Source organism: Daejeonella oryzae DSM 19973 (genome assembly GCF_000422945.1).
GTDB lineage: Bacteria > Bacteroidota > Bacteroidia > Sphingobacteriales > Sphingobacteriaceae > Daejeonella > Daejeonella oryzae.
The window spans coordinates 1-461373 of the sequence record NZ_AUHA01000003.1; the positions used below are offsets into that span (position 1 = coordinate 1).

A 461373-nucleotide genomic window follows, 5' to 3' on the forward strand; every position below is an offset into this window, starting at 1 on the left:
TTCTGACTAACGTTTTATAACTCCTTGATTTACAATTGCAAATTAAGCTCGTCCGTCCTGATGTCAAACCTAGCAATTAGCTTTTTCATTTCCTGAACTTTCCTCTTTCTTTTCTGATCTAGAAATTCATAAGTGGTCTCGGCTCTGTAAGGGACTTTTTTTACCAGCATGTTCCAAATAATAACAGCCAGTTTTCTGGCTGTTGCAGATATAGCCGACACACGTCCCTTTCTGAAAGCGATGCGCTTAAAGAAATTGGACAGAGCTGTATCTTTCAGATTTCCTATGGCATTGGCGGCATTTCGAAGGGCTATTTTTAACCGGTTACTTCCTTTAGGTATTTTATTACTCAGTACTTTGCCTCCGCTTATTTTATTATTGGGCGAAAGTCTTAACCAACTGGAAAACTGCTTGGCTGATTCAAACTTATGTATCCCATTGCCTACCTCGCTCATCAGAGTGAGTATAGTGGAATAGCTTACTCCTTCAATTGCCAGCAGGTCTATCCCCTCAAAATATTGATAAGAGAGCAGGTTGATGTCCATGTTCTTGGGCGTATTCTTATTTACTTTCTTGTAAACTTTTTTATCAATGGCATGCTGCTTTTTATTGTCGTCCTGGCCAATCTGTTCATTCAGGAGCTTTTCGATTTCACCATCGCATTCTGTAATTTTTGACTGCAGGTTTTGGTACATCTGGTATTCATGACCCAGTGCAAACAAGTAATCTTTTCTCCCGTTCCATTGTAAGGCTTTGGCAATCTCCTCTTTTGATTTTTTACAATTGCCATGGCGGTAAGCAGCTAGTCTTTCCGGATTGGTTTCTCCCTTGCAAATGGCATCGATCATGGCAAGCCCCGAGAGACCGGCTACATCTTTGACTACCACATCCAGACGCAGATTCAGTAGCCGTAGATACTTCTGCATTTTCTTAGTAGTGCCTGCTGCCTGTTCTAATAAATTAGTCCGGTGCCTGCAATAGGTGCGTAACTGCTCCGTGGCTTCATCCGGTAAAAAGCTTCCGCTTAATAAACCTAATGTATGTAGTTTTTGAATCCACTGACAATCCTGTACATCCGTTTTCTTTCCCTTAATGTTTTTAGTGAACTTGCCGTTGCACAGAATTACCTCCAACCCTGCGGACTGAAGCGCAGCATATAGACTTTGCCAATAAGTGCCTGTACTTTCCATAGCCACAGTTCTGATTCCATTACCTAAAAACCACTGGGCCATTTCTAATAAATTCTCATTGTAAACACCAAACTCCCTGACATCAGATTCTGCCTGACCGATAGCTGCATAATGTGACCGGCTTCCAACATCAATCCCAGCAGCACAAGGATTGATCACTTCCATAGATACTTTTTTGCTCATAAAACATCTTTTTGATTTGAAAAAATGCCCTAAGGGAATGTATCTTTGACATGTAATTATTCTGAACGGGGTAGCAAATCTGCTCCACCACTGAAATCATCTCAAAGCCTTTTTGTTACAGCAGAAAGGCTTTTTACATTCCAACCAGGATTGCACCCGGGCTATAATGCGCCAGTTTTAAAATCGGTCTCGCAAAGGGCAATTAGAAAGGTACTAACGTTAGCTGTGGAAATCAATTTTTTGGTCGAAATAGGGAGGATTGCCCACAACGTTTTGCAGCTACAAAAAGTTGGCGATTTCGGAGACGAAAACTGTCTGCCAGCAGTGAAATTGATACTAAGCACAAAGCTTTATTTAACCACTGAACCCGCTTTTTTGCCAAACACCTGTTAGCAACCGATTTATTTCTTCGCTCGCTCTAGTTTCTCAATTAAATCATCAGCTATGTCTATATATTGTTTCTTTTCATTGTCAGATAGATAATATCCTTCATGAAGTATTTTGTTTCTTGTCTGTAGTAATTCACGAATCTTCAAATACTCCATTTCGTTTGATGTGAAATTTTCTGTCAAGTATCGAATAACTTGATTTATAGAATTTGATTTAGAATCACTGATGTTGTTTGATTTCATTATTGATGTTGTTAATTGCTCAATAATTTGCCACCTTTTTACAATGTCAAAGCTTTCAATGCTTGAGTAAGTCTTTGTGGATGTTTCGGTGCTGAAAATTAAATGTCTTCTTGTCAACAATTGTCCGTAGAGAAATGCAACAAGAGTAATTAAGATACCAAGAACGGCTATTATCAGTCCAAAGTCGTTTTCAAGAGAAAATTTCTTGTTCTGGTATAAATAAATAAGAATCCCTGCAACTGCATAAACTGCTCCGCTTAGTGATAGAAGCATTGTCCAGCGTTTTCTTTTATATTCTTGGTATTTTTCTTTCTCAATAGTATGTTTTATTGGTTGTTGTGCTTCCAATATGTCCCGAAGAGAAATTTCTTTATTCGCTGTATTCCTTTCTTGTGCTATTGAAAATGCTTTTTCTACAAGAGATTGTTTAAAATCTTCTGTCAATTCGGTCAATGCCTCTTTTGCTGAAGGAGTGAGTTTTGAATATATGTTATCGTTATTCATTGTTGTTGTCATTAAGGATTAAATAAACTGCTGAAACCACAGCGACAAGAAAAACTATTAAGAACATAATTACATATCCAATGTCTTTGAATTTGTCTGTGTCAAAAAGTCCACCAGCAATTGTGGAAGCGACAAATGCTAAAATTTGCATAAATATTTGTCGCTTTGGTTTTCTTTTTCTTATGCCATAATTTTTTGCAAAAACAACAGCGTCATTGATGATTGCAGCGGTCACTTCTGCATTGGCACTTGATGTCCTTCGGCTTTCCTCAATTCTACTTGCTTCATCTAAAACATCTTCAATATATGATTTAGAGACCTTCCTAATCTCTGTCTTTGCTGTCGCACTGAGATTTTGAAGTTTATCATCTGATATGTCAATTTCTAATTTCATTCACTTATTTTCATTGTTATATTCTTTGTTTATGCGGTCGCTCAAAATTCGCTACTAACGTTTTCGGGTTTTGCGTTCTGGCGGGTTTCGGAGCACATAACTGTCAAACAGCACTGAACTTGTATAGAAGCACAAAGCTCCAAGTTTACACGTCACCCCGCCTGACGCAAAGCCCGTGTTGGCAGTAGTTTTTCTTATTCTGTCAATTTTAATTGTTTACTCAACTTAAGTCCTGTAATAAATTCATTTAACAACTCAAGATTAAGTTTTGGTGATGACCTTAATTTGTCTTCTCTACCTTCATCATCTTTTTGCCCGGGTTCAACTTGTTGGAAATTTCTTGGATTGGCGTTTGGAAATAATCCAATATCAATTAGATAGGCAGAATACCTTGTTCCGTCACTTGGAGCCGAACTAGTATTTGAGTTTGCAATGTGCAAGAGTCTCAAGTCAACCAATTCCTTGATTGCTTGATTTATTTGTGGGTGTTGTAGAACATCCGAATTAGAAACTAAAAATGAATTCCATCTTTTCTTGTCAACAATTTCTCTTCTTATAAATTGCAAATAATGTTCAAGAACTTCCTTTTCTTCCAAACTGTCAGTTTTAAATGCTTCAAGTTTATTTGGTAAATTTTCAATGCTAGTTTCAATAACGAGAGGTTTACTGATTGTAGACTGTCCGTTGATTATTTTGTTCCCAAGTGTCAAAAATAGTGTGAAAAAATCTCTTGGAACGCCCCCGGAAGCCAAGCATAAAAATCTAAATCCATTTTCGGAAAAGAGTTTTTCATAATCAATTTCAACTTTTACTTTCTTATTTATATTGTACAATAATTCTTTCATAAAACTTACTAGAGCATTAAAGTTTTCAAGACTATAATCAAGATTCAGAGATTGTCCATCGTGTCCAATTTCCATTCCGATATAAGTATCACTTTGAACATACAAAGATGTTCGATGCTTTATTGAAGCTATTTTCAAGTAAAGTCTAGTATTTTTGGAAATTCTGTGAAAAAAGTCAGCAAAATAAGGTTGGTCAGATTTACGGATAAAGTAAAAGTCATCAAGAATTAGAAATAAGTCTTTGTCGAGGTATTCTGATGCTTTTTGTATTAGCTCCTTGAACTCAGTAAGTTCATTTCTTAAAATATTAAGTTTATCGATTCTGAGAGTTTTTGATGACTCAGACTCTTCTTGAATTTCTGATCCTATTTTAGCAGTTGATTTACCATATCCGCTTGATGCTTCACCTGAAAATTTGCTTCCACTTTTTACTCTCGTTGATTCGTCATATTGGTCTGGGTTAGCAAGTCGAGCTTCAAGTTTGGTGAGATACTTGTTTAAGTCTTTAATTATGTTTTGGGCTTTTTGTCTTTTTACTAATTCCCACCATTTATAAGATTCAATCAATGATTTATTCAGCTGTTTAATAACTAGTCTTAATACTTGGATAATAGAGTTAGGAAAACTAATGTCTTTGAAATCATCAAGATTAACAGTCATTACTTCTGTGTTTGTGGCACTTGTCTTCAATGACTTTAAAAGAAGTGATTTGCCCGAACCACGTCTTCCAAAAATCACTTGATTCTGTTTGCTTAAAAGTCTTTCAACGTGTCCTTTAGGGTCAAGATATTCAATTGTCGTCTGGTCTGTTACACGAATATTTTCTTCTATGTATCTTAAAACTTTATTTAGGTCTTGTGTCATATTCTTAAAATTACTGCCAGCTAGTATATATACTATGTGGTAATATATTAGTAGAACCTGCATATATATCCTCTATATATACTATGTTTTCTAATTAGAATTAATCCTTCGTCAGGTAAATAACCAGTTTGATTAATTTTCTTAAAGATAGATTTGTTATCCTAAAAATCAAGAAAGATTATCAAACAGAATCCTGCAAACAAAAAAAGCCCCGCATTATAGATGCGGGGCTTTGAAAATATTTGGATTATTATTTAAGCTCTACTGCTTTTGGAGCTTTTGTTTTATCTGCTTTTTCGCGGATAAACTCAACTACAAACGGTGTAGCCACAAATAAAGAAGAGTAGGTTCCGAAGATTACCCCGATCAGCATGGCAAACGAGAAGCCTCTCAGGATTTCTCCTCCAAAGATGAAGATGATCACTAATACTGCAATGGTACATACACCCGTAATAACCGTACGGCTTAAGGTACTGTTCAGGGCGTTGTTAATTACCGATGGCAGATTTTCATCCTTGGTATGGTGCTGGGCAATGTATTCCCGTACACGGTCAAATACTACTACTGTATCGTTAATTGAATAACCCATCACCGTAAGGATTGCAGCAATAAATGCCTGGTCGATATCTAATGAGAATGGCAATAATCCGTTTAACAAAGAGAAGATGGACAGGAGGATAAGCACATCATGCAGTAATGCAATAATTGCGGATACACCAAACTGCCATTTTCTGAAACGAACCAGGATATACAGGAATATAACGATGATAGAGAATATTACCGAGTAAATGGCCGATGTTTTAATATCATGGGCTATGGTCGGGCCTACCGTCTGAGAATCTTTGATCTCATATTTCGGACTGATTTTCTTTAAGCCTTCATTCAATTTAAGCAACACCTGATCCGTTGCTTCGGCAGTGTTTTCATCAATCAGGTAGGAGGTGGTAATTTTTACCTCGTTGGATGAACCAAAAGTTTTTACTTCGGGAGCAATACCAAATTCATCAAGAAGTATGCTGCGCACATCATCTGTCTGAACAGGCTTGTCGAACTCAACAAAGTACGAACGTCCACCTTTAAAGTCAACGCCTAAACTGAATCCCCTGGTAAACATGGAAATTAATCCGGCTACGATAATAATGGAGGAAAAAATATAGAAACGTTTACGACCGGAGATGAAATCGAATTTAGAATCTTTAAATAAGTTCTGAGTTGCTTTTATAGAGAAACTGATATCCTGATCTTTTTTCAGCATCCATTCGAATACTAAACGCGAAATAAAGATGGCCGCGAATAATGAAGTAACGATACCGATCATTAAGGTAGTGGCAAATCCAACAATTGGTCCGCTTCCGAAAATGTACAGAATTACCCCGGTTAAAAACGTCGTGATGTTTGAATCTAAAATAGAAGACATCGCTTTTTTATAACCTTCGGCAATTGCCAAACGGGTGCTTTTGCCTTCGGCTAATTCCTCGCGGATACGCTCATAAATAAGTACGTTGGCATCTACCGACATACCCAGTGAAAGCACGATACCGGCAATACCAGGCAAGGTTAACACAGCGCCCAGAGAAGCAAGTACGCCCATCAGGAAGAATAAGTTGACGATCAATGCAATGTTGGCAACCCATCCGGCTTTGCTGTAATACAATCCCATAAATAACAGGATGACAATAACACCGGCAATGGTTGAAATTAATCCGGCTTCAATGGATTCTAATCCCAAAGACGGACCAACTTCATAAGAACTTACAATTTTAGCGGGAGCAGGCAAACGGCCGGCTTTTAAAATATTGGCTAAATCCTGAGTATCTTCTACCTGGAAGTTACCGCTGATGGAAGAAATACCGTTTGGAATTTCGCCCTGTACAGTAGGAGCTGAGTATACTACGTTATCTAAAACGATAGCAACACTTTTCTTGTTATTTGCGTCCGCAGATGCTGCTGCAGTAAGGCTGCGCCATTCGCGGGCACCATCACTGTTCATAATCATTACCACTTCCGGGTTTCCACGCTGATCGTAATCTGCACGGGCATCAGAAATTACATCGCCGCCCAAAGCCGGACCTCCGTCCATTTTTGTCGGTCTTAACGCGTATAGTTCAAAAACTTTTGAATCTGCGGTTACCGGTTTAACTCCCCATGCTAATTTAACATTTTGAGGAATTACCGAACGGATAGCAGGAGATGACAAATAGCTTCCGATTTTGGCGGTGTCTTTTTGTGCAGCGTATCCTACAACCGGACCCGGGCGTAAACCTGTTTCCCCATTTTGTCCTTGGAATGTAGAGGGACTTAATAATGCGAATAATGGATTTTGTTTGGCCTGCTCTAACTGTGATTTTCCTAAAGTAGAAGTATCTTTTTTAGTTGAATCTTTCTTGGTCAGGGTTGCCAGTTTTCCACTTGCTGTAGAATCAGCAGCGGCGTTGGTAGAAATTGCTTTTGTAGTATCTGCCGATGTATTGCTTGACGCAAGTATTTTGTTGATGTTTTCCAGTAAGGGGAAGATCTCTGTGTTCTCGTACGTTTCCCAGAATTCAAGCTTTGCCGAACCCTGTAATAATTTACGTACACGCTGCGGATCTGAAACTCCCGGTAATTCGATTAATATACGGCTGGTTCCTTCCTGCAACTGAATGTTTGGAGCAGTTACACCAAATTTATCAATACGGGTACGAAGAATGTTGAACGAGCGGTCGATAGCGCTTTTGCCTTCTGCCTTTAAAAAGTTCAGAACATCAGAATTGCTGGCCGTGATTTTTACATTGGCTGCGTTCTCTTTGGTAGCAAACAAAGGAGCAAGTTTTCCGTTCGGACTGATTTTTTCAAATTCTTCTCCAAACAGGGTAATAAAATCCTGCTGACTTGTTTTCAAACGAGTTTCGGCGTTTACCAGCGCTCTTTTAAAATTGGCGTCCTGGTTGTTGTTGGAAAGATTACGTACCAGTTCGGTTAACGAAATCTCCATCGTTACGTTCATTCCACCTTTTAAGTCAAGTCCCAGAGGAATTTCACGTTCTTTGGCATATTGGTAAGTAACATATTTCAGACTTCCAAAAACAGGCTGTGTTGCCATTGAATCCAAATACACTCTTTCTCTTGCCTGATCTCCGTTGGCATACTCTTTGGCATTATTTTCTACATGTTTTGCTATCCACGTGAAAGAGAGTGAATATAAACACGCAATTGTTAGCGCTATTGCAGCGAATTTTACTAGTCCTTTACCTTGCATTTTATTTAATTGTGTAGTAATGTTGCGATAAGCCGTCTTTTGATTAAGACGGCAAATCTAATTAAATTTTCTATTTATGGAATTTTTAACGAAGATTTTATCCTGCCTGATTTTTAGCGTTTAATGTAGCTGATGAATGAATAGGCGTACGCGTTTTTCTCGTCTTTCTGATGTTCGGTTTTGTCTTCTTCTTTCCAGATGTTCGGGTCTATTTCCGGAAAAAAAGTGTCTGCATCAAAAACTTCATGGATGCGGGTGAAATATAATTTAGTGGCTAATGCCAGTGACTGGTTAAATATCTGCGAGCCGCCGATAATAAATACCTGCTCGCCGGCCGGGCAAAGTTGTAATGCTTCTTCAAGCGAGTTGACAAGTTCTGCACCTTCAATTTTGAGATCGCTCTGTCTTGTGATTACAATGTTCCTTCGGTTTGGAAGCGGTTTGCCTATAGAATCAAACGTTTTCCGTCCCATTATTATTGGATGCCCGGTAGTCAGGTTTTTAAAATGTTTTAAATCTGCGGGTAAATGCCAGGGCAACTGGTTGTTTTTGCCAATGCCATTATTTTCATCAGCAGCAACAATTATAGATAAGTTCATTTTTTATAATTAGTACCAATTAAAAATACGGGGTATTTCGTATAGGCATCCGTTCTTAATTTTTCTGCTTCTTAATTATTATACGGCAACCTGGGCTTTGATATGCGGGTGCGGATCATAATTTTCAATGGTGAAATCCTCAAACGTAAAATCAAAAATATCCTTAACCTCCGGGTTCAATTTAATTTGAGGGAGTTTCCGGGTTTCGCGGCTCAACTGAAGTTTAGCCTGCTCTAAATGATTGTTGTATAAATGAGCATCGCCAAGGGTATGAATAAATTCACCGGCCTGCAATCCGCAAACCTGCGCCACCATTAAGGTTAATAAAGCATAGGAAGCGATGTTGAAGGGAACGCCCAGAAATATATCGGCGCTGCGCTGATATAACTGGCAGCTCAGTTTTCCGTCGGCCACATAAAACTGGAAGAAACAATGGCAGGGCGGAAGGGCCATGTTTTCTATTTCGGCCACGTTCCAGGCAGAAACAATCAGCCTGCGTGAATCCGGATTTGTTTTAATCTGGTGAATGACCTGGCTGATCTGGTCTATATGTCTTCCGTCGGCAGTTGGCCATGATCTCCATTGCGAACCGTAAACAGGTCCCAGTTCTCCGTTTTCATCAGCCCACTCGTTCCAGATACTAACACCGTTTTCTGTCAGATACTGAATATTGGTATCGCCTTTTAAAAACCAGATCAGTTCATGGATGATAGATCGAAGGTGAACTTTTTTGGTAGTAAGCATGGGGAAACCTTCCTGTAAATCAAACCGCATCTGATGTCCAAATACGCTGATGGTTCCGGTTCCGGTGCGGTCATGCTTTTGTGTTCCCTTATCCAGCACATGCTGCATCAGGTCTAGATACTGTTTCATTGATTATTCTAAGGTGTACAAATTAAATAAATGTATTTTTGGCATCCTACTAATGTGCAAAATTACGAACATGTTCAGAACTCATGATCTTATTTCCAAACGCTAAGATTAACATCGGGCTAAATATACTTAATCGTCGACCCGATGGTTACCATAATCTGCAAACAATATTTTATCCGGTTGCCATAAAAGATGTTCTGGAAGTGGTGGAATCAGCACAGCTGCAATTCAGTTCTTCGGGAATACGCATCCCCGGAAATGCAGAAGAAAATTTATGCCTGAAAGTGTATCATCTGCTTTCGCAGGATTTTAACCTGAATCCGGTACATATTCATTTGCATAAAAATATTCCAATTGGTGCGGGCCTTGGCGGAGGCTCGGCGGATGCCGCATTTCTCATCCGCCTGATCAACCAAAAGTTCAGTCTTGGAATTTCTAATGAAGGAATGGAAAATTATGCCCGGCAGCTTGGCGCTGACTGTGCATTTTTTATTCAGAATAAACCAGTTGTTGCTTATGAAAAAGGCGACCAGTTTTTACCTGTGAACCTTGATCTTGGAAAATATTTTATGGTTGTGGTGATGCCCGAAATTCATGTTTCTACCGCTGATGCATATTCGGGAGTTGTTCAAAATAATTTTTCTGTGCCTCTGGAAGAGTTAATTCACTTACCCCTAACAGAATGGAAAAATCACATCAGGAATGATTTTGAAAAGTCTGTTTTTTCAAAATTTCCGGATATTAAAAAAGTGAAAGATCATTTATATGAACGCGGAGCCATTTACTCGTCCATGAGCGGGAGCGGAGCTTCGGTATACGGAATCTTTGAAAAGGAACTGAAATTGCCGGAGCTGGAACGCAACAATCTGGTTTTTTACGGAGTTTAATATAGCTTTTCCGTGTTTTAGAGTTTAGTTTAATTTTTTCTGCTCTAACTGCGGAAGTAACCAGTCGGTTAATTTTCCTTCTTTCTCCAGAATTACCACTTTTTCGATCAGCGGATCTTTTTCCAGATTATTTAAATTTAACTGATAGTCTTTTACTAAATGGGCTATGCCCGCAATATTGGCCGGAACTAAATTTTTATCCCCAAGATGTTCTAATTGATACTGTGCATACCCAAACATAAAGCTTAAAAGGAGATCGGCATTTTTGCTGGATAATTTCATGATGTACGGCTCGATGATGATATTCACATACGGACTGCCGTAAATCCATTTAACCAGGAAATCCTCTGCTTTACGACGTTCTTCCGGATTGAAAGTTCGGGGATGTTCAGCCAGCCAGTTAATACATTTTAAAACATCGCTTTCATATTGCCTGAAATCTGATGTGCTGTTTAGCGAATAATTACGGGGCGCAATGTCTTGTGCATAAACCCGGCTGCTGCCTGCAAGCAGCATGAATAGCAGGCAGAATTTTAAACTATTAATCTTAACGGATGTAATCCCGATCTTCATCGCTTAAGTAATTGCCATTTTCTGAAATTGTTTCACTTGAATCTTTAAACGTAGCGGGATGCCGGTCTGATGAGTCCATGTGTTCAAGTTCTTTTTTACGCGGCCTTCCCAATAAGTAACCAACAATAAGTCCCATGGTAAAAATAACGCCAAGCACAGCTAATTTAGGGACACTGGCATCACCGAAGATCCAAAAGTTTACCTCATCGGTATTCTTCATCAGGATAATGGTTACGAGGGCAGAAATGATAATTATAAAAATGGTTTTTGCGTTCATAAATTTCTTTAGTAGCTGTATGTAAAGCTCATTTCGAATATCGGATTTTTAGCAGGTTTTTCATTAACTAAAATAAATTTCCCCCCAAGGGCGAAATTAGGAAGGTAAAAGCGCAGCAGATTCATGTCGGCCTGTAATTCGGCTCCGTAAGTTCGTGGTGCAAAAGTCCTGCCTCTGCCCACATTTTCGAAATCGCTGAACAGGCCGCCACGAAATCTCTTGATATAGGCTAAGGTTCCAATCTCCCAGTCGGGGTAAAATAGCGGAAAGCGATAATTTAATAGCAGCGTGCTTTCCAGATTTCTGGTTGGCGTTAAATTGTTATAGCCGCTCACTCTCGGAATGTCAACCGTCAGATCATAGGCTCCGCTGTTGATCTGGTAATTTAAGCGGGCCTGTACCGAATGGTTTTGAAAGAATCCCGGAGCATAAAACAGGCTTCGAAAACTAAAAATGTCTCCATCAATATTTTCGAATGGAAAGTGCTGGTACGTGAAGCTGAAGTTTTGACCCCATTCGGGAGCCAGATCCCTTGCACTTCTGCGGCTGTTCCGGTTTAAATAAAGCTGGTATTTCATCGGGAATTTTAAAATGCTTCTGAAATCACCCGGCCTGTTTTCAATACTGTATCTTGATGTATAGCTGCTCGAGGTATTTAATCCAAAACTGTAAGTCTGATTAAGCTGATTAAATAAAAAAGGAACACTTATTTCAATTTCTGTAAGATGTTCTCTCCAGTTTACCGGAATAAAAACAACCTGATTGTTGATTTGCTGACGGGAATAAGAGAGTCTTGCCTGATTGATGTATCTGACATCCAGAACAGGATAAAACCTCTTATAAGTGAATCCTGTTAAAAACTCACTTTTATTCAGCTCATTGTTAAACTGGTATCCGGCATAAAAATCAAGTGTGTTCAGCTTATTATTCGATTTTATTTTTAAGCCTATGGTCGGATCATCCGGATCTGATGCATCGGTTATGAGAGCAAGACTGTGAAAATAAAACAGGTTTGTAAGCTCTTTATATGGTTTTGAAGTATAGGTTAATGATGGGATGGAGTCAAATACATTTCCATAATTTTCCTGCTTTGCTAAAGGCTGGGCATAATTGATAAAATGGTTAGAGAGTTCTGATGCAGCAACGCCCTGTTCGTTTCCAAATTTTATGCTGGCAACATCATGCCCGCTTACCTGATAATTATTAAACAGGATCTGATCTGATGCAGAATCGTAAGATGGATTATAAGCGCCATATTCGGAGAAAGTAAGCTGAAAAATAATCCTGCTTTGGCGGTCGAACCGATAAATATTATCTATCCCGTTATAATGGGCTCTAAACAAAATCTGATTTTCTGCATATTTTGGATTGGATATGAGTTGGGATTGCGGAGGTAAAAGCTCCGTTATCTTCCCATTTTCCTTTCTGATTTCGGCTAAGGTTATTCCTGATTTATTTACCGCTGTAAAAACTATTCGACTGTTGTCTGCGCTATAAGACGGAAATTGAAGGTTATAATTCAGATCATTTGGATATTGCTTGATTTCCTCACCTGTTTCGGCATTTAGTTCTACAATATTCATTTTGTTGTCGAGCGATAATTTTACGGCAACAATACTTTTACCATCGGAGCTTAAAGAAGGAGAGAAGAGCCTGCTCTTATGACTTAGCTGTTTAAATTTTTTTGAAGCGATATCATAAATATTAATTACGCTGAATGACCGCTTCTGAAATCGTTTGTCGTAACGGAACTCGTCCCAAACAATTTTTCCTGCAGCGTAATTAAAATTGGGCTGTTCCTGGTAACCGATTTTTAAAATATTTTTTTCTTTTCCATCAGCATCAATCTGAACTATAACCGGAGCTATGGCCAGGCCTTGTTTTAAAACTAAAATTTTTCCCGGTCCGAAAATCTGCGGAAAATAATAATCTGCAGGAGTCTGATCTTTTCTAATATTCAGCACATCGTATTTTTGATGCCGCGTTTTTTGTGATTGATTTTGCCAAAGTTGCCGGAGTTCTGAAACTGTAGAATCGTGGAAATTTTTGCTGTTCATCCCGCTCAGTTTTTTAAGCGAATTGCTCAGGCTGTAGGGCCGAAAGGGATTGCGTTTGATCCGGGTTAAAATACTGTCGATCGATCCTTTGCCATAGTCGCGTCTTAGTTTGCTGGTCATGAAATATCCAAGCTGATAATATCCGGGTGACCGGTCTTTAACGGATCCAAAATAATTTTTAGAATAGCTGTAGTCTTTACCGCTTAGTGTATTTGTTCTTAAAACTAATTCCCATTCCGGCAGCCTTCCACGACCTGCATTTGTAAGTGCAGTTTCAATGCCAACTGCATCGCCTTCATAAAACCACGGGGGTAAGGTGATGCCAAATATTGCCAGTGCCAGCTCTTCAAATAAGGGCGCCTTAAACCTACTTGTCAGCTTTTCAAATTGTACCACATGCCTGAGTTCATGAACTGCCAGACTGTTGAGCCAATCCTGGTAATCGAACGATTGCGGGGGAGGGGTAAAGAACTCAGAACGGCGGGGTGCCATCTGTACAAAACCGTTTGATTCTGTTCCCTGGTTTTGCAGAATGATCGAAATTTTCCTGGGCTCTTTGGACAAGCTGCTGCTAACTTTTGAGATGATTTCTTCCAGGGTATTGGCCATGCGTTGTGCATCCACTTCAAGTCCTGCGGGGTAAATAATCTGAAAGTGGCTGGTGTTAATTTGAAGGAATTTAATTGAAGGTGGGTTCTGTTCACTACCGAATAACTGTCCGAATGCTGTTTGTGAATTTATACATAAAGTGAATATTATAATAGTACTGATAATTAGTGTTTTAAAATTATAATTAAATGTCATAAAAGCCTATTGCTAAATTTGTTAGTATTTCGTATGTAGATGTGGTCTTTTTATATGAAGTAAAAATCAAATATTTAAATGTAAGTATCTGATTTTAAATAATTAATGCTAAACATACTATTAGATTTATTTTGATTTTATACTCATAAAATCATCTTTTTAACTGCAGAATTATCTTCATATATAGTTATGATGTCTGATGCCAACCTGCATTTATTATTATACTAAGTAAGGTATTTTAAATCAATCCTGAGTATGCTGAACATAAATTTTCAGCGGGATTTCTATCATCAAAGCAGCTTTTAAAATCTCTCTATCCCTTAACCGGATTTACCGAATTGAGGTTCCTTTGAGTTAAAAAATTACCGGTAAATCCAGGAAGTGTTTTATATCCACAGAGCATATTTCTGTTGCTCAAATTTGACGGGCTAGCTGAACTTTAAGCAGATAATTTTGCAATCCATCAGGGTAGGAAAATTTATAGGGATTTTGACTTTATAGCCGATCACTGGGAAGTGACAAAATTGCAAATTGTAAATGCCTTCTGATTTCAATTTGATTAATCCTGAAGATTAATCATTAGTTTTAAAAACCTGATTTACGGGATAGTTACTGATAAGTAATTGATCAGTTCTATTTTGACCTTAGTGTATAAGTGTGGTTAAACAACAGGCAGGTTTTTCTTGAGTCTCCTCTTTTGAATTTGATGTTTTATCAGCGGAAAAACAAAAATTGAGGTCAGTACAATTACAGCTCCGGCATAAAATCCAGGAGTCATTTGTTCTCTTTTCCCGAAAAATAACCATGCTAAAATGATTCCGTATACAGGCTCAAGATTGGTGATTAACGCTACTCTGAAGGCACTTAATTCTTTCATTACTTCCACCCCTGCAACGTATGCAATAGAGGTGCAAATAGTTCCCAGAATCAGCAGATATCCGAGGTCGGCCATGCTGAGTCTCATGCCGCTGTCAAAGCCTTCGGTAAACAGCATGAAGATAGAAACCCAGACCCATGCACCAATTAATTCATAAAAACTGATTATCGGAGCGGGACGATTTTTAACCTGTTTGGAGTTAATAATTGAAAAAAGACTGGCACAAAGGGCGCTTAAAAGTCCACAGATAATGCCAAATGAATACTGGGATTCGAATCTGAAAATGAGAAAAATTCCGCAGATGATTAAAAAACCGGTTAGTATTTCAAGTTTAGAAATTCTTTGCTTTTTAAGAAGGGGCTCTAAAATGGCTGTAAAAAGGGTTAGAGAAGACAGGCACACGAGTGCAACAGACACTGTAGATGACTTTATAGATTGAAAAAACAAGATCCAATGCGCTCCTACAATTGCACCGGTAAAAAATAATTTTATAAACGTTTCTGAGTTTACTTTAAAACTGGTTTTAGTGGTTTTGAAGTATATAAACAGTGTTATAAAAGCTATCAATACCCTGTACCAAACCAAATGCGTGGCAGAAATAGATATCAGGGCACCCAATATGCCCGTAAAACCCCAAACCAATACTGTTAAATGAAGGATTACAAGGTTGCGTTTAACTGCTGAACTGCCTGAGAAATTTTGACGCATGAAGAATTATTTTGGGGCCTTTATCAGTAGATAAATTCCCACAAGACCGAATATTAAGTTGGGAATAATGACTGCAATTAAAGGTGGAAGGCCCCCTTTTAAAGCAAACATGGTTGAAAATTGTATAAACAAGATGTAAGCAAAACTCAGGAAAATCCCAATTCCTAAAGGCAATCCAATGCCGCCTCTAACTTTACGTGATGACAGAGAAACGCCCATCAGAGTTAGCACAAATGCAGATAAAGGATAAACAAATCGTTTGTATTTTTCGAGCTGAAGCCTTACAATTACTCCTGTGCCACGCGTTTCCTCTTTTTCAATCCGATCGTTCAGTTCACGCATATTCATGGCCTCATAAATATTATCGTAAATTTCAAAATCTTTAGGCCTGATATCCAGCGTGGTATCTTTACTCACCCCATAGGTCATACTCTCTTTCAGCCCGTCAATTTTGCGGATCGAATAGTTATCGATGATCCATTTTTTCTTCACAGAATCCCATGCTATCCTGTCGGCAACCAGCTTTTCTTTTAACTCGTCGCCGCTAAATTTATCCAGGGTAAACTTGTATCCTATACGTTGAGAATTATCAAAGTTTTCGATATAAACATAGCTGTCTTTATCAATCTGCATATGGGTAAACATCCTTGAATTATCCTTTTTGGGATTGATGTATTTATTTTCGAAATCAACTTTTAAGCGATTGGTTTCAGGAATAATAAACAGATTGAAAATTAAAGTTACCACAAAAATGAATGTGGATGAGATGAGGTAGGGCCATAAAAACCGCTTAAAACTAACTCCGCCGCTTAATATTGGAACTATTTCAGTTTGATCGGCCATTTTTGCAGTGAATAATATAACTGCAATAAAATTGATTAAAGGAGAGAGGAAGTTCAGATAAAACGGAATAAATCCCGCATAATATTCAAAGATGATTTTGTTTAAAGGTGCATTATGCTTTAAAAAATCATCCAGTTTTTCAGAAACATCGAAAACGACAATTATAATAGTAAAAATCCCGAGCGTAAATATAAACGTGCCCAGGTATTTTTTTATAATATACCAATCAATGATCTTAATCATGTTATTTTATAAACGCTGAGATAATTGTTTAACCATTTTATTCTTCCATTCATAAAAATCGCCCGCAATAATTTTTTCCCGTGCTTCAGTAACCAACCATAAATAGAAATGCAGGTTGTGTAAGGTAGCTATTTGAGAACCCAAAATCTCTTTAGAATGCACCAGATGACGAAGATACGCTTTGGTATAATTTTTATCGGCAAAAAGATCACTGTCCTCTTCAAGAGCAGAAAAATCATTTTTCCATTTCTCATTGCGGATATTTATAAAGCCATTTCTGGTGAATAACATACCGTTTCGGGCATTTCGGGTAGGCATTACACAATCGAACATATCAATTCCAAGGGCGATATTTTCTAGAATATTAACCGGGGTTCCCACTCCCATCAGGTAACGCGGTTTATCCAACGGAAGAATTTCACATACAATATCGGTCATGGCATACATTTCTTCTGCGGGCTCTCCAACCGATAAACCGCCAATTGCATTTCCTTCGCGTTCAAATGAAGCGATGACTTCGGCCGATCTTTTTCTAAGGTCTTTATAAACAGAGCCCTGTACAATAGGGAAAAGGGATTGGGAATAACCGTACTTCGGTTCGGTTTCATCAAAACGTGTGCAGCAGCGTTTCAGCCAGCGGTGTGTCATTTCGATGGATCGCCGTGCATACCCATATTCGCATGGATAGGGTGTACATTCATCAAAAGCCATAATAATATCGGCACCAATAGTTCGCTGGGTATCCATTACATTTTCAGGAGTAAACAGATGTTTTGAACCATCTATATGCGATCTGAATGTTACACCCTCTTCTTTTATTTTGCGTACTTCGGATAATGAATATACCTGATAACCTCCGCTGTCTGTTAAAATGGGCTTATCCCATCCATTGAATTTATGTAATCCTCCGGCTTTTTCAAGTGTATCCAAACCGGGACGCAGATATAAATGGTACGTATTCCCCAAAATAATCTGGGCCTTTATATCATCTGCAAGTTCACGCTGATGAACAGCTTTAACCGTTCCTGCGGTCCCCACAGGCATAAATATGGGTGTTTTTATTGTTCCGTGATCTGTAGTAATTTCACCTGCACGTGCTCTGGAAAATTTATCTGTAGCGTCTAATTTAAATTTCATTCTATATCCTTCTGAGGAACCGGCGCAAAAATAGGAAAATTTAAACCCTTACGCTCACTACTGTGCTTGCAAAACAGGACTTTAGGCGCTTTTAATTTATCAACAATGATAAATCTTTATTTAAAAATTAGAAATTTGCGATTCACTTGAATGAATACCAGCAAAGCGTGAATTATTTCTACATTATTATATTAATTGTATTCCAACTTAGCTTTATAATCCAGCTTTATTATACAATTATTATTCACCAAAACCTTCTGACTTTTAAAAACAAAGCTTTAAAAGATCGTATACATCCGGTATCAGTAATTATTTGCGCCCGCAATGAGGAACGAAATCTGAAAAAAAACTTAGCATTTATACTTGAGCAGGATTATGAAAATTTTGAAGTGGTGCTGGTGAATGATTGTTCTATTGATGATTCTGAACTGGTTTTGCGTAAGTTTTCTGCCCAATATCCACATCTCAATGTAGTTACTATTAATGAGCACGAACGTTTTAAACATGGTAAAAAATTTGCGGTAACATTAGGCATTAAAGCCGCTAAACATGAGCATTTATTATTTACTGATGCCGATTGCAAACCGGTTTCAAAAAGCTGGATCAGGCATATGCAAAATAATTTCAGCGATTCAAATGAAATTGTCTTAGGTTATTCTCCGTATCAAAAGCTTAGCGGTTTTATCAATAAACTTATCCGGTTTGATACTTTTTTTACGGCTTTAAATTACTTGTCTTTTGCTTTAGCAGGAAGGCCGTATATGGGGGTTGGAAGAAATATGGCCTATAAAAAGTCTCTATTTTTTAAAGGAAAAGGGTTTGCATCACACATGCATATTCTTTCCGGAGATGATGATCTGTTTGTGAATCAAAATGCTACACCCCGCAATACGGCTATAGAAATACATCCCGAATCGCAGGTTTGGACTGATCCTAAAACTACCTTTTCCTCCTTTTTGAAGCAGAAAATCAGGCATCAGGGAGCGGGAAAAGTTTATAAATCTGCACATAAACGGATGCTGAGTATGCAGGCCGGATCGGCCATTATATTTTATTTAACGCTATTTATCCTTATCGGGATGAATGCTCAGTGGTGGTTGCTTCTAAGTTTGTTTTTAATCCGGCTTGTAAGTCAGATAGTTATCTATTCTCCGATATTAAAACGCCTCAATTACCCCGATCTTGTCCTCTGGCTTCCTGTTTTCGATATCATTTACTACTTTTATATACTTGCTCTCAACATTATTACCTTGTTCAAGAAGAAAATAGAATGGAAGTAAATCCAAATTTTTCAGACAATGCCAAAAATGATTTTTACCTCGTAGAAAAGGCTAAAGTTGGGAACCAGAAGGCATATGCTGATTTAATGCAACGCTACAAAGACTCCATTCATTTTATGGCCCTAAAAATGGTCAACAACAAAGATGATGCAATGGATCTTACGGTTGAGACATTCGCGAAAGCATTTGAAAATTTAGAAAAGTATAAGCCCGATTTTGCTTTCAGCACCTGGCTGTTTCGAATCGCTACAAATAACTGTATCGATTTTATCCGCAAAAAGAAGATCCAAACCATGTCTATTGACAGCATGGTTGATGATGACGGAGATAACCGACCCTTACAGATCAGATCTGACACGTTAAATCCGGAGGAAACATCCATCAAGAAGCAGCAAGGCGAGCAGTTGAAAGAAATCGTGGATAAGCTTCCGTCCCGTTACCGCACCTTAATTATGCTGAGATATTTTGAAGAATTATCTTATGAGGAAATCGCGACACAATTAGATTTGCCTCTGGGGACGGTAAAAGCACAGCTTTTTCGTGCAAGAGATCTGTTATCAAATGTTATGAACCGAAACAAGAAGAATAACCGCAGTGACTTCTGAAATCATTTTCAACTATTTTCCTGAACTAAGTGCTAAACAGAAAGAGCAGTTTACACAATTAGATGAGCTCTACAGGCATTGGAATGCTCAAATCAATGTTATTTCCCGTAAGGATATAGATAAATTATACCTGCACCATATTTTACATTCTCTGGCAATTGCTAAAGTAATTTCGTTTAAACCAGGAGAAAATATTCTGGATGTAGGTACAGGCGGAGGTTTTCCGGGCACTCCATTAGCTATTTTATTTCCCGAGACACAATTTCATTTAGTGGATTCAATCGGGAAGAAAATAAAGGTTGTTCAAGAAATTTCTAAAGCGATAGGTTTAAAAAATCTGCGTGCAAGCCATGCAAGAGCCGAGCAGATTGATGAGAAATTTGATTTTATTATTTCCAGGGCTGTTACCCAGTTAAAGGATTTTTATCCCTGGATAAAAAATAAGTTTGGTAAGGATTCCAGCAACGATCTTAAAAACGGAGTTTTATATCTGAAAGGCGGTGACCTTGCACAGGAAATTAAAGAATCAGGGCTGAAAAATGTAAAGCAATTCCCGATAAATGCTTATTTTGATGAAGAATTTTTCGACACAAAATATGTCATTTACTTTTCAGCTCAATAAAATTTGTCTTTACTTCATCAAATAGCTTTAACCCAAATTCCCGGGGTTGGGCATACCAATGCCCGAAATTTGATGAGCTATTGCGGTTCTGCAGAAGAAATATTCTCTGCTAAATTCAATGTTCTTAATAGTATTCCCGGAATCGGGCCTAAGACTGCAGCTTCTATATGCAATCATGCAGGCTTTGATAGAGCAGAGGCCGAGATGGAATTTATTGAAAAATATAAAATAAAACCCCTCTTTATTACAGATAAGGATTATCCTCAGCGCCTTAAAAATTGTGGTGATGCCCCGGTAATTCTATATTTTAAAGGGGAAACGGATTTAAATGCAGCAAAAGTTATCAGTATTGTTGGTACTCGTAATGCAACAGATTATGGAAAAGAATTGTGCCGGCAACTGGTTGAGGATTTGCAGCCTCATCATCCATTGATAATAAGCGGTCTGGCTTATGGTATAGATAGTATGGCACATAATGAGTGCTTGAAAAATCAAATCCATACGGTAGGCATTTTAGGGCATGGTTTAGACCGGATATATCCTGCTTTAAACAGAAATCTTGCAGGAAAAATGCTTGAATGCGGCGGATTGCTTACTGAGTTTCCTTCGAAAACAAATCCCGACAGGGAGAATTTTCCAAAACGAAACCGGATAATTGCCGGTATTTCTGATGTTACGATTGTAGTTGAGGCAAATATAAAAGGCGGAGCTTTGATTACTGCTGAGATTGCCAATTCATATAATCGCGATGTATTTGCATTTCCGGGCCGGGTGCAGGATGAATACAGTTCTGGCTGCAATTACCTGATAAAAACTAATCGGGCTAATTTAATCTCAGGGGTAAAAGATTTAGAATACCTGTTGGGATGGTCAGAAATCCATGCTAAAAAGCAAAAACCTCAGCTGAGTTTATTATTAAATTTATCTGCTGCCGAACAAAAAATTGTTGATGTTTTAAAAACCCGCGATTTGGTTGAAGTAGATGAGCTGGCCATTAAAACCAATTTGCAGCAAAGTAAACTAGCTGTGAGTATTTTAGGATTAGAAATGCAAGGCATTATTATAGCCCTGCCCGGCAAAGTTTATAAATTAGCCTGAAAGCTTCACCCTTGCTCTTTATTCTTCGGGAAATCAAAAAATATCATTTTTCCGGTTCCTTTACTTACCATTTCCCAATTGTCAAAAGGAAATTCAATCAGTACCATTCCGCATGTAGGTATATTGAAAATATCTGCTTCACATAAATTTTCTGCAAAAGTTGTTAAACCAGGATTATGGCCAAATAGCGCAACAAGGTCAAATGTATTATCCAGACTATTTATAACTTTCAATAGGCTTTCAGCACTGGCCTCATAAATAGCCGGTTCTTTCTGAATGCCGGACGGTTTTATCTTAAATGCTTCAGCAAAATAATTGGCAGTTGTTTTAGCTCTCATTGCCGGACTGGTGACAATATGCTGTGGAATTATTGATTTTTTAACCAGCCGGTGTGCCATTTCGGGAGCATTGCGATGCCCGCGATCATTAAGGGGCCGGTCGAAATCCTTTTGGGAAGGATCATTCCAGTCTGATTTTGCGTGCCGTATTAAAAGAAGTTGTTTCATAGTTTGTTCTTCATTAAGTTATTGCGCTTAAAATCCGCGTTAAGCAAAAAAGTTAATTCCTAATTTTTAACCCGATTGAATTCAGGTCGATATTGTTCATGCATTTGAAATGTCCGCGGGGACATTTATCATAACCAATTTTAGAACAGGGGCGACAGGGCAGTCCTTTAACTTCAAAAAACGAAGAGTCATCCGCATTATAAGGATACATTCCGAATTCAGGAATTGTGTTTCCCCAAACCGAAATAATAGATTTATTAAATGCCGCGGCAATATGCATCAAACCCGTATCATGGGTTATAATTTTCTGCGATTGCTTTACCAGGAAAGCTGATTGGTCAATTGAAAATTTTCCGCAGGCATTGTAAACATGACTTCCTGCAAATCTGCAAATTTCTTCTGCCCGCATGGAGTCCTCAGGCCCACCCAATAATACAATCGGCGTAGTAATCAGCTTACAAAGTTCTATTAATTTTTGCTGAGGAAGCCTTTTAGTTGCATGCTGCGCACCAATAACCAGGCCTGTAAAATTTTGATGAGATGAAGGAAGCATATTTTTTAGATCATATTCTTCGGCAAGAAAATAATCTAAACCTTTTCCATCATTTTTAACACCTAAAAACTCAACAGTTTTTAAATAACGGTCAACAATATGGATTTGCGGGAGTTTGTTGAGATGTAAATTCACCATCATCCATTTCTCCAAATTCAGTTTATCAAAAGAAACGGAATGAACAGACATTCTGAATTTAATAATTCGGGTACGAAGATTATGATGAAGGTCAATTATATGATCAAAGTTTTCCGTTTTTAATTTCTCAATAGTAGATCCAAGAGAATTTTCGAGCAAGTGCAATTTATCTATATAGGGATTGCTCTCCAAAATTGGTTTGAAAGCTTTTTTAGTTAAATAATGTATTTCTGCATGTTTAAGCTGCTGTTTTAAACATCGTATAACCGGCGTGGTTAATACGATGTCGCCAATTGAACTAAAGCGAATAATGAGGATTTTCAATTATGATGGAATTAGTAAGAATTTTATGTCTGCGGTATTTCTTGTTTAGCCCTTATTAATTTGAGTTTTAAATCTTAGCTTCTCAAAATAATCGCTTATCTCAAATAGATTCATGCTATTTAAACAGTTTGATGCAGAAACTCCGCCCTTGCGTGCTGTAAAAATACCATATTTCATATCCAATAAACCTTCTTTTCTATGCGCATCCGGGTTAATGGAAAGCATTACACCTTTTGAAACGGCATATTGGTGCCATCTCCAATCCAGATCTAAACGCAATGGATTTGAGTTAATTTCTATCACTACCTTATTTGCGGCGCAGGCATCTATAACTTTTTTATGATCAATTGGATAACCGCTGCGGGTTAAAAGCATTCTTCCGGTAGGATGACCCAAAATAGTTGTATATGGATTTTCTATAGCGGTTATTAAACGCTGAGTCGCCTTTTCTTCGGGCATTTTTAAAATTGAATGTACAGAAGCAACTACGAAATCAAATGTTTTTAAAATATCATCGCTGTAATCCAGAGAGCCGTCGTAAAGAATATCAGACTCTATTCCTTTAAAAATTCTGAAAGGCGCTAGCTTTTTATTTAAAACATCAATCTCTCGGTGTTGCGCAGCTACCCGAATTTCGTTCAAACCCTTTGCATAAAATGCGGATTTGGAATGATCGCAGATTCCCAGATATTCCAGACCGAGATGATCCCTGCAAAACATCGACATTTCTTCCAGACTGTGAACTCCATCACTCCAGGTGCTATGATTGTGTAAGCTGCCTTTTAAATCAGATTCTTTAATTAGTACAGGAATTTGATGATTCTTAGCGGGCTGAATTTCGTTTCCGCCTTCCCGCATTTCGGGTTCAATAAATTGAAGAGAAGCCTTATTATAAATATCATGCTCAGTTTTGGAAGTAAGTAATTGTCCGGACAAGAGCTTTTCAACTTCTTCAACATGTTCAGTACTACCGGTTTTTCGGAATAGCTGTTCAGCAAAATCTTCCGGCAGGCAGAAATTAATTAAAACCCGAATTCCTTCTTCGTTTTCTGCTTCAATTGAAGTATTAGCTGTCGAAATTATTTTTAATCCGGTGTTGGCTATCGCGATAGCTTTTTCTTCAGAAAACTCAAGTCCGCAAAGGATATCCAGGTTATCAATAATTTCACATTTACGGCGGTAAGGACCGGTAAAACTAATCAGATCTGTTTTTAAAATATTCTGAATGTCCTCAATCAGTTTCTCAGCAAAATTTTCTATTCCTGCATAGAGAAACCGTCCGCTGCTGGCCATCTTAAATTCGATTACCTTTTTGATTTCTTCCTGAGTTTTTAATCCAAATCCTTTGGCTTCAATCAGGCGATTTTCATTGCAGGCATAATACAGCTCGCCGGTATTTTCTATTCCAAGGTCTTTCCACAACACAGCTATTTTTTTGGGGCCGATACCTTTAATCTGGAGCATATCTACAACCCCAATTGGAGTTTGCCGGAGCAGATTTTCCATGTCCTTAATTTCATTGGTATGGATCAGTTCATAAACTTTTGAAGCAGTACTTTTGCCAAGGCCTTCAATTTCTTCCATTTCTTTCAGACTTTTACCCGAAACAGGGAAGGGAAGTTTATCAACTTTGAAAGCTGCATTTGCCATTGACTTGATTTTAAATGGGTTTTCGTTATGAAGTTCCATCAGCTGGCTCAGCAGCCGCAAGGTTCTGGCTATAGTTTTATTTTCCATGGTATAATCTGTTCAAAAGTAAAAAACCCTTCAATAGTTTGAAGGGTTTTTATAGATAAAGAATAAAGAGTATTTGAATGATTTTAAACTTCCAATCTCAGATTACTTAACCGTAATGTTATAAGGCAATCGTGCCTGGATGCCCGAAATACTCAATGCTTGTTTAGCTTGCTGGTAGAAAATAAAATTGTCACCCAATTCGCGTTTTGCAAAATAGGTTCTTACTTTATCACCCGATTGATCAAATAAAGACTGAAACGGATCTATCTGGCTTGGGTACTCCACAATTCTGTATTTTTCTAATCCTGCTTTCTTAGCGGCAGAATTAATTGCATCGTTAATATTTCCTAAGCGGTCAACCAGTCCGTTCTTAAGTGCCTCGGTCCCGCTCCAAACTCTACCCTGACCAATACTGTCAATATAGGATTGAGATTTTTTACGTCCGGTAGCCACTTTCTGTGTAAACGTGCTGTAAATATGATTCACCTCATTTTGTATGATCATTCGCTCTACATCTGTTAATGGCCTGCTTACTGTTCCCAGATCAGCGAATTTTCCTGTTTTCACACCGTCGAAAGTAATTCCGAGTTTGTTGTTAAAGAATTTTTGCATGTTCGGAATAATTCCGAACACACCTATAGAACCGGTAATTGTATTGGGTTGAGCAAAAATTGAATCTGCGGCACAGGCAATATAATATCCACCCGAAGCGGCTACATCCCCCATAGAAACGATAACAGGTTTTACTTTTTTAGTCAGAATTACTTCACGCCAAATAACATCTGAAGCCAGGGCGCTTCCGCCCGGAGAATTTACACGTAATACAACCGCTTTTACTTTTTTATCTGTTCTGGCCTTACGTATCGCTCTCGAAATTCTTTCTGATCCAATGGTTTCATCGTTACCCTCTCCGCTGATTATTTCACCCGATGCATACACAATAGCAATTCTGCTATCTGATGGACCTTTATCTTTATCATTGCCGGGATAATCAGCAATATTTACAGATTTTATATCTTTACTTTTCTCGATTCCGCTCAGTGATTTTAACTCATCTAAAACCTGGTCTTTGTATTTTAAGCCATCAACCATTTTGTAATTCAAAGCATCTCCGGCATTGCGGATCAGTGCGTTGTTAGCTATGGAAAAAAGTGAATCTTTCGGGATTTTTCTGCTGGCAGAAATTTGCGTTAAAAAATGATCGTACATTGATCCTAAAAAAGACTCAACCTGTTTACGGTTTGGATCACTCATTTTATCCAAAATAAAAGGCTCTACTGCACTTTTATACGTACCCACTTTTATAACCTGAGCCTCAATTTCTAACTTTTCAAGAGTTCCTTTAAAGAACATCATCTCAGAACTTAATCCCCGGAAATCAATCAAACCTTCAGGATTTAGGTAAATCTTATCTGCAACCGAAGCCAGATAATAAGCTCCCTGAGTATACACTTCGCCGTAGGCTATAATAAATTTCTTGCTTTTTTTAAATTCAATTAATGCGTTACGTATTTCTTCTGTAGTGGCAAATCCTGCCGGAATCATACTTACATCTATATAAATCCCTTTAATGTTGTCATTTTCCCGGGCGTCGCGGATGTTTGCCAGGATATCATTCAATCCCAGTGATTTTTTAGATTCAAATCCGATTAAATCGAAATTTGAAAACGGATTTTTGTCGGTTTGCTCCGTGATGGCATTGTTAAAACTTAAATGCATCACTGTATTGGATGCGATCTCCGCTTTTTTATCATCGCCGGCACTGGCCACGATGCCGGCAACCAGAATAGCAAGCAACAAAATGATTACAAAAAATGACAGGATAACACCTATCATGGAGGCAAAAACAAATTTGAAGAATTCTTTCATTATAGAGGTAAAAGGTTTATCTATGCAATAATACTAATATAGAGATTGATAAAATCGAATTTTGTTACATCGTGACTCTAAATAAACTATGGAACAGGTGTATTTATTACTGGGAAGTAACCTGGGCGACAGCAAGAAATATCTTTCAGACGCGGTTCAGATTTTAGAAAACAGAGTAGGGAAAGTTTTAAAACTTTCATCATTATATCAAACTGAATCCTGGGGCAAAACAAATCAGCCGGATTTTATCAATCAGGTAATTAGTCTGGAAACTAATTTAGAGCCCCGAAAGCTTTTGGAAGAAATTCTTAGTATAGAGAATGAACTGGGTAGAAAACGTGTAGAAAAGTGGGGTTCTCGTACTATTGATATTGATATTTTGTTTTTCGGGAACCGCATAGTGGAGGAGGAAGGCTTGATTATACCTCATCCTTTGTTGCATACCCGGCGATTTACTTTAATGCCACTTTGCCAATTAGAACCGGATTTAATTCATCCCGTTTTAGGAGATAGCGCAATTAATCTGTTACAAAAAATTGATGATAACCTCGAGGTAAAAAAACTACCTTAGCGCCAAAATTATTATTATGCCGGATAACAATGCCAACAATCTTACCGAATTCGAAATTGATTTATCCTATTTAAGCGATGTAGCTGGCGGAAGCAGCGAATTCATGATCGAGATGATTGATATGTTTCTGGATCAAACTCCCGAATATTTTGAAGAGATTGATCAGTCAATCAACGACCTGGACTGGTCTAACGTAGCTACTCTAGCCCATAAAATAAAACCAACTCTGGCATTTATGGGTGTTGATTTTGCCCGAATTGAAATGGCCGAATTAGAGCGGAAAGCTAAAAACTTAGATTCAGTTGAAACTATTCGTCCAATGTTTGATAATCTGATGAATCTTAGTAAAATCCTTTACATTAAGCTTGAAGAAGCCAAAAAAAGACTCTTAACCGAAGGCTAAACTGCTTTTAATTCAAAATGATAGCTTTCCATAATCAGGTTAGCCAGAAGATTTTTGCATGCTTCATCAACTTTTGCACTTGCAGCATTTTCATCAGCAGCATCAATCTCTAAGGTAATGTGTTTACCGATACGTACATTCTGAATTTCTCCCAAACCCAAATTTTTCATACTGCTTGTTACTGCTTTTCCCTGTGGATCTAATATTTCTTTAAGGGGCATTACAGTTATTTCTGCTTTGAATTTCATCTTGGTCTGAATTGAATTAGTGATAATAAAAAATATAAGAATATAATTATCGGTACGGCTGCAAATTTAAGAATTACCACTAAAAGTAAGCCTGAAATTATTAAAATATATCTGAACAGGTTATCCTTGAAATTTAAAGTCTTAAACTTTAGAGAGATAAGTGGAATTTCAGTTACTAAAAGTATACTCATACCCAGACTGAAAATAAACAGGAAGAAGGGGTTTAATATATAAGAGGATAAAAACCAGTTTCCATCTGACAATATAAAGGGAAGAGACCCAATTAAAATGGCATTGGCCGGTGTGGGAAGTCCGATGAAATTTTCAGATTGGCGCACATCCACATTAAATTTCGCAAGCCGCAATGCAGAGAATATTGCTATCAGGAAAGCCGAATAATTTAAATAATTGCTCAATTCACCTACCTGTGGAGATTGAAGGAATAACTGATAAATTATTACCGAAGGTAAAAAACCAAAACTGACCATATCTGCCAGTGAATCTAATTCTTTTCCTATTTCTGAATAGGCTTTCAGAACACGGGCCAGCATTCCATCTAAAAAATCAAACACCGCAGCAATCGCAATTGCATAACTGGCAAAGATCAGTTCGCCTTTAAAGGCATATACAACTCCCAAACATCCGCAAAAGAGATTTAAGCAAGTAATAAAATTCGGTATATGTCTTTTCATAAGCAGATTTGGGATCAAAAATAAACCAGCAAAGAATAAACGTAATGGTTACTCTTTGCTCTGTTTTCTTTACGAGTTCATTGAAATTAAAAACTCTTCATTAGTTCTGGTTCCACGCATTTGAGATTGCAGGAATTCCATTGATTCCTGTGAATTCATATCTGCTAAATGATTACGTAAAATCCAGATACGTTGTAAGGTATCCTTATCAAGTAATAAATCATCACGGCGGGTACTCGAAGCAGTAAGGTCAATTGCAGGGAATACGCGTTTATTAGATAATTTACGATCTAATTGTAATTCCATGTTACCGGTTCCCTTAAATTCTTCAAAGATCACCTCATCCATTTTAGAACCTGTTTCTGTTAAGGCGGTTGCTAAAATGGTTAATGAACCACCATCTTCAATGTTACGGGCTGCACCAAAAAAGCGTTTCGGTTTGTGTAAAGCATTAGCATCAACACCACCGGAAAGAATTTTGCCTGAAGCCGGGGCAACCGTATTGTAAGCACGGGCTAAACGGGTAATAGAGTCGAGAAGAATAACCACATCGTGGCCACATTCAACCATTCGTTTAGCTTTTTCAAGAACAATATTGGCAATTTTTACATGGCGCTCGGCCGGCTCATCAAATGTAGATGAAACAACTTCTGCACGTACGCTTCTCGCCATATCTGTAACCTCCTCAGGGCGCTCATCAATAAGCAATATAATGAGATAAACTTCCGGATGATTTTTAGCAATTGCATTCGCCACATCTTTTAAGAGCATCGTTTTACCAGTTTTGGGCTGGGCTACAATTAATCCACGCTGACCTTTACCTATTGGAGTAAACAGATCTATGATGCGGGTAGAGTGATTATTGGCATCCACAAAAAGATTTAATTTTTCTGTGGGAAACAAAGGCGTTAAAAATTCAAAAGGAACACGGTCACGAACATCAGCCGGCAGGCGGCCGTTAATAGCTTCAACCCGTACCAGCGGAAAATATTTTTCGCCTTCTTTTGGCGGACGTATACTTCCGCGAACGGTATCTCCGGTTTTGAGACCGAATAATTTTATTTGAGACTGGGAAACATAAATATCATCCGGAGAAGATAAATAATTGTAATCTGAGGAGCGTAAAAAACCATATCCGTCCGGCATGATTTCTAAGATCCCTTCGTTTACAATTACATTATCAAAATCCATGCTAATGGCTGTTTCCTGATTTCTGTTTGGCTGATTCGGATTACGGCGATCAAATTTGCGCTGCTCAGGCTGATTGTGAGTTTTTGCAGGAGCAGTTTTTGGTTGCGGATCAGCCGCCGGAGGATCAGCCGCAGGGGTTTCAGATTGTATATTTGCAGAAACCTGCTCCTGATTAGCAATTACAGGTTGTTCAATACTTACTTCTTCAGAAACTGAAGGTGAATCCGCCTGAATTTCATCCTCCTCATTAAAATCAAATAACCGTGTATTATCTAAAGGTACTTCCTGATGTTTTGCGTTCTCAGCTTTAGGTTTCAGGGTTCTCAAACGTTTGCGTGGTTTTTCTTCAACAGCAGATTTATCGGAAACTAAACCGTTTACAGAATTACCGTCAACAGAAGAAGAATCACTGTTCTTCTCTAAAATTTTACTGATCAGATCTTGTTTTCGTAACGTGTCGGTATCTGCAATACCGTGGTTTTGAGCAATCTCACGCAGCTCAGACACGAGCTTATCGTTCAATTTATTAATATCCAGCATTAAGTTTTTATGTTTTAGGATTTTTTGGTTTATAAGAATTTACCCTGAAGAATTACAATCAACAAATTTTCAATAATGTAAGAGCTAATCAAGAATTTTGTGTGATTTTCCCGAAATCAGGAGTAAACTGAGATAACGCCACAATTGTATACAATAAAATGAAATAAACAAAACTTTTATTTCTTTTTTTAAATTAACTATCTTCTTTATTTACTTTCGCACAATTTACAAAAGGATTGAGAAGAATGAACAGGCAGCAACTTATTGAACAGATTAAGAAAAAAAGATCCTTCTTATGCGTTGGTCTTGATACAGATATAACGTTGATTCCTGAATTTTTATTGGATACTCAAGATCCGGTTTATGAATTTAACAAGCAAATTATTGATGCCACGCAGGATTTATGTGTTGCTTATAAACCTAACAGCGCTTTTTATGAAAGTCGCGGCATAGCAGGCTGGCAAAGCTTGATTAAAACCTGGGAACATCTTCCTAAGCACTGCCTCAGTATTATAGATGCAAAAAGAGGGGATATCGGCAATACCTCTTCCATGTATGCAAAGGCTTTTTTTGATAAGCAATCTTCAGGAATGAGCTTTGATGCAATTACTATTGCACCCTATATGGGGAGTGATTCTGTGCTGCCGTTTCTATCTTTTCCTGATAAGTGGGTAATTCTTCTTGCGCTCACATCAAATGAGGGTGGTAAAGATTTTCAGTTATTATCGTCAAATGACCAGTCATTGTATCAATCGGTTATAGACAAAGCTCAGCAATGGGGAAATCCAGATAATTTAATGTTTGTAATTGGGGCAACACGCGGAGATTCTTTTGAAAAAGTTAGAGAACACGCACCGGATAATTTTTTACTCGTTCCCGGAATTGGAGCTCAGGGTGGAAATTTACAGGATGTTTGCCGTTATGGCCTTAATAAAGATTGCGGATTACTGGTGAATTCATCTCGTTCTATAATCTACGCATCAAAAGAGAGAGATTTTGCAGAAAAGGCCCGTGAGCAGGCTTTAATTATTCAGCAGGAAATGAGCATCGAGCTGGATAAGCTGGAAAACTTCAATTAATCTGAATAGACATTTAACCTGATTCAACATTGCTCTTCACACCTGATCATGCTTAAAAACCCCAATCTTAAACTTATAATAGCTGTAATCAGTATTGCTTTTTTTTGGGGAACTACTTTTTTGGGTATCAGAATAGGCGTAGAAACTATTCCACCAATTTTGGTTACCGGCTTACGTAACATACTGGCCGGTTCTATCTTATTGGGATTTCTGTTGATAAGCAGAAAATTTGAATGGATGACCTGGCCGCGTTTAAGAAGAAACCTGATTATCTCCTTTATGATGATCGTATTAGCGAATGGATTGACCACCTACGCAGAAGTTTACATATCCAGCGGACTGGCATCATTAATTTCAACTCTATCTCCTTTGTGTGTTTTGCTTTTAAATCTGGCATTTGGTCATGAAAAGCTTTCCTGGAAAATTATTTTGGGAGTTTTTTTAGGAATCTGCGGCATGTATTTAATTTATCAGAATAACATTGCAGATCTATTCAATCCGGAATACCGTTTGGGAATTATGGCCATTCTTTTTGCTGTTTTAATGTGGGCATCCGGCACCATTTTTACGAAAAAAAGTGCTATGCAACCTGGAAATATGTTTATGAACCTGTGCGTTCAAATGCTTTTTGCAGGAGTGTTCATGCTTTTATTGCAACTTGTTATTCAGCCCGATATTCATTCAGAGAGCTGGAGTTTAAGGAGCATTCTCGCTGTTATTTACCTGGCAATTTTCGGTTCATTAGTGGGTTATGTAGCCTATACATATGCACTATCTAAACTTCCATCAACCAAAGTTTCTATCATCACTTATATTAATGTAGTGGTAGCCCTCTCGCTCGGATGGCTTATTTTGGATGAAAAATTATCTGTTAAAATTATTATGGCAGCAGTATTAATTATCGGGGGGGTAGTGATCGCTAATTTGCGCAAAAGAATGCCCGTTGCTATTCCTACACAACCACCTTTGCCACCAATTATAGAATAAACAATTATCCGTTTCAAATTCTGAAGTTGCAGAAGGAAAACAAATGGTAAATTTTATTAAATTTAAGAATGCCCTTTCCCGAAGAGTTCCTGCATTATTTATGGAAATTCCGTTTGTTTGAACAGGGGCAGCTTCAAACCAGTTCGGGTGAAAGCCTGCAGATTTTTTCTCCTGGGATACATAATAAAGATTCCGGTCCTGATTTTGAAAATGCACGCATCAAAATCGGTGAGCATACCTGGGCCGGCAATGTTGAAATTCACCTGAAGTCATCCGATTGGGAACGCCACCATCATCAGTCAGACAAGGCGTATGAAAATGTCATTCTTCACGTCGTTTATCAATCCGACAGGCAAATCCTCAGGCAAGATCAAAGCAGAATTCCAGAATTGATATTAGAAGATTTAATTCCGGAAGGTGCCTGGTTTCGTTATCAGGAATTAATGATGAGTTTAAACTGGATTCCGTGCGAGAAATTAATTTCCTCATTAAATTTTGCTCATGTTGATTTCTGGCTTTCGCGGATGATAGTTGAACGGATGGAAAGTAAAAATGGCATGATAAAGCAACTTTTGCAGGAATTTAATGGAAGCTGGGATGATGCATTTTATATATGCATTGCCCGAAATTTTGGATTTAAAACTAATGCACTTCCTTTTGAGTTACTTGCCCGATCTATTAGTCAGCAAATACTAGCCAGACATAAGGACAATCTTTTTCAGATTGAGGCATTGTTATTTGGTCAGGCCGGCTTTCTGGAAGAGAAATTTAATGATGAATATCCGGCTCTTTTAAAAAAAGAATATCAATTTTTAAAAGCTAAATATTCATTAATAAGCGGTGATAAATTTATCTGGAAATATTTGAGATTAAGACCTCAGAATTTTCCCTGCATCCGCATTGCTCAGTTTGCAGCCCTGATCAGTAAATCGAGTTTTTTATTCTCAAAAATAATTGAAATAACTTCTGTTGATGAGCTGCGATGGCTGTTTTCTGATCTTAAAATAAATGATTATTGGCAAAACCATTACCGTTTTGATCAGCCTTCAGCCCGATCATCCAAAAAACTTGGCGAAGATTCAATAAATAATATTCTTATAAATTCAGTTGCTGTTTCTACATTTGCATTTAGTCAGCAAATGGGTTTACAGGCATATATGAATAATGCTTTGTCGCTGCTTGAGAAAATCCCGGGGGAAACAAATCAGGTTTTGAACCGTTTCAATTTACTGGGAGTAAAAGCGGATACCGCATTCAGGTCGCAAGCTTTAATGCATTTAAAAGCTTCCTATTGCGACCATAAAAAATGCTTACATTGTGGTATCGGAATCAAATTATTAAAACAATAAAAATAGATGTTACAGGATTTAATAACCTTTTTTGAAAAAAAATCTTTTGGTGTCTGTACTTATTTAGGTGAGCGTTTTAATATATCAATCTCAAAAATCCGCCTTTTTTTCATCTATTCTTCTTTTCTTGCGGTAGGTTTTCCGCTTGTGTTTTATTTTCTGGCAGCTTTTATTCTGGATATACGTAATTACGTTAAACGGATTAGGATCTGGGATTTTTAAAACTTCATTTTTAGGTGGTATTATTATTATTACTCAGATAAGATCTTTGCTATATCATGATACCCTTTGTCTGCGGCAAGGTCTGCAGGAGTTTTTCCGCCTTCCATTCTAACATTTACCAAAGCACCGGCTTCGAGCAATACAATTAACAACTCTATATTTCCGTTTTGCGCTGCAGAGTGAAGCGGAGTTACTCCGGACATTTGAGAAATATTAACTTTTGCACCCGCCTCCAACAGCATTTTAGCAATCATGGTATGATCTGATGCTACTGCAGAGTGCAGCGGATAAACGTTGTATCCATTTTTAGAAGGTAAATTGGGATCGGCCTCCTTTAATAGTAAATATCGGGTGATATCTTCGTTTCCAAAATAGGCAGCAAGTCCCAAAGGTGTAAAGCCATCTTCAGAAAAATCATTAACTATTGAGGGCTTTAAATAGATTAGATGTGCCACTTCATCAAATTTGCCTACCGCTGCCGCTTCAAATATGCTGATGTTTTTGACATACTTTAAAATAATCGATGAAATGTCAGGTTTCTTATAATAGCAGGAAAGCATTAAAGGCGATATTTGCTGGTTCGTATTTTCTGAAGCCAGCGAAGGATTTTTTTCTAAAAGATCATTTAAAGCCCTTGCGTTGCCAGATTCTATAAACTCTTCAAGTAAAGCTAAACTCATATTTATCTGCTATTGATCGGTCAATGTAGCCAAGATCAATGATACAAAAATAAATAAAAAATCCCGCCCTGAATATCAGGGCGGGAAACTTAAACAAACTCAACTTAAACCAAAACCTAATCTTAAATATCTTTTAACCCTGAAAAGGGTTTTGCAAACTGTATTTTTAATTTATATAACTGTAAGAGTTTAATAAAACATAAAGGTTTAATTTGCCTAGAAAAAAAATCAATACTTCTCCGGGAATATCCGAATATTAGAGATTACGTTATATTTGTCAGTACTAACATAAATTACGAATGCCTGTAAAAGGAAATCAGTTCAGAAACACCAATTCTTTTCGTCAAGAGACAAAATCTAAAGCTGCACCAAGGGAACGGGCTCCTAAAGAAAAAACAGAAATATTACCGCGATTTACTTTTAATGATGGCCGGCCGGTTAAAATTTTAGGCTTGTTTTTTCTTATAGTTTCTCTGTACTTTCTGGTGGCCTTTACTTCTTACCTGTTTACCTGGCAGGAAGATCAAAGCTATGTGATGGATTCAAATGGCGGTTGGGGTAATTTATGGAAAACTCAGCAGGAATTATTAGAGCTTGGTTTTAAGCAGCCCGTGGTCGAAAACTGGTTAGGTAAATTCGGCGCCCTGCTTTCTCACCAGTTTATTTATGAATGGTTCGGGGTTGCCAGTTTTCTTTTTATTGCCGTGTTTTTTATCATCGGCTATCGCATGCTTTTTAAGATTACAGTATTATCCATTAGTAAGACTTTAGGCTATTCTTTTTTCCTGATTCTGTTTATTTCACTAACATTCGCTTTTTTTCATGGATTTATTTCTGAATATCCTCATTTTCTGGAGGGAGAATTTGGATTCTGGAGTAACCGGCTTTTGCAGGCCCAGATCGGGAATGCCGGCATCGCCGGACTTCTGGCTTTCGCCGGATTAACAGCTTTGATAGTTGCGTATAATATCGATTTCAAAATCCCGGGAGGCAAAAAAGAACCTGTTTATACTATACCGGAAACTCCTGAGGAAATTAAATTGGAAGATGAAGTTCGATATGAGCCTGTGGAATTTAACCTGAATAAAAACGCGAACGATGCGAATAAGAAATTAAAACAGGATCTTCCAGTAAAAGAAACTGTATATGAAGAAGAACCCGAAGTTCATGTTCCGCTAACTTTAAGTCCTTCCAAAAACATTCCTATGGAAACTGCTGCTCTGGTAGCAGAGGAGATAAAAGCTGATCCGGAATTAACTATAGAAAAGACCGAGGAAGAGAAAAAAGCAAATGAACTGGTAGAACAATTTGGAATGTACGATCCAACACTTGATCTGTCGACTTACAAATATCCTCCGTTGGATCTCCTGGAAAACTATGGCTCCAATAAAATTTCAGTAAATGCAGAAGAATTAGAAGCTAATAAAAACAAGATTGTTGAAACCCTTAATCATTACAACATTGAGATTGATAAGATCAAAGCGACCATTGGGCCGACAGTAACGCTATATGAAATTATTCCAGCACCGGGGGTGAGGATTTCTAAAATTAAAAATCTGGAGGATGATATAGCATTAAGTCTTGCAGCCCTGGGAATCCGGATTATTGCACCCATGCCGGGTAAAGGAACGATAGGAATTGAAGTTCCCAATCAGCATCCCGAGATGGTATCTATGCGCTCAGTTTTGGCCACCGAAAAATTTCAGAATACCACGATGGATCTTCCCATCGCATTGGGAAAAACCATTTCGAATGAAGTTTATATTGCAGATTTAGCTAAGATGCCTCACCTGCTGGTTGCGGGTGCCACCGGGCAGGGTAAATCTGTAGGAATAAATGCCATTCTGGTTTCTCTACTTTATAAAAAACATCCTTCACAATTGAAATTTGTTCTGGTAGATCCTAAAAAGGTAGAATTAACTCTATTCCGTAAAATTGAGCGGCATTTTCTGGCCAAGCTTCCGGGCGAAGCAGATGCAATTATAACCGATACAAAAAAAGTAATTGCTACTTTAAATTCCCTATGTATAGAAATGGATCAGCGTTATGACTTATTGAAAGATGGTCAGGTTCGGAATCTGAAAGAGTATAACCAGAAATTTATCAACAGAAAACTAAACCCCAATGATGGTCATCGTTTTCTTCCGTTTATCGTACTGGTTATTGATGAATTCGCAGATTTAATGATGACAGCGGGCAAAGAGGTTGAAGCGCCGATTGCCCGTATTGCCCAATTGGCAAGGGCTGTAGGAATTCACCTGGTTATTGCAACCCAGCGTCCTTCTGTTAATATTATTACAGGTACAATAAAAGCCAATTTCCCGGCAAGGCTTGCTTTCAGAGTATTATCCAAGATTGACTCAAGGACGATTCTTGATTCCGGAGGTGCGGACCAGCTGATAGGCAGGGGAGATATGCTCTTATCCACTGGAAGTGACCTGATAAGGATACAATGCGCCTTTGTAGATACTCCGGAAGTTGAACGGATTTCTGATTTTATAGGTGCACAGCGTGGATATCCATCGGCCTGGATGCTGCCTGAATATATTGATGAGAATGCTGAATCATCCTCGAAAGATTTTGATGCGGATGACCGTGACTCACATTTTGAAGAAGCAGCCCGACTTATTGTAATGCATCAGCAGGGTTCAACTTCTTTAATTCAGCGCAAGCTTAAGTTGGGTTATAACCGTGCCGGAAGAATAATAGATCAGCTGGAAGCAGCAGGTATTGTTGGTCCGTTTGAAGGAAGTAAAGCAAGAGCGGTATTAATTCCGGATGAATATTCTTTGGAACAGTTCTTGGATACTTTGGATAAAAAGGATTAATACATTTATCAAAATAAGATGAGAAAAATAATTTTTATGGCTTTTGTTCTGCTTGGTACCTCATTATGCGCCACGGCACAATCGGATCCGAGAGCTAAAGCTATTTTAGCTCAGGTAAGCAAAAAATATCGCTCATATGATGCTATAAAATCAGAATTTACCTACACATTGGATAATCCTCAGGCAAAAATCAAACAAAGTCAGTCGGGTATTTTATATGTGCGTTCAAAGACAAATAAGTATAAAGTTATTTTAAAGGAACAGGAACTGATTAGTGACGGCAAAAATCAGTGGACGTATTTAAAGGCAGATAAAGAGGTACAATTGAGCGGAGTTGATTTAAGCTCGGATGCTTTAAATCCCGCAAAGATTTTTACCATTTATGAGAAGGGCTTCAAATATCTTTACACTGGTGAAACTAAAGCCAATAACCGGGTTTACCAGAATATAGATTTAACTCCTGTGGATGGTAAGGGAACTTTTTTTAAAGTTCGTTTAAAAATAGATAAGCTTAATAAACAAATTGTAAACGCACTTATTTTTGACAAAAACGGTAATAAGTATACATATGCAATCAAAAGTTTTACCCCGAATGTGAAAATTTCTGATTCTGTATTTTCATTCGATGTAAAGAAATATCCCGGTGTTGAACTGGTAGATTTAAGATAAATTTTTAAATTATTTTAAAAAGGCGGAAGGTTTAATCATCTTCCGCCTTTTTATTTTAACCGAATGTTCAATCGGTTAGGCTTTGAAAATATTTTAAGTATTTTTGATTCAATGGCTATATCAAATACCCAATCTACCTTAGATAAATTAGAATTATTACTTAACGCATTGAACTACAAAGTACGTTATGAGAAAGGTAATTTTAAAACAGGTGCATGTGTCCTTGAAAAAAGCAGGATAATTGTTGTGAATAAATTTTCTAATCTCGAGAGCAAAATTCTCTCATTATCTAAACTGCTGCGAGAATTGCCTGCGGTAGATGATTCGGAGCTTTCAGAAAATCAAAAAACATTTCTTTATCAACTCAAACAAACAAAATTAGAATTTTGAAGGTCACATTTTTAGGAACAGGAACCTCACAGGGCATCCCCGTAATTGCCTGCGATTGCCGGGTTTGCTCCTCAGCAGATTATCGGGATAAGCGACTTCGGGTTTCAGTTTTATTAGAAGTGGAGGGGAAAGTTATTGTAATAGATTCCGGCCCTGATTTCCGGTATCAGATGCTAAGGGCGGGTGTCAAACACCTGGATGCAATTGTGTTTACTCATGAGCATAAAGATCACGTTGCCGGAATGGATGATATTCGGGCGTTTAATTTTAAGCAACAAACAGAGATAGAGGTTTACGCCCATCCAAGGGTACAGGAAGCTTTAAAAAAAGAATTTTCTTACATCTTTTCATCTTTAAAATATCCCGGAATCCCGAGGATTAATATGCATACAATTGAAAATAATTCATTTCAAGTATGCGGAGTTCCTTTCTTACCTGTAGAAGTGATGCACTTTCAGCTTCCCGTATTCGGTTTCAGAATTGGCGATTTTACATATATAACCGATGCTAAAACGATTACCGATCAAGAGAAAGAAAAGATCAGGGGAACCAGAATTTTGGTAATTAATGCTTTGCAGCGGGAAAAGCACATTTCACATTTAACACTTGATGAGGCAATTAAACTGGCTGAAGAAATTGGTGCAAATGAAACTTATTTTACCCACATGAGCCACCGCTTGGGAACGCATTCCGAAATATCAGCAATGCTTCCGCAGGGAATTTTCCTTGCGTATGATGGATTGGTTTTAGAAGCCTGAGATAAGAATGGATACAGATTGAAGGGTAAGTTGAAAAGAATTTTCCTTACTTAATTAAAAAGTGCCCGGGAGCAGATTCGAACTGCCACGCCCTTTCGAGCGCCACCCCCTCAAAGTGGTGCGTCTGCCAATTTCGCCACCCGGGCTTTTTATTCTTTTTAACTTACCGTGCCCGAAGAGAGACTCGAACTCTCAAGGATATAACTCCAACGGCTTCTGAGACCGCAACGTTTACCAATTTCGCCATCCGGGCATTTTTTCGAACTGCAAATATAAAATCTTAGGCCGTATATTATCATTCAATTATTAATTATCGTATAATTTTGGCATTATCAATATATAAGATAAATTTAAGTCCTTTATTAAGAACTAGATGATAGCTAAAAAAATAATTGTTTTAATATTTATTTCGTTGTTCACGATACCTGCTTTTTCCCAAAGCTCTGATGCTATAATGGGTAAATGGTTAAATTCTTCGGGAGAAGGCCAAACGATGATCTATAAAAAAGGTAGTTTCTACTACGGTAAACTGGTCTGGCTCAAAAATCCGAATGATGAAGAAGGGAAACCTAAAATGGATAGTAAAAATCCGGTAGCGTCTTTAAAAACCAAACCGTTACTGGGATTGGAAATTCTTAAAAAATTCAAATATACCGATGAAGGAGTATGGGAAAACGGATCAATTTATGATCCAAAGACCGGCAAAACCTATAGTTGTAAACTAAGCATGGTTAGCAGCGATAAGCTGGATGTAAGAGGATATGTCGGCTTTTCTTTATTGGGAAGAACAGAAACCTGGACCCGTGTTCGATGAAGAAAATAACATTTGCAAGTTTTTTGGTTCAGGTATTAATTTTCAGCACTGTAAGTGCTCAGGAAATCACTTTAATAGATTCCGGAAAAAATAGCAGTATCAGAGGTTTATCAATTGTTGATGATTCTGTAGCATGGATTAGTGGCAGCAACGGCTACACAGCCCTGAGCACTAATTCGGGTAAAACCTGGAAATGGAATCAGCATCCTAAATACAACAAGCTTGATTTTAGAGATATTGAAGCTTTCTCTTCCCGGGAGGCCATTATTGTTAGTGCAGGTACGCCGGCAGTCATACTGAAAACTGCAGACGGAGGTATAACCTGGAAAGAAGTTTATTTTAATGATTCTCCCGAGATCTTTTTAGATGGTATGGATTTCTGGACTAAGGACCATGGGATTGTTTATGGAGATCCTATTAATGGAAAAATTCAGCTTCTGGAAACCAGGGATGCAGGCATTACCTGGAAAAATATCAGCAATAATATAAAAATTCCGCTGGCCGAAGGGGAAGCAAGTTTTGCAGCCAGTGGAACTACCATTCGCACCGGCAAAAAAGGAAAGGTGTGGATAGCTACCGGCGGAATGAAATCAAGAGTTTTCCATTCTAAAAATTTCGGGAAAACCTGGAAAGCATTTGAATGCCCCATTATCCAGGGAAATAATTCATCAGGACCTTTTTCTATTGCTGTAAATTCCAAAAATATGGTTGCTGTTGGAGGCGATTACCTGATTGATACTTTAAGAACTAACAATATGCTTCTCAGTGGTGATGCCGGTAAAACCTGGGCAACACCTCAGATTTCTCCTTTTGGTTACCGTTCGGCTGTAGAATATATCACGCAAAATATATTGGTATCCACAGGTCCTACCGGGACGGATATTTCTATTGATGGAGGTAAGACATGGAAAAATATATCGCCGCAAGGATTTAATACGGTCAGAAAAGCTAAAAATGGTAAAATGATTTTATTAACCGGTTCAAAAGGCAAAATCGCTAAACTTTATTTACCTGATGTTTTGAAAGATTAGCATCTTCAAGAGAAATTTCAAATATAAATATTTTTAAATAATAGGAAATATTCAAAGCTCATAAGTGCTCATTAGCGCTCAATGACATAAAATACGCTTCTTGCTTTCTGTAAAATTAAGCTAATTACATATCAGATATTTAATTTAAATATTATCTTTCCTAAACCTTAAATTTGCTCAGGTACGTATAAGACTAAACGCTGATGCAATCTGACTCAGATTTATCATCTTCTAATCCTTAATTGAAATTCTAAGATTGAATTGATTTATAAATATGATTTCCAAAATACTAATAGTTGAAGATGAAGTTTTAATGCTAAAAGCATTAGAGTTTCGCCTGCGTAAAGACGGATATGAAGTTCATACTGCTGCTGATGGGGCTGTTGCTTTAGATTTGATTCAGGCTCAGAGTTTTGATCTTATTATTACTGATATTATGCTCCCATTTGTGGGCGGCCTGGAAATAGTGAGTAAAGTAAAAGGTAACCCTCAAACCAAAGATACTCCGGTAATTATGCTTTCTGCAGTTGGATTAGAAAATATAGTGCTGGAAGCTTTTCAGCTGGGTGCAGATGATTTCATTACCAAACCCTTTAATTTAAGTGAACTAAGTATTCGTGTGCGGAAACATGTTAAACAACCTTCCATATAACACATTTCTAAAACAATGAACTCAATATACTCCGTTGTGGATTATTTAAGAGATTTGTTTACCACAAGACTTCCGTATTTTCCATCTAATATACGTTCGGCTTTAATAATTATCCTGTTTTGCGCCATTGTTTTCGCAGAGTTGTATATGTATATAGCTGTCAGAAGAATTAGGCAAAATGCGGCTAAAAGGAAAAAAGATAAGTGGAATGATACTATTTCAAATCTGCTTGCTAACATTATAATTTATGGTGATGATGATGATACTGAAACGATAATCAATCATTTTCTGCCCCAATTTAAAAAGCTTCCGCTTTACAGGCCATTTATAAAAAAAATGCTCACTAAGGAGTTGCTTGAATACCACGCCAATTTTATTGGCAAAACCGCCGATGTTTTAAGAGGATTATACCTTCGGTTAAATTTACACAAAGAAGCCATTGCAAAACTTAAAAGCAATTACTGGGAGAAAAAAATTGAAGGCATTCGCGAAATCACGCAAATGAATCTGAGAACGGAAGCAGAAAATATTCTGCAGTTTACAGACGAAGAAAACGGGCAACTGCGTATGGAAGCACAAGCAGCATTTGTGAAACTGAGTGATGATAACCCATTCCGGTTTTTAGATCGGGCCCGCGAAAGAATTTTAGACTGGCATCAGCTGGTTTTGTTCGAAGTAATTACCAAGACAAAAAACGTTCAGATTCCATTATTCTCAAAATGGCTTTCTTCTAAGAACGATTCGGTGGTTATGCTCTGCTTAAAACTGGTTAACCATTATCAGCAATGGGATGCCATACCGCTGATGGTTTTACTATTTAAACATGAAAATTTAAAAATCAGGGCCCGGGCTATAGAGAACATTGGCAAAATGGAAGCTGAAATGGTTGAAGAGAATTTGTTTGAAATGTATTTTAATCAGCCAATTGAAATTAAATTAAATGTAATCGAAGCATTGGGCCGTATTTCTTCAGGCAATTATCTTGATTTTTTAAAATCCAGAACTTACTCTGAAAACTTTAAAATCCGCATGGCTGCCTTGTATGCCATAAAATTGCACGGCCCTTCGGGCGAGGATTTATTATCAAAAATCTATCATGATTCTACATTTCAAAATAGATCAATTGTAGAACATGTATTAGACCAAAGGATTAAAAATTAATGAGCTTATATTACTTTTTCTTTGAGGAATTTTTAAATAATGCCATTTTCTACTATGCGCTTATTGTGATGTTTTCGTACATCTTTCTAACTTTTTTATCAGCAGTAGAAATGAAATCCTATCTGAGGAAAAACAGTTATGTAGATTATAAGGCCATTTTGGTTTCTCCGCATGCACCCTCAGTTTCTATTCTGGCTCCGGCATATAACGAAGAAGCATCTATTATTGATAATGTGCGTTCATTACTATCGCTTCATTACAGCAATTTTGAGGTGATTATTATTAACGATGGAAGTTCAGATAATTCAATGGCTGTGCTGATTGAACATTTTGGACTGGAAAAAGTAAAATTCGCTTTAAATGAACAGATCAAAACAAAACCTCTACGTGGAATTTACAAATCAAAAGATCCGGCATTCTCCCGTTTAACGGTAGTTGATAAAGATAATGGAGGCAAATCAGATGCTTTAAACATGGGTATTAATGTATCCGGCAAAGATCTCATTCTTTGTATTGATGTGGATTGTATTGTGGAACAGGATGCGATATTAAAAATGGTTAAACCATTTTTAGACGAGGGTAAAAGAGTGATAGCTACCGGTGGTGTGGTTAGAATTGCTAATTCATGCGAAGTTCGTGACGGCCGTTTAATTTCAGTAAATATGCCTGATAAAATTATTCCCCGCTTTCAGGTTTTAGAATATATCCGGGCTTTTTTAATGGGAAGAATGGCCTGGAGCCGCTTAAATGGCTTGTTGCTCATCTCCGGCGCAATGGGTCTTTTTGATAAAGAAATTGTGATTAAAGTAGGAGGGTACAACCACAATACCGTGGGAGAAGATATGGAACTGGTGGTTCGGATGCGCCGTTATATGCATGATCAGGATTTGCGTTACCGTGTGGTTTACACGCCCGATCCTCTTTGCTGGACTGAATCGCCTTCTAGCGCAACTATATTGGGCCGACAGCGGAATCGCTGGACACGCGGAACAATGGAAGTGTTATGGCTGCATAAGGATTTGTTCTTTAATCCCAGGTATGGCTTTCTCGGATTGCTGAGTTATCCGTACTGGTTCTTTTTTGAATGGTTAGCTCCAATACTTGAATTTGTAGGACTGTTTTGCTTTATTATAATGGCCATCATGGGATACATCAACTGGGAATTTTCTTTGATCCTGTTTTCCATGGTTTATTTTTTCGCCATTATGTTATCAACAATAGCGGTTCTATTCGAAGAAATGTCATATCAGCAATACACCAAAGGTTCAGATTTATTTAGATTGTTAGGAATGGCTGTTTTAGAACCTATAATATATCACCCGTTAACTGTGTACTGGGCAATTCGCGGAAATATTGACAAGCTGACCGGAAAAACATCATGGGGAACCATGACACGTACCGGATTTAAAACCAAGATCAAACAAGCTGCATAATATAATATGGAAAATACTTATTTCGAAGATCCTGAATATCCGTTTTTAGATAAAATCCAAAAATGCATGGGCCTGTTTATAAATCTCAGCCTTGCCTTTTTATTAGCCTTATTATTAATCAGATCATTTGAGTTAATTTACCTCATCCAAAGCAATAACGTTCCTGCAGATTTAAATAAGATCATTTGGGAAGCGGTGCTGTTTGATATTTTATTCTTCTTTAAAATTCTTCCATTTTTATTCATTCCATTCCTGATTGTTTTTTTTGGAAGTAATATCAAAAAAGCCAGTTACTGGACTTTCGGAGTTATAGGCAGTATTTTTATCCTGATTTATCTTTTACTGATCAAATACTTTTCGGTTGCATTGGTTCCTCTGGGAGCAGATTTGTTTGGCTATTCTATGAACGATATAAAGCAAACCGTTGCCGGATCTCCCAGTATGGATACTTTTTCAATAGTTGGTATTCTTGCAGTATTAATAATATTCTGGTTGGTTTTATCTTTTGTGAACCGAAAATCGTTTGTAAAGCCAAAAGTTGCTATGGTGGTTTTAGTACTAGCCATCTTACTTGTTTATAATGGCTTATCCGCTTTGCCGCCTTCTACCTCCTTTAAATCAGAATTTTCATATAATCTGGCAGTAAATAAGGCCGCATTCTTTACTGAAAAAACCACGGGATATTTTATAAACAGCGAACCAGAAATAGATATTTATGCCATAAATTATCTCGAAGATGATGATGCCACGGGATTTAAGCGCTTTAATTATACCGACAGCAATTACCCGTTTTTACGAACAGAGGACAGCGAGGATGTGCTGGGAAATTTTTTAAATATTGATTATGCAAGCAAACCTAATATTGTTTTTATACAGGTAGAAGGACTGGGAAGGGCATTTAGTGGACCCAACTCATATCTGGGCAGTTTCACACCTTTTTTAGATGAGCTTTCTGAAAAGAGTTTGTACTGGGAAAATTTTGTTGCCTCACAGGGAAGAACATTTGCTTCATTGCCTTCAATTCTTGGATCGCTTCCTTTTGCCGAAAAAGGCTTTAGTGATTTGGGTGCTAAAATGCCTAAGTTTTTATCGCTTCAAAATATCCTTGCTAAAAATGGGTATCATAATAATTTTTACGGCGGATTCGAAATGGAATTTGATAATCAGGGTCAGTTTATGAAAAATGCAGGCACTGATAAGATCGTGGGATTAAAAGATTTTGGAAGCGGTTATCAAAGAAGTCCAAACGGAGCTTCGGGTATGAATTGGGGTTTTGCAGATCGTGATCTGATGAAAAAGTCATTGCAGATGGAAAGTATGCGTAGGCAGCAACCGTATCTTACTTATATAGAAACCATTAGCATGCATACGCCTTACACAATTCCAAACCAGCAGCAGTTTCTTTCAATATTTGAAAAGCGTATGCAGTCACTGGGCTTTGATGAAGCAAAAAAAATGAATTACCGTCAATATCAGAATATCTATTCTTCAATCATGTACACTGATGATGCTTTGAGATATTTTTTTGATGAGTATGCCAAACTTCCTGCTTATAAGAACACCATATTTATTATAACCGGAGATCACAGGTTACCGGAAATACCCATGTCAACCAAAATTGACCGCTATCATGTGCCTTTGATTGTTTATTCGCCAATGCTGAAAAGAACTGCTAAAATACGGTCAATCTCATCTCATATGGATATTACACCTTCATTACTCGCTTTAGCAAAACATAGTTATAAATTAAATACCCCATCAAGTGTAACCTGGATTGGCTCCGGTTTAGATACTTCCAGAAATCTTAGAAATATTCATAACTATCCGCTAAAACAAACTAAAAGTGATCTCCATAATTTTATATCAGGATTGTTTTTTATAGATCAGGATATTTTGTTTTCAATTGGTGATAATATGAGTCTGGTACCTTTAAATGATGAAGCGAAATTAAACCAGGTTCGCTCAGAATTTAATCAATATAAAGCCAGAAATGATCGTTTCAAAAAGGAATTTAAAATAATGCCCGATCAACTTTACAGTCAGTTTAAATAGAATTTATTGTGATGGAAATATCAGCTGAAAATTATTGCTGTTATTTTTTCTTGGCTTTTAAACCTTCTTCATAATCGTTTAATATCCGCGTTACGATGGGAGCATAAAATTCCCAGAAAAAACTGGATCGCTCTGCGGCTATATCGTCATTATAAAACATTTTGCGGAAGAAACGGATACCTTTAAAATAAGAACCTGCCTGCGTTATCGGATTATCTGCAAAGTCACCGCAAAAATAATAGAACTTATAATCGGCACGGTCATGCTCTATAATAGCCGGAAACTGCGGCGGAATGCCATTTTCTTCGAGAATTTTTCTGCCCCGGGAAGTCACTTCTAAATTGTAAAAAGATAAAATCTGGTTGCTTCTTGAAGTTTGGATTACATCAAACCAAAAAGGGTATTTCATAGACTTAGGAATATTATACTTCTCACGGTTATATTTAGAAGTAATAATATGAGGAACTTCTGAATTCAGATCTTTTACATATTCCAGAATTACAATTTTTTCATTCTTATTTACAAAAGCGATTCCGGCTTTTTTAAAGGGCCATTTATTGTTGTTTTGCTTTTTGTAATCCCGAAGAAGCCAAACAGGTAGTTCCTTATTCTGAAGGGTATCAAAAGAATCGAAATATTTGCCAACCCATCCGGTCCATTTTATTTTAAAAGTTTTTTCCATTTCTGCGGCAATGGCCGGAGAAGTAGGAGTTGCAAACGTGTTAAATTCTGTAATGATCAGCTTTTTTTGCTGTTTCATTTTTTTAATCAGGTGCATATCATTGGCAGATAGTCCGCCGTATATTAAACGTTGCCTGTCCGTGATATTTCTTCCTAAAAACCATTCTGTAGAGTAAATTCCATACGTATCTGTAACGTACATCATATCGCTCAGGGTGCCAATCTGGTCTAACTGATCAGTTGAAAATTTTTCTAATCCTTTCAGCTCGTATTCTTTATTCTCTTTAGGAAAAAATCCGAAATAATCTTTTTTAACTCCGTAGAGATCATCATTGGTTTTTGAATACTTCTGATTTCTTAATACCCAAGTAAGTGAAGCATGCTCCTGTCCGGCCACATTTAAAACCGTTTTGTCTACAATGGCTATCACAAGTTTGGTTTTCGGCCACACCAGCCATGCCAGCCACATCCAAACAGGCAACAGCATTACAAAATAAAACAAAAGTACACCGGCGGAAAGTCTCCTTTTATTCTTTTTCATTAAAATTTATGCTGAAAACTAACGGACCCGTTATATTGATTGCCATAGGTTTTGCTCAGATATTCTTCATTAATATAGGTGCCGGTAAATGTAATTACGGATCTCTTTTTAATGGTGTGCGAAAAATCTAACCCAGCTTTAAAGCTGTTTAATAAATTGGGTACATCAAGTAGTCGAGATCTGTCATCGGGTGAAGCACCGGTTCCCAGGTTGAATCCGAAAAAGTCGTCGCGGTTATCGTTTAAAATAAATCTGACAATCAGGTTTACTGACGCAGAAAGCGTACCATCAGAAGGCGTAAGATAGGAGCGGACATTGTAAAAATTATTGCCTAAATATTTTCCCAATCCCAAAACAAATACATCTGTTGACGTGCTGAACTGCAGGTGCCTGATACCTAGCTCTGCCTCAAAACTTTTTGGTAATGATTTGTATAAAGAAACTCCAACACGGTATTTTGGATAAAGCCCGTCGCCGCTTAAAGCCGCCGCCGCACCTACGTATGCGTACAGACCTTTTACTATTTGCGGGTAACTTTCTCCCTCTATTTCAGTTCCATGAGAATTAAACCGATTGGCATAATTGACTCCCAGTGTATAGGAAAATGATTTATTGCGGTTGCCATAATAAATACCAGCAATTTGCCAGGGATCATCAAATCGCTTATCAAAATGTATAAATGAATATCCAACACCTATTCTGTGAATCCTTAATCCGTCTTTTAAACTTTCATTTTGTTCTGATACCAGTTTGCTTTCCGGATTTTTTATAAGATATTCTGAAGTCAGTTCATACGCTTCTTTGGATCTTTCAAGCGCATTTAATGCCTTTGCTTTTCTAATGATGAAATCTTCTGAGCCGGGATAAAAATTCAAAGCAGTTTCTGATAACTGCAAAGCTTCAGAATATTGATCGTTGAAATATTCAACATCAAAGTTGGCACTTAACGCATCTTCGTTCTTTGGGTTTAGAGCAAGAACTTTTTTAAATTCCATACGGGCACTGTCCGGCTTATCGCTCCAGGTATACAATCTTCCCAGAAAAATCCGGATATCAGCGTAATCAGGACTGCTTTCTAAAGCCTTTTTGGATAAAGAGATGGCTTTTGGATAATTGCTGTTGTCAAATGCTTCTGTTCGGGCAAGTTTAAAAAGCTCATCAGAATCAAGATCTTCTTGTGAAAAAACAGTTTTAGAATTGAAAAAAAGGAGAATAAAAGTTAAGCAGAGATTATATGTCAGGAGCGTAGATGTTTTTTTCATTCAGTATTATAATACGGTTGGAATATAAAATAGTTATTTACGGCTAAAAAGCTAAAAGGTTCAAATCTATATAATTAATGTATGAAATTTTACAAGCCTTAAACTCCTTTTTTAACCTCAAAAAAGATTTAATTGGAATCAAATTCTTTTTGATGGCGGGCTTTTAGCTTCTAACATTTACCATTAACTTGGCGCCATGAATATAGAGTTTAATAAGAACGAAGATATTAATAAACAACTTCTGTACGATGTAAATACCCGGCTAAAGAAAATATATGCCGGTGGTGGTGCAAAGGCCGCCGAAAAGCAAAAAGCTAAAGGAAAAATGCTGGCCCGCGAACGGATCAGCTATCTGATTGATGCTGATTCTGAATGGCTTGAAATTGGTGCTTTTGTGGCCGAAGATATGTACCAGGAGCAGGGAGGATGTCCTTCAGCGGGTGTTATTACAGGAATCGGATACGTTTCGGGCCGGCAATGCATGATCGTGGCAAATGATGCAACGGTAAAAGCGGGCGCCTGGTTTCCGATGACAGCAAAGAAAAATCTGAGGGCACAGGAAATTGCCATGGAAAACCGTTTACCAACAATTTACCTGGTAGATTCTGCCGGAGTTTTTCTGCCCATGCAGGATGAAATTTTTCCGGATAAAGAACATTTCGGGCGTATTTTCCGAAATAATGCCTTAATGAGCAGCAGCGGTATCGTTCAAATTTCTGCAATTATGGGTTCATGCGTTGCGGGGGGTGCATATTTGCCAATTATGAGTGATGAAGCGATGATTGTAGATGGTACCGGGTCGGTTTTCCTTGCTGGAAGTTATCTTGTTAAATCTGCCATTGGCGAGGATATAGATAATGAAACTTTAGGCGGAGCAAGCACTCACTGCGAAATATCGGGTGTTACAGATTATAAACATCCAAATGATCAGGCCTGCCTGGATTCTATCCGTAATATCATGAGCATGATCGGTGCGCCACAAAATGCGGGTTTCGACCGTATTAAATCTGCATCTCCAAAAAAAGAAGAAAAAGAGATCTATGGCATTCTACCAGAAAACAGGGAAAAGCCATATGATATGCGTGATATTATTGAACGCCTGGTTGATAATTCTGAATTCGAAGAATATAAGCAATTGTATGGTCAGAGTATTATTTGCGGTCTGGGCCGTATTGATGGCTGGGCTGTTGGAATTGTGGCCAATCAGCGTAAAGTGGTTAAAAGCAAAAAAGGAGAGATGCAGTTTGGCGGAGTTATCTATTCTGATTCGGCTGATAAAGCTACCCGCTTTATAATGAACTGCAATCAGAAAAAAATTCCACTGGTTTTTTTGCAGGATGTAACCGGATTTATGGTTGGCAGCCGTTCAGAACAGGGTGGAATAATAAAAGATGGTGCTAAAATGGTGAATGCCGTTGCCAATTCCGTAGTGCCTAAATTCACTATCGTAATTGGAAATTCATACGGAGCAGGCAATTATGCAATGTGCGGAAAAGCCTATGATCCACGACTGATTTATGCCTGGCCTTCAGCTAAAATTGCAGTAATGGGCGGATCTCAGGCTGCAAAAGTATTATTGCAGATTGAAGAGTCATCCCTTAAAGCAAAAGGAGAAGAAATAACACAGGAGCGTGAAGACGAGTTGCTTAAAGAAATTACCGACAGATATACCCGCCAAACAACACCGTATTATGCCGCATCACGCCTATGGGTGGATGGGATTATTGATCCCCTGGAAACCCGAAAGGTAATTTCTATGGGAATCGAGGCGGCAAATCAGTCACCAATAGAGAAGAAATTTAACGTTGGCGTAATGCAAACTTAAACCAATTAGATTAATAAATTTTGTATTGGAATAGCTATAAATTACGTTAGTATAATAACATAATTTATAGCTGTTTGTCATGAAAGCTAAACAAAAATCTCATTCATCAGGCCATAAATCCTATGATAAGGGAACAACCCACACTTCCTTCAGTCAAAATAATATTGGCACATTGGGTCACGTGTCAATAAAGCATGATGAGGGTAAAGGCAGTTTTAAAAAGGTAAGCGAGTTGGTTAACAAAAGCCGAAAACCTAATGTTGAAGGTTTAGGTGAGAATGAGGAAAATCATTCAACCCGGTTCTAAGATTTCTTTTAATTTTTAAATGGCTGTGTTTTTCTAGTCTATTTTTTCAGCCAAAAGGCTTTTCTATGTTCTATCGTTTAGTTGATTTTGGAGTAAATATCCGGATTAGTAAGTGAGGATTTTACTTGATTTTATTATAGAATTTCCTGACAAATACATATTGCCTGCCCCACTTGAAAAAACTAAATTTGTTTTCCAAAATTTAGATAATGACACAAGAAACTGAACATGTTCAATGCCTGATTATAGGCTCCGGTCCGGCCGGATATACTGCCGCTATTTATGCTGCCCGTGCAGATCTGAAACCTGTGATGTATACCGGTATTGTTCCGGGCGGTCAATTAACTCAAACTACAGATGTAGATAATTTTCCGGGTTACCCAAATGGAATTATGGGGCCGGAGATGATGGAAGATTTTCGGAAACAGGCCGAGCGTTTCGGAACGGATATTCGCTTTGGCTATGTTACTAAAGTTGATTTTTCAACCCAGCCTCACCAGGTTGTGGTAGATGAAAGCAAAACTATAACTGCTGATACAGTAATTATCGCTACAGGTGCCTCTGCAAAATGGCTTGGACTTGAGAGTGAACAAAAATACAATGGCTTCGGCGTTTCGGCATGTGCCGTTTGTGATGGTTTCTTTTTTAAGGGACAGGATGTGGCAATTGTTGGAGCAGGTGATACCGCGGCAGAAGAGGCAACTTACCTTGCAAAACTTTGTAAAACGGTGCATATGCTGGTACGTCGTGATGAATTCAGGGCATCCAAAGCCATGCAGCACCGTGTTTTAAATACGCCTAACATCATTATTCATTATAATTCCGAAACAAAGGAAATTTTGGGCGACGGAAAAAATGTAACCGGAGTTCGGATAGTAAACAATGTAAATTCGGAAGAAAAAACGATTCCCGTAACCGGATTTTTCGTAGCTATCGGTCATAATCCAAATACTGAAATTTTTAAAGGATGGTTGGATATGGACGAAACTGGATACCTGATTACCAAGCCCGACAGTACTCAGACGAATATAGAAGGTGTTTTTGCCTGCGGCGATGCACAGGATAAATTATGGCGTCAGGCGGTTACCGCAGCCGGAACTGGTTGTATTGCGGCACTTGAATCCGAACGTTATCTGGCAGCAAAAGAGCATCAGCCTGTTAAATCCGTTATTGCTTAATCAGGATTATTAATATCTTAAAATATTATCGGTTGTTCTGATGCAAACTATATCATCCTGTGGGTGTTAGCATTAAATAGTGATGTTAATTTCATGAATTATGGGAAAAGGTGATATCAAAACAAAACGAGGAAAAATTACCAATAGAAGTTTTGGTAAACTCCGCTTACGCAACCCAAATGCAAAGCAGGAGGAAGCGACCGTTACAGTTAAATCTTCTTCTAAAAAAAAGGATGCCTCCGGTTAAAGGGAGGCATTCTTTTTGCAGTTAAAGTGCATGCGCAGCTTTAACCTCCGAACCAGAACCGCCCTGATTCTGATCACTTCTATAATAACTATTCTCTTTCTAATTTTTATTGCTTTTTACATTAAGCGACAGTTTGCATTAACGCGGACAGTGCTCAATGAAGATATTATGATTGAAAAAATCAGCAATATGGGTAAGCTGGAATTGGTTAAATACTCCATGAAAGATGTGCTGGAGAAAAAAGAACTTCGAATGATTTTGCCAGATAAGCGGATTTTATTTGTTGCCGCAGGGGAGGTTACCGGTTGTATTGATCTAACCAAAATAAAGAAAGAAGACATCATCAGTTCAAACGATGATTCGGTAACTGTTTTTTTGCCCGCCCCAGAAATCTGTTACACCAAACTGGATCACCAGAGATCAAAAGTATACGATGTCTCAGGAGTAATTTTTCCAAGCGATTCGAAAGATATGGTGGAAGGCATTTACAAACTTGCCGAGCAAAAGTTGCTTGAAAATGCCAAACAGCAAAATATTTTAGGAAAGACTCAGGAAAATGCGAAGCTTATTTTTCAGCCCATGCTTGAAAATATCTCAGGTAAAAAAGTGACCGTTAAGTTCAGATAATTTATTTAGGATTATTGAGAAGGAAATATTTTTATAGATTTGAAGGAACTGATATAATTTTTATGAGAAGATTTTTCCTGTTTACTTTCGTAATTTTAATAAGCGCCCAATTCAGTAAATCTCAAACCAATGATCCCAATCTGGGAATTATTCCGGTTCCGAAATCTATAAAACCGCAAACCGGCCAATTTACGTTTAGCAATCAATATGCAATTCAATACGAAACCGAAAGCGATCAAAAAATAGCTCAGCTATTTCATGACTACTTAAAAGAAGTTCATTTTTTGGATTTGGTAGTAGCCAAAAATTTTATAAAAGCTCCGGAAGGAATTATCAGATTTTCTTCAGCTGAATATAAAGGTTCAAATCCCGAAGGATATGAATTATCGGTAAATCCTACTCAGATAAATGTTTCTGGAAAAGGTGCAGGTTTGTTTTATGGACTTAAAACTTTAATGCAGCTTATTCCAAAACATACGCAGGCTGCTCCACAAATTAATAGTGTTCTTATAGAAGATGAACCTCGTTATAAATATCGCGGAATGCATCTGGACGTGGTTCGGCATATGTTCCCGGTTTCTTTTATTAAAAAATACATCGATTTATTAGCTCAGTATAAGCTTAATTCTTTTCACTGGCATTTAACAGATGATCAGGGCTGGCGTATTGAAATAAAAAAATATCCGAAATTAACTCAGGTAGGAGCTTATCGCGATCAAACGATTATTGGCCATTTTCATGATCGTTTTCCTCAACGGTTCGATCAGACTCAGTACGGAGGATTTTATACTCAGGAAGAAATTAAGGATGTGGTGAAATATGCTTCTGAAAAATTCATTACCGTCATTCCCGAAATTGAAATGCCGGGTCATGCACTTGCGGCTCTATCGGCTTACCCTGAATTGGGTTGCGGTCCGAATCCGGGTCCTTACAAGGTAGCTGAGAAGTGGGGAATATTTGAAGATATTTTTTGCGCCGGAAAGGAGAGCACCTTTTCTTTCCTTGAAGATGTTTTATCAGAAGTAATTCCGCTTTTCCCGGGCACGTATATTCATATTGGTGGAGATGAAGCTCCAAAGACTCAATGGAACAAGTGCCGTTTTTGTCAAAAGCGTATAAGTGATAATAAATTAAAAGATGAGCATCAGTTGCAAAGTTATTTTGTTCAGCGGATCGAGAAATTTGTAAATTCTAATGGAAGGCAGATCATTGGCTGGGATGAAATACTTGAAGGTGGTCTGGCCCCGAATGCAACTGTTATGAGCTGGAGAGGAACTGTTGGAGGAATAGCTGCTGCCAAATTAAATCATAATGTAATAATGACTCCTGATTCTCATGTTTATTTTGACCACTATCAGGGGAATGCCGTTCAGGAACCTTTAACAATACATGGACTCTCTACTCTGGAAAAAGTATATAATTATAATCCCACTCCTGAAAATCTCGATCCAAAGTTTCAGAAATATATTCTTGGGGTACAGGCAAATGTTTGGACGGAATATATGGCTACTTCTGCAAAAGTAGAATACATGGTATTGCCACGCCTGCTTTCACTTTCTGAAATAGCCTGGAGCGCTCCGGAAAGAAAGAATTTTAAAAATTTTAATGAACAAAGAGTGGCTAAACATTTGGGGGCAATTGACCAGACTGACTTTTTATACCGCATTCCTACCGCTATCGGGGCTATGGATACTACGTTAATCGGATCTCAGTTTACCCTTGATTATAAATTGCCGGTTGAAGGCGGAAAGATATTTTATACAATAGATGGGTACAATCCACGAGCTACAGATCTTCTGTATGATAAGCCTCTTAATATTAAAGTGCCGGAGGATGATCAGCGGATAGTTAAAACCATAGTGATCACTCCATCAGGAAAAACCAGTGCGGTTACCACCACTATTTTAAGTAATTTATTGCCCCTGGCTTCTGCATCGGTTACAACTAAAGGGGCAGGACTCAATTATTACTACGTACCCGGAGTTTTTAACTCAACGGATAAAATTGATATATCAAAATCAGCGGAGCGGGGAATTGCACCGGTTTTAAATTTAACTAAGTTTCGGAACAAATCCCGTACCTACGGTGCTGTATTTAATGGTTATATTTTTATTGAAAGCGACGGGATTTATAAATTCAGTACATTTTCTGATGATGGATCGGTGGTGATGATTGATGGACAGTTGGTTGTTAATAATGATGGTAAACATACCGGTTTTGAAACCTCAGGAGCAGTAAACTTGTTGAAAGGATACCATCAGATTCAGGTTAGTTATTTTCAGCAGGGCGGCCAGTCAAATCTTCGGGTATTTATTACTGAACCCGGAAAAGAAAAAGCAGAAATTCCTGCACGTTTGTTATTTAACTAAAATATTTAAGAATGTATTCTCTAAAGTTATGGCATGTAACAGTGCTTTCGGCCTTTATTATATCAGCTTGCAACCAGGAAGAAAAGGAATTACCTGCAGCTTCTAAACCAGTTGAAGTTAAATTAGCTGAGCCTTTTCGTTTTCATAAAGCAGTAGAAGTGAAACCCGGTTTAACATTGGACGTGGTAAGTTGGGGTCGCGGTTCAGAATCGGTAGGCGCTTACCTGATTCTTAGATCTGATTCAACTCATTTAAAATACAAATCAATTTCGGGCGAACTGGATGGTGAAATTGTAGATGTATGGAATATGGATATGGACGCCGACGGCGATCCGGAATTATATATCCAGGCAAAAGGCGAGGGAGAAGGATCTCATTTGAGTATGTATGTTTATGAATTTAATAACAGCGGTTCTGCACGTCAGATTACATTCCCGAATCTAAGCGGTAAATCCAAAAAAGGATATAAAGGCGGAGATTCTGTTTACATAAAAGATGATGTGCTGATGCGGGAATTTCCTGTTACTAATGACGAGGATAAAAATAATCCGACCACCGAAAAAAAGATTTTAAAATATCAGCTGAGAAATAACAGTTTTAGTGTGGATGAAGTAAAACAAGAAACAGATACAGCCGCTAAAAAGAAATAATTATTCAGTATCCTGATTGCCAAATTGCTTTTGAAGCCTCTCCAGGTTTGAGATCATATCTTCGAGTTTGCTTTCCTCTTTCTGGATATACCTTTTCATTACGTAAAAATAACAGAAAGCTATCCAGGCCGTGGTAAAAATCAGGCCGGATAAAGTGATCCATAAACTTGCCATAATCGCAATTTCAATGAAGTAGAGTATCAGGCCGATGCTGAGAAAAAGTGTATAGATGCGGTATTTACGGGTGTTTAAAATATAGCGGTCATGTTTATATTTTTTGAGATAAGCAATATAATCCTCCGGCTTTTTCATCAGCAGTGATTCATCCTTGATCCTCCTGTAATCTCTAACTTGAGTATACATATAATACATGAAGCAAATGATTACTATTAACATGGCTGCATGTGTGGTCCACATTTTAAACGGACTGTAAGCCCAGCCAAAAATTATCAAAGCAATAGAAAGGCTCATGCCTGCTAATTCTAAAAGAAGCTTATTGGCAAAGCCGTTTTTAGTTTTTCTTACCCGTTTTAAAATATCGCCGTGACTGATTTTAGGCACGGATACCTGGTCATGCCAGATACTTTTCAGCGCATCAAAATCTTTCATTCCGGTTATAAAGTTCTGTTAATTTCTGTTTAATCCGATGAATCTTCACTCTCAAATTCCCGTCCGAAATTCCTGAAATTTGTGCTATTTCGGGATATGGAACCTCATCAAGTACCATGGTTATAAGTATTCTCTCGTTTTCTTCCAGCTGAGATATACACTTATAGAGAGAAGCAACCTGGTCATTTTTGTCAGATAATTCTTCCGGTTTATTTTCTATAATGCTGGTAGTCAACTCGTCTTTCGGATGTCTTTTTTCTACACGTAAATAAGAAAGGCAAGTATTCACGGCAATTCGGTAAATCCAGGTAGAGATTAGCGCCTGGTTACGAAATTTATCCAGATTTTGCCAGACTTTCATAAAAGTCTCCTGCATCAGGTCATTGGCAGAATCTTCATCGCCGGTATAACCATAACATAGATGGTAAATTTTTCGGGAGTTTTTCTGAAAAATGTCTTTAAAATTTGCTTCCTTATCTACCATTGATTTTATTCCTTTTTTAGATGTTACCGATCAGGAATTGTTACACGTTAATTAATGGCATACAAATTTTTATTGATCCATGAAATTTTACCTGCTGCTAAACTGAGCATTTCTTCAAATTCTTGCACATAATCAAACTGTAGGTCTTCATGTAATTTGGGAATAATTAATTTTATTTTATCTAATTGCCGGATGAATAATGCCTGAAGTGGTTTGTGAGAAGTTCGGGTATCTGCATATTTTATAAAAGAATTGCAAAACCAGAGGAGCAGCTCAATTTCAACTTGTTTGGATGCGGTATATTTAATATAACGGTTCATCAATCTCAATATCTTCCGTAAAGATTTGCTGCTGTAGTAATAATGGTGCTGGAGATTTTTAAAATCCTCATTCAAAAAAGTTTTTACCTTTTCTGAATATTGGAGTGGTTCTGAGGCATCATACAGCAAGTAATTTAATAATTCTTTATTTTCTTTTTTATACTTGGCAAGACGCAAACACAGGTCAGTTAGTTCCTGTACACTCTTGTGTGAAAGTTCTTTTTTTATATCCGTTAGCTTCTCCGGTTTCATCCTCTACGATTGGTTTGCTTGGTAAATCTAAATAATTACTTTTGCTGTCGACACTAAACCTCAAAAATGAAGATTAATAATATTGGGTTAACCGTTCTTATAACCGTTTCACTCGCCGCAATTTTAACATTTCTAAATTTCTATCATGTTTTAGAGGTTCCGGATATTGCCTTATTAGCTGTTCGCTGGCTGGCAATTGCAGCCTTATTCCTTTTTGGATTAAAAAGGAAATCATTAACCAGCTGGATTTTAATTTCTATGGTTGTAGGTGCAGAAATCGGGCATGATTTCCCCGAAATTGGAATGAAGCTGCAGGTGCTGAGCAAGGTATTCCTTAAAATGATTAAAACGATTGTTGCACCTTTATTATTTGCAACACTTGTTTATGGAATTGCCGGACATTCTGATCTTAAGCAGGTTGGCCGAATGGGTTGGAAATCAATTTTATATTTCGAGGTAGTAACTACAATCGCTTTATTTATTGGATTAATAGCCATTAATATTTCAAAAGCAGGAGTGGGAATTAAACTCCCGGCAGGTGTTCATGAGGAATTGCCGAGTGTTCCTCCTCAAACCCTGAATGATATTATATTACATATTTTCCCCGAGAACGTAGCCAAATCTATTGCTGAGGGACAGGTTTTGCAAATCGTAGTTTTCAGTATCATTTTTGGTATTGCACTGGCCATGGTTCGTGAAGATAAACGCCAGCCCATGCTGAAGTTTACTGAGAGTCTCTCTGAAGTGATGTTTAAATTCACTAATATTATTATGTATTTTGCTCCGATAGGGGTTGGTGCAGCCATTGCTTATACCGTTGGACATATGGGTCTGGGTATTTTAGTGAACTTGCTGCAATTACTAATGACCTTATATGTTGCATTAATTGTGTTCCTTTTAGGTGTATTATTACCTATTGCTTTAATAGTAAAAGTTCCTATTAAAAAGTTTTTGCAAGCTATTGCCGAGCCGGTTTCAATTGCATTTGCCACAACAAGTTCTGAGGCGGCCTTGCCAAGGGCCATGGAAGCTATGGAGCGTATTGGTGTTCCACGTAAAATTGTGGCCTTTGTAATGCCAACCGGTTATAGCTTTAATCTGGATGGTACCACGCTTTATTTATCATTAGCAGCAATTTTTGTTGCACAGGCTGCCGGTATTCCTTTAACAATCGGTCAGCAGTTATTTATGGTATTTACTTTAATGTTGACAAGTAAAGGTGTCGCAGGAGTGCCACGTGCCTCTCTTGTTATCTTACTTGGTACAGCAGCTTCTTTCGGGATGCCCGTTTGGCCCATCTTTATTATTCTTGGAATTGATGAACTGATGGATATGGCACGTACTTCTGTGAACGTAATTGGTAATTGTCTGGCAACTATTGTTATTGCAAAATGGGAGGGAGAATTTAATCCTCCGGTAGAATTGGCGGAGCCAAATACTGCCAGAATTCATAATCTGGAACATATTGCGGAAGAGAAATAAAAAAGATTTCTGTTATTTTATTAGAAAACTATTATGAGTGATCGCGGTAAAAAAATATTTTTAGCCATTTGTATTATTACGCCTTTTTTGTTGTACTGCTTCTATTACTATGGCATTATGATTAAAAACGCACCGTATAAATTTTCAGAATTTGAATCTATTACCTTTAAATTCGGACTGGGTGATAATCTGGTTAACCAATACAACTCTAAAACCGGCAATTACCAATATCTCAATTCAAAAGATTCACTGGTAAAAACAAATGTGAAGTTAACCAAAGATGATTTGCTGTACCTGCATCGCAAAGCAGCTGAACAGGGATTCTGGAATTTTCCTGAAGTTTTTTCGGGCTCAGACAAAACTAAAAGTTTAAAGTCTCCGCACTATTATATTGAGTACAATTATAAGAATAAGAGCAAGCATGTTCTCTTTGATGCTGATTATAATGAAAAACAAAAATTGGGTGATGCTGCCAGGCAGCTGGTCAAGGAAATAACTAATGTAATTAATGATGCACAGGACAGGCATAATTAGTCGCATTAAGCCGGAAAATTAATAAGGTTTTGACCATACATAGTTGCGAATTTTTTTAAAAGAATCTTGAGAAGCTTTTGTGGGCTTAACCATGTTAAAAAAGCTCTTTCAATTTGTTTCAGTTTAAGGATTTAATTTCTATATTTGCACCTCATTAAAAATTAAGTATTTAAATAATTATCTAATAATGTACGCAATAGTAAATATAGCCGGACAGCAATTCAAAGTTGCAAAAGACCAGCACCTTTTTGTACACCGTTTACAAGGAGATGAAGGCGCTAGTATTGAATTTGACAATGTATTATTAGCAGAAGATGGTGGTAAATTCAAAGTCGGCGTTGACGCTTTGAAAGGTGCTAAAGTTTCAGCTAAGATCGTGTCTCATTTAAAAGGAGATAAAGTTATCGTTTTCAAAAAGAAACGCCGTAAGGGTTACAAAAAGAAAAATGGTCATCGCCAGCAGTTCACTAAAATTGAAATCACAGGCATTACTTTATAAGTTTTATTTACAGGTTTTATGCCTGTACTGATTAAGTTTAAAATTCTGAACTGGTTTTCAGTTCATAAATAAAATATAGAATGGCACATAAAAAAGGAGCCGGTAGTTCCAGAAACGGTCGCGAATCGCATAGCAAGCGTTTAGGTATTAAAATTTTTGGTGGTCAGGCTGCGTTAGCAGGTAATATCATCGTTCGTCAGCGTGGTACAAAACACCACCCGGATAAGTTTGTAGGTATTGGTAAAGACCATACTTTATTTGCTTTGATCGACGGAACAGTTATTTTCAAAAAGAAACGTGATGATAAATCATACGTATCAATTCTTCCAATCGAAGATCAAATTGCTGAGACTGTTGAAGTAAAATCAGCACCGGCTAAGAAAGCAAAAGCACCTGTTGAAAAAGAAGCTCCTGCAAAGAAAGCTGCTGCTAAAGAGGAAACTTCTGTTGAAGAAGCTCCTGAAAAATTAGCTCCTTCAGAAGAATTGTAAAAAATTTGAATATTAAATAAGCCCGGCTGATATTTTTCAGCCGGGCTTTATTGTTTAATGAATTTGAAGATTTTTTTAGCTTTCTCTGACGAGTAAAGTTTCTGCAAATTTGCGCAAAATCTCTTTTTTAGAAGTTTCTGCAGATACCTGTTCCAATGCCCGGATAGCTTTTTCGGCGAAATTCATCATTTCTTTCTCTGCGAGATTTTTAACGCCTAATTGGTCATAAATTTCCGTTACCGCCTGTACCTTATTCCCCGGATCTTTTTCTGTATGTTCCAGCCATTTTTCAAGGCTATTATTTAATTCTCCGGTAGCCAGCGCACGTGCACTGATAAGCATGAACGTTTTTTTATTTGAGAGAATATCACCCCCAACTTGTTTTCCAAATTTCTCAGGATCGCCATACACATCCAGAATATCATCATGAAGCTGAAATGCAATTCCAAGATTTTCGCCAAACTGATATAATAGTTCAGCATCAGTTAATGAACTTCCACCTATTAATGCCCCAATTTTTAAAGCTCCGCCAAGCAAAACAGCCGTCTTTAGCCTTATCATGTTGATATATTGCTCAACATTCACCTCAGAAACCGATTCAAAGTTCATATCCATCTGCTGGCCTTCGCAAACTCCAACAGCTGTATCATTAAAAATTCCCAGTATCTGTGCAATGATTTCGGTTTCTACCTGCATCATCAGTTTATAGGCTTCTACCAGCATCACATCTCCCGAAAGGATAGCTACGCTTTGATTCCACTTTTTATGAACAGTTGGTTTTCCCCGGCGCAGAGGAGCATTATCCATAATGTCATCATGCATCAGGGTAAAGTTGTGAAAAACTTCAATTCCCAGAGCCGGCTTTATTGCTTTGCTGATATTATCGCTGAAAAGATTGCAGGCCATTAACAGGCTGGCAGGCCGCAAGCGTTTGCCTCCCAACTCCATCAGGTAAGTTATAGGCTGATATAATTCTTGAGGTGATTCAGGATATTGTGATTCGGAAATGGCCCGGTCTATGATTTTCTGTAGTTCTTCTATGGATTGCATTCAGGGTAATGTAATTCTTGAATCCAAACTTAGCAAAATTTAAGTCCTTTGATAAGTCTAATTTTTCTTCAGGAATTTTAAGAGAGGCTGAATAAATTGCAGGTATGATTCAATGTGCGGCAAATGACCAACATTCTCAATTTCTACCAGCTCAGAATTTTTAATTCTTGATGCTGTTAGTTTACCTAAAGCTGGATAATTTCCCAGACTGTTTTGAATCTCCTTAGGAGCTTTATTTTTACCCAGGGCGGTGCGGTCACGCTGACCAATTATCAGAAGAGTTGGGTTTTTGATATTTTGAAACTCATAGCACACGGGCTGGGTAAAAATCATATCATATGTTAAAGCCGAATTCCATGCAATTCTAGGATAATCAATATCATTGGTCCAGGCGGCTTGCATGTTTAGCCATTGTTCATAATCTGGTTTCCATTTATTATCATAATAAAAAGTAAGCTGGTAATTTTTACTTTTTTCGTACGTCTGGCCAAGCTCATTCTGATACCAATCGTCTACCGTCTGGTATGGAACATGTAATCTCCAGTCTTCAAGTCCGATGGGATTTTCGAGTATTAATTTATCAACCAGTTGGGGATACATTAGCGTGAACCGGGTAGCCAACATACCGCCCATCGAATGACCTAGCAAACTAATATTATTTATCTTAAGAGTATCCAGAATAGTTCGTGTGTTTTGAGCAAGCAATTGAAATGTATACTGAATACGATTGGGTTTGGATGATTTCCCAAAACCTATCTGATCCGGCATGATCACCCGATAGCCATTTTCTGCAAGATCAGTTGCTGTTTGCTTCCAGTAGGCAGCATTGAAATTTTTTCCGTGAAGCAGAACCACAGTTTTTCCTTTTGGATTTTCAGGTTTCAAATCCATGTAGGCCATCTTTAGGTCTTCACCCTGTATACGGAGATTTATGTAATGTACCTGAAATGGATACTCAACTGTTTCCAGATTAAGGCCTGCTGGTTTATTTTTGCCCGGCTGTGCTATCAGTTTCCCCTGGATACAAAATATGGCAAGAGCCAGAAAAAACGATTTCATCAACATACTTTCGGTTAATTTGATTCTTATTTCCCTGTTAATTTATCCTTAAACAATCCCATAGTTCTTTCCCAGGCTAATTTAGCTGCAGTTTCATTGTACCGAGTCGGGGAACTGTCATTATTAAACGCGTGGTTTACCCCATCGTAAATAAATAATTTATAATCAATGTGATTGTTTTTTAAAGCCTCTTCGTATGCCGGAATTCCGGCATTGATGCGTTCATCAAGGCCGGCATAATGAAGCATAATACTCGCTTTAATTTTTGGAACATCTTCTGTTTTTGCCTGTGAACCATAATAAGCAACGGCCGCCCGAAGTTTTGGATCATGAACCGCAAGTTTGTTGGCCATGCCGCCCCCCCAACAAAAACCAACACAGCCTGCTTTGCCGTTTCCGTCGGCATGCTTTCGCAGATAGTCAAGACCTTTAAGATAATTTTGAAGATTTTTCTCCGGGTCTAATTTGCCTATAAGCTCTCTGGCTTTGTCCTCATCCTCCGGAGTTCCTCCAAAAGGAGAAAGTGCATCAACCCCCATGGCTAAATATCCTTCGGAAGCAACTCTTTTTGTTACCTCTATTGTATGCGGGTTTAATCCGCGGTTTTCGTGGATTACCAATACACATCCTAAATGCTTTTTGCCTTTGGGCTTTACCAGAAAAGCTTTCATTTCACCATCAGCTCCGGGATAGGTAATGTTCTCCAGAATCAGGTTATCATCATTAATCTCTGTTGCTGATGCATAATTGTTTTCCAGTAATGGCAAAACACTTAAAGCTAAAGCTGTGCTCCCGGTAAGGATTGCCAGTTTTTTCATGAAATCTTTTCGCGAGATGCCGCTGTGCGTGTATTCATCGTAAAGAGTGATTATTTTCTGATCCATATAAAAAGAATTTTAGAGTAAATAAATCTAATTAAAATATCCAGTAAATGCGTATGTGCGGGGTTTTCAGGTATGTGCATTTATCAGAAAATTTTTAATTCTTATTTTAATCTAATGCTGAGTAAGATAGAAAGGGATATCCACGGAACCAGTCAGCAGCTGAATTAAAATGTCAGATGATCTTAAAATATTTGTTATACTTTATTTTTTAAGGAATCTGGATCTGAAAAAAAGAAAAATATTAATTTATTGAACCACCTGATCTTTTGATACCTGATTGATTTTTTTTGCCCGGTATATTTTTATCTGAAGAAATGAAATCATCAGCGCAAGGGAGACGAGGATAATTAGCAACAACATATTAATTTCATGCAGAATGGAGGAGAAGTTACCTCCGTAAAATGCCACCTTTCTAAATCCGCTTAAAAAGTGCGTTAAAGGAATTACTTGTGCAATACCATTAATTACAGAAGGAATTGCAATAGAGGGCCAGGTAAACCCGCTAAGGACAAAGGCCGGAGTTGATATTACCATTAAGAGTTCTGTAGCTTTAAGCTGGCTTGGAATGAAAATAGAGAACAGCATCCCGATACACATGGAAGCCAGGGTTAATAACAGGGTTAATATGAAAACGCGGAAATTGTAAATATCAATTTCAATATTAAACCATGGAAAAAACAAACTGACAACTATCCATAAACAAGGGATCATTAAGAGAAACGGAACCGATTTCAGCGCTATCTGATAGACTGCCCAATTACCTGTTTTAATCAGTTTTATAAAATAACCATCCTCAAAATCTCTGGCAAAAACAAGTGCCATGGCTAAAAATATAACCTGCTGCATAATAGCTGCCAACAAACCAGGAAGCATAAAAGTCAGGTAGTTACCGGTAGAATTATAAAGCCTGTTGTAATTAATTTTGAAGCTTTCATAGGCAGACATTGCCTGGTCCGGATTTAAGCCTTGTTTTTTTAGGCCTTCAATTTCAATCCCTGCATTTAATGTCATTAAAACCGATTGGATGTGCTTGCTTGCGGTATTTGCATTTAAAATATTTGCCATATTTAAATCAACACGTACTTCCGGATGCTTTTTTTGCAAAATGGCTTCCTCAAAATTAGTAGGTAAGGTTATTACTGCGGCATATTGTTTCACCGGCATTTCTTCTAAAATATTGCCTGGTTCGGCACGTACATCACTAACTGTTAAACCTTCATTATCATTAAAAGCATCAATAATTTTATCAGTAAGCGGACTGTGATTCTGATCGATGATCACAATTGGTAAATCCACCACTTTTGCCTGCTGATAAACGTATCCGAATAAAATACCATACAGAATGGGTGCGCCAAAGAATATGGCAAGCAATACATTGTTTGAAAATATACGCGAAAATTCTACCCGTACTAACTGAAAAAATTCTTTCATGGTTTATTTTTTAATTAATACCGTGGAGTTCGCATAGAATGTTTGCGCATCCGGGATTGAAACTGGAACTATTTTTAATTCATATATAGATTCAGAGAGATCATATAATGGCGAGGTGCTTGTCACATCGGCATATTGAGCCAGTTGATTGATAGACAAAATCTTCGACTGAATCTCTTTTTTGGTGTATGGATTCACAATTATAATGGACGACCCGACTTTAAAATCGTAAATTTTAGATTCCGGCACTGTGAAACGAAAGTAAACCTCATTCTTTTCATACCCATTAAACAGCGTGTATCCGGGCGTTAGTAATTCCCCTTCTTTCAGGCTGATTGTTTCAACAGACATATCGGCGGGAGCGATTAAATACTTTTCGTCAGAAGCCGATTTAACCTCTTCTTTTGCCCCAATTGCCCTGTCCAACTGCCCCTTAGCCTGGGCTATCTGCTCTGTTCTGGCGCCTTTTATAACTTCATCTCGTTTAGCTTCCAGGGCAAATACCTGTGATTTGGCCATTTCGAGTTTCATTTTTACTTCGTCCAACTGCTGGCGACTCACCAGCGAATCTTTAAACATAGCATTCAGTCGGTCATAAGATTCTCTGGCAAATTTTAACTGCGCTTTTCCTGCGTCCAAATTCCCGTTTATCTGCCTTAACTGTTCTGATGTGGCTCCGTTATTTGCCAGGTCTAACTGACCTTTTGCAGATGTTATTGCGCCTTCGGCCTGCATCATTTTTGCATTTACTTCAGGAATATCGATATAGGCAAGTGTATCGCCTTTTTTCACATCCTGACCTTCCTGAACATAAATTTTTGAAATTCTGCCAGCAATTTTGCTGCTTACAGCAATGGTTTCAAACTTGACCTTACCTCTATACGATGTAATTTCTTTGTCTTTACTGCAGGAATCCAGAATTAAGACAGACATGCAGCCCAGAGCGATATATTTAAATGATTTCATTTTTTTGTATTTGAGATTAGTATGTTAGGGTTCCTTTTGCGTAAAGAAGTTCAGTTACTGCTTTCCGCTCATCTGAATAAGATTCCTGCAATTTAAAATTGGCTTTTTCAAGATCGTTCAATGCATCGAGTACATCCTTTATCGAGGCAAGGTCATTCTTATATTGCTTATTAACCATCTCGTAAGTATCAGTAGCAAGTTCTATTTCCTTCAGCACTATTTTAGTATTTTGTAAAGATGATTCGTAGTTCAACTGAGCTTTTACAATGCTCAAAGCAATCATCTCTTCCGCTTCAGCTAATTGTTCGCCGTATTTCCGGCTTTCAAGAACCGACTTTTTGCTTTTTAACCGCGATTGATTGCCATCGAATAAATTCCATTTTATGCCAACTCCAACATACCAGCGGGGATCCAGAAGAGATAGATCATCTTCTATAAATTCATAATGCCCTTTCAAAGCAATCTTTGGAATGAAATTACTCCTCTCCATTATCGCTTTAGCAAGACTGGCTTTTTCTGCTTCCTCCAATGCCCGAATTTCATTTCTTTTGGCATTTGCAGAAGCAGGGTCAAACTGATAAGGCTTCAATTGCGGATTGATCAGCCTTAGTTTTTCTTTACTTTCGCCGGTTAACTGTTGCAATACCTCGATCAGTAAAGTTTTATTGTTCTCAGTCTGCAGTTGTTTGGAAGCAAGCTGCTGCTGTGCAAGTTCAATTTTTTTGCGTCCGATAGGTGTGGTTAAGCCGTTTTCAATGGCCTTTCTCACGTATATTTCCTGCTCTTTCAAATACTTTTCTGAAGTCTCTAAAACAGTTTTTGACGCATTAACCAGAGCCAGTTTATCGTAAGTATCTATAATTTTTAAGGCAATTTTATCTTTCTCTGCCAGGCCGGCATAATTAACCGAAGCTTCTTTGTACTTGCTGGCTTTAAGTGCGTTACTGGCTTCAAACCCGCTAAATAATACCCAATCCACATCAACCGATGATTTCAGAATGTTCTTATCCTGTAAATAAGGTGTTTCTTTAATGGGGATATTCTGTGGAAATGGCGCATTGAATGGCAAGCCAACAGCTTCTTTAATAAGCAATTTCTGGGTTGATTCCAATAAATTTCGAGTATCACTATCAAAGCTGATATTATCATCCAATCGGGTATACAATCCGTTTAAAGTAACTTTTGGAAGAAATACCGACCGGGCTAAATCCTGATCGGCTACAGCCTGCTGTGCGTCATACTTGTAATTATTAAGGGTATGGCTTTTAGTTAATCCCTTACTGATAAGTTCCCGTATAACCGGATCCAATTGTTGAGCAAATGAAACGGATGGTAAAATCCAAATGAAACAGCATATGAGTAAGCAGGTTTTTAAATTTTGTATTTTCATATTAAACCTTATTATGTATTACAAAACTACGGGTATCATCAGACCTGCTATTTGATCTATATCAAAAAATCAGGCTTTTTTTGATGATCACTCCTTCTGATGCGGCTTAAAGTTTCCTGTGTCATTCCCAGATAAGATGCAATGCTTCCCAGGGGTACACGGTAAGAAATATTCGGGAATTCGCTGAGCATATAATCATACCGCTCTTTTGCTGTTTGAAATTGTACCGCACTCAATTTGGAAATTGCTTTGGTAAGCATTTCTGTTGATAAAAGCCTTCCGAACTTTTCCATGTTGTGAAACTTGGTAAATAACATATCCAGTTTGGATCTTGAAATACTGTAAAGAATGGAGTCATCTAACATTTCCAGGTAATAAAGGCTGGGACTTTGCTGGAAAAAGCTTTCCAAGCTCGTCATGAATTTCCCTTCAGCAAAAAACCATTGGGTAATTTCTTTACCATCTTTATTCAGATAAAAACTCCTTCCAATTCCATGCTCTATGAAATACAGTTTTTGGCATATCTGTCCTTCGCGAACAATCATTTCATTCTTAGATATGGACTGCTTTTCAAAACAAGAAGTTATCTCAGATAATTCATCCTCAGTGAAAGGGATAACTGTTTGTAGAAAAATGGAAAGTTTCATGGATATGGATATTTACAACTTATTGCCCGCAGATATTCAATTTCTGATTTAACCTAAAATGATTTATTGATCAGGGCAGATCCTGACAATTTCCATTTTAAATATTAATTCAGCAACAATATTTCTTTATAAGTGGTTTTTAAACTGCGCATTAAATCGAATGTGGAATTTAAGATTTTCATTACACAGAAAAAATCATCTCTTCAGCGGCAATCCAGTTTCACGGCATATTTGCTGTAGGAATCAAAAACATCTATGCGTAATGCTGTATTGCCATTCAGGCTTATCCAGCTGAATTTGATATTTGCGAGATCTTTTTTAGGAATTTCACTTTCTGCATGAAAAATAGATCTTTCACAGAAAATACTTGCCTGCGCTGTACGTCTGAGCTAACAGAATAAAATCACAATAATCTGTTTTCTTTTAATTGAGGAATTTCTTTTGCTATCAGGCAGTTCTTACCTGATTGACAATTTCAAAAACGTGCTATTCATCGGTACCACAACAACCCCCAAATACATTAAGAAGATTAAATAATTCTTTCATCTTTTTATTCACTGTACCTAATTCCTGTGGATTTCCCCTGTCTAATTCTGTAGCTTCATCAAGCTCAGCATGATTTTTACAGGATGCATTTGCTCTGATTTCTTTTATACGTTTAGTCCACGGTTCATTTAAATGCATATACCTGAATGCTCCAATTGCTTGACATATCATAATTTACAGCCATAGAAGGACCTCCTACTAATAGATTCAAGGCATTAGTATTTACAGAAAATTTGCGTTCCTGGGCAAAACTGTAATTTATGGCAAATAGAATTAGTAGTATATAAAGAGTTTTTTGTTTTATGAGAATGATTTTTAAAACTCTTTATCCATCATATTTAATTCGTCACCAAAGAAAAATCAATCTGCCTTTTACTCAAATCCACTTTTTTCACCATGATGGTTACCTCGTCACCGAGCTGGTATTTTTTCTTTTTTCGCTGGCCAATAATGCAGTAGTTCTTTTCGTCGAGCACATAAAAATCATCATTAATATCGCGTAAGCGAACCATGCCTTCGCATTTATTTTCAATGATTTCTACATACATTCCCCATTCGGTTAAACCGGAAATGATGCCCGTGAATTTTTCGCCAATATTATCTTCAAGGTATTCTGCCTGTTTGTATTTTACAGAGGCACGCTCGGCATCGGCTGCTTTTTTCTCCATTTGCGAGGAGTGGACAGACATTTTTTCGTACGATTCTTCACTCGCAGATTTACCTTCGGCAAGGTAATGTTCCAGTAAACGGTGTACCATCACATCCGGATAACGGCGGATAGGTGACGTAAAATGCGTGTAAAAATCAAAGCCTAAACCGTAATGACTGGACTTTTTAGTGGTGTAAACCGCCTTGGCCATTGAACGGATTGCCAGATGCGTTAACACATTTTGTTCCTTTTTCCCTTCTACATCATCCATTAAATGATTTAAGGATCGGGCAATTTCCCGTGAGGAAGTAGTATTTATTTTATAACCGAACTTTAAGGCAAATGTGGCAAAAGTTTGAAGCGTTTGTTCATTCGGCGCATCGTGCGCACGGTAAACAAATGTCAGTTTATGTTTGCCTTTTCCTTTTTTAGAAATAAATTCAGCCACCTTACGGTTGGCCAGAAGCATATAATCTTCAATCAGTTTATGTGCGTCTTTACGCTCTTTCACATATACTCCGACTGGTTTGCCGTTTTCATCCAGATTGAATTTAATTTCCTTGGTTTCAAAACTGATGGCTCCCTGTTTAAATTTACGGTCGCGTAAAATATAGGCCAGTTCGTTCAGCTTTAATAATTCTTCGCTGTATTCACCGGCTTTATTTTCAAGAATTTCCTGAGCATCTTCGTAACTGAAACGTTTATCCGAGTTAATAATAGTTTTGCCAAACCATTGCGCAGCCACGTTTGCCTCGGCATCTAATTCAAAAATAGCGGCAAAACATAATTTATCTTCCTGCGGACGTAAAGAACAAAGGCCATTGGATAATCGCTCGGGCAACATTGGTATCACCCTGTCAACCAAATAAACGGAAGTGCCTCTTTCAAAAGCTTCTTTGTCCAGGGCGGAATCGGGTTTAATATAATGGGAAACATCTGCAATGTGGATTCCAACTTCAAAATTGCCGTTAGGAAGTTTCTGAAATGAAATTGCATCATCAAAATCCTTAGCATCCGCCGGATCAATAGTAAAAGTTAGAATTTCTCTGTAGTCACGGCGTTTGGAAATTTCTTCTGCCGTAAATACTTCAGGAATCTGATCTGCTTCTTTTTCTACAGCTTCCGGAAATGAAAGAGGGAAACCATAATCCGCCAGGATGGCGTTCATTTCGGTATTATTTTCTCCCTGTTTTCCTAATACATGAGTAATTATACCGATTGGATTCTTAGCATCTTCGGGCCAGTCGACTATTTTAGCAATGGCTTTTTCAGCATTTTTTGCACCGTTGGTGTCGGATAACGGAATGAAAATATCATGCAGCATTTTGCGGTCATCCGGAATGAAAAAGGCGAATTTATCAGAAAGCTTCACGATTCCGGTAAACTCCATTTTAGCACGCTGAATGATCTCTATAACTTCTCCTTCTTTTTTGCGGCCCTTGCTTTTTGCGTAGACATATACTTTTACAACATCATTATGCAATGCGTTTCTCAATTTCCTCGGACCGATAAATATATCATCCTCAAATTCATCCTCGCTTACAATAAATGCAGATCCGTCGGCGGTCATATCAACTTTGCCCGTCACGTAAGTTTTAAGTTCTTTTAATATAAATTTTCCTTTTTCCGGCTCAGATAAAACTCCTCTGCGGGTTTCGGCTTTTAATATTGGAAGGATCAGGTCGCGTGTTTCGGGATCCTGTAGGTTTAATTTAGCAGCAACCTGCTTGTAATTCAAAGGTTTATTTCCCGATTTTTCAAAAACATCAGAGATGAGTTTGGTTAAAACCTGGTCAAAGTTTGTACTTTTATTTTTTGACATTGTATTCTTATTTGTTTCTAATATAAGGCTTAACTTATTATAAACCTCAATTTTGTTAATCAGGATGTCATTCTGAGACTTAATATCTACACATCTGAGCCTTGTAAATTACTACAGCAGTCTGAAATTCCAATTGTGTTTTTCCCAACATCAACCATAATATAAGCAATAATTAAGCTTTAATTACGAACGTTTTTCTAAGAGAATTGCTTTAGGTATTTCTAATTCCGCAATTAATTTATTTGTACACTCTTTCGGTAAACAAAATCAATTTTCGGAACTGAATCGTGTAAAAACGGATGATTAGAATAGGAGAGGAGATTTGTGGCTTTCTGGAAATGATTGAGATGTCAATTTTGGGAATTTGCAAACCAAAGATTTCTAATGAATTAAACTTAAACATTCTTCTTAACATAAATCAGTTAAAAAGAATGTGTTGGTTTATGCCGATAGTAAAGCCCCTTTAGGGATAGCCTGAATTAATTTTCTGGTATATTCTGATTGCGGATTATTATATACTTCTTCAGCATCTCCAATTTCTTCAATTTTTCCATTATTCATTACCATCATTCGGTCTGAAATATGTTTCACTACAGAAAGATCGTGGGAAATGAATATATAGGTCAGGTTAAATTCTTCCTGAAGCTCGCGTAATAGATTTAAAACCTGAGCCTGCACAGATACATCAAGTGCAGAAACAGACTCATCGCAAATGATAAATTTTGGCTTCAGCGCTAGTGCTCTTGCAATCGAAATCCGCTGCCGCTGCCCACCGGAAAATTCATGCGGATATCGGTTAAAATGCTCGGGTTTTAAATTCACTCGTTTTAGTAATTCCATCACCCGGTCTTTGCGATCCCGGTTATTCGCAAAAACACCATGAACTTCCATAGGTTCCATGATGGTTTGTCCCACAGTCAGCCGCGGATTAAGCGAAGAATATGGGTCCTGAAAAATGATCTGAATATCACGCCTTAAGTTGCGAATATCTTTGGTTCCAAGTTTTCTCAGATCGGAATTATTGTACCATATTTCCCCTGAAGTTGGTTCAATTAATCGTAAAAGGCTTCTTCCCAAAGTGCTTTTTCCGCAACCAGATTCCCCGACAAGCCCCAGGGTTTCTCCCGGAAAAACGTCAAAACTAACGCCGTCAACAGCTTTTACATATTCCTTAGATGCAGAGAATAAACCTTCTTTTACCGGATACCATGTTTTTAATTGCTTTACCTGTAAAAGCGGCGCCTGACTGTAAATTTTAATTTTTCTGTCCCTTGCTTTTTGCTCATCAATTGTTAATTTTTTGATGAGGTGTGAAATTGTTTCATCAGCAGCAAGCATTTTACCATCATCGCTGATCTTTAAGAAATCATTGACAACAGGGAGTTTGTACAAACGCCTTTCCGGCGATGGACGACAGGCCAGCAAACCGCGGGTATAGGGATGCTTTGGGTTGGAAAATAGCTGCTGAACAGTAGCTGATTCTACAATTTCTCCCTTATACATCACAATCACTTTATCGGCAATTTCACCGATTACGCCCAGATCATGCGAAATAAAGATCAAACTCATATTCCGCTCATTTTTTAAACGCATCAGGAGTTGAAGTATGGTTTTTTGCACCGTAACATCTAAAGCGGTTGTTGGCTCATCAGCAATCAGAACTTCGGGATTGCAGGAAAGGGCCATTGCAATCATCACACGTTGTTTCTGTCCGCCCGACAGTTGGTGAGGGTAACTGTCAAATATATTTTCCGGCCGTGGCAGCTGAACTTCATTAAAAAGATCAATTGTTTTTTGCTTCGCTGTTTCTTTGCTGATTTTTTGATGCTGCATAATCGCTTCAGAAACCTGGAAACCGCATGTAAAAACCGGATTTAAAGAAGTCATAGGTTCCTGAAAAATCATTGAAATCCGGTTTCCCCGATAATCCAGCATTTGCTTTTCTGTTAGCTTCAGCAAATCAGTATCTCCAAAAAGAATTTCTCCGGATAGTTTAGTACTTCTTTGATCATGCAAACGCATGATGGAAAGCGAAGTAACCGATTTTCCGGATCCTGACTCGCCAACTATTCCCATAATTTCGCCCTGCTGTAATTCGAATGAAATTCCTTTTACGGCATCAAACAGTCCTTCTTCGGTATTAAATTTTACTTGTAGGTTGGAAATTTTAATCATCACCCGACTATAGTAATTAAATTATCCGGAATGAGGGGCATACATTTGAATTTTAACAGAAGTCGTGCTGTGGTAATTACGTCTTTTTGACAATATGTTACAATTCTTTCCAGGTTGTTTTCCTGCCAGTAAACCTGATGCACGTCTTTTCCGCTGATATCATCTTTGGGTGTAGGGATATCAAAAACCGCGGCCAGCAGATTTAATGATGTATAATTTTTATAATCACCGAATTTCCATAATTCAAGAGTATCGATATGCCCTGTCTCCCAGGGCTTCTTGCCGGCTAAATTTAATTGAGCGGGCATTTGCAGGCAATTGATCAGCATTCTGCGGCATAAATATGGAAAATCGAATTCCTTTCCATTATGAGCGCAAAGCAAGAGATTGGCCGGCTGTTTATTTAAAAGACTTATGAAATCTTTTAAAAGTTCAACTTCATTATGTCCGGCAAATGATTTTACCCTTAATCCTGGTTGCTCACCGGCTGTAAAAAGCCCGACAGAAATACATACTATCTTACCGAATTCAGCCCAGATTCCTGCTCTTGAATAATAATCAGAAGGACTTTCGCCATCTCGGCGCTGATATTGAGTTTTTTGAGCCCAAAGTTCTGTAAAGTGGGAGGGAACTTCGTCAAAAGAAGCATATTGAGGAACAGTTTCGATATCTAAAACTAATACGTGATGGAGATCTATGTTTTCGAGCATAGAGTAAATTTAATAAAGTATCGCTTAATTAAAATTTGCCGTAGGTATTATTTAAAAATCTTTTGAATTGCCTGCTTATATGTATTGCTCCAGATTTCCTTTTCCTTCCCGGATAATATCAAACTCACCGGTGGTACAATCTATAACTGTAGAGGCTTCATTACTTCCGTATCCGCCATCAATAATCAGGTCTACCAGATCTTCATATTTTTCATGAATTAATTCGGGATCAGTGGAGTATTCCAGAATGTCGTCATCATCATGTATGGAGGTGGATAAAATTGGATTCCCCAGTTGTTTTACAATTTCGCGGGCAATTGTATTATCCGGAACCCTGATTCCCACTGTTTTTTTGTTTGAGCTTAAGAGCTTCGGAACTTTTTTACTAGCATTGAAAATAAACGTGAAAGCACCGGGTAACGCTTTTTTAAGCACACGATAAGTTTCGTTGTCTATTGGCTTAATGTAATCTGAGATATGGCTCAGGTCATAACATACAAATGAAAAATTAGCTTTATCGGGCTTGATGCCTTTAATCTGACAGATTTTCTCAATAGCTTTTTGGTTAGTAATATCACAGCCCAGTCCATAAACTGTATCTGTTGGATATATAATTAAACCGCCTTTTTTTAAAACATCCACAACCTGCTGGATGCTTTTTTCATTTGGATTTTCGGGGTAGATTTTAATCAGCATAAATGTAAATTTACAAAAAATAAGATGTTAGCTGCTGTTTATGGTACTCTTCTTAGTTTTAACTTTTTATAGAACATGAGCAATTACCAAATTCCTGCTGATACCCGGATCGGGCACATTCATTTAAAAGTTGCCGACCTGGACAGATCTCTTTCGTTTTACCAGGGTTTACTGGGTTTCGAAATTACGCAGCGATATGGTGCAGATGCTGTATTCATTTCGGCCGGAGGTTATCATCATCATATTGGATTAAACACGTGGTATTCTAAAGATTCTGGTCCGGCTCCTCAGCGTGCTCCCGGTTTATTTCATACAGCTATCGTTTATCCGGAAAGAAAAGATCTGGCTCAAATCTTAAAGCGACTTAATGATAATGGATATCCGCTTACAGGAGCTGCAGACCATGGCGTTTCTGAGGCTTTATATCTGAATGATCCGGATGGTAATGGCGTGGAACTTTACTGGGACAAGCCCCGCGAATACTGGCCATTGGATGAATCCGGAAATCTTCACATGACCTCTGATCATCTGGATTTACAGGCATTGCTAAAAGATGCCTGATTTTTAGTCATCACCCCGTCCAAGTTTAAATTTCACTTTCCCATCTTCACCATCCTGAGCCCGCAAATTAATAACAATTCCTTTTTTTGCATTTCTTTCTCGTTCTTCGGGATCGGTAATATATTTATCTTTTTCAGGATTTCTTAAGGGAATCTGCAGCGCAATATTTGTTCCTGAACGGAAGCCATAAACTCCTTCAAGAAAAATATTCAAAACACTTGATTCTATCCGCATTGGCGGAATAATTACTTTATTTCCCTGGATATTTAAACTATTATGAAGATTGCGAAAGGTAATGTTCGAAAAATCACGGTTCTTAAAAGCAAAGGCTCCTATTTTTATCATAGGCTCGAAATTCATGATGGCGCCGTTTTTTAAACTAAAATCAATAGTGCCATAAATAGAACGTGGAACAATATCGCCGTTATCTCTTAACGAACCTGATACATTGGTGTTGGCGGTTAAAGTTCCCCGTAAATTTTCACTTCCAATACCCGTTTGTCCGAAATCATTGAAAGAGTAAAAAAGTTCTTTGATGTTGGCGTTGATAACCTGGGTGTTAAGGGTGAGCTTATTTATTTTTCCGGTTTGATTTATATTTCCGTTCATTCTTAAGCTTCCACCTGCATGTTTAAGACTAACATTATTTATTTTTATTCCGGATTGTTGTAAGGTAAGTTCTGAATTAACGCTGCGGGCAATAAATTTTTTGTACTGCATTTTCTCTACTGCAAGTTTCATGTGAACACTTGCCTGGTCAAGCATTTTATCCAACTGCCCTGAAACTTTATTTAAGCTGCCCGATGATGATTTTTTAACCTGCCGTTTCCCTAAAAATCCTAAGAATTCTTTCAGATTAATTTCGGGACTGCTGATCTGCCAGTCTAAAAGAATTTTTTCGGGGGCACTGTAATATAAGTTCAAAAAATTGCGGATGGAGCCGTTCATATTTAACTGGCTACCTCCACTGGTGACACGAATATTTCTGAGAAAAAGATCCTGACCCTTGAAATTTAAATTTGCGTTTGCATTTTTAAACAGGAGGTTTCTAGGCTGATAAACTGCATCGGCATTTTTTAAGCGAATGGTTCCGTTTATGAACCGCTCATTGGCATCATCACGCATAAATGGGGCCTGATATAATAAATCAAGCTGAGCTGTTCCGCTTTTAAATAATACAGTTTGATCTCCAAAAATAGGGTTGAGTTTAGTGAGAGGGAAGTTGGCTACAAATTTTCCGGCCAGAATAGGGTCAGTTAGGTTAGTAATTGTAATAGAATCTGCCTTAAATGGAATTCCCTGCCATGTTCCCTTCATAAAATAAAAGCTGATGGCCGAGTTTACATCTACATGACCTTTGTTTTTATCTACTTCATTAGTAAATGAACCATTGAAAGAGGTGTTTGTAAATACCTCATTTCTCACGGTCATGATATTGTTTTCTGTTTTCCAAAAAACTTTGATTTGAGGATCCCCTCCGCCTTTTAATAATCCCCTGATATTTGCTTCGGTAGAAAGTGGTTTTTCTAATTTATATGGTCGAAGGTTGGTGGATATATTTTTACTTACCAAAGCCATGGTCTCTTTAAGGGTGATGGATTTGGTTTTAATGTCCAGAGCGAATATCGGCGACTTATCATCGAATGAAAATTTGCCTCCAATTTCAAAGGTACTGGGACCTATATCTGCCGTTTGCATCGGGACAACCAGTAATTGTTTTTCGTCATTGAAAGTAAGATCAAGCTCTGATACAAATTTTTTATTTTTTAAAAAACTTCCTCTTTTAGTATTAAACGATAGGCTATTAACCAGAATATCAATATCAGCATTTGCTTTCCAGCCTTTGGAATTATAACTGATTTTACCCGTAAAATCGTTTATATAAAAATCAAAAAGCCTTTTTCGCTTTTCACTTTGCTGTATCAGGTTTACATTCTGAAATGAAATTTTGTTGATTTTCTTACGGCTGCCTTCACCTTTACTTCCCGGTTTTGATTTTTTAAAAATATCTGTATTGCGGTAACCATTGCTGTCTGTAAAAGCATAAATGCTTCCATTGCTGATGCGGATAGTACGAATTGTTGGATTGCCACTCAAAAGAGTAAATGCATCAATGGCAATAAAAACATCTTTGGCTTTTAGAAGATCATGCTTATGTTTTTCCCATAAGCTATCCCGTAATAAAACATTCTTTAGTGAAACTGAAATTGCCGGAAAGCCTTTAATCAGGGCCGGTTCCATATTTTCAATAGTAAGCTTGCCATTTAAATTTTCGTTTAACTGGGCTGTGATATTTTCTAAAAGTTGTTTTTTATTGTAGTAAACGTAAGATGCAATTCCAATCCAGATTATTAATACTATCGCCATAATGGCTCCGGCTACTTTTAAAGCTATTTTAATCCAGGGATGCATAGAAAGATTTAGGGTTTAGCAGCGTAACAGTTTACAGATTAGTATTTTGAAATTGATTACAGTTTTAAAATTCATTAGCACTCAATTCGACCCAACATAGAAAAAATCATACCATGATGGGTTTTATAATCATTTCAGTAGTAAATACATATATATGTTACTTTCCGTATGATTAGTAAATATACTTTTGTTAAGATAAAAAAGAATGCTAATAGATACTATTAACCATTATGGATCCTGCCGATTTCAGTAAAATCCCTGCTTAATTTTAAATTTAAAATTAGAGGAATAAGTTCTAATTTTCGTTTTATAATTGCATTATAAATTTCGCAGACAGAATAGATTGTATGATCAGACTAGAATATTTTACACCGGAGGATTTTCCTTTGTTGATTGAGTGGATTGATTCAGAAGAGCTCCTCACCAATTGGGCTGGTTCACAATTTAAATTTCCCCTCAGTACTGAAAAACTACAGCATTATTTAAAAAAATCTAATGATTTTGAACATTCGGGTACACTTATTTACAAGGCCGTTGATGTAGCCAGCGGAAAAAATGTTGGTCATATTTCCCTAAGCGTAATCGACCGGGAGAATCGTTCGGCCAGAATTACCCGTGTATTAGTCGGGAATACAGGTGAAAGAGGCCGGGGTCTGGGTACTGAAATTATAAAATCTATGCTAAAAATGGGTTTTGAAGATCTTAACCTTCATCGCATGAGTCTTGGAGTTTATGATTTTAATGAGGCCGGAATTAAATGCTACAAAAATTGCGGGTTTTCTATTGATGGAGTTTTAAGAGACATTAAAAGACGTCCGGATTCTTTTTGGAGTATTGTTGAAATGAGTATTCTTGAAGATGAATATAATAGAATTTATAAATCGTAAACATTGCAGGTCATCTCAATAAATAAAAATATCTTTTATAAATTATTAAGGAAATTTTGTAGTGATTGATTTTATCTAAGCTGCCAATTGTTCTTTTACAACATGTATCAGGAAAGAAATATCAAATGGTTTTTTCACAATTTCATCAGCACATATATCTTTTACCTGATCAACATGAGGGTGAGTTGACAACACAATAACAGGTATATCTTTGGTAGATTCCATTGCTTTAATGGCACGGCATAACTCAGTACCCTGTTCGGATGGTTTAACTATATCCAGTAAAATTACGTCAGGTTTATTAAACTTGATAATATCAAAGATCCCCTCTTCTGATCTGCATAAAATTGGCTGGTAGCCTTCGTCTATGAGTATATGGGAAATGATCTGTAGAATATCATCATCTTTCTCAACCACAAGAACCTTCTTTTTCATCGTCGTCAAATATATATAGAAAATTTAAACGAATCCATGATCACCAAATAATTATGCTGGCCATAATCGTAAAAGAATAATTTGATTGTAAGGATTTTAACAAAGTGACCCATTTAGATTGTTATGGTTCATTCAAATAGAATTCAATAGTTATTTAAAATGGTCATCTAAGGCCTTTTAACTCTTTGGCACTATTTTTTCATAAGTACTGGCAGATACAGTTAATTATTTTAAAGTATTTAAACTTAGAGATCATGAAAAAGTTATTAATCATAATAGGACTAGCAGTAGGTATTGCAGCCTGTAACAGTGACGCAAAAACTAATTCACAAGCATATCAGAATACGAAAGACTATAAGGATAGTTTAAAATTGGACAGTTTTCAAAGAGCCCAGGCTATAGAAAAAGAAATAGACAAGCGGGAAGTTGAGAAAGCTGCTTTGGTTAGCGCTTCTGCCAATAACAAGGTAGTATCCCAATCTTCAACACCTAAAACACGAGTTGTTCGTCAAACAACTTACGTTCAGTCTGAGCCCCAGAAAAAAGGATGGAGTTCCGCAGCAAAAGGTGCGGTAATTGGAGCCGGAGCCGGAGCAGTTACAGGAATTCTAGTCGATAAGAAAAATGGAAGAGGTGCGGTAATTGGTGGAGTTGTTGGTGCCGGTACCGGTTACGTGATTGGCCGTTCAAAAGACAGAAAAAGCGGAAGAGTTCAATAAAAATTCCCCTGACATACTATCTTAAATAAAAAAGGAATCGCGATTTGCGATTCCTTTTTTTGTGCTCAAAATTTTATTAAAATTCTGCGTGTTTTGGTGTTCTTGGAAAAGGAATAACGTCTCTGATATTCGTCATGCCGGTTACAAAAAGAACCAACCGCTCGAAGCCTAAGCCAAAACCTGAGTGAAATGCGGAGCCAAAGCGGCGGGTGTCCAGATACCAGGACATTTCCTCTGTGGGGATATTCATATCATGCATCCGCTGCTCTAATTTCTCCAGACGTTCTTCCCGCTGGGAGCCTCCGATGATTTCACCAATACCCGGAAAAAGAATATCCATGGCCCTGACGGTATTTTTACCATTCTCATCAGTATCATTCTGGCGCATGTAGAATGATTTAATTTCAGCAGGATAATTTGTAAGGATTACCGGCTTTTTAAAATGCTTTTCAACCAGAAAACGCTCGTGCTCTGATTGCAGATCAGCACCCCATTCATTAATTAAATATTTGAATTGTTTCTTTTGGTTTGGTTTTGAACTTTTCAGAATCTGGATAGCCTGAGTATATGTTAATCTTTCAAATTCATTATCCAGACAGAATTTTAATTTCGAAATTAAATCAAGCTCCGAGCGCTCGGCAGCAGGCTTTGATTTTTCTTCTTCAAGTAAACGCTCCTTTAAAAATTCCAGTTCATCCGCACAGTTCTCCAGTGCATACTTAATTACATACTTCAATAACTCTTCTGCCAGATCCATGTTGTCATCCAGATCATAAAAAGCCATTTCCGGTTCGATCATCCAGAACTCTGCTAAATGCCGGGTTGTGTTTGAATTTTCTGCACGAAATGTAGGTCCGAATGTATACACATTTCCAAAAGCCATTGCTGCAAGTTCCCCTTCTAATTGCCCGGATACGGTTAGATTGGTAGCTTTCCCGAAAAAATCTTCTTTATAATTAATGCTGCCGTCTACATTCCTTGGCATATTGTCGGGATCTAATGTTGATACTCTGAACATTTCTCCCGCACCTTCCGCATCAGATGCTGTAATAATAGGAGTATGCATATATACAAATCCCTTTTCGTTAAAAAACTGATGAACAGCAAAAGAAAGAGAATGTCTTATTTTAAAAACTGCATTAAACGTATTGGTCCGAAAACGCAGGTGTGCAATTTCTCTTAAAAATTCAAGACTGTGTTTTTTGGGCTGTAAGGGAAACTTTTCCGGATCGCTGTCGCCAAGAATTTCCAGATCAGTTACTTTAATCTCTACTTTTTGACCTTTGCCAAGAGATTCAACAATATTTCCGGTTACGGCTACAGCTGCCCCGGTGGTAATCCTTTTAAGCAATGTTTCATCGGTATTATTAAAATCGACAACAGCTTGTATATTGTGTATGCATGAACCATCATTTATGGCTATAAACTGATTGTTTCTAAACGTTTTAACCCAGCCCATAATGGTAACCTGACGGTTAAATTCGCTGGTATTTAGTATATCTTTTATTTGGATGCGCTTGGCCATATTTCAAAATTGTGCTGCAAAAATACAAATCGATCTGTTATTTGTAATTTTTTTATCAATTCAGAATTGGGTGACAAATAGATACACTGAGTATTAATATTTTTGGGGGGCAATCTATTCCGGTTAATTTATCGTAATATCATTATTCACTGTTCTTTTTATTAAGAAATAATTTTAGCTTGCATATCCAATTTCGCTCTGATGATAAAGATTTTCAAAAAATACGGATACAGAAATACTTTAATGATTTCTGCTTTTTTAATGCTTTTTACGGCATGTAAAAAGGATCCGGCACCCGCTCCAACTCCGGCTCCGCCGGTAGCAAAGGCTACCCGGACAGAATTAACAAAGGATTCTATTTTTCTATACGCTAAAGAAACCTATTTCTGGAATACATCATTGCCAAGTGCCGATGTGTTTAATGCCCGTAGCTATGCTGATTTTGATGCAGAACTAAGCAAGATCAGATCATATAAAATTGATCCTGCTACCGGAAAAGCCATTGATAAATACTCTTTTTTAGATGATGGATCACTTTCTTCGCAATTGGGCGGTGTAAGCGGCGATTACGGGTTTTCAGCTAATTTCAATAATGGCGACCGCAGTGATCTTCGTATCAGGTATTCCTATCCGGGTTCACCCGCAGCTCTCGCCAATGTTAAAAGAGGTCAGCGCATTATAAAATTAAACGGGAGCTCTGATGTGAACGGTAATTCGGAAGCCAGTGTAAATTTTTTAAACAACGCTATTTTTGGGAATAATGCCAGCGTATCCATGACTTTGAGAAATCCCGATGGCACTACATTCGATGTAAATATTACCCGCGGAAGTTATAGTTTAAATCCTATCCTGTACAAGAACGTATTTACAGCCGGAACTAAAAAAGTGGGATATCTTGTGTTTAACAGTTTTACCACCAATGCATCTGCTAAATTGGATGAAGTGTTTACTGAATTTACTACAGCGGGAATCAGCGAAGTTATTGTTGATTTGCGTTATAATGGAGGTGGCTCTGTAGGTACTGCAGATGTTTTAACTAATTTGATTGCCCCAACTTCGGCAAGTGGTAGCTTAATGTACACTACTTATTGGACTCAGCATATGCAGGATGGCCTGGCCACTATACTTAAAAATCAAAAATTTTATGCTAACGGAAATGATGGTGTAAGGCGTTTGTATTCTTACTTTGATTACGATTATAAGCCAACTGAAAGTGCTGGAAATGTGGAGAGATTTCAAAAACGCGGAGCAGCCAATATTTCAAGGGCTTACTTTATTGTAACTGGTTCTACCGCTTCTGCCAGTGAACTGGTAATTAATAATTTAAGACCGGTTATGGATGTGAAGCTCATCGGTAGAAAAACGTACGGTAAACCGGTAGGCTTTTTTGCTATCCATATTGACCAGTTAGATCTTTATATACCTCAGTTTCAAACTAAAAATTCTCAAAATTTTGGCGACTATTTTGATGGATTGCCGGTAGACCGTGAAGACTTTGATGATATTGGTAAAGATTTTGGAGACCCTTCTGAAAGACTTTTGGCTCATGCCTTATCGTACGCACAAACAGGGAATTTCCTTTCTGTAAAATCGGGAAATGATCGTATAAGCAGTATAGGTTCTGTTTCAAGATCAGAAGTCGACCGTATCAATGAGCGCTTAAACGAGCATGAATTTAAAGGAATGGTTGAAACTAAGATGAAGTTAAAACTGAAAAATTAAGGAACATTATTTCTATCTGTATAAAAAAATGTCCCGGATAATTCCGGGACATTTTTTTTATTGATCTTTTTCCATTATCATTTTATCTTTTAGCGTTTTCTGAAAAGCGCTGTCGGTATTGAATTTAATTCTTTTCAATCTTTTATCCACTTTAATAGTGCTGTTTAAAATTGCGTTTGATGCTCCATAGAAAAAATCAGCATTAATATTTTGGTACTCATCGCTTGGTTTATGATAATCCTTGTGATCCTCTACTCCAAAATAGATGAAAGGAATATTGTCCTGTGCAAACGGACCCTGATCACTTTGCATAGTCCAGTCATTACGTCCAAGTTTGGGATCATCATGTCCGAATAGTATTTTAACTCCTGTATCCTTATCAGCTCCCTTAATAACACTTTTTATTTCAGGATTTTTATAAGATCCGGCTGCATATAATTCTCCCTTATCATTATGTGAAATCATATCCAAATTAATGATCATTTTAATTCTTTTACCATCTAAAACCGGGTTTTTTATATAGGCATACGCTCCCTGCAAGCCCATTTCTTCGGCATCAAAAGCAATAAATAACAAGGTGTTTTTGGGTTTATGTTTTTTGAAATATTCAGCCATGGCCAATAATCCGGCTACACCTGATGCATTATCATCGGCCCCGTTATTAATCAAAGAATCTGTAATCCCGATATGATCATAGTGAGCAGAAATAATAATTACATGATCTGTTCTTCCCTTTATATAACCAATTAAATTTGTGCCTTTTATAACTGGTCCTTTTTGGGTTTTAACTGTAAAAGGATGTTTAAAACTATCCTGGTAAAAGCTTAAGCCAATATTTTTGAAACGGCTAACAATATAATTTGCTGCCTGGATATTTCCAGAACTGCCGGTTTTCCGCCCTTCGTAAATATCAGATGAAAGGGTTTCAACGTCTTTCAATAACTGATTTCGGTTTATCTTCTGAGCGCATGCATAAAAAGAAGAGCTTAGAAGAAGAAGTACTAATAATTTTTTCATGAAATAATAAAATTAGCTGATTGTGAGTATTATTAACTTGTACAAAGGTTGTTCCAATTGCTCAGGCAACTTCCCGGAGATCTACAGCAACTACCCTTGAAACACCTTGTTCTACCATTGTTACTCCGTAAATGATATCGGTGCTGGCTATGGTTCGTTTATTATGGGAGACCACAATGAACTGGGATCTGTCTGAGAATTTACGGATTATATTATTGAATTTATCAATATTGGTGTCGTCTAAAGGCGCATCTACTTCATCGAAAATGCAAAAAGGAGCAGGTTTAAGCAGGTAAAGCGAAAACAAAAGGGCAGTAGCTGTTAATGTTTTCTCACCTCCGGATAACTGATTGATCGATAATGGCCGCTTCCCTTTAGGCCTGGCCAAAATTTCAATGTCTGACTCCAACGGGTTTTGCGGATTACTTAGAACCAGGTCACAGCTGTCTTCTTCATTAAATAAAGAGCGAAAAACTTCTATGAAGCTTTCCCTGACCTTTATAAACGCATCCATGAATTTTTCTTTCGCCGTTGTATCTATTTCCAAAATAGTTTGCAAGAGAGAGGCTTTGGCGTCATTTAAGTCTTTTTTCTCGGCCTGGATAAAATCGTAACGCCCGCTCATTTCGCGGAAAGCTTCCATTGCCATGGGATTAATGGCCCCGAAATCATCCATTTGTTTTTTAATACGCTTGGTTTTAATCCACAGCTCTTCCTCAGTTTCCTCTAAATTCAGATTGGTACTTTCCTCATTAAGCAGGCTGGTAATATCAACAGAAAATTCAACGCTCAATCTTTCTTTTAAAGCGTTCAACTCCAGTTTCAGATTAGTTTTTCGGTCATGCAATTCAGAAGCAACTAATTCACTGTTTTCCTTTTTACGGCGAAGCTGAGTGATCTCATTTTCTAAATCAGAAATTAATCCGCGATGTGCATAATATTCCTTTTCTAATTCCTGCAATCCTTTTTCCAGATCATCTTTCTGACTATACATCCTGAGCAGGTCTTCATCAGAATGATCTGTATGTTTAAGTATTTCTTCAAATTCTGAAAGTATTTTGAGAAGATCCTGCTGGTTAACATTTATTCTTTTATCCAAATGCAGCTGCTGATTTTCCCGGTAATCCAGGTCTTTTTCTATACCTGCTACCTTATTCTGCTGCTGATGGAAAAGAATATTATTCTGATTGTACAGGTTTGACTGCTCATTTACCAAGTCTGAAAGTTCCTGATAAGTGATTTGAAAATTAATAACTTGTTCGTTCTTTATTTGCTTTTGTGTTTTTAATTCAGATAACTGAGGTTCTGCCAGCAAAATTTCATTTTCAACATGAGTAATTTTCAATTCAATATCTTGCTTCCGGTTATGACTATTTTCTATAAACGCTTCATATTGCTCATGACGGGTTTTTACTGAGGTGAATTCATTATTCAGGCGGTTAACATCCGCCTGAACAATACTGATTTCCTGCTTTTTAGAAGAAGCATTTAGAGAAATTAATTTTTCGTTTTCATCTTCGATGGATGTTTTCAGTCCGGCAATTGTGTTTGTTAATGCTTTAATTTCTTTAGAAAGATTATCTAAGTTTTTAGCCCGGCCAATTCTTTTTCCTTCGAATAATCCAACTGAACCGCCTGACATACCAATTCGGGTTTTAGAAAACTGACCATTGCTGCTTAAAATAACAATTCGTTCTTCGGGCAGGGGACTATTCATTTCTTCATCTTCAGCTGATTGCAACAGAAATACATTATTCAGAAGCATTTGGCATAATTGCCTGTATTTTAACTCAACAGTAACAATACTTAATGCAGGAATAAGCTCAGAGTTAATAGTTTGTGATGTGGTTTTAATAGATAAGTTGTTTAAAGTTTCAAGAATGAAAAAATTTGCCCGCCCTTTTGCAGATTCACTTAATAATTTGATGGCCTGTACAGCATCTGCCTGAGTTTCTACAACGTAATGATTCATAACCGGCTCCAGATAATTTTCTATCGCAACACGGTATTCTTCCCTGCAAAATAAAATATCCGAGAGGAGAGGAGCCTGTTTAGCCCATAGTATATTCTTTTTTAGAAAGCGAATAGATTCCGGAAATCCTTCCAGGTTATCAACCAGCGATTTGGTGAGATTAAACTCATTTTGTTTTGCATCGAGTTTACGGGTCTGTGTGCTTAAATTATCTTTTTGTAAAGAAATATTTTGCTGGCTATTGCTGATTTTTTGCTGGAGTTCTTCTTCAAATTTTGTTAAAATTCTAAAATCATCCTGCCTGGTCTGCAGCATCAGTTCTAACGAGGCCAGGGCCTTATTAAATTCTCCAAGTTCGTCTTCTTTAATCTGAGAATCGGCAACGTTTCGATTTATTTCCTGCAATAACGCATCTTTTTGAATTTGCAAAATAGCTACATCTTTCTCCAGTTTGTACAGCTGATTTTGAAGTTCATTACCCTCCCTAATATAAGTATCAAGCAGGTTTTTAGAGCTTTGCTGCTGCAACCTCAGTTCATCTAATTCTTCTTTCTGGGCCTTTAAAGATGAAATTGCCTTATTGAGGATTTCATTTTCCTGAAATAGTTCCTCATTAAGTCTTTTCTGGTTATAAAAAATATGGTTAAGCTGATTTTTATCTTTCTCCAGTTCGTCGGTAATGCGCAATTTTTTATCTTCCAGGAAACGTAACTGTTCATTCTTCAGTTTTTTGTCACTCTCATAAGCTCTTATCTTACTGATAAATTCATTTGTTGACTTTAATTGTACTGAAAGATTTTTCTCTTTCGTGAGATTATCAATTTTATGCTGCTGCAGATTCGTTTCATGTTGATCTATATTATCAGAAATAAATTTTTTCTCTTCAATTTGCGCTTGCTCTTCTATTTCTATCTTACTTAATGAATCGCGAAAACTGACAATTTTATATGAAGCAAGCGATAAGCTCAAGGATTTATACTGATCTTTTAAACGATAGTAACGCTCTGCTTTTTTACTTTGATTCTCTAATGTTTTCAGGTTTTTTTCGATCTCAAACAATAAATCTTCCACACGGCTCAAATCGGTTTCTGTTTCTTTTAATTTACTAAACGTTTGCTTTTTGCGAAGTTTATATTTCGAGATGCCCGATGCCTCTTCAAATAAATTCCTGCGTGAACCTTCTTTGTTGGCAATGATTTCGTCAATCATTTTTAATTCAATAATGGAGTATGAATCAGAGCCAATCCCCGTATCTAAAAACAGGTCGGTAATATCTTTCAACCTGCACTGAACATCATTTAGTCTGTATTCGCTTTCGCCGCTGCGGTATAATTTTCGGGTAAGGGTAACCTGCGAAAATTCTGTTGGAAGAATATTCAGCGTATTATCAAAGGTTAAAGAAACTTCTGCCAGATTAGAGGGCTTACGTGTTTTTGTGCCGTTAAAAATAATATTCTCCATTTTTTCTGACCGCAGCATTCGGGTGCTTTGTTCCCCTAATACCCAGCGTATGGCATCTACAACGTTCGATTTACCGCAACCATTGGGGCCAACAATAGCGGTAACCCCATCATTAAAATTGATTGTTATTTTATCACCAAAGCTTTTGAAGCCTTTAATTTCTAATTGGGTTAGTTGCATTTTCGCTGTTCGCGGATAGTATTAATCCGTCGAATTTAGCGAATTATACAGATTTATAATAAGGTACTTAATAATGATTTTTGAATTGATGCTTGAAATAATTAAACTTTATAAATTTATTATTTACCCCTTTTTTATAATCATTCTTCCGGCAATGTAAGCCATGGGTAAATAGGCAAACACCAGATCTACAATAGCAAACCAGGTTGGTGAAGGAAGCATAAATACACTTGCAATTCCTCCGGCTAAGAAAAAGAAACCAACTCCTAATGCAATTTTTATTTTATGATTTGCCGCAATTAGAGCGGCCAGCAATGCCCCTGAGAATGTTCCAAGAGCATGCGCTAAAAATGGCATTAAAAAATGTTTTGGCCGGAACAAATGCATTGATGCTTTTAATCCTTCCATAGTGGTTATGTCAGCACCTTCAGGTGGCGGAATGATTGAACCGCTTGCCTGAATAATTCCCATATTGACTACGCTTCCAATAATGCAACCTGCAATAACCGCTAAAATATTTTTAAAGGTGGATTTCATATTGGTCTTATGATGAAGTTAGTTTAACAATATGTTCTACAGGGTTTAGTGAAGCTAATCTATGTAAAATTGTTCATGTTGAAATTTTACCCGATTTGGACTTTTTAGAATAACATTAGATGATTTTTAACGCAAGAAACTTATGCTTTAAAAGAAATATTATACCAGCATTAATCATTCAGCCAGTAATCTGATTGAATCTAACTCATTTAAGATTTAATTAACCCCAGGTTCCAAGCTGATCTTTATTCATATCTTCATAAGCCCATTCTTCATCTTTCTCCAGCTCTCTGCCGTTGTACTTCCCATATCGAATAACCGAATAAATCAGATACAGCAACATTATCGGTGAGAGTAAAAACAGGATTGATAGTAATGGAAGGTTTTCCAAATAAAGAGACAGCAGGAACAACATCAGATAAATACCGGAGAAAAACACGGCAAATGTAACTCTGGTCATTGTATTAGTTTTAATCAATAAACATCGTAATTTTTTACTTGTTTTATAATCCTTGCCGGATATGGTTTATAGCCTTTTGAGGAAGTTTACAGAAAGATCATTCATATTATTTAATCGGATTTTTAATAAAACAGTAATCACAAATACAAAGACAAATCTTAATTTTAAGCTCTGGCTATGAACATTCACTTAGAAAATTAAAATTATGGAATATAGACGCTTAGGTAAATCCGGCTTGCAGGTTAGTGCCCTTTCACTGGGCAGCTGGTTAACATTTGGAAATCAGATTGAAGATAAAGTAGCCGAAGAATTGATGGATATCGCTTATGAAAGCGGGGTTAATTTTTTTGATAATGCCGAAGGTTATGCCGGCGGTAAATCGGAAATTGTAATGGGCAAAATTCTCAAAAAGAAAAACTGGGATCGCAGCTCCTACATCGTTTCGAGCAAGATTTATTTTGGCGCTGAGGAGAAAAAACCCAATATGATTGGCTTATCACGCAAGCATTTGTTTGAAGGAACTAATAATGCCCTTAAAAGGCTTCAGTTAGATCATCTGGACTTATTGTATTGCCACCGTCCCGATCAGAATACTCCAATTGAAGAAACTGTTTGGGCCATGCACCAGCTGGTGATGCAGGGAAAGATTTTGTATTGGGGAACTTCTGAATGGAGTGCTTCTGAAATTATGCAGGCTTTTTATTTTGCCGAAAAAAATCATTTGGTTCCTCCAAGCATGGAACAGCCTCAGTATAATATGTTCTGGCGTGAGAAAATGGAAAAGGAGTTTTTGTTGCTTTTCCGCGATTTTGGTTTGGGTACTACCATCTGGAGTCCGCTGGCTTCGGGGCTTCTTTCCGGAAAATATAATAATGCCAATCCAAAGGATACACGTTTTAATATGGAAAGTATCGCCTGGTTAAAAGACAGGTTACTGGTGGAAGCCAATTTGAAAAAAGTTGATCGGCTAAAGGAGATTTCTGATAAATTAAATATTTCCCTGGTAAAACTTGCTCTGGGCTGGTGCCTTAAAAATCCCAATGTAAGTACTGTTATTTTAGGAGCTTCAAAAACTGCGCAGTTAAAAGAAAATTTAACAGCTCTGGAAGTAGTGCCTTTGCTGGATGAAAAAATTATGGCAAAACTTGATTCTATACTGGCCAATAAACCTGAATTTATTGAAGTTTAAATCTGCTTTCGGTGTTTGGGATGACTTGAATAATTTTTTTTGTCATTCTGAACACCTTTTGGTATCTGCAGAAATACCTGATTTTTTTAGTTTAAATCTTTAAATAACCTTTCAGCTATAGCTTCTGCATCCTGCGGATCTCCCCAAATCATTTCAGGTAATGAAAAGTTGAGGTATTTTAAAGATTTTACCGTATCCGAATGAACATCATCAGGGCTACCCCAATTCATATCCGCTGTTGGGAAATTAAGATATTTTAATGATTCAACAGATTCTGATTTCAGCTCTTCAGCATTTCCCCAAATCATTTCAGGAGCAGGGAACTTTAAGAATTTCAATGATCTGATAGATTCGATATTTACATCCTCAGGATTTCCCCATATCATTTCTGGAGCTGCAATTGTCAGTTTTAAATTGGAAGATGATTTTACGGGAGTTCCATCGGGTCTTGAAACCGCTGTGTCATTTTCGTAGCCATTTGCTTTGATGTTTTTTAGAGCTTCAACAGCTTCAGAATTTATATCATCGGGACTTCCAATTGTTACAGGCATAGCCGGCAAAATTAATTTTGCAAATCTTGCTTTTTTACCCGGTTCTCCGGCTGGTTTTCCATCTGCGAATGAAGTATAAGAGACAAATATTAGTAATGCGGCGATTAGTGATTTAAGAGTTTTCATGGCTTTGTTTTTTTGTTTAAGTAATTTGTATGATCAAATGTACTCCTCAAACAAAACGCAGGCAATGGCATTTAGGCCGGAAGCCTGAACAACTCGGTAAGCGGCGGAAATGAATCGGTTAAACAATTAAACCATCCGCGAATGCGATTCAATGCTTGTAAATCAATCTATTAAAGGCTATTAACCCGGCAATAAGTTTTAGAATTTAGTGCGGTTAGAAACCAGGATTACACAAAAGCCCATAAATGCCATTAATGCAAATGAAATTCTTAAGCTACTTGCTCCGGCTATTAATCCAATTAATGGCGGACCTAACAAAAAACCCAGAAATCCGATGGTAGAAACTGCTGCAAGGGCCATACCCGGAGACATTACTTTGGATTTTCCAGCTGCGCTGTAAACCAATGGAATTACAGAAGAAACTCCGATTCCAACCAGTAAGAAACCTACAATTGCTGAAAGTAGTTGTGGATAGATTACAGCAATTAATAAACCGATGGCTGTTAAAGCCCCGCTGATCTGGAGCGTTGTCTTTGTCCCAAAACGACCTGAAAACCAATCGGCCATAAAACGCCCCATAGCCATAGTGCCCATAAAAGCGGTATATCCGGCTCCCATCCAGGCACCTTCTGCCTCAACTACTTTTTTAAAGTACACTACGCTCCAGTCAAACATTGCTCCTTCGCATATTAAAGAGCAAAATGCAATCAAACCCAAACTCATTAATGATTTATCAGGCTTAACAAATATTGGCTGTCCGGCAGGAACTCCGCTGTCTTTCTTAAGAAATCTGAAACCGATTGCTACCATGACAATAATTAATGCCATGATGATAAAAAAATGCTGGGATGGTGTTACACCTTTCCCGATCATAAAGGAACCTATTACGGCGCCACTGAACCCGGCCAGACTCCAAAGTCCGTGAAATGATGCCATAATAGGCTTCTGATAAACTTTTTCGACCATTACGGCTTGCGTATTAATAGAAATATTTACGCCGTTGCTGAAAAATCCGAAGAGAAAAAGAAAAAAGATGAGCATGAAAACATTCTGGGCGAGGCCAAGGCTCAATAAAGTGATGCTATATAAAATTAGAGATACAACCAAAAGCCTGCGGCTTCCGATTACGGATATCAGCCACCCGGAAATGGGTAATGAAAGCATTAAACCTACCGGAAGAGAAAATAGAATCCCGCCTAATGCGGCTTCAGAAAGTCCAAGTTCCTGTTGTATGGTTGCTATACGTGAGGCCCAGCTTGCAAAACAAAGACCTGTTAGAAAAAACATTAAACCTACAGTTATCCGTAAAGTTTTTTTTGAATATGCAAGAGAGGGTACAGGTGAATCCATTCAGTAAAATATACTATTGTCAACTAATTAATTGCAAAAGTATATTATTTTTTCCTGTTATCCTGCTTGTTTACAAATGAATACGAGCATAATCAGATAAGTGTATTTTAAACACTAAGTAATCGATTTTTTTTATTGTTTTTGAGACATAGCCTGCATTCTTAGCAGGATTTAATTTTTTGTTTCAATAGCAGAAACCGCAATTATTAGTTGATATTTTTCAAAGATTTAACCGATACAGAGTTCACATCTTCGGGATTACCCCAGGCCATTTCCGGAGCTGGAATTGTCAGATTGATATTTTTCAGAGATTTAACCGATACAGAGTTCACATCTTCGGGATTACCCCAGGCCATTTCCGGAGCTGGAATTGTCAGATTAATATTTTTCAGAGATTCAACCGATCCGGAGTTCACATCTTCGGGATTACCCCAGGTCATTTCCGGAGCTGGAATTACCAGATTGATATTTTTCAGAGATTCAACCGATCCGGAGTTCACATCTTCCGGATTACCCCAGGTCATTTCCGGAGCTGGAATTGTCAGATTGATATGTTTCAGAGATTCAACCGATCCGGAGTTCACATCTTCGGGATTACCCCATTCTATGGAAGGCGCTTTGAAATTGTTAATTCGTTTAAGTTCTTTCCCGAAATTATTATCTGCTATCGCATTTGAAGAGAATAATAATAATGTTGCTGTGAGGATATTTAATGCTTTCATAATTTGTTGTTTTTAATTATGATCAAATGTAACATGTAGTAACTGCCTGTTAAATATCAAACTGGCAGGCAACATGATCATTTCGGTAAGCAGCAGAATTGTGTCGGTGAAAACGCCGGGCAATTTTTAACCGTGATTATTGGGATTTTACGCGGACAATGGAGTAGGCGAAAATTTCTTTGATATAGGTAGGCCAGGTGCCCAATGCTTCCAGTGAGGGTATAAAATCTTCTACTGAAATTTTTCCTTTAGTAGAAAAATTACAGGGATGGGGTATTACCTCTATGCCTGCATTTTTAAAAATGAGCAGTGCTCTGCGCATATGGAAGGCAGAGGTGACTAATACATAGGGAGGTTTTAAGTTTTTACCCTCTAATGTCTGCCTGGTTAATGCAGCGTTCTCTAATGTATTGCGTGACCGGGTTTCGCTCAATAAAATACTGTCCGGGAAATTTAAACTTTTTAACTCGTTAATAACCCAGGTGCTCTCTATCCATGAACTGGGATTTAAGCTGTTATTTCCTCCGGAAACAAAGATATTTGAAACTCTGTTAGTAGTTTTTAACTTAACTACTTGTATAAACCTGTCTGATGCTCCATTAAAAAAGCCATTGGCGTTTTTGTCTTCAGAAGCCATTCCTCCCAAAACAATTGCGCAACTGTATAATTTATTATGATCAACTGCTGAAGCCTCAATATCCCAGCGGGACGCAAACTGCTTTAACAGGAATTTATTACTAAAAAGGATAAAGATGACGGTAGACAGAATCAGGAATCTTTTTTTTAATACTTTATTAGATAAGGCAAATGAAAGGATCAGGAAAATAAGAATCCAGATAAATGGATTTAAAAAGTGAATCAGGATTTTGGAGACGTAATAGTACATTTTTTATCCGCACAGAAATTTTAAAGGGATGGCTTAAAAAACCAAATTAATTTTTACCTCCCAGGTTCACAATTACCCCGAAGCTGAAAACAGAACTTCCTGCAGTGAGGTATTTGCGATTTTTTAAACCAATATTACTTCCGCTGGTATATTGCAGCTGAATATTTGGGTTGATAACCATTCTGGTAAAGAATACCGGCTCAAGGAAAATATTATCTTCAGTAGGCTGCAAAACACCACTTCTAATAAATTCAGTCATGTTTATATAACTTGCCCTCAAAACAGTTCCATAATTAAGCGGGTAAGCCTTCCCAAACAATTTTAGATTTTTTTTATCCTTAGAACTGTAATTTACCTGGACAAAATATTTTTTGAATTTTGTTTCCTGGCGATCATAGAAAAGTACGCCCTCATCGGTTCTGTCTTTAATCATCCGGTCGCTGTTTCCTTTTCCGTAGCCTGAATATACTTCAAATATTCTGTCTTTTTGAGATCCGAAAGTAGTGAAGTATCCAATACCTGCTTCCAGCATCTGGTGATTGAATTCTTTATTAACCCGATTATTATCCATTGTGGAAGCGCTCATTATAACACCGATATTATCGCTAAGCGCATAGGCAGAATTTACACTGATGTTTCCTTTTAAAGAAATATGACCAGCGGCATGAAATTCACCCTGCTCTGTAAGCATTGGTGAATCCGGAACATTGGGAAGATAAACGGAAGAACAGGAGGATAAGAAAGCAATTGATAGTAGTAAAATGCTTGGAATATTTAATTTCATATACGTTTTGGCAAATAATAATTCTTAGTCTTGCAATTTCCTTCAACGGTTTAATAAGCTTAGAAGTGTGCCGCAAGTTGATTGTTTTTGAGTAATTAAAGAAGAATTTTTTAGAGATATTTTAAATTCATTAAATTCTTAGAATAATTCCATTATAAAGAGAGTGTGATAATAACTGTTCATACTTTGTTTATTTTAAAAACCGGCTTTTAATAATGATAATAATACGTTAAATTCATACATAGATTTTCAACCTTCCGGTCTACTTATATTTACTGATGCACTAAATTTTTTTTCGCTCAAAATTTTGCTGTTTGTGTAAATTCTGTACTTCATTATAACTTACTTTTTAATTTAATTTTACCGTTATGAAAAAAATAATTGTTGCTGCATGCGGAGTAATCATTTTATCTTTCATGCTAATAAATGTTTCACAGGCACAGATACTCTTGCCCGAAGTAACTGTTACTTCCGGAAATGTGCCGGAGAAAGTTGATGAGGCATTTAAAACTACCTTTAAGGAAGCCGAAGATCCTAAGTGGTACGCGGCCAACAAAAACTATCTGGTCAGATTTCTTATGAATGACATGAAAAATCAGGCTGTTTTTAAGAAAAACGGAAATATTATTTACCAGATAGCGTATGGATACGAAAAAGATTTGCCCGAAGATGTTTCCAGTTTGGTGAAAAGAAAATATCCTGATTATGAAATAGTTGTTGCTTTTAACGTAAAGCAGGATGAGCGGAATATTTGGGTAGTGAATATGGAAAACGAAAAAAATATGATCAAAGTACGGGTAGAAGACGGGGAGATCAACATGGCCGAACGGACACGTAAATCCAGCAAAAAGTAGTTTAATTCACTTCAATTAATTATAAAAATACCTTCCGGATTTTATTTTAAAAATAGAATCCTGAGGGTATTTGAGTGTTTTTTTATGCACTAAAAGGATCTATAAATCAGACAAGAAATCCGCCTCCTAAAAGGTCGTTTCCTTCATAAAATACAGCCGATTGCCCGGGGGCAATTCCCGACACCGCATGATGAAAATTAACCTTCATCCGATCTCCTTCCTGAATAAGAGTACTCATTGCACCGGCATCTTTATAACGAATCTTGGTTATTGCCTCTAGCGGCTCATTAATATTTTCGTACTTAAGCAAATTAATATTTCTCACTATAGCATCTGTACGCTCTAATTCATTTTCTGTACCCAACATTACAGTGTTGCTTTCCGGCAAAATGCGGGTAACGTACATAGGGTGTCCAAAAGCCACTCCTAATCCTTTACGCTGTCCTATAGTATAATAAGGATAACCCTTATGTTTACCTACAACAGTTCCGTTATTGAGCATGAAATTTCCGGGACCGATCCGCTCATCCAGATCCTCTACTTTATTGCGTAAAAATGCTCTATAGTCATTATCCGGAACAAAGCAGATTTCGTAGCTTTCAGATTTGTTAGCCAGATCAAACTGCCCCATATCTTTTGCCATTTGTCGGATTTCTGATTTTGCAAAACTTCCCAATGGAAATTGTGTTCGCGAAAGATTTTCCTGGGACACACCCCAAAGAACATAGGATTGATCTTTATGTTCGTCTTTTCCTTTTGAAATTACATAACGTCCCGTATCCTGAAGACGGATATTGGCATAATGGCCTGTAGCAATAAATTCGCAATCCAGCTTATTGGCACGCTTCAGTAAAGCTTCCCATTTAATATGGGTATTACATAAAACACATGGATTAGGGGTTCTTCCGGCTAAATATTCATCCACAAAATTGTCGATCACAAAATCTCCAAATTCATCCCGGATGTCTAATATGTAATGCGGAAAGCCATAGCCTACCGATAAAGCTCTGGCATCATTAATACTATCCAGGCTGCAGCAGCCGGTTTCTTTAGAAGAGCCACCTGCAGATGCATAATCCCAGGTTTTCATGGTAAGGCCGATTACTTCATATCCCTGCTCATGAAGCATTACTGCTGCAACAGAACTATCAACACCACCACTCATGGCCACCAGAATTCTCCCTTTTTTACTCATTTCAGTTTTAAAATCTCCTCAATACTTAACGTATTACCGGCTTAGTCAAAATTTTTGAAGCACAAAGATACAGCTTTAAGTCTTTTTTATATCCGGATTAAGTCAATTGATGGTCAACATAGAGCTTAGTTAGCAACAGCCGCCACCATCATAAAAATAGGTAGAACTAGAAATGAAAATATCCTGGCGATTTAAAGCGCTTAAAGCTGCCGCGGTTTTATCACAAATTGCTAAGGGCTGATTGGAAAATAATGTGTGACCATTTCCGTCATCAAAAAAATTATCGCCATAATAAATGGCTGTTTTTCCTGTAAAAACACAGGGTCCGTCTGCGGGAACCGGATCTTTGATGGCGCAGATCTCACAGCTTTCAATGTAGATCAGTTCATCCGTTTCATAATGAATCGGATCCAGAATCCGGTAAGGCCTTTTGGCCCGTACTTCGATGGTTCCAAAACCTATATCTGTTAATCGTTTAATGTATTCGTTTAAAGGCAAGGCTCCCGATAGGCATAATGCCCGAAGTCTTTCATCATTTTTCAGGTTTGCTGGTATGTTCTGCTCGCAAGTCGGGTCTGATAATATTAATCTGCCGTTGGGTTTTAAAACACGATACATTTCTTTTAGTGCCTGCTGCAATTCATCATCACGAAAAATATTGAACAAACAATTTTGTGCAGCTACATCTATTGAACTGTCCTCTAATGGCAGATTTAGCGCATCCGCTTTGCGGATATCAATAAATTCTGATTTAAACCAGGAATTTGATTTTTCTGCTTCTACCAGATTGGCTTTGCAGGCATCAATCATTTCTTCTACCACATCAATTCCAATTACTGCGCCTTTTTTACGACTGAAGTAAGAGAATTGAAGTAACTCCATTCCGCCCCCGATTCCTACATATAAAATGCCTGGGTTTCCCGAAAGATCTCTGGGGTTTACCGTGCTACCGCAACCGTAGTTCATTTCCAGCATTCTGGAGGGAACTGTAAGATCTGGTAATTTCCATACAGGTGTTGTTGTACAGCATAATCCTTTTTCAGGATTTTCTGCTGCAGCTTTATATACATCGTAGGTAGTGATCTGCTGAATATCCATAACTTATCTGATTAGGTTTTTTAATTCCTCATTTAAATCATCAATTGTATCAATATCTGATAATGAAGGTAAAATATAACAGGTTTTTTGCAGGCGATTAATATCTTCCAGTGTTTGAGCGGCCACAGTAGAGCTGCTCCATATTTTGTTTTCAAACAGGATGTGTTCAGGCGATTTCATTCCCAATAAATAATATCCTCCGTCAAGCGCCGGACCAATTACAAAATCGCGTGTGTGTAATTTTTTAAACGCTTCTGTGATTGTTGCAGCATCCAGATCTATGCAATCGCTGCCAATAATCACTACCTGTTTATGACCATTCTGAAATGCGAGATTAAATGCATTTTGCATGCGAAGGCCCAAATCACTGCCGCTTTGAACGTGTTTTTCATATATAGTTTCCGGCCAGTTATCTTTAAAATCGATTATTTCATCATAGAATAAATATTTTTTGGCCGAAATGTCCGAACTTATTTTTTGGGTATGATCAAGTAAATACTTATAGATGACAAGAGCATTTTTATCTCCAATTCCGACGGCCAGCCGCGTTTTTACTTTTCCTTCCAGAGGATTTTTTATAAAAATAATCAGAGCCTCCATTAAACTATTTCACCTCCGCAGCTTGAACCGGCACCGGCTGTACAACCATAGCAATGCTGGTTGATGACAATTTCCCGCTGGTTTAATTGTTCTGTGTTAAAGTTTTTAATGTGATCGGGCAAGCCATGATTAATCTTCAGATCAAGCATCTGGTTGAAATCGCAATCATATAAATAACCATCCCAGCCAATAGATATCATGCTGCGGCACATTACGTTTTGAGCCGCCTCCGGATTAAAGGAGTTGACCAGCTTTTCCATATATCCATCGTAATTTCCACTTACCATTAAATAATCTAAAAATCGGCTTACAGGTAAATTGGTAATTGCGAAAAGCTCATTGAAAAAGATATTAAACCGCAGCTTTAATTCACGTTTAAAGTCGGATTCTAAAGATCCCTGCGGAGGTGGTAAAAACGCACCGGAAGGATTATATACCAGGTTAAGAATTAAACCCGAGCCCTCCACACCATAACCGGCTGCATTTAATAATTGCAATGCCTTAAGAGAATCATTAAAAACTCCTTCTCCGCGTTGCGCATCTGTTTTGTGCGATGAATAATAGGGGAGAGAGGAAATGACTTCTACACGGTGAGTTTTAAAAAACTCGGGCAGATCATTATATTTTTTATTCGCTACAATTATAGTGAGGTTGCATCTTACAATGATTTTACGCCCCAATTTGCTGATTTCCTCTACAAACCATCTGAAGTCCGGGTTCATCTCCGGAGCGCCGCCTGTAAGGTCAACCGTTTGAATGGATGTGGAAGCTAAAATATCGAGGCATTGCTGCATTGTTTCCCTGGTCATGATCTCTTTTCGGTCCGGACCGGCGTCTACGTGGCAATGCTTGCAGGTTTGGTTGCACATTTTACCCACATTAATCTGCAGGGTGTTAATATTCAATGGCTTTAAAGGAAACAAGCCAAGCGCTCTTAATTTTTCACTGAATTTGGGAAGTGAAGAAATCGTTTCATCGCCGGTATTCAAAACTTCCAGCTGAATAAATGAATTAGATAAAGGATTATGTGATGCCTGAAGGCTTTTCATTTGGGATTTAAAAAATTAAAAGTAGGAATTTTGATATGAGTTAGCTTCCAACTACTTTGGAACAATATGCAAACTACATGGATAGTTCTTTCACTTTGTTCATCATCTGTACGCCATGAACGAGTGAAGCTCCGCCGCGTATGGCGGCGGCAACGTGAATAGCCTCCATCATCTGTTCTTCATTTGAACCTTTTTCCAGACAATCGCTGGCATATGCATCAATGCAATATGGGCATTGAACCGTATGAGCTACCGCCAGGGCTATTAATGACTTTTCTCTTGCCGTTAAAGCACCATCTTTAAAAACTTCGCCATAATAATCAAAAAATTTTTTTGCCAGTTCAGGTTGAAAATCGCTGATATTTCCAAATTTTTTAAGGTCGGCGGGATCATAGTAAGTTTTCATCGGATTTAATTTAAGTGCTGAAGCTGTATCTCTATCGATCTGCATTCATATTAAGAATTTAAATAGTTACGCCTAATATAACCCATTCGGTTTTATGCCGAAGTTGCTAATATTCAAAATTACTAAAGCGTGATACTCTGTTCTTATTTAGTCCCTGCAATTTTACTTCTTCTTTCTAACAGGAAAACATCTTTCCATTCATTATTTAATTTCCCGATTTTTTCCCGGTAGCCAATAGTGCGAAAACCGCATGTTTCATGTAAGCGAATGCTCGCTGTATTTTCTGCAAATATACCGGCTTGCAAGGTCCATATTTCATGCTTTTCGCTTTCAGTGATCAGGTGATTAAGCAATAGTTTTCCAAATCCCTCACCTCTGACTTTTTCCGATATATATATACTTACTTCGGCAACACCGGCATAAACACATCTTCCTGAAACCGCAGTAAGAGCAGTCCAACCTAATATTTCGTCGTTTTTGATACACACAAAACGTCCCTGTGGTAAATGTGTCTGATTCCAACTATCCCAGTCGGGCGCATTGATCTCGAATGTTGCTTTGCCGGTGGCTATTCCTTCCTCGTATATTTTTTTAACATCATTCCAATGCTCAGGCAATAGGTTCGCAATTTCCATAATCTCTACTATTAAAATATTTATCTTATTGTTTGAATCGATTGATGTTAAAAAATCCCACCAGTATAATTCAAATCTACGATTCGTAAACAATGGAATTTGATTTTTTGATTATCATGTTATTGATAGATAATGTAATATTATCTATTTTTTAATAGATAATTATAGCTTATCAGTTTTAAAATAGATATATTTGCGTGTTATGAAAAATTATATTGTCATTACAGGAGATATAGAGGGTTTTACTTTTCTTAATGAAAAAAGGAGGGAAGTATTAATGATTCAAACCCAAGAGCTGATTAATTCATGGGTTTCAAAAGAAGATTATGCCCGAATCTTTAGGGGAGACAGTTTTCAGCTTTTGATGGAAGATATTCAGCAGGCAATATTGCGTGCTATACAATTACGCTGTTGGTTTAAGAAACAGTCAGTCAAAGGCAAAAAAATGTTGGATGCCCGGATGGCTATTGGGATAGGTGCCGTTTCATACTTTGGAAAAAGCGTGCTGGAATCTGACGGCGAAGCTTTTCATCTATCGGGGAGAAATTTTGATGCGCTGGATGCGGATGAATATTTAAGAATAGTTACTGCCGATGAACAAATAAACGGGCAGCTTAAGATCATATTAAAACTGGTCGACATACTCATTTCAGGCTGGACCATACAGCAGGCCGAAGTTATATATATGATAATAGAGGGGAAAACTCAGCAGCAAATGGCAGATGAATTAAAAATTGTTCAGTCGGCGGTTAATAATCGCATCCGCCTGGCAAAATGGAAGGAAATTGAAAAAACGATTCGGTATATTTCAAACTTAATTGAAAATAATGATGCTTCCTGAAGAAATAAGCATACTTCTGCGATTAATAATTGCGCATTTAATAACTGATTTTGTTTTGCAGCCCTCCACCTGGATAGCAGATCGTAAAATAAAGAAGTACCGATCTTCCAAATTATATATTCATGCTCTGATCACAGCAATAGTGGCGTATATATTTGCCGGATTATGGAATAACTGGACTTTGCCCGTTTTCATATTTAGCTCACATCTGATCATTGATCTATGGAAGTCCTATCGACCGGGAAAGCTGAAATATTTTCTAATAGATCAGTTATTGCACTTTGCGGTCATCGCTGTTCTATGGATCAGCCTTTTTGACAAATGGAAGGAAACTGCAAATCTGTTTCGTGAAATTTATAATGGAACTGATTTATTATTAATTCTTGCGGGATATCTCATCGTAACCTGGCCACTGGGTATGGTAATTGGTATCGCAACCGAAAAATGGCGTGTAGAATCGGCGGTGAATGCAGATGGTCTTCAAAAAGCGGGATTATGGATCGGACTTTTTGAGCGTTTTTTAATACTTACATTCATCTTAATAGATCAGTATACAGCCGTAGGCTTGTTGATTGCAGCCAAATCAATACTCCGCTTTAGCGATAAAGAAAATACACAGAAAAAAACAGAGTATGTGTTAATTGGCACTCTGATGAGCTTCTCAGCTTCGGTATTGCTTGCCTGGATTATTCGGTCATTAATCACTATTATTTGATGTAAACGGTTTTAATATTAACAAATTCCTTAATTCCGTATAGGCCAAGTTCACGGCCGTAACCGCTTTGTTTAATACCGCCAAAAGGTAAACGCGGATCAGATTTAACCAACGCATTTACAAAGCAAGATCCTGATTGCAGAGATTTGGAAGCCAGTTTTTCGGCATTTTTAACATCCTTGCTAAAAATGGCCGAACCCAATCCAAAATTACTGTCATTGGCAATTTCAATTGCGTGTTTTTCATCACGGGCGGAGATTATGGAAGCAACCGGACCAAATAATTCTTCTTCATAAGCCAGCATTCCTTTTTTTACATTGGTTAAAATGGTAGGGGGATAAAAAGCATGATCGCCTTCCGTAATTTCACCTCCCAGAATGCAGCGAGCTCCCTGGGAAATACTTTTTTGAACTTGTTTATGCAGCTCATCACGTAAATCCTTGCGGGCTTGCGGGCCAATATCCGTTTGATCTTCTAAAGGATCTCCCATTTTTTTAGAAGCCATTTTTTGAAGGAAAAGGTTTTTAAAATCGTTTTCTACTTTTTTTACTACGATGAATCTTTTCGCTGCAATGCAACTTTGGCCGCTATTGATTAGCCTGCTGTTTACACAACTTTCAGCAGCTAATTCAAGGTCGGCATCTTCCAGAATTATATACGGGTCGCTGCCTCCCAGTTCAAGCACCGTTTTCTTTAACAAAGAACCGGCTTTTTCGGCTACTTTTCGTCCGGCAGCAGTACTTCCGGTGAGGGTAACCGCCATAATTTTATCATTCTCAATAATTTCATTTATCATGTCGCTTCCCACCAGTAAAGTTTGGAATACATGTGGCGGAAACCCGGCTTGGATAAGAATGCTTTCAATGGCCAGGGCACATGCCGGCACATTAGATGCATGTTTTAAAATTCCGCAATTACCAGCCATAAGTCCCGGAGCAAGAAATCTGAAAACCTGCCAGAAAGGGAAATTCCAGGGCATTATGGCCAGTACAATGCCCAAAGGGTTAAACGTTACATAACTTTTGGAACCTTCAGTTTTTATGAGTTCATCTTTAAGAAAATTTTCAGCATTTTTTGCGTAGTATTCACAAACGCCTGCACATTTCTCTACCTCAGCAATTCCGTCTTTCAAAGGTTTCCCCATTTCAAGAGCCATGATCCGGGCCAGTTCATTTTTACGCTTGCGCAGAACATCAGCAGCTTTATTCATAAAAACGCCACGCTCTAAAAAAGGAATATCTTTCCAGATTTGCCATGCTTTATAAGTCTGGTTAATCTTATTATTGATCTGGGTTTTACTATGCTCTTTATACCTGCGAATCAATTTTCCCGTCGCCGGATTTATGCTTTGGATTGCCATATGCGGATGAATTTTAATTAATTAGAGAGTCTCTGGAAATTCTTTTTTTCAGATTATTTCCCAAGCTGTCGATTTTGCCAGCAGCTTTCTCAGCTCCAGTTTTAATATCCTCACCAACGTCCTGTAATGACATTTCTATAGAATCTATTCGGGCTTCTGACGAGGTTAAAACATTAAGTACAGTATCATTTCTGAAAACAATTGTTCGGTCAGCATCTTTATAGGTCCATAATTCTGTTTGTCCTAATTCTTTTTTAGCTGAAGGCTCACCAGCATTTAAAATTACTTCCTGTTGAGTCATCCCAGCAGATATGTCAGAAAATTCTTTTTGTTGTTCAGAACAGGCGCTTAGGAATATAGCAGCGGTAATTGCATATAAAAATTTCATTTTGTAAATATTTAGGTAAGTATATACGTTAGTTTAAATTGACGATTAGTTCATATTGCCAAACAAGGAATACTTTCCCTGGTTGTTAATGTTTCAAATAGAAAATTTTATGGAAAGTTTTAAAATTGATATAATACTTGCGGGCGAAAATCAAAATTTATTGGTAATTCCTGTTCAAACTGATAATGAAACCAGTTACCGGCTCATGAAAAATGGTCTGGAAATTAGTGTTCTCAAAGAAAGCGGGCAAGCAGGCTGGGAAGTTTCTGGGCAGCCTCTTAATGCCGAAGAACTTGATGCAATCGGAAATCAAATTAAAAAACATTCATAGATTGAACGGATAAATCTATATGCGTGAATGTAAAAAATACAATACAGCTTTTTTCACTGGACTTCTGATTCTGATAAGTTTTGCAATTAATGCGGAGGCCAAAACTTTCGGTTTTACTGGAATAAAGGAGAGCGAAGTTTACAATTTTCCTATTACCCGAAATTCCGCAACGCATGAAAAAACAGGTGATATTTATCCTGAAATAAGCTTTGCCAATGCTCTTGGCAATAAGATCAACCTTTCGGAATTAAAAGGGAAGGTGGTGTTTATAAATTTCTGGGCAACCTGGTGCCTGCCTTGTCGTGTAGAAATGCCTTCCATCAACACGCTATATAAAAAATATAAAGACGATAAATCAATTGTATTTATAATGGTTGATGCTGATAATAAATTGAAATCATCGCAAAAATATATGGATAAGCGTAGATTTGAGTTACCCGTATTTGAGGCGGTAAGCTCAATTCCTGAAGAAATTTTTAATGGCACTTTGCCTGCTACGCTGATAATAGATAAATACGGAAGAATCGTATTTAAGCATGAAGGAATGGCCAGATATGATAAACCTGAAATGATGAAATTTATTGAAGATCTTAAAAATCAATAATTCTCCTCCTTAAATATAAATCCGGATAAAAAATTTTAGGCATTATTTGAGGTAATTGAATATCTTAGATATAATGTGATCTCCGGGATTTAAGAACATTAAATACAGAGGATTACAAGCATTATTAGCGTTAATAATAATTTAAATTTTTTAATAAGTTCTAAAAATACAGGTTATGAATACTGTTCAACACTCTAATTCTTTTGACAAAGACGGTAAAAGTTTTAAAGAAGCTTTTAAAAATACGCCTAATGCAGTTTTGCTGGATGTTAGAACACCGGAAGAATTTTCATCGGGAACAATTGACGGAGCCCAAAATATAGATTACTATCTTTCAGATTTTGAATCTAAAGTGCTCACTTTGGATAAGGATAAAGAATATTTTATTTTCTGCCGTAGCGGAAACCGAAGCGGCAAAACATGCAGTATTTTAGAGAGCAATGGATTTAAAGCCTATAATTTGCAGGGCGGCATAGATGAATGGCCTAAGTAAATCCTCGCAAATTATAGCTGAATATAAATTTATTTCGAAGAGGTTTTATTTAACAAGCGGTTTGCCTGATTCAGTCCATTGCGCTATTCCGGTTGGCATTTCATAAATTTCTGTAAAACCCATTTCTTTCATTTTATCGGCTGAAGCCTTGCTTCTTCCACCACTGTGGCAATATACAAATACAGGTTTCGTTATATCGAGTTTGCCTGCTTCTTGCTCAAATGAAGCCCCATTCCAATCCATATTAACCGCATTTTTAATATGGCCCGATTCAAATTCTGCAGGCGTTCTTACATCAATTAACTGAGCATTGCTGGTTTGATTTAATTTTTGCTCAAAGGATTCCTGATCAAGCTTCTCTGATTTTGAAATATTTGCAGGAGTAGTAGATTTTGTCTCTGCGGGCTGACTACAGCCGGCAGAAATAATAAAAACTAGCAGGATAATGAATTGGATCGGCTTCATGTTTTAGATATATTGATTAATTATTTGTTCAAGTTGACTGGCGGGAATTACCCCGGATTGACGCCATTTTATTTCGCCGTTTTTAAACAGGATTAAAGTTGGTACACCCGAAATATTATAAGCTGCAGAAGCTTTTGGGTTTTTATCTACATCAATTTTTATGATGCTGGCTTTATCTCCAATGGTATTTTTTAACTGACTTAAAATAGGAGCCATCGCTTTGCAGGGGCCGCACCATTCCGCAGAAAAGTCTACCAGTACTGGTTTATTACTTTTAATTAATTCCTGAAAGCTATTTGGTTTTGCTGTTTGAGAGTCCATATTTTTTAGTTTAATTGATAAACATCCTTTATTATTCCTTTGTTTCCTCTTCTTTGGCTGGCGGCTTTGAAATCAATCTTTAATCGCTTCCGGTATTTGTATCTGACTTTAAAAATTCAAAAAATAATTCTCTTCCTGAACGCGGTTTGATTGAATTTTCTGATCTGTGAATACTCAAAAAACTAAAATATGGCTTAAATAGCTTTTCATATTCTAATTGATTTCCGCCAAAAGGAGGGCCCGGCCGACTAAAATCGGTATCGAAAAATAATCCTGCAATAAGGCCATTATGATTTAGTAGTTTGTGGGCATGTTTAACATAGCTGGATCTTAAATCTGGATGTATAGCACAGAAGAACGTTTGTTCCAAAATCAAATCATAGGTTTGAGTGTGGGAGAAAAAATCTTCATTTAAAATCCGGATGGGCTTTCCCTCAAATTTTAATTTTAACTGGTCTGTTAATACTTTAGAAATATCTAAAACAGTAACCTGTTCAAAATTTTTTTCCAGCAGGTATTCAGCTTCATATGCATTGCCGCAACCGGGAATCAGGATTTTTAAATTTTTATCAGTTAAACTGTCAATATAAATTTTAATCGGCGGAGATATCTGTTGCAGGTCCCAGCCGGTATCACCGCTTTGGTATTTCTCGTTCCAAAAAGACTCAGTCATATTCCAAAAAAGATTTCGATAAAAATAAGGCTTTTAATTCAGTTGCTTCTGTGACATTTGTTACCAAAACTCCTTTAAATTCATCAGATATTGCGGATATAATTTTAAACTTTGCATCAGCTAAACAGATCGGGGATAATCTATATCCAGATCAGATTTTAACATTTTAACTTTGTAATTTGAACATTACGTGGAAATTAATAGCTGATTCATACAGCGGATACTGGAATTATCTTACAAATGAAATTCTATATCCTTCCTGGCATAATTATTTTTACTGGCTTATTGGCATTTCGCTTTTCATCTGGCTGCTCGAAATTATTGTTCCATGGCGTACGAATCAATCACCCATCAGGCAGGATTTCTGGATGGACGGTTTTTATATGTTCTTCAATTTTTTTCTGTTTTCGCTTATTGGATATAATGCCTTATCAAATATTGGCGTTCAGGCTTTTACTGATCTTCTGGCACAGTTTGGAATCAAAAATATTTCGGCAATAGAAGTCAGCAGCTGGCCCAAGTGGTTGCAACTATCAACCATGTTTATTGTAGCAGATTTTATTCAATGGAATATTCACCGGATGCTCCACCGCATTCCTGCGTTATGGGAATTTCACAAAGTACATCACTCAGTAAAAGAAATGGGATTTGCAGCTCACCTGCGTTTTCACTGGGCAGAAACAATTATTTATAAAACCATTCAATACATTCCCTTGTCGATGATTGGTTTCGGACTCACCGATTTCTTCCTGATCCATATTTTGGCAATATCAATTGGACATTTAAATCATTCTAATTTAAATGTGAATTACGGCCCCTTGAAATTCCTTTTAAATAATCCTAAAATGCATATCTGGCACCATTCAAAAGAATTACCGGCTGGATCTTTTGGGGTTAATTATGGCATATCTTTAAGTATTTGGGATTATATTTTCGGTACAGCTCATATTCCCGGCGATGGCCGTGATATTGATCTCGGATTCCATGGAGATGAAAAGTTTCCAAAACAATTAACAAATCAAATGCTCTACCCTTTTAGAAAGTAAAAGTTTTATGAATATTCTTCAGGAAAACTCACTTGCCAGGGGAGAATGAATCAGGCGATTTATACGTATTTTAAATAAAATTTTAATTTTTTTTTAATCATATAGGTTATACTATTAAGCTAATACGCTAATTATACGTCTGATTGTAAGATAAAATTAATCCAAAGATTAATTAATTAGAATATACAATTTAAACTTTCGAATTACTTCATCAGGTATTTTTCCCTGCCCTTATATGCTGTAACTTATCTCATTTTCAATCGTATGCCCCCATTCAAATTTTCAAATGAAAACGTTAACAGCATATCTATTTGAGCGGGTTGAAAAGAATGAGATATTCATTCAGAAACAAAACGATTTGATCTCCTTGCTTGAAGCAAAGATCACACTTCTAGAAACAAAAATTCAGGAGCAATCTGTTCAACAGGAAAAGAGAGAACGGATGCGGGTAGCTTCTTCTTTGCAGGATTGATTGTTCGTGTAACTGTTAGGTCAGTAGGAGTGAGTCTGCGAGCAAATTAATCCGGCAATACAATCCCTGTAGTTTGTATCAGATTTTTTGTCGTTTAATTATTTTTATTCATTTTTCTGCCGGTGATCATAACTCAATCCCCTAACAAGTTTCCAGTTTCCGTTTTCTAATTTCCACACATGTGTAAATTTTGCAATGCTGGTAAAGTATTCCTCCTGATCTTTCTTTTTTTCATAAAAGCAGTGTTTACCTGTTTGGATAGCTCCATATAAAACACCCTTATTTTCCAGAGGATAAACTTCCAGACTTCCTGAAACCAATTCCCGCCTGGCCTTATAATCCATATTACAAAGTCCGTTTTTAATACTTTCTATAAAAGCTGATTTGGATTTTGTAATACCCGATTTATCATGATAGAATTCAAAATCATCACCAACCAGCATTTCAAACTGGCTGATATCACATTTATTAAAACCAATATTAAATAAAATACTGTCTTTAGCCTGTAAGGTGGTGAATAATTCTGACTGCAGATTTTCCTGTGCCATAATCAATGCAGGGAAAAGTAATTGAATAACAAACAGGCTTATAGCTCTCATTTTGATAGTACAGTTAAAATTTAAAAAATTGCTTTTAAGTATTAACTCAAAGATAAGCAAGTCAATTGAGAGTCAGATAATTGTAACCCTTGTTAGAATTTTATTGAAATCTAATCAAGTTATTGCAGCAAAGCAAACGTTGATTATGTTAAGTATCATTTCTGTTATACCAAATTTTTTATTCATCTAAATTAAACCCAAGGCCTATTTTCGCCGTAATAATGGCCTGATAAATTCAGTTCACAAATTATTATTTTACAAAATTTTATGGGTCAAAGGTTTAACATTATTGAATACAATGATGCAAGTTTAGAGGTTAAAAGTATTTACGACGAAACCATGAAGGAAATGGGAATTCCATTCGTTTTAAATTGGTTTAAATGCCAGGGAAGCAATCCCATTATATTAAGGGGAAACTGGGAAAAGTTAAGATCAACCATGCTGCTTGGTAAAATCCCTTTTGTTTTAAAGCAATTAATTATTTACAACATATCCAAAATTCGGGGATGCCAGTATTGTAAGCATGCTCACGGGGTGATAGCGGATAGTTTGAGTAAAACTCTGACAGGAGACGATGATATTAAGCTTACCAGTAATATGGAAAGTGAGTTTATTCCTTCATCTTATAAAGTAGCGATTAAAGTGATTACAAAATGCGCAGTGTCTCCAAAAGATACAACGGATGAGGATTTTGAAGAGTTAATGGAAGAGGGTTATTCTATATATGAAATACAGGAATTGATGGCACTTGCCGATCTGACCGGTATGATCAACACCATTGCCGACATTTCCGGAATACAAATTGATAACGAATTAATGGAAGCCCGATAAGAATGTCTTTGATCGAGGATTCAAATAAAAACAACCAAAGGCTTCGTTATGAGGCCTTTTCTAATTTTGCAACAGACCTAAATAAATCTACCAATTTCAAAGAAATAGGCGATTCGCTGTCCACGCACCTAAAGTTTCTCCTTAATTTTTTAATATTCAGGGCTTATTTTCAATATGAACACATCACACTGGTTTTTCATATTTATAGGGGAACAGTTACCATCTACGAAAACGATTCTGAAGATAATGTAATGCCTTTTGAGAAAACCACGGTTTTGCGCAATCTCCCGGTAGAATACACCATTGAAGAAATCGGGTTGAATGAGTTATTGCAAAACGGGATATTTGACAATCCAAAGGTGAAGGTATTGTATGCCATGCCGATCACCTATTCTCCCCAAAAAAGCATGCTTATCACAATGGCTTCAAAAGATGTAAATCACCTCCTCGATCTGGATTTCCGTTTTATACGGCTGGTAAGTGAATCTCTTTACAATAAGGTCTCTCAGCTATTGCTATTAAAGGAAATTGAAATCAAAAACAATGAGCTTAGAAGTAGAAATAAGGAGGTAACCCAGTTAAATTATAATCTGGAAAGTCTTGTAAAGAAGCGTACACTGGCTCTTACCGAGGCAAATATTGAGTTAAGTACTTTATTTTATCGCACTTCCCATGATTTTAGGGCACCGCTTGCAAACGTTCTGGGTATTGTAGATCTACTGAAACTATTTGTAGAGGAAAGAGATGCATTTGCCCTGATTGAGAATTGTGAACACGTGGTTCATAAACTGGATAAAATGCTTACCAAATTAAATGCTCTAGGTAATATTGAAGCAGGAAATGAGCTTGTCTTTATTGACTTTAAAGTTCTGATCTCAGAGATACATGCCAAATTCTCGAAAGAAATTTCTGATCTGAACATTCAGATGGTAATTGACTATCCTGAAAACCTTGCTTTCCGTTCCAGCTTTTTTTTCCTGTCAACTATCCTTGAAAATTTAGTGGAGAATGCTGTTTGCTTCCGGAGAGATGAACCGGTTATTAAAATAAATGTGGAGTATCATGCAGACCGTTTGAATCTGGTAGTTTATGATAACGGTCAGGGAATTCTTCCCCTGATTAATGAACGGATTTTTGAAATGTATTTTCGGGGAAACTCAGCCTCTGATGGAAACGGGCTTGGACTTTACGTTGTAAAAAAAATGATTACTGCCTTGAAGGGGGATATTTCTATAAGCAGTATAAGCGGGGAGTATACACAAGTGAACATTTCATTGCCTGTACTTTAAAAATATATCCCCTTTTGACCAAATGGTAAACATTCTCTTTAAAATCACAAATATTGTAATTAGACGTCTTTAACTTTAAAAGAGCGTTACTATTTGAACTCGCGTCATGCTTGAGAGTTTTCAGGGAAATCAGGATAAAAAAAATATATGCCTCCTAAGTTTTCAAACCTCAATTCCGGCCATCAGCCTGAATTGTTCTGCACTTCAACCGTTTTAATGAAAATGCCATGTTAGCGGTTCTTTGTTCATTTTTTATCATCTACATATTCCAGAATGTCGCCGGGTTGGCAGTCTAAGGCTTTACAGACAGCTTCTAAGGTGCTAAACCGGATTGCCTTTGCTTTCCCGGTTTTTAGGATTGAAAGATTAGATAATGTCAGGTCCACTCTTTCCGAAAGTTCATTCAGAGAAACTTTCCGTTTTGCCATCATCACATCTAAATTTACAATGATTGGCATAGCTAAACAGTTAAATCGTTTTCGTTTTGAATCTCAACTCCCTTTTTAAAAATGGTAGCAATAACATAGATTACAGCGGCCATCAATATAAACGCCTGACTGTCCGCCCAAAACTCATTTAGATTGTCAATTACATACCCATCATGTTGCAGGTTTTTGGCTGTTTGACGGGCTATATAACTTAATATTCCAATGGAAAAAGTGTAATAACTAATTTGTGTTATTTGGTCCGAAACAAAACTGTTGAATGGTTTTGATAAATTTAATTTGCTTAACAGAGTGACGACCACATAAAATAGGTATGCTTTTAGAAGCGAGATGAACAGGATAAAACTATACATACTGAAAAAAGTCCATTTGCTTCGATTATACATTTCACTTAAGTCCAGCTTTTGATATAGGTTTTGGACAAATTCAGGTTTGTAGATACTGAAAACAAAATTGACTATCAAGCCACCGGCTTCTATACACAAGCCGACGAAGATGATCCACGCAACAATGTGCAAGCCTTTCAATACGAAGTTGGTTCTTTCTGACATGATCGTAAAATTTAAATAATGATTCTAAGATACTATATATTTATTGATAATCAATAAATATATACCTTTATTCAAAATATTATTTATCGGAATTAGGAAGTGAAATCCTAGACCACAAATAATTTGGCCAAAAAAAAATTGTGAATTAATAGTCAGCAGATGAGTCGCGGGAGTGATTGTTTTAATTGTATCGTTCATGATATCTACCGCTAAATTTTTGCAGTTTGGCGAATTGGCGGGGATTTTCAGCACTAAACTTCATTAGGCGCACAAAGCACGAATTTAGCATTTCACTGTCATAGAAGCACGAAATCCAGCATTTGCAAAACGACTATTTTATGCAGTTTTATTTTAAGTAATCAAACGTGTTCACCATTCTATATTTTGGACTGCGACTAATAAAGTCTCTCAGGTATGCTGTATGACTTGCTCCCATAAGTATAAATACTCGGTCATCTTCTTTAAGGTTTATTCTGTTTAAGTTAGAATACATTCTAATATTGCGTTGGTAATATTTTGTGGCTTCGTCTGCACCTTCAAAACCATTTTCACTCCCTACGTGAGAAAGCATTTCAGCATTAGCTTCAATAAGAAAGTCTAAATAAGTGTCCTGGTTTGTTAATATTAATTTATCGAGCAGGCTTAGTTTATTTGCGTCAACATTTATTTGCGGATAATATTTAAAAGGGTTTTTGTAAAATTTGTTGTGCCAAGTTGAGTCAATTAAATTTACCAAATTACTACCAACATTATAATTATAACCCATTTTATGGTCAATGCCATAAATTTTCTTAGTTCCGCTTAAACGTCCTAATTCATAAGCCAATAATTCAATTTCAGAAGGGTTTTTAAATTTCATCATTGGATTAGAAAGGTACTCCATATACTCTGCTTGAAGTTTTTGATTGTTACTAGGTGGGGTTTCAACAATTATTACAGTTGGGTGGAAAAGAGCTAATTTTGCAACAACTTCATGAATGGCTAATTGATTTTTCTTGTCATTTTCATTGAATTCAGTTTTGTTTGCGTCAGAAGTTTCTCCCATGTGAAAAGTTCCGAAGTTTAAAATGGATATTTTTTTTAGCTCTTCGTTGAGAGTGTTTGCAGAGGTACTATTTTGTTGCTTGTTACTATTTGGTTTGTTGTTTTGGACTACTTTACACGAGCATATGGTAAAAACGCTGATTAGCAAAATTATTTTTTTCATATTATATGTATTAAAATTTAGTATTAAAAGAAGTATTGAACTAAAATAGCCCACTAACGTTTTGCGGCTTGGCGATGTGGCAGAAATCGAAGTACAAATGTTCGGTTTTGCACAAAAGTTCAATCGAAGAACTGAACTTTAATTTAGCATTGAACCCGTCATTTTGCCAAATTGCTGTTGTGCGTTCGTATTTCTTAAAATTGCTTTTCAAAAGCCTTTCCGTTAAACTTAAATATATTACCGTCTGCCATTCCAAAAAGCAAACTGTTATTATTGTCTTTAAAATTGTCCAAATCATTGGTTTAGATAGTTTGTCACTAATTGAATAGTTTGTCAAAGTTTTACCGTCATATTTCCAAGCTCCTGTATCTCTATCTCCAAACCAAATATTGCCGTCTGAATCTTCTTCAATAGCAAAAACATGTTCAAGTGTACCTGGTTTTGATTTATCTCCTCTTCTTGTGCTTGTTGGGTGGATTAAATTATTCTTTTCAGAAAAATTAATTATTGAATTACCTTCCATTAGCAAAACGCCAATTCCATTATTTCCTATCCAAATTCGCCCTTTAGAATCTGCTAATACACTTCTTATATGCAAAAGCTCATTGTTTTTTAGGTTTAATTTTTCATTATCAAAGATATTCACCATTTCACCATCATAGTTAAATAGTGCTGCATAAGTCGCAATCCAAACTCTACCGTTTTTCTCTTTTGAAACATCCGTTACGCCATAAGAATTATCAGGATTTTCATTTTTGGGTTTTGGGAAAATTAAATAATTCATATTTATTCCGTCAAAACGATTTATTCCGTCTTCTTCACCCGCATAAAACCATAAATCTCCATTGGTTTCATTCCAATCATATTTTGGTTCCTTGGTTTTTGTCAAATAATTAGTTAACGCCCCTTTGTCATACATACTTGCTCCTTTTCCAGTTCCAAACCAAATTTTTCCATTCTTGTCTTCTTGGATCGAACGGATTTGATTGTCTGATAAACCTTCATTAGTTGTAAAGTATTCAAATGATTTTCCATTGTAAAAACTTACGCCCTCATTATGACTTCCAAACCAATAATTACCTTTACTGTCCTGAAAGATAGTACGTATTCCAGAAGTAAATTTTAAAGTGTCTGTTTTTGAAGTTAATACCAATTCAGGCTTGTTAATTTCTTTTTCTGTTGATTTCTTTTCAACGCAAGAAATGTTTAGTGTCAATATGAGTATTAGATAAATCAGTTTTATTTTTTTGTTCATTTCGGGTTCTAATAATATGACGCACAACGGTTAGTGTTTATATTGTGACCGAATAGAAAGCACTTCTTTGTCGTACGAGTACTAAAGTAAATAAAAACCACAGCAGAACAAGAGCCACGTCACCCGGGCATAATTTAAACCTGGTGTTAACTGCTTTTTCTTTTTAGTCCGATGAGTCGACCCATGTCAGTAATTTCCATTTGCCATTTTTCTTCTCGAAATAGATATCGATATAAATTCCATTATCTATTCCTCTTATTTCAATAACAGCTTTATTTCCGTTTACCTTATTCTCCTGTTTATATTTGTCAAACTCCCTAGTTTCTGCTGTCTTATCGTCAAAATCAAGTTTATGAAATTCTGATTTGGTGATAATTATTTCTTGTTCCTTTCTTCATCTAAATTTTTAACTTTCAATGGAAAGTCAATTCGGCTAATTTGAAACAGAGAGTCTTTACTAAAGTATTTTATAAACGTCTCAAATTTTGAGTCAAGGTCTGCAGGGATTGCAAGCTGAGATTTACTCTCTTTACTATTAGAATCGGCAGTCCCCATTGAATTCTCTTGTCCTGAAACTGAAGTCAAAGTCTTAGTGTTAGAATTTGAACAGCTAAATACATTCAAGGTCAGAAAGAAAAGTGTTATAATTCGTAATTTCATAAAATTGCAGTTAACGTCTTCCGGCTTGGCGATGTGGCGGATTAAGGAAGCCTAAACTTTCCGTTAAACACTGACTTTCATTTACCGAAGTCTAAGCCACATAGTGGCGACCTGTTTATTTAATATTTTATTACTACTACGAACTAATAATATGAGCATTGTTAATCATAGCAGATACTCATAAAAATTATAATGGAATTGGCTGCAATACTGTTTTTTCCCAATTACCATATTTCATTTTTAATTGGTTGAAAATTGTTTGTTGTGTTGCTTTAAGATCATTTTTTTCACCCGGATCTGTATCCAGGTTAAATAAGTATTCACCTTTTTCATCCTGTAAATATTTCCATTCTCCCATCCGAATGGCTTTTTGTTTGGTACGTTGAAACGTACGCCAGTAAATTGTCCGTTCTAAGGTTTTCTCCTTTTCGGTTAAAATTGGCATTAGGTCTATTCCATCAAGCGGAAATTCCTGTTGAGATTTAATTCCTCCTGCTGCCAAAATAGTTGCCGTCCAGTCCATTGTGATAACAACCTGTTTTGCTATGGTGCCGGGATTAATTATGCCTGTCCACCTGACAAATGCAGGAACTCTGATTCCTCCTTCCCATAATGTGCCCTTGGCATTGGCCAGACCCCCATTATCGGAAAACTTTTCACCTCCGTTGTCATTGGTGAAAATTACAATTGTCTGGTTGGATAAATGCCCATCCAAAGCATTTATAATGTTTCCAACTCCATCATCCAGACTTTTCATCATGGCGGCGTAAATCGCCGGAGAACCTCCGTCTCTGAAATTAACCGAATCAGCATAAGGTTGATCATCCGGACCCTGCCATGGCCAATGTGGTGCAGTATATGTAATGGAAAGAAAAAAAGGTTTGTTGTGTTTCTGTTTAATATAGGTAACTGCCTTTTGAGTTAACAAATCGGTCAGATAGCCTTCTGAATTAACCAATACATCATTTTCATATAGGTCCGGTTTCCTGCTGTCGCCTTTGTGAGAAATATAATCCGCAGCACCACTGTGAATCCCAAAAAAATAATCATAACCATTTTTAATGGGACTATGCCGGGGAAGAACGCCTAAATGCCATTTTCCAATTAATGCCGTTTCATAACCTCCGGCTTTCATGAGGGTTGCTATTGAAGGATAATCAGCAGTTAATCCATAGGCACTGTCTCTTTTTGATGTTGTAAGTGGTTCCATTAACCCTACCGGTGTTCTGGCCGGGTAACGCCCTGTCATAAAGGCTGTACGGGTTGGAGTACAAAGAGGTCCCGCCGAATAAGCATTAACAAACTTCATTCCCTGTGATGCCAGTTTATCCAAATTGGGTGTTCTATAGTCTTTACGTCCATAACCGCTCAGATCTCCATAACCCATGTCATCAGTCATTATGTATATAATATTGGGACGTTGGGACTGAGATTTGGAATAAACAGCAAGCAGCATAAATGGGAAGAGTAGTATGCTTCTTTTTAAGTAATATGTCAAGCTAAACATAACCTTATAAATTATGGTGAGTTCAATCTTTCATATAACCCCAATTTTGCTTATAAGTTCACTTTCAGTTAACTAAAAGTATCACAGATTGCAGATCGGTGTTGTTTTCCAATCTGTGGTCGGCGAAAGAGTAATCCCACCTTCTCAATGGATATTGTAACATAAGGATTCAAGTTTTTGTCTCTCAGGCTAACACCTAAATAGTATATATATGCTGTCTACTGCATATATATATACTATAAGTGAGCCAACATATAGATTATTTTAAATTTTAAAACTATCTGGAGAGCTTTATTTTGCTTATAGGTTTAGTGCTTACATAGGTGCAAATTTCAATGATTGGTCATCCATAATTTCTTCCGCTGATTTAACTTACCCCCATTTTGAGCAAGTATGCAGCATAGAGAAAGAACAGAGGATACTTGGGCCTAAATACGATTTGATGAGAAGGAATATCGAACCCCGGGAAAGAACCCGATAATTTGCTTCTTTACTGTCTGGTACTAAAGGCGGGAATTGAACCTGCACTGGCTTTAAGTTGAACAGGATTTAAATCCTTCGTGTCAACAGATTCCAAACTGAATTAGTGATAAAAAACGTGAATGTTACCATCTTTTGACTATAACAGATGGACCATCTTTGAAGGGTTACTTAAATTGGTGGCCTATTAATTCTAATAAATTGAAGCCTCCTTTGGAGGCTTCAATTTATTTACAGGTGTTAGAATTTTGATGATAATGACAAGAAGAAGGTTCTGCCTTCCCCCGGTACCACACCAGGAGCGTTGCCAGCTGTGCGGCGGGTAAAATAAGCGGCATCAGTAAGGTTGTTTGCTACCAATTTAATATTTAAATGTTTTTTGATTTTATAACCAAGACTTAAGTCCATAACGGAGTAGGCGGGAAGCTGTCCTGCGCTTCCGGACCTATTGGCGATTGCTGTATTTGCCGGATCTGAAAATGCTTTTGCTGTGTAAGAATGATTAAAAGAGGCGTTAAACCGGCTTAAGTAGTAGTTCAGGCCTGAACGAACAATCCATTCCGGTGAATTTTCTACCTTTTTCCCTTCAAAGGCTCCTGCAGTATAGCTGGCATTCACATAAGCAAGGGAATTATAAAGAGTGAAATACCCGGCTTTTGAATCAATCTTCAGGGCACGCAACGGATTTATTTCCAAAAAGCTTTCCAGGCCATAACTGCGGCTATCCCCGGCATTTGTTTTAAACTTGTAAGAAGTAGCAATACCGTTAATATCTTTTGTACGGTCGGTATCTCCAACGCGGTTATTGTACTTTAAGAGGAAACCACTTACATCAAAATTTAAAAAATCGTTTAACACTCCACGATATCCCAGATCCAGATTAAATCCTTTGGCATCTTTCAGGTTAGGATCTGTTTCGTCAATCAAATTACCCGGATAAAGATCTCCAAATAAAAATGGACGGAAGCTTTGTGAAGCGTTAGCATACAGATCAGTATTTAAGGTAAGCTGATATCCAAGTCCTAATCCACCCAGAACCACCGTTCTGTCTAAGAGGTTGTCAACGTTCAAAGCAGGGGTGACCATTCCATTAGCTTTTGATTTTATATACTCTACACGAAATCCGGGTGTAACGGATAAACGCTTAAGCGGACGGAAAATATTTTCTGCGAAAAACGCATAATTTTTAGTGTCTAAATCAAGGTTTCTTGTGATGGCATTATCCCCGAAGTAATCATAATCAGCGTTATTTCCGGGACTGCCAATTCCTTGCTGGCGGATGGTTTCGCCGGTGAAATATCTAAGGCCTGTAGCCAGAGTGTGGCTGGTATTAAAGAGGGTATAATTATTACGGTAACGAAGCTCCGTGCCAAAATTGCTGTACGAGTCTTTGGATATTGCCCGGGATGAACCAGCATCTTTGAAATCCTGTTCAGGAGTGCCTGTATTGCCAATGCTATTGCGATTACCGAATAAAGCAAAGGTTTTAAGGGTCAGTTCAGAATTGGAATTGATTTTATAGTCCATTGTAATTGAAGGGATATTCCACGCTAAACTGAACCAGTTTCTTGCTCTGAAAGATACCTCTGGATTTACCGAGAATTGAAGATCGCTTATTCCTCCGGCCTGTTGTATTTGGTTATTATACTGGGTTATATTCAGGTTAAGACTCAGTTTTTCGTTAACCTGGTACCCTGCTGAAACATATCCTGTAAGTGTATTATAGGAGTTGTTTTGTCTCCAGCTATCTCCGCGTCTGCCATTGATAAAACCAAAGTACTTCCATTTACCCGAAGTGCCTCCAATAGAGTTGTAGGTATTTAATACTCCGTAAGATCCCGCGGTTTGTTTAGATTCTATACTTAGTGGCTTATCCGAAGCATCTTTCATCACAAAATTAACGGCGCCGCCAAACTGCGGTCCGTACTGTAAAGAAGCAGCGCCTCGGATAACCTCAATTTTCTGGACTCCTTCTAAAGCGGGAGTATAATAACTTTCAGGGTAACCGAAAGGATCTGCAGAAATATCAACACCGTTTTGACGGGTATTGAATTCCCATGAGCGGTTAGGGCTAAGACCCCTTGCACCAATGTTCATTTGTGTACCGGTACCATCACCTTCCCATATATGCAGACCGGGTACTTTGGCAAATGCCTGGCGGGTATTATTCAGCGCCAGGTTGGCATCCGTAAGTGTCAGATTAATCACCTCATTTTTCTTTCCGGCATAGATGGATGTTCCCTGAACTTCATCAAGGCGGCTTAAGCCATAAAAGCTTCTTTCACTACCAAAAATTTCTACACCTTTTAAATGGATAGTTGAGTCAGCGATTAGTGTACCGAGATCAAGGCTGGCTAAAGATGTGATTGTAAATGTTGAAAGTTTGATCTCTGAATTATCCTTTAAAACAGCGCTTAGAGAATAAGTACCTGCATTTGGTGCAGCTAATTCAAAATGACCGATACTATCTGTTTTTGTTTGAGATTTATGATTTATTTTAACAGTTACGTAACTGAGGGGCTTATCGTTTATGTTTTTAAGAATTCCTTGTATGGTTTGAGCCTCAGTCTTTGCCATGAACCCAATAAACGCCAATGAATAGGTTAGTATTTTGAAGGTAATATTTAATTTCATTTGTCTTAATTTGTCGGCAAATATAGCCTTATTTAGACTTATTAAAAATAAGATTTAAAAAATATTTAAAATTGCTTCTTCAATCTCCTGATTGAGTTTCACATAGACATGAAATGTATTGTTAAAGTTGATCAGGCTCTTTTTGAAAAGGTCTTTAAATGCACTTGGGTCGGTTCACAATTGCTAAATATCCAGGGGGCTAATGTTCAATGAAAAGCATGACCAGAATGATGAAGAAAGATTTTGAAGAAAAAATAAAACGATTGGAAGTATCACTTACAGAGGTGAAGGTGCAAATACAGAGGTGAAGGTGCAAAAATCGAACTGAATGAGTTTATAAGATATACCTTATAAAAGCGATATAGTACTTACTGACCAAAGGTTCTTGTATGGAAATGGGGATGCATTAACAGAAAAGAGGTACTGGTTTCTATATTTCGTGAAAAGCTGAGATTTGACGGGAATAAATATCGAACGAAAATATTCAACGAAGCTTCCCATTTTTATTATCAGATTAACAAGAAGTTACATGCAAATAAAAACGGGAAAGAACGCGATAATTTGCGTCTTTCCCGTCTAGTACTGAAGGCGGGAATCGAACCCGCACTCGCTTTAAGGCGAACAGGATTTTAAGTCCTGCGTGTCTACCAGTTCCACCACTTCAGCATGGTTTGTTTTTTTAAACTTAAATCCCTTCCTGGTAGGGAAGGGATTAGAGCGAAAGACGAGATTCGAACTCGCGACCCCGACCTTGGCAAGGTCGTGCTCTACCAACTGAGCTACTTTCGCATTATAACTAAGATCTGCTTTAAATGATAAACATTGCAAGCGTTCTTTAGTCGTTTTGGTGAGTGCAAATATAGACAGAAAAGCATTTCTGTCAAGGAATATTTTACTTTTTTTAATATTTTAAGATAACTTATTGTTTTTCAGTGTATCCATAATTAAATCTTTTTCATATCCCCGGGAAAGTGCGTACTGAATTAGCTTATATTGTTTTTTATAAGAATTCTTTTCAGATATTAAGTCTGATTTTTTCTCCAGCATTAATTGAAGTTTATTGATATAATCTGTTTCATCAATTTTCTGAAGTGATTTTTGTATCAGCTTTTCGCTTATTTTTTTTAATCTGAGGTTTTGTTTGATTTTTATTTTGCCCCAGCCTTTCATTCTGAACTTTCCTATTGTGTAGGCAAAAGCAAAACGTTCTTCATTTAAAAAGTTTTGAGTGATGAGTTCTGATATAATTTCCTCTACATCGGCCGAATGCAAGCCCCATTCATATAATTTATTCCTAACCTCCTGCTGGGCTCTTTCCTGGTAGGCACAAAAGCTCTCAGCCTTTAACTGAGCCTGCTGTTTGGTCCATACTTTTGGCTTTGGCTGTTGAATATCCATATACGGCATGAAATTCGTAAATACTTCGCAACATTCTTAAAATTTTCTTGAAATTCGCACAATATGAATCATATCCTTTATTCTGTAGAAGAGATAAGCAGCACTATCGGAGGAAAGTCTTTCGTAGAAAATCCTGATTCTCAAATCAGGACTTTACTAACCGACAGCCGAAAACTCACCGATACGGAAAAAGGAATTTTCTTTGCCCTTAAAGGACGAAGGCATGGGCATACATTTATTAAAGATGCGTATGATGCCGGAGTTAGAAACTTTGTCATTTCTGATGAAACTATCGACCGCAGTTCATACAGTGGATCTAATTTTTATATCGTAGAAGATACTCTTAAGTCACTTCAGGATCTGGCTGCACACCACCGTCTGAAATTTTCGTATCCGGTAATTGGCATTACCGGAAGCAACGGGAAAACAGTAGTTAAGGAGTGGCTATACCAGTTGCTGGCACCGGAGAATAATATTGTACGAAGTCCCCGGAGTTTTAATTCTCAGATTGGAGTACCGTTATCTGTATGGGAAATGAATGAGGAAAATAACCTCGGTATTTTTGAAGCTGGTATTTCCCGAAAAGGGGAGATGGAAAACCTGGCGAAAGTGATCAGGCCTTCTATTGGAATTTTTACCAACATTGGCGAAGCGCATTATGAAGGATTTGAAAATACAGAGGAGAAAATAAAGGAGAAGCTGAAACTTTTTGAAGATGTAGATACCTTTATATATTCATGTAAATATCTGGGAGAATATGCAGGAGAACTACCCGGAAAAAATAGGTTCACATGGTGCTACCGCGATAAAGCTGATCTGGATGTTTTTGATGATGAGGTGCTGGAAGGGAAATTTCAGTTTCTAAGGGCCAGGTATAATGGCGAAGATATCGAAGCGCTTATCCCTTTTACAGATCAGGCTTCTATTGAAAACGGAATAATTTGCTGGGCAACTTTGCTGGCAATGGGTTATGAACCGGAAGAAGCCGATAGAAGACTGGCGAAACTTTTGCCGGTTAATATGCGCCTGGAATTAAAAAATGGAATTAATAACTGTTCCTTAATAGACGATTCGTATAGTCTGGATCTTTCATCTCTGGCTATCGCTTTAGATTTTCTTCAGCAGCAAAATCAGCATTTACGAAGAACGCTTATTTTGTCGGATATTCCTGGTGATACCCTTGATCCCTTGCTTATCTACGAAAAAGTGGCCAGGCTTTTAGAAAATAAATCTGTAGACCGCTTAATAGCGATAGGGCCACACATTAAAAAATATGCTGCCGAGTTTAATGTGGAGACCATATTTTTTGAAGATACAGATGAACTGATCAGTAAACTTCCATCGCTTAAGTTAGCCAACGAAACCATTTTACTAAAAGGTGCACGTGCATATGAATTTGAGCGAATAAGTGCATTGCTAACACATAAAGTCCACGAAACTATCCTGGAAATAAATCTGACAGCAGTTGAGCATAATCTTAATTATTATAAAACGTTGCTGAATCCGGGTGTGAAGATAATGGCAATTGTAAAAGCGTTCTCGTACGGAAGCGGGAGTTTTGAAATTGCTAATCTCCTCGAATTTAACAAAGTTGATTATCTGGCCGTAGCTTATGCGGATGAAGGAGTTTCTTTAAGAAAAGATGGAATCACTCTTCCCATTATGGTTATGAATCCGGATGTAATGGCATTTGAAACCATCATTGAAAATAGCCTGGAACCCGAAATTTATAGTTTCCGGATTTTTGAGGAATTCTTAGAAGTGCTAAACCGCAAAAATATCAGTCATTATCCGGTTCATATAAAACTGGATACGGGTATGCACAGGTTAGGCTTTGAGGAGAAAGATATCGTAAAATTAATCGGGTTGTTATCAGAAACGGATGCCATGCGTGTAGAAAGTATTTTCTCACATTTAGTAGCCAGCGAGGACGAATCTGAAGATGATTTAACTAAAGAGCAGGTTAAAAAATTTGAGCAGATGTCGGGTATGATAAAAGAGAAATTGGCTTATCCACTGCTAAGGCACGTGCTCAATACATCCGGCATCAGCAGATTTCCAGATTCGCAATTTGATTTGGTACGATTAGGCATTGGTTTGTACGGAATTGATAGTTCTAATAAAGAAGGATCTCCATTACAAACCGTAACTTCGCTGAAAACTAGTATATCTCAAATCAAAGAAATACGGGCGGGTGAAACCGTTGGATACGGCAGTAGCGGAAAAATGCCACAGGGAGGTAAGATTGCTACGGTAAAAATTGGGTATGCCGATGGATACAGCCGGGCTTTAAGCAATGGAGTTGGCAAAATGCTGATTAACGGAAAGCAGGTGCCAACAGTAGGGAAAATTTGCATGGATATGTGTATGCTGGATGTTACGGGATTAAATGTGAGCGAGGGAGATGAAGTTATTGTGTTTAATAATGAAATCAGGGTAGAGGATATTGCCAAAAAAATTAATACAATTCCTTATGAAATTCTTACCGGAATTTCACAGCGGGTAAAAAGGGTATATTATTATGAATAGAATAGCTGGAGCTATATTAAATTATCTTGTAAAGGGCGCCCTGATAATTTTGCCATTGGGGGCAGCGCTTTTTTTTATTTACTGGATAGTTGCTAAAGTTGATTCTTCTCTCAATTTAAGTGATGTTTTTTGGGTAGATAAAGCGGGCAATCCTATTTATATTCCCGGACTCGGTATTTTATCTGTTTTAGTGATTTTACTGATCACCGGAATAATTGTAACCAATTTTATAACCGAGCCAATTTACAACTGGTTTCATCGCTGGCTTAACCGCCTGCCGATATTTAATTTTATTTATAATTCGGTTAAGGATCTTGCCGAAGCATTTGTTGGCGATGAGAAAAAATTTAATGAGCCTGTATTAGTCGAAATTAATGACTTTGGATTAAAAAAGATTGGTTTTCTCACCCAGAAAGATCTTTCTAAAATAGGGCTTCCCGGCGAAGTGGCGGTTTATTTTCCATTTTCATACTCATTTGCAGGTCAGCTGTGTATTATTCACTCAGACCGGGTAAAACCTTTGCAGATGTCAGCCAGCGAAGCAATGAAGCTGGTAGTTTCTGGTGGAATAGGACATCTGGAACATTAATTTTTCTTAATGATTTTGTTTGGGTATTGATATTGAAATTATAAAATGAATAAAGCAGTTTTTTTAGATCGTGACGGAGTTTTGAATAAGGAGCTTGGTGATTATGTTTGCCGGCTTGAAGATTTTAAAGTTTTGGAGCATAATATTGAACCTCTTAAAGAACTGCTTGACAGAGGATATTTACTGATTGTGATAACAAATCAGGGAGGACTTGCAAAAAAATGGTATACCGAAGATGAACTGGCCAAAATGAATGATCATCTTAAAGCTACTTACAGTAAAAACGGTATCACTCTTTCAGAAATATATTATTGCAGGCATCATCCCGAATATAATGGAAGATGTCTGTGCCGCAAACCAGGTTCGATCATGCTGGAAAAAGCAAGTGCCAGATTCAATATTGATGTTGCCCGGTCATATTTTATTGGCGACCGCGAGCGTGATGTTATTGCAGGCGAAGCTGCAGGAATTAAAGGTATATTAATTGACAGTGATCAGCCTATCAGCGAAGTTTTGCATTTGATTGACTGATTGTTAAATCCTATCCTAAATTATATCCTGCTTTTATTGCACTCTTTTCGCTGTAAAAAACAACCCGGTCTTCCAGATTTAAATTTTGTGCTTGCTCAGATCCGGCCGGATAAGCAATTTTAGAATTTCTGTCTCCAATTATCGCCGGCAAATTCACCCGCATGGTGGTTGATCCGATGGTTATTTCCACCCTGAATCTTTTGCCCGCTTTAATTTCAATCCGCTTCTGATCTGAAAGTATGCTCGTATTCTCAGAGAAATATTGTCCATGCTCATCAATAGGTGTTTTTTCGCAATCTGTAGTGAATGATACTCTCAGTTCTCCATTATACATATTTTCAAAACTTCCGGTTACTGCTTGCCCGTTTATTTTAACCAGTGGCGCAGGTGTTCTTACAGGTGAAATAACATTTCCATACTTATCGGTTGGAGTTAGGCTGAGAACAAAGGCATTTGGATATTTCCAGAATAATATTGGTTTGCTTCGATTTGCATCCGGCCGAATCCCAATCACCACCTGAGTATGAAATACCCGGGAAAAAACCTGAGGATGATCCTGACAGCAATCAGGATACGGAAAGTCAATTAATCCTTCGAGATAAACACTTAGATGATATATTCCGGGATAAATGTTATTGCTGATTCTGGCCTGCAATGAACTGCCTGTTCCTCTCTGAAAAATTATTTCTTCGTCGCGGAGTTTAAATACACCGGGTTTTAGATTTTCGTAATCCGCTAAATAGCTTAATTCATTAAATGGAGGCTGCAGCTCTTTATCATAATATTTTTCCCGTCTGTCCATTGGAATAGTTTCCCTGTCGGCGAAAAAATTCCCCGCAGAAAATAACGGAGCAATAAGTCTTGCAACTGATATTACTTCCTTGGTATTCAGTACTTCGGGGGTATTTAAATCTAAATGAATTACAATGTCATCTCCTGTAAATAATGTAGAATTGCGGATGGTGAGTTTAGGTTTAAAAGTAGTTTTATGATAAATCTGAATAGAAACTGCACATGGATCATTTATGTTCTGAGTGCTTGGTGCCGCCAGACCTCCTGCTAATCGGTGATTTAGCTTACCAGGAATAATCCTGCTGACAGGCCTGTTATTTACCGGCTGATTATACCGACTGTATAAAGGTCCTTTTAGTGGAGGTGCGCTGATTGGCAGCAACAAATCCTGAATGTGGGGCATAATCATTACCTCATCATTTTGTCCGTGACGGTAATGAGCCATCAGCGTCCATTTCCCAGCCCATTTTTCTGTAGGCGTACCATTGCGGTTAACAAATGCTGTAAAGCGGCCGTCTTTAAAAGTTTTTGTTAAAAAATACGGACAGTCAATGGCATGCTCATGTTCTGTTTTTTCTTTTTCATGATCATGTCCCTCGTGCTTAAGAGGTTGTTTGATCACATCATGATTTGTATGTTCATGTTCCTCATCCTTTTCTTCATGTACATGTTCATCCATTCCGGTATCGCAGCAACAACTGATTCCATCAGGACCCATCAGACAAAAATTCCAATTTTTGCTGCTAAAATCATAACCCTGCGCTACAATCATAAAGGAATTGTCGGCGCTGGTTATATCAAAAGTAAAATGAAGGTGTTCTCCGGGGAACAAATCGAATATTGGATCGAGGGCAGGAGTATAGCCCATAGAATTGGCCAAGGAATCTGTATAAAATTTGTCTATCACAGCCGCATTCTCTCCATGGAATACCTGGGTTGGAACTCCAGGGTCTGTTTTTCCTTTCAAAACGATGGATGCAAGCGTTGCGTAATCAACGCCGTTCCATCCTCCTCCAATTCCAAATCCCATCCCAAAAATAATGGTTTTATTGAGAGAACCATTTGGTATTGTATTTAAAAGAGGGGCAGAGGTTTCTATGCCATCTGTGAGAATGGCCATATAACGTTGCTGGTTGCTGGGCTGATTAGAGAACGGTGGGCGTACAAGTGTTGTTTCCGTATCGGTAATTGCTCCCGCTATTGGTGTTCCCCCGGAAGGTAACTGGGCAGCGATATTAGCATCAAAAGTAGCTCTGCTAAAACTGGTTCCGTTTTTAATCAATCCGTATGGAGTTCCCGGACTGAAAATTTTAGTGAACTGATTTCCCGCAAGAGACCTGAAAGTTTCTACTCCTGCAGTAACATACGCTTCGCGTGCGGTATAGGCCGTTTGACAGTCCTGTAAAAAAAAGGAGACACCCTGCTTTGCAGCCGTCCATTTGCTAATATTTGGTGCCATTCCTGTTAATGGATCGGGAGTCATGCCAAGCATACTTCCTGTTTGATCCAGTGCAATACCAATAACGGGCTCTACATCATAAGCATATCCTAAAGCATGATGATTAAGCACTGAAGCAGAGGTAATCTGAGGTTCGGCCGTAAAATTGGGAAGGACTATATCTGCTAATGGCGCTGCCGGTGCATATCCGGGAAGTGCTCCAACCCATGGCCATAAGGGATCGTTTAAATTGTGACCAACAGGTTCGCCAGCTGCAGGATAAAATGCAGCTCCCTGATGACCATCAATTTGCCACATGGCCCATAATCGATCTACATTGCAATGGTGGAGAAAAAAAATCGGATCATTGGGAGAGGTGCTGGGAACCATACTTCCTCCAACCCATCCATGAATAAAATTATGAAGAGGAGCTGTTTCAAGGGTTGACCTGAATTGTGCGGCAGGCTCATAATCCGTTTTAGATAATAAATTATTTACGTCGGTTTGCAGAGGCAGAGTTGGGAATGCACCTAAATTTCTTCTTAATGTGGTTGAGCCGGTTGTAAGTGCTGGCCGAATTCTCCAGCCGGGTAATCCTGCCGGCCACCAGGGTGGTAACATCGCCGGAGCATTAAATGCGAAAAATCCGCTCATTACACTTCCTCCTCCAACACCTCCTGCTCCGCCATTTGGCCCCATAAAATTATTTTGAAACAGGATATTCTGAGTACCTGTCTGATCTGTCCAGTCCCAGTAAGGAAGCATAATGCTGGGGTCGCCGGCAGCATTTTGTAAGGCCTGTTCGAATCTTAATATATAATACCGATGCCATGAACAAAAGCCTGCGTTTCCATGGCCCACATTTACAGGAGTGGCGCTTCCGGGAACGATCAGATTCACCACATAATTATGAATTGCTACAAACTGATCATAAATATTTATTTGCTGCGCAGAGGGTGCCCCGGGGTTGGCAATTGTGTTTTTTAGAATGAGTACGGCTTCTAAAAAATTATTTCTTTCTGCCGTAGTAAGATACAGCGCATTCTTACGAATCTTCATTGATCACCTCCTTGCTTTACCAGGAAAAACCTGTTGAGTTTAATCGATTATCTATTAAATATAACGATTAACTTATTTGAAAATGCAAGGAGATATTCTAAATATTCAGAATTTGAGTTAATTAACTATCTGTTAAAAAGGTGTTTACGCAGATAAGATATTGTTAATGATTTTAGAGGCATGTTCTCTGGAGTTCTCTATAAACCATACGTGAGTTTCCATTCCTCCGCACACAACTCCCGCAAGGTAAATGCCTTTTAGATTTGTCTCCATTGTAGAAGAATCATGCTCCGGAATCTGTTTGTCATCGTGTGATAAATGAATTCCTATTTTCTTAAGGAAGTCAAAATTTGGCTTATAGCCCGTTAACGCAAGTACATAATCATTGGCGATACTAATTTTTCCCTCTGGCGTTTGAATTTCAACATCATGCTTATTGATTCGTGTTAAAGCTGAATTCCAATATGCTTTTATACTCCCTTCTTTTATCCGGTTAATGATATCGGGCCTGACCCAATATTTTACTCTTTCCCCGATTTGTTCCCCGCGTATAACCATGCTGACTTCTGCTCCCTTCCTGTAAGTTTCAAGAGCGGCATCAACAGAGGAATTATTGGCTCCCACAATTAATACTTTCTGCATGGCGTAATAATGCGGGTCTGAGTAGTAATGCCGTACTTTAGGCAGATCCTCTCCGGGGATATTCAGTTTATTGGGAAGGTCGTAAAATCCTGTAGATATAATAATATTTTTGCTTAAATAATCTGATTTTGAGGTATGGACAAGATATTGGTCTTTAACTTTTGAAACCGACTGAACTTCTTCAAATAAATTAATCTTTAAATGCGAACTGGTTGCAACTCTGCGGTAATACTCCAGTGCTTCGGCCCGGGTTGGTTTAATATTATTTGAAACGAAAGGAATTCCCCCAATCTCCAGCTTTTCTGATGTGGAAAAAAATGTCATGTTTACGGGGTAATTGTATAATGAATTAACCAGACATCCTTTTTCAAGTATCAGATATGTTAAGCCTTTTTTCTGAGCTTCAAGCGCACAGGCTAATCCGATAGGACCGCCGCCAATTATCAGTATGTTATATTCATTGTTCATAGTAATCTGTTGACTCTTTTAATCTGTGATCAGGGATATCTAAATAACGGATGAAGTGGAAAATCAATTATTGGAAAATGAAATAAACAAAAAAAGGTCCATTAATTAGTTGGACCTTTTAAATGAAATTATTGAGGTTAGATTATTTTTCAGCAGCTTTTGCATGATCTGCAAGAAACTGGGCTAACCCGATATCTGTTAAGGGATGTTTCATTAAGGCTACAATAGCAGATAGTGGTCCGGTAATTACATCAGAACCTAATTTTGCGCACTCAATTATATGCATTGGGTGACGGACAGATGCAGCAAGAATCTGAGTTTCATATCCATAATTATCGTAGATTAAACGGATATCCTCAATTAAAGCCAGGCCGTCTGTAGAAATATCGTCCAAACGCCCGATAAACGGAGAAACGTAGGTAGCTCCTGCTTTAGCAGCTAAAAGTGCTTGCCCTGCCGAAAAAACAAGTGTACAATTGGTTTTAATCCCTTTTGAACTGAAGTATTTTATCGCTTTGATTCCTTCGCGGATCATAGGAACTTTAACTACAATTTTTGGATTTAAAGCAGCCAGCACTTCACCTTCTTTTACCATGTTTTCAAAATCAGTGGCAATTACTTCAGCACTTACATCGCCATCGGCAATTTCGCAGATTGCTTTGTAGTGATTGATCACATTTTCATGTCCGGTAATTCCTTCTTTAGCCATAAGGCTTGGGTTGGTGGTAACTCCGTCTAATACACCCAAATCCTGTGCTTCCTTAATTTGAGCAAGATTTGCCGTGTCGATAAAAAATTTCATAATAAAAATTTGAACTGGTGGATAAAATAGGATGCTTGCTGTTCCCCGTATGAAGAGAATAACGAAAAGTTTCTTTGTTTCGGTAAACTCCGGAGAAATTTTATAATGTTAACCGCTGCATTAAAGCTCTTACCAATTGTAATATAGTATTGAAGCGGCGATTGAGTGTTCATTGACAAATCGTCAAATTAACTATTTGAGAAAAAAAAATGGGCAAGCCCCTTTTATCGCACCGCTCAACCTTCTACCCTTGCTGCGTTCCCACCCTGGGGGAGTTCAAAAGGAGCTGGTCGTAAAAGACTTACCCGCCACAAAAGTAACAAAATTTGTCTTATTTCATTATTAAAATTCAATTTCAAACCCCGTAAGCCCGTTTCTGATTTATGTAGCTGATAGTCAGCTTATATATTTTTTACAAAGCCTGTTTAAAATACGACGCCTGAAAATTAGATACAGACCCTAAAAATGTCATTATGAAATTTGTATTATATCGGCATTAAATTGAAGATAATTAAAATTTGAATGTAAATATTAATCGTTTTTTGATTGAATGGCAATAATTTTTGAAAATTAACTAATTGGGTTTGAATTTTATATTTTAGGAATTCTAACCTAACCTATTCATAATGAAGTTATTTGATAAAATCCATAAGCAGGGATTATACGAGGAGGGATTTGAACATGACGCATGCGGAGTTGGTTATATTGCTCAGATAAAAGGTGTCAGGTCATATCAGATTGTATCAGATGCATTGACTATCCTCGAAAATATGGAACACCGAGGAGCCTGCGGCTGTGATCCCGATTCAGGGGATGGAGCCGGAATTTTAATCCAGATTCCACATCAGTTTCTTTATGATGAATGTCTTCATTTGAATATTAATTTGCCCGAGCCTGGTGAATATGGTGTGGGGATGTTATTTCTTCCCAAAAAAGCAACCGTTAAAGAAGCCTGCAGGGCGGCAATAAAAGCGGCCGCAGAGAAATCAGGATTGCAAATAATGGGTTATCGTAAAATTCCTGTAAACAGCAAATCTATTGGTGAAACCGCACTTTCTGCAGAGCCGGATATGGAACAGATTTTTATAAAAAAATCCTCCTCAGCCCAGAGTCCCGAAGAATTTGAAAGAAAGCTTTTTGTTTTTAAAAATTATATATCTAAAACAGTTGCAGAAACTGTAAAATCAAATGACCATGTATTTTATATAGCTTCCTTTTCTCAGCATATGCTGATATATAAAGGTCAGTTAACCAGCATGCAGGTGAGAGAGTATTTTACCGATCTTCAGGATCAGCGTGTTGTTTCTGCTTTTGGAATGGTGCATTCCCGGTTTTCCACCAATACTTTCCCATCATGGAAACTTGCCCAGCCATTCCGATTTATTGCTCATAATGGAGAAATTAACACCCTGAAAGGTAATCTGAACTGGTTTTATTCCGGCATTCCTTCATTTGCATCTCCTTATTTCAGTAAAGAAGAAATGGAAATGCTTTTACCGGTTATTGATAATAATCAGTCAGATTCTGCATGTCTGGATAATGTAGTAGAATTATTATTTCATTGCGGAAGATCATTGCCACATGTGATGATGATGCTGATCCCCGAAGCCTGGGATGGAAACGAACAAATGGATCCATTAAAAAAGGCATTTTATGAATATCATGCTACATTAATAGAACCATGGGATGGTCCTGCGGCTATTACATTTACCGATGGGAAGCTTATCGGTGCAACGCTAGACCGGAACGGCCTTCGCCCTTTACGATATATGATTACGCAGGACGAGCGAATTATTGTTGCCTCTGAAGCGGGCGTTTTAATAACCGACGAATCTAAAATTGTTAAAAAAGGCAGATTGCAACCTGGTAAAATGCTGATTGTAGATACAGTTAAAGGAAAGGTACTTTCTGATCAGGAAGTGAAAGAAGAAATCATCAGCAGGCAACCCTATGCTGACTGGCTTGAAAATTATAAAATACGCCTGGAAGAACTAGCCGAACCCCGCGTAACTTTTACGCAATTATCAAATGAATCTATATTTAAGTATCAGCAGGTTTTTGGCTATTCCCGCGAAGATATTGATACAATTATAAAACCCATGGCAGTTATGGGTAAAGAACCGATTGGTTCTATGGGAACCGATATTCCACTGGCCATTCTTTCGGACCGTCCTCAGCATTTAAGTAACTATTTCAAACAGCATTTTGCACAGGTAACTAACCCGCCAATTGATCCTATCAGAGAACGCCTGGTTATGAGCCTGGTAGGTTTTATGGGAAATAACGGGAATTTACTGGATGAGGATAAAATGCATTGCCATTGCGTTGCTTTAAAACAACCTATTTTAGATAATACCGAATTAGAAAAGCTCAGAAGCATAGATACAGGGCTTTTTCATGCTAAAACGTTGCAAACTTATTTTAAGGCCGACAGGCAGTCCGGCTCGCTCGAAAAAGGTTTAAGCCGTCTGTGCCGTTATGCCGAAGATGCCGTTCATGATGGTTTTGAAGTTTTGATTCTTTCTGACCGGGCATTAGATTCAGAACATGCTTCGATTCCTTCATTGCTTGCGGTTTCTGCGGTACATCATCATTTAATCAGAAAAGGATTACGCGGTGCTGTTGGTCTGGTTGTAGAAGCTGGAGATGTTTGGGAAACTCATCATTTTGCCTGTCTTATTGCATTCGGAGCTACGGCAGTCAATCCGTATCTGGCTCTTGCATCCATCGCTAAATTAAAATCAGAAGATAAGCTCGATTCTACTCTGGATATTAAAATTTTAAATAAAAATTACATCAAAGCAGTTGGAGACGGATTATTGAAAATATTTTCCAAAATGGGAATTTCAACATTGCAGTCTTATCATGGAGCGCAGGTATTTGAAATAATCGGAATCCAGCAAAGTGTAATTAACGAGTATTTTACCGGTGCGGTTACCCGATTGGGTGGAATAGATCTGGATGATATTGCCCAGGAAGCGCTTTACAAACATTTCAGTGGGTTCAGCGGACCTACTTTCGCAGATCATTTGTTGCCCGAAGGGGGAATTTATCAGTGGAAAAGAAGGGGCGAAATGCATCTGTTTAATCCTCAGACCGTTCATTTGCTGCAGCAAGCTACCCGTAGCAATAATTACGAAGTTTATAAAAATTATGCGAAGCTGATTAATGATCAGTCTGATACCATGTTTACAATCAGGGGTTTATTGGGATTTGCCCATCACCGGCAACCTGTTTCATTAGATGAAGTGGAACCCATTGAGCAGATCATGAAACGCTTTTCTACAGGAGCAATGTCTTTTGGCTCAATTTCGCACGAGGCACACAGTACGATTGCTATTGCGATGAACCGGATTGGCGCAAAAAGTAATACCGGCGAAGGCGGAGAAGATGAGCTGCGTTATGAGCGTTTATCCAATGGCGATTCCATGCGTTCGGCTATAAAGCAAATTGCATCAGCCCGTTTTGGAGTTACAGCCAATTACCTGGCCAATGCCGACGAATTGCAGATAAAAATGGCTCAGGGTGCAAAACCCGGTGAGGGAGGGCAATTACCCGGTGATAAGGTGGATGAATGGATTGCTAAAGTGCGGCACGCCACGCCTGGCGTGGGATTAATTTCTCCTCCGCCTCATCATGATATTTATTCTATTGAAGATCTGGCACAGTTAATCTTTGATCTTAAAAATGCAAATCGGGATGCCCGGATCAGTGTAAAACTGGTATCTAAAGCAGGTGTTGGTACTATTGCTGCAGGAGTGGCCAAAGCCCATGCCGATGTGATTTTAATTTCAGGGTATGATGGCGGTACGGGAGCTTCGCCGCTCAGTTCCATAGTTCATGCGGGTCTGCCATGGGAATTAGGTTTGGCCGAAGCTCAGCAAACGCTTGTAAAAAATAAATTGCGCAGCCGTGTGGTATTGCAAACAGACGGGCAACTTAAAACCGGAAAAGATATAGCCATTGCCACTTTATTAGGTGCCGAAGAATGGGGAGTTGCAACTGCCGCCCTGGTTTCCGGGGGATGTATCATGATGCGTAAATGTCATTTGAATACCTGCCCTGTAGGGGTTGCCACACAAGATCCGGAGTTAAGAAAATTGTTTAGCGGTAAACCGGAGCATATTGTAAACCTGTTCCGCTTTATTGCAGAAGAATTAAGGGAAATTATGGCTGAACTCGGTTTCCGTACCATCAATGAAATGGTTGGAAGAGTGCAGTTTTTAAAGATGCGTGAAGATATTGATCACTGGAAAGTGAAAAATATGGACCTTTCAGCTTTGCTGTACGCGATGGATAATCCCTCAGGAATGACTTTGTACAATAGTGAAAAGCAGGATCATGGTTTAAATGAAGTATTGGATTGGAAAATACTGGACTTCGCTAAAAATGCAATTCAAACCAAAGAGCCCGTATTTGGATCTTTTGAAATTAGAAATACGGACCGTACAACCGGAACTATTTTATCCCATGAAATTACCAGAAAATATCAATCTGCCGGCTTGCCTCAAAATACGATAAATGTCAGGTTTCACGGTTCTGCCGGACAAAGTTTTGGCGCTTTTTGTACCAAAGGAATCTCCTTTGAATTAAGCGGTGAGGCCAATGATTATGTAGGGAAAGGGCTCTCGGGAGCTCAGCTGGCTATTTATCCTGATAAAAACATTGGTTTTGTTCCGGAGGATAACATGATTATAGGGAACGTGGCCTTGTATGGGGCAACTTCCGGAGAACTGTTTGTTCGGGGACAGGCAGGTGAGCGTTTTGCAGTACGTAATTCTGGAGCCACAGCTGTTGTAGAGGGAGTTGGTGACCATGGATGTGAATACATGACAGGCGGCAGGGCATTGATTCTTGGAAAAACCGGAAGAAACTTTGCTGCCGGAATGAGCGGCGGCATCGCCTGGATTTATGATCCGGAAGGCTCATTCTCGAGTAACTACAATAACGAAATGGTTGATCTGGATTCACTCACATCAGAAGATACAGATCAGATTAAACAGCTTCTGCGCAAGCATATATTACTTACTGACAGTAAGCGGGCAATTTTTATTTTGGATAATTGGTCTAATGAAAGCGTGCATTTTATTAAAGTATTTCCAAAAGAATATAAACGGGTTTTAAATCAGCCTAAAGTTCAACAATCAACCAATTAAGAGCATGGGAAAAGCAACAGGATTTAAGGAGTTTGAGAGAGAGCTTCCCGCCAAAATTGTTCCCGCAGAGCGGGTTAAAAATTATAATGAGTTTGTTGGCAATTATCCGGAGGAGGAATTGAACCGGCAATCGGCACGCTGTATGAATTGCGGCATTCCTTTTTGTCATTCAGGCTGTCCGCTGGGCAATATAATTCCTGAGTTTAATGATGCGGTTTATAACGGAAAGTGGGAAGAGGCTTATCAGATACTTTCCTCCACTAATAACTTTCCTGAATTCACCGGGAGGATTTGTCCGGCACCCTGTGAATCGGCATGTGTTTTAGGTATAAACAGGCCACCGGTAGCTATAGAGGAAATTGAAAAACACATCATAGAAATTGCTTTTGCCAAAGGATTTGTGAAGCCGCTTAAGCCGCTTTTACGCAGCGGAAAAACGGTGGCTGTGATTGGTTCTGGTCCAGCGGGATTAGCCGCTGCAGTACAGCTAAATAAAGCCGGGCATTTGGTAAAGGTTTTTGAACGTGATGATTTACCCGGCGGTTTATTGCGTTACGGTATTCCAGATTTTAAACTGGAGAAATCTGTACTCGACCGCCGCATTAACTTAATGGAAGAAGAAGGAATAGAATTTATTTGTAATACCGAGGTTGGAAAAGACCAGGATATGAGCGAATTTAAAAAGTCTTTTGATGCCGTGATTCTTGCCACCGGATCTACTATTCCGCGAGATCTTAAAATCCCCGGCAGGGAACTTAGTGGAGTATATTTCGCAATGGATTTTCTCAAACAGCAAAATAAAAGGAATAAAAATATTTCCTTTTTTGAAGACGAAATACTGGCTACTCATAAAGATGTGATTGTAATTGGTGGAGGAGATACCGGCTCGGATTGTGTTGGTACATCAAATCGGCAGAATGCAAGTTCAGTAAAGCAGTTTGAGCTGATGGTACAGCCTCCGCAGGAGCGTAATGAATTTATGCCATGGCCAAATTATCCCATGATTTTGAAAACAACCAGTTCTCATGAGGAAGGCTGTGAGCGTTTCTGGGGAATAAATACCAGGGCTTTTTTAGGAGATGAGAATGGCGCTTTGAAGTCAATCCTAGTCAGTGATGTTAGCTGGGAGATTGATCCGCTGGGGCGCCCGGTAAAATTTCAGGAAGTTGAGGGTTCAGAGCGTGAAATTCCATGTCAGTTAATTCTACTTGCTATGGGTTTTGTTTATCCGCAGCATAGCGGTTTGCTGCAAAATTTGGAAATCGCTTTGGATGAACGCGGCAATGTAAAAGCTGTTGAGGGTGACTATAGTACCAATATTCCTAAAGTTTTTGCCGCGGGCGATATACGTCGCGGTCAGTCTTTGGTAGTATGGGCAATTTCTGAAGGCCGCGAAGCAGCCCGCAAAGTAGATGAGTTTTTAGTTGGAAGTTCCATATTGGAAACTAAAGACCGTGTGCCCAACATGCAAATGAATCAATAATCAATTCAGCATTTGGTTCCGGATTTATAAAGTTATTCAGATTTTGTAAATCTGTCGGTCTTAAATTCATTTGAGGTTGCCAAACTGCCAATCATGGATGTGATATATATTATTATTGGTCTAACGCCAAGATGTATTACTAAACCAATTAATACTAAAATGAAACCTATCCCGGTTGGAAGCACTGGGGCAAAGGTATAAGTCATACCAATAACAAAGCCAAGCAGGCATTCTGCCCGATAAATCGGAAAGAATAGTGCCAATAGTAAAAGTCCTAATAACATGTATCCCGGAATATCCGTATAGCCCAGGCTGAAAAAGGCAGAAAGCAAGATTCCAAAAAAAAGGGCGCCAGCGAACCCGTAAAGTATATTTTTTGAGAAACCTGATGGTTCCGATTTTCCAGCATTGTTAAGAATTATTCTCTTTTGTATCCGGGATAATAAAAACCATGTGATCAAGGGAATTAAAATGCCTCCCCACCAATTCGAAATTGATGGCAGGTCTTCACGGGCCAATACATGATGACTTGGTACGCCTCCATGATAATGATTCCAAATTAATAATGACCATATAGCAATTGTTACTATACCTGTAAAATACAGGCGGGTCTTTACAAATAATTGATCCTTCACAAAATTTGAATTTAATTTATTTTGTTAATATCTTATTAGTCAGGAGTTTAGTGGTCTTCGCATTATAAATTTGCACTTATTTCACTGGCTTTAATATCCGGTTCCACCTAACTTTGTTCAATAAGTTTGCTGTCGAATCAATGCTCATCCAGGTAATTATAGCTTTGCCTACCACGTGATCTTCGGGAACATACCCCCAAAATCGGGAGTCGAGAGAATTATGCCGATTGTCGCCCATCATCCAGTAGTAGTTCATTTTAAAAGCATAGCTATCAGCTTCTTTACCATTTATAAATATTTTCTTCTCTCTAAGTTCTACCTTATTGTGCTCGTACAATTCAATTGCTCTGCGGTATAAAGCCAGGGTGGAATCGTTTATAGGCACAGACCAACCTTTTTTGGGAAGCATAAGCGGGCCGAAATTATCCTGATTCCATTTGAATTTCTGATTGTGAGGAAATATCCTATCGTCATATGTTCCCGCAGGCTGTACCACAGGCGTTATACTTCTTATAAAGGGATAATTTTTAAAGGTTGCCAGATTTTGATTCGGAATAATCATGTGGTAAGAATTTAGCCCGTTTTGTTCAAGCAACTCGATATTTAAATTAGCGAATATCTGCGGATTAATGGTAATGTCATCAGTTACAACCATATACGATGTTTGAGCATTCTCAGGAATCGGAACAGGTTTCCCATTTATATATACCTGAGCGTTCACAATTGTCAGTACATCTCCGGGCGTAGCCTGACATCTTTTAATCAGGTTAGTTCGTACATCCACGGGTTTATTATAGGATGGTTCGGCTTCTTCAGGTTTATTAAAAACAACAATATCTCCTTTTTTTATTTCGGATAAACCTGGTAAACGGAAGTAATTCAATTGAATGCCATCCCAATAAGTTTTAATCTGGTGTTTTGTAATGGTTGATTCTAAAAAAGGAACTGCCACCGGGGTGAAAGGCATTCGCGGGCCATAACTTATTTTACTGACGAATAAATAATCGCCTGGCAGCTGTGTTCCTTCCATTGATCCTGAAGGAATTGCATAGGCCGAAAACAATAGTCCGCGGATAATAGTAGAAGCAACAAGTGCAAACAACAAAGCATCAAACCATTCGCGAGTTTTTGATTTTTTAGGATTGTTATTTTCAGGTTTCTTTCTGAAGGGGGATTTCCAATTCATAACAGATTCTATTAACTTTAAAATAGACTGAAATTATATGGAGTTGTTACAATGCCGGTATGTAAGCATTCATTTTTCAGAAGGGTTTTTCTTTCCTGCCAGTAGTTTTTCTACCATTTTTTGTATGCGCTGCGTTTTTGTTTTTTCCTGTCTGGCCGTTAAAACCCAGCTTACATATTCCTTTTTATTGGTATAAGATAAGGTCTCAAAAAAGTGTTTTGCCTTAGGCTGAGCCTTTAAAACTGATTCTAAAAAAGGAGGTAAATTAATCAGGCGGTTTTTTACATCAATGAATTGCCCGAGTGGATTATTTTCAATTTCGGAATTACATAATTCGGATTTTTTTACCTGTGCAGATGGCCTGAAACGAAGTGCTGTCCAGCTTTCATTCACCGATACCGCGGCAACACCTCTTAAGCCATATTTTTTAGTTTCTTCCCAGGATTTCATCATTTCAAGATCTGATAAAATCCCCGAACTTTTTTTGGGATACGTAATCCAAAAAAGTGTATCAGGCCGTAAATATTCCTCAATCCAAATTAAATCGCGTTGCAATTCATGCTGGTTTAATACAAAAAGCTGTATTACATCATATTGATTTTCTGCTTCTTTAAAAATTTTCGCTTCTTTCGGAATAGGATTTAACAGCACTTCATAATCTGCAGGAGCATTCACCAGCAAAATCTGATGCCCGGGTTTGATCCCTAATTTTTTTGTCAGCTTGCTTTCCTCCATTTTACTAGGATTTTAAGGTGAGTTTACTGAAAAAATCCCAGAGAACGATTCCGGCAGAAACTACAATGTTGAATGAATGCTTCGTGCCAAACTGTGGAATTTCTATGCAGTTATCAATCAGTTTCATGGCTTCTTCACTTACACCATTCACCTCATTGCCAAATATAAGGGCGAACTTTTGGTCGGGAGAGGGGCTAAATGTATGCAGCATTTCACTATTGAATGCCTGTTCTATAGCAATAATTTGATAACCCTTAGTTTTAAGATTTGATATAGCTTCTGTAATGTCTTCAACATAGGACCAGTCAATGGAACTGGTAGCGCCTAAAGCAGTTTTTTCTATTTCACGATGCGGTGGCCGGGCTGTAATTCCGCATAGAATTATCTGCTCGACAGCAAAACCATCAGAAGTGCGGAATATTGAACCCACATTATGCATGCTTCGAACGCTGTCTAGTATCACCGTAACGGGTAATTTTTTTTGTTGTTTAAATTCTTCGACGGATGCCCTGTTTAAATCATCGAGTTTTAGCTTAATCATTCGGCAAATTAAAGGATTTTTAAACGATTGCTTTGTAAATGTAATTTCAGTTGCGGCTAAATAAATAATTCATGCTAAGAATTTATAAATTTCAGGTATTTTCAAATTCTTATTAAAAGAATTAAGGTGAAAGCAGAGCGCTCGTTAACAAACATCAATCATAAAATTAAAGAGATTTATTCCTTTATATTAGAAAATGACCATGGAATGCAGGTTGTTTTAAGCAATTATGGCGGACTTATTCAGAAAATTTCTGTTCCGGATTCTTCCGGAATTCCAACTGATGTTGTACTGGGTTTTGATGATTTGAAGAGTTATTTATCTGAAGAATATTTAAAAAGCTATCCATATTTTGGAGTTATTATTGGTCGCTACGCAAACCGGATATTGAATTCTGCTTTCAGGCTTGGAGATAAGAACGTGAAAGTTTCCAAAAACGATGGAGAAAATCAGCTTCATGGCGGATTAGAAGGATTTGATAAAAAAGTATGGGATGTTTTTGAACTTGGTACTGAACCCAATCCGCATTTAGTATTGAGTTATTTGAGTAAGGATGGTGAAGAGGGTTTTCCCGGAAATCTGGAAGTTAAAATTAGTTTTACCCTCACAAATGATCAGGAATTAATAGTTGAAATTTCGGCTATTACAGACCAGTCAACAGCGGTAAACATGACTCACCACGGATATTTTAATCTAAACGGAGATGCCCGCTCCATTGAAGATCACATTATAAAAATTCCGGCCAAACATATTTTGGCTCAGGATGAAAACTATGTTCCCAACGGTAAATTAATTCCGGTGCTTCATACAGCTCATGATTTTACTTCAGAAAAAGCGGTTAATCAGGATTGGAATCCAGAGGAAGGATATGACCAGGCTTTCGTTCTGGACAAGAAAGAAGGCGTAATGAGCCTATCAGCTTCCGCATACTCAAAGAAAACCGGAATTAAAATGGAGGTTTTTTCAAATCAGCCTGTTGTTCAGTTTTATACCTCGAAGCATTTGAATGTGGAAAATGGAAAGAAAGGCCAGTCTTACAAACCATTTTCAGGCTTTTGTTTTGAAACGCAGGTTCACCCGAATGCTATAAATATTCCATCATTTCCCAACACCATTTTAAATCCGGGAGAAGTTTACGACAATACAACTACTTTTAAATTTTCAAAAGCCTGAAAGTGTTGAATATGCTTGAGTTTTATGCTTTCTGCGCCGGTGCTTTCTGCTCAAATTTATGTATGCTGTAAAAACCTGCCGAAGCAATTAAGCAAATGAAAACTATAAGCCACCAAAGCGAGGAATAACCTCCGTACCGAATCATGATAGCCCCGTAAACCGGGGCCAGAATTTGTGCTGCAGACCAAGCAATAGTAAACAAGGCAGCATATTCCCCACGGTTATTTTCTGCAGATCTGTTGATCCAGAAGGTGTTCATAAAGGGCATCGCGAACATTTCTCCCAGCGTAATTAAAATCATAGACAAAACCGCCACCCAAATAGCAGCCGGGAATACATTAAAGAGCAGATAGGCAATTCCAACTAATAATACGCCTAAGCTGATAAAGTACATAGGTGGCCTGCTTCCATCAATTTTATTTATGAGTACCATTTCTGTTAGCACGATGATCATTCCGTTCATAGCCATCAGCAAGCCGATAAATTGCTCATCAAAATGCCATACAGTTTTAAAAAATACAGGCTGCATGGTAAAAAATTGGAAAAAACACGATGCAAAAAGTGCAGTCAGAATGATAAAAACAAGGTAAAGTTTATCCTGATAAGGAGATTTTGTAATCTCACCCTGTACTTTTTTGGCTGATTTTTTCAGACTATCACCGGCTGGTAATAATTTTAAAAGGAGAAATGCTGCCAGGATATTTGTACATCCATCCACATAAAATAGCAATTTGTAATTGTGGGAAGCAATAAAACCCCCCAGAGCTCCGCCAAAAGACCATCCCAGGTTAATAGCCAGTCGATTTAGGGAATAGGAGCGGGTACGGTTTTTTTCAGTGCTGTAAAATGCAACCGCCGTAGAATTAGCCGGCCGAAAAGCGTCATTACACATGCTGAGAATAAATGTGCCGATGGCTAATGAACCAAAAGTCTCCAAAAAACTTAAGGCCAGAAACATAAATCCACCCGAAAAAAGAGCGCCCACCTGCAAGTAATGAAAACCAATCCGGTCTGTAATTTTTCCGCCTATAAATGCGCCTGCAATAGATCCGGCACCGAATAAAGCCATAATAAATCCGGCTTGCACAATAGTAAAATTTAATTTCTGCGTACAATAGATGGTCATAAAGGGCAAAACCATTGTCCCGCTTCTGTTAATGAACATTACCAGCGACAAATACCAGCTTTCTTTAGACAGCCCGCTATAGGCATTTTTATAGGAATGAATGGCCTTTGCGAACATTCGTAAAGATAAAAAAGGCCCTGATTTTTTCAGGGCCTCAGGATATGAAAATATCTGGTATTTAAAATTTTCCCGGATATATCTAAATTATTCTAATTCTTTCTTTTTCCCGGAGTTATTAAATTCCTTTTTTAAGTTTTCAGCTTCGGTTTTCAATTCTTCCATTTGTTTTTTCCACTCCGGACTATCGAACTGCTTTTTCATCTTTTCAGTATCGATTTTCATTTGTTCCATCTGTTTTTTCCACTCCGGACTATCGAACTGTTTTTTCATTTTTTCAGCATCAATTTTCATCTGTTCCATCTGTTTTTTCCACTCCGGACTATCGAACTGTTTTTTCATTTTTTCAGCGTCAATTTTCATCTGTTCCATCTGTTTTTTCCACTCCGGACTTTCGAACTGCTTTTTCATCTTTTCAGTTTCGATTTTCATCTGCTCCATCTGTTTCTTCCACTCCGGACTATCGAACTGCTTCTTCATCTTTTCAGTTTCGATTTTCATCTGCTCCATTTGCTTTTTCCATTCGGGATTGTCGAAATTCTTATCACCCGGAATGGTATCAATTGCTTCCGGTGGATATATATTTACCGATGAAGGCATAGCCGGAGGTGCCGTTAGAATAGGGTGATGCGGCGCATTCATAATTTCATTTACAGGAGGAACAGGTGGGGCAGGAGCCTCAAGTTTTAGAGCAGTAAGTGCCGGTGGAGCAGGCGGTAAAGGTATTTTGTCTGTTTGTTTATTCTCTATTTTTGTTTTAACTGTATCAGTTGGGAGTGCCCATGCTAATGAAAGACTGATACCCAGAATACTGATTAGTGTCAGCAGCTGTAGTTTGGGATTATTGTTTAATGGTTTCATAATTGTGATTCTTTTTATACGATTTAAAAGTGGATATTTTCCGGATCCGGAGGCTGAATGAGCCAGTTGCAGCTGACTGTATTTATTTTCTTCAAGAAGTACCAGAGCGCTGGCGTACAGATTAGCATTGCTGCTGTATTTCACAGCCAGATCATCGCAGCAAAATTCCCTCACAATTCTTATTTCTTTGGAGATCAACCAAACGGAAGGATTGAAAAACAAGACGATTTCCATTATGCGCTGAAAAATATTCCATACATAGTCGTTCCTTTTAATATGAGCCAGTTCATGCAAAAGTATTGCTTCAACCTGCTCTGTATTCAGTTTGTTGATCATCGCCAACGGAAATAGAATAATGGGTTTTATAAAGCCCGCAGTTAGCGGGACCAAGATTTTATTGCTGAAATAAAGAGATACATTATTGCTTATTTTTAAACGCGAACTTAATTTTTCCAAGCGTTGATCCCAGTGGACATTTAAATCTGATTTCTGCTGGTTTTTAATTGCTTTAATTTTAAAAAGTCCTGAAATCAAAATTAGCGACTGAATGCAAACTCCTGTTAAATATATTCCAGCAATCCAGCCTGAATTTATTTTAAGCCAATTTAAAATAGTTGTTTCTGATGCCGAATACCTTACATCAGTCGGTCCCGTAAATATTTGAAGATGTTCAGTTCTGAAATTAGCAGCTGAATATATTTGAAAAACAGCCATCAGAAAACTGATAAAAATCAATGACAATGATCCATAAAATAGTCGGTACCGTATAAATGCAGGAATTCCCGGCGCAGCTTTAGTAATAATTTTTAGAAGCAGGAGATTTAAAAATCCCTGTCCCAATGATAAAATCATTGCCTGGCTGATAGCATAAAATAGAATCTGAGAATTCATCATTTATTGATTTTCTAATTGATCCAAATATTTTTTGATCATATTAATTTCCTCTTTGGACGATTTTTTACTGCTTAAAGCCTGCATTACCAATTGTGCCGAAGAACCGTTGAATACCGTATCAATCATCGTTTGCACTATTCCCTGGCTGGTGTTTTCTCTGGATACCAATGATTTATATATATGAGTACGGTTATTGGTATCCCGTTCTACCAAACCTTTTTCAGACATAATCTGCATTAATTTTAAAGTTGTGGTGTAGCCTACCTCAACTTCACGGTCTTTTGAAAGCTCTTCATTCACTTCCCTTACGGTACAATCTCCCTTTTTCCACAAAATTTGCAGTATTTCGAGTTCGCTATTGGTAGGTTTAATATTCATATAATTGTAAGTACGAATTATTTCGTATACAATTATACGAATAGTTTCGTAGTATAAAAATTATTTTACATTTTTTAACATTTATGCTTTCCGGATGGATTTATAATGGAATTTCAGGAAGCATTTTTCCACACCTGTAGCAAAAAACTTTCAATCGATTAACTTTACCCGAATCAATAAATGAATTTTGGCAAAGAGCGATCAGAAAGAAACACCCCTAATGCAACAGTATAATACTATAAAGGCCAAATATCCTGGTGCTTTATTGTTATTTCGTGTGGGAGATTTTTACGAGACATTTGGTACAGACGCTGTAAAGGCCGCCGGAATATTGGGTATCGTGCTAACAAAGAGAGGCAGTAATAACGGTGCTCCAATTGAATTGGCAGGTTTCCCGCATCATTCATTAGAAACTTATCTGCCAAAACTCGTTCGTGCGGGTCAGCGGGTAGCCATCTGCGATCAGCTTGAAGATCCGAAAACCACCAAAACTATTGTAAAGCGGGGTGTTACCGAATTAATAACGCCCGGTGTTTCTTACAGCGATAACATTCTTCAACAGAAAACGAATAACTATCTCGCATCTGTTTATTTCGATAAAAATACGATGGGGATCTCTTTTTTAGATATTTCTACAGGTGAATTTTTGGTGGCACAGGGTAATGCGGATTATCTGGATAAACTTTTGCAGAGCTTTAAGCCCAGCGAAGTGATATTTCAGAAAAGCCGGCGCCGTGATTTTATAGAGCTTTTTGGCGATAGATATTATACCTACGAACTGGATGAATGGATTTTTAGCGGAGATTATGCACAGGAAACAATCCTAAAGCATTTTGATGTAAAATCGTTGAAAGGGTTTGGTATTGACCGTTTAAATCTGGCGGTAATCGCGGCGGGTGTGGCTTTGCACTATTTAAACGAAACTGAACACCGCAATCTGCAGCACATTTCCTCCATATCCAGAATTGAGGAAGATCGCTTTATGTGGCTCGACCGCTTTACCATCAGAAACCTGGAATTGATTGGCTCGGCCAATGAAAACGGAGTTTCTCTGGTTGATGTTTTGGATCAAACCTGTTCTCCGATGGGAGCGAGGCTGATTCGCAGATGGATTATAATGCCTTTAAAGGAGAAAAAGCCAATTTCCGAACGTTTAGACGTGGTTGAATTCTTAATCAATAATGAACCTATCCGCGAAAGCCTGATTCATGAGATTAAGCAAATCGGCGATTTGGAAAGATTAATATCTAAAATCGGACTTTTAAAAGCCAATCCAAGGGAAGTGGTTCAATTAAAGAGAGCCTTGCATGCTGCTTCGGCCATTAAAGCAATTTGCGAAAAAACGGATAATCAATCTCTCAATTTAATTGCCGAACAGATTAATCACTGTCTGATTATTCGTGATAAGATTGAAAAATATCTTCAGCCTGATCCGCCTGTTTTAATTATTAAAGGAGGAGTAATTGCTGAAGGGATTGATGATGAGCTGGACAGATTACGTAAAATAGCCTTTGGCGGAAAAGGTTATTTGCTGGAAATGCAAAAACGTGAGGCGGAGCTAACCGGCATACCATCTCTTAAAATTGCATTTAACAATGTGTTTGGCTATTATCTGGAAGTAACTCATACTCATAAAGATAAAGTTCCTGCAGACTGGCTTCGCAAGCAAACACTGGTAAATGCCGAGCGGTACATTACACCCGAACTAAAGGAATATGAAGAACAAATTTTAGGTGCAGAAGAAAAGATACTCACACTTGAAACCCGTTTATACAATGAACTTGTTTTTGCGTTAAGCGAGTTTATAAAACCCATTCAGCTGAATGCTCAAATGGTTGCAAAGCTCGATGTATTACTCAATTTCGCCACGCTGGCTATTAAAAATTATTACGTTAAGCCTCAGATTAATGAAGGCAGCATTATTGATATTAAGGGTGGCCGGCATCCGGTAATTGAAAAAACCTTACCGCAAGGCGAAGAATATATTTGCAATGATGTTTTTCTGGATAGCGAAAGTCAGCAGATTATTATAATAACGGGACCGAATATGGCCGGTAAATCAGCCTTACTTCGTCAGACCGGTTTAATTGTGCTTATGGCTCAAATGGGATGTTTTGTTCCCGCAAAAGAAGCCACTATTGGCCTGGTTGATAAAATTTTTACCCGTGTTGGCGCTTCAGATAATCTTACTTCAGGAGAATCAACCTTTATGGTGGAGATGAATGAAACCGCCAGTATTTTAAATAATCTTTCGGATAAAAGCTTAATCCTGATGGATGAAATTGGCAGGGGAACCAGTACATACGATGGTATCTCTATTGCCTGGTCTATTGCAGAATACCTTCATAATCATCCTTCCGCGAAAGCGAAAACCTTATTTGCTACGCATTATCATGAATTAAATGAACTGACCAACTCATTTAGCCGGATCAAAAATTTTAATGTTTCTGTTAAGGAAGTTGGTAACAGGGTGATATTTCTGAGAAAACTGGTTCCCGGAGGAAGCGAACATAGCTTTGGAATTCATGTAGCAAAAATGGCCGGGATGCCCGCTAAACTGGTTGGCAGAGCTAATGAAATTTTAAAACGTCTGGAACAGGAACGAACCGGCGGTGAAAATATAAAAGACAGTATTAAAAAAGTTCAGGCTCAGGCATATCAACTGCAGATGTTTTCTATTGACGATCCTGTTCTGGTAAAAATACGCGACATGCTGAATAACTTGGATGTAAATACATTAACCCCGGTAGAAGCTTTAATGAAACTGGACGAAATTCAGCGGATCTTAAAAAATTAAAAAAGTGTTACTGTGTGGCTTTAATGTAACCCCATCCTTCTTTTTGTTTGCTGATGATTTCATAAATACCATCCGGTACAATTTGAACGCCGGACAATAACTGAGTTTCTTCAACATTTTGATTTTTCATTGCTACAGCGCAAACCTTGAATTTAATATTGGGGTTTTTGGATAATTCTGCAACGTCGGCAGCAACTGTAGACCGTTGTTTCGTAATCATGTCTAAGGATTTCCCATAAAAGACTACTTCCATCTGTGCTTTGGGATCTGATTTTGAAATTCCTTTAAGCCAGCGAATAATCATTTGATGAGCGCTTGAATCTTTACTCGTGAGATCAAATACTACTTTATAGTCAACTGTTTGCGAAAAGCCGCCGGAAATTCCCAACAATAGGATGCTGATTAATACTATTAACTTTTTCATTATCTTAAATTTTGCTTACTATAAGTTACCAATTTTAAAATTGTTTGACAATAAAATGGTATTTATTGTATTAATAATCAGTTGTTTAGGAAGTACCCTTTTGTTGGAGATAAAAATTCTGGAGGAAGATTATTAATACCAATGTTCTTAATATGCAACTCTTAAATCCTGTTTACGAAGCCATCCTTTGGTCACTTCTCCCTCAGTGTTGAAAAAAACTACATAAATAAATCCGTTCGTATCCTGGGAGGCGATCAGATTAGAACTTCCGGTATCTGCCGATAAATATAACGGCCTTCTGGTACGAACATCAGGCTCATCATAAAAATAAGCCTTAGGAACCACGACCGTATATTTATTGCTTGGTTGAATCTCCTCTTTTTTAGGCTCAGAGATAGTCTCCTTTACAGTGGGTTTAACAGCGGATTTTGATTTGTACTGCCTTTTAACCGGGGATTCTTTTTTTGTTTGGGAGGTTTTAGTTGCAGGTTCATCAACCGGCTTTTCTGTTTCCTTAGGTTTTTCGTCTTCGTATTTTTTAATAATACTATCAATTCCCTCATTGAGAGTCCTGTTAACCGAATCTGCAAATGCATCCGGGTCTAATTGACTCGTAGCTGCTGATGCTCTGTAATTTGACTTTGATAGCGAATCTTCATCAGTATATGTTGCTATAGAACCTCTGTTTTCCTTTTCAGTAAAAAATAAAGAGTACACCGCCACACTTGCTAAAAGAAGAAACAGCAATAAGAGTGAAAAAATAACGGGCGGAGATAGTACGACTTGTTTCTTTTTGGAGAATTCAGCGCTTTGATATTTATACACATTTAACTGGCCTTCTTTCTGGGTTATTATCGCTTTTAATTTTGAAATTTCTTTTTCCTTTTCATCAAGTGCGATTTGTGTCGGTATAACAGCGGTGTTGCTGTATTGACTATTTTCACCTGCAACAACAGAAGCAGCAACCGGAATATCTATCGTATGATATTTCTTTAAATAGTGCAGCATTTCGGTACCGCTTTTAAATCCGCTGCCTTTTGTAATTTGAAGACAAGCCGCAGTAAAATCAAAAAGCCATTCGGGGATGTTCATTTCCTGCTTCTTCTGATCATCACTCCAATTCATCGGAAACTTTTCTTTTCTGGACAGTAGAATTAAGCTGCCCAAAGCATCGGAACTTTTTACAAGTTTTAAATCTTCGGGTAAAATGTTGTTTCCGGTCAGTAATTGATAGATCATCAGGCCCGCATCAAAAACATCTTTCTGAGCAGATATACCATTTTCTGATAAATGAGAATTATTCTCTGCGGATATCAGGCTTAAACCAAGTCCTTCAAGGATATAATTTTTAGAAATTAAATGATGCCTGATATTAGAAAGAATAACCTGCCCGTGTACAATATTCTTATCGTGTAAATGAGCCAGCGCACTCGATAACTGACCGGCAATTCTTAAAACCTGATCGATTGTTAAAACAGGATCGTAGGGTTGAGTTGTTAATTCCTGGAGATTTAATCCATCAAGGGGCTCAATTTCAATAAAAGGATGTGAATCTTTTTCAGTGATCCCAACAGAAAGTATGGTTTCTATATTAGGATTAGGGTCATTAAGCAGTTTTATAAATTTATCTGACTCTACTTTATAATGGGAATAACCGGGATCATCGATTGATGCAGTATTGAGTTTAATGGGAAAAACCCTGTATAAAGTTTCTTTCTCAACAGAACGTTTGTTCCTGAAAATAGATCCGCCCGGGTCTATAGTGTAAGAATCTGAATTTTCTAAACTATCAATTGAATGTATCTGCTTGCTCATTTTAGTATAAATGCTTTTAAATTTTAAAGCACAGTTAGTTTAATTTATCAGTCCTTGTTTAAGGTCGGACCTAAAATGAAACGAAAGAGTAGTAATATAAATTATTGGTAAAAACCTTATTGACAATATAATAAGTATATAATTTATAAATGCTTTAAATCTGACCGGAGGATCAGTTGCGTGTCGGTCATTAACAATCACTAACATTCATATTTTATTATGGTTTTTTATTTTATTCGGCAAGCAATTTTGGGTAAATTGAAAGGTGCAAAATAAGATTACTTCAATTGTTATCATACTGTATTAGACCTGCATAAAATGCATATAAGAATGTTTTTGATATGAGAAATCAATTAATACTTTGCATGATTTTACTGATTTCATTTATCTCATGCAATAAAGATGAAGGGAATAGGATCAGCAATGAAGAATTTTCTGAAGGCAAAAACTTGGCTGATACTATACCATCACCTGATCATATCATTTTCGTCTGGTTTGAAAATAAAGCTTACTCAGAAATAGTGGGTTCTAACAGCGCACCGTTTATAAATTCGCTGATAAAGGAAGGAACTTTATTTACAAATTCACATGCTCTGGGCAATCCTTCTTATCCTGAATATATACGGTGGTTTGCAGGGACAAGAAATGGCAAATTGGATGATAAATGTATTTCAGGTCAGCCTTTTTCAATTCCGAATTTGTTTACCAGATTAGCAGAACAAAAAAAATCATTCGCCTGGTATAGCGAAGATCTTCCGGAAACAGGCTCAGAAATCTGCTCATACGGAGCTTATCGCGAAAAGCATAATCCAACAACCATTTTTTCCAATGTTCCTTCTTCTGCTAATAAAAGGTTAATTGATTTTCCGAAAGATTACAATAAGCTTGAAAATGTTATTTGTATTAGTCCGAACATGAATAATGATATGCATGATGGAAGTGTACGGCAAGGGGATGAGTGGTTAAAGAAAAATTTCTCAGATCTGATTAATTGGTGCAAAACCAATAACTCAGTTTTTGTGATTTATTTTGATGAATCAAGCCAAAAAATAGAGAGCCGGATTCCTGTCATTGCAATTGGAGAAGAAGTGAAAGTAAATTACAAAAGCAATATATACTACGATCATTACAACTGGACAAAAACAGTTTTGAATATGAACGGAGCAAATCCGATGGCAGGTGCAATTTCCAGAAGTTCAATTGCAGATTGCTGGAAGTAAGCGGATAAATCTAAAAAAGCAGAAGCGTGTTTGCCTCTGCTATCGTAAAAAATACTACTGTTTTTTTGGAGGAAGGGCAAAAGCAACTGCTTCATGCTCAAAATGACCTTTGTGAGATCCATCGCAAAATGGTTTGTTTTGAGACAATCCGCAACGGCAAATTGAAACCAGTTCTCTTCCGGCCAGGTCATATGCGTTTCCGTTCTTATCTACTATTTCGAAATCCCCCTCTACACGCAGAGATCCGTTGCTGTTAACTGTAAGTTTTGTTTTAGACATTTTAATTTTATTAATCGGCAAAAATAATAAAAATAGGTTTAGAACGGTTCTGATTAAAATTACCTGAACGTTTATTTTATTGTTGATTTGTGGGAAACCTGATTTGTATTCCACTGCATTATCCGCGACCTTGGACATTATGACTCAAACTCAGAAATTATTTCTTTTCTTATTACTGATTTTTACAGGATTCACCTCCTGTAAAAGCAAAAAGATTATTTCAGATTCATCTACTTTTAAAAATAAAAATCTATCCGGCAGTTTAATTCAGCGTTATGCCCTTGTTTTAAATGTGGATGAAAAGGATATCAAAAACGAAAAGCTTTACAAATTTATTGATAACTGGATGGGTGTTCCTCATCAACTGGCGGGCTCAAGCAAACAGGGAATAGATTGTTCGGGATTTACCGGCTTGTTAAGTAAAGAAATTTTTAATTTCAGTCTGCCCAGAACGGCAAGGGATATGGCTGATCAGGTAAAAAGAAAATATCAGAAAGATCTTAAGGAAGGGGATCTGGTTTTTTTTGATTTTGAAGGACAAAAATTTAGTCACGTAGGAGTTTATCTCCGGAATAATAAATTTGTTCATGTTTCAACCAGTAAAGGTGTAATTATAAGCGATCTCAAAGATCCCTGGTACTATAAGTATTTTTCAAGAGCCGGAAGTTTTATCCGTTAAGTTTCAGCTTCTTAATTTTACATATAAATTTATATCATGAAATTTTTCATACTGACGTGTCTTTTAATAACATCTGTATCAGCAATTAGCAATGCACAAAAAGTGAATTTCCTTACAGTAGAACAGCTTGAAAGCCGTTTTAACAAGGGAAATGATACTGTTTATGTGGTTAATTTTTGGGCAACCTGGTGCGCTCCATGCATTGCAGAAATACCAAATTTTGAAAAGTTGCAGTCAACTTATCAGAATCAGCCTTTAAAAGTTTTAATGGTGAGTGTTGATTTTAAATCGAAGCTTGAAAATGCAGTAAAACCTTTTGTAAGAAAGAGAAATTTGCAAAATGAGATTTTTTTATTGAATGAAAAAAGTCAGCAGGAGTATATTGATAAAATAAGTAAAAATTGGTCTGGTGCCTTGCCGGCAACTTTAATAGTTAATCGCAATAAAAACATCCGTAGACTTTATGAGAAGGAATTTACCTATGCTGAACTGAATCAGGTTTATCAGGAATTAAAATAAATAGTTATGAAAAAATTACTCACTTTATGTTTTCTGGCATTTGGATTAATTGCCAGGGCGCAAACCTCAGGCTATGCTGTGGGCGATATTGTAAGCGATTTCAGTCTTAGAAATATAGATTCAAAAATGATATCTATGGCCGATTATAAAGAAGCAAAAGGGTTTATTGTGGTATTTACATGCAACACATGTCCGTATTCCAATGCATATGAAGATCGTATAAATGAACTGAATAAAAACTATCAAGCAAAAGGATATCCGGTTATAGCCATCAATCCCAATGACCCTGTTAGTCAGCCGGGTGATAGTTTTGATAAAATGAGGGCAAGGGCAAAATCAAAAAACTATAGCTTTCCATATCTGGCAGATCCGGACCATAAGGTAACCCGTAATTTTGGCGCTTCACGTACACCTCATGTATTTGTGCTGCAAAAAACATCGAAGGGAAACATAGTTCGATATATTGGCGCTATTGATAATGATACGGAGAATACCAGTTCAAACAAATCTGAATATGTTCAAAATGCAGTCGATGCTTTACTGGCAGGCAATAAACCTGGATTGTCTTTTACAAAAGCAGTAGGATGTACCATTAAGTGGAAAAAAACTCAGGGCTAAACTATAATTCGTAATTTTGGCCGTTCAGTGAAAATCTGAACCCTCATGGCAAAAACTAAAACAGATTACAATTTCTGGACAAAATACAAACGTTTTGCTTCTACAGAAGTCTTGATGTACCTGATCATGGTCATTGGAATTCTGCTGGGCATTCTCATTTTTAGCTAATTATATGAAATTAAACCTTAAACGTCCTCTCGCTTTTTTTGATCTTGAAACAACCGGCGTTAATGTGGCTTTGGATCGCATTGTAGAAATATCTATTTTAAAAGCACTGCCGGATGGCACCGAAGATGTTAAAACGATGCGAATAAACCCCGGAATGCCTATTCCGATTGAATCATCAATGGTTCACGGAATTTATGATGAGCATATAAAGGATGCCGCAACATTTAAAGAAGTAGCCGAAGAGTTAGCCCGTTTTCTGGATAATTGCGACTTAGCGGGATATAATTCAAATAAATTTGATATCCCGGTTTTGATGGAAGAGTTCTTAAGAGCAAGGGTAGATTTCGATTTAGATAACCGCCATTTTGTAGACGTTCAGAATATTTTTCACCAAATGGAACAGCGAACTTTAAAAGCGGCTTATCAATTTTATTGCGGTAAAAGTATTGAAAATGCGCACTCCGCTGAAGCAGATATTAAAGCAACGTATGAAGTGTTGCTGGCTCAGCTGGATAAATACGATGGTGTTGAGTTTGAAGATAAAAAGGGGAATAAATCTGTTCCTGTTAAAAACGATATTGAATCGCTTCATTCATTTACCAATATGAACAAGCCTGTTGATTTTGCAGGACGTATGGTTTATAATGAAGATGGGGTAGAGGTTATTAATTTTGGAAAACATAAAGGGAAATGTGTGGAGGATATTTTTCAATCTGAGCCAAGTTATTATTCATGGATGCAGAAGGGAGATTTTCCACTATATACCAAAAGATGCCTTGAAAAAATATGGGTCCGCTGGAATGGTAAAAAAGAAGCTTTAAGAATTGAGCGTCAAACAAAAATTTCGCTGGAAACTCCGGTTAAGGAAACCCCGCAAACTGCACCAGCCACACAGCCAAAAGAACCTGCCAAGCCGATCAATAACGATATGCTTGAACAGTTAAAAATGAAATTTAGTAAATAATTAACATAAGCCTCCCCAAAAAAGGGAGGCTTAATTTTTAACAGGATTTCAAATAAATATTAGCATCAGGATCAGGAAAATGGCAATAAGTATAAATGCTTTTATAAAAATTGCCTTCTTTTTAGAATAGTCAAGCTGTTGAAACAGACATTCATGGCGGGTGTGTACACTATCATGATGATTGTCAAAAACGATTTTTTGCGGGTGATCTATTAAGTAATAATAATACTGATCCTTTTTGTCTCCGGAAACAGAACTATTATTACTTGATTTTTCGTGGCTACTGATCTTAATTTCATCGTTTGGGTCAGAGTTTGTTCTGTCAACACCGATTGTTATTCTTATGCTGAGAGAAGCTTCGCAAATACGGGTTCCACAAAGGGAAGTGATTATAGTGAAGTAAATTGCCAAAGGTGTTAATTTAAATAGCGCTTTCATGACTTTGCGTTTTTGAATTGCTATGTAAAGATTGGCCTAAAACATCCCTTTTTAAAATTGCTCTATGCCAGCCTGTTTTCAAGGATTGCATTATTTGCCGTAATACATCGCACAAAACATTTCCCAAAATAGCTTTAATCAAAATTTCATTACGTCATTGTGGAGATGGTAGAAATTTGCAGATATTAAGTTTAAAAAATCCGGTTTATTGCAATTTTTACTAAATAAATTTATATCTAAAGAGGAAAGGAATTGCCGGATAACTGTGCCCCTGAAAATTTTTATTAATGACGATTTAATCGTATTTTCATAAGCCATAACTCCTTCACTTACGGTTGATTAAGCAGAAAGTAAAATTCTCTTATGGAGGCTCAACAGATTCAGAGTTTATTCTTTCAAAAGATAAAAGAAAAGCTTCCTCCGCATTTTTCGATGGTAGATGAGATTGCCTCATTACTTCAATTAAGCAATGATAGTGCGTACCGTCGTATTCGCTGTGAGAAACAGTTATCCTTTGAAGAGATTCAAAAACTCTGTTCTCACTATAAAATTTCTATGGATCAGCTGTTGCATTTGCAAACTGACACTTTTCTTTTTAACGGAAAAATCACTAACAAATCTGACTTTACTTACGAGAACTGGCTGGAGACTATAATTCTTCACCTGGAAACTATTGCCAAGGTGAAGCCTAACCATATGTATTATATAGCTAAAGAAATACCTTTCTTTTACTATTTTCTTATTCCTGAAATTGCTGCTTTCAAATCTTTTTTCTTTATGAAATCTATTCTGGATTATGAAGATTGGAAGCATGCTAAATTTTCGGTTAATGATGATTACAGCCATATTCATGAATTAGGTAAACGTATCAGCGATCTGTTTGCATCTATCCCAAGTACCGAAATTTGGAGCATTGAAAATATCACAAGCACTTTACATCAAATAGAATTTTATCGGGAAACTGGAGCGTTAAAAAGTGATGACGACGCAATTGCTCTGTTCGATCATTTTGAAGAGCTGGCCAATCATCTTGAAAGACAAGCAGAGTGTGGATTTAAATTAAAAGCAGGTCAGCAAACTGCATCTGCCGGACCGGCTTATAAAATGTTTATTAATGAATTAATAATGGGAGACAATATGCAGCTTATTCAGGTTGGAAATACCCGGATAACCTATATTAATCATAGCATCATAAATTTTATTACTACCTATGACCACGCTTTTAATGAGTATATGATGCAAACGTTTGAGAATATGGCGCATAAATCTACTCCGATAAGTGAAGTAAATCAACGTGATCGTTTGATGTTTTTTAATCGTTTAAGAGCAAAAATTGCTGCTGCCAGAAAAAGTGCTGTCCATTAAAATCGACCCTTTGAACAATTTTATTCTGTCAATTCTTTAAAATTCATCCTGTTATTTTCATTCTCCGGGGAAGTTAAATATTCTATAAATCAATTATAAAATCTAAAAAGGAGGTTAATTATGAAGCGTTTAAAAAACCAATTAATGGCTTTGGGGATCATCCTGGTCATTACTCTTGGCTCTTCCGCATGGTGCTATGCACAAGATGTTGTAAAAATTATGCCTGCAATGCATAAATTATTGCTGGAAACGGAAGATGTTAAAGTTTATGAGGCAACGTATAAGCCGGGCGAAAAGGCCGCTATGCATTCTCATCCCAAGCATATTATTTACCTGCTTTCTGGCGGTAAAATGACCATGATCGGTACAGATGGAAAGCGGGAAGAACTTGCTATGGAGGCAGGAGTTGTGAGGGAAAATCCGGCTGTTACTCATGCTACTGAGAATACAGGTGATACCGAAGTGAAAGTTTTGGTAATCGAGTTGAAAAATGGCATGGATCATAAAATGATGCCCAAAAAGCAAAATTGATTCTTGAGTTTTTACAATAAAACCTGTCTGATGTGAATATTTGACAGGTTTTATTTTTTTAAGTAGGCTTTATAAATTCTATATTTCGCTTAAGTCCGCTGAATTTAGTCCGTTTAACTGCAGAATTTTTAAATAGTTTATTAAAAACATCTGCTGTGATTTCTTCCCAATCCTGCTTTTTCATCTCCAGTAATTGCCCGCTTGGTTGAAAGGCAGGTTCTTGATTCACTACTGAGAATGAATTCCAGGGACAAACATCCTGGCAAATATCACAGCCAAACATCCAGTTATCTGTTTTTCCTTTAAATTCTGAGGGCAATTCGTTTTTTAATTCGATGGTTAAATACGAAATACAACGACTCCCGTCTACAATGTAAGGCTCCACAATTGCATCAGTTGGGCAGGCGTCAATACATCGGGTACAGGTTCCGCAATAATCTTTTGCCATGGGTAAATCGAAATTCAGTTCCAGATCAACAATTAACTCAGCCAAAAAGAAAAATGATCCACTTTGTTTGTTCAGGAGATTCGCATTTTTCCCGATCCAGCCAAATCCAGCCTGCTTAGCCCAGGCCTTATCTAAAACCGGTGCCGAATCTACAAAAGCCCGTCCATCCACTTCTCCAATATTTTGCCTGATGAATTCCATCAGCAATTTGAGTTTATCTTTAATTACGAAATGATAGTCCATTCCGTAAGCATATTTGCTTATTCGTGGTGCTTCCGTATCAGCTTGCTGCTGATCACTGTAATAATTAAGAGCCAGAGAAATTACAGATTGCGCACCATCAACCAGTTTACGGGGATCCAGACGCTTGTCGAAATGATTCTCCATATAACTCATCTCGCCCTGGTAATTTTTATTGAGCCAGTTTTCAAGCCTGGGAGCTTCTTCTTCAAGAAATCCAGCTTTAGATATTCCGCAAAACATAAACCCAAGTTTTTGCGCTTCACTTTTGATTAATTGGCTATATGCTGAGCTGCCGGATTTCATAAGGTTCAAAGATAATAATAGAAGTATTGCTGACTGAGATTTAACATAAAATATTGATTTCTTTACAACAAGTACACTCCGCTATCAAACCTTAATCAGGTTTAGAGCAGGTATTCTAATACTTCTTATTCATTTATGAATAATTTCCTACTTTTGTGCTTCTTTTAAAAACCCCTGAACATTGGAAAATTTGCAACTAACTACACTCGAAACTGCTAAAGATCTCGGACTTCTTCCTGAAGAATTTGAACGTATCAAAGAAATTTTAGGCAGAACGCCAAATTTTACAGAACTCTCTGTTTTTTCAGTGATGTGGAGTGAGCATTGTTCTTACAAAAATTCAATCAATTGGTTGAAAACTTTGCCTAAAGACGGGCCGCGTATGCTGGCCAAGGCAGGTGAAGAAAATGCAGGAATGGTAGATCTTGGTGATGATATAGCCTGTGTTTTTAAAATAGAATCCCATAATCATCCTTCAGCATTAGAACCTTACCAGGGAGCAGCCACTGGGGTGGGAGGAATTAACCGCGATATTTTTACCATGGGAGCCCGTCCAATTGCTCAGCTGAATTCTCTTCGTTTTGGCGATCTAACCCTTGACAGAACCAAGTGGCTGGTAAAAGGGGTGGTGAAAGGAATTGGTGATTACGGCAATGCATTTGGTATTCCAACTGTTGGCGGTGAATTGTTTTTTGATGAATGTTATAATATAAATCCCCTGGTTAATGCCATGTCGGCAGGGATTGTTAAAGTTGGGGAAACCGTTTCTGCAACGTCATATGGTGTTGGCAACCCGGTTTACATTGTGGGCTCAGCAACTGGTAAAGACGGAATTCACGGAGCTGCTTTTGCTTCAAAAAATATAACGGAAGATTCTGTGAATGATCTTCCATCAGTTCAGGTAGGAGATCCTTTTCAGGAAAAACTTTTACTTGAAGCTACTTTGGAGGTCATAAAAACAGGTGCTGTAATTGGTATGCAGGATATGGGTGCTGCCGGTATCATATGCTCTAATTCTGAAATGAGCGCAAAGGGCGAACATGGAATGCGCATTGATCTTAACAAAGTTCCTGTGCGTCAGGAAAACATGAAACCTTTCGAAATTCTATTATCAGAATCTCAGGAACGCATGCTGATTGTGGTCGAAAAAGGACGCGAAGCAGAGGTTGAAGCGGTTTTTGATAAGTGGGATTTGAATTGTGCTATTATCGGGGAAGTGACCGATACCAAACGTCTTCAATATTTTATGGATGGCGAACTGGTTGCAGATGTTCCTGCAGATGACTTGGTTTTAGGCGGCGGAGCCCCGGTCTATACCAGGGAATACCGTGAACCGGCATACTACAAAGAGAATTTAAAGTTTAATATAAATGATGTTAAAGAACCGGCTGATCTAAAAGAAGTTGCCGCTCATTTAATTTCACATCCAAATATCGCATCTAAAAGATGGGTTTCCAATCAATATGATTCGATGGTTGGAACAGCAACCATGACGACCAATAAACCAAGTGATGCTGCTGTGGTTAGTATTAAAGGAACTAACAAAGCAATTGCACTTACAGTAGACTGTAATTCAAGATATGTATATGCCGATCCGGAAAAGGGATGTGCTATCGCGGTAGCAGAAGCAGCACGTAACATAACTTGTGCCGGCGGTGAGCCTGTGGCTATCACCAATTGTTTGAATTTCGGAAATCCGTATGTGCCCGAAGTTTACTGGCAGTTTGTGGGTTCTATTAAAGGGATGAGCGCTGCCTGTCTCAAATTTGAAACTCCGGTAACCGGCGGAAATGTAAGTTTTTATAACCAGTCTTCTGATGAAGGTCCGGTATTCCCGACACCAACAATTGGAATGCTGGGAGTTTTAGATAATATAGATACATTCATGACTTCCGATTTTAAATCTGAGAGTGATTTGATATATCTTATTGGAGAAAGTGTAAATGACATTTCATCATCACAATATCTGGCATCTTTTCATAATATAACTTCCTGTCCTGCTCCTTATTTCGATCTGGAAAAGGAATATGCCATGCATCAGGTGGTAAAAGAATTAATTAAGCAGAAAGTTGTTGTATCGGTTCATGATGTTTCTGATGGTGGTTTATATATCACCTTGCTGGAATCATCAATGCCTGAGGGACTTGGCTTTACAATTGAAACTGATTCGGATCTTCGTAAGGATGCATTTCTTTTCGGCGAAGCTCAGGGTAGGGTTGTGGTTTCGGTTAAACCCGAAAATCAGGAAGCCTTTATTGAACTGATGGCAACTTCAGAAATTGATTTTAGTTTGCTTGGAAAGGTTACTTCCGGCGAATTAATTGTAGATGCTGAGGATTTTGGTTCTGTTTCGGCATCCAGGGAAGTATATGATAATGTGCTGCATGGTATTTTAGGGGAATAAATTTCGCCCTTTAGCAGATCAATTAAAGGCTGACAAAGCGAAAACTTTGTCAGCCTTTATTATTATTTAGTCTTGGAAGTATAAATGATTGTGGTTTTTACATCCCGGATTAAAAGATGAGCCGCAAGCCGGACAATTATAATTACTTTCCATATATTGATGTATGCTTAATTCGGTTTTGCATATTCCACAAAGAACAGCTTTAGCAGACCACTCTTCTTTATTCCAGGTTTGAGAAACATGTGTCGCTTCCTCTTCATGGCATTTGAAACAGGGATAGTAGGTATCGCAGCATTTAAATTTTATAGCTATAATATCCAACCCTGAATGATAATGAACGCATCGGGTTTGATCATCCATAGTATTGCCTTTAACGATTACTGCGGTTTCTGTTTTCATAAATGTAAAGATAGCACCGGGCTGGAAAATCGGCTTTGCTTTTTGTATAAATCTTAGTTGGGCAACTGAAAATTAATCGGGATGGTATAAGCCACTCTCACATTTTGCTTGTTTTGAATTCCTGCTTTCCATTTAGGAGATTTTGCCAGAACCCGTATAGCTTCTTCATCACAGCCGGAACCAATTCCCTTTAAGATTTTTATATTGCTCAAATCGCCGTTCTTCTCAATAATAAAACTAACAATCACCCGGCCTTGAACATTATTTTCAATGGCCATTGACGGAAATTTCAGATTTCGGCTCAAATATTTAGAAAAAGCAGCCAGGCCGCCCGGAAATTCCGGATAACTTTCAATACTTGTGTAATTGTAAATTGTCAGATCTTCCGGGCCATCTGTAAGGGCGCTAGTATTTCCGCTGCCCGCGGAAGTATTCAAAGGCTCATTTAAACCTTCAATGCCATCAGAAGTTGTTTGACCAATAATACCCGAAGCCAAATCGATTTGAGATGGAGGTTCGGTAGTCATCTGGCTTTCCGAAACCACCTTCATTGGTGGGTTTTGTACTGTTTTAATTTTAACAACCTCATTCGGAGACTTTGGTGCCGAGGGTGGACGGGATTGATTTATTTGAGATGAAAATATTACTTCTGTAGGTTCCGGTGTTGTTTCCGTATTTTCAATAATCTTGCTTTTGGATAACTGATTATAGAGCATTGGAGAGATAATAATCGTTGTAAATAAAATGCTGGCGAATACTAAAGCTTTAACAGTTGTTTCAGCATTATGCTGCCTTAGTTGATACGCACCATACGTTTTATTACGATTCTGGAATACAAGTTCAAGCCACTTGGCCTTGTACAAATTTTCAGTAAAATTTATCATCAGCTTATAATTAAGGTTATTTTAATGCTGTGATGATAAAATCAGTATGATTCCATAAACTGTATAACACTGGGGACTGAAGCTTAAAAGGATTGTCTGTACATTTACAGAGTTTAATAAGAATCTATTTGTACTCCTGTTGAGATCTCCCCAAAATAATATATTTCATTTCAAGCAGTTCGCAGTTGATCAGACGGATTGTGCCATGAAAGTAAATACCGACGCGGTTTTACTGGGCGCATTAGCTAAAGCTGAAAAGGGTGATTCAATTTTAGATATTGGTACCGGTACAGGAGTCATCGCTCTGATGCTTGCACAACGTTTCGCCCAATCCTGTGTTGATGCCGTTGAAATTGATCCCGCTGCGGCGGAAACTGCAAGCAAAAATTTTGAAAACTCATGTTTCAAAAACCGTGTAAATGCGTATGGTCAATCTTTTCAGGATTTTTTTGTGAATAATCCTTCAAAAAAATACGATCTGATCGTGTCAAATCCGCCTTTTTTTCTTAATTCTTTGAAATCTGAAGATGAAAAAAAACAGGTTGCCAGACATACGGATGATTTCTTTTTTAAAGATTTGCTTGAACAAGCTTCAGACAGACTCTCAAACCATGGAAAATTGACTTTTATTTTGCCACCTGTTGCTTTTTCAATTGTTTGTCAAATTGCTGCGGGTTTGAACATGTTATTACTTGAAAAGATTACGGTGCATTCTTTTGAAGAATCTGCAGCTCATCGTTTTATAGCCACTTTCGGTTTTAAAGAAGCAAGGTATACTGAAAATAAAATGGTTATTTACGATGATCCCCAGAAACACTCAAGCCAATATTCGGACCTGCTAAAAGATTTTTTGATAATTTTTTAGCTTTATTAAAATACAAATCTTCAACCCGGAATCTATTATTTTAATTGCATTCCTTCTACTGGATTAACCTGCAAAGCAATAGGAGCATCCGTGTTCCTGTGCACGATTCAGTGCCCACACTCCCGAAGGAACGATTTCTATTCCCGGTAAAATTCCTGCAATCCATTCTTTTTTTATCTCGGCCGGATCTTTTTTAAGTTCTGATGCTACTGCCGCAGAATATACAGTTAAAGCCATATCGCAAACGCAAAACATAACTCCGCTTTCCTGCAATTCGTTTATTCCAATGGCTACATTTCCAACTCCGGGTATTTTGTAATCTCCGCTTTTAGGTTTCCAGAACGGATTGCGCAGCGAAGCTTTTTTGGTAGCAGGATCATCTGCTTTAAAAAGCTCACCAAATTTATACGTCGTCCATAATTTATCTTCCATTGCATACGGAATAGCCGCATGGCGCAATACAACTACAACACTATTTTCTTTTTCGGGAGTGCCGGTTTTTTCATTGGTCATTAAAAACACCCTTGGCCATGCAAAAGGTAAAATCTCATGCGGCATTGTAGCATCAAAAACCATCCGGTGTTTCCCGTTTATTTTATCAAACCAGGCATCCTCCGAACTTTTTTCCGGCGAATTTTTGGCTGCCAGATCCAGTGGAGCTAAAACGGAAGTTAAGCCAATAGTGGCTGCGCCTGTCGCAACATTTCCTAGAAACTCGCGACGACTATTTTTGTGTTGATTTAAATAAGACATGATATGTGAATCAATGTGTTAATAAAGCAAGAGAGGAAAAAGGCTATCTCTGAAGAGTGAAGGGCATGACTAAAAGAATATCTAATTTACAAAAAAATTAGTATGTATGTTTTAACTAATTGCTTTAGTATTTTCAATAATATCAATAATTTTTATCTAAAAAACGAATTAGAAGAATGAATAATAAATTATGATTATAGATTCACAATAGGCATCTTTCATCTACCGAAAAATAGATGATTTAACATGCAGCGAATAGGCTTAATTTCTGATACCCATGGTTTTCTGGATGATGCAGTTTTCAGGCATTTTGATCAGTGCGATGAAATTTGGCATGCCGGAGATTTTGGGAATTTGGAACTGGCTGATAAGCTTGCAGCATTTAAACCTTTAAGGGGAGTTTACGGCAACATTGATGCAAGCGATATTCGTTCAGTTTACCCGGAAAATTTAAAATTTATGTGTGAAGGAGTTAAGGTTTTAATGATCCATATCGGAGGCTATCCGGGCAGATATACTGCAAGGGCTAAAGAAGAAATTGATCAATTTAAACCTTTGTTATTCATATCCGGACATTCACATATATTAAAGGTGATGTATGATAAAAAAAATACGTGTTTACACTTAAATCCTGGGGCAGCAGGCAAGCATGGTTGGCATAAAGTGCGCACATTGCTTAGATTTTGCATTTCTGAAGAAAAAATTCATACCTTAGAAGCCATAGAATTAGGTATAAGATAACGTAAAAAGTACACTAAGTATGCAAGTTGTAAAAACACTCGGTCAGTTCATCATCGAAAAGCAAAATGATTTTCCCTATGCTAAAGGAGAACTATCACGTCTGCTAAGAGATATTGGTATTGCTTCTAAAATTGTTAACCGGGAGGTTAATAAAGCAGGTTTGATGGATATTTTGGGTGATGCGGGTACAATGAATATTCAGGGTGAATCTCAGAAGAAATTAGACGTTTATGCAAATGAGCAATTTATATCGGCATTAAAAAGCGGTGGCGAATGCTGTATAGTTGCTTCCGAAGAGAACGATGAATTTGTTTACATTGACGGGGAAGTATCTAAAAATGCAAAATACATAGTGGCCATTGATCCGCTTGACGGCTCTTCAAATATTGATGTGAATGTTGCTGTTGGCACTATTTTTTCAATTTATCGACGGAAAACTACTGAAGGCAAAGCCACTTTGGAAGATGTACTTCAAAATGGAACCGAGCAGGTGGCCGCAGGATATGTTATTTACGGTTCATCAACCATGCTGGTTTATACCACAGGTAAGGGGGTAAACGGTTTTACTTTGGATCCCTCAATTGGTGAATTCTGTTTATCTCATCCGGAAATGAAAATCCCAAAAGAAGGAACAATCTATTCCCTGAATGAAGGTAATTATGTTCATTTCCCGGATGGTGTTAAAAAATATCTTAAGTATTGCCAGGTTGAAGATGCTGTAACCAGCAGGCCTTACACCTCAAGGTATATTGGCTCCATGGTAGCAGATATTCACAGGAATATGATCAAAGGAGGTATTTTTATATATCCTACCACATCCAGTGCTCCAAATGGCAAATTAAGACTGGTTTACGAATGCAACCCGATGGCCTTTATAATTGAACAGGCAGGGGGGAGAGCTACAGATGGTTATAACCGGATTCTCGAAAAAGAAGTCGTTTCACTTCATCAACGATCAGCCATATTTATAGGATCTGAAAATATGGTTAGAAGGGCAGAAGATATGATGAGAGAATTTTCTCCTCTTGATGATCAGATGGAAGCTGATTCTAAATTAGAAAGTTTAGGAATTATTGGCGGATTGGATTAATTAAAAGTATTTTCTCTTTTAAAAAATATCCATTTTCTGATTTTCAGTTTCAAAAAACGTATCAATCAGTAAGCTTTTTGATTTTGAGGCCAGAACTGCGAGTTCATCACAACGTTCATTCTCCGGGTGGCCAGCATGGCCTTTAACCCAGGTAAATTTTATTTGATGTAATTTGTAAACGGATAAAAACCGTAACCACAGATCCTTATTTTTTTTGCCCGCGAAATTTTTTTTGACCCATCCGAAAACCCATTTTTTTTCTACAGAATCAATAATATATTTAGAATCAGAATAAATCATCACTTGCTGTCCGGGAGTTTTAATTTGTTCCAGTCCTACAATTACAGCCATTAATTCCATGCGGTTGTTAGTAGTTTTCCTATATCCTGCAGAAATTTCCTTGTAATGTTTTCCGGATCTTAGAATAACCCCGTAACCGCCTGGTCCAGGATTTCCGCTTGATGCCCCGTCTGTATAAATCTCAATCATCCTATTACCTCAGCCCGATTTTTTGCATAGCAATATTACTGATTTTGTTTTTAATCAGCTTTTAAACTTTGGTAATTGAATTCTTCTTAATAACTTTTCAATTAGATTTTATTTAAGTAATTGAAAGACAGTATGTAATTTTAAAATGCAGAGGATTTCAAAATAAATCTGCAAGAAAGCTGAAAAAATTTGCAGAATATGCCAAATTAGTTACTTTTGCAGACACAATAAACGGTAGATGTAGCTCAGCTGGTTAGAGCATCGGTTTGTGGTACCGAGGGTCGTGGGTTCGAGCCCCATCATTTACCCAAACCCTTTTCAGTTTCCTGAAAAGGGTTTTTTATTTTATTGATTATCTAAATTCTTCCATTAACTTTTTTAATAAACGCATAATAAATCAGTCAATTATTAAGTTAATTAATAATTTAATTTTTAATTGCGATTTTGCGGTTTGAATCCCTAAAAATTGCGTTTTAATTCTTTGCATTTAAGAAGCAATTTTAAAATTTCTTATGTTTTTTACCTTTAAATCACATTAATCAATTTTTTGAAAAAGATTATCATAGAAATTAGTGATTTGAATATGAGTGAATTACCCAAAGTTAATTAACAGAATGAATTAAATTTTAACTTAAATTAAACAATATTAAAATATCGTTGTTTACATGTTCAATTTATATATATTTGCAATGCCCTCCCAAAGGGCATGTTTTTCATAGGTAGATGTAGGGTCGAATACTTGTTATTCGGCCCTTTTTTGTATTTTGAGAATTCAGAATTGAATATGAATAAGAAAAGGAAAATTGCAGTTTCAGTAACAGGAGCCAGCGGATCTGTTTATGCGAAGGTATTATTTGATAAATTATCTGAGTTAAACGATCAAATTGAAGAAATTGCTGTGGTTATGTCAGACAATGCACGTGACGTTTGGAAATTTGAACTGGGAAACGAAGATTATAAAAATCTGAATTTTACTTTTTATGATAAAAATGATTTCATGTCGCCAATCGCTTCCGGGTCTGCCCGATATGATACATTAATTGTATGTCCATGTTCTATGGGAACGATGGGAAGAATTGCTGCAGGCATATCAAACGATCTGACCACGAGGGCTGCAGATGTAATCCTGAAAGAGCGGCGCAAACTGATTCTGGTTATCCGCGATACTCCTTTTAATTTAATTCATATTAATAATATGAAAACTATTACCGAGGCAGGAGGAATTATTTGTCCGGCAAGTCCATCCTTTTACAGTAATCCTAAAACCATAGAAGAGGTTGCAGCAACGGTTGTAAACCGCGTAATTGATTTATGTGGCTTGGAAAACAATTCCTACCGTTGGGGCGGGGATTCCAAGATGTAACATATAATTCTCATATAAATATTCCATCCATAGAAACAATCTACATTTATTATCTTTGCGGATTGTATGAAGAAAAAGGTTGCATTTTACACGCTGGGTTGTAAGCTCAATTATTCAGAGACATCGACCATAAGCCGTCAGTTTTCTAAGGCTGGTTTTGATACGGTTAATTTTACCGATCAGGCAGATGTTTATGTGATCAACACCTGTTCGGTGACTGAAAATGCGGATAAAAAATGCCGTAAAGTTGTTAAAGAAGCTTTAAAATATTCACCAAATGCCTATATCACCATTGTTGGATGTTATGCTCAGCTAAAACCCACAGAAATTTCTGAGATACCGGGTGTGGATATGGTTTTAGGAGCAGCTGAAAAATTTCTGATCATTGATTATATAAATGATCTTACAAAACAGCCTAAAACTCTTGTATATAATCAGGATATAGCGCAAACCAATCAATTTATCCCGGCTTATTCCTTTGGAGACCGCACCCGCACTTTTCTAAAAGTTCAGGACGGCTGCGATTATTCCTGTACTTTTTGCACCATTCCTTTGGCCCGTGGTTCAAGCAGGAGTGATTCTATTGAAAGTGTTATTTCCCAGGCAAACGAAATTGCTGCTTCCGGAGTTAACGAAATTGTATTAACCGGAGTTAATCTGGGGGATTTCGGAATTCGAAATGGCGAACGGGAAAACAGGTTTTTTGACCTGGTTAAAGCTTTAGATGAAGTTAAGGGAATCAACCGGATTCGTATTTCATCCATTGAACCTAATCTTTTGACTAATGAAATCATTGATTATGTATCTATTTCAAAACGATTTGTTCCGCACTTTCATATTCCATTACAATCGGGCTCAAATAAAATTTTGGGATTGATGCGTCGCAGATATCGCCGCGAATTATATACAGAGCGTGTTGCTAAAATCAAGGAACTTATGCCAAACTGTTGCATTGGAGTAGATGTAATTGTTGGTTTCCCCGGCGAAACCCGGGAGGATTTTCTGGAAACCTATGATTTTTTAAATCAGTTAGACATTTCTTATTTGCACGTTTTTACCTATTCAGAACGAGAAAATACGCCAGCTGCCCAAATGCCTGACCCTGTTCCTGGTTCAGAGCGTGCAGACAGAAGTAAGATGCTTCATATTTTATCTGAGAAGAAACGAAGAGCATTTTATGAATCACAATTAGGCCAGCATGCTGAGATTTTGTTTGAGGCTGATCAGAAAGATGGATTTATGCATGGATTCAGCAGGAATTATGTAAAAATAAAAGCACCTTATGATCCGCTATTGGTAAACGGAATTAAGAATGTTCAACTGATGAATATCGCTCCCGACGGCGATGTAGAAATTCTGGAAACAGCAGAAATTTTATCGCATTAAAAAAGATTGGCCTGAATTAAATTTTAAATCTTTCCAAATTCCCGCAACATTGTATATTTAGGGCATGTTTCCAACCATAACCTATCTTATTGAATATCTTTTTGGTATTCATATTCCTCTCCCTATTCAAACTTTTGGATTTTTTGTCGCACTGGCTTTTATGGCTGGTTACTGGGCTTTAACTCAGGAATTTAAGCGGAAAGAAAAACAAGGCCTCGTTCTTCCTTTCACCCGAAGCGTAAAAGTTGGAGAGGGAGCTTCCATAAGTGAGATGGCTTTAAATGGAGTTTTTGGGTTTTTAGTGGGATATAAGTTGCTGGATGGTTTATTAAATTATGCAGAATTTGTAGCAAATCCGCAAAGTTTCATCCTATCAGGAAGAGGAAATTTTATTGGTGGAATTATATTGGCTGCCATTTTTGTTTACTGGGCATATTCTGAAAAGAAAAAAGAACAGCTTCCTCAACCTAAAATTATTAAAGAAACCGTTCACCCATATCAAACCATGGGTACACTGATTATGTGGGCTGCCATATGGGGTTTTTTGGGCGCTAAAATATTTCATAATCTGGAGTATTGGGATGATTTTATAAAAGATCCGGTGGATGGTTTATTATCCTTTAGCGGTCTTACTTTTTACGGCGGTTTGATTTGCGGAGGTGCAGCAGTTTTATATCATTCTGCCAAATATGGCGTAAAGTGGGTTCACATGCTTGACATTGGAGCTCCTGGAATGATGCTGGCTTACGCAGTTGGTCGTATTGGATGCCACATGTCCGGCGATGGGGATTGGGGTATTGAAAACACTTCTGCAAAGCCTGACTGGTTAGGCTGGGCTCCGGATTGGGTATGGGCTTTTAAATATCCGCATAATGTGGTTAACGATGGAGTTCCAATTCCGGGTTGTGTTGGTAATTATTGTAATGAACTTCCTGTAGCGGTTTTTCCAACGCCTTTTTATGAAGTTGTAGCTTGTTTAGTTCTATTCGGAATTTTATGGTCATTAAGAGATCGTATTAAAATTCCGGGTTTAATGTGGTCTATTTACATGATATTTAATGGTCTGGAAAGATTTTTTATCGAATTAATTCGTGTTAACTCTAAGTATCATGCCTTCGGTTTAAGCTTTACGCAGGCCGAACTTATTTCTTTTATACTGGTTGTTGGAGGCGTTATCGGCGTAATATGGTCAATTTCATATGCCCGAAAACACCCGGAAACTTTGCCTGAAAATTCATGAACTTAGGTGCGTTAACTGATCAGGTTATTTCCCTTACAAAAGTTGTGGGAAGCTTTATCATGCAGGGATCGTTAGTTTTTGACAGAGAAAATATAGAATATAAAGGCTTAAATGATCTGGTATCGTATGTTGACAAAACCGCCGAACATAAATTAGTTGAGGGTTTAAGTGTAATTCTGCCGGAAGCTGGCTTTACCACAGAAGAGAAAACCAGCAGCAAAGTAGGAGATGTGTACGACTGGATCATTGATCCGCTTGACGGAACAACTAATTTTATTCATGGGATTCCTGCTTTTTCTATCAGTATTGCTTTACAGAAAAACGGAGAATTAATTATGGGTGTGGTTTTTGAAATGAACCGCGATGAATGTTTTTCAGCCTATAAAAATGGGGGAGCATGGTTAAACGGCAAACCAATCTCTGTTTCTAAAGCCCTGAAATTAGAAAATACCCTATTAGCGACTGGTTTTCCATACTACGATTTTGAAAAGCAGGAGCCTTATTTAAATGTTTTTAGGGACTTAATGCAAAAATGCCATGGTTTACGCAGAATTGGTTCAGCAGCTGTTGACCTTGCATATGTAGCCAGCGGCAGATTTGACGGATATTTTGAGTATAATTTAAATTCCTGGGATGTTGCTGCCGGGATTGTTCTTGTTAGAGAAGCAGGCGGTGAAGTAAGTGATTTTAGCGGAAAAAATAATAGTATAGAAAAAAGAGAAATCATTGCTACTAACGGTAAAATCACAGCAGAAATGCTTCAGATTATAAATCGCTATTTTATTTAATTTTAAATTCGAAAAAACTATTTAATTTTAAATATTACCTGATCTGCAAAACCATTACATTGTATTAAATATTTAATCCTTTTTTATCAACTAACATTTATAATACTTTATATGTCAAGAACTCAGAAAATTTTAATTGGGGTATTAGCCATAATTATTTTAATTCAGTTTATCAGACCCGCTAAAAATATTTCTGTTGCTGCAACGCCTAATGATATATTTGAACATTATCAGGCTCCGGATACTTTAAAGCAATTAATTAAAACTGCTTGCTATGACTGTCATTCTAATAATACGGTGTACCCATGGTATTCAAATATTCAACCTGTTGCCTGGTGGTTAAATGATCATGTTGAAGAAGGGAAGAGTAAATTAAATTTTTCTGAATTTGCAACCTACACCGCTAAGAAAGGAGATCACAAACTGGAAGAAGTAATGGAAGAAGTTAAAGAAGGTAATATGCCTTTGAAATCTTATACTTTGATTCACACCAAAACTAAGTTAAATACATCTCAGCGGGAAGCGATAGTTCAATGGGCTATGCAAACACGGAAACAAATTCAGCCAAATATTCAATAAAAAAAAATCCCCGCTTATTTCTATGAGCGGGGATTTTTTGATATTGTATTTCTTACAAAGCTTCAGAAACTACTTCTGTTACTTCAGGAACCATTCTTTTTAATAAATTTTCAATACCAGCCTTTAAAGTAATTGTAGACGAAGGACAACCGCTGCAAGAACCGCGAAGTTCAACAGTAACTATTCCTTCATTAAAAGATTTATAGCTGATAGCTCCTCCATCCTGTTCAACAGCTGGTCTTACGTAATCATTTAAAATTTGCTGAATTTTAATCTCAGTATCAGTACCCTCAAAATTTCCCTGCTCTGCCTCAACTTCCTGAATTTTTAATTCAGATTCTACGGCACCTTTCACGAATTCTTTCAGAATAGGTTCAATATCAGCCCAGTCGGAACCTTCAGTTTTAGTAATGGTTACAAAGTTATTAGCGAAGAAAACTCCGTTAACAAAATTAAATTTGTACAACTCCTTAGCAAACTGAGATTTTTCTGCACTTTCTTTAGTTGCAAAATCAACACTGTTATTGGTCAGTAATTTATTTACCAGGAACTTCATAGTTGCCGGGTTTGGCGTTCCTTCGGTATATACGTTTATGTTAGATGTAGTCGTGCTCATGATTTATAGAATAATGCAACAAAATTAACAATAAAAACTTCCACTCATTTACACATATAAGTTATGACATGTATGTGACTGCTTAAATTCCGGTGTAGTTAGATGGAGTTATACTTTTTATCTCCTGTTTTACATCTTCGCTAATATTTAAGCCATCGATAAATTGGGCAATAGTTAGCGCATTTACCTGCTGATTGGTTCTGGTTAGTTCTTTTAAAGCTTCGTATGGATTTGGATAAGCTTCGCGGCGAAGAATGGTTTGGATGGCTTCAGCTGCAACTGCCCAGTTAGATTCCAGATCTTTCTGAATTGCCGTTTCGTTCAGAAGTAATTTATTTAAACCTTTAATTGTTGATCTGAATGCAATCAGGGTATGTGCCATTGGAACACCTATATTTCTTAATACTGTTGAATCGGTGAGGTCTCGCTGAAGTCTTGATATAGGCAGTTTTGCCGCAAAATGCTCAAATAACGCATTCGCGATTCCCAGATTACCTTCAGAATTTTCAAAATCAATTGGGTTAACTTTATGCGGCATGGCCGATGATCCCACTTCTCCTTCTTTAATACGCTGCTTAAAATAATTCATGGATATGTACGTCCACATATCTCTGTTCAAATCAATTAAGATATTATTAATTCTTTTCAGGGCATCGCACTGAGCGGCAAAATTATCATAATGCTCAATTTGAGTAGTGAATTGAGATCTGTTAAGCTCTAATTTATTATCTACAAAATTATTAGAAAATGCTCTCCAGTCTATTTCTGGATATGCTACGTGGTGCGCATTGAAATTTCCGGTGGCTCCTCCAAACTTTGCAGAGAATGGAATTTTTTCCAATTGATTTTTCTGTGATATAATCCGCTCAACAAAAACATTTAATTCTTTCCCCAGTCTGGTTGGAGATGCGGGCTGACCGTGTGTGTGTGCAAGCATTGAAACCTGGGCCCAGTCAGAAACCAGTTTGTTAATTAAGCTAAGCAATTCCTCTAAAACCGGCATATAGGATTCATTTATAGCCAGCTTAAATGAATGAGGAATTGCCGTATTATTTATATCCTGTGATGTAAGTCCAAAATGGATAAATTCTTTAAAATCCATTAAAGCCAGTTCGTCAAATTTATTTTTAATGAAATACTCTACAGCTTTAACATCATGATTTGTTGTTTGCTCTATCAGTTTTACGGCTTCGGCATCCTGCTCATCAAAATCAATATAAATATTACGCAGTGAACTGAAATGAGCAGAATCAAAATTCTTTAATTGCGGAAGAGGGATTTCGCATAAAGCGATAAAATATTCAATCTCGACATACACTCTAAATTTTATCAGTGCTGATTCAGAAAAATAATTTGCTAACTGATCAGTTGTTTTCCGGTACCGGCCGTCAATGGGAGATATTGCTGTAAGTGGTGTTAAAGTCATGATGTAAATATTTTTGCGAAGTTACATTTTTTGATATACATCAGAATTCCTCTTTTCTCAATTTTAGACTAAAAGATGACAAAAAATTCGATGGAAACTTTCGGATTGAAAAAAGTTTCCATAGTTTTACTGCGTTTTAAAGAAGAGATAATTTGGAGGCAAAGGAACACATCATTGCGGAAGCAGACCAGCTATTCTGTCAGTTTGGTATTAAGAGCGTAACAATGGATGATATAGCCCGGCATCTGGGAATGTCAAAAAAAACCATTTATCAAAGTTTTAAGGATAAAAATGCTCTTGTTGTAGAAATGATGCGTCTTAAGATGGAAGGTCAGGTGTGTATAATGGATAAAACTTTCAGCAGTTCTGAAAATGCAGTGCATGAAGTTTTTTCTGCTGTAACACAAATGCAGGAAATGTTATCTAACATGAACCCGATGCTATTTTATGATTTGCAAAAATATCATCCTCAGGCCTGGCAGTATTTTAAAATGTTCAGAGAAAAAAAGCTTTTTGAGGTAATTTATCAGAATTTAAAACGCGGAATTTCTGAAGGTAACTATCGAAATAACATAAATTCAGACATATTAACCTGGATGAGAATCGGACAAATTGATACGGTTTTCAGCCAAACTACTTATCCTTTGAATAAATACAGTATATCTCAGGTTATGGCAGAAATCACCGATCATTTTCTTTACGGCCTATGCACTTTAAAAGGACATAAGCTGATTAATAAATATAAGCACATTACAGAAGAAGAATAAATTACCCATTATGAAATATAAATTTTACGCATTGTTATTATGCTTTAGCTTGGGGCTCACAGCAAAAGCACAAAAGCAGGATTCAATAGCTTTTCACTTAAGTTTAAGTGAAGCCGTAGAGTATGCCCAGCAGCATCAGAATTCGATATTAAACGCCCGTATTGATGAGCAAATAGCGGCAAATACAGTTAAAAAAACAATTGGAATTGGACTTCCTCAGATCAATGGAAATCTTAATTTTCAGGATTTTATTAAGATTCCAACTACGTTTTTACCTGATTTTATTTCACCAAGTGTTTATGATATCCTGAATGAAGAAGGAGTGAAGAATGCCAATGGAAACACCATCCAAAGACCTGATGATTTGGGAGGTCTGTTTCCCGCAAAATTTGGTTCTAAATTTCAATCATCAGCAGGTTTGGAAGTAAGCCAGTTATTATTTGATGGAAGTTATATTGTAGGATTGCAGGCTTCAAAAACATTCAAAGAACTTTCAAGCCGCAACTTAACCCGAACAAAAATTGAAACCGCTGTTGCAGTTACCAAAGCATATTACTCCGTGTTAATTAGTAATGAGCAGCTTGTATTGCTTGATGCCAATATGATTCGTTTAAAGAAGTCATTAAATGATACCGAGATCTTATACAAAAACGGTTTTGTTGAGAAAATTGATGCCGATCGCTTGCGTGTGTTAAACAATAATCTGGAAACCGAACGTGAAAATGTTTTGAAACTGCTTGATCTCAATGTTGATCTTCTAAAGTTTCAAATGGGAATGCCCATTCAAACTAAATTAATGCTAAAAGATTCGATTAAGTCTTTGCAGATGGATCCTAATCCAATAGCATCGGATACAACTGCATACCAGGGAAGGATAGAATATTCATTACTTCAAACTCAGAAAAAATTAAATGAGCTGGATTTAAAACGATACAAAAGTCAGTTTTTACCATCACTGGCAGCTTTTGGAAGTACTTCAACCAATTACCAATCAAATACTTTTAATAGTCTGTATAATCAAAGCTTTCCAACTACCGTAGTTGGTCTGAGGATGTCGGTTCCTTTATTTTCAGGCGGACAAAAACTTTATCAGGTTAGAAACGCCAAGCTGGAAGTTCTAAAGTCCGAAAATAATTTACAAAATTTAAAGAACGGAATAAACCTGGAAATAGCTCAGGCACAAACCATTTATGTCAATGGAATGCGGTCTCTTGATAACCAGAAGAGAAACATGGAACTGGCCACTGAAGTGCTGCGTGTATCCAGAATTAAATATGAGCAGGGTGTAGGTTCCAGTCTGGAAGTTACCACAGCCGAAACATCATTAAAAGAATCTCAAAATAATTATATCAATGCTTTATATGATCTGCTGATCAGTAAGGTCAATATGGACAAAGCATTAGGTAAAATAAACTATTAAAATCACACACATTAGATATGAAAAGAATATTATTTTTCTCTGCCGTTGTATTTCTTGCTGCCTGCGATGGAAAAACAACCGATAAAAGGTCTGAACTAGAAAAGCTTAAAAAGGAGCGTGTTGAACTAAATGGCCGTATTGCCGCTCTTGAAAAAGAAGTAGGAACAGTGAATGCCGCCGCAAATTCAAAGAACGTTAGCGTTTATGAAGTTACCGAAACTGCTTTCAAAAATTTTCTGGAAGTTCAGGGAAGGATAGATGCAGAAGAGAATGTTCAGGTTAACCCTGAGGCGCAGGGAGTGGTGACAGCCATATTCAGTACTGTAGGTCAGAACGTGAGTAAAGGCCAGGTTTTAGCTCAGTTGGATGATAAAGTGTTGCGTCAGAATATCGCAGAATTGCAAACTCAGTTAGAGCTAGCCACCAGTTTATATAATCGACAGAAAAATCTATGGGATCAGAAAATTGGTACAGAAGTACAATTTATCAATGCCCGCACACAAAAAGTTGCTGCAGAACGCCGCATCGCCACATTGCGTTCTCAAATGTCGATGTATAAAATTAAATCTCCAATCTCCGGAACTATTGATGCGATGGATTTGAAAGTAGGTCAGGCTGTAATGCCGGGCATGTCAGGTATCCGGGTAATTAATGCCAGCAAGTTAAAAGCAAAGGCTTTAATCGCCGAATCATATGCCGGCCGCGTAAATCAGGGCGACCAGGTGATGATTATCATGCCCGACGTCCCGGATACGATCAGCAGCAAAATTACCTTCGCATCTAAAACCATTGAGCCATCTTCAAGAAGTTTTAATGTAGAAGTGAAACTACCCTCAAACCGCAATTATCGTCCGAATATGCTTGCCGTGCTTAAAATTGTAGATTATCAGAATGATAAGGCTTTAATTATTCCGGTTATTGCCATTCAGAAAGCGGAAACCGGAGAATATGTATTCATCGTCGAAAATGGTAAAGCCAAAAGGGTCACTATCCAATCCGGAAAAGTATCTGACGGAAAAGCGGAAGTTTTATCGGGCTTAAAACCCGGAGACCAGGTGATTACCACCGGAACCCAGGATTTGAATGACGGAGATATTGTTAAGTTTTAAATATGGATCTGCGATGTTAGAATGTAATTTCATTAATTGATACATTTCTGACTTTTCAAATCTCAATACTATTTTAAATGAAAGATTTAAATAAAGAATTTAAGCCCTCCAGCTGGGCCATTGATAATAAAACGGTGATTTATGTTTTGACTGCAATCATCGCCATTATGGGATATTTCTCCTATCAAAACCTGCCCAAAGAAAATTTTCCGGAAGTAATTATTCCTAAAATATTCGTGCAGACGATATATCCTGGAACATCGCCTGCAAATATGGAAAATCTGGTTACCAAGCAGATAGAACGGCAGCTCAAATCTACTTCGGGATTAAAGAAAATAACTTCTAACTCTTATCAGGATTTTTCAATAATCACGGCAGAATTTAATACTAATGTGGATATTAAAGATGCCAAGCAACGGGTTAAGGATGCGGTAGATAAAGCAAGGCAGGATCTTCCAAATGATTTGCCGAATGATCCGACTGTTCAGGATATTAATCTGGCCGATCTTCCTATTATGTATGTTAACTTATCGGGCGATTATGATCTTAAAAAATTGAAAGATTATGCGGATGATCTGAAAGATAAGATTGAAGGGTTAAAGGAAATCTCCGGAGTTGATATTGTTGGCGCTTTAGATCAGGAAGTACAGATCAATGTTGATCTCAATAAAATGACCGCAAGTCAGATTTCCTTCCGGGATATCGAAAATGCAGTAGGATTCGAAAATCTGACCATCTCCGGCGGAACCATAAAAATGGATGGCGTAAGAAGAACGCTTAACGTTAAAAAAGAATTTAAAAATGCTTCTGAGATAGCTAATCTTATAATTAAAACTCCTACAGGTTCTTCTGTTTACCTGCGGGATATTGCGGAAGTAAATGATTCATTTAAAGAGCAGGAGAGTTATGCAACCCTTTTCGGAAGAAATGTAATTACGCTTAATGTAAAGAAAAGGAGCGGAGAAAATCTGATTGAGGCATCAGATAAGATCAATGAGATGATCAATGAAATGAAGGGCACTTCGCTTCCGAAAAACTTAAATATTACCATCACAGGTGATCAGTCTAATCAAACACGGGTAACACTTCATGACCTGATCAATACCATCATCATCGGGTTTATTCTGGTAACATTAATCCTGATGTTTTTTATGGGAGTTACAAATGCGTTGTTTGTGGCTTTGTCTGTTCCTCTATCCATGTTTATCGCTTTTATGGCGATGCCTGCATTAGGAGGTTTGCTTGGATTTAGTTTTACCATGAACATGATTGTATTATTCTCATTCCTCTTAGGTTTGGGAATTGTGGTGGATGACGCTATTGTAGTTATTGAAAACACGCACCGGATTTTTGATAATGGTAAAGTACCGATTGTAAAAGCTGCTAAATATGCTGCCGGTGAGGTTTTTATGCCTGTACTCTCCGGAACATTAACAACTCTGGCACCTTTTGTTCCATTATTATTCTGGCCGGGAGTTATTGGAGAATTTATGTTCTTCCTGCCCATCACACTGATTATAACCTTGCTGGCATCCTTAATTGTAGCCTATATTATCAATCCTGTTTTCGCGGTAGATTTTATGACAGTTGAAGATCACAATCCGCCAAAGCCCACATTTGACAGAAGAGTGAAGCGTACACTAATGGTTATGGGAGTACTTGCTATTATTGGATACTTCATAAATTTTGGATTGGGAAATTTAGTGGTGTTCATGGCTATACTTTTTCTCATTAATCATTTTTTCCTCATGGGAGCTGTTCGAAAATTCCAGGAAAAAACATGGCCGGCATTTCAGGCTCGTTATGTAAAAGTACTTACATGGGCTTTAGACAGGCCTCGTGTAATGCTTTACAGCACGGTCGGTTTATTCTTTTTAACGCTGGGACTGGTGTATGTGGTTCCTCCAAAAATTGTATTTTTCCCCAGCGGTGATCCTAATTTTGTGTATGTATATATCAGTCTGCCTATCGGAACTGATCAGACATATACCAATGAAATTGTTAAAAATATTGAGAAAAAAGTAACTCAGGTTGTAGGAAAGGATAACAAGGATGTATCTTCAATTATTTCGAACGTAACTGTTGGAGTAACAGATCCGCAGGATGAGGATCAGGGAAAATATACTAACAAGGGTAAAATTACAGTGGCATTTGTTGATTATGGGAAACGAACCGGTGAAAACACTTCTCTGTATCTCGATAAAATCAGGAATGCTGTAAAAGGAATTGCCGGTGCAGAAATTACAGTAGCGCAGGAGCAGGGCGGACCGCCGACCGCTAAACCCATCAGTATTGAAATAACTGGTGATAATCTGGACTCATTGGTAAAAACCTCTGACCGGCTAAAAAGCTATCTGGTTTCCAAACAAATTGCCGGGATTGAGGAATTAAAGTCAGATTTCCTAAATAATAAACCTGAAATTATTTTTGATATAGATCGTGAACGTGCTAACCGCGAAGGAATTTCTACCGGCCAGGTTGGTATGGATTTACGTACAGCAATTTTTGGTAAAGAAGTTTCTAAATTCAGGGATCTGGATGAAGATTATGAAATTAATCTTCGTGCTCAGGAAGATCAGCGCAATAACCTTGATGCGTTAAGAAACATGCGTGTTACCTACCGGGATATGGGTATGGGCGGAATGATCAGACAGGTTCCTCTGTCATCTTTCGCCAGTATTGATTATGTGAACACTTATGGCGGAGTAAAGCGTAAACAGGGAAAGCGGATTATCATTTTATCTTCTAACGTATTGGGAGATTATAATCCCAACGAAGTGGTCGCAAGTATTCAGAATGAAATAGATCAGTTTGAGTCGCCTTCTGGTGTGGAAGTAAAAATGGCGGGTGAACAGGAAGAGCAGATGGAAACTGCCGCCTTTCTGGGATCGGCCATGTTAATTGCATTAGGCTTAATTTTAATTATTCTGGTGGCGCAGTTCAATTCTGTAAGTAAACCATTAATTATTTTAAGTGAGATTATTTTCAGTATTATAGGTGTATTGCTTGGAATAACGATATTCCGGATGGAAATGTCTATTGTAATGTCAGGAATTGGTATTGTTGCCCTTGCCGGAATTGTGGTAAGAAACGGAATCTTACTGGTAGAATTTACAGATCTGATGATAGAGCAGGGTATGCCGGTTCGGGAAGCTATAATTGAAGCCGGCCGGGCAAGAATGACTCCGGTGCTTTTAACTGCAACAGCAACTATGCTGGGATTAATTCCTTTGGCTGTAGGATTAAACATGGATTTCGTAACCCTGTTTACAGAGTTTAACCCTCATTTATATTTTGGCGGAGATAATGTTGCCTTCTGGGGACCACTTTCCTGGACGATGATTTTTGGGCTAGGATTTGCAACTTTCCTAACGTTGATATTGGTTCCGAGTATGTATTTGCTTGCTGATATGAATGCCAGAAAGATTAAAGGCTGGATTAATAAAGCCGCTTAGATATTGTATTCATAAATCAAAACTCCTGAAAAGGAGTTTTGATAATTTTAGGCATAAAAAAACCGCTCCGGAATCCGGAGCGGTTTTTTTAATATTGGTTCAATTAGTTTTTAACTGAATCAATAGCAACATCAGCTGCAGAATCAACAGTATCAGCCATGTTCTCTAAAGAATCAGAAGTAACTTCAGAAGTTGAATCAATTGAATCAGCTGCATTTTCTTCAGATTTGTTAGTGTTACAAGCTGCAACAGATAAAGAGATAGCTAAAGCTAAGAAACCGAATTTGAATAAATTTTTCATCGTTGAGTTTTAAAAGTTTATATATAACGTTAATACAGGAAATCTAAAAAGGTAACCCGGAAAAAATAATTATTTTAAAAAACCGCTTAGCATCAAGCAAAACGGTTTTTTAAAGGTTTGTTAAATTATTGCTTAATTGAATCTACTTTTGCATCAGCAGCAGAGTCAATAGTTTCAGTTAATGAATCAGTAGCAGCATCAATTGAATCTACAGTCATATCTGCAGTTGAATCAATTGAATCAGCAGCATTTTCTTCAGACTTGTTAGTGTTACAAGCTGCAACAGATAAAGAGATAGCTAATGCTAAGAAACCGAATTTGAATAAATTTTTCATTCTAATATTTGTTATGAGTTATTTTAAATTGTTTAACCTTAATACCTCCGATTAAAAAAGGTAACCCCCGCATTCACACAAATTATAAAAAAATATTTTCCCTATCATTGGGTTACAATTCAGCTTAAAAAGTATTAATAGTGAGCAAAAAGATAAAAAGTTCAGTTCCAGAAGATAAAGAATTAATTATAGGAATTCTGAATGATTCAAAAGACACGCTCAATCGTATATACAAAAATTATTTCCCCATGGTTTTGCAGTTGGTGCTAACCAATAACGGAGATGAAGATGAAGCTAAAGACATCTTTCAGGAATCTGTTATCGTACTTTATAATAAAGTAAAAGGTGGAAATTTTGAGTTGAATAGTAAACTTAAAACATTTATATATTCAATTTGCCGGAGATTGTGGCTAAAGCGTTTGAATCAAAAAAGCAAGAATTCCTCGGTTGACATAACCGATTTTGATGAGATTATTTCAGTTGAAGAAGATCTGGAACATCATCAGGAGAAAGAATTGAAATTTCAACAAATGGAGCATGCTCTGGTACAATTAGGAGAGCCTTGCAAAACCATAATTGAAGATTATTATATACAAAGTAAATCGATGCAGGAGATTTGCGAAAAATTTGGTTACACCAATGCTGATAATGCAAAAACTCAGAAATATAAATGCCTGCAACGTTTGAAAAAATTGTTTTTTCAAAAACTAGGATAGAAAAATGAAAAGTGATTTTGATTTAATTAATCGCATTGAAGCTTACTTAACAGGAGAGTTATCTCCCGAAGAACACGCCGAATTTGATCAGCTTCGCAAGCAGGATTCAGCCGTTGACTTAAAAGTTGTGGAGCATCAGGCATTTATTCAGCAGATTTCTGAGTACGGAATGCAGAAGCAACTTCGTACCGATATGGAATCTATCCATGAACAACTCAATATAAACAGCATTAAAGATGAAGTTCTGCCGGCTAAGTTTAAAGTCAGAAATTTATGGAACAAGTATCGTTTAAATACTGCAATCGCAGCATCTGTTGCAATTTGTGCGGTAATGTTAACCTTGTTGTCTTCCGGTTATTTCAATAAATCTATCACTTCCAACTACAGTGCGCTCAGACGTGAGATTAATAATATTAAGAGATCTCAGAATCAGTTAATTAAAGGTATTAATGATCGTCCTGTGTCAGGTCCCGCTAATCCGGGTCAGTTCGGAGGCACTGGATTCGCTCTTTCTGCCAATGGCTACATTGTCACCAATTACCACGTAGTAAAAGATGCAGACTCAGTATATGTTCAAAATTCAGCGGGTGAATCATTTAAGGTGAAGCAAATTTTTATTGATCCGGCTTTTGATCTTGCGGTTTTGCAAATTATAGATCCGGGATTTAAATCCTTGTCAGATTTGCCTTATACCTTTAAGAAAAATTCTTCAGATCTGGGTGAAGACGTATTCACCATCGGTTTTCCTCGCGATGATCATGTATTTAATAAAGGCTATGTTAGTTCATTAACCGGGTATGCCGGTGATACTGTTGCTTATCAGGTTGATATTTCTGTTAATCCTGGAAATAGCGGCGGACCCTTATTAGATAATAAAGGAAATGTAATCGGGATTATTAGTGGTAAGCAAACTCAAACAGATGGCGCAGCTTTCGCGATCAAATCTAATTATCTTATTCAATCTCTGGCATCAATACCACAGGATTCTTTAGTAGATAAATTGGTGCTGAATAAGAAAAACTCTTTAAGCGGTTTAAGCCGTACAGATCAGATTAAGAAATTAAAAGATTATGTATTTATGGTTAAGGTTTATTAATAAAATCAACAAACCCAAAAAAGCCGTCACGATTAATTTCGTGACGGCTTTTTATATAGATTATAATTTAGTGTATTATTTGTCAGAATAACTTATACTTAAGGAGCTAATCGAACAATTTTCCATGTGTTTTTATCTGCTTTTTTATAAACGATGCGGTCATGCATCCTGCTTTCACGGCCCTGCCAAAACTCGATGACCTGAGGTTTAACAATATATCCTCCCCAGTAGGCAGGTTTTGGGATTGTCTTATTTTCAAACTTTTCTTCCATCTCCGTCCAGTCCTTTTCTAGCTGATCTCTGTCGGTAATTTGCTGACTTTGGGGAGAAACAACCGCTGCTATTTGGCTTCCTTTAGGTCTTGAATGAAAATATCTATCTGATTCTTCTTTGCTCAATTTTTCAACTGTACCTTCAATCCTAACCTGGCGCTCTAACTCAGGCCAATAAAATACTAAAGCAACAACCGGATTACGGGCTATTTCTTTTCCTTTAGCACTTAAATAATTGCTGTAAAAAACAAAACCTTTATCATCGGCACCCTTTAAAAGTACTATACGTGCAGAAGGTTTTCTGTCAGTACTTGTGGTTGCTAATGTCATAGCATTCGGCTCATATAAATTAGCATTTAAAGCTTCTTTAAACCACTTTGTAAATTGATTTATAGGATTTTTTGATACGTCTTTTTCTGTTAATGAGGATGAACGGTAATCCTGTCGCAAATTCTCAAGGGATTCTTTTTCGATTGACATAATATATTTCTTACTGCAAAGCTAAAAAAAAGGCCCATGTTATCAGATTATGTTTTTTGAGCTGCTCAATTATTTTTTGAATGACCTGATCATTTTATTTTTGTTGAATCTGGTACATGATTCTAAGAATTTCTGATAATTTGCGTATTTTAAGGAGTATAATAAATTCTAAAATCGGGGTTTTAGCTATGTTAAATTCAAATAAACATCAGGCCGGAAGTTTACTTATTTCAGAACCTTTTATGATCGATCCAAATTTTAAAAGGTCGGTTGTATTATTAGTTGAAAAATCTGAAGGAGGAGATATTGGTTTTGTCCTCAATCAGCGCAGCGATCTGCTTGTAAGTGATCTTATTCCTGATTGCTGGAATGCAACATTTCCTGTGTTTGTAGGAGGACCGGTGGGAAAGGACACTTTACATTTTATTCATCGGTGCTATGATAAAATAAGCAGTGGCATAGAAATTTCTGAAGGGTTGTATTGGGGGGGAGATTTCGAGGGTTTAAAAATGCTGATAAATTCTAACCAGATTAGATCTGATGAGGTAAAGTTTTTTGTGGGCTATTCAGGTTGGGGTGAAGATCAGCTAAAATCGGAAATAGAACAAAATTCCTGGCTTATTGAAAATAATTACAAGCCTGATGTTTTATTTGTTGAAGATGAGGAGAATCTATGGAAAGAGGTAGTGATATCTTTGGGACCCAAATATGCACACATTGTAAATTTCCCTGAAAATCCATCCTGGAATTAAAATTTTAGTTTATTTTTTCCATTGCCAGGGCACTCTCTTCTACTTTTTTTCTCATCTCTTGTTTATATTCTATAAATTTTTGAGATAGCGAAGTATCGGATGTCGCCAGAATTTGAACAGCCAGCAATCCTGCATTTTTTGCAGCGTTTAACGCGACAGTTGCAACCGGAACTCCATTAGGCATTTGTAAAATTGAGAGGATAGAATCCCATCCATCAATAGAATTTGACGATTTTACAGGAACTCCAATAACAGGTAAATGAGTGATAGATGCAACCATTCCGGGTAAATGTGCGGCTCCGCCAGCTCCGGCAATAATTACTTTTAACCCTCTGCCGGCTGCCGACTTGGAATAATCCAGCATACGCTCAGGTGTACGGTGCGCAGAAACAACGGTCATTTCAAATTTAACATTAAACTCTTTTAAAACATCAGCGGCATCCTGCATGATATTCAGATCTGACTGGCTGCCCATTATTATTCCAACCACTATTTTTTCTGAACTCTGAATTGAATTGCTCATATTGTTTCTATGTGAATTTAAATGTATTAAATCTTTACTTTGATGGTTTTTTGTACAAATCGGGCTTTTTCAATAGCTTTTTCACGATCATCATCTAATATGGTCACGTGGCCCATTTTGCGAAATGGTTTGGTATATTTTTTCCCATATAAATGAACATAAACACCATCTGTTTTTAAAACTTCATTCAAACCCTCATATTCTGCCAAGCCTTCAAAGCCTTTTTCTCCCAGCAAATTAATCATAACGGCATTACTGATAGATCTTGTGTCTCCAAGTGGCAAATTGAAAATTGCCCGTAAATGCTGCGCATACTGGGAAGTATAATTTCCTTCGATAGTTTGATGTCCGCTGTTGTGAGGTCGGGGTGCAAGTTCATTAATCAATAATTCACCTGATTTGGTTAAAAACATTTCAACCGCCATAACACCAACAATTTTTAATGAAGTAGCAATAGAAATTGCAAGATCATCCGCACGCTGTAATATCTCGAAACTCAGTGTAGATGGCGAAATTATAAATTCAACCAGATTTACATCCGGGTTAAACTCCATTTCAACGCATGGGAAAGTTTTAACCTCACCATCCTCATTTCTGGATACAATCACAGACAATTCCTTGTCAAAATCTACAAATTCTTCTACCAGACTTGGGGCATTAAAAGCATCTTTATGATCAGATTCTGATTTTATTTTTTGTACACCACGTCCATCATAGCCATCTCTTCGAAGCTTTTGAATATATGGATAGGTGAAATTTGTAGTTTTAAGATCAGCAGCCGAATTAATGATCAGGAAAGGAGCGGTTGGGATATTATTTTCTTTGAAAAATTGTTTTTGTAAACCTTTGTCCTGAATAAGTCTGATAATTCTGGATTGAGGATAAACTATAACTCCTTCTTCTTCGAGTTTCTCTAATGCGTCTACATTGACTTTTTCAATCTCAATAGTTAGAACATCTACTTGTTTGCCAAAATTATAAACAGTTTCATAATCAGTTAATGATCCCAGCGTAAAATGATCACAAAGATGTTTGCAGGGTGCATGCGGATCAGGATCCAGAACACGTGTGCTTATATTAAAATTGATAGCTTCCTGGATCAGCATTCTGCCCAGCTGACCTCCGCCTAAAATTCCTAATTGTAAATCACCGTAAAATGCTTTCATACTGATTGCAAGTTTAGGCGAAATCTGCGACATATTATAGTATTTGTATCTGATATCATGTAGTTGTTTCTAAAAAAGACAAAACCCCGCGTAGCAGGGTTTTAACTTGTTCACGTCAGATCTTCATAATTTATTCAGTCATAATGATTTTAAAATTTTCTACATTTTTAGAAGTAGCTAAGCGCAGGAGATAAATTCCTGATGATAGATTAGAACCATCGAATTCAAATTTCAAGGTTTGATCGGCATCTGCCCGGCCTTCATACATTCGTTTCACCCTGGATCCTTTCAAATCATAAACATCCAGAATAACCAGATTTTCATCTGCCGGTAAAGTAAATGTGACCACGGCATTTTTGCCAAACGGATTGGGATAGGCGCTTAATATGATTTTGGAAGTTTTTATAGTAATTGTAAAGGTTTGGGGCGGACTCTGATTTATTCCCCCAAATTCAGTTCCTCCGTCATCTTTTAAAATCACGTTTAGGGTAGCCGAACCGCATGCATTGATAGCGGGAGTGAAGCTCAATGTTCCATCAGGAGATATGGTGGGTTGAACAGAGAATAAATTTTTATTCGTATTGGAAACGGTAAAGTTTACTGCCTGCTTTTCTTCTCCCGGATCACCTTTGGAAATATGAGTAGCCCATAAAGGAACCACCTGCGGACCTGCATTTTCATACAGAATCTGATCAGGTCCTTTAGTAAATGAAGGAGCTGAATTGACTTCATTCACGGTGATCCGGATTTCTTCCGATACGATACAGCTACCATCTGAAACGATAATTTTAACGTGATAGATTCCGGGTCCCTGATCTTCTGATGGAGTCCAGGTAAACTGTCCCCCGGATGGATGGATCACGGCTCCGGTTGGGAAGTTACCCTGAGATGTTTTAGAAATCGAATAAGTCAGGATATTTGCTGGCAGATCACTATCTGTAGCAGCGGCTGTAAAAGTGAGTCCAAAACCTTCGTTCACCGTTTTATTTCCAATAGCCGACAGAACCGGTTCCGCATTAATTTCACAAACCTTGATCTCGATTTCTTCCTCATCGGTACAAGTTCCGTCCGAAACGTTAATTCTAACCCGGAAAGTTCCGGGGCCCTGTACTTCGGTGGGTGTCCATGTAAATAAACCGGTGGATTGGTTAATTGTGGCTCCTTCCGGGAATTTACCCGTAGCAGGATTAGCCAGCGAGAATATGAGAGTATTAGCCGGTGAATCTTTATCTGTAGCTTTTGCAGTGAAGCTGAGTTTTTTCAGTTCGTTAGCTGACTTATTTCCAATAGCTGTAAGAACCGGAGCGGTGTTACTTTCAGTACCACATACCTCAATAAAGCTTGAGCCGATACCCGGGAAAGCACCATTATCCCCGGTAAAATCTTGAAGCTTGGTAACTATACCAGTTGAGATATCTAAAGAAAAAATAATTCCTTTTTTGTTCACACCTCCTTTGCTGGTCGTGCCGTACAAATACCCGTCGCTTGCCTGGAGAAGGGTGCCTGAAGGATAAATACCTGAAGTGATATCCGTGCAAAATGATGCCACATCCACTCTGTACCTGGTAGGCGGCAAGTCAATGGAGAATATCTCCCCCACGCCGCACCCGCCGCCTCCATAGTTCATGCCATACAGTTTTGCATCGTTAGCCTGGATAAGGCTACCACGAGGGTTTTCGTGACTGTGAAAATTGATGAAATTGTAATAACTTGATGTTACAGGATTGAAGCTAAATACCGTTCCATCACCTTCAGATCCGCCACTTTCAGTCATTCCATACATGATACCATCGTTGGCCTGAATCAGGTTGCCCATAGGGTTTTGCCCGATATCACAATCCTGGCAGGGCTCCTTAAAAGTCATAAGAGTGCTATAGATGGAAGAAGTTGGATTGAAAGAAAAGATAGTTCCTCGTGACATACCATATAGCTTTCCATCATTTGCCTGAATCAGGCTGCCAACAGGGCTGACATCATAGGGCCCGGTAAAATCTTTAAGCTTAACATACCTGGAGCTCGCCGGGTCAAATGAAAAAATTACACCTTTGTTGTTGGTCCCCCCGGTTTCGGTCATACCGTAAAGTTTCCCATCATCGGCTTGCATCAAGCCGCCCCGGGGATTAGCTCCGTTCATATGATCGAAATCCTTTAATTTTGCATAGGTGGAGGTAGCCGGATCAAAGGAAAAAATAACACCATAACCCAGGGTTCCCCCCAAGGTGGTCATACCATACAGTTTCCCATTGTTAGCCCGTACCAAACTCCCTGTCACCTGGCTCCCTTCCTGATTGAGCCCGGACTCGTGAAGTATGTTATAGCTGTAATCAGAAAGATCAAAGGAAAAAATTACACCTTGTTGGAAGAATCCTGCCCTGCTTCCGGTGCCGTAAAGCTTCCCATCCTTTGCCTGGAGCAGCCGGCCTGCCGGGCTATTATTCTTATTCCCAAAGTTCTTTAGGATTCGATATTCAGAGGTCAAAGGATCAAAAGAAAATAGAATAGAATCGGCCACGCCAACGAGCTTACCGTCATTTATTAAAGTGAAAGTGCTGCCTGGGTTAGTTGTACTAAAATCCTTTTCATTGGTAAATTTCTGGGAACTGGGGTTGATGGAAAAAAGAACTCCTCTTTCATTTTTGCCGCCACCAGCAAAACCATATAAATTTCCGTTCGCCGCCTGAACCAGACTTCCACCAGCGAAACCAGACTCACCTCCATTAATATGATCGAAGTCGTGAATTTTGATATAGGTAGAGTTAGAAGGATCAAAGGAGAAAACAACACCGAATCCATTACTTCCTCCCCTAAAGGATGCGCCATACAACTTTCCATCTGTTGCTTGCAACAGGCTTGCATAAGGATTAGCTCCGTCAGTCTCATTAAAATCCTTAAGTTTAGTAAAGGCAGAAGAGGACGGATCGAATGAAAAAATAACCCCGTCACGATTAGTTCCGCCGCCAAGTGTTAAACCATATAATTTTCCGTCCCTCGCTTGTATCAGGCTCCCTGTAGGCTGACTGCCGTTTAAGCCGTCAAAGTCCACTAATTTTTTATATGTTGATGAGGAGAGGTCAAAAGAAAAGATGACTCCCAGGTTATTGACCCCTCCCGAGCTAGTTACGCCATAGAGTTTCCCGTCACTTGCTTGTAGCAGATAACCTTCAGAAGCTCCATTTATGCTATCGAAGTCCGAGAGTCTAATATATATTTTAGTGAGCGGATCAAAGGAAAAGATAACGCCCCTGTCAATACTTCCTCCTGCGACCATTCCATATAACTTTCCATCGCTGGCTTGAATTAATCGGGAGGTCCCTAAGGCAAGGCCTTCAAAGGATTTAACTACCGATAGCTCATTACTACCTGGTACAAATTTTATAATCGTTCCGCCATCTTCTGTCCCTCCCTTAGGGGTTGTGCTATATAAAGCCCCTGATTTTGCGTTTTCGGGATTTATGGTAATGGAAAAAGTAAGAGGGCTTTGATCTATGCCGCCATTCGTAGTACCACCATCATCTTTGAGAATAACAGTGACTTTAGCTGTTCCTGTCGCATTTTTAGCGGCTGTAAATTTCAATGTTCCACTTGTATCAATAGATGGCTGAATTGAAAATAACCTGTTATTATTATTGCTGACTAAAAACTGGAGCTTCTGTCCAGACTCGTTTTCAGGGCCTTTCGAAAGTTCAGACGCCCATTCTTTTACAGACTGGGGGCCACTATTAACCTTTGTTACAAAGCTGATGCTATTTAATGCAAAGGTCGGAGGATCATTAACTGGTAATACCGTTATGATAAAAGTTTGCGGGTTGCTTTGATCAATTCCTCCATTATCTGTCCCTCCATTGTCTTTTAAAATTAACGTTATGGTGTCAGAGCCATTTGTATTTAATTTCGGTTCTAACGATAAAGTTCCCAACTCATCAATATATAACCTTTGGAATAAATCTATATTTTTTCTATTAATGATAAAACTTAGTCTTTGATTATCCTCGCCTTTGCCTGCAGTTATGTTTGTTGCCCAATTATTTAAATATTCTCTATGATCTTCTAATAGTATCGGATTAACTCCTATTGTAAAGCTTGGTGGTAAATTAGCTTGAGAGATGCTATTATCAGAAATCAGTCTTGCCAGGGCAGGAGCACGACTTGCTGCACCACCTACAACAATTTTTTCGTCCGGTTGAATAAGCACACCAAATCCCCAGTTTGAAGTACCAAAATCCAATAATCGCTTTCCGTCTATATCAAAAGCAGTGTCCAAATTTCCATCTGGCAATAGTCGCACTATTCCAATTTTTAACTCAGAGATATTAGGTGAAGGTCCAATGCCGGTAGGCGTAGATCCGACCATAATAATACTTCCGTTTTTTTGAACGGCTACGCTGCTCCCCTGATCGTCGGCATTAGAGAAGTCAATTGTTTTTCTACCATTTACCGCAAAGCTACTGTCTAAAGTTCCGTTCGCATTTATCCTAGCTAATGCGTAATCACTAATACCAGTCGACGTATTTTTAATGTATGTGGTTCCGGACACAAGTATTTTCCCATCATCCTGAATTACCAGGTCATATACGTAATCATTATTTCCGTCGAAATCAATATACGTTTTTCCTCCGGAACCAAAACTGGTATCCGGACTTCCGTCAGGATTCAAACGAACGATTGCGAAGTCGTCATTTGAGTCTCCGGAAATCACTATTTTTTTATCTGGTTGTAATCTAATTTTTCGACCTGTGCCCATAATGCCAATAAAAAGTATTCCATTGTCGCCAAAACCAGTATCAATAGATCCATTTTCATTGAGATGTATAATTTTAAAATCATAATCATTGGTTTTTGGATTAACGCCGTAGCCAGCCAGCAAAAGTTTACCATCATCCTGTACAGCTACGCTGGTGCTAAATTCACCTCTTTTAGCTTCGTCAAGCAAAACGATACCGTTACCATCAAAACTCTTGTCAAGCGTGCCGTCGACATTAAAACGAACGGCTGCAAACCTGTGCAACTCCTCTCCATTTGAGGAGGAGTTCCTTACATCACCGGTCACAATTATTTTTCCATCAGGAGCTATGCACATGTCCCAGGGATTCGCATATGAGTTGGCGACTTCTGCAAAAGCTTTTCCGTCATCGCTGAAGCTTTTATCCAATGATCCATCAGGATTTATGCGCACAACTGCAAAACCCTTCATGTTTGTAGCATAATTAACAGCACCTCCGGCTATTAAAATTTTCCCATCCTTTTGAATGGCTATCGACCCAAATCCATTACTACTATAACGATATTGATTAGTTCCTGAAACGATAACACGGCCGTCATCTCCAAAGCTTTTATCAAGCGTGCCAGGTTGCGAAAAAACGATGTTAGGTACGCACATTGCTAATGTTAAGCAAATGAAACTTAGTAAAATCTTTTTCATAATACAGGTTTTAATAATGAATAATTAAGTACAGCGGCTTTTAGAAAGGCTTGTAAATATTCTGTATCGGAAATCAAAAATGTTCAGAATGAACCTTAGAAAGAGATCATGATTTCTTCATTCCGTCATCATCAGTTTAAAATTTTCAATCTGTTTTGAAGTTGCTAAGCGAAGAAAATACATTCCGGCAGAAAGCTGTGATCCGTCAAATTCAAATTTCAAGGTTTGATTGGCATTGGCTCTGCCTTCATACATTCGTTTCACCCTTGATCCTTTCAAATCATAAACATCGAGAATAACCAGATTTTCATCTGCCGGTAAAGTAAACGTAACCATGGCATTTTTGCCGAACGGATTGGGATAGGCGCTTAACATGATTTTGGAAGTTTTTATAGTAATTGTAAAGGTTTGGGGCGGACTCTGATTGATTCCCCCAAATTCAGTTCCTCCGTTATCTTTTAAAATCACGTTTAGGGTAGCCGTACCGCATGCATTGATGGCGGGAGTGAAGCTCAATGTTCCGTCAGAAGATATGGATGGTTGAGCAGAGAATAAATTTTTATTCGTATTGGAAACGATAAAGTGTACTGCCTGCGTTTCTTCTCCCGGATCACCTTTGGAAATATGAGTAGCCCATAAAGGAACCACCTGCGGACCTGCATTTTCATACAGGATCTGATCAGGTCCTTTAGTAAATGCAGGAGCTGAATTAACTTCATTCACGGTGATCCGGATTTCTTCTGATACGGTACAGCTGCCATCTGAAACCACAATTTTAACGTGATAGATTCCGGGTCCCTGATCTTCTGATGGAGTCCAGGTAAACTGTCCCCCGGATGGATGGATTACGGCTAAGGTCGGGAAGTTACCCTGAGATGTTTTAGAAATTGAATAAGTCAGGATGTTGGCTGGCAGATCACTATCGGTAGCAGCAGCTGTAAAAGTGAGTTCAAAACCTTCGTTCACCGTTTTATTTCCAATAGCCGACAGAACGGGTTCCGCATTGATTTCACAAACCTGAATTTCAATTTCTTCCGCATCGGTACAAGTTCCGTCCGAAACTTTAATTTTTACGCGGTATGTTCCCGGACCCTGTGCTTCGGTGGGTGTCCATGCAAATAAACCGGTGGATTCGTTGATTGTGGCTCCTTCCGGGAATTTACCCGTGGCAGCATGAGCAATAGAGAATTCTAATGTATTAGCCGGTATATCTTTATCGGTAGCTTTAGCAGTGAAGCTGAGTTTTTTCAGTTCATTGGCTGACTTATTTCCAATAGCTGTAAGAAACGGAGCGGTGTTAATTGCAGAAGTATTTATCTCAATAAAAGCGTTTCCCTGACCAGGCCAGCGGCCATTAATACCGTCAAAGTCTTTTAATTTTGTATATGAAGATGAGCCTGGATCATACGAAAAAACAATACCATAATCGTTACTTCCTCCGCTGTGGGTAGATCCATACAACTTTCCATCTTTAGCCTGTGTAAGGGATCCCCTGGGATAGGCGCCATTTGTTTTATCAAAATCAAACAACTTGGTAAATAAGGAGGAGGATGGGTCTAATGAGAAAATAACGCCATAATTATAATTTCCTCCCATGTTTGTCATCCCGTATAATTTACCATCAGCAGTTTGTATGAGGTTCCCTATTGGCCCATGTCCATCAAGTAATTGTGGATAATGTTCAGCATAAAAAAGTTTCTCTTGCACAATAGTGGACGAGGCAGGGGCGAAAGAAAATATGGCTCCTCCTAGTCCAGGAGACCCTTTAGAAGTCATTCCATAAAGTTTACTGTCAGTAGCCAATACCAAACTTCCCATAGGTTCGAGCCCAAATCCTCTGTCCGATCCTTCATCGTTACCAAAAGACAGCTTCTTTCTATACACAGCTGAATATGGGTCGAAGGAAAAAATGGTGCCTTTGTCACCTTCGCCTCCATAAGCTGTCATCCCATACATTTTGCCCTCGTTTGTTTGTATCAGGCTTCCGTAAGAAGGACCATTAAAATTTATCAATTTATTGAATTGGTTTGATGCGGGATCAAATGAGAAAATAACGCCGTCTGAAGGAGTCATGCCATATACTGGAGTAGTCAGGCCATATAAAAGACCATCCTGAGCTAACAGTAGGCCGCCTTTGGGATATGCCCCGCTATTTTTATCAAAATCCCAGACCTTGTTATATTTTAAGGATACAGGGTCCAATGAGAAAATAACACCGCGTCCCATGCTTCCGCCATTGGTTGTTAAGCCATAAAGATTTCCATTGTTTGCCCGTACCAAACTCCCGGTTACATAGCTCCCATCCGCATTGACTCCAAAATCTTTGAGCGTGGTATATTGGCTATCAGATAGTTTAAGGGAAAAAATAACACCACGCTCGCTAATTCCACCTGAGCCTTTGGTGCCATATAGCTTGCCATCCTTTGCCTGGAGCATCGGGCCTCCTGGGCTATCATTATTCTTATTCCCAAAGTTCTTCAGTATTCGGTATTGAGAGGTTAACGGATCAAAAGAAAATAAAATAGAATCTGCCGCTCCAACCAGTTTTCCATCGTTTGTTGAAGTGAAAGTGCTGCCGGGGTTAGTTTGGCTAAAATCCATTTCCTTGGTAAATTTCAAAGAAGAAGGATTAATGGAAAAAAGAACTCCCAACTCATTCTTACCCCCCCGATCAGTAAAACCATATAAATTTCCGTTCGCCGCCTGGACCAGGCTTCCACGATCAACACCCGGTCTGCTTCCATTAATATGATCGAAGTCATGAATTTTAGTGTAGGTAGAATTAGAGGGATCAAAAGAGAAAACAACACCAAATTCATTATTCCCACCCCTATGGGTTGTGCCATACAACTTCCCATCTGTTGCCTGCAATAGGCTTACGTAAGGATTAGCTCCATCAGCCCCGGTAAAATCTTTAAGATTAACAAAGGCAGAAGAGGACGGATCAAATGAAAAGATAACCCCGTCATTATTGGTTCCACCCGTGAATGTCATCCCATACAATTTTCCATCCTTAGCCTGTACCAGGCCTCCTAGAGGCCTACTCCCATTTACGCCGTCAAAGTCTATTAATTTTTTATAGGTGGATGAGGACAGATCAAAAGAAAAGATTACTCCTCTGTCATTAATCCCGCCCTGGGGAGTCATTCCATAGAGTTTCCCGTCGGTTGCTTGTAATAACATCCCTTGAGGGTATACTCCATTTTTTTGGTCGAAATCCCAAAGTTTTTTATATGTTTTAGCGAGAGGATCAAATGAAAAGATGACGCCGCTCTCTGTCATGCCGTATAACAATCCATTGCTGGCCTGGATTAATTTAGAGCTTGGACCTTTGGCAAGACTTTCAAAAGATTTAACAACGGTGAGTTCATTTGTTTCAATTACAAATTTGTTAATCGTGCCCCCTCGGCCGTTTCCCCCGGCAGATGTGGTGCCAAATAGAATCTGTGCCTGCAGAGATGCCATACAAGCAAAGAAGTAAACCATACTGAGTAAAATCTTTTTCATAATACAGGTTTTAATGAGTGAATAATTAAGTACAGCGGCTTTTAGAAAGGCCTGTAAAAATTCTGTATCGGAAATGAAAAATGTTCAGGATGAACCTTAGAAAGAGGTCATGAGAAGAACAGGAGATGGCAAAGAATCTTTACTGATCTTCTGATTAGTTGATAAATCAAGTTCTTTCAAGATTATTACCTATATAAGTTAGGAATTAATGATCTTATTTTTGCAATCCCTTGCCTATTTAAAAGTTCTTCATTCCGTCATCATCAGTTTAAAATTCTCAATCTGTTTTGAAGTTGCTAAGCGAAGAAAATACATTCCGGCAGAAAGCTGTGATCCGTCGAATTCAAATTTCAAGGTTTGATTTGCCTCGGCCCGGCCCTCATACATTCGTTTCACCCGGGATCCTTTCAAATCATAAACATCGAGAATAACCAGATTTTCATCTGCCGGTAATGTAAATGTGACCATGGCATTTTTGCCAAACGGATTGGGATAGGCGCTAAGCAGGATTTTGGAAGATTTTACAGTAATTGTAAATGTTTGGGCCGGACTCTGATTTATACCCCCAAATTCAGTTCCTCCGTTATCTTTTAAAATCACGTTTAGGGTAGCCGAACCGCATGCATTGATAGCGGGAGTGAAGCTCAATGTTCCATCAGGAGATATGGTGGGTTGAGCAGAGAATAAATTTTTATTCGTATTGGAAACGGTAAAGTGTACTGCCTGCGTTTCTTCTCCCGGATCACCTTTGGAAATATGAGTAGCCCATAAAGGAACCACCTGCGGACCTGCATTTTCATACAGGATCTGATCCGGTCCTTTGGTAAATGCAGGAGCTGAATTAACTTCATTCACGGTGATCCGGATTTCTTCTGATACGGTACAGCTGCCATCTGAAACCACAATTTTAACGTGATAGATTCCGGGTCCCTGATCTTCTGATGGAGTCCAGGTAAACTGTCCCCCGGATGGATGGATCACGGCTCCGGTCGGGAAGTGACTCTGAGATGTTTTTGCCAAAGAATAAGTCAGGATATTGGCTGGCAGGTCACTATCTGTAGCAGCGGCTGTAAAAGAGAGTTCAAAACCTTCGTTCACCGTTTTATTTCCAATAGCCAACAGAACCGGTTCCGCATTAATTTCACAAACCTGGATCTCGATTTCTTCCTCATCAATACAAGTTCCATCCGAAACCTTAATTTTAACCCGATATGTTCCCGGACCCTGTGCTTCGGTGGGTGTCCATGTAAATAAACCGGTAGATTTATTGATTGTTGCTCCTTCCGGGAATTGTCCCGTAGTAGCATTAGCCAGTGAGAATTTAAGCTCGTCAGGTGCTGAATCTTTATCGATAGCTTTTACAATGAAGTTGAGTTTTTTCAGTTCGTTAATGGATTTATTGCCTATAGCTGCAAGAACCGGAGCGGATTTACATTCAATGCCACTTACCTCAATAAAGCTGGAGCCAATTTCCGGGTAAGCGCCGTTTGTTCCATCAAAATCTTTGCGTTTAATGAGAGTTCTGGTTGTTATATTATATGAAAAGATTACTCCTTTATCGTATGAACCTCCTGTGTTTGTGGTTCCGTACAGATTACCATCACCTGCCTGCATGAGGGTACCTTTGGGACTTCTGCCTGTTTTTTCATCAAAGCTTGCCCGACTTGAAGCGATGTTCGAGTCAAGATTAATAGAAAAAATTTCCCCCCAACCTCGTCCTCCTCCTTCGAAGTTCATTCCATATAGTTTTCCGTCATTTGCCTGGATCAAACTGCCGAATGGATTTTCAAAGTCATTAAAATTAATAAAGTTATTATGCTGAAGTGTAGTAGGATCGAAGCTAAATACAGTTCCATAATCTTCAAATCCTCCCTCATGGGTCATGCCATACAGAATGCCATTATTGGCCTGAACAAGGCTGCCATATGGGCTCTTGCCCATATTATCATCAAAAAACGGTGTGATGAAATCTTTTAATTTGATGTAGGTAGCTGTAGTAATATTATAAGAGAATATCACGCCATATGAAAATTTAATATAGAAACCACCTTGTCCGTCACCTTCTGTACGGGTCATACCGTACAGTTTACCATCAGTAGCCTGGATGAGGCTTCCCCAAGGATTAGCCCCGTCATCTCCTTTAAAATCTTTCAGCTTGGCATAAGTAGAATTAGAAGGATCAAAAGAAAAGATGACACCTTTATTATTTGTACCGCCTTTTTCAGTCATGCCGTACAATTTGTTGTTATTTGCCAGCATTAAACCACCCCGGGGATTGGCACCGTTTATATTGTCAAAATCCTTTAATTTGGTATAGGTTGATGTTGCCGGGTCGAATGAAAAAATTACCCCAAATCCCATCTTTCCTCCAGAAGTTGTCATCCCGTATAATTTTTTGTCGTTCCCCTGAATAAGACTTCCGGTAACGCTGTAACCTTCTTTAGAGTTTAATTCAAATGACTTAACAACAGTTAGGCTGTTTGTAGATGGCAGAAATTTAATAATAGTACCTCCATTTCCTTTTCCGCCTGAAGAGGTGGTACTATAAAGAGTGGGGTGTAAATTTACTTCTCTAACATCGATCCCAAGTTCTTCTTCATCAATATTAGATCCATCTGAAACCAAAATCGTGAGATAATATGTTCCCGGACCCTGCGCTTCGGTTGGTGTCCATGAGAATTCTCCTGTAAAAGCATCTATTTTTGCTCCGGTTGGAAAGGCTCCGCTTGAAGCTTGTGTCAACGAAAATTTAAGCAAGTTAGAAGGTGTATCCTTGTCGGTAGCTTTTGCAGTAAATTTGAGTTCCCTCAGTTCGTTAATCGATTTATTACCAATAGCTGCAAGAATAGGAGGAGTGCCGGATTTATATTCAATGAAAGGATATGGAGGAAAAGATGTGGGCCCATTATAATCTTTTAATTTCTTATACATTCCCGTAATTAGATCGTAGGAATAAAAAACACCCCTGTCGTATTCTCCCCCTCCAGCCATACCGTATAACTTTCCGTCACTATATTCTATTAGTACACCGCTTGGACCATAAGCCCCCTTTTTGTTTAAGTCGAAATCTTTTAATTGGGTATATTGAGAGGTTAACGGATCAAAAGAAAATAGTACACCATCACTATATTTTCCTCCACTGTACATTGTACCATAAAATTTGCCATTTTTTGCCTGCATAAATCCCTGGTTTTGGAAGCCTTCATTTCTACCCAAGCTTTTCAGTATTTTATAATTTGGTTTGATAGGATCGAATAGAAAAATGTCACTTCTTATGATATTGCGACCCTGATAATTCGAAATACCATATAAATTTCCGTCCTTAGATTGGATGAATCTTCCGGGTGAACCTTCCAGTTTCTCAAAATCTTTCAGCTTTTTGTAAATGGAGGATACCGGATCAAACGAGAAAATAATTCCACTGTCGTAATTTCCACCCGCAGCTCTACCATATATCAGTCCGTTTTCTGACTGGAAAATATGTGATGGATTTAGCCCCATGGTTTCATCATCAAAGTTCTTTAGTATTTCTAAATTTCCTGTAGAAGGATCGAATGAATACAGGAGTCCTCTTAAGTCGTTGCTTCCTGCTTCATGAGAAACTCCGTAAAACTTCCCATCGCTCGCCCAAATGATTTCTCCTGCTGAAATGCTATTAAAACGGTCAAATTCAATAAGTTCCTGGTAATCAAAAGTTGAGAGGTCGAAAGAATAGAGAACGCCGTCATCGTTGCGACCGCCCTTTCTGGTCATCCCGTATAATTTTCCATCGCCGCCCTGCACTAATCCTCCTGCAGGCACGTAGGCATTCTTTTTTACTTCCCAGACCTGTGAATAAGTAGAATTCGACGGATCGAAAGAAAAGATAAAACCCGCAACATTACCTTCGCCGTAAGCCATCCCATACAACTTGCCATTTGCCGCCTGCACAAGACTTCCGTGGGGAAGGTTGTTTTCAAAGACTTTTTGAATTTTAAGAGCGTCAGAGGTGGGGTCAAACGAAAAAATCACTCCTCTATTTATATCAGCCGCGGCTGCCAACCCATAAATTACTCCATTATCTGCCTGAATTAATCTTCCAAGCTGATGGCCGGGGCCGATAGCCTGCAAATCATTCACTTTCTGAAGTTCAAGAGTCGAAAGGTCAAAGGAAAATATAACTCCCAGGTTTGATGCTCCTCCTAAAGAGGTTTGTCCATATAATTTCCCGTCCGTTGCCTGTAGCAGGCTTCCATAGGGCCGGCTACCGATTGTGCCGTCAAACTCTTTTAAAATAGTATAAACGAGGGAGACAGGGTCGAAGACGAACACAAATCCCCTATCCCTTTTGCCGCCCCTTGAATTAACTCCATATAGTTTTCCATCCCGCCCTCTTATCAAGTCTCCACTTGAAATTTTACCAATGCGGTATTGTGTAAATTTAGAAGAAGCAATATCAAATGAAAATATTAGATCACCATTCCGCGGGGCTTCTATCATTCCATAGAGTTTGCCATCATCTGTTTGCACCAGGCCCCCACGAGCGGAGGAACCGTCCGTTCCGTCAAATTCTATTACTTTGCGATATACAGAGGTCGTAGGATCAAATGAAAAGATGGTGCCCAGCATTTGATCAGTCACGCCATAGAACTTTCCATCTTTGGCGAGCGTTAATTTTCCCATGGGGCTACCATAGACAGTTTGACCAAACTCATATACACTTGTGAGGGTTGAGGTAGATGGGTCAAAACAATAAATGGCATAAGGGCCGGGGTATGAGCTCAATCCATAGAGCTTGCCGTCCGGAGCCTCTACGAAATCTGAAACGTTCGGACGAACTCCATTGAAAGACTTTAGAATAGTTATTGTGCTGGTAGGGGGATTAAACTTTATAATTGTTCCACCCCCGTCTTTCCCTCCACTTGAGGTAGTGCTGTAAAGATCCTGTGCCTGTACAAAAACTACAAATAACAAAAAGTAACTGATACTGAGTAAAATCTTTTTCATAACACAAGTTTTAATAATGAATAATTTGTTTCAGAAGCTATTAGAAAGGCTTTTAAATTATTCTGTATCGGAAATGAAAAATGTTCAGGATGAACCTAATGAAGCAGTAAATAATTATGATTTCTGTTAAATAATCCGGAGCGAGAGTTTTTTAAATCATTCTTAATTAAGATAAAACCCCAAATTTATCGCCAGATTTTTCCTTACTTAAGTTAAGTATTTAATGGCTAAATACTTCCTCTATTATTAAATTGCCTGTAAATTGAATTTTAATTATACGTCCCTACAATTCATCCTCAGCCTCAATAATATTTCAATATTGTTGATAAGCTTTTTTTGAAATCATAGCATATTAATCCAAATTCGCGTTTGAAGTAAGTGCAGTCATTCTTCAGATTAATCTAAAAATATGATCTCCCATTTAAAAATAATATCTAAAGAACTTTCAATTTCTGAAAAACAGGTTGATACTACTATTGAACTTTTAGACGGCGGAGCAACTGTTCCTTTTATTTCCCGTTACCGGAAAGAATTAACCGGACTTTTAGATGAAGTGCAGGTAGCTGCAATCCGCGACCGCATTCAACAACTCCGCGATCTGGATAAACGCAGAGAGGCCATTTTAAAATCGCTGACGGAATCAGGAAAATTAACTCCTGAACTGGAAAAGCAAATTAAGAATGCAGAAACCTTAACAGTTCTGGAAGATATTTATCTTCCGTATCGTCCGAAAAGGAAAACACGGGCAGCAGCAGCCCGGGAAAAGGGTTTGCAGCCTTTGGCTGACCGCATACTGGAGCAGGAAAAATTTGATCTGAACAAGGAAGCTGAGAAATATATCAATGAAGAGAAAGGTGTTTTAACAGTTGATGATGCACTTGCCGGAGCAAGAGATATTCTTGCAGAATGGATGGTCGAAATCCCGGAAATTAGAGCAGCAGTTAGGGAAATATTTCTTCAGAAAGGGATTATGCAATCTAAGGTTATTAAAGGAAAGGAGCAGGAAGGTATAAAGTACCAGGATTATTTTGACTGGTCTGAGCCCTTAAAATCCGCTCCTTCTCATCGAATTCTGGCTATTAGAAGAGGAGAAAAAGAGGTTATGCTTTCGATGGATATTGTTATTCCTGAGGAAGAAGTTATAGTGTTGATGGAGAACAAGTTTATTAAATCAAATAATTCAGCCTCAATTCAGGTGCAACTTGCAATAGCTGATGGATATAAACGGCTTCTTAAACCATCGATGGAAACAGAGATTCGCCTGCTGACTAAGAAAAAAGCAGACGATGAAGCGATCCGGGTTTTTGCCGACAATGCGCATGCATTATTATTGGCGGCACCAATGGGACAGAAAAGAGTTTTAGCTATTGATCCCGGATTCAGGACAGGCTGCAAAGTTGTTTGTCTGGATGAACAGGGTAAGCTTTTGGAAAATACAGCTATTTATCCGCACTCAGGAGCTGCAAATGTGAAAGAGGCTGAAAAAACAATTCGTCATCTTGTAGATAAATATAAAATTGAAGCTGTTGCTATTGGCAATGGTACCGCAGGGCGTGAAACGGAATCATTTATCCGGGGTCTCAATTTAGAGGAAATACTCATAGTGATGGTTAATGAAAGTGGCGCCTCCATTTATTCTGCCTCACAGGTTGCCCGGGATGAATTTCCAGGCCAGGATATCACTGTAAGGGGAGCGGTTTCTATTGGAAGAAGATTAATGGATCCTTTAGCCGAACTGGTAAAGATTGATCCGAAATCAATAGGGGTAGGGCAATACCAGCATGATGTGGATCAGGTTAAATTACAGTCTTCGCTGGATGATACGGTTATTAGCTGTGTGAATGCAATTGGTGTTGAATTAAATACTGCATCAAAGGAAATATTATCTTACATATCAGGTCTCGGACCGCAGCTTGCTCAGAATGTTGTGGATTACCGAAATAAAAACGGAGCTTTTAAGCGCCGTTCTGAGCTAAAGAAAATTCCAAGATTAGGTGAAAAAGCATTTGAGCAGGCGGCCGGTTTCCTGCGAATACGGAATGCAGAAAATCCTCTTGATAGTAGTGCGGTCCATCCCGAAAGGTATGCACTTGTGGAGCAAATGGCCAAAGATCTGGGCTGCAAGGTAAATGATCTGATGAAAAATGAAGTGTTTAGAAAACAGATTAATCTGAATAAATATATTTCTGCCGAAGTTGGACTTCCTACTCTGAAAGATATCCTGGAAGAATTAGCCAGGCCAGGCCGGGATCCGCGTGAAGCGTTTGAAACTTTCAGTTTTACCGAAGGTGTAAACGCTATTACCGATTTAAAAGTTGGGATGAAACTACCTGGCATCATTACGAATATTACTGCGTTCGGAGCATTTGTTGATATTGGTGTCCATCAGGATGGTTTAGTACATTTAAGCCAGATGGCTAACCGATTTATTAAAGATCCGAATGAAGTTGTGAAAGTTAGTCAGCAGGTAATGGTTACAGTTACCGAAATTGACATTTCCAGAAAAAGAATTGCACTTTCGATGAAGAGTGATGAACCGGCCGAAAAAACAGTTTCTCAAAAAAAACCTGTACGTGATTCTCACAAAACTCCGGTTCAGAAATATCAGAATTCTAATAAAAAAGCAGAACCAAAGCAGGATATGGAAAGTATGCTTGCTGCATTGAAGAATAAATTCAAGTAAAATTTACAACAAACAACAAAAAAGACCGGGTCAATTAAGCTGGTCTTTTTTATGGTTTAAAGCTGATTTATTTAAATTTTAAAGCTAAAGTTATATTATTGGAATTTAAGCCGTTGCTTCTATTGTAATGGCCATATCTCAATTCAAAAGTATTGAATTTTTTCATTCCCAAAATTCCGTCAGTGGAAGTAAAACGAAGATTTAATCCTGCATACTGACTGGTGAATTTTGACAGATCATAATCACTGCTATAAAAATTATGTTGTGAAGTATGCTGCTGAAAACCGGCAAATTGATCTGCTGATGTTTGAGTGTAATACCTGTAGAAAGGACTTAAAGAGAAAAAAGGGGTGATTTTATACGGGGCTTCCATTTCAATGCTGTGAGCGTTAATTCCCCAGTCATCTGTATAAAATCTATATAATGATCTTATTATAAATCGATCGCCGGCAAAGTAATTCAGCCTTAAGCCAAGAGGGATTTTAAATCTGCTCTCTGGCAATTTTTCGGCATGCACCGAATTATCTCTGAAATAAACACGTTGATATAAAGTTCCTAACTGACCTTGCTGGTAAGCCAGATCAAGGAGCATTGACATTTGTAAACGTGTATTTATTATTTGAGACAGTGAGAATGATGCATTGAATGAATTTCTGGGTTTGTAACCCCCATTTCCCAGATTGCCCCTTAATTCTATTGGATAAATTACTTTCCAGGAATCCAGAAAGGCCATTAATTTTATGCCCAGCTCACGATTATTATCTTTAGAAAATTTCGAAAAATTAATATTTCCGCCTATTGATGAATAATCATATTCCTGGGAATAAGAGGCACCTGCTCCAAAAGAATAATGCTTTATATCATCTTTTACTGACCAATTTACAGAAGGATATATACGGGTATCGGCCGCAGAGGCAGATGAAATGGTAGTGGGATCTATTTTATCCGAAGAAGCAGAGGTATAGTGGTCAACTCCAAATTCAAAATCAAAAGTATGAAGCCGGTTTGTTTTGTCGAAACGGGTGAGTGTTACATCAAAACTATTTGCAAAATCCGAAAGCTTTTCTGTGCCAATTCCTCCGGTTACTGCCGAATTATTTCCTTCCTGATGGTAATAGCTTGATACAAAATTGGCTTCTTCTACTTTTAATTTTCTGTTTTTGTACAGCGAATTTTCTGTTGAATCTGTTTGAGCAAATGCACCTAATACAGAGAGGTATAAAAATGCTACACCTAAATAAATCTTCTTCATAAATTGATAAACAGATTAATTGCAACCACAGCCACCACCAGTTTTACCTCCATTACCACCAGATGCACCTTCGCGGTAAAGCATAAAATTCATTTCTGATTTTTGGATTTTCCTGGCCGATAGCCCCATTTCAGAATCATTTAAATACATCTTATTGTATTCTTTAACTGAAGTACATGAGGTAAAAGTTAGGCCAATAATTCCCGTAAAAAAAGTAAAGAGCAATAATTTGCTAATTTTATTCATCTGGCTAATTTAATGTTATTTGAGGTGTGAATCTGGTTAGAATCATCAATTATAATACAGGCTATTTTTTGCATCTGGTTAATCATTCCTAATCCAACTTTTGCGCCCATAATCATAACAGGCGTAGCCATTGCATCTGCAAATTCTGCATTCGGACAAATGATTGTTACACTTTTAATTCCTGACACCGGAAAACCTGTTTTCGGATCAATAGTATGAGAATATTTTTTACCCCTGATGACTGCAAATTTTTCATAATTACCTGAAGTGGCAACTGCGGCATCTGTGATATTTAAAGTTGAAAAGGGCTGATTTCGGCTTTCCGGATCAGCAATTCCTATCGTCCAGGGCTGGCCACTGGATTGAAATCCCCATGCCGTTAAATCTCCGGCAGCGTTAACAATGCCGCTCTTAATTCCCTGATGCTTTAATAGTAGTTTTGCTCTTTCGGCTGCATACCCTTTACCAATTCCCCCAAATCCAATCCGCATTCCTTTTTCTTTCAGAAAAACGGTTTTATTTTGATCATTGAGAATTATATTTCTGTAATTAACCAACCGAACTGTTTCTTTTGCAAGCTCCGCATCGGGTAATTCTGTCATATTTAGATCGAAATTCCAGAAACGTTTATCAATTGACCCGTAGGTAATATCAAATGCGCCCTGGGTAAGTTCAGAAATACGCCGGCATCGGCAAATCAGATCGTAAATTTCACTGCAAACTTTAACCGGAGAAATGCCTGCATATTTATTAATCAGGTTTGTTTCGCTATCTTCTCTAAAAGTGGTTAATAAAGATTCAATCCTCTGAATTTCAACAACAACAGATTGAATGCAATCATCGGCATATATATTATTATCGGAAAGCACACTGATTTCAAAGCGATTTCCCATCAGCTTTAAAACCTTTTTAAAGAGTATCAATTCATCAGACAATGCAGAAGGAATTTGAATTAATGCTTTTTTATCTGGGCAACAAATTCTGATGGATTGGCTTTGGGAAGTCCTTCCCATTTTTTTATAACTTTTCCATTTTCGTCAAGCAAAAGTGTGAGCGGGAAAATACCTTCTTTATTATACTTATCGGCCAATGCCGAATTTAAAGCCAGTTGTTTCTTATCAGGCTGGTTTTTTTTCATCCTTGGGAAATCAACGTTTACCAAAACCAGGTTTTCTTTTGAGTAATCCAAAAATTCCTGACTGTCAAATAATTGTTTGTGCATTTTTATACATGGTCCGCACCAGTCTGATCCTGAAAAGTTTAATACAATAAGTTTGTGATCAGCTTTGGCTTTTAATTTGGCTTCATCCAGGTTGTTAAACCAGGGAGAGATATTTAAGGTAAAATAACTCATCATCAGCACTAAGAAGATTTTCATAATATGATTTATCAGCTAATTTCTCATTAATAGTTATACAAACTAACAAGAGTCATAAATGTAATTGTTGTTTATGAAGAAATGATGAATATTAAGAATTGTTATTTTAAAGATTCACCTGAAATTGGATACCTTCTTCGGATTAAAGAACGAGTATATGAAAAGAAAATTTTTAGCAGCTAATTAATTCTGACTGTAAGTGAGAAGAGTACTACAAGAGTGATGTGTATATTCCTTTAAAACTTAAATATATTTTAATTTGCAAAATGAGGATACAAACAATATATCTGTTCTAGATAATTTTATTAATCAATTATTGCCATGGGCGAAAAACTGGGTTGATTTACCAGCGAGTAAACCGTTTTTAATTTCAGAGCCTGGAAAATATAAGCACAAAATTCATATTCTTCCAGATCTTCGCATAACTTCAGCATTCCGGTTAAGGTGTTTGAAGACATCTTTGAAAAATAAGAAATAGATTGTTCATCGGTATAAACCCGAGGACCGTAACTGCTCATCATTATATATTCTGTTAACAGATGTGATAATTCTTCCTGACTCATTGCTGTAAATTTTATTTCTGTTACGAATCCCGAAGAATTAGGTTCAGGTTTTTTTATTTTTTTTGCCTGATTTGAAGCTGAATAGCATTATTGAGAATAGTAATTATTCTTTTGAAGTTATTTTCATCATTAATTTTTAAATCCCTTTTTTATAAACGGCGTTCCCTGAAACTAAAAGCATTGTATCTTCGCTTTTTAATTGATTTATGAATACATACGATGCGGTAATTATTGGGGGAGGAGCATGTGGATTAATGTGTGCGGTGCAGGCCGGATTTTTAGGAAAAAGAACACTTATCCTCGAAAAAAATGAAAAGGTGGGTGCCAAAATTTTAATTTCAGGAGGAGGAAGATGTAACTACACAAATTTGTATTCTACCGGCTCAAATTTTATATCAGAAAATGAGCATTTTAGTAAATCAGCTTTTTCGCAATGGACGGTAGAAGATACCATCAGTTTTTTTGAAACCTACGGAATCAAAGGAAAGGAAAAAACCCTTGGCCAATTATTTCCGGAAAGTAATAATGCCAAAGATATTGTGAAAGTTTTTACTGATTTGTGTTCGGAGTTAGATCAGGAAATAATCTGTTCTGCAGAAGTAAATACCGTTGAACAAAAAGCTGATGGTACTTTTCAGGTTAGTTTTCAATATCACGGAAAGGCAAAAGAAATCACAACTCCAAAGCTGGTTATTGCTTCCGGCGGATTACCAATTCAAAAAATGGGCGCTACCGATTTCGGTTTAAAAGTAGCCAGACAATTTGGTTTGCGAATAACCGAAACAGCTCCGGCATTAGTCCCTTTAACCATTACGGGCAAAGACGCCGAGTGGTATGCTCAGTTAGCAGGAAACAGTATTTTCTGCCGGGTTTCTAATGATGAGATCAATTTTGAAGAAAATATACTTTTTACTCATTGGGGATTAAGCGGTCCGGCTATTCTCCAGATTTCATCGTACTGGAAACCGGGTGAAAGTATTGTTATCAATTTGCTACCTCACGATGATATTACCGGTTTAATAGAATTAGAAAGAAAAAGGAATGGCCGCAAAACTCTTTTAAATTTTTTAGCTGATTTATACACAAGAAAATTTGCCGAAGCACTGCAAAAATTTCTTCCGGTTGAAAAGAATCTGGCTTCGTTAACACGAGATGATTTAAATGAAATTGACCACTTAATTCATCATTTTAGCGTTAAACCTGCGGGCGACAAAGGATATGATAAAGCTGAGGTGATGCGTGGAGGAATTTCTACTGATGAACTGTCGTCAAAAACGTTGCAATCCAAAAAGATTAATGGCTTATTTTTTGGAGGTGAGTGTGTGGATGTTACAGGCTGGCTTGGAGGTTATAATTTTCAATGGGCCTGGGCAAGCGGTTTTGTAATTGCAAAACAATTATAAATCCTAAATTAGATTACACATAAAAAATTTAATATGATAAAAAATTTACTTTCTCTTGGTATTGTTGCATGCATTATTCTCAGCAGTTGCAGCATAATGAATCAGCAGGCAGACCGACAGAATCTGGGAGAATCTACCTGGAAATTAATAGCCATCAAACAAAACAGGGAAAATTTGGGTGACAAGGCAATTTTAAAATTTGATGTAAAGAAAAATGAGGTTAGTGGCGTTGCGGCTTGTAATTCATTTACAGGTGAAATTGAAACTATCAGAAACCTGATTACATTTGCTGATATTGCATCCACAAAAATGTATTGCGAGGGCAAAATGGATGAAGAAATTCAAATTCTTTCCAATCTGGAGAAAGTTAGCCGTTTTGAGGTAAAGTCTGATATTCTATATCTTTACAGTAAAGATGAATTGTTGCTGACTTATAAAAGATAGAATTTTGCTTGTGTCAAAATTTGCTCTTGGAATTAAAAGGAAAACATATTTTTATAAGCTGTAGATTTTTGCTGTAACTTTAGGAAAGCTGTGACTATCGTCGCATCTTTATACTTTATCTGCATATGAGTAATTAATATTTTTATGGAAATAAATTACACGTTGCTCGGTATAATATTGATACTATCAATTCTACTGATCATATTCCTGATATGGAAAAACAGAAAAGATCAGAAAGAATATGAACAGCAAAAGTTCCGCTCAGAAATTGAACCGCCAAAACACCGGGATCCTGAAACCAAAATCTGATTGGTAAATGAGGCATGTGTTTCTATGAGCTAAATTTTTGAATAAATTTTTCTTCTCAAGTTATTATGGTAAGGATTACTATCTGTGTTTAATATCCGGAGACACTTTCTGTAAATAATTATTTTGAAATAGGGAATACCTTTTCATAATATTATAATGACATATCACGAACTTGTAGTACCTACAAAGCAATTTAAATCACCTAAGAAATGGCCATTACTTATTTAAATTGCATTTTGAAAAGTGGGTTATCCTTAAGGATAATCCCTGATAGTGATATTCATTTGGATGGTCATCCGGTTTTAACCTGGACATACAGTATTTACCGAAATAAAGCGAATAATAGTTCGGATAATGAATATGAAATAGGGAATGATCAGGAAAAAAAATCTCTTAATGAAGATCAATCCGGGTTGAAAAAAGATGATAGTTACTTAGGTTACATTACGGTTGAGCAACCTCAAGTTAAAATTGTATACATGCCTGAAGGGGAAGAAGCATTGTCGGCACGGGAAGTAGAGGAAGTTATTGAAAGAATTATAAATTACCGGAATAACCCGCAGCTTTGGAAATATTAATTGGCATTCTGTAATTATTTCCGATTTTTACCCCTTAATATGTATTTCCTATTAACATGTTTAACAATTCAACGTACCAGGCAGCCCGTATAGTTGCTCCAGTTGTCGAAGCTCACTTTGCAGCTCATCAATCTGCCGCAAAATCAAGGGGTGAAGATGAATTTCTAACCTCACCAAACGTGAGGCTAATTGAAAGTCTTATCGATACCGCTTTTTGGGCTAGTTTGCGCAGAGAAGAGGGAAATTCTCCTAAAATATCACTTGCATTTCTGCCTCCCGATAAAGCCGGGAATCCTCTAATTTTTGAACAAACCATTCCTTTTAATTCAGGCAATCTGACCAAACTTGCACCGGGTGTTGAACGTCCCGGCATTCATTTAGGAGTCTGGCATCAAAATGAAGAACTATATATCTGGGGAACCACTTATAATATTCCAAATTACTGCTTTGTGCTTGATGTTTCTGAACCCGGCTTACTGGTAATTAAGCATCGCCGCATTTTTGGGTTTGGTAAATTTGTAAATATTGCTGTTTTAAAAGGAGATCAGATAAAGGTTGTTGATGAAGATAGCGCCTATTTACCTGACTGTCCGGCTCTTTTGACCTCATTATTAGGTTTCCATTCTTCGGGCGGAGAATCTGTAAATGTGCTTATACAGCTTGCTGTTTCTATGCGGGCTCATAAACAGGGAGGGTCATTGCTGGTGGTTCCTTCAAGGAGTGATGCCTGGCGGGATTCGATATTGCATCCGGTAAAATATTCTATTTCTCCGGGTTTTTCAGCTCTTGAGGAATTAATGCAACAAGCGGATATGGAAAGAACTAAAAGTTCATGGCAAAATGGATTAAGTCGTGAAATTAGCAGTATTGCCGGACTAACAGCAATAGACGGTGCTACGATTATTTCCGACAGGCATGCATTACTTGCTTTTGGTGCCAAAATCATTCGCCCGCTTGAAAATGCCATGGTTGAAAAAATACTAATTACAGAACCTGTAGTGGGAGTAGGGGCAGTTATTGCCGATCCCGCCAACAGCGGCGGAACTCGACATTTGTCTGCAGCTCAATTTGTTTTTGATCAGCGTGATGCCCTGGCACTGGTTGCATCTCAGGACGGACATTTTACTATTTTTACCTGGTCGCCATGCGAAAATATGGTTCACGCCCACAGAATTGATTCTCTGCTGGTTTAATCAGAGTCGAATCATTTATAAATTAGCTTTTTGACTGTACATTTTTTCATAATATTCGATTGCCATTCTGCCTGATTCAAATGCCGGAATTATATCCTGAGCGGCTTTTTTAACTGCTTGCAGCCATTTTTGCGGCTCATTATAATACATAGGCAATACTTTAGTCTCTAAAGTATCCATTAGGGAATTAGCTTCCATTTTATCTTTTTCTTCAACTGAAAGGCTGTCGGGAGCAGGCTGTATTAGAAAACAATTTTCCCCGTCTACCGCAAATTCAGGAATCCAACCATCAGGTAACGAAAGATTCAGGCTACCATTCATCGCAGCAGACATTCCGCTGGTTCCCGATGCTTCCCGATACATACGGGGTGTGTTTAACCAAACATCAGAGCCTTTTTTAAGCAGGGATGATAATTCTAATTCGTAACCGGTAAGTACGGCACAATTGGGTATAAACTTAACCTGGCTGATAATATGATTAAACAATCCGATAGCGCCATGATCCCCGGGATATGGCTTGCCCGCCCAAATAATTTGTACTGGATATTTTGCGTTGGACGTTAATTTTACAAACCGATCCCAGTCATAAAAGAGCATATCGGCTCTTTTATATCCTGCAAAACGACGTGCCCAAATGATGGTTAGGATATTGGGGTCGAATATTTTGCCGCACTGATTAGCAACTTCCTTAAAAAGCCGGCTTTTCATTTCCTTTTTTCTGGTGGTGATGGCATCATTATCATCCGCGGTAAACGCTATTTCAAGAGCATGATCCTTCCAGTAGTTTTTGTTTTGCGCATTTGTAATTGATGTAATCTCACAGATATCCGTGTTCCCGTTCCACATTTGATTGGCAACCTCTCCGTGTAATTTAGAAACGCCGTTTGCTTTACGTGCAAACTTCAACGCTGCAAGGGTATAATTAAACGTATGACCATGCAGGCCCAAAAGATGTTTCACTTCATGTTCCTGCAGATGATAGAAGAAGGACATTTTTTTAAGTAAATAAAAACTATGCTCTTCGTTACCAGCTTCTTCGGGAGTATGGGTTGTAAATACAACTCTCTTTTTAACTTCATCGAGGTTTTTATATTTAGAATAGAGGTAAAAATTAAGAGAAACAGAATGCCCCTCATTCATATGGTAAATATCTGTTTGATAACCTATAACATCCAGGAGCATGGCACCTCCGGTTCCTAAAAGGATAGATTGTGCGATCCGGGTGGCCTCATTCGCGTCATATAAATGATTACTGATGCTTCTTGAAACTTCATCATTTTCTGGAATATCGGTGCTGAGGAGGAAAAGTGGGGCACTTTTAAATGTCTCAGGCTTAAGAAGCCAGACTTTTACATGTACCGGTGCATCATGTATGATAATGCTAAAAGTAATTCCCGTATCTTCTAAAAAGGAATAATTTTTCTCTACAAACACTGCCTTCATGCTTGCGTCGGTATCACGCAGTTGTTCGTAGTAGCCATATTTCCAAAGTATGCCGATACCGACAAGGTTTTGTTTTAATTCATAAGCACTTCGTAGATGTGAGCCTGCCAGATATCCTAATCCACCGCTGTAAATTTTTAATGCCTGATCAATAGCGAACTCCATAGAGAAATAAGCTACTGATATATCGTAATTTTTATCAGGAATGTAACCGAAAATATCTTGTTTACTCAACATATACCAAAACTTAAGATTATGTATTTTTTCTTAAGTTAAGATATTAGTGGCGTAGAAACCACTCATAATTGAAAATGAAATTTTTTGATCCGGATGGATTACTATCCGATCATAATACCCGGTTTATTAAGGATTGGAATACGAATCATATTGGAATCGACAATACTTTCAGGAAGGAAAATAAATTTTTTATCGTAAATCTGACCATTAATATAATAGCTTAACCAATATTCATTAGTTAAGCCAAAAACCTGTTCATCAATTATTTCAATTAGTGCGAAACTTTTAGCGCTAACATCACCAATAGAATGGCGAAGAATGGAAGTTTTAACACTTTTTCCTTCTTTTTGACCATACCCCTTAGAACTTACAAGCACGGTTTCAATAGTCTCTTCTTTTAAATTGATTAAATAAACGTTCCAGTTTTTTGCTTCGGGCGTGGCGCTTTCTAAAACTATTGCCACTGAAATATTTTCTACAATATTTTCAGGAAGATCTTTTTTCATAGAGTAAATTGTAGGTGATAACAACTGCAAAAATAACGATTCGAAAAAAGCAATTACAGAATTTTGGTCCTATTTTTTCTTCGCTGGAGCTTTCTTCGCAGGAGCTTTTTTAACTGCTTTTTTTACAACTTTTTTGGCTTTAGCTGTAAATGCATCAGGCAACTGATCTGTAATTAATTTCTTTACCGTATCTAAAGGTAAATTTGCTAATTCTTCAGGTGTATATTTATCCTTGGTAGCCGGATTTTTAGAAAATTTAAGCATCAATTTTCCAAAACGAATAAACGGTCCCCATCTGCCGTTTTCTATTGCAATTTTTTCTTCAGGCCATTGCTGAATAAATCGGTTGGCTTCTTTTTCAATTTTTAAACCAATTAATTCATCAATCTCTGCTTTCCCAAGCGTTTCGAAATTATATCTTACCGGAACGTTTATATATAGATTATTCCATTTAATAAACGGTCCGAAACGTCCTTTACCTTTTGTTACAGGCAAGTCCTGATAATGCGCTACCGGCGCATCGGCGATATTTTTCTCATTAATAATTTCAATCGCCCGCTCTAAATTTATAGAAAGTGGATCTTCGCCTTTAGGCAGAGAAATAAAACTTTCTCCCCATTTGATATAAGGCCCGAAACGTCCAACGCCCACACTTACTTCTTTGCCTTCAAAATCCTCTAACTGAAAAGGAAGTTTAAAAAGATCAAAAGCCTCATCCAGGGTAATGGTTTCAATACTTTGACCGGAACGAAGGCTGGCGTAACGTGGTTTTTCAGCTTCATCATTTTCTGCCGTTTCGCCAATTTGTACGAAAGGGCCGTAGCGACCAATTCTGACAGATATTTTTTTACCTGTTTCCGGATCAAAGCCTAAATCGCGTCCGCCATTTGCTCTTTCTGCATTAAGTGTGGTGCTTTCTACTTCAGCATGAAATGGACTGTAAAATGCTTTCAGCATTTCGGTCCAGTTTTTTAATCCCTGAGCGATTTCGTCAAACTCTTTTTCAACAGTCGCTGTAAAGTTGAAATCAACAATTCCTTTGAAATGTTCAACCAGAAAATCATTAACTACAGCCCCAATATCGGTCGGGAATAATTTATTCTTTTCTGCTCCTGTAATTTCTGTTTTCTCCTGCGAGATAATTTGTCCGTTGTTAAGCGATAAAACTTTAAATGAACGGGATTTTCCTTCACGTTCTTCTTTTACAACATACCCGCGATTCTGAATTGTTGAAATAGTTGGAGCATAAGTAGAAGGTCTTCCTATACCCAGTTCCTCGAGCTTTTTAACCAGGCTTGCCTCTGTATAACGTGATGGAGGACGAGAGAAGCGTTCGGTTGCGTTCATCTCGCGAAGGTTTAAAACTTGTCCCTGGCGCAGCGGAGGTAAAATAGAATTGTCTGAATCTTCATCCAGTTTTACATCCGTTTCATCTTCATCTGTTGATTCCATATATACTTTCAGGAATCCATCGAATTTCATTACCTCACCATTTGCTACAAATTCTTCTTTGCGTGTAGAAATTGAAATTTTAGCCGTGGTTTTTTCAAACTGAGCTTCGCTCATTTGAGAAGCAATAGCTCTTTTCCAGATCAGTTCATATAAGCGCTGCTCAGAAGGATCGCCACCGGTTGTATGCTGGTCAAAATAGGTAGGGCGAATGGCCTCGTGAGCTTCCTGCGCACCTGCAGATTTGGTTTTATACTTTCTTAGCTGATGATATTTTTCCCCGTAAGCTGAATTGATTTCTGCTGCTGCAGCAGTTAATGCTGTATCTGACAAATTTACAGAATCTGTACGCATGTAGGTGATCTTACCATGTTCGTACAATTTTTGTGCAACTGACATGGTTCTCGCTACCGAGAAACCTAGTTTTCTGCTGGCTTCCTGCTGTAAGGTAGAGGTGGTGAACGGAGCCGCCGGGTTACGTTTTGTTGGGCGGGTGTCCAGACTTTTAATTGTAAAAACAGCGTCAGGACAAGCTTTAAGGAAATCTTCTGCTTGAAGGGCTGTTTCAAATCTTTCGGGCAATTCTGCCCTGAATAATTCTTTTTGTTTATCGGTAGAAAAAATGGCAACAATTCTGAAAGCCGCTACCGATTTGAATTTATTTATTTCTCTTTCGCGATCTACAATCAGGCGTACAGCCACCGACTGCACCCGACCGGCAGACAGGGAAGGTTTAACTTTTTTCCATAAAACCGGCGAAAGTTCAAATCCAACCAGCCTGTCTAAAACACGGCGTGCCTGCTGAGCATTCACTAAATTATAATCAATTTTTCTGGGCGAGTCAATTGCTTTGAGAATTGCAGGTTTGGTAATTTCATGAAAAACGATACGCTTGGTCTTATCTTCTTTGAGTCCAAGAGTTTCGAATAAATGCCAGGAAATGGCTTCTCCCTCACGGTCCTCGTCTGATGCAAGCCAGACCATTTCGGCTTCTTTAGCAAGCTTTTTTAACTCGTTAACAATGGCTTTTTTATCAGCCGGTACTTCGTATCGCTGGGCAAAATTATTGTTTACATCAATTGCATCATCGGTTTTCGCCAAATCACGGATATGTCCATAACTGGACTTAACCAGGAAGTCTTTACCAAGGTAACCTTCAATTGTTTTGGCCTTGGCCGGTGACTCGACAATGAGTAGATTTTTCGCCATTCAATACTTTGCTTATTTGCAAATAAAGGTAATATATAAGGGAAACCCAAATATAGCATCGGAAATGCCTAAACATTCAGACTTCAAAATCAGGTTTTTTAAACCGCCATCCTGAAAATTAAATCCTGATTTTTGATAAGCAACAAGTTAAGCCGGAGGCTGAATTATTTAGAAAAATCAGATTCCTCTGCAGGGAATTTAATGGATAAATGATTGATCTTTTTAGTGTCATTTAATTTTAAGTTTTTAAAAGACTGAAGCAATCCAAATTATTTATCGTAATATTGCGTTAGATATGGGAGCAACAAAATCACTGGAATTTAGTATGGATGAAAATAGGCTGGCAAAATATGCCAAAGCCCTGGCTCATCCGGCACGAATTGCCATTTTGAAATTATTGGCCAGTAAGCAAACCTGTATTTGCGGCGACCTGGTTGAAGAATTACCCCTGTCACAAAGCACGGTTTCTCAGCATCTCAAAGAATTGAAAGAGGCCGGACTTATAAAGAGTACAATTGACGGCGTAAAAGTCTGTTATTGTATTGATGAGCAAGAATGGAAATTAGCTCAGATTTGGATAAATCAATTATTCGATAGTAAGAATAATTGCAACGAATGCTGTTGATTTTTTTTGACTTAATTCATCGATATATTACGATTGTATTTGAATTATAATGTATTGTTAACACTAAAAAACGATAAAAATGAAACTATCAGATTTTAAAAAACATTTAAGCGTTGCCAACGCAGTAAATTTTGAACTTCCAAACGGTGAATTAATTCCTCTTCATTTTCATATTACAGAAGTAGGTTTGCTCACCAAGCATTTTATTGATTGTGGCGGAGATATTCATGCTGACAAATTGGTAAGCATGCAAATTTGGGTGGCTGATGATCTTGATCACCGGTTGAAACCAATCAGTTTGTTAAAAATTATCGATCTCTCTAAGCCGGTGCTGGGCGATGAAGATCTGGAAATTGAAGTGGAGTATCAAAACGAAACCATTGGCAAATATAGCCTTGGTATTTCAGGCGATCATTTTTCACTTATTGCGAAACAAACAGATTGCCTGGCTAAAGTGAAATGCAATATTCCTCAGCCCAAGCAAATCATAAAATTGAATCAACTGGTTAATTCTGAAAACAGCTGTACTCCGGGTGGCGGATGTTGCTAAGTTTGAAATACGCTTTTTCCAATAAAATCTTATAAAATATATGTCTGCCACTAACTGTGCTCCGGCACTCGAACGGAAGAAGTTAAGTTTTCTGGACCGCTACCTTACTTTATGGATCTTTCTTGCTATGGCTCTTGGAGTAGCTATCGGGTATATTATACCTTCGTCCTCCGGTTTTATTAACTCCTTTTCAAGCGGTACCACTAATATTCCTTTAGCAATTGGCCTTATATTAATGATGTATCCTCCTCTAGCTAAAGTGAATTATGAAAAAATGGGAGAAGTATTTAAAGATACCAAAGTGCTGACTGCTTCGCTGGTGCTTAACTGGATTATTGGGCCCGTTTTAATGTTTGTGCTGGCAATCAGTTTTCTTCGTGATTATCCGGAGTATATGATCGGTGTAATTTTAATCGGTCTTGCCCGGTGCATCGCAATGGTGGTTGTGTGGAATGAACTTGCAGAAGGTAACCGGGAATATGCTGCCGGCCTTATTGCACTGAACAGCATTTTCCAGGTTTTACTTTATAGTGTGTATGCGTATATTTTCATTACTGTACTACCTCCATTATTTGGATTGCAAGGTTTGGATATTGATATTACTATCAGCCAGATTGCTGAAAGCGTAGGAATTTATTTAGGAATTCCCTTTACTTTGGGTGTCATCAGCAGATATTCACTTTTGAAATTAAAAGGCGAAGAATGGTTTAAAAATAAATTTATCCCGTTTATTTCCCCGGTTACACTTATTGCACTGCTTTTTACAATTGTGATCATGTTTAGTTTAAAAGGGGAGCTGATCATTCAGATTCCGATGGACGTAGTACGAATCGCTGTTCCATTGCTTATTTATTTTACGCTCATGTTCCTGCTAAGTTTTTTTATTGGAAAATATTTCGGTGCCGATTATTCAAAAAGCACGTCAATAGCATTTACTGCGACAGGCAATAATTTTGAATTAGCCATTGCAGTAGCTATCGGAGTTTTCGGAATTAATTCAGGTCAGGCTTTTGCCGGTGTCATTGGACCTTTGGTTGAAGTACCTGCATTAATTGCTCTCGTAAATGTTGCTTTCTGGATCAGAAATAAATATTACAAAAAAGAGATACTAAAACCTGCAGTTTAATCTCAATCATTTTTAAAATCAACACTGAGCAAAATTATATGAAAATTGCCCTGTTCTCCGATATTCATGCTAATCTGCCAGCCCTGGAAGCTTTTTTTAAGGATGTAGATTCAAAAAATCCAGATTTTATTTACTGCCTGGGCGACCTTGTTGGTTATAATATCTGGCCCAATGAAGTTATAAATGAGATCCGGAAACGGAAAATTCCAACAATTGCCGGTAATTATGATTTTGGCATCGGAAGAAACAGCGATGAATGCGGCTGCGCTTATAAAACTGATGACGAAAAGAACATGGGGAAAATTTCAATTTCATTTACAAACTCTTTGCTTAATGAAGATGAGCGGTCGTATTTAAGAAGCCTGCCGGCACATATTAAACTGGAGTTTCAGTTGAATGAAGATAAACTCAAATTGTTGCTGGTGCATGGAAGCCCCCGAAAAATTAATGAATATCTCTTTGAAGATCGGGATGAAAAGAGTTTAAAACGCATTATGGTGCAGGCAGATGCGGATATTATGTGTTTTGGACATACACACAAACCGTATCACCGGGTCTTAAATCCAAATTTTGAGAATCAAAACAACTTTCGCCATGCCATTAATATCGGATCAGTTGGTAAGCCAAAAGACGGAGATCCGAGAGGAAATTATGTGATGTTAACAATCGATGAGCAAAGTTCAGCTTTGGTGAGGGATAGTATATCAGTAGAGTTCATACGTTTTGAATACGATGTGGAGAAGGCTGCTAAAGCAATTGAAAACAGTCCCTTGCCAGATAAATACGCTGCCATGCTGAGAAATGGAGGCTGATAACTAATTAAATAATATTAACCGGATCTTTAAAAGGATAATTCTTTTTATCATAAAAGGTGATTCACGTCATTTTTATATGGTTTGATATTTAGCTTCTTTGTCATAAATAGTTTTTGCTTTTATGATCAGTTTTCAGGTAGAAGATCTCAATAATCAAATCGACAATATTGAATTTCCTGAGGAAGTCAGTTTAAGTTTGATGGAAGTTTTAAGGGCATGGAATTATCCTATTCCAGCAATTTGCGGAGGTAAAGGCTTGTGCGCTACCTGTCATGTAATAGTTAAAAATGGATTACACCAGTTACAGGAACCCACCGAAAGAGAACTGGATTTATTAGATATTCTACCCGATGCAACTTATAGAAGCCGTTTAGCTTGCCAGATACGAATAAGCAATCTTATTGAAGGATGTTTATTCCACCTGCAGGCAAATAAAAAATCCTACAGTCCATGTTAGTCAGTCTCGGTTAAATCTTTAAGGTTTCTTGCTTTTTACAAGTACAATAATTCCTCCGGCCAGCAAGATTATCCCTAAATAAGGAGGCCAGTTGACACGTTCCTGTCTATCTGCTGTGATTTGAATAGGGCCTGCATCAATTATTTTTTCTTTTTTAGTATAATTAAAGCCAGTCCATACAAGCATTGAAATTCCAAGAATTATCAATACAATTCCAATTGTTCTGTTCATAATAGTTAGTTTAAAAAATAAATACTAAAACTTCAATTAAATAGAATGATTTATGCGTATAGGGCATATTAGTTAATTTTTAACAAATCGGTGCCGAAGGATCTGATATTACCGGTGATGTTATCAATGGGATATTTAGGTTGAGTCCTCTGGTTATCAGAAAAAATCCTGCTATCATAAAAAGTGCAGGAATCAGTAATCGCGGAGCTCTGAATTTCTTTAAAAAAAATGGTAGTACAGAGGCAATTATTAATAAAGGAGTGGTTCCTAATCCAAAGAAAAACATAAACCTGCTACCATCAAAGGGAGTTTCGGAATTCAGAGATCCGGCAATGGCCATGTAGACCATTCCGCAGGGAATCAAACCGTGTAAAGCTCCTGCAAATAGTCCGCCATATGATTTTGATAACCAGTAACCCATTTTGGATGCGATTGGTGCTACCATCCTGGTCTGGATTCGCGTAAACATATTATCTTTTTTGCCTGAGAAATGATACACGGCTATCAAAACCAATATAATACCTGTTATTAAACTTAAAAATTGTTGTAAGCCCAGAATATTAAAACCGCTGCCAATGTATCCGGCAATAAAACCAAGGAAAGAATAGGTTAAAATTCGCCCAAACTGATAAAGAATTTTTTGAGCAGTACTGAACCAAAAAGATCTTCCGCTGAAAGGAAGAGCCATTACTAAAGGTCCGCACATTACCACGCAATGCAGGCTGCCAAACAATCCGGTAAAAAAAGCTAGGGCTTCATTACTCATTTTAGCAAAATTTTATCCTCGTAAAGATAGTTTTTCCCGTTTACACTATATTCAATACGGATTAGCCAGGGCCCCGTTTGCAATTCTTCTTTCGGTATTTTAATCTGATGATCCGAATCTGTTATCCCGGTATAATCCTTATCCATCAGCTGGTCTGATAAGCGTTTTAAAGATAATTTATAATTTACCGAAACCGGAAAGCTTATTAGAAGACCATTTTCTGTATCGAAAGCAGGTAAAAGCTTTTCATCCAATGCTTTTTGTTTCGCATCATAATCCTGGTTAAATGCCTGACCTTTTTCATAATAATTGTCTTCAATAAGTGAATCAGTTTTGCTGCTTCTGAACATGAGCACTCCAAGTGTCGTGATAAAAAGCATAAATGCAGACAGGCCTATAATAATTTTGGTTCCCCAGTTCATCGTTTTACAAGTTAGGAGGCGCTATGAAAGTTGTTTTGGCAGTGCTGATTACCTTGCCTTTAGATAAAATATTCAGAGTGATGCCCGATTTATATTTATTAACACGCTTTTGCGGAAGAATGATAAAAAAAGTAAGCTTAACTGTGCCTCCCTTTTCTACTTTTTCAGCTTTGTTTATATACTGAATAGTGGCCTGCGGATCGGAAACCCTGATCTCAAACTGCATGTCTTCAGGAGTTTTATTAATCAGTTCGGCATTATAGAGGTTGCTGACTGTACCGTTTTCTCTAAGCTGATAAAGTGTTCCGGAAGCACGAAGAATTGTTGCACTGATATCAGACCTCTGGATTAATAAGGTGCTGAGTGTGCTAATCAGGATAACTAATATAATACTGTATGCATAAATCCGCTTGCTGAATTTAAATGGTTTTCCTTCAGCAATATGTTCTTCAGATTTAAAGCCGATTAAACGGGTAGGCCGATGGGTTTTTTCCATAACCATATCGCATGCATCAATGCAAAGCGTGCAATTGATACATTCAAGCTGTGTTCCCTTCCGGATATCAATCCCGGTAGGACAAACCTGTACGCAAAGGCCGCAATCAACACAATCTCCTTTTGGGGATTCATCTGATTTGCTGATATGCCCTCTTGGTTCACCTCTTAAATAATCGTAAGCTACAACAAGTGTTTTTCTATCTAGTAAAACACCTTGCAGCCGTCCGTAAGGACAGATAACGGTACAAACCAATTCCCTTACTTTTGCGAAAACGAGGTAAAATACAGCGGTGAAAATGCAGATTGCCAGAAAACCATAAATATGCTGATTTACAGGATCTTTTATTATTTGAAGTAAAGCATCAGACCCGATGGTGTAAGCCAGAAAGATGTTTGCTATAAAAAACGAAATCACAATAAAAATGAAGTGTTTCAATCCCTTTTTGAATATTTTGTCAGGATTTAGGGGAGAAGCATCCAGCTTTTTTTGCTGTTGGGCATCTCCTTCAATCCAGTATTCAATTTTGCGGAAAACCATTTCCATGAAAATGGTTTGGGGACAAGCCCAGCCACACCAAAGTCGGCCGAATATGGCAGTAAATAATATAATGAAAACAATAAAAGTTAGAATCGCTAAGGCAAAGAGGTAAAAATCCTGAGGCATAAATACGACTCCGAAAAGCACAAATTTTCTTTCCAGGATATTTAAAAGGATTAGCTGCTCGCCGTTTATCTTTAAAAAAGGGCCCGTAAAAAGTAATGCAAGAAGAAAATAACTTACTATGTTACGATACTGGTAAAGCTTTCCTTTGATGAGTTTCGGGTAAATCCAAACCCTTCCGTTTCTGCTTGTATCCGTGATTTTTTTCTTATTAACTTCTGACATCGTATTTCCTTTCTTCCTGTTCTTTAATGTTTAATGTCAGTGGCTGCAGATCTACTGATTTAGTTATTCCATTTTATCCTTCCTTATCGCCCTGGGGGGCTTTTCCACTTGGCGGATTGCTTCCCTTAATCGAAAGAATGTAGTTGCTTACTTCCGAAATTTGTTTCGCAGTAAGGATTTTTTCCCAGGAGATCATGCCTTTTTCGGGTACACCATATTTAATTGTTTTAAACACGCTGTTTACTTTTCCGCCATGAAGCCAGAATTGATCTGTTAAATTAGGTCCAACTGTTCCCTGACCCTTATCTCCATGACAGGCCACGCAATTGGCTGTGTAAACGGCCTGCCCGGCAGCAATTATTTTAGGATCTTTATTTTCTTTAACTGAATTTTCGTCAATGTTATTAGCAGATTTAGAAAGGAATGCAGTTTGCTCAATTTTCGCCTGTTTCATTTCAATAGCATACTCTTCATCCTGTAAAGGACCCCAGTTAAATACATGAAAATACAAGAGGTATACAAAAGCCCAGCCGATACTGCCATAAAAAAGCCACATAAACCATGCAGGTATAGGATTGTCAAGCTCGGTAATGCCGTCGAATTCGTGTTCCATCATTAAATCTTTCTCTTCCTCTATAGGTTTGAGACCCAATATTTTGATCCAAATACTTGGTCTTGATTTTTTGATGGCTTCGTATTCTTCATAAGTTAATAAAGGAACAGAAACAGGTGCTGCAAACGGAACCGGATTGCTCAGTTCGTTAACAATTACTTTATAAGCTTTCAGGATAGCAAATGAGGCCAGCAATACCAATAGGGAAGTGATGATCAGAACCGCTATCAATAGATGCTGATGTGTATTTCCTGGACTAACAGCTTGAGTAATTTCTGCAGGTTGTTCCTGTGCGAAAGCCCCGCCTGCCGGCAGAAGCACTGATAAAATGTATAACAGCCTTTTCATATGTTTTCTTCGTTTTCCTTTAAGGGAAGTTCACTCATGTATTTGATATGATTTTTATTCATCCTAATAAGCATTACAGCCACCAGAATAAAGAATATCAGAAACAGCCAAAGGGATGAAATCAGATATATACGGCTGTCGGTAAAATCTTGAATAAATTGCTTGAACATATATTTCTATTTTTCAGGTGTTTGGATAGTTCACTAATTCTTATTGCTTACTTTGATATCGGTTCCCAGACGCTGCAGATAGGCAATAATTGCAATAATTTCACGGTCGCTTTTTACTTTAATATCATTTTGGGACAAGTTCTCGCTAATTTTCTGAGCCTGCATATTCAGATCTTTATTGGCCAGTTTTTCGAAACCTTCGTCATACGGAACACCAAGCGTTCTCATGGCATTAATTTTCGATTCTGTAGTTGTAATATCCAGTTTCTGCTCAATTAACCAGGGGTAGGGTGGCATAATACTTCCCGGTGACATGGTTGTAGGATCCATCATGTGATTAAAATGCCATGCGTTTGAATATTTTCCGCCCTGGCGATGAAGATCAGGACCGGTACGTTTTGATCCCCACAGAAATGGATGATCATACACAAATTCCCCGGCTTTACTATACTCACCATAGCGCTCTGTTTCTGATCTGAAAGGGCGCACAGTTTGAGAATGGCAGTTTACGCAACCCTCACGGATATAAATATCCCGGCCCTGCAATTCAAGCGGAGAATAAGGCTTTACGCTGGAAATGGTGGGAACATTTGATGAAATAATAAACGTAGGCATCATTTCAACCATACCTCCAATCAGGATAACGATGATTGACAATACCATAAACGCCATAGGCTTGCGCTCCAAACTGCGATGCCAGGTTTTTTCACTGCTATGCGGAGTAAACGCAGGCATTAATGCCATGGCTTCTGCAGGTTCATTTGACAGTAGTTTTCCCTTGGCAACTGTTTTAAGAAGATTGTAAGTCATTACAATTACCCCCACTAAATACAATGCTCCGCCAATTGCACGAAACATGTGCATAGGAAGTAGTATTAAAGTTGTTTGAAGAAATGCAGGATACTTTAATGTGCCTTCCGGAGTAAATTCTTTAAGCATTAATCCCTGTGCAAAACCAGATAAATACATAGGTATTGCATAAAACAGAATTCCCAGTGTTCCAATCCAGAAGTGGAAAGAAGTTAATTTCTTTGAAAAAATCTCCGTTTGATAAATGCGTGGAATCAGCCAGTAAAGAATTGCAAAGGTGAGGAATCCATTCCAGCCTAAGGCTCCAACGTGTACGTGAGCAACAATCCAGTCTGTAAAATGAGCAATTCCATTGATTTGTTTAAGAGACAGCATAGGCCCCTCAAAAGTGGCCATTCCGTAAGACGTTAGACCAACCACCATGAATTTCAGAATGGCATCATCTCTTACTTTATCCCAGGCTCCGCGTAAGGTTAATAAACCGTTGATCATACCTCCCCAGCTTGGAGCAATCAGCATGAGCGAAAAAGCAACGCCAAGTGATTGGGCCCATCCAGGTAAGGATGTGTATAATAAGTGGTGAGGGCCGGCCCATATGTAAATAAATATAAGTGACCAGAAATGCAGAATACTTAATTTATAAGAATAAACCGGTCGGTTTGCCATTTTAGGAAGGAAATAATACATCATCCCTAAATAGGGAGTTGTAAGAAAAAATGCTACTGCATTGTGTCCGTACCACCACTGTACCAGTGCATCCTGAACGCCGGAATATAAATAGTAACTTTTAAATGCTGAAATTGGCAGCTGCGCTGAGTTAACAATATGAAGAACAGCAATAGTAACAAATGTGGCAATGTAAAACCAGATGGCTACATACATATGCCGCTCACGTCTTTTAATGATTGTACCGAACATATTTACACCAAATACAACCCATATTACTGTGATAGCTATATCTATCGGCCATTCCAGTTCGGCGTATTCATGCGAAGTTGTAAATCCAAGCGGTAATGAAATTGCGGCTGAAACTATAATAAGCTGCCAGCCCCAGAAATGGATCTTGCTAAGCAAATCACTAAACATTCTTGCTTTAAGCAGACGCTGAAGTGAATAATACACGCCCATAAATATTCCGTTGCCTACAAATGCAAAAATTACTGCATTTGTATGCAGCGGTCTGATACGGCCGAAAGAGCTGTATTGATTTCCCATATTCATTGCAGGTTCAAATAGTTGGAAGGCAATGAGTAAGCCTACGGTCATACCAATGAGGCCCCATACTACGGTGGCTATTGCAAAGTTCCTAACGATCTTGTTGTCGTAATTAAATTTTTCAAGCTGCATAATCAGATTTAATCGTATTGTTTTCAGATTGTAAAATTACCGTCATCCGATAATCGGATGAGTGATAAAAGTTTTTCAAAAAATTGATCTTCATCACTTTTTTGAGAATCGTCACTGGATATTAAATGAGCATGCTGCTTAATCTTTTGGATTATCAGGCTGGTCATCTTCAAATAGAATGCGGATGGCGGGGGTTTCCAAATCATCATTCTGCCCGTTTCTCATCGCCCAGAAAAAAGCTGCCAGAAAGATTAGTGCTATCAGGATGCTGACAGCTATCAGAAAATAAAGAATTCCCATTTTTATGAATAAAAATTGTGATGCGCCAAGCTATGATATTTGTTTAGGATATAGCTTTTTTAAAATATTAATAATCAGACTTTAAAAACCTGTTCAACAGGTGAATTTAATCTGTTTTTGCCGGCGAAATACCGTGCACTTACCGATGTGAAAATAATAATGGTAATGGTGCTTAATGGCATTAAAACAGCCGCAGTAAGCGGGGATAAAATTCCCTGAACAGCAAAATAAATTCCGACAAGATTATAGGATGCTGAAATTACCAGGCTCATGTGTATCGTTTTGACAGCATCGGTTGCCTGAGTCATAAAACGGGATAAACTCATCATCGAACTTCCGTCGAGAATTGCGTCACAACCGGGATTGAAATTGTTTATGTTATCCGTTACCGCTACGCCTAAATTGCTTTGTTTTAATGCGCCGGCATCATTCAACCCATCGCCAAGCATCATTACTTTATGACCTTCCGACTGCAAATTTTTTATATAATCCAGTTTGTTTTGCGGACTCTGTGCAAAGTGCATTTGTTCCGGAACCGGAAAAAAATGCGATAAATTCTCCCGCTCACTTTCATTATCTCCCGACAGTAAATGTAAATCGGCATGCTGTGAAAGCGTTTGTAAGAGTTGGTTCAGCCCGGACCTCCATTGCTGTTTGATTTTAAAACAACCTTTGTAAATTCCATTGATATCCAGCTGTACCTGTGCAGAATCAATCTGACTAAGTTTTCCCGAAGAAACAAATGTGGATTTGCCCAACTTTAACTGCCGGCCATTAACAGTTCCGCAAATACCTTTTCCCGCAATTTCGGTAAAATTCATAACCTCCCGGAAGGTGTTTACATCAAGCCATTTCACTATTTCCCTGCTCAGGGGATGACTTGAATTTCTGGCAAGGGAAGCCACTAATATTTTTTCCTCAGCAGATAAATCTCCGGAGAAAGAAAGATGGATCAGATCTGCCGAAGTAATGGTGCCGGTTTTATCAAAAACGATGGTGTCAATTTTTGCAAGCTGCTCAACTACATCGGTATTTTTCAAATAAAAACGGTTTTTATCAAAGATGCTTAAAACCGCAGAAAGCGTAAAAGGTGTACTTAAAGCCAGCACACATGGGCAGGCAACAATTAAAACTGCGGTAAATGAACTCCACGCTTTGCTGCTATCTGAAGAATAGATCCAGAAACCAGCAGCGCTGAAAGCGATGATAAAAGTTGCCAGACTGAAGTATTTGGCAATCATATCATTAAAATTCTGGAGCTTATTATCAGTAATTTTAAAGGTTTCGTTATTCCATAATCCCGTTAGGTAGCTTTGTGAAACAGGTTTTATTACTTCCAGTTCAATAGCTTCACCTATCTGACGACCGCCGGCGTAAAGCATTTCTCCTAATACTTTCCTAAGCGGCGCCGATTCTCCGGTAACGAAACTAAAATCCACATATGCTTCTCCTCTCATTAAGATCGCATCTGCGGGAATAATCTCATTATTTCGGATAAGAATGCGGTCTCCGATACTTAATTCCTCAATTGCAACAGGTTTTTCCATTTCCTTTTTTAGTACAGTTACCGCTACCGGGAAATAAGAACGGTAATCTCTGTCGAAAGAAAGGTGATGATAGGTGCGCTGCTTCACCCAACGGCCCATTAACAGCAGAAAAATTAATCCCGTTAGCGTATCTGTAAATCCCGGTCCGGTTGAGCTGATGATTTCAAATGCCGACCTGAGAAACAAAACGGCTATAATTAATGCCAGGGGTGCATCCAAATTGATTATTTTATGTTTTAATCCCGCCCAGGCGGAGCTGAAAAATATGCGTCCGCAGTAAAAGGTAACAGGAATTGCAAAGGCAAGATTAAGCCATCCGAATAAGGATTTAAATTGCTGATCGAATGAAGAGAGCCCGAAATATTCGGGAAAGCTTAAAAGCATTACGTTTCCCATACAGAAACCGGCTACTGCAATTTTTTTGATCAGATCGCGGTTATCTGTGTTTTGTTTATCCTTAACAACATCCTGTAAACTGATAAGGGGCTCATATCCCAAAGAAACTAAGAGTTCTACAAGCTTTCTCAAAGAAAATTGCTGCTGTTTAAATGTTATGGATACCTGCTTTTTTAAAAAATCTATGCGGGAGTTTACCACTGCAGCATTTAACTTATGTAAATGTTCCAGTAGCCAGATGCAGGAACTGCAGTGTATGGCGGGTATGTAAAATGTAACAGTAGTTATGTTTTCATCGCTGTAATCAATCAGCCTGGTAATTATTCCGGATTCATCCAGGTATTCAAAATGCTTTGATTCTGAATGTTGAGTTTGTCCCGGAGAATCATTATAACTGTAATAACTGCAAAGATTATTTGAATTTAATACCTGATAAACACTCTGGCAGCCAATACAGCAGAAATTTTTTTCATCCAGTATATAACCTGTACTCGTTATTGCGGTTCCGCAATGGTAGCATTGGTTATCTGTTAAGGTATATGTAGCCATTCAACTTTATTATAAAAAACAAAGGTGTTGTAAGATAGTGCAATCTGAAATGATAATTCTTATTGCTATTAATGATTTAGATCACATTCAAAAACCCAAATTTGATATCTGCACTACTCATATTTAATTATTTAGGTAGGAGCGGTGCAGGAAAATTAATCCGATTTACAAGTTGTTTGATTTGTTCCAGATCATTTATAAAACGGTCATTAAAGGCTGTTGAATTTTTTTTGAGTTCTGGAACCAATGTCGCGTAATAATCAACTCCAATCAAAAGCTGTTCTTTAAAACGAATCAATTGCTTAACTTTTTTGTCTGTTAATGTTTTGATATTCATTTCAATATCTTTTTTAAGATAACTTACATACAAACTCAACTCATTTACAAAAACATGCGGCCTTTCTACTCCCTCTAAAAGATTTAATTTACCATAAATATTCTTGACCATATTTTCCAGTGAATAAATCTTTGAGAAATAACCGGTATTTGGGCCTGGACAAATTGCTACTGCATTGTTTTCACGGGATTTTAAAATATCATTTTTTATATAAACGGCAGTAGCTAATCCCTGGCAAAGGCAGGTTTTCTCCGTTATCAGATTATATTCCTGCTGATATTTTTCTTCAGAAATCATTCTGGATTTTAGCTCTTTTAATTTCAGATTCTGGTATTCCCTTGATGCCGTGCAAATGGGAATTGCTGTGAATTCTGTATTGGACACCAGGAATTTTTTAGTGCAGGGACTACCGGGTTTTCCTTTTGCTATGCGTTCTAATCGCTGAGTCTCGGCTGTACTTTTGCGGAAATTATTAAACGGAATTCCAAGCGGCGATGCACCGCTGATATAAAAATCTTCTTTGCCTGCACCGGCCAGCAGTTGCAGGGTATCAGCATCAACATTAGTAGCTTCAGGAACCAGTAAAAACGGACTTCCCCAGCCGGTGCCATCCAGATTATAATATTTTTGAAGAAAGTCATCTTCCAGAAAAGTGCCGATTCCACCCTGTACGGTTATCCGGGTAGCAGGAATTTTAAGTCCTGAAATTCCTTTTGCGTTTAGTGCTTTGCTGTAAATTTCAGAAAGCTCCTGAACAAGCTCTGCTCTTTTTTGCTTAAACTCTTCCAGGATGGGGCCAAGCAGCAAGCCTTCTGTTGCAAAAGCATGACCCCCGCAATTCAATCCCGATTCTATTCTGAATTCATGAATCCAAATCCCTTTTTTTGCAAGAAATTTAGCCTGAATAGAAGCAGATCTGAAATCGCTCACTTTGAGGATTACTTTTTTAAGTGCTGATTCATCCCCGGATGGGAAAAAGTCTGGAAATTCTTCCAGATAGCTGTATAATCTCGGGTTCATTCCGGCCGAAAGAACCAGTGAAGAGTTTAGTTTTGATTTAGCGAAACCCCGTAAAGCAGCCAAAGCATCAGAAAACTGATCGCCGAATGAATTTCCGTTTTTATCGTAATTAATCCGGTCTACTTTTGACATGAGGTTTACATCTATAGAACCTTTGGTTATTAGAGTGCGTAAATGTTCCTGATAGCTTAATTTCTGATCTTCATTTTTTTCATCAAGCATTTGTAAATACAAAATTTTGCTTGCGGATGTATCCGGAAGAAGGTCAAAATATTTGCTCAGGTCTGTTCCGGGAAGAAAGGGAAGATTTTTAAGAGTTTCAAATTGCTCATCTACCAGATCAGAAACCAGGTCAAGATATGCGGTAATACGTTTTGCACGATGATCATCCTCTGTTTTTTTGATAGCGGCGTAAACCTTATTTACCTGCTTCAGATAAAATTCCCTCATTCGCTCGATCAGTTCATCATCAACAATGGAAATCACAGATGAAATACCGTAACGGGCTACTTTAACAGGTGTATCAATAGAAAAGGAGAGACCAAGAACCGGAATATGGAATGTATGACTCATTTTATAATAGGATTATTTGAGGTTATATAATAGTAGGGTTTGAGCTTGCAGAAATCAACCGGGATTGTATATGCCTTTAAAAGAAATCATTGCTGCCTTTTCAATTAATTTTTCTAAACGGAAGTACTGAATATCTGACTTTCAGGCTGCTTTTCCCATAGCCTTTCATCAAATGCCATGCATATGTTTCTTAAAAAAGCTTGTCCGGCAATTGTTACCTGTAAGCGATTATCTTCCAGATGAATAAGCCGATCTTTTTGAAGGGAACTTAAACGAACTAAAATATCCAGTAACTGAGGATCTTCTAAATCTAACTCAGCAAATCCTCTGCACATAATATGCAAAATGATTTTGCGGTATTTGAGATCGTTTGAGGTGAGAATGTGACCTTTAAAGAGGGGTAATTTACCATCAGAAATTAGATTTAAATAGGAATCTAGCTGCTTTACATTCTGTGCAAAACCGTACCAGCTATCACTAATGGAAGAAACGCCAAGTCCGATGGAAAGCTGTGTGTATTGATGGGTGTATCCCATGAAATTACGGTGGAGTGTTTGGTTTTTAGCGGCTGTGTATAAGCTGTCGGTTTTCAGCGCAAAGTGATCCATGCCGATATCAGCATAACCTGCTTCTTTCAACAGACTTAGCCCTTTTTCGTATAAGGCTCTTTTCTCATCGGCGGCGGGTAAATCGTTTTCAGTAAAGCGGCGCTGTCCTGGTTTTAGCCAGGGAACATGCGCATAGCTGTAAAACGAAATGCGATCGGGCATCAACTTTATCACTTCTCGGATTGTATTTTCTACACTTGATAATTGCTGTAAAGGCAATCCGTAGATAAGATCGTAATTGATGGATGTATAACCCAGGTTTCGGGCCTGTGAAGTAACCTGCTGAACCTGTTCAACAGATTGTTTTCTGTTAATTATCTCCTGAACTTTGGGATCAAAATCCTGTATTCCCAAACTCAATCTTCTGAAGCCCAGATTATATAGCGTTACTAAATGTTCCAATGTTGTATTTGCAGGATGCGCTTCAAATGAAAACTCTGCATCTGCTGTAACTTCTGCCTCATTTAAAATCCCCAATGTTAATTTTTCGAGATTATTGGGATTGAAGAAAGTTGGAGTTCCGCCTCCCAGATGAATTTCCCGGATAAGCGGTTTGCATTTTAATACCTCGCAATACATTTTCCACTCTTTAATAACCGCAATCAGATAAGGATCTTCAACCGTATGATTTTTGGTGATACGGGTATTGCAGCCGCAATACGTACAAAGACTTTCACAAAATGGCAGATGAATATATAAACTGATGCCCTCTGAACCGCCCTCGCGGTAGGATCTCTTTACTGAGATAAGCCATTCCTCCTCAGTCCATGCTTCTGTTTCCCAATAGGGAACTGTAGGATAACTGGTATATCTGGGAGCTGCTACATTGTATTTTTTGATCAGTTCAGAAGTGGTCATTGTATTTTGTTAATAGAGATAGGCAATAGGGTTTTTAAGCAGAAGCCAGCATTTCTGTGTTTTTATCTTCTTTCCAGTTATCCAGGTTTTCGATAGTTTTTTCTGCAATTACCTGCAGGGCTTCTTTAGTCAGAAAAGCCTGGTGAGGAGTGATCAGTACCCTTGAATTTTGTATAAATGCTTTAAGCATCAGGTCTGAGATGGGTTTGTGGCTATGATCAAAAAAGAAATATTCATGTTCAAATTCATAAACATCCATCCCGATCTTACTGATCTTATCATTTTGAAGTGCAGTAAGTACGTCTTCAGAATTAAAAAGTGCTCCGCGACTTACATTGATCAGCATGACTCCATCTTTCATTTTAGAGATAGATTCTGAATTAATCATATGCCTGGTTTGATCATTGAGCGGAAGATGGAGTGAAATGATATCAGACTGGCTGAGTAATTCATTGTAAGAAACCTGCTCTGCACCTAACTCATCACATTGTTGTTTTACGTCCTGCGGTTCAAACACAATAACTCTTGAACCAAATCCCCGAAGTATGCGGGCCAGCGAACGACCTGATTCTCCGCACCCGATAATACCTATGGTTTTATTGCCTATGGTTGTGCCAACCAGATTATCGAGAGAGAAATCATATTCCAGCATCTGCTGATGTGCAGGAATAATATTACGGGAAAGGGAAAGTATTAATGTAATTGCATGTTCTGCGATAGATTGAGGAGAGTAAGCCGGGATATTTGCAACCTTAATTCCCAGTCGACTGGCTTCTGCAAGGTCTATATTATCAGTTCCGGTAGATCTGATTGAAATATATTTTACGCCCAGTTCTTTGAGTTTTTGAATAACTGGAGCTGACAGATCGTCGCTGGAAAATACTATTACCGCATCTTTTCCAGCCGAATAAGAAGCTGTGTCAATTGTTAACCTGTTAGATATAAGCGTTATATCGTGCTTTTTCTTATTAGCCTTAATAAGAATTTCTTTCTCACACGTCTTAATGCTATATGCTACCGCCTTCATGTAATCAATATTTACATCAAAATTAAGCGGATGCAGATACTATAGCCATGAGGCTAATCAAGTGAAAAAATGACCTTCGTTACTTATTGTTTTACGTTTTTAAGCTTGCTTAATGATAGAATTTTAATTTTGCTGCCTTCTTTTTCTATCAGGTGCTCATCTTTAAAATCAGCAAGAGTTCGGCTTATTGTTTCATTTGCCGTGCCAACCATGGCGGCCAGATCATCGCGTGAAACTTTAATTATCCGGAGATCAGAATTGGGCTCACCAAATTTTTCTGCCAAACTCACCAGTGCATCTGCTACACGTTTCCGAACGGAGTTATAGGCTAACTTTAATAGTTGATCCTGTTTTTCCTGAACACTGCCGGATAGCAGCTGAATAAATTTTTTGGATATTCCGGGATTCTTAAAAAGCAAATTGTTGAATTCATCGCGGGAAATTAAATATAGTTCTGAGGCTTCCAGAGTTTCTGCGTTTTCTGCTCCGGGTTTATTAAGTAAAACAGAATCGTATCCAAAAAACTCGCCCAGCGAAAAAATACCCGTTGATATTTCGCGGCCATCTTTGTATATCATGTAAGTTCTGATGCTTCCGCTTTTAACCATGTATACACTAGAGGGATGATCGCCATCCATATAAACACTTTGCTTCTTTTTATAGCTGCGGATGCGGCTGTTTTCGGAGAGTTCATTTAACAATTTTGCAGATCGAGCTTCGTTTAGCAAGCCGTCAAGTGAAGCAGAATTGCCTGCATTCTTTTTAATCTGCGCTCTTTTCTGTAACCTGGTTTCAATGGCATTTAAAAGCTCCATATCGTCAAAAGGTTTGGTCAGGTAATCATCAGCACCCATTTCCATTCCTTTCCGAAAATCTGTTCTTTCTGCCTTTGCAGTTAGAAATATGAAAGGAATATCTGATGTCTGAGGATTCTTGTTCACCAGGTAAAGCACGCCGTAACCATCAAGCTCGGGCATCATAATGTCACAGAGAATAATATCCGGAAGGTGAATTTGAGCCAGTTCTACACCTTTTTTACCATTTTCTGCGGTATAAACCTTGTAGTCTGCAAGATCAAGTATTTCGGCAGTACTTTCGCGGATATCCTGGTTATCTTCAATTAATAAAACGGTTTTAGTGGGAGCTTTCATTGTTTAAACATTAAAGTAATTGTGGTTCCGCGATTTTGGGCACTTTTATAAATAACTTCTCCGCCCATTAATTCAGCGTATCTCTTAACTATGTTTAAGCCCAATCCGGTTCCGGGAATATTGCCGGTATTATTTGCTCTGAAAAACGGCTCAAACAAATATTTTTGCTCTTCCTGAGGAATACCGATTCCATTATCCTTTACCATAATGCATAGTTCAGTTTCTGTTAGCTCTGTATTAAACTCTATAAAAGTATTTTCACCCGAATATTTTATTGCATTTGATACCAGATTAATAACCGAATTTTTCAGAAGAGCCGGATCAAGATTAACTTTGCTCGAAACGCCCGTATGCTGGTAAACAATATTTTGGTTTTGCTTGGCTAATAATTGCATTTCTTCAATCAAATCTTCAGAGAATTTTACAATATCAAATTGCTGGAATTCTGCTTCAGTTTTACCGGCTTCCAGTTTTTCCAGCGATAGGAAATCATTTAAAATGCCCGTAAGATGGCCTACCGAAGTTTTAATTTTGCCGGTATGTTTATGGATATTTTCAAAATCAGGCTTTTGTGCATATTTGTCAATTAGAGAGGCAGAGAGCTGCACCGAACTGAGAGGCGTTCTGAATTCATGCGAAGCCATGGAAACAAACCTGGTTTTTAACTGGTTCAGTTCCTTTTCTTTTTCCAAAGATATACTTACATCTTCTTTGGCTTTTTCAAGCTCATTAACCAGCGTTTGTAAAACCTGGGTGCGTTCCAGGATGCGTTGTTCTAATTCTTCGGTATATTTTTTAAGGTTGTATTCAGCCGCTTTTTCTTTTGAAAGATCATGAACAAAACCGGTGTAAATTCTCCTGTTTTCATATTTCACTTCTCCCACAGCAAGCCTGAAAGGAAAAGTTGATCCATCTTTCCTTAATCCTAAAACTTCTCTTCCGATACCAATTATTTTTCTTTCTCCCGTGGTTTGATGATGATGAAGATAGCCGTTGTGTGCACTTTTATAAGGCTCAGGCATTAATACCGAAACATTACTACCTGTTATTTCTTTTTCCTGATATCCAAAAAGACTTAATGCAGCCGGGTTGATGGATTCAATTATTCCCCGCTCATCAATAGTTATAATTCCATCAATTGCCGAATTGATAATTGCGTATAAGAGTTTTGCTTCTTCCATTTAGAGGGTAAAGTACAAACATAATAGAATTCTTTGCAGAAATATTATTGAATGGTGTTCGTGAACTGTAAGCCCTGATGAAATATTTTGAAATTAATTCTTAAATTCCTTATTTAAAAGGTCAACACATTGATTTGCAATTTCAAGTTCTTCGTTGGTAGGAATGATGAGAATTTTTGTCCTTGCACCCTCTAAACTTACATCCCTCAAAGAACCCGATCTTACAGAATTTTTTTCAATGTCCAGGTTAATGCCGAAAAATTCCATTTCCTCGCATATTAACTCTCTGATGAGAATATCATTTTCGCCAACTCCGGCAGTAAAAACAATAGCGTCAATCCCGTTTAATGCGGCTGCATAAGATCCAATGTATTTTTTAATCCTGTAGGCATACATTTCATAGGCCAGAAGAGATTTCTCATCCCCATTTTTAATAGAAGATGTAATATCCCGCATATCACTGTTTCCGGTAAGGCCAATCATTCCGCTATGCTTGTTAAGCAGGGTGTTTACTTCCTGTATATCCAGCCCAAGTTGAGAAACCATATGGAAAATTACAGATGCGTCAATATTTCCGCATCGTGTACCCATAATTAAACCATCCAGGGGCGTAAGTCCCATGCTGGTATCCATGCATTGTCCACCGTTTACGGCGGCCATGCTGCATCCATTTCCCAAATGGATGGTAATAATTTTAGCCTGCGGTTGATTCAGGTATTTTCTGGCCTGTTCATCTACATATTTGTGGCTTGTTCCGTGAAATCCATAAACACGAATTCCATGGTTTGTATAGTACGAATTTGGAATAGCATAGCGAAATGCTTTTTCGGGCATACTCTGATGAAAAGCAGTATCAAAAACAGCCACCTGTGTAGCATTTGTAAATATCTTTTCTGTTACCCCGATTCCTAAATAATTGCCCGGATTATGAAGAGGGGCCAGTTGGAAAAGGTTTTTGATTTCTTTTTTTACTTCCGGAGTTATAACAGCCGTTTTAGAAAATTTTTCGCCCCCATGTACCACACGATGGCCAACAATTTCTATTTCTCCCGGATTTTGAATCACGCCAATACCGGGTTCTGTGAGTAATCTTCCAACCTCCAGAATTCCGGCTTCGTGGTCTTTCAGATCTAAAGTAAGACTGATTACTTTTTCATTTCCCTTAGTATAAATTTTATGGGTAATTACCGAATCCTTTAAGCCGATTCGTTCAATCAGCCCGTTACAGATTGGCGCCTCTGAAGGCATTTTAAAAAGCTGGTATTTAATAGAACTGCTGCCCGAATTAATTACTAGTATGTTCATTAATGTTAGTCTGATTATGGTTAAGGGTTGATAATTCCTGGCTTTGAATGGCAGTTATTAAAACGGTGTTAAAAATATCATCAACTGTACAGCCCCGGCTTAAATCATTAACCGGTTTGTTAAGTCCCTGCAGCATCGGCCCGATAGCCAAAGCTCCGGTTTCACGCTGAACGGCTTTATACGTATTGTTTCCGGTATTCAGATCAGGGAAAATAAGCACGCTTGCCTGGCCGGCAACCTGCGAATTGGGAAGTTTTTGTTTTCCTACAATGGGATCAACTGCTGCATCATACTGTATCGGGCCTTCCACTTTAAGGTCGGGACGATTTGCTTTAACAAGTTCAGTAGCACGCCTTACTTTTTCTACTTCTTCCCCTGATCCGGAAGTTCCTGAAGAATACGAAAGCATGGCTATACGGGGTTCAATGCCAAAGCGTTTGCTTGTATCCGCAGATGAAATAGCAATTTCTGCCAATTGTTCGGCAGTAGGATTAGGATTGACAGCACAGTCGCCAAAAACAGAAACCCGATCTTCCAGACACATGAAAAATACCGATGAAACAGTGGATATTCCGGGTTTAGTTTTAACAAACTGTAAAGCCGGCCGTATGGTATGCTGGGTGGTATGGGTTGCTCCCGAAACCATTCCATCGACCTGACCTTTGAAAACCATCATCGTTCCAAAGTAAGAAACATCAGTCATTAAGTCGCGGGCCATTTCCATGGTTACATTCTTGTCTTTACGTAACTCATACAAGGTCTCTACATATTCTTCATAATATTCTGAAGTAGCCGGATCAATAATTCTGACTTTGCTGAAATCCATATTCAAGCCTAAGCGTTTGATGGATGCGGCTATTTCTGCAGGATTTCCTAATAAAGTTAAGTTTACAATTTCCTGTGATGTCAGTCGTGCTGCCGCTCTAAGAATTCTTTCATCATTTCCTTCGGGCAGTACAATGTTTTTTAACTGGCTTTTGGCCCATTTTTTAAGTTTGTACTGAAACATGTGAGGTGTAATGGTCTCTGATTCATACGTTACTATCTTTTTATCCAGATCCAGAACGTTTACATATTTGTTGAAGGTATCAATTGCCAGTTGTATCTTTTTTGTATCTCCGGGACCAATCCGGGGTTTAATAGATGCTATCTGAGTAATAGTTTGAAATGTTAATGTTTTAACGAAAATAATAGGTACCACATTCTGAAGGCCTTCAATTAAACGCATGATAGGTTCTTCGGGCTCTGAACCGGCAGTAAGTACAATGCCTGCAACTTTAGGATAGCTTGAAGAAAGGTTTGCCTGTAATGAACAAATGATAATATCCCCGCGGTCTCCGGGAGTTACAATCAATACATTTTCGGTAATATGATTCAAGAAATTTGGTACCTGCATGGCGCCGGTAACAAAATTATCTACCTGGTTAGAAAGGTGTTCCTGGCCAAATAATATCTTACCTCCAATAACATCATAAATATCTTTAATGGTGGGGCTCGACAAACCTTTATCAGCAGGAATTATGGAGAGGATAATATCAGAAGGAAGCTGCGACTTTAACAATTCGTCAACATCCTGAACCTGTTCGGGATTTACTTTATTTACAACAATTGCTAGTACCTGTATTTCACGTGTTTCAAAATTATGAAAGATGTTTAATGCCGCCTGAATTATTTGAGCTGTTGATTTATTCTCTCCTGAAACAACCAGAATGGCAGGAGCGGAGAGGTTTTTGGCAATTAGGACATTCGATTCAAATTCAAAAGCCGCACCTTCCCCGATAAAATCGCTTCCTTCCAGTACGATAAAGTCGTATTTATCTTCCAGCTTTTTAAATTTGCTGATAATGGTATCGATCATTTCGCCCTGACTTTCGCCCTCCAGATGCTGCATGGCCTCCTGTCGGGTATACGCATACGCCTCGTCAAATTTTATGGAAAGTCCGAAATGCTCTATAATGGTTTGAATGTGGACATCTTTTTTTTCTCTCGGATCCTGATTGATGATAGGTTTAAAATATCCGATCTTTTGAGCTTTTCCCAGAAGCATGTTCATCAGTCCCAAAGCAATCAATGATTTGCCGCTGTAAGATTCTGCTGATGCTATAAAAATTGTGTTCGTCATTTTTGAAAGATTGTGTGGAACGGATGATCGGGCGATGTTGAATGAGGCCAAAAATAATCAAATCAGCGGAGAATGGCTTAACTCTTTTTATCATCCCGAGAGGAATGAACGTTTGTTTTCAGGAATAATTTTCTACAATCAAAACTAGCAGAAAGGCTGTTTGAAGAAAATTGGGATTATGTTTAAAGCAAAATAAGCCAGGTTAATGATCAGAAAATTTATATCTTTTTCATGGATCATTAACTTCTAAAATCACGGATCTTTTCAGGGATTTGTTTTTGCAAAAATTAATCCTGCTACAATCGCTTGCATTAAACCGAATAAAAACCAGCTTAATATCATTGTAAATGTAATGTCTAAAGAACTGAAGGTTATCCACATTGCCGGAAGCAATGAAACGATAGCATAAACCAACCCGAACTCAAAACCCCGTAAAATTGCCGGACCTTTAAATAATATTTTGAATCTGTCCCAAAACCATGAAAGCGCCATGCTGATTACAAATGCGTGCAGGTAAAAAAGAATATCCCTGCTTCCATCAGAATTGAATAATGGATTATTATATTCAATAAACAAGCTTGGGAAAAATTGTACAGCAAGAAATAACCCTCCATAGCTCAGGATAAATAAAGTGATTCCTGCTATCAGTCCGGAAATTAAAATTTTTTTCATTTTGAATATTAATTTTTAACAGGATGAGTATTAGAATTAATTGCCAGTTCTGCACCTGTAATGTCTTTGTATATCAAGAAAATTTCTTTTTTAATTTTCTTAAAGTGTTTGTTTAAATCCTTTATTTCATCCTCAATTCTGCCATTTTCAAGTTGCAGGAAATCTATACTTTTGGGTAGTAAATTCTTGATTTTTGACTGCAGGTTTCCCTGGTGTTTCAATACATCAGCAGTGATGTTTACTTTTACCATGTTTAATTGATAAAGCTCAGAATTAATCATCTGAGCCCTGTTTACATGAATATCTTTTAGCAGGGCAAGGAATTTTTTATCAAATAAACTTTTAAGAAACTTCACTTCATCGTCAAAGAACACAAGCTCTGATAGTTGTTGTCTGCTTAGCTTATAAAGTTTTTGTAATTGCAATTCGTGTTCTGAATTCATGCTGGTTTAGTTTATATTATTAGCGTACTACGACTTTTAAACAGATATTCTGAGGCAGAAAAATTTTAGTCTATCACCTTCATATTTAAATTGAATTCAACATCCAGTTCATTATTGGTTTGAATCATACCCCCGATTCTTCTGGGCGGTACTATGTCAAAATCAGAAAATTTTACCTGTCGACGGGCAATCAGATTTATAGACTTAATTCCGTCGGATACAAATCGGTAATCAACTTCAAAGCGTTTGGTAGTTCCGGCTAATTCTATTGTAACCACCCCTTTAATGGTATTTAACTTGTTATTAAATTCGGGATAACGGCTTAAGCTTAAAAGCCTGATAGTTAGTTTTGGGAATTCTTTCGATTTTAAAGTTTTCCGTAAATCTCCGGTCATAACCGGATTAAAGCAATTAAAATTCTGTACATCCAGCTTTAGAGAACCGGTAATTTTTAATGATTCTGAAGTATTATTACTGTAGAAAGTTAAGGTATCCGGCTTTGAATAATTGGCGATAATGCAGTTAAACTTGTTAATATTAGTACTGCCTCCAACCTTTAATGAGCAGCCTTTAGTAACTACCCATTTAGTTAAATAAGCCGGCTTCTTGTTTTCCAGGCTAAAACCCGAAAATAAGATTAACAGAAGAATTAAAACTGGCTTTAAATAAATCATAATAAAAGCTGTAACTGAAAAAAAAAGCAGCCTGATTTTTCATCAGACTGCTTTTTTAATTTTGTTTTAGAAACCAACTACTGCCTGAACAACATACCCGTTAAATTCTCCACCGTTACGGAAATCTGCAACCGGTATATTTTTAAACTGTTGTTTAACATATTCGCCTTTTAATAAAACGTTTTTAGTAACAAACCATCCTGCTCCAAAAGCCATACGATCAATATTGATATCATCGTTGTAGGTAATGGCCGGGCTTGTTCCAACTGCAGCCACATTGGCTAACCTTACCTGAACTGCATTGTAACGAACACCGAAGAACAAATTTTCTGCTTTTCCGAATCTGTATACAGCATCCATAGCGTATTGGGTAGCTTTTCTGTCGGATGTTTCAGTTTTAGTTCTTCCCTGTGCGGCTTCGTAGGTACCGTACAATTCTAATCCTTGTAATTTCACAAAACCGTTAAGCTGGAACGCATCTACTTTTTTACTGAAGCCCGGATTTACACGACCAGATGTAAAGTTTGCTGAGGCTGTGCTTCCTAATTTCTCCATGGTCATGAAGTAATTAGAACCTGTACGGTCACCTGCATATAGTGTCTGGCCGCCAGAACTTTTGTTTGTGTAGTAAGATGCTGCAAAACGTACACGAAGCAGATCATTTACTTGTTTATCTATACCACCTTTAAAATAAACTGCTGGTGATTTATGGATATTATCATCTTGAAGTGTAGGAGTAAGGCTGTCAATATTTCCTTTGATCATACCATTAGAAACTCCAAGCATTCCGAATAAACCATTTTTTCTAACCAATACTTCTCCGCCAATTTCTGTTGTGAAGCCGTCCAGAATATAATTTTCAACAAATGGGTTATAAAGAGTGTGGCCACCATCTGATCTGCGGAAATGCTGATCGCCATAATTAATTTCCATGTGTCCAACTTTGATGGTGGTAACTTTCATGATATTTTCCCAAACCTGTCCTTTAAAGGGAAGTTTATCGAATTGAATATAACCGCCTTTTACCCAGGTTTCGTTATGGTGACGGGCAGATAAATAACTTGTTAAATTTAAACGGATACCGTCTGCCAGCTGCACATCCATATATAAATTGGCATTTGCAGTATTAAATCCCGGAGACATACGGTATAAGCCGCCGCCGGTATTTTCATGTTTTAGTCCCTGGAAAGATTGAGTAAAACCGGCTCCAAAATCAACTTTAAGACGATTAAAAACCGCATTGGTATCTTTTGGGGACTCAAAAACATTGATGCCGGATTTATCGTAAGGACGTAGGTTGGCAACCTCAGTCTGTTCAGGTGTAACCTGTGCAGCAGCTATTCCGGTACTTAAGCAGGCAAGCATTAATGCTGATGCTTTTAAGAGGGTAAAAGTTTTAGCTTTCATATCATTAGTATTAATTATTGTTTGATTAATGTTTAGTTTTTAAGTTTTAACAGAAGATCAATGATCACTTCGTCGCCTGTTTTAAGTGCACCCATCATAAATGAAGGAGCTTTTATCTTGTAATCACTCATCTTGATTGATTTAGATCCTTTACAGGTAATGCTTTCATCTGCATTCAAAACATATGATGTTTGAAGAGCAATTTTATTTGTTACTCCGCCAATGGTAAGGTTTCCGATTGCCTTAATAAGTTTTTGACCGGGAACAACAGTAGCCTCAAGAAGCTTAAAAGTTATTTTATTAAACTGTTCTGCTTTCAATGCTTTATAAGCTCTTGTATCCATCAGTTTATCTTTACTTTTTAGATTGTTAACCTGAAGAATAAAATTGAGAGAGCTGATGTCATGTAATTGTCCGGCTTTCATTATAAAGTTTCCTTCAGATAAAAAGCTTTTTGACTGCATTTCCCAATCGTGCATGTTAGATGTTCCGGATACTTTTATATGCGATCCATCTGAAAGCTTATATGCAGTTTGACTTTGAGCCTGAGAACAGGCAGTAATGCCAATTACCATAAATAGTGTTAGAGCTTTGAAAATATATCCATTGACTTTTTTCGGTGCATTATTTAGTTGTTTCATGTCGCTTTAATTAATTGCTTATTATTTATAATCCAAAGGTATCTACTGGCCCTCTGCCAGATAATGACATGCGGACTGAAAAAAAGTAATCTTCAGCACATATTGAGTTTTTTATTAATTAAATATGTGTACCAAAAGCCTGAAAACCCGGTTTTTTTAAAATATTTGATTCTTATTTAAAAAAGCGAATTCTATTTGCGGGTAATCGCATTAGGGAGCAGGAATTCACTAATAGGAGATAGTGTCCGTCTGTAAATATTTAAGTTTGATTTGCTTAAGCAGGTATAGAATGTTGTAAACCTTTTCAAAAAATTATATAAAATTTAATAAGATTTTTTAATAATATTTGTGGCTGATTATAATGAAGAAGTTAGTCGTCACCATATTAGCTGTTTTTTATCTGGGTGTTTCATCCGGTGCGACGGTGCATTTTCATTATTGCATGGGGGAGCTTTTTGAGTGGGGACTTTCTAAAAACAAGGCTGCCAATTGCGATAATTGTTCCATGAAAAAGGCCGCAGCACAAGATTGCTGCAAGGACCAGCATCAGCAGTTTAAAGTTGAAAAATCTCAAAAAGCATCACAAACTCTATTTCAGTTTAACCAGCCTTCTTTAGATATTCCTATACTATCTTATCAGATCGTTTCTGAACAATTTACCGGTATAAGTGCTCAGGGTCATCCTTACGGGAACGCACCTCCCAGAACAAATCAGATTCCTGTTTTCATCCGCAACTGTACCTACCTTATTTAATACCCTTCTTTATTTTTCCGGATTTCTTCCGGCCTGATCTGGGCTATAACAGCCTTTTCTTAATGTATTCTATTTAATAATTTTCCTTATTCACGATATGAAATTCTCATATCCTAAATCATCAATTGCTATGAAATCTTTTTTGATTGTATTCTTCGCCACTATTTCCATCTTATTTTTCGCATGTACGTCTTCAGAAAAAAAAACCAATACTTCTGCTGACAGCAATGCTGTTCAAACTGCCGGATTAACGTATACATGCCCCATGCATCCTGAAGTGATTAGTAACAAACCTGGTCAATGTCCTCAATGCAATATGGATCTGGTTGAAAAGAAAGCAGAAGCTTCAACAGATAACTCTCATGATGGTCATCAGCATTAATAGAAATGATTGAAAAATTAATTTCATTTTCATTACGAAACAGGTTCCTCATCCTGCTAATTGCATGCGGAATATTTACCTGGGGGGTGTATTCGGTAAACACCTCTAAAATTGATGCAATACCAGACCTGTCAGAAAATCAGGTAATTGTATTTACCGAATGGATGGGACGAAGTCCGCAGATTATTGAGGATCAGGTCACATATCCCCTGGTAACTAATCTGCAGGGAATCCCGAAAGTTAAATATGTGCGGGCAAATTCCATGTTTGGGATGAGTTTTATATATATAATTTTTGAGGATAATGTAGATGTCTACTGGGCCCGTTCTCGGGTTCTTGAGCGTCTGAATTCCCTTGGAAATACTTTGCCCGAAGGTGTAAATCCCAATATGGGACCCGACGGAACAGGAGTGGGACATGTATTGTGGTATACTCTTGATGCAAAAGGCATGGACCTTGGCGAGCAGCGTGCGGTGCAGGATTGGTATATTAAATTTGCCCTGCAGAATGTTCAGGGAGTGAGTGAAATTGCCTCTTTTGGAGGTTTCCAGAAACAATATCAGATCAACATCGATCCCAATAAACTCACCTATTATAAGCTGACGCTGAACGATATTATGCGTTCAGTAAAATCCAATAATAACGAAGCCGGCGGACGGAAGTTTGAGATGAGTAATATGGGGTATATTATTAAAACCACCGGCTATCTTAAATCCATACGGGAAATTGAAAACCTGGCTGTGCGTACTCAAAATTCTATTCCTGTTAAAATCCGCGATGTAGCAACCGTGCAAATGGCGGGAGAAAGCAGGCTTGGCATATTTGATTATAATGGAGAGGGCGAGGCCGTTGGTGGCATTGTGGTTTTGCGTTACGGTGAAAACGCTGATGAAGTTATCAAGAGCGTTAAAGCAAAAATGATTGAAGTGGGAAAAGGTCTTCCCGAAGGAATGAGCTTTAATATTGTTTATGATCGTGGTAAACTGATTGAAGAATCCATATCATCCATAAAGACAACACTTTTTGAAGAAATGATTGTGGTTTCGCTAATTGTTATCATTTTTCTTTTTCACTGGAGAAGTGCTGTCAGCATCATAATCCAGATTCCGATTACTATTGCGGCCAGTTTCATTATTCTCAATGCTTTTGATATTACATCCAATATTATGTCATTAACGGGTATAGCACTTGCCATTGGGGTGATTGTTGACAACGGAATAATCATGGCAGAAAATGCGTACAAGCATCTTTCCATCCGCCAGGCGGAACTAAATGAATTAAGAAAGGGGGAAATAACAAATGCAGAGTAAATTCAAAAGCTTTTTCAGTCGGGAAAAGAAATCGCCGGATTATGTAAAACTAAGTGACCAAGAGCGATTAAGCATTATCGAAAAAGCCTGTCAGCAAGTTTCACGAGGTGTTTTTTATTCCACAGTAATTATTATTGCCTCATTTTTGCCGGTATTTCTTTTAACAGGGCAGGAGGGAAAACTGTTCCATCCGCTGGCATTTACTAAAACGTTTATTCTCATTATCGATGCCATTCTTGTAGTGACACTGGCCCCTGTACTGATCTCCTTTTTTATGAAAGGCCGCTTTCGTTCTGAACAGGAGAATCCAGTAAACCGCAGACTTGAAAAGATTTACGAACCAGTCATTCGGGCTTGCTTAAAACATCGTAAAACAACTGTGGGAATAAATATTCTGGCTTTATTAATCAGCATTCCCTTAGTTTTCAGTTTGGGAAGAGAATTTATGCCTCCGCTTGATGAGCAATCCATATTATTTATGCCGGTAACCCTGCCGGATGTTTCAAATGCGGAAGTAAAACGAATTCTACAGGTTCAGGATAAGATTATAAAATCTGTTCCGGAAGTAGATCATGTTTTAGGAAAAGCAGGAAGGGCAAGTTCTGCAACAGATAATTCTCCAATCAGCATGATAGAAACTATCATTTCACTTAAACCTAAAAGTGAGTGGCGTGCCGGAATTACCAAGAAGGATATCATCACCGAACTGGATAACAAATTGCAAATTCCCGGGGTGGTAAATGGCTGGACGCAACCCATTATAAACCGTATTAATATGCTTTCAACCGGCATACGTACCGATGTTGGTGTAAAAGTTTACGGACAGGATTTAAGAGAGATTGATCAGGTTTCTAAAAAGGTACAGACAATTCTGCAGAATATAGAAGGAGTAAAAGATTTGTATGTAGAGCCGGTTACAGGAGGAAAATATCTGGAAATTAATATTAAAAGAGAACAATTAGAACGCTATGGTTTAACAGTAGATGATATTAATGCGACTGTAGAAACGGCAATCGGCGGAGCCCCTTTTGCTACAACAATTGAAGGCAGACAGCGATTTAACATTAATTTGCGCCTGGGCCAGGATTTCCGCAACAGCCTGGATAAGTTGAAACGTATTCCCTTGGTTTCTCCGGATGCAGGTACTATTCCTCTGTCGGCTGTAACCGATATCAGTTTTGTGGACGGCCCGCCCATGATCACTTCAGAAAACGCTATTCTACGAGGAGCGGTTATGTTTAATGTTCGGGAACGGGATTTAGGTCATACCGTTCAGGAAGCCATAAATAAATTAAACAAAGACCTAAAACTGCCGAACGGATATTTTGTAGAATGGAGCGGCCAGTATGAAAATCTGATTCGTGGTCAAAAGACATTATTGTATGTTTTGCCTATCGTATTGTTTATCATTTTTCTTTCCCTTTACCTGGCTTTTAAATCTGCCAGAGAAGCATTCTTAAGTCTGGTAACTATTCCCTTTGCATTAATTGGAGGAGCTTTTCTGGTGTACTTCTGGGGAGTTAATTTATCTGTAGCGGTTGCTGTAGGCTTCATTGCCCTATTCGGTATTGCGGTAGAAACAGGCGTTGTAATGGTTATTTATCTCAATGATTCTATGAGACAATTAATTGCCTTAAAGGGTAACTCAAGAGAAACCATAACGAATGAGGATTTACGTGAATATGTTATCAATGGAGCTGCCAAAAGACTTCGCCCCAAATTAATGACCGTATGCGTGGCATTATTCGGATTGATTCCTGTTTTATGGTCTCAGGGGGTTGGCAGTGATGTGATGCAGCCCATTGTTTTACCCATGATCGGAGGAGTTTTAACCTCTTCTACGCATATTCTTCTGGTAACACCGCTTATATTTTTGATGACGAAAGAATATGAATTGAAAAAATTTGGAAAACTGGAGGTACACGATGCAACACATTAAGAAATTTATTCTGATCATAATTCTATTGAATTCAGGCCTGTTATACGGCCAGGAAATCCTTAGTCTGAATGAAATACTTCTGGAAATTGAAAGGAATAATCCTGCCTTAAGATCTTTTGAAAACCGGATTAAAAGTCAGGATGCCAAAGTAGAGGGTGCCGGGGCATGGATGGCTCCAATGGTTGGCGCAGGTACGTTTATGACTCCATATCCGGGTCAGAAAGTAATGGAAGCCGGTGATAAAGGCGCATTTATGATTTCTGCCGAGCAGGATATTCCAAATCCTGCTAAGACCAAAGCCAAAGCCGGATATCTGGCGGCTCAGTCTTCCATTACAAGATCTGAACAGGGGGTATTGGCTAACCAGCTACGGGCAAAGGCTAAAGAACTTTATTATGATTTATTAATCGCTCATAAGCTGATTGCTTACCAGAAAGAAAACCTGGCAATTATGCAAACAATGAGGAAACTCGGAGAGATCAGGTATCAGTATAATCAGGGTGCTTTAAACCAGGTTTTTAAAGCCGAAGGTCGTTTTTATGAAGCGGATAATATGATCGTTATGACGCAAAGTTCTGTTCGGTCTTATAAAATTGCTTTAAACAGCCTGATGAACCGGCCCGCTTCCACTGACTTTGCTATTGATACCCTATATAAGGTTGAATTTAATCCTTTACCTCAACTTGATACGGCGTATCTGGCTTCAAAACGAAGTGATATTTTACAAATGGAACGTTCGATAACTGCTATGTCATTAAACATTAACCAGGTTAAACAGGATTTTAAGCCTGATTTCCGGCTGAGGTTTGACCATATGTCTAGTTATTCATCCATGATGCCCCGTCAATTTACAGTAATGGGTATGCTTTCTATTCCAATTGCTCCATGGTCATCAAAAATGTATAAATCTGAAATTAAATCCATGAATTTTGAGCAGGAGGCCATGAGGCAGCAGAAACAAGCGATGCTAAATGAAATGCTCGGAATGACCAAAATGCTTGAGAACGAAACCCATACCATGCATCATCACCTCGAAAACTATGAGAATAAAATACTTCCTGCTTTAAGTAAAAACATGAAAGTCTCCATGCTCTCTTATCAGGAAAACAAGGCGGATTTAAATACGGTAATTGATGCCTGGGAAACGGTGAATATGGCGCAGGTGAATTATCTGGATCAGTTAAAAAAGTTTTATAAAATGATTGTGGACTATGAAAAGAATATTGAAAGGTAGTTTTCATGTTAGTTTTTTTCTGGCAGTTGTTATGCTCCTGAGCTGCAATTTAAATAATGAAAAGCATGCCCATGAGGGAGAAGGAACAAAGTATACCTGTCCTATGCATCCTCAGATTGTAGGTGATGAGCCCGGGATTTGTCCGATTTGTAAAATGGATCTGGTTGTCGTAAAAGCTGATTCAGGCCATGCAGCTAATGATAGTTTGTCTATGCTGGTAAAACCTACCGATGAAAGCATTTTGTCTTCCATCAAAACTGTGCAGCCGCAAAAAGGCAATCGTTTTTCTGAAAGCAGTGTAAAAGGCGTTATTAATTATAATACAAATAACTGGAACTCTGTTTCTGCGAGAGTTGGCGGAAGAATAGAACGCTTATATGTAAAATACAATTATCAGGCTGTAAATAAGGGTCAGAAATTGATGGATATTTATAGTCCGGATCTGGTGAATGCTCAGCAGGAATTACTTTTCCTGAAAAATAACAATGAGCCGGAGTTAATGAATGCTGCAAAAAGTAAACTTCGTTTACTGGGTTTTACACAACAGCAAATAAATCGACTCATCAGAACCGGAAAAATAAATTATTCGGTAACTATATATAGTCCGTACAGCGGATATGTTGCTGAACAGCAAAATTCCGCAGCTTCAGGCGGTATTCCACCATCAGCAGGCGGCACGGTTATCAGTTCTTCATCAGCTGATCAGGCTGTTTCTATGGGATCAATGGGCTCCTCAGCAAATTCCGGGAATCCTCCTCCTGTTCCGGATGTAAATCAGGGAACGCCTTTACAATTAAAGGAAGGTCAGTATATTTCTGCAGGTCAAAAACTTTTTAGCCTGATGAATGCCAATCAGGTTTGGGCGGAATTTTATGTTACTCCTGAGCAAATTGGTGAATATAAAAGAGGAAGTATTGTCAAAGTGCAGGCAATTGACAATCCGGCTCAAAATGTTAAAGCATCGGTCAGTCTCATTCAGCCTTACTATAATCAGGGGTCAAATTATTCGCTGGTGAGAGCAACAGTTCCCAATCCGGGAAAAAATTGGAAAGTAGGTCAGCTGATTAGTGTGGGGAAAGAGCTTCAGGGTAAACCGGGTATCTGGCTGCCACGAACAGCTGTACTTCAGCTCGGAACGCGGTATGTCTCATTTATTAAAAAAAATGGAGCATTTGCAGCAGTTTACGTGGAAGTACGAACCATAAATGATGATTGGGTGGATGTTGGAAATAGCCTGGAAAAAGATGAGGAAGTTGCAGAAAATGCCTGGTTCCTGGTAGACAGCGAAAGTTTTATTAAAGTGAACCGCTTATAATGAATTCTATAATGAGAAATAAAATTTTATATATTTTCCTTGGATTTGCAGTTCTATCTGCTTCAGTTTTTTTATCCTCATGCACTGATAAAAAAGCAAAAGAGAACTCAATCCAGAAGCATACTTGTCCGATGCATCCGCAGATTATAAAAGAGGGGCCTGGTACATGTCCTATTTGCGGGATGGATCTGGTTCCGGTTAATAGCAAAGGAACGAGTAAGGAAATTATTCTGAGTGAAAGCCAGGTGCAGCTTGCAAATATCAAAACAGCAATGGTAAGCAGCGGAGATTTTAAAAGTTCCAAAGTTTTAAATGGCCGTTTGCTAAACAATCCGGAACTGACAGAAGTTGTTTCAAGCCGGTATGCGGGAAGAATAGAAAAGCTGTATATAAAAGAAACAGGTCGGCCGGTTTCTGTCGGACAGGCGCTTTTTGAAATTTACAGTGAGGAATTACAGACCCTTCAGCAGGATTATTTATTGCAGGTAAAACAAGCTGCGGCATTTCCTGATGAGCAGATTTATAAAACTCTGCGGGAAGGAGCAAAAAGTAAGCTTAGACTTTTTGGTTATTCAAACGCTCAGATTTCGGCATTAAACAATGGCGCCAAAGTTTCGCCAAACGTAACTGTTTTTGCAAAAGTTTCAGGCATTGTAAATGAATTGAGTGTGAACGAAGGACAGTATGTTTCTGAAGGAAGCCCGATTATGAGGCTAGAAAATTTTAATCAGCTTTGGGTCGAAGCAGATGTATACCCAGCAGAGGTTTCGCAGGTCAGGATAGGAAGTTTATTAAAAGTTTCTGTAAACGGATTAAATGCTCAGGAGCAAACGGTGAAAATAAATTATATCTCCCCGCAAATTGATCCTGCAAGTCAGCTTTTGAAAGTGAGGGCAGTGATACAAAATCCTGGTAATTTTCAACCGGGAATGCAGGCTACGGTTTTGTTGCCTGCAAGCCGGATAAAAGCAGCCATGAGCTTACCTCTCGAAGCAGTTATGAGAGATGCAAAAGGTGCACATGTATGGATTCAAACGGCAAAAAATACCTTTGAACCCCGAATGGTTACAACCGGAGAAGAAGATGAAACACAAATCATTATCACTTCAGGCTTGGAAAATGTTAAAGAAGTAGTAATCAGTGGAACCTATTTATTATCCAGTGAATTTATATTAAAAAAAGGATCTGATCCCACGGTAGGGCATAATACAATGAAGCATGATTAAGTTTTATTGAAAGGCTTACTCAGATGAAATAGTTATTGCATTACAAGAGTTTCATTACTTTTCTTCATGATGTTTGCAAAAATCTCATAGGAGCGGAGTCTTTCCTTGTGCTCATAAATATGAGATGTGATCATCAATTCATCAAGCTGATTTTCTATTATAAAATTATCAACTTCTTCTTTAATCTTATCTGGCCCGCCAATAAATGAGCAGGAAAGCATCTGCTGAACCGCAGCTTCTTCATATTGCGACCATATAGAATCCATGCTGTCAATCGGCGGCTGCATCAGTCTGCGGTGCCCGTTTATGATGCCCAGAAATAATTGTTGCATGGATGTAGCAAGCCTTTTAGCTTGTATGTCTGTATCAGCTGCTATTACATTTACACAAGCCATAACATAGGGCTGACTAAGAAATTGTGAAGCTTTAAAACTTTGTCGGTATAGCTGAATTGCGGTTTGAAACTGCGCCGGTGCAAAGTGACTTGCAAAAGCATAGGGTAATCCCAGCATTCCGGCAAGGCGGGCGCTGTCTGTACTTGAACCTAAAATCCAGATGGGAATATCTAAGCCTTCTCCCGGAATAGCCCTAACCCGACCCTTACTATTTTCTTTGCTGAAGTAGGTTTGCAGCTCAAGAATATCCTGCAGGAAATCATTTCCTGCGCCCATACGCTGTCCGCGGATAGCCATGGCGGTAATTTGATCCGTTCCCGGAGCTCTACCTAATCCTAAATCTATTCTACCCGGATATAAGGTGGCAAGAGTTCCAAATTGCTCTGCAATTACCAAAGGTGCATGATTGGGTAGCATAATTCCCCCAGAACCAACTCTAAGCGTATTGGTTCCTCCTGCGATGTGGCCAATAAGAACAGAAGTTGCAGAACTTGCCACACTTTCCATATTATGATGTTCGGCAAGCCAGTAACGTGTATATCCCCAGTTTTCTACATTCCGGGCTAAGTCCAAACTGTTTCTAAAAGTATCAGCTGCTGTATGTCCTTCAGTAACTCCGGCTAGATCCAGAACAGATATTTTTATATCATTAAGCTTTTGTTTATTCATCTTAACTATTTTCTTGGCAGCCGCAAAAATACAGCCATGGAAATGATTTTAAGTCTGAGAAATGTCTTTAATAGATTTTGATTTCTGAGAGATTTATCAATCGGGTGTATGTCTGATTATACAACTTGTGAAACTTCTTATTTAAGTAATCCGGTAGTTGCTTTTCCAATTTCGGAGTCGGTTCAGAATATAGCAACCGTCTTTTTGCCTGTAAATTTCAGGTATGCACATTTGCTTTAAATTAATTACAGTACTTTAACAGGATTTGAAGGATAGAATAGCAATCTGTATTATTATATTAATGATATTAGTCATAAAGTTTTAATAACTAAAACATTAGAAAAAAACAGGCGTTAAAGTTGAATAAGCAGATACTATTTTTATATAACTTAATAAATTCTACTAACCATTGAATACTATTCTATAAAGATGAAAAAGCTGGTATACCTAATATTTTTTTCAAGCTCTCTTTTCTATTCCTGTAAAAAAGACCCAATCATAGTTGATGAACCGCGAAAAACCGAAGTACTTCAGGGAGCTATTACCGAAGATAAAACTCTTAACAAAAACACAGATTATCTGCTAAAAGGGCAAGTGTATGTGAAAAATAATTCTACACTTACAATTCCGGAAGGAATTGAGGTTGTTGTAGAGAAAGCTGATAATCCATCAGACAAAGGGGCTTTGATCATCACAAAAGGATCAAAACTGAATATTGCCGGAACTCAGGATTTTCCGGTTGTATTTACTTCATCAGCCATTAATAAAAATCCGGGCGACTGGATTGGAATTATCATTTTAGGCAAAGCGCCAACCAATTTGATAAACGCCCATATAAAAGGTTTAACAGAATCTACGGATACGGAATTTGGAGGAACTGTTTCTGATGATAATTCGGGTTCAATTAATTTTCTGCGTTTGGAATATACAGGCGGCTTAAATCCCAATCAGGAAGAAGAGTGGGAAATGGATATGGCCAGCGGATTAAGTTTAGAAGGAATAGGTTCTGCCACAAAAGTAGAGCATGTAATGGTTAAAAATTCTTTGGATGATGGTTTTCAATTTGTGGGAGGAACTGTTAACGGAAAGTACCTCATAAGTTTGAATAATCAGGATGATAATTTTGATTTTGACCGCGGTTATACCGGTAAATTACAATTTCTGATTTCTTATCATTCTGCCAGCTCAACTCACTCCATCCGTGCCAACGGTTTGGAAAGCTTAAACGATAAGGGAGCAACCGATGCTCAGCCGTATACCAGACCAGTAATTTCGAATATGACCATTATTGGTCCGGATCATGATGAACTTTCAGGCAATCAAAGTCAGGGAATTTATATCAGAAGGAACACACGCTTTAATGTTCGAAACTCAATAATTGAAGGATATTCTAATGGTGGCCTGATGATGTGTCCAAAAACCAAACCGTTACTGCTCAATAACCTGGGATCGCAATTTAAATACAACATGGTAAACAGTGATGACCGTTCGAGAGCATTTACCTATGATAATGGCCCTACAGGTATCAATATTATTCCTGATCCTGAAGTTGCAGCTTTGGCAGTTATAATGGATGATAATCTGATTACCAGACCGGCATTAAACAAAAATGTAATTATTGATAACACTCAGGAAATTGGGTTTAAGTCTCCGGGCTCTTCAGGAATTATAGATGTTTCTTTATCAGCTAATTCTCCTGCACTTTCAGGTGGTGATTTCTCAGATCCCGAATTCAGTACATTCTTTACAATCGTTCAATTTAAAGGTGCTTCAGGAACCGAAAGCTGGGCCTCTTCAGGCAATTGGGCTCAATGGGAATAAGAATGTAAGTGGACAACAAATTAAGTTTTTCAATATCCGGCTTTCAGATTGAAAATCATGTTTAGATTTTTTCAGCCCCGAAATTATGCAACATTCGCTTCTCAGACTATTTAAAATATTTTAAATTTTCTATTTTTGACGCCAATATTAAATTCCATTACTACATCCCTGAATGAGCTTTAATGAAAATGTTTATAAAAGTATCGTGGAGGTTTCTCCTTTCCCGGTGTATGTGTGTTCTGGTGATGAAATGATTATTACGGTGGCTAATAACGCCACTTTAAAAGCATGGGGCCGGGATAAATCAGTTATTGGACAACCGTTTAGTGAAGCATTACCCGAGCTTAAAGACCAGCCTTTTCGAGGTCTTCTCAGTCATGTTTATGAAACCGGAAATACTTATTTCTCAAGTAATGACCGTGCAGATCTGATGGTAGATGGAAGGATTCAAACATTCTATTTCAAATTTACTTATCAGCCTTTGCGGGATTCAAACAATATCATAACCAGTGTATTGTGTTTTGCTACAGATGTGACCGAACTAGAACGATCCCGGCAGGCTGTTGAAGCCAGTCAGAATACTTTATATAATATCATTAAGCAAGCGCCGGTCGCTATTTGCATTCTGGATGCTAATGATTTAACTGTGCAGGTTGTAAATGATTCTTACCTGGAGTTAGTACGGAAGACCCGATCGGAGCTAGAAAATCAACCTGTATGGGAGGCTGTTCCTGAAGCCGCAGAATTATATGCTCCCATATTAAACAATGTAATTAAAACGGGAGAAACTTATTATGCCAAGGAACATGAGGTAATTTTAATCCGTCAGGGAGCAGAAGAACTGGTATTTATTGATTTTGTTTATGAACCCATTTCGGATATTAACGGTAAAATTAATACTGTAATGGTAATTGGTATGGAAATTACCGAGAAAGTCATTGCACGGCGCCTAATAGAAGAAGCCGAGGAACGTGCACGTTTGGCTATTGATGCCGCAGAAATAGGTTCATTCGATCTGGATATGGCTACCGGTAATATGGTCACTTCCATCAGGTTCAACCAGATATTTGGTATTAGTTCTACTCCATCCAGAAATACTATTTTAGAACTGATTCATCCGGATGATATTGCTTTAAGAGATGCTGCTTATGAATTTGCCCGCAATACCGGTAAACTATTTTACGAAGCAAGGTTTATATGGAAAGACGGCTCCATTCATTGGGTTCGGGTTCAGGGCAAGCTGTATTTAGGTACAGACACACATCCCACGAGAATTTTAGGTACCGTATTGGATATTACTGAATTCAAGCATTTGCAACAGCAAAAAGATGATTTTATAAGTGTAGCCAGCCATGAATTAAAAACCCCTCTTACCAGTGTTAAAGCTTCAATGCAGCTGCTTGAAAGACTGATCAGACAAGATCCGACTTCTGACAAAGTCTCTTTATTTATTGATAAAGCCAACAGCAGCCTAACAAAAATGCATCATTTGGTCGAGAGTTTGTTAAATGTGTCTAAAATTGCAGCGGATCAACTGGTGTTGAATAAATCAAATTTTATTGCATCAGAAATGATAAAAGACTGCTGCGAGCATATTCGTTTAACCGGGAAATACAATCTGGTACTAAGCGGTGATATGGAATTGGTGTTTTATGCTGATAAAAACCGTATCGATCAGGTATTAGTTAATTTTATAAATAACGCAGTAAAATATGCACCGGAATCTGATACTATAAATATTCATATCAGCAAAGAAGGAGATAATTCTAAATTGTCTGTTCAGGATTTTGGAAGAGGTATTCCTGCTGAAAAACTTCCGCACCTGTTCGAGCGTTATTATCGTGTAGATTCAAGCGGGGTACAATATTCAGGTTTGGGTTTGGGGCTTTACATCAGTGCCGATATTATCGAAAGGCATGGCGGAAAGATTGGTGTTTATAGCGAAAAAGGCATTGGAAGTACGTTCTGGTTTACTTTACCAAGCGTTTAAATCTAATCGATTTTAATTCGGTTTTAAATTCAAATTTCACTAATTCCTATATTTGGTTTAGTAGTACTTGATTTATGAAATTCAATACAAAAATGCCGGCCGGCCTAAAAAAACATTTTAATTTTGAGATAAGTCAGTACCAATCTAATCTACAAAAAAGAGATTTTAAATCTTCATGGAATTATCTTGAGCGGGCTCATATTCTCGGCCAGTCCTATCCGTTAGAACACAGCAAAGTACACTGGCTAATGCTCAAAGAGGGGTTCAGACGAAAGAGCCTGAAAGAAATACTGGGTCAGTTTTTAAGATTGTTAACCGGTGGTTTTAAATCATTAATTAATCTTGTTCCTATTGGAAATACCGGCGGTGCTAATGTTGCGCCATTAAAAGTCATGGAAATTCCTTACGATTTAAAAATGATATTGACCAAGTATCTTTCTTAAATAAATGATTCCATTAATTAGATTTCAAAAATATTATCAAACTTCATTTTGTGCGTTAGAAATTGGAATAGTAAACCAAAATGTTGATCCTTTTCCTGGTTCACTATTTACACCAACTTTTCCTCCATGCCTTTCTATTATCTGGGCGGATATATAAAGTCCTAAACCAAGACCCGAAAATTTTGCAGATGATTCCTGAACCCGGAAAAATCGATCGAATACATAATGTATTTTATCCTGAGAAATTCCAATTCCAAAATCGCGGACTTCCACTTTAACGACCGAATCATCAGAACTAACATGAATTTTAATTAAGTCCGATCCCGGCGAATATTTTGCAGCATTCGATAGGAAATTAATAATGACCTGCTCAATACGATGCATATCTGCAAAAACTACTACGTCTGTGCTTCCTCCGACTTCTATTATATGCCTGGTATGAGAACTTGTAATTTGAAATGAACTTTCTTCAATAGCTTCGCCCATTTTAAACTCAGTCTTATTAAATTGTAGTTTTCCGGCCTGCAAACGGGTAACATCTAAAAGATCATTTACCAGCTCAGATAATTTATCAGCCTGACGGTTTGCTTTTTCAATAAAAAGGCTTACCTGCGGAATCTCTTTCTCTTTTTCTGTCAGTCGCTTCACAATTTGTAAAGAAGCTTTCATACTGGTGATAGGAGTTTTAAGCTCATGGCTTGCAATACTCATAAATTCGTCCTTCTTTTTCATCAGCAATTTGGTTGCCTGCTGAGCCATTTCCTGAGACGTAATATCTGTTAAACTGCCTATATAACCGGAAAGCTTACCAGTTTTCATCGGATTGCTCATGGCAAGCATCCAGCGATACTGGCCATCAGTACGTTTTATCCGAAATTTAGACTGGTAGGGAATATGCTTGTTTAAAGCTTCTATAAATTTTTCATACTCTATATTCTGTTCTTCGGGATGAATGACCGAACTCCAGCCCAAATCCATGCTATCTTTAAAACTGAGACCGGTAAATGTGACCCACTGTTTGTTGACATAGTTGCACAAACCTTTTTCGTTCACTTTCCAAATAAGAAAAGGGGTATTGTCGGCAACCGTTCTAAAATGATCTTCGCTGATTTTGAGTGCTTCTGAAATTACTTTCTGATCGTGGATGTCTGTATTGGTTCCCACCCACATAATAATCTGATCATCAGAATTTCTTTGAGGTAAAGCCCTTGACAAATGCCAGCGGTATTCGCCTTCTTTATTTTTAAGACGCTGCTCCAGAGAAAACTCACGGCCTTCTTTTAAAGCTTCTTTCCAAATTTCTACCGCCGGGTCAAGATCATCCGGATGAACAATTTTATATCCGGCTTCTTTTATTTCTTCTAATGCAAGACCGCTGTAATCGGTCCAAACCTTGTTGTAATAACTTCCATTTCCCTCTCCATCGGTGGTCCACACCATTTGAGGGATTACATTTGCAAGTGATAAGAAACGATTTTCATTTGCCCGTATTTCTTCATCGGCTTCAACCAAACGGGTCATGTCAAACATAGATCCAAGCATCCGGTAAGGCATTCCATCATCAGACTGAAGAATATAACCGCGATCGAGAATGTAGGCGTATTGTCCGTCGCTTCTCAGAAAACGGTATTCGGCTGCCCATTGCTTTTGATGGTCATTAATCAGGGTGTTTTGGCTTTCAATAACTTTTTCACGGTCTTCCGGATGAATTTTACTGATCCAGAATTTGCGTTTATTATCTATCTGATCTATTTTATAACCAAACATATTTTCAAAAGCCTCGCTCCACCAGAAATTATTATTGGTTAAATCCCAATCCCAGATGGTATCATTGGTTGCTCTCGAAACCAATCTGAAACGCTCTTCACTTTCTGATAATTTACGTGTTCTTTCAATAACTTTATCTTCTAGGTTGCTGTTAAGCTTTTTAAGATTTTCGCGAACCTGGATGAGTTCATTGTAATTCTTTTTAAGTTTAACATCTGCCTGTTTCTTTTCAGTGATATCCGTTAAAGTCATCACCAATCCGTCCTGCATTTTAACAGCTACTATTTCCAGACAAATTTCCTGTTGCTTTCTGGTGATCTGAATCTCATTATGTAACGTGTGATTCTTTTCCACAACTTTAACATACTTTTCAAATAATCCACTTTCTACCAGATCAGGAGCCAATTCTTTCAGGCTTTTGTTAATGATATCATCATTATCCCTCTGTATAATCTTTTCGGACGCATGATTGGCGCTGATGCATTTAAAATCTATAATTTTGTGATCTCCGTTGCGCACCGCAGTAATGGCTACAATGGCGCTTAAGCTGGAGTTAAAAGTTGCTTTTATAATATCATTCAGCTCTGTAATAGCGGTTATATCTACAAAAGAAAGAATCACACCATCGGTAACTTTATCCAAACGGATATAAGGCATAATACGCATCAGGCAATGCGTGCTATTGTTAAGCTCCACTTCCCGTTCCAGCATTCGACCTGTTATGAGTACTTTCTTAATTTCATCAACCAGAGATTCATCCGTAATGTTATTAGAGATGTGGGAAATAGGCCGGCCAAGATCCGTATCAATTAAATTTACAATCTTAACGGCAGCCGGGTTAAATTTCCGGATATTCAGTGATTGATCAAGAAAAATCTGACCAATATCTGTACTGCGGAAATAATTGTTTAAATCATCATTCAGCTCAATAAGCTCACGTATTTTCAGCTGATGCTCGGTATTTAACGTATGCAGTTCCTCATTCAGAGATTGCAACTCTTCATTAGAACTCTGCAGCTCTTCATTAGAAGATAAAAGTTCCTCATTGCTCGACTGAAGTTCCTCATTGGTTGTTTCCATACTTTCTACAGCAAGCTGCAGATTGATACGGGTTTCATTCAGTTCAGCTTCAAGTTCGGTAACATATTCATTATCCTGCTCTCCCCAAACCGTGGCAGAAGCTTCGTTATCTTTTGCCTTGGTATTTTCTGTACTGCTTTCACTAAAAATTATCAGATGAAAAGGTTTTCCTTCGGCAGGTTTTGCCGGTTTCACAGCAATGTTAACCATCGATCCTTTATCGCCGGAATTTACACGAAGACTTTTAAGAAAAATACTTTTGCCTGTTTTTAGGGCTTTTCTTACAGCAGTGTTCAGGCTAACTGAAATTTCCTGCGGAAGCATTTTCAGTATATTTAAACTCAGCTTTTTATCAGGCAGAGAAAGATATTTATTGAAATCTCCAATGCTATCTTTTATATCATAATTGTGATCGATATAGAGGGCCGTATAGCCCATTTCTTCCAGAATTAATTTATTAAAATCTTCCTTTATCTGAGTGTTGGTAAGAGTACTGTTCCCTATATCTGAAGATCGTTTAGAATCAATAAATTTGTGAGTACGGTCAGAGGTTCTGAAAATTTCCTGATGATTGAATTTGTAACCAGATTTTTTCTTAAAGATTTTCCATTTACTATCAACTTCAAGTAATCCATCTTTTATATATGAGCCGCTTTCGCTTGATCCTAAAAACAAAAAACCTGTATTTTCTAAAGAAAAATGAAAGGTTGCCAACACCCTTTTTTGTAGAGTGTGGTCCATGTAAATCAGCATGTTTCGGCAGCTGATTAAATCATTTTTAATAAATGGCGGATCTTTTATAATATTGTGTTTTGCAAAAACCACCTGTTTACGAAGCATTGGAATTACAGAAAAGCCTTTTCCATCTTTTACAAAATACGTTTTGAGAATATCTTCCGGAACGTCTTTTTCGATAGAAGATGGGTACAGATTTTTAGAGCAAAAGGTAAGATTGCGCTCATCTATATCTGTAGCAAATATTTTTACATCCAGACGCTTGCCTGTTTTTCGTAAATATTTATCAATTAATATGGCGATGGAATAAGCTTCTTCACCGGTACTGCATGCACAAACCCAAACTTTAAGAGTCTCTCCATTACTTTTACCATTAATAATATCTGGTATGGCCAGTTCTTCCAAACTTTTAAAGGCTAGCGGATCTCTGAAGAATTTAGTAACGTTGATTAGAAAATCCTGTCCGAGAGCTCTTACTTCCTGAGGACTATCCTGCAAATAATTTACATACGATTTCAGGTTTTTAAAACCACCTGTTTGCATTCTTTTACCCAGCCGCCTGATAATTGTTGGCGTTTTGTAAAGTTGGAAATCATGCCCGCTCGACTGAAAGATCATCGTAAAAATTTCCTCAAGCAAAGTATCTTCAATTTTACCCTTGTTTAGCGTATGAACAGGGGTTTCTTTTATGTAATTATAAATTTCCTCGGGCATCATTTCGGGTGGCAAAATGAGGTCAGTAAAACCTGAGGAGATGGCGCTATTAGGCATTCCATCAAATTTTGCTGTTGCCGGATCCTGAACAATCACCAATCCTCCGCTTTCTTTTATCGCAGAAATGCCTTTGGTGCCGTCAGTACCGGTTCCGGATAGGATAATTGCTATGGCTTTATCTTTCTGATCAGCAGCTAAAGAAAAAAGAAAACTATCTATAGCAGTATTGGGAGATTTATCAGCAATTTTCTCAGCAAGCTTCAGCTTGCCGTTGCCAATAGTCATGATTTTATTATTCGGAATAATATATACACACTCTTTATGAATAGTCATATCATGCCCGGCTTCAAAAACCTTCATGTGTGTGTGTTTGGAAACCAGTTCCACCAGCAGACTTTTATAATCAGGAGAAAGATGCTGGATAACCACAAAAGATAAACTGGCATTCTGAGGCATGTTGTCAAAAAACTCATGAATTGCTTCCAGTCCGCCTGCTGAGGCACCGATTGCAACTATAAAATGCTCGTTTTTTTCTTTTTTATCCTTTTTTAACATGGGTGTGATGGAAATTGAAGAAATAGATTGTGTTAACGTGTGGCAAATTCGTACAGAAAACTTCTGAAACTTTCTGAAACAGCAATCTCGGCCGGATACCAGGGTTGTGAAGTTTGCTTAACGGTTTCTTTCCAGAGTTTGAAAGAATTTCTGGGATGATAGGTTTTATTATCCTCTTCAAAATTAATTGCTTCATTCGGATTGCCTCCCCATTTAATGGTTTTAACAAATTCAGGTCTGAAACCAATTATATATTCGCTTTTACTTTGATTAATCGGAATTACAAGAATACCGCTGGCAACATGCTGTTCATCTCCAGCCTGGTCGTATACATTAGCCAGATTATTTTCGTGATAAACGGTGTTTGTATTTTTAGCATCAAGCCAGTAGCTCAGGTTTTCTATGAATTCTTTGTTGGGTACATTTCCCACAGTTTCTACCCGACCATCGTATAAAACAGCAGCACCTTCTGAATTTAAGATGTTTAAAATATGATTTTCAGAACTTATCAGACCTTTAAGTATATCATCTTCGGTATAAATCTGATCAATAATCCGGGCTCTTGCTTCGTTTAGCTTATTGCTAAGCAGATAGGTTTCTTTATTTAAAATGGCCGTTATTTTATTGGATATGATGTTGGAGAGCAACTCAAAAATAGAACAGATTTCATAGTTTAAACTTTTTTCTGTCTTGCTATGACAAGAAATTAAGCCCCAGAGTTTTTCATCTTTAATAACCCTTATAGACATGGAAGCTTTTACATCCATGTTTTTAAGATACTCCAGATGCACTTTCGGTACACCCCGCAAATTGCAGTCAGACAGATCCAGAAAAGTTTGAGTTAGCGGATTAATAACCGGATAAAATCCCACAGGTTTATAATCGCGATCGGGGATAAGCCGATAGGCATTTTTTAAATACAAAGCTCGTGCTTGCTTTGGAATATCACTTGCGGGGAATTTTAACCCGAGATAACTTTCATATAAGCTTTCATCAATGTCTTCGGCAATGACGGTTCCGTTCCAGTCTTCATCAAACTGGTACATCATCACACGGTCAAAGCCTGAAATTTTCTTTAATTCATTGATGGCCGCCTTACAAACCGAATCAAGAGAAGTTCCTTTTTCGATGGCATTTACAGAATAGCGTAAATCCTGGTAAACCTTTACAAAGCTATTTTTAATCTCATCATTCAGAAGTTCCATCTCCAGAATAATCAGCTCCTCTTTCTGATGGATAATGGTTAAAAGTTCACGGCTTATTTTATTTACTTCAACTCTTAAAGTTAAAGGAATACGATCCTGCAGATTTGTGGCTGCTTTCTCTTTAAATTCCGGTTCCTGCTGATTATCCAGAAAAGATAAAAATGAATGATTTAGAATAGATTTAACTGAACAATCCCAGAGATTTGCAACATTATCACTGGCCTGAATAACAGACAAATCTGATTTATTAAGTACAATTACATATCCGTAAGGCTGAATTGTATTGATTAAATGCAAAGGTAAACTTCCGCAAAAGTCTGAATCATAATTGGTTCTGCTGTTCATGTTGAGTTATCAGAAGCTTAAAATGTTTAAACGTATTATTGGCGCTTTTTACCACCCGCAATTGTTGTTCCCCAGTAGCGGGAAATTGGTCTAAACTTTCTTTAAATGATTTCCACATAGACATTGTGTTCTCTCCGTAACTATTAAAATAGGTTAGAAACTCCTTGTTTTGCAATCCCAGCCGGTCTGAAATCATTTTGCTGATTATACTCCCGCCAATGGTTGAACCTTCCATAACATATAAGGCACCGAGCGCATCATAAACATTCTCAATTTGAACTCCGGTTTGCCTGGGATTTTCCGGGAGTGTGCCGTTTACTGATATTATATCATGAGCTAAGGAAGCAGATTTTCTTCGTTGTGAATAATCATTGAGAATATTTTCGGATATGTATTGATCAACCTGCGATTCTATGGGACTATAAAAATTGTAAAACCAGTTTAAAATCTCGCTGTAATCTTCTAATGTATTAACCGATTTTATCTTTTGAATCAGTACTTTTTCCAGAGCCTGATGAGATTCCAGAGTTTCTTTTTTTAGTTTTTCACTTAACATAGTAGCTGTAAAAATCCTTCAATTCAAAAGAATTAAATTCCGCAAATATATAGATTGCAAGCAATAAAACCATTCTGTAGCTTCAATTTGTGGCAATAGTCCGCAGTTATGAGACTGGTATTTAAAGAAATACCAAACAGTTTTATTTTTCAGGAAAACCCATTTTATCCGCTCAAACCCGATTATATTTCAGATTGTTTGGATCGAAGTAACTATTAGGAATGAAGAAGAAGTTGCTTACAATTATGTTTCGTTAGATTACCATTACTTTCGTTTATATTTAGAGATACTTACCAATCAAGTAGCAAATACTTTAGGACATAAACAGATAAAAATCATTTAAAATGGAACTAAACAGTAAAAAGTTAGAACGTACATCTCGAATAATTTACTACTCCATTTCTATCATTTTATCCATATTTCTAATTCTGCTCTCCAATAAAATTATTGGGGATTTGGATAGTGCTACGCCGATACCCGAGCCTGAAAACTTTCAAAATAAAACAGTGCTTGCAAATTTGGATAGAGTTTTACTGAGCTATAATTCAGAAACAGAAAACCTGAATAATAAAAAGGTAACTATTGAAAAAACCATAGCTACAGCAAGAGCCAACTACCGGAACGAAAAACAATCTTTTGACAACTGGCTTCAAACCAGAAAAACATTGGGTTCTCCGGATAAAGATTTGGAAGTAATTAACAGGGCTAAAAAGCTTGATGAATTTTATAAAGTTGAGCAGGGATGGCGCTCGCAGCTCAACAACCTCGACGGTCAACTGGAGAGGGTAGATAAAAAACGACAGGAAGCATTAAATTCTATCCAGAAAGAACATCTGAAAGCAGAAAAATTATATTCAAAGGAATTGAAACGCTACGAATTAAAAGTATTTCTAATCCGTTTACTTTTTGTAGCTCCCATACTGGCACTGGGTATTTTCTTTTTTATCCGGTACCGCAACCATAAGTTCTGGCCTCTTTATTTTGGTTTTACACTTTTTTCAATTTACGCTTTCTTCTTTGGACTTATGCCGTATCTGCCAAGTTATGGTGGTTATGTTCGGTATGCGGTAGGTATTTTATTATCTGCCGGACTGGGTTATTATGCCATCAGAACAATCCGGAAATTTATAGAAAAGAAGCAGGCTGAATTAAAAATATCTACCCAGGAAAGAGCAAAGAATGTACAAATTGGTGTTGCCGAGAAAGCCCTTCAAAATCATTTTTGTCCTTCATGCGGTAAGGATTTCATACTTAAAAAATGGGAGTTCCCGCTAACAAAATCTTCAGAAAATGATGTGTATAAACTTGTAACAAACTTTTGCAGGCATTGCGGACTTCAGCTTTTTAAAAGTTGTACCACTTGCGGAAATAAAAACTTTGCGCATTTACCTTTTTGCGCTTCCTGCGGAAATGATATGGGTAAAAATAGCAAACCTGCGGAGTGAATTTTCTGAATTAATCTTCGATAATAATTTGATGTTTATCCAATAAACCACTAATCCCTGAAAGGGAAAATTTAGCTTTTTTAATTCTGTTAAATTCCGGGTCAATAGAATAATGATAGGCGCTGCGGAAATCTGCTTTTTCTAATATACTTTGCTGAAAAATGGTGCGGGCAAGGTCGCAATTCAGAAACTCAGATGCTGTTAAATCTGCCTGAGAGAAATCTGCTTCTTTTATGGAGCAATCTTTAAATAGTGTTTTCGTAATTTTTTTGCCTGAGAAGGTTGAATAATCTAAAAAGCAGTTCTGGAAACTAAATGCAAGTAGAAAATCTTTGCATTTAGTAAAATCAATTCCCATCAATTTACATCCCTTAAAGCTTATGGTTTTTAAACCTGTATTATTAAATTTTGCCATGCTGAAATTGCAATTTTCAAACCGGCAATCCATAAAGTCGCTGGTTGACAAATCACATTTGGAGAAATTACAATCTATAAAAGTGCAGGCATCAAACTCGATATTTGTTAAGCTTTTTTCAGAATAATCAATCTTTGTAAAAGTTTTATTTTCTTCAAGTGTTTTGCTCATTTTGTAGGTTTTATATTTCTGGCAGGTTATTTCCGGATAATATTCAGCCCTAAATTAGTCAGAATGATTACACCTTATCCGGAATTTTTAAAATTTCATTATCTTCTTTAGCGAATCGACTTTAAGGATTTAAAACCAAACGTTCATTCCGGAGCTTACCGCTAAAAAAACCACAGTCAATCATCCGGCTAATTAAAATCATAGTGAGATGAAATATTTATCAGGTTTTAAAGGAATTCTTCTAATGATCTTTATTTAAGTACTAGATTATAATGAATTAAAATTTTTGATTATGAAAAAAATGACTTTATTATTTCTGCTGTTTTTATTATTTAATCAAACCGAAGTTGCAGCTCAGGATATGGAAAGAGAAAAGCAGCAGAAGCAGGATCGTATTCATACCGAGGATCATCTCAGACTTCAGGATGGTCAATTGTATCTCTACAAAAATGGCGTGCAATCTCAGGTTAGAGAGAAAATTCAGCTGAAAAATGGCGGAACTGTAAATCCGGATGGATCTTACATGTTGCAAAATCAGGAGCGGTTTCAACTTCGTAACGGCGAGTGCATGGATATGAACGGAAATCGCTACCTGAACCAAAATAAATTCAATAAAGGTATAATGATGAAAAATAAAAATATTGAAAGGATCAGAACCAAATCAGTAAACCAGAACCGGCCTGCAGGACAGGGAGGTGTTAAGAAAAAATCCGGTTCGAATAGAAATGAGCCTTTATAAAAAAGGGAGGAGCTAAAACTCCTCCCTTTTTTAATTCTATTAAAAAATTAATGCAGAAACTTATTTAGAAAGTTCCTTTAAAAAAGTTTCGGTTTCTCCCGAATCGTAATTTGCCATTCCCTCGTGTTTAAAAACAATTTCTCCTTTTTTATTTAGGATAACGGTCGTAGGCAAATTGGTTTTAAACAACTCATCAGGAATAAAACTAGCCGGACCGTAAACATCCAGATTGTATTTATTTTTTTTCATAAATGCTTCAGAGCTTTGCAGCTGGTTTTCTACATCAATCAGTAAAAAAACCACATTTTTGTTGTCTTTTAGTTTCCCTGAAAGAGAATTTATAGAAGGCATTTCGGCAAGGCAGGGCGGACACCAGGTTGCCCAAAAGTTTATAAAAACAACCTTTCCTTTTAAGTTTTCAAGGCTTGTTGTTTTTCCGTCAGAAGTAATGAAACTTGCGGCAGGAGCCATTGGGCCTGCAGTAGTTTCCTCATTTGTTTCAGCAGGCTTGGGTTTTAAATTGCTTACGTCTGGCTGAAATAAGCCAATTTTTATAAGCCCACGCATGACAAGGGCTTTTGCATTCGGATTTAATGCAATTACTAAAAATATAACGAGTCCGATTATAAATCCAATATTGGATTTGAATGATTTTATGATATTCATGGTAATTTTTAATATTAATAAATTGATTGTCAATAAATCTAACATCATCTTTATAAAAAATAGAAATAGACTTTATCTAAAGAAAATCAAATCAGTAATATTCTGTTTAGGATATAAATAGGAGTGCCGGGCTTCCTGAATTCAGACTTTGAGAAAGAAAATAATGAATTTCTGGAATCAGGAATGTAGGCCTGCAAACGATTAAACGAGATCAGGTACGCCGGAAAAAACAGCGATGCAGATAATAATCCGGGTTTATCCTGCTGCAAACTAATGAATGACTCCTTTTCAACGCAGGTTTTAGAATTTTCTGCAAACTGCTTTTGATTTACAGATAGTGATTTATTTGCAGGAACACTGTTTTCGATCTCCGGATAACCCGATGCCAAAATCTGAAGTCCTCTTTTAACCGGGCATAGGGTTAAAATAAAAAGCGAGATAAACACAAGCGCTAAAGCCTTTACAGACCTTTGCTGTTGATTATCTGATTTTTTTAAAACCTGCTGCATTTATATAAATTTTCACAAAAATAACAATTTAAGTTTACATGAAGTTCTGAAACCTCATTTGAGGGTAATTTTAGGCTTTTAAAGATTTTAAAAACGTAGTAATTATTAGATTATCTTGCCGTAAAGCAAAAATCTTTCTGGTACATTAGTTGTATACTCTTATTGAATTTTAAGGTTTTATATGTAAACCTCATTTCTTCAGAACAATTGCTCTTGCATCCCAGATTATTCTGAATTGAATAGCCGGTTGATTTATAAGTATTTGCTTTGAGTACTTTAAAAAACTGAGATTCAAAATTTCAATACTCGTTCTGTAAAAGAGCTCCCGGAAAGGCCTCCACGCAGATTGATTTTATCAGCTGTATAATACTTCAAATTAATAAACCAATATATTATGAACCTTAAAAAAATTACCTTATCACTTGCCATGCTGGTGGTGTTTTCGAGTTTTCACGTAAACGCTGATCCGCTGGCTTTAAAAAGCATTTCATCCCGAACTTCGGCTGAATCATTCGCAAAAGATTCTGACGGCGACGGAGTAAAAGACAGAAAAGATGAATGTCCGGATACCCCTGCGGGAGTTATTGTGGATACCAAAGGCTGTCCGGTTGATACCGACCGCGATGGAATTGTAGATTATCTGGATAAATGTCCTGAAGTTCCGGGAACAGATATGAACGGCTGCCAGGATAAAGACAATGACGGTGTTGCTGATAATTTAGACAGTTGTCCGGATGTTCCAGGTATTGCCCGGTTTAAAGGTTGCCCGGATAGCGATGATGACGGTGTGCCGGATTCAGAAGACAAATGTCCAAATGAAAAAGGATTAGACCGTTTTATGGGTTGCCCGGATTCTGACGGAGACGGTGTGGAAGATTCTAAAGATAAATGTAACGCTACGCCTGCGGGAATTAAAGTAGATGCAAACGGCTGTTCATCTGATAGTGATAGTGATGGTGTAATTGATGCAGAAGATAAATGTCCAAATACACAAACAGGTACCAAAGTAGACGAAAAAGGTTGTCCTGCTGATACAGATGGCGATGGAGTAATTGATTCAGAAGATAAATGTCCTTCAGTTTCTGGCGATGCTTCCAATAAAGGTTGCCCGGTAATGAAAGTTGATGTTAAAAAGCGTTTGCAGTTTGCTGCCCGCGGAATCAATTTCGAAACAGGTAAAGCAACATTAACCACTTCTTCTTTTCCCATGCTGGATGAGGTGGTGAGCATATTAAATGAATACGTAGATTATAATCTGAAAATGGGAGGCCATACAGATGCTGTTGGTGCCGATGCAAGCAATCTGTCTCTTTCTCAAAGTCGTGTGGATGCTGTAAAAGCTTATTTGGCGTCTAAAGGGGTGGTAGATAGCCGCATTGTAGCCACAGGTTATGGCGAAACCCGTCCGGTTGCCAGCAATGCAACCGCAGCCGGTAAAGCAAAAAACAGACGTGTTGAACTTGAATTATTCTTAAAATAAACGTTCTTCTTAATTCATTAAAAAGCAAGCCTAATTCAGGCTTGCTTTTTTTGTATACACCAAAATCGGCTGATTGAATGAACCCTTCATTTTAAATATCCAACATCCTTTTCGGTTTCATTCCCTATCGGGATAAAATGGCTTTAAAAAAAGAAGTATTACTGTTTGAATAGGCCAGAATTAAAAGCAAATAGGCTCGATGTATTGAGTACATAGTCTTACGTTTCCCCAAAAAGCTATTTATTCAAGCCAGAAAAAGAATTGTTCCACCCCTAAGGCGTTTGTTCTATCAAAACAATTGATTGAAGAGGAAAATAGGCTTCCATTAAACTAAAACAGGGTTTTTGTTTTTACTATGGAATTTGGGCTTAATGATAAATACACTGGATCTGTTTATCAGTTAGAAATGCTTTCAGATAAATGTTTTTCATACAGCGGTAAAGAGAATGTAAACGTTGAACCTTTTCCATAGTCGCTTTCAATACTTATTAATCCGTGGTGCCGCTCAATAATTTCTTTGGTAATAAAAAGACCTATACCAAAACCTGAAAAAACGTTTTCGTTTTCGCCTTCAACCCTGTAAAAACGGTCGAATATTTTAAGGCGGTCGGTTTCAGTAATGCCAATACCAGAATCTTTAATACTTACTGATATCTGGCTATGATCACCGTTGTGCACTTTTACTTCAATTTTTTCATTAACCGGAGAATACTTGATGGCATTATTGATTATATTAATCAGCACTTGTCCGATTCTGTCTTTGTCGCCATAGATTGCACCAGTGTATTCATGTTTAATATCCAAAGTATGCGTGGTTGAAGTGTGAAGAATGTCCTGCACCGTTTCAACTACCAGATCATTAAGATTGAAAATTTGATTATCCAGATTCAGCTTGTTTTCTTTTAGCCTGGAAAGATCTAAAATCTCATTAATCAGTTTTGTTAATCGTACAACCTGAACTTCTACACGTTTTAATGATGATTTAATGGGTAATGGAGCTAGTTTGGCTTCCTGCTCTTCTTTCAGCATGCTCAGCAAAAATTGCACATATCCTTTTATAGACGTTACCGGAGTTTTAAGTTCATGGCTAACCATTTTCATGAAGTCTTCTTTCTGCTTTTCTTCGTCCTTTAACTTTTGAATTTCTGAAGTAACACCCACCCACATCCGGATGGTTCCATCTTCATCCTTAACAGGTGATGCCAGATTTAAATGCCATATATACTCGCCGTGTTTATTCAGAAATCGCATTTCCATTTCCAAATTGCTGCCGGTTTCGGCTGCTTTTTGGAAGCGTTTTGAAAACTCTTCAACTTCATCCGGATGCATGATCTTATGATATCCCAGTTCTTTTATTTCTTCAAAACTCATTCCGGTAAAGTCCATCCAGCTTTTATTGAAATAAAGAACGCTGCCATCAGACTTGGCATTACTAATTTTAGCAGGCATTAAATCAGCCATCAGACGGAAATGGGATTCACTTTCTTTTAATGCCAATTCAGCAAGTTTTTGATCATGCACATCAAAACCCACCCCCACGAAACCCGAAAATTCACCGTTGGGTAAATAACGGGGATTCGCCTTAACCATATGCCAGCGGTATTCGCCATCGTAACGCTTAACGCGGATAGAAGGTAGTAAATACGATTGGCGATTTTTAAAAGCTTCCCTATAAACCTCCATCATCCCAGCCACATCATCCGGATGTATGATTCCCTCCCAGGCACTTCCTAAAGCTTCCTGAATAGTTTGGCCGGTATAATCAAGCCAGGTTTTATTCCAGTAACTGATGGTGGCTTCCTCGTTTGGCTCAATATTAAAAACAAACATCGGCACCTGATCTGCCAGTGATTGGAAAAGCTCTTCTTTATCCTTTATTTTCTTGTTATATTCTACATGTTTTGAGACCTCTGTGGCAATAATTGACACGCCTTCAATAATATTAGTTGAATCTCTCTGGGCTTGATAAATGAAGGTATAGTGGAATAATTCTTTTTCGCTACCCCGTACTATATATACCGGAACTTCGTATCCATAATACGGCTGCCCGGTAAAATAAACCTGTTTTAATATATCGTCAAATCCCTGTTCAACCAGTTCGGGCATTACTGTTAATAGTGATTTCCCAATTACATCATTTCCCTTACCCCATGTTTCTAAAATGGCTTCATTTGCAACATTAATAAACATTTCTTCTCCCCTTAAAATGGCAATCATTGAAGGTGACGATTTAACCATTTCCTGATAGCGATGTTCACTTTCTGCCAGTTTATCAGCCTCGATTTTTTGGAAGGTTATATCTCTGGAGACAGAAATGATGCTGGTTACTTTTCCGGGTATCGTGATATCCATCACCGGCGATACTTTTACATCCCACCATTTTGGAGTTCCTTTGGCGGTAACACAAAATGCCTGAAACTGGGAAGGCTCATTTTTTAAAGCTTTCTCTATGGATTCTTTCACGGTTTGCTCATTATCAACTCCCCATAATTCCCACCAAAACTTATTGATATATGGCGTAAAATCATCAATCTCCATAATGCAAAGGCCATTGGCATTCATATAATGCAGCCGGCCTCCCGTATCTATTAATTTCATACAGTCCGGGCTGCTTTCTAATACAGTTTTGTTAAAAGCATAACTTTCTTCAATTTTTTTGCGAGCCAGAACCATATCAGTAACTTCTGTAATTACTGCAATAATCCCCGAGATAATTCCGTTCTGCTCCTGATAGGGCTGGTATACAAAATTGAAAAAACCCTGTTCCATTTGTTCATTTCTCAGAATTTGCAGTTCGCGTTCATCGGCATGATATGAAATTCCACTTTGAATTACCTGATCACTAATTTCTTTAATTCCCTGCGATTCAAGATCCGTAAATGATTCAAAAAAGGGTTTTCCAATTATATTCTCATCTTTTTGAAGTAATTGTAAATAGTGTCGGTTTGCATACTCAACAATATAATTTGATCCCTTATAAATACAAAGGGCAACCGGGGTTTTATCGGTACTCAAAATATTGGATTTTTTTTCACTAGGTATATATTCTCCGCCACCGGCTAAAAATTCAGGTATAGGTTTTTGGGCTGAGAATTTCATTTTATTCCAATTTATTCTTTCGACCAATGTAACCTATTATTTCCGCTAATGCGGAAATGGAATTTAATTAGCTGATTTAATTGGATTTAGATGATTTAACCGAAGATTTAATCAAATTGTAAACTTTTGTAAAGCTTACCCGGTTATGAAGCAATAAACCTGACATAAATCTGAAGGGTGAAGCCTTTTTGAATATGCTTGATAAAATGAATTCAATTTATACCGGAACCAGCGGATTGGTACTTCCGTTTCCAAATAAATTATCTTATCCGCCTGAATTCAGGGATAAAAGCCGGTTGACTTATTACAGTTCATTATTTAACAGTATAGAAATCAATAGTTCTTTCTATAAAGTTCCTCAGGCTTCAACGGTTCAGAAATGGGCCGAAAGTGTGCCTCCTAGTTTTCAGTTTACATTTAAAGTATCGCGGGAGATCACCCATGTAAAATCTCTGGCTTTCAAAAATGAAGATGTGGACCATTTTATGCAGGCCGTAAATGGGGCAGGTCTCAACAAAGGATGTTTGTTGCTTCAGTTTCCTCCGGGTTTGCAAAGCGAAAATTTAGATCAGCTCGCTAAACTCCTGAACCACATCCGGCAGAATAATCCCGGTAATCAATGGAAAATAGCAGTTGAATTCAGAAACCCGTCCTGGTATCAGCAAAATTGTTTGGAGATTCTTCAGCAGAATAATGCAACTATCGTGATGCATGATATGCCTTCATCGGGTATTTTTAATATCAATCAGAATACGGATTTTGTGTATTTAAGATTTCATGGCGCTAATGGTGATTACAGGGGCAGCTATACAGATGATTTTTTGCATGAATATGCTGAATATATTAGTTCCTGGAAAGAAGAGGGCCGTACGATATATGTTTATTTTAATAATACCCGCGGCGAAGCCATTCATAATCTCATCCTGCTAAATAGTTTTTTAGAAGATAAATGAGCTGCCGGTTTTATTGATTTAGCCACACTGAAACTTAAATTAAAACCTTATACAGAAAAATGGTGTTTATGATTAAAAATACATAAAATTATGGCTGAAATACATATACAACGCAAGCGCAAAAACCTTTGGTGGTTATGGCTTTTAATAATTCTGATCGTTTTAGCAGTAGTGTATTATCTGTACACCAATAACTATTTCGGTCAGCAGGAGTTAAACGTTTTCAACCTTTTATCTCCGGGATTTTCTTCAACGGAATTAACCACACAATTTTCTTAAACTTCTAAACATATTATTATGTCATCAAACAACAATGATTACAGTCACTTAAAAGAACTTGGGAAAAGCAATTATGAAATTGCCGACGGAGAATCTGATATCCGGAACTGGGTGGTTAAAAATGAAACGGGTAATATTTTGGGCGAAGTTGATGAACTGATTTTAGACACCAATGCCGGAAAGGCTGTTTTTATAGTTCTTAATCTGGATAAGAATGAGCTTAATCTGAAAGAAAGAAAAGTATTATTGCCCTTGGAGTATGCCGAGGTTCATCAATCATATAAGAATGTAATTTATAAAGGCCTGATGCCTAATGAAATTGCAGTGCTGCCTTCCTACGAAAAAGGAAAATTCTCCAGAAATTCCATTGATCTGACCAGAAGTACTTTTTTATCAGCAATGAATAATGATAATTCGCAGCAGGCTCAATCAAAATCTTCTGCTTGTCAATCGGCAGAAGTTCATCCGGATTCTCCGGTTACATCGGAAAGATCGCATACCGAACTTCCGAATTCAGCTGCGCATAATTTAGACAGGGGAGAAACCCGTAGCTTTGTGGAGCATCAACGTACTAATGCATCTGCATCAGATACTAAAGAATTTACCGTTGTCGGGGTTTTTGAGCATTCCCGTCAATCTCAGGCAGTGATCGAATATTTGCTTAATCACGGATTTAATAAGGATGATGTTACGGTTTCGACTCGCCAGTCTGAATTGAGCCATGAGCATTACAATCGGGATGAAAGCGGTATAACCCATTTTTTTAAATCCTTATTTAATAATGAGGATGATGTGAAAAGATATTCTGACGCAACAGAACGTAATTATGTTGTAAGTGTGGATGTACCCTCTTCAGAACAGGCAGAAGAGGTGGCCAATATTCTTGATCAGCATGGAAGTTTAAACATGAGGAATGATCATAATGCGTTGGTCAATTCTGCTGATGGTAAAACAGGATATTCCAGGGTGTTTAAACGTCACAGCAATAAGTAAAATACAGCTCATTAAGCCGTTAATGGCTCTATATTATTTTTTTCTGAAAAAGGGCAGGTCCGAAAGGTCTGCCTTTTTTTATAGATTTATGCTCAATCAGCAATGTGCTATTTCTCGTTTCCAGTATCTGATAATCAGGTTTTTGTGGCATGACAATAGCGTATAACGTAATGTCGTGAACCTCTAAAACAAAATTTACGTAATATGGATCGTGATTTAAAAACCTGAATAGATACGGATAAGTTTTCCTGACAAATTCAGATCAAATAATATTTTAAAATAATAAGCAATAAACTCTGGATTGATTTGCTGATTATGTCTTAAACAATTAATATGAGCACATCAAATCCTGCCAATGCATATCCTGAAAGCATACTTCCGGCAAGTTCTAAACATGCGGAAGAGACATTAAAAGATAATGAAGCTAAATATCGTTCTTTAGTTGAAAGCTCTATGGATGCCATTCTGCTGACGGTTAAAGACGGTCAGATTCTGGAAGCAAACGCGGCTGCATGCGAAATTTTTCAAATGACATTGGATGAAATTTGCAAAGCCGGACGAGCAGACCTGGCAGATATCACAGATCCCAGGTTAGCACCACTGCTTAAAGAACGGATTCTTAACGGTAGGGCCAGAGGAGAAATTACCTGTAAAAGGAAAGATGGAACCCGGTTTGAAGCCGAGATTACTTCTGTTATTTTTGTAGATAGACATGGACTGGAAAAAACGTCTATGACCATAAGAGATATCTCTGAAAGAAAAAAAGCAGAAGAAAATCTTGTAGCTACTTCTACTGCTTTGCAGAAAGCATTAAATGATCTGAATAAGCTGATGAATTCTTCAATGGATGTGATTTGTTCCAGGGATGAAAAAGGAATATTTGTTCACGTAAATGCTGCTTCCGAACAAGTTTTAGGTTATAAGCCGGATGAATTAATTGGCAGAAACTATATTGATTTTATTTTTCCGGACGATATGCAGCGAAGTGTTCGGGCGGATGAAGAAATTAAAAGTGTAGTACCTGATATTGTTTTAGAAAACAGATTTATTCACAAAAATGGAAGCCTGGTTAATCTTAACTGGTCGCTGCTCTGGGATGAAAAAGAGAATTTGCTGTATGGAATAGCCAAAGATGCAACAGAGAAAAAAATTCTTGAAAAAGCATTTGATGTTGAAAGACAGCGTTTTTTGGATATGTATTCTCAATCCCCATCCTGCATGGGAATTTTAAAAGGTCCAAATCATATCTATGAAATGGCCAATCCTCTTTATTTGCAATTGGTTGGTAAAACGGATATCATTGGCAAGTCTGTTAAAGAGGCCTTACCGGAAGTGGAAAGACAGGGAGTTTTAGAATTTCTGGATAATGTCTATAACACCGGCAAAACCTTTTATGCCAATGAAATGCTTATCCAATTCGATACGCATGCTTCTGGGAAATTGGTTGATACCTATCTTAATTTCATTTGTCAGGCTCATCGCAATGCGGACGACCAGATTGATGGCATTTTCTTTTTCGCCATAAATGTTACCGAACAGGTTTTATCACGAAAAAGAATAGAGGAAAGTGAAAAGCAATACAAGCAGATCGTAGAAACTGCGCAGGAAGGAATATGTCTGATCGATGAAAAAGATAAAATTACGTTCGTAAATACAAAAATGGCAGAGATATTAGAATATTCAGCCGCTGAAATTACTGGAAAAGAAATCTATTCTTTTTTGGATGAGGAGGGAAAAGAGATAGCCAGGAATCTGATGCTGAAGAAAAAAGAGGATCATGCGGAAGAAAGGCATTTCAAGTACATATCGAAATCAGGTAAAGCCATCTGGACAAATGTATCTGCAACACCTCTTTTTAACGAAGATGGAACTTACAATGGCGCACTGGCCATGGTTACAGATATTACCGATCGTAAAATGTTTGAGCAAAATCTGGCATCTAAACATGAAAGTTTAAAACAAGCGCAAGCCATAGCTCGTGTGGGCAATTGGGAAATCGATCTGGCGCATAACATCCATACCTGGTCTGATGAGATCTACAACATATTTGGAATTAAAAAAGCCGACGTCATTGCTAATGAAGAGAATTTTATGGGATTTTGCCATCCAGAAGACTTGAAATACGCCTATCAACGTATAGACGAAGGCTTTAAAAATTTGCAAAATATCACTTTTGAATTTAGGTTCATACGCAACGATGGAAGTGTTCGGTATTCATATAATGAATGGAAATATAAATTTGACAAAAACGGCAATGCAGTATCATTGTTTGGTATTTTTCAGGATGTTACAGACAGAAAACTGAGTGAAATAGAGCGTGCAAAAATTGTAAATGATCTCATTCTTCGTAACAATGATCTGGAGCAGTTTACATATATTGTTTCTCATAATCTGCGTGCTCCGGTAGCAAACATTCTGGGTATAGAAAACTTGTTAAATGATCCTGGTCTTTCTCCCCGGGATGTAATTTTTCTAAAGGAAGGGCTTCGCCAATCTGTTAACGGACTGGACAGTGTTGTTAGAGATCTAAGTCAAATCATCCAGGTTAGAAATCAGATTAATGAAACCAAAGAAAACATACTTTTTGCTGAAATAGTAGATGAAATAAAAATCAGTATCAAGAATTTAATTGATAGAGAAAATATAAATATCGAATCTGATTTTAATGAGATTGAGAGCATAATAACTTTAAAAAGCTATTTATACAGTATTTTTTATAATCTGATATCCAACAGCATAAAATACCGTCAAAAACATATTCCGGGAATTATTACAATTAAAAGCCGCCGGTCAGAAAATAAAATTGAGCTAATTTTTACGGATAACGGAATGGGCATTGATCTTCAAAAAATTGGCGACCAGGTTTTTGGACTGTATAAACGGTTTCATTTAAATATTGAAGGAAAGGGAATGGGCCTTTTCATGGTTAAAAATCAGGTTGAAACCCTTGGCGGGAAAATATCTATTCAAAGCGAAGTAAATAAAGGAACAGAATTTACAATTGAATTTGTATGCTAAACATCCCGAATTAGATCGTTAGTTTGGATAGCAAGTTAAAGTTTAGCAATACTGCGCAGATTGATTTAAAGGAATAATTATGGGAGAAGTAATTGTAGTTGCAGGCGCAACCGGAAATCTGGGCGAAAGAATTGTAAGGGAATTACTTTCAAAAGGTGCTGAAGTTAGGGCGCTTGTTCGCAGCAGCAGTGATGCCGGAAAAGTAAACATGCTTGAAAATTCAGGTGTAAAGGTTTTTAAAGTTAATCTGCTGAATGCCGGGGAAGTTGCCCTTGCATGCCAGGGTGCATCCTGTGTAGTTTCGGCTTTAGCCGGCTTGCGTGATGTTATTGTAGATACTCAAAAAGTGTTAGCGGATGCAGCGGTACTGGCCGGTGTGCCACGCTTTATTCCCTCAGACTATTGTTTAGATTTTACAAATCTTCGGGATGGACAAAACCGCAACTTAGACGAAAGGAGAGAATTTCAGCAGTACATTGATAAATTGCCCATTGCAGCTACAAGTATTTTTAACGGTCCGTTTATGGATTTACTCACGGGCCCAATGCCCATGATTCTTTTTAAATATAAACGGATTTTGTACTGGGGCAATGCCGATCAAAGCATTGATTTCACTACCATGGATGATACGGCTGCTTTTACTGCAAATGCCGCTCTTGACTCTTCAAGTCCACGTTTTTTGAAAATAGCCGGCGAACAAATCAGTGCCAGGCAAATGGCAGTGATCTTGAGCGAAGTGAGCGGTCATCATTTTAAATTGTTCAAGGCCGGTGGTCTGGGATTGCTGAACTTACTTATCAAAGTAGCCCGCACCATTTCCCCTGCAGAAAAAGAGCTTTATCCGGCCTGGCAGGGAATGCAATACATGCGTGACATGTTCGAAGGCCGGGCAAGAATTAGTCATTATGACAACGACCGATATCCCGGCATGCACTGGACGGGTTTAAACAAATGCTTTCAAAGCAAGAGGTTTCTGCAATCAGCAAATAAGTGGTTCTGATCTTTAAGTAATTCGTGAAAATATTCTTTAGCGGATTAGGAGAATTAGAATTTTATTAAAAAAATGGATCAGATTTTTTAAGCCATAAAATCTGATCCATTGATAAATTGATATCATTTAACAGGCTTTACCTGTTACTTGCCACCGGACTGGTTATGCCTGTAGCATTTTTAAATCGGGATATTTCCTCCATCCCGCCATTCTCTACCCGGGCAATGATAAAATATTTGGGGTTTTCCAGATTAACAATCCAAATGTTTCTTTCATCCTGATTAACATTAAACACACTGCCGATTTTATACTCATCATACTGAGATTTTACCTGCATACGCACACTTTCAGGAAGATTTTTTTCAAATCCATAGCCAATATGATATACCATGTAACCATTCTTTTTAAATGAAGCTTGGTGTAGCTGGTCATCCATAATGAATTTGACAATATAATTCTGATTTATTTTATACCATTTCATATTCTGAGCATCTTTAAACTTATCGAAGAAAGCATTACGAACATCTTCACTAATGTTAGATTCGGCAGTAATGGTAACTACCGGCAAAAGATTACTTTTTTGCTTTTGAGAATACACCTGATTTGCAGATAACATGCATCCGCAAATAAGAAAAATGATTAACGTTTTCATGATTTATAATTTTTAGGTGAATAATTGCTTCTTTACCCGGTTTTGTTGATGCAGTAAATCAAGCATTGTGAAATAAAGTTACGGTCTCTAAAATAGCTGTGTATCACCCTTAGAGGGGGATTTTGAGGATATTAAATCTCTGCCGGGTAACAAAAGCATTACCTGTTGCCTGCATAAAAGGAGGTTTCTGCAGGCTATTATTAAATGAATACGGAATCAGAAGTTTTTGGCAAACCAAATGAGGAGAAGAAGAATTTTTTTCAGAAAAGAGAGCTGAAAATAATTGATTTTTTGTTAAATCAGTTTATTGAGACGGGCAGTTTTTAAGGCATCCGCACGGGAGTTTACATCCAGCTTGAGGTATATATTTTTAATGTGGCTTCTAACGGTTTCAAGGTCAATGAACAGTTCTTTAGCAATCTGACTCCGGCTCTTACCATTCCCTACCAGTTCAAGTACCTGGGTTTCGCGTTTGGATAAGGGTGAATTTTGGTTTCGCATAAATGATTTGATCACCATTCGGGCAATATTAATGCTCATGGGACCGCCGCCATCTTTAACTTCGCGTATCGATTCTACTATTTTTGAAGCGCTTGAATTTTTGGTGAGATACCCCGAAGCTCCGCTTGCAAGTGCATCAAAAATTAATTTCTCAGAATCATATACCGTTAAAATGAGCACAAAAGCTGTTGGAACAATTTTCTTCAATTTCGGCAGGGCATCAATACCGTTGGTTCCAGGAAGTTCAATATCCAGAAGGATAACTTCGGGGTCGTCTTCTTTAATATTAAGTGCGGCGTCCTCAAAAGAGGCATACGTATTTACTATTCGGAAACCGGATTCTTTGCCAATTAGAAAGGCGTACCCGTTCCTGATGATCTCATCATCCTCAATAATTACTACCCGAATTACATCCTCAGTTATCATACTGCCGGTTTTAAATCTTTTAGAATAGATAAGGTTATAGTTGTTCCCTTGCCAATGGAAGAATCTAATGTAAGACGGGCACCAATTCGCCGGGCCCTGACAGCAATATTTGTTAAACCGCTGCCTTTGAGTGTGGGCTGAGGGTTAAATCCAACGCCATCATCTTTAAGGCTGATTTCTACTGATTTTTCAAGATCAGTAACCTGAAAATTTACATGCCGAGCATTGGCATGACGTAAAATGTTGTTCAGCGATTCTTTAAATATCATGCTGATATTCCGACTGTACTCCATCGGGAATTTAATATTAGAAAACTGCTCATCAATACCCTTAAAATTAAATTCCACAGGTGTATCCTGGAAAAGCTCCATCCCGAATTCAGAGATGTGAGATAAAATTTCAAAGAGATTATCGCTCTTCGGATCCAGTGCCCATAGAATATCTTTTGTGCCTCGGTAAAGTGAAGATGCATTTTCTTTAATCTGGCCTATCAGGTGCTTTTCTTCCTCATGTTCGCCATTAAGCCGGGTATTTAAAATATCCGTAAGTATGGAAATTCTGGTTAATTTATTGCCCAGATCATCGTGAAAATCTTCTGCGGTTTGCCTTCTTGCTTTTAAGCGTTCTTCGCGTTTTAGATTTTCTATCAACTGCAGTTTTCGGTTTTTAAGACGATGCAAATATGCCTGTAAACCGATGCCGCAAAGAATCAGGAATAAAATAAAACCAATTCTGAATGGTAAAGTCTGGTAGAATGCGGGCTTAACGGAAAAGGGAAAGCGTAGCATATTGTCTGAAATTAGGCCGGAACGGGTTACCGCACGTGCCTCAAATACATAATCTCCCGGAGCTAAACTCTGGTAGTTTACGCTTGAATTGGAACCCGGAACAGAAAAAATATCATCAAGACCAACTAACCTGTACTGGTAGAGAACTTCGGCAGGATTGCTCAGATAAATTGCTTTAAAATTTAGGTTGATATGATTTTTACGATACGCTATTTGTAAGTCTTTCGGTAAATAAAATCCGTCTAAACTACTGTAAGATTGCTCCTTATTTTTAATCACTGAATTGAAAAGTTTTACAGACTGAAGAACGATATGCGGCTTTTCAGTAATTACTTTATTGGGTTTCAGATCAAATACCAATGCCCCTTTTGTAGTTCCCACCCATAATTTATCCCGGTTTAAAAACATGGCGTTTTGATTGCACTCAACAATAATTCGCTGTGAATATTCGGCCCCCAAAATATCAAAGTTATTTCCGGCAGAATTGATCTTTATTTTATTAATACCTCGTCCTGTGCCGGCCCAGATGTTCCCAGTTTTATCTGCTATTAAACTGTAAATGGTATTTGAATATAATCCTTCTTTTCGGGTTAAATTTTTAAAGGTTTTTTTGTTTAAATTCCAAACCCAAATGCCATTTTCTCCGGTACCCAAAAATACCAGCCCTTTGTAGAAAGTCATGCAATATGGGACAGATTCTTTGATTTCTTTAGAAGAAATCTTTTGAATCTGATGATTTTTCCCGATTATTAAGAATAAGCTCTTATCAGAACTGACTAAAACAGAATCCTGTCCAATTTCGAGGACTCCTACTGCAATTGCATTAAAATCTTTAACATGAGTAAATTTCCCATTATAAAAGATATAGCATCCGGTTGGAGTGGCCAGCCAAATGCCGCCATATCTGTCCTGAATAATATGACGAATTACTTTTGGTACTTTACCCGGCTGATCATGGAAACTTTTAAATGCCTTGCCATCATATTTCCATAAACCGGCGCCCAAAGTGGCAATCCATATATTACCATCTTTATCATTAAACAACTGACTGATCCTGTATGAAATTGAATCGGGAACCGGTAGGTTTATACTTATCAATTTTCCATCTTTTAGCTTCACCATACTACCACCAAAAGACAAGAGCCACAGGTTTCCCTGAGGATCGTTTGCAAAACTCATTACCACTTCATTAGATAATCCCTGTCCTTTATCCAAAATCATGGTTTGATCTCCGTTATATTTGTATATACCGGCCCCTTCGGTAGCAAACCAGAGATTGTTTTCCTGATCTCTGAATATCTGGTTTACAGCATTATCTGTAAAACCATTTTCCGAATTGAAGTAGATTGTACTTTGCGCCCGGATGCAGTATGCACCCATCGAAGTTCCAATCCAGAGGTTTGATTGGTTATCCTGCGCCAATGAAAGCAAAAAAGTTCCTGCTGAATTTAAGGTGCTGTTGCTTACTTGTTCAAGTTTATTTTTTTGAGATATTAATATTTTTTCTGCAGTCAGAATCCATAGTTTATCGTGCTGCTGGATATCAAACTGCAGCTGACGAACCATAGCCGGTTTCGACATTTCGGGCAAGGACACTTTCAACTGCCAGGCAGAATTGTTTAATCTATAAATTCCTTTACCCCAAACAGCTACATAAATTAACCCATTGCGATCTGTAGTCAGCGCTGTTACATTGTCATTAGAAAATTCAGTATTTTTAAGAAGCTGAATTTTATTTCCCGAAAAAATGAAAATCCGTTCGTTAACCAGTCCGTAGATTCTATCGTTTTTATCTTTAACCAGACACTTAATCCAGGAATGACTTTCTGTATCCGCAAGCCTGAAATTGCGAATTTTTTTTCCGTCATACACAGATAATCCGTTTTTGGTTCCTATATATATTATCCCTTTTTTATCGCTGATCAGAGCAGTGGTGGCCATATCTGCCAGGCCATTTTCAGTTCGTGTTAGTGAATTAAACTGGGTTCCGTCAAAGCGGGAAACACCGCCCTGAGTAGCAATCCACAGGTGACGGCTCGGGCTTTGGGTAAAATACCTAACCTGCGATTGTATTAAACCATCTTCTATGTTGTATTGCGTAAAATTATACCGCTGTGCCAGTGTAGCCTGACTGCAGCTAAGAAGGAACAGCGCCGCAATAAATAATTTAAAAGGGAGTTTACGCGGCTTAACAAATGGAATTGAAGTGTTCATTCATCCAGATTTAACCTGATCTGATTATTGAAAAAGATCTTAATATGCATTACAAATTACGATTTTTTACTTCCAATTACAATCACCCCGAAAGGGGGATATTTTAATTGCCCCATTTCTTAAACCTGCTATTTTGCTATTTTCAGATGTAAATCATCAGCGGGGTTGACTATCATCATTCCTGGGGAATTTGTAAAGTTTCATCTTCGTAAAGATTTAAATAGCTGCCTAAATGATACTGTTAATTCTGTTTCTTATAATATTGCTGCTGCTTGTTTATCTGCTTTTTGCGCCCATATATCTGGAGATAAACAGTATTAGTGGGCTATTCAGACTCAGATTTCACAAACTGGCAAGCGCCTGTTTAATAATGAATGAAAATTCTTTAAAGGTTCATATGAGAATCGCAGCATGGAGAAAGCAAATTGATCTGCTGTCTGCAAAAAAGAAGAAAGTAAGACCTGCCTCCTCCAAAAAAGATAGATATAAGGTTTCCCGAGTGAAGATAAAGTCTTTAATCCGGAGCTTTCAAATAAAAAAATTTCATTTGACAATTGATACAGGAGAAATGCCCGTCAATGCTGTTTTATATCCTGCTTTTTATTTCTTAGGCAAATACAACAACAAAAGCATTGAAATGAATTTTATGAATCAAAATGATATTGTTCTTGAAGTCAAAAACAACTTTGCTCGAATGATCCGGGCATATTACTTTTCATAAATGTGTTCATCAAAAAAATGAAATCATGGAAAATTTTAATGACATGCTCGGTAAAATGACCGAGTTCCTAAAATCAGAAGCAAAAACTGAAACCGTTATTGGTCAGCAATTTCAATTAGGAGAATTTATGTGCGTACCGGTAATGTCTTTTGGACTCGGACTTGGAGGTGGAGCAGGAGAAGGGAAAAATAACGGTAAAAATACAGGCGCTGGAGAAGGTATAGGTTCCGGAGCGGGAGCAGGGCTGGGTATTAGTCCGGTTGGATTTTTAGTATCCAGAGGTAATGATATTCAATTTATTCCTACCCGCTCATCAAAAGGACTTGGAGCCGCTTTTGAAAAAATACCTGACTTGCTTGAGAAATATTTAGGAAATAATAAGAAAAAGGAAACAGAAAAGGTATAAATTTCTTTAGTTCCTTTTGTAATACATCGGTTAAATCTTAGGAATTGAATTGTACGCTGTTGCGGAAAATATTCCCTGTGGCTTAGGAGGGAATTTGTTTAATCACTTAAAAATTTTCGCTGATTATTAATTCTCAATTTTGCCTGTTTTGAAATTTAGAAGGCTTTCCCCTTCTTCTTCCGGAAAAGCTATGTCACCTCTATCTGAAATTTAAGATTTTCATCTTATTGTTATTTGTCATTTCCGGACTATTGGATCATTAGGAACTTTAATCAAATCAGAATATATTAGAGTAAGAAAGTAATTACCCTAATTATACTGCCATTTAATATTAAACCTAAACCATATGAGAAAAATTCTATTTGCTGCTGTTTTACTGTCCCTTGGTATTTCCGGATTTGAGGCAGCGGCACAAAAAAGGTCTAAGAAAGGTTCTGCGCAAAATGCATCTGCTTCGAAAGCTCCGGATGCAGGAAAAGCAAAAGAAGCCACGCTTGCTGAAAAAGTAAAGTCGAGTAAACGGTCTGATGGATTACTTACCATTTACCAGGATACGCTTACAGGTTCTGTTCAGTTATACATCAGAAAAGATCAGCTGAATAAAGAATTCATTTATCAAAGTTTTTCAATAAGCGGGCCGACCAGCCTGTATTTGAATCAGAGTATGCACCGTTCAAATGCGGTATTTAAAATAGTGAAAGCTTTTGATAAGCTTGAATTTCACCAGATAAATACCAATTTTTATTATGATCCGGAAAATGCGGTTAGCAAAACTGCCGGGGTGGATGTGCCAGAATCTGTAATATTATCTGAAAAATATTCGGTTGCAGATTCATCAGGCTATCTTATCAATGCCGACGCCCTTTTCCTTAGCGAAAAAATGGATCCGGTAAAACCTCTGGCACCAATTGGAATTCCGCCAACTTCTTTTTTTAATCTAGGTACCTTAAATGCATCCAAATCCAAATATCATAAAGTAAAATCATTCCCTGATAATACAGATATTCAGGTCGACCTGGCGTATGACAATCCGGCTCCTTATAACGGGGGAGGAAAAGATATTACTGATGCCCGATATATCCGCGTTCGGATGCAGCACAGTTTTATTGACATGCCCGATAATAATTTCAGGCCCCGGTTAGACGATCCAAGAATTGGATATTTTACTCAGGAAATAAATAACCTGACCAGTGTAGACGCGGTTAATTACAGGGATTTTATTAACCGCTGGCATCTGGTAAAAAAGGATCCGGCAGCTGCCTTAAGTGAACCTGTTGAGCCAATTGTTTGGTGGATAGAAAATACCACCCCTGTAGAATTCCGCCAGACCATAAAGGAAGCCGGAGAAAAATGGAACGAAGCCTTTGAAAAAGCAGGTTTCAAAAATGCCATCATCATGAAAATTATGCCCGATCAGGTGGATTGGGATCCAAGTGATATCCGCTACAATGTTATCCGATGGGTATCATCTGCAACTCCGCAATACGGCGCTATCGGCCCAAGTTTTGTGAACCCAAAAACAGGCCAGATACTTGGATCGGATATTACTGTAGAATGGTATAGCGGCAATGCAACGCCCATTATCGATGAACTTTTCAGCGCTCCATCTTCCGAACAACTTACTTTTCCGGGAATTAAATATAATGCAACCTGCACATTGGCGCATGAATTAAAGGCCCAGTACTCTGCCGGTTTAACTACGCTTGAAACAAGTGATGCATCGGTTATTGAAATCAAAAAAATGCACAAGCAGTTTTTATATTATCTGATGTTGCATGAAATGGGTCATACGTTTGGTCTGAACCATAACATGAAATCAAGCCAAATGTTAAAACTATCAGAACTGAATAACACAGAAATTACTCATAAAAGAGGCTTGATGGGAAGTGTAATGGATTATCCTGCCATTAATATCAGTCTTGACAGAAGCAAACAAGGAGATTATTATACCAGCAAACCCGGACCATATGATTTGTGGGCTATTGAGTTTGGCTACAAACCCGTTACAGCGTCTGAGGAAGATAATTTCCGTAAAAAGATATTAAGCCGCAGCACCGAACCAGATCTGGTTTTTGGAAATGATGCGGATGATATGCGTGCTCCCGGTAAAGCTATTGACCCGAGAGTAAACGTAAATGATATGAGCAGCGATGCAATTGGCTATGCTCAGGAAAGGTTTGCCCTGGTGAATTCCATCATTCCTAAATTAAAAGATAAATACAGCAAGGAGGGAAGAGGTTACGTGGAACTAAAATCAAGGTACAACACCCTTAACGGACAGCGTATGGGAATGATTAATGCAGTAAGCCGTTATGTTGGTGGAGTGTATGTTGACAGGAGTTTTGTTGGGCAGAATGCAGTTAGTAAACCTTTTACCCCGGTTCCGCTGGCAACTCAAAAAAGAGCAATTGAGGTGCTGAACAAAAACGTTTTCTCACCCGATGCTTTTAAAGAAGATGCGTATCTGTTGCCTTATCTTCAAAGTCAGCGCCGCGGGTTCAATTTTATGGGAGATACAGAAGATCCCAAATTAAGTATGATTTACAATCAGTTGGGCAGCTCTGCTTTACTTCATATTCTTCATCCGGCCACTACCCAGCGTATCACAAACAGCAGAATGTATGGAAATCAGTATAGTCTTTCTGATGTTATGAGCGACTTAAGTAAAGGAATATTTGATGCAGATATGAAAGGGAATGTAAACACTTACCGACAGTATTTACAAACCTCTTATGTAAAACAGCTTGCCATGCTTGCGGATTCTAAATCTCCTTCGGACGAGGTTTCGAAAGCGGCCGCACGCTATGCATTAAAAAATGTAAAAAGCCGGATGGCAGCAAGCTTTTCTTCAAATGAAGAAACCAAAGCACACAGAAGCAACCTTGTTTATTTAGTTGATAATGCGCTCACAGTAAAATAAAATCTAATATCAGTTTCAAGTAAAGGCTATCTCAAAAGAGGTAGCCTTTCTTATTTAGAATCCGTACTAAGCCGCAAAATTTTTTCCATCTTAAGTCCCTTCGCCAGTTCATCAATTAACTTGTCTAAATATCTTACCTGTTGTGTCAATGGATTTTGGATTTCTTCAACCCGATAGCCGCAAATGACTCCGGTAATGAGATGAGCATTCGGATTTAGTACAGCATTCCGGAAGAATTTTTCAAACGTTGCATTTTCTTCAATAAGTTCTTGCAATGTTGCTTCATCATAACCAGTCAGCCACTCAATTACCTCATGCAATTCCTCCCTGGTTCTGTTTTTCTTAATAACTTTTGCCAGATAATGCGGATATACCGAGGCAAATGTCATTTTTGCAATACGCTCATTTTGTATGTCGCTGTTATTCATAGATGGTTTTTTTAATTGAAACCGATCGGTACTTTCTTAATTTTATTAAATATAAAAGGCACATATTAAATATCAAGTAAGCGTAATAATAATTCTGTCTTCAAACTTTTTTAGCCTCCGATCATTTATTATTCTTCGAACCGCAGGATGAAATCAATACCTGCTAGTTAAAAGTAAAAATAAACAAGATTAATGGAGATTATAACTAAGAAGCGCATCGCTATTTTAGGCGGAGGTCCTGCCGGACTATTCATGTTTAAAAGATTGGTAGAAAGCAACAGAAAAGACCTCACGATACATGTTTTTGAAAGAAAGAAACAGCTTGGTGCTGGAATGCCTTACAGTGAGGAAGGTGCAAACCAGGAGCATATTACCAATGTATCCGGTAACGAAATCCCCGACCTGGTTAGTCCCGTGTCTGAGTGGATCGAAACCGTGCCGAAAGAAACGCTGAGCCGGTATGCTATAGATCCGGAGAACTTCAATGATTACAAGGTGCTGCCACGCTTATTGTTTGGACAATATTTATCCGCACAATTTGAATTAATTGTTAATAAGGCAGAAAAGGACGGTATGGATGTTGAAGTTTTTCGTGGTGTTGAAGTAACAGATTTGGTAGATTTGCCTAAGTACGAAAAAGTGATGGTGATGACGGATGCCAACGATAAACCGGAATACGATCATGTGATTATCTGTACGGGCCATAACTGGCCTCACAAAGTAGAGGGCTCTGTATCCGGATATTTTGATTCACCATACCCGCCGGCAAAACTTGCTTTCAAAACAAATGATGCTGTAGCAATTCGCGGCTCATCACTTACCGCCATTGATGCCATCCGAACTCTATCCCGTGCAAACGGAACATTTACCAGGGAAAATGGGCGGCTCATCTTTAAAAATTCAGAAGACTGCCCAAATTTTAAGATGATTATGTTTTCTGCAAGCGGCATGTTGCCCGCCATCCGATTTCATCTGGAAGATTCGCATTTGCAAAAAGATGCGGTATTGAGCAAAGCGGAAGTGGATCAGAACAGATTGCAGAACGAAGGTTTTCTTTCTCTGGATTATGTTTTTGAAAAGAATTTCAAGGAAATGTTCAGGGAAAAAGAACCAGCTTTCTATGAACAGATCAAGGACATGAAAATGGAAGATTTTGTTGCTGCGATGATGGATTTGCGGGAACGTCTGGAACCTTTTCAATTGTTTAAAGCCGAATACACACAGGCAGAAAAATCTATCAAACGCAAAGAATCTATTTACTGGAAAGAAATGCTGGCAGTGCTCAGCTTCGCCATGAATTACCCGGCGAAATATTTTTCTGCCGAAGACATGATGCGTTTGCGCAAAGACCTGATGCCGCTGATTTCCATAGTGATTGCTTTTGTTCCGCAGGGATCTGCTGAAGAAATGCTTGCATTGTATGATGCCGGCATACTTGAATTGGTTAAGGTTGATATCGAAAGCAAAGTATTGCCTCAGAGTGAGGGAGGAATAATCTATCAGTATAATGACGAACAGGATCAACCGCAGTCCCCATATTTTAAAACCTTTGTGGATTGTATCGGACAACCGGCTCTTTCATTTCAAGATTTCCCTTTTAAAAGCCTAGTTCAAGATCAACGGATTAGTTCTGCGAAATTAAAGTTCAGAGATCCCGCTGTTGCCATGAGCGAAATGAAGAATGGAAATGAGAAAGTGGAAACCAATGGCACAGAAAATTATTACCTGGATGTGCCGGGAATTGCAATCAATGATAATTTCCAGGTAGTTGATGCGTACGGCGCTTTTAATGAGCGTATTTATATTATGGCTGTTCCGTATATCGGTGGCTACAACCCCGATTACTCAGGACTGGATTTCGGTGAGGCTGCGTCTGCCGCTATTATCGAAAGTCTGGTTTAGCAGTTTATATTATTTGTAGGATGGATAAATTAAATCACGAGAACACAGATCTTAAACTGTACATGATTCTATTGGGATCAAAAGCGCCGGGCAGGAATGTAGAGCAGCATGATTATTTCTTTGGAATCGCCACCGGTTTGGCCGGGCTTCTTCCGCAAATTAAATCATTCTGGCCGGAAGCCGGAAAGAGTATTCATATTGATGGATGGAGAGAAGTAACCGTAGTTGATGGTTATAGCATCAACGTGGTTTTAAAATCTGAAACTGAAAATTTATCGGCAAAAAAATTGTTTTTCATCAATCTGGGCGGATATCAGTCCGGTAAATTAGAAGAACAGCATTATACGGTATTAACCGTTCAGGATGACCGCTTGCCTGCCATACAGTCGGCCAAGAAAACCATCTTTTTCAAAACACATTCTGTAGAATCTGTGAAAGGGGCAAACTCTCATATAGACGAAAAATATGGCATTGACGTAGACGATATCTATAGAATTGAAGATATTTTATCGCCTGAGCAAAAAGAAAAATATCATCTGCAAATTACCTCTTCCGAAAATCTGAAAGAAGATCATGTTCATTTAGGCTATCTCACACTGGATAAACTTGCCAGGCTTAAAGACCGGAATTAAGTTCGAAATAAGACTATATACAAGAAAGAAGTAATTGTTTAGAAGCCGGGATGATGGACATCCCGGTTTCTTATATTTTATAACAGGGATTCTAAAAAAACATTCCGCCTGCCAATCGAACCTATTGGCGTCTTTGCTCAGTAGGTTCTGGTTGTGGAAATAGTGCCTGTGCTCCGGAAGTAACTTTGTCGCTTATAGCCACCTCATCCAGGCTTAAAGCTTGGGGACTGGCGAGACCCGCATGTTTTTCTTCATTTGCATCAACTGAAATATCTTCTGCAAAAATTGTTTCTTCTGAACTGTGTATAGCTCTTTGATACGCTTCCTCATCAAACTCCTTTTCGCTTTTAGCGATAACAATGGTTGCCACCCCATTGCCGATTAAATTAGTAATTGATCTTGCTTCTGACATAAACCGGTCAACGCCAAGAAGAATTGCGACGTTTTCAATCGGCATAATCTTCATAGAAACCAAGGTTGTACTCAAAACAATGAATCCGCTACCAGTTACGCCTGCGGCACCCTTAGAGGTCAGCATTAAAACACCCATGGCAGTAAGCTGCTGGCCAATAGTGAGGTCAATTTGAAATACCTGCGCCAGAAAGATCAAGGCCATAGAGAGATAAATCGAAGTTCCGTCAAGGTTGAAAGAATATCCGGTAGGAATAACCAACCCTACAACCGATTTAGAGCATCCAATACGTTCCATTTTTTGCATCATACTTGGCAATACGGATTCAGAAGAAGATGTTCCTAGTACCACCAGGATCTCCTGACGGATGAACTTTAGATATTGCCATAAGCTAAACTTATATATGTAACAAATAAAGTTTAGGATCCCAAAAATGAACAGAAAGCAGGTCAGATAGACTGCTCCCATAATCTTGCCCATCGGTATAAGTGTGTCCAAACCGTAGTTTCCTATGGTAAAAGCCATTCCTCCAAAGGCGCCAAGTGGAGCCAATTTCATGATGAACTTCATCATGTTGAAAATCACCTGAGATATCCGATCGAAGGTAGCCAATAGTGGTGCGCCAGCTTCCCCCATTTTACTCAATCCGAAACCGAAAAGTATAGCGAAAAATAAGATCTGAAGGATATCTCCCTCTGTAAAAGACTGAAAAATATTATGCGGAATGATATGAGAAATAAATTCTATCCAGTTCATTTCCGCCGCGGGAGTCTGAGCAAGGGGAGGAGCGCTGCTTGTAAGGGGGGTTACACCTTTTCCTGGCTGAAGCAGATTAGCAACCACCAAACCAATAAAAAGTGCAATGGTGGTTACAACCTCAAAATATAATAAGGCCCGTCCGCCAACGCGGCCTACTTTTTTCATATCGCCCATCCGGGCTATTCCCAGTACAATAGTGAAGAAGATAATAGGAGCGATTAACATGCTGATCATGTTAATAAAGGTTTTGCTAATGATACGGGCTGTGGGAGCAAAGACCGGAAAAAAAACACCAACGAGAATCCCCAATATAATGGCAAGAATTACCTGAAAGGTTAAGTTTTGATAAATTTTATTCATTCTGTTTACTATTACAGTGTCTTGAAGCTGTAAAATAATAGACAGATTAGCAAGCCCTAAGGCTGCTAATCTGTACTGGATTTATGGTTAGTCTTAAAGACTTACTTGCCCAAAGAAATTAAATTGGTGAATATCCGATATGCCCCCGGAACACCGGCAGGTAATTGTCGGAACCAGGAAAATCCGGTGTAAATAAAATTTCCTTTTCCATGTTTAGCAATCAGTAATCCTCCATTCAACTGCGACTCTCCAGCATCGCCTGAGGCTACTATAGCCTGGTATTCTTTGCTCCACTCGTTCGGGTAGTATAGGCCCCGCTCCTGAACCCAGCCGTCGAAATCTGCTTTTGTAATCTTGTTTGGTATATTTAATACCGCATGTTCCGGCATTAATAAAGTGACGCCTGAACCCTCCACTGTAACTCGTTCGCGGGAGATTTTAAAAGGATAAGGACCCGGGTTGAGAACCTTCAAACCGTTATTGGTATTATATTGTACGATCAGGTTTCCACCTTCTTTTACATAATCCATTAGCCTTTCGTGAAAAAAGCCAATCCGATCGACTGTATTATAGGCACGAACTCCTAGTATTACCGCATCATATTTCTTGAGGCTTTCCTGGTTTATATCCCCATCTTTTAATAAGGTGACTTCATATCCGATTTGTTCCAATGAACCCGGCAATTCGTCACCGGCTCCCATCAAATATCCAATTTTCTCACCTTTTTTATTCAAGTCTAATTTAACCGCTTTCGCTGACGAAGCCGGGAATGAAACCTGTGCCGGAAAATGGTCGTATTTGATGGTATTTAAACCATTGCTGTAAGTTTTTCCGTCAATGGTTATCTCCGCTTGCATTTCTGCTTCATGAGATTTTGAAGGAGGCGAAACCATAAATTTAAAAGTCTCTTCTAATCCCTCTGATGTCATATTAAACGGGAAAGAAGCAGGTTCAACTTTCCATTGATCTGGTAGTTTCAACTCCAGCTTGCCAGTAGCATTCTCTTTTCCGGATCTCATTACAACGCTTACCTGTTTGGGCGTTCCATTTGCAAACATGTAAACCTTTTCTTGAATGTTGGCAAATGCCGGAGGAGTTATAATAAAGGGCTGATATATTTCTCCATTTACAGGATGATTATACTTGTAAACTACCGGAACGGTATATTTAAAAGGTATTCCCCCAACTGTTAAGTTTATTGTTACATTAGCCGCAGGCCTGTTTTCTGGTAATCCAACATCTTCCTGTTTGTCGATGAAAAACAAGCCAAGCGAATCGGGTCTTTTAAGCCAATACGGCTGGGAATAATCCGCATTTTTTGGCACCTGAACCGTGCTAAGAAATTTCTTTCCGGTATTATTTTCAAGAGGGCTATTTACAATTGAATCCCCTTTGAAAGGATAGACAATTGAAGTAATGGTTATTGGAACAGCCGAGCGGTTTATAGCTTCTATCTGCACTTTAACAAGTTCGCCGGGAGTTGCAGCAAAATTGCTTGCAGTCGCTTCCAGATAAAGACCAGATGCATCTTTGATTACGGTTTCAATCTCTTGTAATTTTGATTTTTTCCAAAAACTATCCTGAAGTTTTAACAGCTCAGTTCTTGCCAGTAAAAGGTCGGCAACGACTTTGGATGGCTCTGCACCGTTGTAACCTGCGATAGCTTTGTTTATAGCAAGCTGTACCTTTGCGCTGCCTTTTAGTCTGGACCAGTTTGTATTTACGCCTTCAAAAAGGTCGGTTTTTGCCGAATCTCCCAATGTGTGCTGAAAGTAATCCATGTATGCACCGCGACTCCCTGTAGAGCCAAATCCCTGGCTTTTATGCATGCTCCGGCTTTCTGCCGAGATCTCGCCGTAGGATTTTCCCAATAAAGGATTAAAAGCACCCACATCTACTTTCAGCAGGGTTTTAGCCACCTTATCAAATTCTTTTGGATCTCTGAAGGCCCATGAACTTAAGTTCCATAACAAACGTTTCGCCTGCCAAACCTCCACATATTTAAGTTGTTCAGGAAATCGTTTAGGATCAGCGGCTGCAGTAAATGCATCTTCTGCAAGTATTGAAGAGACACTATGCTGGCCATGCCCTGCACGTGAATCTTTTGGAAACCGGGTTACGATAACATCCGGTTTAAAATTTCGAATTACCCATACCACATCCGCGAGAAGCGTTTCTCTGTTCCATATACTGAAAACTTCTTCGGGGTTTTTAGAAAACCCAAAGTCATTAGCACGAGTGAAAAATTGGCGGCCACCATCAGTTCTTCTTGCCTGAAGAAGCTCCTGAGTACGAATAACCCCTAATCCTTCACGAATTTCGGGACCAATGAGGTTTTGACCTCCGTCCCCTCTAGTGAGCGATAAATAAGCTGTGTTATATAGTTTATGATTAGCCATGTATGAGATCATGGTGGTGTTTTCATCATCCGGATGAGCTCCAATATGTAGAAGACTTCCCAGAACATTTAGCTTTTTAAGGTCCTGTAATATTTTCCCCGATGCTGGTTTAATTGGCGCCTGCGCATTTGCACTACTTTTAATCAGAACCAAGGTTAAAGAGAAGGAAAGAGTTAGTGTTAAAAATCGAAGAAGTTTCATAAGGATTTATAATAACGGATAGGCGGCCAGGCCCTTATCCGTATAGGTATCATTTATCTGTTTTATCAAAAAAGTGCCACCGGACGGTACATTTTATAATGTTCCATAGCTAAAATCAGCCGGTGGCTATTTACCGGCTAATTTTAGATTACAGATTAGTTTATTGAGGATTCTGAGTATAGGAAGTGTTAATATCCAGCTCTCGCTGGGGTATCAGGAATAATAATCTTGCATTCTTTCCCTGAGCTGCCATAAGCTCTTTAGCTTTTCCAAACCGGAGTAAGTCAGGCCAGCGATGGTTTTCAAATGCCAGTTCAACTCGTCTTTCACGAAGCAATTTATCATCAAAAGTGCCTGGCGTTAAGGAGCTTATTGGTCCTAAACCTGCCCTTGTACGTACCTGATTAATAAGACCATACGCCTCATCAGATTCGCCAACTGCTTCAGCAAGCATTAATAGAACATCTGCATATCGTAAGACGATAAAATTATAATCGGCATCTCCTTCGTTATAAGCGGTTGTAGTGCCATATTTTAAAATGAAGCGGCCTGCATTCAGCGGACCATTTAAAGGATTCATTGATGCTGCAAGACGTTTGTCATTGGGTTCGTATGCAGCTTCCATTTCCGGAGTTGGCCGATTCTTATATCCACCGGTGGATTGAATCAACAAAGCAGAGAAATTATTTGTGAACGCATTTCCGGTATTGGTACCCCCACCTTTAAACTGAACTTCGAAGATCGATTCTGCATTGTTTTCATTAGCCAGGCCCCAGAGACTACCATAATTTGGTAAGAGTGAGTAGCCATAGCTACCAATTATTCTGCGTAGTACCGTGGCAGCCGAAGTTTTATCGCCACTTGTTAAATAAATTTTAGCAAGCAGGGTTGCAGCAGCTCCTTTTGTTGCTCTTCCAACGTCAGACCCCGTGTATCGTAAGGGAAGAATCGTTTCAGCTTGCACCAAATCGGTGATCAGCTGCTTATAGATATCAGCTGCAGGTGTTTGTGGATACGTTCTGCCCTCAGCCACTGATATTTCAGAAATAACCAAGGGAACTCTGCCGAAATTAACAGCCAGGTTGTAATAGTAAAGTGAGCGTAAGAACAAAGCTTCGCCTTTTATACGGTTCTTAAGTGCCTCATCCATAGTTACTCCGTCAATTCTGCTGATAACCAAGTTAGCCCTGCTGATTCCGACATAGCTGTCGAGATAAGCTGCAGTAATTAATTCTGCGGTCGCAGCATTTTCATTGAAATTGTCGATGATGTTCATATTGGCACCTAAACCTGTATTATCAGCACCACCATCTGTATTATCAGAACGCATTTCGTTCAGTATCCAGTAGCTTTGATTATAAGTTCCGGTTAGATGTAAGCCTTTATAAGCTGCATTTACCGCTGTAATCATATCGCTTCCATCTCTGTAAAATTCATTCACGTTCCTTTGTGAGATTGGACTTAAATCTGTAAAATCGTCACTGCATGCGCTTAAAATGGAGGAAAGCACGATTGCAAAAGCTATTTTCTTATTCATCTTTTTGTTATTAGATCTACCTAAAAGTTGCATTTATTCCAAAAGTGAAGTTTCTTGATAATGGATAAGCACCATAATCTTCGCCTTGTACACCCGTAGATGTTGATTGATTGTTAACTTCCGGATTGTAGCCAACATAATTCGTGTTAGTAAATAGGTTAGTCCCTGAAATATAGGCTCTCATTGCTGGGAAGAATCTGCTTACAAGTTTTTCAGGAAATGTGTATGCCACCGTCACATTTCTCAGGCGCAAGTAAGAAGCATCTTCCACCTGGTAACTTGATGGGCGGTTATTGAAACCATGCAGATCACTAAGCCGGTCGGCACGAGGAACACTTCCATTACCTGGTTGAGATGGCGAAACCCATCGATCATTTAGGGTGGTAAATGAGTTCACGTTTGCTTCTCCATTAGCCAAATGTCTTCTGGTTAAGTTCAAAACTTCTGATCCCTGAACGCCCTGAATTAGAAAGCTCAGTTCAACTTTTTTATAACTGAATCGGTTTGTGATACCGTAAGTGAAATCTGGTTGATAATTACCGATTACAGTTCGGTCATTATTATCTATCACACCATCTCCGTTTACATCTTTAAATCTAAAATCACCTGGCGCAGGTTTGGGAGCCAACTTATCAACCGGAGCGTTCGCTATTTCTTGCTGAGTTTGATATATACCTTCCACAACATGACCATAATAACTTCCAATAGGCTCACCTATTCTGGTGATGTGACGAATACCTGCACCACCACTGCTTAGAATTGGATCGCCGGTGAGACCAAGTTTTAAAACCTTGTTTTTATTAGCAGAGAAATTGACATCCGTGCTCCAGGTAAATTTGCCCTCAAGGGTGTTGCTGGTTATTGAAGCTTCGAAGCCTTTGTTTTCAACTTCACCAATATTCTGAAGCGGATTCGAATTTCCAAATCCAACAGCAGCCGGAACCTGAACGTTAAGAAGTAAATCAGAAGTTACTTTCCTGTAATAATCGAACGATGCATAGATTCTGTTTTGCATAAATCCTATATCCAAACCAATATCTGTCTGCGTATTCTTTTCCCAGGTTAAGTTTGGATTGCTGGGAGTGGAGGGGGCAATGCCGTTTGAAACCACATTCCCGAACACATAGTTAAAAGGGTTTAAAAGCCCTATAGATGCGTAATTAGGAATTAAGAAGTTACCTGTCTTTCCCCAGCTTGCTCTTAATTTCAAATCATTCATAAAGCTCAAGCCTTTCATGAAATTTTCGTCTGAAATTCTCCAACCCGCGGAAACGGAAGGGAAATACCCAATCTTGTTTCCTTCACCGAAGCGTGATGCCCGGTCAGAACGAATTGTAGCTGTCAGAAGGTATTTTCCTTTGAAAGAGTAGTTCATCCGGCTCAGATATGATACCAACGACCATTCTTCTTCAGAAGCAGTACCGCCAGTAACTTGTCCGCCGCTCACGGTCTGAACAAGGTCATCAGGAAAGTTCTCTGCCTGCACCTGGTTCATTCGAATTTTGTCTTTTTGAAATGTGTATCCCCCCAATATGGAAAATTCATGGTTTCCTAAAGACTTATCGTAATTCAATGTATTTTCTACAAGCCAGTTTGTTTCCAGAGAGGTATTAGACTGGCCGAACGGTACACCTACAGTTGCATTTCTGTCTAAAAATGCTCTCTCACGGTAATAATTTTTATTGTAATTATTGATATCTGTACCGGCCATTAGTCTGTACTTTAAGCCGGGTAAAAATGAATATTCGGCGAAAGTATTGGCAAAAGTTCTGAACTGGGAAAGATTGTCGTTAATGTGCTTTACAACCGCCAGAGGATTACTGGAAGCAGTCATGTTCGCTGCTCTTCCTTCCGGAGTATTCAGATGCGACTGGTTGTTGGTTTGGTTTATTGAACCATCAGGCAGGTAAGGGCTAACCGTTGGTGAATGTACCAGCGCAGTATAGACTGCCCCCGGAGGATCCGCGAAATAAGGAGCACTTGTTGAACCGCGAGACTGATCTGTGAAAGAAGGGTTAAGGCTGAAACCGAGTTTCAGGTTTTTTATAGGATCCGATTCCAGGTTTACACGGAAGCTGTACCTTTTAAAACCAGTACTTCCCACAATACCTCCCTGGTTGAAATAATTTCCTGACACATAATAGCCCAGTTTTTCGGATCCACCTGAAAGTGAAAGATTGTAATTTTGGACCGAGGCAGGTTGATATAATACGTCCTGCCAATCAGTATCAACCCCAGTAGGGTTTAAAAAGTCTGTTGGAATTTGGTAACTGGTATTGGTTGATCTGGCAAATCTAGTATTGTTATTATCACTAATGCTGGCGTTCGGGAAATCCTGAATATAGGCGTTGTTTTTGGCTTCAATTACGTATTTAGTTAGCTCAGCAGAATTCATCAGGGACACCTTATTGGCGAGCGTTTGAACGCCATAGTAAGAATCAAAGCCTACTACAGGAGTTCCATCCCTTTTACCTTTTTTGGTAGTGATGATGATTACTCCGTTAGATCCTCTGGATCCGTAAATTGCCGCTGCCGCCGCATCTTTCAACACTTCTACCGACTGAATATCCCCTGCACTGATTGTACCGAGTGGATTGGATGGAGCTGGGCGAAAAGCAACTGTCCTTCTGGCTACATCTCCCTGCACACCAGATTCAACGTTTTTTGATATTGGAAAGCCGTCAACGACATACAAAGGCTCATTACCAGCCGAAATCGATCCAATACCACGGACCCGAATGGTTGTTGCTGCGCCTGGTTCACCACTGGGTTCCTGTACCTGTACGCCTGCAAGCTGACCCTGAATTGCGTTTTCAAAACTGGTAACCGCGATATCTTTAATGCTTTTTGACGTAACGGACGCGATAGAACCGGTCAAATTTCTTTTTTGCTGTGTGCCATAACCGACAACCACAACCTCTGTCAGGCTTTTCTGATCTGCAACTAGCTTAACGTTTACTACACTTGCCCCGGTCAGCTGAACTTCTTTGGTTACATACCCTATATACGAGAACACAAGTGTGCCGCTGCCGGGAATCTGCAGGACATATTTACCATCTGCGTTAGAGGCTGTACTGATGGTTGTACCTTTTAAATTTACAGATACTCCGGGAAGTGTTTCTCCACTGGTCGCGTCTGTTATGATGCCGCTGATCTGCTGTTGCTCACTTTTAGAAGAAGGCTTTTCGAGGGATGGATTTGAGCCTTCATCTTTGATAGTTTTCGATTTTATATCAATGTTATTAGAGTTTTTAGATGCAGCCGGAATTTCATTCTTATCGTTACTATTGATAATGTAAAATTCATTTGAAATTTTCTTGAATTTGAAATTGGTGGATTCCAGGAGCCTGGTCAGCGTTGCTTCCAGGCCTTCCCTAATTGATGCATCGGCAGGTACGGATACCTTTTCAATCAGTTTGCTATTAAACATGATAGAAACTTTGTGGATTTCCTCAAGTTCTTTTAATACATCCTTTAAAAGCTTGTTTTGAGTGCGGTCTTTTTCTGCATATCCACCGGAAACAGCTCCCCGGTAGGCAAATGATTGTGCATTACTAAATGCCTGGGAAAACCCAAAAATTAATAGAATGATTAGCAAGCGTATAAATCTTTTCATTTTAAGAGTGTTAGGTTAATAATGAAGATGTTTAGATGAAATAATTAATGTGTCCCCTTTTTTAATAAGTTCAAGGTCAAAAATTTCAGAAAGGCCCTTAATTAACATGTCAATGTTTTGGGTAGGGGCTGATCCGGATACTTTCATATTCAGAAGTTGCGGGTCTTGTGTTTTTACATGTAATCCATATGTATCGTTAATTATTTGAGCGATTTCTCTAAGCGAAGTTTTATCAAATATCAATCTGGAAGTCCTCCAGGATGAGTGAACTTGTGGGTCTACAACTTTTTTAATAAGCATATTGGTGTTGCTTTTGTATTCGATGAGATCCCCCGGCTTCATGATAAAACTTTCATCTTTGTTGTCCTTTTGCTCATCGGGTGTGAATCTGATTTTACCGGAGTTTAAGATCACTTTTGTTCCCTCACCTCTGGTAAAAACATTAAACTCGGTCCCTAAAACCTCTACTGAAGAGCGATTCGCGGTTTTTACGAAAAATTTCTGATCAGATTTGGTGTGGCGGACTGAAAAATAGGCTTCACCTTTTAATGTCACAGAGCGATCTCCGCTTCCGAAACCGCTTTTGCGATAGCTTAATGTAGAATTACCATTTAAAGTTACTTCCGAACTATCAGGAAGAAATAGAGTTTGTGTTTGCCCGTATTGGGTGGTGTAACTAACCTCCTTAAAATAATTATTCATAAAGACAGCCCCACCGATAGACAAAAACAAAAGAATGGCTGCCGCCGCAACCAAATGCTTGTATCTAACTGATCTTACCGGTAAAATATCGCGATCCTCGAGAAGTGGTTCTAACTTGTTCCATGCTGCATCCACTCGCTCCCGATCACTCTTGTGTTTTCTATTCATTTTATCTTTTGATACTTCCTTTTGATTAAGACATCATCCGGATTGATTTGTACTGTTTAATTTGATTTTATTTTTTTCTGCGGGAAGATTTATCTGCGGCCGATTCCTGCAGCATTATTTTTCTTGTTTTCTGCTTCTGACTGATTAAGCCAAAAAACCAGATAAGGTATGTTATATATGTGAGTCCAGCCGAAGATTCGCAAGCCATTAGTAATTTTCCATATAGCTTCACCCCGAGAGCTTTCAGTATCCTCCGGCATATGACTCACCTTTTCTAGCGCCACAGCAAAATCTTTTTGAGTTTTGAAGCTGGCTGGCAACTGGGGGAGAGGGTCTGTATATAAATTTTTCGCCCTTTCCGTGGCTTCTGTTAAATAGTTAGGATCTCTTGTAAACTCATATCCAATCAAAAGGCTGGGAATTGAAGCCATATATGACTCCATCTTATGGTTCAATGACGGGTTATCCAGCTGCCATTTTGCATGCCTTATCAAAGCATTTTTTACTTGCTGGTCCCCTGTGATTTGATAATATTTATAAAGACCTTGTGAAATATATACTTGTGAGTATCCATATCTTTCAATAATCAGGCTGCCTCCCTGTTCACTTTCCTTCTGCAGTTCAAGCAATATGGAAACCCGGTCCCTTAATTCGTCCAGATACTTCTGTTTTTTATTGGCATCATAGATCTCAGTGAGATTCCAAATTGAAAGGTAAAGCCGACGACCTCTGAGATCATGCTCACCAAATTCTCTTCGCAAGTAGAAATCCCCGGTTTGTTCAGCTATATCAAGTCCACGGTGATTACCCGCTAAGTAATACGAGGCAATCCAGCCGGGCACCCAAACATGGGCGCTCAATAAAGATGTGTAATGCTGGGCGGCATGCCTGCGTCCCATTCCTAAATACGGAGTTGCCTTAATGGGTGGCGAATCTTTCGAATCAAAAAAATCTTTGGAGCTGTTTGTGTTCCCACTATAGACCGGGAAACCAGGCCAGTGAATATTGTCAACGTCCATTGTATGCTGACTGGCGGCCCATCCCGATAGAAAATATTCCCGGTTTCCTGTCCTCATAAATTCCAGCCACCACATAAAATCATTGCCAGGTTCATTATTCGTCCAGGTGCTCCACTCGCGGTTTCTATAATAGGTTTGATAATCTCCATAGTCAAGCATACCGTACCAGGGTTCCCATTTTTGGTTGAATTGCATCCATGCAAATTTGTAATCTAAACCCCGTTCAAGTTTTCCATGGTACGCGTCTTTGGGAGCGAAAGAACCATAAACCTTGCTGTCAGCATACCATTGGGGAGGCGCATGACTGACAGGCGGAACCATAAAATATTTGAAATTGTTAATGAATACCTCGTCTTCAATACCTGCTTTATTAAACTGGTAAATAATTTCGGTAGTTTTTGCCAGGCCCTGGGCAAAATTGCCAATCATTTCGCTATCAACCGATCCGTTGGCCCGTGCGAAACTCATAGGCGAAACATTCGGCGACCAGATATAGCTAAAAATCCGGGAGCTATCTCCATGAATAGCCAGTTCCTTGGGATATTCTTCAAAAAAGTTGCGGATACCTACTCCAATACTCCATTTTTTATCTGATGTCTGAATCCATCCTGACATTCGTTCTTTCTCGATTGCATTCTCGCCCGTAATACTGATTGTCCCTTTAAATCCTGTGATCTGTTTTTCATCTGTAGAATTTGAAAAAGGTGGAATTCTGCTAATATTCTCCGCTGTCTGAAGTACCGAAACATTTGCGGAGGGATTTAAAATTGTCTGGAAAATTTGTTCTTTTTCTGGATCAGACCATATGCCATTAAAATAACCTGATTTGAATGTTTTTTCACCCTTGAGATGATATTTCAGCATAAGCCCTGCTTTAGCAATCTGGTCGTTCGGCTTTGTCCATCCAGGGTCGTCCTTCAGGGTTTTCTCATCTATAATTTCAGAATTCTGGGTGGCTATTGATCCATATTCACCCTTGGGTTTTGTATGCTGATCCGGCTCTCCTGTATATACCATGGAATGAAGAACCCGAACATAGGATTTGCCGGCATATGCATGAATCCGAATAACAAAGGGAGACGGATTATTGTCTTTTCTACTATACTTATAAATGCCCTCTACCTTTATGATAGCATGCAATGGGCCTGAACCCTTTTCTACTGTTGTATTTACAATCTGAGCTGTAGACAGATCAATTCCCGCCTGATCAATAATGTCGAGAAAGGATCCCCGGCCTTTATCAGATTCGGCAATAAGATCGTTTTTGTCAAATCCGTCACCATCCATGTCGAGTTCTACAAAATCAAGGAAGCTTCCTCCGGATCTACTGATAGAAAATTGAAGTGGGCCCGTATTCACCCGCACTCTACCCCCAGGGCGGGTGTTGTTCTCAACGGTTACCCTTGTGCCAGCAAAGTTCTTCCGCTGTACATCCTTGCCAAATTCTAATGTGTACTGATCTTTATCATCAGAAAAGAAAAAAACCCAAATCCACATAACGCTTTCTGAAAGCGGGGCCCAGGTGTTCACGATGGTAATTTGGGAAGGGATTTCCTGTCCCTTGCTGTTCAATACTCGCAGCTGATCTGAGTTTTTTAATTTATTTACTGGAAATGGAATGCCCAATAGCTGAGGTGATCCCGCTATATTTTGTTTCACTAACAGAGGTACACTTTCGACAGCATATATTGCGGTGGTATAACCTGAGAAAAGGATTACAAGGCCGACATTGACCGCGATGATTAAAAAATAGCTTTTCATTTATTTTTTATTGGCAGAGAACAAAAGGTGAGGGTGGAAGCCGTATTAGTCCGGCACAGACATTACTCTTCCAGTCCCGCACATACATGCGGGATAGGGTTACATTAAATACAAACTATCAATTGTTATTTCTGAAGCATCGGGAAAAGCCGCCTTATTTCGGCCTCAGAAGGCTGAGCTCCGTATTCAGTAATCTCGAAAGACTCTGCAAATTTTACGTTCGCAGCCCCTTCCTTTCCATACCATTTTTCAAGCCCTTTGCGCTGTTCCGGACTAATTTGTCGGTTTACCCATTTTTCTTTCAACCACTTTTTGCGCAGCTCAGGATCTTTAGGTACATCATCAATATTGCCGGCATTGCCAATCCAGGGTAGCCACTCGTACATTTGAGATGTGTGTTCGTTTAATCCATTCACTTTCTTATCAATGGACTTGTCAATAGCTACCACAATATCATGACTGAATGGATTTGGTTTTTTAAAATTATCCTGCATATACAGAAATACGGGATTCTTTTTTAGCGCCGGCACATCTGAAGCTACATTAGGTACGGCTACCATGTAAGATGCATCTTCTACTGCTTTGCCCGCATTGCGGTGGTCGGGGTGATAATCATTTGGGCGAAGGCCAAGAACAATATCGGCTTTCCAGTTTCTGATCTCCCGAATCACCTGTAATCTTACATTCAAATCCGGCATCAGTTCACCATCGTGGTTATTAAGAACGGTGTATTCTTCAATTCCATATTGTTTCGCTGCTCTTTGAGCTTCTTCTCTACGACGTTTTCCTAAGACGCCTCCGCCTTCTGCATAATGCCCGGCGTCGCCGTTGGTTAGTGAAACGAACTTTACAGCTGCGCCCATTTCCGCTAAAAGCGTTGCGGTTCCACCCATCTTTGAATCTGCATCATCGGGATGAGCAAAAATGGCGATCACCCGGATTCTTTCCTTTTGCTGCCCATAAGAATTAAATGAGAACTGCAAGGCGCCCAGGATAAGAAGGGCTACAATAAATGAATTTTTCATTATGGTAAATTTAAATGGTTTGATTTATCGGGTTACTCGCCTGTGGGCTTTACAATTGAATTCTGTGCATTTTTATTGCTTTCCGGATTTCTCAGCCAGTACAGAAGATAAGGCAAATTGTATGCATGTGTCCAACCAAAAACCCTCAGGGCATTTCTGGAATCCCATTCGGCGTACTCCTTTTCGGGATCCTGGGGAAGGCGACTAACTTTCAGTAGAGTTTCAGCTAACAATTTTTGTGTTGCCGAATCATCAAATTTCACCTTTGTTTCATTGGTTTTTAATACTTCTGCTCTCTCCAAAGCAGTATTTAAAAAGCTTTTGTCTTTTGTGAATTCATACCCAACTAATAAACTGTGAATCGAGGAAAGATATGATTCCATATAATAGGCTATCGGTTCATTGTCACGAACTGATCTGGCGTGTTTAATAAGTGCATTTTTAACTTTTTCATCTTCTGTTATCTGGTAATATTTTCTTAAACCCTGTGACGCATATACTTGCGAATAGCTGTACCGATCAATAACCAGACTGTTATTCTGCTCTGAACTGTTCTGAAGATTTAACATTTGTTGAACGCGACCTTTCAGATCTTCCAAATATTTTGGGTCTTTTGTTGCATCCCAAACTTCTGTCATATTCCATGCAGACAGATAGAGTCTTCGGCCCATCAGGTCGTGATCGCCCCAAATGCGTTTCACGTATGTATCAGCAGTTTGCTTTGCCATATCTAATCCGCGATGATACCCGGTAAGGTAGTAATCTGCCAGCCAGCCCTGAACCCAAACATGTGCGCTTAGTACAGCAGACCACTGCTGATCACCATGCCTTTTCCCAATACCCAGGTAAGGGGTTGTTTCATCAGCCATTTCCTTGCTCTGTAAATAGTCAAGGGTAGGGTTAGTATCACCAAAATAGGTTGGTTTTTTAGGCCAGTGAATGTTATCAACATCCATTGTATGGCGGCTGTTGGCTTCTGCTGCTTTGTAGAATCGCGGATCACCTGTTCTTAAAAAATGCATCCAAAGCATGTAATCCTGTGCCGGCTCATTATTGGCCCACATTGACCACTTGTTGTTGATGTAATAGTTCTTAAAATCACCATGATCAAACATACCGTACCATGGAGCCCAGTTTTGATTGAAAAGAACCCAATCCATTCTGTAGTCCATCCCACGTTCAAATTCCGGGAAATCTTTTCCTTTTGGTGAGTAGGAGCCAAAAACCTTTGAACTGGCATACCATTCCGATGCGGCGTGGGCAGCGGGTGGATTTAAAACGTAGTTAATTGACTTTTGAATTTCGGCCGAAGATTTATTTGATTCGTGGAAATAGTAAACGAGTTCGCTTGTTTTGGCCAGACCCTGAGCAAAGTTCCCCAGGATTCCGTCGTCAGGAGAATTAGTATCTCGGGCAAAGCTCATTGGTAAAGATTGCGGCGACCATAAAAAAGCAGTAGCCATTTTATTTGCCCCATCTATAGCTAGCTCTTTTGGGTATTCTTCAAAGAAATTTTTGATTCCAATGCCGATTCCCCATTTACCGTCAGTAATGTCCATCCAGCCACTTGCTTTAGTTTTAGTAAACTGTTCTTTTTTGTCGGAGAAGAGAGTCGCTGAAAACCCTTCAATGCGTTTAACATCGGAGGACTCCGGAACGGGAGCGGCTCGGTTGGGTTTAGGGCCGGTTTGAAACAGAGAAGAACTTTTTGAATCAGTAGAAGTGAACTGATAAACTTTCTCTGTTGGATCTTCCCACCAGTTTCCATCTTTGTACCCTACTTTATGATTTATTAAACCGCTGAGATTGTAGTTTAGAGAAAATCCTACCGCAGAAATCTGATCATTGGGCTTATTCCATCCTTGTTCAGTACTGCTTTCTTCTGAAAGAATATCTTTGGTTTGGGTAGCGATGCGGGCATGCTGGCCTTTAATAATTTTATGCTGATCCGGGACACCGGTATACACAAACGTATGCAGCACTTTAACATAAGATTTACCTGCATAAACATGTATCCTGAGTACAAAAGGTGCTGAATTATTGTCTTTACGGGAATATTGATATTCACCCTCCAGCCGGATGATTCCGTGAAGAGGCCCTGAGCCTTTTTCAATAACACTTCTGGTAATAATTGCCTTCGACTTATCAATCCCTGAAGGGTCAATCAGATCTAAAAATGAGCCTCTTTCTTTATCTCCGGTGGCGATTACGTCTTTGGCGTCAAAACCATTTTTATCTGTATCCAAATGAACTACCTCGAAGAAACCGCCTTTGTCTTTTTTAATTTTAAAATTAAGCGGACCTGTACTTACCTCCGTATCACTTCCCAGCGGCTGCACGTTACGAATCACAACCCGTTCTCCTTTATAGGTCATTCTTTCTACATCCTCACCATACTCCAGCGTGTAACTATCACCGGCTTCGGCAAAGAAGAAAACCCAAATCCATTTGATACTGCTGTTTAGCGGTTGCCAGTTATTAACTTCCGTGATCTGAGAAGGGATTTCTTTTCCATTTTTATTAAGCAGACGGACATGATCAGGTGAATTAAGAGCTCCGTTTGGAAAAGGAATTCCCATTGTAACCGGAGCACCTTCAGCATGATTTTTAATCTTAAGAGGGATTTTTTCTGAACCCAGCAAAGTGCTGGCTGAAAAAATCATTGAAACGAAAAGCAGAAGTTTCATCCTGGATGTGCGCATAATCATTTTGTGGTGGTTTAATAGAAGACACTTCTATTTGGGAATTGTACTTGGTTTATTTCGAAAAATTGAGTTTGAGGGTCCAAGTAAAATTTGGATGAGGTGAAACTTTTAGAAATGCTGGTTCTCAAGCGGATTGGAATCAAAAAATAGAGCTGCAGCACCTAAGATTGCTACGTTTTCTATAAGCGACTGTTCAATTAGTATATTCTTAATTACAGGCTTGTAAGGAAAGTCCTGAAGATTTTGCATTAATGGCTCTTTAAAGTATTCAAAGGCTTTACTCACCGAACCACCCAGTATGATGATATCCGGGTCAACCGTATACAGAACAGCTTTGATAGCGAAACTTAAGTGTTTAGCGTATTGAGCAAATATATCTAATGCCTTATAATCACCGTTTTGTGCATCTAAAGATATCTGCTCTCCGGTACTATTGTGGGCTTGCTTAAAATAGTTGCCGCTGCAATAATATTCCAGGTTATGATTAAGGTATGGAAGCATACCAAATTCTCCTGCGCCGCAATTTCTACCCTCATACAGTTTATTGTTTAAGATAAGCCCTGCCGCTACACCGGTTCCAAGAATCAAACCGGCTACATTACTATATCCTTTCCCTCTACCATAATGCCATTCGCCGGCAGCAAAGCAATTTGCATCATTATTCAGATACACCGGAACATTAAAATGCTGCTGGATTATTGATTTCAGGTGTATCTCTTTCCAGGAAGGGATATTTTGTACATCGTACACAATTCCCTGCTTGGTGTCCAGTATTCCCGGTACTCCGATACCAATTGATTTTACGTCTTTGTTAAAGACATCATCGATACACTGGATAATTTCAGAAATTACTTTATCACTGGTTCCTTCCGAACTAATTTTTATGGAAGATGTTTTAATCAGATTTTCTCCATGAACCAGTCCCGAGCGAACGTTTGTTCCTCCTAAATCTACACCAATTAAAAGGGGGTCATTCATTTTCAAGTGCCACTTTATTATTTCCAAACGATTTCAGAGAAATCACTTCATTATTTACCAATGGTTTTGCCCAAAATCCAACACTAACTATATATAATAATGGAACAAACATAAAAGTCATTCCTGCCTTTAATCCAACTAAATCACCAATCCAGCCGATAATTAATGGCAGAATAGCACCACCGCAAATCCCTGTAACCAGTATTCCAGATAAGGCTCCGTGGTGTTGTTTCATCGAATTTAAGGCCAGAGAAATGATGATTGACCACATGACAGACGCAAAAAAACCTACCAACGGAAATGCCCATATTGAAACTTGTGAAGGCCCGAATAAGGCAAATGCCAAACTGACTATGGAGGCTGAGGTAAATAAAATCAGCACTTTTCGGCTGTCCATAAGCTTTAATAGGAGCAGACCTAGCAAAGTCCCGATTGTAAGGAGGCCCCAGAACCAGGAAACGGCTGAAGCACCTGCGGTTTGCGGATCTATCCCGTGATATTTATTTAGAAATTCAGACATCCAGTTGGCAACGCCCTGCTCAATTCCAACATAAGAAAATATAGCCAGGAAGAAGAGAATGACCATTGGATTTTTAATCAGGTCAATATTTGTTTTTAAGCCCCCAACTTTTTCATCGCCCTGTAAGTTTACTTTGGGCAATTTTATCAATCCTATGACTATAACCATAAGGAGCGAGGTTATAGCGAATATCCAATACAACGAGATCCAGGGCAATTCCGGAGGTATAATTGACTCGAAAAGGGAAATAATCAAATATTGGTCTACTTCCGGTTTACCGATATTCAGAACTAAAAAAGAGTATACAAGTGGACTCAAAAAGGATGCGAGTCCGAAGAAAAACTGTGCAAGTACAGAATTAAAGGCAAAGTGTTCCTGTCCTCCCGAAACCCGCAATAAGGGATTGATTGCTACCTGAAGCATGGCCATTCCGACACCGATGAAGAAAAGTGAAAACATGTAAGTGAAATAGCCCGGGGAAAGTACAAATGCCATTGCGCCCAGAAATGAGATAAAAAAAGCTGCAGCCATTACTCTCTTTTCTCCAAAACGCTCAACAAGAATTCCAGCAGGGATGGACATGACGCCATAGGCGATGAAAAACGCAAATGGAAGCAGGGCGACTGTTGTCAGACTTAAGGAAAAACTTTTTATGATATCCGGAACCAGCGGACCCAGGATGTTCGTCAGAAAGGAAATGACGAAAAAAGTCAGAAAAATCAATCCAAGCACTAAGTGGCTTTTTTTCATAATAATGATCGTTGCTTCAGTGATTTTAAAAACATACAGGATGTTTACACTAAGCAGACGACATAGAAAGTGAACTGTACTCGCTTATTGAGAAAGTTTTTTGGAGATAAGGTCGATCTCAGGAATAAACCTCCTTAGCTTTCGTCAGGAGACGTTTTTACAGAAGTTTTGTCAGGAGGTTTGCCAGCATCACCGTAAAAAAAGTACTGCCCTCCATGTTTTTTCTCAGCACTTTCACGGCTTCGTGAACACAGTTACGGATCGCCTGATACTTAATTGGGATAATCTCAGCAATTTGCTTGTAAGATAGCCCTTCAAAATAATAAAGTACTACCACTTGCTTTTGTCTTTTACTGAGATGCTTCAAAGCCGTATGCAGATGCTGGTTAATTTCTGTTCCTGACTGATCATTAATTAGTTTTTCTTCTATACTTACTTCACTTTCTTCGATTGGAAGATCTACGCCACGATACGTGCGGCCCGCTTTTTTTAGAGCGTCATACAGAGTGTGCTTTAAAGCTCTGAACAGGTAATGTTTAATGGAAACTACATCTGCGAGGTTTTCACGGTTATTCCATAATTTCAAAAAGAGATCTTGAAGGCAGTCTTCAACCAGGTCCTCATCAGTCGAAGTCTTTAATCCAAATCTGAATAACAGAATATAATATTTGTAGTAAATTGCTTTAAATGCAGCCTTATCGCCCGATTTAAAGCTCGCCCATAGTTGATATTCTAAAGATTTATCGTTTAATTCCATGTGCGTTGAGAATCACTTAGTTAATATAGAATTAACAAGGTATTAATATTCTTAATAAAAGTAAAATAAATTAAGTTCGGAGAATTTGAATATCCTATTATAAGAAAATAGCTATGAATCTTATTATGTTTCCTCGGTTTTGAATAGGGAGATTCGCTTTCTGTGGCTTGCGGGTTGACAGAAGCTGGTGCGAACAGGGTTTTGTGAAAGGGTGGCACCGGCGGGTGGCAGAGGGGTAATATTTGACTACCTCAATTTAATTGATTTTAGTGGTCAATTCCTTACTTCAAGTACCAGTTTCCATGTGCGGGGCATCTACAGGTTTTGCTTCAAGTGAACCATACTGTCTGAATTTCTATCTGATAAAATAATAATCATACCTGCACTAAACCGCTTTTAAAAAAATTACAAATTCAGAACCTTCCCCAGGCTTACTCTCTAATTCAATCCTGCCTCCTGAGGAAGTCACCATTTCCTTAACTAAATAGAGGCCGATGCCGGAACCTTCAATTGAATTTTCCGCCCTGAAGTATTTTGAAAAAATTTTTTCTTTCATTGCCGGATTAATGCCGGTACCATTGTCCTTTATAGAAATTCTGATCATATCACCTACCATGGCGGTTTTGATTAGTATATATGGTGGTCGGTTGGGGGACCTGAATTTGATGGAATTTATCACCAGGTTATAAATGATGCTTCGCAATTTCCGCCGAGAGAATACTATTTCAGATACTTCCAGTTCAGACTTTATTATAGCTGAAGATTCTAAAATATTAGCTGTAATAGTTAGCCTCACATCTTCTAAGATATGTCCGAAATTTAAGAGTTCTTCTTCAGTTTTAAATTTATGTTCATCTTTTCGTGAATCGGTCAATTCAGTAATAATGTTACGCATCTTCTTAACACCACTTTCAATGATGTTTAAAAGCTGCTTAGATTGTTGTGAATTTTCAGGAGAAAGATTTTTTAAGCGGTCAATTGAAAGGGCCAGGCTTGTAAGAGGCGTTTTGAAATCGTGCGAAAGGCTATCTAAAAGGATTTCATAGTCGTATATCAACTTTTCCTGTTCTTTCAGGTCCTTAATCCTCATTGTTATTTCTACGAAAGTAATGATAACCCCATTTGGTTGATTAGTCTTAGCAATTACATAGGGTATAATATTCATTTGGTACCACCTGAAGTCGGTGGTTTGAATTTCCTTCTCCAGGATTTCATTATTTGTAATTACATATTGGATATTTTCAATAATACTGGGAAAACGAAAGTGTTCTTTAACGTCAGTTATTGACTTCCCTAAGTCGGAGATAGACAAACTGAACTGTTTCATTGCAGGAGGAGTAAATTTGCGCAGTATCAGATCGGCATCAATAAACAATTGAGGGATAATTGTATTCCTGAAATAGTTTTCCAGCTCATCATTTAGTTCGATAAGCTTTTCTAGCTGGGCATCTATTTTCGACATATTAGCAATTGTTTTAATTGATGTAATTGATTAATCAATTCTATTTCTTCTAGGATAAGATTGTTTATAACTAGCGAAACAACTTACATATTATGAAAGTTTCAAAAACTTTGTACTATTTTTAATTACTAGCTTCGTGGTAATAATGCATTCAGGACTATATGAAAATCAAATAAGCAAGTAATAAACTCTGAGGGATGTGATTTCTAACCCGGCAAAACATCCGCAACTCTAAAATCAACAAAGCCGAAACAGATTCTGTACAAAATAAATTTTACGGTAGCTTTGCGTGGCAATTCCATAAACCTGTAAAATTGAGTCCGACCATCCTTTTCATTACTCCACCTTTTACCCAGTTAAATACGCCTTATCCTGCTACAGCTTATTTAAAAGGATTTCTGAACACAAAAAACATTTCCTCTCATCAAATGGATTTGGGCATAGAGGTGATTTTAGCCTTGTTTTCATTTGCCGGATTAAGTAACCTGTTTTTAGAAGCAGCTAAAAAGCAGCTTTCCCTATCGGACAACAGCCGGAGAATTATTCACCTCCAGAAAGAATATATTAAAACGATAGATGCCGTTATTAACTTTTTGCAGGACAATAACCCAACCTTAGCCCATCTGATCTGCCAGGGTAATTACCTGCCTGAGGCCTCCAGGTTTGCGCAGCTGGATGATCTGGAATGGGCTTTTGGCACCATGGGAACCCGCGATAAGGCGAAGCATCTGGCCACACTTTATCTGGAAGATATTTCTGATCTGATAATCGAGGCCATCGATCCGCATTTTGGCTTTAGCCGCTATGCCGAAAGGCTGGGCAGGTCGGCGTCTACCTTTGATGAACTGGACAGGGTTTTAAATCAACCGGACACTTTTATTGACCGCATTTTAATCGATATTTTAAAAGAAAAAATTGAGCATGTAAAACCGGATTTAGTTTGTCTTTCGGCGCCGTTTCCGGGAAACTTATACAGTGCCTTTAAATGCGGACAATGGATCAAACGAAATCATCCCTCCATAAAAATTGCTTTGGGTGGGGGATATGCAAATACCGAACTACGATCATTGCAGGAACCAAGGGTTTTTAATTACCTCGATTTTATCACACTGGACGACGGAGAAGCACCAATTTTTCATCTGATTGAATATTTAAGAGGCGATCGCGGCAAAGCCGATTTAAAAAGAACCTTCACCCTGGAAAATGGCGTTGTTACCTATTTTAATGGTTCGAAAGAGTTTGACTATGCCCAACGGGATGTAGGCACGCCGGATTATTCTGATCTGCTCTTAGATAAATACCTGTCTGTTATTGAGCTGGCTAACCCGATGCATCGTTTGTGGAGCGACGGCAGATGGAATAAATTAACACTTGCACATGGTTGTTATTGGGGCAAATGTACTTTTTGCGATATCTCATTAGATTATATCAAACGATATGAACCTGTTACGGCCGCTTTGCTCTGCGACCGCATTGAAGAAATCATAAAACAAACCGGTCAGAACGGGTTTCATTTTGTGGATGAAGCAGCGCCGCCTGCATTGCTGCGGGATCTGGCTCTGGAAATTATTCGCCGGAATTTAACCATCGTATGGTGGACAAATATCCGCTTTGAAAAAAGCTTTACTCTGGATTTATCGATACTCTTAATGGAATCGGGTTGTATTGCCATTTCCGGTGGACTGGAAGTGGCTTCGGACCGCTTGCTGAAACTGATTGATAAAGGGGTAACGGTTGCGCAGGTCGCAAAAGTTACCGAGAATTTAACCAAGGCCGGCATTATGGTGCATGCCTATTTAATGTATGGTTTTCCTACACAAACCGCCCAGGAAACGATTGATTCTTTGGAAGTTGTCCGGCAGCTTTTTGAGAATGGTGTTTTGCAATCCGGCTTCTGGCATCAGTTTGCCATGACCGCTCACAGTCCGGTTGGCTTAAACCCGGATCAGTTTGGCGTAAAACGCGTGAGCCAAAAATTAGGAACTTTTGCGAATAATGATTTAGAGCATATTGATAAAAGCGGCGCCAGACACGAGGCATTCAGCGAAGGATTGCGCAAGTCATTATTTAACTACATGCACGGTATCTGTTTTGATTTTAGCCTGGATAAATGGTTTGATTTCAAAGTGCCGCGTACCACCATATCTCCCAGATTTATAGAACAGGCACTGGCTTCACCTGAACCCAAAGTCATCAAAGCAAGCACAAAGTTTGTTTGGTTAGGTAGCACACCCGTTGTTAAATATTACGTCAAAAAAGGAAAAAAGAATCCGGTAAACATGGCCGCCCTAACCTTCCACAATAAAAAAGATTTTTTTGTGATACAAACCAAAGAAGAATGGGGACGGTGGCTTATTGAAACCTTGCCCTTGCTTTCGGTAAATTCTGACACAGTATCTTCTTTTGCAGAGGTAGAACAATCTTTTAATGATTCCGGAGCCGGCGATTTTCAAATTTTCATGAATAGTGAGGCTTTTGTGGAGTTGAAAGAGAATGGGTTGCTGTTTTTGTAGCTGTAATATGCAGGGTTTAAAATGAGCTATTCATCAACGCTGTCTTAAACTTCGGAGATGACCAGCTGGTTATCCTTCTAAATAGAGTATTTAAGCCAATGATAGATTTGGAATTAAATATTTGCTCTGGAATTTACCGTTAACACAATAATACATACCGTTCACCCTTTTACCATGACAATATCAGTTTAAATTTTAAACTTAGAGATTATAATATTGTAAAAATGAGAATAGTTAATTTTGAAGCAAAATTTAAGTCAAAATGCTATGACGACTGAACAAGAAAGTTTTATTAATGATTACTTAAAACATTTAATCAATGGAGATGCTGCAATTTTTGCCGGTGCTGGACTTTCAGTTGGGGCTGGCTACGTAGATTGGAAAGGTCTTTTGAAGGATATAGCAAAAGACATAGGCCTTGAAATCGATAAAGAATCAGACCTAATTTCTTTAGCCCAATTTCATGTTAATGAAAGAGGCGGTAGAGGCCGTCTAAATCAAAAAATTATAGAAGAATTTACTGACAAGGCTGAACTTAGTGAAAATCATAAAATGTTAGCTAGGCTGCCAATAAGAACGTTTTGGACCACAAACTATGATTCTTTGTTAGAGGACTCTGTATCGAAGGCATTAAAACGTGTAGATGTTAAACACACACCTTCCCAATTAGCTAATCCGCTATATAAAAGAGAAGTCGTTGTATATAAGATGCACGGTGATGCCAAACATCCTCAACAAGCTATTCTTACAAAGGATGATTACGAACAATATCATAAGAAGAACGAAGGATTTATTACAACGCTAAGTTCAGATTTGATTTCTAAGACTTTCTTGTTCATTGGTTTTAGCTTTACCGATCCAAATCTGGATTACGTTCTGAGCCGGGTAAAGCTTTTTTTAGACAATAATTCCCGCCCTCACTATTGTATTATCAAGAAACCTAGCCCAGATGATTTCAAAACTGATGCAGACTTTGACTATGCAACAAGGCGACAGTCTCTAATGATTTCAGATCTCCGTCGATTTCAGATTCAAGCTGTCCTTATAGACAAGTATCCAGAAATAGACTTAATGTTGTCTCAAATAGAGAAAAGATATAAAAGGAACACCATTTTTATTTCAGGAAGTGCTGCGACTTATGCTCCTCACTCGGAACAAGAGTCTTTGGAATTCGTGCATAATTTAACCATGGAGCTAATTAAACAGAAGTATTCAGTTGTAAATGGCTTTGGAGTTGGAATTGGAAGTGCAGTGATTAACGGGGCTTTAGAAGCAATTTATAGCGCTCCGAATAAGTTCAACGAAGAGCAGCTTATAATGCGCCCTTTTCCGCAAAAGAAATCCGGCACAAAAGAACTGCCGGAATTGTGGCACGAATACCGGACTCGTATGATTTCATTTGCAGGCATTGCTATTTTTTTATTTGGTAATAAAAAAGATCCGACAACTGGTGAAATAAAAACAGCGGATGGTATACAAAAAGAATTTGATATTGCAGTTAGCCAAGGACTTATTTTAATACCTATCGGCATTACAGGTTACATTACTAACGACCTTTGGCAATTGGTGCAGGATAACTTTAAAGTCTATTATGGAGATTTTCCGAATTTAAATGAAGCATTTAAATCTTTGGGAGATTCCACTAAACCATTAAAACAGCATGTAAAAACGATTATGGAAATAATTAAGGTTATAAACGAAAAATAATAACATGGCTCGCAAAGTATTTTTCAGTTTTCATTATACAAGAGATTCACATAGAGTTTCTCAGATTCGTGAATGCAATAGTATTTCACAACATTTTACAAAATCACCATTTATTCCTAGATCCGAATGGGAAGCCCTTGAAAGAACGGGAACAACAGCAGTACGAAATTGGATTGATAAGAACATGGATGGTACATCTGTTGTCGTATTGTGCTTTGGCCTAGAAACCCATACACGACCTTGGGTAAAATATGAATTAGAAAAGGCTCATAGGGAAAAAAGAGGCATAATTGCTATAGATTTAAGTGGCATGAGCACGATGCAACACCAAATCGACTCAGCTGGAATTAATCCGCTTAGAAAAGCATTTGATTCATCAGGTACTGAATTATTTTATTACAGTAATTATAAAACCTACCATTGGATTAATAACGATGGAAGAAACAATATCAATAAATGGGTGGAGAATGCTGCTCAACTAGTAGGCAGATAAAATTAAGATATGACATTAGAAGAGTATCAAAAAAAATCTGTTTGCACCGTTCAATCTTATAACTCAAAAGATCAAGAAAATTATTTTTTAGGCTACCTCGGACTTGCTGGAGAAGCAGGATCAGTTTTAACTACATTAAAAAAGTTAATTCGCGATGGAGAAGGCTTCGGAAGTTTTAAAGAAAAACTTACTGAAGAGTTAGGAGATGTTCTATGGTATATTTCATCAATAGCTAGCCATAATAACATAAGCTTAGAAGAAATAGCCGCTATTAATTTGCTAAAAACCCAAGATCGCTTTGAGGAATTAGATCTTATATCAATACCTCGCTTGGACGATGCGTATTCTGAGCAATTTCCTGACTCATTTATTATAAACTTCGTTGAAGAAGAAGGCGAAAATGATTTATTACAAGTTAGAATGATATGGGAGAAGAAACCAGAAGAATCGATAGAGTTAGGGGACCCATTGACCGATAATTCGCGGGTTCCGAATGACTATAGATACCACGATATATTCCACTTAGGGCATATTGCATATTTAGGTTGGTCTCCGGTTATTAGACATCTTATGAAGCTTAAACGCAAAAGTGATAGTAAAACATTAGATGCTGAAGACAGAGGAAGGCCGCAAGTTGCAGAAGAAGCAGTTACTTTAATTGTATATAATTATGCGAAAGGGAATAAAATGTTACGCTCTAGCGACAAGATTGACACAGAGTTACTCAACACTATAAAACAATTGGTTGTTGATTTAGAAGTTGCAAATGTAAGCTCCTATCAATGGGAAAAAGCAATTATTGAATCCTATAAAGTATTTCACGAAGTTGTAGCGAATAAAGGGGGTAAAGTTCTAGTATCTCCTGCAGATAGAAAATTAAAATATCTAGGAAAGCAATAAAAAACTGGACTATGGCCGTATCACACTTCACTAAATTAACGCAACCTAAAAGGTCGGCAGTCTACGACTCTTATTGGAAATTTGCTTCAAAACGATATGAGATCTTTGATAGACGACTTTCTGACCCTTCGGGACCATGGACTGAAGACAAAATATTACGTGATAACCGGTTCACTAATGTTTTTAGAGCATCTGATAGAGTAAGTCAATATTTGATAAACTTACAATATCGGGGAGAAGATATAAAAGAAGTGTTTTTTAAAACCATGTTATTTAAAATCTTCAATAAAATTGAGACCTATGCATATCTAGAAAAGGAAATAGATAATATATCCTCAGAGGATTTTTCGGTTAAAAAATATGATGATTTGTTAACTGCAAGGATGGCTTCTAAAAACACAATATACTCAGCAGCTTACATAATGCCTTCTGCTGGTAGTGTATTTGGATATAAATTAAAGCATAGTAATCATTTAGCATTGCTTTCAAAGATGATGAAGGACAAACTCTATTTGAAAGTATCAAATAGTAAGAGTTTAGAGGAAGTTTACAGGTTACTTCTATCATATCCATCGTTCGGTACTTTCCTAGCATTTCAATATACCATTGATCTAAATTATAGCGAGCTTACAGATTTTTCGGAAATGGACTTTGTTGTTGCAGGGCCGGGAGCAAAAAATGGGATTTTAAAATGCTTCGACTCAACCTCCAGCTATTCGTATGAAGATGTCATAAAATTAATGGCAGACGATCAGGAATTAGAATGCGAAAGACTGGGTTTAACTTTACCAACTTTATGGGGAAGGAGGCTTCAATTAATAGATTGCCAGAATATTTTTTGCGAAGTTGATAAGTATTTAAGAGGCTCTAATCCCGAAATTGGAGGTTCTTCGGGAAGAACCCGAATCAAACAAAAATTCTCTCAGCCTAAGGGCCCTCAGACATTTTTCTTTCCTCCAAAATGGAATTTAAATAATCAAATTAATATATCATGTCAGAAGGGAATAAAAGAAGGCATCTTTTCATAAGTCACCATCACCAAGATGATGGTGAGGTTTCTAAATTAACCAATTTATTATCAGGTAAGGGTTACGATGTAAGAAATAGTTCGGTTAGAATGAAGCCGGAAAATCAACGTAAAATGGATGAGAAGAGGGTGAGTGAAAAGGTAATACAAAGGATTTTAAGGATGAAAATTTCATGGGCCGGAACGGTAGTGGTATTGATTGGTAAAGATACTCATTCAAGACCCTGGGTAAATTGGGAAATAGATAAAGCACACCAGCAAGGTAAACGGATAGTAGGGGTTTATGTTCGTGGAGGTACGGAAGCAGATATTCCGCCCAGTTTGGAAAAGTACGGATCAGCCATTGTGAGCTGGAATTCTGATAGTATAATGGGAGCAATAGATGGTGATAATAATTTTCAAAACCCTGATGGTTCTAACCGTTCAGGCCCTAACCCTGGTGGGTCAATAAATTGCTAATGATATATGCAGAAAGTATACCTATATGTTGTAGATCGTGATTTAGGATTTGCTCCAAATCCCTTTCATGGATTTTGCAGCCTTGCTACTTGCAAGCCAAGAATTAGAAATACAGCGGAAATTGATGATTGGATATTTGGAGTCGGAGGAGGAAGATTAAAAGCAACAGGAAAGTGTGTCTTTGCTATGAAGGTAACTAGAAAGGTCTCATTCAATGAATATTGGGAGAATCCTGAGTTTAATGATAAAAAACCGGTAAGAAATGGAAGCAAAGCTATGCTTTTAGGAGATAACATATATTTCTATGATTCTGATAACGAAGTTTGGAAACAAGCGCATTCACATCATAGCAATCCTGATGGTAGTCTTAATGAGTATAACAAAAATAGAGATACTCAATCATCAAAGGTGCTCTTGTCTAAACACTTCTATTATTTTGGTAGTTCAGCACCTTTGATACCTTCTGAAATTTTAGAAGACATCGGATATGAGAATGGAAGAAATCATAGAGTATATAATTTTGATATAGGCAGTAAACTAGTTGAATGGCTTGAAAAAGAACATTCGGAATCTTTTAATTTAGCACTTGCTGACCCTTTTAATTTTGATAAGGGTGAGACCCACTATTCCGTGGAGACTAATAGACTTACGACGAAGTAAAAGTTATTTATATTTGGAGTTAGCTACGATTCTACTTCCATAATGAGATCACTTATTTGAAGCAATAATACTTAACGACTTCGTCGCTTTAGATACTGCTTTCAAGACCTTAAACTAAGAAAAGCATCATGTGTAAAATCTCCACCCAACTAAAACTCTGCACCTGCAAAACCAGGGAGGTAGAAACTTTAAAACATTATTGGATACTATACAGACCTGATTTCAGTGGTATGGAAATTCTTGGAAGCATAATTGACCCAGCTGATATCACCCAAGAAATAGCATTGTATAATGAGGGAACCCTAAACATTTTATTAAATGCGGGGAACTGTTTTGATGTAGATATAAATGTAAAAGAAAAGGACGTTTTGCAGCTTTACTTTTCCTGTCGGAATTCTTACCTGACTTATGCTTTCACTTTCAAAAAGAATAAGTGGATTTCCACTGCTTATGATCTCTTCGCTAATGATCTTGCTGAAAAGCTTTCAGGAAAAATAAAGCAACCTTTTGCGAAATCATAATCTTGCCCCTTTCTCTTAGGAGAGGACGATTTTCACCAGTAGCACTATTTCTCTTTAAGCACACCAGGAGTCATTCCCAAAACGGAACAGGTTTTCTGCTTGAAACAAACCATCCGGAGAGAAAGCCGTTATCCCTGTATAAGAACCTGTTAACTAATTCCATAATTATAAAACCGCCATGGCAAACTATACCATGATGCAATTTTTTGAGTGGTATTATCCTGCTGATGGCAGTTTGTGGAATCATCTTAAAGCAGAAGCGGAACACCTGAAAAAGATCGGGATCGATACGGTATGGATACCTCCCGCGTACAAGGGTATGAATGGAAATCAGTCTAACGGTTATGATGCGTATGATTTATATGATTTGGGGGAATTTGATCAGAAAGGTTCCATAGCAACCAAGTATGGGACGAAGCAGGAACTGATCGATGCTGTGGCTGCGGCACAAAACGCCGGGCTTCAGGTGTATGCCGACATTGTATTTAATCATAGGGGAGGTGCGGATGAAACGGAGATTTTTATAGTCCGCAAAGTCAATCCCGCCGACCGAAATGAATTTATTTCGGAGCCGTACGAAATTGAGGGTTATACCAAATTTACGTTTCCGGGCCGGAAGGGGAAATATTCCAAATTCATCTGGGATTTCCATTGTTTTTCCGGCCTTGATTTTGACGCCCGTGCTCATGAAAATGCGATATTCAGCATTCAGAATCAATATGGCGAAGGCTGGCAGGACGTACTATCCGATGAAAACGGAAATTATGATTTCCTGATGCATACCGATGTCGACCTGCGGAACCCCAGTGTGCGAGAGGAACTGAAACGCTGGGGCAAGTGGTTTATCGAAACGGTGGGCATCAACGGCTTTCGGCTGGATGCGATCAAACATATCGACCCGAAATTTTTCGACGAGTGGCTCGATTACTTAAGGGCCGAACTGGGACATGAGTTTTTTACCGTGGGAGAATACTGGGATCCCTATGATCTGGGTTCCCTGCTGGCTTACATCGGCGCCACCGATGGACGAATGTCACTATTTGATGCACCACTTCAGGGAAATTTCCACAAAGCTTCGAAAGAAGGAAATCGCTATGACCTGCGTACCATATTCGATAACAGCCTGGTCGCGGTCAATCCCGCTTTAGCGGTAACGCTGGTTGAAAACCACGATACGCAACCTTTGCAATCTCTGGAGCAACCGGTTATGGAATGGTTCAGACCCCTGGCTTACGCCCTGATCCTGTTACGGGAAGGTGGATATCCCTGCGTGTTTTATACGGATTTGTATGGTTCTACGTATTCGGGTAAAGGTTCTGACGGTAAGAAATACAATGTGAAGCTCAAAATAACGGATGAGCTGGAAGCTCTGCTGCATCTGCGCAAGCACCGGGCTTATGGTCTGCAACGGGATTATTTCGACCATCCTAACTGTATCGGCTGGACCCGGACCGGTGATCAGGAACACGCCAATTCTGGTTGTGCGGTACTGATCTCAAATAGCGAAAGCGGAAACAAGCGGATGGAGATGGGGAAACCGTTCGCCGCCAAAGTGTTTATTGATTACCTGCGCCATGTAGAGGAAGAGGTTACCGTTGGGCACGATGGCTTTGGCGATTTTAAAGTGGCAGCCGGTTCAGTTTCGGTGTGGGTGTTGAAAGGTTAAAAGGGTTCGGTTTAACTTTTTTATCCCACTGCAATGGGAAGGTAAAGCCCTTTGACATCACAGGATCCTATAAAAACTCATTCAATTCCCCGGATAAACTTTGCCGTAACCCCAGCCACAATTGCATTTTCGCCCACCGTTACCCCGGGTAAAATGGTAGCTCCCGCACCGATCCAGACATTCCCTTCAGGGCTAATAGATAACGTTTATCGGGTTTTCACTTCATTCTTCAGTGGGAGATCATTCTCAAAGTCACTCAGATTCTCTAAAGTCGTGAGGGCAATTTGGGATAATGCTTCTTTGGTTAAAAAGCCCTGATGCGAGGTAATCAATACATTCGGGAAACTAAGAAGTCTTAGAATTAACTCGTCCTCAATAACGCTTTCCGACAGATCATTAAAAAAGAGCTCTGCCTCCTGCTCATAAACATCTAAACCCAGGTAGCCTATTTTTTTGCTCTTAAGCGCATGAATCACGTCAGGAGTATGAATCAAAGCCCCCCGGCCGGTGTTGATGATCATAACCCCTTTCTTCATTAAAGAAAATGCCTGTTTGTTAATTAAATGATGCGTGTCTGTGTTCAGCGGACAATGCAGCGAAATAATATCTGATCCGGAGAACAGCTCTTCCAAAGAGGTGTATTCAACTCCTGAATCAATAAGCTTTTCCGACTGATGGATGTCGTGTGCCAATACCCTGCAACCAAAACCCATCATGATTTTGCAAAATGCAGAACCGATTTCACCCGTTCCGATTACCCCGACAGCTTTGTTGTGCAGGTTAAACCCGATGAGGTTATCCAATGAAAAGTTTCCTTCCCTCACACGATTGTAGGCTTTATGCGTCTTCCGGTTTAAGGTTAAGATGAGCGCCAGGGCATGTTCGGCTACCGCTTCGGGCGAATAGGAGGGAACATGGACTACCTTGATATTATTCTCAAGAGCGGTTTTCAGATCCACGTTATTATATCCGGCACACCGAAGCGCCACTATTTTTACCTGGTCTTTGGCTAACTTCCGCAGCGTTTCCTGATCGATCTTATCGTTTACAAATACGCAGACAGCATCGAAACCAATAGCCAGATCGGTGGTGAGCGGATTTAGCGGAGTGTCAAAATAGGTAATCTCATGCCCGAAGTCGGCATTCATTTTTTCCAGGTATTCCTGGTCGTATGATTTGGTACTGAATACAGCTACTTTCATGTGTTATGATTTTTGTCTGGCAAAGATGAATCCCACAGTTTCTCCTTTCGGGATGTTTGGTGAAATTTGCTTTACCCAGTTAAATTATGGAAAAAGAAAAAAGATCGGATTAATTTTATAGTTTTTAGAGATTCAGAACGGCCGTTTAATTAATTGCTAAAAGCGTCCTAGTGAAAAGACTGTTTTAGCGATAGTTATTTAATGATTGCGGTTTGAAGCTTACCCATTTTATATACCAATTTTCTGGATCTTTGCCAGTTGCAAAAAACAGAAAATTGTTATCAGGTGTAACATACGGATTTCCTTGTCCGCCATCATTGATTTTAGCATCAAGTACCCTGGGATCTGTCCAATTCTCATCACCGTTGTTAAAAGAGATCATCAAATCTAGCTGGGTGCCAACGGAAGCATAAATGAGATAATCTTCATCGGGAGAAACAAATGGAGTGCAATAATTTTCCTCTGCACCCCTGGATAAGTTAAGTTTCCTGGCAATTTCATATTTACCATTCACACGTTTTGAAGAGTAAATATTCATTTCTGTATAATCTAAGTTGCTGGCATGAAAATATATCGTTCCTGATTTTGAGACCGAAGGATGCGATACAAGTTTACCCCTCATGTTTGGGATATCAACAAATACCGGTTTAGTCCAAGTTTCATTCTTTTGTTCGGTCTTCCAAATATGCCAGGTTGTAGGAACTTCATTATAAATTACAGGTCTTGTTGAACTAAAATACAGGGTTTTTCCATCAGGGGAAAAGTTCATCCCGTGTTCGTTAAAATCACTATTAAAAAACGCTTCTTGTGGCACCGACCATTTATCTTTAACTTTTTTTATGAATAGAACATCGAAATCTGTAAAGTCTTTATTTGAAATTGTGAAATAATATTCTTTTAAGTCAGGGGAGAATATACCCCTGTGTATAATTTTATTGTTTGGAACCAGTTCCTTTTTAAAGTTTAATGGCCTGGAATCTGGAATTTTATTCACCAGTAAAATTTCTTTGTGATCCTCTTTGTTGTTTTCAATACTGCAACTTAAGTTAGCACATATTATAAATGCAGATAAGATTTGTATTTTCATTTTTTACCCCGGATGCCCGTTCTATGTGGTCCGTAATTTAATTGCACCTCTTTATTCATTCTTTACTAGTTTTCTATCTATACTGCTAATATCGTATAAAACAATTTGGGACACAAAGATCTACTCGTTGCGATTCGATGAGCTTTTTTATTATTTACTTTTAATCAATAGACCGGATCATCCTGGCGGGCACCCCGCCTACAATGGTATTGTCCGGGACATCTTTATTGACTACCGCCCCGGCAGCTACAATGGCATTTTCGCCCACCGTTACGCCGGGTAATATGGTAGCTCCAGCACCGATCCAGGCATTCCGTTTGATCAGGATAGATTTCAGATCCAGGTCTTTTCTTGCAGAAGGATCTATGGGATGATTTTCTGTAATGAGGTTCACACGTGGTCCGATCTGCACATTGTCTTCAATGGTTATTCCTCCCATATCGAGGAAACTGCAGGCATGATTTATAAAAACGTTTTTCCCAATCTGTATGTGTTGTCCGAAATTCGTGTAAAAAGGAACAAATATGATGGTGCTTCGGTCAATCTTATTTCCGGTAATTTCACTCAAACGATCGCGGATTTGATTAATATCTGTGGATACATTAAGAGTCGCTGATAATTTCAGTGTCCGGGCAATAACTTTCCAGGCTTTGGACATTTGAGGATCATCATTTCGAATAATCCCTCCAGCCCGCATCCTTTCAAAGATGTCAGTTTTGTTTTGGTTCATGTTTACGGGTTTGAGGCTACAATCATCCTTAAAATTTATATTGTTTTTATCCTTCCGGATTATGGAAGTGCCCGGGGTTTACTCCGCTAAATAACACTTTATTTTGAAGATGTATTGGATAAATTGCAGGCCTTCTGAATTTAACAGGAACTTTTCATTCCAAATGTAATGCAACCCCCGTTCTAACTTTCCGGCAGGCTAAAAATGATTTTAGAATGTCTAAACCTCTTCAAACTGTAAGGCTGTCATAAAGCAGGCAAAACTATTCCTTCTTTGCCTGCTTTGCAGAAAATACACGCGTAAGTATATTCAGAACTTAAGGTCGCTTTAACTTTTATCCACCTGCTTCAGGGCTGCCTCGTTATATCTCGCCCCGGTATTCGGATATTTTTTAAGCAGTTGTTCGATATTTTCGAAATCGTTTGCAGCTAAATTTACATCAACACATCCGGCATTTTCTTCGAGATATTTCCTCTTCTTGGTTCCCGGAATCGGGATTACATTTTCTCCCTGCGCCAGCAGCCATGCCAGTGCCAGCTGCGCCGGAGTGCAATTTTTGGCTACTGCTATTTCGGCGAAACCGGAACTGAGGTTTTGATTATTCCGGCGATATTCTTCCTGATAGCGGGGCAGATTTTTTCGGAAATCATCATCGGCTAAATTTTCTGTGTTAAGCGTATTGGTAATTAATCCGCGTGCCAGGGGGCTAAAAGGAATAAAGCTTATACCGAGTTGTTTGCAAAGCGGTAAAACTTCTTTCTCCGGATCGCGGGTGAGCAAGGAATATTCGCTCTGCAGAGCACTGATCGGGTGAATGGCATGTCCTTTACGGATAGAATTTGGCGATGCTTCGGATAATCCAAGGTAACGAACTTTTCCTTCTTTAACCAGTTCTGCCATGGCGCCAACCATTTCCTCAACGGGAACGTTGGGATCTATACGGTGTGCGTAATAAAGGTCAATCACATCAATATTTAATCGTTTTAAACTTGCTTCAACCGCTTTTTTGATGTAGGCAGGCGAGCCGTTAAAACTCATTCCATTTTCTGTATTGGTAAAACCAAATTTTGTAGCAATGAAAACTTTATCACGGTTGGGCGCCAGTACTTTTGAGATCAGTTCTTCATTTTTGCCGCTTCCATACACGTCTGCTGTATCCCAGAAATTTATTCCCAGATCAAGCGCTTTATTTAAGGTGGCTATTGATTCTTTGTCGTCGGGTTGGCCATAGGCATGGCTCATGCTCATGCAGCCCAAACCAATTGCCGAAAGTTTTTCTGATGTATTACCTAAGGTTCTGTAAATCATAAAAATGCTCTTATTTAGTACTATTACAATTGGTGATTGGAACGGTTTGGAGCTTTTAATATGAAAGGGCTTCTTTTATTTCAATTTCAAAATCGAATTTAAAATGCGGTCATTACTCAAGCCAACCTGCTCCTTCACCTGGTTTCGGACACCTTGTTTATACCCGAAAAATTTACCATCCAAAAATCGTAACTATTCTTCCTGATTTGCCTGGCCCTGCTTTTTCATCCGATCTCTGTTCTGATTTTGTGCCAGAACAGTACTTCCTGAAACCAATAAAGGCAATACTAATATTAAAACATTTTTTTTATAACTGTTAATTTTGATTACTTATTATTTCTTTAATTAAAGTTTGAAACTATAAAAAATAAGTAAGGAGTGATAAATATTCAGGACGGGAATGATTTTAATCAGCCGCTGACAGGTTCGTAGATAAAAATCCCGTTTTGGTCGATTATTTCTAAGATAGCTTGCTATACATAGTACTATATATTAAATTGCAGCAGCTATTCAATAAACTATGTCTCTAAAGATTAACAACATTTCCAAAACATATCCGAATGGTGTTCAGGCGCTGAGGGATGTTACCCTTACTGTTCCAAATGGTATGTATGGGCTGCTGGGACCTAACGGGGCCGGAAAATCTACCCTGATGCGAATCCTGGCTACCTTACAGGTACCTGACCAGGGCAGTATTCAGCTTGTTAATTCAGCAGGATCAGTACTTGATGTTCTGAACCAGAAAGAGGAACTGCGCAAGACACTGGGTTACCTGCCGCAGGAGTTTGGGCTCTATCCCAATTCAAAAGCAGAGGATCTGCTCGATTACTTTGCTGTACTCAAAGGCATCATTAAGCGGACTTCACGAAAGGAAGTGGTAGAAGCATTACTGAAACAAACGAATCTCTGGGAGGTGCGCAGACAGAAATTGGCCGGCTTTTCAGGTGGGATGAAACAGCGTTTTGGTGTGGCAGTGGCACTTCTGGGAAATCCCAGATTAATGATTGTTGACGAGCCGACAGCAGGGCTGGACCCGGCTGAACGTGTTCGCTTTCTGAACCTCCTGAGCGAGCTGGGCGAGAACAGCGTGGTAATTCTGTCTACCCACATTGTAGAAGATGTGACTGAGCTTTGTACCCGGATGGCTATCATTAACAAAGGTCAGATTCTGCAGGAAGCTGACCCTCTTAAAGCAGTTGCGGAAATCAAAGGAATGATCTGGCGCCGCATTGTTGAGAAAAGGGCCTTGCCGGATTTACAGCGGGAGCATAAGATCATCTCTCACAAACTGCTGAGTAGTAAAACAGTTGTCCACATCTACAGCGAAGAAGATCCCGGAGATGGGTTTGAACTGGTGGCACCTGATCTGGAAGATGTTTATTTCTGCAGCATGGCCGGGCATACCGGAAACTTTAATAAGGAGCCTGCATTATGAAACTCTGGACAATTTTTCGCTTTGAGTTCAGCTATCTGGCAGGACGCATTGTAACCTGGTTATATCTAGCGGTTCTTTTCTTGTTTACCCTTGTTATGAACCAGCTAACTTCTCCTGGCGATGGCGTATACGTTAACAACACTTTCCATATAACGGCTATTACGGTCATCGGCATCCTGATCTGGCTTGTCATGTCCGCTTCCATAGCTGGTGAAGCCGCCGCAAGGGATATGAAGGCGAGGATGTATTCCCTCACATATACCAGTCCGGTTTCAAAGTCCGACTACCTGGGCGGACGATTTCTTGCCGCCTTTTCTGTGAACGCATTGCTGATACTTTCTTTGCCTTTGGGTGTGTTAATTTTCTTTTATCTGCCTGGAATGGAGGAGGGAGAATTCGGGCCTTTCAGGGCATGGCCTTATCTGAGTGTTTATTTACTGATCGCATTGCCCGCTGTGTTTTTAGCAACAGCATTGCAATTCTGCTTTGCCGCACTTAACCGCCAGGTGATGAGCAGTTACCTTGCCAGTTTATTGTTAGCCCTTGTTGCTCAGATAATCGCCATTACTGTAGCGAAACTGTTCGGAAACTGGGATTTAGTAAAATTACTGGATCCGGTTGGTATTGCCGGTATTGTTGGCAATGAACTGCAGACCTGGACGGCAGCTGATAAAAATACGCGGCTGATTACCCTGGAAGGAATGTTTCTATGGAACCGCCTTTTGTGGATTAGCCTTGCTGCAGGAACTTTAATATTTACCTATAAACGCTTCAGTTTTGCCTATCCTGAAACGAATATTCGATGGAAATTATTTAGAAACAAGCCAACCATACAGTCTAAATTAAATTCTGAAAAGTCAGTTCCGGAAGCAAGGGCCATTTCGGTTCCGCATGTTTCACGAAATTTCGGCTTTGCGACATGGTTCTATCAGACATGTATGATAGCCGGAGCATCTTTTAAAAAGATTGCCAGGAATCCTGTAGGACTTACACTTGTAGCTGCTATTGTCACGCTCTCGGTAATATTTGCCTCCCGGATCATGATACAGTATGGAATTCCCGTGATTCCTACTACCCAACAGGTAATAGGTTATCTGTGCAGTGCTGTTGTAAACGTTAGTTCGCCATGGGTGGTCATTCCGCTGCTCATTATGTACTTCATGGGTGAGCTTGTCTGGGCAGAACGGGACGGAGGCCTGAATGATCTGACCGATGCAACACCGGTGCCTGAATGGGTACTTCTGATTGGTAAATTCCTGGGGATGGCGCTGATTATTATTATTTGGATGGCATTGCTGATGGCGGGAGGTATTTTAATGCAGTTGAGCCTTGGTTACGATAAATTGGATATTGGCCTTTACCTGCAAGCTCTCTTCGGACTTCAATTCGCAGACTACCTGATTTTTACTCTTCTTGCCCTCATTGTACACGTGCTGGTAAATCAGAAATCTATAGCTCATATTGTTATATTATTGGCTTTCAGCTTTATGGCTTTTCCATCTATCTTCCAGGTTGAACACAGTATGCTTATTTTTGGAAAAGATCCGGGATGGAGGTACACCGATATGCGTGGCTTCGGATCTACAATTGGACCCTGGCTCTGGTTTAAAGCTTATTGGTTCGCCTGGTCTATGCTGCTGGCAGTTGCTGCAAGATTGCTCTGGGCAAGCGGAAGAGAACGAAGTTTCAAATATCGTATTCAACTAATTCGGCAGCGTTTTTCAGGCTCAACAAGATGGGTTACAATACTTGGTTTAATACTTGTAATTACGCTTGGAAGCTTTATTTTATATAATACGAATGTGCTGAATGAATACCTGACCAGCTTTGACCTCAATGAACGGAAAGCTCAGTACGAAAAACTCTACGGCAGATACAGAAACCGCCCGCAACCACAACTTACCGCAACAAAACTTCTTGTTGAGATTTATCCGGAAAGTAAGAAAGTAGGTATCCGGGCAAGTTATACACTGGTGAATAATACCGGAGTACAGATAGATTCTATACATTTTGGGAGTGTTTCCGGGATAGCACCTGCTGAAATCAATTTCAACCGATCAGCCACCGCCGTACTGACAGACCAAAAACTCAGTTACTACATTTACACTCTGAAGCAGGCATTAATGCCTGGAGATTCATTGAAATTAAACTTTGTTGTAAACTATGAACAAACCGGATTTCGTCATAGCGGGACAAAAGAATTGCTGGTAAAGAACGGCACACATTTCAATAATTACGATTTATTGCCATCCGTAGGATACCAACCTTACCGGGAACTCAATGATGCCGTTATCCGGAAAAAATATAAGCTCCGTGCACGACCAGAGATACAATCTCTTTATGATTCAAAAGCACAGAAAAAGCCACTCAGTACCGATCAGGTTATTTTTGAAGCTATTATAGGTACCTCAAAAGATGAAATTGCCGTTGCACCGGGTACATTGCAAAAGAGCTGGACAAAAGGTAGTCGGCGATACTTCCAATATAAAACGAACGCTCCGATAGGGGGCGAGTACACGATTTTATCAGGGAACTATGCAGTTAAGGAAAGCAGCTGGAATGATGTAGCGATCAGGATTTACTATCATCCCGGTCATGATGAAAATATAGACCGGATGATCCGGAGCGTAAAAGCTTCGCTTTCGTATTATTCGGAGGAGTTTGGTCCCTATCCCTTCAAGTATTTCACGGTAATAGAGAGGGCAGGTACCGATGCCGGAGCAAGTGCGGATGCTGGAATGATATACTATGGAGAAACTTATTCTTTGTTGAGACCAGACGACAGTCAGAAGGGCTTTGATCTTCCGTATTATATTTTAGCACATGAAGTAGCGCACCAATGGTGGGGACTCGCCAGCTTAAGCCCGGCAAACGTGGAAGGAGCCGGTGTTTTGATTGAAGGTCTTTCGGTATATTCCGGCATGCAGGTTCTCGAGAAGGAATATGGCATGGGGCATTTGCAGCAATATGTGAATTACCTGCATTCTTCTTACGAAATGCCACGTACCCTCGCGACAGCTTCCTTAATCCGGGCAAATGAATCTTTTTTATATTATCGAAAAGGTGGACTCGCAATGTATGCTCTTAGTAAGTATATCGGTAAAGAAAAAGTCAATAATGCATTACGGATTCTTCTTCAAAAGCACCAGTCAGGAGAGTTACCACTTCCTACTACTCTTGATCTTTTTCAGGAGATTAAACAGGTGACCCCGGACTCATTAAATTACCTGTTACAGGATCTGTTTATGAAAAACACCTACTGGCGGCTAAAAACAAAGCAAATTGCTGCAAAACAAATTAAAGCCGGAAACTGGCAGGTAACACTGAAGGTTCATGCTCAAAAGGTGGTAGTTGACAGTACGGGTGCAGAATTTGATATGCCGATGAATGACTTACTGGAAATTGGCCTGTATGTGGAAAATAAAGGGCTGAATGACCCTCTCTACCTTCAGATGCATCGCATCCGCTCCGGTGAGCAGACTATAAAAGTTAACGTTCCCCGACAACCTGATCGCGGCGGTATTGATCCCAACTCCCTGATGATCGATATACGAACGGATGATAATATGATGGAACTGGGCGGAAGATAATTTAATTCCAGGTAAAAGCCAGCTATCCTTTAGCTGGCTCTTGCCCGATTAATGAACAATCAATTCATTTTTGAAGATTTGACTGCTACAACCGCTTTTTTGCTAAAAGCCTTTTTTAGAAGTCCCACTATTTTCTCCACAATAAAACCGACAATCAAGCCCCCAACCGCACAAGCAATTACTTTGGCAAGCCAGGCAAGCGCCGGTATATGGGCTAAACCTTCTTCCAGATCATGCAATAAATGACTTGTAAACGGAATGCCGTGAGCAATGATTTCGGCACCAACCCAAAGCATGGCAGCCGTACCCACGTAACTCAGAATCCGCAGAAAATGCGGCATGAATTTGACAATGCCACGGCCAAACTTCTGTGTTGCAGAGTGGAATTTATCCTGCGCCAAGTGTACGCCGATATCGTCGGCTTTTACGATAAGGCCAACAAAACCATATACCGCTATGGTAATAAAAACAGCAACGGCCAGCATTACCACAACCTGGTTTAGCAGCGGCTGATCTGTGACCTGGCTGTAAGCAATGGCCATAATTTCTGCCGATAGAATAATATCCGTTCGCACAGCACCCGTAACCCGTTCCTTTTCCAGTTCTTCCGGGGTAATGGTTATTACAGCTTCTTTTTCAGGGTCCACATCGTGGTGCTTGCTAAACATAGAATGCACCTTTTCATATCCTTCAAAACATAAATAAGCACCTCCAAACATTAAAATAGGCGTAATAGCCCATGGGGCAAAAAAACCAAGCAGCAAGGCCCCCGGACTCAGGAAAAGCAGTTTATTGATCAGCGATTTTTTGGCAATCTGGAAAATGATCGAAAGTTCGCGGGAGGGATCGAGGCCCACAACATACTTGGGTGTAACCGCCGTATCGTCAATCACGATGCCCGACACTTTCCCGGTGGTTTTTGCTACCTGGGCGGGCACATCATCCAAACTGGCTGCGCTTACTTTTACCAAAGCAGAAATGTCATCTAATAAAGCAAATAATCCTGAAGCCATATTTTAATTGTTCGTTCTTTAATTTTGTATAAACTGATATGCTTATTTTAAATAGTTGCTATGCAGCAATTTAAATACAGCCTTTTAATTAACAAGTTTGATAGTTACAAAAATTATTTACCCATAACCTATTTGCCAAATATAAACCTTCCAATCGATAAGGAGTTTTGAAAAAAATAAAGAAAAGCAAATACAGGAATCTGTATAAATACAATAACCTATTGATAAGTCATTTGGCCAAAAATATTATTTAAAAGACTCAGCTATTTTTTTTCATCCGGCAATGGGACTAGTTATGACTGTTAATTTTGAACTGTTTTCACTATTACCGGATTAGGAATGGTTATGAAATAAATAATCACCAATACAGTAGCCATTGCCGTTGCAATAAATGCAACTTTTGCACCAAACTGAAACCAAATAATTCCTGTGAGTGAGCTTGCTAACATTATACAGATACTTTGGAGTCCGGAATAAGTTCCAATTGCTGTAGCAGTGTCTTTACTGTGTGTGATATTTGAAATCCAGGCTTTGGAAATGCCTTCTGTTGCGGATGCGTATACGCCGTACAAAAAGAACAATCCGAAAAAGAAATACAGATTGGTGTTTACGGCCATTCCAAAATAAACAGTCGAAAACAAAATAAGGCCGCCGATGAAAATTGTTTTTAATCCCAGTTTATCTGCTATCATCCCGATAGGTAAAGCAAATAAAGCGTAGATGAGATTGTAAAAAATGTAAACGGCAATTACCATTGTGTCGTCAAGTCCGGATTGCTTTACTTTAAGTAACAGGAAAACATCTGAGCTATTAAATAGAGTAAAAGCAAGAAGTCCGGCAACTAATTTTTTGTATTCCGCCGGACCATCCTGGTAATATTTGAGGAATGAAAAGAAAGGAGTTACTGCTCTTGGGCTATTGTTATGCGCTTTTTTGTCTTTTAAATAAAATGAAGCAATTACCGCCAAAATTCCCGGAACAAATGCAATGAAAAAAAGAGTTCGGTAATCCTTGGGATAGTAATATAGGTAAATTAAAGCCAATGAAGGACCTATTACTGCTCCTAAAGTATCCATTGATCGATGAAAGCCAAAAATTTTCCCTTTGGTTTCTACAGTTGCTTCGTCTGAAAGAATTGCGTCTCTTGCTCCGGTTCTTATTCCTTTTCCAAAACGATCAATTGTGCGTGCAAAAAATATCCAGAGAGGATAAATAAACACAGCCATCATTGGTTTTGAAATGGCACTAAAAGCATACCCGATTTGTACAAATGGAACCCGTTTGCCGGAATTGTCGGAAAGCTTACCGAAATAACCTTTGCTCAGTCCCGCAGTTGCTTCGGCAACACCTTCAAGTATGCCAATAACCACAATTGAAAACCCAATTGTCTTTAAGTAAATTGGCATAATCGGATATAGCATTTCGCTGGCAGTGTCTGTAAATAAACTCACCAATGATAAAATCCAAACCGTCCGCGTAATGTACTTCAATTTTTATTTGGGATTTTTTGTCTGTTTTGTGAGTATGGCAATCTGTTTATCCGGTTTATAAACACAGATGATAGGTTAATCATAACAAATCCGGTATTTGCCTGTCATCGAAAATATAGATATTATTTGAAATGTAAGACTCTCTTCTGTTGAATGTAATACTCTGCCGGAGATGGGGGCCCGGATCCCCAACGACTGGAATGTATTTTATTTGCAGTAACGTAAAGAGCTTTTTGTGGGATGATATTGCCAAATTAAATCGCTTTGTGCAAAAACCGAATAAACACTATCTTACCCGTCCAATTAAAATTTCTGTTGGGAGCCATCTTATCAATAAACCCTAAATTATCTACAATGCGAAATAATATTTTTATACTCGGATTAGCAGGTTTGCTAACGTTTGGAACAGGTCAGGTTTCGGCTCTTACCAATTCCTCGTTTAGTTCATTTGAGAAAGATTCAACAAGCAATAATCTGATCGGAAGATGGGACCTTACTGTCGATGAAAACGGAAAGTCTGTTCCTTCATGGCTGGAAGTGCGGCTGTCAGGAAACCGCACCCTGGTAGGTTCTTTCGTGGGCGTATTCGGAAGTGCAAGGCCCGTAGCTAAAATCAGTTTTGATAAAGGGAAATTTAGTTTTACAATTCCTCCGCAATGGGAACCGGGTGATCAGGATTTGCTGATTGAAGGAATGCTGGCAAACGGAGAAATCAGCGGCACTATTGTAAGCAGCGATGGCAAGAAGTATACTTATAACGGTCGTAAGTCTCCATATCTATATAGAACTGCAGTTCCGCAATGGGGCCAGCCAATGGAATTGTTTAACGGAAAAGATCTGAGCGGCTGGAAAGCAATGGGCGAAAACCAGTGGCTTGTAAAAGATGGAATTCTCACCAGCCCGCGTTCTGGTGCTAACCTGATCTCTGATCAAAAGTTTAGCGATTTTAAACTTCATGCCGAATTCAGATATAATAAAGGAAGCAATAGTGGTTTGTATTTGAGGGGCCGTTACGAGGTTCAGATAGAGGATGCGCCTAAGGATGCCCATCCTTCAAGTCTGCTTTTTAGCGGAGTCTATGGCTTTTTAACACCAAGCGAAATTGCTGCATTGGGGCCGGATCAATGGCAAACATATGATATCACGCTGATCGGTCGTATGGTTACCGTGGTGGTGAATGGCAAAACGGTGATCAGTAATCAGGAAATTCCCGGAATAACCGGCGGTGCTCTGAACAGCAACGAAGCTGAACCGGGCCCAATTTATATTCAGGGAGATCATGGTCCGATAGAATTCAGGAAGATCGTAATCATACCGGCTATTAATAAATTTTAATACTCCAATGTTATCATCCAAAAAATTACAAGAACATCTATGAAGCAAAAAACAAACAAAGGAATGCGAATCTTTACTATCATTCTTTGTTGTCTGACTATTATAATAACGGCCTTACCTATTCTTGAAGTTGCCTGGTGGTGGGTTCGGATATGGGATTATCCAAGGTTGCAAATTGCATCTCTGTGCTTGTTTTCAGCAGCATTTCTCTGGGTGTATGTTGATAAAATGCTTGTGAAAATTATTTTTACAATACTTCTTACTGCAGCCTTTGTTTACCAGATGGTATACATTGTTCCCTACACTCCGCTATATCCATTGCAGGCACAAGCTTATGAAGGCAAAAAAAATAAATCTTCTTTTACCATTTTGGAAGCTAATGTAAAAATGGATAACCGTGAGTATGGTAAGTTTTTAAGCCTTGCGGCAGAAAAAAATCCGGATATTATCGTAATAACTGAACCGGATGAAAAATGGGAGAGGGCTCTAAATAAACTGGAGGAAACTTATCCCTATACCATTAAAAAGCCTCTAAGTAATACTTACGGGATGCTTCTGTACTCCAGACTTCCCCTGAAAAATCAACAGGTTAATTTCCTGGTAGAGGACAATATTCCTTCTTTTTACGCCCGGGTTATTTTACCCGATAAACAGGAATTTGATCTGTATGCCCTGCATCCCAAACCCCCGCAGCCTGGCACACCAACTTATGATCGTGATACAGAAGTTCTGATTGTAGGTCGAAAGGTGAAAGCTGCAAAACAACCTGCAATTCTGGTTGGCGATATGAATGATGTTGGCTGGTCAAATACCACCAACTTATTTCAGCGGTACAGCCGCATGTTAGATCCCAGAATCGGGAGAGGATCATTTAATACTTACAGTGTTAATTTTCCCTTTTTCCGATACCCTTTAGATCACTTCTTTTATACAAAGCATTTTGGATTTGTCAGTCTGCAGAAACTTTCTTCAATTGATTCAGACCATTATCCTATATTTCTGGAAGTAAACCTCAACTCAAACGGGCACTATATTGATAATCTTCCCGAAGCCGATAAAGAAGATAAGGAAGATGTAAAAGAAACCATTACGCAGGATAAAGAATAGCTTGAAAGGGTTACTGTTTTGTTGAACCATTCTTTTCGCTTGCCTACCCTGTGTTTTGTTTGTCCACGCGGCCTTTCAACCAGTCATCCCGGGCTTTCATTTTGTCATCCCGGGTTTTCGGTTTGTCATCCCGGCCTTTCAGCTTGTCATCCCGGGCTCGACCCGGGATCCCATTTAGATGATTGCGCATTCATTAGGGATTGCGGATCAAGCCCGCAATGACGGTTGGAAAGAATGCGTAATTATAGCGGCAGGCACGTATCGCTCTTTTGTCATCATTTTCTTATTTGCCAGTCATCCCGGGCCCGACCCCGGATCCCATTTAGATGATTGCGCATTCATTAGGGATTGCGGGTCAAGCCCGCAATGACGGTTGGAAAGAATGCGTAATTATAGCGGCAGGCACGTATCGCTCTTTTGTCATCATTTTCTTATTTGCCAGTCATCCCGGGCCCGACCCAGGATCTCATCTATGGTAATACGCATGTGTTAGGGATTGTGGGTGGAGCCTGCAATGACGGTTGGAAACAATGCGTAATTATAAAGGCAGGCATGTATCGCTCTTTTGTCATCGGTTTCTTATTTGCCAGTCATCCCGGGCCCGATCCGGGATCTCATTTAGATGACTGCGCATTTGTTAGGGATTGCGGGTCGAGCCCGCAATGACCGCGTGGAAGAGAGACTGCATGACAGTGTTGATGGGAAATTATATATAGTCACAATTTATATAAACCACTTTTCTGACAAATCATTCCATTCAGGGTTTTTTTTTTCTATTAGTTGGTTTTTCCAGTTCCGTTGCCAATTTTTTAATTGCTTTTCCCGGGATATGGCTTCTTTTACAGTACTGTATTCTTCATACCAAACAAGTTTATTACAATTGTATTTTGAAGTAAAACCTTTGTTAATTTTTTGAATGTGTTCGTACACTCTTCTTTCTAAATTATTCGTTACGCCAATGTAAAGTACAGTGCAGTTTTTATTGGTTATCATATAAACGAAATACAAGTTCATACTTGAATTTACAAAATCTCAAAGAAAGTAAACTGTTTATGGAATTGTGGGTCAAACCTCAATAATAGTTTAAGAGCGTATGTTCAATCCGGGCCCGACGCGGGATCTAATTGAAGACACTTTAGATTTGTTAGGGATTTGGGGCGAGCCCGCAATGACAGCGTGTAACGAGAGTGGGCAAGGAGAGTATAAAAGAGAAGATTTTAATAACAGGATAAGGTTAGGGCTCCCTGGTGTCATCACTTTTCTTATTGGCCATTCATCCCGGGCCCGACCCGGGATCTCATCCATGGTAATACGCATTCATTAGGGATTGCGGGTCGAGCCCGCAATGACGTTTGTAAACAAAGCGTAATTATAGCGGCAGGCATGTATCGCTCAGTTGTCATCACTTTCTTATTTGCCAGTCATTCCGGGCTCGACCCGGAATCTCATTTAGAGGACTGCGCATTCATTAGGGATTGCGGGTCAAGCCCGCAATGACTGATAGGAGTGGAAGTTCTTTAACGCTTGGGCCCGACCCGGGACCCTTTTAATTCTTTAACTTTTTAACCTGGGCCATTTCCACCCTGAATTCCGGGTTATCCAGTACGTTTTTCGATTTAGAAAGGTTATTATAACTGTCAATATTAATAGTTTTTTGCAGGGTTGAAAAGTTACCGTCCATGCGGATTATGTCGCCGACTTCTAGGGATTTTATTTTGGCATAGACGGTATCGGATTCAGCGGTACGGCTTGTAAAAACCAGAGATTGGTAACGGGTTTTTTCGGTCAGGTTTCCGGAATCGAGATTCATTCCAAAAGATGCTATAATATATTCAGGTGCAGTAGGGTCGGGTCCAATATCCAACACCCGTGCTTCCCAGGAATTAAATTTCAATTGCAAACTATCCTGTATGTGGCTTTTAACAACAAGTACTCCTTTTTCTAGGAGCTGCTGACGAATCACATCATTCTTTTCAGCGGCATTCACCGAATCCCGATAATCGCGGACTGTGTGAATAAACCGGACCTGCTCTGCCGGACGGTTATCTACATATTCTTTCTCCTTGCATCCCGCCAGGGAATAAACCAACAACAGAATAATCAGTAAATTTTTCATGGCCTGAATTTAAAAAATTTAAACAAAAAGATTGGGATGAACATGGGAGTTCCGGCGAACACGAACCATGAGATTATTGACCGTTTTTACACATACTGTATGAGTTAAAATTTATCACCTAAAGAGGATCAGGATAAATATCAGGAAGAAGATGTTCACAAAGTTTTTATCAGGAAATCTGAAACACTATGGAGAAAAGTTCTGGTATATGATCCGGTAAATATTTTGTAGAGGTGAAGTATGTTAATCACCTGATTGAAAATGTGGTTATAAACTTATAATAACTCATTGATGAGTTGTAAGTAGTAAATGGATGTTTTAAGAGCTGAGTTAAAGGTTAGTTAAATATTACTCTTCAGGTCAGAATCACAGTAAAATCATCTAAACAATTTTTGTAAAATCCTCTTTTAGAAATTAGCTAACGGGGTGCATTCAACCACTACAACAAAAAATAAGAACTATGACATTATCAGATCAGGAGTTTAGAGAAGAATTTAAACCATTGCAGGTACCGGCATTTTATTCGGCCAGTGATTCAATTGAAAACAAAATTGTATATGCTCTTGCACAAGTAGCTGAAGGTTCCGCTTCTGAAGTGATTGCAAAACTGGAAGAACTGGAGCCTGGAATTGAAAATTCAAAGAGCGCTGAAATCATCCGCGAATTCCTGAAAGATAAGTTTGATAAGGGCTTAATCAGCGGCAGTAAAAAGGATGGATCTTTAATTTATAACCTAAACAAAATAACATCACCAAATCAAGGAAATATTGATCCGGACCTGCTGGCACCAGGGCTTGATTAAGTCCAGATGCTCATCAGAAGAACCATGCAAAAACCTGTAATGGCAATCAGGGTTGTTGCGACAGTCCATGACCGTAACGTTTGCTTTTCTGTAAGTCCGAAATATTTGTTTACCAGCCAGAATCCGCTGTCGTTTACGTGAGATAGGATGCTTGCTCCGGCGGCAATGGCTATTACCAGAAGCGCTTTCTGCCAGTTGGTATAGACAGAATCCTCTATAAAAGCAGCAGTCATTCCTGATGCGGTGATCATAGCCACAGTGGCAGAACCTTGCATAATCCGGATGGCTGCAGCTGCAAGAAAGGCAAAAAATAATGCAGAAAATCCGTAATTCATCATCAATTCGGCCATCATTTTTCCGGCACCGGTTTCGGTAAGTATTTGTTTAAAAACGCCACCTGCCCCGGTGATCAGAATTATAACTCCTGCAGTACCCAATGAACTGCTTGTAATGGCCAGTAATTCGGCTTTGCTGAAACCTTTTTTTATCCCCAATAAATACCAGGCCAGCAGGTTGGCTAAAATCAGGGCTACAAAAGGATGCCCCAGCATTTTAAATCCATTTTTAATTCCTTCAGTAATGGGAATATTCGCACCAAGCGGACTGTCTAAATACGTATTTATGAGAATGAGAAACAGAGGAAGACCTACAAGAGCTAAAATAATACCCGGAGAAGGGATTTTAGAATAGCTTACTTCGCTTTCTATAAATGATGGCGTTTCTACATGGATCTTTTTAGAAATATATCCTGCAAACACAGGACCGGCAATTATCGCGGCCGGGATACCTGCAATGAAACCTGCCAGTATAACAAGTCCGAGGTCGGCGCCCAAAATGCTGGCCACAGCTACTGGTCCGGGAGTGGGAGGGATAAAAGCATGAGTTACCGCTAATCCGGCCAGCAGCGGAAGCCCGTAATACAAAAGCGATTTGCCTGTTTTTTTCTGAAGCGCATATACAACCGGAACCAGGATTACAAAACCCACATCAAAAAAGACCGGGATACTTACCAGAAAGCCGGTTGCTGTGAGAGCCCAGGATGCTCGCTTTTCTCCGGTTTTACTAAGGATGTAGTCGGCCAGAGATTGCACACCGCCAGAACTTTCCAGAATTGCGCCAAACATTGCACCCAATCCTACAACAACAGCAATGTAACCCAGAGTACTGCCCATTCCTTTCTGAATATTTTCTATTATCATCATTCCGGGCATCCCGGCCAGAAGGCCAACGGCAATGCTTGCCATCAGGAGTGATAAAAAAGCCTGAATTTTAAAGTATAAAATTAGAATCAGTAAAATGGCGATTCCCGCTAAGACGGCAAATAACAGTGAATAATCAATCATCAGTTTGGCTTTTCCATTGTGTGTGAAAATATTGGCCCGCAGGCTGATCTTTACGCTGGTAAGTATGCGCCCCAAAGTAATCTCTCTGGGCCTGAATTAAATTAGCTCCGGATTCTGCAGTTGTATAACTGAGAAAATAATTAAGAGCAGCTGATAAAACGGGTAACGCAAATCCATTCTGCAAACCTTGTGCTGTACAGTAAGAAAGGTCGTGCTGCCAGGTTTTCATTTTTGGAACGATATGCGTTGAACAAAGAATAGTTTCAGCAGTCTTAAATACTTCCACTAATTCTTCCATAAGTTCTGAGCGGATAATGCATCCATTACTCCAGATGCGGGCGATTTCAGAAAAATTAAGTTGCCATTGATGATGGTCAGAAGCCTGGCGCATCAGGTTAAAACCAATGTCGTGATTGATGATGCGTACCGCCTGATAGGCATTTCTAAGTCTGCTTATAAATTCTTCTGAATTTGCCGGAGGAATGATATTTTCACGTGCATATAAATTTGCTGCCCGGACTCTTTTTTCTTTTAGTGCCGACAGAAATCTGGCCATGACTGCCTCAGAGAGCGAACTATATGGAACTCCATATTCCAGAGCTGCTGTTACTGAAAGACCGCCGGTTCCTTTTTGTTCGGCCTGATCCAGAATCTGGTCAAGAAGCAATCCATCTCCCTCTTTCTTTTGCAGGATATCGATTGTTATTTCCAGGAGGTAACTTCCTGTATCATCTGATTGCCAGGTTTTTAAAATTTCTGAAATTTCTTTGGCAGATAATTTTAGAAAATTAAGCATCAGGAAATATACTTCAGATAAAGCCTGCATTTCGGCATATTCTATTCCGTTGTGTACCATTTTTACAAAGTGACCTGCACCGCCCGAACCGATATATGATGAACATGCTTTCCCGTTTTTATCTTTTGCCGAAATCAGATCCAGATATTTTGAAACACTTATGTAAGCTTTTGAAGAACCACCGGGCATAATAGAAGGACCTTTTCGGGCGCCTTCTTCTCCTCCGGAAATCCCTGTTCCCAGAAAATGAATATTTATATGCTCAAGCAGTTGCGCCCGGAGTGAGGTGTCTTTATAAAAAGAATTGCCGCCGTCAATGATCACATCATTTGCTTCCAGAAAAGGAATAAGTTCTTCAATCTGGCTGTCAACTGCTCCGGCATAAATCATTAATAGAATTTTGCGGGGTTTCTCCAGTGATTGAACGAAGTCTTCCAGCTTATCAAAACCTTTAAGGTTTTTAAAGCTGGGATTGTCAGCAATAAATTTACCAGCTATTTCTTCTTCCTTTCCGGGGATATGCCGGTTGTAAACAGATACAGTCACATTTTTATCGGCAAGATTTAGAGCCAGACTTTTGCCCATTACACCCAGGCCAATCAGGCCAAATTCGGAAGTAGATTTCATTTGATTCATTTTAATCAGGATTTCCTGAACGATCTGATCCGGATTTAAAGCAATATCGAAATGTAAACCATAATCTGGTTTTTCAAGTGTTTCGAGTTGTGAATCCAGCAGAGTGGAAGTCATAAAATGTGCTTTCCGATTCTGTAATCTTTTCAGAATGATATCACGTGAACCGTCGAGAAAGATCCAGGTGATTTGGGGCACGCATTGCAAAATTTTACGATAACTTTCCTTTAATGCAGAACATGCTAACACGGCACCACCGGTTTGTTCCCATTTCCGGATATTTGCTGCAAGATCATTCAACCAGGGCAGGCGATCTTCATCGGTAAGAGAAATACCGGCTTTCATTTTTTCAATATTGGCTTTCGGATGAAAATTATCCGCATCCTGAAAAGGTAATCCCAGTTGTGCAGCAAGCTTTTGACCTACGGTAGTTTTGCCGCAGCCCGAAACTCCCATTAAGATCAAAATCATTTATGAAAGTAATATTTTTCCGGAAAGAATTTAAGAATGAAAACAGGGGTGGAGCAAAAAAACGGATTTACAGTAAAAGATCATTATCTCCTCTGCTGACTATTCTATAAAATATCTGAACTGATATTGTTAAACTGTAATTTGAAAAAGGCTAAGCGAAAGTCCTTCATAATGTTTTGGAAGGCCCTCTGTGCTTTCCATTTTGGTTAATCCCATGTATTGGAAACCGCAGCTTTCGTAATATTTCTTTAATTTCTCATTATCACCCCAGGTATCCATCCGTATGAATTTCTTATCCAGACTTTTTGCATAGCCGGGAGCCCATTTTACGATCTCTTTAACGTAGGATCCACCTCTGAATTTCGGATTAGTTACTATGCGATGTATATAAATGGAAGGATCTGAATCTTTTTCCTTCCAGATTAGCGGATCGTTAAATGTTATTGCAAATATGCATGCAATTTCACCTTTGTCTACTATTTTAAACTGCCGGTTTTCCCTGATTTCTTTCTCGATTAAATGTTGATCAAATCCCTGCCATTGCTTACTTAAAACTTGTTTTTGAAATACAACGGCCGCATCATATAAATTAAAAATGCTGTTCAGATCGTTAATGGTACTGTTAGCAATAAGCATAGGGAATGGGATTATACAGCAAATATATAGCAATCAAATTCAGGGGTAAAATTCAATTGCTATACATTGCGCTGATTTTAGAGTCAGCTACTATTCTGCGACAAGGAAATTAAATTTATTTAACTTTCTTACCGACAGTATTTCTTCCTCCCTGAATCAAAATCAGTTCTTTTACTTTGCCATTATCATCCTTTTTGAACTCGATCTCGGCATCTACAACTTTCAGGAAAAACAGATTTTCTTTTTGAGCAAACAGTTGAGATTTTTGCTGGGAAGTGGGCTGACCAAACAAGGAACCATTCTCTAGAGTAATGGTAATAGAGAATTCCGGACTTAATTCATACACACCGGGATAATTTTTTAAAATATCAGTACTGAGGGAAATCTCTTTTTTTGCCTCTGGCAATTTATAGGGCTTTTCGTAAAGTATCGCTAATCCGTCTTTGGTAATATGTCCGAGATTGGAATTTCCAAAATTATTAAGCATGACGATGAAAATATCGTCTTCTGTAACTCTGGCAACATTAGATGTGAACCCAAATATTCCGCCTCCATGGCTAATTAACCTTTTGCCATAAATACTATCAATTCCCCAGCCGTAGCCGTATTTATTTAAATAAGGAGTATATGCTTTATCAATAGAATTCTTAGAAACTATTTCATTGCTCATTAAGCCTTTATGCCATTTATACAAATCAGCAGTAGTGCTGTAAATTGCACCGGCTGCATACGAGACCGTAGAATCTACAATTGTGGCCGGGATATTTCCATTTTGAGAAATAGAGAAATAGCCTGTTGCTTTATCTTTGTTATTGAAATGAGTGAAATCAAATCCGCTTGAATTCATATTCAGAGGATTAAATATTATTTCGCGGATAGCCTGTTCATAGGGCTTTTTACTCAGCTTTTGAATTATATATCCTAACAGCATGTATCCGGAATTGGAGTAGCTCATTTTGCTCCCCGGTGCAAAATTCAGTGGTTTATTTTTGAATAGCGCAATCATTTTTTCTTCAGTAATAGGTTTTACTGCCTGTGATTGCATAAACACCGGATCATTTGTGTAATTAAATATACCCGATGTATGTGTTAAAAGATGTTCAATGGTAATACTGTCTCCTTTAGGGAAATCAGGGAAATACTTGCTGATCTTATCCTGTACGTTCAATTTTTTCTCTTCCTGTAATTTTAAAATTGCCGCAGCTGTAAACTGCTTGGTTACAGATCCAATCTGGTAAATAGTATTTGCATCATTAGGAATGCTATCGCTGATGCTTTTAAATCCATAGCCCTGATTTAATAATACCTTGCCATTTTGAGCAATTAAAACGGAGCCATTAAACTTATAAAGCTTTGCATAAGCTTCGAATAATTCTTTTAGTTTTTGCTCTTTTTGCTGTGCATACAGCATTGAGGTAAATCCCGTCAGGAATAATAGAATGATCAATTTTTTCATAGCTAAGCTGATTTAAGTATTCTGATCTATATGACTGGTATATTGACAGATATGTTACACTTAAGCAATTTTGGTACTTAAAAGAATTCGGATTTTGTCTCAAAAAAAAAGCTCCGTAAAACGGAGCTTTCAAATAATTTATAAAAGATTAAAAACTATCATTTACAGGCGTGTTACCGGCAAACGTTTCCTTTTTATTCTCCCTGAATTGATCTTTCTTTTCATTAAATTGATCTACCTTTTCAGAGCCGAATTTTTTTGCTTTTTCCATCCATTCCGGTGCTTTATCTTTTATTTCATCTACTAATGAAGTTCCGTCTGGTCTTTTCTTGGTTATATAATTGATGCCTGCAACTACTGCTGCACCAATAAGAAGATTTTTAAATAAGCTCATAATTTCTAATATTTAAGTTGATGTATAGAATTCTAACATCACCTGAGCTAAAAAGTTGAGAAAATTTTTATTTAATCATAAAGTTCAGGATGCAGGAAAAGAAATCATCCATCTGAGGAACTTTATAGAAAGTCGCGGAAAGAGCTAAATGGAAAGGTAAGTATGAGCAAATAAATATAGCAGACTTCAGATTAGAACCGAAGTCTGCAGATTATTTGTTGTAGCCAAAAGAAATCAGGCGTTTATTTTACTTTTTTAACGTTTACAGCGTTTGGTCCTTTTTGACCCTGCTCCACCTCAAAAGTTACTTTGTCATTTTCTTTAACAGGATCAACAAGTCCGTTGATGTGAACAAACACACTTTCCTGAGTTGTGAGGTCTTTAATAAAACCGTAACCTTTAGATTCGTTGAAGAAAGTTATGCTTCCCGTTCTTGGACCTTCTTCTTGTTCCGAAGGATCCTGCTTGGCAATACCTATCTGAATATCTTCAGAATTAAATTTCTTCTTTTTGGTTGGATCCGGAGGAGTTGAAGATATATTGCCATTCTCATCAATATAAGCCATCATGTCTTCCAGACTTTTCCCTTTAACGGCAGATGCTTTACGCTCAAGCGCATTTTCTTTCTTCTCCTGCTGCTTTTTTAGCCTTTTCTTTTCTTTCTCTTTTTTATTAAATGTTTCGGTTGGTCTACCCATAGTTTTTTCAATTTGCGATTTTGCGCACGACAAAGATCGTTATTTTGAATTGAAATCAGGCTGATTTCAAGAAACTTATATAGTGAATTAAGGCAGTCATTTAATTTATTGCGATTTAACTCACATTTTGGTTAAATATGGCAGTACTGATTGATGCTCTGTTTAATTAATCAGCCGTAATAACTACCTTGCACACTTTTTAGAATTAATAAGATATTATGTCCATCATTCAGCATAAATTTAGGGATTACCAGGTTAACCCGGAAACGGAAATTTTAATACTGGGAACATTTACTCCCGAAAATGCCGAAGGACCTGATTTTTTTTATGGCAGAGAGCGAAATTTTTTATGGCATCTGTTGCCCATTTGTTACGGATTGCCGGATTTAAAAGAAGCCCCGCTTGCTGAAAAAAAGGCTTTTATGGAAGAATATAAAGTTGATTTTGCCGACTTTATTCTATCATTGAATGTGCCCGAAGGATCTGAGCAGAATGTGGATGATTCCTTTATTGACAGCCATGTAGATCAATGGAAAAATATCGGAGAAGTAATTGACTCGCTGCCAAAACTAAAGGCGGTTTATTTTACCCGCAAAACGTTTAATGGAATTCCCAATACACGGGCACATCTGGCTCTGATCAGCGATAAATGCAGGGAAAGAAAAATCCGCCTTTGTAAACTGGAAACTCCGGCTAAATTTTTCAGCCCCGAGAAACAGCAGCAATGGATTGATACTATCGTTTTAAAAAATACCTGCCTAAAACCTTAATACAATTATCTGGTTTTACCGGCACGCTAAATTATGCAACAGGTACTTCATTATTTTCTTCATTTTATATTCCCATCGCTGGTTGCTTTTTTCTTTTTCAGAACAGAGTGGTTAAAAATCTACCTTATTTTCTTATTAACTATGCTTGTTGATTTAGATCACCTGCTGGCATCTCCCATTTTTGATTCATGCCGATGCAGTGTTGGTTTCCATCCGCTGCATAGTTATGCGGCAATTGCTGTTTACGTAGTTCTATTGTACTGGCCTGTTACCCGGATCGTAGCTATCGGATTATTAATGCATATGGCCACAGATCAGATTGACTGCTTTTTCAATGCGCTGAAATGTTAAGTTTTGTATCTGAATTATTTAAATTTCAGCGTTGTATTTATTACGATACTCCAGCGGAGACAAACCTGTAAGTCTTTTGAAAATTGTTCTGAATGATTTCACGTCCGAATAGCCTACATCACTCATTATCTCATCAATATTTTTTCTGCTCGTTTCAAAGCTTTTCTTTGCGGCTTCAATTTTTACCCGCTGGATATATTCTGAAACTGTATTGGAAGTAGCTTTTTTAAATCTTCGCTCCAGACTGCGCCTGCCCAATGCAAACAGACCGGATAACTGGTTGACGGTTATTTTTTCCTGAAAATTTTTCTCTATAAATTCCTGTGCTTTCTTCACCTGTTCATCCTGATGATCTCTTTGGCCTGTAAACAGAATAAATGGTGACTGGCTGTTGCGGTTTATTTCTATTGCATAATATTTCGAGCAAAGTATGGCCACCTCACGATTAGTATATTTTTCGATCAGGTAGAGCAGCAGGTTCCAGTAAGAATTGGCTCCTCCGCTTGAATAAATCCCTTGTTCATCGGTAATAACTCTGTCGGATACAAGGTTTACATCCGGAAACATTTTTCTGAAATCATTGGCAGCCAGCCAGTGAGTTGCGCACTTTTTACCTTTTAATAACCCGGTAGATGCCAATATAAAAGAGCCCACACATAGGCTGGCCAACTCTGCTCCGTTTTTATAATGATGGATTATCCAGGGAAGAAAATCCCGGTTTAAACTGATTACACTTTTCATGTCTCCGTTTACGGCAGGAATAATAATCAGATCTGTTTTCTGAACGTCTTCTATAAGCAGATCCGGATACACTTTAAAAAGTCGGTTGTAAACCTGGGGCTCAGGGCTCAGACCAACCAGCTGCAAATGAAACAGGGGCGGTTTTCCCATGCTTTTTAAAAAGTCGTTGGTTTTGTTAAATAAAGTATAAGGACCTTCAATGCAGCTTAATGCTGCGGCGCCTTTTGGCAGAAGCACAGAAATATGTTTCATGAGGTTATATCTACAATAAATAATAAACACTTATAATATGAAAAGACAATCCATAGAAACTGTTGCTTAACCAGTGAAAAAGCTCTCCATGCATTAAAATTAAAATTAAATATTGTCGCAATCAACACCCTAGATTGCCGTATTTACACCCTCTATAATTGCGTGTTCATCTGTAAATTAGATCATCGAATTAAATTCTTTTGATATGGAAACAATTACAGCTGTTAGCAGGATGCACTCTCATATTATTTTATATGATATGCATTCCAGGTATTTGATAAGTGCTCTTGATGGAATCTCTGATTCCGATGCACATCAGCGGTTGAATACAAAAGCGAATCATATTGCCTGGCTTACAGGCAGTTTGGTTCAGGAACGGTATGAGCTTGCAGCTCTGTTTGGAAGCACCTTAAAACAGCAGGCGTTCGATCTTTTTAAGGATCATCAGGGCATTCTGGATAATATAACCTATCCGCCATTGTCGCAATTTAAGGATGACTGGGAAAAGATAAGTCCGGTTTTAAAAGATGCCTTAGTTAATGCCGGTGAAGAAAAGCTTGATAGTTCATTTGAAATGATGCCCGGAATGAAAATGACTTATTTTGAGCTCATTACCTTCACTATTTACAGGGAAGCCAATTGCATCGGACAAATCGCTTTATGGCGACGCTTATTAGGATATCCTGCTATGAAATATATGTAAATAAATATATACTGATTTCCTTATGGATTATGGAAAAGAAAATTTTTCTATGAGTATTAACTCACCTAAACAAAAAGGTTGGGATGTTCTCAGCATACAAGTTATAGAAAATGGACAAGTGATGAATTTGAATAAACCGTACCAAGCTATGTCATTCAAGTATTCTGGTGTTGTAAAGTATGGAGTAGAGGATATGGAAAAGTGATGATGTGAAAAAATGGGCGGGATCAACGGACAATTATCGGCTTCAATGAAAGATGAGATTAGGTCTTTGGTAGTAGAGTTTAAAGATTACTTCTTGGAGACCCGGCCTAAAGCATTAGAACAGGTTAAAGTTTTGTCAGAGCATAACTAAGAATAAAATCGATGGAAACAATCACCACAGCAAAAATTTCAGGGCCAGAAGTTAAAGAAGACACTTCCTCTGTCAAAGTTCAGAAAATCACACCTTTTCTTTGGTTTGATGGCCAAGCAGAAGAAGCTATGAAATTCTACACCTCAATTTTCAAGAATTCAAAAGTTGTGAAAATAAGTCGCTATGGAGAAGCCGGCCCGGGACCTAAGGGCTCGATAATGTCGGCAATTTTCCAGCTTGATGGACAAGAGTTCTATGCGTTAAATGGAGGTCCCATGTTTTCCTTTTCTCCGGCCATATCGTTTTTTGTCAAATGTGAAACCCAGCAGGAGGTTGATGAATTCTGGGAGAAACTTTCTGAAGGTGGTAATGTGCAGCAATGTGGCTGGCTACAGGATAAATTTGGTATTTCTTGGCAAATTATTCCAAATGCTTTAGGAGAAATGTTGAATGACCCGGATCCTGTAAAATCACAAAATGTTATGAATGCCATGCTTAAAATGAAGAAGATTGATATAAAAGGATTAAAAGAGGCATATCTGCAAGGATCATAAAACAAATAGTAATCTTAAAATCGAATTCAAACCATGTTTAAATTCAATCCTGATTTAAGCTTTTAATTTTTATAAGTCGGTTATTTGGCAGCGATTTTATTATGCTTCAACATTCAGGGAATTTCCAGAGACAGTTAGAATTACACCTGAAGAGCAGGAGAAAATTATGCACGTTACTTTACCAATAGAAAAAGAGAATATACTGATCGCAACTCATGCTCTGGAATCAATGGGTTAAAAATTAATTGTGGCGAATAATATCTGCAAATTTAAATAGGCAATGGTTGAAGTTTTTAAAACAAATGTTACTGATCAGCTCAGGGCTAATTTCCTGATCGACCAAATTCACAAAACATTTATAGAGTATGAAGCTAATTTCGACCTGGAAGATTGTGACCGCATTTTGCGGGTAGAATCCAGGGAAGGATTGGTACAATCTTCTTTGGTAATCAGTTTTTTGAATAGCCTGGGATATACTTTAGAAATTTTACCTGACGAGATAAATCATTGGCAAAAGTTTAATAAGCACCTTCAATTATAATAGTCATGTTTAAAAATTCAAAAGCATTTAGTAGTTTTTCTGTAAATGATTTGCAAAAAGCTAAGCAGTTTTACTCAGAAAAACTTGGTTTACAAGTATCCGAAAATGACATGGGTATATTGGAATTGCAGATATCAGGCAGCAATAATATTATCATCTATCCAAAACCGGATCATTCTCCTGCAAGTTTTACCATACTTAATTTTCCAGTAGGAAATATTGAAGAAACGGTTAGCGAATTAGAGAAACTTGGAATCGTTTTCGAAAAGTATAATCTCGCGAATTTTAAAACAGATGAAAGGGGAATTTTAAGGGGAAACGGGCCTCTTATCGCCTGGTTTAAAGATCCGGCTGGAAACATCCTAAGCATAATCGAAGATGCTGAAAAATCATTATGAGGATAATCAACGTTGCAAATGATGATAATCAGTATTTTGAAAGATGCTTTCCGAGTATTTTTGTTGTAAGCGTGTAACAGAAGATGCCCTGCCGGGAACCGGAATTTCTGAATCCTGGGTTGGATTAATGAAATGCGCCAGGTTAAACTCCAATTCATTTTTATGAAAACAATTATTCTGGCAACCGATTTTTCTCCTTCTGCAATGAATGCTGCTAATTATGCAGCTGATATGGCTTTATCTGTAAATGCAGAATTATTGCTGCTTCATATATATCAAACTCCTGTAATTTATTATGAAATACCTGTTGCATTAACCAAGGATAGTCTGCTTGTGGATTCTGAGAATTTCCTACATAAGCTTCGAGAGCAATTAAAGATTAAAACCAATGGAAAATTAAGTGTTCATGCGGAAGTTAGAACAGGAGTATTTTTTCAGGAATTAAAAGAAGTTTGCGAACGTGTTAACCCATATACTGTAATTATGGGAAGTCAGGGCACAACAGCCGCCGATCGCTTAATTTTTGGAAGTCATACTGTATATGCTATGCAGAATTTAACCTGGCCTTTAATTGCTGTACCATCAAATGCCAAATTTTCATCTATAAAAAAAATAGGACTTGCCTGCGATTTTGATAATGTTGTAGACACTATTCCTTTGGATGAAATTAAAAGTATGGTAAATGATTTTAAAGCAGAGTTACATGTGATCAACACCGGGAAGAACAAGGAATACAAACCAGAAATCGTTTTTGAATCAGGCATGCTGCAGGAATTACTTGCTCCTTTAAAACCAGAGTATCATTTGATAACGCATGACAATACGGATGAGGGCATAATGAACTTTGCCGAAAAAAACGATTTTGATCTGCTTATAATCATCCCCAAACGACATACTTTAATGGAAAAACTGGTTCATAAAAGTCATACAAAAAACCTGGTTTTGCATAGTCATGTGCCAGTGATTTCAATTCATCATTAAATTCATTTAATTGTCAGTAAATGAATTCTTATATCCTGAGGTTTAGCGAAATAACTATCGATGATGTTCCCCGGGTTGGAGGTAAAAATGCTTCCTTAGGTGAGATGTATTCGAAGCTTTCTTTAAAGGGTATAGAAGTGCCGAACGGTTTTGCCAGCACAGCCCGGGCATTTGAAGAATTTCTGAAATTTAATTCTCTTCCTTCAAAATTGATCAGGTTGCTGGAGGATTTAGACAGGAAAAACTATTCCAACCTTCGTGAAACCGGTTCTGCTGCGAGGCAACTTTTACTAAACGCCACGCTGCCTGAAGATCTTCAGCTTGCTTTTATTAAGGCTTATAAAGAATTGTGCGGCAATAGCTCTTTAGAAGTTGCGGTACGAAGCAGCGCTACTGCCGAAGATTTGCCGCAGGCAAGTTTTGCCGGTCAGCATGAATCTTATCTCAATATAAAAGGGGAATCAGCTCTGCTTCATGCGGTAAAAAAATGTTATGCTTCTCTTTATACTGACCGGGCAATCAAATATCGCGAGGACAATGGATTCGCACATGAAAAAGTAGCACTATCTGTAGGTGTGCAAACAATGGTTCGTTCTGATAAAGCATCTTCAGGCGTAGGTTTTACACTGGAACCCGAATCGGGTTTCCGGGATATTATTCATTTAAGCGGAGTTTGGGGCCTTGGAGAAAATATAGTTCAGGGTACGGTCACGCCGGATGAATTTTTTGTGTTTAAGCCCACCCTTGTTCAGCATAAAAATGCCATCATTCAGAAAAAACTGGGCGAAAAAACGAAGACCATGGTTTATAGTGAAGATGAAAATAATCCGGTGATTAATATTGATACGCCCCGGGAAAAAAGAGAACAGTTTGTTTTGACTGATGAAGAGGTTGCCCGGCTTGCTAACTGGGCTTTAATTATTGAAGAGCATTATCAAAAACCAATGGATATTGAATGGGCTAAGGATGGCATCAATAATAAATTATACATCATTCAGGCAAGGCCGGAAACGGTTCACTCTCGTAGAAATCCATTGCTGATTAAGGAATATAAATTGTTAAACAAGGGAATTTCACTTGCCAGGGGCGAAGCAATCGGTTCGAAAATAGCAAGTGGTATTGCCAGAATTCTGAAATCTCCCCAGGAATCGGATAAGTTACTTGCAGGAGAAATTTTGGTAACGGATTTAACCAGTCCGGATTGGGATCCGATTTTGAAAAATGCTGCAGCCATTATAACTAACAAAGGCGGAAGAACAAGCCATGCTTCCATAGTTGCCCGGGAATTGGGCGTACCTGCAATAGTGGGCTGCGGCAATGCAACCGAAAATATTGCCGACGGAGAGATGATTACTGTATCATGCTGTGAGGGCAAAACTGGATTTGTTTATCGCGGAGAGGTGCAGTTTGAGGAAACCAAACTGGATTTTTCTAATATTAAAAAACCGGAAATTACACAGGTAATGCTTATAGCAGGTGATCCTGAAAAAGCATTCTCATTATCCTTTTATCCCAATGATGGAGTAGGATTGATGAGGATTGAATTTATTATTACTCATGCCATTCAGATTCATCCGATGGCGTTAATCAACTTTAATGAGCTGAAAGATGAGTCGGTAAAACAAAAAATTCAGGAGATTACTCATTACTATCCTGATAAAGAAAAATTTTTTGTTGATAAACTTGCTGAAGGCGTAGCTACCATCGCTGCAGCTTTTTACCCTAAAGATGTTATTGTAAGAATGAGCGATTTTAAAACCAATGAATATGCAAATCTCATTGGCGGAAAAGATTTCGAACCTCATGAAGAAAACCCAATGATTGGATTTAGAGGCGCATCCAGGTATTACAACGAACTTTACAAGGAAGGTTTTAGGCTGGAGTGTGAAGCCATACGGAAAGTCAGGGAGGAGATGGGCTTAGTAAATGTGAAAGTGATGATTCCTTTCTGCCGCACGCTTGAAGAAGGTGAAAAAGTAATTGCGGTAATGAAAAAATTTGGCCTTGAGCAGGGTCAAAATAATCTTGAAGTATATGTGATGGCAGAAATTCCAAGTAATATAATTCTTGCCGATAAATTCGCAAAAATCTTTGATGGCTTTTCTATCGGTTCAAATGATCTTACACAGCTTACATTGGGCATCGACCGCGATTCGGCAATTATCAGTGATATATTTAATGAACAAAATGAAGCTGTTAAAGAGATGATTGCTTCCATGATTCGGAAAGCCAAAGATGCGAGCGTAAAAATCGGTTTGTGCGGACAGGCTCCCAGCGATTTCCCTGAATATGCTCAGTTTCTGGTTCAGCAGGGCATAAACAGTATCTCATTTAATCCCGATGCTTTATTAAAAGGAATCGAAAATATTAATCTGGCTGAATTTAAATTAAAGATTGTGGGTTAAAGTATTTGTAATTATTCTGATTCTATTTACATCTGAGTTTATGTCTCTATATTAATTCTCAGCAGTATTCTTTTCAGCGCTTGAAATCTTATCTCTGACTTTTGTAATTCTCGATTTTTCAATGGGTCTGCGGCCTAAAATCATCTCAAGATCTTCTTTAAAAATCACTTCCTTTTTAAGTAGCAGTTCAGCCACTTTTTGTAAGGTTTCTCTGTTTAATCTTAACAGCTTCTTGGTTCTTTCATATGCGTCATTAACAAGCTTTCTAACTTCTTCATCAATCAATTTACCAGTTTCTTCGCTATATGGTTTTTGTATTGCTTCATTTCGCTGACCTGTAGAATCATAAAAGCTTACATTGCCTATTTTCTTATTAAAACCATAATATACAACCATCATATATGCTTCTTTGGTAACTTTTTCTAAATCGTCCAATGCTCCAGATGAAACTTCGCCAAAGATGATCTCTTCTGATGCCCTGCCGCCAAGAGTTGCGCATAGATGTTCGGTAAATGCTGATTCACTGCGCAATTGTTTTTCTTCAGGTAAATACCAGGCAGAACCTAATGCTTTGCCCCGTGGAATTATTGAAACTTTTACCAAAGGATCTACACTGCATAGGAGCCAGCTTACTACAGCATGACCGGCCTCATGATAAGCAATAATTTTTTTCTCTTCCACTGAGATGATCTTGCTTTTCTTTTCAAGACCGGCAACTGCCCGGTCAATAGCTTCCAGAAAATCCTGTTTACCTATATTCTCCTTCTTCTTACGGGCTGCAACTAATGCAGATTCATTACAAATATTGGCAATATCAGCTCCGGAAAATCCCGGAGTTTGTGCCGAAAGAAAATGGGTATCAATAGTATCATCCAATATCAGCGTTCGTAAATGAACTTTAAAAATCTCTTCTCTTTCCTTCATATTAGGAAGCTCTAAATAAATATGCCTGTCAAATCTTCCGGGTCTGAGCAGGGCGGGATCAAGCATATCTGCACGATTGGTTGCTGCAAGAACAATAACCCCGCTATTCGTTCCGAATCCATCCATTTCAGTCAGTAATTGGTTGAGGGTGCTTTCTCTTTCATCATTCGCTCCGCTTAAAAACGCTCCTTTTCCACGTGATCTTCCGATGGCATCAATTTCATCTATAAAAACAATACATGGAGCTTTTTCTTTCGCTCTGTTAAATAAATCGCGAACTCTTGAAGCGCCCACACCTACAAACATCTCAACAAATTCAGAACCCGAAATGTTAAAAAATGGAACCTGTGCTTCTCCGGCAACTGCTTTTGCCAGCAAAGTTTTGCCCGTGCCCGGCGGCCCCACTAAAATTACTCCTTTAGGAATTTTTGCTCCAAGTCGCGTAAACGATTCAGGACTTTTAAGAAAATCTACAATTTCTCTTACTTCCATTTCAGCTTCATCCAGGCCTGCCACATCATCAAAAGTTAAGGTGCTCTTCTCTTTATCAATTAATGTTGCTGTTGATTTTCCGAAATTAAATGCAGATGCTCCTCCTCCTAATCCTCCGGATTTTCTAATTAGAAAACTCCATAAAATAATTGTCAAAATAAAAGGAATCAGCCATGCAGAGATATTCCATAACCAATTTGTTTTTTTAATAAAACTGACAGGTATTTTTTCACTTGGGATGAAGTTCTTTTGTGCTTCATCTAGTTTTCTTTCAAAGGATTCGACTGATCCAATTGTTATAGTGTAATGAGGACCTGGATTAGCATTACTGCCAAAAATAGGTTTCATCACTTCTTTAAAATAATGATCATTGGCAAATTCTTTCTTTATGTAAATTTCGGCGATCTCATTATTTATTATTTCTATACGCTCAACAGCTTTTCGATTGAGTATGTGCTGTTCAAATTGCAGCCATGTGATCTCTTTTTTTTCATTTAAATCGGTGAAAAGGTATGGGGAAATTAAAAAAAGTATAAAAAGATAAATCCACCAAAGATTGACAGGCTTCTTGGGCAGGTTATCTCTATATTTTTTTTGACCGGATCTCCTATTACTATTCCTGTTCATCATATAAAGATTATAAGTTATGGGGGCATCTTTAATGATCGGTATCAGTAATATAGCTGATTTGCTGCAATAGCATTGCGATTAAGGTGATCAGCAATTTCAATGACTGAAATCATTTATAATTAATGTAAAAACAATCAATTTTATTTGGATGATTGTAAAATGAGTTATGTGGAAGTTTTGCGTATTAATTCTCCTGAGCAGCATCTCATTAACTGGATGTAATGGCCTGAATGACAAGAAAGATTTAATTGGAGGGGATCAAAACTTTGTTTCCTTTCAGGCAAAGCAACAGCAGGCTTTAAAAAACAAAAACGGACAACCTAGCCAAAAACCAACAATAGAAACCTTTAATTTTCGATATGCTGCCAAGAAAGCTACACCCGGGGTTGTTCATATAAAATCTGTTTTTACGTATAACGCTGAGCAAGAAATTCCCGACTTTTTTAAAGATTTCTTTGGAAGTGATGAGTATTTACGAAGATATTTTTCTCCGGAAAATCGCATACCTAATAAGCAAATGGGCAGTGCATCAGGGGTAATTGTAAGTTCTGATGGATATATTGTAACTAATAATCATGTAGTGAATGATTCGGAAAGCATAGAAATTGTATTGCATGATCAGCGCAATTATAAAGCGAAAATTATTGGAACAGACCCTTCAACAGATTTAGCACTACTCAAAATCAGCGAAAGAAATTTAGATTTTATTGAATTTGGTAATTCAGACTCAGTGGAGGTTGGTGATGTGGTTTTAGCTGTTGGAAATCCATTCAACCTGGCTTCTACTGTTACTGCAGGTATTGTTAGCGCCAAAGCCAGAAATATAAATATACTTACTGATCAGTCGGCAGTTGAGTCTTATATTCAAACTGATGCAGCTGTGAATCGTGGTAATAGCGGAGGGGCATTAGTGGATATATATGGAAAATTAGTAGGTATAAATGCAGCTATTGCTACGCCAACAGGATCTTACGCAGGCTATTCCTTTGCTATTCCTGTAGAAATTGTGAAGAAAACTATAGATGATTTAATGAAATATGGCAGGGTAATGCGTGGATATCTTGGAATTATTATTAGCGATTTAGACGGTGAAAAAGCCGCCGTTATGGGATTAAAAATCACTAAAGGTGTAATTGTTGAAAACTTATATAAAAACAGTGCCGCCCTTCAAGCAGGAGTTCAAAAAAATGATGTCATAATAAAAATTGATAATCGACCTGTTGAAACATCTCCACAATTGCGAGAAATTATTGCTAGACACCGCCCCGGGGACAAGTTACAACTAACTCTTATAAGGGAAGGAAAAGAGAAGATTATACCAATAATATTAAAATCTGAAGCAGAATCAATTTCCAGCATTGATACAAAGAGCGCAATATTAAATAAGCTTGGAATTGAGATTCAGAATATTTCTGAAAGAGAAAAAAGTGAATTAGAACTTTCCGGAGGTGTAAAAGTTGTACATATCAGTAAAGGTGTTATTCAGAAATATACTAATATTAAGCAAGGATTTATCATCATAAGAGTTAATGGTAAAAAGGTGGCGAATGAAGCTGAATTTACTGCTATGCTTGAAAATAAGAAAGGTGGCATTTTGATAGAAGGAATCTATCCAGGATTCTCAGGTGCATATTATTACGCCTTCAGCTTATAGTTGAAAAATAATATCGATAAATTAAGCTAGAAATTAATATCCCAATTATAAAAGAGCTATTAAAATTAATTAATCTATGATGTTATAAAGTTTATAATTAATCGGATCACATCGAAATTTTTAATATTAGTACCTTGTAATTAATAACATTCTCCCAAAATCTTTAAGCTGATTATTTTCTGTAAAATAAACCTGACCGTTTTTTTGTAAAACCAGTTCAATCAACTCATCAACTGCATCATCCAAAACCTTATGCGGAGTTTCCGGCTGATCCAGATACAGAAGATATTCATCAGTATCAACATATCCGGGACAGCGGTAATCTTTTTCTACCAGAAGTTTAAAAGCCTTTCCTTCCTGTGCTGATTGCCAGATATCCTGAATGCCACTGACGCCCATTTCTTCACCGATTTTTTCGGAATATTCTTTTATTAATAATTCTTTTTCCTGATCCAGATGCTCACGCATTACGGGCCAAACAATATCACTGAGCTCTTTGGGATTTGAATAATTATAGCTCCCCTGTATTTTATTGATTATATTCTGACTGTGTTTGGTTATTTTTTCAAACCAGGCCAGTTCTTTTTCAACGCCCATTAATATCAGGGCTTTATCAGGTTTGAGATACTCCGTCAATAATTCATCAGCAGATTTGAAAAAATCTTTAAATCTGATACTTTCCAGTTCTCCTTTATCTTTCTCAAAACTTTTTAATTGAGCCTGTCCGGCAAAAGAAGTTCCCCGGCTTGGGGTACTATAATCATATTCTTCTACATACTCTTTTGGGAAATTCTGATCTTCAATCTCATTTAATTCATCCCAAGAGCCTTCAAATAGTTTCAACCCCTTTTCGCTAAGCAACAAAACCATGTATGATTGCTCATAACTAGAATAATATAGGAGTTCCCTCATTTCAAATTTATGTGCAACCATAATTTTCTCTTCTACCGGAAAGGGAAAATGTACCGCACGATTGATTTTGGGAGAAACATATATTCCCAATCCTTCTAAATTTTTTGTAAAATCGATGCTTTCAAATAAATCATCCAATGACTGTTGTAACTGTTTTATATCTGAATTTTTAAACTTCGACGTCAATAAATCTTTAGCTTTCTTAATTGCTTTTTCCACTTCTAATTGATCTGCTCTTCTTTCGGGTGATAGCCGGTGAGTAGGAACAATAACTGACACACAAATACTTCCTTTTTCTTTTTGCATGGCCGGCAATTCGATGGATTCAGTTTTCATAATAAAATCCTTTATAATTATAAAACATGATTAAAGATAAAACCGCAATTTTTAATGATGAATGATAGCGCTCAAGTACAAGCATGATTGCTATCACAGGTAAGAAAAATAAAATATGCGGATGAATTAAATTCTGATTTTGAAATCACACCGGTTCTTATTTTAAATGAATTCAACTGCTTTGATTAGCATCATATATTCAGCTAATAACAATCATTGATACTGGTAAATGGAGTAGATAGCTTTAAAAAATCATTTAAAAGCTTTAGTATGGTACAGGCACTTTCTTTTAACGATCATGTAGCCGAATACGAAGAATGGTTTACGAAATATCCTTATGTATTTCAAAGTGAAGTTCAGGCCGTTTTGGATTTTGTGCCTGGCGGCGATAACCTCCGTGGTATTGAAGTGGCTTTGGGTACAGGACGATTTGCTAAAGAATTAGGAATTAAAGAAGGAGTGGAGACTACTCCCAAGATGCGGGTTTTAGCTGTCAAAAAAGGAATAGAAGTATTGCCGGCTTCAGCAGAACACCTTCCTTATAAGGATATGCAATTTGATTTTGTGCTGATGATATTCTGCATCAGTTATTTTGAAAATCTTTCTGCTGCCTTTAAAGAAGCTAAACGGGTTTTAAAAAATGGTAGTTCCTTAATTGTTGGTTTTATAGATAAAGACAGTCTGATTGGTAAATATTATGAAAAGCGTAAATCTGAAAGTATATTTTACAAAAAAGCTAATTTTTACAGCCCAAACAGAGTGATTTCTGAATTGAAAAAACTCGGATTTAAAAGTCTTGAAACTTCCCAAACACTTTTTAATGCATTGGATGATATTAAAGAAGTAGAAACCGCAAAACCTGGTTATGGTGAAGGTTCATTTGTTCTAATTAAAGCTATCAGAAGTTAATTTAATAGTTATCAGCAGGCAAGGTTCCTCTGTAAATCATAATCTTCATATAAAAAATCAATTAATATGGCCACAAATATTGCACAGTATTATTCAGAGGAAATGGTTGATTGGAATGATGCAATAACTTTTTATGAAGAGGAAATTGACGATCTTCAAAATAAGCTGCTTGATGTAATCAGGCGCAATAGTATAGTTGATATAGCGAAGAAAGTAGGAGATCACCAGATTTTACTAAATCAGGTGGCCGAAAGATTCCGAAAGTTACAATACCGAATTGAGCAGCAGGAATCTGAATTAAAAATAGACAGCAGCCTGGTGGATAATATTCTTATAAACAATACTATAGAAACTACCCAGGCTGAATTGCGGCGTGAGATGTATACCATTGAAAAGGAATACATTGATGTGAAATTTGACTGCTATCATTTTTTATCAGAGACCTTGAAGAAATAAAATGAATTATGAAAAAGTCATTAGAAATAGGTACATCATCTGTTACGCCTAATTTGAGTGATTATGAATTTTTAAAGAATTCTTTTAATTGGGATCGTGAATGGCAGTTAATGAATGGTCATGCTGAAAAAACAGGCTGCAATATTGCCTATCAAGCTATTGAACGCCATGCCAATGGGGAAATTAAAGACCAGGTAGCAATTCGCTGTATACAGAAAGATAAAACTTCAAAGGATTTTAGTTACCTGGAACTTCAAAACCTGAGTTCCAGATTTGCAAATGTGTTAATCAATCTCGGAATTAAAAAAGGCGAAAGGGTGTTTTCTTTGACAGGTCGAATTCCTGAATTATATATTTCTGCATTAGGAACTTTAAAAACAACAGCAGTATTTTGCCCGCTCTATTCCGTGTTTGGTCCTGAACCCATATTTCAGCGTTTATTTAAAGGAGATGCTAAGGTGCTGATTACAACAAAAATTTTGTTCGAGAAAAAAGTAAAAGAACTCCTTGCCAGGCTTCCATCTATTCAATTCATTTTATTAACAGACGAAAATAGGGATTTAGATAACAAAGTATTGTCACTTACCCGACTCATGCAAGCAGCTGATGATACATTTGTCATTCCACCTACACGGAGGGAAGATCCTGCGTTACTTCATTTTACCAGTGGTACAACGGGTATGCCCAAAGGGGCATTACACGTGCACGGTGCCGCATTAATGCATTATATTACCGGAAAGTATGTTTTAGATTTACATCAGGGAGATATATTCTGGTGTACGGCCGATCCCGGCTGGGTAACAGGTACTTCTTACGGAATTTTAGCTCCGCTAATAAATGGAGTTACCAATATTGTAGATGAAGAAGAATTTGATGCCTTAAGGTGGTATTCAATTCTTGAAGAACAGAAAGTTACTGTTTGGTACACTGCCCCTACAGCTATCCGCAGATTAATGCGGATTGACTTTCAACCTACAGAAAAGTATAATCTTGAGCACTTGCGCTTAATCTGCAGCGTTGGTGAACCTTTGCATGCTGATGCTGTATTATGGGGACAAAAAACCTTTGGATTTCCTATTCTGGATAACTGGTGGCAAACAGAAACCGGGGGAATTATGATTGCTAATTATCCATCCATGAAAGTGAAACCCGGAAGTATGGGAAAACCTTTGCCTGGAGTGGAAGCTGCAATTGCTGAAATTACTGAGCATGATATCAGGTTGATAACCGAGCCTGGACAACAAGGGCATCTGGTTCTAAAAAAAGGCTGGCCTTCCATGTTTTGTGGATACCTGCATGATGAGGAACGCTATAAAAAATGCTTTCGTGATAACTGGTACTTAAGCGGTGATTTAGCCCGCAAAGATGAAGATGGTTACTTCTGGTTTGTGGGAAGAGCAGATGATATCATAAAAACTTCGGGACACATGGTTGGACCTTTTGAGGTCGAAAGTGTATTAATGTCACATCCGGCAGTAGCCGAAGCGGCTGTAATTGGCAAACCTGATTCCATGATTGGAGAACTGGTTAAAGCATTTGTGGTTTTGAAAACCGGATTTCCTGCTGATGATAAACTGAAGCTCGATATTATCGGCTTTGCCAGAAAAAAATCAGGACCTGCTGTTGCTCCCAAACAACTCGACTTTGTGACCGAATTACCCAAAACTAAAAGCGGGAAAATTTTGCGCAGATTGCTAAAAGCAAGAGAATTGGGATTGCCGGAAGGAGATTTATCCACGTTGGAACAAACATGATTGTGATGGATCAGGAAACTGAAATACAAATTTTAACGGCATCTGACCGTGATCGCGGGCTTCAGCTTCTTTATCAGATGAAACTGATCAGAAGGTTTGAGGAAAAGAGCGCAGAGTTGTACAGCAAAGAAAAAATACGTGGCTTTCTGCATTTGTATGTAGGAGAAGAAGCCGTAGCGGTTGGTGTAATTCAGAATTTGACTGCCGATGATAATTTGCTTAGTACTTACCGTGAACACGGTCATGCACTTGCTCGTGGTATTAATCCCGGATCTATTATGGCAGAAATGTACGGCAAAGTGCAGGGTTGCAGTCGTGGCCGGGGCGGATCTATGCATTTATTTGATGCCGCAACAAAATTTTATGGCGGAAATGCAATTGTTGCGGGTCATTTAGCAATGGCTGTTGGTATGGCTCTGGCATCCAAAAAACAAAAGAAAAATAATATTACCTGTTGTTTTTTTGGGGAAGGAGCTGCCGCAGAAGGAGAATTTCATGAAGCAATGAATCTTGCTGCATTGTGGAGTGTGCCGGTATTATTTGTTTGCGAAAATAATCTGTATGCGATGGGTACCGCTATCCGCTATTCACATTCGGTAGTTGAAATAGAAAAAAAAGGTCCTGCTTATGGAATCGAAACCGAAGCAGTTGATGGAATGAATGTCTTATCGGTTCAAAAAGCTGCAAAATTAGCAATTGAAAAAGTGAGAACCGCCGGCAAACCTTTTCTGTTGGTTTGCAATACTTACCGTTTTAGGGCTCATTCCATGTTTGACGCAGAACTTTATCGTGATAAAAGTGAAGTGGAAGAATGGAAAAAAAAGGATCCGATTTCCCAGCTTCAAAATCTGATGTCCAACCAGGATATTATTTCATTGAAAGATATAGACGAAATAAATGAAAAAATAGAATCAGAGGTACTAAAAGCTGTTGAGTTTGCGGAAAAAGGAACCTGGGAGCCTGTAGAAGATCTAAAAAAATTTGTTTACAGTGAAGCAAGAATCTGAAAAATTATGGAGATGTCCTAAATTTAGCCGCCAGTTCCACCGAAATGGACAAACCAATTCTTGTAGGATTTTCGCACTAGAACAACATTTTCATAATAAGCCTACGGGCAAAATATTATTTGAAGAATTTAAAAGTGCAGTAAATAAGAGTTTGGTTTCTTTTAAAATAGAATCGCTCAAATGTTGCATTCACTTAGTTAATGTGAACACATTTGCGGCTGTCAAAGTTTTTCGGAATAAAATCAGAGTTGACTTTAGTTTAAGCCGTCTAATTGAAAATAAACGAATTAAAAAGTCTATTCAGATGTCTGCTCACCGCTATCTCTATCATGTGGATATTTTTGAAGCAGAGGAAATTGATAAAGAGCTGATGGGTTGGATAGGGGAAGCCTATTCTAAATTTAATTTAAAAGCAGGATAGGCATTCTGTACAAATATATAAGTTCAGTTTAAAAAGTAAAATTCATGAATACTGGCAATTTCATAAAAATTACCTATCGGGAAGCAATTAAACAAGGTATTCGCGAGGCTCTGCAAAAAGATGAAAATATTTTTCTAATGGGGGAGGATGTAGGTCATTATGGCGGAGCCTTTGCAGTAAGTAAAGGACTTTTGCAGGAGTTTGGTTCCGAAAGAATTATGGATGTGCCCTTATCTGAATCCGGATTTGTGGGAGCCGGGATAGGTGCCGCTTTAAGTGGTATGCGGCCAATTGTGGAAATTATGACTGTAAATTTTAGTTTGCTGGCAATGGATCAGATTGCAAATAATGCGGCTACATTATTACACATGTCCGGGGGGCAATTCAATGTGCCTCTTGTAATACGAATGGGCTGTGGTATCGGTCGGCAATTGGCAGCGCAGCATTCTCATAGTTGGGAGCCCTTATTTGCACATATTGCCGGTTTAAAAGTTTTAGCTGCCGGAACGCATGAAGACGCAAGAGGAATGTTATTAACCGCTCTGGATGATCCCGATCCGGTAATTATTTTTGAATACACTTTTTTGTTGAACAAAGAAGCCGAAATACCAACGACTGCAGGAGCCGTAGATATTACAAAGGCAAAAGTACTTCGGCAGGGAACTGATATTTCTATTATATCTTATGGCGCTTGTATTCACAAAGCATTGGATGCAGCAAAGGAGCTTGCGACTGCGGGGATTAATGCAGAAGTAATTGACCTGCGGATATTACGACCAATTGATGATAGCACCATATTAACATCTGTTAAAAAAACAAATAAAGTATTGCTTGTTGAAGATGCCTGGGCTTCTCTAAATGTATCCTCAGAAATTAGTGCAAGAATTATGGAGAATGCTTTTTACGAGTTGGATTTACCCGTTCAAAGACTCAGTGGAGTAGAGGTTCCTATTCCATATCCTAAACATTTGGAAGATGCAGCTCTTCCTCAAACATCAGATATTATTAACCAGGTAAAAAAAATGCTTCAATATGGTTGAATTTAAAATGCCCAGTCTTGGGGCCGACATGGAGGATGGCACTTTGGTTGAATGGCTGGTGAAGCCTGGAGACATTGTTAAGAGAGGTGATATTATTGCGATGGTGGATACCCAAAAAGGCTTAATTGACATTGAAGTATTTGATGAAGGAACAATCGCAGAATTGCTGATTAAGGAGAATGAAAAAGTACCGGTGGGAACAGTTATGGCATTAATTGCAGGATCTAATGAAGTGATTCATCATTTGGAAAAGCCCGTTATGGAGCAAGTTTCTGAGACAACCACTCCTAAAGAAGTTGTTAAAGCTGTTGGAATACCTGAAACCCCCGAACCAAAACACAGGATAAAAGCCTCGCCCCTTGCAAGGAAAATTGCAGCGGATAAAGGAATCGATTTGACCAGGATTATAGGCTCTGGTGAAGGCGGTGCCATCAGTAAAGAAGACGTAGAGAAAGCCATTATTGAACAAATGGCCCCGCTTGCTGGAGCGAATATTGTGTCGGATCAGCTTCCTGATCAGAAAGCTGAATCCATAGAAATCAAGAAAGGGGCATCCACAGAAAGTATTCGTATGGCCGTAGCTGCTGCCATGAGTAAATCCAATCGTGAAATACCGCATTATTATTTGGAGACTAAAATCGACATGAGTAAGGCATTAGCATGGCTGATGGATGCAAATAAAAAACGCACATTAAAGCAACGTTTACTGCCCGTAGTTTTAATTTTAAAAGCCATTTCAAAAGCTCTTGTCGAATTTCCGGATCTCAATAGTTATTGGGCAGACGGTTTACAACATAAAGAAGCAATTAATATTGGTTTTGTGATTTCCTTGAGGACGGGTGGCTTGATGATTCCGGCTATCCATAATGTCAATAATCTTTCGATTGATGAAATCATGAATAGTCTGAATGATATTATACCCCGAGCAAGGGCAATGAAATTGAGAAGCTCTGAATTGAGCGAATCTACTTTTACAGTTACGAGTCTTGGGGAGAAAAATGCTGAAACTGTTTACGGTGTTATTTATCCTCCACAGGTAGCCATTGCCGGTATTGGTAGTATTACAGAACAAGCCTGGGCAGAAAATGGAATGCTGGCGGTTAGGCCTGTGCTTAATATAACATTGTCAGCAGATCATCGTGCAACTGACGGTGCAACCGGAAGCCGCTTTTTAATGGCCGTAAAAAAGTATTTATTAGAACCAGAAAGTTTATGACAGAACTCGAAATCAAGCAAATCATTTTTAAATTATTAAAACAGATTGCTCCCGACTCGGAACCGGAAAGCCTTATGCCTGATGATCTGATCAGGCAGAAATTAGAAATTGATTCCTATGATGCTTTACAGTTTGTGATTGCGCTGGACGAGCATTTCGGTATTCAAACTCCGGAAGAAGATTATGGCAAAATTGAAACGCTAAAAAATCTGACCACTTATATCCAGGATAAACAATTTAAATAAACAATCATAACTTAAATTGCAAATTCAAAGCACTTTCCCAAATGAAACAAAAAAGCGCCGGTATTCTGTTATATCGTTTCCAAAATAATGTGTTGGAAGTATTGCTGGTCCATCCGGGCGGACCATTCTGGGAAAAAAAGGATGCCGGAGCCTGGTCTATTCCGAAAGGTTTATTCGAAAATCATGAAGATCCGCTTAAAGCGGCAATAAGGGAAATGGAAGAAGAAACAGGTTTGCAGATATCAGGAGATTTTATAGAATTAAATCCTGTAAAGCAAAGAAGCGGAAAAATAGTGTATGCCTGGGCCATAGCCGGTAATTGCAATGTTGATGAAATTAAAAGCAATTCGTTTGAATTAGAATGGCCGCCAAAAAGCGGTGTCAAAAAATCATTCCCCGAAATTGACAAAGCAGCCTGGTTTAATATGGATGAAGCAAAAAACAAAATTCTTCAGGCTCAGATCCCATTGATTAAGGAGCTGGAATCAAAAACGCCCGGATTACTTTCTGTAGGTAAGCAGATTTCATAACCTGGTTTGTTCCTATATTTAGAAAATGTGGTATGAATTTCTTAATATATTTTTCTTTGTTTTTCATACCGTGTTTACAGTCTTCAATATTTTTGGCTGGATTTTCCCAAAGACAAGAAAAGTTCATCTAGCAGCCATTATTCTAACTGCATTCTCGTGGTTTGTATTAGGTATATGGTATGGCTGGGGCTATTGTTTTTGTACAGAATGGCATTGGATTGTCAGAGAAAAATTGGGTTTTGAGGATAGTTCCAATTCTTATATTCATTTCCTGATACTTAAAACAACGTCACTAAATCTGAAGGAAGATATAGTTGATACTATTACCCTTCTTATGTTTTTGTTAAGCTTTATATTGAGTGTTTGGGTAAATTTTAAAAATTACATTTTAAAAATCATACACAAATATCTTTAATATCATCTTCCAAACTGATGATAATCATTAGTGAAGATACCAAATCATGTTATTTTTAATCATGAAATGACCGTAGCAATCAGCTTTAAACTCCTTCCAAAATAATTTTTAACATATCAGAAAACTAAATACAGATTCAGATGGAAAAGATATTTGACGGGAAAGTCGCGATTGTTACAGGCGGCAGTTTTGGTATAGGCCGGGCTGCTGCACTAGCTTTTGCAGATCGGGGCGCAAAAGTAGTTGTTGCCGATTGGCTTGAGAATCAGGAAGACAATGTAAATGACCTGATTAAAAGTTCAGGCGGTGAAGCCATATTTGTTAAATGTGATGTTTCTAATTCTGATGATGTTCAGAACATGATTGATAAAACTATCTCCACTTTCGGCAGGATAGATTATGCATTTAATAATGCAGGTGTTGAAGGGCATAATGCAATAACACATGCGTGTTCAGAAGAGAACTGGGACAAGACAATTAGCGTTAATTTAAAAGGAGTGTGGTTGTGTATGAAGTTTGAAATTCCGCATATGCTCAATAATAAAAAAGGAGTAATTATTAACTGTGCATCTATAGCCGGCTTAAATGGATTTGCAGGTTTGCCGGCTTATACCGTTTCCAAGCATGGAGTTGTAGGTTTAACAAAAACTGCTGCTCTTGAGTATGCAAAACTAGGTATCAGGGTAAATGCAATTTGCCCGGGGGTTATCCATACCGCTATGATTGACCGGGTTACCGGTAAAGATAAAGAAGTGGAGAAAAAATATATACAAATGGAACCCATTGGCAGAATGGGAAATCCGGAAGAAGTAGCAGAAGCCGTTGTATGGCTATGCTCTGAGGCTGCATCATTTATTACAGGCATTGCCATGCCGGTTGATGGTGCTTATTCTGCTGTATAATGGCAACGCAGCTGCCAGCCTTTATGAAAGCAATGGTTTTAGAGATAACCAATACTCCTCTTGTCCTTAAATTAGTTCCGGTGCCAGTGCCTTTGCCCGAGCAGGTTTTGATCAAGGTTATTGCCTGTGGTCTCTGCAGAACAGATCTTCATATTGTAGATGAAGATCTTAAACATCCTAAATTACCACTTATTCCCGGACATGAAATTATTGGAATTATTGTGAGGATTGGCGAAAGGGTGAAAAATGTGCAGAATGGAGATTATGTGGGCGTATCTTGGCTTGGTTACACGTGTGGTAAATGTAAGTATTGCTTAAGAGGAAATGAAAACCTATGTTCTAATGCGGAATTTACAGGCTACACAATTGATGGGGGTTATGCTGAATATACTCTTGCAAATGAGCAATATTGTTTTAAACTTACTGAGAAATATGGAAACTCTTCCGCAGCACCTTTGTTATGTGCCGGCCTTATTGGTTTTCGCTCTTACAACATGATTAATAAAAAAGCAGTTAATATAGGTATTTATGGATTTGGTGCTGCCGCCCATATCATCATTCAAATTGCAAATTATCTTGGCAAACATATATTTGTATTTACTAAGCCTGGAGATATAAATGCACAACAATTTGCCGCAAACCTAGGCGCCTTCTGGACGGGCGATTCCTCGCAATCTCCTCCAGAAAAGTTAGATGCAGCCATTATTTTTGCTCCTGAGGGAAGTTTGATACCTAAAGCCCTGAAGGATACTGATAAGGCCGGGATGGTTATTTGCGGGGGAATTTACATGACAGATATTCCGTCTTTTACATATGATATTTTATGGGAGGAACGCAGCATCCATTCCGTAGCCAATTTAACAAGAAAAGATGGGGATGATTTTTTTAAAATTTTAACAAAAATTTCTCTGACTACTCGAATTATATCGTATAAACTTTCAGATGCAAATCAAGCTTTAAACGATTTAAGAAACGGCAATATACAAGGGGCAGCAGTGCTTTCAATTCATTGACATTAAATATTTAAATGATCTCTAAGATTAGCTTTTGTAGTTTTTAAAATCTAAGGTTTATAATTCCAGTTTGTAAAATGTTTGAATTTTCCGGTTTACCATCATAGTGTATATATAAAAAAATAAAGAAGCTGCATCCAAGTTGAAGCAGCTTCTTTAAAATTAAAAATAGCAGACAGCAATTAAAATGCGTATTCAGGCATTTCGATTTCTAAATGACTATCAACACTCAAAACACCCGGTGCTGCCCATGCGGCATCTTCTGCATCCTCTTTTTCGGTGAAGGAACGAACTTTGCCCCGAAGAATGACTTTGTTTCCCAATACTTCCGCAGTGATTTTACTGGAATCAATAGTGGCACTCCTATGAAAGGCAGCGCTTATTTTTTGCTCAATATCTTTTGGAGAAACCTTTGGCTTTATGCTGATCAAGTTAATTACAGAGCGTACACCGTTTAAATTTTCGATAGCAGTTTTTGCCTTATTGCGTTGAAACTCCCATTCAACTTCACCTTCAAGTTTTACGATGCCGTTTTCAACTTTAATTTTTATTTTCTCATCCTGAACGGCCGTGTGCCATTTTAAAGCATTTAATACAGCTTCGGCAATTTCTGTGTCAGATTTATGATATGCCGGTGATATACCAATTTGTATGTCCTCAGCTATAGCTTTAACGCCCGCAATTTTTTTGGCGGCATTTTCTGCTGCAAGTTTTTTAGAATACGTATCAACTTGCCCTGATAGAGTTACGATTCCGTTTTTAACGGCTACCCCAATTTCCGAAGCATTTAAGAATGGTTCCCATTTTAATTGCTCCATTACATTCTTTTGAATTTCATTATCGCTTTTCATAACAAAAAAATTAAAGGTTAATCAATGAATTTTGCTTGTATCAAAGGACAAGAAAATCAAAAGGAATTAATATGAGAGCTGTCAGAGTGTTAATTGATATTCATCATAAGTCATTAGCCATCAGCCAACTTTTTCATTTTGCCTATCTTGTCCAGATAAATCACAACTTCTTCATCACTTACCTGGTCAAAATTTTCATAAAAGGACCCTACTCCATAAAATTCATCAGGAATCAGTAGTGAGATAACTTCATCTGCTACTTTCGATAATTTTAAAACAGCACTTTTAGAAGCTACCGGAACAGCTATCACAATTTTTCCCGGCTTGCTCTTAATCAACATATTTACAGTTCCCAAAAGCGTGTTGCCTGTAGCTATACCATCATCAATTACCAGAACAGTTTTTCCCTGTAGATTTTGTGTCTTTTTATTACTCATAAACCTCGAATACATTTCCTTTAATCTGTTCCGAATTTTTTCCACCTCCTCTTTAATATAAGTGTCACTTACATTTTCATGAGGAACTACAAAGTAATCTGTAAGACTGGCGGCACCAATGGCATATTCTTTATTTCTTGGATGGCCGATTTTTTTTGTAAGAATTACTTCAATTGGAAAGTTTAATTCTTTTGCAACGATGTAAGCAACAGGAACACCTCCGCGTGGTACCGCTAAAACGATTCCAGGATCATTTTTAAATTTCTTCAGTTTTTCTGCCAGAAGCAGGCCAGCTTCTAATCGGTCGCGAAACATGGCGCTAAACATTAACCCTCACTGAATATTTTTCGAACCAGCTGGCCGCTAATTCTGAAACAATTTCCATTTTGCCGGGCTCTTCAAATAAATGAGAGGCACCCTCAACTATTTCTAATCTTTTTTCACACTTCAACTGTGAGAATGCCTCTTTGTTCAAATTAAGTACTTCTTTATCAAGACTGCCAACTATCAGCAAGGTTGCTGCATTTACAGAATGGAGATCACTCTTAGATGCCAGGTCCGGGCGGCCACCTCTTGAAACCACTGCAATAATTTCGGGGAGCTGAGCCGCAGCCTGCAAAGCGGATGCTGCGCCTGTACTGGCGCCAAAAAATCCGAGCCGGCAATCTTTTGCAGCCGGTACTTTTAGCAGCCATTGTGTTGCGCCAATTAATCGTGAGCTCAAAAGATCTATATCAAACCGGTTAGAATAATCCTGATCCTCTTCCTCGGTCAACAGATCAAATAGAAGTGTTCCAAATTGCTTTTGTTGAAGATATGTAGCAACCATTTGATTACGCACACTTAACCTGCTGCTGCCGCTGCCATGTGAAAAAATAATAATTGCCTGCGCTTTCGCGGGGATACACAATTCTCCCTTTAATAATATATCATCCAGATATATGCTTACAGTTTTATGCAGCAGCATTTCCATGGGCTTTTTTATTTTGGTAAAATGATGGTAGCTTTTGCTTTCTGATTTATTTCATGTTCGGCTAGCTGTGATAATCTGTCATCAATTTGCTTTTCATTCACTTCTGCTTCATGAAAAACCGTTGCTTTTTTATCCATACCCAGCGTATTTGCAAAAGCTGCAGCAGTTCCGTAAGCGCTTATTTTAAAATGATTTATACCCTGTATACTTGCTAACAGACAGGCATCCTTTACATCAGGATCTGCACAGAATGAAAGCTTTTCTTCTGCATCCTCAATAAATGCATGCATCACCCGGTTGGTCAGACTCAATGAACTGATCTTTTCTTCTTCGAAAAAATCTTCCATTTTTTGAATATGCTCCTGTACATAATCCAAATATTTTTGAAGCACAGCCTTAAGCTTAAGAGAACTTGCCTTGCTAGTCCATTCAGGCAAACTGTGTTTTAACTGGACTTCTGCACTGATAAACTTGCTGGCATCATAATCCAGAAGATTATGCAGGTTGGCGAGGGTTGAATTGTTATCTGCCATAATAATTGTTGTTAACTCCTACAAATCTACATTTCCTATCAACCTTCATAAATGACCGTTATCAGCTTAAACCTTGATAGTTCTCATTAAGAAGCAATAGTTCATTTAGCTGATAAGAATCATTCAAAATATTGATGGTCAGCATTTTAAAAAACCTGTAAATAGACTTGCTTTGATATTATGATTAGGGCATCATCTTATTATGCAACGCTATTTTACAAAACAGAATTTTTTGAACGAGCATGAGGCTATAGAATCAATCAGCCAAAAGGCTTATCCATTACAAAGCAAAGAGCAATTGCTGCCACTTTTCGAACGGATAGGTGATGCCAGAATTGTTATGCTGGGCGAGGCCAGTCATGGTACACATGAATATTATACGTGGAGATCTCATATCTCAAAACGTTTAATTGAAGAGAAAGGATTCAGTTTTATTGCAGTAGAAGGCGACTGGCCGGATTGTTACCGCATCAATCGTTTTATAAAAGGTTATGACACTAATCACAAAAGTGCGGTAAATGTATTAAGTGCATTTAACCGATGGCCTACCTGGATGTGGGCCAACTGGGAGATAGTGGCTTTTACTGAATGGTTGTATAAGCATAACAGCAAAATGCCGGCTAATAAAAAAGCAGGTTTTTTTGGTCTGGATGTCTACAGTCTTTGGGAGAGTATGGAGAGTATTATGTTGTATCTTAACAAGACAGATAAATCTGCACTGAAAGTTGCTGAACAAGCCTTTAGGTGCTTTGAGCCTTATCGCAAAGATGAAGGTACATCTTATGCCAGTGCATCTCAATTTGTTCCCGACTTATGTCAGAACGAGGTGGTTGATCTTCTTAAAGAAATCCAGCAAAAGCTGCCTACTTATAATACGGATTATGAAAATGTTTTCAGTGCAGAGCAAAATGCGCTGGTAGCAGTAAATGCAGAAAAATACTATCGGGCTATGATTAAAGGCGGGCCTCACAGCTGGAATGTTAGAGACAGACACATGTCTGATACGCTGGACCGCTTATTGAAATTTCACGGAGAAAATTCTAAAGTAATAGTTTGGGAACACAATACCCATATTGGTGATGCCCGGGCAACGGATATGGTTGATGAGGGGATGTTTAATATTGGAGAATTGGCCCGGATAAAATATCCGAATAATGTGGTTCTGGTTGGTTTTGGTTCATTTAAAGGTTCCGTTACGGCCGGTAAAAGCTGGGGTGCACCAATGAAAAATATTCAGGTTCCCGAGGCAGTTAAAGGAAGCTGGGAATACCTGCTTCATCATGCAGCAAAAGAAAATATGCTTTTATTAATGGATGATTTTGCATCTGATGATATGTTTATGGAAAATCATATCGGCCACCGGGCTATAGGTGTAGTTTATAATCCGCAATATGAACAATATGGAAATTATGTTCCCAGTATATTACCCTTGCGTTATGATGCTTTTATTTATTTAGATGAAACAAGTGCATTGCATCCGCTGCATATTCAACCAGACGGTAAACAAATGCCGGAAACATATCCTTTTGGCGTATGAAAATTAAATATGTACTAAAATGGCAAAAAAAACTGCACCATTTATAATACCACCCGAAATTACACCATCGGTAATTCCGGAGATCATTCCATCGGATGACCCTGCTGAACCACGCATTCCTCCGGAAGAGGACCCGGATCTGGTACCTGATGAAAATCCTTTTGAAACACCCCCTTACGAAATTCCGCCTCCCGGGGAGGGCCCTTAAATTTAATGATATGAGTAATCCTTCATTAGTTAAAGAAGCTACCAGAGCGGTTGATTTTTTCCCGCTTAAAGTAAGCAGTCCTTCGTTTTTAAACGATGGATTTATTCCGGCCAAATTTACTTGTGACGGGATAAATGTTAATCCACCTCTAAACATTGAACATATTCCCGAAGATGCAAAATGCCTGGCTATGATTGTTGATGATCCTGATGCTCCTGCCGGTAATTGGGTGCATTGGCTGGTTTGGAATATTCCAGTAACGCATCATATTAAAGAAAACGAAATACATGGTATAGAAGGTTTCAATGATTTTCATCAGCACCATTATGCCGGACCGTGTCCCCCTGAAGGAACTCACCATTATTTTTTTAAAATTTACGCCCTCAATGCATTACTGAATTTACCCTTAAATACAAGGAAACTTCAATTGGAAAAAGCCATGAGTGAACATATTATAGCTTTTGGAGAACTGGTAGGATTATATACAAGAAATACTTGATTAAGAGATTTCCGGTATGCATTTTAATTAAAAAGTGAAATGATATTTAAACAGAGATCATGAAATCATTGATTCTAATAATACTATGGTTGTTTTGTATTGATCAATCAGTATATTCATATTATTCCCCAAATTATCCAATACGGGTATTTTCCGATACCGTTCCAGAATTTAAAATCGAGAAGTTATTTATGGAACCAATGAAAGTACTTTACATTGCCGACTCGGTTAATTTAACGGAACAAATTTCAGGTAAAATGGGCAATGCGTATGCTCAAATTTTTGGATTTATTGGTCAGAAGCAGTTAACGTCAGAGAAGGTAATGGCTATTTACCATACGCTCCAGCCGCCTTTTGTATTCGATGCAGCAGTAGAAGTTGGCGATTTTCCTGACGAATTAAGTGGTCGTATTCAATCTAAAACGATTCAGGGCGGTGAAGCTGTCAGAGTTCATTTTAAAGGCCCATATTCAAAGCTTGAAATTGCATATAAAGCCATATCTGAGTGGATAAAACAAAATAATAAGCAGGCAGACGGGCATCCAATAGAGGTTTATTTAAATGATCCGGGAACAGTAAATTCAATGGATGATTTGTTAACGGATGTTTATCAGTTTATAAAATAGATCGGTTAAAATTTATAGGTTTTATAACCACAAACAAAATGAGGAAGGGACAGGACTGAAGATGGGATGAATTTTTGTGGATTGTAGTAGTTTTCATTTGTACTAGTTCGAACGGCCCATGATTTTGAAATACATATTTGCCTTCATATTATTTATTCATGGGTTGCTTCATTTTACAGGCTTTGCCAAAGCTTTCAATTTTACATCTTTTGGCCAGTTTACCATCGAAGTTTCAAAATCTGCTGCTTTGGCCTGGCTTTTAACCGCAGGTTTGTTTATTGCCTCAGCACTGATGTATTTCTTTAAAAAAGATCGCTGGTCTCTGGTGGCGATTATTGCAGTTCTATTTTCCCAAATTTTAATCATCACCGTTTGGAAAGATGCCAGATGGTGGACTCTGACAAATTGTATTGTATCATTAATCGCCGTACCTGACTTTGGAAATTTCCGGTTCAACCGGATGGTTAATTCTGAAATAAGTTCATTACTATCAGGCCATTGGGAAAATAAAACTGTCATCACTAATGAAATGCTGGAAAATTTGCCTGCCATTGTCCGGCAATGGCTTGTAAATTCGGGCGTTGTAGGGAAGGAAAAAATTCAATTCGTACGCCTGAGGCAAAAAGGTGAAATGAGAACTAAGCCCAACGGTAAATGGATGAAGTTTAGAGCTACGGAATATTTTACAGTTAATGAACCTCAGTTTGTGTGGAAAACACGATTAAAAATGGGACCATTTTTAAGTCTGACCGGAAGAGATAAATTTATGAGCAATATTGCTGATATGCAGATTAAGTTATTATCTGTCATAAATCTGGTTCATGCCAAGGACAATACTAAACTCAATTCTGCGAGCATGATCCGCTATCTTGCCGAAATTGTTTGGTTTCCATCCGCCGCACTTAATCATTATATAAAATGGGAATCAATTGATGCTACTTCTGCCAAAGCAACCTTGTCTTATAATGGAACGAGTGTTTCAGGAATTTTCAGGTTCAATGAAAAAGCCAATTTTTTAAGTTTTGAAGCAGACCGTTACATGAATAATGGGAGCGAAGCTTCTATCGAAAAATGGTGTGTTGAAGTTACAGGTTACAAATATTTTCAGGGAATACGCATTCCATATAAAAATGAAGTGACCTGGAAATTAAAAAGCGGTGATTTTAACTGGGCAAATATAGAGTTGACAGATTTAAAATATAATTTGCCGGTGTAATTGATTGATTCTCTATAATTTCCATTATTTACGGCTCAGAAGTAAATTCAAAGGTTTCCATTCTTCTATATGTTCGCTAATGATTTTCATGATCGCTACAAAAGGGATAAACAAGATCATGCCGGCAACTCCCCAGATAATACCACCTGCAATAATTGCTATCAACATTGCTAACGTGCTTACATGTAATTGTTTACCTACAACCTTTGGAAAAATAACATTGGCTTCCAGGTATTGAACAAAGGTGAAAACCGCTACTACTCCTAGCGGATACCAAATATTTCCGGTTTCCAGCCACACTACAGAAATAGGTAATAGTGCGCTTACAATAATCCCAACGTAAGGAATTATGGTCATAATGGCGCAGAGCATACCAAATAACAAAGCGTGTTCTACTCCCAGTAAAAAAAGTCCAAGGCTGTTAAGAATTCCTACGATGATATACACCATCAGCATGCCTTTTATATAGCTGAAATAGGTACTTATCGTTTGAAGTAAAATAGAATCAAGCTGATGCTGATATTTAGCGGGCGTAATTAATTTGAGATACTGAACAAATATTCGGCGGTGATATAAAAAAAGTGCGGTAAAAATTGGTGTGAGAAAGAAAAAAAATAAAGTAAGAACAGTGGTCTGTATGGTTGACTGAAGAATTCCGGCTATAGAACCCGTTAATTTACTGCTCAATCCGTTTTGTTGTTCAATTCCAAAATTTTGATTTAGCCATAATTGCAATTGAATAAGAGCGAGTTCTAATTTTTTAAATATTGCTTCAGCATCAGCGCTAAAAGTTTTTACCTGCCAGATCAGCAAAGCCAGCAATGAAATAATTAGCACTGTTACTATAAGCAGACAGCCGGTTATAGCAAGAACTTTCCCGGTTTTGTAACTTTCAAACCACTTACAGGTTGGATACATCACAATGGCAATCAGTAATCCGAAAAATAAAGGAATAAATAAGGTTTTCCCAAAATAGAGGATGACAGATGCAAAAAATATTATCTGCAGGTATTTTAAAAATGAAATGTCTGCGTTAGTTTTAATAATGTAGTTCTTTTAAAATGGTATATTATATTGCTGTATGCAAGGCAACGAATAGTTCGCTTATTATAATTTCTATTCCCTTAATATAACTATTGCGGTTGATTATTTATTAATTTAAATCTTTATTCAATATCTGAAACATAATATTTATAAAGCAGTAAAATGTACTGACTTATATATTTTGTCGTTTAGAAAGTAAAAAACCAAGATTTGAAAATTATAAAAGTATCTGATACCGGATTGATTAAAGCAGTTGTCATATTTTTTTTGGTTATAATTGGAGGGTTCAAGTATGGATATTCCCAATCTGGCGCCGTTCTCCTAAACAATCATTCTGAAATAATTCCCTTTAAAAATCTGGCTCAGCGCCGTATTGCAAGCATTAATATGGGAGCTGCTTACTCCCTTGAATTTGATGCCATGCTTCGTAATTATGCCAGCATACGTAGTATTGATTTTAGTTCTATAAAAGATAAGAATGAACTTAAGGCATTCAATACGCTCATCATTCAGCTTACACCTCAAACTTTATTTTTACCGGAGACCATCAATTTTATTTTGGAAACCCAAAAAGATAAAGAAGTAATTATTGCAGGTTTTGGAAATACAAGCGCCCTTGCAGGGCTTGATTCAGTAAGCAGTCCGCTCATCTGGAATTCCCTTGAAACACCAAATTCTGCAGAACAAACTGCTAAAATTATTTTTGGAGGAGCCGCAGCAGAAGGTAAACTGAGTTTGGATATCAGTTCCAGATATCTTAAAGATGCTGGTTTTAGTACCCGTAAAACACGGCTTAACTATTTAAATCTTCAAGAACTTCAGCAGAGTTCTGCAAAACTTACTAAAATTGATGATATCGTAAATGAGGCCATCCGCATGCATGCAACTCCCAGTGCAGTAGTTATGGTGGTTAAAGATGGAAATGTGATTTTTAATAAAGCGTATGGTTCGCATACATATGATGGAGAAATTCCTACCAAAGTAGATGATATTTATGACCTGGCCTCGGTAACAAAGGTTGCAGCCACCACAATGGCCGCCATGAAACTATATGAACAACAAAAGCTGGATCTGAATGCAGGCATCGGTACTTATCTGGAGGATGTCAGAAACAGTAATAAAAATAATATTCCGGTAAAAGATGTCATGCTGCACCAGGCTGGTTTCGTTAATCTTGACTTTTTCAGCTATTTAAAGCCTCAGGATCACAGTGCGGATTCCTCATGGCTTTACTCGGTTAAACTTGCCGATCATTATTATCTGCGCAACAATTATTATCATGAAGTGATGTGGCAAAAGATGCTCAAAACACCTTTGCCAACCCGGGGTGAATATGTTTACAGCGATATAAGCATGTTTATGATGAAAGAAATTATTGAAAAGCAGACCCAAATGCCGCTTGACCAATATGTTTCACAGGAGTTTTACAGTTCTTTAGGAATGAAAACAGCGGGATTTAATCCGATAAAGAATTTTGATATCAAGCAGATAGTACCAACAGAGCGTGATACATATTTCCGTAAAACATTATTGCAGGGGTACGTACATGATTCCGGAGCTTCAATGGCTAATGGCGTTGCCGGTCACGCCGGATTGTTTTCAAGCGCTAATGACATGGCAATTTTAAATCAAATGCTGTTAAATGGCGGAACTTACGGAGGCGTTGAATACTTTAAGCCGGAAACAGTTAGTTTATTTACATCCAGCCAGTCACAAGTGAGCCGCCGGGGTTTAGGTTTTGATCGTGGCAATGGAACCGGATATCCATCCAGTCTAGCTTCGCCCGATAGCTTTGGCCATACCGGATATACCGGCACTGCCGTTTGGGTAGACCCGCGGGAAAATCTGGTGTATATATTTTTATCCAACAGGGTTTACCCATCAGCTACAAATAAATTAAACAGCATGAGAATTCGTCCCCGCATTCAGGATGCAATTTATGAAGCTTTAAATCAGGAGAAAGGGCATACAGCCAGTGTTGGATATTAGCATTTCAGAAGTCTGGAATGAAAAGCCGAATGCCATATTAACAACATTAGCCTTAGCTGTAATTAAAAATATCTTACCCAATTTTTTGTTATAAATCAGGCTAATGCTCAGGTTTTTTTAGTCTCTTCAGTAAATTCCTCTTCAATTTTTTTCATGGTTAAAGTCGCAGTAAAGCCATGAATTAATATGGATATAAGTACTACAAAGCTGATCATCGCCCAAAGTTCATCCACGTTAGTAAAGCTTGCTGCACTAACAGCAAATGCCAGGTAATAAAATGAACCGATCCCTTTAATTCCAAAAAAGCTGATAGCTAATTTTTCTTTAAAATGCAGATTTGTTCCTGTTAAAGCTAAATATCCCGTCAGCGGTCGGATTATAAATATAAAAACAAGACTGACCAGGGCCATTTCCCAGGTGAGTGGCTTTAAAATTCCCGAAACCAGCATGCCTCCAAAAAGTATTAACACCACAGCAAGCAATATACGTTCTATTTGATCAGTAAAAGAATGCAGTTTAAGATGGTATTTATGATGGAGTTCATAATTTCTGATTGTAATTGCAGTAACAAAAACCGCTATAAAACCATACCCGTGTATCAACTCCGTAATTCCATACACTAATAAAGTAGCCGAGATGGCAACAAAACCATCTTTGGTTTTTAAAAAGAATTTTTTCCCGGGAATATCCAGCGTTAACCAGGCCAGAGCTTTACCAAATAAATATCCGCAAGCAATACCGGCAATCGTCCGATAAATTAAGTCATAATAAACCCATTTGAAAATATCGGGACTATTACCCTGAACAGTTAATGCAAGAACAATTGCAAGCCATGTGAAGGGAAAAGCCATCCCATCATTAAGGCCTGCTTCGGCTGTTAATGAAAATCTGGTATTCTCTTTTTCATTTTGCAGCGGAGGACCAACCTGAACATCTGCGGCCAAAACCGGGTCTGTAGGTGCCAGCGCCGCACCTAACAAAAGTGCCGTAGCTATCGGGAAATTTAAAGCATACATACCTAATGCAGTTAAAATTCCGATACATAATAACATAGTAATAGTGATTAACCTAAATGGAGTTGCCCATCCTTTAAATGAAAACGGGTCGTCAATTTTCAGGCCTGTTCCCATCAGAGAAATGATAACCATCATTTCTGTAATATGAATGGCGTAATTTTTATTTCCGGGAGAGGTTGGTAAAGGATCGGGCAATCCCTTAAAAACGGAATATAAAACGCCGCCCAGAATAACAAATATGATAGAATAAGAGATTTTTATTTTCTCGGTTATGGAAGGCATCCAGGCCATTGCCAATGCAGCGAAACCGATAATGGAAATTGATAAAATGTAGATATTCATATAAAGTTCAGTAACAACTACAATTAACAAAGATGTTTGTTGGTATTGTTATTACTGAATTTAAAATGGTTAAATCCTTAATAAGACCAAAACCGGCTGAAATTAGCTCTTTGGTGATGGCTCAAAAGCATATTCTCCAAAAATTAAAATTTGTTATCTAACCTTATCGGGATGTTTTTTCATTTGAATGCATAAGCTCATTTATTTCGTAAGTGTTGTACCTTGGACATGCTCCTGAATAAGATGCAACCAGAGCGCCAATGCTGCAGGCAAAAGCTAAAGCAGATTCAACAGGCGCTGATTTTAAAAGCTGATGAATAAATCCGGCAAGAAATGCATCGCCGCTGCCAACTGTATCAGCAACTTTTACAGGGTATCCATTATGAGAATATAATATTCCGTTCTGCATAACCATGGCACCGTTTCCTCCCATCGTTACAATTATTGTCTTAATATCAAACTTATCCTGAATTGATTTTATACGCGATTGGTCATCTTCATATACGCCATACCATGTGGAAATAAGTTCTAATTCTGAAAGATTTAATTTCAGGATGTCAGCCTTTTTTAAAAGGTATTCATTATTCACACGACTAAAATGAGGAGGCCTTAAATTTATATCTACTACTTTGGTTTTGGCCATATCCAACAAAGAAAATAAGGTATCCCTTGATGTTTCACTGCGTGCAGCAAGACTTCCGCAAACAAAGTATTCTGATTCTGTTAAAAGAGAAAAAAAGCGGTCGTCCCATTGAATGGAGTCCCAGGCAACCGGCTGTACAATGTCATAAGTTACTTCATTGTTTTCATCTGGTTTTGCAACTACAATTCCGGTTGGAAGAATCGGGTCTGTCTGCAGATATGATGTATTAATTCCTTTTTCAACCAGGATTTCTTTCAGACGGTTCCCATTATCGTCCATTCCAATTCTGCTGATTAAGCAGGGATCATTACCCAGCATTTTTAAATGATAAGCCACATTCATTGGTGCTCCACCAGGCAAAGTGGCTTTTGGTAAAATATCCCATAAAATTTCCCCGAAACAAACAACCTGATGTGAGGTATGGAAATGTGTCATATAGCTTATGTTAAATTGAATAATTAATACTAATTAATTAAAAAAAATGAATGTTACATAGCCCGGCAAGAACTATTATATCCTGTCAAATAGGTAATCTCAGTTTGATGCTATAAAATAAAAACGCATTTTGCCTGGATTTTAAAGTGATCAGAAAATATTTAACTTCATCTAATAAACTAAATATATCTATATGGAAATTGGTACGCAAATTATCTGGCTTTTGATTTTAGGTTTGCCTGTGGCCTGTATTTCCTGGACGGTTACTCATGAAGAAATCTTTGCGGAATTTAGGAATTACTGTATAGCCGGTTCAAAAGAGTGCCCAAAGCTGTGGCAGAGGAAATTCTTTTACCTGTTTACCTGCGAATATTGCTTTAGTTTTTACGTGAGCGCACTCTTTCTCCTGATAACCAATTACCAGCTTTTGCTTTCCGGATGGCGTGGTTTTCTGATTGCAGAATTTTCTCTCATGTGGGTTGCAAATGTATATATGAGTCTTTTTCTGAGAATCAGATCTGAAATTAAAAAAGAAAAAACCATCACTAAAGTAGAAGAGGAAAAAATAAAAGGATAGACCTTTTATTTTTTCCTTTTTAAGTTATAGATCAACTAGTTCTTATTATTTTCCTTGCTCTCTGGAAGAACTTTAAATGAAGTGGCTACAAACCGGTCTTTAACAATGGTTCCGGATACTACTGCTTTCTTAATTTTTTCGCAAAATCCATCTTTAGCATGAGCGTCACCATGATCGTCAATGCTTGTACCATCTACAAAATAAGCTATTCCGTTTATTCTAACTGCTAAATCACAAGTTTTCCCGGCCATCTTAAACTGACATTCGCCACAGGAAGCCTCCACAACCTGATTTTTTATTTCTTTTGCGGGAGGTTTGATGGCCGTTACAGTGGGTTTATTTTGCGCATTCGCATTTATTGCAAAAAAGCCAATGAAAAGCATGACAAATAATGATTTCATAATAATAGATAGGTTAGAGTTTACACTGTTTAAATTTAAGATAATTATTCTGTCAAAAATATTTTATTTGTTAGCCAGATCTTCAATATCCCAATGAGCATTTTTAGCCCCTGCCCGATAACTACTCTCTAAAAAATCAAGCAAAGCGTTATAAGGATCATCTTCCTTTCGCAGGTCATCATAAGGCAGCAAGGCCATCGGACTATTATTTGAGAGAATCCATTGAGCAGATTCAGGCTGTAATTTTTCTTTGTCTATTCCTTCCGGAGAAGGGTAGGTATATGAATAAAAAGCTGGATAACGGACATTTTCATCTCCCGCCCAAAAACCAAAGCTGATTACTTCATGAGAATAGGCTTCTTTCTCTACTCTGTCTGCCTGCTCCATATCAGGCCCTCTTTTTCCGGAGAAGCGTGTGACTGTTAAATCCATATGATGCCAGTAAAGATGCACCGGACAGCATTTTCCAAGAAACCTGCCGCTGAAATCTTCAAAAACCGTATTCACTGTTTTTAAAATTTGCCAGTAAGCTTCCACATATTTGCTGTCGTAATGGTTGTAAGAGTTGTTGTTTTCAAATGGCTCAGTACTTAAATTATCATAAGGTTTTGCCAGGATTTTAACCTCAATTCTAAAATCATTAAGTATTTTCATAAGTTTTTTATAAAAACCTGCAACGCTTAAACCATTTTCCAGTTTAAACGAACTCTGTCGTCCGTCACAAATGCGCACTTCCAGCAAGTGATCTATGAAGTTGAATTCAATTTCAAGTACTTTCCCCCGGTAGGGAATAGGCCGGGTAGTTAATCCTTTTGCTGATACAAATAAAGTAACATGCCACCAATGATTTTTTTTGGGCATTAACTTCATCCTGATTTTTCCTGCAATTTGAAAGTAGAGATGAAGGGTTTTTTTTGTGGGTTCCCAGTCGTCGAGCGGCAGGAGAGGATATAACTCATTCATAACTTAACCTTTTAATTTCAATTGTGATTAAAGATAATTAAAACGATTAACTCCATTTGAGTATATATTGTAAATCCAAAGGTTAACGGTGTTGGAAAGAATGGAACCTAAAAATGACTATTGATAGCTATTTCAGCTTCCATACAATCAAGCGAAATTGAATGTTCAAATTCCTTCATTTTTAGCTGTTCACGCAAAAATATCAAGTCCCTCATTCTTTCTATTAATTCCGCATTTTATGGAAAAGGAGCAATTATCCGCCATGCTATCCGATCTTACCGGACAATTAAAAATTAGCAAAGAATTTAAAGAGCAGGATTTGCGTGAGTTGCAAAAATCGCTTGCACAATCCTTACTTCATCAGAAGGTGATTTTAAAGCCTAAAAAATTTAGTTTCGAAAATTCTGATAGTTTTTTATCCCGCACAGTTTCAGGTAAAAGACTCGCAGAAATACAGGAAATTGCTAATGAAGTGATTAATGAGCCAAATGAAGAAACTGACTTGCATTTTATCAGCAGAAATATTCCTGTACGTACTACTCAGATTAAGGGAGCTCTTCCTCATCTAGCTGCCGGAGCCCGTATTAAAAAAACCTTTGGGCCTTTTGATAAATTGGGCGGAAAGGAAATTTATTTTGATTTTATCAAAGTAGAAAATCTCATCCCATTATATATCGAGGGACAGGCATTGCCGGCTATTCTTTTTAAAGCCTCATTTCTTAGAAATCATCGGTACATTTTCGGTCAAACGCCTTTGCAAATTTCCAGAAATTATAAAATTGTTCCAACTTCCGTATGGATAAACACACGCATTTTTAACCCTGTTGCTCCGGAAGGTTTTTTTGCCGGCTTACGTGTTAAAGGAGGACAGATACTGCTTGATGCAGATCCTTTTTTGCTGGATGGAAAATTAACAGTTCATTCCCAAACCAAAGTTCAGCTTGATTTAGAACTTGAACAAAAGGTAGTTGAAGATTCAGATCCTGAAAGTCCATTTGGTGCAGATGCCCGAAGTGCAGAATTTCATCTGCCAGAAAATTTTTCATTATGGTTTAATGGTTCCGGCAAGCAAATTATTGGTTTAGGTAACTGTTCCAATACAATTTTCGGACAGCAGAGTAATTTCACATTCGACGGAAATCAGCAAGCAGTTTACAACAGTACGCTTAACCGGCTTGCAATTCCGGTGCGAAGTGACCAGACGGAATTTACAATTTTTACAAGTGAATCTCCTTTCCTGCAAATAAGCGGAACGGCCCGGGTTAAAAACTCCTGGTGGTCAATCCCTGCTGCAAAAATTGATATAACCAATCCCTATGAAGCAGATGGCAACGGTGGAATGATTCAGGAATTAGATAAAGGTTTAATTAATTCATGGCCGGGACTTGAAGGTCTGGTATTCAATGTAAATCCTTTTTTAATTTCAGAACCCGGACGTATTTCAATAACCGACCTTTCCAGTAATGGCACAAATTCGTATCACCATTTAAAATTATGGCGTGATGATAAAAATCCATATGGATCTAATGCTGAATTAAATTTTAAAAATAAGAGCTCATTTTTTTTTAACACCACGGCCAAAGGCGATGAGTTATTGCTGACTTTTACTGATGCCTCTTTAAAAATTGACCGTCCCCTAAAAGTAAACGGAGAAGCAGTGGCCGTTAATTCTAAAAACTCGGCGATGATGTTCGCCCTGGGAAAAATCAAAAAATCTGTTACCATATACGATGATAATATACTTTGGGATAATAAGCTTGCTGATGATAAAATTCCGGTAATTAAGCCTTTTGCCCTGGCTTTGCATAACGCGTTATTTACTGTAACTCCTCCTAATGCTGCTATTTTATTTGGTGTTTTAAGTGATGACTATCAAGGTGTGATTTACGGTGATCTGCATTTAAATTTTGGATTATACTCATATCTGCCAACCTTACCCGACCCGTATGCGGCCAACCTGGGAACTTTAATGCATCAGTTTGGATCACGTAATGATTTGCTGTTAAAGCAAAGAGGCTCTCATGTCTGGATTTGGCTGGTTGCAAATATCCACTGGGATAAACCTGTAGAAGAATTCAACAAAGTTGGACTTTCGTTCACATTTGCAAAACTTGCTGCCGCATTAGCAGTAGAAAGAGAAGACCTCGCAAATGCAAAAAAAATCAGGCGAAATCCCCAGTTAATTGAAAAAGTTTTTCCACAATTTTCTTCAAAATCAAAATTAGCTTCTGAATCTGAAATTCCTATGTTTTCAGATGTACAAACAACCATGAGTGCCCGCTCTTTCAGAGGAAACGAGCGGCTAAAAATATTGCTGGACGGAATAAACCGCTTAATAACTGAGGACTTTACATTAGTAGATGTGAGTAGTAAAGCCAACCAAATGGGAGTGGCTTATTCCGGAAATCTGGAAATGAGAAGGAGCTGGGGCGTTCGGGGAAATCCAGTTAATGAGCAGGAAGGCCAGCTTTTTCCTATCAGCGTAGAGGGAATGGACGTTGTAGCTGCAGGTTATAATGCCAGAGCTTTTACTTTGCCTCAAATTGCATGGGAACCCGTATTTAATTTTACTCCTGCAACAGTTATCGGCGATCCACCCCTGGGATTTAACTATTATAAGGATGATGGAATTCCTACTCGTATTGGTAACGTTTGCGAAAAGCCGGTAGCGCTTTCTCCAATTCCTTTAGCTAAATACTTGCAGCAAAGCTTTGAGAATAAGATAGACCGCAAAACATACGCTTTCTTTAATCTCCCTTTCGGGATGCTTGCTTTTACCATTCTCGATAATTTTTCTAATCAGACCAAAAAACCGTCAATTAAAAATGTAAGCCCGGTTTTTAATAATTATATAAATGGGGGAATACAACTGGAACTCCAGGCAGGCACATCTATAAAAGAAGGAGACAGTGATCTTTTTGAAGGTTTTACCATTCAGCTTTACAATGTACTGGATATGTTTGGAACAGATGTTCAGGCAAGTACGCTGGCTGACAGTCCTACAAAAATTTTTAACGGTGAATTTGCGGTTCCCAGCAATCCTGCGGATACCAGCAGACCCCGGGTTCCGCTAATTAAAGCAGGATTGAGCGGATACGGAGCCAATATTTTCAGCGACTGGCATAATGAAAAAGCAGTTTTTGCAGAAACCAGTCAGGCGCTTTTTAACGTAACCACCGGGCGTACAAGTCATGAAGTTGTACAGGTTAAAAGTGTCATATATCCATGGGGAATTCATGTAGTCAGAACCATCACCCTTTTCCGATTAGGCAATGGATATGTTGGGCGAATTGACAGCGGTTGGAAAGCGGAGGGAAATGGTCAGTTTGATTTTACCTATTATGAAAAAGTAACAGATGGAGCCGGACAAATCCAATTAGTTACTCATGATAGTCCGTATGAAATGCATCCCGGAATGGTCAAAGGGCTATTCAATATCAAAAACATCAGGGAAATTGAAGTTACTCATGAGGATGCAACAGGGCCACTGCCTGCATCATTACGCGGACTTACATTTGATGCCGATGTAGAACTGGAGAATGTGGTTGAAGGCGGATCCAATAACAGGGTTCCATCAAAAGGTGTATTGGGATTTGTGCAACTGAAACCGGCAGGTAAACCCATTTCTGTAAAACAGTTTGATACGCTGTTGAAATCACAAAAAGGATCGATTGGCGGCTCTGTTAATTGCTCTGTTAAAATTGCGGGCTCCAATCAGGCTATGAAGATCAGTCAGTTTGATGTAAGCTCATCCATAAATGCCGTAGGTTCCAGTGAGATTTTTGTTGCGGCAGCAAGAGGTTCAGTTGTTTTACCAAAAGAAGGTAGCTGGAGCATGGTCATGCATTCCCGTAAGGACGGCACTGTTGCTCCCTTAGATGAAAATATATCGGTGCCTTTAATCAGGATAGGTAAATGGATTCAGGCATTAAAAGGGGCAGATCCGGCAGAGATGGGAAAAAACCTGTTGAGGATTGCTCATCCAATGGAGATTCTAAGAAATCCGGCTAATGATACCCTGAATTTTGGTTTTCTTCAAAATCTTAATTCTCAGAAAGTTCTTTTTCTTACGCCTTCATTTAAAGTGGGGATTGATTCTCTGTTGAGCAAAACGCCCCCCTTAATGGCAGATTCTTCGCGTTTGCTAAAAACGGTAGGGATATTCCCAAATATTGGTGATGCTGATACTAATTTCGGAGCCGCAATTTCTTTGTTAAACGGGAAGGATGCAGGAGGCAATGCCTTAAAAGCATTCAGTAAAGTGATGGATGATGGCATTTTGGATTCAGGGAAAGATGTTTTGGAAATTCTGGAAATTAAAGCTAAGGATGAAGCCGGAAAATTAGTAGACCAGGGATACAAACTGATTAAACAAAAAGGAGATGAGCTGCTGAACAATGCTTTCCGGTTTGATCTGCCATCTGTTAATTATCCGCTGATAGATACCGAGGGTTTTAAAGTTTACATTGAGTATACAGCCAAAAGTGATCCTAAAAATGCAAATAAATCATACATCGGTAAATATGATTTTGATATAGATTCATTTGCTGCAGATTTAGGTAATACCTGGAAAGGCAAACTTAACAACATGGCTATGGCCATTGATCTGGGACCGCTGGAAAGGGTAATGATTATTAAAGGGAACTTTAATGCTCAAAAAGGAAGTGAGACAAATTTTGGAGGAGAGAAAGAGGCTGATCCGGCAAATCTTCCTGTTCCAGAAATTGAATTCAGTGATGCATTAAAACCGGTTATTCAAATACTGGAAATATTAGCGGCAGTAAGTACCGGAGATTATAAAGATGCATTAAAAAAAGGCCTTAAAGTGGCGATGAGCAATAATGCCAATGTATGGGAATATAAATTCGAAGCGTCTAAAGATATTCCTCTGGTGCGATTTCCTTTTGGAGCCCTGTACGATTCTCCGCAAACACCGCTCCGGCTTGAGGCCAGTTTGGCAATCGGAATGTACTTTAATGCAGCTTTAAAAGTAACTACCGATCCTAAACAACTACTTCCAACAGCCGGTGCATTTTTTAAATTTCATGGCGGCATTCAGGTTATGTGTGTAAGTGTTGGTGCAGGCAGCATTTATGCGGTTGGCAATGTAGATCTGATGCTGGCAGCAGATACCAGTCCGCTGGTTTCTATTACCATGAAATTCGGTTTCGGAGCGCAGGTAACAGTGGGTCTGCCTGTAATTGGTAACGTCAGCATTCTGTTTATGATTTCGGTGGAGATTTATGCGGATTCAAGCAAGAAAGTAATTGCTACCGGAATTATTCTTTTCAGAGGTCATGCCGAATTGCTTGGCGGATTAGTTGGAGTAACAATCACCATAGAAGCCAAAGGTTCGATTGAAAAACAGGGAGATGATAAACCTACAACCTGCAAAGCTCAGGTTACTTTTGCACTGGACATCAGCATATTCCTTATTATTGATATCAGTTTCAGCGAAAGCTGGGAAGAACAAAGACAAATTGCTTAAATTTTAATCTTAACAAAATGGCAGCTCTAAGCAATACACGTTTTACTTTGTTAGCATTACCTCAGGGAGTTGATGCCGAAGGGAATTTATCAGTAAACATCATTTGGATCCCCAGAAATATAAGTCCGCTTGAACCGGTCAGCACCATTTTCGCAGGTGGAGTTCCGGCCCAGGCTTTCGCCGATACACAGCCGCAGTTTAATGTTATTATAGTGAATGATGCCGCAGAATTTGCCGGAAAAAATCCGGCTAATGAGCGTGCAGTTTTAACCGCCCTGGAATATTCTAATCAGATTAGAGCAATTTACGAAACACTAAAAAATGTAACCAATGAGGACGGAAGTCCTAAATATTTTGATATTGATGAAAGCAGAAATGCAGATGTGAGCACAGAACATACTGCGCCTCCTGCCGAAGAAAAGTCATTGTCAGTAAAAAAATATCTTCCTCACAGCTACCGCGATGCCTTTAATTTTACCTCACCCAGGACAAAAAATGCAGTTACTGATGATAGCTATCATTGCGCAATACGGGATGCTGAGCCGAACTTGAATCTCATAAAAGAGACAAAAGTAAGCTGGGGCAAAGTATATGCTTATTTGCTCAGGCAACCTTTAATGGCGCAAAAAGCGGGCTTACTTTATAAAACAAGCATTTCTTTAACAGATGCAGACTTTAGCAAAGGTGGCTGGGTGTATATTGATGTTGTTCCCGATACCGTTTACAGTGCGCAGCAAACAGATTCAATGATTGGCGATGAACCTTTTATTAAACGTTATGCAGCCAGAATTCCCATTCTTAAAAAAGATGCTGATGGCAAATTCATTCCGCGTACTTTATTTGCTCCTGTTTTATTTCCTGTTCTGAAAGTTGGTGGAACTCCTGACGGAATTTTTGACGAAGTATTTATTGAGGCATCGCAATATAATGATGGATTTTCTAAAATCGTTCATGCCAATCAGCCGATGAGCGGCAACATTTTAAAAGAAGAACCGGATGGTTTTCATCCCCAAAAGGAAATGGGAATAAGGCTTGGCTGGGATGATGAACAAATATTAATCTGGTATTTGCGGCAATTGGCAAAAGATGAAAGTGTTACAAACCAGGCCGGAAGACTGGATTCTCCGCTGGGAGTTGCCGGCTTTCATATAGACGTTAAGCTGGATGAGGAAGGGGCGGAATGGGAAAGTTTAACTGCCGTAGAAAGTCTTGGCGATATGATGCTGGAAGATATTAATATTGGATCATATACAGGAGAACTTCCTTTTCAGGTTTATCCAACTAAATTATACGGAGTAAACAGCAGCAATTACTGGCTGCCCATGTTTTTTTCTAACTGGAACGATTGTTCATTGGTTATTCCTGATAAAACAGCTGCAGAATTGTATCAGAATAGTAGGGCGGTTCAAAAAAAACCTGACGGAACCGTTGAAGACAGGCAGGTGAATGTAAGCAATACCTATAAGGCTGATCCGCTGAACACGAGGCTGAGGTATGGAAATTCATACTTTTTCAGAATCAGGCTGGCAGACATCAGTGGAGGTGGACCTAAAGTCGGGGAGGAAGCTATAAATCCGGGACCGGGAGGAATTGCAAAAAGTGATTTTAAAAGATATGTTGCTCCCTCAACACTGCGTTTATCCGAAAATGAAAATCTGAAGCATACAACTGATGATCTGAATTTTACAGGTGAGACATTAGTCATCAAACGTCCTGTTTTAGAATATCCCACAGTAGTTTATACCAATAAATACGATGATGCTGTAGCATTATTAAAATCCCAGTTAGACCAGAATTTGGCTTTGGAAGCTGCCGGGACATTTATTAATTACAGCATTGGCCTTTCAGATCCCGACGTAAAAAAAGTGGAAATCAAAGTGGAAGTTGAAACTTTGCAAATGGATAATTTGCTGAGTGAAAGCGGCAAAGACAACTATATAACCCTGTTTACTACAAACCGAAATTTTGATGCTGATAATTTTGAGCAGGAGCTTGATATCAATTTTCAATACAAGGATTTCAACGTTCTGAACCTTGCTGACCAGCAAAGCCCATTTGATAATGAACCTGATAATCTTTCCATTTCTCAAACTGACGGCAATATCATATTACCTACAGAAAGAAATTTGCGGATTACTTTGCGTGCCGTTTGTGATGACCAGGAAAATTACTGGGGAAATATAAATTCAAACCCGAATTTGGATAGCAGGTATGGTAAAACCACGGTTTTAAAAATGAGGAAAGCTTCTGAAAATGAACTTGATTTATTTACCGGCATGAACGATGCCCGTGTTTTACAGGGTATTTTTCTGCAGCCAGATCCACAACCAGTTTATGATAGTAATAAGAAAACCCAGGTGGCCTATTCAAATACTAATACTCTGCCGGATATTGCACAACGTTTAGCTAAACAACTGGATTTGGCTGTTAACGGATTATCTTTGAGTTCTGAAAATGGGATGCGCATTCATTTCTGGTGCAGCAATCTCATTCGGCATACATTGGCGCCCGATGGAAGCAGCGTGACATTTTCTTCAAAAAGCGAGTTGATTGATCGCTGGCTGGTTGTTACTTCGTTGTATGTTAACCGCGACTGGACCTGGGATGGTTTAAACCCTTCCAGTTTTTCTGTTTTACGCAGAAGGAAATTCGGATCGAATGCAGTTGAGCTTGCTGATATGGAGTACCAGTTTATTGGTGATCTTGAATTATACAAAATAGCGTCTTTTCAGGCAATTCAGGAAGGAGAGGACGGGCTTATTCATCGGGAGTATAGCAGAATTATTTTTATTGATATACTGGATGCTCATACTGTGAACAATGATTTCCCGGATACGTTGGAAGTTCAGTACAAAATTGTACCCGAATTTTTAGAAGAGGGTTTGCTTAACGTTGCTGCACCTTTTGAAAGCCAGCAGTTACTTCTTCCTGTTACTGTTAATCCAAAGCAACTACCAAAAATTATTGGCGCAGGCATTGCATTATCACCATATATTCGGAACAAAAAATATTCAGCTACTGAAGCCAGAAAGAGATTTTTGTGGCTTGAATTTGATCAGCTTCCGGAAGATAAGAATGACGAGCTTTTTGCACGGCCCCTGGCATATGCAACAGACCAGCTGATCAGCAATAATCATCCTTCACTTTTTGAAATTCCTAAAGAACCACCACTCCCCATTGATCCGGAATACATCCGTGTAATTGTTCCTTCTTCTGCTCATGAACACTCCGGACTAAAAGCCATGCAAAAGCTTGAAAAATCAATTGATCAGGACAGACATTTTTATCTGCTTCCTCTTCCTCCGGCTCTTCACCATGAAAGTTCAGAATTGTTTGGTTTTTATACTTACGAATTTAGGTTCGGGCACACAGACCGGATTTGGAGTACCGCACAGGGGCGCTTTGGAAGAGCTTTTCGATTGACAGGATTACAGCATCCGGCACCAAATCTAATTTGTAACGTTACCCGCGATGAAATTCAACTCACCTTAAGTGCCCCTTTTGCCACAGCAGTGATGAAAGGTAAAAATGTGACTGCAAATCCGCCAAGAACTACTATTTGGTGTTTATTGTACGCTCAGGTTCAGCAGGCTGATGGATTGGATTTCAGAAATATTTTAATAGCAGAACAGCGGTTACAGCAAAGACCCGTTGAGTTTAAAATCAGAAGGCAATATGAACGATTGGTAACTGATCCGGAGCTTAGTGATTTTGAAAAACATATAGCAATTAATCAGATTCAAAATATCAATGTAGCACTGGAGAAAGAGTCTAAACAGATTGCTGAAACTGTTTGGTTAAATTCTGAAATAAAAAACCGATTGAGATTGTATGGATTACCGGAAGATTGTTCACTCAGTGTATTATGTGTAGAATTTTTTGGAAATATTAATTCCATTTATGATCAAATAAGCGATTTACCCACTAACCGGGAAGAATTGATAAATAATATAGCTGTGCATTTTGATAAAGATGCCGCATTCAAAATGAATCATGATCTTCCTTCCGGTTCCGGTTTGGAGGGTAATAATAAAGAGATGCTTAATAAAAGAAGGGAAGAAATTGATCAGCAAAATCCGGTAACCAGCGATCTTGGTAAATTTCGGATTTTAAGAACTTCGCCTCTTACAGAAGTACCATTTGTATGCTGTACAGAGGATGCCTGAATAGTTTAACACGCATTTCTTAAACCAGATTAAACTTTACAGCAAACCTGATAAGAATTGCTATATTATTCGTTTGGAGTTTTTTGTAAATATTTTTGCGATGATTATTTACTGTGTGAATAGAAATAAATAAGCCATTCGAAATATTCATACTGGTATGACCATCGGCAATTAAGCGAATGATTTCTTTTTCTCTCCTGGTAAGTAATTGAAATTTACTTGCTTCATTATGATCAATAAAAGCGGGTTTGAAATCTACCATGCTATGCCTATGTTTTATTGCTGCAATTTTCATTACACCTTATAATTAAAGATGATAATTTAGTATTAGGATATTACTGATGTAATTTACTGTTTAATCAGAATTGATTTCAAGCATTTTGATTCACAATTTCTGAGATAGAAATTACATACAATTAATCAAATAGGGAAAGTTGCAGGGGTTTTAAAGTAATAGGAAATATGTAATCGGTAGAATTTTTAGCTTCAATTAAATAAACAGGAGTTTCTACAAACCTGGACGCAACAATTATTTTAGTTTCCGAGCATTGTTTACTAAATAAAGACTGTACAAGCTCCGGACAATTGTTATCTTTTGAAAGATGGGATAATAAAAGGTGGCTCATGTGTCGCGGCTTATGGGTTTTAAAAAGCTCAAGTGCCTGATGATTGGACAAATGGCCATTTCCTCCGCGAATACGGTTCTTTAAATAATAAGGATAATTTCCTGAATTTAATAATTCCTCGTCATAATTAGCTTCCAGAAAAGCAGCATGGCATTGCTTAAAATAAGTGATCAGGTTTTTGCATACGGAGCCCAAATCTGTAAAAACTCCGATATTAATATTCTCAAAGGTTATAATAAAGCTATGAGGATCTGAAGCATCGTGGATTTTAGGAAATGCAGTAATTTTTAACTCGCCGATTTTTATTTCGTCAAAGCCATTAAAAACCTTTACCAAAGAATCTTCGATTAAATTACTCATGCCAGCCAGCGTTCCACTGCTGATGTATATGGGCAAATTATATTTTTTGGCCAGGATGGAAACTCCACGAATGTGATCTGAATGTTCATGGGAAATAAAGACAGCTTTCAGATTACTCATGGAAAGCCCTAAGCGAAGCATTCGTTTTTCTATTTCCCGGCAGGAAATCCCGGCATCAATCAATACAGCATCAGTCTTATTGCCAATGTAATAGCAATTACCGTTACTTCCGGAATTTAAGGAGGTGATGTATAGCGACATTTATTTGCAAAGAAACCTGTTTATTTTAGAAAATTTTGAACTATTTTTTAAAAAATCACATTGTTATAAATCATTATGATCCATTTTTGCCGGATAGTCTTTATAAGAATTTTTAAATACTACCTTTGCAAAAAAATTGTTTCCCTGAAAAATGCAGAAAAAGCAGTTGCTTAATGCGATCAGAGACAATGACCATTAAAATAATTTATGAAAAAAATTGTCGATTACAGAAAGCTTTTAGGAGTTAACAAAACGGTTGAACTTAAGGAACTTAAAACGGTTTACCGCAATTTCATGAAAGATCTTCATCCGGATAAGTTTAGAAATAATGCCGAAGATGAGAAGCTGGAAGCGGAAGAAAAGTGTAAAGAAATTATTGAAGCGTATCATTTTCTGGTAAGCATATCTGCCGAAACCCAGGCTTCTACACTTCCGGAATACACCCAAACAATCTCTACTTCCAATATTTTGGATTTTCAGTATACCGCCCAAACATTAAAGGTTGATTTTACAGATGGAAGCAGTTATGAGTATTTCGATGTTCCCAAAGGGATTTATATCAAACTTATCAATGCCGATTCTCCGGGAAGATTTGCCCGCAGACATATTTACAATGCATTTTTATATCGTAATGTACAGAAACAGGCTACAGCCTAAAGTTTTATAAGTACAGATTTTTATTGAACATAAGCTGACAGGATTTAAAATCCGTCAGCTTTTTTTTATGCGTAAAATAATAACAGAATGGAGTTTAGTTATTAGAAATATGAAAGGGAGCAGTCAATAGTTATTAAAAATAAGTAAATTCATATCTTAGAATTAAGTGAATAATTATTAAAAATTTAAGTATGAAGAATTTTTTATTCATTTGTTTAGTTGTATGTTTTGCCGGGAATGCTCAATCCCAAAATTTGGTAATCAACTATTTTGTATCAGACATTTATCCTCAAAGTATCGCTTATTATCCTGCAAAGAAGCAGTTCATTGTAGGCTCAATGAAAAAGGGACAAATTGCTGCGGTTAATGAAAAGGGAGAATATACAGTTCTTTTAAATGACAGTTCTTTAGTGGCTACTTCGGGATTGAAAATTAAGGGCAATAATCTTTATGTATTAAGCGGTGATCTGGGTTATTCGTCATATTCATCTGAGAAAAGTAAGTATAATATAGCCAGGCTGGTTAAAATAGATCTCCTTTCAAATAAAATTACTTCCGTAATCAATTTAGACACCTTGTTTAAAGGTCCGCATTTTGTAAATGATCTGGCATTGGATGATGCCGGCAATATTTATATTACAGATAGCTATTCCCCGGTTATTTATAAAGTCGATGCACAAGGTCAAGCCTCGGTTTTAGTGAGCAGCGATTATTTTAAAAGTGACGGTCGGAATCTAAATGGAATTGTATACCATAAACATGGATATTTGCTGGTTGCATTAAGCAAAAGCGGTCAGCTATATAAAATTGATTTAAAAGACAGCGTGAAGATTTCTGAAGTAGAAATACAGGGAAATTTTAAGGGGGTTAATGGCTTGCAATTTACCTCAAATAATTTATTGGTGATGTCGCAGGCCCAGGGTTATAACAAGGTTCATATAATAAACAGCAATAACAGTTGGAAAAATGCCAAAGTATTGCGGACTGATAATTATAAATATATTCATCCGAATACAGCCGAAACTGTAGGGAATAAAATCTACATTGTAGATTCAAATCTGGATGATCTTAATAGTGGTTCGGGTAAGTCAGATTCTTTTTCTGTGCGGGTTATTGATCTTCAAAAACGTTTTGCAAGCAAGAAACGGAAAACAAAAGAAGTTACAGTTGGACCAATTCAACGTAAAAAGAATTAAATTCATTTGTTTTCAAAGCACTTTGATAAATCTAAAGCTAATGCATTACTGCTAAACTAATATATAATCTATTTTGAAACTTCCATCTTTTCAATATTTCCTATTATTCAGTTTATTTACTCTTATTCTTAGTAGCTGTAATTCGATAAACGCCGATAAATTATATGGCGAATGGAAATATGTGGAAATTAAGAATCTGGATGTTAATGATCAGGAAAATATATCAGCCGATGAGCTACAGTTTCAGAACCCGTCTATAAGCTTTTATTCTCCCAATAAACTTTCGATTACGTGGGGCGGAAAAATACTGTCACACGGTACTTTTAAGATGGAAAATCAGATGATAAGGTATACGGAGCTTTTGGAGGATGGCCGGACCCGGGATTTCCCCTTTTTAATTAAGGAGCTTACAGATACGGTGCTTATTTTTGAAACGATGATGGCAAATGGCACCCGCATAAAAGCTATAAAGAAAGCGTATTAATTATTCTATACTATCATCATAAACCATTGCATAAAAGTCAAATTTGCTTTTGGTTCCCTGCATTGGTAAAGAGATAATAACATCACGATCAAACTTCTTGCAAATATTCAATAAATCTTCAACCGAATTCACTTCAATTGCTCTTTTAGCTTTTTTATCGTCGGCATGACTTAATTCAACTTTCATATCTTTTTTGTGATTTTGGCTAACATACTTATTTTATTAAATAAAAATCGGTTCGCCTATAGTTTTTGTTTTTATGCTAAATGAATCAGGCTGATTTTATCCCAAAAAGAGAAGCGATTTACAATTTCCTGTCTTTAAATTTCTCCGGGAAATAAAAAGCCTGAAATTATATAATTTCAGGCTTTTTGCATTTTTAAGCGGAGAGCTAGGGATTCGAACCCCAGGAACCTGTAACAGTTCAACAGTTTTCAAGACTGCCGCAATCGACCACTCTGCCAGCTCTCCGCCACAAAAGTACAAACTCAAGTCAATTCTGCAAATTAAGATTGTGTTTATTTCTTTTATTTGTCCTAACTATCAGATATTGAACAGGAAATATTTTCTGTAAATCTATTTTTTGGTGAGATTAGCCTGCGGATCGGGGCTTCTGAAGCTGTTAAAATGTGGTTTAACTATCTTAATACTTCGTTTTGAAAGATCAATACTGGCATTTAATTCAAAACCTACAAGGATGATGAGTGAATTTAAATAGAGCCAGATCATAAGCACCAGCAAAGTTCCTATTGATCCATATACTTTATTATAAGTTCCGAAATTATTGATGTAATAGGAGAAACCGGCAAAAGTTAAAATAGCCAGAATGGTAGCCATCCAGGAACCGGCACTAAAAAATTTCCATTTTTTGGCGTGTGCCGGTCCATATCTGTATAATATTGAAATGGTGACAAAGTAAATGCAGATTAAAATAATCCATCTTCCCAGATTTATAATGAATATCCAGAATGCATCCTTAAATCCCATTTCTGATTTTAGGTAAGAGAAGATGTATTCACCGATAGTGATGATTACCAGTCCGGAAATAAGTGCAAAAGCGATAATCAGGGTTAAATATAATGCAACTAAACGCTGCTTAATCCAGGTTCGGGTTTCAATAATCAGTGATGATTTATTGAAGGCTTCCATTAGAGTATGTACGCCATTGGTTGCAAAGAAAAGGGCGAATATGAAACCAAAGGATAATAATTTAGAATTTTGATTTTTTACAATATCTTCTAATGTTGACTCTACCGCCAGGTACGCACTGGTTGGAAGAACCAAAGAAATTAAGTTTAATAACTGATCCTGAAAATTAGTTATAGGGATGTATGGAATTAGTGTAAATAAAAAAATGATGGCCGGAAAAATAGCCAGCATGAAATTATAGGCCAGCGAAGAAGCTTTATTAACCAGAGAATCCTTACCTATTTCCTGGAAAAAGAAAGTAGCAACAGTAAATAATGGCAAAGGACTAAATCCCGGAAGGATCATTACTTTAGACCACTCTACCAATATGTAATAAGGTTTAAACTTTAATAAAAATTTGTGAAGCCAGTTCATTAAATTTTAATTAAAAAATATCTTCAACCTGTTCAAAAAATCTTCGGATGGCATGCAAGGTTTATTTCGTTTGATATCAACAAATACAAGCGTGGTTTCGCCAATATTGATTAAATCCCCGCTTTCATTATATAATTCATATTGAAAATGAATCCTGACCGAGGGAAGTTTAGCTATAATTACTTTTACAGTAATTTCTTCATCGTACAAAGCCGGCTTGATAAATTTACATTTTAAATCCAAAACAGGCATAATAATACCCGATTCTTCCATTGATTTGTAACTCATACCCAGACTTCTGAGCATTTCAACTCTCCCAACTTCATAAAACTGAGCATAGTTGCCATAATACATATAGCCCATCTGATCAGTTTCTGCATACCTTACCCGAAGTTTTGTGGAATGTATGAACATTACTTCTTAATATTTTTATCGTTTAACGCTTTTTGAAATTTGCGGGCATTTACAAGATGTTCTGACAAGGTAGAGGCAAATGCATGATAACCTGAAAAATCTTCTTTAGCACACATATATATATATTCATGCTTTGAATAATTCAATACGGCATCAATAGCATTTATGCTTGGCATAGCAATAGGTCCCGGGGGAAGTCCTTTATTTAAATACGTGTTGTATGGTGAATCTTTGCGAAGATGTTTGTTCAGTACTCTTCTGATAGTAAAATCATTATTGGCAAAAATTACCGTTGGATCCGCTTCCAGCTTGATACCCTTATTAAAACGATTCATATATAAACCGGCAATAACTGGCATTTCTTTATCATGTAAAGCTTCGCCATCAACTATTGAAGCCAAAATACTAACCTGAACAGGAGTTAATCCTATCTTTTCAGCTTTTGCTTTCCTTTCGGCATTCCAAAATTTCTGGTACTCCGTGTGCATTCTGCTAAAGAATTTTTCTGCAGAAGTGTTCCAGTACAGTTCATAAGAATTAGGTATAAACATGACATAAACGGAACTGGTATCAAATCCGAATTTTTGAACATATTCTGCAGAATCTAATAAATTAATGATTGATGCAGAATCTGCTTCAATTTTTTTAGCGACCATTCCCGCAAAGGTTTCTTTAAGTCTTACGTTTTGATATCCTAATTTAACAGGTTCCTGATTTCCGGATTTCAGCATATTAATGAACTTACGGTTGCTCATTCCTTTTTCAAGTTTGTATTTGCCGGGCTTTACATCAATATAATCCATGTTTTGAGCTGACCACAAAAATGTTGCGGTATCTTTTACTATTTTTTGATCTTTAATAGATTTCAAAACATCATTAAATTCAGAACCGGTTGGGATATATAAATATTCCTGCTCACCGGTTACATTGGCACTAAAAAAATTCAGATAATAATTATACGCAGTTACGCTGAGAATTAAGATTAGTAATCCTGCCAACGCAATCCCCACTTTAATACCAAAGCTTAATTTATTTGATTTTTCTGTCATTTGTCTTCAATTTGTTAATTTGAATTCTATACTAAATTTTGATTTACTTTTCTCCATGCAAGTAAACCCCCATGCAGATTTTTAACGTTTAAAAATCCATTGTCTGTTAAAACCCGGCGGGCGGTTTCGCTTCTTAAACCTCGCTGACAAACCACTATTATTTGCTGCCGTTTATCGTAATTCAGTTCTTCTATTGTTCTTATTAAGATTCCCAAAGGTATATTAACGCCACCAATGTTAAACGTATGGAACTCGAGTTCTTCGCGTACATCTATAATCAGAATGGGTTCAGAATTATCGCATAACTGCTTTAATTCATATGCGGAAATGTTCATTTTAATTATCGTTAGATAATACTACATCAACCTGCGTTCCAATGCTCACTTTACTTAATGAATCGCTTAAAGCGGGGAATTGCTTGGTGATCCGGGCATTTAACGTATCTGTTAAAATTCCTTCGTAGGTAATACTTCCCAGATTTAAAGAAGATCCTAATAATGAAAGACGTGCTTCATTTAAGTTCAATCCCAGCAGATTGGGTAAATCAACTTCGCTGGCACCCATTCCGTCCCCTAAAACAAGACTGATTCTCGAACCTTTTGGAACCTGTTGATTTGTAGAAATCGACTGTCCTCCGAAAGAAATCTGCAGAACCACATCACGTGCTACATCCGATGTATAAGTGGTATCACCAAGTTTTAATCCGTAATTATTAAGGATGGCCCGGGCTTCTAAAAAGGTTTTCCCGTCAATATCCGGGAAGTTGATATTGGGTGCCTGACGGGTTATTATGGTCAGATAAATTGTACGGTTCTGTTTTACATTGGTGTTTGCATCAGGGTCTTGCTCAACTACTTCGCCCGGTTTTTTATCATTTAAATACACCGAATCAATTTGATACCTTAACCCTTTTGACTCCAGGAGCTGAATTGCTTCTTCAACCGATAATCCTTTTAACTTAGGTACCGGTAATCCTTCTCCGTGGCGGGTATATAAATTTAAACTATAAAAAATTATGGCTAAAAAAACCACTATTGATACAATTGCGATGATGAAATTATTGCGGAAGTTTTTAGTACGCAGGTAGTTATAAAATTTACTCATTGTGCTGGTAACGGTGGTTAATTTGTATAATAAATGCCAGATGTTGCAAACGCTTAAAGCTAAATAAGCACTGACAATAATATACAATGTATACGATCAAATGCCAAACTTAAATCAAATATTAGGATAATGGAAGATAATAATTGCGACAGTTTATTATTCAAACTATTAACAATTATATTTGGCGCCAGCCATTAGTATTTTAATTCCAAATGCAATGTGGTTCAGTGGCCAGTACATTAATATTTTTATTATTGAAAAAATATTGATCTAAATATCAAATAAAGAATGAAAAAAACGATTGCTTTAGTTACCGGAGGATTTACCGGAGAATCTGTAATCTCATTGAAAAGCGCAGAGGTTATCGGTAAAAATTTAGATCCTGATAAATTTAATGTTTACAAAATCATTATCACTAAAGAAAGCTGGTATTACCAGGATGAGGAATTAAAGAATCATGAAATTGACCGGAATGATTTTTCTTTAGCTCTGAACGGCGATCATGTGAAATTTGATTGTGTGTTTATAGGTTTGCATGGTTCTCCGGGTGAAGATGGAAAACTACAGGGTTATTTTGATATGCTATCCATACCATATACAACCTGTGATGCGCTTACTTCTGCAATAACCATGAATAAAGGGTATACCAAAGCAATTGTTGACGAAGTTGAAGACTTATTTACTGCACGTTCCAGACAATTATTTGTGAACGGCGAAGAAAGTATTCAGAAAGTCAGCGCAGATCTTTCATTTCCGCTTTTTGTAAAACCGAATAACGGAGGAAGCAGCATTGGAATGAGTAAAGTGAAGAGTTCCGGTGAACTTCCTGAAGCTTTAAACAAAGCTTTCGCTGAAGATTCTCAGGTTTTGGTAGAAGAATTTATTAAAGGCCGTGAATTTACTATTGGTGTTTATAAAGGTAAAGAGGGAATAAAGGTTCTTCCGGCTACCGAAATAATCACGTCGAAAGAGTTTTTTGACTTTGAAGCTAAATATACAACGGGTGTTTCTGAAGAGATTACTCCCGGCAGGATGAACTCTGAAGAATTGAATCGGGTAGAAGAAGTAGTGAAAAATGTTTACAGCGTTCTAAACTGTAAAGGAGTTGTTCGTATTGATTATATCCTTGAAGAAGAATCGGCTAAATTTTATTTTATTGAAATTAATACGGTTCCCGGTCAGTCAGAAAATAGTATCATTCCTCAACAAGTTAGAGCTGCAGGAAGAACTATTAAAGATTTTTATACTGAGCTTATAGAAGTAGTACTGGATTAATCCGGTACTACTTTTTTAAATAGAATATCGCGTAATCATTTCTTCAGATACTTTCATTCCTCGGCCACTTTTTATATCAATCATTACATAATCAAACCAACCGTTGCAGGCAACTTTATTGTTTTTCTTAATCTTAATTTCAAATTTTACTCGGCAACCTTTCGTGTTGATGCTCTCAATTCCGGTTTCAACAGTAAATAAATCGCCTAATCCCAAAGGCCTTTTATAATCTACAAAAGCTGCCCTAACTACCCATCCGTAACCCTGTTTCAGAAAATCTTCCATGGGCATGCCGTATGAAGTTTCCATTTGTTCATATCTGGCAGCGAGCACATAATCAAAATAAGTACTGTTATGCACATGATTAAACATATCAATATCATCAGGCCTTACTTTAAATTCACTGATAAACGTGCTGTAGATAGGTGTTTCTTGCATTCTGCAAAGATGCTTGTTTTTTCAGAAAATCAAATCCTGCAATATATTAATAGCACAATCTGATCTAAATTCATACGTAATATTTCCTTGTTTAAATCACCTTCAATTCCTATCTTTGCGCCTAATTGTTTATTTATTAACCGCTTTAATATTATTCACGTAATGTATTTAAGTAACGAATTCAAGGCAGAAATTTTTGCCAAACACGGTAAAGGCGCAACCGATACAGGTTCAGCTGAAGGCCAGGTAGCTTTGTTTACCGCTCGTATTGCTCATTTAACCGGGCATCTGAAGAAAAATAAGAAAGATTTTTCAACTCAATTATCTCTTCAGAAATTAGTTGGTAAGCGTCGTGCTTTGTTAGCATACCTTTTCAAAAAGGATATTAACAGATACCGTGCTATCATCAAAGCATTGCAGTTAAGAGATATCATTAAATAATCTTAGCAAAACTATGTTAAGCCATCTCCTTAGAGATGGCTTTTTAATTTAAAAAAAAACGTTCATATAAAAAATGATGTGCTCTAAAGAGGAAAAGTACATCGCACATATAAAAAGATGAGTTATAACTTAATTAGCAAAAAATTTGATCTTGGCGATGGCCGAATGATCGAAATCGAAACAGGAAAATTAGCTAAACAGGCTGATGGTTCTGTGGTAGTAAGAATGGGTGATACCATGTTACTGGCAACTGTAGTTTCTACTGTAGGTGCTAAGGCTGGTGTAGATTTCTTACCGCTTTCTGTAGATTATCAGGAGAAGTATGCTTCTACTGGTCGTATTCCTGGTGGTTTCTTACGCCGCGAAGCCAGACTATCTGATTATGAAGTTTTAATATCCCGTTTGGTAGATCGTGCTTTGCGCCCTATGTTTCCGGAAGATTATCATTCGGATACTCAGGTAATGATCTCTTTAATCTCTGCCGATAAAAACATTATGCCCGATTGCTTGGCGGGTTTAGCAGCTTCGGCCGCTATAGCTGTTTCAGACATCCCGTTTAACGGACCGATTTCTGAAGTTCGTGTAGCTAAAATTGACGGAAAATTGGTGATTAATCCATACCTGGATGATCTTCAGCGTGCAACTATGGAATTTCTGGTTGCAGGTACTGAGCAGGATATCGTAATGGTTGAAGGCGAAGCAGACGAAATTTCTGAAATTGAAATGGTAGAAGCAATTGAATTTGCTCATAAAGCAATTATCATTCAGGTTCAGGCCCAAAAAGAATTAGCTGAAATGGTTGGTAAAACCGTTAAGCGTTCATACAACCACGAAAACAATAACCCCGAATTAAGAGAAAGAGCATTTTCTGAAACATATGATCAGGTGTATGCTATCGCGAAATCGGGTTCTTCAAAACATGAGCGTACTCAAAAATTTGCTGAAATACAGGAATTATTCATGGCAAAGCTGGGTGATGATGCCTCTGATGACACCAAATTCTTAGCTAAAAAATATTTTCACGATGTTCAGTATGATGCAGTTCGTAATCTTGTTTTAGACGAAGGAATTCGTTTGGATGGTCGTGATTCACGTACCGTACGTCCAATCTGGAGCGAAATTAGTTATTTGCCATCTGCACACGGATCAGCAATTTTTACACGTGGCGAAACTCAATCATTAACTACAGTTACTTTAGGTGCAAAATCTGATGAGCAGCTAATTGACGGGGCTTTCTTTAATGGTTATCAAAAATTCTTATTACATTATAATTTCCCGGCTTTTTCTACAGGCGAGGTTCGACCTAACCGTGGAGTAGGCCGTCGTGAAATTGGTCATGGTAATCTGGCGATGCGTTCATTGAAAAAAGTATTGCCGGGTGATGAGAATCCGTATACCATTCGAATTGTTTCTGATATTTTAGAATCAAACGGATCATCGTCTATGGCAACAGTTTGTGCCGCTACATTGGCATTAATGGATGCTGGTATTAAAATCAAAGCTCCTGTTTCAGGAATTGCAATGGGATTAATCTCCGATGAAAAAACTGGTAAATATGCTATCCTTTCTGATATTCTGGGTGATGAAGATCATTTAGGTGATATGGATTTCAAAGTTACGGGAACAGAGAAAGGTATTGTAGCCTGCCAGATGGACTTAAAAATCAATGGATTGAAATGGGAAGTGTTAACAGCTGCCTTAAAACAAGCTAACGAAGCACGTCTTCATATCTTAAATGAAATGAAGAAAACCATTGACGCTCCCCGTGAAGATTATAAGCCTCATGCACCACGTATTGTAACCTTAAAAATCGACAAAGAATTTATTGGTGCAATTATTGGACCCGGAGGAAAAATTATTCAGGAAATGCAGCGTGAAACCGGTGCTACCATTGCTATTGAAGAAAAAGATAATCTTGGTATAATCCAAATCTTTGCTGATAATAAGGAAGCTATTGATAAAGCTGTTAGCCGCATCAAAGCTATTGCTTCCAAGCCCGAAGTTGGTGAGATTTATCAGGGGAAAGTGAAAACAATTATGCCTTTTGGAGCATTTGTTGAAATTATGCCTGGTAAAGATGGTTTATTGCACATCTCAGAAATTGACTGGAAACGTTACGAGAGTATGGATGGAGTTCTAAACGTTGGAGATACTGTTGAGGTTAAATTACTGGAAGTTGATAAACAAGGTAAATTAAAATTATCGCGTAAAGCTTTACTTCCACGTCCTCCAAGACCGGAAGAAGCTCCCAAACAATAATAAATATTCAAATAACCCGCCCTGGTAACAGAGGCGGGTTTTGTTTTTAATGCCATTTTACATTTTTAAATTCTTAAGAAGATAAACGGTCTTTAATTATAAATTTGCACCATGAGCCACTTAATAGCCCCTTCTGTTTTATCTGCTGATTTTGCTAATCTGCAAAGAGATGTTGAAATGATTAATCGCAGTGATGCAGATTGGTTTCATATTGATATTATGGACGGCGTTTTTGTACCCAATATGTCATTCGGCTTTCCGGTAATGTCTGCTATAAATAAATATGCTACAAAGCCACTGGATGTACATTTAATGATTGTGGAACCTGACCGTTATCTCGAACAGTTTAAAAATGCAGGTGCTGCAAATATTACAGTTCACTATGAAGCCTGTACTCATCTTCACCGCACTTTGCAGGCAATCCGGGATCTTGGATGTAAAGCAGGAGTGGCATTAAATCCGCATACACCGGTTCATTTGCTTGAAGATATTATTGATAATATAGACCTCGTTTGCCTTATGTCTGTAAATCCTGGCTTTGGTGGTCAGAAATTTATTGAAAACACCTACAAGAAAATCAGGGAACTAAAAGCCATGTGTGCTGGCAGAAATGAAGATTTGCTGATCGAAGTTGATGGAGGTGTTGGCGTTCATAATACCTTAGCTTTGCTGCAGGCAGGCGCAAATGTTTTAGTTGCCGGTAATGCCGTTTTTGCCGATGAAAATCCTTCTCAAATGATTTCTCAATTAAAAAATATAAGTCCCCAAATAAAAACCGCCTGATTTTTTTAATATTATCAGATGATCTCTGAAAGCCTGGATTGCCAAAATGTTTATTAATTTAGAACTTAATCTTTACAACATAAACATTTTGGCTTTATAGAATATTGGCGATAAATCAATTTTTTCTAAAATATTTCATCTTTATATTTATTGTTTTTTTTGCCATTCCTTTGTATGCGCAAAAGACCACAACGTTCAGCGGATATGTATTTTCAGAAAAATCCCAGCCTTTAACTGGTGTCACCGTTCGTATAGCGGATACAAAAAATGCCACTCAAACAAACGAGGAAGGTTTTTACAGTCTGACTGTACCCCTAAACCGGATTGTAGTTATTTATAGTCGCGTAGGCTATAAAAACCTTATCCTGGAAATCGGACTTCTGGAAAATCAGTTGAATAAACAGAATGTAACTCTATATCAGGATTTGCGTTCTTTGGATGAAGTTCAGGTTCGTGGAAGTACCAATAATACCAGCAATTCCATTTTGCTGGATGCCGCATCATTTCAAAATTTACCTGCTGCTTCCGGAAATTTCGAATCTATACTAAAGACTCTGCCCGGGGTTTCATCCAATAATGAACTGAGTTCACAGTATTCTGTTCGCGGAGGTAATTTTGATGAGAATCTGGTGTATGTAAATGATGTGGAAATATACCGCCCTTTGCTAATCCGAAATGGACAGCAGGAGGGTTTAAGTTTTATAAATCCGGAGCTTGCCGGACCGGTGAAATTTTCTGCGGGTGGTTTTGAAGCCCGGTATGGCGATAAGCTATCCTCTGTTCTGGATGTTAAATATCTGAGGCCCGACAGCGCTTTCAGTTCCGTTTCCATAGGTAATTTAGGAAATTCAGCTACCATAAAGCTTCCATATCGGAACCAATATTTTTTAGCCGGAGTTCGGTTAAAAACTAATAAATCTTTATTAAATTCTCAGGATACAAAAGGCGCATACGAGCCTGATTTTTCGGATTTTCAATTTCTTTTCAACCGTGATTTAAATAAGAAATGGAATGTTTCATTCTTAGGAAATTACAATTTAAGTAATTTCAATCTGGAGCCACAGAGCAGGGAAACCAAGTTTGGAACTTTTAATGAGGTATTGAGATTGCAGGTTGAGTATAACGGAAAGGAGGCTGACCGGTATGAATCGGCAATGGGAGCGTTTACCGTTCTTTACAAACCTTCTGGCAGCTTAAACATCAAATGGATTAATTCGGGATTTAAGATTAATGAACGCGAAAGAATTGATATTGAAGGCCGTTATGTGTTTGACGAGATTGAAACCGCGTTCGGAAATCCTGATTTTGGAAAAGTTAGGGCCAGTAGGGGCATAGGCTCTAATCTCGATTATGCACGTAATATACTTAAGGCCTATATTTATAGTTCTGAGTTGAGAATGTATAAACAGTTTCAGCGAACTTTTCTTGAAACAGGTATTAGGTATCAGTTAACTAATTTTAATGATCAATTGAATGAATACAGCTTAATTGATTCGGCAGGGTTTACGTTACCAAATAATCCAGGGCCGCTGATTTTATCTAATTATGTAAATACCCAAAATATAGTATCAAATCATAGCATTAGCGGATTTATTCAGAATACGTTTCAGGCGAATTCCCGCACTTCCATCGCTTCAGGCATTCGGGCTAACTACAACTCGTATACAGCTCAGCTATTAATCAGTCCCAGGATTAATTTATCGTACACGGCAAATACAAATTTACAGTTAAAGGTCTCAGCCGGATCTTATGATCAGCAGCCTTTTTATAAAGAATTCAGAAATTTTAACGGGTCTCTAAATCCGGATGCCAAAGCGCAGCGATCCCTGCATTTTTTAACAGGCGCAGAATATAGATTTATTGCCCTCAACACTGAATTGAAATTTAGCTCTGAAGTATATTACAAACATCTATCGCGTTTAACTCCTTATAAAATTGAGAATTTGCGAATCCGGTATTATGCTGATCAGCAAGCAAGGGGATATGCTGCCGGAGCAGATTTTAGTTTAGGCGGAAAGTTTGTAAGAGAGCTGGAATCAACGTTCAGGCTCTCTTTTATGAAAACCGCCGAAGACATTGAAGGAGATTTCTATTTTCAGAAAGATGCATCCGGAAACACGGTACGTATAGAACCGGGTTTCTTAAAACGGCCTTCAGATCAGAGGATAAATTTTTCGGCATTTTTTCAGGATCGCTTATTAAAAAATCCTGCAAATAAAGTTCATTTAACTTTGTTGTACGGCGCTGCATTGCCAATTGGCCCGCCCAATACAGATAGATACCGGGATGTTTTTAAAATTCCGGCCTATAAGCGTGTTGATATAGGATTCTCCAAAGATTTTCTGGATTCGGAAAGCCGCCGAAAACCTGTTTTTCTTCATAAATATTTTACTTCTTTTGTGGCTTACGCGGAGATATTTAATTTGCTGGATATTAATAATACAGTTTCATTTTTATGGATTAAGGATATAAATAATAACCAGTATGCTATTCCGAATTATTTAACCTCCAGACAGTTAAATATCAGGCTGATTGCGAAGTTTAAAACACATATTAATTAAGAAAAAAATGAAAATAACTTGGAAGTTTTTAGAATTCAATTAACCTTTCCAATAGAATTCTTCTAATTTTGCAGCATAAAAAAATAAGATCATGACATATAATTTTGGTGCAGGTCCTTGCATTTTACCACAGGAAGTTTTTAAGCAAGCCTCCCAAGCGGTGCTGGAGTTCAATCCTACAGGATTGTCTATTTTAGAAATATCACATCGTACTCCCGAGTTCGAAGCCGTAGTAGATGAAACTGTTCGTTTGGTGAAAGAACTTTTAGATGTTCCTGCCGGATATTCCGTTTTATTATTACAGGGAGGAGCAAGTCTTCAGTTTTGTATGGTTCCAATGAACTTATTGGCAGATGGGCATAAAGCTGCTTATCTGGATACAGGAGTTTGGGCAAACAAAGCAATTAAAGAAGCAAAGATTATTGGAAATGTAGAGGTTGTTGCTTCATCAAAAGATAAAAACTACACCTTTATTCCAAAAGATTATACGATTCCACAAGATGCAGCTTATTTTCACTGCACATCCAATAATACAATTTATGGTACAGAAATGCACCATTTCCCAAAATCGCCTGTTCCTGTAGTTTGTGATATGTCATCAGATATTTTCAGCCGTAAAATTAATGTGGCAGATTTTGATCTGATTTATGCAGGCGCACAAAAAAATATGGGTCCGGCAGGAGTAACCCTTGTCATTGTAAAAGATGAGCTTTTAGGTAAGATCGACCGTAAAATCCCGTCTATGCTGGATTATAAAATTCACATTGATGGCGGATCTATGTATAATACTCCACCCGTATTTTCAATTTATGTTTCCATGCTTAACCTTCGCTGGTTAAAATCTAAAGGCGGAGTGGAGCAGATTGAGATTGAAAATATCGACAAATCAGAATATTTATACCGCGAAATAGACCGTAACCCGTTCTTTAAAGGAACATGTGCAGTTGAAGACCGCTCAAGGATGAATGTATGCTTTGTAATGGAAAATCCGGAGCTTGAGAAAGAATTTTTAAAATTAACCGAAGACCGCGGAATTATTGGCCTGAAAGGTCACCGTAGTGTGGGAGGTTTCCGTGCTTCTTTATACAATGCCTTACCGAGTACGAGTGTACATGTTTTGGTAGATGCAATGCAGGATTTCGCTGAAAAACGAAGATAATTGAAATACTTTTTTCCTGACTTTTCAGGTTTATTTAAACTTAAAGATTAATGAATTTTCGAATACTCGCCAATGATGGCATCGATCCGATTGGAAAAGCTTTATTAGAGGAAGCAGGCTTTCAGGTTGACACCGATTTTATAAGTCAGGATAAACTTGCCGAAGGCCTGAAAAATTACGATGCTATCACTGTTAGAAGTGCAACCAAAGTTAGAGAGGAATTAATAGATAGCTGCCCAAATCTTCGTCTGATTGGAAGAGGTGGTGTAGGAATGGATAATATTGATGTTGATTACGCAATTTCTAAAGGATTGGCTGTGGTAAATACTCCTGCAGCATCTTCTTTATCAGTTGCCGAACTGGTTTTTTCCCACCTTTTTACAGGAGTTCGTTTTTTATACGATTCAAACCGTAAAATGCCCTTAGAAGGTTCAGAAAAGTTTAATGATCTTAAAAAAGCGTATGCTAAAGGAATTGAACTTCGTGGAAAAAAAATAGGGATTATTGGTTTTGGAAGAATTGGGCGTGAAACTGCTAAAATTGCTTTGGGACTTGGAATGGAAGTTTTGGCATTTGATCTGTATGAAGTGCCAAATGAACTGATACTGGAATTAGCAGGTGGAGTTCAGGTAACGTGTCCGGTTCAATCCGTTAGCATGGAAGAGCTTATTAAAAATTCTGATTTTATCAGCTTGCATGTTCCTTTTGCTGAAAAAGCTATTCTAGGCGAAAAGGAGTTTGAGCAAATGAAAGATTCTGTAGGAATTGTTAATTGTTCACGCGGAGGAACTATAGACGAGAACGCATTGATTAAAGCATTAGATTCTGGAAAGGTAGCTTTTGCAGGTTTAGACGTTTTTGAAAATGAACCTCATCCCGCAAAGGAAATTTTGAATCACCCAAAAATATCTTTAACTCCGCATATCGGAGCTTCAACTAACGAAGCACAGGAACGTATCGGAACTGAGCTCGCGAACCTGATTATTGATTTTTTTAAGAATAAATAAGGATCTTTCAGCCTGATATTTTATCAGGCTGAAAAATCATTCATCTCTGATAATGCCCAAAATTAAGGCTTTCAAAGGCATCAGGCCTAATCCTTCCTACGTAGATAAAGTGGTACTTCAGGTAGAAGATCTGAGTATCGAGGCGGCAAGAACAATTCGTCAGGAAAATCCATATTCATACGTAAATATGCTGGTGCCTAAAGTAGATAATAAATTTATGCTGGGCTCGAAAACTGAGCTGGCCTATAAAAAAATCAATGAAAACTTTGATGATTTTATAGAAAATGGAATTTTGATTCAGGATATTAATCCATCCTTATATGTTTACCAGGTTGCTCATCCGGGTATAATACAAACGGGAATTTGGGCAGTTACTTCAATTGACGATTACCTGAACAATACTATAAAAAAGCATGAATTAACACGTGCTGACAGGGAAAAATCATTAATAGATTATTTGCAGCAAACGGGATGCGATGCCAATCCTGTACTGATCACTTATTCTCCTCAAAAAGAAATTGATGATGTGATCAGTGAAACTGTTTCCAAGCAACCGGATTTATCTTTTAATAAAGAAAATGCCGTTCATAAACTCTGGAAAATTGATGAAGAGCAAACTCTGAATAAGCTTGTAGATTCATTTTCAAAACTTCCAGTTTCTTATATCGCAGACGGGCACCACCGGGCTGCTGCAGCTTCATTGCTGGGTATTGAGAGGAGAAAGCTGAATTTAAAACATGTTGGGAATGAAGAGTATAATTTCTTTACTTCTGTTTACATGTCAACAGATCAATTGCGGATATATGAATTTCATCGTTTATTAAAATATACCGGTGATTTTTCAGACACGGAATTTTTAGAACAGCTGAAAAGTAATTTTGAAGTTCATCTTGTAAACCATTCATTTAAGCCATCTCAACTGCATGAATTTGGAATGTATATAAAGGGCAAATGGTTTAAGTTAATTGCAAAACCGATCACTTACCGGCATCATAATCCGGTCTCTGAATTAGATGTAAGCATACTCCAGAATTATGTTTTATCGCCATTAGTTGGGATTACAGATCCAAGAACGGATTCCAGAATTTGTTTTGTAGGCGGAGTTACTCCCATTGAAAAATTAGTGAAACAAGTGGATGAAGGCGATTTTGCTGTTGCATTTACACTTTATCCAACATCTATAGAACAGCTAATCAGGGTAGCAGATGCCGGCGAAGTTATGCCACCTAAATCAACCTGGTTTGAGCCAAAATTTCAGGCCGGTTTGGTCATTCACCAGATTGGTTAATTCAGAATATACGTTTTCCCTTTTAATGCGATCTCTGCATTAAATTTTTCTTCGCTAAGAGCTTCCTGTAATTTAATCATGGATGATTCTTCTCCATGTACCAGAAATATTTGTTTTAATGTCGAAGAATCCTGCTGTTTAACAAAATTTACCAGATCATTATGATCGGCATGACCGCTAAACAAATCGGTTTGCTTAATGGTAGCGTAAACAGATAGTTCGCGGTGGCGGATGGTTACAATTGGATCTCCTCTTAACAAGCGGTGGCCGAGAGTATTTTTAGCGCAGTAACCAATAAATAGGATAGTACAATAATAATTCTGGATGTTGTAATATAAATGATCCTGAATACGTCCGCCTTCAAGCATTCCTGCGGATGAAATAATAATGCAAGGTTCAAAATAATTCGAGATAGCTTTACTGGCATTCATATCTGCCACATAATCCAGATTTTCGAAATCAAATTCATCTCCTTCCCGGCGATAAAATTCCTGTGCTTCCTCATTTACCAAATGATGGTGCTTCCTGAAAATTTCAGTTGCATAGGCAGCCATTGGACTGTCAACAAATACCTTAATTCTTGGGAGTAAGCCCTTGCTAAACAGCTTATTTAAAGAATAAACCAGCGCCTGAGTTCTGCCGATGCTAAATGCCGGAATGATTAAACGACCGGGGGATTTAACGCATGCTTCATTTACAGTATCAACCAATACCTGCTCAATGGTTTTTTCTTTATTGTGGAATCGTCCTCCATAAGTAGATTCACAAACAAGGTAATCGACCTGCGGCAGTGATTCCGGGTCATTTAAAACAGGATAGTTTTTTCGTCCGATATCGCCACTAAAGGCTATGCTTTTCTGCTTTCCCTGCTCATTAATTGTAAAAACGGCTGAAGCGGCTCCCAGCAAATGGCCTGAGGGAACAAAGGTTAACGTGGCTTCGCCATTCAGTTTGAATGGCTTATTAAAAGCAATGCAAACAAACCGGTCAACCGTTTCCATGACATGCTTTTGCAGATATAAAGGTCTGGGGCCGGTAATATGGTTTCGCTTTCCTTTTCTACTTTTTCTTTGTTTATTAAGGAAAATATTTACCGAATCGAGCAAGAGCAGTTCAGAAAGATCTGCGGTAGGAGCAGTACACAAAATCTGGCCTTCAAATCCCATACGCACCAGTGTAGGTAAATTTCCTGAATGGTCTATATGAGCATGCGTTAAGACTACAACATCAATTTCTGATGGTAAAAATGGGAATTGCTCATTTTCTTCAAGCCAGGTATTACGCTCATAATCTAATCCGCAATCTATAAGTATCTTGTAATTTTCCAGTTCAAGCAGGTGCATACTGCCCGTAACTTGCTGCGCTGCGCCCCAAACGGTTAGTTTCATGTATGTTTACAAAGTAATTCTACTCAAGTAATAGTAGTATGTTCTAAAATGAATTTGAGGATTAACCGGAAAAGTTAAACTTCATATTGCAACTGACTGAGGTAGCGGTATAAGCCTTCCTGATTTTCCATCAGCTGATGATGTGTACCACTTTCAATTACAATTCCTTTTTCAAGAACCACAATTTTATCTGCCTCACGGATAGTAGAAAGACGGTGAGCTATAATAATGGAAGTACGATCTTTCATAAGTTCCTCTAATGCTTCCTGAACCAAACGTTCAGATTCTGAATCAAGAGAAGAAGTGGCTTCATCTAAAATTAATATTGCCGGATCTTTTAAAAGTGCCCTAGCAATGGCAATTCGCTGACGTTGCCCGCCCGATAATTTTATACCTCGTTCACCAACCAAAGTATCATAACCTTCGGGAAAGCCGCTGATAAACTCATGCGCATTTGCCCGTTTTGAAGCAGCTATTACTTCATCCGCAGAAGCGCTTAATTTTCCATAAGCAATATTTTCGCGAATGGTACCTCCGAATAAGAGCACATCCTGTGGAACAATTGCTACCTGGTTACGAATATCTGTTAAAGAATAATGGCCGGAGGGATTTCCATCGAATAATATTTTTCCGCTCTGAGTTTCATAAAAACGCAGTATTAAACCTGCAATAGTAGATTTACCGGCACCGCTAGGTCCAACAATAGCCACTTTCTCACCAGCGCTGGCTTTAAATGAAACGCCGTTTAAAACTGTAATTTCTTTACGCGAAGGATACGAGAACTGAACATTTTCAAACTCAAGGTTACCATCAATTTTTTGAACGATTGAATTGTCATTTATATTAATAGAAATATCTTCATTTGTTTCCTGAAGAATTTCTAAAACACGTTCGCTGGCACCCAAAGCTTTCTGCACATTGGCATATAATTCCGGAAAACTACCCATGGCAGCACCCACAAAAATGGAATATAAAATATAGGTGGTTAAACTTCCTACAGATAGTTCTCCATAAGAAACAAGAATTGAACCGTACCAGATTACGCCTACAATAGCACCAAAAATGGCGAAAATAATAAATGAAGCAAAAGCTCCGCGATAGTTCGCACCTCTCAAAGCTATTTTTACCACTTCACGTAAACTCTTGTCATAACGGCCGGCTTCATAGGCTTCGTTAACAAATGCTTTAACATTTGATATTCCCTGCAAAGTTTCTTCAACAACTGTATTTGAGTCGGCCAGTTTATCCTGTGCCTGCCGTGAAAGTTTGCGTATAAATTTTCCGAAAACAACAGCGACCACCACTAATAAAGGCAATACTCCCAGGTTTAAAAGTGTTAGTTTATGCGATACATAAAACAATAAGGTAACGCCGCCAACAAGTATAACTATCTGCCGGATCATTTCAGCGATAGTAGTGGTCAGCGTATCCTGTATTTGAGAAAGATCTGCTGATATGCGGCTATTTAATTCTCCTACACGTCTTTGAGAAAAGAAATTCATGGGCAGCGTGATCAGCTTAAAATACGTATCGCGGCGGATGTCTGCCAAAGACTTTTCGGCAACTTCAACAAAAAGCCTGATCCTGAAAAATGAAATAAAAGCCTGAATAAATAATATGCCAAATGAAATGTAGCCTATCATGTTAATATTCAGTGGCAGGAAATCATATTTTTGTTTTCCCTGCGCCGCATCTATCATAATTCCCAGAAGTGATGGAAATGCCAGTCCGGTTAAACTGGATAAGAATAAAAATATCATTCCAACAATAAACTTTCCGCGGTAGGGCTTAAGATATTTGAGTAATTCAGAAACCTTACGAATGCTCTCTTTATTTATTTTAACCTTTGGAAGTTCTTCCGCTTGAGCGTTTCCGCTATTTAATCGAGCACGTGCCATCTAATTTTTAGGGATAGTATATAAAGTCATGATAATGACGGCTGCAAAATTAATTTATTTTAAAGAAACCGGAGGATTAAACGCATCAATCTTTGGTCAATTTTTTACGCCTGATAATCAGGAATGCCATTGCAAAGCTTAAAGATAAAAAAGCATAGGTTGCTATCTGGTAATTGTCCCTGCTTTTTTCAAGTGATTTAAGTTCTTCTTTAAGTCTTTCGTTTTCATTTTGGACCTTGGTTATGGTTTCCATGTATTTACCTATACGATCCTGGTTTTGAGTCGACTTGGTTTCTATGGTTGTTTTCTCAAGATCTTTATAATCCAGCAAAATTTTAAGTTCTTTAAAAATCGAGTTATCTGTCAGCACAATGTCGGTAAGAATATCGTTAGAGCGCTGCATATCCTTTTTTGTTTTTAACCCAAAAATCCCTGTGCGGCGTATTAAACTTTGATCGTACTGACCAAATTTTTCACTCCTTTCGTTGAGCAGCCCATTAATTTTTTTACGCTGAATCTGATATGCTGAACTGTCGTTTTGCGCCATTAATACCTGAGAAAATCCAGAAATAAGAATGAATAGGATTAGCTTAAATTTCATACATCAGGATTTAAAAATTTTATATGTCCCTGCAAAGACCAGGCTTCAGCCTTTTGATTAAACAAAGGCTTTACTTTCGCCCATGTAGTTATGAAAAGTTCAGATCTGCGGTAATTTTCCAGATCTTCTTCTGTGTTCCAGTAACTGATTGTAAAGTATTGTCCGGGATGATTTATATCGCAAAATAAGTTGGTGCTTTGACAGCCGCTAAAGTTATCGATGAGTGGTTTGCTGCTATAAAAAATATTCTCAAACAGCTCCATGTTTTCTTTATGAAACGATAGTTTTACTAGACGAGTAATCATTAATGAAATTCTATACGAACAATATCTCCCAGATTAAGGCCAAGTAAGCCACTTGCATTTCCTTTATTAATAGCAATTTCCAGGTGATTGCTTATCCCAAAAAGACATAATTTTTCTCCTTCCGGAACTTCATTATAATGCCAGCTAAGCTGAGAAATGGATTCGTTCCTTTTAAAATACAAGGTAAAATCCCGTGCTTGCTGAACCTGGGTAAAAATATCCTTGGTTATATTGGTTATAATATTTTGAAAAGAATCAATGTAAATTACGCTGCCGCGGATAATATCGCGTTCTATAACAGGCTGAAGGGTCATTTTTTCTTCCAGCGTATGAACAGGTATACCGATGTCTTTTAATTTTCCTCCTTTTGCAAGATGACTTGCAGCTTTGGCAAAAATATCTGACAAAGGAAAATGAAGGAATTTCAGATCCTGCATGATGTTTAATTCAACTATTTCTGAAGGTACATCATCAAATAAAAGTGAAAATATACCATTATCAGAACCTACAAAGTAATGATCTTTATATTTAAGTGCCAGGTAACGGGTTTGCTCATTGTACACCGAATCAATACCGATAAGATGCACGGTAGATTTGGGAAAATAATGAAAAGCGTTCTTTAAAATAAACGCTGCCTGCTGAATGTTAAAAGCAGAAATATTATGCGTTATATCTACAATATTGGCATTGTTCAACTGACTGAGGATACTGCCTTTTAAAGCAGCCTGATAAAAATCTTTGTCGCCCAGATCAGTTGTTAAAGTGATTATTGCCATTAAAATGTTAATATAAATTATTATTCTTGCGATAGATATTGAAGCTACAAATATTCAATTTTTAATCAGATTTTAATACCTCCCCGGAATTTAAAAAACAAGAACTTGAACGAACTTAATTTAACCATAGAAAATGTTAACCCAGTTGTATTGTGGGGTTCTAATAATGAATACTTTGAGATTATTAGAAAGCAATTTCCCAAAATAAAAATTGTAGCTCGGGGTAACGAAGTGAAAGTATTGGGCGATGAAGCTGAACTGAATCTTTTCAATTCTAAGTTTCAGGATATCATAAAACACGTTGATAAATTTCAGAGTCTCAACAATAATGACCTTGAATCAATACTGGGCGCTTCCATTTCAGTACCGGTCGAAGGCGAAAGTCATTTTACCAAAAACGGTGGAGGAGGAGAGCCAATTGTTTTCGGTCCCAACGGAATTGTTGTTAAAGCACGCACGGCCAATCAACGTCGTATGGTCGACAGTATAAATTCGAACGATATTATTTTCGCCATAGGGCCTGCGGGAACGGGTAAAACATATACTGCTGTTGCCCTTGCCGTTAGAGCACTTAAGAACAAGGAGATAAAGCGAATCATTCTTACTCGTCCCGCTGTTGAAGCTGGAGAAAACCTGGGATTTTTACCCGGAGATCTGAAGGAAAAGATTGATCCATATTTGCGTCCGTTATATGATGCCCTCGATGATATGATTCCCGCTGAAAAGCTGAAAATTTATCTTGAAAACAGAACCATTGAAATAGCTCCGCTTGCATTTATGCGTGGCCGAACTTTGGATAATTGCTTTGTTATTTTGGATGAAGCACAAAATGCGACAGATATGCAGCTGAAGATGTTTCTAACCCGTATGGGACCAACAGCCAAATTTATTGTAACAGGAGATATCACTCAGATTGATCTTCCTAAAATACAGCATTCGGGATTGCATACAGGCTTAAGAATTCTTACAGGAATAAAAGGGATAGATATAATTTATTTAAATGGAGATGACGTAGTACGTCATAAACTGGTTAAAAATATACTTCGGGCTTACGGAGATATACAATAATGGATGTTGGATAATGAATTGTAATGCTAAAATAAAATCTCCAATCTGAATTTATTTTCAATTCTAATATCTGATAAACCTTTAAAATCGAACTGATGAATGCAATTAAAGAAACTCATTTCAACCTTCCCGGACAGACTAATTTTTATAAGGGAAAAGTAAGGGATGTTTATACTATTGAAGATAAATTTCTAGTTATGGTTGTTACCGACCGCATATCTGCGTTTGATGTAGTACTGCCGGAGCCTATACCTTATAAAGGTCAGGTGTTAAACCAGATTGCAGCAAAGTCATTGCAGGAAACTCAGGATATTATACCAAACTGGGTTATCGATGTCCCGGATCCATGTGTGAGCATTGGTAGAATTTGCGAGCCTTTTAAAGTGGAAATGGTAATTCGCGGATATCTGGCTGGTCATGCATGGCGAGAATACCAGGCAGGCAGGAGAACTGTTTGCGGGGTAGAACTTCCCGAAGGTTTGAAAGAAAATGATAAACTACCCAATCCTATAATTACCCCAACCACTAAAGCTTCAGTTGGCCATGATGAAGATATTTCACGGGAAGAAATTCTGAAAAGGGGCATTGTAGATGAACACGATTATCAGGAGCTCGAAAAATATACATACGCTCTGTTTAACAGAGGATCTGAAATTGCGGACAGGCATGGTTTAATATTGGTTGATACTAAATATGAATTCGGAAAAGCTGATGGTAAAATTCATTTAATCGATGAGATTCATACTCCGGATTCATCCAGGTATTTTTATAAAGATACTTATGCTGAACTGCAGGAGAAAAATGAACCTCAGCGGCAGCTTTCTAAAGAATTTGTAAGAAAATGGCTTATTGAAAATGGTTTTCAGGGTAAAGAAGATCAACGGGTTCCAGAAATGTCTCCGGAATTAATTTCCTCGATTTCAGATCGTTATATAGAGTTATATGAACATATAACCGGCTTTGAATTTCATAAAAATGAAAGCGAAGATCTTTTAAACAGGGTTGAGACCAATATTATTGAAGCACTTAATCGCTTAAAATGATTTTAATTTATTATTATTGTAATAGAGATATTTAATACCCATCAGATGAAATTTACAGTAGACAAACACGAAAAATATGTTTTAATTAAACTCAACGAGTCTAAATTAAACAGCTTAATATCACCTCAGCTTAAATCAGAATTGATATTAACCAATACGGAAGGCCAGCGTAATATGATTTTGGATTTGTCTGCAGTAAAATATTCTGATTCTTCGGGGTTGGGTAGTTTATTGGTTGGACACAGGATTTGTAAAAATTCTGACGGGGTTTTCATCTTAACAGGTATTAACGAAAATATTTCACGTTTGATTTCTATTTCTCAGCTGGAAAATGTATTAACTATTGTGGGTTCTGTAGAAGAAGGCATTGATCTTATTTTTATGGAAGAGATAGAAAAAGAATTAAAGAAAGAAGCAAGATAAAGGGCTTCCATACTGCTCATGAAATTTGAAGTTACAATTTTAGGCAGTAGTTCTGCAACTCCACTTTTTAACAGAAATCCTTCCGCACAATTAATTAATGTAAATGAAAAGTTCTTTCTTCTTGACTGTGGAGAAGGAACACAGCAACAATTACTGCGTTACGGAATAAAAGCTACCCGTATTGATGATATCTTCATCAGTCATTTACACGGCGATCATTACCTCGGAATTGTTGGTTTGTTATCCTCTCTTCATTTAAACGGAAGATCAAAGCCCTTAAATATTTACGGCCCCACAGAATTACAGGAAATTCTGGAGGTATCTTTCAGACATTCTCAAACCATTTTAAGGTACGAAATCAATTTTCATCCAACCCGTACTGATCAGAATGAAAAAATATTTGAGAATTACGATGTAATTATAGAAACCTTTCCTTTAGAACATCGCATTCCATGCACCGGGTTTAAATTTTCTGAAAAACAAAGGTTGCCACGAATTATAAAAGAAAAAGTCGACGAGCTAAATATATCAGTAGAGGAGATTAAACTCATTAAGCGGGGCTATTCCTTTACTGACAGAAAAGGGAAAATTCATCTGCCGGGCGAATTAACCACCGAAGCAGATAAGCCAAAGTCTTACGCCTATTGTTCTGATACGATTTGCAACTGGAAATATCTGGATATACTTAATAATACCGATCTGCTATATCATGAATCAACTTTCATGCACGATATGCTTGAGCGGGCTAAAGAAACATTTCACACAACTTCAGTTGAAGCAGCCGAAGTCGCTTTAAAAGCAGATGTTAAATGCCTGCTTATAGGACATTTTTCTGCACGTTACCGCGATCTGGAACCCATGCTTTTGGAAGCCCGTAACACATTTCCGAATACACTTTTGGCGGAAGAAGGACGGACTTTTGAAGTGTAGTTCAAAAAAAATTCGAATATTCAGGAATTATGTTTAGTAAAGCGAAGATTTAATTTATTAATCTTTCTTTCCTCCAAAAACTGAAAAGCTTACATATCTTTTTGGATTGGCTTTCAAATCGATCATCAGTTTATCCAGATTACCTGCTGCATTATTGAGATTATTATACATTGCAGGGTCGTTAATCATCTGAGATAAAGAACCGCTGCCATTATTAACCTTATTGATAATAACCTGTAAATCAGCAACTGCTTTATTAGCTTCGGTAATGGTTTGAGCAAAATTAGCTTTTGCCACCTCATCGCTTACCTTATCTATATTATTCATGATCGAGGTGATCTTGGAATTGTTGTTTTTAAAGTTTGCTGATATTGATTCAAGATTTCCAAGAATACCAGCAATTTTACTACTTTCTGTTCCTACCAAACCATCAACTTTTCTGCTGGTTCCTTCCAGTGTCTCCAGAGTACGGGCAATACTGGCAAAACTCTTTTCGAAATTTCTTTGAAACTCCGGACTCAACGTAGAATTTACAGAAGTCAAAACAGAATCAAGGCGGGCAATAATTTGTTCTGCCTTTTTCTGAACAGGCTCAACCTGCTCGATAAGGTTTTTCTGGATATTCGAATTTAACGTGTCTCCTTTTACAGCGTATACGTTGCTGCTGCCCAATTCAAAAATAATGGCTTTTCCGCCTAAAAGATCTGTACTTTCTAGTCTTGCGATAGTATTGTTTGGAATAGCAAATTCCGGATTTACTTTAAATTGAGCAAGAATTTGTCCGTTAGGCAATAAGGTTAGATGAGACACCCGACCAATCTGGTAGCCGTTTACAAGTACAGGCTTTGAAACTGCAAGTCCATCCACACGATCATATTTTGCATAGAATTCGTTTTCTTTTGAAAAAACATCGTTTCCTTTTAAAAAACTATATCCTACAATTAATATGACTATAGCTACTGCAGCTAAAACGCCTACTTTTGTTTCGTTGGTAATTCTCATCCGTATAAATTCTTGATTATGGAGTTATATGCGAAATTATTCAATGTTTTTGAATAGCCGCATATATTGTGTTGATAAAATATAAAATTTGATTTTCTGCTAAAACCCCGGGAAGAACTTATTCCGTACCGAATAGAATAAAATGTTGGGTTTTTCAAATCGCTGTTAATTGTTTTAATTGGATTACTCCAATTCTACCTGTCGTTTATAAGTTTGAATTGACTTCAATAAACCTGCCACAATTTCTCTCTGTCCATGATCAGAATTCATGTATTCCTCTTCAGCCGGATTTGAGATAAATCCAATTTCAGTTAATACTGCCGGCATACCTGCTTTTGCCAATACGGCAAGGCTTTGTTCTTTTACTCCACGATCAACTCTGCCGCTTTCTATATATGAATCCTGGATAAATGTAGCTAATTTAATGCTTTGATCTCTAAAAGCATTTTTCATTAAAGAGAGCATGATAATACTTTCAGGATCTTTAGGATCGTACCCTTCATAATTATCTTTATAATCTTTTTCTAAAAGGATAGACGCATTTTCCCGCATAACCACGTCTTGTTCGTCTAAACGGCCGAATCCGGAAACAAAAGTTTCTACACCCCTTGTTGACGTACTTTGAACACTTTTATAAATGGGAATTTTTTGTCCCTTGCTATTTTTCTTGTATCCGCTCTGAACTCTTCTGATGGGCATAGAGTTGCAATGGATAGAAATAAAAAGGTCGGCCTTTGCACGATTGGCAATTCCTATACGCTCATATAATGGAATGAAAACATCTGTTGTACGAGTGTAAATCACTTTTACATCTTTCATTTTATCTTCAATAGACTTTCCTAAAAGAAGCGCTACTTTTAGAGCCACATCCTTTTCCTTAGAAAACTGTCCGCGGGTTGCTCCGTCATGACCTCCATGACCGGCGTCAATTACTATAGTTCTGATACGATAGGGGCTTGGGGGGATCTCCTTGCTGAATGAGCTGGACGGCATTATCAGCAATATGCTTAGTATTGTATAAATGAATGTTCTCAATGGTATAATTTTCATTAATTTTGGTCGTATTGTAGTAACTATAAGTGCAAAAATAATATTCATCAGCGAATTTGAAATTTTTTAACTCTTTTTTTAGAACCGGTGCTTTAGTCACTTACATATTTCTTCTCAGTTTAACTGCTTATTCCCAGCAACCTGTTTTAAGGCCCGCGGCATCTAAGCAAGATTCATCTGTGATTTTAAATACAAGAACGGATACTTTAACAAATAAGTCTACGTCCGCATCAGGTTTACAGTCACAAATTAAATACAGTGCAGAAGACTCTATCCGCTTTGATCATGTCAACAATGTAGTTTATTTATATGGCAAAGGCCGTATTGTATACGATGATTTTGAACTTGATGCTGATTACATTCGTCTGGATCAAAAAAATAATATCGCTTTTGCCAGGGGGTATACGGATCCTAAAAACAATCGTTACAGGGGAAGGCCTATATTAAAGCAGGGATCTGAAGCACCTATTACCACAGATTCGCTCGTTTTTAATTATACTACAAAAAAAGGAAAGTCGTACGGAGTTTTTTCTGATGTAGACGGCGGTTATCTTCAGGCAAAACAATTTAAGAAAAATCAGTTTGATGAAGGATTTTTTAAGAATGGAATTTACAGTACCTGCAATCAGCCCCATCCGCATTTTGGCATTCATATAACCAGAGGAATTGTTACCGATAAGCAAATTGTTACCGGGCCAGCCTATCTTGAAGTGGAAGATGTTCCGTTGCCGCTTGGGGTTCCGTTTGGATTTTTTCCAAAACCCAACAGAAGATCCGGAGGATTATTATTCCCATCATTCGGAGAAGATAATTTGAGGGGGTTTTTTATGCGAGATCTTGGTTATTATTTTGGATTAAGTGATTATTGGGATCTGGCTATCCGTGGAAGTCTTTACAGTAAAGGTTCTTACGAAGGGAATACGCAGGCCCGCTATCGTAAAAATTATAAATACGATGGTCAGTTTAGCTTAAGGTATGCTTCTTCAAAAAATGGGGTTGAAGGCACACCTGCATTTGAAAATCCGGCAAAAGATTTTAATATTACCTGGAACCATTCGCAAAGGCCGGAAGCTAACCCCGGGACAACATTCAGCGCTTCTGTAAATGCCGGTACCGGAAGTTATTTTGCCAATACCGCAGCGGGCGGAACCTATAATTTTGATCAGTTAACACGAAATACGCTTTCCTCAAATATTAGTTATGGAAAAGTATTTGGAAATGGTCTTTTTAATTTTACATCCAGCTTAAGTCATCGTCAGGATCTGGAAACCAGTACTGTATTTCTGGAACTTCCTACATTCAGTTTAAATATGAGCACAATAAATCCTTTTGATAGCAAAGATCGGGTTGGTGAACAGAAGTGGTTTCAAAAAGTGAACGTTGGTTATAGCCTGCAGGGAAGTAATTCTATCAGTACCACCGAAGATCAGTTATTTAATAAGGATGCACTGCAGAAATTCAATAATGGTTTTCAGCATAATATACCCGTGAGTTTATCTCTTAACCTGCTGAAATATTTCCAGTTTAATTCTGGTTTGCAATATAATGAGCGATGGTATCTGCAAACCATTCGTAAAAACTACATACCAAATGCGCTTGATTCTGTTGTCACTGATACTGTGCCGGGATTTAGCAGAGCTTATGAATACAGTTTGAATACCGGATTATCTACCAAATTATATGGACAGCTAAATTTTAAAAAGGGAAAATTTGCTGCGATCAGACATGTGGCAACTCCCTCTGTAAGTTTTAATTATCGCCCGGATTTCGGGTCTGAGCGGTTTGGTTATTATCGTGATCTTAAAATAGGCGATCAAACGGAAAGATATTCAATTTATGAGAATAGACTTTATGGCTCTCCAACCATCGGTAAAACTGCTGGAATTGGTTTTAGTATAGATAATACTATTGAAGCGAAGCGAAGGGCCTCAAAAGACACAACCAGTACAAACCCCGTTTCTGATAAAATACCTATTCTTCAAAACCTAAGCTTTTCAGGTAACTATAATTTTGCGGTCGATTCTTTCCAGTTATCATCCATTGGATTTTCCGGACGTACGTCATTATTTAAACAAAAGGTAGGCATAAATTTTAATGGTTCTTTTGATCCTTACAGTATTGATGAGACGGGCCGAAGACTAAACCAGTTTTCTATTAACAGCGGCAAGATTGCCCGTTTAACCAATTTTGGTTTATCTTTTGATTTTAGTCTGAATTCTGACGCGATGAAAAAGCGTAATGAAAACTTAAATCAGCTTGGGCAGAATTCTCAAAATATTAACCCTCAGCAAGCCCAGGAACTGGCCGCAATAAGCCGGGATCCAAATGCATTTGTCGATTTTAATATTCCCTGGAACATCAGTGCTTCCTATAGTTTTCAATACTCTAAGTTTGCCCTGCAATCTTCTATTACCAATACTTTAAATTTTTACGGTGATTTTAATGTAACCCCTAAATGGAAAGTGCAATACACATCCGGCTATGATTTTCAGCAAAATAAACTGAGTTTAACACAGTTCTCCATATACAGAGATTTGCATTGCTGGGATATGTCTTTCCGGTGGATCCCGATTGGACCGTACCGTAGTTATAGTGTGGACATTAAAGTAAGAGCTTCCGTTCTTCAGGATTTAAAATTAAGCCGACGCCGTGATTATTTTAATAACTTCTAAAACATGTTAGCCGAGATTATAACTATTGGTGATGAGATCCTCATCGGCCAGATTGTAGATACAAACTCTGCCTGGATGGCACAAAAGCTAAATCAAGCCGGCATCCGGGTTAAACAAATCACTTCGGTTTCTGACGCTCGGGAACATATATTGGATGCGCTAAAACTGGCAGCAAGCAGAGCTGATGTTATCTTAATAACGGGTGGTTTAGGCCCTACAAAAGATGACATCACCAAAAAAACACTGGCTGAATATTTTGCGGTCAATTTATATCAGGATGAGGAATCGCTTGAAAATGTAAAACAGATATTTTCCAAGTACAATTCGCCACTGTTGGAGGTTAATATCCGCCAGGCAGATGTACTGGAAAACTGCATTGTTTTGCAAAATAAAAATGGAACCGCTCCCGGAATGTGGATCGAAGACCAAGGTAAGATCTACGTTTCATTACCCGGAGTTCCTTTTGAGATGATGTATCTCATGGAAGAAAATGTAATTCCCAAATTACAGTCCTCATTTAAATTACCGGCGATTGTTCATCATACCATTTTAACATCGGGAATCGGGGAATCCTTTTTAGCTAAAGAAATTGAAGATATTGAAGATTCGTTGCCGGATCATATAAAACTGGCCTACTTGCCAAGGCTTGGTCAGGTTAGACTTCGGTTAAGCGCATATGGTAGTTCTGAAGAGGTTTTGAAAGAAGAATTAAAAGTCTACTCCCAAAAAATAATTAACAGAATTTCCTCTCATGTCGTTGCAGAACTTGATATTTCGCTCGAGAAAATCATTTTAGATTATATGCACTCCCGAAATTTAACTTTATCTACTGCAGAAAGTTGTACGGGAGGCTATATTTCGCATCTAATAACTCAACTGCCAGGCTGCAGTGCCGTATTTGTTGGCGGAGCAGTGTCATATTCTTATAAACTTAAACAGATTATGCTGGGAGTAAATGAGAAAACTCTCGAGGAATTTGGTGCAGTAAGTGAGGAAACCGTAAAGGAAATGGCGCTTGGTGCAATTAAAAATTATGACTCTGATTATTCTGTTGCTGTAAGCGGAATTGCAGGTCCGGATGGTGGTTTACCGGATAAACCCGTGGGAACAGTCTGGATCGCGGTAGCCAACAGAAATAGAGTGAAGGCAAAAAAGTTTCAGTTTGCAAATAAAAGAGCACAAAATATAGAGCGGTCTGCTATTAACGCTTTAACAATGCTTTTTAAATTTCTCAAAGAAGATCATCCATAATCTAAAAATCTTATTTTTGCTGAAATTAGATTATCATTTATAGAAGTGCTGGTAAATACTATTCGTAAATCAATCAATTAAAACCTCAATCAAATTATTTAAATATGGCTCAATACGAATTATTATTGCCAAAAATGGGTGAAAGTGTTGCAGAAGCTACGATCATAAAATGGGTTAAGCAACCCGGTGATATGATAGAAGTGGATGAATCAGTTTTGGAAATAGCTACAGATAAAGTTGATTCAGAAGTGCCATCTCCAACCGCAGGTAAACTTTTAAAGGTTTTATTTAATGAAGACGATGTAGTTCAGGTAGGGGCAGTAATTGCTATTATCGAAACGGATGCAAATGCCGCTACAAAAGCAGATGAAATAGCTGTTCCTGCTGATAAAGAAAAACAAACAGCTGTTAAAGAAGAAAAAATTCCGGGTAGTGAGCAGTTAGAAATTGCTGCAGAAAATAAACCGAAGCCTGCAGATTACAGTGATTCATCCCGCTTTTATTCTCCCCTGGTAAAAAGTATTGCTGCCGAAGAAGGAATTAGTTTAAGTGAATTAGACACTATTAAAGGTTCAGGCTCAGAAGGCCGGGTAACCAAACAGGATATACTTGAATTTGTAAGTCAAAAATCAGGCAATACAAAAACCGCCTCTGTACCTGATTCTCCAATTAGTCAAAAAGCACCTGCAGTTCCTGTAGAAAAACCTCAGGCAACTGCACCGGCAGCGGTTGTTTCCGTTTCAGGAGGTGATGAAATTATTGAAATGGACCGCATGCGCAAACTCATTGCCGATCATATGGTAATGAGCAAGCAGACATCGCCCCATGTTACATCTTTCGTTGAAGCTGATGTGACCAATATTGTAAAGTGGCGTGAACGTGTTAAAAACAATTTTGAAAAACGCGAAGGAGAAAAAATAACTTTTACTCCAATTTTTATTGAAGCTTTGGCTAAAGCGATTAAGGATTTGCCAATGATCAATGTATCCGTAAACGGAACTCAGATCATTAAGAAAAAAGATATCAATATTGGTATGGCCGCAGCTTTACCTTCCGGAAATTTAATTGTTCCGGTAATAAAAAATGCAGATCAGCTAAATCTGGTGGGCTTAACCAAATCGGTAAATGATTTGGCCCGCCGTGCCCGACAGTCTAAATTGAAGCCGGATGAAACTCAGGGCGGTACATTTACAATGACGAATGTGGGTTCCTTTGGCAACGTTATGGGAACTCCGATTATTAATCAGCCGCAAGCAGCAATTTTAGCGGTGGGCGCAATCAAGAAAAAGCCTGCTGTAATTGAGACAGAATATGGAGACGTTATTGCCATCAGACACATGATGTTTCTCTCTTTATCTTATGATCACCGTGTGGTTGATGGTTCTTTAGGAGGGTCGTTTGTACGCAAAGTTGCCGACTATCTGGAAGCATGGGATGTAAACCGCGAAATATAATCTAACATATTTTTTAAAAAAGGCCTTCCAGTTTAACTGAAAGGCCTTTTTTGTATATTTTAATGAGTATGGATTAATTCCTGAATCTGCTCTTCTATAAGTACATGGCTTTCATCTTCAGGAATTTCAGCAATAAAGGCACCATTTTCCCTTATAAATTCAACATTCCTGATCAGATTTTCCAGCGATATTTTTCCTATTATGAACTGGAAATTTGCAGAGTAAAATCTTTCTGAAATAGTTTCAAATTCTAAATTATTCAGCAAACTTTCATCAGTATATCTCAGGTAAACATTCAGAATCAAATCATTGCTATGATTTACCCTGTTTTTTTGATGATACTTTTTATATTCATAACGATACTGATACCGAAGAGCGGCAATATCTGATAATACTGCTGCGCCGGTTGGATGTCCGCCGGCACCTTTACCAAAGAAAAATTGCTGATCTGCAAAAGCAGCCTGCACAATTACTCCATTGTATTCATTTTCTACATTATATAAAAAGTTATCTGACCGGATCATTTTTGGGAGCACCAGCAAAACAGATGTTTCATCACTGTTTTTCCGGGCCGAAGCAATCAGCTTAATTTTATAGTTTTTCTCTCTTGCATATTGAAGATCATGCGGGGATAAACTTTGTATACCAATGTTTAAGACCTCTGCCGGGTTAATAAAGGTTCCATAGGCATGAGCTGCTGCAATTACAAGTTTAAACTTTGGATCAAAACCACCTACATCCAGTGTGGCATCAGTTTCTGCAAATCCTAAATCTTGTGCTTGCTTAAGCGCAGTATCATAATCTAAACCTTCATTAAATATTTTAGATAGAATATAATTTGATGATCCATTAAAAATCCCGCTTATGGAATACAATAATTCATTATCATAATATTCTTCAAGATTTCTGATTATAGGAATACTGCCACATACAGCTCCTTCATATAGCAAAGAAGTTCCGTGTTGCTGCTGTATTTCAACCAGTTCTTTCAAATGCTCGGCTATCATTTTTTTATTAGCCGAAACTACATTTTTGCCGCTTTTTAATGCTCGTGATACAATTACAAAAGCTGTATCAGCATCGTTTATCAGTTCTACAATCGTATTAATGTCCGGATTCAGTAAAACCTCATCAATATTTGTAGTGAAATAATCTGAAGGAAGGGATCTTTTTTTTGAAGCGTCTTTAATAACTATTTTTTTGAGATCAATATTCAGGTCCTTGCTGCTGATAATATCATAAAGTCCCTGGCCGACAACGCCGAATCCAACTAATCCAATTGTTAATTTCTTATCCATTTATATTTAATTGTGCAGGTTTAACTCAGGCTTTCCTATGGCTGAGTCTTTTAAAAATTTGCTGATGATTTTTGTTAATAATTCCGTTTCGATCAGAAAACCATCGTGTCCGTACAATGAATCTATTAGTTCAAATTGTGCATGAGGAATATGTTCAGAGAGAAAAATCTGCTCCTCAACGGGAAAAAGTACGTCTGATGTAATCCCCACTATCAGCGTACGGGCTTTTATTAAACTTAAAGCATTTTCAACCGTTCTGCGGTTGCGCCCAACATGATGACTATCCATCGTTTTACTTAAGTAATAATAGCTGAACGCATTGAACCGGTTTACAAGTTTTTCACCCTGATAATTCTGGTAAGAAGCAGCTTTAAAATCGCTGGTTTTCTCGTGTGATTCTTCATTTTGGGTGAACTTATAAGTTTGATAATTTCGGTAGGATAGAAGCGCAATGCTACGGGCCGCCTTTAATCCCTTGTTTCCACCATCAGGCGACATCGAATAGAACGTGCGGTCGGCAGTTATTGCCATGCGCTGACTTTCGTTAAATGCAATTCCCCAGGAAGAATGAACCGAATTAGTAGCAAGTAAAACCAGATTTTTAATTTTTTCAGGTTCCATTATAGACCATTCTAAAGCTTGTTGACCGCCCAGAGATCCACCAATGAGTAAACTGATTTCTTCAATATCCAGATGGTTTGCCAAAAGCTGATGAGCCGATACCAGATCACGTACAGTTAATTCGGGAAAGGAAAGGTAGAATGGCAATCCGGTTTCTTTGTTCAGGCTTAAAGGATTACTGCTTCCGTAATGAGATGACAATATATTTGCGCAAACAATGAAATGTTCATCCGGATTAAATAAATTATTGTAGCCAAAAAGTCCTTTCCACCAATCAAATACGTCAGAATTTGCCGTTAATGCATGACATACCCAAATAACATTGCTTTTTTGCTGATTTAATTTCCCGTAGGTATGAAAAGCAATTTGCAATTCCGGCAGTTTTTTACCGCTCTCTAAAACGAATGGATCTTTATAATTGAAAACCTGATATCCCATTGAAATGACTGAAACTTAAAATATATTATTAGACAAGTACCGGTTCCAAATTTTTAATAACAGAAAACGCCTGTTCCAGATCTGCTTTAATATCATCCAGGTGTTCAATCCCTACTGAAATGCGCAGTTGAGATTCCTTAACACCGGCAGCTTTTTGTTCTTCGGCTCCTAACTGCTGGTGAGTAGTTGCGGAAGGTTGAATAATCAGTGTTTTGGCATCGCCTACATTTGCCAGATGACTGATTAACTTTAAGCTGTCAACAAATTTAGTAGCCGCTTCTTTTGGACCTTTAAGTTCAAAGGACAAAACTCCACCAAAACCATTTCTTAAATATTTTTTAGCATTGGCATGATAAGGACTGTCGGGTAAACCCGGGTAATTTACTTTCTCTACCTGCGGATGATCCTTTAACCATTTTGCTAATTCCAGCGCATTATCTACATGTCTTTGAACTCTTAAAGAAAGAGTTTCTAATCCCTGAATTAAAAGGAATGAATTGAATGGAGAAATTGAAGGTCCAAAATCGCGTAATCCTTCTACACGGGCACGGATAATAAACTGGATGTTTCCAAAATTGCTCCCAATTCCAAACACATCGTTAAAAACTAAGCCGTGATAACCTTCTGAAGGTTCACTGAATTGCGGATATTTACCATTTCCCCAGTTGTAATTACCTCCGTCTACTATTACGCCGCCAATGGAGGTTCCATGACCACCGATCCATTTGGTAGCTGACTCAACTACAATATTTGCCCCATGTTCAAGCGGCCGGAATAAATAGCCTCCAGCGCCAAAGGTGTTGTCTACTATTAGAGGAAGATCATGCTTCTTAGCAATGGCCGCTATTTTTTCAAAATCCGGAACATTAAACTCCGGATTTCCGATAGTTTCTATATACAATGCTTTGGTTTTGTCATCGATGAGTTTTTCAAAACTTGCCGGCTCATCGCCATTGGCAAAACGAGCTTCAATACCTAATCTTTTAAATGAAACTTTAAACTGATTGTAAGAACCACCATACAGAAATGAGGTAGATATAAAATTATCTCCCGACTGAAGAATATTTGAAAGGGCAATAAATTGCGCTGCCTGTCCGGAGGAAACCGCTAATGCGGCTACACCGCCTTCTAAAGCCGCAATACGCTTCTCAAAAACATCGGTCGTGGGATTCATTATTCTTGTATAGATATTTCCGAATTCTTTGAGCGCAAACAGATTGGCACCGTGTTCCGAATTATTAAACACATAAGAAGAAGTCTGGTAAATTGGAACAGCCCGGGATCCGGTTGTAGGATCTGGTTCCTGACCCGCATGTATTTGCAGGGTTTCAAATTTTAAGTTGGGAGTTGACATATTGTAATGATTTATAGGTAAAACTTAAATAGTATGTTGTAAAGCTGTATAGGAAAGAGATCTGCGAAAGCAGAAGCAGGATTATAATTCTGAAAAAAAAGAATTACGATAAACCTGCTTAACAAATGCAACAACACATATACTGCATTGGAGTATAAGGCTTGCTGAAAATAGAGGAAATGGAAAAGTTCTCTGAAGAGAAAAAATCGAAGAAATAAATTTTTCTTTGCATGGCTGTAAATATTTATAGTTTCCGGTAATTACCGGACAGGAATTGGCACCTTCCCCGAAACCGATCGGGGGGTTGTCAGCGGGTCATAGAGCCTGATCTCTCGCCACTTCTGTATAAATCAAAACCTTTACGATTATTGATGACAGATTGGTATTGCTACCAAATAATATTTCAAATATATGTTGAAAAGAATCTAATTTCCAAATTAAATATTTAATAATTGAAAATTGTAGGTTAAGATGACGTATTTTATTGCAATGCCTGGTTTAAATCAGCTATCAAATCATCACTGTTTTCTAAGCCGATGGAAGCCCGTATTAAATTTTGCGGAGTTTTAGTTTCCGGTCCTTCAATAGATGCCCGGTGTTCAATTAAACTTTCAACGCCGCCAAGGCTGGTTGCCTGGGTAAAGAGTTTTACTTTGTTAACCACTTTTAAGGCAGCCTGATCAGTACCGTTTACTAAAAATGAAATGATGCCGCCAAAACCATTCATCTGATTTTTAGCAATTTTATGCTGAGGATGACTGATTAATCCGGGATAATAAACCTTTTCTACGGCAGGATGATCTTCCAAGAACAGGGCAATTTTCATAGCGTTTTCTTCATGACCACGCATTCGGTAAGGCAAGGTTTTAATTCCGCGGACCGTCAGAAAGCAATCAAAAGGCGAAGGTATGGCACCGCCCAATGTCTGCACATTTCTGACTTTCTCCCAGAAAGGGTTTAATTCTTTACAGATTAAAGCACCGCCGCATACATCACTGTGTCCGCCAATATATTTTGTGCTCGAATGCATGACGATATCGCATCCTAATACTAAAGGATTTTGAAAAACAGGGCTCGCGAATGTATTGTCGCAGGCTACAATAATATTATTCTTTTTAGCAAGGGTAACAACTTCAGCAATATCTGTAATTTTTAACAGCGGATTTGAAGGTGTTTCAATCCATATTAAACGGGTATTGCTTTTTATGGCTGAGCGTATTTTCTCGGTATCTGTACAATCCACAAAATCTATTTCTAAAGTTTGGGCATAAATTTCTTTGAGCTGGTTTTTTAATCCGTGATACATATCTTCAGGAGCAATAATGTGGCTGCCGGCTTTTAAAGATTGAAAAACTGCGTTTCCAGCTGCATTACCTGAGGAAAAAGCGCAGGCATCAGCTCCTCTTTCAAGCTGCGCCAGAACATTTTCCAAAGATTTTCTATTCGGATTATCAGCTCTTGTGTAAATAAATCCACCCGGATAATCTCCATCAGCGCCACGCTCATAAGTTGTTGATAACGTAATTGGCTGTATAACGGCACGGCTTCCAGTTTCAATTTTATTGCCCGCGTGAATAGCGATAGTTTCCAGTTTCATAATTTATTTATTGACATCAAAAGGTAAACTTACCATATGATAAAGGTTAATTCAAGTATCAGGATAATAATTGTTTTCTCATTTTGTATTTTTGAACAAAGTTGAAATATGAATTCTTTAGATACTCTGAATATACTGCTGCAAAACCCGGATCTTGATTCTGACCTTAAATTAATTGCCGAAAAAATAAGGGATGATAACCGGATCAGTTTTAATGAAGGCGTTTTATTATATGAAAAAGCAGAGCTAGGCTACCTGGGTATTCTGGCAAATTTCATTCGCGAAAAGCGCCATGGAGATAAGACCTATTTCAATAGAAATTTCCATATAGAGCCTACCAATCTGTGTATTTATGATTGTAAGTTTTGTTCTTATTCCCGCCTTTTAAAACAAAAATCGGAGGGCTGGGAATATACCATGGAAGAAATGCTGGACATTGTAAAAAAATACGATGAACAGCCTGTAACAGAAGTGCATATTGTTGGAGGAGTATTGCCTCAGTATGATCTTCACTTTTACTCACAACTTTTTACCTCCATTCATCAGCATCGTCCGGAGCTGCATGTTAAGGCATTAACGCCGGTTGAATATCATTATATGTTCAAAAAAGCGAAGATTGATTATGCTTCGGGAATGAAACTGATGAAAGAGGCCGGCCTGGATTCCATCCCGGGAGGAGGAGCAGAAATTTTCGACCCCGAAATACGTGAGCAAATTGCTAAAGATAAATGTACGGGTGAACAGTGGCTTCAAATTCACGAAGAATGGCATAAACTGGGAATGCGCTCCAATGCGACAATGCTGTACGGACATATAGAAGAATATAAACACCGGGTAGATCATCTGGATCAGCTTCGAACTTTACAGGATAAAACTGGCGGCTTTCAAACGTTTATTCCGTTGAAATTCAGAAATCAGGATAACCAGATGTCACATGTTCCAGAAGTTTCGGTTATCGAAGATCTTCGTAATTACGCAATCTCCAGAATATATCTTGATAATTTTGATCATATCAAGGCTTATTGGGCAATGATCAGCAGAGATACAGCTCAATTATCTTTAAGTTTTGGTGTGGATGATATTGATGGAACGTTGGATGACACCACCAAAATATATTCAATGGCCGGAGCAGAAGAACAGCATCCGGCAATGAGTACGAAGGAAATCGTAGATCTGATCAGGCATGTGGGAAGAAAACCAATTGAAAGAGATACGCTTTATAATGTACTTACAGATTATACTGATTTTGTGTTTCCTGATGAAGTAAAACCAAAATATTATAAACTTCCTGTTGTACAGCCTGCGGCTGATATGGCTCTTAATAATTTACAGGATTAATTTAAATATGACAGAAATACCGGCAAATAATCCCGAGCTGAATACCGATTCAAATAAAGCAACTTTAAAAACTATTTATATAATTCGCCACGGTGAAACTGATCTGAATAGAAGGGGAATAGTGCAGGGCAGGGGAATGAATACAGATTTGAATGAATTTGGAAAACTTCAATCAGACGCATTTCATCAGGCATACCAGCATGTTCCATTTGATAAAATATATACATCTACCTTAAAACGAACTCACCAAACAGTTCAGAAATTTATAGATTCCGGAATTGCATGGGAGCAGTTTCCCGGTTTGGATGAATTAGCCTGGGGGATTTACGAGGGAAAAGACAGTACCGAAGAAACTAAATCTGCATTTAGGAACATGACGCACAATTGGAGCCAGGGAGATCTTCATCATAAATTTGAACAAGGCGAAAGTCCGCTGGAGGTAAAAGAACGACAGTTGATTGTTATACAACATTTGCTTCAAAATACCGAAGACAGGAATGTTTTAATCTGCATGCATGGTAGAGCATTAAGGTTATTTCTTTGCCTTTTAACCAATATTCCACTCACAGAAATGGACAAGTTCCCCCACTTAAATACAACTTTATACAAAGTGATTTATGATGGAATTAGCTTCCGGATTGACGACTTTAATAATACAGATCACCTGAAATATCTTCTCGCAAATAAAAAGTGAATAAAATAAAAATCTCCGCAGTTTCATATACAAACACCAAACCTTTTGTTTACGGATTAACACATTCTGAAATCATTAATAAGATTGATTTGAGCCTGGATATTCCTTCAACATGCGCTAATAAATTAATTGATAATCAGGTTGATATAGGTTTAGTTCCGGTTGCTGCATTGCTCCGAATTCCGAACTATGAAATTATATCTGATTATTGTATAGGTGCTGATGGCGCAGTTAATTCGGTGTATATTTTTAGTGAAAAACCAATTGAAGAAATAGAAACAATCCGCTTAGATGAACAGTCGCGGACCTCAAATAACCTGGCATTGGTTCTTCTTAAAAACTACTGGAAGGTTGGGCCGCGGGTGGTAATCGGAAATGCAGACGCATTTGTTCAAATTGGCGACCGAACTTTTGGAAAAAGTGATCAGTATCCGTATGCGTATGATTTAAGTCAGGAGTGGAAAAAATTTACCGGACTGCCTTTTGCCTTTGCCGTTTGGGCAGCAAATAAAAAAATTGAACCCGCATTTATCAGCGAATTCAATTTGGCATTAAAGTTTGGACTGGCTAACCGGGAGCAGATAATTCCGGGTCTCCCTGAATATAAAAATTTTGATTTAGCAGATTATCTGATGCATAAGCTTGACTTCAATCTGGATGAAAAGAAGAAAGAAGCCATTTCAAAATTTCTTGATCTGGTTAAAGATTTATAAAAACCGGATTAAGATTTGGTAATCGCATTTAAAACGTGTTCGATAGCTTTATCTACAACTTTTTGAGGATCGTTACTGAATTCAAATTTTACCCTGCTCGCTAAAATTGCATTTACAGATAAAGCTTTATGTCCTAATACTTTGGCTAATGCGTAAATACCAGCTGTTTCCATTTCGAGATTAGTTATCCTGCGGGATCCGGATCTGAAAGAATTAAACAGGGAAATTAAGGAAGGCACCGCATTTTTTGCCCGTACTTCACGTCCCTGCGGGGCATAAAAACCGGGGGTAGTAGCGGTTATACCTTTTAATAAATCTTTACCAATTTTATTCAATAAACCGGGGTCTGCGGAAGTTATGTAAGGCGAAATTCCCTGTAAATGATGTAAATGAGATTTGATATCATCCTGAATGTTGTGTTCATCAGCAGAAAGCTGATGTATATAATAATGCATGAGTGAATCCAGTCCAACAGCAAATTCAGAAACCAATAAGGTGCCCATAGGAATATCTTCCTGAATAGCTCCCGAAGTACCGATGCGAATAATTTCCAGGCTTTTTAACTCATCCTTAACTGTTCTGCTTGCAAAATCGATATTAACAAGCGCATCCAGTTCATTAAAAACAATATCAATATTATCAGTACCAATTCCGGTAGAAATAACTGTAATTCGTTTTTTGCCCAGATAGCCGGTGTGGGTTATAAATTCGCGTTTGCCTTTTTTTAATTCAATGCTGTCAAAATGCCGGCTCACTTCTCCAACCCGATCCGGGTCTCCAACAGTGATTATGGTATCCGCCACATCTTCGGGTACTAAATTTAAGTGATATATACTTCCGTCGGGATTAATAACGAGATCTGATTCTGCTATTGCTTTCATACAATTAATATTTAGATAGGTGTAATTAGCTGGTTTTATCCAGAGCTAAAGTACAATAACGAATCAATTGTAGACTGGTAATTTAACCTGAATCTTCTGAGTTAATATGAATTGCAATTAATTAAATTTATCTTGATAATTTAATCATCAACCTTATCTTTAAGAGAATTTAAAACCTTAATGTTAAATTATAATTAAATAACGATGCAGAATTACCTTGCTATTATTAGAATATAATATATATAGTAAATATATACGCAGGTTTTAATTTAATCATGTGTATACATACTAGTTAGGTGTAATTACCCTGCTGTATAAAAGGAGTATGGCGGGATGACGGACTTTCAATAAAAGTAAATTGACTTTATAAGTTATAGATAACACAAAACCATCTCACTATTGCTATAACAATCCCAATAAACCTATAAGCATTGACAAAAGAAGAAATAATAAAAATAATTGCAATAGCACTGATAGGCTCATTGAGTAAATCATTTTTTGACAATATTCTTGGCAAGTATATTCCAGATAAGAATATACTTAGCTCTTATATAAAAAAATGTTTACTTTTTTCATTGCGATACATCACTCCTGCATATTTTTTAATAGAACTTTTTATATCAGAAACCATAGTTGATAAGGGCTTCATTTTCCAAGTTGTATTACTATTTTCTGTTTTGGGTTTTAACGTTATTCTTGACCTATTTGGCAACTTGTTGAGTATATTAAAATCACAATCAGCTATAATTGAGAAGATTGTGCAAAGAAATTCACGATGAATGCCTTAGGTATTGGCAGGGTATAAATTATCTGCTTCTTAAATATTAACTTAATTGATTAAACTTTCAAAAACAAAAAATATGAAAATTAATGACTATAATTCACTTGACGACATATCTGAAAAAGATATGCTGAAATTTCTTTATGCAAATCAAATCCAGATAATGCGCCAAATAAGCAATCTTCAATGGCATTTAGACAGGAGGGAAGATAAAGACATTCAACTTCAAAGCCCAGAAAATGATGTAAAAATGTTTGTTGATAAAACAGATACTTTTACTAAACAGGTTAATAATTTTTTGGCAAAAGATGATTTAGATAAAGGTGTACTCAAACTTTAATACTAAAAGAAGTTGTAATTATTAATCCAGTCAGGTTCTGGTTTTCCTCAATATGTAAGTTTACCATTAACAAATCTGCGTATTCTTCTATAAAAGAATTTAATTAATTAACACAGTTTTGAATTTCAGCCTTAGCAGACTTTTCTTTATTAAAATCAGGCAATACTAATGGTTCCGTAGCTTTAAATATTAACTACAGCTAACATTGCATTTGCGCAAATGGGCTGTCGTGGTGAAACTTATTTTATTACTTACTTTTTGATTGTTTCGGTTATCATAGCATAAGGGGGTAACTCCCATCATCGCAAATACTAACCGTTAGGGGCAAATGGTAAAAAAAACACCACAAATGCCATAAACGACTACTAATTGAAAAGCTCACTTTGCCAGGAATCGAATGAAATACATGTCATAACGAACTCTTATGAAGATAAAAACAATGTTACTAACAACACTAGAAAAGTTTATTCTAACAGTCGAATTTTTGTGGGCAACATGGTGGGCGTGGCTAGTAATATTGGTAGGAAGTTTTGCAGTTTATAGGTATTTTATTACGAGTGAATCTCGGTATTTATTGGGCATTTTAGCTGTGATAATGGGTATTTGGTATGTCATTCATGAGTGGCGAGAATACTTAGAAGAACATGGTAGGTCTAAATGAAAAGACGACTACTATCGACGATACATTAAGGGCTTAAATAACATCAGCTCCTAATACAGGGTTAGATTATGCCGGTGAGGTGAATCTCTATCCTTTTCTTCTTTTTAACTACTTTAATACTGGGTGACAGGTGAGTGCCTTTTAATCGGGCACAACATAAACCCTTAACCGTTATGCGTCATTTTAATACTATGAACAAGGACAATTTTAATTCTTTTTATCGTAGCGTAGGACGGACTACCTGTAGGATAATATTTGTTCTTGGAATTATTTATGCTATTACAACGACCATAGGACTACTTTCTCTTCAATCACCGGATGACTCAATTGGCAATCCTTATTTCACAATAATGGAAATTTTAAGTATAGTTATCTCGTTACTAATGGCAATTAGTCTGATTACGGTTCACCTTTGTGCTCCGCTTATTGACAAATTTTTCACCCTCACAGCGCTTATTTTTATGTGCTTCACGACAGTAATTACTTCGTCTGTTCACTTTTTAATCCTCTCGGTTAGCCATACTATGGAAGCTGAACTATTGCAAAACTCTTCATTTTTCTTTTCGTTCAAGTGGCCTTCGGTCGTTTATGCTTTAGACATTCTTGCATGGGACTTATTTTTCGGACTTTCAATGTTGTTTTTAGCTCCTGTTTTTAAAATTGACAAGAATTTAAAAGCACTTTTAATTATTAGTGGAATACTAAGCCTAATTGGACTAATTGGTATACCGCTTCAAAATATGCAAATCAGAAACATCGGTATAATAGGATATGCTGTTATAGGTCCAGTTGCTTTTCTTTTAATAGGTAAAATTCTCGGAGGACAAAAGGATGAATTGGCTAACAAAACGAACGCATAACACGGGTTTGGCAAAAGAGGCGGTTCAGTGCTCCGCAGACACATTGGTGGTTAATCAAACATTAGTTCTCCGCATCAACTTTGGTGCTAAAAATCCAACACATCGCCAAGCCGAAAAATGTTATCTGCAAGGAAACTACTAACATAATAAATTAAACATTCAGATATATGAAACAGTATATTATGACAATCATTGCGGTTTTCACGATAATGAACATTTATGCACAAACCAAAACTCTGGGATATTACATAACTCATGAGAACGACACCGTTGTAACCCAAATAAAATTCCCGAATGGTTTACTTGGGCAAAATAATTTTACCAACTTGATTGAAGTTGTTGACAGTTCAAATGCCCAAAAAAGATTTACTCCTGTTGATATAAAAGGCTATGGCTATTCAGCTGATGGGCGTAAATACGTTTTTTTGTCAAAGCCGGTAAAAGATGGTTCATTCAGATTTCTATCTCCCGTATTTGTCGGCTCCAAAGCTAGTTTATATCAATATGGTACATCTACGTCGGGAAGCGGATATGCACTACCTTCTCAGAAGATATATTATACATTTGAAAAACCAGACCACAGGTACCTTTTTCTGGTAGGCCAGACAACGAAAAAGTTCAAGAATGAATTAAAAGAATTTTTTAAAGATGACCCTGACGTTCTACAGTTAATTGATGAAAAACTAAAATATTGGCTTGAAATGAAAAAAGACTTATTGGAAATAATGCAGACAGCCAATAAGTAATAAGCCCAGACAGCATACGGGTTTTGCAAAACGTTAATTCCATCTCGACACTCCAGCACCATCAGAATTACTTTCAAGTCTAAACACTGCCCAAATAAGAATAGCTGAGTCCCGAGATATTTTCAAGTTTTAATAGCAAGTTGTTTAGCTGCGTTTTCCTGACAGAAATCTCCAGCGAGCAGATTGTATCGAAATTTTGATTTTGATACGTTAGATTTTCATCTTTCACCAATTTCATCACTTCATTTAATTGCAGGTAGTTAAATTTTAGAAGATAGACATCATTTACAGTTTTTTCTATAATTTGAGCTGCATGAATGGCTTCGAGTGTTGCCGTTTTATAGGCATTTATCAAGCCCGGAACACCCAATAAGGTTCCTCCGAAATACCGCACTACCACAACCAAAATATTGGTAAGCTCGTTGGATAATAAGGTGTTGAGAATCGGGCGGCCTGCAGTTCCGGAAGGTTCGCCATCATCGTTTAGTCGAAAAACAGAGCGGTCCGGGCTTATCCGTAAAGCCCAGCAGAAATGCCTGGCCTTCGGGTGTTCTGTTTGCAGTTGTTGAATCAAGGCTTTAATATTCTGCTCAGAATTAACCGGGAAAGCATATCCTATAAATTTGCTTCCGCGATCTTTAAATATACCTTCGGAAGGGGAGGCAATGGTTTTGTAGTTATCTTCAAAAAGCATATTTTAAAATCGAAATGAAAAATAACTTATACCATAGAAATAACGAATACAGATAGCAAAGCCAGAAATATTCCGACATAGTTCAGTTTGCTTAATTTCTCTTTAAATATTAAAATTCCAACCAGGGAACCCATGATGATCACTCCAATATTCATCGCAGAAAAAACAATGGATGGATCATTTGATAAGCTTTGATGCGCCTTGATGTAAAACAGAATATTGCCAAAGTTTGCGATCCCCAGGATCATTCCCGAGAAAAAATTCTTCCATGAAAATCTCTTTTTCTTCGTAATAAAGAAATAAAGCAATACGCTAATTGATAGAATAAAGGCAATACAGAAAACCAGGAACAAGGTGCTGGTAAAGGGTGTGGATTTATTTTGGGCAAGCTGCTTAAACAGGATGTCGATAATCCCCAGTCCCATAAACACAAGCAGTAAATAAATCCAAGCCGTGTTTGAGCTTTTTTTATCCTCTTTCTTTTGCCATGGAATGGAGCAGATTATAGCAGCAAAACCAATGCTGATACCGGTTATTTTTAAGGTGGATAATGATTCGCTGAATAAAAGAAATGCGGCTACAATAGGAATAAATAAGGAAAGACGTTGTGCTATATCTGTTCTGACAATACCGCTGTAGCGGATGCTGGCCGCCAGAATTAAAAATAGTAAGGGCAGTAAAATTCCTAAGGAAAGATACAGCGGGTAGGAACTTAATTGTAAAGATTCCATGCCCGGCCGAAAGATAATCCAGGTTAATAAGGCCGCTATGGAATAATTCCAGACGATTGCCTGTGAAGCATCTATTGAATAACGTTTGGCAAGTTTGAGCAGGATTGAAACGAATACAGAGCAGCAAATGCTTAAAAAAATGTAGATCATTAACGATTGGTATTATAAAGGATGGTAATAATATCTGAACTTAAAGCAGTCTGGTAAACCTGTTTTCCGGAGATAAGCGGTGCCTTCATTCCATTTGTCCAGGAATCTTTTCCGGTTATTATACGAGCCTCATCCCATAATCCCGACTTGATAAATAAGTTTAAAGTTTGTAATCCGCCTTCAATAATAATTGATTGCACATCCATCAAATATAATTGGTACGAAATCAATTGAGGCAACAGATTGTCAAAATCTTCCAGCATTAAAAATTTGATACGACCGGATACATCTGTTTTTAGCGCATTAAAAATTATCGTGTCCTGACTCTGATCAAATACATTTAATGTTTGCGGAAGAGACAGGTTACGGTCAATAACTATTCTTATTGGATTTCTTCCGGAAATTTCTCTAACGTTTAATTGAGGATTATCAATGAGTGCTGTGTTTTTACCAACCAAAACCGCATCTTCCTCTGAACGCCATTTATGAACCAGTACTTTTGAAGCTTCAGAACTGATCCATTTTTTTTCGGGATTTTCAGGAGCAAAATATCCGTTTGCGGTTTGGGCCCATTTTAAGATTATAAAAGGTCGCTGTTTCTGTATCCGGGTAAAAAATCTCCTGTTTAAATTGAGGCATTTCTCATTTAAGATATTCTCAATAACCGTAATTCCGGCATCTTTAAGCTTATCAATTCCTTTTCCGTTAACCTGATCAAAAGGATCGCGACAGCCAATAACCACTACAGGAATTTTGTGTTTAATAATCAGATCAGCACAGGGAGGGCGTTTTCCAAAATGCGAACACGGCTCTAAATTCACATACAGAGTTGAATTTTTAAGCTTATTTTCAGCATCATCCAGGTTTTGCAATGCATATTCAATGGCATTTGCCTCAGCATGTGGTTCACCGTATTTTTGATGATATCCTTCTGCAATAATCTTTTGATTAAAAACTAAGACAGATCCAACCATCGGATTCGGACTCACAGATCCGGCTCCTAATAATGCAAGCTCAAGGCAGCGCTGCATGTATTTTTCATGATGAGACATGCCGCAAAAGTAAATATTTTATAAAGATCCAAGGCTCTTTATCAGCAAAAGCAAGTAAACAATTTGATACCGCATAATTTCGCAGATGTTATGGCTTTAATTGTGCTGCGGAATTAAAAACAAGCCAATTTTAACTCATCTTTTCTTTACTTTGCCTGATGACCTTACGGGAAATTGAAAAGTTATATATTGATAGTTTAACAGAACTTTACGGCAAGGATGAAGCTAAAAGTCTGGCCTGGCTATCTGTGAGTTATGTTTGTGAATTAAACAGGGCATCCTATTTAAGCCGTAAAAATGACACACCGGATTTGATGCAGGAGACTTCTTTATTAAGTATTCTTGATGAATTAAAATCAGGGAAACCATTGCAATATATATTGGGTAAAACGGAATTTTACGAGCTGCCTTTTAAGGTCAATCCTTCTGTTTTAATACCAAGGCCAGAAACAGAGGAATTAGTTGACTGGATTATAAAAGATCCAGTTGTGAACAAAACTTCTGATTTAAAGATTCTGGACATTGGAACTGGGAGCGGATGCATTCCTATTGTTTTAAAGAAACATTTTCCAGAGGCCCAGGTTTCTGCAATTGATATATCTGCGGAAGCTATAGAAACAGCCATCCGGAATTCTGTACTTAATAAAACGGAAGTAAAATTTTACCAGGCGGATATTTTGAATGTTTCCTCAGCAAGCATTGCAGAGAAAAAATATTCGTTAATTGTTAGCAATCCGCCTTATGTTACGATCTCTGAAAAGGAGTTGATGCATCAGAATGTATTGGAACATGAGCCGCATACGGCTTTATTTGTTCCTGATGATGATGCATTGCTTTTTTATAAGGCAATAGCCAATTATGCGGCTATCCATTTAAATGTGAGCGGTTTGCTTTTTTTAGAAATTAATGAGCATCTGGGAGAACAAACGTTAGAAGTGTTAAAAAAGGCAGGTTTTAAAAACCTGCAGCTACGATCAGATCTTCGGGGGAAAGATCGTATGATCCGGGCAGAATGGAATTAATGTTCAATTTCAGAATTCTGGATCAGCACTAATTAAAAACAGTATTTTAAGAAAAATTTCAATAGTATGTCAACGGAAGTAAAATGCCCTAACTGCGGAACTTCGTTTCCATTAGAAGAAGCAATAGGTAAAGAATACGAGCAGCAGCTTAGAACTAAAATGGTTTCCTGGCAAAAGAAAAAAGAAGAAGAATTCAACAAAAAGGAAGAAGAATTTACTTCGAGACAAAAACAGCAGGCTGCATTGTTTGAGCAAAAGTTAACTGAAGAAAAAAGTAAGCTTAAAAAAGATCTGGAAGAAAATTTAAGAAAAACCATAGCAACAGATTTTGAAAATAAAATGCAGTTGCTGGAGAATTCAAATAAAGAGAGTGAAGAAAAATTAAAAATTTCCAGACAAAAAGAATTGGAATTTTTAAAGCGGGAGCAGGAGTTAAAAAGTAAAGAGGAAGAACTGGAAATAAATCTTCAAAGAAAACTGCAGGAAGAACGCATCCAGATCACAGAAAATATTAAAAAGCATGAGGCCGAAAAAAATGCACTGAAAGATACTGAGCATTTACTTCGGGTTAAAGAGCTTGAAAAGCAATTGGATGATCAGCGAAAATTAGCCGACGAAATGAAACGGAAAGCTGAACAGGGTTCTATGCAATTGCAGGGCGAAGTTCAGGAACTTATCCTCGAAGAATTGTTACGCAATACCTTTCCTTTTGATGTAATTGATGAAGTTGGAAAAGGAGTGAGGGGCGCAGATTGTATTCAGGTAGTTCGTAATAATTTTGGTCAGGAATGCGGAAAGATTATTTATGAAAGCAAACGTACCAGCAATTTTTCGGGAGACTGGATTGATAAGCTTAAAAAGGATATGCGAAGTGTAGGGGTTGATGTTGCGGTGATTGTAACGCAGTGTTATCCCAAGGGAATGGATTGTTTTGGAGAAAAAGATGGAGTTTGGATTTGTTCATTCGAGGAAGTTAAAGCGGTGGCTTATGTACTACGTGATGGAATTATCAAATTATCTAGCGCTTCCCGTTTTCAGGAAAATCGCGGAGACAAGATGCACATGTTATATGATTATCTGACGGGATCAGAATTCTCTGAACAATGGAAAGCCATAAAAGAGGGTTATATGAGTATGCGGATTTCTATTCAGAAAGAGCGGGATGCAATGGAAAGAATGTGGAAATCTCGTGAGAAGCAATTGGATAAGGTGCTATTAAACGCCACTCATATCCGTGGTTCTATAGATGGAATTGCCGGTGCTGATACTATACGGTTGAGTCTTACTGATGATGAAGATGATACCTTATTGCTGGATTAAAAAAAAATGGAAAGCAATTTTGCTTTCCATTTTTTTGTTATAAAGTAAATAAGTATTAGTTATTCATAAATTTTGGGGTTGCATCCTGACTATTTTGAATCATATAAACACTTTCTAAAGAGTTCATCTGCGATATTCTATTGTTGATAACTGTTTCCAATTGGAAAGATTTTGCCTGAAGAACTAATTCAAGTTTTCTTTGACTTTCTGATTTTGGTGCAGGAAGCTCCTCATCAAAAGGACAATCAGTTGTTACTGTTGGGAAACGCTCTTCTGTACTGGAATTGTTATTTCCGATGTATGCATAATGAGAAATATCAACACCAAACTGCTTTTTTAAATCAGGTTTGATAGTAAATAAACTTGTTGGATAAACACCGTCCGGAATAAGAACACGACTTAAAATAGGAAATTTTTGAGTTGCAGACCATCGTTTAAATGATTCAAAAGATTTACTGTAATCTAATGTAGTCGCATTTTCTGTATCTAACTGACTGGCGAAATCCCAGGTAGGTTTTGCGTATTGCACACCATTTTCATGAAAGATTGTAATTTCCTTGTATTTAAAGCTTTCTTGATTTTCCATATACTATGTGTTTTATAACAATGGTGGTGTTTACGGTAGTACAGAAAGTTTAGTTACATATAATTACTTTATTTTTTAATTTTTTTCTCTTAGCCTTATTAACAACCTGTAAACGAGAGAATTTGAAATATTTATTGGAAATACTGTAATATTTTAATTATTCATGAAACTTATTGTCTGGAATTTCGAATAAACCCTAATTATTCAGGATACGTAATTGACCACCTTAATTTTTATCTAAATGCACTTCGGGAAAATTGTTAGAGATTATAATTACAGTCAGGGTTTATCTGCAGCAGACCTTTCAGTTATGTTGGGAATAACGGTTTCAGAAATTTTAAATTTATTTGAAAAAAAAGCCTGGAATATTACTAATATTAATGCTGTTTCTGCAGCATATAATCATGATTTTCTTCAATACCTCGAGCGAAGCATTCATTTTCAAAATCGTTAGTCTACAACTCTAAACCTACTGTCAGGTATTAACAAAAGCTTTAAGTATCATTAAACAAGAAAGTATTTTACTTTCTTTGCAGCTTAGTATTGCATATGGTATTTTTTCAGGAAGCTTCTTTAGAACAACTTTCCATTCATCGCATTGGAAATAAATCTCAAAATGAATTTTATGTATTGTCCGATCATTCACTCGTAATTCAGGATGAATTTTTGAATAATCTGCTCATGCGGTATTTTTTAAGTTCATTTGAAAAAGTAAATGAAGTGTATCATTTTATGCATTCTACGGATGATTTGAATCTGAACGAGCTGTTTCATTTTTCATCCGATATTTTTAAAAATCCCTCCAATTTCCATCAAAACAGCCAGGATATCAGTAAATATCTGTATGATATTTCTAATCACCCTAAAATAAAATCCGGCGAATTGTATGTGGCTTCGTTTAAAGACGTGCAGATAGAGGGAGAATTGCATGATGCTTTAGGGATATTTAAATCTGAAACCAAGGAAACGTATTTAAAAGTTTATCCTGAAAAAGGTGGATTTCAGATGGAGTATGAACAGGATGGTATAAATATTCAAAAATTAGACAAAGGCGTTTTAATCTTCAATTGCAATAAAGACGAAGGTTTTAAAGTAGTTGTGGTTGATAATACCAACCGGACGGATACGGTTTACTGGAAAGATGAGTTTCTGAAACTGAAAATCAGGAATGATAATTTTAATAAAACTCAGAATACCATGAGTATTTATAAAAATTTTGTGAGCACAAAGTTGGATGACGAATTTGAACTTAGCAAAGCAGATAAAATAGATCTACTGAACCGGTCCATGAAGTATTTCAAAGAAAAAGAAACTTTTGAAATGGATGAGTTTGCCAATGAGGTTATCGGAAATGCAAAAGCTATAGAATCCTTTAAAAATTTCAGTCAGCAGCATGATCAGGAGTTCGAAACCGGAATTACCGGCTCATTTGATATTTCAGGAGCGGCTGTAAAAAAACAGGCAAAGGATTTTAAAAGCGTTTTAAAACTCGATAAGAACTTTCATATATATATTCATGGAGACAAAGAGCTTATCGAAAAAGGATTTGATGACGATAAGGCTATGAACTTTTATAAAGTTTATTTTAAGGAAGAAGTATAACTAGCTTCTTGGATGAAACTGAGTCATGGTTTGACGTAAAAAATCACGGTCAAGGTGGGTGTAAATTTCGGTTGTTGTAATACTTTCATGCCCCAGCATTTCCTGAATAGCTCTAAGATCAGCGCCGCCTTCTATTAAATGTGTGGCAAAGGAATGTCTCAACGTATGCGGACTTATGCATTTCTTTAATCCGATTTTTTCTGCAAGCTTTTTAATAATTAAGAATACCATGACCCGCGAAAGAGGATTTCCGCGATTATTTAGAAAAACATAATCCTCTTTGCCGGTTTTAATTTTTAAATGCACCCGGGATTGTTCCAGGTAAATTTTTAAATATTTAATTGCCTCTGATCCAATTGGAATCAGCCTTTCTTTATTTCCCTTGCCAATGATTTTAATAAATTCAATTTCCAGATGAAGGTTTGAAATTTTCAATGTGGTTAATTCAGTAACTCTTAATCCGCAACCGTACATCACTTCAAGTATGGCCTTATTCCGCATTCCTTCGGCTTTTGAAAGGTCTATTGCATCAATCAGCGAATTAACTTCTGCAATATTCAGCGTATCCGGAAGTTTTCTTCCAATTTTTGGGCTTTCCAGCAGGGAAGAAGGATCAGATAAAATGATTTCTTCAAGAATCAAATATTTGAAAAAGGTTTTCAATCCCGAAAGAATTCTGGCCTGACTTGCCGGCAGCATGCCTAACTCATTTATCCAAACGAGAAAATCTTTTAGATCATCGGAAGTAATTTCATTAATTTTTTTCTCAGTTTCAGTTGATTCTAAAAACTGAGTTAATTTTTCTACGTCCCGGATGTATGCTTCTATAGTATTGGCCGAAAGAGATCTTTCAAGCCTCAGGTATGATTTAAATCCCCGAAAAAGCGGTTGCCAGTTCAAATTGTTTTTTTATGTTTGATTAATGAAAATCCAGATAATTAACGGCCCAAATTTAAACTTACTTGGCGTACGGGAGCAATCTATTTATGGTAAAGATAATTTTGATACTTATCTGCAGACTTTGAAAGATAAATTTTCCATACTAGAACTGGATTATTTTCAAAGTAATGTAGAAGGAGAACTGATTAATAAACTGCATGAAACCGGGTTTACATATGATGGAATCATATTAAATGCAGGCGGTTATACGCACACGTCGGTGGCTATTGCCGATGCCATTGCCGCCATTACTACACCGGTTGTAGAAGTTCATATTTCTAATATTTACTCCCGTGAAGAATACCGTCATATTTCATTAACCGGTAAAAACTGTAAAGGCGTGCTTACCGGATTTGGATTGGATGGATACAGGCTGGCTATTGAGAGTTTCCTGCAATAAAATTACATTAGCTCCGGCTCATCTTTGCCTGCAGTTTCACCTTTATCCTGCTGCTTTTCTTTTATAATCTCAGGAATGGCCTCTGTAAAAATCAACTTGTTTTTTGCAGCATGTTCCGCAGCTTGGATAGTATCATCTACAATAATCATTTCCACGTGATCTTTTAATTCACTAGAAATGTCCATAGCTATTTTTTCTCTCTCGGCTAATTGAACATCACGGATATAGATAGCAAGAATTCTTCCCGGATATTTTTTTACTACTTCCCGGTAAATTTTTGGATCTTCCTGACCACTGTCGCCAATTAGAACAAAATTCAGTAATGGATAAGTAAGCAGAATATTCTCTATCTCTTTAAATTTATGACCCATGTGACCCGAGCTTATAAATTTATTATCCTGAAGACCAAAATCGCGTAATAAAAGCGGACCTTCAGGTATTTTATTAAGATCTAAAAAATCTTTCAGAAGATCATACATGTTCCAGGGACTGCTTGAAACATAAAAAAACGGATTATTTCTTTTCCCATTTCTGCCAAGCTGTAATGCTTTATAAAATTCAGAAACTCCGGCAAAAGGTAAACGGGTATGCGCATTTTGCAGAAAAACAGTCCTAGCCATGGCCAGCATATCTGTAGCGCTGGTGTGAACTACCGTATCATCAATATCGCTTATAATTCCATATTCTGCATCCATAGGTGGCACCAGAACCTCGGTTTTTTCTTTTAAACCGGGCGAAAAAGGAATGGCTGCATTTACCAGTTCTATCTCTATTTCATGCCACATGTTTTCCCATTCAATAGGAGTTTCGGGAGCAAGATTCAGTGTAAAATAACCTTCATCATCTGTAATAACCGTATGTTCCTGATCCTGAAACTTAACTAACAATTCTGCACCGGGAATTTCATCGCTCTGGAAACGGTGATACATATTTCTGAGGTTATCAAGAATGCTGTCTTTATCTGTAGAAGAAGAAATATTTTTATTTTCTAAAACCCGGCCTTTAACATAAAGTCTGTTTACAGTACCATAGCTACGGTAGGGTACAATTTGAATTGCTGAATTTAATCTGAGTCTTTTTCTTAAATCAAAAGTGAGATCATCAAATTTTTCTTCGATGAGCGTGCTGTATTTACCAAATGCTTTTTTCCAGTCGGACATACTTAAAATAACTAAAATAAAATTAATAGGTTTTTGATAACTGAAAACAAACCGGGTTTTATGGATTTTGTTTAAAATCTCTCTCCTTTAATTCAGAAAAGTATTTTTTACCAAGGCCAAAATATTGCCATACAATACTTCTCTTATAAATTCCTGCACTATTTAATCGTGAAAAATCTTTAATTCTCTTTTTGCGATTAATGGATAATTTACCTAAAAAGTGAAAATGAGCTTTACTAACTGCCATAGCATTAGGCACATTTCCTTGAGACAAATATTTAAAAATGGATAGCAAGTCTAACCAGAAGCGTATAAAAATAACCAGCAAAGCCTTTTTGAACGGTAGGTTTTTTTGAAGCATGACCAGATTATTCCTGAAGTTGAGATAAGTTTTAAAGGGGCTTTCAACATTTAATGTTCCGCCCCCCACGTGGTAAACAACAGAATCCGGGCAGTACATTATTATGTAACCGCTATTTTTTAACCGCCAGCACAAATCAATTTCCTCCATATGTGCAAAGAAATCTTCATCCAGTCCTCCGGATTCTATCCAGCAACTTTTTTTAATAAAAAAGGCGGCTCCGGAAGCCCAGAATATTTCTGCAGGCTGGTCATACTGACCGTGGTCTTTTTCTAATGAGTCAAATATTCTTCCTTTGCAAAAAGCATAACCAAATTTGTCTAAATATCCTCCGGCTGCACCCGCGTATTCAAACTTGTCTTTATTATTAAAAGCTAATAATTTGGGTTGAGCTACCGCGATATTCGGATTGCTTTCCATTAAACTGATAACAGGTTCCAGCCATGCGGAAGTCACCTCCACATCAGAATTAAGCAGCACAAAGTAATCAGCTTCAACTGATTTTAAAACCTCATTGTAACCACCTGCAAAACCGTAGTTCTGATCATTTTGTATAACTTTTACTTCCGGATAGTTATCTCTTAAAAACGAAACAGAATTATCCCCTGAAGCATTATCGCCCACAATGATTTCCAAATTCGGGTAGGTACTTTGCAGAACAGAAGGTAAAAATTTCTGGAGATAGGCTTGACCATTCCAGTTTAAAATAACGACGGCAACCTTAGGAGAATTTATCATTTGGAAATATCTTCTGGTCTAAACTTCCATCTTCTGTGAGACCATAGCCATAGCTCAGGCTTTTGCTTTATAATCTGTTCTAATTTTTGTGTATGAAGATTAGTTATTTCATGCTCAGCTGTTAATTTCGGGTGTTCAACTAAGGTTGTAAATGTATACTCATAATAACCACGCTTTAAGCGGTTTATATGTGTGAATACAACCGGATTATTGGTTGTTTTGGCTATCTTTTCAAGTCCCAGAAAAACGGCTGTAGGCTGGTTAAGGAAAGTTGTGAAATATTGGGATTCATGCCTGGTTGGAGTTTGATCGCTAGCGAAACCAAATAAATATTTTTCGCTTTTTAACTCCACAATTTTTCGCAAAGTTAATCTCATCGGAACCATTACCGCTCCAAATTTTGCTCGCATTTTATTTATAAATGTGTCAAAATTCTTATTTGATAGCGGCTTATAGATGACAAATAGTTTTTCAGGAAAAGTTAAAGCGATAATCAGGTTACCCCATTCCCAGTTAGCATAATGACCCGTGGCCAGCAGCACCGCTTTTCCATTATCAAGATGTTTATTTACTTCTTCAGGATTATGAACTTTACATCGTTTGCGAATATCATCAGCCGACATTGATTTCATTTTAATTGACTCCAGAATATTATCTGCTAAAAAACGATAATATTTCCGTTCAATCAGATTTCTTTCTGATTCTGACTTTTCAGGAAAGGCATTCTTTAAATTGCTTTGTGTAACCTTACGCCGATAAGCAGTCAGGTAATATAAAATCACGAAAAGAATATCGGCAAACACATACAACAACCAGAACGGAAGCAGTGAGATGAGGTGTAAAAAAAAAGAGGCAAGCCTGAAAAGACTTTTTTTAATCATTAATTTCGGCAAATTTGATTACAAACTTAACGCAAACGATGGAAAAAGGAGCATTATTACCATTATTTTATCTGCCACCTATTGAATTCTTTAGCCGGCTGGTAAAGCATAAAGAAAATGTGCTCATCGAAAAGTTTGAGCATTTTCCCAAGCAGACGTATAGAAACCGGGCATCTATTCATTCTCCGAATGGAAAACTGGACCTTATTGTTCCCGTTGTAAAAGGTTCAAATGTGCACACCTCGATTAAGGATGTTAAAATAAGCTATGATTTTAAATGGCAGCGGCAGCATTTAATGAGTTTGCAAACTTCTTACAGGAATTCTGCTTATTACGAGTTTTATGAAGATAATTTTATGCCTTTTTATGAAAAGAAATGGGATTTCTTATTTGATTATAATGAGCAATTATTGGAACTTCTAATAAAATCATTGAAAATAAAGGTTCAGTATAATTTTACAGAAAGTTACGAAAAGGCTTACGAGAAATATATTGATTTCCGGGAAAATATCCATCCAAAACATTCATCCGCAGTGCCAATTAAACCTTACTTTCAGGTATTCGAAGAGAGAAACGGGTTTATTGAAAACCTGAGCATCGTCGACCTTTTATTTAATCAGGGACCTCAAAGCCTCAATTATCTTTTGTAATGGGAAAAATTAAAAGAATAAAATTAAAGGACAATAAACATAGGTCGGTTCCCGGAACTCATCCGGGTGCTTTTACAATAAAAGCAGGCGCTTTAGAGCCAAAAATAACTGTCCATTCCTATGACGACTTAAAATATGATAAAAAAGTTGTTTTAAATGTAAAGGAATTGGAGACGTTACTGGATAGTAAACCTGATTCAACACATTGGATTGACATTAAAGGACTTGGCGATTTATCTTTAATGCACTTTATTGAGAAAAGGTTCAACATACACAAACTGATTGTTGAAGATATAGTTAACACCCATCAAAGGCCTAAAATAGATGAGAACAGGTCTTATATTTTTGCAGTGAGCAGAATGCTCTACATCAATCAGAATCTGGAGATAGAAAACGAACAAATTTCATTTATCCTTACAGAAAATGTATTGGTCAGTTTCCAGGAAAATTATATTGATTGCTTTGATCCGGTTGTTAACTGGTTAAATAGTGCAAAAGGAAACATCCGTACGGGCGGAACATCCTATATGTTATATGCTTTGATGGATGTTATTGTAGATAATTATTTTTTGCTTCTTTATAAAATAGGCGAGGAGCTTGAAACACTTGAGGATTTATTGTATCGCCGCCCTGATAAGTCATTAATGTACCAGGTGCAATCATTAAAGAGAGCCATAATAATGATCAGACGGTCTGCATGGCCGGAACGGGATAAGATTAATGATATGCTGAGAAGCGACTCAAAGCTAATCACGGCAAATACTAAAACTTTTTTGAAGGATACTTACGACCATACGATGCAGGTAATGGATCTGGTAGAAAGCAACAAAGAGATGACCACCAGTTTAATTGAAATTAACCTGGCTTTTCAAAGTAACCGGATGAATGAAATAATGAAAGTGCTGACCATAATTTCATCTATTTTTATTCCTTTAACTTTTATAGCAGGCATTTACGGTATGAATTTCGCTTACCAGGATCCGGTTACTGGCGAGATTTTAAATAAAAATATGCCTGAATTATACGCTGAGCATGGCTATGTGTATACAATGGCTATTATGTTTTTAATTGCCATTATTCAGCTTATCTTTTTTTGGAGAAAAGGCTGGCTCTTCAATTAAATATTTTACCGGTCTAAATGCTTTTCAGTTAAATTTAAACCTGAAGCGCTTATAAGGTTAAATTAAGGTTTTATCGCCCCGTTTTGTTAATTTAGCCACCATGCAATCTTTTGAACTTGATAAAACGGATGTTCAGCGTTTTAAACTGGCGCTGGAATCAGACGATGATGCCACGTTAACTACGCTGGTATCAGAATATCATGCATCAGAAATTGCCATACTTTTCGAAAGTTTATCTCAGGAATCCAGAGAAAGAATTATCAGTTTACTTGATGCAGAGTTAGCTTCTGAGGTAATTTCTGAAATGGATGCCGAGTTTCATCCTGAAAAGTTATTAGAAAATCTCCATCCCGAAAGGAGATCTGAAATTGTTGAAGAGCTGGATTATGATGATGCAACAGACATTATCAGCCAGTTACCTGAAGAACAGCAGCAGGAAATTTTGCAGCATCTGGATGAAGAGGATGCTTCCAACATTCGCTCTCTCTTAAAATATGAGGAAGATACGGCGGGTGGTTTGATGAATACCCAGGTGATAAAAATCAATGAAGCTCTTACAAAAAAAGATGCTTTAGATGAAATCATCCGGCAGTCCGAAGAAATGGAAGAATTCTATACAATCAATGTAATTGATGATCAGAATATTCTGAAAGGTATAGTTTCTCTGAAAGATATAATCAAAGCAAAATTTAACGTCCGCATTCATGAGCTTATTCAGCCTGATTTTGTTTTTGTAAAAGCCGAAACGGATCAGGAAGAGGTAGCAAAATTAATATCCCAATATAATCTAACCAGTATTCCGGTAGTAGATGATCATATGCATCTTTTGGGGCGCATTACGTTTGATGACGTAATTGACGTAATGGAGGAAGAAAATACGGAGGATATTTTGAAGATCTCCGGTGTTTCTGAAGATGAAGAATTAGCCGGTAACTGGAAAGAAGCGGTTAAAAGTCGCCTGCCCTGGCTTATTTTAAATTTAGGTACTGCGTTTCTGGCAGCATCAGTAATTCGTTACTATGACGATACAATTATTAAGTTAGGGATTTTAGCAGGCTACATGACTATGATTGCCGGCATGGGAGGAAATGCTGCCACACAATCACTGGCAGTTACCATCAGGCGTATTTCATTAACCGATTTAACAGATAACCAGGCTTACAGAACGGTTTTAAAAGAATTTACAGTTGGATTGATCAATGGTGCCGTAATTGGTTTTATTATATTTTTGTTTGCATTGTTTTATGATGAGAATCCCATGCTTGGTTTGGTGATTTTTACGGCCATGACAGGAAATCTGGTTATTGCCGGTTTAGCCGGGTCTTCTATTCCCTTACTGTTGAAAAGGGTGGGAATTGACCCTGCAGTTGCTTCCTCAATAATCATAACCACATTTACAGATGTTATCGGATTCTCTTTATTATTAGGATTAGCCAGCAAATTGCTACTTTAACCACATGAAAAATCGAATAGTATTTCTTTTTATTTTGTCGATTTCTGTTTCACTTATTTCCTGTAATTCTGCTGATCAACCAAATTCATCATTAAATGATTCCTTACAAAAGGATTCAAACATGAAAGCAATCCAATTGAATGACTCGGCTTTGTTATTAGTTAGCCGGGATAGTTCAAATCTTGATTCTGCTCTTTTGCTGACTCAAAAGGCTTTGCAATTAGATTCGGGCAATATTATAGTTCAAACTAACCGGCTCAGCTGGCTTGTGAAAGACAAAAAATATGCTGAGGCTTTGAGGGAAATAGAAATTCTGGATAATTTGGAACCTGCAAATTCTGAAACTATTTTTTTACATGGTTTGTTAGCCGAGAAACTGAATAAGAAAGAATTAGCTCAGGCCAAATACAAGCAAGCTTTTTTATTAAATGATAAGGAATTCAAAGGAAAGGATTCTGATGATAAGCTCTTTCAGACATTACGACAAAAATGGGCAATGACGCTTTATTTCTTAAATGAAATTGAAGGAAAAAAAGAGTTTAAAAAAATGAATTCTGAGTATCCTGATAATAAAACAGCGGCTGATTTTCTCTCAAAAGAGAGAGCAGAACTGTTTAATGACGCTATTGATAATCGCTAATTCTTTAAATTATTTCTACTGATGAAGCCCTATAAGATCATATACATATTCGACGCTTTGTGTACTTGGTGCTATGGATTCAGCCCCGTTATTAAAGGATTATATGATATCTTTGGAAGCAAATTTGAATTTGAAGTATTAAGCGGAGGCATGATTTTGAATGAAAGAGCGGGTTCTCATGCTGATCCATCCCAGGCTATTAATGCATCATACCCTAATGTAGAAAGTACAACAGGAATTACATTTGGGAAAGCATTTCTTGATCATCTGGAAAAAGGAATGATTAACTATAGCTCAGAAAAACCATCCATTGCTTTATCTGTGTTTAAAACATTTCAGCCGGAAAAGGCTGTACTATTTGCCCACGACCTGCAACAATCAATTTATTTTGATGGTAAAGATCCAAACAGTACAGAACTGTATCGGTATTTAGCTGTAAATTTTGGAATAGATCCGGATGAATTTGAGAGCATGCTCTTGCAGGAAAATTATAAAGATGCAGCGTATTATGATTTTGCTTTGGTAAAACAATTGCAGGTTGAAAGTTATCCGGCCGTTCTGGTTCAGGAAAACGAATCAAAATTTTTTCTGATAGCTAAAGGATTCACTGATTTTGAAACCCTGGAGTTACGTTTAAATAACGTGATAAAGGAAATTCAGGTTAAAGCTAAAGATTAAGCTTTTCGTGAATTTTCTGAATGTCGGTACAAAGTTTATTAACAAACTCTAATTGCTCTGTTAAAATTCTGTTTTCCGGGTCAGTTGCGGGAGGGATATTCAAAATTAATTCTTCAGTGCTTTTAAAATCCGGAATCGGGTCCAAATTAGCATCATTTATCATCTCGGAAATAGTGAAAAGTGATTTTCGAATCATCTTTACGTGTTCTGGCTGCACGTTCTGTGAATTTAAATGATCCAGACTGGATATGAGCGTTGCAGTATAAGAAGAAAGGATGTGGTTTAATACAATGAATTTGTGAAGTTCTTTATTGTTTTTTTGCTTCTTTTTAGGCTCTGACAACATTCTCTGAAAAGCACTTCCAATATTTGCAGAACTTAGATAAACTGATTTTCGGGCTAATTTATATGAAGTGATATCAAAGGGTTTTCCCGCCATATTATCTGCTACTTTTAACAGATAATTGTAATTGGCAATTAAAACTTCCTGAACATATTTTTTAAGCTGCTGATATTCCCAGCTTGGAAGTACAAAGTTATTAGCCAGCAAAGCTATAAATGAACCAATAAATGTATCAATAATCCGCTCGCGGGCAATGTTCAGATTATTCTCGCCTAAAAAGCTGAACAGAATTAAGATGTAGGGAGTCATAAATATAACGCTCACCACATAATTTAAACGCTGAAAACTGTAAGATGCTACCATAAAAAACAGCAAAAAAACAAACAGAATCTTTTCATCCTTTATCAGAATTAAAATCACCGATCCGATAATACCACCTGCCAGAGTTCCGATTAATCGTTCATAATTTCTTTGCTTGGTTAAACTAAAACCGGGTTTTAAGATCACTAGGATAGTCAGTAAAATCCAATAGCTGTGAAAGCCGATCGGCAAAATTTTGGAAACTAAATATCCAATTAAGCACACTACCGCAACTCGTATAGAATGCCTGAAAATTGAAGAATTCAGATTTAGATTACTCCCTATCTGTTTAAAATCAAAATCCTGATGGGAGACAAATTTAGCCAGGTCTGATTCACTCCTGATTTTTTCTTTTTCTAACTCGCTGACATTAAAATAAGTAAATATTTTTTGAGTTCGGGTAACCATGTTCCTGGCATTGACCAGTATTTTTTTAAGAACCATGTTATTTAATCCAAACTCCGACTCAACCCGGTCAACCGCCGCTTTCAGGTTTTCTAATTCAGTCTGGAAATTTTGAGTGTTCACCGGATGATCATTCCTAAGAACATGGTAACTTAAATTATCCAGTTCATTCGCAATTTTCTGAATAGTAATTTTGAATTTTTCCAGAACTTCTGTTTTCCCGTATGTATTTCTAATGGCCTGATAATCATATAAAGTTGCCATAGATTGCTCAAAAAGGTCTACAATATCTACAAATATTAGAATTAGCAGACGGCCGGCCGGGGTAGATTCTTTAGTCATCATCCGGTTATTAAAAAGCAACTCTCTCAAGGTATCTTGCTGCTGATGAACCAAAACCTGTTGTTTTATAAGATTACCGTAATTTTCGTCAAAATCCCCGTTTACATCATAAAACTTAGATTTTAAGCGGATGTAATTTGCAACTTCAGCAATACATTCTCCCAGAGCTTGCTGGGCTAATCTGTAAGGCCGTATTTGGGAGACTGAAAGACTAAGTATTGTATACCAGATGCCTCCCAACAAAATATATAATGTATGTTCCCAAAAATTTGAATTGTTTGTTTGAGGATCAATACTTAAAATCATTACCAGTAAAGAAGCGGTACCAATAGCAGATGCTCTTGCTCCATAAATAGAAAACATCGAAAAGAAAAAGCATAATAACACAATTTCTAATCCCACAAGCACAGGATGATTATTAACTAAGCCGGTAAGTAATGCTGTAAAAAAAAGAAACAGATTGCAGATCAGCATTCCATTTCTTTTATGAAGGTAGGGTCCGGGATTATCTGCAAGGCTTACACAAAGTGCACCAAGTGATACCGTTACTCCAATTGCAAGGTATCCCAGATAATTAAAAATTAAAGAGGGGAGAAGAACGCCCAATGATATTCGCAGGCCATCAGAGAAATATTGACTGAAAACAAAGGTTTTAACCTCTCTTGTTTGTATCATAATCATAACAAGCTTCAAAAAGCCTGTTGTAAACACAAAAATAAATAATTTAATAAGGCAAATTATAACCAGCTCTCTGTAATCAGAAAGCTGGTTGTAAAATTAAATAGCAGTAACCCGGGTATCAATATTACCTCGTGTTGCTTTTGAGTAAGGGCATACGCGATGTGCTTTATCTGCAAGTTGTTGCGCTTCTTCAATTGTTATTCCCGGAATATGAACATCCAATTCTGCAGATAGTGTATTTGCATTGCCATCCTGATTAAAGGAAACACTTACTGTAGTTGTAGCTTCTGATACATCTACACCGTCTTTTTTTGCAATGGCACTCAAAGCACCCAGATAACAAGCTCCCCACGCTGCACCAAATAATTGCTCCGGATTAGTTGCTCCACCCTGACCACCCATTTCATGCGGTTTTTGAAGGTGAAGATCTAAAATACCATCTGATGATTTTGCATTTCCATCACGTCCGCCTTTTGCAGTTACTACTGCTGTATATAATTTTTCCATATTCGTATTTTTCCAAAGCTAACCCTTAAAGTAAAAAATTGTTCCATATCGAAGTAATTTAAATACTAAAAAATTTAGTATTTTTGGAGACTATGTCTGAAAGAATTCGTGAAAAACTATCCATACTGGCCGATGCAGCTAAATATGACGTCTCATGTTCATCAAGTGGAAGTAACAGAAAAAATCATAATAAGAGTTTAGGAGATGCCGGAAATGGGATTTGCCATACCTACACAGAAGATGGACGGTGTGTGTCGCTTTTGAAAATTCTACTAACCAACTTTTGCATTTATGATTGCGCCTATTGTGTAACGCGAAAAAGTAACGATATCAGGAGGGTGGCTTTTACGGTACAGGAAGTAATTGATCTTACTATAAATTTTTACCGGAGAAATTATATTGAAGGATTATTTCTTAGCTCCGGAATTTTTAAAAATGCAGATTATACGATGGAAAGATTGGTTCAGGTTGCAAAGAAATTACGGCTCGAACATAAATTTAATGGGTATATCCATTTAAAATCTATTCCTGGAGCCAGTAATGAATTAATGCATGAAGCAGGATTGTATGCCGATCGTTTAAGCATAAATATAGAAATGCCTACAGAGAGCGGATTAAAACTTTTAGCTCCTGATAAGAATCGGAATGATATGATCCAGCCAATAAATTATTTGAAGAATGAGATTATTCTTCATAATGATCAAAAAAAACTAATTAAAAAAACGCCCATGTTTGCACCGGCGGGCCAAAGTACCCAAATGATTATTGGCGCAACTGCAGAAAGTGATAAGGATATTATGCTTACAGCTGATAAATTCTACAAAGATTTTAATCTTAAAAGAGTTTACTATTCAGGTTTTGTTCCTATTAGTAATGATAAGCGTTTACCCGGCTTAGGAAGTTCAGTACCGATGATCAGAGAAAACCGTTTGTATCAAACAGACTGGTTGATGAGATTTTACGGATTCAATGTTAAAGAGCTTTTAAACGATAGCAATCCTCATTTAGATTTGGATATTGATCCTAAACTGAGCTGGGCTCTTCGGAACTTAAGTCAGTTTCCTGTAGATATTAATAAGGCAGATCTGCAAATTCTTTTACGTATTCCCGGCATTGGTTTACAGTCCGCTTATAAAATAGTTCAGGGACGAAAATTTCAAAAGTTAAATTGGGAACATCTTAAAAAAATAGGAATTGCGGTTAACCGAGCCAAATATTTTATTACCTGTAATAGTCATGCCTATGAGCGAAGGGACTTGACAGCAATGAATATCAAACAATATATTCTCTCGGGCTCATCTGGAAAAAACATTAAAAACAATCCATATCAGTTGAATTTATTTTAATGGCCATTACTACTATAATATATGATGGCTCATGGGAAGGATTACTGACTATCGTTTTTGAAGTTTATGATAGGAAATTATCAGACTTTAGAGTTTACAGGATTTCTGAGTCTCAACCTGCGCTTTTTGGAGAAACCTTATTAATTAATATAGATCAATCAAAAGCATTAAGAGTTTGGGATGGGCTTAAAAAAAAGTTAAACGGGCCAGCCTGCCGAAATTTATTCTCCTGCTATTTATCAGAATTAAAGGGCGTAGAAGATTTATTAATTGAGTTTATTCAACTTGTTTTTTCCTCAGTGGGTTCAGTTGAGAAATCTTTTACGAATCCATGTGTGCTCCGTTTATCTCAGATTGGAAAAATGGTACATCGCGAAAAGCATAGAATGGAAGCTTTTGTGAGATTTAAACTAACAAAAGATGAAATTTATTATGCTGCTATTGAACCTGATTATAATGTTATACCCTTGATTTTAAACCATTTTAAAAATAGATATGCAGATCAAAAATGGTTGATATATGATCTTAAAAGAGGTTATGGCATTTATTATGATCTGAATTTTGTAGAGGAAATAACCCTTGATAAAAAACCACACATAAATCCGGAAAGTAACTTGCTCGAGGATTCAGAAATTTTATACCAAAATCTTTGGAAAGACTATTTTGAAAATGCCAATATTAAATCCCGTAAAAATACTTCTTTACATTTAAAGCATGTTCCGGTAAGATATTGGAAATATCTGATTGAAAAGAATTAATTCAATTTTATAAAAAGAGAAGTTTGTTATAAAATGTTGAAAATGATTATTAACAATTGTTAAAAACTCAGATAAATTTATTTGAATATTTGGTTTGTTATGTTTAAAAGCTGATTTTATAAACCTAATTCCTGGAAAAATATGTTTAAAATATGTTTAAAATTAATTTTAAATTTTTCTTGTCATATGTCAAATAAAGTCTTACCTTAGAATTATCAAGAACGAAGTACTTTGACAACCTGAAAGAATATCCTTAAGAACTAAGACTCTCGAGTTAAAGTATCGGATTATTCAAACTTAAACTCAGATCAGAAAGTCGAAAGACAGCAGACTGAATACTTAAGTTCCAAAAGACAGGCATTACCTATACTACAACGATTCTACGGAAGAGTTGTAACGATAAAGTAATGGATTACGGGTGCTAATGTTTGAAAAGACAATTAGACTACGAATTAGTTGATTTGCAGAAGACTTGATACTTTGATGTAACTACGGTTGCTGAAAAAGTTAAAACGGAAGTTCTAATCGAAAGAGGCGAACTTCCGTTTGTTTTTTTTAAAGCGTTTTTTTAAACTCTTTCTCTGTTTTTACCTATTTTTAGTCATATGGCTAAAGAAATTAATCCTCCCTTACAAAAGAAAATTTTCGTTCTCGATACTTCAGTAATTCTTTACGATCACGATGCATTTCAAAATTTCCAGGAACACGATGTAGCAATCCCAATACAAGTTTTAGAAGAGCTGGATAATTTAAAATCCGGTAATGAAACCCGTAATTTTGAAGCCCGCAGTTTTATCCGGTTAATGGATGAATTTTCTAAGAATAGTTTGATTAATGAATGGCTTCCCTTAAAAAGTATTGGCTCCGGCAATTTTAAAGTGGTGATGGATGAAAAACCATCTGCTGCGGATGCGGAGAAAATTTTTGGGGAAGGGAAGTTTGATCATCGGATATTAAATAGTGCTTTAAACCTTCAGGAAGAATTTCCGGAAAAGAAAGTTATTCTTGTATCAAAAGATATTTGTCTTCGTTTAAAAGCGAAAGCGCTAAATCTATATTCTGAAGATTATGAAACAGGAAAAGTTAAAAACGTTGAAGAACTTTACAGCGGAAAATCCACTCTGGAAGATTTATCCAATAAATTTCTGGACGAATTAATAACTAAAGGGAAAATTCCGGCAGAAAAATTAGGTGTTCAAATTCGCCAGAATAATCATTTCTATATTTTAGAGAATAAACATAAAACCGTAATAGCCAATTACGACCCTCTTACCCATTTTCTAAACTATATACCTGAACAATCTGTATTCCAAATAAAGCCAAAAAATCCTGAGCAGGCTTTTGCAATACATGCATTACTTAATCCAAATATTAAATTGGTTACAATTCAGGGAAATGCCGGTACTGGTAAAACCCTGATTGCGTTGGCAAGTGCATTAGAGCAAAGAAAATATTTCAGGCAGATTTTTGTAACCAGACCTATAGTGCCATTAAGTAATAAAGACATCGGCTTTTTGCCTGGTGATGTAAAATCTAAAGTTGATCCCTATATGGCTCCCATCTGGGATAACTTAAAATTTATAAAAGAGCAGCAGGGTGATGATGATAAAACGCAGGCAAAAATTGATGAGCTGATTAGTAATGAAAAAATAGCTGTTGCACCTCTGGCTTTTATCAGGGGAAGAACTTTGACAAAAATATTTTTTATTGTAGATGAAGCTCAGAATCTAACTCCGCATGAAATTAAAACTATAATCTCCAGGGCCGGGGAAAATACCAAAATTGTATTTACAGGTGATATATACCAAATTGATACACCCTATCTGGATGCAGAGAGTAACGGACTTTCTTATTTAATTGATAAGGCTAAAAATCACCCACTTTATGCGCATATTACTTTACAAAAAGGGGAGAGGAGTGAACTTGCTAATCTGGCGACAGATTTATTGTAAAAAGCCTTTAAACGCAAAAAGCATGTCTCTCGACATGCTTTTTTGCTCAATGATATATGTTGATTTAGTAAACAACTTTCACATTAACAGCGTTAAGGCCTTTTTTGCCACGCTCTACTTCGTACTGAACTTTATCGTTTTCACGAACTTGATCAATTAAACCAGATGAGTGAACGAAAATATCTTCTTCACCTGACTCTGCGGGTACGATAAACCCGAATCCTTTAGTTTCATTAAAAAACTTTACTGTACCTTCTTTTTGCATTGTGTTGTTATTATTAATAATTCATGCAAGGTAAGGAAAATAAATTAGTATCCAAGTTTTTTTTAAAATTTTATAAAATAGTTTGAAGTGCAGGTTTTATAGAGCTGGTTCGTTTACATATATTTTAGATTTCACTGAGTTTGAAAGAATCCAGCATGCGGACCCCTCGTTCTGTTACTTGTAAACTACAACATTCAATGAGGGGGTCATGCTCAAAATATAAGAGATAGTCGTTGGCGGCTGCTTCATCTAGAAACGATTTTTTTTCTATAAGCGTTTTCAGGGGGAACATATCATAAGCCATTATATATGGCAGAGGAATATGAGCCGCAGAAGGTAAAAGGTCAGCCATGTAAATAATTGTTTTTCCCTTATGATGAATCTGGGGAAGCATCATTGCATCTGTATGGCCATATGCAAAACGAATTTTGATTTCCCCTGTAAAATCAATACCGTCTTTGGTTTCAATAAATTTCAACTGTCCGCTTTCTTGTATGGGAAGAATATTATCTTTTAAAAACGATGCTTTTTCACGGTCATTAGGATTAATGGCCCAATCCCAATGTTTTTCATTGCTCCAGTATATAGCATTTTTAAATGCCGGGATTAGTTGATCATTCTTTCTTATAATTGATCCACCGCAATGGTCAAAGTGTAGGTGCGTTAAAAAAACATCCGTAATATCATCTCTTGAGAATCCATGTTTAGCTAAAGATTTATCCAGTGTATCATCCCCGTGAAGATAGTAATGGCCAAAAAATTTATCGTCTTGTTTATTTCCAATTCCATTATCAATTAGAATAAGTCTGTCAGCATCCTGAATTAAAAGGCAGCGCATTGCCCAGGTGCACATGTTATTTTCGTCAGGATGATTTAATTTTTGCCACATTGTTTTTGGAACTACACCAAACATAGCACCGCCATCCAGTTTAAATAAGCCTGTATCAATTGTAAATAAATTCATTTCTTATGATTTGATTAATAACAAAGTCATTCTTTACCGAAGGTAATAATTTACAAACAGGTCGGGAATCCAAAATATAAAATTCAGTTAAGGTCTCTCATATTAATTTTAGTTTATTTTATAAGCTGAGCTAGGCAATCATATATAGATCAATTATTAAAATTGAAATTCTTATTTTTCCGAAAAAAAATCTTTATGAAACAAATATTCCTGCTTTTCATGACTCTGTTTTTTTGGACTTCATCATTTGCTCAAAAAAAGGTTCGTTCTTTAAATTCATCTAATTCTAAGTTTGAATATGATAGTATTTTATACAGCAACCTTCAATATCGTCAATTGGGACCTTTTAGAGGTGGTAGAAGTGCCGCAGTTGCCGGTGATTTATCAGAGAAAAATCTTTTCTATATGGGTGCCACCGGCGGTGGAGTATGGAAAACTCAAGATGGCGGGAATAACTGGAAAAACATTTCTGATAAATATTTTGGCGGGAGCATTGGCTCGGTGGCCGTTGCAACTTCGGATAATAGTATTTTGTATGTAGGTGAAGGTGAAAACACCATGCGTGGTAATGTTAGTGAAGGAATAAATGGTATTTGGAAAAGCGAAGACGGAGGAAGAAGCTGGATAAACAGAGGATTAAAAAATACAAGACATATCACACGAATTATTATCCACCCTAAAAATCCAGATATTGTTTGGATTGCTGCAGTTGGACATTTATTTGGTCCGAATGAAGAAAGAGGGGTTTTTAAAACGTTAGACGGTGGAAAAAATTGGAAACGTGTTCTATATGCTAATAATTTATCTGGTGCTGTAGATTTGGTTATGGAGCCTGATAATCCTAAAGTATTGTATGCAACTACTTGGAGAGTTATTCGCACGCCTTATAGTATGGAGAGCGGAGGAGAAGGAAGCGGTTTATGGAAAAGTACGGATGGGGGAGATAGTTGGAAAAATATTTCGAGAAATAAAGGTTTACCAAAAGATACGCTGGGGATTTTAGGTATTGCTGTAAGTCATTCAAATCCCGACCGGCTATACAGTATTATAGAATCTAAAACCGGCGGATTATTCAGGTCGGATGATGCCGGCGAATCCTGGTTAAAAGTGAACAGTGAAAATGATATTCGTCAAAGAGCGTGGTATTATAATAAAGTATTTATAGATCCTAAAAATGAAAATACAGTATATGTTTTGAATGTAGATTTTTTGCGTTCAAGAGACGGCGGAAAAACTTTTCAGGCCATTAATACACCTCATGGTGATCATCATGATTTATGGATTGATCCTAAAGATGCGAACCGGATGGTGATTGGTGATGATGGGGGAGCGCAGATAAGTTTCAATGGAGGATCTAACTGGAGTACTTATGAAAACCAACCCACAGCTCAGATTTATCGCGTAAGTACAGATAATCATTTCCCTTACCGGATTTTAGGTGCTCAGCAGGATAATTCTACTATTCGAATTATGTCAAGAACCTATGGAGGTGCAATAACTGAAAAAGACTGGGAGCCAACTGCAGGTGCAGAATCAGGCTATGTTGTTGCTGATCCATTAAATCCCGATGTGGTTTATGGAGGAAATTATGGTGGTTATTTATCCCGATTAGATCACAAAACTGGTGAAAACCGTGCGATTACAGTCTGGCCTGATAATCCTATGGGATCCGGAGCAGATGTATTAAAATATCGTTTTCAATGGAATTTCCCGATCTTCTTTTCTCCCAATAACCTTAAAGAACTTTATGCTGCCGGAAATATTTTATTTAAAACAACTAATGAAGGCCAAAGCTGGGAAGCAATAAGCCCGGACCTGACACGGAATGATAAGAAACGCCAGGCACCGAGCGGAGGAGTAATTACAAAAGATAATACTAGTGTTGAATATTACGGTACCATTTTTACCGCAACAGAGTCACCTTATGAAGATGATTTATTGTGGGCCGGAAGTGATGACGGATTACTTCACGTAAGTAAAGATGGTGGAAAGAACTGGCAGAATGTTACACCTAAAGGAATGCCAGAATGGATGATGTTTAATAGTATTGATCCGGATCCATTTAAAAAAGGTGGGGCGTATGTAGTTGGAACCAGGTATAAATCTGATGATTATCGCCCGTATATCTACAAAACTGAAGACTACGGAAAAACCTGGAAGCTGATCACAAACGGAATTCCTGATAATCATTTTGCAAGGGTTGTGCGTGCAGATCCAAAACGTCCGGGACTTTTATATGCGGGAACAGAATTTGGTATGTATATATCCTACAACGACGGACTTAACTGGAAGCCTTTTCAGTTGAATTTGCCCATGGTTCCAATTACCGATCTTACCATTAAGGATAATGATTTAATTGTGGCAACTCAAGGCCGATCTTTTTGGGTGTTAGATGATTTAAGTTTAGTTCAGCAGCTTAATTCAGGATTAACGACAAAAAATCTGAAGGTATTTAATCCCGGAGAATCTTATCGGAAATCCGGGTTTGTAAACCCGAACGCAAAAAATGCAGGTATGAATCCTCCCAATGGAGTAATTATAAATTATTTTTTAAAAAATGTTTCAGATTCTGCCAATGTATCTGTTAACTTATATGATTCAGCCAATAAGTTTATAAGAACTTTTAGCACCAAAGGAAAGGCTGATGATAAACTGAATGTTAAACCAGGAATGAATCA

At 37.9% G+C, this 461373-nt stretch carries 406 protein-coding genes, 6 tRNA genes, 1 other RNA gene and 1 riboswitch (1 of these 414 only partly in view); of the genes, 196 read left to right on the plus strand and 217 right to left on the minus strand.

Going from position 1 to position 461373, the window contains the following annotated elements; all coding sequences use genetic code 11:
- Positions 1-29: 29 nt before the first annotated feature.
- The 7 genes from G521_RS0107405 to G521_RS0107440 all read right to left on the minus strand — a co-directional run bounded on the left by G521_RS0107405 (position 30) and on the right by G521_RS0107440 (position 9322).
- Positions 30-1373, minus strand: coding sequence for an IS110 family RNA-guided transposase (locus G521_RS0107405; protein WP_036678713.1), 1344 nt, complete (start codon positions 1371-1373; stop codon positions 30-32).
- 401 nt (positions 1374-1774) lie between these two features.
- The gene (locus G521_RS0107415) at positions 1775-2509 is read right to left on the minus strand and encodes a hypothetical protein (protein WP_026897977.1); all 735 of its coding nucleotides are present in this window, start codon (positions 2507-2509) and stop codon (positions 1775-1777) included.
- Complete coding sequence (locus G521_RS0107420) at positions 2502-2903, minus strand: hypothetical protein (protein WP_026897978.1); 402 nt, start codon at positions 2901-2903, stop codon at positions 2502-2504. The genes G521_RS0107415 and G521_RS0107420 overlap by 8 nt, the downstream gene beginning before the upstream one ends.
- Before the next feature lie 194 nt (positions 2904-3097).
- Positions 3098-4612 (minus strand): hypothetical protein, encoded by a 1515-nt coding sequence (locus G521_RS0107425; protein WP_155975723.1) that lies wholly within the window; start codon positions 4610-4612, stop codon positions 3098-3100.
- 250 nt (positions 4613-4862) lie between these two features.
- Positions 4863-7850 carry a protein translocase subunit SecDF gene (gene secDF / locus G521_RS0107430; protein WP_036678715.1) on the minus strand — a complete coding sequence of 996 codons (2988 nt, stop codon included), beginning with the start codon at positions 7848-7850 and terminating at the stop codon, positions 4863-4865.
- Positions 7851-7963: 113 nt separating this feature from the next.
- Positions 7964-8449, minus strand: a complete 486-nt coding sequence (locus G521_RS0107435) for a dihydrofolate reductase (RefSeq protein WP_026897981.1) — start codon at positions 8447-8449, stop codon at positions 7964-7966.
- 78 nt (positions 8450-8527) lie between these two features.
- A complete protein-coding gene (locus tag G521_RS0107440; protein ID WP_026897982.1) occupies positions 8528-9322 on the minus strand; it encodes a thymidylate synthase in 795 nt (264 codons plus the stop codon).
- Positions 9323-9405: 83 nt separating this feature from the next.
- On the opposite strand from G521_RS0107440, the gene ispE reads away from it, so the two are divergent.
- A complete protein-coding gene (gene ispE / locus G521_RS0107445) occupies positions 9406-10209 on the plus strand; it encodes a 4-(cytidine 5'-diphospho)-2-C-methyl-D-erythritol kinase (protein WP_026897983.1) in 804 nt (267 codons plus the stop codon).
- Between the two features lie 24 nt (positions 10210-10233).
- On the opposite strand, the gene G521_RS0107450 is transcribed toward ispE, so the two are convergent.
- The 6 genes from G521_RS0107450 to tgt all read right to left on the minus strand — a co-directional run bounded on the left by G521_RS0107450 (position 10234) and on the right by tgt (position 17728).
- Positions 10234-10782: a hypothetical protein gene (locus tag G521_RS0107450; RefSeq protein WP_162141786.1), complete on the minus strand. Its 549-nt coding sequence runs from the start codon at positions 10780-10782 to the stop codon at positions 10234-10236.
- Positions 10757-11059: a hypothetical protein gene (locus G521_RS0107455; RefSeq protein WP_026897985.1), complete on the minus strand. Its 303-nt coding sequence runs from the start codon at positions 11057-11059 to the stop codon at positions 10757-10759. Before G521_RS0107455 ends, G521_RS0107450 begins: the two co-directional genes overlap by 26 nt.
- Positions 11060-11067: 8 nt before the next feature.
- A complete protein-coding gene (locus tag G521_RS0107460) occupies positions 11068-13920 on the minus strand; it encodes a TolB family protein (protein ID WP_026897986.1) in 2853 nt (950 codons plus the stop codon).
- Between the two features lie 661 nt (positions 13921-14581).
- Complete coding sequence (locus G521_RS0107470; RefSeq protein WP_026897987.1) at positions 14582-15505, minus strand: DMT family transporter; 924 nt, start codon at positions 15503-15505, stop codon at positions 14582-14584.
- Positions 15506-15511: 6 nt separating this feature from the next.
- Positions 15512-16591: an LptF/LptG family permease gene (locus G521_RS0107475; RefSeq protein WP_185095045.1), complete on the minus strand. Its 1080-nt coding sequence runs from the start codon at positions 16589-16591 to the stop codon at positions 15512-15514.
- Positions 16592-16597: 6 nt separating this feature from the next.
- Positions 16598-17728, minus strand: a complete 1131-nt coding sequence (gene tgt, locus G521_RS0107480) for a tRNA guanosine(34) transglycosylase Tgt (protein WP_026897989.1) — start codon at positions 17726-17728, stop codon at positions 16598-16600.
- A gap of 146 nt (positions 17729-17874) precedes the next feature.
- Here tgt and G521_RS0107485 point away from each other — a divergent pair, with 146 nt between their 5' ends.
- The 4 genes from G521_RS0107485 to dprA are packed head-to-tail and all read left to right on the plus strand — an operon-like array spanning position 17875 to position 21333.
- Positions 17875-19008: a glycosyltransferase gene (locus G521_RS0107485; protein WP_245580846.1), complete on the plus strand. Its 1134-nt coding sequence runs from the start codon at positions 17875-17877 to the stop codon at positions 19006-19008.
- Complete coding sequence (locus G521_RS0107490; RefSeq protein ID WP_026897991.1) at positions 18999-19613, plus strand: RNA polymerase sigma factor; 615 nt, start codon at positions 18999-19001, stop codon at positions 19611-19613. Before G521_RS0107485 ends, G521_RS0107490 begins: the two co-directional genes overlap by 10 nt.
- Positions 19603-20235 carry a 16S rRNA (guanine(527)-N(7))-methyltransferase RsmG gene (gene rsmG, locus G521_RS0107495; protein WP_026897992.1) on the plus strand — a complete coding sequence of 211 codons (633 nt, stop codon included), beginning with the start codon at positions 19603-19605 and terminating at the stop codon, positions 20233-20235. Before G521_RS0107490 ends, rsmG begins: the two co-directional genes overlap by 11 nt.
- A gap of 3 nt (positions 20236-20238) precedes the next feature.
- Positions 20239-21333 (plus strand): DNA-processing protein DprA, encoded by a 1095-nt coding sequence (gene dprA, locus G521_RS0107500; protein ID WP_026897993.1) that lies wholly within the window; start codon positions 20239-20241, stop codon positions 21331-21333.
- 5 nt (positions 21334-21338) lie between these two features.
- Here dprA and G521_RS0107505 read toward each other — a convergent pair whose 3' ends face one another.
- From G521_RS0107505 to sppA, 4 genes are all read right to left on the minus strand, one after another.
- Complete coding sequence (locus G521_RS0107505) at positions 21339-21839, minus strand: SixA phosphatase family protein (RefSeq protein ID WP_026897994.1); 501 nt, start codon at positions 21837-21839, stop codon at positions 21339-21341.
- Positions 21840-21891: 52 nt separating this feature from the next.
- Positions 21892-22854: a glycosyltransferase family 9 protein gene (locus tag G521_RS0107510; protein WP_026897995.1), complete on the minus strand. Its 963-nt coding sequence runs from the start codon at positions 22852-22854 to the stop codon at positions 21892-21894.
- Between the two features lie 45 nt (positions 22855-22899).
- A complete protein-coding gene (locus G521_RS0107515; protein ID WP_036678717.1) occupies positions 22900-24591 on the minus strand; it encodes a helix-hairpin-helix domain-containing protein in 1692 nt (563 codons plus the stop codon).
- A 102-nt stretch (positions 24592-24693) separates the two neighbouring features.
- A complete protein-coding gene (sppA, locus tag G521_RS0107520; RefSeq protein WP_026897997.1) occupies positions 24694-26460 on the minus strand; it encodes a signal peptide peptidase SppA in 1767 nt (588 codons plus the stop codon).
- 88 nt (positions 26461-26548) lie between these two features.
- Here sppA and folK point away from each other — a divergent pair, with 88 nt between their 5' ends.
- Together folK and G521_RS0107530 are read left to right on the plus strand one after the other, a co-directional pair.
- Positions 26549-27031, plus strand: coding sequence for a 2-amino-4-hydroxy-6-hydroxymethyldihydropteridine diphosphokinase (folK, locus tag G521_RS0107525; RefSeq protein ID WP_026897998.1), 483 nt, complete (start codon positions 26549-26551; stop codon positions 27029-27031).
- Positions 27032-27047: 16 nt separating this feature from the next.
- Complete coding sequence (locus G521_RS0107530) at positions 27048-27434, plus strand: Hpt domain-containing protein (protein WP_051189591.1); 387 nt, start codon at positions 27048-27050, stop codon at positions 27432-27434.
- On the opposite strand, the gene purS is transcribed toward G521_RS0107530, so the two are convergent.
- The 3 genes from purS to rho all read right to left on the minus strand — a co-directional run bounded on the left by purS (position 27431) and on the right by rho (position 30105).
- Positions 27431-27682 carry a phosphoribosylformylglycinamidine synthase subunit PurS gene (gene purS, locus G521_RS0107535; RefSeq protein ID WP_026898000.1) on the minus strand — a complete coding sequence of 84 codons (252 nt, stop codon included), beginning with the start codon at positions 27680-27682 and terminating at the stop codon, positions 27431-27433. The genes G521_RS0107530 and purS overlap by 4 nt on opposite strands.
- Positions 27679-28374: a CDP-diacylglycerol--serine O-phosphatidyltransferase gene (pssA, locus tag G521_RS0107540; protein WP_026898001.1), complete on the minus strand. Its 696-nt coding sequence runs from the start codon at positions 28372-28374 to the stop codon at positions 27679-27681. The genes purS and pssA overlap by 4 nt, the downstream gene beginning before the upstream one ends.
- A gap of 69 nt (positions 28375-28443) precedes the next feature.
- Positions 28444-30105 carry a transcription termination factor Rho gene (rho, locus tag G521_RS0107545; protein ID WP_026898002.1) on the minus strand — a complete coding sequence of 554 codons (1662 nt, stop codon included), beginning with the start codon at positions 30103-30105 and terminating at the stop codon, positions 28444-28446.
- Positions 30106-30350: 245 nt separating this feature from the next.
- Between rho and pyrF the strand changes: the two genes are divergently transcribed.
- The 4 genes from pyrF to G521_RS0107565 all read left to right on the plus strand — a co-directional run bounded on the left by pyrF (position 30351) and on the right by G521_RS0107565 (position 33742).
- Complete coding sequence (pyrF, locus tag G521_RS0107550) at positions 30351-31184, plus strand: orotidine-5'-phosphate decarboxylase (RefSeq protein ID WP_026898003.1); 834 nt, start codon at positions 30351-30353, stop codon at positions 31182-31184.
- A gap of 48 nt (positions 31185-31232) precedes the next feature.
- Positions 31233-32171 (plus strand): DMT family transporter, encoded by a 939-nt coding sequence (locus tag G521_RS16720; RefSeq protein WP_051189593.1) that lies wholly within the window; start codon positions 31233-31235, stop codon positions 32169-32171.
- 68 nt (positions 32172-32239) lie between these two features.
- Positions 32240-33520, plus strand: a complete 1281-nt coding sequence (locus tag G521_RS0107560) for a DUF2851 family protein (protein ID WP_026898004.1) — start codon at positions 32240-32242, stop codon at positions 33518-33520.
- 6 nt (positions 33521-33526) lie between these two features.
- On the plus strand, positions 33527-33742 hold the full coding sequence (locus G521_RS0107565) for a PspC domain-containing protein (RefSeq protein WP_026898005.1): 216 nt from the start codon (positions 33527-33529) through the stop codon (positions 33740-33742).
- A 29-nt stretch (positions 33743-33771) separates the two neighbouring features.
- On the opposite strand, the gene G521_RS0107570 is transcribed toward G521_RS0107565, so the two are convergent.
- The gene (locus G521_RS0107570; RefSeq protein ID WP_026898006.1) at positions 33772-34422 is read right to left on the minus strand and encodes an ankyrin repeat domain-containing protein; all 651 of its coding nucleotides are present in this window, start codon (positions 34420-34422) and stop codon (positions 33772-33774) included.
- Between the two features lie 299 nt (positions 34423-34721).
- On the opposite strand from G521_RS0107570, the gene G521_RS0107575 reads away from it, so the two are divergent.
- The 4 genes from G521_RS0107575 (at position 34722) to G521_RS0107590 (ending at position 39067) form a co-directional block, all read left to right on the plus strand.
- Positions 34722-37250, plus strand: coding sequence for an FtsK/SpoIIIE family DNA translocase (locus G521_RS0107575; RefSeq protein WP_026898007.1), 2529 nt, complete (start codon positions 34722-34724; stop codon positions 37248-37250).
- An 18-nt stretch (positions 37251-37268) separates the two neighbouring features.
- On the plus strand, positions 37269-37919 hold the full coding sequence (locus G521_RS0107580) for a LolA family protein (protein WP_026898008.1): 651 nt from the start codon (positions 37269-37271) through the stop codon (positions 37917-37919).
- 63 nt (positions 37920-37982) lie between these two features.
- Positions 37983-38309: a hypothetical protein gene (locus tag G521_RS0107585; RefSeq protein WP_245580847.1), complete on the plus strand. Its 327-nt coding sequence runs from the start codon at positions 37983-37985 to the stop codon at positions 38307-38309.
- Complete coding sequence (locus G521_RS0107590; RefSeq protein ID WP_026898010.1) at positions 38306-39067, plus strand: MBL fold metallo-hydrolase; 762 nt, start codon at positions 38306-38308, stop codon at positions 39065-39067. Before G521_RS0107585 ends, G521_RS0107590 begins: the two co-directional genes overlap by 4 nt.
- A 62-nt stretch (positions 39068-39129) precedes the next feature.
- Here G521_RS0107590 and G521_RS0107595 read toward each other — a convergent pair.
- Positions 39130-39213: transfer RNA gene (locus G521_RS0107595), tRNA-Leu, on the minus strand.
- A 23-nt stretch (positions 39214-39236) separates the two neighbouring features.
- Positions 39237-39320, minus strand: a tRNA-Leu gene (locus G521_RS0107600).
- Positions 39321-39440: 120 nt separating this feature from the next.
- Between G521_RS0107600 and G521_RS0107605 the strand changes: the two genes are divergently transcribed.
- From G521_RS0107605 to G521_RS16725, 6 genes are all read left to right on the plus strand, one after another.
- Positions 39441-39881 carry a DUF2147 domain-containing protein gene (locus G521_RS0107605; protein ID WP_036678720.1) on the plus strand — a complete coding sequence of 147 codons (441 nt, stop codon included), beginning with the start codon at positions 39441-39443 and terminating at the stop codon, positions 39879-39881.
- A complete protein-coding gene (locus G521_RS0107610) occupies positions 39878-40912 on the plus strand; it encodes a WD40/YVTN/BNR-like repeat-containing protein (protein ID WP_026898012.1) in 1035 nt (344 codons plus the stop codon). Before G521_RS0107605 ends, G521_RS0107610 begins: the two co-directional genes overlap by 4 nt.
- A gap of 274 nt (positions 40913-41186) precedes the next feature.
- Entirely contained in the window at positions 41187-41564 is a 378-nt protein-coding gene (locus G521_RS0107615) for a response regulator transcription factor (RefSeq protein ID WP_026898013.1), read from the plus strand.
- 15 nt (positions 41565-41579) lie between these two features.
- Complete coding sequence (locus G521_RS0107620) at positions 41580-42725, plus strand: HEAT repeat domain-containing protein (protein WP_155975725.1); 1146 nt, start codon at positions 41580-41582, stop codon at positions 42723-42725.
- Positions 42725-44158 carry a glycosyltransferase family 2 protein gene (locus G521_RS0107625; RefSeq protein ID WP_026898015.1) on the plus strand — a complete coding sequence of 478 codons (1434 nt, stop codon included), beginning with the start codon at positions 42725-42727 and terminating at the stop codon, positions 44156-44158. Before G521_RS0107620 ends, G521_RS0107625 begins: the two co-directional genes overlap by 1 nt.
- Before the next feature lie 6 nt (positions 44159-44164).
- Positions 44165-46210 (plus strand): LTA synthase family protein, encoded by a 2046-nt coding sequence (locus tag G521_RS16725; protein WP_051189595.1) that lies wholly within the window; start codon positions 44165-44167, stop codon positions 46208-46210.
- 40 nt (positions 46211-46250) lie between these two features.
- Here the strand turns inward: G521_RS16725 and G521_RS0107635 are convergent, their stop codons facing one another.
- Entirely contained in the window at positions 46251-47432 is a 1182-nt protein-coding gene (locus G521_RS0107635) for a hypothetical protein (RefSeq protein WP_026898016.1), read from the minus strand.
- Entirely contained in the window at positions 47432-48694 is a 1263-nt protein-coding gene (locus G521_RS0107640) for a YaiO family outer membrane beta-barrel protein (protein WP_026898017.1), read from the minus strand. Before G521_RS0107640 ends, G521_RS0107635 begins: the two co-directional genes overlap by 1 nt.
- Before the next feature lie 196 nt (positions 48695-48890).
- Here G521_RS0107640 and G521_RS0107645 point away from each other — a divergent pair, with 196 nt between their 5' ends.
- From G521_RS0107645 to G521_RS0107675, 7 genes are all read left to right on the plus strand, one after another.
- Positions 48891-50519 (plus strand): acyl-CoA carboxylase subunit beta, encoded by a 1629-nt coding sequence (locus G521_RS0107645; protein ID WP_026898018.1) that lies wholly within the window; start codon positions 48891-48893, stop codon positions 50517-50519.
- 79 nt (positions 50520-50598) lie between these two features.
- Positions 50599-50826, plus strand: coding sequence for a hypothetical protein (locus G521_RS0107650; protein WP_026898019.1), 228 nt, complete (start codon positions 50599-50601; stop codon positions 50824-50826).
- A gap of 209 nt (positions 50827-51035) precedes the next feature.
- Entirely contained in the window at positions 51036-52004 is a 969-nt protein-coding gene (gene trxB / locus G521_RS0107655) for a thioredoxin-disulfide reductase (protein ID WP_026898020.1), read from the plus strand.
- A gap of 100 nt (positions 52005-52104) precedes the next feature.
- Entirely contained in the window at positions 52105-52251 is a 147-nt protein-coding gene (locus tag G521_RS18005) for a 30S ribosomal protein THX (RefSeq protein WP_081675034.1), read from the plus strand.
- Positions 52252-52419: 168 nt separating this feature from the next.
- Positions 52420-52878: a DUF4230 domain-containing protein gene (locus G521_RS0107665; RefSeq protein WP_245580848.1), complete on the plus strand. Its 459-nt coding sequence runs from the start codon at positions 52420-52422 to the stop codon at positions 52876-52878.
- Between the two features lie 62 nt (positions 52879-52940).
- Positions 52941-55247 carry a family 20 glycosylhydrolase gene (locus G521_RS0107670; protein ID WP_036678723.1) on the plus strand — a complete coding sequence of 769 codons (2307 nt, stop codon included), beginning with the start codon at positions 52941-52943 and terminating at the stop codon, positions 55245-55247.
- Positions 55248-55258: 11 nt separating this feature from the next.
- Complete coding sequence (locus G521_RS0107675) at positions 55259-55897, plus strand: hypothetical protein (protein WP_026898023.1); 639 nt, start codon at positions 55259-55261, stop codon at positions 55895-55897.
- On the opposite strand, the gene G521_RS0107680 is transcribed toward G521_RS0107675, so the two are convergent.
- The 3 genes from G521_RS0107680 to G521_RS16730 are packed head-to-tail and all read right to left on the minus strand — an operon-like array spanning position 55898 to position 57562.
- Entirely contained in the window at positions 55898-56506 is a 609-nt protein-coding gene (locus G521_RS0107680; protein WP_026898024.1) for a hypothetical protein, read from the minus strand.
- Positions 56493-56990 (minus strand): RNA polymerase sigma factor, encoded by a 498-nt coding sequence (locus G521_RS0107685; RefSeq protein ID WP_026898025.1) that lies wholly within the window; start codon positions 56988-56990, stop codon positions 56493-56495. Before G521_RS0107685 ends, G521_RS0107680 begins: the two co-directional genes overlap by 14 nt.
- A gap of 47 nt (positions 56991-57037) precedes the next feature.
- Positions 57038-57562, minus strand: coding sequence for a hypothetical protein (locus G521_RS16730; protein WP_051189599.1), 525 nt, complete (start codon positions 57560-57562; stop codon positions 57038-57040).
- A gap of 66 nt (positions 57563-57628) precedes the next feature.
- Between G521_RS16730 and G521_RS0107695 the strand changes: the two genes are divergently transcribed.
- The 4 genes from G521_RS0107695 to rpmA all read left to right on the plus strand — a co-directional run bounded on the left by G521_RS0107695 (position 57629) and on the right by rpmA (position 60568).
- Positions 57629-59044, plus strand: coding sequence for a dicarboxylate/amino acid:cation symporter (locus G521_RS0107695; protein WP_026898026.1), 1416 nt, complete (start codon positions 57629-57631; stop codon positions 59042-59044).
- A 117-nt stretch (positions 59045-59161) separates the two neighbouring features.
- Complete coding sequence (locus G521_RS0107700; RefSeq protein WP_036678906.1) at positions 59162-59578, plus strand: hypothetical protein; 417 nt, start codon at positions 59162-59164, stop codon at positions 59576-59578.
- Positions 59579-59765: 187 nt separating this feature from the next.
- Entirely contained in the window at positions 59766-60077 is a 312-nt protein-coding gene (gene rplU / locus G521_RS0107705) for a 50S ribosomal protein L21 (protein WP_026898028.1), read from the plus strand.
- 80 nt (positions 60078-60157) lie between these two features.
- Positions 60158-60568 (plus strand): 50S ribosomal protein L27, encoded by a 411-nt coding sequence (gene rpmA / locus G521_RS18010; protein ID WP_081675035.1) that lies wholly within the window; start codon positions 60158-60160, stop codon positions 60566-60568.
- A 75-nt stretch (positions 60569-60643) separates the two neighbouring features.
- On the opposite strand, the gene G521_RS0107715 is transcribed toward rpmA, so the two are convergent.
- The 12 genes from G521_RS0107715 to G521_RS0107775 all read right to left on the minus strand — a co-directional run bounded on the left by G521_RS0107715 (position 60644) and on the right by G521_RS0107775 (position 74593).
- Positions 60644-61618 (minus strand): polyprenyl synthetase family protein, encoded by a 975-nt coding sequence (locus tag G521_RS0107715; protein WP_026898029.1) that lies wholly within the window; start codon positions 61616-61618, stop codon positions 60644-60646.
- A gap of 57 nt (positions 61619-61675) precedes the next feature.
- Positions 61676-62677 carry an alpha/beta fold hydrolase gene (locus G521_RS0107720; RefSeq protein WP_026898030.1) on the minus strand — a complete coding sequence of 334 codons (1002 nt, stop codon included), beginning with the start codon at positions 62675-62677 and terminating at the stop codon, positions 61676-61678.
- Positions 62678-62703: 26 nt separating this feature from the next.
- Positions 62704-63561: a dienelactone hydrolase family protein gene (locus tag G521_RS0107725; RefSeq protein WP_026898031.1), complete on the minus strand. Its 858-nt coding sequence runs from the start codon at positions 63559-63561 to the stop codon at positions 62704-62706.
- 246 nt (positions 63562-63807) lie between these two features.
- On the minus strand, positions 63808-64992 hold the full coding sequence (locus G521_RS0107735; protein WP_026898032.1) for an ABC transporter permease: 1185 nt from the start codon (positions 64990-64992) through the stop codon (positions 63808-63810).
- A gap of 3 nt (positions 64993-64995) precedes the next feature.
- A complete protein-coding gene (locus G521_RS0107740) occupies positions 64996-65958 on the minus strand; it encodes an HlyD family secretion protein (RefSeq protein ID WP_026898033.1) in 963 nt (320 codons plus the stop codon).
- A gap of 16 nt (positions 65959-65974) precedes the next feature.
- Complete coding sequence (locus G521_RS0107745; protein ID WP_026898034.1) at positions 65975-67348, minus strand: TolC family protein; 1374 nt, start codon at positions 67346-67348, stop codon at positions 65975-65977.
- 56 nt (positions 67349-67404) lie between these two features.
- The gene (locus G521_RS0107750) at positions 67405-67995 is read right to left on the minus strand and encodes a Crp/Fnr family transcriptional regulator (RefSeq protein WP_026898035.1); all 591 of its coding nucleotides are present in this window, start codon (positions 67993-67995) and stop codon (positions 67405-67407) included.
- Positions 67996-68481: 486 nt separating this feature from the next.
- Positions 68482-68712, minus strand: a complete 231-nt coding sequence (locus G521_RS0107755) for a hypothetical protein (protein ID WP_026898036.1) — start codon at positions 68710-68712, stop codon at positions 68482-68484.
- 167 nt (positions 68713-68879) lie between these two features.
- Positions 68880-71012: a ribonuclease R gene (gene rnr / locus G521_RS0107760; protein ID WP_026898037.1), complete on the minus strand. Its 2133-nt coding sequence runs from the start codon at positions 71010-71012 to the stop codon at positions 68880-68882.
- A 441-nt stretch (positions 71013-71453) separates the two neighbouring features.
- On the minus strand, positions 71454-73187 hold the full coding sequence (locus G521_RS18460) for an ABC transporter ATP-binding protein (protein WP_036678728.1): 1734 nt from the start codon (positions 73185-73187) through the stop codon (positions 71454-71456).
- Entirely contained in the window at positions 73187-73897 is a 711-nt protein-coding gene (locus tag G521_RS0107770) for a 3'-5' exonuclease (RefSeq protein WP_026898038.1), read from the minus strand. The genes G521_RS18460 and G521_RS0107770 overlap by 1 nt, the downstream gene beginning before the upstream one ends.
- 75 nt (positions 73898-73972) lie before the next feature.
- Positions 73973-74593 (minus strand): L-threonylcarbamoyladenylate synthase, encoded by a 621-nt coding sequence (locus tag G521_RS0107775; protein ID WP_026898039.1) that lies wholly within the window; start codon positions 74591-74593, stop codon positions 73973-73975.
- Positions 74594-74668: 75 nt separating this feature from the next.
- Here G521_RS0107775 and G521_RS0107780 point away from each other — a divergent pair, with 75 nt between their 5' ends.
- Entirely contained in the window at positions 74669-75154 is a 486-nt protein-coding gene (locus G521_RS0107780; protein ID WP_026898040.1) for a VOC family protein, read from the plus strand.
- A 3-nt stretch (positions 75155-75157) separates the two neighbouring features.
- Here the strand turns inward: G521_RS0107780 and G521_RS0107785 are convergent, their stop codons facing one another.
- The gene (locus G521_RS0107785) at positions 75158-77566 is read right to left on the minus strand and encodes an AsmA family protein (RefSeq protein ID WP_026898041.1); all 2409 of its coding nucleotides are present in this window, start codon (positions 77564-77566) and stop codon (positions 75158-75160) included.
- 347 nt (positions 77567-77913) lie between these two features.
- Between G521_RS0107785 and G521_RS0107790 the strand changes: the two genes are divergently transcribed.
- On the plus strand, positions 77914-78453 hold the full coding sequence (locus G521_RS0107790) for a GNAT family N-acetyltransferase (RefSeq protein ID WP_026898042.1): 540 nt from the start codon (positions 77914-77916) through the stop codon (positions 78451-78453).
- A gap of 75 nt (positions 78454-78528) precedes the next feature.
- Here the strand turns inward: G521_RS0107790 and G521_RS0107795 are convergent, their stop codons facing one another.
- Positions 78529-78888: a response regulator gene (locus tag G521_RS0107795; RefSeq protein ID WP_036678732.1), complete on the minus strand. Its 360-nt coding sequence runs from the start codon at positions 78886-78888 to the stop codon at positions 78529-78531.
- A 254-nt stretch (positions 78889-79142) separates the two neighbouring features.
- On the opposite strand from G521_RS0107795, the gene G521_RS0107805 reads away from it, so the two are divergent.
- The gene (locus tag G521_RS0107805; protein ID WP_026898044.1) at positions 79143-79607 is read left to right on the plus strand and encodes a YMGG-like glycine zipper-containing protein; all 465 of its coding nucleotides are present in this window, start codon (positions 79143-79145) and stop codon (positions 79605-79607) included.
- 76 nt (positions 79608-79683) lie between these two features.
- Here G521_RS0107805 and asnS read toward each other — a convergent pair whose 3' ends face one another.
- Positions 79684-81132: an asparagine--tRNA ligase gene (gene asnS / locus G521_RS0107810; RefSeq protein ID WP_026898045.1), complete on the minus strand. Its 1449-nt coding sequence runs from the start codon at positions 81130-81132 to the stop codon at positions 79684-79686.
- Positions 81133-81333: 201 nt separating this feature from the next.
- Between asnS and G521_RS17750 the strand changes: the two genes are divergently transcribed.
- Positions 81334-82854, plus strand: a complete 1521-nt coding sequence (locus tag G521_RS17750) for a S41 family peptidase (RefSeq protein WP_051189600.1) — start codon at positions 81334-81336, stop codon at positions 82852-82854.
- A gap of 57 nt (positions 82855-82911) precedes the next feature.
- Here the strand turns inward: G521_RS17750 and G521_RS16750 are convergent, their stop codons facing one another.
- The 4 genes from G521_RS16750 to G521_RS0107835 all read right to left on the minus strand — a co-directional run bounded on the left by G521_RS16750 (position 82912) and on the right by G521_RS0107835 (position 88481).
- The gene (locus G521_RS16750) at positions 82912-83871 is read right to left on the minus strand and encodes a M20/M25/M40 family metallo-hydrolase (protein ID WP_051189601.1); all 960 of its coding nucleotides are present in this window, start codon (positions 83869-83871) and stop codon (positions 82912-82914) included.
- 61 nt (positions 83872-83932) lie between these two features.
- Positions 83933-87484 (minus strand): chromosome segregation protein SMC, encoded by a 3552-nt coding sequence (gene smc, locus G521_RS0107825; RefSeq protein ID WP_026898046.1) that lies wholly within the window; start codon positions 87482-87484, stop codon positions 83933-83935.
- A gap of 123 nt (positions 87485-87607) precedes the next feature.
- A complete protein-coding gene (locus G521_RS0107830; protein ID WP_026898047.1) occupies positions 87608-88021 on the minus strand; it encodes a hypothetical protein in 414 nt (137 codons plus the stop codon).
- 220 nt (positions 88022-88241) lie between these two features.
- Positions 88242-88481 (minus strand): hypothetical protein, encoded by a 240-nt coding sequence (locus G521_RS0107835; RefSeq protein ID WP_026898048.1) that lies wholly within the window; start codon positions 88479-88481, stop codon positions 88242-88244.
- Positions 88482-88686: 205 nt separating this feature from the next.
- On the opposite strand from G521_RS0107835, the gene G521_RS0107840 reads away from it, so the two are divergent.
- A complete protein-coding gene (locus tag G521_RS0107840) occupies positions 88687-89670 on the plus strand; it encodes a potassium channel beta subunit family protein (protein ID WP_026898049.1) in 984 nt (327 codons plus the stop codon).
- A gap of 86 nt (positions 89671-89756) precedes the next feature.
- Here the strand turns inward: G521_RS0107840 and G521_RS0107845 are convergent, their stop codons facing one another.
- From G521_RS0107845 to G521_RS0107865, 5 genes are all read right to left on the minus strand, one after another.
- Positions 89757-90347 carry a hypothetical protein gene (locus G521_RS0107845; RefSeq protein ID WP_026898050.1) on the minus strand — a complete coding sequence of 197 codons (591 nt, stop codon included), beginning with the start codon at positions 90345-90347 and terminating at the stop codon, positions 89757-89759.
- 198 nt (positions 90348-90545) lie between these two features.
- Entirely contained in the window at positions 90546-91697 is a 1152-nt protein-coding gene (locus G521_RS0107850; protein ID WP_026898051.1) for an MFS transporter, read from the minus strand.
- A gap of 206 nt (positions 91698-91903) precedes the next feature.
- Positions 91904-92419 (minus strand): hypothetical protein, encoded by a 516-nt coding sequence (locus G521_RS0107855; RefSeq protein ID WP_026898052.1) that lies wholly within the window; start codon positions 92417-92419, stop codon positions 91904-91906.
- Positions 92420-92555: 136 nt separating this feature from the next.
- The gene (locus G521_RS17755; protein ID WP_051189602.1) at positions 92556-93305 is read right to left on the minus strand and encodes a YdcF family protein; all 750 of its coding nucleotides are present in this window, start codon (positions 93303-93305) and stop codon (positions 92556-92558) included.
- 46 nt (positions 93306-93351) lie between these two features.
- Positions 93352-94089 carry a hypothetical protein gene (locus G521_RS0107865; protein ID WP_026898053.1) on the minus strand — a complete coding sequence of 246 codons (738 nt, stop codon included), beginning with the start codon at positions 94087-94089 and terminating at the stop codon, positions 93352-93354.
- Positions 94090-94457: 368 nt separating this feature from the next.
- On the opposite strand from G521_RS0107865, the gene G521_RS0107870 reads away from it, so the two are divergent.
- Complete coding sequence (locus G521_RS0107870; RefSeq protein ID WP_026898054.1) at positions 94458-94943, plus strand: hypothetical protein; 486 nt, start codon at positions 94458-94460, stop codon at positions 94941-94943.
- A gap of 106 nt (positions 94944-95049) precedes the next feature.
- Here the strand turns inward: G521_RS0107870 and mnmA are convergent, their stop codons facing one another.
- The 6 genes from mnmA to G521_RS0107900 all read right to left on the minus strand — a co-directional run bounded on the left by mnmA (position 95050) and on the right by G521_RS0107900 (position 99926).
- A complete protein-coding gene (gene mnmA, locus G521_RS0107875; protein ID WP_026898055.1) occupies positions 95050-96138 on the minus strand; it encodes a tRNA 2-thiouridine(34) synthase MnmA in 1089 nt (362 codons plus the stop codon).
- Positions 96139-96267: 129 nt separating this feature from the next.
- Positions 96268-97236, minus strand: a complete 969-nt coding sequence (gene arsM, locus G521_RS0107880; RefSeq protein ID WP_026898056.1) for an arsenosugar biosynthesis arsenite methyltransferase ArsM — start codon at positions 97234-97236, stop codon at positions 96268-96270.
- Between the two features lie 3 nt (positions 97237-97239).
- On the minus strand, positions 97240-97836 hold the full coding sequence (locus G521_RS0107885; RefSeq protein ID WP_026898057.1) for a TIGR04282 family arsenosugar biosynthesis glycosyltransferase: 597 nt from the start codon (positions 97834-97836) through the stop codon (positions 97240-97242).
- Positions 97836-98885 (minus strand): arsenosugar biosynthesis radical SAM (seleno)protein ArsS, encoded by a 1050-nt coding sequence (arsS, locus tag G521_RS0107890; protein WP_026898058.1) that lies wholly within the window; start codon positions 98883-98885, stop codon positions 97836-97838. Before arsS ends, G521_RS0107885 begins: the two co-directional genes overlap by 1 nt.
- A 73-nt stretch (positions 98886-98958) precedes the next feature.
- Positions 98959-99336, minus strand: coding sequence for an arsenosugar biosynthesis-associated peroxidase-like protein (locus tag G521_RS0107895; RefSeq protein WP_245580849.1), 378 nt, complete (start codon positions 99334-99336; stop codon positions 98959-98961).
- Positions 99337-99434: 98 nt separating this feature from the next.
- The gene (locus G521_RS0107900; RefSeq protein WP_026898060.1) at positions 99435-99926 is read right to left on the minus strand and encodes a GNAT family N-acetyltransferase; all 492 of its coding nucleotides are present in this window, start codon (positions 99924-99926) and stop codon (positions 99435-99437) included.
- A gap of 202 nt (positions 99927-100128) precedes the next feature.
- On the opposite strand from G521_RS0107900, the gene G521_RS0107905 reads away from it, so the two are divergent.
- Positions 100129-100767 (plus strand): hypothetical protein, encoded by a 639-nt coding sequence (locus G521_RS0107905; RefSeq protein ID WP_026898061.1) that lies wholly within the window; start codon positions 100129-100131, stop codon positions 100765-100767.
- The gene (locus G521_RS0107910; protein WP_051189603.1) at positions 100754-101482 is read left to right on the plus strand and encodes a DUF3307 domain-containing protein; all 729 of its coding nucleotides are present in this window, start codon (positions 100754-100756) and stop codon (positions 101480-101482) included. The genes G521_RS0107905 and G521_RS0107910 overlap by 14 nt, the downstream gene beginning before the upstream one ends.
- Here G521_RS0107910 and G521_RS0107915 read toward each other — a convergent pair.
- Both G521_RS0107915 and G521_RS0107920 read right to left on the minus strand, forming a co-directional pair.
- Entirely contained in the window at positions 101475-102842 is a 1368-nt protein-coding gene (locus G521_RS0107915) for an NAD-dependent succinate-semialdehyde dehydrogenase (RefSeq protein ID WP_026898063.1), read from the minus strand. The two genes, G521_RS0107910 and G521_RS0107915, sit on opposite strands and share 8 nt — an antisense overlap.
- A 13-nt stretch (positions 102843-102855) precedes the next feature.
- Complete coding sequence (locus tag G521_RS0107920) at positions 102856-103230, minus strand: hypothetical protein (RefSeq protein ID WP_026898064.1); 375 nt, start codon at positions 103228-103230, stop codon at positions 102856-102858.
- 109 nt (positions 103231-103339) lie between these two features.
- Here G521_RS0107920 and G521_RS0107925 point away from each other — a divergent pair, with 109 nt between their 5' ends.
- From G521_RS0107925 to G521_RS0107935, 3 genes are all read left to right on the plus strand, one after another.
- Positions 103340-103561 (plus strand): hypothetical protein, encoded by a 222-nt coding sequence (locus G521_RS0107925; protein ID WP_155975727.1) that lies wholly within the window; start codon positions 103340-103342, stop codon positions 103559-103561.
- 19 nt (positions 103562-103580) lie between these two features.
- Positions 103581-104165 (plus strand): TlpA family protein disulfide reductase, encoded by a 585-nt coding sequence (locus tag G521_RS0107930; RefSeq protein ID WP_026898066.1) that lies wholly within the window; start codon positions 103581-103583, stop codon positions 104163-104165.
- A 175-nt stretch (positions 104166-104340) separates the two neighbouring features.
- Positions 104341-104658, plus strand: coding sequence for a rhodanese-like domain-containing protein (locus tag G521_RS0107935; RefSeq protein ID WP_026898067.1), 318 nt, complete (start codon positions 104341-104343; stop codon positions 104656-104658).
- 45 nt (positions 104659-104703) lie between these two features.
- On the opposite strand, the gene G521_RS0107940 is transcribed toward G521_RS0107935, so the two are convergent.
- The 3 genes from G521_RS0107940 to G521_RS0107950 form a co-directional block, all read right to left on the minus strand.
- Positions 104704-105123 (minus strand): rhodanese-like domain-containing protein, encoded by a 420-nt coding sequence (locus tag G521_RS0107940; protein ID WP_026898068.1) that lies wholly within the window; start codon positions 105121-105123, stop codon positions 104704-104706.
- A gap of 3 nt (positions 105124-105126) precedes the next feature.
- Positions 105127-105444 (minus strand): thioredoxin, encoded by a 318-nt coding sequence (gene trxA, locus G521_RS0107945; RefSeq protein WP_026898069.1) that lies wholly within the window; start codon positions 105442-105444, stop codon positions 105127-105129.
- Between the two features lie 79 nt (positions 105445-105523).
- Positions 105524-106117 (minus strand): methyltransferase domain-containing protein, encoded by a 594-nt coding sequence (locus tag G521_RS0107950; protein WP_026898070.1) that lies wholly within the window; start codon positions 106115-106117, stop codon positions 105524-105526.
- A gap of 179 nt (positions 106118-106296) precedes the next feature.
- On the opposite strand from G521_RS0107950, the gene G521_RS0107960 reads away from it, so the two are divergent.
- Positions 106297-107163, plus strand: a complete 867-nt coding sequence (locus G521_RS0107960) for a sterol desaturase family protein (RefSeq protein ID WP_026898071.1) — start codon at positions 106297-106299, stop codon at positions 107161-107163.
- A gap of 286 nt (positions 107164-107449) precedes the next feature.
- On the plus strand, positions 107450-107635 hold the full coding sequence (locus tag G521_RS0107965) for a hypothetical protein (RefSeq protein WP_026898072.1): 186 nt from the start codon (positions 107450-107452) through the stop codon (positions 107633-107635).
- A gap of 104 nt (positions 107636-107739) precedes the next feature.
- Here G521_RS0107965 and G521_RS0107970 read toward each other — a convergent pair whose 3' ends face one another.
- Positions 107740-108234, minus strand: coding sequence for a nuclear transport factor 2 family protein (locus G521_RS0107970; RefSeq protein ID WP_026898073.1), 495 nt, complete (start codon positions 108232-108234; stop codon positions 107740-107742).
- A 267-nt stretch (positions 108235-108501) separates the two neighbouring features.
- On the opposite strand from G521_RS0107970, the gene G521_RS0107975 reads away from it, so the two are divergent.
- Together G521_RS0107975 and G521_RS0107980 are read left to right on the plus strand one after the other, a co-directional pair.
- Complete coding sequence (locus G521_RS0107975) at positions 108502-109065, plus strand: carboxymuconolactone decarboxylase family protein (RefSeq protein ID WP_026898074.1); 564 nt, start codon at positions 108502-108504, stop codon at positions 109063-109065.
- A gap of 2 nt (positions 109066-109067) precedes the next feature.
- Entirely contained in the window at positions 109068-110354 is a 1287-nt protein-coding gene (locus G521_RS0107980; RefSeq protein WP_026898075.1) for a sensor histidine kinase, read from the plus strand.
- A 245-nt stretch (positions 110355-110599) separates the two neighbouring features.
- On the opposite strand, the gene G521_RS0107990 is transcribed toward G521_RS0107980, so the two are convergent.
- The 10 genes from G521_RS0107990 to G521_RS0108045 all read right to left on the minus strand — a co-directional run bounded on the left by G521_RS0107990 (position 110600) and on the right by G521_RS0108045 (position 120492).
- Positions 110600-110812: a helix-turn-helix domain-containing protein gene (locus G521_RS0107990; RefSeq protein ID WP_026898076.1), complete on the minus strand. Its 213-nt coding sequence runs from the start codon at positions 110810-110812 to the stop codon at positions 110600-110602.
- A 2-nt stretch (positions 110813-110814) separates the two neighbouring features.
- Complete coding sequence (locus G521_RS0107995; protein ID WP_026898077.1) at positions 110815-111351, minus strand: DUF2975 domain-containing protein; 537 nt, start codon at positions 111349-111351, stop codon at positions 110815-110817.
- A gap of 346 nt (positions 111352-111697) precedes the next feature.
- Complete coding sequence (locus G521_RS0108000; RefSeq protein WP_036678738.1) at positions 111698-112558, minus strand: DUF5694 domain-containing protein; 861 nt, start codon at positions 112556-112558, stop codon at positions 111698-111700.
- A gap of 40 nt (positions 112559-112598) precedes the next feature.
- A complete protein-coding gene (locus G521_RS16760) occupies positions 112599-113813 on the minus strand; it encodes a ligand-binding sensor domain-containing protein (protein ID WP_220096055.1) in 1215 nt (404 codons plus the stop codon).
- Between the two features lie 375 nt (positions 113814-114188).
- On the minus strand, positions 114189-114473 hold the full coding sequence (locus G521_RS18015) for a DUF4348 domain-containing protein (protein ID WP_081675036.1): 285 nt from the start codon (positions 114471-114473) through the stop codon (positions 114189-114191).
- A 187-nt stretch (positions 114474-114660) separates the two neighbouring features.
- Positions 114661-115980, minus strand: a complete 1320-nt coding sequence (locus G521_RS0108015; RefSeq protein ID WP_026898080.1) for a sulfatase-like hydrolase/transferase — start codon at positions 115978-115980, stop codon at positions 114661-114663.
- A gap of 720 nt (positions 115981-116700) precedes the next feature.
- Positions 116701-119037 carry a TonB-dependent receptor gene (locus G521_RS0108020; RefSeq protein ID WP_162141787.1) on the minus strand — a complete coding sequence of 779 codons (2337 nt, stop codon included), beginning with the start codon at positions 119035-119037 and terminating at the stop codon, positions 116701-116703.
- Positions 119038-119674: 637 nt separating this feature from the next.
- Positions 119675-119760, minus strand: a tRNA-Leu gene (locus tag G521_RS0108035).
- 50 nt (positions 119761-119810) lie between these two features.
- A tRNA-Gly gene (locus G521_RS0108040) sits at positions 119811-119883 on the minus strand.
- 120 nt (positions 119884-120003) lie between these two features.
- The gene (locus G521_RS0108045) at positions 120004-120492 is read right to left on the minus strand and encodes a regulatory protein RecX (RefSeq protein WP_026898082.1); all 489 of its coding nucleotides are present in this window, start codon (positions 120490-120492) and stop codon (positions 120004-120006) included.
- Between the two features lie 63 nt (positions 120493-120555).
- Here G521_RS0108045 and G521_RS0108050 point away from each other — a divergent pair, with 63 nt between their 5' ends.
- Genes G521_RS0108050 through G521_RS0108060 form a run of 3 tightly spaced genes read left to right on the plus strand, consistent with a single transcriptional unit; the run spans position 120556 to position 124141 of the window.
- Positions 120556-123021, plus strand: a complete 2466-nt coding sequence (locus tag G521_RS0108050; RefSeq protein ID WP_026898083.1) for a bifunctional UDP-N-acetylmuramoyl-tripeptide:D-alanyl-D-alanine ligase/alanine racemase — start codon at positions 120556-120558, stop codon at positions 123019-123021.
- Positions 123014-123610, plus strand: a complete 597-nt coding sequence (locus G521_RS0108055) for a DUF502 domain-containing protein (protein WP_026898084.1) — start codon at positions 123014-123016, stop codon at positions 123608-123610. Before G521_RS0108050 ends, G521_RS0108055 begins: the two co-directional genes overlap by 8 nt.
- Before the next feature lie 45 nt (positions 123611-123655).
- Positions 123656-124141 carry a D-glycero-alpha-D-manno-heptose-1,7-bisphosphate 7-phosphatase gene (locus G521_RS0108060; RefSeq protein ID WP_026898085.1) on the plus strand — a complete coding sequence of 162 codons (486 nt, stop codon included), beginning with the start codon at positions 123656-123658 and terminating at the stop codon, positions 124139-124141.
- A gap of 10 nt (positions 124142-124151) precedes the next feature.
- Here the strand turns inward: G521_RS0108060 and G521_RS17760 are convergent, their stop codons facing one another.
- From G521_RS17760 to ffs, 4 genes are all read right to left on the minus strand, one after another.
- Positions 124152-127430 (minus strand): tyrosinase family protein, encoded by a 3279-nt coding sequence (locus G521_RS17760; RefSeq protein WP_051189604.1) that lies wholly within the window; start codon positions 127428-127430, stop codon positions 124152-124154.
- Positions 127431-127574: 144 nt separating this feature from the next.
- Positions 127575-128540 carry a YpdA family putative bacillithiol disulfide reductase gene (locus G521_RS0108070; RefSeq protein WP_026898086.1) on the minus strand — a complete coding sequence of 322 codons (966 nt, stop codon included), beginning with the start codon at positions 128538-128540 and terminating at the stop codon, positions 127575-127577.
- Between the two features lie 142 nt (positions 128541-128682).
- Positions 128683-129342, minus strand: a complete 660-nt coding sequence (gene fsa / locus G521_RS0108075) for a fructose-6-phosphate aldolase (RefSeq protein ID WP_026898087.1) — start codon at positions 129340-129342, stop codon at positions 128683-128685.
- Between the two features lie 208 nt (positions 129343-129550).
- Positions 129551-129649: signal recognition particle sRNA small type (gene ffs / locus G521_RS18020), an RNA gene on the minus strand.
- Positions 129650-129968: 319 nt separating this feature from the next.
- Here ffs and gltB point away from each other — a divergent pair.
- Both gltB and G521_RS0108090 read left to right on the plus strand, forming a co-directional pair.
- Complete coding sequence (gltB, locus tag G521_RS0108085) at positions 129969-134498, plus strand: glutamate synthase large subunit (protein ID WP_026898088.1); 4530 nt, start codon at positions 129969-129971, stop codon at positions 134496-134498.
- A 4-nt stretch (positions 134499-134502) separates the two neighbouring features.
- Positions 134503-135981 (plus strand): glutamate synthase subunit beta, encoded by a 1479-nt coding sequence (locus G521_RS0108090; protein ID WP_026898089.1) that lies wholly within the window; start codon positions 134503-134505, stop codon positions 135979-135981.
- A gap of 32 nt (positions 135982-136013) precedes the next feature.
- On the opposite strand, the gene G521_RS16770 is transcribed toward G521_RS0108090, so the two are convergent.
- From G521_RS16770 to G521_RS0108110, 4 genes are all read right to left on the minus strand, one after another.
- Positions 136014-136616 carry a hypothetical protein gene (locus tag G521_RS16770; protein WP_051189605.1) on the minus strand — a complete coding sequence of 201 codons (603 nt, stop codon included), beginning with the start codon at positions 136614-136616 and terminating at the stop codon, positions 136014-136016.
- A gap of 76 nt (positions 136617-136692) precedes the next feature.
- A complete protein-coding gene (gene lepB / locus G521_RS0108100) occupies positions 136693-137802 on the minus strand; it encodes a signal peptidase I (protein ID WP_026898090.1) in 1110 nt (369 codons plus the stop codon).
- A gap of 69 nt (positions 137803-137871) precedes the next feature.
- The gene (locus G521_RS0108105; protein WP_026898091.1) at positions 137872-138537 is read right to left on the minus strand and encodes a YdeI/OmpD-associated family protein; all 666 of its coding nucleotides are present in this window, start codon (positions 138535-138537) and stop codon (positions 137872-137874) included.
- Positions 138538-138541: 4 nt separating this feature from the next.
- Positions 138542-139078, minus strand: a complete 537-nt coding sequence (locus G521_RS0108110) for an RNA methyltransferase (protein ID WP_026898092.1) — start codon at positions 139076-139078, stop codon at positions 138542-138544.
- A gap of 126 nt (positions 139079-139204) precedes the next feature.
- Between G521_RS0108110 and G521_RS0108115 the strand changes: the two genes are divergently transcribed.
- The gene (locus G521_RS0108115) at positions 139205-140251 is read left to right on the plus strand and encodes an aldose epimerase family protein (protein WP_051189607.1); all 1047 of its coding nucleotides are present in this window, start codon (positions 139205-139207) and stop codon (positions 140249-140251) included.
- A gap of 22 nt (positions 140252-140273) precedes the next feature.
- On the opposite strand, the gene G521_RS0108120 is transcribed toward G521_RS0108115, so the two are convergent.
- The 3 genes from G521_RS0108120 to G521_RS0108130 all read right to left on the minus strand — a co-directional run bounded on the left by G521_RS0108120 (position 140274) and on the right by G521_RS0108130 (position 143627).
- Positions 140274-141494 carry an MFS transporter gene (locus tag G521_RS0108120; RefSeq protein ID WP_026898094.1) on the minus strand — a complete coding sequence of 407 codons (1221 nt, stop codon included), beginning with the start codon at positions 141492-141494 and terminating at the stop codon, positions 140274-140276.
- An 87-nt stretch (positions 141495-141581) separates the two neighbouring features.
- A complete protein-coding gene (locus tag G521_RS0108125) occupies positions 141582-143249 on the minus strand; it encodes a M56 family metallopeptidase (RefSeq protein WP_026898095.1) in 1668 nt (555 codons plus the stop codon).
- Positions 143250-143627 carry a BlaI/MecI/CopY family transcriptional regulator gene (locus G521_RS0108130; RefSeq protein WP_036678744.1) on the minus strand — a complete coding sequence of 126 codons (378 nt, stop codon included), beginning with the start codon at positions 143625-143627 and terminating at the stop codon, positions 143250-143252.
- Positions 143628-143847: 220 nt separating this feature from the next.
- On the opposite strand from G521_RS0108130, the gene mutS reads away from it, so the two are divergent.
- A complete protein-coding gene (mutS, locus tag G521_RS0108135; RefSeq protein WP_185095047.1) occupies positions 143848-146424 on the plus strand; it encodes a DNA mismatch repair protein MutS in 2577 nt (858 codons plus the stop codon).
- Positions 146425-146431: 7 nt separating this feature from the next.
- Here the strand turns inward: mutS and G521_RS0108140 are convergent, their stop codons facing one another.
- Both G521_RS0108140 and G521_RS0108150 read right to left on the minus strand, forming a co-directional pair.
- Positions 146432-146848 (minus strand): DsrE family protein, encoded by a 417-nt coding sequence (locus G521_RS0108140; RefSeq protein ID WP_026898098.1) that lies wholly within the window; start codon positions 146846-146848, stop codon positions 146432-146434.
- Between the two features lie 147 nt (positions 146849-146995).
- On the minus strand, positions 146996-148663 hold the full coding sequence (locus tag G521_RS0108150; protein WP_026898099.1) for a protein kinase family protein: 1668 nt from the start codon (positions 148661-148663) through the stop codon (positions 146996-146998).
- A gap of 341 nt (positions 148664-149004) precedes the next feature.
- On the opposite strand from G521_RS0108150, the gene G521_RS16775 reads away from it, so the two are divergent.
- Entirely contained in the window at positions 149005-149883 is an 879-nt protein-coding gene (locus tag G521_RS16775; protein ID WP_081675037.1) for an alkaline phosphatase family protein, read from the plus strand.
- Between the two features lie 54 nt (positions 149884-149937).
- Here the strand turns inward: G521_RS16775 and G521_RS0108160 are convergent, their stop codons facing one another.
- On the minus strand, positions 149938-150162 hold the full coding sequence (locus G521_RS0108160; RefSeq protein WP_026898100.1) for a CDGSH iron-sulfur domain-containing protein: 225 nt from the start codon (positions 150160-150162) through the stop codon (positions 149938-149940).
- A 139-nt stretch (positions 150163-150301) separates the two neighbouring features.
- On the opposite strand from G521_RS0108160, the gene G521_RS0108165 reads away from it, so the two are divergent.
- Genes G521_RS0108165 through G521_RS0108185 form a run of 5 tightly spaced genes read left to right on the plus strand, consistent with a single transcriptional unit; the run spans position 150302 to position 153110 of the window.
- Positions 150302-150841 (plus strand): C40 family peptidase, encoded by a 540-nt coding sequence (locus G521_RS0108165; protein ID WP_026898101.1) that lies wholly within the window; start codon positions 150302-150304, stop codon positions 150839-150841.
- A 36-nt stretch (positions 150842-150877) separates the two neighbouring features.
- On the plus strand, positions 150878-151360 hold the full coding sequence (locus G521_RS0108170) for a TlpA family protein disulfide reductase (RefSeq protein WP_026898102.1): 483 nt from the start codon (positions 150878-150880) through the stop codon (positions 151358-151360).
- Between the two features lie 6 nt (positions 151361-151366).
- Entirely contained in the window at positions 151367-151978 is a 612-nt protein-coding gene (locus G521_RS0108175; protein ID WP_026898103.1) for a thioredoxin family protein, read from the plus strand.
- A 45-nt stretch (positions 151979-152023) separates the two neighbouring features.
- Positions 152024-152146 (plus strand): hypothetical protein, encoded by a 123-nt coding sequence (locus G521_RS18420; protein WP_262496278.1) that lies wholly within the window; start codon positions 152024-152026, stop codon positions 152144-152146.
- Positions 152147-152150: 4 nt separating this feature from the next.
- Positions 152151-153110, plus strand: a complete 960-nt coding sequence (locus tag G521_RS0108185; RefSeq protein WP_026898104.1) for a 3'-5' exonuclease — start codon at positions 152151-152153, stop codon at positions 153108-153110.
- 48 nt (positions 153111-153158) lie between these two features.
- Here the strand turns inward: G521_RS0108185 and G521_RS0108190 are convergent, their stop codons facing one another.
- Positions 153159-153548, minus strand: coding sequence for a hypothetical protein (locus G521_RS0108190; RefSeq protein ID WP_026898105.1), 390 nt, complete (start codon positions 153546-153548; stop codon positions 153159-153161).
- 363 nt (positions 153549-153911) lie between these two features.
- On the opposite strand from G521_RS0108190, the gene G521_RS0108200 reads away from it, so the two are divergent.
- Positions 153912-154913 (plus strand): hypothetical protein, encoded by a 1002-nt coding sequence (locus G521_RS0108200; RefSeq protein ID WP_026898107.1) that lies wholly within the window; start codon positions 153912-153914, stop codon positions 154911-154913.
- A gap of 120 nt (positions 154914-155033) precedes the next feature.
- A complete protein-coding gene (locus G521_RS0108205) occupies positions 155034-155444 on the plus strand; it encodes a cupin domain-containing protein (RefSeq protein ID WP_026898108.1) in 411 nt (136 codons plus the stop codon).
- A 58-nt stretch (positions 155445-155502) separates the two neighbouring features.
- Here G521_RS0108205 and queG read toward each other — a convergent pair whose 3' ends face one another.
- Positions 155503-156438 carry a tRNA epoxyqueuosine(34) reductase QueG gene (gene queG, locus G521_RS0108210; RefSeq protein WP_026898109.1) on the minus strand — a complete coding sequence of 312 codons (936 nt, stop codon included), beginning with the start codon at positions 156436-156438 and terminating at the stop codon, positions 155503-155505.
- A gap of 181 nt (positions 156439-156619) precedes the next feature.
- On the opposite strand from queG, the gene purL reads away from it, so the two are divergent.
- The gene (purL, locus tag G521_RS0108215; protein WP_026898110.1) at positions 156620-158842 is read left to right on the plus strand and encodes a phosphoribosylformylglycinamidine synthase subunit PurL; all 2223 of its coding nucleotides are present in this window, start codon (positions 156620-156622) and stop codon (positions 158840-158842) included.
- Positions 158843-158908: 66 nt separating this feature from the next.
- On the opposite strand, the gene G521_RS0108220 is transcribed toward purL, so the two are convergent.
- Together G521_RS0108220 and G521_RS0108225 are read right to left on the minus strand one after the other, a co-directional pair.
- The gene (locus G521_RS0108220; RefSeq protein ID WP_036678751.1) at positions 158909-159241 is read right to left on the minus strand and encodes a CHY zinc finger protein; all 333 of its coding nucleotides are present in this window, start codon (positions 159239-159241) and stop codon (positions 158909-158911) included.
- A gap of 53 nt (positions 159242-159294) precedes the next feature.
- Positions 159295-160125, minus strand: coding sequence for an energy transducer TonB (locus G521_RS0108225; RefSeq protein WP_026898112.1), 831 nt, complete (start codon positions 160123-160125; stop codon positions 159295-159297).
- A gap of 205 nt (positions 160126-160330) precedes the next feature.
- On the opposite strand from G521_RS0108225, the gene G521_RS0108230 reads away from it, so the two are divergent.
- Complete coding sequence (locus G521_RS0108230) at positions 160331-160990, plus strand: tRNA1(Val) (adenine(37)-N6)-methyltransferase (protein ID WP_155975729.1); 660 nt, start codon at positions 160331-160333, stop codon at positions 160988-160990.
- Positions 160991-161053: 63 nt separating this feature from the next.
- On the opposite strand, the gene G521_RS0108235 is transcribed toward G521_RS0108230, so the two are convergent.
- The gene (locus G521_RS0108235; RefSeq protein ID WP_026898114.1) at positions 161054-161743 is read right to left on the minus strand and encodes a twin-arginine translocation signal domain-containing protein; all 690 of its coding nucleotides are present in this window, start codon (positions 161741-161743) and stop codon (positions 161054-161056) included.
- Positions 161744-161989: 246 nt separating this feature from the next.
- Here G521_RS0108235 and G521_RS0108240 point away from each other — a divergent pair, with 246 nt between their 5' ends.
- Both G521_RS0108240 and fbp read left to right on the plus strand, forming a co-directional pair.
- Positions 161990-162484: a metallophosphoesterase family protein gene (locus G521_RS0108240; protein WP_026898115.1), complete on the plus strand. Its 495-nt coding sequence runs from the start codon at positions 161990-161992 to the stop codon at positions 162482-162484.
- A 19-nt stretch (positions 162485-162503) separates the two neighbouring features.
- Positions 162504-163574 carry a class 1 fructose-bisphosphatase gene (gene fbp / locus G521_RS0108245; protein WP_026898116.1) on the plus strand — a complete coding sequence of 357 codons (1071 nt, stop codon included), beginning with the start codon at positions 162504-162506 and terminating at the stop codon, positions 163572-163574.
- Between the two features lie 18 nt (positions 163575-163592).
- On the opposite strand, the gene rnhA is transcribed toward fbp, so the two are convergent.
- Complete coding sequence (gene rnhA, locus G521_RS0108250; protein ID WP_026898117.1) at positions 163593-164063, minus strand: ribonuclease HI; 471 nt, start codon at positions 164061-164063, stop codon at positions 163593-163595.
- Between the two features lie 234 nt (positions 164064-164297).
- Here rnhA and G521_RS0108255 point away from each other — a divergent pair.
- The 6 genes from G521_RS0108255 (at position 164298) to G521_RS0108280 (ending at position 169419) form a co-directional block, all read left to right on the plus strand.
- Positions 164298-164371 (plus strand) — tRNA-His (locus tag G521_RS0108255).
- Positions 164372-164847: 476 nt separating this feature from the next.
- On the plus strand, positions 164848-165426 hold the full coding sequence (locus G521_RS0108260; RefSeq protein ID WP_026898118.1) for a UbiX family flavin prenyltransferase: 579 nt from the start codon (positions 164848-164850) through the stop codon (positions 165424-165426).
- A gap of 66 nt (positions 165427-165492) precedes the next feature.
- Positions 165493-166812 (plus strand): tRNA (N(6)-L-threonylcarbamoyladenosine(37)-C(2))-methylthiotransferase MtaB, encoded by a 1320-nt coding sequence (gene mtaB, locus G521_RS0108265; RefSeq protein WP_026898119.1) that lies wholly within the window; start codon positions 165493-165495, stop codon positions 166810-166812.
- 64 nt (positions 166813-166876) lie between these two features.
- A complete protein-coding gene (locus G521_RS0108270) occupies positions 166877-168052 on the plus strand; it encodes a prolipoprotein diacylglyceryl transferase (RefSeq protein WP_026898120.1) in 1176 nt (391 codons plus the stop codon).
- Complete coding sequence (locus G521_RS0108275; RefSeq protein WP_026898121.1) at positions 168049-168840, plus strand: inositol monophosphatase family protein; 792 nt, start codon at positions 168049-168051, stop codon at positions 168838-168840. Before G521_RS0108270 ends, G521_RS0108275 begins: the two co-directional genes overlap by 4 nt.
- 111 nt (positions 168841-168951) lie before the next feature.
- Positions 168952-169419, plus strand: a complete 468-nt coding sequence (locus G521_RS0108280) for a heme-binding domain-containing protein (protein WP_026898122.1) — start codon at positions 168952-168954, stop codon at positions 169417-169419.
- Positions 169420-169471: 52 nt separating this feature from the next.
- On the opposite strand, the gene G521_RS0108285 is transcribed toward G521_RS0108280, so the two are convergent.
- Positions 169472-170035: a NifU family protein gene (locus G521_RS0108285; protein ID WP_036678756.1), complete on the minus strand. Its 564-nt coding sequence runs from the start codon at positions 170033-170035 to the stop codon at positions 169472-169474.
- A gap of 82 nt (positions 170036-170117) precedes the next feature.
- On the minus strand, positions 170118-171461 hold the full coding sequence (gene purB / locus G521_RS0108290) for an adenylosuccinate lyase (protein ID WP_026898124.1): 1344 nt from the start codon (positions 171459-171461) through the stop codon (positions 170118-170120).
- 152 nt (positions 171462-171613) lie between these two features.
- Between purB and G521_RS0108295 the strand changes: the two genes are divergently transcribed.
- From G521_RS0108295 to G521_RS0108310, 4 genes are all read left to right on the plus strand, one after another.
- Complete coding sequence (locus G521_RS0108295; protein WP_026898125.1) at positions 171614-172228, plus strand: TetR/AcrR family transcriptional regulator; 615 nt, start codon at positions 171614-171616, stop codon at positions 172226-172228.
- 10 nt (positions 172229-172238) lie between these two features.
- The gene (locus G521_RS0108300) at positions 172239-173648 is read left to right on the plus strand and encodes a TolC family protein (RefSeq protein WP_026898126.1); all 1410 of its coding nucleotides are present in this window, start codon (positions 172239-172241) and stop codon (positions 173646-173648) included.
- A 17-nt stretch (positions 173649-173665) separates the two neighbouring features.
- The gene (locus G521_RS0108305; protein WP_026898127.1) at positions 173666-174757 is read left to right on the plus strand and encodes an efflux RND transporter periplasmic adaptor subunit; all 1092 of its coding nucleotides are present in this window, start codon (positions 173666-173668) and stop codon (positions 174755-174757) included.
- A gap of 77 nt (positions 174758-174834) precedes the next feature.
- The gene (locus G521_RS0108310; protein ID WP_026898128.1) at positions 174835-178212 is read left to right on the plus strand and encodes an efflux RND transporter permease subunit; all 3378 of its coding nucleotides are present in this window, start codon (positions 174835-174837) and stop codon (positions 178210-178212) included.
- Between the two features lie 103 nt (positions 178213-178315).
- On the opposite strand, the gene G521_RS0108320 is transcribed toward G521_RS0108310, so the two are convergent.
- Together G521_RS0108320 and G521_RS0108325 are read right to left on the minus strand one after the other, a co-directional pair.
- Positions 178316-178513: a hypothetical protein gene (locus G521_RS0108320; protein WP_026898129.1), complete on the minus strand. Its 198-nt coding sequence runs from the start codon at positions 178511-178513 to the stop codon at positions 178316-178318.
- A gap of 125 nt (positions 178514-178638) precedes the next feature.
- On the minus strand, positions 178639-178848 hold the full coding sequence (locus G521_RS0108325; protein ID WP_026898130.1) for a hypothetical protein: 210 nt from the start codon (positions 178846-178848) through the stop codon (positions 178639-178641).
- Positions 178849-178988: 140 nt separating this feature from the next.
- Between G521_RS0108325 and G521_RS0108330 the strand changes: the two genes are divergently transcribed.
- Together G521_RS0108330 and G521_RS0108335 are read left to right on the plus strand one after the other, a co-directional pair.
- A complete protein-coding gene (locus G521_RS0108330; RefSeq protein ID WP_026898131.1) occupies positions 178989-179564 on the plus strand; it encodes an RNA polymerase sigma factor in 576 nt (191 codons plus the stop codon).
- 4 nt (positions 179565-179568) lie between these two features.
- Positions 179569-180660, plus strand: coding sequence for a S1C family serine protease (locus G521_RS0108335; protein WP_026898132.1), 1092 nt, complete (start codon positions 179569-179571; stop codon positions 180658-180660).
- Positions 180661-180758: 98 nt separating this feature from the next.
- Here G521_RS0108335 and pdxH read toward each other — a convergent pair whose 3' ends face one another.
- Entirely contained in the window at positions 180759-181412 is a 654-nt protein-coding gene (gene pdxH, locus G521_RS0108340) for a pyridoxamine 5'-phosphate oxidase (protein ID WP_026898133.1), read from the minus strand.
- Between the two features lie 188 nt (positions 181413-181600).
- On the opposite strand from pdxH, the gene G521_RS0108345 reads away from it, so the two are divergent.
- Entirely contained in the window at positions 181601-182164 is a 564-nt protein-coding gene (locus G521_RS0108345; RefSeq protein ID WP_026898134.1) for a YqgE/AlgH family protein, read from the plus strand.
- A 4-nt stretch (positions 182165-182168) separates the two neighbouring features.
- Here G521_RS0108345 and purE read toward each other — a convergent pair whose 3' ends face one another.
- From purE to G521_RS0108370, 5 genes are all read right to left on the minus strand, one after another.
- Positions 182169-182687, minus strand: coding sequence for a 5-(carboxyamino)imidazole ribonucleotide mutase (gene purE / locus G521_RS0108350; RefSeq protein WP_036678761.1), 519 nt, complete (start codon positions 182685-182687; stop codon positions 182169-182171).
- A gap of 26 nt (positions 182688-182713) precedes the next feature.
- The gene (locus G521_RS0108355) at positions 182714-183886 is read right to left on the minus strand and encodes a 5-(carboxyamino)imidazole ribonucleotide synthase (RefSeq protein WP_245580850.1); all 1173 of its coding nucleotides are present in this window, start codon (positions 183884-183886) and stop codon (positions 182714-182716) included.
- Positions 183887-183983: 97 nt separating this feature from the next.
- The gene (locus G521_RS17765) at positions 183984-189272 is read right to left on the minus strand and encodes a choice-of-anchor tandem repeat GloVer-containing protein (protein WP_081675038.1); all 5289 of its coding nucleotides are present in this window, start codon (positions 189270-189272) and stop codon (positions 183984-183986) included.
- Positions 189273-189389: 117 nt separating this feature from the next.
- Positions 189390-192779 (minus strand): choice-of-anchor tandem repeat GloVer-containing protein, encoded by a 3390-nt coding sequence (locus tag G521_RS0108365; RefSeq protein WP_081675039.1) that lies wholly within the window; start codon positions 192777-192779, stop codon positions 189390-189392.
- A 249-nt stretch (positions 192780-193028) separates the two neighbouring features.
- Complete coding sequence (locus G521_RS0108370) at positions 193029-197765, minus strand: choice-of-anchor tandem repeat GloVer-containing protein (protein WP_026898139.1); 4737 nt, start codon at positions 197763-197765, stop codon at positions 193029-193031.
- Positions 197766-198174: 409 nt separating this feature from the next.
- Between G521_RS0108370 and G521_RS0108380 the strand changes: the two genes are divergently transcribed.
- Entirely contained in the window at positions 198175-200448 is a 2274-nt protein-coding gene (locus G521_RS0108380) for a Tex family protein (RefSeq protein ID WP_026898140.1), read from the plus strand.
- A gap of 67 nt (positions 200449-200515) precedes the next feature.
- Here G521_RS0108380 and G521_RS0108385 read toward each other — a convergent pair whose 3' ends face one another.
- From G521_RS0108385 to G521_RS0108405, 5 genes are all read right to left on the minus strand, one after another.
- Positions 200516-201700 (minus strand): DUF3570 domain-containing protein, encoded by a 1185-nt coding sequence (locus G521_RS0108385; protein WP_026898141.1) that lies wholly within the window; start codon positions 201698-201700, stop codon positions 200516-200518.
- A 15-nt stretch (positions 201701-201715) separates the two neighbouring features.
- Positions 201716-201946, minus strand: a complete 231-nt coding sequence (locus G521_RS0108390; RefSeq protein ID WP_036678765.1) for a DUF4266 domain-containing protein — start codon at positions 201944-201946, stop codon at positions 201716-201718.
- On the minus strand, positions 201943-202959 hold the full coding sequence (locus G521_RS0108395) for an FAD:protein FMN transferase (RefSeq protein WP_081675040.1): 1017 nt from the start codon (positions 202957-202959) through the stop codon (positions 201943-201945). Before G521_RS0108395 ends, G521_RS0108390 begins: the two co-directional genes overlap by 4 nt.
- A complete protein-coding gene (locus tag G521_RS0108400) occupies positions 202899-203324 on the minus strand; it encodes a thioredoxin family protein (RefSeq protein ID WP_026898144.1) in 426 nt (141 codons plus the stop codon). Before G521_RS0108400 ends, G521_RS0108395 begins: the two co-directional genes overlap by 61 nt.
- A gap of 305 nt (positions 203325-203629) precedes the next feature.
- Positions 203630-203887, minus strand: a complete 258-nt coding sequence (locus tag G521_RS0108405) for a hypothetical protein (protein WP_026898145.1) — start codon at positions 203885-203887, stop codon at positions 203630-203632.
- 206 nt (positions 203888-204093) lie between these two features.
- Here G521_RS0108405 and G521_RS0108410 point away from each other — a divergent pair, with 206 nt between their 5' ends.
- The 4 genes from G521_RS0108410 to G521_RS0108430 all read left to right on the plus strand — a co-directional run bounded on the left by G521_RS0108410 (position 204094) and on the right by G521_RS0108430 (position 207814).
- Entirely contained in the window at positions 204094-205290 is a 1197-nt protein-coding gene (locus G521_RS0108410) for a BaiN/RdsA family NAD(P)/FAD-dependent oxidoreductase (RefSeq protein ID WP_026898146.1), read from the plus strand.
- Positions 205291-205323: 33 nt separating this feature from the next.
- Positions 205324-205734 (plus strand): META domain-containing protein, encoded by a 411-nt coding sequence (locus tag G521_RS0108415; RefSeq protein WP_026898147.1) that lies wholly within the window; start codon positions 205324-205326, stop codon positions 205732-205734.
- A gap of 518 nt (positions 205735-206252) precedes the next feature.
- The gene (locus G521_RS0108425; protein WP_026898148.1) at positions 206253-206621 is read left to right on the plus strand and encodes a hypothetical protein; all 369 of its coding nucleotides are present in this window, start codon (positions 206253-206255) and stop codon (positions 206619-206621) included.
- Positions 206622-206677: 56 nt separating this feature from the next.
- The gene (locus tag G521_RS0108430) at positions 206678-207814 is read left to right on the plus strand and encodes a putative sensor domain DACNV-containing protein (protein WP_026898149.1); all 1137 of its coding nucleotides are present in this window, start codon (positions 206678-206680) and stop codon (positions 207812-207814) included.
- Between the two features lie 15 nt (positions 207815-207829).
- Here the strand turns inward: G521_RS0108430 and glgP are convergent, their stop codons facing one another.
- From glgP to topA, 3 genes are all read right to left on the minus strand, one after another.
- A complete protein-coding gene (glgP, locus tag G521_RS0108435; RefSeq protein ID WP_036678768.1) occupies positions 207830-209494 on the minus strand; it encodes an alpha-glucan family phosphorylase in 1665 nt (554 codons plus the stop codon).
- A 101-nt stretch (positions 209495-209595) separates the two neighbouring features.
- On the minus strand, positions 209596-210000 hold the full coding sequence (locus G521_RS0108440; protein WP_026898151.1) for a hypothetical protein: 405 nt from the start codon (positions 209998-210000) through the stop codon (positions 209596-209598).
- Between the two features lie 69 nt (positions 210001-210069).
- Complete coding sequence (gene topA / locus G521_RS0108445; RefSeq protein WP_026898152.1) at positions 210070-212658, minus strand: type I DNA topoisomerase; 2589 nt, start codon at positions 212656-212658, stop codon at positions 210070-210072.
- A gap of 295 nt (positions 212659-212953) precedes the next feature.
- Between topA and G521_RS0108450 the strand changes: the two genes are divergently transcribed.
- From G521_RS0108450 to G521_RS0108470, 5 genes are all read left to right on the plus strand, one after another.
- Complete coding sequence (locus G521_RS0108450; RefSeq protein WP_026898153.1) at positions 212954-213283, plus strand: ArsR/SmtB family transcription factor; 330 nt, start codon at positions 212954-212956, stop codon at positions 213281-213283.
- A 79-nt stretch (positions 213284-213362) separates the two neighbouring features.
- Positions 213363-213833, plus strand: a complete 471-nt coding sequence (locus tag G521_RS0108455; protein WP_026898154.1) for a DUF6428 family protein — start codon at positions 213363-213365, stop codon at positions 213831-213833.
- Between the two features lie 40 nt (positions 213834-213873).
- Complete coding sequence (gene arsB, locus G521_RS0108460) at positions 213874-214959, plus strand: ACR3 family arsenite efflux transporter (RefSeq protein WP_026898155.1); 1086 nt, start codon at positions 213874-213876, stop codon at positions 214957-214959.
- A 38-nt stretch (positions 214960-214997) separates the two neighbouring features.
- Positions 214998-215771: a metallophosphoesterase family protein gene (locus G521_RS0108465; RefSeq protein WP_026898156.1), complete on the plus strand. Its 774-nt coding sequence runs from the start codon at positions 214998-215000 to the stop codon at positions 215769-215771.
- 124 nt (positions 215772-215895) lie between these two features.
- A complete protein-coding gene (locus G521_RS0108470) occupies positions 215896-216231 on the plus strand; it encodes a 2Fe-2S iron-sulfur cluster-binding protein (RefSeq protein WP_026898157.1) in 336 nt (111 codons plus the stop codon).
- An 18-nt stretch (positions 216232-216249) separates the two neighbouring features.
- Here the strand turns inward: G521_RS0108470 and G521_RS0108475 are convergent, their stop codons facing one another.
- The 20 genes from G521_RS0108475 to G521_RS0108595 all read right to left on the minus strand — a co-directional run bounded on the left by G521_RS0108475 (position 216250) and on the right by G521_RS0108595 (position 239133).
- Positions 216250-216462 carry an LPXTG cell wall anchor domain-containing protein gene (locus G521_RS0108475; RefSeq protein ID WP_026898158.1) on the minus strand — a complete coding sequence of 71 codons (213 nt, stop codon included), beginning with the start codon at positions 216460-216462 and terminating at the stop codon, positions 216250-216252.
- 79 nt (positions 216463-216541) lie between these two features.
- A complete protein-coding gene (locus G521_RS0108480; protein WP_026898159.1) occupies positions 216542-217228 on the minus strand; it encodes a sulfite exporter TauE/SafE family protein in 687 nt (228 codons plus the stop codon).
- Positions 217225-217650 (minus strand): FixH family protein, encoded by a 426-nt coding sequence (locus G521_RS0108485; protein ID WP_026898160.1) that lies wholly within the window; start codon positions 217648-217650, stop codon positions 217225-217227. The genes G521_RS0108480 and G521_RS0108485 overlap by 4 nt, the downstream gene beginning before the upstream one ends.
- 4 nt (positions 217651-217654) lie before the next feature.
- Positions 217655-219034 (minus strand): cytochrome c oxidase accessory protein CcoG, encoded by a 1380-nt coding sequence (gene ccoG, locus G521_RS0108490; RefSeq protein ID WP_051189617.1) that lies wholly within the window; start codon positions 219032-219034, stop codon positions 217655-217657.
- Between the two features lie 73 nt (positions 219035-219107).
- Positions 219108-219995 carry a cbb3-type cytochrome c oxidase N-terminal domain-containing protein gene (locus G521_RS0108495; RefSeq protein WP_026898162.1) on the minus strand — a complete coding sequence of 296 codons (888 nt, stop codon included), beginning with the start codon at positions 219993-219995 and terminating at the stop codon, positions 219108-219110.
- A gap of 203 nt (positions 219996-220198) precedes the next feature.
- Positions 220199-222322, minus strand: a complete 2124-nt coding sequence (gene ccoN, locus G521_RS0108505) for a cytochrome-c oxidase, cbb3-type subunit I (protein ID WP_036678772.1) — start codon at positions 222320-222322, stop codon at positions 220199-220201.
- Between the two features lie 138 nt (positions 222323-222460).
- On the minus strand, positions 222461-222622 hold the full coding sequence (gene ccoS / locus G521_RS18025; protein WP_081675041.1) for a cbb3-type cytochrome oxidase assembly protein CcoS: 162 nt from the start codon (positions 222620-222622) through the stop codon (positions 222461-222463).
- Between the two features lie 74 nt (positions 222623-222696).
- Positions 222697-225114, minus strand: coding sequence for a heavy metal translocating P-type ATPase (locus G521_RS0108520; RefSeq protein WP_026898164.1), 2418 nt, complete (start codon positions 225112-225114; stop codon positions 222697-222699).
- Between the two features lie 127 nt (positions 225115-225241).
- The gene (locus G521_RS0108525) at positions 225242-227044 is read right to left on the minus strand and encodes a hypothetical protein (RefSeq protein WP_026898165.1); all 1803 of its coding nucleotides are present in this window, start codon (positions 227042-227044) and stop codon (positions 225242-225244) included.
- Between the two features lie 113 nt (positions 227045-227157).
- Complete coding sequence (gene hemN / locus G521_RS0108530) at positions 227158-228510, minus strand: oxygen-independent coproporphyrinogen III oxidase (RefSeq protein ID WP_026898166.1); 1353 nt, start codon at positions 228508-228510, stop codon at positions 227158-227160.
- 34 nt (positions 228511-228544) lie between these two features.
- Positions 228545-229537 (minus strand): 2-hydroxyacid dehydrogenase, encoded by a 993-nt coding sequence (locus G521_RS0108535; RefSeq protein WP_026898167.1) that lies wholly within the window; start codon positions 229535-229537, stop codon positions 228545-228547.
- Positions 229538-229620: 83 nt separating this feature from the next.
- Complete coding sequence (locus tag G521_RS0108540) at positions 229621-230688, minus strand: response regulator (RefSeq protein ID WP_026898168.1); 1068 nt, start codon at positions 230686-230688, stop codon at positions 229621-229623.
- A complete protein-coding gene (locus G521_RS0108545; protein WP_026898169.1) occupies positions 230685-231869 on the minus strand; it encodes a PAS domain-containing sensor histidine kinase in 1185 nt (394 codons plus the stop codon). The genes G521_RS0108540 and G521_RS0108545 overlap by 4 nt, the downstream gene beginning before the upstream one ends.
- 93 nt (positions 231870-231962) lie before the next feature.
- Entirely contained in the window at positions 231963-233174 is a 1212-nt protein-coding gene (locus tag G521_RS0108550) for an acetate/propionate family kinase (protein ID WP_026898170.1), read from the minus strand.
- A complete protein-coding gene (pta, locus tag G521_RS16785) occupies positions 233155-235296 on the minus strand; it encodes a phosphate acetyltransferase (RefSeq protein ID WP_051189619.1) in 2142 nt (713 codons plus the stop codon). The genes G521_RS0108550 and pta overlap by 20 nt, the downstream gene beginning before the upstream one ends.
- 264 nt (positions 235297-235560) lie before the next feature.
- Complete coding sequence (locus G521_RS0108570) at positions 235561-235968, minus strand: hypothetical protein (protein WP_026898171.1); 408 nt, start codon at positions 235966-235968, stop codon at positions 235561-235563.
- A gap of 8 nt (positions 235969-235976) precedes the next feature.
- Positions 235977-236411, minus strand: a complete 435-nt coding sequence (locus G521_RS0108575) for a hypothetical protein (protein WP_036678776.1) — start codon at positions 236409-236411, stop codon at positions 235977-235979.
- Positions 236412-236476: 65 nt separating this feature from the next.
- Entirely contained in the window at positions 236477-237085 is a 609-nt protein-coding gene (locus tag G521_RS0108580) for a YceI family protein (RefSeq protein WP_026898173.1), read from the minus strand.
- A gap of 66 nt (positions 237086-237151) precedes the next feature.
- Positions 237152-238492: a hypothetical protein gene (locus tag G521_RS0108590; protein WP_026898174.1), complete on the minus strand. Its 1341-nt coding sequence runs from the start codon at positions 238490-238492 to the stop codon at positions 237152-237154.
- 32 nt (positions 238493-238524) lie between these two features.
- Positions 238525-239133 carry a YceI family protein gene (locus tag G521_RS0108595; RefSeq protein ID WP_026898175.1) on the minus strand — a complete coding sequence of 203 codons (609 nt, stop codon included), beginning with the start codon at positions 239131-239133 and terminating at the stop codon, positions 238525-238527.
- A 361-nt stretch (positions 239134-239494) separates the two neighbouring features.
- Between G521_RS0108595 and G521_RS17770 the strand changes: the two genes are divergently transcribed.
- From G521_RS17770 to G521_RS16805, 7 genes are all read left to right on the plus strand, one after another.
- Positions 239495-239887, plus strand: coding sequence for an HYC_CC_PP family protein (locus tag G521_RS17770; RefSeq protein ID WP_026898176.1), 393 nt, complete (start codon positions 239495-239497; stop codon positions 239885-239887).
- 130 nt (positions 239888-240017) lie between these two features.
- A complete protein-coding gene (locus G521_RS16795; RefSeq protein WP_036678938.1) occupies positions 240018-240269 on the plus strand; it encodes a heavy metal-binding domain-containing protein in 252 nt (83 codons plus the stop codon).
- 5 nt (positions 240270-240274) lie between these two features.
- The gene (locus G521_RS18425) at positions 240275-241579 is read left to right on the plus strand and encodes an efflux RND transporter permease subunit (protein WP_026898177.1); all 1305 of its coding nucleotides are present in this window, start codon (positions 240275-240277) and stop codon (positions 241577-241579) included.
- Complete coding sequence (locus G521_RS18430; RefSeq protein WP_026898178.1) at positions 241569-243518, plus strand: efflux RND transporter permease subunit; 1950 nt, start codon at positions 241569-241571, stop codon at positions 243516-243518. The genes G521_RS18425 and G521_RS18430 overlap by 11 nt, the downstream gene beginning before the upstream one ends.
- Positions 243505-244752 carry a TolC family protein gene (locus G521_RS0108625; protein ID WP_026898179.1) on the plus strand — a complete coding sequence of 416 codons (1248 nt, stop codon included), beginning with the start codon at positions 243505-243507 and terminating at the stop codon, positions 244750-244752. Before G521_RS18430 ends, G521_RS0108625 begins: the two co-directional genes overlap by 14 nt.
- The gene (locus G521_RS16800) at positions 244730-246067 is read left to right on the plus strand and encodes an efflux RND transporter periplasmic adaptor subunit (protein ID WP_051189623.1); all 1338 of its coding nucleotides are present in this window, start codon (positions 244730-244732) and stop codon (positions 246065-246067) included. Before G521_RS0108625 ends, G521_RS16800 begins: the two co-directional genes overlap by 23 nt.
- 11 nt (positions 246068-246078) lie before the next feature.
- Complete coding sequence (locus tag G521_RS16805) at positions 246079-247293, plus strand: efflux RND transporter periplasmic adaptor subunit (protein WP_036678943.1); 1215 nt, start codon at positions 246079-246081, stop codon at positions 247291-247293.
- Between the two features lie 32 nt (positions 247294-247325).
- Here the strand turns inward: G521_RS16805 and G521_RS0108640 are convergent, their stop codons facing one another.
- On the minus strand, positions 247326-248357 hold the full coding sequence (locus G521_RS0108640) for an LLM class flavin-dependent oxidoreductase (RefSeq protein ID WP_026898180.1): 1032 nt from the start codon (positions 248355-248357) through the stop codon (positions 247326-247328).
- 429 nt (positions 248358-248786) lie between these two features.
- Here G521_RS0108640 and G521_RS0108650 point away from each other — a divergent pair, with 429 nt between their 5' ends.
- From G521_RS0108650 to G521_RS0108660, 3 genes are all read left to right on the plus strand, one after another.
- Entirely contained in the window at positions 248787-250178 is a 1392-nt protein-coding gene (locus G521_RS0108650) for a hypothetical protein (RefSeq protein WP_026898181.1), read from the plus strand.
- A gap of 172 nt (positions 250179-250350) precedes the next feature.
- Positions 250351-252168 (plus strand): PAS domain-containing sensor histidine kinase, encoded by a 1818-nt coding sequence (locus G521_RS0108655; RefSeq protein WP_026898182.1) that lies wholly within the window; start codon positions 250351-250353, stop codon positions 252166-252168.
- A 74-nt stretch (positions 252169-252242) separates the two neighbouring features.
- Positions 252243-252611: a DUF3703 domain-containing protein gene (locus G521_RS0108660; RefSeq protein WP_026898183.1), complete on the plus strand. Its 369-nt coding sequence runs from the start codon at positions 252243-252245 to the stop codon at positions 252609-252611.
- A gap of 36 nt (positions 252612-252647) precedes the next feature.
- On the opposite strand, the gene G521_RS0108665 is transcribed toward G521_RS0108660, so the two are convergent.
- From G521_RS0108665 to G521_RS0108675, 3 genes are read right to left on the minus strand one after another with little or no spacing between them, the layout of a single operon-like run.
- Positions 252648-257462, minus strand: a complete 4815-nt coding sequence (locus tag G521_RS0108665; RefSeq protein WP_036678780.1) for a chemotaxis protein CheB — start codon at positions 257460-257462, stop codon at positions 252648-252650.
- Positions 257463-257494: 32 nt separating this feature from the next.
- The gene (locus G521_RS0108670) at positions 257495-259012 is read right to left on the minus strand and encodes a GAF domain-containing protein (RefSeq protein WP_026898185.1); all 1518 of its coding nucleotides are present in this window, start codon (positions 259010-259012) and stop codon (positions 257495-257497) included.
- The gene (locus G521_RS0108675) at positions 258990-259568 is read right to left on the minus strand and encodes a biliverdin-producing heme oxygenase (protein WP_026898186.1); all 579 of its coding nucleotides are present in this window, start codon (positions 259566-259568) and stop codon (positions 258990-258992) included. Before G521_RS0108675 ends, G521_RS0108670 begins: the two co-directional genes overlap by 23 nt.
- Positions 259569-259912: 344 nt before the next feature.
- Here G521_RS0108675 and G521_RS0108685 point away from each other — a divergent pair, with 344 nt between their 5' ends.
- On the plus strand, positions 259913-261013 hold the full coding sequence (locus G521_RS0108685) for an OmpH family outer membrane protein (protein ID WP_026898187.1): 1101 nt from the start codon (positions 259913-259915) through the stop codon (positions 261011-261013).
- 10 nt (positions 261014-261023) lie between these two features.
- Here the strand turns inward: G521_RS0108685 and G521_RS0108690 are convergent, their stop codons facing one another.
- Entirely contained in the window at positions 261024-261599 is a 576-nt protein-coding gene (locus G521_RS0108690) for a pentapeptide repeat-containing protein (protein ID WP_026898188.1), read from the minus strand.
- A 292-nt stretch (positions 261600-261891) separates the two neighbouring features.
- Here G521_RS0108690 and G521_RS0108695 point away from each other — a divergent pair, with 292 nt between their 5' ends.
- A complete protein-coding gene (locus G521_RS0108695) occupies positions 261892-262338 on the plus strand; it encodes a DUF6799 domain-containing protein (RefSeq protein ID WP_026898189.1) in 447 nt (148 codons plus the stop codon).
- Positions 262339-262398: 60 nt separating this feature from the next.
- On the opposite strand, the gene G521_RS16810 is transcribed toward G521_RS0108695, so the two are convergent.
- Positions 262399-263004: a TlpA family protein disulfide reductase gene (locus G521_RS16810; protein WP_081675060.1), complete on the minus strand. Its 606-nt coding sequence runs from the start codon at positions 263002-263004 to the stop codon at positions 262399-262401.
- 86 nt (positions 263005-263090) lie between these two features.
- Positions 263091-263513 (minus strand): hypothetical protein, encoded by a 423-nt coding sequence (locus tag G521_RS0108705; protein WP_026898190.1) that lies wholly within the window; start codon positions 263511-263513, stop codon positions 263091-263093.
- A 394-nt stretch (positions 263514-263907) separates the two neighbouring features.
- Here G521_RS0108705 and G521_RS18360 point away from each other — a divergent pair, with 394 nt between their 5' ends.
- Positions 263908-264993, plus strand: coding sequence for an OmpA family protein (locus G521_RS18360; protein ID WP_051189627.1), 1086 nt, complete (start codon positions 263908-263910; stop codon positions 264991-264993).
- Between the two features lie 396 nt (positions 264994-265389).
- On the opposite strand, the gene G521_RS0108715 is transcribed toward G521_RS18360, so the two are convergent.
- Complete coding sequence (locus G521_RS0108715; protein ID WP_026898191.1) at positions 265390-268092, minus strand: PAS domain S-box protein; 2703 nt, start codon at positions 268090-268092, stop codon at positions 265390-265392.
- Between the two features lie 206 nt (positions 268093-268298).
- Between G521_RS0108715 and G521_RS0108720 the strand changes: the two genes are divergently transcribed.
- The 5 genes from G521_RS0108720 (at position 268299) to G521_RS16820 (ending at position 274335) form a co-directional block, all read left to right on the plus strand.
- Positions 268299-269045, plus strand: coding sequence for a DUF72 domain-containing protein (locus G521_RS0108720; protein ID WP_245580851.1), 747 nt, complete (start codon positions 268299-268301; stop codon positions 269043-269045).
- Between the two features lie 90 nt (positions 269046-269135).
- Positions 269136-269324 (plus strand): hypothetical protein, encoded by a 189-nt coding sequence (locus tag G521_RS0108725; RefSeq protein WP_026898193.1) that lies wholly within the window; start codon positions 269136-269138, stop codon positions 269322-269324.
- An 18-nt stretch (positions 269325-269342) separates the two neighbouring features.
- Entirely contained in the window at positions 269343-270317 is a 975-nt protein-coding gene (locus G521_RS0108730) for a PRC-barrel domain-containing protein (RefSeq protein WP_026898194.1), read from the plus strand.
- A 333-nt stretch (positions 270318-270650) separates the two neighbouring features.
- Complete coding sequence (locus G521_RS0108740) at positions 270651-273335, plus strand: PAS domain-containing sensor histidine kinase (protein ID WP_026898195.1); 2685 nt, start codon at positions 270651-270653, stop codon at positions 273333-273335.
- A gap of 79 nt (positions 273336-273414) precedes the next feature.
- A complete protein-coding gene (locus G521_RS16820) occupies positions 273415-274335 on the plus strand; it encodes an NmrA family NAD(P)-binding protein (RefSeq protein WP_036678784.1) in 921 nt (306 codons plus the stop codon).
- A 127-nt stretch (positions 274336-274462) separates the two neighbouring features.
- Here the strand turns inward: G521_RS16820 and G521_RS0108750 are convergent, their stop codons facing one another.
- From G521_RS0108750 to G521_RS0108765, 3 genes are all read right to left on the minus strand, one after another.
- Positions 274463-274978, minus strand: coding sequence for a hypothetical protein (locus G521_RS0108750; protein ID WP_155975731.1), 516 nt, complete (start codon positions 274976-274978; stop codon positions 274463-274465).
- 294 nt (positions 274979-275272) lie between these two features.
- A complete protein-coding gene (locus G521_RS0108760) occupies positions 275273-275905 on the minus strand; it encodes a response regulator transcription factor (RefSeq protein ID WP_026898197.1) in 633 nt (210 codons plus the stop codon).
- Complete coding sequence (locus G521_RS0108765; protein WP_026898198.1) at positions 275902-278907, minus strand: ligand-binding sensor domain-containing protein; 3006 nt, start codon at positions 278905-278907, stop codon at positions 275902-275904. The genes G521_RS0108760 and G521_RS0108765 overlap by 4 nt, the downstream gene beginning before the upstream one ends.
- Positions 278908-279277: 370 nt before the next feature.
- Between G521_RS0108765 and G521_RS0108770 the strand changes: the two genes are divergently transcribed.
- The 3 genes from G521_RS0108770 (at position 279278) to G521_RS0108780 (ending at position 282954) form a co-directional block, all read left to right on the plus strand.
- Positions 279278-279628 (plus strand): hypothetical protein, encoded by a 351-nt coding sequence (locus G521_RS0108770; protein WP_155975733.1) that lies wholly within the window; start codon positions 279278-279280, stop codon positions 279626-279628.
- Between the two features lie 25 nt (positions 279629-279653).
- Entirely contained in the window at positions 279654-280034 is a 381-nt protein-coding gene (locus G521_RS0108775; protein WP_026898200.1) for a GerW family sporulation protein, read from the plus strand.
- A gap of 346 nt (positions 280035-280380) precedes the next feature.
- Positions 280381-282954, plus strand: a complete 2574-nt coding sequence (locus tag G521_RS0108780; protein WP_026898201.1) for a zinc-dependent metalloprotease — start codon at positions 280381-280383, stop codon at positions 282952-282954.
- Between the two features lie 50 nt (positions 282955-283004).
- On the opposite strand, the gene G521_RS0108785 is transcribed toward G521_RS0108780, so the two are convergent.
- The gene (locus G521_RS0108785; protein WP_036678787.1) at positions 283005-283382 is read right to left on the minus strand and encodes a DUF2200 domain-containing protein; all 378 of its coding nucleotides are present in this window, start codon (positions 283380-283382) and stop codon (positions 283005-283007) included.
- Between the two features lie 192 nt (positions 283383-283574).
- On the opposite strand from G521_RS0108785, the gene G521_RS0108790 reads away from it, so the two are divergent.
- Positions 283575-285284 carry an FAD/NAD(P)-binding protein gene (locus G521_RS0108790; RefSeq protein WP_026898203.1) on the plus strand — a complete coding sequence of 570 codons (1710 nt, stop codon included), beginning with the start codon at positions 283575-283577 and terminating at the stop codon, positions 285282-285284.
- A 20-nt stretch (positions 285285-285304) separates the two neighbouring features.
- Complete coding sequence (locus G521_RS0108795; protein WP_026898204.1) at positions 285305-285916, plus strand: DUF1543 domain-containing protein; 612 nt, start codon at positions 285305-285307, stop codon at positions 285914-285916.
- A 121-nt stretch (positions 285917-286037) separates the two neighbouring features.
- On the opposite strand, the gene dctA is transcribed toward G521_RS0108795, so the two are convergent.
- The 12 genes from dctA to G521_RS0108855 all read right to left on the minus strand — a co-directional run bounded on the left by dctA (position 286038) and on the right by G521_RS0108855 (position 307047).
- A complete protein-coding gene (dctA, locus tag G521_RS16825) occupies positions 286038-287447 on the minus strand; it encodes a C4-dicarboxylate transporter DctA (RefSeq protein ID WP_081675042.1) in 1410 nt (469 codons plus the stop codon).
- 101 nt (positions 287448-287548) lie between these two features.
- Positions 287549-290047, minus strand: coding sequence for a PIG-L family deacetylase (locus G521_RS0108805; protein ID WP_026898205.1), 2499 nt, complete (start codon positions 290045-290047; stop codon positions 287549-287551).
- Positions 290048-290207: 160 nt separating this feature from the next.
- Complete coding sequence (locus G521_RS0108810; RefSeq protein WP_026898206.1) at positions 290208-291584, minus strand: RagB/SusD family nutrient uptake outer membrane protein; 1377 nt, start codon at positions 291582-291584, stop codon at positions 290208-290210.
- A gap of 16 nt (positions 291585-291600) precedes the next feature.
- Entirely contained in the window at positions 291601-295200 is a 3600-nt protein-coding gene (locus tag G521_RS0108815) for a SusC/RagA family TonB-linked outer membrane protein (RefSeq protein ID WP_026898207.1), read from the minus strand.
- Positions 295201-295215: 15 nt separating this feature from the next.
- Complete coding sequence (locus tag G521_RS0108820) at positions 295216-296070, minus strand: FecR family protein (RefSeq protein WP_081675043.1); 855 nt, start codon at positions 296068-296070, stop codon at positions 295216-295218.
- A gap of 89 nt (positions 296071-296159) precedes the next feature.
- A complete protein-coding gene (locus G521_RS16830; protein ID WP_220096056.1) occupies positions 296160-298850 on the minus strand; it encodes an exo-rhamnogalacturonan lyase family protein in 2691 nt (896 codons plus the stop codon).
- Between the two features lie 125 nt (positions 298851-298975).
- On the minus strand, positions 298976-299875 hold the full coding sequence (locus tag G521_RS0108830) for a PIG-L deacetylase family protein (protein WP_026898209.1): 900 nt from the start codon (positions 299873-299875) through the stop codon (positions 298976-298978).
- A 32-nt stretch (positions 299876-299907) separates the two neighbouring features.
- On the minus strand, positions 299908-302583 hold the full coding sequence (locus G521_RS0108835; RefSeq protein ID WP_220096057.1) for an exo-rhamnogalacturonan lyase family protein: 2676 nt from the start codon (positions 302581-302583) through the stop codon (positions 299908-299910).
- 105 nt (positions 302584-302688) lie between these two features.
- Positions 302689-303558 (minus strand): ROK family protein, encoded by an 870-nt coding sequence (locus G521_RS0108840; RefSeq protein WP_026898211.1) that lies wholly within the window; start codon positions 303556-303558, stop codon positions 302689-302691.
- Positions 303551-304828 (minus strand): MFS transporter, encoded by a 1278-nt coding sequence (locus G521_RS0108845; protein WP_026898212.1) that lies wholly within the window; start codon positions 304826-304828, stop codon positions 303551-303553. Before G521_RS0108845 ends, G521_RS0108840 begins: the two co-directional genes overlap by 8 nt.
- 157 nt (positions 304829-304985) lie before the next feature.
- Complete coding sequence (locus tag G521_RS0108850) at positions 304986-305585, minus strand: RNA polymerase sigma factor (RefSeq protein ID WP_026898213.1); 600 nt, start codon at positions 305583-305585, stop codon at positions 304986-304988.
- Positions 305586-305970: 385 nt separating this feature from the next.
- Positions 305971-307047 (minus strand): sensor histidine kinase, encoded by a 1077-nt coding sequence (locus G521_RS0108855; RefSeq protein WP_026898214.1) that lies wholly within the window; start codon positions 307045-307047, stop codon positions 305971-305973.
- 314 nt (positions 307048-307361) lie between these two features.
- On the opposite strand from G521_RS0108855, the gene G521_RS0108865 reads away from it, so the two are divergent.
- From G521_RS0108865 to G521_RS0108905, 9 genes are all read left to right on the plus strand, one after another.
- Positions 307362-309560, plus strand: coding sequence for a B12-binding domain-containing radical SAM protein (locus G521_RS0108865; protein WP_026898215.1), 2199 nt, complete (start codon positions 307362-307364; stop codon positions 309558-309560).
- 267 nt (positions 309561-309827) lie between these two features.
- Positions 309828-311267 (plus strand): SIR2 family protein, encoded by a 1440-nt coding sequence (locus tag G521_RS0108870; RefSeq protein WP_026898216.1) that lies wholly within the window; start codon positions 309828-309830, stop codon positions 311265-311267.
- Positions 311268-311271: 4 nt separating this feature from the next.
- Positions 311272-311760 carry a TIR domain-containing protein gene (locus G521_RS0108875; RefSeq protein WP_026898217.1) on the plus strand — a complete coding sequence of 163 codons (489 nt, stop codon included), beginning with the start codon at positions 311272-311274 and terminating at the stop codon, positions 311758-311760.
- A gap of 9 nt (positions 311761-311769) precedes the next feature.
- Positions 311770-312660 carry a nucleoside triphosphate pyrophosphohydrolase family protein gene (locus tag G521_RS0108880; RefSeq protein WP_026898218.1) on the plus strand — a complete coding sequence of 297 codons (891 nt, stop codon included), beginning with the start codon at positions 311770-311772 and terminating at the stop codon, positions 312658-312660.
- Between the two features lie 11 nt (positions 312661-312671).
- Positions 312672-313688 (plus strand): nucleotide kinase domain-containing protein, encoded by a 1017-nt coding sequence (locus tag G521_RS16835; RefSeq protein ID WP_051189629.1) that lies wholly within the window; start codon positions 312672-312674, stop codon positions 313686-313688.
- Positions 313652-314146 (plus strand): TIR domain-containing protein, encoded by a 495-nt coding sequence (locus tag G521_RS16840; protein WP_036678791.1) that lies wholly within the window; start codon positions 313652-313654, stop codon positions 314144-314146. The genes G521_RS16835 and G521_RS16840 overlap by 37 nt, the downstream gene beginning before the upstream one ends.
- Positions 314147-314152: 6 nt before the next feature.
- A complete protein-coding gene (locus G521_RS0108895; protein ID WP_026898219.1) occupies positions 314153-314806 on the plus strand; it encodes an Nmad2 family putative nucleotide modification protein in 654 nt (217 codons plus the stop codon).
- A gap of 128 nt (positions 314807-314934) precedes the next feature.
- On the plus strand, positions 314935-315327 hold the full coding sequence (locus tag G521_RS16845) for a hypothetical protein (RefSeq protein ID WP_036678794.1): 393 nt from the start codon (positions 314935-314937) through the stop codon (positions 315325-315327).
- Between the two features lie 178 nt (positions 315328-315505).
- Positions 315506-316993 carry an alpha-amylase gene (locus G521_RS0108905; protein ID WP_026898221.1) on the plus strand — a complete coding sequence of 496 codons (1488 nt, stop codon included), beginning with the start codon at positions 315506-315508 and terminating at the stop codon, positions 316991-316993.
- 77 nt (positions 316994-317070) lie between these two features.
- Here the strand turns inward: G521_RS0108905 and G521_RS18495 are convergent, their stop codons facing one another.
- The 5 genes from G521_RS18495 to G521_RS0108930 form a co-directional block, all read right to left on the minus strand.
- Entirely contained in the window at positions 317071-317190 is a 120-nt protein-coding gene (locus tag G521_RS18495; protein ID WP_081675062.1) for a hypothetical protein, read from the minus strand.
- Positions 317191-317199: 9 nt separating this feature from the next.
- Positions 317200-318195 carry a 2-hydroxyacid dehydrogenase gene (locus G521_RS0108910; protein WP_026898222.1) on the minus strand — a complete coding sequence of 332 codons (996 nt, stop codon included), beginning with the start codon at positions 318193-318195 and terminating at the stop codon, positions 317200-317202.
- 184 nt (positions 318196-318379) lie between these two features.
- Complete coding sequence (locus G521_RS0108920) at positions 318380-319282, minus strand: TolB-like translocation protein (protein ID WP_026898223.1); 903 nt, start codon at positions 319280-319282, stop codon at positions 318380-318382.
- Positions 319283-319442: 160 nt separating this feature from the next.
- A complete protein-coding gene (locus tag G521_RS0108925) occupies positions 319443-320012 on the minus strand; it encodes a DapH/DapD/GlmU-related protein (protein ID WP_026898224.1) in 570 nt (189 codons plus the stop codon).
- Positions 320013-320339: 327 nt separating this feature from the next.
- Positions 320340-321320 (minus strand): aldo/keto reductase, encoded by a 981-nt coding sequence (locus G521_RS0108930; RefSeq protein ID WP_026898225.1) that lies wholly within the window; start codon positions 321318-321320, stop codon positions 320340-320342.
- 520 nt (positions 321321-321840) lie between these two features.
- Between G521_RS0108930 and G521_RS0108940 the strand changes: the two genes are divergently transcribed.
- Together G521_RS0108940 and G521_RS0108945 are read left to right on the plus strand one after the other, a co-directional pair.
- The gene (locus G521_RS0108940) at positions 321841-322755 is read left to right on the plus strand and encodes an ABC transporter ATP-binding protein (protein WP_026898226.1); all 915 of its coding nucleotides are present in this window, start codon (positions 321841-321843) and stop codon (positions 322753-322755) included.
- Entirely contained in the window at positions 322752-326345 is a 3594-nt protein-coding gene (locus G521_RS0108945) for an ABC transporter permease/M1 family aminopeptidase (RefSeq protein ID WP_026898227.1), read from the plus strand. The genes G521_RS0108940 and G521_RS0108945 overlap by 4 nt, the downstream gene beginning before the upstream one ends.
- A gap of 59 nt (positions 326346-326404) precedes the next feature.
- On the opposite strand, the gene G521_RS0108950 is transcribed toward G521_RS0108945, so the two are convergent.
- The gene (locus G521_RS0108950) at positions 326405-327358 is read right to left on the minus strand and encodes a DUF808 domain-containing protein (protein ID WP_026898228.1); all 954 of its coding nucleotides are present in this window, start codon (positions 327356-327358) and stop codon (positions 326405-326407) included.
- 302 nt (positions 327359-327660) lie between these two features.
- Entirely contained in the window at positions 327661-328848 is a 1188-nt protein-coding gene (locus G521_RS0108955; protein WP_026898229.1) for an MFS transporter, read from the minus strand.
- 354 nt (positions 328849-329202) lie between these two features.
- On the opposite strand from G521_RS0108955, the gene G521_RS0108960 reads away from it, so the two are divergent.
- Positions 329203-330183, plus strand: a complete 981-nt coding sequence (locus G521_RS0108960) for a 3-keto-disaccharide hydrolase (protein ID WP_026898230.1) — start codon at positions 329203-329205, stop codon at positions 330181-330183.
- Positions 330184-330222: 39 nt separating this feature from the next.
- A complete protein-coding gene (locus G521_RS0108965) occupies positions 330223-331290 on the plus strand; it encodes an endonuclease/exonuclease/phosphatase family protein (protein WP_081675044.1) in 1068 nt (355 codons plus the stop codon).
- A gap of 723 nt (positions 331291-332013) precedes the next feature.
- Here G521_RS0108965 and G521_RS0108975 read toward each other — a convergent pair.
- Both G521_RS0108975 and G521_RS0108985 read right to left on the minus strand, forming a co-directional pair.
- Positions 332014-332283 (minus strand): GIY-YIG nuclease family protein, encoded by a 270-nt coding sequence (locus tag G521_RS0108975; protein WP_245580852.1) that lies wholly within the window; start codon positions 332281-332283, stop codon positions 332014-332016.
- Positions 332284-332836: 553 nt separating this feature from the next.
- Positions 332837-333406: a hypothetical protein gene (locus tag G521_RS0108985; RefSeq protein ID WP_026898234.1), complete on the minus strand. Its 570-nt coding sequence runs from the start codon at positions 333404-333406 to the stop codon at positions 332837-332839.
- Between the two features lie 460 nt (positions 333407-333866).
- On the opposite strand from G521_RS0108985, the gene G521_RS0108990 reads away from it, so the two are divergent.
- A complete protein-coding gene (locus tag G521_RS0108990) occupies positions 333867-334208 on the plus strand; it encodes a hypothetical protein (protein ID WP_026898235.1) in 342 nt (113 codons plus the stop codon).
- On the opposite strand, the gene G521_RS0108995 is transcribed toward G521_RS0108990, so the two are convergent.
- The 6 genes from G521_RS0108995 to G521_RS0109020 all read right to left on the minus strand — a co-directional run bounded on the left by G521_RS0108995 (position 334205) and on the right by G521_RS0109020 (position 340635).
- Positions 334205-335551: a GntP family permease gene (locus G521_RS0108995; protein WP_026898236.1), complete on the minus strand. Its 1347-nt coding sequence runs from the start codon at positions 335549-335551 to the stop codon at positions 334205-334207. The two genes, G521_RS0108990 and G521_RS0108995, sit on opposite strands and share 4 nt — an antisense overlap.
- On the minus strand, positions 335544-337451 hold the full coding sequence (gene gnd, locus G521_RS0109000; RefSeq protein WP_026898237.1) for a decarboxylating NADP(+)-dependent phosphogluconate dehydrogenase: 1908 nt from the start codon (positions 337449-337451) through the stop codon (positions 335544-335546). The genes G521_RS0108995 and gnd overlap by 8 nt, the downstream gene beginning before the upstream one ends.
- A 129-nt stretch (positions 337452-337580) precedes the next feature.
- Positions 337581-338087: a GNAT family N-acetyltransferase gene (locus G521_RS0109005; RefSeq protein ID WP_026898238.1), complete on the minus strand. Its 507-nt coding sequence runs from the start codon at positions 338085-338087 to the stop codon at positions 337581-337583.
- A gap of 115 nt (positions 338088-338202) precedes the next feature.
- Positions 338203-339543 (minus strand): serine hydrolase, encoded by a 1341-nt coding sequence (locus tag G521_RS16850; RefSeq protein ID WP_051189631.1) that lies wholly within the window; start codon positions 339541-339543, stop codon positions 338203-338205.
- Between the two features lie 148 nt (positions 339544-339691).
- A complete protein-coding gene (locus G521_RS18255) occupies positions 339692-339937 on the minus strand; it encodes a YtxH domain-containing protein (RefSeq protein WP_036678797.1) in 246 nt (81 codons plus the stop codon).
- A gap of 242 nt (positions 339938-340179) precedes the next feature.
- Positions 340180-340635 (minus strand): cold-shock protein, encoded by a 456-nt coding sequence (locus G521_RS0109020; RefSeq protein WP_026898239.1) that lies wholly within the window; start codon positions 340633-340635, stop codon positions 340180-340182.
- Between the two features lie 218 nt (positions 340636-340853).
- Between G521_RS0109020 and G521_RS0109025 the strand changes: the two genes are divergently transcribed.
- Positions 340854-341405 (plus strand): uracil-DNA glycosylase family protein, encoded by a 552-nt coding sequence (locus G521_RS0109025; RefSeq protein ID WP_026898240.1) that lies wholly within the window; start codon positions 340854-340856, stop codon positions 341403-341405.
- A 33-nt stretch (positions 341406-341438) separates the two neighbouring features.
- The gene (locus tag G521_RS0109030) at positions 341439-341756 is read left to right on the plus strand and encodes a DUF6122 family protein (RefSeq protein ID WP_036678800.1); all 318 of its coding nucleotides are present in this window, start codon (positions 341439-341441) and stop codon (positions 341754-341756) included.
- A gap of 18 nt (positions 341757-341774) precedes the next feature.
- On the opposite strand, the gene G521_RS0109035 is transcribed toward G521_RS0109030, so the two are convergent.
- Positions 341775-342749: a GlxA family transcriptional regulator gene (locus tag G521_RS0109035; protein WP_026898242.1), complete on the minus strand. Its 975-nt coding sequence runs from the start codon at positions 342747-342749 to the stop codon at positions 341775-341777.
- A 205-nt stretch (positions 342750-342954) separates the two neighbouring features.
- Between G521_RS0109035 and G521_RS0109040 the strand changes: the two genes are divergently transcribed.
- The 7 genes from G521_RS0109040 to ppsA all read left to right on the plus strand — a co-directional run bounded on the left by G521_RS0109040 (position 342955) and on the right by ppsA (position 348686).
- Positions 342955-343452 carry a hypothetical protein gene (locus G521_RS0109040; protein ID WP_026898243.1) on the plus strand — a complete coding sequence of 166 codons (498 nt, stop codon included), beginning with the start codon at positions 342955-342957 and terminating at the stop codon, positions 343450-343452.
- Between the two features lie 22 nt (positions 343453-343474).
- Positions 343475-343657: a hypothetical protein gene (locus G521_RS0109045; protein WP_026898244.1), complete on the plus strand. Its 183-nt coding sequence runs from the start codon at positions 343475-343477 to the stop codon at positions 343655-343657.
- A gap of 161 nt (positions 343658-343818) precedes the next feature.
- Positions 343819-344361 carry a VOC family protein gene (locus tag G521_RS0109050; protein WP_081675045.1) on the plus strand — a complete coding sequence of 181 codons (543 nt, stop codon included), beginning with the start codon at positions 343819-343821 and terminating at the stop codon, positions 344359-344361.
- A 280-nt stretch (positions 344362-344641) separates the two neighbouring features.
- Positions 344642-344902 (plus strand): hypothetical protein, encoded by a 261-nt coding sequence (locus tag G521_RS0109055; RefSeq protein ID WP_026898246.1) that lies wholly within the window; start codon positions 344642-344644, stop codon positions 344900-344902.
- A gap of 5 nt (positions 344903-344907) precedes the next feature.
- Positions 344908-345300, plus strand: coding sequence for a VOC family protein (locus G521_RS0109060; protein ID WP_026898247.1), 393 nt, complete (start codon positions 344908-344910; stop codon positions 345298-345300).
- A gap of 162 nt (positions 345301-345462) precedes the next feature.
- Positions 345463-346281, plus strand: a complete 819-nt coding sequence (locus tag G521_RS0109070; protein WP_026898248.1) for a universal stress protein — start codon at positions 345463-345465, stop codon at positions 346279-346281.
- Between the two features lie 20 nt (positions 346282-346301).
- Entirely contained in the window at positions 346302-348686 is a 2385-nt protein-coding gene (gene ppsA, locus G521_RS0109075; protein ID WP_026898249.1) for a phosphoenolpyruvate synthase, read from the plus strand.
- Between the two features lie 51 nt (positions 348687-348737).
- Here ppsA and ftsH read toward each other — a convergent pair whose 3' ends face one another.
- The gene (gene ftsH, locus G521_RS0109080; RefSeq protein WP_220096058.1) at positions 348738-350732 is read right to left on the minus strand and encodes an ATP-dependent zinc metalloprotease FtsH; all 1995 of its coding nucleotides are present in this window, start codon (positions 350730-350732) and stop codon (positions 348738-348740) included.
- 166 nt (positions 350733-350898) lie between these two features.
- Here ftsH and G521_RS0109085 point away from each other — a divergent pair, with 166 nt between their 5' ends.
- Positions 350899-352386, plus strand: a complete 1488-nt coding sequence (locus G521_RS0109085; protein WP_026898251.1) for a Do family serine endopeptidase — start codon at positions 350899-350901, stop codon at positions 352384-352386.
- A gap of 126 nt (positions 352387-352512) precedes the next feature.
- Here the strand turns inward: G521_RS0109085 and G521_RS0109090 are convergent, their stop codons facing one another.
- Positions 352513-353634: a baeRF3 domain-containing protein gene (locus G521_RS0109090; protein ID WP_026898252.1), complete on the minus strand. Its 1122-nt coding sequence runs from the start codon at positions 353632-353634 to the stop codon at positions 352513-352515.
- A 270-nt stretch (positions 353635-353904) separates the two neighbouring features.
- Here G521_RS0109090 and G521_RS0109105 point away from each other — a divergent pair, with 270 nt between their 5' ends.
- From G521_RS0109105 to G521_RS0109160, 12 genes are all read left to right on the plus strand, one after another.
- On the plus strand, positions 353905-354543 hold the full coding sequence (locus tag G521_RS0109105) for a class I SAM-dependent methyltransferase (protein ID WP_026898253.1): 639 nt from the start codon (positions 353905-353907) through the stop codon (positions 354541-354543).
- Positions 354544-354609: 66 nt separating this feature from the next.
- The gene (locus G521_RS0109110; protein WP_026898254.1) at positions 354610-354999 is read left to right on the plus strand and encodes a hypothetical protein; all 390 of its coding nucleotides are present in this window, start codon (positions 354610-354612) and stop codon (positions 354997-354999) included.
- Positions 355000-355007: 8 nt separating this feature from the next.
- On the plus strand, positions 355008-356753 hold the full coding sequence (gene acsA / locus G521_RS0109115; protein ID WP_026898255.1) for an acetate--CoA ligase: 1746 nt from the start codon (positions 355008-355010) through the stop codon (positions 356751-356753).
- Positions 356754-356758: 5 nt separating this feature from the next.
- On the plus strand, positions 356759-357760 hold the full coding sequence (pdhA, locus tag G521_RS0109120) for a pyruvate dehydrogenase (acetyl-transferring) E1 component subunit alpha (RefSeq protein ID WP_036678964.1): 1002 nt from the start codon (positions 356759-356761) through the stop codon (positions 357758-357760).
- Positions 357744-358181 (plus strand): DUF5655 domain-containing protein, encoded by a 438-nt coding sequence (locus G521_RS0109125; protein WP_026898257.1) that lies wholly within the window; start codon positions 357744-357746, stop codon positions 358179-358181. Before pdhA ends, G521_RS0109125 begins: the two co-directional genes overlap by 17 nt.
- A 44-nt stretch (positions 358182-358225) precedes the next feature.
- Entirely contained in the window at positions 358226-359221 is a 996-nt protein-coding gene (locus G521_RS0109130; protein ID WP_026898258.1) for an alpha-ketoacid dehydrogenase subunit beta, read from the plus strand.
- The gene (locus G521_RS0109135; protein WP_026898259.1) at positions 359214-360437 is read left to right on the plus strand and encodes a dihydrolipoamide acetyltransferase family protein; all 1224 of its coding nucleotides are present in this window, start codon (positions 359214-359216) and stop codon (positions 360435-360437) included. Before G521_RS0109130 ends, G521_RS0109135 begins: the two co-directional genes overlap by 8 nt.
- Complete coding sequence (locus G521_RS0109140; protein WP_026898260.1) at positions 360434-360682, plus strand: acyl carrier protein; 249 nt, start codon at positions 360434-360436, stop codon at positions 360680-360682. Before G521_RS0109135 ends, G521_RS0109140 begins: the two co-directional genes overlap by 4 nt.
- A gap of 41 nt (positions 360683-360723) precedes the next feature.
- The gene (locus G521_RS0109145) at positions 360724-361212 is read left to right on the plus strand and encodes an NUDIX domain-containing protein (RefSeq protein ID WP_026898261.1); all 489 of its coding nucleotides are present in this window, start codon (positions 360724-360726) and stop codon (positions 361210-361212) included.
- Between the two features lie 25 nt (positions 361213-361237).
- Positions 361238-361627 carry a DUF2784 family protein gene (locus G521_RS18500; protein ID WP_036678803.1) on the plus strand — a complete coding sequence of 130 codons (390 nt, stop codon included), beginning with the start codon at positions 361238-361240 and terminating at the stop codon, positions 361625-361627.
- Positions 361628-361767: 140 nt separating this feature from the next.
- Entirely contained in the window at positions 361768-362529 is a 762-nt protein-coding gene (locus G521_RS0109155) for an SDR family oxidoreductase (protein ID WP_026898262.1), read from the plus strand.
- Between the two features lie 23 nt (positions 362530-362552).
- Positions 362553-363542 (plus strand): zinc-dependent alcohol dehydrogenase family protein, encoded by a 990-nt coding sequence (locus G521_RS0109160; protein WP_026898263.1) that lies wholly within the window; start codon positions 362553-362555, stop codon positions 363540-363542.
- 182 nt (positions 363543-363724) lie between these two features.
- Here G521_RS0109160 and G521_RS0109165 read toward each other — a convergent pair whose 3' ends face one another.
- The 4 genes from G521_RS0109165 to G521_RS0109180 form a co-directional block, all read right to left on the minus strand.
- On the minus strand, positions 363725-364393 hold the full coding sequence (locus tag G521_RS0109165) for a BON domain-containing protein (protein ID WP_026898264.1): 669 nt from the start codon (positions 364391-364393) through the stop codon (positions 363725-363727).
- Between the two features lie 113 nt (positions 364394-364506).
- Positions 364507-365145 carry a phosphoribosyltransferase gene (locus G521_RS0109170; protein ID WP_026898265.1) on the minus strand — a complete coding sequence of 213 codons (639 nt, stop codon included), beginning with the start codon at positions 365143-365145 and terminating at the stop codon, positions 364507-364509.
- A 4-nt stretch (positions 365146-365149) separates the two neighbouring features.
- On the minus strand, positions 365150-365803 hold the full coding sequence (locus tag G521_RS0109175; RefSeq protein ID WP_220096060.1) for a dienelactone hydrolase family protein: 654 nt from the start codon (positions 365801-365803) through the stop codon (positions 365150-365152).
- 8 nt (positions 365804-365811) lie between these two features.
- Positions 365812-366336, minus strand: a complete 525-nt coding sequence (locus tag G521_RS0109180; RefSeq protein ID WP_026898267.1) for a YciE/YciF ferroxidase family protein — start codon at positions 366334-366336, stop codon at positions 365812-365814.
- A gap of 232 nt (positions 366337-366568) precedes the next feature.
- Here G521_RS0109180 and G521_RS0109185 point away from each other — a divergent pair, with 232 nt between their 5' ends.
- From G521_RS0109185 to G521_RS0109205, 5 genes are all read left to right on the plus strand, one after another.
- On the plus strand, positions 366569-367873 hold the full coding sequence (locus G521_RS0109185; protein WP_220096061.1) for an erythromycin esterase family protein: 1305 nt from the start codon (positions 366569-366571) through the stop codon (positions 367871-367873).
- A 19-nt stretch (positions 367874-367892) separates the two neighbouring features.
- Positions 367893-368081, plus strand: a complete 189-nt coding sequence (locus G521_RS16865; RefSeq protein ID WP_036678804.1) for a hypothetical protein — start codon at positions 367893-367895, stop codon at positions 368079-368081.
- A gap of 10 nt (positions 368082-368091) precedes the next feature.
- Positions 368092-368580, plus strand: a complete 489-nt coding sequence (locus tag G521_RS16870; protein ID WP_036678806.1) for a YbhB/YbcL family Raf kinase inhibitor-like protein — start codon at positions 368092-368094, stop codon at positions 368578-368580.
- A 59-nt stretch (positions 368581-368639) separates the two neighbouring features.
- The gene (locus G521_RS0109200) at positions 368640-369206 is read left to right on the plus strand and encodes a GyrI-like domain-containing protein (RefSeq protein WP_081675047.1); all 567 of its coding nucleotides are present in this window, start codon (positions 368640-368642) and stop codon (positions 369204-369206) included.
- A 118-nt stretch (positions 369207-369324) separates the two neighbouring features.
- Positions 369325-370422, plus strand: a complete 1098-nt coding sequence (locus tag G521_RS0109205; RefSeq protein ID WP_051189635.1) for a DUF6544 family protein — start codon at positions 369325-369327, stop codon at positions 370420-370422.
- Between the two features lie 24 nt (positions 370423-370446).
- Here the strand turns inward: G521_RS0109205 and G521_RS0109210 are convergent, their stop codons facing one another.
- Positions 370447-371469 carry an AI-2E family transporter gene (locus tag G521_RS0109210; protein WP_081675048.1) on the minus strand — a complete coding sequence of 341 codons (1023 nt, stop codon included), beginning with the start codon at positions 371467-371469 and terminating at the stop codon, positions 370447-370449.
- A 207-nt stretch (positions 371470-371676) separates the two neighbouring features.
- Here G521_RS0109210 and G521_RS0109215 point away from each other — a divergent pair, with 207 nt between their 5' ends.
- Positions 371677-373455: a serine hydrolase domain-containing protein gene (locus G521_RS0109215; RefSeq protein ID WP_245580853.1), complete on the plus strand. Its 1779-nt coding sequence runs from the start codon at positions 371677-371679 to the stop codon at positions 373453-373455.
- Between the two features lie 107 nt (positions 373456-373562).
- On the opposite strand, the gene G521_RS16875 is transcribed toward G521_RS0109215, so the two are convergent.
- A complete protein-coding gene (locus G521_RS16875; protein WP_036678967.1) occupies positions 373563-374813 on the minus strand; it encodes a cation:proton antiporter in 1251 nt (416 codons plus the stop codon).
- Between the two features lie 163 nt (positions 374814-374976).
- On the minus strand, positions 374977-375891 hold the full coding sequence (locus tag G521_RS0109230) for a carbohydrate kinase family protein (RefSeq protein WP_026898273.1): 915 nt from the start codon (positions 375889-375891) through the stop codon (positions 374977-374979).
- Positions 375892-376084: 193 nt separating this feature from the next.
- Here G521_RS0109230 and G521_RS0109235 point away from each other — a divergent pair, with 193 nt between their 5' ends.
- Positions 376085-376468, plus strand: a complete 384-nt coding sequence (locus tag G521_RS0109235) for a hypothetical protein (protein WP_026898274.1) — start codon at positions 376085-376087, stop codon at positions 376466-376468.
- A gap of 35 nt (positions 376469-376503) precedes the next feature.
- Here the strand turns inward: G521_RS0109235 and G521_RS0109240 are convergent, their stop codons facing one another.
- Together G521_RS0109240 and G521_RS0109245 are read right to left on the minus strand one after the other, a co-directional pair.
- Positions 376504-376869: a DUF6370 family protein gene (locus tag G521_RS0109240; protein WP_026898275.1), complete on the minus strand. Its 366-nt coding sequence runs from the start codon at positions 376867-376869 to the stop codon at positions 376504-376506.
- 63 nt (positions 376870-376932) lie between these two features.
- Positions 376933-377832, minus strand: a complete 900-nt coding sequence (locus tag G521_RS0109245) for a DUF5996 family protein (RefSeq protein WP_026898276.1) — start codon at positions 377830-377832, stop codon at positions 376933-376935.
- A gap of 238 nt (positions 377833-378070) precedes the next feature.
- On the opposite strand from G521_RS0109245, the gene G521_RS0109250 reads away from it, so the two are divergent.
- Both G521_RS0109250 and G521_RS0109255 read left to right on the plus strand, forming a co-directional pair.
- On the plus strand, positions 378071-383320 hold the full coding sequence (locus G521_RS0109250) for a hypothetical protein (RefSeq protein ID WP_026898277.1): 5250 nt from the start codon (positions 378071-378073) through the stop codon (positions 383318-383320).
- 17 nt (positions 383321-383337) lie between these two features.
- Positions 383338-387486, plus strand: coding sequence for a hypothetical protein (locus G521_RS0109255; RefSeq protein ID WP_026898278.1), 4149 nt, complete (start codon positions 383338-383340; stop codon positions 387484-387486).
- 19 nt (positions 387487-387505) lie between these two features.
- Here G521_RS0109255 and G521_RS16880 read toward each other — a convergent pair whose 3' ends face one another.
- Together G521_RS16880 and G521_RS0109265 are read right to left on the minus strand one after the other, a co-directional pair.
- A complete protein-coding gene (locus G521_RS16880) occupies positions 387506-387781 on the minus strand; it encodes a response regulator transcription factor (protein ID WP_026898279.1) in 276 nt (91 codons plus the stop codon).
- 121 nt (positions 387782-387902) lie between these two features.
- On the minus strand, positions 387903-388733 hold the full coding sequence (locus tag G521_RS0109265) for an MBL fold metallo-hydrolase (protein WP_026898280.1): 831 nt from the start codon (positions 388731-388733) through the stop codon (positions 387903-387905).
- Positions 388734-388940: 207 nt separating this feature from the next.
- Between G521_RS0109265 and G521_RS0109275 the strand changes: the two genes are divergently transcribed.
- The 3 genes from G521_RS0109275 (at position 388941) to G521_RS0109285 (ending at position 391070) form a co-directional block, all read left to right on the plus strand.
- Entirely contained in the window at positions 388941-389390 is a 450-nt protein-coding gene (locus G521_RS0109275) for a KTSC domain-containing protein (protein WP_026898281.1), read from the plus strand.
- A 191-nt stretch (positions 389391-389581) separates the two neighbouring features.
- A complete protein-coding gene (locus G521_RS0109280; protein WP_026898282.1) occupies positions 389582-390586 on the plus strand; it encodes a beta-propeller domain-containing protein in 1005 nt (334 codons plus the stop codon).
- 73 nt (positions 390587-390659) lie between these two features.
- Positions 390660-391070: a hypothetical protein gene (locus G521_RS0109285; protein ID WP_026898283.1), complete on the plus strand. Its 411-nt coding sequence runs from the start codon at positions 390660-390662 to the stop codon at positions 391068-391070.
- Here G521_RS0109285 and G521_RS0109290 read toward each other — a convergent pair whose 3' ends face one another.
- The 7 genes from G521_RS0109290 to G521_RS0109315 all read right to left on the minus strand — a co-directional run bounded on the left by G521_RS0109290 (position 391071) and on the right by G521_RS0109315 (position 395200).
- The gene (locus G521_RS0109290) at positions 391071-391256 is read right to left on the minus strand and encodes a hypothetical protein (protein ID WP_026898284.1); all 186 of its coding nucleotides are present in this window, start codon (positions 391254-391256) and stop codon (positions 391071-391073) included.
- Between the two features lie 198 nt (positions 391257-391454).
- A tRNA-Ser gene (locus tag G521_RS18135) sits at positions 391455-391541 on the minus strand.
- Between the two features lie 105 nt (positions 391542-391646).
- The gene (locus tag G521_RS0109295) at positions 391647-392633 is read right to left on the minus strand and encodes a YihY/virulence factor BrkB family protein (RefSeq protein WP_026898285.1); all 987 of its coding nucleotides are present in this window, start codon (positions 392631-392633) and stop codon (positions 391647-391649) included.
- 6 nt (positions 392634-392639) lie between these two features.
- On the minus strand, positions 392640-393047 hold the full coding sequence (locus G521_RS0109300) for an acyl-CoA thioesterase (protein ID WP_026898286.1): 408 nt from the start codon (positions 393045-393047) through the stop codon (positions 392640-392642).
- Positions 393047-394096, minus strand: coding sequence for an endolytic transglycosylase MltG (mltG, locus tag G521_RS0109305; protein ID WP_026898287.1), 1050 nt, complete (start codon positions 394094-394096; stop codon positions 393047-393049). The genes G521_RS0109300 and mltG overlap by 1 nt, the downstream gene beginning before the upstream one ends.
- Before the next feature lie 26 nt (positions 394097-394122).
- Positions 394123-394431, minus strand: coding sequence for a rhodanese-like domain-containing protein (locus tag G521_RS0109310; RefSeq protein WP_026898288.1), 309 nt, complete (start codon positions 394429-394431; stop codon positions 394123-394125).
- Between the two features lies 1 nt (position 394432).
- Positions 394433-395200: a PASTA domain-containing protein gene (locus tag G521_RS0109315; protein WP_026898289.1), complete on the minus strand. Its 768-nt coding sequence runs from the start codon at positions 395198-395200 to the stop codon at positions 394433-394435.
- Positions 395201-395488: 288 nt separating this feature from the next.
- Here G521_RS0109315 and G521_RS0109320 point away from each other — a divergent pair, with 288 nt between their 5' ends.
- The gene (locus G521_RS0109320; protein ID WP_026898290.1) at positions 395489-396475 is read left to right on the plus strand and encodes a D-alanine--D-alanine ligase; all 987 of its coding nucleotides are present in this window, start codon (positions 395489-395491) and stop codon (positions 396473-396475) included.
- Positions 396476-396490: 15 nt separating this feature from the next.
- On the opposite strand, the gene G521_RS0109325 is transcribed toward G521_RS0109320, so the two are convergent.
- Complete coding sequence (locus G521_RS0109325) at positions 396491-396913, minus strand: acyl-CoA thioesterase (RefSeq protein WP_026898291.1); 423 nt, start codon at positions 396911-396913, stop codon at positions 396491-396493.
- A gap of 162 nt (positions 396914-397075) precedes the next feature.
- Between G521_RS0109325 and rpsO the strand changes: the two genes are divergently transcribed.
- The 7 genes from rpsO to G521_RS0109360 all read left to right on the plus strand — a co-directional run bounded on the left by rpsO (position 397076) and on the right by G521_RS0109360 (position 406411).
- Entirely contained in the window at positions 397076-397354 is a 279-nt protein-coding gene (gene rpsO / locus G521_RS0109330; protein WP_026898292.1) for a 30S ribosomal protein S15, read from the plus strand.
- A 117-nt stretch (positions 397355-397471) separates the two neighbouring features.
- The gene (gene pnp, locus G521_RS0109335) at positions 397472-399613 is read left to right on the plus strand and encodes a polyribonucleotide nucleotidyltransferase (protein ID WP_026898293.1); all 2142 of its coding nucleotides are present in this window, start codon (positions 397472-397474) and stop codon (positions 399611-399613) included.
- Positions 399614-399724: 111 nt separating this feature from the next.
- Positions 399725-400396 carry a ribulose-phosphate 3-epimerase gene (gene rpe, locus G521_RS0109340; protein WP_026898294.1) on the plus strand — a complete coding sequence of 224 codons (672 nt, stop codon included), beginning with the start codon at positions 399725-399727 and terminating at the stop codon, positions 400394-400396.
- A gap of 170 nt (positions 400397-400566) precedes the next feature.
- Positions 400567-402957: a TonB-dependent receptor gene (locus tag G521_RS0109345; RefSeq protein ID WP_155975739.1), complete on the plus strand. Its 2391-nt coding sequence runs from the start codon at positions 400567-400569 to the stop codon at positions 402955-402957.
- Positions 402958-403048: 91 nt separating this feature from the next.
- The gene (gene serC / locus G521_RS0109350; protein ID WP_026898296.1) at positions 403049-404116 is read left to right on the plus strand and encodes a 3-phosphoserine/phosphohydroxythreonine transaminase; all 1068 of its coding nucleotides are present in this window, start codon (positions 403049-403051) and stop codon (positions 404114-404116) included.
- Between the two features lie 50 nt (positions 404117-404166).
- Complete coding sequence (locus tag G521_RS0109355) at positions 404167-405123, plus strand: D-2-hydroxyacid dehydrogenase (protein ID WP_026898297.1); 957 nt, start codon at positions 404167-404169, stop codon at positions 405121-405123.
- 52 nt (positions 405124-405175) lie between these two features.
- Complete coding sequence (locus G521_RS0109360; protein WP_026898298.1) at positions 405176-406411, plus strand: DUF1015 domain-containing protein; 1236 nt, start codon at positions 405176-405178, stop codon at positions 406409-406411.
- On the opposite strand, the gene G521_RS0109365 is transcribed toward G521_RS0109360, so the two are convergent.
- The 5 genes from G521_RS0109365 to G521_RS0109385 all read right to left on the minus strand — a co-directional run bounded on the left by G521_RS0109365 (position 406408) and on the right by G521_RS0109385 (position 411379).
- A complete protein-coding gene (locus tag G521_RS0109365) occupies positions 406408-407799 on the minus strand; it encodes an MBL fold metallo-hydrolase RNA specificity domain-containing protein (RefSeq protein WP_026898299.1) in 1392 nt (463 codons plus the stop codon). The two genes, G521_RS0109360 and G521_RS0109365, sit on opposite strands and share 4 nt — an antisense overlap.
- 74 nt (positions 407800-407873) lie before the next feature.
- Positions 407874-409697 (minus strand): ABC transporter ATP-binding protein, encoded by a 1824-nt coding sequence (locus G521_RS0109370; RefSeq protein ID WP_026898300.1) that lies wholly within the window; start codon positions 409695-409697, stop codon positions 407874-407876.
- Positions 409698-409782: 85 nt separating this feature from the next.
- Positions 409783-410298: a hypothetical protein gene (locus G521_RS0109375; protein ID WP_026898301.1), complete on the minus strand. Its 516-nt coding sequence runs from the start codon at positions 410296-410298 to the stop codon at positions 409783-409785.
- Positions 410295-410603, minus strand: coding sequence for an antibiotic biosynthesis monooxygenase family protein (locus tag G521_RS0109380; protein WP_026898302.1), 309 nt, complete (start codon positions 410601-410603; stop codon positions 410295-410297). Before G521_RS0109380 ends, G521_RS0109375 begins: the two co-directional genes overlap by 4 nt.
- The gene (locus G521_RS0109385) at positions 410603-411379 is read right to left on the minus strand and encodes an SAM hydrolase/SAM-dependent halogenase family protein (RefSeq protein ID WP_026898303.1); all 777 of its coding nucleotides are present in this window, start codon (positions 411377-411379) and stop codon (positions 410603-410605) included. Before G521_RS0109385 ends, G521_RS0109380 begins: the two co-directional genes overlap by 1 nt.
- Positions 411380-411484: 105 nt before the next feature.
- Here G521_RS0109385 and G521_RS0109390 point away from each other — a divergent pair, with 105 nt between their 5' ends.
- The 4 genes from G521_RS0109390 to G521_RS0109405 all read left to right on the plus strand — a co-directional run bounded on the left by G521_RS0109390 (position 411485) and on the right by G521_RS0109405 (position 414843).
- Positions 411485-412447: a PhoH family protein gene (locus G521_RS0109390; protein ID WP_026898304.1), complete on the plus strand. Its 963-nt coding sequence runs from the start codon at positions 411485-411487 to the stop codon at positions 412445-412447.
- Positions 412448-412542: 95 nt separating this feature from the next.
- Positions 412543-413490: a phosphoribosylaminoimidazolesuccinocarboxamide synthase gene (locus G521_RS0109395; protein ID WP_026898305.1), complete on the plus strand. Its 948-nt coding sequence runs from the start codon at positions 412543-412545 to the stop codon at positions 413488-413490.
- Between the two features lie 45 nt (positions 413491-413535).
- Positions 413536-413913 (plus strand): STAS domain-containing protein, encoded by a 378-nt coding sequence (locus tag G521_RS0109400; protein WP_026898306.1) that lies wholly within the window; start codon positions 413536-413538, stop codon positions 413911-413913.
- An 18-nt stretch (positions 413914-413931) separates the two neighbouring features.
- On the plus strand, positions 413932-414843 hold the full coding sequence (locus G521_RS0109405) for a ribonuclease Z (protein WP_026898307.1): 912 nt from the start codon (positions 413932-413934) through the stop codon (positions 414841-414843).
- A gap of 57 nt (positions 414844-414900) precedes the next feature.
- Here G521_RS0109405 and G521_RS0109410 read toward each other — a convergent pair whose 3' ends face one another.
- Both G521_RS0109410 and G521_RS0109415 read right to left on the minus strand, forming a co-directional pair.
- Positions 414901-415845, minus strand: coding sequence for an MlaD family protein (locus tag G521_RS0109410; protein ID WP_026898308.1), 945 nt, complete (start codon positions 415843-415845; stop codon positions 414901-414903).
- 183 nt (positions 415846-416028) lie between these two features.
- Positions 416029-416895, minus strand: coding sequence for an N-acetylmuramoyl-L-alanine amidase family protein (locus tag G521_RS0109415; protein WP_026898309.1), 867 nt, complete (start codon positions 416893-416895; stop codon positions 416029-416031).
- Positions 416896-417074: 179 nt separating this feature from the next.
- Between G521_RS0109415 and G521_RS0109420 the strand changes: the two genes are divergently transcribed.
- From G521_RS0109420 to G521_RS0109430, 3 genes are all read left to right on the plus strand, one after another.
- A complete protein-coding gene (locus G521_RS0109420; RefSeq protein WP_245580854.1) occupies positions 417075-419567 on the plus strand; it encodes a putative LPS assembly protein LptD in 2493 nt (830 codons plus the stop codon).
- Positions 419568-419570: 3 nt separating this feature from the next.
- Positions 419571-420818 carry a competence/damage-inducible protein A gene (locus G521_RS0109425; protein WP_026898311.1) on the plus strand — a complete coding sequence of 416 codons (1248 nt, stop codon included), beginning with the start codon at positions 419571-419573 and terminating at the stop codon, positions 420816-420818.
- Positions 420819-420922: 104 nt separating this feature from the next.
- The gene (locus G521_RS0109430) at positions 420923-422272 is read left to right on the plus strand and encodes a dihydrolipoamide acetyltransferase family protein (RefSeq protein ID WP_026898312.1); all 1350 of its coding nucleotides are present in this window, start codon (positions 420923-420925) and stop codon (positions 422270-422272) included.
- Positions 422273-422331: 59 nt separating this feature from the next.
- Here G521_RS0109430 and G521_RS0109435 read toward each other — a convergent pair whose 3' ends face one another.
- The 4 genes from G521_RS0109435 to G521_RS0109450 form a co-directional block, all read right to left on the minus strand.
- Positions 422332-423570: a homoserine dehydrogenase gene (locus G521_RS0109435; RefSeq protein ID WP_026898313.1), complete on the minus strand. Its 1239-nt coding sequence runs from the start codon at positions 423568-423570 to the stop codon at positions 422332-422334.
- A 6-nt stretch (positions 423571-423576) separates the two neighbouring features.
- Positions 423577-424629 (minus strand): homoserine O-acetyltransferase family protein, encoded by a 1053-nt coding sequence (locus tag G521_RS0109440; protein ID WP_026898314.1) that lies wholly within the window; start codon positions 424627-424629, stop codon positions 423577-423579.
- A 28-nt stretch (positions 424630-424657) separates the two neighbouring features.
- Complete coding sequence (locus G521_RS0109445; protein ID WP_026898315.1) at positions 424658-425983, minus strand: O-acetylhomoserine aminocarboxypropyltransferase/cysteine synthase family protein; 1326 nt, start codon at positions 425981-425983, stop codon at positions 424658-424660.
- A 241-nt stretch (positions 425984-426224) separates the two neighbouring features.
- Positions 426225-426335: riboswitch (SAM riboswitch) on the minus strand.
- Between the two features lie 129 nt (positions 426336-426464).
- Positions 426465-427580 carry a trans-sulfuration enzyme family protein gene (locus G521_RS0109450; RefSeq protein ID WP_026898316.1) on the minus strand — a complete coding sequence of 372 codons (1116 nt, stop codon included), beginning with the start codon at positions 427578-427580 and terminating at the stop codon, positions 426465-426467.
- A 108-nt stretch (positions 427581-427688) separates the two neighbouring features.
- On the opposite strand from G521_RS0109450, the gene mqnE reads away from it, so the two are divergent.
- The 3 genes from mqnE to G521_RS0109465 are packed head-to-tail and all read left to right on the plus strand — an operon-like array spanning position 427689 to position 430325.
- Positions 427689-428918 (plus strand): aminofutalosine synthase MqnE, encoded by a 1230-nt coding sequence (gene mqnE / locus G521_RS16890; protein ID WP_051189637.1) that lies wholly within the window; start codon positions 427689-427691, stop codon positions 428916-428918.
- 7 nt (positions 428919-428925) lie between these two features.
- Positions 428926-429612, plus strand: coding sequence for a histidine phosphatase family protein (locus G521_RS0109460; protein WP_051189640.1), 687 nt, complete (start codon positions 428926-428928; stop codon positions 429610-429612).
- Positions 429609-430325 carry a menaquinone biosynthetic enzyme MqnA/MqnD family protein gene (locus G521_RS0109465; protein ID WP_026898318.1) on the plus strand — a complete coding sequence of 239 codons (717 nt, stop codon included), beginning with the start codon at positions 429609-429611 and terminating at the stop codon, positions 430323-430325. Before G521_RS0109460 ends, G521_RS0109465 begins: the two co-directional genes overlap by 4 nt.
- A gap of 8 nt (positions 430326-430333) precedes the next feature.
- Here the strand turns inward: G521_RS0109465 and G521_RS0109470 are convergent, their stop codons facing one another.
- Positions 430334-431206 (minus strand): nucleoside phosphorylase, encoded by an 873-nt coding sequence (locus G521_RS0109470; RefSeq protein WP_026898319.1) that lies wholly within the window; start codon positions 431204-431206, stop codon positions 430334-430336.
- A 431-nt stretch (positions 431207-431637) separates the two neighbouring features.
- On the opposite strand from G521_RS0109470, the gene G521_RS18215 reads away from it, so the two are divergent.
- From G521_RS18215 to G521_RS0109495, 4 genes are all read left to right on the plus strand, one after another.
- On the plus strand, positions 431638-431985 hold the full coding sequence (locus G521_RS18215; RefSeq protein WP_026898320.1) for a hypothetical protein: 348 nt from the start codon (positions 431638-431640) through the stop codon (positions 431983-431985).
- Between the two features lie 81 nt (positions 431986-432066).
- Positions 432067-432327: a hypothetical protein gene (locus tag G521_RS0109480; RefSeq protein WP_155975741.1), complete on the plus strand. Its 261-nt coding sequence runs from the start codon at positions 432067-432069 to the stop codon at positions 432325-432327.
- Positions 432328-433179: 852 nt separating this feature from the next.
- Positions 433180-433848, plus strand: a complete 669-nt coding sequence (locus tag G521_RS0109490; protein WP_026898323.1) for a hypothetical protein — start codon at positions 433180-433182, stop codon at positions 433846-433848.
- Positions 433849-434015: 167 nt separating this feature from the next.
- Positions 434016-434594, plus strand: coding sequence for a hypothetical protein (locus G521_RS0109495; protein WP_026898324.1), 579 nt, complete (start codon positions 434016-434018; stop codon positions 434592-434594).
- 79 nt (positions 434595-434673) lie between these two features.
- Here G521_RS0109495 and G521_RS0109500 read toward each other — a convergent pair whose 3' ends face one another.
- Genes G521_RS0109500 through ribD form a run of 3 tightly spaced genes read right to left on the minus strand, consistent with a single transcriptional unit; the run spans position 434674 to position 437221 of the window.
- Positions 434674-435288: an IMPACT family protein gene (locus tag G521_RS0109500; RefSeq protein WP_026898325.1), complete on the minus strand. Its 615-nt coding sequence runs from the start codon at positions 435286-435288 to the stop codon at positions 434674-434676.
- A gap of 26 nt (positions 435289-435314) precedes the next feature.
- Complete coding sequence (locus G521_RS0109505; RefSeq protein ID WP_026898326.1) at positions 435315-436169, minus strand: EamA family transporter; 855 nt, start codon at positions 436167-436169, stop codon at positions 435315-435317.
- Positions 436169-437221 (minus strand): bifunctional diaminohydroxyphosphoribosylaminopyrimidine deaminase/5-amino-6-(5-phosphoribosylamino)uracil reductase RibD, encoded by a 1053-nt coding sequence (gene ribD / locus G521_RS0109510; RefSeq protein ID WP_026898327.1) that lies wholly within the window; start codon positions 437219-437221, stop codon positions 436169-436171. The genes G521_RS0109505 and ribD overlap by 1 nt, the downstream gene beginning before the upstream one ends.
- A gap of 158 nt (positions 437222-437379) precedes the next feature.
- On the opposite strand from ribD, the gene prmC reads away from it, so the two are divergent.
- Together prmC and G521_RS0109520 are read left to right on the plus strand one after the other, a co-directional pair.
- Positions 437380-438243 carry a peptide chain release factor N(5)-glutamine methyltransferase gene (gene prmC, locus G521_RS0109515; RefSeq protein ID WP_036678818.1) on the plus strand — a complete coding sequence of 288 codons (864 nt, stop codon included), beginning with the start codon at positions 437380-437382 and terminating at the stop codon, positions 438241-438243.
- A gap of 66 nt (positions 438244-438309) precedes the next feature.
- The gene (locus G521_RS0109520; protein ID WP_026898329.1) at positions 438310-439563 is read left to right on the plus strand and encodes a DUF2130 domain-containing protein; all 1254 of its coding nucleotides are present in this window, start codon (positions 438310-438312) and stop codon (positions 439561-439563) included.
- Positions 439564-439618: 55 nt separating this feature from the next.
- Here the strand turns inward: G521_RS0109520 and G521_RS0109525 are convergent, their stop codons facing one another.
- Positions 439619-440149, minus strand: coding sequence for a hypothetical protein (locus G521_RS0109525; RefSeq protein WP_026898330.1), 531 nt, complete (start codon positions 440147-440149; stop codon positions 439619-439621).
- Positions 440150-440390: 241 nt separating this feature from the next.
- Here G521_RS0109525 and G521_RS0109530 point away from each other — a divergent pair, with 241 nt between their 5' ends.
- Both G521_RS0109530 and G521_RS0109535 read left to right on the plus strand, forming a co-directional pair.
- The gene (locus G521_RS0109530) at positions 440391-440603 is read left to right on the plus strand and encodes a hypothetical protein (RefSeq protein WP_026898331.1); all 213 of its coding nucleotides are present in this window, start codon (positions 440391-440393) and stop codon (positions 440601-440603) included.
- A 95-nt stretch (positions 440604-440698) separates the two neighbouring features.
- Complete coding sequence (locus G521_RS0109535) at positions 440699-441751, plus strand: nucleoid-associated protein (RefSeq protein WP_026898332.1); 1053 nt, start codon at positions 440699-440701, stop codon at positions 441749-441751.
- On the opposite strand, the gene xerD is transcribed toward G521_RS0109535, so the two are convergent.
- A complete protein-coding gene (xerD, locus tag G521_RS0109540; protein ID WP_026898333.1) occupies positions 441752-442651 on the minus strand; it encodes a site-specific tyrosine recombinase XerD in 900 nt (299 codons plus the stop codon).
- Positions 442652-442673: 22 nt separating this feature from the next.
- Between xerD and aroQ the strand changes: the two genes are divergently transcribed.
- On the plus strand, positions 442674-443090 hold the full coding sequence (aroQ, locus tag G521_RS0109545) for a type II 3-dehydroquinate dehydratase (RefSeq protein ID WP_026898334.1): 417 nt from the start codon (positions 442674-442676) through the stop codon (positions 443088-443090).
- A gap of 2 nt (positions 443091-443092) precedes the next feature.
- On the opposite strand, the gene G521_RS16895 is transcribed toward aroQ, so the two are convergent.
- From G521_RS16895 to G521_RS0109560, 3 genes are read right to left on the minus strand one after another with little or no spacing between them, the layout of a single operon-like run.
- Positions 443093-444250 (minus strand): App1 family protein, encoded by a 1158-nt coding sequence (locus G521_RS16895; RefSeq protein ID WP_036678821.1) that lies wholly within the window; start codon positions 444248-444250, stop codon positions 443093-443095.
- 58 nt (positions 444251-444308) lie between these two features.
- Positions 444309-445349, minus strand: coding sequence for a glycosyltransferase family 2 protein (locus G521_RS0109555; protein ID WP_026898335.1), 1041 nt, complete (start codon positions 445347-445349; stop codon positions 444309-444311).
- On the minus strand, positions 445346-446230 hold the full coding sequence (locus G521_RS0109560) for a lysophospholipid acyltransferase family protein (protein WP_026898336.1): 885 nt from the start codon (positions 446228-446230) through the stop codon (positions 445346-445348). Before G521_RS0109560 ends, G521_RS0109555 begins: the two co-directional genes overlap by 4 nt.
- A gap of 14 nt (positions 446231-446244) precedes the next feature.
- Between G521_RS0109560 and G521_RS0109565 the strand changes: the two genes are divergently transcribed.
- The 5 genes from G521_RS0109565 to G521_RS0109585 all read left to right on the plus strand — a co-directional run bounded on the left by G521_RS0109565 (position 446245) and on the right by G521_RS0109585 (position 450772).
- Positions 446245-446880, plus strand: coding sequence for a WbqC family protein (locus tag G521_RS0109565; protein ID WP_309425078.1), 636 nt, complete (start codon positions 446245-446247; stop codon positions 446878-446880).
- The gene (corA, locus tag G521_RS0109570; protein ID WP_026898338.1) at positions 446880-448001 is read left to right on the plus strand and encodes a magnesium/cobalt transporter CorA; all 1122 of its coding nucleotides are present in this window, start codon (positions 446880-446882) and stop codon (positions 447999-448001) included. The genes G521_RS0109565 and corA overlap by 1 nt, the downstream gene beginning before the upstream one ends.
- Before the next feature lie 100 nt (positions 448002-448101).
- Positions 448102-449454, plus strand: coding sequence for a magnesium transporter (mgtE, locus tag G521_RS0109575; protein ID WP_026898339.1), 1353 nt, complete (start codon positions 448102-448104; stop codon positions 449452-449454).
- A gap of 4 nt (positions 449455-449458) precedes the next feature.
- Entirely contained in the window at positions 449459-450094 is a 636-nt protein-coding gene (locus tag G521_RS0109580; protein ID WP_026898340.1) for a tetratricopeptide repeat protein, read from the plus strand.
- Positions 450095-450115: 21 nt separating this feature from the next.
- Positions 450116-450772, plus strand: coding sequence for a DsbA family protein (locus G521_RS0109585; protein ID WP_026898341.1), 657 nt, complete (start codon positions 450116-450118; stop codon positions 450770-450772).
- Here the strand turns inward: G521_RS0109585 and G521_RS0109590 are convergent.
- Together G521_RS0109590 and G521_RS0109595 are read right to left on the minus strand one after the other, a co-directional pair.
- The gene (locus G521_RS0109590) at positions 450762-452897 is read right to left on the minus strand and encodes an FUSC family protein (protein ID WP_026898342.1); all 2136 of its coding nucleotides are present in this window, start codon (positions 452895-452897) and stop codon (positions 450762-450764) included. The genes G521_RS0109585 and G521_RS0109590 overlap by 11 nt on opposite strands.
- Positions 452898-452999: 102 nt before the next feature.
- Entirely contained in the window at positions 453000-453410 is a 411-nt protein-coding gene (locus tag G521_RS0109595; protein ID WP_026898343.1) for an organic hydroperoxide resistance protein, read from the minus strand.
- A 92-nt stretch (positions 453411-453502) separates the two neighbouring features.
- Here G521_RS0109595 and G521_RS0109600 point away from each other — a divergent pair, with 92 nt between their 5' ends.
- From G521_RS0109600 to G521_RS0109610, 3 genes are all read left to right on the plus strand, one after another.
- Positions 453503-454756: a putative DNA modification/repair radical SAM protein gene (locus G521_RS0109600; protein ID WP_026898344.1), complete on the plus strand. Its 1254-nt coding sequence runs from the start codon at positions 453503-453505 to the stop codon at positions 454754-454756.
- The gene (locus G521_RS0109605) at positions 454756-455514 is read left to right on the plus strand and encodes a TIGR03915 family putative DNA repair protein (RefSeq protein ID WP_036678824.1); all 759 of its coding nucleotides are present in this window, start codon (positions 454756-454758) and stop codon (positions 455512-455514) included. Before G521_RS0109600 ends, G521_RS0109605 begins: the two co-directional genes overlap by 1 nt.
- Before the next feature lie 605 nt (positions 455515-456119).
- The gene (locus tag G521_RS0109610) at positions 456120-457466 is read left to right on the plus strand and encodes a PhoH family protein (protein WP_026898346.1); all 1347 of its coding nucleotides are present in this window, start codon (positions 456120-456122) and stop codon (positions 457464-457466) included.
- A 64-nt stretch (positions 457467-457530) separates the two neighbouring features.
- On the opposite strand, the gene G521_RS0109615 is transcribed toward G521_RS0109610, so the two are convergent.
- Complete coding sequence (locus G521_RS0109615; protein WP_026898347.1) at positions 457531-457731, minus strand: cold-shock protein; 201 nt, start codon at positions 457729-457731, stop codon at positions 457531-457533.
- A 124-nt stretch (positions 457732-457855) separates the two neighbouring features.
- Entirely contained in the window at positions 457856-458695 is an 840-nt protein-coding gene (locus G521_RS0109620; RefSeq protein WP_026898348.1) for an MBL fold metallo-hydrolase, read from the minus strand.
- 195 nt (positions 458696-458890) lie between these two features.
- Between G521_RS0109620 and G521_RS0109625 the strand changes: the two genes are divergently transcribed.
- Positions 458891-461373: the 5' portion of a VPS10 domain-containing protein gene (locus tag G521_RS0109625; RefSeq protein ID WP_026898349.1), read on the plus strand. The gene runs 634 nt beyond the window's last position; only the first 2483 of its 3117 coding nucleotides appear in the window; its start codon is at positions 458891-458893; the stop codon falls past the right edge of the window.

What these genes read in the sequence shown, in the direction of transcription:
- G521_RS0109180 (WP_026898267.1), bottom strand. Translation starts at nt 366,336, where the DNA reads ATGGCAGATAACAATTCAACCCTCGCCAACCTGCATAATCTTCTGGAT.
- G521_RS0108185 (WP_026898104.1), top strand. Translation starts at nt 152,151, where the DNA reads ATGAAATTAAACCTTAAACGTCCTCTCGCTTTTTTTGATCTTGAAACA.
- G521_RS0109060 (WP_026898247.1), top strand. Translation starts at nt 344,908, where the DNA reads ATGTTTAAAAATTCAAAAGCATTTAGTAGTTTTTCTGTAAATGATTTG.
- G521_RS0109445 (WP_026898315.1), bottom strand. Translation starts at nt 425,983, where the DNA reads ATGTCAACTCCCAACTTAAAATTTGAAACCCTGCAAATACATGCGGGT.
- G521_RS0108765 (WP_026898198.1), bottom strand. Translation starts at nt 278,907, where the DNA reads ATGAACACTTCAATTCCATTTGTTAAGCCGCGTAAACTCCCTTTTAAA.
- G521_RS0108575 (WP_036678776.1), bottom strand. Translation starts at nt 236,411, where the DNA reads ATGAATTCAGAACACGAATTGCAATTACAAAAACTTTATAAGCTAAGC.
- G521_RS0108410 (WP_026898146.1), top strand. Translation starts at nt 204,094, where the DNA reads ATGAATACATACGATGCGGTAATTATTGGGGGAGGAGCATGTGGATTA.
- G521_RS0109130 (WP_026898258.1), top strand. Translation starts at nt 358,226, where the DNA reads ATGAATACTGGCAATTTCATAAAAATTACCTATCGGGAAGCAATTAAA.
- G521_RS0107440 (WP_026897982.1), bottom strand. Translation starts at nt 9,322, where the DNA reads ATGAAACAGTATCTAGACCTGATGCAGCATGTGCTGGATAAGGGAACA.
- G521_RS16880 (WP_026898279.1), bottom strand. Translation starts at nt 387,781, where the DNA reads ATGAAAATTGCAGCAATAAAACATAGGCATAGCATGGTAGATTTCAAA.
- G521_RS0109265 (WP_026898280.1), bottom strand. Translation starts at nt 388,733, where the DNA reads ATGTCGCTATACATCACCTCCTTAAATTCCGGAAGTAACGGTAATTGC.
- G521_RS0108240 (WP_026898115.1), top strand. Translation starts at nt 161,990, where the DNA reads ATGCAGCGAATAGGCTTAATTTCTGATACCCATGGTTTTCTGGATGAT.
- G521_RS0107450 (WP_162141786.1), bottom strand. Translation starts at nt 10,782, where the DNA reads ATGAAGATCGGGATTACATCCGTTAAGATTAATAGTTTAAAATTCTGC.
- gltB (WP_026898088.1), top strand. Translation starts at nt 129,969, where the DNA reads ATGAAGTTATTTGATAAAATCCATAAGCAGGGATTATACGAGGAGGGA.
- G521_RS0109620 (WP_026898348.1), bottom strand. Translation starts at nt 458,695, where the DNA reads ATGAATTTATTTACAATTGATACAGGCTTATTTAAACTGGATGGCGGT.
- G521_RS0107560 (WP_026898004.1), top strand. Translation starts at nt 32,240, where the DNA reads ATGCCCTTTCCCGAAGAGTTCCTGCATTATTTATGGAAATTCCGTTTG.
- G521_RS0109395 (WP_026898305.1), top strand. Translation starts at nt 412,543, where the DNA reads ATGAATGCAATTAAAGAAACTCATTTCAACCTTCCCGGACAGACTAAT.
- G521_RS0109520 (WP_026898329.1), top strand. Translation starts at nt 438,310, where the DNA reads ATGTCAACGGAAGTAAAATGCCCTAACTGCGGAACTTCGTTTCCATTA.
- G521_RS0108995 (WP_026898236.1), bottom strand. Translation starts at nt 335,551, where the DNA reads ATGATTGATTATTCACTGTTATTTGCCGTCTTAGCGGGAATCGCCATT.
- ccoG (WP_051189617.1), bottom strand. Translation starts at nt 219,034, where the DNA reads ATGTCAGAAGTTAATAAGAAAAAAATCACGGATACAAGCAGAAACGGA.
- G521_RS0109140 (WP_026898260.1), top strand. Translation starts at nt 360,434, where the DNA reads ATGACAGAACTCGAAATCAAGCAAATCATTTTTAAATTATTAAAACAG.
- G521_RS0108320 (WP_026898129.1), bottom strand. Translation starts at nt 178,513, where the DNA reads ATGAAAAATTTATTCAAATTCGGTTTCTTAGCTTTAGCTATCTCTTTA.
- G521_RS0109595 (WP_026898343.1), bottom strand. Translation starts at nt 453,410, where the DNA reads ATGGAAAAATTATATACAGCAGTAGTAACTGCAAAAGGCGGACGTGAT.
- G521_RS0109450 (WP_026898316.1), bottom strand. Translation starts at nt 427,580, where the DNA reads ATGAAACTGGAAACTATCGCTATTCACGCGGGCAATAAAATTGAAACT.
- G521_RS0108945 (WP_026898227.1), top strand. Translation starts at nt 322,752, where the DNA reads ATGAAACTCTGGACAATTTTTCGCTTTGAGTTCAGCTATCTGGCAGGA.
- G521_RS0109230 (WP_026898273.1), bottom strand. Translation starts at nt 375,891, where the DNA reads ATGACACATTTCCATACCTCACATCAGGTTGTTTGTTTCGGGGAAATT.
- G521_RS0108950 (WP_026898228.1), bottom strand. Translation starts at nt 327,358, where the DNA reads ATGGCTTCAGGATTATTTGCTTTATTAGATGACATTTCTGCTTTGGTA.
- G521_RS0109155 (WP_026898262.1), top strand. Translation starts at nt 361,768, where the DNA reads ATGGAAAAGATATTTGACGGGAAAGTCGCGATTGTTACAGGCGGCAGT.
- G521_RS16840 (WP_036678791.1), top strand. Translation starts at nt 313,652, where the DNA reads ATGTCAGAAGGGAATAAAAGAAGGCATCTTTTCATAAGTCACCATCAC.
- G521_RS0107610 (WP_026898012.1), top strand. Translation starts at nt 39,878, where the DNA reads ATGAAGAAAATAACATTTGCAAGTTTTTTGGTTCAGGTATTAATTTTC.
- G521_RS0107470 (WP_026897987.1), bottom strand. Translation starts at nt 15,505, where the DNA reads ATGCGTCAAAATTTCTCAGGCAGTTCAGCAGTTAAACGCAACCTTGTA.
- G521_RS0107905 (WP_026898061.1), top strand. Translation starts at nt 100,129, where the DNA reads ATGAAAAATTATATTGTCATTACAGGAGATATAGAGGGTTTTACTTTT.
- G521_RS0109460 (WP_051189640.1), top strand. Translation starts at nt 428,926, where the DNA reads ATGACAGAAATACCGGCAAATAATCCCGAGCTGAATACCGATTCAAAT.
- G521_RS0107715 (WP_026898029.1), bottom strand. Translation starts at nt 61,618, where the DNA reads ATGCAATCCATAGAAGAACTACAGAAAATCATAGACCGGGCCATTTCC.
- G521_RS0107840 (WP_026898049.1), top strand. Translation starts at nt 88,687, where the DNA reads ATGGAATATAGACGCTTAGGTAAATCCGGCTTGCAGGTTAGTGCCCTT.
- purS (WP_026898000.1), bottom strand. Translation starts at nt 27,682, where the DNA reads ATGAAATTCAAAGCAGAAATAACTGTAATGCCCCTTAAAGAAATATTA.
- G521_RS0107635 (WP_026898016.1), bottom strand. Translation starts at nt 47,432, where the DNA reads ATGAAAAAGAATAAAAGGAGACTTTCCGCCGGTGTACTTTTGTTTTAT.
- G521_RS0107650 (WP_026898019.1), top strand. Translation starts at nt 50,599, where the DNA reads ATGAAAGCTAAACAAAAATCTCATTCATCAGGCCATAAATCCTATGAT.
- serC (WP_026898296.1), top strand. Translation starts at nt 403,049, where the DNA reads ATGACATATAATTTTGGTGCAGGTCCTTGCATTTTACCACAGGAAGTT.
- G521_RS0109085 (WP_026898251.1), top strand. Translation starts at nt 350,899, where the DNA reads ATGTGGAAGTTTTGCGTATTAATTCTCCTGAGCAGCATCTCATTAACT.
- G521_RS0109555 (WP_026898335.1), bottom strand. Translation starts at nt 445,349, where the DNA reads ATGATAAATTCTCCTAAGGTTGCCGTCGTTATTTTAAACTGGAATGGT.
- G521_RS0108390 (WP_036678765.1), bottom strand. Translation starts at nt 201,946, where the DNA reads ATGAATAAAATTAGCAAATTATTGCTCTTTACTTTTTTTACGGGAATT.
- G521_RS0108405 (WP_026898145.1), bottom strand. Translation starts at nt 203,887, where the DNA reads ATGAGTCAGGAAGAATTATCACATCTGTTAACAGAATATATAATGATG.
- G521_RS0108795 (WP_026898204.1), top strand. Translation starts at nt 285,305, where the DNA reads ATGGATAAATTAAATCACGAGAACACAGATCTTAAACTGTACATGATT.
- G521_RS17760 (WP_051189604.1), bottom strand. Translation starts at nt 127,430, where the DNA reads ATGAAGATTCGTAAGAATGCGCTGTATCTTACTACGGCAGAAAGAAAT.
- G521_RS0108665 (WP_036678780.1), bottom strand. Translation starts at nt 257,462, where the DNA reads ATGTTAAAAAAGGATAAAAAAGAAAAAAACGAGCATTTTATAGTTGCA.
- acsA (WP_026898255.1), top strand. Translation starts at nt 355,008, where the DNA reads ATGAAAAAGTCATTAGAAATAGGTACATCATCTGTTACGCCTAATTTG.
- G521_RS0107505 (WP_026897994.1), bottom strand. Translation starts at nt 21,839, where the DNA reads ATGAAACAACTTCTTTTAATACGGCACGCAAAATCAGACTGGAATGAT.
- rho (WP_026898002.1), bottom strand. Translation starts at nt 30,105, where the DNA reads ATGCTGGATATTAATAAATTGAACGATAAGCTCGTGTCTGAGCTGCGT.
- G521_RS0108895 (WP_026898219.1), top strand. Translation starts at nt 314,153, where the DNA reads ATGCAGAAAGTATACCTATATGTTGTAGATCGTGATTTAGGATTTGCT.
- G521_RS16750 (WP_051189601.1), bottom strand. Translation starts at nt 83,871, where the DNA reads ATGAAAAAATTATTAGTACTTCTTCTTCTAAGCTCTTCTTTTTATGCA.
- G521_RS0107605 (WP_036678720.1), top strand. Translation starts at nt 39,441, where the DNA reads ATGATAGCTAAAAAAATAATTGTTTTAATATTTATTTCGTTGTTCACG.
- G521_RS0108810 (WP_026898206.1), bottom strand. Translation starts at nt 291,584, where the DNA reads ATGAATAAGAAAATAGCTTTTGCAATCGTGCTTTCCTCCATTTTAAGC.
- G521_RS0108965 (WP_081675044.1), top strand. Translation starts at nt 330,223, where the DNA reads ATGAAGCAAAAAACAAACAAAGGAATGCGAATCTTTACTATCATTCTT.
- trxA (WP_026898069.1), bottom strand. Translation starts at nt 105,444, where the DNA reads ATGGACTCTCAAACAGCAAAACCAAATAGCTTTCAGGAATTAATTAAA.
- G521_RS0109585 (WP_026898341.1), top strand. Translation starts at nt 450,116, where the DNA reads ATGAAGCCCTATAAGATCATATACATATTCGACGCTTTGTGTACTTGG.
- G521_RS0108305 (WP_026898127.1), top strand. Translation starts at nt 173,666, where the DNA reads ATGAAAAGAATATTATTTTTCTCTGCCGTTGTATTTCTTGCTGCCTGC.
- mgtE (WP_026898339.1), top strand. Translation starts at nt 448,102, where the DNA reads ATGCAATCTTTTGAACTTGATAAAACGGATGTTCAGCGTTTTAAACTG.
- G521_RS0108125 (WP_026898095.1), bottom strand. Translation starts at nt 143,249, where the DNA reads ATGATGAATTCTCAGATTCTATTTTATGCTATCAGCCAGGCAATGATT.
- G521_RS0108055 (WP_026898084.1), top strand. Translation starts at nt 123,014, where the DNA reads ATGAATAGAATAGCTGGAGCTATATTAAATTATCTTGTAAAGGGCGCC.
- G521_RS0109355 (WP_026898297.1), top strand. Translation starts at nt 404,167, where the DNA reads ATGAATTTTCGAATACTCGCCAATGATGGCATCGATCCGATTGGAAAA.
- G521_RS16835 (WP_051189629.1), top strand. Translation starts at nt 312,672, where the DNA reads ATGGCCGTATCACACTTCACTAAATTAACGCAACCTAAAAGGTCGGCA.
- mutS (WP_185095047.1), top strand. Translation starts at nt 143,848, where the DNA reads ATGCAACAGTATAATACTATAAAGGCCAAATATCCTGGTGCTTTATTG.
- G521_RS0107725 (WP_026898031.1), bottom strand. Translation starts at nt 63,561, where the DNA reads ATGGATCAGAAAATAATCACTCTTTACGATGAATACACGCACAGCGGC.
- G521_RS0109040 (WP_026898243.1), top strand. Translation starts at nt 342,955, where the DNA reads ATGGAAACAATTACAGCTGTTAGCAGGATGCACTCTCATATTATTTTA.
- mtaB (WP_026898119.1), top strand. Translation starts at nt 165,493, where the DNA reads ATGAAGAAAAAGGTTGCATTTTACACGCTGGGTTGTAAGCTCAATTAT.
- G521_RS0108520 (WP_026898164.1), bottom strand. Translation starts at nt 225,114, where the DNA reads ATGGCTACATATACCTTAACAGATAACCAATGCTACCATTGCGGAACC.
- G521_RS0108670 (WP_026898185.1), bottom strand. Translation starts at nt 259,012, where the DNA reads ATGAACAGCAGAACCAATTATGATTCAGACTTTTGCGGAAGTTTACCT.
- G521_RS0107980 (WP_026898075.1), top strand. Translation starts at nt 109,068, where the DNA reads ATGTCTTTGATCGAGGATTCAAATAAAAACAACCAAAGGCTTCGTTAT.
- G521_RS0108130 (WP_036678744.1), bottom strand. Translation starts at nt 143,627, where the DNA reads ATGAATATTAAACCTACCAATAGCGAACTCGAAATACTGCAAATTTTG.
- lepB (WP_026898090.1), bottom strand. Translation starts at nt 137,802, where the DNA reads ATGAATTGGAAATCCCCCTTCAGAAAGAAACCTGAAAATAACAATCCT.
- G521_RS0107665 (WP_245580848.1), top strand. Translation starts at nt 52,420, where the DNA reads ATGATTGAAAAAATCAGCAATATGGGTAAGCTGGAATTGGTTAAATAC.
- rnhA (WP_026898117.1), bottom strand. Translation starts at nt 164,063, where the DNA reads ATGATTGAGATTTATACAGACGGGGCATCAAGCGGAAATCCTGGACCA.
- G521_RS0107965 (WP_026898072.1), top strand. Translation starts at nt 107,450, where the DNA reads ATGAAAACGTTAACAGCATATCTATTTGAGCGGGTTGAAAAGAATGAG.
- G521_RS0109325 (WP_026898291.1), bottom strand. Translation starts at nt 396,913, where the DNA reads ATGCAAGAAACACCTATCTACAGCACGTTTATCAGTGAATTTAAAGTA.
- G521_RS0107580 (WP_026898008.1), top strand. Translation starts at nt 37,269, where the DNA reads ATGAGAAAAATAATTTTTATGGCTTTTGTTCTGCTTGGTACCTCATTA.
- G521_RS0107420 (WP_026897978.1), bottom strand. Translation starts at nt 2,903, where the DNA reads ATGAAATTAGAAATTGACATATCAGATGATAAACTTCAAAATCTCAGT.
- G521_RS0107795 (WP_036678732.1), bottom strand. Translation starts at nt 78,888, where the DNA reads ATGAAAAAGAAGGTTCTTGTGGTTGAGAAAGATGATGATATTCTACAG.
- G521_RS0107490 (WP_026897991.1), top strand. Translation starts at nt 18,999, where the DNA reads ATGGAAGTAAATCCAAATTTTTCAGACAATGCCAAAAATGATTTTTAC.
- G521_RS0107940 (WP_026898068.1), bottom strand. Translation starts at nt 105,123, where the DNA reads ATGAAGCCGATCCAATTCATTATCCTGCTAGTTTTTATTATTTCTGCC.
- G521_RS0109380 (WP_026898302.1), bottom strand. Translation starts at nt 410,603, where the DNA reads ATGATTACTCGTCTAGTAAAACTATCGTTTCATAAAGAAAACATGGAG.
- G521_RS0108365 (WP_081675039.1), bottom strand. Translation starts at nt 192,779, where the DNA reads ATGAAAAAGATTTTACTCAGTATGGTTTACTTCTTTGCTTGTATGGCA.
- G521_RS0109590 (WP_026898342.1), bottom strand. Translation starts at nt 452,897, where the DNA reads ATGATACAAACAAGAGAGGTTAAAACCTTTGTTTTCAGTCAATATTTC.
- G521_RS0109170 (WP_026898265.1), bottom strand. Translation starts at nt 365,145, where the DNA reads ATGTTTCGCGACCGATTAGAAGCTGGCCTGCTTCTGGCAGAAAAACTG.
- G521_RS0107625 (WP_026898015.1), top strand. Translation starts at nt 42,725, where the DNA reads ATGAGCTTATATTACTTTTTCTTTGAGGAATTTTTAAATAATGCCATT.
- G521_RS0107415 (WP_026897977.1), bottom strand. Translation starts at nt 2,509, where the DNA reads ATGAATAACGATAACATATATTCAAAACTCACTCCTTCAGCAAAAGAG.
- G521_RS0108090 (WP_026898089.1), top strand. Translation starts at nt 134,503, where the DNA reads ATGGGAAAAGCAACAGGATTTAAGGAGTTTGAGAGAGAGCTTCCCGCC.
- G521_RS0107850 (WP_026898051.1), bottom strand. Translation starts at nt 91,697, where the DNA reads ATGGATTCACCTGTACCCTCTCTTGCATATTCAAAAAAAACTTTACGG.
- corA (WP_026898338.1), top strand. Translation starts at nt 446,880, where the DNA reads ATGGGAAAAATTAAAAGAATAAAATTAAAGGACAATAAACATAGGTCG.
- G521_RS0108425 (WP_026898148.1), top strand. Translation starts at nt 206,253, where the DNA reads ATGGCCATTACTTATTTAAATTGCATTTTGAAAAGTGGGTTATCCTTA.
- G521_RS0108220 (WP_036678751.1), bottom strand. Translation starts at nt 159,241, where the DNA reads ATGAAAACAGAAACCGCAGTAATCGTTAAAGGCAATACTATGGATGAT.
- G521_RS0108385 (WP_026898141.1), bottom strand. Translation starts at nt 201,700, where the DNA reads ATGAAGAAGATTTATTTAGGTGTAGCATTTTTATACCTCTCTGTATTA.
- G521_RS16845 (WP_036678794.1), top strand. Translation starts at nt 314,935, where the DNA reads ATGTGTAAAATCTCCACCCAACTAAAACTCTGCACCTGCAAAACCAGG.
- G521_RS0109200 (WP_081675047.1), top strand. Translation starts at nt 368,640, where the DNA reads ATGAAATCATTGATTCTAATAATACTATGGTTGTTTTGTATTGATCAA.
- G521_RS0109275 (WP_026898281.1), top strand. Translation starts at nt 388,941, where the DNA reads ATGAAAAAAATTGTCGATTACAGAAAGCTTTTAGGAGTTAACAAAACG.
- G521_RS0108165 (WP_026898101.1), top strand. Translation starts at nt 150,302, where the DNA reads ATGACTCAAACTCAGAAATTATTTCTTTTCTTATTACTGATTTTTACA.
- queG (WP_026898109.1), bottom strand. Translation starts at nt 156,438, where the DNA reads ATGAAATCCGGCAGCTCAGCATATAGCCAATTAATCAAAAGTGAAGCG.
- G521_RS0109505 (WP_026898326.1), bottom strand. Translation starts at nt 436,169, where the DNA reads ATGATCTACATTTTTTTAAGCATTTGCTGCTCTGTATTCGTTTCAATC.
- G521_RS0107565 (WP_026898005.1), top strand. Translation starts at nt 33,527, where the DNA reads ATGTTACAGGATTTAATAACCTTTTTTGAAAAAAAATCTTTTGGTGTC.
- G521_RS0108280 (WP_026898122.1), top strand. Translation starts at nt 168,952, where the DNA reads ATGTCAAGAACTCAGAAAATTTTAATTGGGGTATTAGCCATAATTATT.
- G521_RS0108590 (WP_026898174.1), bottom strand. Translation starts at nt 238,492, where the DNA reads ATGAAAGCTAAAACTTTTACCCTCTTAAAAGCATCAGCATTAATGCTT.
- G521_RS0107990 (WP_026898076.1), bottom strand. Translation starts at nt 110,812, where the DNA reads ATGCCAATCATTGTAAATTTAGATGTGATGATGGCAAAACGGAAAGTT.
- G521_RS0107845 (WP_026898050.1), bottom strand. Translation starts at nt 90,347, where the DNA reads ATGAAAACTCTTAAATCACTAATCGCCGCATTACTAATATTTGTCTCT.
- G521_RS16805 (WP_036678943.1), top strand. Translation starts at nt 246,079, where the DNA reads ATGAGAAATAAAATTTTATATATTTTCCTTGGATTTGCAGTTCTATCT.
- G521_RS18425 (WP_026898177.1), top strand. Translation starts at nt 240,275, where the DNA reads ATGATTGAAAAATTAATTTCATTTTCATTACGAAACAGGTTCCTCATC.
- rplU (WP_026898028.1), top strand. Translation starts at nt 59,766, where the DNA reads ATGTACGCAATAGTAAATATAGCCGGACAGCAATTCAAAGTTGCAAAA.
- G521_RS0107670 (WP_036678723.1), top strand. Translation starts at nt 52,941, where the DNA reads ATGAGAAGATTTTTCCTGTTTACTTTCGTAATTTTAATAAGCGCCCAA.
- G521_RS0107425 (WP_155975723.1), bottom strand. Translation starts at nt 4,612, where the DNA reads ATGACACAAGACCTAAATAAAGTTTTAAGATACATAGAAGAAAATATT.
- G521_RS0107855 (WP_026898052.1), bottom strand. Translation starts at nt 92,419, where the DNA reads ATGAAAGCATTAAATATCCTCACAGCAACATTATTATTATTCTCTTCA.
- G521_RS0109405 (WP_026898307.1), top strand. Translation starts at nt 413,932, where the DNA reads ATGAAATTTGAAGTTACAATTTTAGGCAGTAGTTCTGCAACTCCACTT.
- ispE (WP_026897983.1), top strand. Translation starts at nt 9,406, where the DNA reads ATGATCTTATTTCCAAACGCTAAGATTAACATCGGGCTAAATATACTT.
- G521_RS0108705 (WP_026898190.1), bottom strand. Translation starts at nt 263,513, where the DNA reads ATGCAGCAGGTTTTAAAAAAATCAGATAATCAACAGCAAAGGTCTGTA.
- G521_RS0107745 (WP_026898034.1), bottom strand. Translation starts at nt 67,348, where the DNA reads ATGAAAATACAAAATTTAAAAACCTGCTTACTCATATGCTGTTTCATT.
- ppsA (WP_026898249.1), top strand. Translation starts at nt 346,302, where the DNA reads ATGAATTCTTATATCCTGAGGTTTAGCGAAATAACTATCGATGATGTT.
- G521_RS0108740 (WP_026898195.1), top strand. Translation starts at nt 270,651, where the DNA reads ATGAGCACATCAAATCCTGCCAATGCATATCCTGAAAGCATACTTCCG.
- G521_RS0108790 (WP_026898203.1), top strand. Translation starts at nt 283,575, where the DNA reads ATGGAGATTATAACTAAGAAGCGCATCGCTATTTTAGGCGGAGGTCCT.
- G521_RS0109360 (WP_026898298.1), top strand. Translation starts at nt 405,176, where the DNA reads ATGCCCAAAATTAAGGCTTTCAAAGGCATCAGGCCTAATCCTTCCTAC.
- G521_RS0109030 (WP_036678800.1), top strand. Translation starts at nt 341,439, where the DNA reads ATGCAACAGGTACTTCATTATTTTCTTCATTTTATATTCCCATCGCTG.
- G521_RS0108985 (WP_026898234.1), bottom strand. Translation starts at nt 333,406, where the DNA reads ATGAAAAATTTACTGATTATTCTGTTGTTGGTTTATTCCCTGGCGGGA.
- G521_RS0108770 (WP_155975733.1), top strand. Translation starts at nt 279,278, where the DNA reads ATGAATGAAAATTCTTTAAAGGTTCATATGAGAATCGCAGCATGGAGA.
- G521_RS0107680 (WP_026898024.1), bottom strand. Translation starts at nt 56,506, where the DNA reads ATGAAAGATTTTGATGCGCTGAAAAGTATCTGGCATGACCAGGTATCC.
- G521_RS0109400 (WP_026898306.1), top strand. Translation starts at nt 413,536, where the DNA reads ATGAAATTTACAGTAGACAAACACGAAAAATATGTTTTAATTAAACTC.
- G521_RS0107475 (WP_185095045.1), bottom strand. Translation starts at nt 16,591, where the DNA reads ATGATTAAGATCATTGATTGGTATATTATAAAAAAATACCTGGGCACG.
- G521_RS0109535 (WP_026898332.1), top strand. Translation starts at nt 440,699, where the DNA reads ATGGTATTTTTTCAGGAAGCTTCTTTAGAACAACTTTCCATTCATCGC.
- G521_RS0108830 (WP_026898209.1), bottom strand. Translation starts at nt 299,875, where the DNA reads ATGAAAAATTCATTTATTGTAGCCCTTCTTATCCTGGGCGCCTTGCAG.
- G521_RS0108910 (WP_026898222.1), bottom strand. Translation starts at nt 318,195, where the DNA reads ATGAAAGTAGCTGTATTCAGTACCAAATCATACGACCAGGAATACCTG.
- G521_RS0107975 (WP_026898074.1), top strand. Translation starts at nt 108,502, where the DNA reads ATGGGTCAAAGGTTTAACATTATTGAATACAATGATGCAAGTTTAGAG.
- pnp (WP_026898293.1), top strand. Translation starts at nt 397,472, where the DNA reads ATGAGTTATAACTTAATTAGCAAAAAATTTGATCTTGGCGATGGCCGA.
- G521_RS0109070 (WP_026898248.1), top strand. Translation starts at nt 345,463, where the DNA reads ATGAAAACAATTATTCTGGCAACCGATTTTTCTCCTTCTGCAATGAAT.
- G521_RS16760 (WP_220096055.1), bottom strand. Translation starts at nt 113,813, where the DNA reads ATGAACAAAAAAATAAAACTGATTTATCTAATACTCATATTGACACTA.
- G521_RS0109240 (WP_026898275.1), bottom strand. Translation starts at nt 376,869, where the DNA reads ATGAAATCATTATTTGTCATGCTTTTCATTGGCTTTTTTGCAATAAAT.
- G521_RS0108015 (WP_026898080.1), bottom strand. Translation starts at nt 115,980, where the DNA reads ATGTTTAGCTTGACATATTACTTAAAAAGAAGCATACTACTCTTCCCA.
- G521_RS0108190 (WP_026898105.1), bottom strand. Translation starts at nt 153,548, where the DNA reads ATGAAAGCGCTATTTAAATTAACACCTTTGGCAATTTACTTCACTATA.
- G521_RS0108380 (WP_026898140.1), top strand. Translation starts at nt 198,175, where the DNA reads ATGATCTCCCATTTAAAAATAATATCTAAAGAACTTTCAATTTCTGAA.
- G521_RS0108625 (WP_026898179.1), top strand. Translation starts at nt 243,505, where the DNA reads ATGCAACACATTAAGAAATTTATTCTGATCATAATTCTATTGAATTCA.
- G521_RS0108060 (WP_026898085.1), top strand. Translation starts at nt 123,656, where the DNA reads ATGAATAAAGCAGTTTTTTTAGATCGTGACGGAGTTTTGAATAAGGAG.
- G521_RS0108540 (WP_026898168.1), bottom strand. Translation starts at nt 230,688, where the DNA reads ATGAAAGCTCCCACTAAAACCGTTTTATTAATTGAAGATAACCAGGAT.
- G521_RS0109050 (WP_081675045.1), top strand. Translation starts at nt 343,819, where the DNA reads ATGGAAACAATCACCACAGCAAAAATTTCAGGGCCAGAAGTTAAAGAA.
- G521_RS0108785 (WP_036678787.1), bottom strand. Translation starts at nt 283,382, where the DNA reads ATGAATAACAGCGACATACAAAATGAGCGTATTGCAAAAATGACATTT.
- G521_RS16820 (WP_036678784.1), top strand. Translation starts at nt 273,415, where the DNA reads ATGGGAGAAGTAATTGTAGTTGCAGGCGCAACCGGAAATCTGGGCGAA.
- G521_RS0109440 (WP_026898314.1), bottom strand. Translation starts at nt 424,629, where the DNA reads ATGGGATATCAGGTTTTCAATTATAAAGATCCATTCGTTTTAGAGAGC.
- rnr (WP_026898037.1), bottom strand. Translation starts at nt 71,012, where the DNA reads ATGTCAAAAAATAAAAGTACAAACTTTGACCAGGTTTTAACCAAACTC.
- G521_RS0109490 (WP_026898323.1), top strand. Translation starts at nt 433,180, where the DNA reads ATGAACAAGGACAATTTTAATTCTTTTTATCGTAGCGTAGGACGGACT.
- G521_RS0108000 (WP_036678738.1), bottom strand. Translation starts at nt 112,558, where the DNA reads ATGAAAAAAATAATTTTGCTAATCAGCGTTTTTACCATATGCTCGTGT.
- G521_RS0109005 (WP_026898238.1), bottom strand. Translation starts at nt 338,087, where the DNA reads ATGCTTATTGCTAACAGTACCATTAACGATCTGAACAGCATTTTTAAT.
- G521_RS0109110 (WP_026898254.1), top strand. Translation starts at nt 354,610, where the DNA reads ATGGCCACAAATATTGCACAGTATTATTCAGAGGAAATGGTTGATTGG.
- G521_RS0108535 (WP_026898167.1), bottom strand. Translation starts at nt 229,537, where the DNA reads ATGAAGGCGGTAGCATATAGCATTAAGACGTGTGAGAAAGAAATTCTT.
- pssA (WP_026898001.1), bottom strand. Translation starts at nt 28,374, where the DNA reads ATGAAAAGACATATACCGAATTTTATTACTTGCTTAAATCTCTTTTGC.
- G521_RS0108760 (WP_026898197.1), bottom strand. Translation starts at nt 275,905, where the DNA reads ATGATAACTGAGGATGTAATTCGGGTAGTAATTATTGAGGATGATGAG.
- G521_RS0108150 (WP_026898099.1), bottom strand. Translation starts at nt 148,663, where the DNA reads ATGAGCAAGCAGATACATTCAATTGATAGTTTAGAAAATTCAGATTCT.
- smc (WP_026898046.1), bottom strand. Translation starts at nt 87,484, where the DNA reads ATGCAACTAACCCAATTAGAAATTAAAGGCTTCAAAAGCTTTGGTGAT.
- G521_RS0108205 (WP_026898108.1), top strand. Translation starts at nt 155,034, where the DNA reads ATGAAGCGTTTAAAAAACCAATTAATGGCTTTGGGGATCATCCTGGTC.
- G521_RS0108495 (WP_026898162.1), bottom strand. Translation starts at nt 219,995, where the DNA reads ATGAAAAGGCTGTTATACATTTTATCAGTGCTTCTGCCGGCAGGCGGG.
- G521_RS0108175 (WP_026898103.1), top strand. Translation starts at nt 151,367, where the DNA reads ATGAAAAAATTACTCACTTTATGTTTTCTGGCATTTGGATTAATTGCC.
- G521_RS0109430 (WP_026898312.1), top strand. Translation starts at nt 420,923, where the DNA reads ATGGCTCAATACGAATTATTATTGCCAAAAATGGGTGAAAGTGTTGCA.
- tgt (WP_026897989.1), bottom strand. Translation starts at nt 17,728, where the DNA reads ATGAAATTTAAATTAGACGCTACAGATAAATTTTCCAGAGCACGTGCA.
- G521_RS0108580 (WP_026898173.1), bottom strand. Translation starts at nt 237,085, where the DNA reads ATGATTTATTTAAAGCCAGTTTTAATTCTTCTGTTAATCTTATTTTCG.
- G521_RS0108470 (WP_026898157.1), top strand. Translation starts at nt 215,896, where the DNA reads ATGATCAGTTTTCAGGTAGAAGATCTCAATAATCAAATCGACAATATT.
- ccoN (WP_036678772.1), bottom strand. Translation starts at nt 222,322, where the DNA reads ATGCAGCTTGAAAAATTTAATTACGACAACAAGATCGTTAGGAACTTT.
- G521_RS0108020 (WP_162141787.1), bottom strand. Translation starts at nt 119,037, where the DNA reads ATGGCAAAGACTGAGGCTCAAACCATACAAGGAATTCTTAAAAACATA.
- G521_RS0107835 (WP_026898048.1), bottom strand. Translation starts at nt 88,481, where the DNA reads ATGACCAGAGTTACATTTGCCGTGTTTTTCTCCGGTATTTATCTGATG.
- G521_RS0107780 (WP_026898040.1), top strand. Translation starts at nt 74,669, where the DNA reads ATGAGCAATTACCAAATTCCTGCTGATACCCGGATCGGGCACATTCAT.
- G521_RS0108300 (WP_026898126.1), top strand. Translation starts at nt 172,239, where the DNA reads ATGAAATATAAATTTTACGCATTGTTATTATGCTTTAGCTTGGGGCTC.
- G521_RS0107615 (WP_026898013.1), top strand. Translation starts at nt 41,187, where the DNA reads ATGATTTCCAAAATACTAATAGTTGAAGATGAAGTTTTAATGCTAAAA.
- fbp (WP_026898116.1), top strand. Translation starts at nt 162,504, where the DNA reads ATGCAAGTTGTAAAAACACTCGGTCAGTTCATCATCGAAAAGCAAAAT.
- G521_RS0109280 (WP_026898282.1), top strand. Translation starts at nt 389,582, where the DNA reads ATGAAGAATTTTTTATTCATTTGTTTAGTTGTATGTTTTGCCGGGAAT.
- G521_RS17755 (WP_051189602.1), bottom strand. Translation starts at nt 93,305, where the DNA reads ATGTACTATTACGTCTCCAAAATCCTGATTCACTTTTTAAATCCATTT.
- G521_RS0109205 (WP_051189635.1), top strand. Translation starts at nt 369,325, where the DNA reads ATGATTTTGAAATACATATTTGCCTTCATATTATTTATTCATGGGTTG.
- arsB (WP_026898155.1), top strand. Translation starts at nt 213,874, where the DNA reads ATGTCTGCCACTAACTGTGCTCCGGCACTCGAACGGAAGAAGTTAAGT.
- G521_RS0109250 (WP_026898277.1), top strand. Translation starts at nt 378,071, where the DNA reads ATGGAAAAGGAGCAATTATCCGCCATGCTATCCGATCTTACCGGACAA.
- G521_RS0108275 (WP_026898121.1), top strand. Translation starts at nt 168,049, where the DNA reads ATGAACTTAGGTGCGTTAACTGATCAGGTTATTTCCCTTACAAAAGTT.
- G521_RS0108475 (WP_026898158.1), bottom strand. Translation starts at nt 216,462, where the DNA reads ATGAACAGAACAATTGGAATTGTATTGATAATTCTTGGAATTTCAATG.
- G521_RS0109385 (WP_026898303.1), bottom strand. Translation starts at nt 411,379, where the DNA reads ATGGCAATAATCACTTTAACAACTGATCTGGGCGACAAAGATTTTTAT.
- glgP (WP_036678768.1), bottom strand. Translation starts at nt 209,494, where the DNA reads ATGTTGAGTAAACAAGATATTTTCGGTTACATTCCTGATAAAAATTAC.
- G521_RS0108120 (WP_026898094.1), bottom strand. Translation starts at nt 141,494, where the DNA reads ATGTTCGCAAAGGCCATTCATTCCTATAAAAATGCCTATAGCGGGCTG.
- G521_RS0109165 (WP_026898264.1), bottom strand. Translation starts at nt 364,393, where the DNA reads ATGAAAAGCGATAATGAAATTCAAAAGAATGTAATGGAGCAATTAAAA.
- G521_RS0108070 (WP_026898086.1), bottom strand. Translation starts at nt 128,540, where the DNA reads ATGAACAATGAATATAACATACTGATAATTGGCGGCGGTCCTATCGGA.
- G521_RS0109600 (WP_026898344.1), top strand. Translation starts at nt 453,503, where the DNA reads ATGTCTGAAAGAATTCGTGAAAAACTATCCATACTGGCCGATGCAGCT.
- G521_RS0108595 (WP_026898175.1), bottom strand. Translation starts at nt 239,133, where the DNA reads ATGAAACAACTAAATAATGCACCGAAAAAAGTCAATGGATATATTTTC.
- G521_RS0108920 (WP_026898223.1), bottom strand. Translation starts at nt 319,282, where the DNA reads ATGAAAATACAAATCTTATCTGCATTTATAATATGTGCTAACTTAAGT.
- G521_RS0107770 (WP_026898038.1), bottom strand. Translation starts at nt 73,897, where the DNA reads ATGCTCGAAAACATAGATCTCCATCACGTATTAGTTTTAGATATCGAA.
- G521_RS0108850 (WP_026898213.1), bottom strand. Translation starts at nt 305,585, where the DNA reads ATGGAATTAAACGATAAATCTTTAGAATATCAACTATGGGCGAGCTTT.
- G521_RS0108750 (WP_155975731.1), bottom strand. Translation starts at nt 274,978, where the DNA reads ATGAAAACGTTAATCATTTTTCTTATTTGCGGATGCATGTTATCTGCA.
- secDF (WP_036678715.1), bottom strand. Translation starts at nt 7,850, where the DNA reads ATGCAAGGTAAAGGACTAGTAAAATTCGCTGCAATAGCGCTAACAATT.
- purE (WP_036678761.1), bottom strand. Translation starts at nt 182,687, where the DNA reads ATGAGCAATTCAATTCAGAGTTCAGAAAAAATAGTGGTTGGAATAATA.
- G521_RS0108655 (WP_026898182.1), top strand. Translation starts at nt 250,351, where the DNA reads ATGAGCTTTAATGAAAATGTTTATAAAAGTATCGTGGAGGTTTCTCCT.
- ribD (WP_026898327.1), bottom strand. Translation starts at nt 437,221, where the DNA reads ATGTCTCATCATGAAAAATACATGCAGCGCTGCCTTGAGCTTGCATTA.
- G521_RS0109415 (WP_026898309.1), bottom strand. Translation starts at nt 416,895, where the DNA reads ATGAAAATTATACCATTGAGAACATTCATTTATACAATACTAAGCATA.
- G521_RS0108415 (WP_026898147.1), top strand. Translation starts at nt 205,324, where the DNA reads ATGATAAAAAATTTACTTTCTCTTGGTATTGTTGCATGCATTATTCTC.
- G521_RS0109495 (WP_026898324.1), top strand. Translation starts at nt 434,016, where the DNA reads ATGAAACAGTATATTATGACAATCATTGCGGTTTTCACGATAATGAAC.
- G521_RS0108845 (WP_026898212.1), bottom strand. Translation starts at nt 304,828, where the DNA reads ATGAAAAAAAGCCACTTAGTGCTTGGATTGATTTTTCTGACTTTTTTC.
- G521_RS0109055 (WP_026898246.1), top strand. Translation starts at nt 344,642, where the DNA reads ATGGTTGAAGTTTTTAAAACAAATGTTACTGATCAGCTCAGGGCTAAT.
- G521_RS0109245 (WP_026898276.1), bottom strand. Translation starts at nt 377,832, where the DNA reads ATGAATGAGTTATATCCTCTCCTGCCGCTCGACGACTGGGAACCCACA.
- G521_RS0109530 (WP_026898331.1), top strand. Translation starts at nt 440,391, where the DNA reads ATGCACTTCGGGAAAATTGTTAGAGATTATAATTACAGTCAGGGTTTA.
- sppA (WP_026897997.1), bottom strand. Translation starts at nt 26,460, where the DNA reads ATGAAAGAATTCTTCAAATTTGTTTTTGCCTCCATGATAGGTGTTATC.
- G521_RS0108310 (WP_026898128.1), top strand. Translation starts at nt 174,835, where the DNA reads ATGAAAGATTTAAATAAAGAATTTAAGCCCTCCAGCTGGGCCATTGAT.
- G521_RS0108335 (WP_026898132.1), top strand. Translation starts at nt 179,569, where the DNA reads ATGAAAAGTGATTTTGATTTAATTAATCGCATTGAAGCTTACTTAACA.
- G521_RS0108690 (WP_026898188.1), bottom strand. Translation starts at nt 261,599, where the DNA reads ATGAGCAAAACACTTGAAGAAAATAAAACTTTTACAAAGATTGATTAT.
- G521_RS0108485 (WP_026898160.1), bottom strand. Translation starts at nt 217,650, where the DNA reads ATGAACTGGGGAACCAAAATTATTATAGGCCTGTCTGCATTTATGCTT.
- G521_RS0107585 (WP_245580847.1), top strand. Translation starts at nt 37,983, where the DNA reads ATGTTCAATCGGTTAGGCTTTGAAAATATTTTAAGTATTTTTGATTCA.
- pdxH (WP_026898133.1), bottom strand. Translation starts at nt 181,412, where the DNA reads ATGTCAATCGAAAAAGAATCCCTTGAGAATTTGCGACAGGATTACCGT.
- G521_RS0108260 (WP_026898118.1), top strand. Translation starts at nt 164,848, where the DNA reads ATGAATAAGAAAAGGAAAATTGCAGTTTCAGTAACAGGAGCCAGCGGA.
- purB (WP_026898124.1), bottom strand. Translation starts at nt 171,461, where the DNA reads ATGACTTTAACACCACTTACAGCAATATCTCCCATTGACGGCCGGTAC.
- trxB (WP_026898020.1), top strand. Translation starts at nt 51,036, where the DNA reads ATGACACAAGAAACTGAACATGTTCAATGCCTGATTATAGGCTCCGGT.
- mnmA (WP_026898055.1), bottom strand. Translation starts at nt 96,138, where the DNA reads ATGAGTAAAAAAGGGAGAATTCTGGTGGCCATGAGTGGTGGTGTTGAT.
- G521_RS0108975 (WP_245580852.1), bottom strand. Translation starts at nt 332,283, where the DNA reads ATGATAACCAATAAAAACTGCACTGTACTTTACATTGGCGTAACGAAT.
- G521_RS0109370 (WP_026898300.1), bottom strand. Translation starts at nt 409,697, where the DNA reads ATGGCACGTGCTCGATTAAATAGCGGAAACGCTCAAGCGGAAGAACTT.
- G521_RS17765 (WP_081675038.1), bottom strand. Translation starts at nt 189,272, where the DNA reads ATGAAAAAGATTTTACTAAGTTTCATTTGCTTAACATTAGCAATGTGC.
- G521_RS0109135 (WP_026898259.1), top strand. Translation starts at nt 359,214, where the DNA reads ATGGTTGAATTTAAAATGCCCAGTCTTGGGGCCGACATGGAGGATGGC.
- G521_RS16895 (WP_036678821.1), bottom strand. Translation starts at nt 444,250, where the DNA reads ATGTCCGACTGGAAAAAAGCATTTGGTAAATACAGCACGCTCATCGAA.
- G521_RS0109295 (WP_026898285.1), bottom strand. Translation starts at nt 392,633, where the DNA reads ATGAACTGGCTTCACAAATTTTTATTAAAGTTTAAACCTTATTACATA.
- ccoS (WP_081675041.1), bottom strand. Translation starts at nt 222,622, where the DNA reads ATGGGAATTCTTTATTTTCTGATAGCTGTCAGCATCCTGATAGCACTA.
- G521_RS0109525 (WP_026898330.1), bottom strand. Translation starts at nt 440,149, where the DNA reads ATGGAAAATCAAGAAAGCTTTAAATACAAGGAAATTACAATCTTTCAT.
- G521_RS0108235 (WP_026898114.1), bottom strand. Translation starts at nt 161,743, where the DNA reads ATGTCTTATTTAAATCAACACAAAAATAGTCGTCGCGAGTTTCTAGGA.
- G521_RS0108570 (WP_026898171.1), bottom strand. Translation starts at nt 235,968, where the DNA reads ATGAAAAAAATTTTAATTTCCGGACTGATAGCAGGAATCACTTTATTT.
- G521_RS0108775 (WP_026898200.1), top strand. Translation starts at nt 279,654, where the DNA reads ATGGAAAATTTTAATGACATGCTCGGTAAAATGACCGAGTTCCTAAAA.
- gnd (WP_026898237.1), bottom strand. Translation starts at nt 337,451, where the DNA reads ATGATTTTGATCTTAATGGGAGTTTCGGGCTGCGGCAAAACTACCGTA.
- G521_RS0108940 (WP_026898226.1), top strand. Translation starts at nt 321,841, where the DNA reads ATGTCTCTAAAGATTAACAACATTTCCAAAACATATCCGAATGGTGTT.
- G521_RS0108400 (WP_026898144.1), bottom strand. Translation starts at nt 203,324, where the DNA reads ATGAAAATCTTCTTAGTGCTGATGATGAGTTATTTTACCTTAAATATC.
- G521_RS0108045 (WP_026898082.1), bottom strand. Translation starts at nt 120,492, where the DNA reads ATGGATATTCAACAGCCAAAGCCAAAAGTATGGACCAAACAGCAGGCT.
- G521_RS0108230 (WP_155975729.1), top strand. Translation starts at nt 160,331, where the DNA reads ATGAAAGTAAATACCGACGCGGTTTTACTGGGCGCATTAGCTAAAGCT.
- G521_RS0109315 (WP_026898289.1), bottom strand. Translation starts at nt 395,200, where the DNA reads ATGAGTAAATTTTATAACTACCTGCGTACTAAAAACTTCCGCAATAAT.
- G521_RS0107910 (WP_051189603.1), top strand. Translation starts at nt 100,754, where the DNA reads ATGATGCTTCCTGAAGAAATAAGCATACTTCTGCGATTAATAATTGCG.
- G521_RS0107740 (WP_026898033.1), bottom strand. Translation starts at nt 65,958, where the DNA reads ATGAAATCATTTAAATATATCGCTCTGGGCTGCATGTCTGTCTTAATT.
- G521_RS0108805 (WP_026898205.1), bottom strand. Translation starts at nt 290,047, where the DNA reads ATGAAACTTCTTCGATTTTTAACACTAACTCTTTCCTTCTCTTTAACC.
- G521_RS0107930 (WP_026898066.1), top strand. Translation starts at nt 103,581, where the DNA reads ATGCGTGAATGTAAAAAATACAATACAGCTTTTTTCACTGGACTTCTG.
- G521_RS16830 (WP_220096056.1), bottom strand. Translation starts at nt 298,850, where the DNA reads ATGAAAAGCTATTTTTTAATCATCGCGGTCAATGTCGGCCTTGTAATC.
- mltG (WP_026898287.1), bottom strand. Translation starts at nt 394,096, where the DNA reads ATGACAGAAAAATCAAATAAATTAAGCTTTGGTATTAAAGTGGGGATT.
- G521_RS18420 (WP_262496278.1), top strand. Translation starts at nt 152,024, where the DNA reads ATGGCAAAAACTAAAACAGATTACAATTTCTGGACAAAATACAAACGT.
- G521_RS0109175 (WP_220096060.1), bottom strand. Translation starts at nt 365,803, where the DNA reads ATGGAAATGCTGCTGCATAAAACTGTAAGCATATATCTGGATGATATA.
- G521_RS0108695 (WP_026898189.1), top strand. Translation starts at nt 261,892, where the DNA reads ATGAAAAAAATGACTTTATTATTTCTGCTGTTTTTATTATTTAATCAA.
- G521_RS0109500 (WP_026898325.1), bottom strand. Translation starts at nt 435,288, where the DNA reads ATGCTTTTTGAAGATAACTACAAAACCATTGCCTCCCCTTCCGAAGGT.
- ftsH (WP_220096058.1), bottom strand. Translation starts at nt 350,732, where the DNA reads ATGATGAACAGGAATAGTAATAGGAGATCCGGTCAAAAAAAATATAGA.
- G521_RS0107830 (WP_026898047.1), bottom strand. Translation starts at nt 88,021, where the DNA reads ATGAAATCCACCTTTAAAAATATTTTAGCGGTTATTGCAGGTTGCATT.
- pdhA (WP_036678964.1), top strand. Translation starts at nt 356,759, where the DNA reads ATGGATCAGGAAACTGAAATACAAATTTTAACGGCATCTGACCGTGAT.
- G521_RS0108140 (WP_026898098.1), bottom strand. Translation starts at nt 146,848, where the DNA reads ATGAAAAAGTTAATAGTATTAATCAGCATCCTATTGTTGGGAATTTCC.
- G521_RS0107925 (WP_155975727.1), top strand. Translation starts at nt 103,340, where the DNA reads ATGGAAAGTTTTAAAATTGATATAATACTTGCGGGCGAAAATCAAAAT.
- arsS (WP_026898058.1), bottom strand. Translation starts at nt 98,885, where the DNA reads ATGAAAAGCCTTCAGGCATCACATAATCCTTTATCTAATTCATTTATT.
- G521_RS0107695 (WP_026898026.1), top strand. Translation starts at nt 57,629, where the DNA reads ATGAAGATTAATAATATTGGGTTAACCGTTCTTATAACCGTTTCACTC.
- G521_RS0109365 (WP_026898299.1), bottom strand. Translation starts at nt 407,799, where the DNA reads ATGAAACTAACCGTTTGGGGCGCAGCGCAGCAAGTTACGGGCAGTATG.
- rpe (WP_026898294.1), top strand. Translation starts at nt 399,725, where the DNA reads ATGAGCCACTTAATAGCCCCTTCTGTTTTATCTGCTGATTTTGCTAAT.
- G521_RS18430 (WP_026898178.1), top strand. Translation starts at nt 241,569, where the DNA reads ATGCAGAGTAAATTCAAAAGCTTTTTCAGTCGGGAAAAGAAATCGCCG.
- G521_RS0107895 (WP_245580849.1), bottom strand. Translation starts at nt 99,336, where the DNA reads ATGCAGATCGATAGAGATACAGCTTCAGCACTTAAATTAAATCCGATG.
- G521_RS0107755 (WP_026898036.1), bottom strand. Translation starts at nt 68,712, where the DNA reads ATGATATGTCAAGCAATTGGAGCATTCAGGTATATGCATTTAAATGAA.
- G521_RS0109375 (WP_026898301.1), bottom strand. Translation starts at nt 410,298, where the DNA reads ATGAAATTTAAGCTAATCCTATTCATTCTTATTTCTGGATTTTCTCAG.
- G521_RS0109090 (WP_026898252.1), bottom strand. Translation starts at nt 353,634, where the DNA reads ATGAAAACTGAATCCATCGAATTGCCGGCCATGCAAAAAGAAAAAGGA.
- G521_RS18015 (WP_081675036.1), bottom strand. Translation starts at nt 114,473, where the DNA reads ATGAAATTACGAATTATAACACTTTTCTTTCTGACCTTGAATGTATTT.
- G521_RS16865 (WP_036678804.1), top strand. Translation starts at nt 367,893, where the DNA reads ATGGCAAAAAAAACTGCACCATTTATAATACCACCCGAAATTACACCA.
- G521_RS0108840 (WP_026898211.1), bottom strand. Translation starts at nt 303,558, where the DNA reads ATGAATGACCCCCTTTTAATTGGTGTAGATTTAGGAGGAACAAACGTT.
- G521_RS0108675 (WP_026898186.1), bottom strand. Translation starts at nt 259,568, where the DNA reads ATGTTAAGTGAAAAACTAAAAAAAGAAACTCTGGAATCTCATCAGGCT.
- G521_RS0109610 (WP_026898346.1), top strand. Translation starts at nt 456,120, where the DNA reads ATGGCTAAAGAAATTAATCCTCCCTTACAAAAGAAAATTTTCGTTCTC.
- G521_RS0109105 (WP_026898253.1), top strand. Translation starts at nt 353,905, where the DNA reads ATGGTACAGGCACTTTCTTTTAACGATCATGTAGCCGAATACGAAGAA.
- G521_RS0109160 (WP_026898263.1), top strand. Translation starts at nt 362,553, where the DNA reads ATGAAAGCAATGGTTTTAGAGATAACCAATACTCCTCTTGTCCTTAAA.
- G521_RS0108925 (WP_026898224.1), bottom strand. Translation starts at nt 320,012, where the DNA reads ATGAACCAAAACAAAACTGACATCTTTGAAAGGATGCGGGCTGGAGGG.
- G521_RS0108440 (WP_026898151.1), bottom strand. Translation starts at nt 210,000, where the DNA reads ATGAAAAAAGATCTTCCTGAAAATATTGTAGAAAATATTTCAGTGGCA.
- G521_RS0109035 (WP_026898242.1), bottom strand. Translation starts at nt 342,749, where the DNA reads ATGAAACATATTTCTGTGCTTCTGCCAAAAGGCGCCGCAGCATTAAGC.
- mqnE (WP_051189637.1), top strand. Translation starts at nt 427,689, where the DNA reads ATGAATTCTTTAGATACTCTGAATATACTGCTGCAAAACCCGGATCTT.
- G521_RS0108480 (WP_026898159.1), bottom strand. Translation starts at nt 217,228, where the DNA reads ATGAGTAATGAAGCCCTAGCTTTTTTTACCGGATTGTTTGGCAGCCTG.
- asnS (WP_026898045.1), bottom strand. Translation starts at nt 81,132, where the DNA reads ATGGCCAAGCGCATCCAAATAAAAGATATACTAAATACCAGCGAATTT.
- G521_RS0108325 (WP_026898130.1), bottom strand. Translation starts at nt 178,848, where the DNA reads ATGAAAAATTTATTCAAATTCGGTTTCTTAGCATTAGCTATCTCTTTA.
- pyrF (WP_026898003.1), top strand. Translation starts at nt 30,351, where the DNA reads ATGAACAGGCAGCAACTTATTGAACAGATTAAGAAAAAAAGATCCTTC.
- G521_RS16875 (WP_036678967.1), bottom strand. Translation starts at nt 374,813, where the DNA reads ATGAATATCTACATTTTATCAATTTCCATTATCGGTTTCGCTGCATTG.
- G521_RS0107870 (WP_026898054.1), top strand. Translation starts at nt 94,458, where the DNA reads ATGAAAAAAATAATTGTTGCTGCATGCGGAGTAATCATTTTATCTTTC.
- G521_RS0109235 (WP_026898274.1), top strand. Translation starts at nt 376,085, where the DNA reads ATGGAAATTGGTACGCAAATTATCTGGCTTTTGATTTTAGGTTTGCCT.
- G521_RS0108370 (WP_026898139.1), bottom strand. Translation starts at nt 197,765, where the DNA reads ATGAAAAAGATTTTACTCAGTATCAGTTACTTTTTGTTATTTGTAGTT.
- G521_RS0107865 (WP_026898053.1), bottom strand. Translation starts at nt 94,089, where the DNA reads ATGAAATTAAATATTCCAAGCATTTTACTACTATCAATTGCTTTCTTA.
- G521_RS0108270 (WP_026898120.1), top strand. Translation starts at nt 166,877, where the DNA reads ATGTTTCCAACCATAACCTATCTTATTGAATATCTTTTTGGTATTCAT.
- G521_RS0107935 (WP_026898067.1), top strand. Translation starts at nt 104,341, where the DNA reads ATGAATACTGTTCAACACTCTAATTCTTTTGACAAAGACGGTAAAAGT.
- G521_RS0109145 (WP_026898261.1), top strand. Translation starts at nt 360,724, where the DNA reads ATGAAACAAAAAAGCGCCGGTATTCTGTTATATCGTTTCCAAAATAAT.
- G521_RS0109605 (WP_036678824.1), top strand. Translation starts at nt 454,756, where the DNA reads ATGGCCATTACTACTATAATATATGATGGCTCATGGGAAGGATTACTG.
- G521_RS0107685 (WP_026898025.1), bottom strand. Translation starts at nt 56,990, where the DNA reads ATGGTAGATAAGGAAGCAAATTTTAAAGACATTTTTCAGAAAAACTCC.
- G521_RS0108720 (WP_245580851.1), top strand. Translation starts at nt 268,299, where the DNA reads ATGAATTCAATTTATACCGGAACCAGCGGATTGGTACTTCCGTTTCCA.
- G521_RS0108550 (WP_026898170.1), bottom strand. Translation starts at nt 233,174, where the DNA reads ATGAACATACTAGTAATTAATTCGGGCAGCAGTTCTATTAAATACCAG.
- G521_RS0108960 (WP_026898230.1), top strand. Translation starts at nt 329,203, where the DNA reads ATGCGAAATAATATTTTTATACTCGGATTAGCAGGTTTGCTAACGTTT.
- G521_RS0108110 (WP_026898092.1), bottom strand. Translation starts at nt 139,078, where the DNA reads ATGATTAAGCTAAAACTCGATGATTTAAACAGGGCATCCGTCGAAGAA.
- G521_RS0108815 (WP_026898207.1), bottom strand. Translation starts at nt 295,200, where the DNA reads ATGAAAAGATTTATACGCTTGCTAATCATTCTATTAATTTTTGGGTTT.
- G521_RS17770 (WP_026898176.1), top strand. Translation starts at nt 239,495, where the DNA reads ATGAAGAAGTTAGTCGTCACCATATTAGCTGTTTTTTATCTGGGTGTT.
- G521_RS0108870 (WP_026898216.1), top strand. Translation starts at nt 309,828, where the DNA reads ATGACGACTGAACAAGAAAGTTTTATTAATGATTACTTAAAACATTTA.
- G521_RS0108855 (WP_026898214.1), bottom strand. Translation starts at nt 307,047, where the DNA reads ATGTCGAAAATAGATGCCCAGCTAGAAAAGCTTATCGAACTAAATGAT.
- G521_RS16810 (WP_081675060.1), bottom strand. Translation starts at nt 263,004, where the DNA reads ATGAATATCATAAAATCATTCAAATCCAATATTGGATTTATAATCGGA.
- G521_RS0109290 (WP_026898284.1), bottom strand. Translation starts at nt 391,256, where the DNA reads ATGAAAGTTGAATTAAGTCATGCCGACGATAAAAAAGCTAAAAGAGCA.
- G521_RS0107995 (WP_026898077.1), bottom strand. Translation starts at nt 111,351, where the DNA reads ATGTCAGAAAGAACCAACTTCGTATTGAAAGGCTTGCACATTGTTGCG.
- G521_RS0107720 (WP_026898030.1), bottom strand. Translation starts at nt 62,677, where the DNA reads ATGAAATCGTTTTTTCTGGCTCTTGCCATATTTTGTATCCAGGGGAAA.
- G521_RS0108650 (WP_026898181.1), top strand. Translation starts at nt 248,787, where the DNA reads ATGAAAAAGCTGGTATACCTAATATTTTTTTCAAGCTCTCTTTTCTAT.
- G521_RS0108160 (WP_026898100.1), bottom strand. Translation starts at nt 150,162, where the DNA reads ATGTCTAAAACAAAACTTACAGTTAACAGCAACGGATCTCTGCGTGTA.
- G521_RS0108200 (WP_026898107.1), top strand. Translation starts at nt 153,912, where the DNA reads ATGGAGGCTCAACAGATTCAGAGTTTATTCTTTCAAAAGATAAAAGAA.
- G521_RS0107915 (WP_026898063.1), bottom strand. Translation starts at nt 102,842, where the DNA reads ATGGCAATCCAAAGCATAAATCCGGCGACGGGAAAATTGATTCGCAGG.
- G521_RS0109255 (WP_026898278.1), top strand. Translation starts at nt 383,338, where the DNA reads ATGGCAGCTCTAAGCAATACACGTTTTACTTTGTTAGCATTACCTCAG.
- G521_RS0108715 (WP_026898191.1), bottom strand. Translation starts at nt 268,092, where the DNA reads ATGAAATTCTCAGCCCAAAAACCTATACCTGAATTTTTAGCCGGTGGC.
- G521_RS0109580 (WP_026898340.1), top strand. Translation starts at nt 449,459, where the DNA reads ATGAAAAATCGAATAGTATTTCTTTTTATTTTGTCGATTTCTGTTTCA.
- G521_RS0108990 (WP_026898235.1), top strand. Translation starts at nt 333,867, where the DNA reads ATGACATTATCAGATCAGGAGTTTAGAGAAGAATTTAAACCATTGCAG.
- G521_RS0108455 (WP_026898154.1), top strand. Translation starts at nt 213,363, where the DNA reads ATGAAACTATCAGATTTTAAAAAACATTTAAGCGTTGCCAACGCAGTA.
- G521_RS16730 (WP_051189599.1), bottom strand. Translation starts at nt 57,562, where the DNA reads ATGAAACCGGAGAAGCTAACGGATATAAAAAAAGAACTTTCACACAAG.
- G521_RS0108640 (WP_026898180.1), bottom strand. Translation starts at nt 248,357, where the DNA reads ATGAATAAACAAAAGCTTAATGATATAAAAATATCTGTTCTGGATCTA.
- G521_RS0108545 (WP_026898169.1), bottom strand. Translation starts at nt 231,869, where the DNA reads ATGGAAGAAGCAAAACTCTTATACGCAATTATCAATTCGGCAATTGAT.
- G521_RS0107640 (WP_026898017.1), bottom strand. Translation starts at nt 48,694, where the DNA reads ATGAAAAAAACATCTACGCTCCTGACATATAATCTCTGCTTAACTTTT.
- G521_RS18255 (WP_036678797.1), bottom strand. Translation starts at nt 339,937, where the DNA reads ATGAGCTTATTTAAAAATCTTCTTATTGGTGCAGCAGTAGTTGCAGGC.
- G521_RS0108835 (WP_220096057.1), bottom strand. Translation starts at nt 302,583, where the DNA reads ATGATTATGCGCACATCCAGGATGAAACTTCTGCTTTTCGTTTCAATG.
- G521_RS0109045 (WP_026898244.1), top strand. Translation starts at nt 343,475, where the DNA reads ATGGATTATGGAAAAGAAAATTTTTCTATGAGTATTAACTCACCTAAA.
- G521_RS18500 (WP_036678803.1), top strand. Translation starts at nt 361,238, where the DNA reads ATGTGGTATGAATTTCTTAATATATTTTTCTTTGTTTTTCATACCGTG.
- rpsO (WP_026898292.1), top strand. Translation starts at nt 397,076, where the DNA reads ATGTATTTAAGTAACGAATTCAAGGCAGAAATTTTTGCCAAACACGGT.
- G521_RS0109020 (WP_026898239.1), bottom strand. Translation starts at nt 340,635, where the DNA reads ATGGGTAGACCAACCGAAACATTTAATAAAAAAGAGAAAGAAAAGAAA.
- G521_RS0107790 (WP_026898042.1), top strand. Translation starts at nt 77,914, where the DNA reads ATGATCAGACTAGAATATTTTACACCGGAGGATTTTCCTTTGTTGATT.
- G521_RS0107405 (WP_036678713.1), bottom strand. Translation starts at nt 1,373, where the DNA reads ATGAGCAAAAAAGTATCTATGGAAGTGATCAATCCTTGTGCTGCTGGG.
- G521_RS0109025 (WP_026898240.1), top strand. Translation starts at nt 340,854, where the DNA reads ATGTCCATCATTCAGCATAAATTTAGGGATTACCAGGTTAACCCGGAA.
- G521_RS0107775 (WP_026898039.1), bottom strand. Translation starts at nt 74,593, where the DNA reads ATGCTGATTAAAATCTACCCCGAAAATCCAAATGAAAAAAGCATCCAG.
- G521_RS0107785 (WP_026898041.1), bottom strand. Translation starts at nt 77,566, where the DNA reads ATGCATCCCTGGATTAAAATAGCTTTAAAAGTAGCCGGAGCCATTATG.
- G521_RS0109320 (WP_026898290.1), top strand. Translation starts at nt 395,489, where the DNA reads ATGAAAAAAACGATTGCTTTAGTTACCGGAGGATTTACCGGAGAATCT.
- G521_RS16775 (WP_081675037.1), top strand. Translation starts at nt 149,005, where the DNA reads ATGAGAAATCAATTAATACTTTGCATGATTTTACTGATTTCATTTATC.
- G521_RS16720 (WP_051189593.1), top strand. Translation starts at nt 31,233, where the DNA reads ATGCTTAAAAACCCCAATCTTAAACTTATAATAGCTGTAATCAGTATT.
- G521_RS0108685 (WP_026898187.1), top strand. Translation starts at nt 259,913, where the DNA reads ATGGAACTAAACAGTAAAAAGTTAGAACGTACATCTCGAATAATTTAC.
- G521_RS0108525 (WP_026898165.1), bottom strand. Translation starts at nt 227,044, where the DNA reads ATGAGTCATACATTCCATATTCCGGTTCTTGGTCTCTCCTTTTCTATT.
- G521_RS0109615 (WP_026898347.1), bottom strand. Translation starts at nt 457,731, where the DNA reads ATGCAAAAAGAAGGTACAGTAAAGTTTTTTAATGAAACTAAAGGATTC.
- G521_RS0108170 (WP_026898102.1), top strand. Translation starts at nt 150,878, where the DNA reads ATGAAATTTTTCATACTGACGTGTCTTTTAATAACATCTGTATCAGCA.
- G521_RS0108880 (WP_026898218.1), top strand. Translation starts at nt 311,770, where the DNA reads ATGACATTAGAAGAGTATCAAAAAAAATCTGTTTGCACCGTTCAATCT.
- G521_RS16795 (WP_036678938.1), top strand. Translation starts at nt 240,018, where the DNA reads ATGAAATCTTTTTTGATTGTATTCTTCGCCACTATTTCCATCTTATTT.
- pta (WP_051189619.1), bottom strand. Translation starts at nt 235,296, where the DNA reads ATGACGAACACAATTTTTATAGCATCAGCAGAATCTTACAGCGGCAAA.
- G521_RS0107455 (WP_026897985.1), bottom strand. Translation starts at nt 11,059, where the DNA reads ATGAACGCAAAAACCATTTTTATAATTATCATTTCTGCCCTCGTAACC.
- G521_RS0108355 (WP_245580850.1), bottom strand. Translation starts at nt 183,886, where the DNA reads ATGTCGCAGATTTCGCCTAAACTTGCAATCAGTATGAAAGCATTTTAC.
- G521_RS0107570 (WP_026898006.1), bottom strand. Translation starts at nt 34,422, where the DNA reads ATGAGTTTAGCTTTACTTGAAGAGTTTATAGAATCTGGCAACGCAAGG.
- G521_RS0107700 (WP_036678906.1), top strand. Translation starts at nt 59,162, where the DNA reads ATGATTAAAAACGCACCGTATAAATTTTCAGAATTTGAATCTATTACC.
- G521_RS0107735 (WP_026898032.1), bottom strand. Translation starts at nt 64,992, where the DNA reads ATGAAAGAATTTTTTCAGTTAGTACGGGTAGAATTTTCGCGTATATTT.
- G521_RS0107900 (WP_026898060.1), bottom strand. Translation starts at nt 99,926, where the DNA reads ATGGAAATTGCGAACCTATTGCCTGAGCATTGGAATGATGTTAAAAAA.
- G521_RS0109560 (WP_026898336.1), bottom strand. Translation starts at nt 446,230, where the DNA reads ATGATTAAAAAAAGTCTTTTCAGGCTTGCCTCTTTTTTTTTACACCTC.
- G521_RS0108225 (WP_026898112.1), bottom strand. Translation starts at nt 160,125, where the DNA reads ATGATAAATTTTACTGAAAATTTGTACAAGGCCAAGTGGCTTGAACTT.
- G521_RS0107435 (WP_026897981.1), bottom strand. Translation starts at nt 8,449, where the DNA reads ATGAACTTATCTATAATTGTTGCTGCTGATGAAAATAATGGCATTGGC.
- G521_RS0109410 (WP_026898308.1), bottom strand. Translation starts at nt 415,845, where the DNA reads ATGAGAATTACCAACGAAACAAAAGTAGGCGTTTTAGCTGCAGTAGCT.
- G521_RS0108395 (WP_081675040.1), bottom strand. Translation starts at nt 202,959, where the DNA reads ATGGGAAGGACTTCCCAAAGCCAATCCATCAGAATTTGTTGCCCAGAT.
- G521_RS0108730 (WP_026898194.1), top strand. Translation starts at nt 269,343, where the DNA reads ATGTCATCAAACAACAATGATTACAGTCACTTAAAAGAACTTGGGAAA.
- G521_RS0108465 (WP_026898156.1), top strand. Translation starts at nt 214,998, where the DNA reads ATGAAAATTGCCCTGTTCTCCGATATTCATGCTAATCTGCCAGCCCTG.
- fsa (WP_026898087.1), bottom strand. Translation starts at nt 129,342, where the DNA reads ATGAAATTTTTTATCGACACGGCAAATCTTGCTCAAATTAAGGAAGCA.
- G521_RS16800 (WP_051189623.1), top strand. Translation starts at nt 244,730, where the DNA reads ATGAAAAGAATATTGAAAGGTAGTTTTCATGTTAGTTTTTTTCTGGCA.
- G521_RS0108105 (WP_026898091.1), bottom strand. Translation starts at nt 138,537, where the DNA reads ATGGAGGAAAGCAAGCTGACAAAAAAATTAGGGATCAAACCCGGGCAT.
- G521_RS16850 (WP_051189631.1), bottom strand. Translation starts at nt 339,543, where the DNA reads ATGAAAAAATTGATCATTCTATTATTCCTGACGGGATTTACCTCAATG.
- G521_RS17750 (WP_051189600.1), top strand. Translation starts at nt 81,334, where the DNA reads ATGATAAAGATTTTCAAAAAATACGGATACAGAAATACTTTAATGATT.
- G521_RS0107970 (WP_026898073.1), bottom strand. Translation starts at nt 108,234, where the DNA reads ATGAGAGCTATAAGCCTGTTTGTTATTCAATTACTTTTCCCTGCATTG.
- rpmA (WP_081675035.1), top strand. Translation starts at nt 60,158, where the DNA reads ATGGCACATAAAAAAGGAGCCGGTAGTTCCAGAAACGGTCGCGAATCG.
- G521_RS0107675 (WP_026898023.1), top strand. Translation starts at nt 55,259, where the DNA reads ATGTATTCTCTAAAGTTATGGCATGTAACAGTGCTTTCGGCCTTTATT.
- topA (WP_026898152.1), bottom strand. Translation starts at nt 212,658, where the DNA reads ATGGCGAAAAATCTACTCATTGTCGAGTCACCGGCCAAGGCCAAAACA.
- G521_RS0108725 (WP_026898193.1), top strand. Translation starts at nt 269,136, where the DNA reads ATGGCTGAAATACATATACAACGCAAGCGCAAAAACCTTTGGTGGTTA.
- G521_RS0107645 (WP_026898018.1), top strand. Translation starts at nt 48,891, where the DNA reads ATGAATATAGAGTTTAATAAGAACGAAGATATTAATAAACAACTTCTG.
- hemN (WP_026898166.1), bottom strand. Translation starts at nt 228,510, where the DNA reads ATGACCACTTCTGAACTGATCAAAAAATACAATGTAGCAGCTCCCAGA.
- G521_RS0108450 (WP_026898153.1), top strand. Translation starts at nt 212,954, where the DNA reads ATGGGAGCAACAAAATCACTGGAATTTAGTATGGATGAAAATAGGCTG.
- G521_RS0108930 (WP_026898225.1), bottom strand. Translation starts at nt 321,320, where the DNA reads ATGATTTACAGAACCTTAGGTAATACATCAGAAAAACTTTCGGCAATT.
- G521_RS0108285 (WP_036678756.1), bottom strand. Translation starts at nt 170,035, where the DNA reads ATGAGCACGACTACATCTAACATAAACGTATATACCGAAGGAACGCCA.
- G521_RS0109310 (WP_026898288.1), bottom strand. Translation starts at nt 394,431, where the DNA reads ATGAACATTTCCGCATATGAATTAAAGCAGTTATGCGATAATTCTGAA.
- prmC (WP_036678818.1), top strand. Translation starts at nt 437,380, where the DNA reads ATGACCTTACGGGAAATTGAAAAGTTATATATTGATAGTTTAACAGAA.
- G521_RS0108780 (WP_026898201.1), top strand. Translation starts at nt 280,381, where the DNA reads ATGAGAAAAATTCTATTTGCTGCTGTTTTACTGTCCCTTGGTATTTCC.
- G521_RS0107885 (WP_026898057.1), bottom strand. Translation starts at nt 97,836, where the DNA reads ATGGAGGCTCTGATTATTTTTATAAAAAATCCTCTGGAAGGAAAAGTA.
- G521_RS0108820 (WP_081675043.1), bottom strand. Translation starts at nt 296,070, where the DNA reads ATGAATAGAAAACACAAGAGTGATCGGGAGCGAGTGGATGCAGCATGG.
- G521_RS0109300 (WP_026898286.1), bottom strand. Translation starts at nt 393,047, where the DNA reads ATGTTCATACATTCCACAAAACTTCGGGTAAGGTATGCAGAAACTGAT.
- G521_RS0107920 (WP_026898064.1), bottom strand. Translation starts at nt 103,230, where the DNA reads ATGAAATTTTTATATGCAATTACCGCTGCTATATTCCTAAGCGCCTGT.
- G521_RS0109480 (WP_155975741.1), top strand. Translation starts at nt 432,067, where the DNA reads ATGAAAATTAATGACTATAATTCACTTGACGACATATCTGAAAAAGAT.
- G521_RS0108875 (WP_026898217.1), top strand. Translation starts at nt 311,272, where the DNA reads ATGGCTCGCAAAGTATTTTTCAGTTTTCATTATACAAGAGATTCACAT.
- folK (WP_026897998.1), top strand. Translation starts at nt 26,549, where the DNA reads ATGGAACAGGTGTATTTATTACTGGGAAGTAACCTGGGCGACAGCAAG.
- G521_RS0107805 (WP_026898044.1), top strand. Translation starts at nt 79,143, where the DNA reads ATGAAAAAGTTATTAATCATAATAGGACTAGCAGTAGGTATTGCAGCC.
- G521_RS18460 (WP_036678728.1), bottom strand. Translation starts at nt 73,187, where the DNA reads ATGATTAAAATTTCCAACCTACAAGTAAAATTTAATACCGAAGAAGGA.
- aroQ (WP_026898334.1), top strand. Translation starts at nt 442,674, where the DNA reads ATGAAAATCCAGATAATTAACGGCCCAAATTTAAACTTACTTGGCGTA.
- dctA (WP_081675042.1), bottom strand. Translation starts at nt 287,447, where the DNA reads ATGAATAAAATTTATCAAAACTTAACCTTTCAGGTAATTCTTGCCATT.
- G521_RS18005 (WP_081675034.1), top strand. Translation starts at nt 52,105, where the DNA reads ATGGGAAAAGGTGATATCAAAACAAAACGAGGAAAAATTACCAATAGA.
- G521_RS0108660 (WP_026898183.1), top strand. Translation starts at nt 252,243, where the DNA reads ATGAAATTCAATACAAAAATGCCGGCCGGCCTAAAAAAACATTTTAAT.
- G521_RS0107575 (WP_026898007.1), top strand. Translation starts at nt 34,722, where the DNA reads ATGCCTGTAAAAGGAAATCAGTTCAGAAACACCAATTCTTTTCGTCAA.
- G521_RS0107950 (WP_026898070.1), bottom strand. Translation starts at nt 106,117, where the DNA reads ATGACTGAGTCTTTTTGGAACGAGAAATACCAAAGCGGTGATACCGGC.
- G521_RS16725 (WP_051189595.1), top strand. Translation starts at nt 44,165, where the DNA reads ATGGAAAATACTTATTTCGAAGATCCTGAATATCCGTTTTTAGATAAA.
- G521_RS0107620 (WP_155975725.1), top strand. Translation starts at nt 41,580, where the DNA reads ATGAACTCAATATACTCCGTTGTGGATTATTTAAGAGATTTGTTTACC.
- G521_RS0108430 (WP_026898149.1), top strand. Translation starts at nt 206,678, where the DNA reads ATGTTTAACAATTCAACGTACCAGGCAGCCCGTATAGTTGCTCCAGTT.
- G521_RS0108345 (WP_026898134.1), top strand. Translation starts at nt 181,601, where the DNA reads ATGTTAAATTCAAATAAACATCAGGCCGGAAGTTTACTTATTTCAGAA.
- G521_RS18360 (WP_051189627.1), top strand. Translation starts at nt 263,908, where the DNA reads ATGAACCTTAAAAAAATTACCTTATCACTTGCCATGCTGGTGGTGTTT.
- G521_RS0109435 (WP_026898313.1), bottom strand. Translation starts at nt 423,570, where the DNA reads ATGGATAAGAAATTAACAATTGGATTAGTTGGATTCGGCGTTGTCGGC.
- G521_RS0107515 (WP_036678717.1), bottom strand. Translation starts at nt 24,591, where the DNA reads ATGGAAAATAAAACTATAGCCAGAACCTTGCGGCTGCTGAGCCAGCTG.
- G521_RS0108050 (WP_026898083.1), top strand. Translation starts at nt 120,556, where the DNA reads ATGAATCATATCCTTTATTCTGTAGAAGAGATAAGCAGCACTATCGGA.
- G521_RS0109425 (WP_026898311.1), top strand. Translation starts at nt 419,571, where the DNA reads ATGTTAGCCGAGATTATAACTATTGGTGATGAGATCCTCATCGGCCAG.
- G521_RS0107460 (WP_026897986.1), bottom strand. Translation starts at nt 13,920, where the DNA reads ATGACATTTAATTATAATTTTAAAACACTAATTATCAGTACTATTATA.
- G521_RS16870 (WP_036678806.1), top strand. Translation starts at nt 368,092, where the DNA reads ATGAGTAATCCTTCATTAGTTAAAGAAGCTACCAGAGCGGTTGATTTT.
- arsM (WP_026898056.1), bottom strand. Translation starts at nt 97,236, where the DNA reads ATGGATATTCAGCAGATCACTACCTACGATGTATATAAAGCTGCAGCA.
- G521_RS0108905 (WP_026898221.1), top strand. Translation starts at nt 315,506, where the DNA reads ATGGCAAACTATACCATGATGCAATTTTTTGAGTGGTATTATCCTGCT.
- G521_RS0109470 (WP_026898319.1), bottom strand. Translation starts at nt 431,206, where the DNA reads ATGAAAGCAATAGCAGAATCAGATCTCGTTATTAATCCCGACGGAAGT.
- G521_RS0107750 (WP_026898035.1), bottom strand. Translation starts at nt 67,995, where the DNA reads ATGAAACTTTCCATTTTTCTACAAACAGTTATCCCTTTCACTGAGGAT.
- G521_RS0107530 (WP_051189591.1), top strand. Translation starts at nt 27,048, where the DNA reads ATGCCGGATAACAATGCCAACAATCTTACCGAATTCGAAATTGATTTA.